Raw genomic sequence first — 456,145 nt, forward strand, 5'->3', positions numbered from 1 at the left:
ACGGGTGGCGACGGGGCTTGAGATGCGCGGGTGAATTACCAGTAGGGTGGCAGCCGACGATCAAGGGTGCCACGAATATCCATGCCTGGCGTGATCCCGTAGGCTCGGAGAAGCTGGCATGCTCCCGTCAGGGCGTCTGCAAGCTTGCCCTCTGGGAAGTCCTTCACCTCAAGGCCGTTCTGGTTGAGCATGAACCCGACTTCTCGTATGAGCTGGTACGGGTCGTAGTACTGCTGCTGTTCACTCATGGCGCTTCTCTCTTACCAAGCCTTCCCGGTGATCCGCTCGTACGCCTCGATATAGCGAGCACGGGTGGCATCCACGATGTTCTGAGGGACTTCCGGCGCGGGAGGCTTCTTGTCCCATCCGGTACCGGCAGCCCAATCGCGGACGAACTGCTTGTCAAAGGCGAACTGAGGCCGCCCAGGACTCCAGTCCTCAAGAGGCCAGAAGCGTGATGAGTCCGAAGTCAGGACTTCGTCGCCCAATGTGAGCTTGCCGTCTTCGTCCCAACCGAACTCAAGCTTGGTGTCCGCGATGATGATGCCGCGTGCACGAGCGATCTCGGCTCCGCGCTTGTAGACGTCGAGGGTGATCCGGCGAAGCTCGTCGGCCACCTCTGCGCCTTCCTGGTTCACGACGTCATCGAAGGTGATGAACTCGTCATGCGTCCCGATCTGTGCCTTGGTGGTTGGCGTAAAGATGGGTTCAGGAAGTTGAGATCCTTCGGCGAGGCCAGCGGGCAGGGACACGCCGGACACGGCCCCGTCACGCTCGTACTCCTTGAGCCCGAGGCCAGCAAGGTAACCCCTGGCGATGCATTCCACCTGCACCATGTCGAGCTTGCGGCACCGCACGGCGCGCCCCTCGAACTCTGCCGGCACGTCTGTGGCAGAGATGATGTGGTTCGGCACGATGTCAGAGAGCTGGTCGAACCACCAGAGCGAAAGCTGAGTGAGGACCTTGCCCTTGTCGGGGATGGGCGTGGGCAGGATCACGTCATAGACGGATACTCGGTCCGACGCCACGAGGATGATGTCTCCCCGATCCTCGTACACGTCTCGGACCTTGCCGGAGTGGATGAGCTTCACTTTGCCCCCTGTTCGTCCGCGAGCTTGTAGTCATAGGTGGACCAGCGACCCGAGACGGTCACGTACTCGCCGTACTCAATGACGCTGCCTTCCTGGTCATACACCCAGTTCCGGCCCCGAAGGACTGGCGACCCGACCGGGACGCGCAGATCTTCCGCATCCTGCTCGGTAGCCACGTCGGCGCATTGCTGATCACGGCCGGACACCACGATCCGGCCGGTCTGCTCTTCGATGTAAGTTGGCGTGCCTTGGACCAGGCGCTCAGCCACAAGCAGCTTGGGCGCACTCTCGGCCAAGGCTCCGTCAAACCACGAGGTAGAAGCGGACACGGGCGTGTTGGTCTCAGTGTTCATGGTGACTCGGTGGCGACGGATGGCATTAGAGCCGGACTCCAGGCCAAGTGCGTCGGCAACCTGGTCTGGCGCGCTGACCAACTCGCATTCCTTGATCTGAGCGGCCTCGTTGGGCGGGTAAATGCGCCCGCTACGACGGATCGCCTGGAAGCGGTCGCGCGGCGAGGTGTACTGCTGGTTGAGCACTGTCACGACGGTTCCAATGCCGGGTACCGCCTTGACAAGACCTTCAGATCGCAGTGAAGCCAAGACCTTCGTGGCCGTGGCCAAGGAGATCTTCCAGTCGCGAGAGATCTGACGGGCAGACGGAATGGTGTCACCATCCCTGAGTTCGCCCGACTGGATCTGTCTGCGGATGTGGTTGGCGACCTGCATGTATGGCGGGTCCTGGCGTTCGATACTCGGAGTCAAGACGGACCTTCCTCTCAAACCGGTCAATGCGTACGTTCTAGTACACCGGCATCCGCCAGCCTAGCTCACCCCTCTGCTTGCACGAAAACTGGGGGCTAAGGCAGGAGATAGGGTTGACGGTGTACTAAGACACCTCTAGTATACAGAGTACTAGTACACGGTGGCCAATGAAGGTGTAGGAACCCACTAGAACAAGGAGCTCCCGACAGGAGGGTGCGACCTCCAGCCGGGAGCCAAACATCGATCGGTCTTAGGAGAACATCGATGCAACTTCAGGCTACGCCTGCTGCTGGGGAGTGCGGTAAATCGGCGGCGGTGCTCGAACTCGTCCACACGCACATGTCCAGCTCGAATCGGCGGGCGTACCTGCTTCGAGCTGCGGAAGCTCTGGCGGCTGGTGATCTGGCGAGCCTGCCTGTGATCGCCTCGGTGTGGCGCGTGCCCGTCGGCGACCTGTGCAAGGACTGCCACGGTACGGGGTTTCTGAGCTGGTCGGCTCGCAGCCGGGGCGGAGTCACGGTGTGTGCGTGCATGCCGGACGTACACCCGGGGTTCGATGTCCCGCGCTTCACGCGAGAAGAGGTCGGTAGCAGGCTGCGGTACGAGTACCCGGATGAGGGAGCTCGGCGCGTGTTCACGCTGTGCCGATCATGCTCGGTGGCTCCGGCAGACCTGGATGTCGAGGTGGGCGCGGTCGTCGTGCCGTGGGTGCCCGACTGCACTGTCTGCGGCGATACCGGCTGGGAGCGGGTGGACGACCGGCTGACCATGTCCCTGACGCGCCCTGAGCGGAAAGCACGGGTGCGCGTATGAAGGCGGCAAGGGCTGTTCGGGTCCGGGAAGAGGAAGCGCTCTTTCCTCGCAAGCGCGTTGTCATCGACACGATGTGGGCGTTCTACGCCCTGGCAGACGAGTGCATCGGTGAGCGGACGTGCGAAGTCTGCGGCGCCACTCCGGGACAGCCGTGCCGTCCCAAGCCGCACGGCTGGAACTGCGACGAAAACGGCTGGATCGAGAAGTAACGAGCTGACCGGATCGGCCGTGCTTGGCGGCGGGCCGCTCCGGGATTCCAACCACCAAGAGGAGAGGAGGTCGCTGACGTGACTGCTCAGACGGCCATCGAATGGACCGAGACGACATGGAATCCGGTGACCGGATGCGACCGAATCTCGCCGGGTTGTGACAACTGCTACGCCCTACGCCTGGCCGGTCGACTGAAGGCCATGGGGCAGGCTCGCTACGCGAACGACGGCGATCCCCGCACGAGCGGGCCTGGGTTCGCCGTGACATGCCATCCCGCCGCGCTGGCAGACCCTTACAGGTGGCGGCGTGCCCGCATGGTGTTCGTCAATTCCATGTCGGACCTCTTCCACGCCAAGGTGCCGGCCACCTTCGTAGCCGAGGTGTGGCGCGTGATGGCGAACACTCCGCAGCACGTCTACCAGGTACTTACCAAGCGCCCCGAGCGGATGGTGCGGACCGTGGCCAAGCTTGCAGGCACGTACGGTGTGCTGCCGAACGTGTGGCTGGGGACTTCGGTTGAGGCCGACGCCTACACCCGGCGAATTGAGTACCTTCGCCGTACGCCTGCTGCGGTGCGTTTCCTGTCGCTGGAACCGTTGCTCGAAGCGCTCCCGTCGCTGGATCTCACGGGGATCGGCTGGGTCATCGTCGGCGGGGAGAGCGGGCCTGGCCACCGTCCGATCCGGGCCGAATGGGTGACTCCGATTCGAGACGCCTGCGTTGCCGCCGAGATCCCGTTCTTCTTCAAGCAGTGGGGCGGGCGCACGCCAAAAGCAGGCGGCAGAGAGCTCGACGGCCGTGTCTGGAACCAGTTCCCCGACCATGCCCAGAGGAGACACACGTGATCAACCTGAACGTGATTGCGGACCTGTTGCCGGAAGAGATCGCGGTGGCGCTGTATGCGTCGGACATGCCGAGCGGCGCTGAGGCGAAGGATCTGTCTGTCACGCGCGTGCTGCGCTGGGTGGGACAAGGGCTGGACCGTCTGGGCGGCAATGAGTCGGTTCAGGCGCTGGCCGAGAAGCCTCAGCCGGTGGACGACCGGTCGGCGCAGGCGCTGCGGGCCGCGAACGCGGTGTGGGACCTGACCATAGACCTGCAACCCACGGTGGTGATCGCTACGCCGTGCGGGAGGCCGGTGTGGTGAGCGTCGTTGATACCGCGCCGCTGGTGTCCATCCCGCGCGGACTTCAGGACCGTTTTCGGGCGGTGGCTCGGCTCGGCGGCTGCTCTCAGCCGATCCGGGTCCGCGGCGATGTCCGGCACGTGCTTCCCGATGGACGGGTCCGGCTGGCCTACTCGACACGTCGCGAGCCGGGCTGCGTGATGCTGGTGCCGTGCGGCAACCGGCGCGCTTCACGCTGCCCGTCGTGCGCAGAGACCTACCGGGCCGACACGTTCCACCTGATCCGGGCAGGCTTGCTCGGCGGCGACAAGGGCGTGCCGGCAACTGTCCGGACCCATCCTCGCGTGCTGGCCACCTTCACCGCGCCTGGCTTCGGAGCGGTGCACGCCCATCGCCCGCGGAAGGACGAGCGGCGCGGACTGCGGTTGCCGTGCCACCCTCGCCGCAACGCTGCGACGTGCCCGCATGGGCGGCGGATGTCGTGCACGGACCGGCACGAGGCCGATGACGAGCTGGTGGGTCAACCGCTGTGCGCGGACTGCTACGACTACACCGGACACGTGCTGTGGAATGCCGAAGTTGGCCGACTGTGGCAGCGCTTCACGATGCGGCTGCGGCGCGAGCTGGCGCAGCTGGCGGGCCTGACCGAGGCGGCATTCAACCGGCAGGCACGCGTCTCGTTCGCCAAGGTGGCCGAGTTCCAAGCGCGCGGCATGGTCCACTTCCACGCGGTGATCCGGGTGGACGGCCGAGACTCGGACGGCGACTTGGCCGATGCCCCGGACTGGGCAACCGTGGAGCTGCTGGCGGACGCGATCCGGGCCGCGGCTGCTGGCGTTCACGTCAGCTCGCCCAACGATCCTGCCTCGGGCGGATCACGCCGCATCGTGTTCGGTCATGTCGATGTGGCGCCCATCGTCGCCGATGAGCTGACCGGCGCGGAGATGACCGAAGAGAAGGTAGCGGGCTACATCGCCAAGTACGCAACCAAGGGTGCCACCACCGAGGGCACGGTGGATCGCCGCATCAAAGAACGCGGCGACATCGACGGCCTGGCGCTGACACCCCATCAACGCCGTCTGATCGATACCTGCTGGCAGCTCGGGGACACTGACGCTCACCCGAAGCTTGCTGGCCTGCGACTGCGGCCGTGGGCACACATGCTCGGCTATCGCGGCCACTTCTCGACCAAGTCACGCCGCTACTCGACCACGCTCGGCGCGCTTCGCGAGGTGAGGTGTTCCTTTCGTCGCCAGCAAGCCCTCAAGCAGGGTGGGGACCGCTGGCAACCCGTGGACTCCTCCACTCTGGTGATCGCCACCTGGCACTTCGCCGGACAGGGCTACGTCGACGCCGCCGACACGTACATCGCCACGCTCGTACGCCAAGAACGCGAAGAACGTCGAAGATCACGTTGGCCGCAGACAAGACCGGTGAACCAACCACGGAACGTACCCAAGGAAGGGGTGGCAGCATGACCACACGACGCGATCAGCTATTGCCGCTTCCGGAGGTCCTGGAAGAGTTGGGCGGCGTCTCGCGGCGGACCTTCTACCGGTGGCGCGAGCTGGGCCGCGCGCCGGTGTGCGTCAAGCTACCCAACGGCGACCTGCGCATCTGGCGGAGCGATCTCACGGCATGGCTGGAATCGCTGAGGGAAACGGCATGAAGACGACCAGCTACGACGTCAAGTTCTGGGAGCTGCGGCCGAACCTGTCGAGTCCCAAACCAGGCAAACCGAGACGCGTCGTCTCGTACACCGCGCGTTGGACCGTGGCCGGCGCGCCCAAGTCCAAGACGCTGCGAACCAAGCAACAGGCCCAGAACTACCTGGCCGAACTGCGGCAAGCAGCCAAGGACGGGGAAGCCTTCGACATCGCCAGCGGTCTGCCGCTGTCGCATCTTGAATCCGAACCTGAACCTGTCGGACCGTCCGTCCTGGAGTTTGCGCAAGACTACGTGATCAGTCGATGGCCACACACGGCTGCCAGAACGCGCGAAACCGATGCTTACGCCCTGCTGTGTGTGATTCCCGCACTGGTGGCTGATCTACCCGACCGACCGACCGATGACGAGCTGCGGGAAGTCCTGCGCAACCACGTGCTACTGCCCGAGGGCAGACGGGCCGAGTTGACCAGGGAACAGACCGTGACCTTGCGATGGCTGGAGAAGGCATCACTGCCGCTGTCCGCGCTGGAAGAAGACGGTATCGCTCGGACCGCGCTGGCCGCCATCTCAGTGACGTTCGCGGGCAAGGCCGCTGCGCCCAACACGATCGCTCGCAAACGCGAGGTGCTCAACCATCTGCTTGAACTCGCCGTTCATGGGGAGAAGCTGACGAGCAACCCGCTGAAGAACCTCAAGGGGATCACGAGCCGCCGTCCCAAGACGGTCGTCGCGGTGGACCCTCGAATGGTGGTCAACCCTCGACAGGCCAAGGCGCTTCTCGAAGCCGTGCCAAAGGTCGGCCGGACGCGAGGTCAGCGATTGAAGGCCATGTTCGCCTGCATGTACTACGCCGCGCTCCGGCCAGAAGAGGCGGCCGACCTTCGCGCGGACAACCTGACTTTGCCTGAGAAGGGCTGGGGATTGATCATCCTGGAGAGGGCGCGACCTCAAGCCAACAAGAGGTGGACCACGTCGGGAGAGACGCACGACGCGCGGCATCTCAAGCATCGCGCCGAGAAGGAAACCCGAGAGATCCCCATTCCGCCCGTTCTTGTAGCGATCCTGCGGGACCACATCAAGACCTACGGAACGGCCGAGGACGGACGACTGTTCCGAACCTCACGCGGCAAGCCCTACTCGGCGTCGGCTTACACGACCGTTTGGCAGGAAACGCGCATGCTGGCCTTCACGCGAGCACAGGCGCGCTCGCCCTTGGCGGGCAGGCCGTACGACCTACGGCACGCGGCGGTGTCCTTGTGGCTGAACGCGGGTGTGCCGGCGGCCGAGGTGGCGAAGCGAGCGGGCACAAGCGTGGAGGTCCTGCACCGCGTATACGAGAAGTGCCTTGACGGGCAACGCCGAACTGTCAACGGGAAGATCAATAGAGCGCTGGGAGCGTAGCAAAACGGTCCGAGATCATTCCGAGCATATTCCGTGATCACTGACCTACGGCTGCATACGGTTGCTCTCGCTGACAGGATCATGCCGAGACGGAATCAAGGAAACCGCTGGTCAGAGCGGGAAATGCCTGGTCAATCAAGTGCCCCCGGCAGGATTCGAACCTGCGGCACCCGCTTTAGGAGAGCGGTGCTCTATCCCCTGAGCTACGGAGGCGGACTCTCGTAAGCCTAGCGAAAGTCTGGCACTGCGTGGGACGTAGGTCTGGGAAGAGTTTGGGGGGGTGGGTTATGGGTGCTCTGAGCTGCGGTAAAGGCATGACAAGTGATCAGATTCGTGAGCGTCCACCGTGGATAGCGTCTGCCTGTGACCAGGAGGCGGTGCAGGCAGGTGCGGCGGCGGCCCGTTGTGTTGTTCGGGGCGTTGCTGGCGCCGGCGATCCTTGCCGGCGGATTGCTGGTGGGCCAGGCGCGGGGGCTTGAGGATGGTGTCGTGTCCGCTGGTATGGCGGGTGGCGGCGGTGGGAGGGGGCTGGTGTTCGGGCCGAGGCTCGTGCCCGCGCCGGCTGGTCCTGATCGTATGTACGAAGCTGTTGTGCCGGCGCCGGTGAGGGTGGTGGCTAAGGAGCCCCGGGGCGGGGACGAGGATGTCGCTGCCGAGCCTGGTCCGCCGTCTGTTGGCGAGGAGCCCTATACGCCTGCTCCTGTGCAGCCCTGGGATGGGTGTCCGGCGGCGTGGGTGGACACCTGGTTGTGGGAGCTGTGCCGGGAGGAGGAGCAAGTAGGCACTCTGGGGTTTGCCGACAGCTCCATGCCCGGGCTTTGAGGTTGCTGGGTTAGCCCTCTTGGTCGGCTGCTGTGGTGGGTCCCGGGGTGGATGGCGGTGGGCAGGTGCACGCTTGGTACGGCGCACGGTCCGCGGGTTGCAGGGATGAGGGGGCCATTCTGGGGGGCGGGTGGGTGGTTGTGCCGGTCCGGAAGCGAGGGCTCCAGGTGATGGGCTGGGGTGGGGTTATGGCTGGTTGTGGGGGGTGGTTGTGGAAAGTGGGTCTTTTGTCTCATAACAGCTCTCCGGAGTTCGGTCCGGACACTCTGGGGGCTGTAGTAACGTGCGTGCCTGACCCAGGTAACGAGTTTGCATACGGAGGAGTCGAACGTGCCAGCCCCTCGATCAGTGGGTCTGATCGCGGTCGTCATGGCGGTGGTGGCTTCTCTTTTGGTGCCTGCTGCGGCGGGTCAGGCTCAAGCTCAGGTTCGGGGCTCGGCTGATCGGCAGGCACGTGCTCAGGAACTGCGGGATCCGAACGACCTTGGTGAGCTCAGGAAAGCGGCTGAGCGGTCGGCCAAGGAGCTCGAAGAGGCCACCAAGGCTCTAGAGAACCGGCGGAGCACGATCGCGGCCTCCGAGAAGGAGCTCAAGACCAAGCTGACCGCGCTGCAGGAGTTGGAGCGACGGCTCACGGTGATGCGGCAGCCCGTGTCGCAGATGGTCGAGTTGTTGTACGAGCAGCCGATCGCGGCAGGAGGGGTCCTGCCGTTTATGGCCGAGGGGGCGGATGAGGGGACCCTGCGGGCCTTGTCCGATGCCACCCAGATGGTCGCAGTGCGGCAGCAGGTTGTTGAGCAGACCAGTGCGCTCTACAAGGAGACCGAGCGGCTGGCGGCCGAGGCTCAGGAGCTCCGGGCCGGCAACCTGCTGGCGGAGGCGCAGTTGGCGGCCGAGGTCGATACGTTGCGGCAGCGGTCGGACAAGATCGTGAAGTCGTTGACCGCGGCCTTGGTGAAGCTGGGCATCAAGATCGACAAAGTGGGGCGGGCGGCGCTGGGGTGCGATCCGTTGCGGGCGGCGACGGCTGGGGACTTTCCCAACGGGCTCATCCCCAAGGGCATGCTCTGTCCGTTGCAGCAGAAGGGGTTCAGTCTGCGGGCTGACGCCACCATCGCGTTCGTGAGCTTGAACGAGGCCTATCGCAAGCGGTTCGGGAAGCCCATTTGCGTTACCGACGCCTACCGGAGCCTGGCTGCGCAGCAGTCCATTTACTATCGGCGGCCGGGGTTCGCCGCCGTGCCGGGGCGGAGTAACCACGGGCTGGGGCTGGCTGTGGACCTGTGTGGTGGGGTGGAGAGATCGGGCTCCAGCGAGTTCGTGTGGATGGAGCGGAACTCCAAGAAGTATGGGTGGTTCCATCCGTCGTGGGCCTACAGCAGCCCGTTCGAGCCGTGGCATTGGGAGTATGACCCCAAGATGGATTCGCTGCTCTAGCAATCGCTGGTAGCTCCGTCTCTCCAGCGTCCTCGAGCTCTTCGATTGCTGGTTGTCAGGGTGCCGTGATGATGGTGATCGAGAGGCGGGCGCTTGCTTGGGCGGCGGCCAGTTCTGCTGCTTGGGTCGGGGTGGTCGCCAGGACGACGAGGGCGCCGTGGCTGTCGTCTTCTTGCCGGTCTGCGGCTGTTATCACTCTTACGTCTTCTGCGATGGCGCGGGCCGGGTGGGTGTCCTCCCAGGCTGCCAGGACGTTGATCCTGGAGCCAGGGGAGAGGAGTTTCGCCGCTTCCGGGTCGGAGATGCGTACGGGAGTGGCGACCATGCCTGGTGAGAGGCGGTAGGAGTCCAGGAGGCGGGCGTCCGTCAAGGGCTCGCCTCTGCGCATGGGGGAGGTCAGGTAGCGGCCGACTGCGGCCGTTGTCGTGCGTACGGCGCCGTCTGGGACGTGGTTGATCGGGACCGGGTGGAGGTCTGACGGGGTCAGGGGGCCGGGGAGGAGGTCGCGGGTCGCCACCAGGACCGTGGTGGGCGGGGATGGGCGGGTGGCGAGATAGGCGGATATGACGGCTATGGCGGCGAGCGTTGCCGCCGCGAGGCGGCGGCGACGGCCGTAGCGGTTGAGCCAGGATTGGATCACGGTAGGTCGAAGGGGAGCTTGAGGCCGTCCAGGGTCGAGCCGCAGGGGCACGTGCGCTCTTCGGGCAGGGCTTGCACGGTCTCCGACACCAGCGTGCGCATGCGGGTGACGTTTTGGGCGAAGAACTCGAGGACCTCGTCATGTGTCACGCCCTGGCCCGCCTCCACCCCGGCGTCGTGGTCGGTCACCAGGCAGAGCGACGTGTAACACAGGGCCAGCTCGCGGGCCAGGACCGCTTCGGGGAAACCGGTCATGCCGACGATCGACCAGCCGTTGGCCGCGAACCACTGCGACTCTGCCCGGGTGGAGAAGCGCGGGCCCTCGATGACCACCAGCGTGCCGCCGTCGACGGTTTCCCAGTCGCCCGTGCGGGCTGCTCCTACGGCCACCGCTCGGCCCGACGGGCAGTAAGGGTCGGCGAACGCGACGTGGACGGCGCCGTCTATGTCGTAATAGGTCTGGACGCGGCCTGAGGTGCGATCTACCAATTGGTCGGGGATGACCATGGCGCCCGGGCCGTATTCGGCTTGCAGGGAGCCTACAGCGCTTGGCGCGAGCACTTGGCGAACGCCGAGCGAGCGCAGGGCCCAGAGGTTGGCGCGGTAGGGGATGCGGTGCGGCGGGAAACGGTGATCTCGGCCGTGGCGGGGGATGAAAGCGACGGAACGGGAGCCGATGCGTCCGACCGTGACGACGTCGCTGGGAGGGCCGTAGGGGGTGGCTAGCTCGATTTCCTCGGCATCGTCGAGGAGCGAGTAGAAGCCTGAGCCTCCGATGACGCCTATGTCTGCGCGAGTGACCATGGCGCTGAGAGTAGTCGGATGGGGGCTGGGTGTGGGGCGGCCGAGGGCTGTTCTGTGGATAACTCCGACCGCTCCGGGTCCCCAGTGCCACGTGCCCAGGCGATCGCAGCTGGCGGCCTACCCCGGGGCATCGCGGCTAGCGCCAGACGACGTCGTTGAGGAAGGTTTCGATGGCCGTCAGCACCTGGCCGAGAACCTCGCCGGATCCGCGTAGCGGCCCCGGCACCATCATGCCGTGGTCGGCGTCCGCGACCTCCAGGACGTGCGGCGTCAGCTCCCGCGCCAGCCCGCCGTCCCAGTAATCGTCCCCGGTGCCGCCGACCAGGAGGAACGGCTCCGTGGCCCGGCTCAGCGCCTCCGCGCACGCGGGCTTCGTCAGCAAGGGCGTCAGCCAGACGGCCGGAAGGGCGCGGACAGCGGCGACGCCGGCGCCGTACGAACCGAGTGACTTGCCGATCAACACAGGCGTGGGGGAGGAGGGCAGCTTCTCCACGACGGATGTCACCTGATCGTGGACCCAGAGCCAGTTGTCCACCATGGGGCGGTCTTCCGGCGGCGTCCACCAGATCAGTTCCAGCTTGGCGCCCCGCCGGGCGGCGACCGCGCTCGCGTAGGCCAGGAGGCCTGCGTACGGGCCGCCCCTGCCGCCAGGGATGATTACGGCTTGCTGGGCCGGCCCGCCCTCTACCATCCCGGAAAAGGGCCGCTCAGTTGGAGGCGGCGGCGGGAGCCGGGGTAGTGGTGGAGGAGCTGGAGGAGTCCGAGGAGGACTTGCTCTCCGACGACTTCGACGACCCGTTGGAGGACGACCCGTTGGAGGACGCGGTCGACGAGGGGGACGACGTGCGGTTGTCGGTCCGGTAGAAGCCCGAGCCCTTGAACACGATGCCCACCGCGGAGAACACCTTCCGCAGGTTGCCCTGGCAGGCCGGGCACACCGTCAACGCGTCGTCGCTGAACTTCTGAACGACCTCGAGCGGCTCACCGCAGTCGTTGCAGGCGTACTGGTAAGTCGGCACGCGGCTCCTCCTTCAGAGTCTGGCACTCCGGCGTTGCGACTGCTAATGGTAACCGATTAGGTCAAACGCCTATTCCAATCCCCGCTCTCCGTACCAGCCGGCCAGCTTGCCACTGCGGCTGACCGCCCGCAGGCGGCGTTCGACCTGGTCGCGGCACGAGGCGGTGGTGACGATGAGGAGCTGGTCGTTCACCCTGACCCGGGTGGTGCTGGCGGGCACGAACGATTTGGACTCGCGGACGATCAGCGTCACCTGGGCGCCGGCCGGCAGGCGCAGCTCGAAGATCTCCACGCCGTGCAGGCGCGAGCCGGGCGGCACGCGGACCTGCAGCAGGTCCGCCTTGAGCTCCTCCAGCGGCGCGGCCTCCACCGCGAGATCGTGTGCCTCGCCGGGGGCGGCCACCCTGAGCAGCCGGGCCGCGAACGGCAGCGTCGGCCCCTGGAGCAGGGTGAACACGATGACGATCACGAAGACCTGGTTGAAGATCTCCTTGGAGTAGTCGACGTCGGCCGCCCAGGGGATGGTCGCGAGCACGATCGGGATCGCGCCCCGCAGCCCGGCCCACGACAGGAACGCCTGCTCGCGCCAGCTCACCCAGCCCTGCCGCAACGCCCACGACAGCAGGGAGCTCACCAGTACGGAGAGCGGGCGGGCCAGGAGCACCAGGACGGTGCCGGTGATCAGGCCGGGTACGACGGCCGACGGCATCTCCTTGGGGCTGGCCAGCAGACCCAGCATGACGAACAGCCCGATTTGCGCCAGCCAGGCGGCGCCCTCCGCGAAACCCCTGGTCGCCGCCCGGTGCGGCAGCCGCGAATTGCCCAGGATCAGCGCCGACAGGTAGACGGCCAGGAAGCCGGAGCCGTGCAGCAGCACCGCGCCGCCGTACGAGACGAAGGTGAGCGCGAGGACGGCGATGGGGTAGAGGCCGGAGGCGGGGAGCGCGACGCGGCGCAGGGCGTACGCGCCCGCCGGGCCGACGGCGAGGCCGATCGCCGCGCCGATGATCAGCTCGACGGAGGTCTCCAGGAGGAACGTTCCCAACGTCGGCGACGAGTTCGACGCCCCGCTGAGCAGCACCACGGCGATCACGGTCGGGGCGTCGTTGAAGCCGGACTCCGCCTCCAGGGCGCCGGCCAGCCGGGGCGGGAGCGGCAACCGCCGCAGGACGGAGAAGACGGCCGCCGCGTCCGTGGAGGCCAGTACCGCGCCGAGGATCAGCGCCGCATTCGGGCCGAGGCCGAGCAGTCCCTGTGCGGCCAGCGCCACCACGACGATGCTGACCGTCACGCCCACGGTCGCCAGCACCAGGGCCAAGGGCACCGAACGCCGCACGTGGGACCAGTTCGTGGTGAGTCCGCCCTCGGCCAGGATCACGGCCAGCGCGGTCAGGCCGATTTGCTGCGCCACGTGCGGGTTGTCGAAAAGGATCCCGAACCCGGATTCCCCCAGGAGCAGACCGAAGCCCAGGTACACGAGCAGACTGGGCAGGCCCATGCGATGCGCGACACGTACGGACGCAATGGCCGCGATGACGATGACAGCACCGAGAAGGAGCCAGATCTCAAGCGTCATCTGGCCCCCTCTCGTACTTTCGTTCACATAAGACTAGTGAGTCCCGCTGGTGTCATGGCATAGCGGACTCGTCGATCGTGCGGCTCCGCGGGGATGCCGTCGATCAGCTCGCCGTCGTGCAGCAAAGCCACCGTTGGCACGTTCGGGCCGACCCTGGCCAGGGCACGATCGTACGAGCCGCCGCCGCGGCCGAGGCGCACCCCCGTACGTCGGTCGACCGCCAGCGCGGGCACGATCACCAGCGCGGCCGTGCGGATGGCGTCGACGCCGCGGCGTGCGTCGACCGGCTCCATGATCCCGAAGCGTCCCGGCGCCAGTGTGTCCGGCCCGTCGTACACTGCCCAATCCAGGTCATAGTCGTCACGCAGGACGGGAAGGATCACCGTGGCGCCGTGTTTCCACAGAGCGAACACGAGCCCGTGCGTATCCGGCTCCACCCCCGTCGACCAGTAGCAGGCCACCAGGCCGGCCATCTGGACCCACGGCTGCTCGAGCAGCGTTTCGCGGACCTTGATGGCGTTTGCCCGCAACTGCTCGGGGGAGAGTGAGCTACGCGCCGCGTTCAGCTCGCGGCGCAGGTTCAACTTGTCCACAGGTCCCTCCACTAGGGTCTACTCATGGCTGACTTTGACCCTGTGACGAAAGCCGTCGTGCCCGCCGCGGGTCTGGGCACCCGGTTCCTCCCGGCGACCAAGGCGACACCCAAAGAGATGTTGCCCATCGTCGACAAGCCCGCGATCCAGTATGTCGTCGAGGAGGCCGCCTCCGCCGGGCTGCTCGATGTGCTCATGGTCACCGGCAAGAACAAGCGCTCCATAGAGGACCACTTCGACCGCGCGTTCGAGCTCGAGGAGGCCTTGGAGGCGAAGGGCGACGAGCATCGGCTGTCCCAGGTCCGTGAGCCCGCCTCGCTGGCGACGCTCCACTATGTGCGGCAGGGCGAGCCGAAGGGGCTCGGCCACGCGGTGTTGTGCGCCAAGCAGCACGTCGGTGACCACCCGTTCGCCTGCCTGCTCGGCGACGACTTGATCGACTATCGCGACCCGCTGCTCAAACGCATGATAGAGGTGCGCGACACGTTCGGCGGCAGCGTGATCGCGCTGATGGAGGTGCCCAAGGAGCAGGTCTCGCTGTACGGCGTCGCGACCATCGAGGCCACCGCCGAGGACGACGTCGTGCGGGTGACCGATCTGGTGGAGAAGCCGCCGGTCGACGAGGCGCCGTCCAATTGGGCCATCATCGGGCGTTATGTGATCGATCCCGCGGTGTTCGAGGTGCTGGAGGACACTCCACCGGGGCGTGGGGGCGAGATCCAGCTCACCGACGCGCTGCGCACGCTCGCGGCGCGCGGCTCCCATGAGGGCGGCCCGGTGCACGGGGTGCTGTTCAGGGGACGGCGGTACGACACTGGAGACAAGCTGGATTACTTGCGGACCGTGGTGAAGTTCGCGGCGGATCGGGAGGATCTGGCCGGTGATTTCGTGCCGTGGTTGCGGGAGTTCCTCGATGAAATCGGTTGACGCGCATCTGGCCGAGATCCTGGCCACCGTGCGTCCTCTGGCGCCGCTGGAGCTCGAGTTGGAGCAGGCGCTGGGGGCGACGCTGGCCGAGGAGGTGTCGTCGCCGGTGCCGCTGCCGCCGTTCGACAACTCGGCCATGGATGGCTATGCCGTGCGATCGGCGGATATCACCGACCTTCCGGTGAGGTTGCCGGTGATCGACGACGTGGCGGCCGGGTCTCATGAGCTGCGGGCTGTGGGGCCGGGGCACGCCGTACGCATCATGACCGGGGCTCCCGTCCCGGCCGGCGCCGATGCCGTGGTGCCGGTGGAGTGGACGGACGGGGGGACGGTCTCGGTGACGATCGACCGCCCCGTACAGGAAGGCAACGCGATCCGCCGGGCGGGGGAGGACGTGCAGGCCGGCGAGGTCGTGCTCAAGACCGGCACAGTGATCGGGGCGGCGCAGCTGGGGATCATCGCCGGGGTGGGGCGGCGGCGGGTGCTGGCGCGGCCGCGGCCTCGGGTCGTCGTCATCTCCACCGGCGCCGAGCTGGTGGAGCCGGGCGGGCAGCTGGCGCCCGGGCAGATCTGGGATTCCAACAGCTTCACGTTGACGGCCGCGGTGCGGGAGACGGGCGCGGAGGGGTTCCGCGCGGGCTCCGTCGGGGACGATCCCGCCGTGCTGCTCGACCGGCTCGACACCCACCTGGTGCGGGCCGATGCGATCATCACCAGCGGTGGGGTGTCGATGGGGGCCTACGAGCCGGTCAAGGAGGCTCTGTCCCCGCTGGGCACCGTACGTTTCGAGAAGGTCGCCATGCAGCCGGGGATGCCGCAGGGGTTCGGCGTCCTGGGTGAGGACGAGGTGCCGATCTTCGCCCTGCCCGGCAATCCGGTGTCGTCTTATGTCTCTTTCATGCTGTTCGTACGTCCTGCGCTCGCCAAGATGCGCGGGCTGCCCGGCGGCCTGCCTGAAGCGGTGACCGCCTACGTCACCGGCCCGCTGCGCTCGCCCGCGGGGCGGCGGTCCTACCTGCGGGGCGTGCTCGCCTCCGACGGCACCGTGTCGCCGGTGCACGGGCAGGGCTCGCATCAGCTGGCGGCCCTGGCCTCGGCGAACGCGCTGATCGTGGTGCCCGAGGACGTGACCGAGGTGCCCGGTGGCAGCGAGGTGGAGGTGATCCGGCTGTGAGAGGGCGAAGCGGGCACAGCGGCCTCCTCGCCGGACCGGCGAGGAGGAGTCTATGAGCGAGCTGACGCACATCGACGAAACGGGCGCCGCGCGCATGGTGGACGTGTCCGCCAAGGACGTGTCGGCGCGTAGTGCCGTGGCCACCGGCCGGGTGCTGCTGTCGGCCGAGGTGGTCGCGTTGCTGCGGTCGGGGGAGGTGCCCAAGGGTGACGCGCTGGGGGTGGCGCGGATCGCGGGGATCATGGGGGCGAAGCGGACTCCTGATCTCATTCCGCTCTGTCATCCGATCGCGTTGCACGGGGTGAAGGTCACGCTGGACGTCGAGGACTGGGGCGTGGCGATCACGTGCCGGGTGAAGACGGCCGACCGCACCGGCGTGGAGATGGAGGCGCTGACGGCGGTCTCGGTCGCGGCGCTGGCCCTGATCGACATGGTCAAGGCGGTGGATCCGGGAGCGGTGATCACCGACGTGCGGGTGGAGGAGAAGCTGGGCGGGAAGACCGGCCGCTGGACGAGGGAGCCGGAGGGCTGATGCGGGCACTGGTGATCACCGTGTCGAACCGGGCGTCCGCCGGGATTTATGCCGATAAATCAGGACCGTTGCTGGTCGAGCTGCTCCGCGACGACGCCGGGTGCGAGGTCGTCGACGGCCCGCTGGTGGTGCCGGACGGTGACCCCGTCGAGGCGGCGCTGCGCAAGGGGCTGGCGGACGGCTACGACGTCATCGTGACCACCGGGGGGACCGGGCTGACGCCGATGGATCTGACGCCGGAGATCACCGCCCGGGTGATCTCCCGGGAGATTCCTGGCATCGCCGAGGCGATCAGGATGGCGAACCGCGACAAGGTCCCGACCTCCGTCCTGTCCCGTGGGCTGGCCGGTCAAGCAGGCAACACCTTGATCGTGAACCTGCCCGGATCGTCCGGTGGCGTACGCGATGGCGTGGCCGTACTCGCCCCGATCCTGCGGCACGCGGTCGACCAGATCGGGGGCGGCGATCACCCGCGCTGACCGTGATTCGGTGCGCACGTGGCGACATCATGCCCGATGGGGGGATGATGAGAGATGTGGATCGACTTCGTGGCTGGCCGGCGGCCCTCAACGAAGGCCCGGTAGGCCTCCGGCCGCTGCGGCTGAGCGACGTACGCGTGTGGCGCGAGACCAGGCTGCGCAATGCGGACTGGCTGCGTCCCTGGGAGCCGAGCAATCCTGAGACGCCCCTGTTCAGGACCGGGCTCGGCCCCTACATCTCCATGGTCGGCACCCTGCGGCGCGAGGCCAGGCAAGGGCTGGCGCTGCCGTGGGTGGTCACGTACGAGGGGCGCTTCGCGGGCCAGCTGACCGTGGGCGCGATCGTGTGGGGATCCGCCCGATCTGCCCAGGTCGGATACTGGATCGACGGCGCCCTGGCCGGCCGGGGGATCACCCCCACCGCCCTCGCCATGGCCGTCGACCATTGCTTCTTCACCACCGGATTGCATCGGCTAGAGGCGAACATCCGCCCCGAGAACCAAGCCAGCCGTAGGGTGGTTGAGAAGCTCGGATTCAGGGAAGAAGGCATTCGGCGTCGCCAACTCCACATTGACGGAGCCTGGCGCGACCACATTTGCTACGCGTTGACCGTCGAGGACGTGCCCGGCGGGCTGCTCGTGCAGTGGCGTCGCGCCCGCGAGTCGGCCGCTCGCGGGGGGTCTCCTGTCGAAGAGGTTTGACGATCTCGCGACACACCGCACCGAATGCTCGTCAATCAGAACACGCGGTCTTACGGTGCGTGACGTGAGCACATTGAAGACGCAACGAACCCACATGCGTTTTCGTGCTGCCCTCATACGGAGGTGGCCGTGAGCAGCGTCCTCCTCTACCTCGCCATTGTCGTCATGTGGCTGTGCGTCCTCATCCCGATGTGGCTGCGCAAGGACAAGACGAACCTCGCCGAGCTGGCCGAGCTCGAGGAGTACTACACCGGCGAGCACCAGCTGCCCGACCTCGACAACCTGGAGCCCTCGTCCATGGAGGGCTCCGATGAGGACGAGGGCGCGCCGCCGCCGCCGTCGTCGTCGGAGGCCGAGAAGGTCGACGTCCGCCGGTTCCGGCTGCGGCGCCGCGCCATCATCGTCGCCCGCCGGCGCCGGCTGCTGTTCTTCACCACGCTGCTGGTGCTGGCCTCGGTCGTCACGGCCGCGGTCCAGATGATCCCGTGGTGGGGGGTCGCGCCGTCCGTGGTCATCATGCTGGCGTACATGGGGTTCCTACGGGTCGCCGTACAGGTGGACAGTGAACGCCGGGTACGGGCTCGCCAGGCGCGCGCTGAGCGACTGCGGCGGGCCCGCGAGCGCCGCCAGGTCGTCGAAGAGCCGCCGGCCGAGGTGATCGATCTTACGTCGCTGCACCAGGACGTCCTGTTCGACCAGTACGCCGAGCCGCCCAGGCGGGCGGTGGGGGACTGAAACGGTGGCGCGAGGACCCTCAAAGGTTTGCTAATCTGGTCGAGTCCTTGGGGATGTAGCGCAGTCCGGTAGCGCACTTCGTTCGCATCGAAGGGGTCAGGGGTTCGAATCCCCTCATCTCCACCAGGAAGTTGCAGGTAACAAGGGGTTTCGGAGTTGATCCGGAGCCCCTTTTCCCTTGTCTGGGAGTCGATGGGAGCCAATCGGGGAGCCATCTCAGTCGGACTCTCTACCCGTGTCGGCTGTCGCCGAAGATGGTGTTCATGGTCTGGGCACCCTTGGTGATCATCGGTCGGGCAATCTCCCCTCAGGAGTCCCTCACCCCCAGGGCTTCGGCATAGTGGAGATTTGTTCGGTTCCTTGGTCATGTGAGGCCGAGGACTACGAGGGTGCGGGAAGGAACCACGACTCAACTCCGGCCGTTGGGTTCGTTAGATGATCGGCTGCTAGCGACAGGGGAACCCGGATGCGTTGGCGAACTGTCTGGTTGTTACTCGCTGCGTCCCTGACTGCGGGATTGCTCGGCCTCTTCGTCCTCACCGGAACACTCCAGCTTGTCGCACAGCTCATGATCCCGGTACTCCTCGGCTCCGCCGTGATCTGCGCCCGGATTCTCATGCGGCAAGACGATGAGCGCCGCAGCACTGGCGAGCGTACCGTCGGAGACGTGATCTCCGAACAGGGAGCCAAGATCACCCGAACCCAGCAAGAACCAGGCTCAGAGCCCTGAGATACCAGGGTCTCAGTTCGCGTTTGTACGGGAGGCGGCTTCGGATCCACATGACGGCTCCGCGGCGTGGTCTTCGTCACCCCGCCGTGGTGTCTGTGGTTACCTTCTTCTCTTCGCCCGAGGGCAGTTTGATGAAGGCCTGGGCGGTGACGGGGGTGTTCATGCCGAAGATCATGTCGGTGTACAGGGGCGGGATGGTGGTGTTGTAGCTGGTGCAGCCGGCCGGGTGGCAGAGCCTGGCCTCCCTGGAGAGGATCTCGAGCCTGGCCGACCAGGAGTCGGGCATCTTCAGCCTGGCCCAGTTCGTGCCGCACGTCTTGGAGTACCAGTTCTCCAGATAGGCCGTGCCGTACTTGGTGGTGATCTCCTTGAGGCTGCCGATGACGGCGGTGGCGGAGTCCCAGTAGCCCCACATGCGTGGCGATTTGCCGTGGCAGTCGTAGCCCAGGGTGGTGCCGCCGCAGGCCTGCGTTGGCATCGGGTCCCTGCCTGCGGGGTAGGTCGCAACGGGGTGGCCCCAGCGCTGGGGATGGCCACGGAGCGGGGCTGCAGCACCACCAGCGCCACATTGGACGCCAACGGTCACAGCCGGGCTTGCGGCGGAGGAGGTGGTCTGCTGGCGGAGGCAACCCGACCCGTTTGACCGACACCTCCGCCCCCACGAGTAACCGCTATCCGATGTGGTCGCCCGACGGCACCAAGATTGCCTTCGCCAGCACCAGGGACGGCGGCGACACCTTCGAGATCTACACGATGAACGCCGACGGCTCGGGGCTGACACGGCTCACCAACGACCCGGGAGACGATGTCCATCCGGCCTGGTCGCCCGACGGCACCAAGATTGCCTTCGCGAGCACCAGGGACGGCGGCAATTACAAGATCTTTGTCATGAACGCCGACGGCTCGGGGCCGACCAGGCTCACCAACCCCGCTCCTCCGCTGCACGACCAACATCCCACCTGGTCGCCCGACGGCACCAGGATCGAGTTTGATCGAGGCACTCTCAACAACGATGAAGACATCTGGGTGATGAACGCCGACGGCACCAACCAGAGCCAGGTGACCAGCCCCCCTTCAACGCCGATCCCTACTGGTCCCCGGACGGCGCCAAGGTCACCCTCGAGAGCGGCGCCAACGATCCCAACAACAACTTCTGGAACATCTTCGTGATGAACCCCGACGGCACCGGCCGGGTCAACCTCACCAACGACACCATGACCCAAAACCAGCACCCCGCCTGGTCTCCTGACGGCGCCAAGATCCTCTGGGACACCAACCGCGGTGGCGGCACCTTCCAGATCTGGGTGATGAACGCCAACGGCACTGGCCAGAGGCAGTTGACCAACGACCCTAACTCCAACTCCCGCGATCCCGACCAACAGAGATTGATAACGCCCTCGCTGACGATCAGCGAGCTTCCTGCAGAGGGCTTCACCCAGGGTCGCCACCGCCACCGCCAGCGCCAAGTCCAGCAAGACCGCCAGCATCAAGCCCAGCAAGACCGCCAGCACCAAGCCCAGCGCGACCGCCAGCACGACCGCCAGCACCAAGGCCAGAGCCAGAGCCAGAAGATGAGCCTGGCTTGATGCCCCTCTGACGCCGGAGGCAAAGGGAGAATTAACCTGCGGCCCTGATCCGCAGAATTAGTCGAACCAACAGTCCACCGCCGACGGGCGACGGTGGACTGTTGGCCGAGGATCAGCCGTTCACCACCTCGTTCCGCGCGCGCTGCCACACGTGCATGCTGGCGGCGCGAATCTCGGTCGCGTCGCGGAAGCAAGCGGGATAGAGCAGGTTTTCCGGGCCGTCGCCGTTAGGCACGCTGGGGTCAGGTATAGCCAGAGGTGGCACCTCGACGACTACCCGCCACTCGTCGGGACCGCACTGAGCCAGGACAGTGCCCGGCAGCCACGGCCACGAGTCGCGATCGTCGTTCTGGTCATCGCGTAGGGGATAACTGACGAGGACGGGGGTGTCCTCGGGGAAACGCCCGTCATTGTCGTCAGGAAGATACTCGATCATGGGATTCCTCTCCAGCCCCGGGGAGGAGCCACGGGAGGCGAACCCAGCGTGAGCCGTAGAACCGCTTCAGCTCATGGCCGACAGGCGGACAATCTGGCCAGTTCGCCTGCCACCGCTCACTCAGTTCAGGCTGCTCATCGAGCACGCAACGCCACGTCATGAGGCCAGCGTAGAGAGATCACCAACCTGGACGCGAAAGCATTTCGCGGGCCACCGGCCAAGCGGTCTGACGAGGGCCTACCTGGAAAGCGATCACCTCTTCTCCAGGAAACGATCTTCAACGCTGCCCCTCCGTCCCGGGTCGGGCCTATTCGTGAACACCTCTGGCCCTCACCTGGGAACTGCCGTACGGAGCAGGGTGAGCGACCAGCCCGGTCAGGAGAGCGTCGGAATCGGCGGCCGGGATGGGGGCGCGGACTGGGTGACTCAGATGGCCCCTGCGGGGGGTGGCCGTGCCGGAGGCGGGGTTCGACATCACATCGACGCGGGTGCCGCCGCGTGCGCCTGCGGCGCTTGGTCGAGGGCGTGACGGCGGACGCCGCGGGCCAGCAGGTAGATGATCATCCAGAACTCGCCCACGGTCGCGGGATACACAAGGGCGTCAGCGACAACTCTTGCCTCGGGAGCGAGGTACCCGAGGAACGCGCTGAGTACATAGCCGATGCCGCCGATGATGAGCACCCAGCCCAGTGGGCGCGGCATCCACCTGGAGCGGAGCACGCAGGAGCCCATGGGGATGAGCCACAGGCCGAAGAAGAGCGCGCCCACGCCCCATAGGTGGCCGCTGACCAGGTACAGGAGTTGGACGGTCGTTGCCGCGTCGCCGACCGGGTTGAGCGCGACCTCAACCGCCGCCGCAAGCAGCGCCGCGCTGCCGAGGACCGCGACCGCGTTGACGAGGCCGAAGGCGGCGATGCCGCTGGCGGCAAGGGAGTCTGCGGTGCGGAACAGGCGGTAGAACCATAGGGCGGTGAGCGCCTGAGTGAGGACGATGAGCAGCTCAAGAGCGACCCCGGCGCGCGCGAGCGACTCGTTCGCGACCAGGTGGGCCAGCGTTGCACCGGGATCGTCGGCCGCGAATAGTTGCGGCCGGATGGTCAGGAATCCGAGTGCGCCGGTGATGGCGAGGCCGAGGTAGAGCAACCCGGTCATGCGGGCAGTGCGGATCAGCGCGGGCATGGTGGCTCCTTCAGACGCTGTGCCGGCTCGTGCGATCGGCTGGTCGACCGAACGGGACTACCTTACAGCGTAAGACAACCATACCATGTAAGGTGCTGACAAGAGTTGGGAGTCGGGTGAGAGGGAAGGCATCTCGGGAGCCGCTGAGTCGCGAGCGCGTGCTGGTGGCGGCGGTCGCCTTGGTGGATGCGGAGGGGATCCAGGCGCTGACGATGCGTCGCCTCGCCGCCGATCTCGGCGTCGAGGCCATGTCGCTGTACTATCACCTGCCCGGCAAGGAGGCCCTGCTCGACGGTCTCGTTGAGAGCGTGATCGATCAGATCGATGCCGCGGTAAGCCACCTCGACGCGACTGCGATTGAGGGAGACTGGCGTACACGGTTGCGGCAGCGGTTCCTGGCGGCGCGTGAAGTCATGCTGCGTCATCCGTGGGCGCCCGGGCTGATCGTCTCGCGCCCGACCATCCCGGTCGGCGTGTACGCGTACTATGACGGGATCGTGGGCACGTTGGTCGGCACCGGATTCTCCTACAGAATCGCGCACCGGGCACTGCACGCGTTCGGCAGCCTGCCTTTCGGGTTCGCGCAGGAGATCTTCACTCCCGCGTCGGCGGGGGGGAGCCTTGAGGTCGACGTCGCGGAGGCAGAGTTCGCCGCGATGGCCGAGGCCCTGCCTCACCTGACCGCGATGGTGGCAAACGAGATCCACGACGTCGCCGACGCCACGCTGGGTTGGTGCGACAGTCAGGTCGAGTTCGAGTTCACTCTCGACCTGCTCTTGGACGGGCTCGAACGCCTTCGCGGTCAGGCGTGACCAGGCGTCGGCATGCGCCCGAGCGGCTGCTGCCCTCGGCGCTTTCCTCGGAGGCCGCGTCGTCGACTCCTTCTCGGTCTCCACCGTGATGATCTGCGGCGGGGCTGACCGCTCTGCTCATGGCGGTATCCCAATGGTCACTCACCAAATCCCGCTGAGCGGGCGCCCTGCATCCCCGCAGCCGACAGGAGCCGCAGCTAGGCCGTCCAAACAGCCTCGACCTCGGGAAACGATCAACCTGAGTCCGGGAAGCGATCTTCAGAGCCTTGCTTCCGTACCAGTTCAGGCTGACTCGTGAACACCCCACCAACCCAGGGCCATTCTTGAGACGGCTGGACTGAAGTTGACGGGATTTGATCATCGGGATCGGGCGGGATCTCGTCGTTTCAGGGGTTTCCGAACAGCCCTACCCACCTGCCGCATTCACGCCATGTAAACGGCCAAAGCACTGGCAGTCACTACGGGGCTTAAAGATCCTTCAGCCCACGCATCGTCCATGGGGGACAGCCGAAGGCCGGTGCGGGCGAGCGCGATCTGGCGCCCCGGTAGGCGTCGTGCACCTCCGCGGACCGGATCGAACCACCCGGCTCGGCGATGTAGCGGACGCCGTGGCGGTAGGCGTGGTCGACATTGTCGCGAAAGGGAGGCGGCCCACTCCCCGGCATTGGACTCAGCGCGGCGACGGCAGGACGGACAACTCGCAGGCGTAGGAGTCAGCCGGCGCGCTCAGCACCCAGACGATCATCGCCGCCAGCGTCTTCGGCCGGATGCAGAGCTGGGGATCGTACGGGCGCCCGAAGGCGCTCCTGACCTCCCCCAGCAGGTCGGTCGCCGTCGCTGTGGGATAGACCGTGATGACACGTATCCCATGGGCGGCCTCCTCCTCACGCAGAGAATCGGCCAACTCCCGCAGCGCCGCCTTGCTGCCGACGAACGCCGACCAGCGGGGCACACCGGTCATCCCGGGCGAGGCGTTGACAAAGATCACATGCCCCCTGGACCGCCGCAACGCGGGCAACGTCAGCCGCACCAGCTCGGCGGCGGAGGCCACGTTCACCGCCAGCGTCCGCCGCACGTCTCAGGGCCGGCCTCGGCGACGGCTTCGACGGGAGAGATTCCCGCGCAATGCACCAGCAGGAAGAGCGTCCTCGTCTACGACGGCGATGTAGCCGTAGCAGGGCGGGCCGTGCCGGTAGCCGTTGGCGGCATGCTGCCGCTGGCCGCGCATCGACTGCAGGAAGTACGGCTGGCGCGCGGCAATCAACGCGGTGGGCTCCCCGGACGGGGCCGCCAGGTTCAGGCTCTGAAACTGTAGGCGCGCTCGACGTGGGCGATCCGAACGTCGTAGTACTCGTACCAGCGCTCGCGTCCGAGCCGTTGCGCCTCCAGGTGCTCGACGTCGGCCTTCCAACTGGCGATCGACTCGGCGTCGGCGTAGTAGATCACCGTCAGTTCGTGGCCATCGGCTCTGGCGACGGACTCGCGGCCCAGGTAGCCCGGCCACTTGGTGCCAAGCTCGACCATCCGGGCCGCCATCTCGTCATATCCCTCTAGGCCCGTGTCCTTCAGCTTCTGAGTGATGATTACCGCATAGTAGGGGGGTGTAATAGGCGTCATGCACCTATGCTACTGACGGTTCGCCCTCGGCGATCGCGTCGCACTCGCTCCCGGCACGCTTTGCGTTCAGTCGAGACGTCCAGGGCGCCGCCGACTGGGGTCACTGGCACTGCTGAACTGAGCCTTGCGATCACCGACCGTGATCATCCCCATCAACTGCGCCATACCTCGGTATCTGGCCTGGTTCTTGTGGCGCTATTCGGCCCGCCGAACAGCTGGGAAACGATCAGTTGTGCTGAGGGAAGCGATCATCACCATCCCTGACTCGGTGCAGGATCGGGCGGGATCTCGTCGTTTCAGGGGTTCCGAGTCTGGTTCTGCCGGGGTTGGGCCCATGGATCGGGCGCGGTGAAGGGCTCGGGTGCTGTCTCGCGACTGTTGGAGCGCGGTGGACGAACCGGTGGGCATGGCGAAGCCCTCGGCTGGCGGCTCCGTCAACCGATCTGGGCGGAGCCCTTCGCGAGCACAACCCGCTGCCGAAGAAGCCAGGCGGTAGTACCGAGGGTCCTGGCCTGCCATAGGGGCCCGCATTACCCGACCGGCCGTTTCCGGCGGGGACTTGACCCTGACGCTGCGTCAGGGGTTGAGCATCGGACCCATGACGAATTCAACGACATCGATGACGACGGCAGGCGACGGATACGACCGATCGGTGCTGGAGGCCGACCTGAAGGCCATCCACGCGAAGGGAGTCTCCGGACTGCTCGCCGCCGTGCACACCGGCAGGGAACTGCTGACCGCTCGCGCCGGCGTGGCGGACCTCGCTTCCGATCGGCCGATCGCCTACGACAGTTACTTCCGGATGGGCAGCACGGCCAAGACGTTCACCGCCACCGTGGCACTCCAGCTTGTGGGCGAGGGACGGCTCTCGCTCGATGACACCGTCGACGACTGGCTCCCGGGCATGGTCCGCGGCAACGGCAACGACGGCACCAAGATCACCGTCAAGCAGCTACTCCAGCAGACCAGCGGGCTGGCCGAGTACATGTACGACGTTCCGATCTGGACGACGAAGGACTTCCTGGAACATCGGTACGACTCGTACACCTCGCAGCAGCTCGTGGCCATCGCCATGCGGCACGAGCCCAAATGGCTGCCCGGACCGGACGAGCGGCGCTGGAGCTACTCGAACACCAACTACGTCCTGGCCGGGATGATCATTGAGAAGGTCACCGGCAACGAGCGATCGCGGGAGGTGATGGACCGGATCATCCGTCCCCTTGGGCTGGATCACACCTTCTCCCCCGGGGACGATCCGCGGCTTCCGGATCCCCACCCGATGGGCTATACGGAGTTTCCCGGCAGCGCCGAGCCGGTGGAGACGACCGAGATGAACCCCACCCCGTTCGATGCCGCGGGCGATCTCATCACCACGGCGGCCGATCTCGTGCGGTTCTGGCAGGGACTGCTCGGGGGCGAGCTTCTCAAGCCCGCCCAGCTCGCGGCGATGAAGGAGACCGTTCCCGCTGCCGAATGGGATCCTGTCTTCCCCGGCGCAGGCTACGGCCTGGGCATCGGCCAGTTCCAGTCCTCCTGCGGCACGTACTGGGGTCACGCCGGCAACACTCCCGGGCACTGCACCCACAGCGGCTTCACCGAGGACGGCCGCCGTGGGATGGTCCTGCTCACGACGTTGTGGGTCTTCAACGAGAACGCGCTCCCCACCGAGAAACTCATCAACGACGCGATGGACCACCTGATGTGCGACACGAGATGATCTTTTCCGGGTACGGCCGCGCGGCCGTACCCGGACACATGGGTGATTGCCTGCTGGCAGTATCACAACGGACTACCCGCTCCAGGTGGCGGGAGCAAGGGGGGAAGTACGGGTGCTCACCATCGGCCAGCTCGCCGCGCATGCCGGCGTGACCGTACGCGCTGTGCGCCACTATCACCATGTCGGTCTGCTGGCCGAACCCGAGCGGGATGCCTCCGGTTACCGCCAGTACGGCGCCGCGGCGGTCGTGGACCTGATCCGGATCAAGACCCTGGCCGATGCCGGGGTCCCGCTCGCCCGCATCGACGAGCTTCTGCACGCAGGACCGGAGCAGTTCGCCGCGGCCATCACCGAGATCGACCGTTCGCTCGCCGAGAAGATGGACCAGTTGCGCGAGCACCGCGAGCGGATCTCCGAGCTCGCCGCCGGTGACCGGCTGTTTCTGCCGGACGACGTCGTGCATCTCCTCGATCGCGAACGCGCCCTGGGGGTCGCCGAGGGCCTGGTTCGCCTGGAACGCGACGTCTGGATCATGTTAGTGGCGCAGACGCCGCAGGCCATCCCCCAATGGGTCGCCGCGAAGAACGCCGCACTCGACGATCCAGCATTCGTCCAGCTCTACCGGGCCATCTCCCACGCACTGGACTTGCCCCCCACCGATCCGCGGCTGCCCGAACTCGCCGAACAGATCAAGGCCTGGCACACGCGCAACATCGATCGGCCCGGCCCCACCGTCGACACCCCGGTCGACATGATGTTCTCCCACGTTCTGCAGTCGTCACCGACGCTACGGCGGTTGCTGGCTCCCAGCGGCGCTGATTTTGCCAGCGAGTGGTAGCAGCGTGTGCCGTCAGTCAGCGTGGACAGCGCTCCCGAGCTGATCGGGCTTGGAACGTCGGTGAGATGTAGCAGCACTCAAAGACTCGATTGCTCACCCAGCGTGCTGCCAGGTCAGTCCCGTAATCCTTGATGGTGGGGCACCTGCAACACGCCGAAGAGTGCCGGACACTTACCAAGGTGTCCGGCACTCTTCGCAAGGAGACTTTGTGACACATCAAGGTGCTGGGAGGGGCCGGGCCGCCGTCGCGGATCGAACTGATCGGCGTTCGGGTCCCAGTACGCGGGATCGCAGGAGGCCGGCTGTCGGCCAGGCAGGCGTGCGTATCGTCGGGGTGAGGCGGTCGGGATCGAGCCCGAGGTGCTCGTGGGCGGTCGGGGACAGGGAGAAGGCGGCCAGTCGCCAGGCTTCGGCCAGGGTTGCTTTGCCACTGTGGTGGATCGAGAGCAGGAGACAGACGAGCACGGCCCGGATGGGCATTCCCGCCTTGCGAGGCGTCGTTGCTGATCGCAGGCAGGAAGTTGAGAAACCGCCTTCCGTTCTTGTCCTGAGATCACCTCGGCACGTGGAGCATCCCCTACGGCGTCTTCCCTTCAGCAGTTGAGGAGGGTTGCATGCGGGCGGCGTCTCCGCCTCGGGGCAGGATGCGCTGGATGGCCTTTCGGGACCCGGTGACCTGCATGCCTTGTTCCTCTGCGTCGGCGAGGGGGAGCCGGCCGCTGAAGAGGGCGAGGATGCGCGGTGGTGGGCCGGTGATAGTCGCATCGGCGTTCGGGTCGGCCCCCAGGCGGAGCGAGACCTGGCCGGCGTCGGCGTCGACCACCACCGTCTGATCCCCGGCGCAGATCTGGATCGAGGACGGGGACTGGTCGGGTTCGTGGTCGGCGAGGAACATCCGAACAGGCAGGCGCAGCCATTGGCCCCGAAAGGCATCGTCGGGCCGGTAGTCGCTCATCAGCGGCACGCCCCAGCGGCCGAGCTCGAAGATCACTGCCCCCAGATCGGCGCCGCGATCGGTGAGCCGGAACAAGGTGGTGGCGACCGGGGGCGGGGCGTCCTCGCGGTCCACGAGGCCGGCGGCCTCCATCTCGCGCAGACGGTCTGCGAGCAGGTTGGTGGCGATTCCCGGCAATCCGGAGCGCAGGTCGGTGTAGCGGGAGGGACCGCGGGCCAGGAGCTCGCGGACGATCAGCAGCGTCCATCGATCGCCGACGACATCGAGGGCTTTGGCCACGGAGCAGTACTGGCTGTAGGAGCGCATGAGATCAGTCTATCGCTTAGCTTGAAACTCTCATGCAATAACTTGATTTTCTTGTCTTATTACTTTAAAAGTTTGTCATGGCTAACATCGATGCGCAGGCATCCGCCCCAGCTGCGGATCCGTCTTCTGGCCCGCCGCCTTTCAGCCCGCCTCCGGGCACAGGTCAACCCCGTGCCGTTTTTGCCGTGCTGGCGCTGGCGGTGTTCATCTCCACCCTCGATGTGTTCATCGTCAACATCGCCGTCCCGGCCATCCAGACCGACTTCCAGCACTCCACTGTGGCCGACGTGTCCTGGGTTTTGAACGCCTATGCGATCGTCTTCGCCGCCCTGCTCGTGCCCGCAGGCAAGCTCGGCGACGTTATCGGCCGGCGACGGGTCTTCGCCGTTGGCCTGGCCGCGTTCGGCCTGGGTTCAGCCCTGTGCGCAGTCTCGCCGTCCCTTGGCTTCCTCATCGGCGCCCGCGTCCTGCAGGGAGTCGGAGCCGCCGCGGTCACCCCGACCTCGCTCGGCCTCTTGCTGCCCTCTATCCCACCGCAGCGCCGGGCCGCCGCGATAGGCGCCTGGTCCGCCCTAGGCGCGGTCGGCGCTGCCTCAGGCCCGTCGTTAGGCGGGCTGCTCACGCAGGTCAGCTGGCACTGGATCTTCATCATCAACGTTCCCCTCGCCGCGATCGCGCTCATCGGCACATACCGCGTGTTGCCCGAGATCCGCGACCCCGCCCGTCCGCCGCTGCCCGATGGCATCGGCACCCTCGTCCTGGTCGCCGCCGTCTCCCTCGCCGCGCTCGGCCTGGTCCAAGGCCACTCGTGGAACTGGGATGGGCGAGTCATCGGCTGCTTTGCCGGCACGGTTGTACTCGCCGCCGGGTTCGTCGCGCGCTCCCGGCGGCACCGCGCCCCGGTCCTGGAACTGGGCATCGTGCGCGTCCCGGCGTTCGCGCTGTCCAGCCTGTCAGCTGCCCTGTTCTATGCCGCGTTCTCGGCGATGCTGCTCGCCAATGTGCTGTTCCTCACCGGGACCTGGGGCTACTCGGTCCTGCAGGCCGGGTTGGCCCTGACTCCCGGACCCATCGCGGCCGCGATGTTCGCGCCGTTCGCCGGCAAGCTCGCGCAGCGCATCGGCCCAGGACTCGTCGGCGGTGCGGGCGCCTTGCTGTTCGGAAGCGGATCGGTGATGTGGGTCGCGCTCATAGGGCTCGAGCCCACCTACTGGTCCCGGTTCTTCCCCGCCATGCTCATCGCCGGTAGCGGAGTGGGCCTCGCGCTGCCCGCGTTCACGATCGCCGCAACCGCAACTCTGGCGCCGCAGAAGCTGGGCACCGGAATCGGCGCGCAAACCATGTTCCGCCAAATCGGTTCGTCCCTCGGTGTCGCCGCCTTCGTCGCCATCTTCGGTACCCCCACCGTGTCCACCGTGATCGGCGCCCACAACAACACCCGCTGGTTCATGATCGCTTCGGCGGCTGCCGCCGCCCTTGCCCTCGCCCTCATCCGACACCGACACCCCGGGTCCCCACCCACGCCAGGCAGCATGGCCGCCACGCCGAACTCGGCCGACGGCTGGACCAGCACCCAACGCGGTGAATAACGCAATCAGTCAGATTGGACGGAGAAGAGATATGAACATGGAGATCGCGGCGCTCTCCCAGGTGGCGACCTGGCCGAACGCCGACCGACGCACCAGAATCGTGCTGGCCAACCAGTTCATGACCACTGGGCTCGATAGGGAAGGGTTCGAGTTCTTCTCAGCCTTATCGGCCCGAGCGCAGGGCGACGGGCTCCTGCTGGCACTGGCCGGCACCTTCCAGTCCCGTCTCGAAGGCCAGGCCGAGGCGGCGATCGTCAAGCTCGATGCCGCCACCTCACTGGACCTGGGGCTGCCCCACTACTTCCGCGGAATCTCCCTGGCCCGCCTGCCCGAGTGCGCCGGCCGCGCGGAGACAGTGGTCGCGGATCTGGAGTTCGTCCTCATGGTCAAGGACCAGTTCCCGCCGGGTTTCATGCGGCCCGTCCACGCGGCGCTGTCACGTGCGTACGACCTGCTCGGCCGCACTGAGGCGGCTGCGCAGGCACGTGGCCGAGCCGGCCACCTGATCACCGACTATTGGGCGAATCCCGACGACGGGTTCCGCTTCGCCCACCAGCGCCTGGTCGAATTCGCGCCGGGCGTATACGTAGCGCAGGGCTATGACTTCTCTGATGTCGGCTTCGTCGTCACCGACAACGGGGTGGTCGCCATCGACGCCGCAAGCACACCCGAGCACGCAGCCGCGGCCCTCCGTGGACTACGCCAAATCACCGAGCTGCCTGTCACGCACGTGATCCTCACGCACACCCACTTGGACCACGTCGGGGGACTCGATGCCCTAACGGCCGACGGCGCCATGGTAATCGCGCAGGCGAACTTCCCCCACGAACTCGCGCTGCAGAACTTCGGCCCACCGCCGCTCGGATACTACCTTTCACGCGGGCAAAGCCGTCGTGCCCACGTCACACCCGACCACCTCGTGGACAACGAGGAGAAGCTGACAGTCGGCGGCGTGGACTTCACGCTCATCCCAATCTCTGGAGGAGAAAGCGATGACGGGCTGGTCATCCACATCCCGAACCTGGACGTGGCCTTCACCGGCGACATGAACATGCCCTATCTCGGCTCGCCGACCCTCGCAGAAGGCTCCGCTCAGGGTCTGTTCGAAGCCATGCAGATGGTCATAGACCTACGACCGCGGCAGCTCATCCACGGGCACACCGCGCTGACCGACAACTATACGATCGAGGCCTTCCCCGGGCTGCTGGCGGCCTTGCGCGACCTGGAACGGATCGTCGCAGCCGGGATCGCAGACGGGCTGACGCTCGTCGAGATCCTGCAGCTCAACCACCTGCCAGACGTTCTCAAGGACCATCCTGTCTCGGTCATGCCGTACCTGGTCACCCGCGACAACTTCATTCAACGTGTGCACCGCCAGCGGACCGGATACTGGCACCGAGGGGGCGAGGGCATTGAGCGCTTCGCGCCCGCGGAACTGGCGGCTGCGCTGAACCTGCTAGCCGGCGAGAGCCCTGCGGCCTTCAATACGGCAGGCCTCGAACTAGCGCGGCGCGGCGAGCACGCACTGGCACTGCATGTCGTCGACCTGGGGCTCCTTAGCCATCCCGACGATCCCGAACTCGTCGGCCTGCGGCAAAGCCTGCTGGATTCGCTGGTCGCGCAGAACCAGATGCTCAACCCATTCAAGTTCATGCACTACGCCGCACTTGCCGACCTCGAACTGGCGCCGCCCGACTGATCCTTGTCGCTCGGCCCTCCGGAACGCGGCCGCCATAGAAATCGAAGGCCGTCGGCCGACGTAGCTGGTCGGGCGAGATCGCCGAGCGGGGGCCTATCAGCGGTGCATCCGTTGGGGACCCAGGTCGCGGGTGGTGTGCGCGAGGGCACGGATCACGGCGTCTTCCGTCTCGGCACGCCCGACCAGGGCGTACGGGAGGGCGTCCATGTCACGGACCGGCAGGTAGACGACGTCCGGCCGGATCAAGTACGGGAACAGGCGGCGACGGTGATGGTCGCGTTCGTCGGTCACATCCGGCGCCCCTTGGGGCGGATCTTGATGTGGCGCATGTCGGTCACCGCGAGCTGCAAGATCTCATGCGGATGCCCGTGCGTCTCCAGCGCGGCCATCGCGCCAAGCGCCGCCTCGTCCTGGCCGTCGTCCGGACCTGCCGGCACCTGGCAGCGAAAGGTGAAAGCCGTCACGCTCTGATCGTGGGTGAACGTCCCGGACGCCATCAACGAGAAGGCCACGGGACTGCTCACCTCACGCAGTTACCGTTCTCCGTGTGATCAGTCAAGGCAGAATCTCGACGTACCCGTCGGTTCCGTGCACGCGGATCCGCTGCCCATCGCGGATCAGTCGGGTGGCGTCGACCACACCGACGACGGCCGGCAATCCGTACTCGCGTGCGATCACTGCCCCGTGAGTCATCAATCCTCCGACCTCCGTCACTAAGCCTGCGATGGCGACGAAGACGGGCGTCCAGCTGGGGTCCGTGTGGGCCGTGACGAGGATGTCGCCCGGTTCGAGGTCGGCCCGTGCCATGTCCAGGATGACGCGGGCCCGGCCTTCGACGGTCCCGGCGGAGACCGGTAGGCCGATCAGCGCGCCGGCCGGCGTATCGTCGCGTCGGTACGTCCCAGAGATGGCCTCGCCATCGGACGTGAGCACCCGGGGCGGCGTGAGTGCTTGATATGACCTGAACGCGTCCTTGCGCCGGCCGATGAGCTGGTCATCCACGCGGTTCGTGCGCACGACGTCGTGGAGCTCCTGGAACGTGAGGTAGAAGATGTCTTCCTTCTCACGAAGTACGTGGGCCTGCACGAGGCGCTCGGCTTCCTCCAACAAGGCCTGCTTGTACACGAAGTAGCGGCTGACCATGCCGTACTTCGGATACTCCCGGTATCCGATGAAGGTCCGGACTCGGTCGATCATCCGCTTCGTCTCTTCGGCCTTGCGCTGCCCGTCCGGCAGGGCACGCAAGCGCTCCAGCAGCTCCTGCTCCTTCTTCCATGCCTCCTGCCGCCCTTGCTCGAAGCGCCGCTCGCCGGCTCCCAGCTCGAAGTTCTTGATGTTGCCGAGGATCATGGGCACGAGCGTGGAGGGGCGTTCACTCCAACGCGGCCGCGTGATGTCGATCTCGCCGACGCAGCGCATGCCGTACTTGTCGAGCCAGGCCTCGATGGCGTCTCGCGCTTCCCGCCCGCCCGCGAGCTTGGGCAGCTCGTCCAGGAAACCCTCGTCCTCGATGTGCTGCAGAAACGCCACCACGTCCGGATACGGTCGGATCACGTCAGCGACGCCCAGGAGCGCCAGCCCCATTTCTGACGTGACGTTGTGGGGCACGGACTGCGTGAGCGTGTCCGCCGCGTTCTTCTCGCCCAGCCACGCCTCCAGCTGCTCGTTGAGCCACCACGTGGCCTCCATCGCCGACATGAACACCTGATGGCTCTGCGGATCGAACAAGATCCGCCTCAGCTCCTGAATGTCCGCCCGAATGAAGTCGAGCAGCGCCTCTCCTGACTTCGTCCGGATGTCGCGCTCCGACGCGGCGATGGATGCCTCGCTGCGCCCGATCAGCTCGGTGACGATGGCCGGATCGGTCTGGATAGGGGCGGCTGGCGCGCCGCCAACCAGTGGCCCGGGGGGACCCTCGTCAGGGAGCGGCCGGATGAAGCCGTCACGATCGAGGACGGTCTGCAGCGCGTCTGCGATCAGCGGATCGGATCTCCCCACGAGCTCCAGGAAGCCGGCGCGGCTTGTCGGCGAGGCCAGCCTCTGGGTGACGTCGACGAACAGGCGGCCGCCGGCCTCGGCTATGGGCGCGGGGGTCGTCATCTGCCAGAAGGAGAGCCCCAGGGGCTTCATCGCGTCGGTCATCATCTGCTGATGGCCGACGGAGATATAGACGTGGTTCTCCCGGTCGCTGGACTCGGGGATGGGGAACAGCGTGGTGATCGGCCGGCTCTGGACGATCTGGAAGCTGTCGTCGACCAGGCACCATTCGATGTCCTGGGGGCGGCCGAAGTGCGCTTCGATCCGCCGGCCGAGCTGCGCGAGCCGCACGACCTGCGCATCCGTCAGCGCCGGCTGCTCCTGCTGCTCCGGGTCGATCGCCTGTTTCTGCGTCCCGCCCGCCGGCGAGGCGTGGATGGCGAGTTGCTTGGCGCCGACCGCCTTGGCGACGACCTCGCCGTCGCGCACCTTGTAGACGTCCGCGTTCACCAGGCCGGAGACCAGGGCCTCGCCGAGGCCGAAGCCGGCTTCTATGGAGGCGACCCTTCGGTTGGACGTGACGGGGTCGGCTGTGAACAGGATGCCGGCCGCCTGCGGGAAGACCATCTGCTGCACGACCACGGCCATGTGGACCGTACGGTGGTCGATGCCGTTCCGCTGGCGGTAGGTCACGGCCCGCTCGGTGAACAGCGAGGCCCAGCATCGGCTGACGTACTGGAGGATCGCGGCCGGGCCCACGACGTTCAGGTACGTGTCCTGCTGGCCGGCGAAGGAGGCCGTCGGCAAGTCCTCTGCCGTCGCGCTGGATCGGACGGCGTAGGCGGCTTGCTCGCCGAGCTGGGCGAGAGCGCGGGTGATCGCCGCCGCGAGATCGCCCGGGATGGCGACCCCTTCGAGGGCCCGGCGGATCTCCGCGCTGAGCGTGCGGATCGCCTCCCGGTCGTCCGGGTTCAGGCGCGACAGCTGATCGAGCCGATCGTCGATCGACGGCGCTTCCGCCATGATCCGCCGGAAGGCATCCGTCGTCACGCAAAAGCCGGCCGGCACGCGGATGCCGTCGATCCGCGACAGCACGCCCAGGTGCGCGCCCTTTCCGCCAACGACCGCGACCTGCGTTTCGTCAACCTCTTGAAGACCCAACACGTACTGCTCGATCATCGCGATCCCTCCGAGGCAGCCGCGCTCCGTTGCCCTGCATCGGCCGGTCGAATCACCGGCGTCTCGAGAACAACGCACGCACGTCGTGCCCCCATGTCTTCGTCCGTTGTTGGTCCGGCCGACGATTCTGCAGCACGACCCGGGTCTTGCGGCAAGCCCCCCAGTCCGCTATACGGTAAAAATGGCAAGGAGTGAGATCTCCTGCCTTGCCATCCGGGTCGTCCGCTGCGGACTGACGCCCTTCTCGTGAAGCGGCGGCGCGCCGCGTACGGGGTACACGTCGTTGGCCCAAGAGGGTTCGCGACCACACGCTCCACAACAGGGTCTTCGTGTGGCGCGGGGGCGGCGGGCGCAGCTGAGAAGTTGATCAGGGGTGTGGTTGACCCTTACCGCGTGTATCTGCGGATGCGGTAGCACAGTCCGGACGTCGAGGACTGCCAGCCTCTGTCCTCGGCGACTTTCCACGTCGGGTCCGGTATCGGGGCGTAGGTGTCGCCGTCCACCGTCGTGTCGACTTCAGTCACCCAGAGCGTCGTGGCATAGGGCAGGGCCGCACGGTAAATTTCTCCGCCGCCGATCACCCATGCCGCAGCAGAGGCGGCCGGCTCCAACGGCTCGGTTGCGAGTTCCAGGGCTTTGGCGATGGACCCGGCACGTTCGGCGCCTTCGGCCGCCCAATGCGGATCGCGAGTCACCACGATGTTGCGCCTGCCGGATAGCGGGCGGAATCGTGAAGGCAGTGAATCCCACGTTTTGCGTCCCATCACCACTGGATGGCCGAGGGTGGTCGCCTTGAAATGCGCCATGTCCTCAGGCAGTCGCCACGGAATCGCGTTATCCGCGCCGATCACGCCATCGAGGGTCTGCGCCCAGATCAGCCCGACGTTCACACCGCCACCGGGGCTTTGATGGCCGGGTGGTGCTGGTAGCCGAGCACTTCCACATCGGAGTAGGCGTAGTCGAAAAGCGAGTCGGCTCGGCGCAGACGCAGCTCGGGGAACTCGAACGGCGTACGCGAGAGCTGCTCGGTCACCTGCTTGACGTGGTTGTCGTAGATGTGGCAGTCGCCGCCGGTCCAGATGAAGTCGCCCGGCTCGAGGTCGGCCTGCTGCGCCATCATGTGCGTGAGCAGGGCGTAGCTGGCGATGTTGAACGGCACGCCGAGGAATAGGTCCGCGCTGCGCTGGTACAGCTGGCAGGAGAGCTTCCCGTCGGCGACGTAGAACTGGAAGAAGGCGTGACAGGGCGCGAGTGCCATCTTGGGCAGCTCGGCGACGTTCCAGGCGGAGACGATCATCCGGCGGGAGTCCGGGTCGCGGCGCAGAGTGTCGAGAACATCGCTGATCTGGTCGATGTGCCTGCCGTCCGGGGTGGGCCAGGCGCGCCACTGCACGCCGTAGACCGGGCCGAGGTCGCCGTTCGCGTCGGCCCATTCGTCCCAGATGGTGACGCCGTGTTCATGCAGCCAGGCGACGTTCGAGTCGCCGCGCAGGAACCACAACAGCTCGTACACGATGGACCTGAGGTGCACCTTTTTGGTGGTGACCAGCGGGAACCCCTGTGAGAGGTCGTAGCGTAGTTGGTGCCCGAAGACACTTCGGGTGCCGGTGCCTGTCCGATCGGCTTTGGTCGTCCCAGAGGTGAGTACCAGCCGCAACAGATCTTCATACTGAGTGTCCACCACGGCCGTCGAGTCTAGTGGCCATCCACAAGCGGGTATGCGCCGACATCCACGTCCGTCGCGCTCAGCGTGCGAAGCCGATCGACCTCCGCGATGTGAACGTCCCCTGGGCAGGGGCGGAGGGCGAGATGTCGGTAGCCGCGCTCCAGAAGCGTTCCAGTTTTAGGGAATAGGGAAAGGCATCTGGGCTCTTCTCCGAGGGAATGGAAGGCTCAACTGGCCCGCGCAGGACGCCGAGACGCTGCCGGACGTTGACCGGCCGTCTATAGGAGCCCTATTCTCGCCCGACGTGAAGCTTCTTAAGATCGCGGCGTTCGCCTGCGCCCTCATCACTCCCTTAGCCGGAACGGCGTCCGCGAACGCCTCGGCATTTCCGGTGAAAAACCCCGTCCTCACCAAGAACGCGCTGTACGAGGCGGGCCCGCTGCCGCCGACGACATGCGACGAACTGCCGATTGAGCCGCACAACTCCGGGCAGGCCCGCGCCTACATTGACGAGGTCATCCGCTGTCTGGAGAACACGTGGGGGCCGTATCTGAAAAAGGCCGGCCTGCCGTATGAGCCGGTCAAGGTTCGGTACGTGAAGCGCCTGCCCAAGAACTACTGCGGTTCCGACGAGGAAGGCAGCCGGGATTCCGAGGTGTGGTATTGCGACTGGGACCGCACCCTGTCCTTCAAACTCGGCCATTCCTGGCTGGCGTCCCCGTCCGACCTCCTGCTCTTCAACAAGGCCGCGCTGATGTACGGCTACCACGTGCAGAAGCTGACCGGCCTTTACGACGCCGGCGAAGACCTCAGGGCCGGCAGCAAGGCCGAGCATCAGGAGCAGGACCGGCGCATGTACCTGCAGATCGAATGTCTGGGTGGCGCCTTCATCCAGAGCGTCTGGCCGATCAAGGGCAGGACCACCGAGGATTGGAACAAGGTCCTGGGATACGTCTGGGACGACAACGTCAAGCATTGGATCCGGGCCGGTTTCCGCACCGGCGACCCGGGATCCTGCAACACATGGGTGGCGTCCTCGTCGAAGGTGGCTTAGAGCTGCTTACGCACTGAGGTGAGGCGTCGCCGGCAGATGAGGGTGCGGGATCTTGTCGTTTCAGGAGTTTCCGAATCGGGTTCGTCCTGGGTTGGGGAGCCGCGGAGCAGGTGTCCGTCGAACACTACGTCCCGGCGTTGCACTATAGGAAGATTGTCGGTATATATCGATCGCATGAAGAACAGGTCGATGCAGGAGCCGACGTTCCTGATCCTCACGGCCCTGGCGGCCGGGCCGCAGCACGGCTACGGCATCATCACCGACGTCCTGAAGATCTCCGGTGAGCGGGTGCGGCTGCGCGCCGGCACCTTGTACGCCGCGCTCGACCGGCTCCAGGACGAGCAGTTGATTGAGACCGACCGCGAGGAGGTCGTGGGCGGCCGGGCCCGGCGTTACTACCGGCTCACCATCGAGGGCGCGGCCCGGCTGTCGGCCGAGGCCGAACGACTGCGCCGGAACGCCGACACCGCCACCGCGCGGCTGCGCCGCAGCCCGGCCGCTGCGCAGCCGTCCCTCGGCGGCGCCTCGTGACCGCGCTGGAACGGCGCTACCGCCGGTTGCTGACCTGGTACCCGAAGGACCACCGGGCGCGGCACGAGGAGGAGATGCTCGCCGTGCTGCTGGCGGCCTCGGCTCCAGGCCAAAGTCGCCCGTCCGGGCGGGACGCGTTCGATCTGGTGCGCGGCGGCCTGGCGATCCGGCTGCGCCGGGTCGCGCCGCCCGGGTCGCGCCGGCATTGGCGGGCGCCGTCGACCTGGCCGCCCTCCTCGCCCCTCTCGCGCTTTTCGGCGCCGGCCTGTCCCGCGCTGCCGCGCTCGCTGGCCGGTTAGCCTTCGACCAGGCCCTCCCGGTGCTCGTCTATGCGCTGCCGTCCGGGCTGGTCGTGCTTCTGGCGTGGCTGGGGCGGCGATGGGCGGCGATCGCCTGCGCGTGGGCCATAGCGGCGTTGCACGCGGGCGCGATGATGGCCCGGCTGCTGTCCCTGCCCGAAGGGACCATAGTGATGGGCGACGTGCTTCTCGTCTCGGGGCGGCCGTTGATCGCTGCCAATATGCTGCTGGCGGCCCTCCCGGCGTGCGTCTGCGCGGCGATGCTGACCCTCGCGCCGTCGCCTGGTCCCGGCCCTGTGGGGTCCCGGCGGCTGCTGGCCTGGGTGGGCGGGGTGCTGGCCGCGTACGTCGTGAGCCTCCTGCTGCTCGACGTCTACGAGTCCGTCCTGATGCTGGCCGCCATCGGTACGGTGGCGGTGCTGGCGCTGCGCTCTCCTGCGGGCCGGCGGACGGCTGCCATCCTGACGCCGTTCCTCCTCGTCACTGTCATGCGGTCGTGGTTCACCGATCTGGCGAGTCTGACGGCGGTCGCCGTCGCGACGGCGGCGCTGCTGAGCCTCACCGCGTGGCTGGCCCGCACCCGGGAACCCGCCTGACGCCCAACGCGCCCACGGTGCCGCCACCGCCGCAGATTCACCTGCACATCCACACCTTCCAGGCGACGAACGATCAATTGTTGGCTGCGCGCAGCATGGTGAGTGTCTTTCTCGGTCCACGGGCTCGCCGGGACGCCGTAGTAGACGGGCATGTCGGCGGCGATGGGCGCAGCCGGTGCGCAGCGCCCCGGGTCAGCTCGCGGCGCGCCGCGGCCTCGGACGTAGAGGGTCTCGTGGCCCACATGCATCTCCACCCGCTCGGAGAAGCTCTTGCGCTGGCTCAGACAGATCTGCTCCGGACTCCAGTGCTGGTGCAGATGATCTTGAATGCATGCCCGTAACTCGGGGTTCTGCCCGATCTTGCTGGGCTTGGGGCGAGGCGGGCGCACGTCGGCGCGGGCCTGGGCCGCGTGCGGCCGGTACTGGCCGTTGCCAGGGCGCCGGTTGCGGCGAATCTCCCGGCTAATGGTGAAGGGCGCGCGGCCAAGCTCTCGCGCGATCTCCGGGATCGGCGGGTTAGGGCAACACACCATAGATTCGCGGGCCCGCCTCCATCTATAAGGGTGAGACCGAGGAGAGCCCTTGAACCCCGACCAGCAGCGAGATTTCACCGAGTTCGTCGTCGGCCGCTCCGACAGCCTGATCAGGCTCGCCTACGTGCTGACCAACGACCAGCACGCCGCCGAGGACCTGCTGCAGACGGCGCTGGCCAAGACGGCCAGACACTGGCGGCGGATCCGTGACAATCCGGAGGCGTACGTGCGCCGGATCATGTACCACGAACAGGTCGGCCGCTGGCGAAGCCGGCGCTGGGATCGCGAGAGCGTGGTCCCAGCACCCCCTGACCGGGCCGCGGATGACCGGACCCGCGAGGTCGAGACCCGCATCACCCTGGCCCAGGCGCTGCGGATCCTGCCGGCCCGGAAAAGAGCGGTCTTGGTGCTGCGTTACTACGAGGACCTCTCGGAGTCCGAAGTCGCCAAGATCATGGGCTGCTCGGTAGGGACCGTGCGCAGCCAGACCCACCAAGCCGTCACCCGGCTACGCGAGCTCATTGGCGAGACCGTCACCCTGGAGGCATGAGATGACGATCGACGAACAGCAGATCGCCGAGGAACTGCGGCTGATGGCGGACGAGGCCAGGCCCGTTGACGTGCTCGGCTACGTCAGCCGGGCGCGGACCGTCTCGCTGCGACGCCGGCGTCTGTCCTGGTCGCTGGCCGGGCTCGCGGCGGCCGCTTCGGTCATCGCGACGGTGATCGTGGTTCCCCCCGGCGGCTCCGGCCCGGACACGGCGGCGAAGGTGATGAGACTGCCGGACAACACCCCTGAGCAGTTGCGACTCGTACGCGAATGCATGCCTCAAGGAGGTCCCGTCCACAACATGGACGGCAATCGGCGCATCCCGGAGCACGGGACGGTCAAGGACTTCCGGCTGCTGGTGGAGTACCAGGACAAGGGCGGGACGACCGCCCTGGTCGGGAGCCAGTCCGGCTTCGTGCTGTGCACGCCGACCGAGCAGACGGATTTCGCGGAGCGAGCGGTCTTCACTTACTGGGGGTTCAAGTCTCCGGGAAGTCTCACGGGCTTCTCAGGTGATGTCCAGGTGGACGCCTACACCTCGCACGCGCATTCGTACGCGGTGGGGCCGGAGCGAATTCAGAAAGACGACGTCTACCGGGTCGTCGTCGGCCGGGTCGGTGCCAGTGTGCGGCGGGTCGAAATCGACTGGGCGGACGGGCGGCGTACCGATGCGCGTGTGGCCGATGGGTTCTTCATCGCCCGGGTGCTGGGGAAGTTGGTCAGGGATCGCCAGGATGGCGACGACGAGCCGCCTACGATCTTGGATTCCCCGCCGGTCACGGTGACCGCGTACGGACCACAGGGTCAGGTTCTGGAGCAGGAAAAGAGCGTGGCTTTCGGCCCGTTGGGCCGGGGAAGCGGCTACTGACCTGGTGCCGAGCTCTGGGACAGCCTGGGTGGCCGTGGAGACCAACGTGATCGGTGTCATCCGTGTCACCAACGCGATGCTGCCGTTGCTGCGCCGCTCGGCGTCGCCGCGGATCGTGAACATGTCCAGCAGCGTCGGCTCGCTCACCCTGCAGACCACTCCGGGCGCCGAGACGGGTCCGATCAGCGTCGCGTACGCGCCGTCGAAGACGTTCCATCAACGCGGCCTGCCCCGGCTTCACCGCGACCGACCTCAACGGCTTCCGCGGCGTCCGTACCCCGGAGCACGGTGCGGCGATCGCGATCCGGCTCGCGACCTTGCCCGACGACGGACCGACCGGCAAGTTCTTCGACGACGCGGGGGTGGTGCCTTGATGACATGTTCAGGCGCGTAGCAGGAGGCGACCTGGGCAGGGTCTGCGACGGCCGGCTAATCGACGGCCGCTATCGCGTCCACCTCGATCAGGCAGCCCGGCGCGGCCAGCCCTCGATCTCGAGGACCAAGCAGCCTGAACATGATCCTGCCTGCGCGCCACCTTGTAGGCCCCCACGCCAGCGCCCGTCGAGGACTTCCCCGAGGTCACCGATCACTCGCGGGAGGCGTAGGCGTTCTCCGAGGCCCAATGAGGTCGGGTCGCCCGGGGGAAGTCGCCCCCCTGGCGACCCGGCCCGTGGTCCAGCGCCGCTTGCCAGGCCGCCCCTGGGGTCGGGACGGCCTGGCCAGCGTGCTCACCACCGTTCCCAGTGCAGGACCTCCTTGCGCGGGATGCGGGGAGCGGGCTTGAAGTCGGTGCCGAGGGTGAAGGCCAGCGGGATGAACGCGGCCAGCATGACCTCCTCGTACGGCACGCCGAGCACCTTGGCCAGTTCCCGTTCGAGCGGTCCCTGCGCGGTGGTCCACACGGTGCCCAGGCCTCGCGCCCGGGCGGCCAGCATGAAACTCCACACCGCCGGCAGGATCGATCCCCACGCCCCCGCCTGCACGGCCGCCGGGGCGCGGTCGGTGCGGCCCTCCACGCCCGGGATGACGAACGCGGGCACCTGATGGATGTTGTCGGCCAGGTGGCGCAGGCCGTCGAAGACCCGCTCGGTGGAGCCGGGGTGGTAGTTCATCCGCCGCACGTCGCGTTCGGTCAGCGGTTGCCCGGTGGCCAGCGGCAGAGCGCGCAGGAAGATGTCGGCCACGGCCTGCCGCTGCTCGGGCTCGGTCACGACCATGAAGTGCCAGCGCTGCCGGTTGCGTCCGGTCGGGGCTTGTACGGCCAGGTCCACGCACTGCTCGATCAGCTCGCGCGGCACCGGGCGGGTGAGGTCCAGGCGCTTGCGCACGGCGCGGGTCGTGCTCAGCAGCTCGTCGGGGGTGAGATCCAGCGTCACGATGTGTCTCCTTCAGGCGGTGGGGGCGGGAACAGGTGCGGAGCGGCGTGGGCGCAGGCCGAAGGCGGCGACGAGAGCGCCGATCAGGGAGAAACCGCCCGCGATCAGGAAGGCGATCCGGTATCCGGCCAGCGTGGAGCCGCCCAGCGTCATCATCGACGCCAGCACCGCCACGCCGATTCCGGCGCCGATCTGCACGGCGGAGGTGACCAGTCCCGAGGCTAGCCCCTGCCGCTCGTCCGGCAGGCCGGAGACGGCGGCGATGTTGAGACTCGGAAAGGACAGCCCGTTGCCGATGCCGTGCACGACCAGCGCGGGCACCAGCACGGTGACGTAGTCGCCGGTCGGCCCGGCCCGCAGGAACAACAGGATGCCCGCGCCCTGGACCAGCATCCCGGCGGCGGCCACCCGCCCCAGGCCCCACCGGCTGATCAGCCGGCCGGCCAGGTTGGCGGCGATGACGATGGCCAGGCCCATCGGGACGATCCCGAGCCCGGTGGCCAGCGCACTGTAGCCAAGTACGTGCTGCAGATACAGGACGGCGACGAACTGCCAGCCGATGGTCGCGCACGCCCAGGTAAGCGCCGCGAGATTGGCGGCGCCCACGGTGCCGGATCTGAACACCTCCAGCGGGACGAGCGGCGCGGACCGCCGGCGCTCGATGAGGACGAAGGCGCCCAGGAGCAGCACGGCCACGACACCGGCCGGCCAGTTCCGCTCCGTCAGCGCGAACACCCCCATCAGCACGCCGCCGGTGACCGCGATCGCGCCGGCGGCGTCGAACCCCTCGCGCGCCCCGGGCGGCCGAACGCCGCGTGGCAGCACCAGCGGCGCTGCGGCCAGCACGAGCAAGGCGATCGGGACCGGCAGGAAGAACACCAGCCGCCAGCTGATCTCGGTCAGCAGGCCGGAGGCGATCAGTCCGGCGGTGTAGCCAGTCGCCCCGGCGAGCGAGTACACGCCCAGCGCCCGGTTACGCTGCGGCCCCTCGGCGAAGGTCGTGGTGATGAGCGACAGCGCCGCCGGAGCGGTGAGCGCGGCCGCCACCCCCTTGATCACCCGGGTGGCCACCAGCGGCCATCCGGCCGACAGGAGCCCGCCGACCAGGCTCGCCGCCGCGAACACCGCCAGCGATAGCAGGAACACCCGGCGGCGGCCGAACAGGTCGGCGATGCGGCCGCCGAGCAGCAGGAAGCCGCCGTAGGCGACCGCATAGCCGGACATCAGCCACTGCAGGCTGCTCTCCGTCAGCGACAGATCACGCCCGATGGCGGGCAGGGCCACGCCCATCAACGACAGGTCCATCGAATCCAGGAACACCGCGGCGCACAGCAACGCCAGGGCCACCTGTTGGCGGCCGTCGGTTCGGGGCACGATCACTCTCCATCTGCATTGAAACAATTGGCGGACAGACGGTTCGGACCGTATGCCTGCAAATCATCTGCTGTCAAACAGTCTGTATGGAGATGGACTTGCGATAGACTGATGGCTGAACGCAAGAGGAGAGCGATGGCGATAACGACCAGAACGACAGACCGTGGGACGGCTTACTTTCCGCAACTCGCCGCCGAGCGGCTGGACATCGCCCTGTGCCGGGCCTCGGCCGCCGTGGCCCGGGCCGCCGACGCTCATGCCGCCGGGGAAGGGCTCGGAGTCGGGCAGCACCTCGTGCTCCAGATGCTCGACGCCGTCGGCCCCTGCTCTCAGCAGACGCTCAGCGAGGAACTCCGGATCGACCGCAGCATGATGGTCGGCATCTGTGACGATCTGGAGCAGGCGGGTCACGTACGCAGGGAACGCAACCCCCGCGACCGGCGCTCCTACGCCGTCACCATTACCGACTCAGGCCGCCGGCGGTTCGCCGAGGCTCAAGCCTTGATCCCGGCCTTCCTCGAGGACACCTTCCAAGTCCTCACCCCCGACGAGCGCGGCCAGTTGAGCGCGATCCTCGCCAAACTCCTGCAGGCCGGTGCCAGCAGCCCCCGCTGACCCCCCATGTCAGTGGCCCATGCGCATGATGTGGCGCCCCTCCTCCGCCCACCACCTAGGCCCAGCGCGGTGCGATCTTCAAGCAGGCCGCCCACAAGGCCACCGCAAAGCTCTTCCTGAGCTGGATCACCTCCCAGGCCGCCCAGAAGTCCGCCGTCGCCACCTCGTCCTGGTCGGTGCGCGAGGACGTCGGACCCCCGACCGGACTCAAGCCCCTGGCCGACTACACCGACCCCGACGCCTTCTCCCGCTTCATGTCCGATCGCGCCGCCGTGGAAGGCTTCCGCAGCCAGGTAATCGAGCCCACCTCCCGACACCTCGCCGCCGCACGTAAGGGGGACCGGGAGGCCGAGTTCGTCGCCGCCATCGGCGAGGAGACCCACCTGGCGAGCCAGGACCGTGCCCGAGACAGTGTGGCGCGACTCACGAGCATTTTTCTGTTATCCGCGCCCACCTGTTTCGTCACCTCCCACGAGAGCCTCCACACGGGAGGCGGCGACAGTAAGGCAGCAATGAGCGACAAGGGTTTCGGAAAACCCCCAGTCCGCCACCTGGCCCTCGCCGCGTTCGTGACGGCGGCCGCCGTCTACGGCGCGCAAGGGCCGGTGGCCGGGGCCGCCGTGCGCACCGGCACCTCGGCGGCGCTGCACGGCGGCACCGGCCTGGCAGCCGATCCGGCCAAGGATCCGGGAGTCGATCCCGTCTTCTCCTCTGACGGAGAACTGAACAGGAAGGAGACCTACACCTACCGGCCCTCGGAGCCGGGCGACCACGCCTTGCCGCCGGACACGTTCACCCTGCGCTACGACGTCTCCCAAGCCGCACAGCGTCCCCTGAAGGCGCAGCTCGTCAAAGCGCGGGCGGAGCTCGCGCGCAGCACCGGCATCGCGCTCTACCTCACCGGCGGGACCGCGCTGAACGACGCCGACCTGACGGCGGTGCAGACCGTGGGCAACGCCGAGAGCGCGGGCGGGCTCGGGCTGACCAAGCTGAACCGGCTGCACATCTACAACCTGCGATCCCTCCAGGGCGGGACCGAATGCACCCCCGACTCCGGCCTGGCCTGCGCCGGCCAGATCGCACGCGGCGGACGCTCGCCGTACCTGTGGCACAACGGCTGGTGGGGGTCGTGGGTCAGGCACCTGGTGCTGGACGATCTGCAGAACATCAAACCCGGCTCCTTCAGCAACCACAACTTCGCCTCGGTCAGCTTCAAGGCAGCCCGCACCGTCGGCGCGATGGCGTTCGGGCACGGGCCGTACGCCAAGCTCAGCGTGCTCTACCTGCCGAGCGTCACGGAGATCGGCGCGAACGCGTTCCGCCGCAACCAGTACCTGACGAAGGTCAACCTCCCGCGGGTGCGGACCATTGACGACTTCGCGTTCGACGACGCTTCCCGCCTGCGCTACTTCAACGCCCCCGAGCTGGAGTCGATCGGCAGGAACGGACTGAACGACAGCCACGTGCTGGAAGCGGTCAACCTTCCCGAGCTCCGCTACATGGGCATCAACTGCTTCGATCTCAACGGTGACGCCGCCGCCGGGACAGGGATCAAAGTGCTGCGGCTGCCGAGCCTGCTGACGCTGGACAAGAACGCCATCGTCCGCCTCGCCTCGCTCAAGGAGCTGTACGCGCCCGCGCTGACCACCGCCTGGCATGACTCGATCTCCGACAACGCGAGCCTCACCTCGGTCTATGCGCCGAGCCTGAGCAAGCTCGGTCCGCGCGTCTTCGCGCGTGATCCCCAGCTGCGGGCGCTGTACCTCGGCCAGAAGCCACCGGTCCAGGACAAAGCCGCCTTCACAGGAGCCGACCCCAAGCTGATCATCTACTACACCGGCGACACCTCCGCCTGGAAGAGCTTCGTGCCCGCGGGAAATCCCGCGATCAAGCTGGTCAAGCGGATCGCGGACGCGGCGCCCTCCGCCACCCCTGTGCCATCCCCCACCGCCACGCCCGGTCAAACAACCGCGGCGTCGCCATCACCGACGTACGCGCCGTCGGAGGCCGCCAGACTGCCCACGGGCGTGAGCCGGTCCTTCCGGTCGGTCGGCACTCCTGACGCGTTCATCCTGAACCTGCGCGGCCAAGCCCGGCTTGTCACCATCCGCGACACCGACCCGGCGGCATCCCGGCAGGGCACCGGTTTGCGCATCGTGCCGGGCCTTGCCGATCCCAAGGGATACTCCTTCATCGGCCCCGACGGCCGTTACCTGCGGCACAAGCACTTCCGGCTGCGTTTCGACCGCAGTGACGGCAGTTCCCTGTTCAAGAAGGACACGACCTTTTACGCCCGTCCGGGCTCGATCACCGGATCGGTGACGCTGGAGTCGCTGAACTATCCGGGCCGGGTCATCCTCCACCGCGACCGTCAGCTATGGCTCGCTGCCCGGCAAGGGACCGCCGCCTTCCGGACCGCAAGCTCCTTCCAGCCGGTCCTGCCTCTCGGATGACCCACGGCGTCCGGCCGTCACCCACGGCACGATCCGCAGCGCGGTCCTGGCCTTCGCCGCCGCGGCTGCCCTGACCTGGCGCCGGAGCGGTCCGGCCGCTTCGGCAACTGATCGCTGAAGATGGGCGTCGAAAATCGGGCTCGGCCCGCCGGTCACCCAAATCGGTCTCTCACTCAGTAGTACATCGTAAGGATTCCAACGGGCGGAGGTTCAGGATGGCGGATGGTTTCGCCAACTACGTCGGACAGCGGCACGAGCGGTTGTGCCGCACCGCGTACCTGCTGACCCGGGACTGGGCCATGGCCGAGGATGTGGTGCAGCATTCGCTCGTCAAGGCGTGGACTGTATGGCCGAAGATCGGCGACGACCCCGACCGGTACGTGTACCGCATCATCGTCAACTGCGCGGACCCGCAGGCGTGGGTGCTGGTGCGATCGGTGCACGATCCCGGCCAGTGGACCGATTTCGGGCGGTGCGGCGAGCGGAAGGGGAACATTCTCGACAGCCAGAATGATGCGCAGTCCGTCCCGCCCGGGTGGCTGGAGCGGCCGCAGGGCGTGGAGATCTGGGTCTTCCCCGCCGACGCGTCGATCGGCTCCAGCGCCGGCTGCGCCATCGAGGACAGGAAGAAGGGTGCCTGCAACGCGCCGTTCGACCACGAGACGCTGACACTCGCGCCGGAGCTGCTGGCGAACCAGATCGGCCCCCGGGAGGGCGCCCCGTGGTGGATCGGCGTCTACGACACTCGCCAATGATCGTCGCTGGCGCGGTGGGGCGTCAGTCGCCGCCATTGCGCCACGAACCCGTCACCCAACGACTCTACGATCTTAAACGTGACACCTTCAGTTTCGCGCCCCCCAGAAGCGGTACTGACAGCATTCGGCATCCGCGCTGATCCAGTGGTATTACCAGGCGGCAAGGGCGGCACCTGGCGAGCTGATCAGGTGGTCCTTAAGCCCGTGGAGTTCTTGGCGGAGACGCTCTGGCGAGCGGAGGTGCTTGCCGCCCTGCCCGACTCGGCCGAATTCAGAATTGCCCGCCCCGTTCGGACCTTGGACGGGACATGGGTGATCGACGGTTGGGAGGCGTCTCGGCTCATCGAGGGCGTCCCGGATGTCGGGCGTCAGGATGACGTGCTGCGCGCCGGCATCGCCTTTCACACAGCCATCGCGAGCCTGCCCCGTCCTGAATTCTTGGACCTCCGCGACGACCCCTGGTCCATCGGTGACCGTGTCGCATGGGAGGAATTGCCCATCCAGGCATGCCCGCTGGCCCTGAACCTGCTGGAGCCGCTGGTGCGCGCTCGCCGCCCGGTCAATCTCGCCTCGCAAGCGGTTCATGGGGATCTACCCGGCAACGTGCTGTTCGCGGACGGCCAGCCACCAGCGATCATCGATTGGCCCGTTTACTGGCGCCCCGCATCATGGGCGGCAGCGGTCGCGGTGGTCGATGCATTGTGCTGGTATGGCGCTTCACCCGAGTTGGCCGCCCGGTGGTCGCATCTGCCGGCCTGGGGCCAGATGCTGATCCGTGCTCTGATCTACCGGATTGCCACCCACGAAACGGCATTCGGCTCCTCCGGATGGACACCCGACCAGGTTGCGGCATACCTGCCCACCATCAATCTCGCTGTTGTCTATGCCGACCACGGTGTCGACCCCGCGCATCCCCGCAGTCCATGACCGACGCCCGATACGGCCGAAACGATAAGACTCCCCATCTCCTTCCAACACGCTGCGTGACGATGCCCCGAGCAGATTGAGAGGTGTGAATCGTGGGCTCAACAGGGTTGTGGGTGGTCGGTGCCATCCCTGATGAAGAGGCCCGGACACTACCGGATCGCTACATCCATCTCCTACAGTCAGGCGACCGGGACAGGCCGCCGGATTTTCGCGAGACGCTTGCGTGGTGGTCGAACGGCGGTGACCAAGAGCCCTTCTTCGAGCACCCCGCGGACCCTCACGGCCCTTTGATACCCACGCCGACCGCCCGGCGATTCGCGGACTTCATCGACGACGCCAACGCGCCTACCGAGGCGACGGAAGCCATGCGGGACGCGAGCATGACGCTCATGCCCGAGGCGGAGGGCGCCGGTCTGTTCGTCGCGACTGCCCGCAAGGCGAACCCGGCGGCAGCCCTGTGCTACGGCCTCGGCGCAGAACGATCAACGATGTTCCCTGGCTGGTTTGGCGACTTCCTCCTGTCCGCTGAGGACGTTCGGACCGCCTTGCCTCGAGCTGAGGAAGCCCTCTTCCTCTCCACCACACAGCGAAGCGAGGTCCTCAGCCGGATCACCGCCTGGATGACCGCCATGGGCGACGCCCCCGACTTCGATGCGGCGGAGCTCATTGACGCGCCGCTGCGGGTTCTTCAGTTCGCCGCGGAGACCGGATCCGGCGCCACCGCATTCAGCCGCTGGTACTGACTGCGGATCCCGTGACCGGCTCCCGAACGCACGAAGCGTGTCATCGCCCATCCCACGTGGGTGCGTAACGTCACAAGATCAGTGACGAGGACTACGACTGGCAAGCCGCCATGCTTGCGGGACGCAGCACGGTGAACCCCCGACCGCTCGGCTGGGAAACGATCTTCGCCAGGGCATCATCGTCGGTGCTCAACTACTCCCCGAATTCAGGGTCAGTTGTCGAAGTGATGTCGAGAACGCTCTGGCCGCTCCGACCTTCCTACCGAGGGAACCGCCGGTTCGCACAGCGGCGCCTCATGGACGACACCCGATTCGAAGGAGCAGGCATGTCACGGAACATCGAGACCGTCAACACTTACCTGGACGGTTTCCGCAAGAACGATCACGAGCAGATCCTGTCCTGCCTGACCGACGACATCGAGTGGACCGTCTTCGGCGCCTTCCACCTGACCGGCAAAGACGCCTACGACAGGGCCATCGACGGCCCGCCCGAACTCATCAACCCTCCCCACCTGGAGGTCGTGCGCATGGTCGAGCAGGGCGATGTCGTCATGGCGGAACTCACCGGGACGGTGAAGCGAGTCGCGGGCGGGGAGATGCGCATGTCCATGGCGGAGGTGTTCGTCATGCGCGACGGCAAGATCGCCGAGCGTCGTGCCTGGGTCATCGAGCTGAAGGAGAACGACTACCGCTGACGGAAGGAGCTCGATCACGGGCGGCCCGGCTCGGGGAAGGTCGTTGGCATTACCTCAGCCGGCTACGCGGCGGACGAAAGCGCCCGCTCGTTCCAGCGCGTCTGCGGCCTCCGGCAGGAACGACCAGAAGTAGTGGAAAACGTGGGCGGACACCGGATAGAGCTCGAGCCGCGCGTCGACGCCGTACGACCGGGCCCTTTCCGTGAGCCGGTGGGCGTCGCCGGCCAGCGGGTCGCCGGTGCCTGCCTGCAGGAGCATCGGCGGCAGGCCGGACAGGTCCGCGGTGAGCGGGCTGACCCGCGGGTCGCCGGGATCGTGACCGGCCAGGTACGCGGCCGCGAACCGGCGTAGCTGCCGAGGATCGATGCCCGGCTGTGGCTCCTGCTCATCGGGCGCTCGCACGTCGCCCGTCAGGTCCACCCACGGGCAGAGGAGCAGGACCCGGCCGGGCTGTGGCAGCTGCTGCTCTTTGAGGGTCATCAGCAGGGAGAGGACCAGCCCGGCGCCGGCGGAGTCACCTCCAACGGTGATCCCGGCCGCGGGAGTCCCGGTGTCCAGCATCCACGTGTACGCGCGTAACGCGTCGTCGACGGCCGCCGGGAACGGATGCTCCGGCGCCAGCCGGTAGTCAGGCACCAGTATGCCGACACCGGCCGCGAGCGAGAGCGCCCCGCCCAGCGGGCGGAACCCGAAGGCAGACCCGGCCACGTACGAGCCGCCGTGCAGGTGCAGCAGGGTCGGCGGGCAGTCCGCCACCTCGGCCACCGCCAGGGCCGGCACCCCGCCGGCGTTGACCGGCCGTACGCCGATCCCTTCCGGCAGCGTGAGTCCGGCGTGGAAGTCCTCCACCGCGGCGCGGAACTGCTGGATCCCGGCGCCGGCGCGGAACAGGTCGTCGAGCGGCCGCCAGGCCTTGGCGGCCCGTTCGGCCAGCTCACCGCCCACCGATCGGGTCGCCGAGATCGCGTCGTCGAGATCGCTCAGCAGGCGCCGCGCCCGGTCCAGCAAGGCGTCGCCGGCCAGCGTGAGCTCCACCCGGTGCGTCGAGCGGCGCAGCAGGTCGCTGCCGACCAGCCGCTCGAGCATACGGATCTGTCTGCTCAGCGCCGGCTGGGACAGGTAGAGGCGGGCGGCGGCCCGGCCGAAATTGAGCTCGTCGGCGACCGCCACGAAGGCCCGCAGGTGCCGCAGCTCGATCGCGTCGGGCGCGGCAGGCAGCGGCAGCACCCGCTCGGGCGGCTGGTCTTCCTCGTCCCGTTTCAGCCCGTCGACGGCCATGTCGGCATTATCCACCCGCCGCGGCCGCCGCCGGTGATGCTTGGTCGGCAAGACTGCCATGCACCATCGGTCTTTCCCCTGACGACCGTGCCGATGCGAGCCTCTACCCATGCCCGATCATCCAGCCGTACGGCTGGTCGCGGACACCCGGCTGCGGGGTGTCGCCGGGCCGCTGCCGGTCCGCACGTACTGGCCGGCGGCGACCCGGACCGCGCCGATGCTGGTGTTCCTGCCGGCCGACGGCATCGAACGCGCGGATGCGCTCTGCCGCGCCGTGTGCTCGAGTGCCGGGGTGGTGGTCTTGTGCGTGTCGTACCGGAAACCGCTCTGGCCGGACGGGCGGTGCGACGCCATCCTGGCCACCGAGTGGGCCGCCGACCACGCCCGCGAACTGGACGCCGACCCCGATCGCCTGCTGCTGGCCGGCGAAGGCGTCGGCGCCGAGCTGGCTGCGGCCGTCGCCTCGCACGCACGCGAGCGGGGATGGCCGCCGCTGGTCCACCTGGCGATCGACCCAAGCCAGCTGATCAACAGCGAAAGGAAAGACATGAGCAAGGTCATCAGCGCCCACGCCGTCTCGGTCGACGGCTACATCACCGGCCGCAACCCCGGCCCCGGACGCGGCCTCGGCGAGGCGAACATGCTGTTCGACTGGTACTTCAACGGCGACACACCCAGCCAGACGTTCGACGGATTCACACTCAGCGAGCCCAGCGCCCGCCTCTTCGACACTCTCGCCGGACGCGTGGGCGCGATCGTGGCCGGCCGCAACACCTACGACGACTCCGACCACTTCGGAGGCGGCAGCCCACACCCGACAGCCCGGCTGATCCTTCTCAGCCACCGACCGGCCCCAGAAATCACCGAACGGCAGACGCTGGTCACCACCGGCATCGAGGACGCGGTCGCGGCTGCCCGCCAGGCCGCCGACGGCAAGGACGTCGGCCTCATGGGCGGCGGCGTGCTGGCCTCCGCGATGGAAGCGGGCCTCGTCGATGAGGTGATCCTCCACCAGGTGCCCATCCTGCTCGGCGGCGGCCGCCCCTTCTTCCAGACGCTCCCGAAACACGTGCACCTGCGCCTGGTGGAGTCCATCCCGGCCCCCGGCGTGACCCACCTCCACTACGAGGTGGCCCGATGATCCTCATCACCGGCGGGCTGGGCATGATCGGCGCCCACACCGCCCGCGCGCTCGCCGACCTCGGACACCAGGTCGTCGTCACCACGCACCGCCGGACCCAGGTCCCGTCGTTCCTCGCCGGCCGGGTCACTGTGGAACCCCTCGACGTCACCGACCGGAACGCCTTCCTCTCCCTCGCCGACCGCCATGACATCAGCGACATCGTCCACCTCGCCGGCACCATCCCCGACCAGGACCCGGTCGGCTTCTTCCGTACGGACACGACCGGCCTGCTCAACGCGCTGGACGCCGCCCGCACCTGGGGCGTCCGCAGGTTCGCCGTTGCCGGCAGCCTCGGCGTGTACATCGGCCGGACCGAGACCCGCTGGCACGAGGAACTCGCACTGCCCACCGCGGACCTGCCGCACCTGATCGTCGCCTTCAAGAAGGCCGTCGAGCCACTGACCACGCACAGCCTCCAGGGCACCGGGGTCCAGCCGGTCGTCTTGCGGATCGGGAGCATCTGGGGACCGCTGATGGACCCGGAATCACCGTTCAACCCCATCCCGCCGTACATCAACGCCGTGCTCCGCGGTGAGCAGCCGCAGTCGCTGTACGCCGACGACGGCGGCGACAGCTGCTACGCACCCGACGCCGGGCGCGCGATCGCCCTGCTGATGACCGCGCCGACCCTGCGGCACACCACCTACAACGTCTCCAGCGGCCGGCCCTTCACCAACCGCGAGCTCGCCGACGCCCTGCAGGCGATCACCCCCGGCTCGCGGCTCGACCTCCTGCCCGGACGGCAGAGCGGCCCCGGCGCCAACCCCTACCTCGATATCACCCGGCTCACCCACGACACCGGCTTCACCCCGACCTTCGACATCGCCAAGGCGGTCGCCGACTACGTCGCCTGGCGCGCCGACAACCCCCGCTGACAACCCCGCTGAAGGAGCACCCCCATGCTTGACCCCGACGTGCGCCGCGTCCTCGACGGCACCTCGATCGCGCACCTGGCCACCGTCTTGCCGGACGGCTCGCCGCACACCACTCCCGTCTACGTCGGCACCCAGGGCGACCGAATCGTCTTCTTCACCGGCCCGGGTATGCGCAAAGCACGCAACCTGCGCCGTGACCCCCGGCTGGCGCTGTCCATCGCGCCCGTCGACAACCCGTTCGAGCCGGTTGTCGTCCGTGGAAAGGCCGTCGAATGGCTCGAGGGCGACGCGGCGTGGGAGATCATCGACCAGCTGGCCACGAAGTACACCGGTGCGCCCTACCCTCGAGGGCAAGAGCGCGTCGTGGTCGTGATCGAGCCCGAGCGGCAAACCGTCGGAGTTGGCTGAGCAGCCCCAGTCCGTCCCGAGGAGAGCGCGCCCGTCGCCGAGCCTGACGGGATCCCGTCCGATCGATTGATCGGACGGAATCTTGGTCGTTGTGAGCGCCGACTCGCTCAGTACCCGCTGCGGCGAGGGGCGGCGGTCGGGCGGCGGGAGGGATTGGTCCGGCCCGTGGGCTTGAGGTCGCGCGCCGGGTGTTCGTGCCGGTGCGGCGATCGGGCCTGGCGGTTGGTCTTGGCCTGGTCGTTCAAGGCTGAGAGTTTGATATGCATGCTTCCTCCTGCGGTTCTAAGCCCTGGTGAGCCAGGTGACCTGGGCGCCGTTGTCGAAGGACTCGCGCTGGGTGGGGGTGAACAGGGTGGGGCGGAACTGTCCGGAGAACATGGGGATGCCCGTGCCCGCCACCACGGGGTAGCTCTTGAGGATGATCTCGTCGATCTCCGGGAGCAGGGAGGCGGCGAGCCTGCCGCCGCCGCAGAGATAGATGTCCATGGCGGTGTCCTCGGCCTTCAGCCGCCGGATGAGCTCGATCGGGTCGCCCGTTTCCACCTGCACCGTGGGGTCGTCGATCGTCAGCGTGCTGGAGACGACGTACTGGCGCAGATGGGAGTACGGGCTGGTGGTGGGGACGTCCAGGGCCGGCTCATAGGTGCCGCGGCCCATCACCAGGGTGTCGAAAACTTTGTTGGGCACGCCGTCGAGGCCGACCAGCTTGCGGATGTGAGTGGGGAGCGTCTCGGGGTAGCGGGCGTTGATCCAGGCGGCCATCTGGTCCGACAGGGGGTAGAAGTCGATCTCGGCGTTGGGGCCCGCGATGTAGCCGTCGAGTGAGACGCCGACGTAGTAGACAAGCTTCCGCATACTGATCAACTCCTGATGTAGTACTCTGTTTGGAGTGGTTTGAACGTAGTACTACATCTGGAGTGGTGTCAAGTGCGGAGCAATCCCGAGCGGCGGCAGGCGCTGATCGACGCGGCCATCGAGGTGTTGGCCAGGGAGGGGGCGCGGGGGCTGACCTTCCGGGCCGTCGATGCGGAGGCGGCGGTGCCCCCGGGCACGGCTTCCAACTACTTCGCTAACCGCGACGACCTGTTCACCCAGGTCGGCGGACGCATCTATGAGCGGTTGCTGCCCGACGAGGCCACAATCGCCCGCAGCCGGGAGGGCGTGCAGGACCAAACCCGCTATTCCGAGCTCATGCATGAACTGGTGGATCGGGTCTCCGCCTTCAACTCCGGCTACCTGGCCCTGCTCGAGCTCCGGCTGGAGTCCACTCGGCGCCCCGAGCTGCGCGCCGTGCTGACCAAGCGCATCCGCGAGGACATCGACGCCAACATCGGCTACCACGCCGCCTCGGGTCTGCCCGGCGACTCGACCTCGGTGGTGCTCCTCTACCTCGCTCTGAACTGGCTCATCGTGGAGCGGCTGACGCTGCCCGACATCTTCAGTGAGCAGGAGATCCACGAGCTGGTGGACGCCGCCGTGCAAAGATCGCTGAATGCCTGACGTGTAAGGCCACCCGAGGGAACCCCACCAGGGCCGTTCTTGAAACGGCCGGGGAGCAGGTGCCCGGGCGATGTCAGGCCGCTGTCGGCGCTCGTGGCGAAGGTGAGCTCGCCGCCGGACTCGTAGCCGTACCAGATGGGCACCGCCGTTCCTCGACCCGTTGGATGGGCTGGGAAAGCGGCAGGTCAGGCGCCACGTGTCTCAGAGCCTCACCAGCATCTTGCCGACGTTGCCGCCGCGCATCATGTCCATAAAGGCAGAGGGCGCCCGCTCGATGCCCTCGGCCACGGTCACCTCGGTGTACAGGGAGCCGTCGGCCAGCCAACCGGCCGCCTTCGCGATCCATTCCGGGAACAGGTGGAAGTAGGAATTGATCAGCATGCCGCGCAGAGTGGCGTCCTTGGCGGCCAGGATGAACAGGTTGCCCGGGCCCGGCACCGGCTCGGTGGCGTTGTAGGAGCTGATCGCGCCCACCATCGCGATCCTGCCGCCGTGACGCAGTGCGTCGATGGCCGCCACCAGGTGGTCGCCGCCGACGTGGTCGATGTAGACGTCGATGCCGTCGGGGGCGGCCTCGGCGAGTTGCTCGGCGAGCGAACCGGCGCGGTAGTCGATCGCGGCATCGTAGCCGAAGTCCTGCACGAGCTTCTTGGCCTTCAGCGTCCCGCCTGCGGAACCGATCACGCGGGAGGCGCCGAGCTTGCGGGCGAGTTGCCCGGCGATGCTGCCCACCGCCCCGGCCGCCGCCGAGACGAGGACCACGTCGCCCTCCCGCACGGGGGCCACCTGGGTCAGGGCCGCGTAGGCGGTCAGCCCGGTGGTCCCTAGCGCGCCGAGCCACGCCTCGGCGGGAGCCAGGGCGAGGTCGGCGACGGTGACGGCCGCGGCGTCCACCGCGGCGTACTCGCGCCAGCCCAGGAAGTGCACGACGGTCGCGCCCACCGGGATGTCAGCCGAGCGTGAGGCCACGACCTCGCCGATCGCCGAGCCGTCCAGAGGTTCGCCGAGCTGGAACGGCGGCAGATAGGAATCGGCGTCGTGCATCCGCTCGCGCATGTAGGGATCGACCGACATCCAGGTGTTGCGAACCAGGACCTGGCCTTCGGCCAGTTCGGGCAGCGCGGTGGTGACCAGCTCGAAGTTCTCTGTGCCTGGCTCGCCGAAGGGGCGGGCGGCCAGGTGGATCTCACGGTTCACGGTCATGGGGGTGCTCCTCACTCGTGGTGCCTCTGTTTCGGGCCCCACTCTTGACGGGGGCGCGCACGATCGGCTGGGGGTTCGCTGCGGGTACCGTGACCGGGTGCGATTCGGTGTGCTTGGCCCCCTATGCGTATGGACAGACGACGGGCGGCATGTGCGGGTCCCCGAGGCGAAGGTCCGGGCACTGCTCGCCGACCTACTGGCCCACGAGGGACGTCCGGTGTCGGCGGACCGCTTGGCCGAGGACCTGTGGGGGGACAATCCTCCGGGCAACCCCGTCAACACGTTGCAGACCAAGGTGTCCCAGCTGCGCCGCGCCCTGGAGCAGGCGGAGCCGGGAGGTCGCGAGCTGGTGGCCTTCCAGGCGCGGGGCTACGTCCTGCGCGCCGACGACGTGGACGCCGCCCGTTTCGTCGCGCTGCTCGACCGCGCCCGCGCCGCCACCGATCTGCGGGCGAAGGCGGAGCTGCTGGCGGATGCGCTGGCCCTGTGGCGCGGTCCCGCCTACGCCGACTTCGGCGACGAGGAGTTCGCCCGTACCGCCGCCACCCGTCTGGAGGAGCAGCGCCTGACCGCGCTGGAGGAGTGGGCGGAGGTACGGCTGGAGCTGGGCGAGCACAGCCTGGTGACCGACGAGCTGGGCGAGTTGGTGGCCGCGCACCCGCTGCGTGAACGCCTGCGCGCCGCCCACCTGCGCGCGCTCTACCGGTCGGGACGTCAGGCAGAGGCGCTGGCCGGGTACGACGACCTGCGGCACCGGCTGGCCGACGAGCTGGGCCTCGACCCCGGACCCGAACTGGCCGCGCTCCACCAGGCGATCCTGCGCCAGGATCCCTCGCTCGCGCCCCCGCGCCCGCGCACGAACCTTCCCGCTCCCCTGACCGGACTGATCGGCCGCGAGCTGCCCGTGGCCGAGGTCGGTGCCCTGCTCGGCTCGGCGCGTCTGGTCACGCTGACCGGTCCGGGCGGTGTCGGCAAGACCAGACTCGCCCTGGCGGTCGCGGACCTCGCCGTCGACGCCTTTCCCGACGGGGTGTGGCTGGTCGAGCTGGCGGGCACTTCGGGCGAGACAGCGACCGTGGCCGAGGTGGTGGCCGCCGAGCTGGACGTCCGCGACGACACGGCGACCGGTTCGCGTCCCGGGGTGCGCCCGGCCGGCCTGGCGCACCGGCTCGCCGACGCCTTGCGCGGCCGCCGGCTGCTGCTCGTGCTGGACAACTGCGAGCACGTGGTCGAACCGGTCGCCGAGCTGGTGGACCTGCTCCTGCGGGCCGCCCCCGACCTGCGCGTGCTGACCACGAGCCAGGAGCCGCTGGCGCTCCCGGGGGAGACGCTGTACGTGGTGCCGCCGCTCGAGCTTCCGGCGCCCGGAGCCGATCCGGCGCTGGCCGCCTCCGTGCGGCTGTTCGTGGCCCGTGCTGCGGCCGCCGCGCCCGGGTTCGTGCTGGACGAGGTGAGCGCGCCCTCAGTGGCGGCGATCTGCAGGAGGCTGGACGGCCTGCCGCTGGCGCTGGAACTGGCCGCCGCCCGGGTACGCGCGCTGGGCGTGCGCGGGGTTGCCGACCGGCTGGACGACCGCTTCCACCTGCTCACCGTCTCGGGCCGGGGACGGCCTGCCCGCCAGCAGACCCTGCGCGCGGTGATCGACTGGAGCTGGGAGCAGCTCACCGAGCAACAGCGGCTGATCCTGCTACGGCTTGTCGTTCACCCGGGAGGCTGCACGCTGGAGGCAGCCGAGGCGGTGTGCGCCGGCCCCGGACTGGACCCTGGCCTAGACGTCGCAGACCTGCTGGACCAGCTGGTGGCCAGGTCGATGGTCGAGTCCTCCGACGGGAACCGCTACCGGCTGCTGGAGTCGATCTCCGCCTACTGTCTGGAACGGCTCGCCGACGGCGACCCCGTCTTCCAGCGCCGCGACCTCTACTACACCGAGCTGGCCGAGCAGGCGAGGCCCCACCTCTATGGTCCCGCCCAGCGCCCATGGCTGGACCGTCTGGACACCGAGGCGCCCAACCTGCGGGCCACCCTCGAGCACACCACCGACCACGTGCTGGCACTGCGCCTGGTCGACGCCCTGGCGTGGTACTGGTACCTGCGCGGCAGACACCGCGAGGGCCGCGCCTCCATCGCCACGGCCATGGCGCTGCCCGGCGCGGAGTGCTCCAGGACGGCGGCGTGGGAGGCCGGGTTCGCGATGCTGACCGGCGACGGCACCGACCTGCTGCTGCGCAGCCGTGCCGCAGCGCAGGCGCTGGACGCCCGCGACGCACGATCACGCTGGTTCCTGGCCTTCGCGCACCTGAGCTTCGGGGACGCCGCCACCGCCGAGGGCCTGCTGACGGAGGCGCTGGCCGGATTCCGCGCCGTCGGCGACCGCTGGGGCGAGGCGGCGGCGCTGGCGGGCCGCGCCAAGCAGGCGATGTTCCAGGGCGACCACGCCCTCGCCGAGCGGTCCGGCACCCAGAGCCTGGCGATCTTCGCTGAGCTGGGCGATGGCTGGGGACGGCTGCAGGCCTCTGACATGCTCGGCTACCTCGCCGAGATCACCGGCGACTATGAGCGGGCCGCCCGCCTGCACCGCGAGGGCCTGCGCATCGCCGAGGACCTGAGGCTGTGGACCGACGCGTCCTATCGGCTGTCCGGCCTCGGCCGGCTCGCCCTGCTGACCGGGGACATGGACGGATCCCGGGAGCTGCATGAGCGGGGAATGCGCCTGGCGGCCGAGCAGTCCAACAGCTTCGCCGAGGAGTTCGCCCGGGTGGGCCTCGGCCTCGTGGCCCGCCGCGCCGGCGACCTCGACACCGCGGAGCGGCTCTTCCAGCAATCAATGGCCTGGAATCGCCGCCTGGAAGCCGACTACGGCGTGCCCTTCTACGGGATGACGCTGCTGCTGGCCGAGCTCGGTTTCATCGCCGAACAGCGCGGCGACCTTGCCACGGCCAGGTCGCTGCACCTGGAGGGGCTCGCCACGGCCCGAGAGGTCGGCGATCCGCGGGGCATCGCCCTGGCCCGGGAGGGGCTGGCCGGGGTCGCGGCGGCCGAGGGTGCCTACGAGGAGGCCGCGGCCCTGCTGGGTGAGGCCACCGCGCTCAGGGAGTCGGTCGGCGCACCCCTGCCGCCCGCGGAACGCGGCGACGTCGACCGGATCACCGCCGCCGTCCGCGCAGCGCTGGGCGGGGAGGCGTCCGTGCGCTGACCCCCAGCCGATCGTGCGCGCGTTCCGTCAGGGTCGTGCCCGTCACCCACTGATGGAGGAGTAACGCGATGCGAGCCCTGACCTTCAAGCCGGACCTCTCCTTGGATGTCGTGCCCGACCCGGTGCCCACGCCCTCCCAGGCGCTCGTCCAGGTTGCGGCGTTCTCGCTCAACTTCGGCGAGATCGCCTACACAAGCGCGAACGTCCGGCCCGGGCACGTGCCGGGCTGGGATGCCGCCGGGGTGGTCGTCCAGGCCGCCGCCGACGGTTCGGGCCCTGCCGCCGGCACCCGCGTGGTCACTTTCGGCTGGTCGGGGGCCTGGGCGGAGCTGCGCGCCGTGGACACCGCCGAGCTGGCCGTCGTTCCCGCCGCCGTCGACCTGGGGCCGGCCAGCGCCCTGCCGGTCGCCGGAGTCACGGCGCTGCAGGCGGTCCGCCGGCTCGGGCCGGTGGCGGGCCGCCGCGTCCTGGTCACCGGGGCGTCCGGCGGCGTCGGCCGCTTCGCCGTACAGCTCGCCGCCCGTGCTGGAGCGCATGTCGTCGCCTCCGCCGGCAGCCCCGCCCGCGCGCGGGGCCTGCGTGAACTGGGCGCCGCGGAGATCGTCATCGGTCCGGAGAACCTGAAAGGCCGCGTGTACGGCGTGCTGGACAACGTAGGCGGGCGGCAGCTCGCGCAGGCGTTCTATCGGCTGGAGGACGACGGCGTGGTGATGGCCATCGGACGGGCGGCCCGCGAGGCCACGGTCATCGACTTCGAGCTCGCGGGCACGCGATCGGCGCGGGGGCGGATCGAGAACTTCAACGTGACCACGCCGTTCGGCCCCGACCTTGCTCACCTGGTCGGACTGCTGGCGGCCGGCGAGCTGGACGTGCAGGTCGGCTGGCGCGGGCCGTGGGACAAGGCGATGGAGGCCGCCGATGCCCTGATAGCCCGCCGCGTCGCCGGAAAAGCGGTCCTCGACGTATGACCACCGAGCCGTGCTGCGTACTGTGCTGTCGCCGGGCGCGACCTGGCTCCACCCGTTAACTCGATTGCGAGGCACCGCCGGCTCAGGGACCATGGTCGGTCGACGTGACGAAAGGCGATCATGACACGAGCGTTCCTGCAGCCGGACGATGTGCGCGACCTTGTGGCGGAACAGCTCGGCGCTGGTCGGCGACTGACTGCGCTGGACCGACTGACCGGCGGCAGCAAGAAGGGCGTCTACCGTCTCGGTCTGGACGACCAGACGACCGTGATCCTCTACGTATGGGCGGCCGGGGAGAACTACTGGCCGCCGTCGCCGGCCGTCCCTGATGACCCGTTCACCGACGCCTCTGGAGCGGAGCTGTTCGCCGTCAACCACGCGGCCCTGGCCGCCGCAGGTGTGCGAACCCCACGGCTGCTGATGCTCGACCGCGGCAGCCGCTACCTCGATGCCGACGTCGCACTGGTCGAGGACGTCGGTGCGGTGAAGCTCGAGGCGTTGATGGAAGACGATCCGGCTGCGGCTGCCATGCCGCTGTCCAGGCTCGGTGACGCCTTGCGCCGCATGCACACCACGCTCGGCCCGACGTATGGCAAGCTCGCCGCTATCAACCGCGGCGAGGCGTCCCAGGCCCGACGCACCGAGGACATCATCGTGGACCGGGCGCTCGGCCACCTCGACGCCGTGGCGACCCGCGACGCCCGGGTGGAGGAGGCGCATGACCAGATCGCCGGACATGTGCGTCACCTTCGTGGCGCGGTCACGGCACGCGAGACATATGGGCTGGTACACGGCGAACTGGGACCGGATCACGTGCTCATCACGCCCGCGGGCGAACCCGTCATGATTGATTTCGAGGGCCTGACCTACTTTGACGTCGAGTGGGAACACGCCTGGCTGCAGATGCGCTTCGGCGAGGCATATCCAGTGCTGCGTCCGGTCGATCTCGACCCCCACAGGTTGGAGCTCTACCGGTACGCGCACGTGCTGTCGCTGATCGAGGGCCCGCTACGGATCGCGGACACCGACTTCCCCGATCGGCAATGGATGCTGAACCTAGCCGAGTGGAACATCACCAAGGCGCTGGCCGCCGTCAACAGCTGACGGCGGCGGTGGTCTGGGCCGGTCCGTCGACGGAGCCGACCTCCTCTTCCACCGCAGCCCGACGGCGATCGGCAATTTGTGGAGGACTGCAGCCTCGCGGGCCTACCGGACGTCGTCGCGGCGACGGTTGCGTCCGAAACGTGCCAGTGCCCGCTGCTGCACCACTGATTGGCTGTGTTCGCAGTCCACTCGCACCTGCCTGAACGGGAACGATGTCTACCACCACGCTCGCCCGGCCCCGCTCGCCCTTCATCAGCTGGCTCGCGGTCTCCTCGCTCATGCTGGGCATCTTCTCCATCGTCACCAGCGAAATCCTGCCCATCGGCCTGCTGACCGCCATCGGCGCCGACTTCGGCATCTCCGACGGCGCCACAGGGCTGACCATGACACTGCCCGGCGTCGTCGCGGCGGTCGCCGCACCCACCGTCACACTGACCACCGCGCGCCTGGACCGCCGCGTGATGCTGTGCGTCCTCATGGCGGTGCTTGCCGCCGCCGACGTGCTGGCCGCAGTGGCGACCTCCTACTGGGTCATGCTGATTTCCAGAGTGCTCGTCGGCCTCACCATCGGCGGCTTCTGGTCCATCGGGTCAGGGCTGGCCGCCCGCCTGATGCCGCCGCACGCCGTCGGCACCGCCACCGCTGTGATCTTCTCTGCCGTGCCGCTGGGCTCCGTGCTCGGCGTACCGGCCGGCACCTTCATCGGCAACCTCGCCGGCTGGCGAACCGCCTTCCTGGTCCTGGCCGCGCTGGCCATCCTGGTCCTGGGCGCCCTGCTGACGCTGCTGCCGCCACTGCCCGCCCACCAGGTCACCAGCACTCGCGTCCTGCTCGACCTGCTGCGTACCCGAGGGGCCAAAACCGCCCTGCTGGCCACCTCTCTCATCGTCCTGGCCCATTTCGGCACCTATACCTACGTCACGCCCTTCCTCCAGGACGTCACCGGCCTGCATCCCGCAACCGTCGGCGCCGTCCTGCTGGCGTACGGCATCGCCGGAATCGCCGGCAACTTCCTGGCCGGCAAGGCCACCGCCACACGCCTGCGAGCCGCTTTCGCAACCTGCGGCTGCCTGATCGCGGCCACCACCCTGCTGCTGCCCTTGATCGGCGGCACAACCGTCGGCGCCGTGGTGTTGCTCCTGGTCTGGGGCCTGGCCTACGGAGGCGTGCCCGTCTGTTCGCAGGCATGGTTCATCACCGCCGCCCCTCACACGCCCGAAGCCGCCACGGTCATCTTCACCTCCTCCTTCCAGGCGACCTTCGCGCTCGGCGCGTTCCTCGGCGGACGCGTCGTCGACGCCTTCTCGGTCTCCACCGTGATGATCTGCGGCGGGCTGACCGCTCTGCTCATGGCGGTATCCCTATGGTCACTGCCCCAATCCCGCTAAGCCGGCGCCTCGCATCCCGCAGCCGACAGGAGCCCTTCCTTCATCCCAGCTCAATCACACCCGTGAACACCCCACCCAGCTCAAAGGCCGTTTCCGTGATCACAAAGGATTTGGTCGCCGAGGCCAGCGGCTGGGATGGTCCCGGGAGTGTCGTCTGCGAGTGAGTGTCCGCGGACAGGAACGGGCTCCTGACCAGAGCGGTGTTGTCAAAGCAGGAGGGCTCGCTCCGAAACTGTACCGGCCGACCGGTATAGTTTCCGGTATGTCACGACCAAGCTCGAAGGACCGTCTCCTCGACGCCGCCGCTGACGTGCTGCTGTCGCAGGGAGGTGAGTCGCTCACTCTCGAAGCCGTCGCCAAGCGGGCCGGGGTCTCCAAGGGCGGACTGTTCTACCACTTCCCCACAAAACATGCCCTGGTCGGAGCCATGGTCGACCGGCTGACCAAGGCCTTCGAGGACGCGCTCGCTCAGGCGGGCACCCACCCGGGCGACTTCTTGCGCGCCTATGTCGAGGCGACCATCCCCGAGCGGCACACCACCGCCACGGTGCCTACCGACCGCGTCACCGCTGCGCTGCTTGCCGTGATGCTCGTCGACCCGGCGGAGCTCGAGCCGTTGCGTGCGCGGTTCGCCGCCTGGCAGGCCAGGCTCGCCGACGACGGCATCGACCCCGCAGCGGCGACAGCCGTACGGCTGGCCGTGGACGGGTGGTGGGCGGCCAGGCTGCTTGGGCTCGGCCCTCCTGGACCTGACCTGCATGACGGGACCCGCCGCTACCTGATGGAGGCTATCGACCGTGCTGCGCGCGACTAAGGGCCTGATGCTGGTCACGGATGTCGGCTTCGTGGTCTATTTCGGCGTCACCGGTCTCGGGCTGATCCCGCTGGAATGGGCGTTCGCTGACTACGCCAACCCGCTGATGGTCGACTGGAACTGGTCATTCCTCTGGATCGACCTGCTGGCCAGCGTCACCGGGCTGACCAGCCTGTGGCTCCTGCGCCGCGGCAGGGCGAGCGGTTCGTCACTGATGCTGGTCTCGCTGGCGCTGACCATGGCCTCAGGGCTCATGGCGATCGCGTTCTGGACGTTGCGGGTAGACTTCTCACTCGCCTGGTGGATACCGAACCTCTACCTCATGCTCTTCCCCGTTCCCGGGATCATCTGTCTGACGAGCCAACCCGTTGGGAGTCGCGCATGATCTCTCAGGGCGTCGCGACGGTACGGTGTGCCGAGGGGCAAAGGGCACGACCTGAGCGACTAGCGGCCGTCAGCTGATGGCGATCCATTCGCGCGGGCCCTGTCCTTTGGGCGGTGGGAGTCGTGCGTCGGGCGCGCATCGGCGCCGTAACGCAGTCCGTCGATGAGGAGCGCGACCATGCGCTGGCTGTACGCGACTCCCTCGTCCTCCACGGGCAGGCACAGATGGGAGACGGCGTACAGGAGCTCCTTGGGGCTGATGTCGGCGCGGATCTCGCCGCCGGCGGCGGCTGCTTGGAGTAGCGACCCGAGGGCGGGTCCGAGGCGTTGCATGAAGTAGCCGGGCAGGGCGTCGAATGCCGGGTCGCCGGAGTGCAGGGCTGTGGCGAGTCCGCGTTTGGCCGCGAGGAACTCGGTGTAGCGGTGGAGCCACTTGGCCAGTGCCACCACCGGCTCGTGCGCTGCGGCCAGCGCCGGGGCGGCGTCGGCGCAGGCATCCACCTCGCGCTGGAACACCGCTTTGACCAGGTCCGAGCGCTGGGGGAAGTGCCGGTACAGCGTTCCGACGCCGACGCCGGCCAGATCGGCGATCTCTTTTGCGGGGGCGTCCACGCCCGAGGTGCCGAAGACGGTCTTGGCTGCGTCAAGCAAGGAGTCGATGTTGCGTTGCGCGTCGGCGCGCAGCCGGCGCGGCGCTCCTTCACGCGCGCCCGGACCCGCAGCGCCGGTCGAGTCGTCCCTGGCCGGGGTCGTGTTCTCGGTCACGTCACTCCTTCGCTTGCTAACCGGAATACTTTTCCGTATAGTTCCGGAATAGCTTTCCGCTTCGGTTCAGGGTACGGCACCGACAGAGTGCTCACCACACTTCGACCACAACTTCAGGAGACGCCGTAGGTGATGCCGCACCCTCGGCCGGACCGGCATCGAGGTCAGTCCCTACGCGCTCGGCGCCAATGATGCTCGGGGCGGTCGGCAACCCCGACCACGACGACTCGATCCGCGGGCGCATCGGCAGCGCCCGCCGTGCCCCGAGAACCCGGGATGGTCGTCAGAGATCAAAGCAACCTTATGAGAGGAGATGTGTTGTATGAGCACGCCGTTCAATGAAGCAGCCGGTATTCCCGTCAGCGATCCCACCCCCGTCGCGACCTTCAGCCCCGTGGTGCTGCCGGTCCCTGGCCGGATCGTGGATCTGCAGATCAAGGTCTCCGCGCCCGCAACGGGCAGCGATCTGCCCGTGATTCTCCTGTCACACGGCCACGGCCCTTCGAACTTCGTGTCATCCCTCCATGGCTACGGGCCCGTCGCGAATTTCTGGGCAGCTCACGGTTTCGTCGTGATCCAGCCCACTCACTTGGACTCGATGACACTGGGACTGCGTGAATCGGACGACCCAGAGGCGCCGCTGTATTGGCGGTCCCGAGCCGAGGACATGCGCTACATCCTCGATCACCTCGACCAGATCGAGGCTGCTGTTCCGGGGCTCAGCGGACGCCTGGACCTGAGCCGGATCTCCGCAGTTGGGCATTCAATGGGCGGGCATACGGTAGGCATGTTGTGTGGTCAGAGGGTCACCGATCCGGCCGACCGGACGGAAGTGGATCTGACCGACGCCCGGGTCAGGGTGGGTGTGCTGATGGCCCCGCCAGGCAACGGTGAGGACCTCGCCGCATTCGCAACCGAGCACTACCCGATCCTGGGGACCAGCAGCTTCGCCAAGATGACAACGCCGGCCCTCGTCATCGTTGGTGAGAACGACTGGCACCCCAACTTTTCCGAACGCAAGGACTGGCGCGCTGATGCGTACTTCCTGAGCCCCGCCCCCAAGAGCCTGCTGACGCTGTTCGGGGCGGAGCACGGCCTTGGCGGGGTGTCCATGTACGACGCGGCGGAGACGACCGACGAGAACCCCAAACGCGTGGCCGCGCTGCGGGCGCTCGTCTGGGCTTACCTCCGCACCGCGCTGTACCCCGGCGACTCCGCCTGGGCGGATGCGACTGCCGCGCTACTGAGCATGCCCGGCCCGTTGGGCAGGGTCGAATCGAAGTGAACCCCTGAGGCGCCCATCTCGTCCGCCAGGACCGGGGTGCACAACTGCCCGTGACGCACTCGTGCTCCACGATCAGGTCGCCCGACGGATGCTCGACCTTGAACACGGACTTGGCCGTGGAGTCCGTCGCCTCGAAGCCGACCATCTCGATGTGCCCGGTGCCGCTGCCCGGCAGGCCGGAGATGCCCCGCCCGGCGTGGGCCCAGGTCGAATACCTGCCCGGGCCGACCTCCCAGTGCACCTTCGCGGGCGGATCGAGGTAGGTCGGGCTGCGGCGGCCTTGCACAAGCGATCCAGGCGGTCTAAGCGCAGGTCTTCTGCTCGACGTCACACCGTTTGACCTCGGGGTAGCGTGTCGACGGCTCTTGAAGAAGCGGCTGCGGCCTGCCGCGAAGATGCTGGTCGAAGAAGGCCGCCACGTACGCGCGGGTGATCTCCAGCGAACGCACGGGGGGTAGGTCGGTGTTGCGGTAGATGCCGATCTGTTCGGCCAGCACGGAGATGTCGGTGAATGAGGCGTGCTCTGCCCCCGCCACCACGAGCCAGCGCTTCCATCCCGTCAGGTTCTGCCAGGCCTGCTCCCACGAGGCATCCCTGCCACCTGGGCTGTGTGTCGCCTGCGCACCCAGGAAGAGGAACGGCCGCGACAGTCCGCTCTCGGGTACGGGGACGATCGCGGTGCCGTCCATGTTCATCCCGGCGCGGAGCCTGGAGTCCTTGAGCATGGCCCCCACGGCGCTCGCGCCGCCTGCCGAGTGACCGGCCATCGCGATCCTGGAGGGGTTGATCAGCCTGGCGCCCTTCCAATGGGGCTGCGCGCGCGTGAGTTCGTCGAGGACGAAGGAGACGTCGGCCGCTCGGGTCGCGCCCACCTTGCCCCAGAATGCCGGGTCCTTCTTCTCGACCTCGCAGGCCACACAGGTGGTGACCCGTCCGTCGGGGAAGCTGGTGGCGATGTTCTCGTACGTGTGGCCGATGACGGTCACCACATAGCCTCGGCTCGCCAGGTCCTCGGCCAGTCCGGTGAGCGAGCTCCGGGGCTTGGTGAAGCCAGGGGAGAGCACCACGAGCGGCAGTCCGCGTCGGCGACCGGCGGGTTTGGCGTCGCTGATGGCGTTGGTCCGCGTCTTGCTGAGCAGGTCGAGCGGCAGGTCGGTGATCTCCCCGTCTTTCAGGGTGAGCTCTGATTCCTTGGGCGTCATGTACGGGGCCCGTTTCCCGCTGCGGGATTTCGCCGGGTACCACAGGGAGACCATGAGTTCCCTCGCCTTCACGCTGGGAACCCAGGGGTCGGCGCGAGAGGTGTCCTTGAGATACAGGGAGACGGTGCCGATTGGCTGGGATCCGGTCGGTTTGGGGATGTACGGCGTGCCGATCCGGGTGGACGGCGGATCGGCGGGTGCGGATGAGGTGGAGCCGGGCGACGGCCGGCGCGAGGGGGCGTCGGACACGGCCGGGCTGGACGCGGATGCCGAGGCGCAGGAGGTGGCGGCCACGAAGGCGAGCAGGGCCGCGACAGCGGTGGCGCCTCGGCCGATGCGGCGGGCCGGCGTCGATCTGCCGGCGCCGGTGCCCTGCCCTGAGGCCGGCGTTTCCCGTCCAATCACATGATCCATGAACTGTCCTTCGTGGTCGGGGCGGCCGCCTCGACGCGTTATCGCGGGCGGCGGCCGGTGGCGGCAACGACGCTAGGGCGCGGCGAGATCCGTCCGCGTCGGCTGTCACGCCGATATCCACGCCCTCTCAGGGAGGACTCCTCCGCCGTGTCATCCCTGCGATGTACTCCTGGGGGAGGTCGGACGCGGTCACCGGGGCTGACGCGGGACGTGCCGTGCAATCGGGACAATGCACCAGTGACAGTGAGCAAAGGACGTGGATGGTGGCAGTTGGGTCTGGATGCGCTGCGCCCCGCGCGGAAACCCACCCGGCCTTCGCACCGGTCGCTCCTTGTCGACCTGTTGCTCGCGATCGTCTTGACCGTTGTCGCAGTGGCCGCGACGGCGGGCACCGTAGACAGTCCCCATCGCGTCGACGAGCAGCCGCCCTCCCTGCTGGAGCCCTTGCAACTGCGGCCCCCTCCCCAGTCACGAAGCAGCGATGCGCCGCCCGACCGCCTGATACAGCCCGGCACCCCCGCCGACAACCAGGAGGGCCCCCTTCCGCTCCTGGTGGTCCTGACGGCGCTGCCGTTGGCGGTGCGGCGGCTGTACCCACTGATCACCTTCTGGGTGGTGCTGGCCGCCGCGTTGGCCACCCACGACGACGCGACGTGGATCACCGTGCTGACGTTCGCCATTGCCGCCTATGGCGCCGTGGCCCACAGCCGTCACCGGGTGCCGGCCATCGGCGGACTCGTCCTCGCCGCCGTCCTGGCAGGCACCGCCTTCCAGGACTCCGTCCCGGCGTTGCCGAGCTGGATGGGGCCGTTCGTGGTGCTGCTGAGTGCCGGAGTCGCCGCCGGTGTCGTCCGCTCCTGGCGGCAACAGCTCGACACCGGCCGCCGTCGGTTCGCTGAACTACAGCGCGCACAGGAGGAGGCCATGCGCCAGGCCGTCCAGGAGGAGCGCTCCCGGATCGCCGGTGAACTCCATGATGTCGTCACCCACAATGTGAACGTGATGGTGATCCAGGCAGGAGCGGCGCGCAAGGTGATGGACACGGCCCCGGACCGGTCGAAGCAGGCCATGCTGGCGGTCGAGGCCAGCGGCCGGGCCGCCATGGCCGAACTCCGCCACGTCATGGGCCTGCTCGCCGGCCATGAAAGCGAACGGGCGGCCGGCAGCGCCGACGGGCTCGAACCACAACCGGGGCTCGACCAACTCGACTCCTTGATCGAACGGGTTCGCGCAGCGGGTGTGCCGGTCAGCATCGAGATCTCCGCGCCGCCCGGCCCGCTGCCACCCGGGGTGGACCTGGCCGCTTACCGTGTCGTTCAGGAAGCGCTGACCAACACGATCAAGCACGCGGCCGGTGCGACGGCGTCCGTCACGATCGGCCATTGCGGCGACTGGCTGGAGATCGAGGTCACCGACACCGGCGGCAGACAGACGGCGCGCGCCGCAGACGGCCAGGGCCGAGGCCTGATCGGGCTGCGTGAGCGGCTCGCGCTCTACGGCGGCGCCCTGCAGGCCGGGCCGCAGAGCGGCGGCGGCTACCAGATCAAGGCACGGGTTCCGTGGACCACGTGAACAGGCCTCTGCGCGTGGTCATCGCCGACGACCAAGCGCTGGTACGCAGCGGGTTCGGCATGATCCTCGCCGCGGACGGCATCGAGGTGGCGGCTGAGGCGGCCAACGGAGTCGAAGCCGTCGCCGCCGTCCGGCGTACCCGGCCTGACGTCGTGCTCATGGACATCCGGATGCCGCAGATGGACGGACTCGAAGCCACTCGGCAGATCATGGCAGAAGGCGCGGACGAGACCCGCGTCCTCATTTTGACCACGTACGACCTCGACCACTACGTCTACGCCGCCCTCACCGCGGGGGCCAGTGGGTTCCTGCTCAAGGACGTCACGCCCGAACACCTGGTGGCCGCGGTGCGTCTGGTGCGCGCGGGTGACGCCCTGCTCGCGCCGACGATCACCCGCCGCCTGGTTGAACGGTTCGCCCCTCGTGATGAGGCCAAAGCAGCCGTACACCGGGATCTGTCGGAGTTGACACCCCGGGAGCTGGAGGTGTTGCGCCTGCTCGCCACCGGGCTGAGCAACGGCGAGCTCGCGGAGCGACTGAGCCTCAGCCCGACGACGGTGAAGACTCATGTCGCCCGCATCCTGTCCAAGCTCGGCCTCAGGGACCGGGTTCAGGCGGTCGTGCTCGCCTACGAGACCGGGTTGATCGCGCCTGGCTCGCCCGTCGACGGGCCCGCCAGGGAGTAGGCGTGGGCCGTGGTAGCTCGCGACCGCGTCGCCCCGCGCGCGACCAGCCTGCTCTCGCGCAACACGCCGAGGTGCTGTGACACCGCGCTGGGTGTGACGCCGAGCGCCACCATGGCCGTGTCAAGGCGCTGCACGACTCGGAAAACGATCACTTCCAGCCCTTCCTGGTCCAGGCTCGACAATCCACCGCGCCGAGAACCTCACCTCTCACCTCCTCTTCTCGCAGCCTTTCGGAGGAGCGGGCCGCTCCGCGGTCCAGCCCGACTCTGGAGCCGTGGCGGTGAAGGTCACGGGGTCGCCCTTGGTAGCCCAGACAGCCGTACGGGCCGCGTAGGAGACGGAAGCGAGCGTGGAGCCCGTGCCGGGGTCGAGGAGCGTTCTTGGATAGGTCGGCAGCTCTCCGCCCTGCTTGTGGTCGTAGACCAGTGTGTTGCCGGCCAAGCCGAAGTCCACGGACAGGGCCGGCCTGCCCAGCGGATCCGTCACGGTGCCCACGACCTTGGTGCTTGGCAGTCCGGCCAGGAAGCGGATGAGCGCGGCGCGCTGGTCGGGACGGAGCGGCAGGTCCAGGAGGTTCGTGGTTAAGGGCAGGAACTTCTCGATGGGCTCCTTGAAGCCGCGCTCGTGCCAGACGCTGTGGTACGCGCGGAGCTTCTCCTTCAGACGAGCCTGGTCGGTGGGAAACGCCGCCAGGTCCGCCATGGTCAGAGTGGCGACCGTGCGATCAGCCAGAGTCCCTCCGGCAGTGGCATCCCACTTCTGGGAGCACTGCCGTGGCTCGTCGGTGAACGACACGTAGGGGCAGCGCTTACCGGCCTCGCAGGGGGGCTTGATCCGGCGCGGGCTCCCGACGGCTCGCCAGGCACGCTCATCCGCGGCCGTGGCCGGACGGGCGATGGGTTCGGACCACGACAACGTGACCCTCGGGTCGTCCGGGTCACGTGACTGCCAGATCTCCTGGCGCGTGGACGCCACAAGGGTAAAGCCGCCCGTCTCCAGATAACTCCCGCGGATCAGCACCTGCCGCCAGTAGACACCGCTCTCCACGGGCAGTTTCTCGATCTTGTCCGCCAGGTCGAACAGCGCCTGGTTGGCCTTCGGCGTGAGCGCGACCGGCGCCGGCGTCAAATACGCCACCAGCGAGAACACCAGCGTCACGATCGCTGCCGTGGCCGAGGCGGCCGCCACGGTCCAGGTCCACGTACGCCGCCTCACCGGGCGGCGGACGGGCGGACGGCTCAGCCGGGCCCGGGCCCGGGCGACGATCTCGGGAGACGGGGGCCGCGCGTCGGGCAGGGCGCGGGCCAGCAGGTCCAGCTCATCCATCAGAGTCCTCCTTCAGCGGGTTGACGTCGCCGAGTGCCCGGCGCAGCTGCTTGCGTGCCCGATTCAGCCGGGACCCGACGGTGCCGGCGGGGATGCCGAGGGCCTGGCCCACCTCGGCATGGCTGAGCCCGCCCAGCGCGACCAGCAACACCACATCCCGGTCGCCCCGCTTCAGCCCAGCCAGGGCGCCGGCCAGCGGGCCGGTGAAGCGCGCCGCCGTCACCCGGTCGAGCACCTCGTCCTCGTGGCCGCTGCCGTCACGTTCGGCTGTCCGGCTGATCGCCTTCCACCGCCTGATCTCGGCACGTCGGTGTCGCGCGACGAGATTGGTGGCGATGCCGTACAGCCAGGGCCTGACCGCACCGATCGCCGGGTCGTAGCCGCCTTGCAGGGCCGCCACGAACACCTCGGCAGCGAGATCGTCGGCCACGTCCTCAGACAACCGCCGGGCGATGTAACGGTGGATCTCGGCGAAATGCGCGTCGAAGAGATCAGGAGGAAGCTCTAAACGCCGCCCTGTCCAGGTACGCGTGTTGTGCACTATCACGCCCGTTCTTGCCCGTTCGACGGAAATGCTTTCACGCCCCCGCCAGGGTTGAGGCGGCAACGATGGCGCGTCCTCAGGCGTCGCCCCGATCCCCGGGCATCGGTTCGCCGGTGCCGCTTCCGCGGTCGTCGAGCACCAGAGCGGCACGACCGTTGACGGTGTACCGCAGGTGCGTGACGGCAGGGGTGTGGACGACCCTGTTCGGCGTCAGTTCGATGGCCTCCTTGCCGGAGAGGTCGAGATCGGCGTCGAGGAGCCGCATCCCGGTGCCGAGCACGACCGGCACGACGTGCAGCTCCAGCTCGTCCAGCAGGCCGGCCTTGATCACTTGGCGGAGCAGACTGCCGCCCCCGGCGATGGCGACGTTCTTACCGTTCGCCGCCGCGCGGGCCTGCTCTATGGCGCCGGCTATGCCGTCGGTGACGTACGTGAAGCTAGTGCCGCCTCGGCGTACCAACGTCTGGCGGGGGCGGTGCGTCACGACGAACACCGGCGCGCGGAAGGGCGGCTCCTCCCCCCAGGGGATCTCGCCGCCGTCGGCCATACGCCGGCCCATGACGTACGCGCCGGCGGACTCGAATGACTCGGCGATGATGTCGGAGTTCGTGTCCTGCACGCCCCCGGCGAAGCCCTGCCGCTCGCGCCACGCCATCGCGTCGATCACCCAGCGCGTGATCCGGAAGAAGCCCGCGGCCTCTGCCGAGTCGATCCAGCTTCCGTCGCCGCTGTGCCGTGCGCCGGCGTAGAAGCCGTCCAGGGACACCGACATCTGTGCCGTCACCTTGGTCATCTCGCTTCGCCTCCTTCTCTGGCGGCGCCCCGTCCGGGCCCGCTCACCAGAGGGTCGAAGCCGGCGGCCTCTTCTCTACATCATCGCGAAAGGCGCTAGCGGTCATCGCCTCCGTGAGTACGTAGGCACCCCACCCGGCCGACCTTCGCTCGGTACGCCAGGCGCGTCGGTCGGCGCTGGGGCGCATGAGCTCGGGGCCCAGGTCCGGGAGGCACGATCTGGGACAAATATGCACATAGCGGCCCTTCCCGCTCTTGACTGCGCGTGTAAGGTTCTCAAAGTGCCTGACCAGCATTCGCGATGAAGGTGATGCGCATGTCATATCCCTCCCATGATCGCTATGATCACCGTCCACGATCGGCCAGGCCGTCGGTCAATCCGGCGCGGGTGTGGGGAGGCGGCGTGGCCGCCGCCGTCGTGGCCGCTCTGATCGTGGTGGTCGGAGTCATGATCAGCAAGAGGCTTCTGGGCATCCGCGTCCTCACCCCCGATGGGGCTTCCGCGTACGGCACCGCGGCGACCACGGGATATGCGATCTCGGCCGCGGCTGCCGCGCTCGTCGCCACGCTGCTGCTCTACGTCCTCATGCTGTCGACGCCGGAGCCGACCAGGTTCTTCGGCTGGATCGCCGGGCTCTTCACCGTCCTCATCACGATCCTGCCGTTCATGTACGACGCCGGTCTCATCGAGCAGATCGCCACGGCCGTGATCAACGTCGTCATCGGCATCGCCATCGTCTCGCTCCTGGCGTCGATCGGGCGCACGGCCCTCGAGGAAGCGCCGGATCCGGAGCCGTATCCGTACGAGCAGCCTCGGGGGTATGACCCCCGTGGGTATGAGCAGCAGCGGAGCTACGAACGACCCCGCGAGCGCCGAGACGTCGACCCGTACGACTGAGCCGGCCGGCCGATGTCCGCTCTGCGGGCGAGGCATGCCGACCGGCGCGGTTCACCAGCGCTCGTGCAGCCAGCGCAGCGAAGCCCGGGCGAGAGCGATCATCATGTCCAGCAGATGGCGATCCGCTGTCGGCCCCGCCGTGACGGCCGTCTTGAACAGGAACCCGGCATGCAGGACCAGCAGATCGTCGATCTGCCCGGGAGCCAGGTGACGCGTGAGCGGATGGGCATCGGTGAGCGGTTGCGGGTCCACACCGCTCAGGCGGGCGCTCGACAGCAGCGTGATCACGTCGCAGTACGGGGCTCCCACCCACGCATGCGGCCAGTCGATCACGACCACGCGGTCAGTGCTCACCAGGACATTGAACGGATATAGGTCCCCGTGGAGCAGGGTCTCCCCGGCGAACGGTGACACCGCGGCCTCCTCCGTCGCGATCAAGTCGTCGAGACGGTCCACCGCCCATGGCGCCAGCACCGCCAAGGCGTCGCGTTCGTCGCGGGCCGTCAACGCCTGCCACCCGCCGAGCCGCGGCCGGGCCAGCGACGCCTGATCGATCGGGGACGGCGTCAGCAGCGCTGCCAGCTTGCCTGCCGTCTCCAGGACTCGCTGCAGCTCGTCGGCACGCCATGGCTGGGCGGGGAGGCGGCCGTCGATCTCCTCGAAGGCCAGGGCGATCCAGTCCCCGTCATCGTACGTGCCCAGCATGCGCGGCACCGGCGCCCGCGCGGGAAGCCGTACGGAGATCGCCGCCTCCCGGCGGTGGAAGCTTGCCGCCGCAGGCGCACGCGCGGACTGCGCGGCCTTGACGAAGGCGCCCCTGCCGTCGGCCAGCCGGACGCGAGCGGCCAGCCCTTCGGAAAAGCCGCCGGGTTGAGTGATCGCGGCGGCCACCTTGGCGCCGAGCAGGCGCTCGATGCCCGCACGCGCCTCGGCGGGCAGGTCATCCCACGTCAACCGCCCGCCCCCGGTGGCACGTGGCATCCTCACGCCGAACTCGTCACGGTCTTTGGCAGGCACATCTCCGCAGTATCACGACACCGGTCTTGGCCGTGCACGCGTCACCCTGATCTGGCGCCAGATGGGGTAGCCGATGGCGGTGAGGGCGGCGAACAGCGGGGCGGGGTTCCCGAACACGACCTCGGCGAGCAGCAGATCCAGCAACGGCGCCAGCAGCGTGAGGGAGACGACCCACTTGGCCGGTGTGGGGACGTCGAGCCACGCCTTCGCCCAGGGGGTGCGTTTCCATGGTTTCGCCACCGACAGCCAGGCCTGGAAGGCGATGACGGAGGCCAAACCCCACCTGGTCATCGCCGACAACATGATCCCGGTCAGGATCGACGCGTTGGCCAGATGGAGCAGCACGTGGTTGTCGAGCAGGTGCGCCATCTCGTACCCGACGGGGTCGCCGGTGACGGTGCTGTGGAGGGTGAGGGCGAGCAGAGCCAGCGCTTGGCTCATCCAGTCGTGCGTCGTACAGGCGGGAATGGCAGCATGATCCGGTGATGACCACGTGGGACGAGGCGTTCGCGAACCGGTATGAGGAGTGGTCGGCCCACATGACGGCCGACGTCGCCTTCTACGTCGACCTCGCACGCGAGGCGGACGGGCCGCTGGTCGAGCTCGCCGTCGGCAACGGGCGAGTCGCGATCCCGGTCGCGCAGGCGACGGGCCGGCGTGTCATTGGCATCGACGCGTCACCGTCGATGCTGGCCCAAGCCCGGACCCGGGCGGCCTCGGCAGGAGTCGAGCTCGACCTGCGTGCGGCCGACATGCGGGACTTCGTCCTGGACGAGCCGGCGGCGCTGATCTCCTGCCCGTTCCGATCGCTGCAGCATCTGCCGACCTGGGCCGACCGCCGCCGCACCTTTGAACGTGTCGCCGCCTCGCTCCAGTTGGAGGGACGGTTCGCCTGGAACGCCATCGCCTTCGACCACCGCATCGCCGCGCGGCTCGACGGCGCGCACCAGGACGAGCCCGTGCCCCACACGATCCGCTACGCCGTCGGCGACAACCGCATCGACGTCGTCCTCGACGACGGCGCGACGAGCTCCTTCTGGTGGGCGACCAAGAACGAATGGCTCGGGCTGATCGACGTCGCGGGGCTCGAGCTGGAGGCGCTGTACGGGGGCTTCGCGCGCGAGCCGTTCACGGAGGAAAGCCGGGAGTACGTGTTCATCGCCCGCCGCCGGGAGCCGTGAATGCCGCACGCGCTACGCCTGGCCGGCTACCAGGCCGTCGCCACCCGGCTGTCGTTGCTCAGCGACCGCCAGATCATCGGCCTCGTGAACGCGGCCACGCCGCACGGCTCCGGCATCGGCGGCAGATCGGCGGAGCTGGACGTCGGCGGCAGGCAGGTCTTCGTCAAACGGGTGCCGCTGACGGACCTGGAAACCCGGCCGGAACACCTCCGCTCGACGGCCAACCTCTTCGACCTGCCCACCTTCTACCAGTACGGCATCGGCTCGGCCGGCTTCGGGGCCTGGCGCGAGTTGGCGACGCACATCATGACCACCAACTGGGTCCTCGGCGACACCTACGAAGGTTTCCCCCTGATGTACCACTGGCGGGTCATCCCCGACTCGCCTCCGGTGGGGTTCGCCGAGGAGTTCGGGGGCATCGACGGGGCGGTCAGGCACTGGGAAGGATCCCCGGCCGTGCGTGCGCGGCTGGAGGCCATCGGGCGGTCATCCCATAGCCTGGTGCTCTTTCTGGAGCACATCCCGCAGACGCTGGCCGCATGGCTGAGCGAGCACCACGACGGTGACGCCTTCGCCTGGGCAGAGCGGGGTCTCGCCCGCGGAACCGCCTTCATGAGCGCCAACGGGCTCGTCCACTTCGATGCCCATTTCCACAATGTCCTGACCGACGGCCGCCTCATCTATTTCGCGGACTTCGGGCTCGCGCTTTCTTCCCGGTTCGACCTTTCGGCGGCCGAGGCCGCGTTCCTGCGGGATCACCTCGCCTACGATCAGCACTACACCGCGACCCATCTGCTCCGATACCACCTTCCGGGCGGCGTGCGCGACGAGGCGTTCTTCCGCGACTGGATGGCGGGTGACACGAAGGCCGCCAACGTCCCCTCCGCTTTCGCCGGCATCGTCGACCGGCACGCCAGGACGGCGCTCGTTCTCATCTACTTCCACCGCCGCCTTCTCACCGAGACCAAGCGGACGCCGTATCCGGTCGAAGAACTCAAACAAGCCACGGGACAGTGACCCATGGTCCGACGGTGGCCGGCCGCAGGGATGAGAGCCGCCGGTGAGCCGCCATTCAGCCGGTGACCCAAGTGGTGACGTCGATGTCGCGCGGGTTGACGAGTTCGGAGAGCACGACCGAGGACGTGGTCTCGCCCAGCGTGCCCAGCTCCTCCAGCACCGTTTCGAGGTGGCGGGCGTCGCGGACGGCGATCGTGAGCTCGTAGCAGTTCTGGCCGGTCACATGGACGCAGGACAAGACGCACGCTGTTGTCAGCAGGCGTTCGCGGAGCCGATGCACGTCCTGCCTCGAACGGTAGTGGGGGCGCAGCGCGACACGAGCCTGGAGGCCGAGGCCGAGCCGGGCGAGATCAAGATGTGTGGTGTAGCCCTGGATCACGCCGCTCTCCTCGAGCCGGCGAAGCCTCTCGGCCACCGCGGACCGGCTCAGGGACACGCGGCGGCCCAGTTCGGCGAGGCTGGTCCGGGCGTCGAGGGTCAGCTCGCGGACGATGTCCATGTCGATGGAATCGAGGGCCGGCGTTTCGTCGGCGGGCACGGCTCAATGTCTCCAGAACGGTGGTCAAAGGGGCTGAATGGCGTCATTTTTGCATGTCATGCGGAAGGTTGGGCGTAATAGCGTTCCAGTCCATGAAAGCGACTGTTCTGCGGGGCGTGGGTGACATCGAGTTGGTCGAACTGCCTGATCCGGTGCTACGCGAGCCCACTGACGCGCTGGTGCGGGTGCGGCTGGCGGCTGTGTGCGGGTCCGATCTGTGGCCGTACCGGGGCCAGGAGTCCTTCACACCCGGCGATCGTATGGGGCACGAGTGGATCGGGACCGTGGAGGAGACCGGTCCGGAGGTCGTAGGCCTGCGGAAGGGTGATCTGGTGGTCGCGCCGTTCGCGTTCGCGGACGGCAGGTGCCCGGCGTGCCGGGAGGACGTGCCCACCTCCTGCCGGCGGGGCGGGTTCTGGGGCGGTGCCAACGATGGCGGGCAGGCCGAGGCGGTACGGGTGCCGTTCGCCGATGCGACCCTGGTCCCCGTCCGGGCCGACGTCGACGATGACCTGGCGCGGCGGCTGTTGCCGCTGACGGACGTCATGGCGACCGGTCACCACGCCACCGTCCTGGCCGGGGTCGTACGCGGCGGGACGGTCGTCGTGATCGGCGACGGCGCGGTGGGCCTGTGCGCGGTGCTGGCCGCCCGGCGGGCCGGGGCCGAACGGATCATCTCCGTCGGCCGTCACCCCGAACGCGCCTCGCTGGCCCGGCGCTTCGGCGCCACCGACACCTACCACGCCGACGATCCGCAGACCGCCCCACTGATCGTCGAGCGAACCGCAGGCGGCGCCGCGTCCGTGGCCGAGTGCGTCGGCGCCCAGTCCGCGCTTGACCTCGCGCTGGCCGTGGCCCGTCCCGGCGGCACCATCGGCTCCGTCGGGGTGCCCAACGGCATCACGGGGGTGAACCTCTACCGGTTCTTCCGGGCCAACGTCGGACTGCGCGCGGGGGTCGCCCCGGCACGGGTCTATCTCGACGCGCTCATCGCCGACGTGCTCGCCGATCGTCTCGATCCGTCACTCGTCTTCACCGCGGAGACGACCTTGGCCGACATCGCCGACGCTTACCGGGCCATGGACGAGCGTAAGGCGATCAAGGTCGTGGTCCGCCCATGAAGACGCGTCAGAAGTGCTCCTTGGCGATGACCCCGTGGACGCCCGTCGTGCGGTCCACCACCTGCGACACCTCGAAGTTGACCGCGGCCGACAGGTAGGCGTAGGCGACGGCGCGGTCCATGCCCTGGTCGTGTTCGAGGAAGTCCAGCGCGTTGACGACGGCCCGCCGCATGGCGATGTCGAGGTCGTTCACCTGCCCGCGCTGGGAGCCGTCGGGGTCGGACAGGCCTATCGGCACCCACGCCTCCGGAGTCTCGGCGAACGGGTAATGGAAGGCGACCGACGGAGCGTCGCTCGAGCCGGGCTTGCACACCGTGAGCCGGAACGTCGCACGCAGCGAGCCCTCCATCGCGGTCAGCGCGGCCTCGCCGCCGCCCATCGCATGGTGCGGGTCACCGGTGTAGAAGAGCGCCCCCTCGGCGAACACCGGCAAGTAGAAGGTCGCACCCACGCCGAGCAGGTTGATGTCGATGTTGCCGCCGCCGAGAGTAGGCGGGATCGAGTTGAGCGCCGGGTCCGTCTGCCGGTCCGCGGAGGCGAAGGCGACGCCCATCATGCCCATGAACGGGCGCAGGGGAAAGGTCACCTCGCCGGAGGTCCCGCGCTTCATGACGCCGCTTGCCACACCTTTCCGCCCGCGGCGGACCGGCGTGAACACCGACACGTTGCCGTAGCGGGTCGGATCACCCGTCGGCCGCCCGTCCGTCGCCACGGGCGGCATGACCTCGTCCACCGTGATCCCGTCCGGCGCCCCGCCGCCGGCCGTGCGGGCCAGCGCGCCCTTGCCGTGCCGGCTGGACACGACGCCGTACGGGACGCGGGGCAGGACCGAGAGCATCTCGATCTTGAGTACGTCGCCGCGCTCCGCGCCGTCCACATAGACCGGCCCCGTCACGACGTGCGGCCCGTCGACGTCGAAGTCGCGTGTCGTCCGTGAGTAGTCGCGGGCGATCGCGATCGCGTCCTGGAGCACGTTCGCCTGGGGTACGCCGTGCTTGCCGAAGTAGGCGACGGGGTCGCGGCCCTGGTCCTCGAGGATGCCCTCATGCGAGACCGAGTCGATGGTGACCGTCTCGCCCGATTTCATCCGGAGGACCGGCTTGCTGCCCACCGACGGCACGTACCCCCATCGGACCTGCTCCACCGCCGACGGAAGGTAGTGCTTGCCGTGGATCGGGCCTTTGCGGGGCTGGAGTATGTCCCGGGGCAGCGTGACGGGCGGTGTGGCGGAAGCGGCGCGCGCGCCGAGCAACGTTCCGCCCGTTCCGGTCACGATCGCGGCGGCGCGCAGGAAGTTCCTCCGTCCCAGCCTCGCGATCAGGGCGTCGCGCACGTCGGTCGGGTTCTTCGGCACTCTCATGCCCCAAGGGTGAAGTACGTCTGTTACATCCCCATTTGCACCAGATTTCGGAGGATGCGGAGACCGACTAGCGGACGTCCGGGGAGAGGCGGAAGACGCGGAGTTCGCGGCCGGAGCGGTCGGTGTAGCCCTGGTAGAGCGGCCAGAAGCGGATGAGGGTCTCCCATGCCTGCTCGCGTTCGGCGTCGGTCAGCAGGGCGGCCGTCACAGGGATCACGCGGCCCCGGAACCGTACCGTGGCCTGCGGGGTCTTGAGGAGGTTGCCGCTCCAGGCGGGGTGATGCTCCCTGCCGAAGTTGCTGCCGACGACGAGGAACGTGCCGCCGTCCTCGGGCAGGCAGGCCAACGGGGTCTCCCGGAGCTGCCCCGACTTGCTGCCGGTGGTGGTGAGCAGCAGGTGGGGGATCATCTGGTCGCCCATGAGCGCGCGGCCGCCGGTCATCCGGTTGACGAGGCGGTCCAGCGGGGGCACGATCTTGGGCGCGATCAGGGCGAAGCCCCTGGTGCCCGCCAGCCACTGGAAGAACGGGCGCAGCGCGGTGCTGACGCGTGCCTTGACCCCGCCGTTGGACTGCTGCTGCTCGATCACGGTGACCTCACGTCCCGATCCGGTGGGGGCTGGTGACGGGGCAAGGATAGTGCCCAAGCAAGCGATTGGTCTAGCGGCTCTTGCCGGCCTCCTGCGCCGTCTGCTCCAGGCGGCTCCAGTACGACTGCCACCACGCCTGATCCGCGGCCGGCAGGTTGCCGTTGTCCGCGCGTAGTCCGGCGGCGCCGTCGATCAGCTCTCTGACGATGTCGGCGTGGCCGGCGTGGCGGTTGGTCTCGGCGATCACGTGGATCAGGATCCGGTGCAGCGTGACCTCGCGGCGTTCGGCCGGCCACCAGGCGACTCGGCCGACCGCGTCCAGCCGCAGCTCATTGATCGTGGCGTCCGCGTGCGCCCAGGCCCGGTGGTACAGGGCGGTGATCTGCTCGCGGGACTCGTCGGCCGTCGCCCACATGTCCGCGTTGGGCTCCGCGTCGTCCTCGTGCCAGGGCAGTGGCTCGCCGGACGGGCGGCCGAAGGTGTCGCTGAAGTAGCCGAACTCGACGCTGGCCACGTGTTTGACCAGGCCGAGGAGGTTGGTGCCCGTCGGTGTCATGGGGCGGCGGATGTCGTACTCGGAGAGGCCGTCGAGTTTCCAGAGCAGGGCCTCGCGAGCGGTCTGCAGATAGCGGTGGAGGTCGGCTTTGGGGTCCGATACGGTCATGCCGATCATTGTGTCATTTCGGGGGGGTTGGGTTCGTGCGAACGCGATGGGGTGCCCGGGTCGTGCTGCTCGATCGCGATGAGCGGGTCCTGCTGGTTCAGCACAGGAACGACGGCGCCATCGTGGTGCCGGGCTCGCCCGTGCGGGATCTGTTCTGGATCCCGCCGGGTGGGGGTGTGGAGGACGGCGAGGACCTCCTCGACGCCGCGCGGCGGGAGTTGGCGGAGGAAACCGGGCTGACGGAGGTCGAGTGGGGCCCGTGCCTGTGGATTCGCGACGTTCACGTGACGTGGGACGGGCGGCCGGTGCATGCGCGGGAACAGTACTTCCTCGCCCGGTATCGGGGCGGGGAGGATGTCTGCCGCGCTCGTCTGGATCCCAGCGAGCAGGATGTGATCACTGAGCTTCGATGGTGGTCCCCGGGGGAGCTGACCGTCGCCGATGGTGAGACGTTGCGGCCTCCAGGACTGTCCGACCTCCTCGCCGAGGTGCTGGCCGGACGGTTGCCGGATGAACCTCGTGTGTTGAGTGCTTGAGCGTCGTGTTCCCAGGCGCTATCGGCGGGGCCACATCGCGTTGAGGCGGTCCGCCGTCGCCTGGTACGCATCCTCCACCGCCGGCGTGAGCACGACGTCGGCGCCAGGGCCCGCGGCGGCCAGGCGCTCGCGCAGCACGATGGACTCGGCCGTGTCGGCCAGGTCCAGCAGACCGCTGATGCCGGCCGCGGCGGCGACGATGTCCGTGCTCGAGCCGTTGGCGCCACCGGCCTCCAGAGCGTCACGCACTACGCCGGGGCTCACCACGCCCCTGCCCAGCGCGGCGGCGGCGGCCGACAGCGTCGCGACGTCGATCGGGTCGACGTCCACCAGGCGCAGCGGGACGTGCTCGGTCCGGCCGCCCGGCGCGTACAGCCGGCCCGCCAGCCTGGCGGCCGCTGCGCGCTGTCCCTGCGTGGGCGCGAGCGCTCGCCACAGCCTGCGCAGTGCGGTCAGCGCGGCGCCGTTCGCCAGAGGGCCGGGCAGGGTGGCGCCGTCGTCCTCGGCGGCCTTCAACGTCAGCAGCAGTCGCTCCAACTCCTCGATCGCGCGGGCCAGGTCCTCCCCCAGGTCGGGCACCAGAACCACCCGCGGGCCCAGGCCCGTCATACGTCGCTCCGGGCACGCGGAGGAGGGGCGTCGCCGGGCAACGGGGCGAGGGCAGGCAGGGCGTTGCCGGGTAAGGGCGCGAGGGCAGGCGGGGCCTTGCCGGGCGAGGGTTCGGGGGTAGGCGGGGCGTTGCCGGGCCGAGATGTGAGGGCAAGCCGGGTGTCGTTGGGCGGGGGAGCAGGGGTCGGCTGGGGGGCGCTGGGCGCGGGTGCGGCGAGTCCGGTGGCTAAGTGCGTGCGAGCCTCGACGGCAGCGCCGACCGGGGCGTGCGCCGGGGACAGCGGGTGCTGAAGGGGGGTCACATTCGCGAGGGTACGCCGAGCTTCGGGAGTTCGCCGGTTTCTGTGATGGTTTGTGCATATTGCTCGCTTTGGGGACCCGAGCGAAGCCGGCCGCGGCCCGGGTCAGGGGCCGTGCGCCTGATCCCGACCGGAATGCTCGGCGTCGTATGCCGCCACGGCGCGCTTGCCTGCCGTCATCCGCCACGCCTGCTCCAGCAGCGCTCCGATCTCCGCCCAGTCGGGCTCGACCTCGAGCAGCTCGACGCCGACCCACGACTTGACGTAGGCGGGGCGGAAGTAGCGTGCCGGGTCGGCGGCCATCAGCGTCTCCAGCTCGCCCGGCGGCGCCTTCACGGCGAGCGTCAGCCGACCGTCGCCGTGGTGGTCGATGAGCAACCACGCGATCCGCTTGCGCCCCACCATGAACCCGACGTGCCCGAAGGAATCCTCGTCGACCACCCCGGGCAGCCCACCGGCCAGCTCGGCCAGCCGTCCCCGCACCAGCTCGACGTCCGCATCCGTCCAACCGCCAGCCATACCAGGCACCCTAGAACCCGGCACCGACAGTTCGCGCCCCGGCGCCCAGAGCGATCGGCCAGACCACGAGCAGGTATGACTCGCCGGGCCGGTTCGACGGCCGCTCGCCCCGGCGCGAACGACCGTAAACGCGCAGGCCGTAGCGGCCGACGCCCTGGTAGGTCAGGTTAGGCGGCTCCTCTCCGTGGTCGTCCGACATGCCCTCGACCCGCATGATCCCGGTGGTCGTGACGAACTCGATCTCCTCGGTCTCCTCCCAGCTCGAGGGGGGCATGCGAGCCCCGGACTGGTCCCACCGCACGTGCACCCCCACCACGGACCGGTCCCTCAGGGTCCTGATGACGACCGCGTCGGGCGCGGCGGCGACCAGGCCCTCGGGCAACGCCGGCTCGGCGGCAGGAGGCTGGTAGGGGTTGGCGATGCGTAACCTATGTAACGATGCCCTTGCCACCCCTCGTACGGGAGCGGGCGGCAGGGGAGGCTGGATCTCCCGGGCGGGGCGTCCCGGCTGGTGCTCCGGCCGAGCGTGCTCCCTGGCCCAGTGCCGGATCTCGCTGCTCTTGTCCGGCAGGCCCAGCTCTTCGGCGACGCCCACGCCGAGCTTGGCGCAGGCCTCCGGCCCCACCTCGATGGGCCAGACCGTGACGAGGTAGAACTCGAACGGCACGTCCGGCACGGCGGCGGGATGGAGGTCGCGGCCACGGGCGTGCACGCGCATGCCGTAGCGACCCGGCCCCAGCGGGGTGAGGTTGGGGAGCGCCTCAGGCGCTTCCATCATCATGCCGGACACCCGCATCTCGCCGGTGAAGGTGATCAGCTCCACCTCCTCCACCTCGTCCCACCCCTCGTCCGTGACGGCAGGAGGCGCGTCGGTGAGCTGAACGGTGACGTCCACGGCACCGGTATGAATGCCGGTCAGGATCACGGCAGCACCGGGGGCCGACGCCGTCAGGCCGTTCGGGACGCCGGAGACGCCGGTGGGGTGGTCCGCGCCCGATCCGTCCGTCACGAGCATCTGGTGGTAGCTCACGTGGACGTCCGCCCGGGCGGACGTGGGAGATGGCGTGCTCATTCAGGGCCCTTCTCGCGGCGACCGCAGCGGAGCTCGGAAATTAGTGCTGGCACTCTTTATCACCACGACCCTATTCTCCGCATTGTGAAACTCCTGAAGAGTGCGGCGCTCGCGTGCGTCCTGACGGCGTCCATTGCGGTTACGGCCCCCACCGCGGCGACCGCGTATCCGGTGAAAGACCCCAAACTTACCAAAAACTCTCTCTATGACATGGGCGCGCTGCCCATGACCACGTGCGAGGAGCCGCCGATCAAGCGCAACAATCGCAAGCTCGCCCGCGCCTATCTGAACGCGGTCATCGCCTGTTTGGAAGACACGTGGGAGCAACACCTGTGGAACGCCGGCATGCGTTACGAGAAGGTCAAGGTCCGGCACATGGATCGGATTCCCAAGAACTACTGCGGCTTCGACGTGGGAAAAGAGGATTCCCAGGCGTGGTACTGCGGCCGTAATGGCACGCTGGTCTTCCAGCTCGGCAAGGGATGGCTCGACGACCCCTACGACCTGTGGCTGTTCGATACGGCGGCCTCCATGTACGGCTACCACGTCCAGAAGCAGGTCGGCATCGCCACCGCCATCGACAAATTACGCCACGGCAAGAAGGCGGAATACTACGAGCAGGAGCGCCGCGAGAGCCTGCAGACCGAATGCCTCGGCGGCGCCTTCATAAAGAGCGTGTGGCCGATCGGCAACAGGACGACGGACGACTGGGACGAATTGCTGGACCTCTTCGTGGGTGACGAGCCCGGCGACGAGCGGTGGTACGGCAAGGCGTCCACCATCAAGATGTGGATCAAGCGGGGGTTCGCCACGGGTGATCCTGCCGCCTGCAACACCTGGACCGCCTCGTCGTCCGAGGTCGCCTGACACCCTCAGCCGCCTCGCGGGAGGAGCCGACATGCGTGCACTGGTGGTGTGTGCCCTCGCCGTCCTCATGGCGGTCGCGGCCTGCGGCGACGATCCGCCGTCCAGTCCCACGTTACGCACCGAGTTGCTGCAGATGTTGAAGGTCGACCAGGAGGTCCGGACGCTCGAGGCGACCGAGGAGGACTGGAACCGGGTGGAGAAGGCCAACACCGACCGCATGCGCCAGATCCTCGACGCGCACGGCTGGCCGGGCCACTCGATGGTCGGCAAGGACGGCGCGCACGCCGCCTGGGCGCTGATCCAGCACGCCGACCGCGACCTCGACCTGCAACGCCGCGGCCTGGAGCTGATGCGCCAGGCCGTGGAGAAGGACGAGGCGGATCCCTCCGACCTGGCCTATCTCGTGGATCGGGTGCGGGTGGCGGAGAAGAAGCCGCAGGTGTACGGCACGCAGTGGGAGACCGATCCGCAGGGAAACTGGCGCCCCCGCACCCCGATCGAGAACGAGGCGGAGGTGGACGAGCGGCGTGCGGACGTCGGGCTGAAGCCCATCAAGGAATACGTGGAGGAGCTCAAGTCGCTCGAGTGACGGCTAATATATAAGCACTGTTACATCGGTGAGAGGAGCCGTCCGCTTGTATCCCCCGATTGAGCCCTACGACCACGGCATGCTCGACGTCGGCGATGGCAACCTCGTCTATTGGGAGGTCTGCGGCAACCCCGAGGGCAAGCCCGCGCTCGTCGTGCACGGCGGGCCGGGCTCGGGCTGCTCGGTCGGCGTGCGGAAGACGTTCGACCCGGAGCGTTATCGGATCGTCCTGTTCGACCAGCGCAACTGCGGCCGCAGCCGGCCGCACGCCAGTGACCCGGCGACCGACCTGAGCGCCAACACCACGCACCACCTGATCGCCGACATGGAGGTGCTGCGTGAGCACCTCGGCATCGGCAAATGGCTGCTGTACGGCGGCTCGTGGGGCTCGACGCTGATCCTGGCCTACGCCGAGGCGCATCCCGAGCGTGTGTCGGAGATCGTCATCCCCGCTGTGACGACCACGCGCCGCTTCGAGATCGACTGGCTCTACCGAGGCGTCGGCAGGTTCTTCCCCGAGGAATGGGAGCGGTTCAGGCAGGGCGTGCCGGAGGCCGACCGCGACGGCGACACCTTCGCGTTGCTGGCGGCGTACTCGCGGCTCCTGGCCGACCCGGACCCCGCCGTCCGTGCGAAGGCCGCCCGCGACTGGGTCACCTGGGAGGACGCGGTGATCTCCCTGGAGACCAACGGCAAGCCGAACGCCTACAGCGACCGGCCCGACGAGGCCGTCATGGCCATGACGCGGATCTGCTCGCATTACTTCTCCAACGGCGCCTGGCTGGAGGAGGGCGTGTTGCTGCGCGAGGCCGGGCGGCTGGCCGGGATCCCCGGCGTGCTCATCCACGGCCGCCTGGACCTGGGCGGGCCGGTCGACACGGCGTGGCACCTGGCCCAGGCGTGGCCCGACGCCCGGCTGGTCGTGGTGGACGACTCCGGGCACACCGGCAGCGAGACGATGCGGAAAGAGATCTTCGCGGCGCTGGACGCCTTCGCTCCCCGGTGAAAGGCGGAACCCCGCGGCTCGCGATCATCTGAGGCGTACGGAAGGCCTGTGCCGATCAGTGTCTTGAAAATGTCGCATATTGCGTCTCGAAATTAAGACCCGGAAAGGTGCCGGTAGAGCGTCGCGCGGGACACGCCGAGCGTGCGGGCGATCTCGGCGGCAGTGTGCCGGCCGGAGGCGTGCATGCGCCGCGCCGTCTCGACCGCCTCCGGGCTCAGCGCCCCCGGCCGGCCACGCCGGCGTCCCACCGGCCGCGGTGCGGCGCGGCTCGGGGCCGGCTCTTCCAGTAGCCGTTCCACCCCTGACAGCACAGCGGGTCGCAGCAGGTCGGCGGGCAGGTCCGCGAACATCACGACGGGGTCGCTGAGCATGGCGAACGCCTGCACCGCCCGGATCCGCACCACGTGATCCGCGAGCGGCCCGGCGATGAGGTGCTCGGCCAGGACGGCGGCGTCTCGAAAACGCTCGAAGACAGGCTCTTCGGAGGCCAGCGCCAGGTCCCTCAGTTGCAGCCTGAGCAGGTAACGGTGGGCCAGCCACACATCCAGCAGGCCCTCGATGACGGCCCACCGCCGCCGGCGCTCGTCGCCGGCCGGCAGGCGGCCGGCCGCGTCCAGCGCCGCCTGCATGTCGGTCAGCATCGGCTCGGCCAGCGCCGCGATGATGGCGCCCTTGCTGGGGAAATGGTAGAGAACCGCGGTCTTGGTCAGCTCCAGGCGCTCGGCGATCTCGCGGATCGAGGTGGCGTGGTAGCCGCGCGCGGCGAACAGGTCGAGCGCCACCTGAAGGATGCGCGAGCGGGTGTCGTCCGTCACGCCGCCGATTCTACGCATTGCCTGACCCGGGGTCTGGAGCCTAGAGTAGGCCACTGACCGATGGTCAGGGAGGCCATGATGGGCGGGCGAATTCTGATCGCAGGGGCGAGCATCGCGGGGACGACGCTGGCGCACTGGCTGGCCAGGCACGGGCTGCGGCCCACCCTGGTCGAGCGAGCCCCTGGGCTGCGCGTGGGCGGGAACGGCGTCGACCTGCGGGACGAGGCGATGGCGGTGGCCGAGCGGATGGGGATCATGCCGCGGGTCCGGGAGGCGGCGGCGGATGTGCGGGGCATCCGGTTCGTCGACGCCGACGACCGGGCCGTGGCCCGCATCGACATGCGACGCCTGCAGAGCGGGGGCGGCGAGGTCGAGATCATGCGCGGCGACCTGGTGAGGCTGCTCCACGAGGCGGGGGGATCGGGTGTCGAGCACCTCTTCGGCACCGCTGTGCAGGGCATCGAGCAGGACGACGACGGGGTGACGGTGTCCTTCGACAGGGGCGTGAGCAGGCGGTTCGACCTGGTGGTAGGCGCGGATGGGCTGCACTCCACGGTGCGGCGGCTGGCCTTCGGGCCCGAGAGCGGGTTCGTCCGGCACATGGGGCACTACTTCGCCTTCGCCAAGACGGACGCGGCGCTGGGGGAGGACCGTCACGTGACGATGTACAACCTGCCGGGGAAGATGGCGGGCATCTACCGGTCGGGCAACCACGCGCAGGCCATGGCGTACTTCATGTTCCGGTCGGGGCCGCTGGCCTACGACCACCGCGACGTCGGGGAGCACAAGCGGCTGGTGCGGGAGGCGTTCGGGCACGAGACCTCGTGGCGGGTGCGCGAGCTGCTGGCCACGGCGCTCGACGATCCCGATTTCTACTTCGACGCGTTGAGCCAGGTACGCATGCCGTCGTGGTCGTCGGGCCGGGTGACGCTCGTCGGCGATGCCGCCCACTGCGCGGCGCCGGCCTCGGGAGCGGGAGCGGAGCTGGCGATCGTGGGGGCGTACCGGCTCGCGGAGGCGCTCGCGAACGCGCCCGATCACACGGCGGCCTTCCGGCACTACCAGGAAGGGCACAGAGGGCTGGTCAGGAGCAAGCAGCGGATCGGGCCCAACGTGCGGATGATGGTGCCGAAGAACCGCCTCGGGATGTGGACCAGAAACGTGCTGGTCCGCTCGCCGCTCGTCGGCGGAAGCACGTGACAGGCCCCCGTCAGAGCGGGGCCAGGCGGGCGGCGAGCAGGGCGGCGAAGACGATCAGGGACAGCCCGCAGGCCGCCTCCAGAAGGCGTACCGCCAGGGGTGGCAGCGCTCTGCGGAGCAGGGCGATGAGGCCCGCGGAGACGAAGCACCAGGCCAGAGAGGAGGTCATGAAACCGGTGAAGAAGACGGCGAGGCCGCTCACGCCCGCGTCCCGCCCCAGGACGGAGCTGACCGCGCCGGCCGCCCCTGACCAATAGACGACGTTCCAGGGGTTGCCGAGCGACATGGCCGCGCCGACCGAGAGCGCGCCCCGTCGTGACGGGGTGCGGGAGGTCGCCTCGGCAGGTGGGAAGGCGGCCTCCCGCAGGGCCGTCACCCCGAGCCAGCCCAGCAGCAGGCACCCGGACACCGTCAGCGGGACGCGCAGAGCAGGCACGGCGAACAGCGCCCCGACGCCGGCCAAACCGAGCAGCGCCCACACGGCGTCACCCGCCAGCGACCCGACCTGCACGGCGAACGCCGGACCGAAGCCGCCGCGCACGCCCCGCCGCAGCGACTCGCTGAAGACCGCGCCCGGTGCCGCGTTGAACAACAACCCCACCCAGAAGGCCAGCAGGAAGATCTCGGACATGACGTTCAATCTGGCGGTAACGGCCCCGGGGCGTCTTGTCAGATGTTGACGCGACGGTAGCGGCCGGGGGTGACGGCGTACGCGGCCGTGAAGTGCCGGTGGAAATGTGCCTGGTCGGCGAACCCCAAAGCGTGGGCCACGTCGGCGACCGGCTCGCCGTGCCGCAGCCGCCGGCGCCCCTCGGCCAGCCGCGCCTGCAGGTGCCACGCGTACGGTGGGCAGCCGGTGGCCCGGGTGAACGAGCGGATGAGGTGTTCGCGGGACATCCCGGCGTCCTCGGCGAGACCGGCCAGGGACGGCGGGTTGGACAGATCGCCGCGGAGCCGGTCGAGCACGGCGGCGATCCTGCCGTCGCCGGTCCCGGCGCCGGTGGGGCCGCTGGTGCCGTCCGGGCCGCGCCGGCGGGTGGCACTCGTTCCGGTGAGGTCCAGCAGGCGCAGCAGGAGCACCGTGAGGCGCTCCTCGATCAGCGCCGGGTCGCCGCCCGGCAGGTCCCTGGCCGCCCGCAGCAGCTCAGCACGCAGGGGGGCGGAGCGGACGAGCGGGCGCTCGAAGTCCACCGGCGCGCCGCCGGTCAGGGCGGTGAGGACGGCAGGCGGCACGTACCAGCTCACGCACGCGAACGCCGCCCCGTCCGGCGTCCGCGTCGTGCAGGACTGGACCTGGCCGGGGTTGTAGACGGTCACCTCGTCCAGGTCCACGTCGAACGAGGCCCGGTCCAGACGCACCGCCTCGCGGCCACACAGGTTGGTGCTGATGACGTACTCGTCGTGGCTGTGCCGTGGGAACCCGCCGGAGGCCGGCCTGACCACGGCCAGCTGCGTGCCGTTCACGTCCCTGACCTGCTGCATATCGGAAAGATTAGGTCATATGGGAGAAACCTCCGCCTGACTATCCTCACGCCGAGCCGCGTGCCGACCGGCGAGCGCGGCGACGCCGCCCAGGAGCAGCGCGGCGATCACCAGCAGCGCGCTGACCCACAGCGGCGACCGGTAGCCGAACCCGGCGCCGATGACGATGCCGCCGAGCCAGGGACCCGCCGTGGCGCCCACGTTGAGCGCGGCCGTGGCGGACGCCCCGCCCAGGGTGGGGGCGCCGGTCGCCGCGTACAGTGCCTGCGAGATCAGCGTGGAGCCGACGGCGAACGACAGCGTTCCCTGGACGAAGACGAGCACGAATGCGACTGCCGGGAACCCGGCGGTCAGCGCGAAAACGGCCCAGCCGAGCGACAGGGCCGGCCCGCCGATGGCCAGGAGCCGCACGGGCCGCACGTCGGCGATTCGGCCGCTGATGGTGACCCCGGCGAACGAACCCAGCCCGAACAGCGCCAGCATGGCGGGCATCCAGGCCGGCTGGAGACCGGTGACTCCGGTGAGCAATGGTGCGAGGTACGTGAACGTGCAGAAGGTCGCGCCGTTCACCAGGGCGCCGAGGACCAGCATCACCAGCAGCCGTGGCCGGCGCAGCGACCGCAACTCGGCGCGCACGATCGAACGGCGCACGCTCGAGCGGCGCACGCTCGGGCGGCGGGCCTCCCCAGGCGCTGCCGAAGCTCCGCCCGCCTCCGCGCCGGCCGGAGGGCCGCCGGCGGGCACCGATTTCAGCACCGCGACGATGGCCGGGATCAGGGCGAAGGACACCGCCCAGAACGCCGACCGCCACCCCCACACCTCCCCGAGCACCGCACCCCCGGGTACGCCGGCGACGCACGCCATCGTGACCCCGCCGAGCAGGACGGACGTGGCCCGGCCTTTGGCGTTCGGCGCGACCATGCCGAGAGCGGTCGCCATGGCCACGGCCAGGAACCCGGCGTTGGCCAGCGCCGCGACGACCCGCGTGACAAGCAGCACGCCGTAGCTGGTCGTGACCGCGCCGACGACGTGGGCGAGCAGGAAGGTGAGGAGGAACGCCAGCAACGCGTTCCGTCGCGGCCAGCGCAGGCCGAGCACCGCCATCAGCGGCGCCCCCACCACCATCCCGGCGGCGAACGCCGAGGTCAGCAGTCCCGCGGCCGGAATGGACACGTGCAGGTCCCGCGCGATCCCGGGCACCAGCCCGGACAACATGAACTCGGACGTCCCTTGGGCGAAGATCGCCAGCCCGAGCAGGTAAACAGCGAATGGCATGAGAAGACTCCGCGACCACATCGTGGATCGACGACAAGGAAGCGGGCAGGCCGGATGGACGTCGCCCTGCCGCGCTGGAAAGAACCCCGGAAAACGGTGATCCGAGTGGCGAGAGCGGTCGCGAAAGGCCCGGCCTCAAGGGCGGGCGAGCCTGCGGGGCGACAACGCGAGATCAGCCACCGGACGACCGGTGGCTAGCGTCTTGACGCCTCGGGGCTGGACATGCGGACACCGTAGCACCCGGACCGGCCCGATGCGGTCCTCCCATCACGCGGACGCGCTGCCCCCCAACGCCACCGTGGTGTCGTGTTCCCGCCAGGTGACTTGAACTCGCCACCCCTGCGGCAGCTCACGCCAGACCGGCCCGCGGACGGAAAAGCCGCAGCTAGCTGCGCCTTTTAAGGGCTTGCACGAGGAAGTGAGCCCGGCCGCCACGAATGTTAAATCTCGCTTCCCGCCCTTGCGACCGAACACATGATCCACTCACGATGCTGCCCGGTGGGTTCACAAGATCCCACACCTCCCGAGGGCACTGTTCAAGGAGATCGTGTGTCCATTCCCCGTCCTTGGCGAGCAGTCCTGATCGGGACCGCGCTCGCCGTGATGGCCATCCAGACCCCCGCGGTCGCACAGGCCCCACCGGAGTCCGACAAGATCGATCGGGTGGTCCAAGCCGATCTGGCCGCCGACGACAAGGCCACCTTCTGGGTACGGCTGAAGGACAAGGCCGACCTGCGATCGGCGCGTACCGCCAAGACCAAGGCAGACAAGGGCCGGCAGGTCTACCGGACGAAGACGGATACCGCCACCGCCTCCCAGGCCAACCTGCGCAAGCTGCTCAAGTCCGCGCGCGCCGAGTTCACCCCGTTCTGGATCGTCAACACGATCAAGGTGACCGGCGACGCCGCCCTGGCGGCCGAGATCGCCAAGCTTCCCGAGGTGGAAGAGATCGCCCCCGACCAGGTCGTCGAGTTACCCGAGCCGAAGGCAGGCGTCGCCCAGGCCGCGGCCGGCTCGGTCGAGTGGAACGTCGACCGGGTCAACGCCCCCAAGGTCTGGGACGAGCTGGGCGACCGCGGCGAGGGCATCGTCATCGCCGCCCTCGACAGCGGCGTGCAGTGGGACCACCCGGCCCTGATCGGCAGCTACCGCGGCACGCAGGCCGACGGCACGGTGGACCACAACTACAACTGGTACGACCCGACCGCCGTGTGCCCGAACCGCGTACCCTGCGACGACCGCACGCACGGCACCCACGTCACGGGCACCTTGGCCGGCGCCGACGGCATCGGCGTCGCCCCCGGCGCCAAATGGATCACGACCAAGGCGTGTGGCATCGGCGGTTGCCCGGGTTACGCGCTGCTGGCGGCCGGCGAGTGGATCCTCGCCCCCACCGACCTCAACCGCCAGAACCCGCGCCCCGACCTCGCGCCCGACATCGTCAACAACTCCTGGGGCAGCGCGGGCCTGGACCTCTGGTACAAGGAGATCGTCGAGGCGTGGGCGGCGGCGGGCATCTTCCCGGCCTTCTCCAACGGCAACAACGGCCCTGCGTGCACCACCACCGGCTCGCCCGGTGGCTACGCGGCCTCCTACAGCGCCGGGTCCTTCGACGTCAATGGCACGATCATGCCCGAATCCTCCCGCGGCCCCGGCGAGAACGGCGAGATCAAGCCGAACATCGCCGCACCCGGCGTGAACGTGCGCTCGGCCGTGCCCGGCAACGCGTACGGGATCAAGTCCGGCACCTCGATGGCCAGCCCGCACGTCGCGGCGACGGTGGCGCTGATGTGGTCGGCCTCGCCCACCCTGCGGGGCGACGTCGAGGCGACGCGGGCGCTGCTCGACGGCACCGCCTCCGACGTCGACGACGCACGGTGCGGCGGCACCGCCGGCGACAACCTCACCTGGGGCGAGGGCAGGCTGGACGCCTATGCCGCGGTCAAGGCCACCCCGGCCGGTGAGCTCGGCACGCTGACGGGCAAGGTCACCTCCGAGGGCTCCCCGGTGGCCGGGGCGAGCGTCAGCGTCTCCGGGCCGCTGAGCCGTACGGTGCCCACCGGGCAGGACGGGACGTACACGTTGCCCCGCCTGCTGAGCGGCGACTACCAGATCACCGTCAGGAAGTTCGGCTACGACGACGCCACCGGCACGGCCACCGTCGCCGACAACCAGACGGCCACCCAGGACCTGACGATGGTGGCCCAGCACATGAGCACGGTGTCGGGCACGGTCTCCAGCACCGGCGCGCCGGAGGCGGGCGCCACGGTCCAGGCGGCCGGCACCCCGGCGACGGCCGTCACCGACGCCACTGGTCATTACGAGCTCAAGCTGCCCCACAAGGACTACGTCCTCAACGTCGCGCCGGCCTCACGATGCTCGAACGAGAAGACCGTGCCGGTCACGGTGACCGGGGTGATGACCCTGGACATCGAGCTCCCCGCCAACGCCGACGCCTTCGGCTACACCTGCAGGAGCGGCAAGGACGCATACGTGGAGGCCACCACCAAGCAGCCGCTCATGTTCGACGACGAGGTCCAGTCGATCGACCTGCCGTTCGCCTTCCCGTTCTACGGCAGGACGTACAGCCGCGGCACTATCAGCACCAACGGGTTCCTGGCCTTCGGCGACCCCCTCTGGTATTCCTTCCCGAGCAACGACCCCCTGGCCGATGCGGACGCCCCCAACGCCGGCATCTACCCCTACTGGGACGACCTGGCCCTGGACGAGCGGGGCGGTCTCTACACCGCCACGCTCGGCACCGCACCGAACCGCACCTTCGTCATCGAGTGGCGCAACGCCCGCTTCTACGACGCCGACCAGTGGTTCTCGTTCGAGGCGCTGCTCGGTGAGAACGGCTCCATCGACTTCCGCTACCGAGGGATCTCCACCTCGCGCGCGGCGGGTGAGGGCGCCACGATCGGCATCGAGAACGGAGACGGCACCGACGCGCTGCAGTACTCCGCCGGCCTCGCCGCCATCTCCGACGGTCAGAGTCTCGGCTTCGCCGCCCGGCAGTACGGCCTGGTGAGCGGCACCGTCACCGACGCCAACGACGGCAAGCCGCTGGCGGGCGCGACGGTCAAGGTAGGCGGGGCCGCCTCGTTCACCACCGGGGCCGACGGCATGTTCCTAGGCCAGGCGCCCGCCGGTGACCACCTGCTGGAGGTCACGGCGGACAATTACGGCACCTTCACCAAGGACGTAACGGTCAAGGCGGGCGAGCGCAGCCTGCTCGACACCGCGCTGACCACCGGCCGGGTGAGCGCTTCCACCGGGCAGCTCACCCTGGTCATGCCGGCCTCGGCCGGCAGGAAGGGCGCCGTCGAGCTGACCAACACGGGCGCGGACACGACGTACACGATCGAGGTCGATCCCGGCCAGAGCGGCTGGCTGAGCGTCACCCCGGCGAGTGGGGAGATCGCGGCGGGCACGTCCGCGGCCCTGGAGGTCACCGCGTCCAGCGCGGGCATGGAGCCGGGGACCGTGCGCACCGGCGTGCTGGTGGTGCGCTCGGCCAGTGGGCGCAACCCGGCCTTCCCCGTGCTGGTGTCCGTGGTCGTGCCCAAGCATCAGGTGGCCGTGGACGCGGGCAGCGGCCGGAGCGTGACCGACGCGGCCGGCGATATCTGGGCGGCCGACCACAAGTACACCCCCGGCGGGCACGGCTACCTGGCCGCGTCCGACAAGTCGAGCACCAGCGGCAAGACGATCGAGGGCACGAACGAGCAGAAGTTGTTCGGCAGCGTGCGTGAGGGCATGCGCGAATACCGGTTCGACAACGTCCCCGACGGCGTCTACGTCGTCGAGCTGGGCTTCGCCGAGATCCGGCATCAGCTGCCCGGCAAGCGGGTCTTCGACGTCGCCATCGAGGGCATGCCGGTCATCCGGACGCTCGACCTGGTCCGCGAGGCCGGGCCGAACACCGCCGTCAGCCGGCAGCACACGGTGCGGGTCAGCGACGGCCGCCTCAACGTGACCTTCCACGAAAGGATCGGCAACCCTGTCCTGAGCTTCATCCGCATCACCGAACGTCCCGACAAGGCAGTCTCCTAGAAGCCGGTGGTCGGCCCGTCCCTCAGGACGGGCCGACCACCGCAACGCGCCGGATGCTATCTTGGACTAACCGTTCCAGGATGGGAAGTGCCGATGCCGGATGTGAAACATTTCGATCCCGATGCCGTGCTGGGGCAGGTGGAGCGCTTGTTCTGGCAGCGCGGCGCAGCCTCCACGGGGATCGCGGAGGTCGTGGCGGCCACCGGGCTCAGCCGCTCCAGCCTGTACGCCACCTTCGGCGGCAAGCAGCAGCTGTACGTGAAGGCGCTGCGCCGCTACGTCGAGCGGCGCTCGCAGCCTGTCTTCCAAGCCCTGGCCGACGACGGGCGCGGCCTGGAGGCCATCGAGGGCTTCTTCGACCGGCTGATCGAGGCCCGGTGCGCCGGCGAGCACGCCCGCTGGGGATGCATGGTGTCCAACGCCCACGCGGGCGCGGAAGGCGGCGACCCGGAGGTGCGTGACCTGCTGGACCAGCACCAGGACCGGCTGCGTACGGCGATGCGCGCCGCCATGGAGTCCGCGGATCTCCGCCCGGGCCTGGACCTGGACGCCACCGCCGAGATGCTCGCCCTGCTGGCTTACGGGGTCAACCTGCGCTCGCGGGCCGGCGCGGACGCGGCCGCCCTGCGGCGGGGCGTGTGCGCCGCACTCGACTCGCTGAGAGACCCCAAGGAGCAGAGATGACCAGACCGCAGGCCGTGATCTTCGACGTGAACGAGACGCTCACCGACATGGAGCCGCTGCGCGCCAGGTTCGAGGAGGTCGGGCTGCCCGGACACCTCATGGACACCTGGTTCGCGAGCGTGCTGCGCGACGGCTTCGCGCTGGCCGTGGCCGGCGGCTACGCCGAGTTCGCCGAGGTCGCCCGCGACGTGCTCAGGGGGATGGGCCTGGAGGACAAGGCGATCGGCCATGTGCTGAGCGGGTTCGCCGAGTTGCGGGTGCATCCCGACGTGCCGGAGGGGATGCGGATGTTGCGGGAGGGCGGCATCCGGCTGTTCACGATGACGAACGGGGCCGCGGCCATGACCGAGGGCATCCTGCGCCGCGAAGGGCTGCTGGACCTGGTGGAGGCCAGGCTGGACGTGAGCGGCCCGGGGGTGTGGAAGCCCGCCCGCGCCGCCTACGACTACGCCGTCGGCCGCGCGGGCGTGCGCCCAGAGCAGGCGGCCCTCGTCGCGGTGCACCCCTGGGACATCGACGGCGCCCAGCGCGCCGGGCTGGTGGGGGCGTACCTGGAGCGGCGTGGCACGCCGTACCCGAGCGTGATGGGCGCCCCGGCGGTGTCCGCCCCGGACCTGCGGGCACTGGCCGCACTCTGGAGCTGACCTTCACGGCCTGCCGGAGAAGAACTCCGCGCCCTGGACGTACTCCATCGCCTTGGTGAACTCCGGGTCGCTCATGCGGCGCTCCCACTCCTCCGGCCCGACGTCCTCGATGTGGGTCTGGATCCACCACAGGTTCCCGAACGGGTCCCGGACCCGGCCCACGAGGTCGCCGAAGGCGAGGTGCGTGACCTCCGTGACGGACGTGCCGCCCGCCTCGACAGCCCGGCGGTGGGTGGCGTGGGCGTCAGGGACGTACAGGCGCAGGAAGCCCAGCGTCGGCGGCCAGTCCGGCTTCGCGTCGAACAACATCACGATCGCGTTCCCGATCCGCACCTCCGCGTGGCCGATGCGGCCCTGTTCGTCGGTGACGCGGCCCAGTTCCTCGGCGTCGAAGGCGCTCTTGATCCAGTCGATGAGCCCGGCCGTGTCGTGCGAGATGAGCCATGGCGTCACGGTGGTGTAGCCCTCGGGGATCGGCTTGACAGTCATGATTCCTCCTGGAAAGTGCGTTGCCGCCACGCTAATTCCGAAGTAGGTCAGAACCTGTCCTATATGGCGCGGCATTCTGGTTCCATGAGCGAATCCCGCCTCCTCAGCCTCCTGTCGCTGCTCCAGACCCCGCGCGAGTGGTCCGGAGGCGAGCTGGCCGAGCGGCTCGGCGTCAGCCGGCGCACGATCCGGCGTGACATCGAGCGCCTGCGCGACCTCGGCTACCCGGTCGAGGCCACCATGGGCGCCGACGGCGGCTACCGGCTGGTCGCGGGCAAGGCCGTGCCGCCGCTGCTGCTGGACGACGAGGAGGCGGTGGCCATCGCCGTCGGCCTGGCCACCGCGGCCAGGCACCCGGTGCAGGGCATCGAGGAGGCGTCGGTACGGGCACTGGCCAAGCTGGAACAGGTGTTGCCGTCACGGCTGCGCTATCGGGTGAGATCTCTAGGCGGCGCCACCGTCCCGCTGCCTGCCGTCGAGACACCCGAGGTCGATCCCCAGCAGCTGACCATGCTGGCGACGGCCGTGGCGAACCGGGAGCGGGTGCGATTCGCGTATCGGGCCAACGACGGCGTCACCCGTACGCGCCTGGTCGATCCGCACCGGCTGGTCGCGGCCGGGCGGCGCTGGTATCTGCTCGGGCACGACCACGAGCGCGAGGACTGGCGGATCTACCGCATCGACCGCATCGCGGACCTGCGCGCGACCGGCGCCAGGATCGTGCCGCGCGAGCCGCCTGCCGAGGACGCCGCCGCGTACGTGCGGGACAAGCTCTACTCGACGGCCCCCACCTACGAGGCCGTCGTCACACTGCACGCGCCCGTCACGGAGGTGATCAGGGGAATGGGCGAGGTCACTCCGGTCGGCGAGCGGACCTGCCGGCTGCGCATGCCCGGCGACACCCTGGACTGGCTGGCGTTCCGGCTGCTCGCGCTGGGTTGCGAGTTCGAGGTGCACGAGCCGCCCGAACTCCTCCCGCACCTGCGCGCGCTGTCCGAGCGCCTCAGCCGAGCGGCTGGCCGGCCAGGAACTCCAGCACCATAGGGCTCGCGACCGCGCGAAACTCCTCGAAGTACGCGTGCCGCGCCCCCTCGATCCACCGCAGCCCCGCCCCGGGGATACGCCCGGCCAGCAGTGGCGCGTTGGCCGCCGGGTTGAACACGTCGTCGGTCCCGTGCGCCACCAGCGTGGGAGCGGTGATGGACGGCAGCACGTCCCAGCTGTCGTGCCCCGCGCTGGCGGCCAGGTGGCGGCGGCGGGCGTAGGCGGGCATGCCGGAATCGCCGGCCGTGTGGTACGGGCCGGGGTGTCCGGCCAGCCAGGCCGGGGTGTACATGAGCTCGAGCAGCGCCCGCTCGGCCGCCGCGCGGTCCGGCTGGGCCAGCGACCGGCGTACGTCGTTGCCGCGTTCCACCCCGTGCGCGCCGCCCGGCGAGCTGCAACCGAGCACCAGCGCCCCGACCCGCCCGGGATGGTCGGCGGCCAGCCACTGGGCCACCCGCCCGCCCATCGACGTCCCGTAGACGTGCGCCTGCCGCACGCCCAGCTCGTCCAGCACAGCGAGCACGTCGGCGGCGAAGCCCCGGGTCGTGTACGGCTCGTCGGGTTTGTCACTGCCACCCGTGCCGCGGTAATCGAAGGTGATCGTGCGATAGGCGGCGGCGAAGTCCTCGCGTACCGGGTCCCACCAGTGATGGTTGTTCGCCTGGCCCTGCAGCAGCACGAGCGGCGGCCCCTCGCCGCGGACCTGATAGGACAGCTTGACGCCGTCCGCCGTGGTTGCGTATGACACGCCTACGATCCTGCCAGGGACGAAAAAAGTTCCCGGCGAGAGGTCCGGTCCGCCGTCCCGGCTCCGACGTCCCCTGCGAAAGACACCGAAGAGAGGGCACCAACCATGAAGTACATGATCCTTTCCTACGCTTCGCAGCGGGACTACGACTCCATGTCGGGCAAGGACGCCGACGGCCTGCCCGCCTGGACCGAGGAGGACCTGACGGCCATGGGCGAGTTCATGACGACCGTCAACAAGGAGCTGGAGGAATCGGGCGAACTGGTCGAGACCCGTGGCCTGGCCGCGCCGGTCCACACGCGCAGGGTCGGCGCGCGGGACGGTCAGCCGTTCGTCACCGACGGGCCGTACGCCGAGACGCAGGAGGTGCTGGCCGGCTACTGGGTCGTGGAGTGCGAGAGCATCGACCGGGCCACTGAGATCGCCGCCCGCCTGGGGCAGTGCCCCTACCCGGGCGACGTCTACGACAACGCCTACGCCGACATCAGGCCCATCATGGAGTCGGCCGACGACATGGGGTTCTGATCGACGACACGCGGACCGAGGACCTGCTGCGCGAGCTGGCGCCGCAGGTCCTCGGCGCGCTCGTCAGGCGTTACGGGCACTTCCCCACCGCCGAGGACGCCGTGCAGGAGGCGCTGCTCGCCGCCGCCGCCCAGTGGCCGGAAGAGGGCAGGCCGGACGACCCGCGTGCCTGGCTGATCACGGTGGCCTCGCGCCGGCTGACCGACCTGCTCCGCAGCGAGCAGGCGCGCCGGCGGCGCGAGGACGCCGTGGCGGCGTGGACGTTGCCCGGCGACTGGCTCACCCCCGCCGCCGACCAGCCGGTCGATGCGACCGACGACACGCTCGTGCTGCTGTTCATGTGCTGCCACCCGTCGCTGACGCCGTCCTCCCAGATCGCGCTCACGCTCCGCGCGGTCGGCGGCCTCACGACCGCGGAGATCGCCCGGGCGTTCCTGGTGCCGGAGGGGACGATGACGCGCCGCATCACGCGGGCCAAGCAGCGCGTCAAGGACAGCGGCGTGCGCTTCCGCCTGCCCGGCGCGGCCGAGCGCGCCGAACGGCTCGCCGCGGTGCTGCACGTGCTCTATCTGATCTTCAACGAGGGGTACGCCAGCACGTCCGGTCCCGACCTCCAACGCGCCGAACTGGCCGCCGAGGCGATCCGGCTGGCCCGCGTCGTCCACCGGCTGCTGCCCGAGGACGCCGAGGTGGCCGGGCTGCTCGCGCTCATGTTGCTCACCGACGCCCGCCGCCCCGCCCGCACCGGCCCTGATGGCGCACTGATCCCGATGGCCGAGCAGGATCGCCGCCTGTGGAACGCCGCCCAGATCGAGGAGGGCGTCGCGCTCGTCACGGGGGCGCTCAGCCGGGGGACTCCGGGACCGTACCAGTTGCAGGCGGCCATCGCGGCGGTGCACGACGAGGCGCCGAGCGCGGAGGAGACCGACTGGCCGCAGATCACGGCTCTCTACGAGCTGCTGATGCGGCTGTCCGGCAACCCCATGGTGGCGCTCAACCACGCCGTCGCCGTGGCCATGTCCCAGGGTCCGGCCGCCGGGCTCGCCCGGCTCGAACGGCTCGCCTCCGACGAGCGCATCGCCGGCGACCATCGCATGTACGCGGTCCGGGCGCATCTGCTGGAGATGAGCGGGGACCACGCGGCGGCGCGGGAGGCGTACGAAGAGGCGGCCGGGCGCGCCATGAGCCTGCCGCAGCAGCGCTACCTTCACGCCAGGGCCGCCCGGCTGAAGGACTCAGGATGACCGCGCCGCGAACGCCGTCAGGCTCTTCAGCTCGTGCCGCTTCACCTCGTCGAACAGCTCCGACAGCCCTTCCTGGATCCGTGCCGGCTTGTCCTCGGGCAGGCGCAGACTGCGGGCGATTCTGGACGGGTCCCGGCCGCCGTGCCAGGCGACGACCACCCGGCCGCCGGGACGGGTGACGCGGTGCCCAGCCGCAGGTCGGCGCCGCCCGCCCGGCGAGCCGCCTGCTCACGCATCTCGGGAGAGGGGTAAGCGGTTCAAGTCGGCTTGAGGTCAAATGGTGACATGGACCTCATTCCCATTGGGGAGGCTGCCCGCCTCGTCGGCATGAATGCCTCCGCGCTGCGTTACTACGAGGAACGCGGCCTGGTCACCCCCGTCACCCGCACCGGGGGCCGCCGCATGTACGGGAGGCAAGAGCTGCGGTTTCTGGCCTTTCTGCGGACGATGCAGCAGCTCGGCATCTCGCTGGACACCGCCGGGGCCGTGCTGCACGCGCCGGGGGAGGAGTGGCGGAAGGCCGCGGCCGAGCAGATCGACGTGCTGGAGGAGCTCATCCACCGGGCCAAGGCGGCGCAGTGGGTGTTGCGGCACTCCATCGAGTGCCCGGCCGAGCACCCTGCCCGGGAGTGCCCAACCTGGATCGGCATGGTGGATCAGCTGCTCGAGGGCTACACGCTCGACCAGCTCGCGGCAGACCACGTGACGGAGTAAGCCCCGGAAAATTGTGCGGCGGGGCGGGGAATGTTCCGCCGCGGGGTGTGGTTACATAGATCGTGGCCGGTGTGTCCAGTGTCCCCGGGCCTCACCTATTGCCTTCGCGGACTACCGTTCGGCTGGAGCCGCGTTGTGCCTTTCGCCGAGAGGCGACCTGCACACCGGTACGCACTCGTTGAGCGCCCGCCCTCTCCGGAGGGCGGGCGCTCTCGTGCGTTCACGCCTTGGCGTGGTGCGGGTCCGTCACGCCTCCGGGGCAGGCCAACGCCTCCACGTCGAGGCCGGTCAGCCGGGCCCCCGCCTGGTAGGCGCTGTCCAGGAACTCCAGCACGCCGGTGACCGGATCCCCCATGGCTCGGACGTCGTCGTACCGCAGCACGGCCAGGTGGCTGCCGTGCGAGGCGATCCACTCGGCCTGCTCCGGCCGCAGCGGCTCCCGTTCCAGACCCTCGGGTTCCGGCGCGGTGTAGGAGTAGAACGCCGGCCACGGCCGCTCCCTGTCCCCGAACCAGAACCCCGAGCTGATCACCTCACAGCTGTACGCCTCCCGGCTCACCGGATCGACCTCCGGCGACACCCGCACGGCACGTCCGGTGAACCGCGTCACCGCGATGTCGAACGTGTGCCAGAAGTGGTGCACGGGACTGGTCTTGCCGGAGAAGTCCGCTGCGAATCGGTCGAGCAGCTGCGCCACCCCCGCCAGCGTGTCGAACAACCGCTGGTAGAACGACGCCACCGACTGCCCGATCAGGCTGAACTCCGCGCTGCGGCCGTCGAGCACGTCCACCACCAGGCGGTGCCGTACGAGGTCGAAGTCGATGCTGAACAGCGGCTGCTCGCCCAGCCCACCCATCGGCCGCGTCGTCAGCCCGCGCCCGGTCGGATGGAACGGCACCTGCCACCAGTGGTTACGTCGATTGCTCGACGCCAGCCGGATCTTGCCGACGATCTGCGCGAACCGGTGAAAGGTGTCCTTGACCTCGGCCCACTCCGCGAGCGGCATGGCGGGGAAGAGCTCCATGACGGCATGGTAACTACTCGTGGTAATCGGACAGCTCCCAGGGGTCGTGTGCGCAGAAGACGGCGACCCCGTGGTCGTGGGCGAGTGCGCGCAGGCGCTCCTGGCTGGACACCCGGCGCTCGGCGTCGACCTGCGAGTCGAGCTGCACGATGTCCATCAGCGGATGGGACTGCGGATCTTTGGAGATTTCGCCGTGGTGGAAGTACGCGTCGCCGGCGTGCAGCAGCCACCGGTCACCGTCGTGGACGGCCACTCCGGCGTGCCCTTCCGTGTGCCCTTCGAGCGGCACGAGCAGGAACTCCTCCGGCAGGCCCACGAGCGGCCGCACCCCCTCCACGCCCAGCCACTGTGTGCCGGTGCCGGGATAGGTGACCCAGCGCGGCCCGTGCGCCCAGTGGCCGGGCCGATAGCGACGGCTCGGCGCCTGCGTGAGCGCGGTCTTCAGCTCCGCCTCCATGACGTGCACCTGGGCGCCGGGGAAGTCCGGCAGGCCGCCGCTGTGGTCCACGTCCAGGTGGGTGAGCACGATGTGGCGCACGTCGGCGGGGTCGTGGCCGAGCTCGGCGACCTGCCGCACGGCGGTTTCGGCAGGCGACAGGACCGGCTCGACGAGCTCCGTCCATTCGTGTTCAAGCAGCTCACCCGGACGGGTCACGTCATCGGTGCCGAGCCCGGCCTCCACCAGCACCAGCCCGGAGGCCGGGGTCTCGATGAGCAGGGCGTGGCATACGGCCCGCGCGGCCGGGCCGCCGTCGAGCGCGTGGATCTCGCGCATGGAGCCGAGATTCAAATGGTGAATTCGCATGTGGCTAGACTGCGACTTGAAGCGCGGTTCAAGTCAAGGAGCCAGATGGACACGTTGCTCGACATCGGCGAGGTGGCCAGGCGCAGCGGGCTGGCCGCCTCCGCGTTGCGGTTCTACGAGCGCAAGGGCCTCATCGAGGCCGATGGGCGCAATGGGCTGCGGCGCGCGTACCGGCCGGAGACGCTGGAGCGCCTGGCGCTGATCACATGCGCCCGCGACGCCGGCTTCAGGCTCTCCGAGATCGCCGCGTTCCTGCGGGCCGGCCCGTCGGACACACGGCTGCGTGAGCACCTGGCGGCCAAGGAACGCGAGGTGGACGCGCGGGTCGCGCAGCTGACCAGGCTGCGTGACAGCCTGCGCCACGCGGCGGTCTGCGAGCACGACCCGCTGGTCGAATGCCCCGAGTTCAAGCAGGCGATACGAAGGGTTCCAGAAGGATGATCAGCCAGAGCCGACATCAGCGTGCCGTCGGCGAGCAACATGAGCGCGGCCGCCCTACCGCTGAGGGTCGGCGAAGAAGGTTTGGAGGTGGCGGTTGACCGGTTCTGGGCAGTCCAGTTGCGGGGCGTGGCCGCAGCCGTCCAGGATCACGAGCTGCTCGTTGGGGAGCAGTTGGGCGAAGCGGTGGGCGCGTTCGACGGGCTGGATGGTGTCCTGGCTGCCCCACAGCACCAGGGTCGGGGTCTTGGTGGCGGGCAGGGCGTGTTCGGTCTGTGCCCAGTTCAGGCGGCGTTCCAGCAGGTAGGTGGCGCGGATGTTGTCGTGGAAGGTCATTGGCGCCCACCACTCGTTCAGCAGTTGCTCGGTGAGGCGCTGTTTGTTGACCATCATGCCCTCGGCCAGGCTGTGGACGGTGGATTTGCCGGTGGACAGCTTGACGGCGAGTTCGCCGATGACGGGGATCTTGAGGGATTCCCACATCAGGGTGCCGGGCAGGTCCAGGCCGGTGGCGTCCAGCAGGGCGAGCTTGGTGACGCGGTCGGGGTGGCGCTGGGCGAAGGCCAGGGCCCAGCCGCCGCTCCAGGAGTTGCCCGCCAGGGCGGCCTGCCGTACGCCGAGGCCGTCCAGGAACGCTCCGACGGCGGAGACCATGGCGTCCAGGTCGAAGGCGAAGCCGGGGTCCTTCAGCTGGGTGTAGCCCTGGCCGGGCAGGTCGACCACGTACACGGTGTGGTCGCGGGCCAGCGCGTCGAGTTGATCCTTCCAGCCGATGACCGAGGTGCCGCCGGGGGAGAGCAGGATCACCGGCGTACCGGATCCGGCCTGGACGTAGTGGAAGCGGGCGATCGGGGTGTCGGCGTAGCGCGAGCCGACCTGGGCCAGGTACGGCGAGCGGAAAGCTCGGCCGTCCTCGGCCGGCTGCCAGCCGTACGCGCCGAACAGCATCCCGGCCACCAGCAGCGCCATCACAGCCGCCAACCAGCGAGGCCAGCGCCGCCTGCGCACCGATAGGGCTGCGTTGTCACGTCGAACCATGGTGATCCCTTGCCTTGGTCGGGAGGATGTTCACGAGCTCAGGACGGGACAGCGCGGGCCAGCGTGACAGGGGTGGTCAGTGATCGGGATTACATTCCGCGGGTGGCTGTCGTCCGCCCGCCTGTGCCCGGACATGCTGATCATGCCCAACAGCCGTAGACTTACCAAGCGGTAAGCGTCATAGCCGCAGATTGGACCCGTGGTAAGTACGATCTCCGCGGCGAACCAGGCCCACAGGAGTTCCATGAGCGCCCCAGACGCCGCCGAGACCACCCCGCGGCGGATCCTCGCAGCCGCCCGCGCGCAGTTCGCCGCCCGTGGCTACCGCGCGACGTCCATGCAGGCCATCGCCGAGCGGGTGGGCATCACCAAGGCCGCTCTCTACTACCACTTCGCCGCCAAGGACGAGATCCTGCACCGCCTCACCCTGCCCCTGCTCGACGAACTCGAGGAGGTGCTCGGCGAGGCGGAGTCGCACGGCGACCCCGAAACAGTGCGGTGGCGGGCGATCGAGGGCTACGTCGATGTGCACCTGCGTCACCGCGAGACGTTGAGCATGCTGGTCAGGGACATGTCGCTGCTGGTCGAGGCGCCGCTGGAGGGGCGGTTCCGGGCCGCGATCGCGCTGGCCAACGACCTCGTCTCCGGGCCGGGCGGCGACCTCGGGCAGCGCGTGCGCGCCTCGCAGGTGGTCGCGGGCCTGGCCGATCCCGTCGTGCTCTTCCGCGACGTGCCCGCAGACCGGCTCAGGCACCTCATCCTCGACGGCGCCAGGGCACTGCTCGGCGCCCCTCCTGCACAGGATGCGGACGGACGGGTGGCCGGCCTGCCTACACGTGGGCGCCCGCGCGGACGGGGCGGCGGGCGCCCTGCCGCGCTGAGCGAGGAGCAGACCGCCCAAGCGCGCCGCATGTACGACTCCGGTCAGGCCGTCGAGGAGATCGCCGCCGCCTTCGGGGTCTCCAGAGCGACGATCTACCGCAGTCTCAGAACCTGAGTTATGAGACGTTGATTTCGAAACAGCCAGTTTCAGAAGGGTGATTGATCAGCCAGAGCTCGTGCGCCGCCCCGAGCTGACGTACTTGCGCGGGCGCAGGGCATGGGCGCGCAGGGCCGCCAGGGCGGCGAGTTGCCCCGGCCGGTCCATCCGCACCACCAGCTCGTCGCTGAACGCCAGCCCCAGCGCGGTCAGCTGGGAGACCAGGTCCGCCACCGGCGCGGCGACCTCCCGCAGCCCCCTGGCCGGATGCCAGCCCTCGCCGCCGACCACCTCCGCGACCCGCTCGTGCAGCTTGGCCGGCGACATCAGCGTGCCGTCGGCGAGTAGCATGAGCGCGGCCTCCCTGGCCGACACCTCGAACTCGTGCTCGCCCTTGGCCAGCAGCAGCTTGGTGACCGCCGACCACATGGCCTCAGGCGAGGTCAGCAGCCGCTGGCCATAGTCGGTGATGACCAGCCTCGTGCCGTCCCGGCTGATGGCGCCCAGCTCCCGCTCGGCCAGCTCGCGCAGCCTGAGCGCCTCCGGAGACGGCGCCAGCCGCAGCGGCAGCGTGCCCTCCCTGGCCGCCAGGGACAGCAGCCCGTGCAGGGCGGGCAGGGGCTGCGGGCTCACGGGCGCGTGCAGGCGCACCTCGAACGGCTGAGCCAGCTCCCGCCTGGCCGGGCCGCGGCCCAGCACCCAGCGGTTGAGGCGCTCGCCGTGCACCCGGTTGAGCCAGCTGTCCCCGCCCAGCTCGGTGCGCGGCTCGGTGAGCCAGCGGCGGGTCAGCGCGGACCGGTCCACCGTCTCGCCGGAGACGATGGCCAGCTCCAGGGCCGCGGCGCAGGCGACGTGCGCGCCCAGCTCCTCCGGCCCCATGATCATGCTCCACTGGAGCTCCGGCACGTCGGGCGGCAGCACGCCCGTGGCCTCTAGCGCCTGCTGGTAGGCGCTCGTGCCCGCGTCCTCGCCCTCGCGGGCGTAGGTGCGCAGGATCTGCAGGGTCGTCGGGGACACGCACAAGGCCGCGTAACGCTCCATCCCACCCAGCTGGAGCAGCCGCCCGAGCGAGCGTGCCAGTCGCTCGTGGTCGCCGCCCACCTTCAGCGGCAACGTGTACCAGAGGAACTCGCAGACATCGAGCTGGGTCACCGTCTCCAGCGGTTCCCCACCCGTCAGCCAGCCGACGGCGGTCCTGGCGTCCTCGGCCAGCTCCGGGTGAGAGCGCTCCAACTCGGCGAGAAGGGCGGTGACATCCGGTGCACTCATGCCTGGAAGTTTGCCGTATCGACCCCTGGCCTGACGATGACCGAATCCGGTCCGTATTGGGTCTTGCACAGTGACTACCCTAAGAAAGCACTATACGACAGGCGGTAACCGGATCAGATCCATCGTTTTTCGAACAACATGCGGGCCTTCCATTCGGCGTACGGGATCAGCTCAGCGGTCAGGATCGGATGCAGCCACCAGAAGTTGATCAAGGCTAGCAGGGCGTAGGCGCCCACGATGGCCGCCCCCCACGTACGCCGCGCCGTCACGACACCTTCGGCCGTCCGCGTGGACGGTCCTATCAGCAGCCCGGCGCACAACGTGATGGCCAGCACCATGAACGGCACCATCGGGATGGCGTAGAACAGGAACATCGTGCGGTTGTCGGCGAGGGCGAAGTAGAACCACGGCAGCCAGCCCATGGCGTAGGCCAGCAATACGGCCCCGGCCCGCCAGTCCCGCGAGGAGACATACCAGGCGATCAACGCCACCAGCGCCGCCACCGCGCCGAACCAGATCACCGGCGTGCCGACGCCCAGCACCGCCTCCGAGCAGTCCTTGACGCCGCAGGCGTTCTGCTTGCCCTCGTAGTAGAAGGCGACCGGGCGCAGCAGCAGCGGCCACTGCCACGGCTCGGACATGTACGGATGCGTGGTCTCCAGGTCGCTGTGGAAGGAGAAGACCTGCCACTGGTATTGGATCCACGACCGCATCGAGTCGAAGAGGAAGAACAACGGATTGTCCGCCGTGGTGGCCCGCTCCCAGTTGCGCCCATAGCCGGTGTCCGTCGCGAACCAGCCGGTCCAGGTGGCCATGTACGCCACGAACGGCACGATTCCGAACGCCAGGACCCCCTGCGGCACGTCCTTGTTGAACGCGCCCGCGTACGGACGCCGCAACCCCACGGCCCGCCGTGCCCCGAAGTCCCACAGCAGCGACATGATCGTGAACGCCACCGCGAACGCCAGCCCCGACCACTTGACCGACATCGCGAAGGCCAGGCACACACCGGCGGCCAGGCGCCACGGCCTGGCCCCCAGCCACGGCCCCTGCGGCGAGACAGGCGAGTTCTCATACCAGGTGACCAGCCGCTCCCGCGCCTGGTCCCGGTCCACCACGAGGCACGCGAACGCGGCCAGCACCCAGAACATCAGGAAGATGTCCAGCAGCGCCGTCCGCGACAACACGAAGTGCAGGCCGTCCAGCGCCAGCAGCAGCCCGGCGAAGCAGCCCAGCAGCGTCGAGCGGGTCATCCTGCGCGCCACCCTGGCCAGGATGAGGATGGACAGCGTGCCGATCACCGCCGCGCTGACCCGCCAGCCGATCGGGTTGAGCCCGAACAACCACTCGCCGACGCCGATCATCCACTTGCCGAGCGGCGGGTGCACCACGTAGGAGGCGCACTTGTCGAGCGTCTCCTGGGTGCACGACTGCCAGATGTTGGTGTTGCCGGCCAGGATCGCCTTGTCCGCGTCCTTGATCGAGACCCGCTCCACACCCCACGTGATCAGCGAGAACGCGTCTTTCATGTAGTAGGTCTCGTCGAACACCACGGCCTTCGGATGGCCGAGGTTCATGAAACGCAGGATCCCGCCGAAGGCGGTGACCAGCAGCGGCCCGATCCACCCCCACAGCACGCTGCCGCGCATCGGAGGTATGACCCGATCGCGCACGGAGCGAGTCGGTGGCAGGCTCTCGCCGGCCTCCGATGTCTCGTAGGCCTGGTACGGGGAATCGGTCACCGCCATTCGGACATCGTACGGGGCTCAAGCCGATAGGTAAGTCGAAACACGGTCTAATGGGGATGCCCTGCCACAATGGGCAGGTGGCAGGAGACGGCAGGTTGGTGCTGGCAGGGGCCCCCATAGGCCAGGCGGGTGACGTCTCTCCGCGGTTGCGCGAGGTGCTCGGGAGCGCCGACGTCGTGGCCGCCGAGGACACCAGGCGGCTGCGCAGGCTCGCGGCCGAGCTGGGCGTCGAGATCGAGGGCCGGGTGGTGTCCTATTACGACCAGAACGAGGCCGCCCGGGCCCAGGAGCTCCTGGAGGTGCTCGAGCAGGGCCGCACGGTTGTGATCATCACGGACGCGGGCATGCCGGGCGTCTCGGACCCCGGCTACCGGCTGACCCGCCTCGCGGTCGAGGCGGGCATCACGGTCACCGCGCTGCCGGGGCCGAGCGCCGTCACCACCGCACTGGCTGTGTCAGGGCTGGCCAGCGACCGGTTCTGCTTCGAGGGCTTCCCGCCGCGCAAGGCCGGCGACCGGGCCCGCCGCCTGGCCGCACTGGCCGGCGAGGAGCGGACGATGGTCTTCTTCGAGGCCCCGCACCGGCTGGCGGACTCGCTCGCGGCCATGGCCGAGGCATTCGGGGCGGACCGCGAGGCCGCCGTGTGCCGCGAGCTGACCAAGACGTACGAGGAGGTCCGCCGGGGCGGGCTCGGCGAGCTGGCCGAGTGGGCGGCCGGGGGCGTCAAGGGCGAGATCACGATCGTGGTGGCCGGCCACGTGCCCGTGGCGGGCGAGCCGGACCCGGACGCGCTGGTCGCGGAGGTGGACCGCAGGGTGGCCGAGGGCGCGCACCGCAAGCTGGCCATCGCCGACGTGGCCAAAGAGGCCGGGATCCCCAAGCGAGAGCTGTATGACCTGGTTCACAAACGCCTATAGTGCGCATCGTGAGGAACAGGGGGGTTTCGCCACAGCGGCTCGTCCCGCCCTTTCAGGGGTCCGCGTTGCTGGGCTGGGTGGGGCCGCTCGTGGTCGCGTTGTTCGGCGGGATCCTGCGCTTCGTCAGGCTCGGCGAGCCCAAGGCCGTGGTCTTCGACGAGACCTACTACATCAAGGACGCGTACTCACTGCTCAGGTACGGCGTCGAGCGGGCCACCCTGGGTGACGCCAAGGATCCCATCGCCGACCGGCGCCTGATCGCCGGCAACCTGGACATCTTCAAGCAGTGCCCAGAGCCGGCCGACTGCGCCTCGTTTGTGGCGCACCCGCCGCTGGGCAAGTGGATGATCGGCGTCGGCGAGTGGTTGTTCGGCATGAACCCGTTCGGCTGGCGCTTCGCCGCAGCCCTCGTGGGCACGCTGTCCATCCTCGTCCTGGCCAGGGTGGCGCGCAGGATGACCCGCTCGACGCTGCTGGGCTGCCTGGCCGGGCTGCTGCTGGCGCTGGACGGCCTGCACTTCGTGTTGTCGCGGACGGCGCTGCTGGACATCTTCCTGATGTTCTGGGTGCTGGCCGGGTTCGCGTGCCTGGTGGCCGACCGGGACTGGGCGCGGCGGCGGCTGGTGGACTGGTACGAGAGCGCGCCCATCACCGAGCTCGGCCCGCGCCTCGGGGCTCGGCCGTGGCGGCTGGCCGCCGGGGCATGCCTGGGCGCGGCCTGCGCGGTCAAATGGTCGGGGATCTTCTTCCTCATCGCCTTCGCGGCGCTCAGCCTCATGTGGGACATGGGGGCCAGGCGGGCACTGGGACTGCGGCGGCCGCACCGGGGGGCGCTGACGTACGACGCGCCCGGCGGGCTGGCCGCGATGGCCCTCCTGCCGGCGGCGGTGTTCCTGGCGAGCTGGACGGGCTGGTTCGCCACCGCCGACGGCTGGGGCCGCAACTGGGACCGGGCCACCTCGGCGCGAAGTCCGATCTTCTTCGTCATCGACTCGATGCGGTCATGGTTGGACTACCAGAGCCAGGTGCTCGGCTTCCACAGCGGCCTGGACGACTACCACTCCTACATGTCGGAGCCGTGGTCCTGGCCGCTGTTGTTGCGGCCTGTCTCGTTCCACTACCCGGCGAACCTGCCGCCGTCGGCCTGCGGCGCCGACAAGTGCTCCGAGGCCGTGCTCGGCGTCGGCACCCCCGCCCTGTGGTACGGCGCCCTGCTCGCCCTGCTCGGCCTCATCGCCTGGTACGTGTCCTCACGCGACTGGCGGGCCGGAGCCGTGCTGCTGGCGTTCGGGGCCGGCTGGCTGCCGTGGTTCTACTACGCCATCGCCGACAACCGCACGATGTACCTCTTCTACATGATCCCCGTGGTGCCGTTCATGGTGCTGGCTATCGTGCTGGTGGCGGGGCTGATCCTGGGCAAGGAGAGCGCGCCCCCGGCCCGGCGGGCGGCGGGGGCCGCGGTGGTCGGCGCGTTCGCGCTCATCGTGCTGATCAACTTCTGGTGGCTCTACCCGGTGTTGACCGCCGAGACCATCACACAGGCAGAGTGGTGGGCTCGGATGCTGATGCGCTCTTGGGTGACCGCCGCCCCCAAGTGACCCCCTTGCGCAGCGTGATCGCCGCCGCGATGCAGGCCAGGGGGACGGCCGGAAGCACGTAGCGGTAGTCGAACTCGGCCGTCGCCGCCGGGGCCAGCAGCAGCCCGACCGCGCCCAGCCACGGCAGCACCACAGGGCCGCCGAACTTCCGCCAGCGCACGACGACGCCATACAGGCCGATCAGCAGGATGCCGCCGAGCATGATGCCGCGCAGGTAGAACACCTTCTGGTAGCCGCTCATGATGTCGGCCCACGGGTGCACGATCCGAGTCTCCGGAGGGCCCTGCTCGTAGCTGAAAGCGTCAGTGTCGGTGAACCCGCCCCCGTAGGAGGACCACTTCGGCAGCCGCTTGGGCCAGCCGTTCTCGTCGAGCGCCACGTACGGCTTGAACTCGTACATGTTGTACGTGTTCTCGTCCGGGAAGCGCGGCCGGGACCAGTGGAACGAGCGGAAGAAGTCACGCGCGACCACCTTCAGGTAGTCGCCGGGCTGCGACAGGATCGCCCGGGTGGCGAACTCGCTCGCCGCGTCGTTGGTGATCTCGCTCCACTTCTTGTTGACGCCCCACCGGTGCAGCACCTCGCCGGTGGCCTCGCCGTTGTGGCTGCCCTGGCCCCAGAGGTACCACTGCGCGTATTCCTTGCGCTGGTTGACCGGCTCGTTGATGCACAGCAGCAGCAGCTGGACCTCTTTGTACTTGTCGATGGTCATCTTGCCGCAGTCGGCGAAGATCGCCGTGCGCATGTAGAGGATGAGGCCGTCGCTGTTGGTCATCGCGAACTTGCCGTACTCCGTGGCGAACCAGCCCATGTAGGCCATCACCGGGATCGCGCAGGCCGTGATCAGCGCGGTGACCGGCCGCCAGCCCGTGCGCTTGACCAGCAGGTAGAGCACCACCAGGGCGAGCACGGGCAGGCCGATCGAGCGCGTCAGCCAGGTGAGCGCCAGCAGGAACCCGACGACCGCCCCCGCCTTCCACGTCAGCCGCCGCTTCCACAGCACCAGCGTGATCACGCCGACGACGAGCAGCATGAACAGGGTGTCCGACATCACCAGCTGCTCCAGCTGGATCTGGTAGGCGTCGAACAGCACCGGGGCCGCCGCCAGCGTGGCGCCCCACTTGGGCAGCCGGAACTTGATCCGCAGCAGCGCGTAGATCAAGCAGGCCGTGGCCAGGCCCATCAGGTGCTGCGTGAACGTCACCAGCGCGAAGCTGTGGAACGGCTTCAACATCATCAGCCAGAAGCTGTAGCCGTCCGGCCTGATCGGGTGCGGCCGCGGATGCAGGGCCACCGAGACGTACTCGTAGGAGTCGTTGAACCACATGGCCGGGCCGTATCCGAGCATGGTGATGAGCCGCAGCACGGCGCCCACGCCGAAGGCCGCGGCGAACACCCGATGCCGGCGCAGGAAGGACAGCCAACGAGCTGCCCGGCCAGGGGCGGAGTGGTCCACAGGGGTAATCTCCGCGACGCTCACCATGATGTAAAGAATGCCAGTCGTTTTTGGGTCTTGACCCGAGCGGGTTCGGGCACAGGGCATGATGGTGCACTGGAACAGCCTTAACTGAAGGGTAGACACGTGGAACTGACGGTGGTCATGCCCTGCCTCAATGAGGCGGAGACCGTGGAAGTCTGTGTGCGCAAGGCGCTGGCGTGCATGGAGGAGCACGGCATCGAGGGCGAGGTCCTGATCGCCGACAACGGCAGCACGGACGGCTCTCAACAGCTTGCCCGCGACGCCGGCGCCCGCGTGGTCCACGTCGAGGAGAAGGGCTACGGCAACGCCCTCATGGGCGGCATCAGGGCGGCGCGCGGCAAATTCATCATCATGGGCGACGCCGACGACTCCTACGATTTCACTTCGCTGCTGCCGTTCGTCGAGCAGCTGCGGGACGGCGCCGACCTGGTCATGGGCAACCGGTTCAAGGGCGGCATCGCGCCCGGGGCCATGCCCCCGCTCCACCGCTACCTGGGCAACCCGGTGTTGTCGTTCATCGGCCGGCTGTTCTTCCCGTCGGCGATCGGCGACTTCCACTGCGGCCTGCGCGGCTTCCGGCGCGACTCGATTCTGAAGCTGCAGCTGCAGACCGGCGGCATGGAGTTCGCCTCCGAGATGGTGGTCCGCTCCACGCTGTCGGGGCTCGACGTGCGCGAGGTTCCCACGACCCTCTCGCCCGACGGCCGCTCCCGCCCGCCGCACCTGCGCTCCTGGCGCGACGGCTGGCGCCACCTGCGTTTCCTGCTGCTCTACAGCCCGAAGTGGCTGTTCTTCTACCCCGGCGTGCTGATGATGATCATCGGCCTGGTGGCGGGGACCGCGCTGACCTTCGGCCCGGTGGAGATCGGTGAGCTCGCCTTCGACGTCGACACCCTGGTCGGGACGTCGGCGCTGGTGGTGATCGGCTTCCAGGCGGCGTTGTTCGCGCTGTTCACGAAGGTCTATGCGGCCGAGGAAGGGTTCCTGCCGGAGTCGCCACGGATCCGCAAAATCATCGACATCGTTACCTTGGAAAAGGGTCTCGTGGTCGGCGGGCTGCTGGCGCTGGCCGGCCTGGTCGGACTGGTGATGTCGCTGGTGCACTGGCAGGTGCGCAGCTTCGGCGAGCTGGACCCGCGTTTGTCGCTGCGTCTGGTGGTGCCGTCGGCGACGGCGCTGATCATGAGCTTCCAGACGATCTTCGCCACGCTCTTCGTCAGCATCCTCGGGATCCGGCGGTCCCGCGAAACCCCTATCGACCGCGCCGCGGCCGCCGCTGAGGAGGCCGCGGAGGCACTTACACGAGCAAAATCAAAAGCATAAGGATCTTTTACGCGCTGCCGTGGTCGGCCAGTCGCCGCCGCTGGCTCGCGTCTGTCCAGGGAAACGGCCTCTGACCGGTCAGTGGCGCACCACCGCAACGACGCGCTCAGTGGACCGAGTCCGTGGCTTACCACGCCGCTCCGGCAGCCGAAGTGCGGCGAGTAGCAGGCCACGGCACCGCGTAAACAATCGTGAAGTTAGAGTCCCTTAGGCTAAGACCATGTCGCAGCACATTTTGACCGCCGTAGCTTGGCCGTATGCGAACGGCCCTCGTCACATCGGGCACGTGTCAGGTTTCGGCGTGCCGTCTGACGTTTTCAGCCGCTACCAGCGGATGGCGGGCAACAAGGTGCTGATGGTCTCCGGCACCGACGAGCACGGCACGCCCATCCAGGTGCAGGCCGACAAGGAAGGCGTCAGCGCCAGGGAGCTGGCCGACCGCTACAACCGCGTCATCGCCGAGGACCTCACCGGCCTGGGGCTGTCCTACGACCTGTTCACCAGGACCACCACGAACAACCACTACGCCGTCACGCAGCAGATCTTCAAGGGTCTCTACGACAACGGCTACATCTTCCCGAAGACCACGATGGGCGCGATCTCGCCCTCGACCGGCCGCACGCTGCCCGACCGCTACATCGAGGGCACCTGCCCCATCTGCGGCTACGACGGCGCGCGCGGCGACCAGTGCGACAACTGCGGCAACCAGCTGGACCCGATCCAGCTGATCAACCCCAAGAGCCGCATCAACGGCGAGACCCCGGTCTTCGTCGAGACCGAGCACTTCATGCTCGACCTGCCCGCCTTCGCCGAGGTGCTCGGCTCCTACCTGCAGTCCAAGCAGGGCGAGTGGCGGCCCAACGTGCTGAAGTTCGCCCTCAACCTGCTCGGCGACCTGCAGCCGCGGGCGATCAGCCGCGACCTCGACTGGGGCGTGCCGATCCCGCTCGACGGCTGGCGTGACCAGCCCAACAAGCGGCTCTACGTGTGGTTCGACGCGGTCATCGGCTACCTGTCGGCCTCCATCGAGTGGGCCAGGCGCTCCGGCGACCCGGACGCCTGGCGCCAGTGGTGGCAAAACCCCGACGCCCGCGGCTACTACTTCATGGGCAAGGACAACATCGTCTTCCACGCCGAGATCTGGCCGGCGATGTTGTTCGGCTACAGCGGGCAGGGCGCCCGTGACGGCTCGCCGGGCTCGCTCGGCGCGCTCAATCTGCCGTCCGAGGTGGTCTCCAGCGAGTTCTTGACGATGGAGGGCAAGAAGTTCTCCTCCTCCCGCCAGGTCGTCATCTACGTCCGCGACTTCCTCGCGCGCTACGACGCCGACGCGCTGCGCTACTACATCTCGGTGGCCGGGCCGGAAAACCAGGACACCGACTTCACCTGGCAGGAGTTCGTCAACCGCAACAACGGCGAGCTCGTCGCGGCCTGGGGCAACCTGGTCAACCGGTCGATCTCGATGGCGGCGAAGAACTTCGGCGCCGTCCCCGAGGCGGGCGACCTGACCGACGCCGACCGGGCGCTGCTGGAGCGCTCGCGCAACGCGTTCGGCCCGGTGGGCGCGGAGCTCAACAGGTCCAGGTTCAAGAACGCGATCACCGAGGCGTTCGACGTGGTCCGCGAGGCCAACAAATACCTGGCCGAGCAGGAGCCGTGGAAGCTCAAGGAAGACCCGCAGCGGCAGAAGTCGATCCTGCACGTCGCGCTCCAGGTGGTCGACGACGCCAAGACGATGCTCACGCCGTTCCTGCCCAGCTCCTCCAACAAGGTCTTCGCCATGTTGGGCGGCGAGGGCGTCTGGTCGGGCATGCCGGAGATCCACGAGGTCGACGAGGACGGCGGCAAGCCATACCCGGTGATCACCGGTGACTACGACGGCGCGGCCCGCTGGGAGCACCGGCCGATCAAGCCGGGCACGCAGCTCGCGCCGCCGGTGCCGCTGTTCAAGAAGCTCGACCCGAAGGTCGTGGACGAGGAGCTGGCCCGGCTGGCCGAGTGACCCCCGTGAGCAAGATTCCCACCGCGCCGGAGCCGCTTTCCGCGCCCGTGTTCGACAGCCACTGCCACCTCGACATCATGGTGGGCAACCGGCAGGCGTCCTCCGGCGACCCGGTGGCGCAGGCGGCTCAGGCGTCCGTGGCCACCGTACGGAGCATTCTGGAGGACGCCAGGGCGGTCGGCGTGACCAGGCTCGTGACGATCGGCTACGACCTGAAATCCTCCCGGTGGAACGCGGAGACGGCGGCGGCGCAGGAAGGCGTGTACGCCGGGGTCGCGATCCATCCGAACGAGGCGCACGAGGCGACTGCTGAGGTGCTGGCCGAGATCGAGGCACTGGCGGGGCGGCCGGAGGTGCGGGCAGTGGGGGAGACCGGGCTCGACTACTACCGCGACTGGGCGAGCAAGGACGACCAGCACGCCAGTTTCCGCGCGCACATCGAGATCGCCAAGCGCACCGGCAAGGCCCTGGTCATCCATGACCGGGACGCGCACGACGACGTGCTGAAGGTGCTGGGCGCGGAGGGGGCGCCGGACAAGGTGGTGTTTCACAGCTTCTCGGGCGACGCCGAAATGGCGAAAAAGTGCGTTGAAGCTGGATATTTCATGTCGTTCTCCGGGCCGGTCACCTACAAGAACGCCGCCTCCCTCCGCGAGGCCGCCGCCGCGGCGCCCCTCGAGCTCATGCTGGTCGAGACCGACGCCCCCTACCTGCCGCCGGTCCCGCACCGCGGCAAGCCCAACGCCCCCTACCTCATCCCGCTCACCCTCCGCTGCCTCGCCGAGGTCAAAGAGATCCATCCTGACCGGTTGTGCGAGGCGATCAGCGGCAACGGAGTCACGGTCTTCGGCGAGTGGTGACCACGCTTTGGTGAGCCGGCCTACCCCGCCACCGACACTCCGAAGTCGGCCCCCTTGGGCGGCTGAAGCGGCTGCAGGCTCTCGGCGTTCCGCCCGGCCACCGCGACCTTCCCGTACGGCTGCGCGTCCGGCTGCCCCACGAACAGCTTGTTGCCGCTGAAGGCCACCGACCAGCCGAACAGTCCGTCGCCGGTCGGCAGCTTCCTGTCCTCGGAGGCGCTCTTCCACGACACGACGCGCACGCCGCCGCCGTAGGGGGCGCCGATGGCCAGCCGGCCGTCCGCCGAGGCGGCCAGCGAGAACCCGAACGCCTGCCTGCCGCCCTGCGTCACCGTCCTGATGGGCTTTCTGGCGGGGTCGAGCAGCTGCACCGAGCCGGGTCCGGGGGAGCTGATCGCGTAACCGGATCCCTCCGAGTACGCCACCGCGTAGCCGTACCTGTCTCCGGAGGCCTTGGTCGGCGAGTCCAGCTTCAGGCTCGTGATCTGGGCCGCGAACACGTCGTCGATGAACACGGCCGAGCCCGAGTCGATCTTTCCGGCCTCGATCTGGCGGCCCGCGCCGTCGTCGTTCTCGTACGGGACACCGACGAGCAGCGCGTTCCCCGGCCCGAACGCCATCGACCAGCCGAACTGGTCGCCCACCTCGCTGTTGCCGCGTACGTCGACGCTCTCCTGGCTGATCCTGCGGAGCTCGCCCGTGCCCTTGCGCACGTAGATCGCGCCCACGTCGAGGAGCTTTCCTTCGTCCTCGTACGGTGCCCCGATGGACACCTGGTCGCCCCGGGCCGCCAGCGACCAGCCGAAGTGGGCGAAGCGCTGCGGCTGCGCGGCCGTCAGGCGCTGCGGAGGCTTGGCGCCGCCGCCGTAGACCACGTACGCGGCCCCGGCGTCCTCGACGCCGTCCACATCCGCGTACGGGACGCCGACCACCACGTCGGCGCAGGCGTCGCCGTCGACCTTCGCCAGGCGCGTCACCCAGCCGAAGGCGTCACCCCTGACCAGGCCCGGCACCGAGACGGGGACGACCTTGTCGCCGGACAGCACGTGCACGGCGCCCTTCTGATCGTCCGCGAACGGGTCGCCCACCACCACGTCGTCCACGCCGTCACCGTCGAAGTCGGCTGCTCCCGCGCAGGCCGCGGCCGTTGCGGCCGGCGCCACCGCAGCCGTGCCGGTCGCGGTCGGCGCCACCACGGCCGAAGCGGCGGTGGCCGGCGCCACCGTCATGCCGGCCGCGGACAGCAGCGCGATGAGCGCCTCTCGGATCCTCACAGCGCCACCTCGATCTGCTTGCCGTTCTCGAGCATGGTCGCCGTCAACTTCACCGGTTTGCGGTAATTGGCCAGGTCGAACACGAAGGCGCTGTCCACGCGGGCGCCCGGCAGGATGGCCGGGGGCAGCGTGACGGGGGCGGGGTCGTGCTCGCCGCCGCGGTCGTCGACCATGGTGACCACGGGCTGGATCAGCACTTTGCGCTCACCGCCCGGGTTGAGCATCGTCCAGCGGATCACGCAGAGCTGACCCTGGGTCGCGGTCTTGCCCTCGTACTCCTTCAGCCCGCACTCCGGGGCGGCCGCCACGATGGCGACGGGGTCGTCGAAGTTGGCGCCCAGCGGGAACCTGCGGCCCACGTCGTTCGGGCCGGCCGTGGGGGCGGCCTGGGACTGGTTGCCGGCGGTGGAGGGCACCGTGTTCCGGCCGGACGTGACGATCAGGACGGCCACCGTGACGACGATGGCCAGCACGGCCGCCGCGGCGGCGATGAGCCACCGGGTGCCCTGGGTTCTGGTGCCACCTAAGGTATCGGGCTCGCTCGGGAGCAGCTCCGGGGTGATCCGGCTCGCCTGATCGCCCGGCTGGGTGTCGGCGGCCGTTTGCCGCGGTTGCGCCTCGGGCGCCACAGGAGGCGCTTGCCGCATTTGCTGTTGCGCCTGGGCGTCGGGCGCTCCAGGAGCCGCTTGCCGCATTTGCTGTTGCGCTCGGGTGTCCGGCGCTCCAGGAGCCGCTTGAGGCGCCTGCCGCTCCTTCTGCCGATCGCCTCGCCGGAACAGCCCGCCGGGCCGAGCCTGCTCCTGACCAGGCGCTCCACCCTGGGCCGCGGCGGGCCAGCGGGCCAGCTCCTCCTTGGCCGCCTGCTCCTCCCTGCGCGCCAGCTCTTCGAACGACGCCGGATTCGGCCGTGCCTCACCCGGTCCGCCAGGCGCCGCCGTACCGGACCCGCCAGGCGCGACCGCGCCGGGTCGGGCCGGCGGCGCCGTACCAGAGCCGCCAGGCAGACCGGGTCCGCCCGGCGCTGGCGCGCCGGAGCCGCCAGGCGCCCCAGAGGAGGCGCTGGGCCCGCTAGGCGCTCGGCCCATGGTGTCGCTCGGCGGCGGAGTTGTGAACGTCGCCGTGATGTCGGGTTTGTCCACCACGTTCTGCGGCGGCTGCCAGTCAGTGAGCATCTCGGTCGCGACCAAGGTCGGCGGATTGACCGACGGCGGCGGCGTATTGCCTCCCACCAGCGCGATCAGCAGATCCTGCGCCGTCGGACGCGACGCGGGATCCATCGAGGTGGCCTGCCGCGCCAGCTCATTCAGCGGCGCGGGCAGCGCGCCCAGCTCCGGTGGGGCGTTCAGCACGCGGTGGGCCATCGTGATGGGGTCGCCACGGCCGAACGGATGCCGCCCGTTGCCCGCGTACGCCACCAGGCAGCCCCAGGCGAAGATGTCGGCCGCCGGGCTGACCATCTCACCACGTACCTGCTCGGGCGCCCACCACCCCGGGCTGCCCAGCAACTCGCCGGAAAGGGTGAACCCGGTCTCCCTGTCGAGCGCCCTGGCGATCCCGAAGTCGATCACCCGTGGCCCGGACAGCGAAAGGATCACGTTGGCGGGCTTGAGATCCCTGTGCACCAGCCCCGCCACGTGGATCGCGGCCAACGCTGCCGCCACCCCCAGCGCGACGCCATGGAGCGGTCCCGGATCCAGGGCCCCATATTTTGTGATCTGATCGGACAGCGGGGTGCCCGCGATGTACTCGGTCACCATGTACGGCCGCCCGTCACCGGTGTTGCCGTTGTCCAGCACCTGAGCCGTGCAGAACGACGCCACGCGGCGAGCGTTGTCGACCTCCGCATGGAACCTGGCCGCGAACCCCTCCTGGTTGGCGAACTCCGCCTTCACCACCTTGAGCGCGACGAAACGCCCCGTCGGCGCACGTGCGAGGAAGACGGTCCCCATCCCGCCTTCGCCGAGCCTGCCCAGCAGGCGATATGGCCCGATCTCCCGCAAGTCCGTCGGGCGGAGCGGCGCGGCGCCCGTTGGCTCCATGAGGGACGTCCCTTCCTGTTCCACGCCATCCTCTCCTTTGGTCTCCCCATATGCCATTGCACGTTCTTCGATACGAGAGACTGGTTGGATGATGAGGCTGTTGGGCCCTGCAGAAATACGTATTTTGGCGGATAAGCTAGATCTTCGTCCCACAAAAAAGCTGGGCCAGAACTTCGTGATCGATGCCGGAACGGTCCGGCGCATCGTCCGCGTGGCCGACTTGTCGCCGGACGACGTGGTCATCGAGGTGGGACCTGGCCTCGGTTCGCTCACCCTGGCCCTGCTGCCGGCGGCCGCGCACGTGGTGGCCGTCGAGATCGACCCGGTCCTCGCCACCCAACTCCCCATCACGGTCGCCGACCGCGGCCCGTCCGACAAGCTCACGGTCGTCAACGCCGACGCCATGAAGATCACGCCTGACGACCTGGCAGGTCACGTTCCCACGGCGCTGGTCGCCAACCTCCCGTACAACGTGGCCGTCCCGGTGGTGCTCCACCTCCTGCAGGTGCTCCCGTCCCTGCGCAAGGGCCTGGTGATGGTGCAGTCCGAGGTGGCCGACCGCCTCGCCGCCGGACCGGGCTCGAAGGTGTACGGGGTGCCGTCGGTCAAGGCCGCCTGGTACGCGGACGTACGCCGGGCCGGCCCGGTCGGCCGTACCGTCTTCTGGCCCGTACCCAACGTCGACTCGGGCCTCGTCTCCCTCACCCGCCGCGAACCGCCCACCACGACCGCCTCCCGCGAGGAGGTCTTCGCCGTGATCGACGCCGCGTTCGCCCAGCGCCGCAAGACCCTGCGCGCGGCTTTGGCGTCATGGGCGGGCAGCCCGGCCGAGGCGGAGCACGTCCTCAGGGCGGCCGGCGTGGACCCGTCGGCCCGCGGCGAACAACTCGACATCACTGCCTTCACGCGCATCGCCGAGGTCCGCCACTGAGGTTGTCCACAGCGCCCATAGCCCCCACCCTCCCATCCACAGAACCACGTTCGGCCCCTCGACACTCAGCCTCCCCGCACGATGCTGGCCTTCCTCATCCACCCACCACGGACGGACCCCGGAAGGCCTCCCATGATGCACCCCTTCGCCCTCCTCTCGCTCACGTTCACGAGCGGCTTCTTCGCCACCTTCACCCCTCTCCCCGGCACAACGGCCCCCACCGCCGGCCCCGACACGGCAAGCCAGATCTCGCTCCCGCAGCAGCAGGAACCGAAGCAGAAAAGACAGAAGAAACCGAAGAGGGAAAGGAAGGGCAAGACCACCCTTGGCGCCATCGCGGCCGCCGCTGCCCTCGACCAACTAGGCGTCTCCTTCTCCTGGGGAGGAGGGTCAGCGAAAGGGCCCACCCTCGGCATAGGCCGAGGAGCGAACACCAGAGGCTTCGACTGCAGCGGTCTGACCCTCTACGCCTGGTCCAGAGCGGGGGTGACCCTGACCCACTACACGGGCGCCCAGTTCCGCCAGGGCCGCAGGATCGCACCCGGCGCGCGCCGGATAGGCGACCTGCTCTTCTTCGGCGGTGGCACAGGTGACCCCACCCACGTCGCCCTCTACCTGGGCGGAGGACGAATGATCCACGCCCCCAAGACCGGCGACGTGGTCAAGAAGACCGACTTCCTCAGATCGTCCTACTACCGCGCCACCTACCGAGGCGCCGTACGCCCAGGCTGAGCCCGCCGACCGGCACAGGCATTCACCAACCCGGCTACGAGTCCGGACAGCAACTCCCGATCTTCATGCCGGGCGGGCTCATACTCCATGAGTCCAAGCCCAACCACCTCGAACCGCTCGGCAATGGCGGTCACCAAGGACAGGAGCCGCTCAGGATGCAGCCCTCCTGGCGCAGGACTCCCCACACTTCGGAAGACCTCCGGATCGAGCACGTCGAAGTCGACATGCACATAGACGACGGCGTCACCGGGACCGGCGGAAGGGGACACGACAGCACCTTCTATCGCCTCCACGAGCGCGGCGGCTGCGGCATCGCCTCCGACCTTTGCTTCCGTGAGTGCGACGGCTGCGGCATCGCCTCCCGCCTCCGCATCCACCAGGGGAATGCCCAGGGCAGCAACGAAGTCCACCTCCGCAGGATCGAGATCCCGCACGCCCGCCAGCACGATCCGCCCCGGATCCAGGGGCGTGTCCGGCACCAGCCCCTGAGGCCCTTCCCCGGTCAACGCCCGCAGCACCATCCCGTGATAAGCGCCAGAAGGTGAGGACTTCGGCGTGTTCAAATCCGCATGCGCATCAAACCAGACCACGACCAGCCGATCCCCATACCGCTTCCTGGCCGCCGCCACTGGCTCGAGCTCAACCCCGCAGTCCCCACCGACAGCGACCACCAGCCCGCGCTCATCCGCAATCGCCGCTCGAACCCGGGAAGCCGTCACCACAAGGCTGTCATCGTCAACCTCGACCCGCACCCGCCGATCGGCCTCCACCATGTTGGCGACCAGCCGCGCCCCTTCCCGAAGTCGCTCCCTCGTCCGCGATCCGGACCCTGACGACTGAGCCACCTCGACAACCGTGACCTCGGACAATGCGCCCTCCAAGCACCAAACCCATCCATGTCACGCTCAAGCTTGCCGTACCGCACCGAACGGAACGAAGAAGCCCGGACTCCACCAAAGGCGGTGAGGCTACTCTTCGTCACCAGTCAGTCATGGGGCAAACACCCATCTACTGACTCTGTGTGTTGGCGAATGGGCCGTTCCCTGGGGCATATTGCGAGAACCGCATGTCAGGGCGGCGTGCCCCGATAGCATCTAGTGTCCTTGACCCCGGCAAGTGATGAGAGTGGCGCAAGATCGATGAGTTCGGTGACCGTGCGTGTGCCAGCCAAGGTCAACGTGCAGCTTTCTGTCGGCCCGCTCCGGGACGACGGCTACCACGACCTGGTCAACGTCTTCCACGCAGTGTCGATCTTCGATGAGGTGGTGGCGAAGGAGTCCGAGTCCATCTCGGTGTCGGTTACCGGGAAATGGTCCGATCAGGTGCCGGTCGACGACAGCAACCTGGCGATCCGGGCCGCCCGCGCGCTCGCCAAGCACGCGGGACGCACCTACGGCGCTGACCTGATCATCCACAAGTCCATCCCGGTCGCGGGCGGGATGGCCGGCGGCAGCGCGGACGCCGCCGGAGCTCTCGTCGCCTGCAACGAGCTCTGGGGGCTGGGCCTGCCCTTCGACGACCTCATGGAGATTGCCGGAGATCTTGGCAGCGACGTGCCGTTCTCCCTGCTCGGCGGCACCGCGGTCGGCACCGGCCGAGGCGAGCAGCTGAGCGAGCTCCCGACCGGCGGCACGTTCCACTGGGTGTTCGCCCTGGCCGACGGCGGCTTGTCCACGCCCAGTGTTTACGCCGAATGCGATCGGCTACGTGCCGCCGAGGCGGCCGAAGTGCCCTGGCCCCAACTGAACGACTCGCTCCTGGAGGCCCTGGGCACCGGCGACGCCTACGCTCTGGGCGCTCACCTGAGCAACGACCTCCAGCCCGCCGCACTCAACCTCCGCCCAGAGCTGGCGCCGACCTTGGACGCCGGCCGCCAGCACGGAGCCCTGGGCGCGATCGTCTCCGGCTCCGGCCCCACCTGCGCCTTCCTGGCCATCGACGCCCTCCACGCCCGGGACCTGGCCCTCAGCCTGACAACCACGGGCGCCACCCACACCGCCGTCTCCGCCCACGGCCCCGTCCGCGGCGCCACCCTCATCTGACCGGTGCTCCTCCAACCGTCCGGAAGAACGCACGAGCCCCACCGCACCACATCAACGCAGGACTTGCCCCACCGCCGCGATCCAGCGGGCCCCGGCCGGCTCCGCCATCCCAGGCGACGGATCAGCTCCTGAGGCGAGCAATCCGCCGTGGTTCGTGCGCACGTCGGCCCCGTCTGCTTGTCGGAGGGTGCCTGCCGCGCCAGGCTCTTGCCCGGGGGTGCCTGCCGCGCCAGACCTCCTGTCGGGGGGTGCCTGCTCCGCTAGACCCGTGTCGGGGGATGCCTGCTGGGCCAGACCGGCCTGGCTGACCCTTGCCGGCCATGCGGTGCCTCGGGGCTGTGTTGGGCCGCATCGAGGGCGGACGGGGTGTGGCCGGGGAGCCTATACCCTGGACAAGTCATGAATCTGGTCAATCTTGAGTCGGTTTCCCATGCCTACGGGCCCAAGCCGCTCCTCAGCGACGTGTCCCTCGGCGTTGAGGCCGGGGAGCGGATCGGCGTCGTCGGGCGCAACGGGGGCGGCAAGACGACCCTGATGTCCGTCATCGCGGGAGACGTGCGCCCCGACAGCGGTCGTGTCACGCACACCCGTGGACTGCGGGTCGGTTTCCTCTCCCAGCAGGACACCCTCGATCCGGCCGTCACCATACGAGAGACCGTCATGGGTGGGATGGCCGAGCACGAGTGGGCCGGGGATCAGCGGGTTCGGGAGATCCTGGCCAACCTCATCGGCGACCTCGATCTCGACGCCAAGACCGGCGACCTGTCGGGTGGCGAGCGCAGGCGTACGGCGCTGGCGAAGCTGCTCATCGACGAGCACGACCTGATCTTGCTGGACGAGCCCACCAACCACCTCGACATCGAGGCCATCGCGTGGCTGGCCGGGCATGTGGCGGCCATGAAGAGCGCGCTGCTCGTGGTGACGCACGACCGATGGTTCCTCGACGCCGTCTCCACCCGCACGTGGGAGGTCGTGGACGGGCGCGTCGAGCGCTACGAAGGAGGCTATGCCGCCTACGTGCTCGCCAAGGCCGAGCGGGCGCGCATCGCCCAGGCCGCCGAGGACCGCCGCCAAAACCTCATGCGCAAGGAGATCGCCTGGCTGCGCCGCGGCCCGCCCGCCCGCACATCCAAGCCGAAGTTCCGCATCGAGGCCGCGCAGGCGCTGATCGCGAACGAGCCGCCGCCGCGAGAGGCCGTCGAGCTGATGCGGTTCGCCGCGGCACGGCTGGGCAAGACCGTGTACGACCTCGAGGACATCACCCTGCACGCGGGCGGGCCGGGCGCCGGGCCGCTGGTGCTCGACCGCTGCACGTGGCAGTTCGGGCCTGGTGACCGCATCGGGCTGATCGGGGTCAACGGGTCAGGTAAGTCGTCGGTGTTGCGGCTGCTCGCCGACACGATCAAGCCCGACTCCGGCCGCCTGGTCAGGGGCAAGACCGTACGTCTCGCGCACCTGTCCCAGGAGCTGGCCGAGCTCGATCCGACGCGGCGGGTGCTGGAGTCGGTCGAGGAAGTGCGCAAATACCTCCAGCTCGGCAAGAGGGAATGGACCGCCTCCCAGCTCCTCGAACGCCTGGGCTTCCGGGGCGACGCGCAGTGGAAGGTCATCGGCGACCTGTCCGGTGGCGAACGCCGCCGGCTCCAACTGCTCAGACTGCTCATGGACGACCCCAACGTCCTGCTGCTCGACGAGCCGACCAACGACCTCGACATCGAGACGCTCAACGAGCTGGAAGACCTGCTGGACGGCTGGCCCGGCACGCTGATCCTGGTGAGCCACGACCGCTACTTCCTGGAGCGGGTGACCGACCGCTCCGTCGCGCTGCTGGGCGACGGCAAGCTGTCGCTGCTGCCCGGCGGGGTGGACGAATACCTGGAACGGCGCGCGGCGGGCAGCGCCATGACCGCCCGCCTGGCCTCCGCGGCCGCGACGGCCAGCGTGTCCGGTTCTGCCGATAGTGGGCCGGGGCCGACTGCAGGGCCGGCGTCCGGCCAGCTGCCGTCCGGGCTGTCGACCAAGGAGGAGCGGGAGCTCCGCAAGGAGCTCAACCGCCTGGAACGCCAGCTCGATAGGCTGACCGACCAGCAGGCCCGCCTCCACACCGCCATGGCCGAGGCGGCCAGCGACTACGCCAAGCTGGGCACCCTGGACGCCGAACTACGCGAGATCACGGCCCAGAAGGACATCATCGAATCGGAGTGGCTCGACCTGGCCGACCGCCTCGGCGACTGACCTCACTGGCGCCTCCTGGCGCGATCTCCCCCCAGGGTATGGACTGCTTGTCATATTCGCTAGGAAAGCCTAAGCGTCTGCAGTGATCTCGTGGTGGCGCTCTTCGGTTTGGAGGCGAGAGTCAGACCCCGCGCGTGATCATCCAGCCCGGCCGGTAGGCGTTGGTGATGTGCCCGCCGATCTGATCGTCTGGCGACGCCGCTGAGCTGAGCCCTTACGCCCGCGACGCGGCGGGCAGTGCCCGGTTCTGGCCAGTCAGGTGAGGGTGAGGTGGGCATGAAGTCGTTCACATGTTCTACCCGACAGGGCCAAATGTTGGTAGTCTTACGGTCACTGACGGTGACAGTCGGAGCGGGTTGGGGGTGCCGGGTATGCGGGCGTGCCGGTCGTCGAGCATGGCCGCACGCCGGCCGATCCCGGTGCGACTGGTCAGCTTCGGCCTGCCCGAGGCGGGGCCGGTGGGTGCATGAGCAGGCTCACCGCGACGGCGACCTGTACCGCCCATAGTGCGATCGTGGAGCAGACCGGTCAGGTCGTCTCGCAGGCGCTGCTGGCCGAGCGGGTGGCCTGGCTGACCGGCCTGGCGCGGGATTTGACCGCCGACCTGGTGGCCGGCCGGTGGAGTGCGGCGGGTCTGGACGTCCTGGCGTCTGGGGTGGGGTTGGACGGGCGGGTGTTGCCGGCCAAGGGCTGGATGGCCCTGCGGCGGCTGGGCTGGGGCGTGAGTCCGGCCCCGGGTGTGCACCTGTGTGATCGGGTGGCGCGGTGCGCCCAGGAGCAGGCGGCCCGTCTGTTGCGGCTGGCGCTGCACCGCCGCGAGCTGGTGGCGGCCATCGTGACCGCCTGGCCGCGTGACCCGAGCAAGCGCACCGACGCCGAATGGGCGGCGTTGCGGGCGGTGCTACCGGATGGGGCAGGCGCGGCGGAGATCCGCAACCGGACCCGGCAGATCCGCGCCTACCGCGACGCGCACGACGGCGTGCTGCCGGCGGATCTCACGCAGTTGGAGGGCCCGCCTGCATGTGCGGCGCAGATCGTGCTGGCCGCGGCCGACCGGCAACTGGCCACCCTGGAACGCACCGGCGAGCGCAGCGCCCGGCTGCGGGTGAAGCTGCCCCTGACCGCGTCCCCGGCCTCCGGAAGGGACTGGGCCTGGCACGTGCTGCCCATCGCCCTGCCGCCGACGGTGCCTGCGGAGGCGAAACTGTGCTCCCCCACCCTGCGCGTGAAAGGCGGCCGGGTACGCGTCGATCTGCCGTTCCAGATCCCGATCGGTTTTGCGCCGGCCGCCGGTCATGTGATCGGGTGCGGCTTCGACTGGGGCCTGAACACCCTGCTCACCGGCACCATCGGGCATCTGACGGCCGACGGCAGGGGGGTCACGGACGGGCGGCCGCTCGCCTACGACGCGAGCGGCGTGTCGGCCAAGCTGCACCGCCTGCGGGCCGAGCGCGAGCACCTGGCCGCCAAACGCAAACACCAGGAGCGGCTGCTGGCCGGCATCACGCCCGCCGACCCCCGCTTCCCCGCGTTGGCCTCAGCTCATGAGGTCATCGCGGTGGAGCACGAGCGGCTGTGCGCGCGCATCCGGCACCTGAACAAGGCGCTGGCCTGGTCGGCGGCCCGCTGGGCGGTCGACCAAGCGGTTGCCGCCGGGGCAACGGTCATCTACGTGGAGGACCTGGCCACCTTGGAAGCACGCGGGCGGCGGGGACGGGCGAACGCGCGGCTGTCGGGGCAGGTGCGCGGCCAGGTGGTGGAGGCGATCCGGCACCTGGCGGCCAAAAACAACATCGCCGTGGTCACCGTCCCCGCGCGAGGCACCTCCAAGTACTGTCCCCGCTGCGGTGACGGCACGTCGGTCCTGCGGCATTGCCCGGCCCCGGACCGGCTCGCCGAGCGGGGTTGGGCGTGGGCGTTCTGTCCGGCGTGCGGGCTGTCGTGTGATCGGGACTGGGCGGCGGCCGAACGCATCCTCGTCCGCGGCCTGCTCGGCCAGCAGGCCACCCGCACCGACCGCACTACCGGGACCCGCACCATCGCCGCGGTGGTGGAGGGCAACGTGGCCCGCGCCCGCCGCCCTCGCAAGGCGACCCGGGCCGCCCGCCGCGCCCGCCGCACCCGAACCGACCTGCACCCCCGACCAGCCGCCCGGGACAGAGCCAAGAACCGGCCCACCCCCAAACGCCCCACCCGCACCTCGAAGAACAGCTCGATGACCTCCAGCCGTGTGCCCGACCGGCGCACGGTGCCCGCCCCACCCCCCAACAGGGGTGGACAGCGTCCGGCGGGCCAAGCACCCCAGACGACCCGCCCAGCGGGACGCACAGGGCTTGCACGCGATCCTCACCACCGGACCGGCTTCCACCGTGTCGCGGCCACCCCCGTACTCCCCCTGGGACAGTACGCAGACGGCCCGCCACGGCCACGCCCGCCCGATTTGCCGGAAATGCTCAGGTAAACATAGAGAATCGCAGACGCTCGCCCATCTCTTCCTGTGACTGACGGTCGCGTCCCCTGCGTCCGTGCGGTCGCGTCCCCTGCGTCCGTGCGGTCGCGTCCCCTGTGTCCGTGCGCCCCTGGTTCCATGCGCCCCTGCGCCCGTGAGCCGTGCGTCCTCGTGAGCCGTGAGCCATGCGTCCGTGCGCCGTGCGTCGTGCTCCCCTACGGTCGCGCCAACGCTGGTTTCCGTATGGCGTGGCCAGTCGTGAAGGCTCACGGAGTCCTCGCCGTTACGAGCGCATCGTTGGCCGGGATAACGGCGCAGATCAGCGGGGAGAGTCGAAGGGGGCGAGGAGCGTGCGGAGGAGAGAGGCAAGGGCGCGCTGATCGCCCAGCTCCAGCCCGGACAGCAGATCATGCTCCCGCCGCAGCAGGTCGGCGAAGGCGGCGTCGACGCGGGCCAGCCCCGTGTCCGTCAAGGACACCAGCACGCCGCGTCGATCCTCGGGATCGGGTCGCCGGCGGACGAGCCCCGCCTGGGCGAGGCGGTCGATACGGTTGGTCATGGTCCCCGAGGTGACCAATGTGGCACGGAGCAGCGCCCCGGGGCTGAGCTCGTACGGCTTTCCGGCGCGCCGCAGCGCCGTCAGCACGTCGAACTCCCAGGGCTCCAGATCGTGCTCGGCGAACGCGGCACGGCGGGCCCTGTCGAGATGCTTGGCGAGTCGTGACACTCTAGAGAGCACCTGGAGCGGCTCGACATCGAGGTCGGGGCGTTCCGCTCGCCAAGCCGCCACGAGGCGGTCGACCTCGTCTCTCGCATCCTCGGTCATGACACAGAAGTGTACTGTCTTGACATCGAGATATATCTCTCGATATCAATTATCTTCATGTCAAGAGATATCTGGGACCCGGTAACCTACGCGGTCTACGCTGACGAGCGGTCGCGGCCGTTCATCGAGCTGATCTCCAGAGTGGGGGCGGTCGAGCCCGACTATGTCGTGGACGCCGGCTGCGGCAGCGGGGAGCTCACCGTCGAGCTGGGCAATCGCTGGCCCAACGCGACGATCGAGGGCTTCGACTCCTCGCCCGCCATGATCACCAAGGCGCGTCAGCTCGAGACCTCCGCCAGGTTCGCCGTCGCCGACGTGGCCACCTGGCGGCCGGACCGCCCGATGGACGTGATCGTCTCCAACGCCGTCCTGCAGTGGGTGCCCGCCCATCGCGACGTGCTGGAGCACTGGATGGAGGAGCTGGCTCCGGGCGGGTGGCTGGCCTTCCAGGTGCCGGGCAACTTCGACGCGCCGAGCCACGTCGCCATCCGCGAGCTGTGTGCCTCGCGGACCTGGTCCGACAAGCTCAGCGACGTCATCAGAGGCAACCCGGTCGACGACCCCGCCGAATACCTCGACCTGCTCAACCAGGGCGGCACCCAGGTGGACGCCTGGGAGACGACGTACGTGCACGTGCTCCAGGGTGAGAACCCGGTGCTGGACTGGGTCTCCGGCACCGCCCTGCGCCCGCTGCTCGACCGGCTGGACCCGGACGAGCAGCGGCGGTTCAAGGCCGATCTGGCCGGGCCGCTCGCGCAGGCGTATCCGGCCAGGCGCTACGGCACGCCCTTCCCCTTCAGGAGGATCTTCGTGGTGGCCCAGAAATGATCAGAGCACTGCATCACGTCCAGCTCGCCGCGCCCAAAGGCAGCGAGCCACTCCTCAGAGATTTCTACGTGGGCGTGCTCGGCCTGCGTGAGGTGTCAAAGCCGCCGAAACTCGCCGAACGCGGCGGCGCCTGGTTCAGGGGCGACGGCGTAGAGATCCACCTCGGCATCGAGGACGACTTCAGGCCTGCACGCAAGGCCCATCCGGCCTTCTTGGTGGACGACCTCGACGCGTACGTCGCCAAGCTTCCTGACGCGGTCCCCGATGACCTTTTCCCAGGTTATCGGCGGATCTATGTCTCCGATCCGGTCGGGAACAGAATCGAGCTCCTGCAATTAGTGTGATGTTTACCTAGTGGTGGCATCATTGTCCGAAATCGGACACTTGTGAGGCGTAGTGGGCATCGAGATCGAGGACAAGTTCGACGTTCCGCGGGATTATGTGATTCCGGACCTGAGCCGCCTGGCCGATGTCGTAGGCCCGAAGAGCTACCAGCTCGTGGCCCTTTACTATGACACGCCCGACCTGCGGCTGGCCGCCCGAGGCGTCACGCTCAGGCGGCGACGAGGTGGCAGCGACGCCGGCTGGCACCTGAAGCTGCCCAAGGCGAAGGGCGTGCGGCAGGAAATCACTCATCCGCTCACCCGCAGCACCAAGATCGTGCCTGCCGAGCTCGCCGAACTCGTCCGCGCCTACACCCGGGGCGCCGATCTCCAGGTGGTCGCCGAGCTGGACACCCGCAGAAGCGTCACGGTCCTGCATGACGGTGGGACCATGCTGGTCGAGATCGCGGACGACCGCGTCAAGGGCACCATCTACGCGCGCGATTCGGCCGAAGACAAAACCGCCGAACCAGCCGAGGATGGAGCAGCGGGAGACGAAGACGCCGGTGTCAAGGTCGTGCGGTGGCGCGAGGTCGAGGCGGAGCTGCTCGACGACACCAGGCAGGCGCTGCTGGCCAAGGTCGGCAAACGGCTCAGGAAGGCCGGCGCCACTCCCTCTGATGCCACCAGCAAACTCGCCAAGCTGCTCGAACCCGCCCCACCCGCCCGAGCCCGCACCGTACCAGGGTCGGCCGGCGAGACCGTCGTCGACTATCTGGCGAGCCAGGTGTCCGCCCTGCTCTCGCAGGATCCCCGCGTACGCCGGGCCGAGGACGACGCCGTGCACCAGATGCGCGTGGCGTGCCGCCGGCTGCGGAGCGCGCTGAAGGCGTTCAAGTCCGTGGTCGTTGACACCGGGCAGCTCCAGGAGGAGCTGCAGTGGCTCGGCAACGTGCTCGGCGAGGCCCGCGATCTGGAGGTGACCAGGGCCAGGTTCGCCAAGCTGCTCGCCCGTGTGGCCCCCGAGCTGATCATCGGCCCCATCCACACCAGGCTCGGCTCGGACCTCCTCAAACGCGAGGAGGAGTCGTACGTGCGGATCAAGGACGCGCTCAGCGGCGAGCGCTACTACGCGCTTCTCAACGCGCTCGACGAGCTCATCGCCGAGCCGAACCTGGGCAAGGCGGCGGCCAAGCCGGCACAGGAGCGGCTCAGCGCCATCGCCGCGGACGGCTGGAACAGGGTGACCAGAGCGTACGACTTCGCCCAGGCCATCGAGGACCCCGAACGCCGCGAGATCGCCATGCACGACGTGCGCAAAGCAGCCAAACGCGCCCGTTACACCGCCGAAGCGCTGCAACCCACTCTCGGCAGGAACATGGCCAAGCTGGCTAAGCTGTCCGAGGACATCCAGGAAGTACTGGGGACGCACCAGGACGGCGTGGTCGCACAGGAAACGTTGGCGAAGGAGGCGGAAAGCGCCCGTCAGGCAGGTGAGGACACCTTCACATACGGGCTGCTGGTCGGGATAGAACGCAACATCGCAGACCGGGCACACGCCGACTTCCCCAGGGTATGGGCGGAAACTGTCAAAGCAGTGGGGAAGCTTCTATGAGCGATCTTCCGGTCATTCCCTTCGAACGCAGCAACCTCCTCGAGGTGCCCCCGGCCTACCGGGAGCTTCGGGTCAAGGAGGGCATCGCCAAAGTACGCACCCGCATGGGGGACGAGGTCTGGCTCGTCAGCGGCTACGAGGACGCCCGCAAGCTGTTCAACGACAGCAGGCTGGGGCGCTCGCATCCGGAGCCGGACAAGGCCGCGCGGCTGTCGGCCTCGGCCCTGCTGGGTGGGCCGCAGGGCGACATCGCCACGGAGAAGGCCGAGCACGACCGCATGCGCAAGCTCTTCATGCCGTCGTTCTCGGCCCGCCGCATGAAGGCGCTCACCGAGCACGTGGGCGCACTGGTCGACGAGCGGCTCGACCACATCGCCAAGCTCACGCCGCCGGTGGACCTGCACGCCGAGCTGTCCTTCCCGCTGCCGGTGCTGGTGATCTGCCAGCTGCTCGGCGTGCCGTACGAGGACAGGGACTACTTCGGCGGCGTGTCGAGCCGCATGGGCGACATGCTGGACCCCGAGAAGAGCCAGGCCGCCCGCGAGGAGCTGGGCGCGTACATGGCGGGCCTGATCGAGCGCAAGCGGCATGAGCCGGGCGAGGACGTGCTGTCCGACCTGGCGGGTGAGCTGGACGACGACGGCAAGATCGCCGAGCTGGCCGGCGGGCTGCTGTTCGCCGGGCACGAGACCACGGTCAACCGCATCGACTTCGGCGTGCTGCTCCTGCTGTCCAACCCTGATCAGCTCGAGCTCCTCAAGGCCGATCCCGGGCTGGCGCCGGGGGCGGTCGAGGAGATCCTGCGCATGGTCGTGACGAGCCTGCACGGCCTGCCCAGGTACGCCCACGAGGAGGTCGAGGTCGACGGCCGGACCATCCGCAGGGGCGAGGCGGTGGTGATCCTTCCGGGCGTGGCCAACCGGGACGAGCGGGTCTATCCGGATCCTGACGTGTTCGACATCAGGCGTCCGCAAACGGACCCGCATCTGAGCTTCGGCTACGGGCCGCGCTTCTGCATCGGCGCCAGCCTGGCCAGGGTCGAGCTGATCGCCGTGTTCAGCAGGCTGTTCGAGCGCTTCCCTGAGCTGCGGCTGGCCGTCCCCGCCGAGGAGCTGCCGCGCACGGCGGGCAGGATCGCCGACGGGTTCGCGAAACTGCCCGTCACCTGGTGACTACTTGCCCCAGAGCTTCCGGTACGCCTCACGGTAGCCCTTCGGATCCCAGGAGGAGCCGGCGTCGCTGTTGGCGGCCGTGGTGATGTGGACAGGTGCGACGATGCCGCTGGCGGGCTCGCCGGAGAAGGCCCGGTTGAACTCGTCGATGATCTGCCAGCCCTGCGTGGCCAGCGGTTCCGGCACCGTGGCGGCCTGGAACGCCTTGCTGTTGATGCGCTGGAAGGCGGACGGGTCGCCGTCGCCCGCGCCGATGTTGAACGGAGCGTCCCCGCCCTGCTTGCCCGCGGCACGCAGGGCGGGGGCGGCGTCGGCGAAATAGAGGTCGTTGATGGCCACGGAGTGCGTCCACTTGTCGCCGAAGCGGGACAGCAGGGAGGAGACCTCCTGCGGGGTGCGGGTGCTGGCGTCGGGGATGGGAATGTTCGACTCCGAGAGGAGCTCGACGCCGGAGCAGGTCGCGAGCTCTTTCTTGATCAGGTCCGACTTTCCCTTGGCGAAGGGGATGGAGGCGTCGGTGAAGACGACCACGCCTGCCCGGCCGTTCGATTGACTGATGATCCAGTCCGCGCTGATCTTCGCGACGTCCTCGACCTTTGTGGTGATGTTGGTGAAGAGCTTGGGGTCCTTGCTGGGGCCGGGCATGGCGACGGCGTGCCAGCCGATGAGGGGGATGCCCGCGGCTTCGGCCTGCGCCACCTGCTGGGCGGTCGACTTGGGGTCGAAGCCGGACAGGACGATGCCGGCCGGTTTGACGGCGACGGCCTGGCTCAGCGCCGCCTGGATACCCGCAGGGGTGCCCTGCCCGTCGATGATCCGCACCTGCCAGCCGATGGCCTGCGCGGCTTCCTTGACGCCTTCGGCCGTGCCGGCGACGCCAGGGTTGGTCATGCTTTGGGCGACATAGACGATGCTCTTGCCCGCAACCGCTTTCGGGCCGCCGTCCGGGCCAACCCAGGGGGCGTTCACGTCTTCGGCCTGCTCGACCGCCGTCTTCGCGGTCGCGAGGACGGCGGGGCAGCCGGCTTGCGAGGACGGGGCGGCGGCGGTGGCGGCGGCGGTCTCCGACCCGCGGGTGCAGCCGGTGACGGACGTGGTGACCACGGCCAGGGCGGCCAGGGCTCGCAGGGTTTCCTGACGAGTGAGGTACGGCATGGGGAACTCCTTGACGGCATGCGGAACAGGGGGCCTGGGGTGAGGGCGCGGGCTACGTGAGGCTCTGCGTCGATTCAGCGGCCGATGACGGCGCACCCGCGGTGTCGTCCGCCCTGTCGGGCGCCGGCCGGCGGGTGGCGGTGGCGCCTGCGCGGAGCCTGCGACGGGCGGAGAGGCCGGCCAGGCCGACCGCCAGCAGCAGGGTGCTGCCGTTGAACAGTGGTGTCGCCCAGAAAGCGGCGCCGAACTGTCCGATGCCCGCCAGACCGATGGCCAGGATGGCGACGGCGACCACGGTGCCGGCGGCGTTGGCACGGCCCGGCTTGATCGCGGTGGAGCCCAGCAGGGCGCCCACGAACGCGGGCAGCAGGTAGTCCATGCCGACACTCGGGTTGCCGATCTGCTGCTGCGAGGCCAGCAGGACACCGGCGAAGCCGACCACCAACCCTGAGCCGGTGAAGGCGAGGATGCCGTAGCGGCGGGTGGGGATGCCGACGAGTTCGGCGGCGCGGGCATTGGAGCCGATGACGTACAGGTAGCGGCCGAGCGGCAGCCGCTCGAGCAGCAGCCAGAGCGCGGCGGCGAGGGCCAGCACGTAGAAGGCAGGCACGGGGAGGCCGAGAAGCTTGGAGTCGTACAGGTCCGTGAAGGCCGGAGGCAGGCCCTGCGGGCCCGGGACGATCCTGGCGCCGTCGGTGCTCCAGAGGGTGAGGGCGTACAGGACGCTGCCGGTGCCCAGGGTGGCGATGAAGGAGTCGATCTGGGCGAACTCCACGAGCAGGCCGTTGAGCACGCCGACGATCCCCCCGCCGAGGATGACGGCGGCGCAGGCCAGCGGCCAGGACCACCCGTTGCCCACGATGAGCTGCATCGTCATGACATGGGCGAGCCCCAGGCCGTAGCCGATCGACAGGTCGAACTTGCCGATGACGATGGGGATCATCGCGCCTAGCGCGAGGATGGCCGGGATCGACTGGTTGGACAGGATCGACGAGGCGTTGGCCAGGGTCGGGAAGGTGTCCGGCAGTGCCAGGGAGAACCCGATGAACAGCAGCACGGCCAGGACCAGCAGGCCGTACGTGCCGATCAGGTGACCACGCAGGCGGCCGGCCGCGGACCGTGCGGTGCCGGTCGCCATCATTCGCCCACCGTTCCGGTCAGGGCGGGCCCAGTCAAAGCGGGCCCAGCCAAAGCGGGCATGGCCGAGGCGGCGTGGGTGAGCTCGGTGACGGTGAGGTCGTCGCCGCTCAGCTCGGCGGTCACGGTGCCGCGTACGAACACCAGGGCGCGGTGGCACACGTTGGCTATCTCCTCGAAGTCGGTGGAAATGAGCAGGACGGCGAGTCCTTCTGCGAGTGCGCCGTCGAGCAGGCGATAGATCTCGGCCTTGGCGCCCACGTCCACACCGGCGGTCGGCTCTTCGAGGATCACCACGCGCCTGCTGATGCGCAGCCAGCGTCCGATCATGATCTTCTGTTGGTTCCCGCCCGACAGGGTGGCGATCGGCGCCTCGGAGTCGGCGGGCCGCACGCCGAACCGCTCGACCAGGGACGTCGCGTCTGCGCGCTCGCGCCGCGGGCTGATCCAGCGCAGCGCGGACAGGCCGCCGGCGCGGGGGTTGGCCAGGAAGTTCTCCCGCACGGTGAGTTCGAGCGCGCAACCCTCCTCATGGCGGTTGCTGGTGACGAATCCGATGCCCGCGTCGACGGCGGCGGCTACCGACCCGGGCCGGTACGGCCTGCCGTCGAGCAGCGCCTCACCGCCCAGGAGGGGCCGCGCTCCGGCGAGGGCCCGGCCGAGCTCCATGTGGCCCGCGCCGGTGAGGCCCACCATGCCGAGGACCTCCCCGGCACGCAGATCCAGATCGACCGGCCCGGCGCCGCGCGTGGTGACGCCGGTGAGCCGGAGTACGGTGGCGCCGGGGGCGCGAGAGGCGTGGGGCCGATGACTCTCCGGCTCGTGTCCCACGATGTCGCGCACGAGCCGGTCGGGACCATGGTCGGCGAGGTGGCCCTGGCTGATGAGGCGGCCGTCGCGCAGGACCGCGAAGCGGTCGGCCACCTGATAGACCTCGTCGAGCCGGTGGCTGACGTAGACGATGCCGTGCCCGCGGTCGCGCAGCGTGTGCAGGACGTCGAACAGCCGCGCGCAGTCCGTGGCGGGCAGGCTGGCCGTGGGCTCGTCGAGGACGATGAGACCGGCCCGGGTGGACAGTGCGCGGGCGATGGCGACGAGGGAGCGTTCAGCGCGCGTGAGGTCGGCCACCGGCGTGTCCGGATGCAGATGACCGGCGACGATCCCGAGGGCCTCGGCGCAGCGCTCGCGGACCCGCCGCCAGGAGACGAGCCCGGCGCTGCGCGGGTAGCCGGTGCCGAGGGCGATGTTCTCGGCCACCGTCATCCACTCCACCAGGCCGAGGTCCTGATGGATGAACGACATCTCGGCGGAGGCGACGCCCGTGCCGAGGGAGTGTCCCGCCACGGTGACCCGGCCCTCGTCGGCGCGGTAGACGCCGGCGAGGATCTTGATGAGCGTCGACTTCCCCGCGCCGTTGTGACCCAGGAGCGCGAGCACGCTGCCCTTGTGGATGTCGAGGTCGAGATCGGCCAGTGCCAGGGTGCCGCCGAACCGCTTGCGCAGGCCCCGGATGGTCACCAGCGGACTGGATGCCGCGTCGTCGGTAGCGTCATGCACGGATTTCTCCGAAGGGATCTTCCGGCCGATGACCATTCACCGGCACGAACAGAATCCTGTACATCGACCAGTATGTTGGTCAATAGTTGAGGCGGTATTTGTTGCCGCAAAGTTAAGGCGGCCGCACGGAGCGATGTCCGTACGGCCGCCGTAAGGGTCGGTGGCCCGCTCAGCCGCCGCCGTCGGCGCCTCCCTTGGGCAGCAGCGGGTTTTCCATGCCCGCCGCGATCGCGCGCAGGTCACCGAGCAGCGCCTCGCGGAACTCCTCGTCGAGACGGGCCTTGAGCACGGTGACGCTGATCGCGAACGGTGCCGAGTCCGTGCGGAACCCGCTGACCGGCACCGCGAGGCAGACAATGCCCGCGGTGGTCTCCTCGTCGTCGATCGCGTAGCCGCGCCTGCGGGTCGCCTCCAGGTCCGCCAGCAGCGCGGGCACGGAGGTGATCGACCGCTCGCTCAGCGCGACCAGGGGGCGAGTGCGAAGCCGGTCCTCGGCCACCGCCCGGTCCAGGGTCGACAGGATGGCCTTCCCCGTCGCCGTGCAGTTGGCGGGGAAGCGGTCGCCGATGTTGGCCGTCAGCCGCAGCGGCTGCGTGCCGTCATATCGGCCCAGGTAGAGCACGTCCATGCCGTCCAGCACGGCGACCCGCGCGGTCTCCCTGGAGATGTGCCCGCTGCGCCGGCACAGCTCGTAGAAGTCGCGCAACTGGTCGACGGTGGCGAGGTAGCGGCCGCCGAGCTCGACGAGTTTGCGCCCGAGGCCGAAACCTTGGCCGATGCGGGCGACCATGCCCGCCGCCTCCAGGGAGGCGCACAGGTTCGCCGTCGAGGATTTCGGCAGACCGAGAGCGCGGGCTATCTCGCTGACCGACAGCGGGCGCCCCTCCGCTTCGCCGAGCGTGTCGAGGATGGCCACGGCCCGCGTGATCGCGGGGACGAGGCTTCCCGGATCGCTTGCGCTCACCAGCAACTCCACCCATCATTCTGTTCATCGTTCAGCATGCTGTTATTGTCCGTCCTGCGTCCCTGAACGACAACGTCGTTGCATCCGCTTCGTCCGCCGGGACCCTCCGACCGTAGCGCCGATGCGGGCGTGCCGATCCCCACCCCCTCCGAGCCTTGGAGCGCTGAGCAACAGATGACCAGCCCGGAAGAATCCCCGCCGCCGACCCCCGGCAACGGGCCTACGGTCTCCCGCCAGGAGTTCGACGAACTGTTCGCGGCCGTACGCACCTGGGGCCGGTGGACCTGCGCCGACCGCGGCGCCTGGAACCGCGTCACCCCGGAGCACGTCCAGCGCGCCGCCGCACTCGTCCGCATCGGCGTCACCGTCCCGATGGCATTGCCGTGGAACACCGTGCCCGGCCCGGACAACGGCAAGCCCGCTCTGCACTACATGTCCGACCTCGGCGACGTGGAGGCCCCCGAGCCGGCCACGCACAAGGACTTCATCGCCGTCGACTACCACGGCAAGGGCGTCAGTCACCTCGACGCCCTCTCCCACATCGCCTACCGGGGGCAGCTCTACGACGGCCGCACCGCCCGCGAGGTGGTCGATGCCGGGGGAGCCCGGTTCGGCGCGGTCGCCCAGCTCGGGCCGCTCGTCACCAAGGGCGTACTCCTCGACCTGCCCGCCGTGCTCGGCATCAGCTGGCTGGAGCCCGGCCGGGCCGTGCACGCGGAAGACGTCCTCGCCGCCGAGAAGGCGCTCGGCGTGACCATCGGCGAAGGCGACGCGGTGCTGTTGCGCTCCGGGCACGTCCGCCGCCGCGCCGAGCTCGGCGCCTGGAACCCGGACAACGCCAGCGCCGGTTTCCACGTCGACGCGATACCGCTGCTGGCTGAACGCGGGATCGCCCTGCTCGGCGCCGACGGCGACAGCGACGTTCGCCCGTCCCCGGTCGAAGGGCTGCATTCCCCGGTGCACGCACTGGCCATCACCGCCATGGGTGTGCCGCTGCTCGACAACCTGGACCTGGAGCCGCTCTCCGCCGCCTGCGCCGACGCGGACCGCTACGAGTTCCTGCTCGCCGTGGCGCCGCTGAACATCCCCGGCGGTACGGGGTCGCCCGTGAACCCGGTAGCGGTCCTATGACGGCCGGTCCGCGGATCACGGTGGGCGTCAGCCGGGACTTCCTGGACGACCACGGCCGCAACGTGTGGGGCGACATCCGGCTCGGCGAGCTGGACGCCGCCGGGATCGCCTGGCATTACCTGCCGCGCGACACCGGCGAACTGCTCGCGGCGGACGTGGCCGGCCTGGACGCCGTCCTGTTCGCCGCGCCCGCCGTCACCGAGCGCACCTTCGCGGGCCTCGACCGCCCCCCGCTGCTGTTCGCCCGCTTCGGTGTCGGCTACGACGCGGTGGACCTCGACGCCTGCACCCGGCACGACGCCCTGGTGACGATCACCCCGGACGGCGCGCGCCGGCCGGTGGCGACGGCCGCCCTCACCCTGCTGCTGGCCACTTTGCACAACGTCACCGCCAAGGACCGGCTGGTACGGGAGGGACGCTGGGCCGAGAAGGACCGGTGGATGGGCCGCGGGCTCACCGGCCGCCGCATCGGCCTGATCGGCCTCGGCAACACCGCCGGTGACCTGGTGGGGCTGCTGAGGCCGTTCGACGTCGAGGTCATCGCGTCCGATCCGTACTGCACGCAGGAGACCGCCCGCAGGCTCGGCGTACGCCTCGCGGACGTCGACACGGTGATGGCGGAGGCCGACGCGGTGATCGTCATGTGCGTGCTGACCGAGGAGACCCGCCACCTCATCGACGCGCGTCGACTGGCCCTGATGCGGCCCACGGCCGTGCTGCTCAACGTGGCCCGCGGCCCCATCGTCGATGAGGCTGCGCTCATCGAGGCGCTGCGGTCGGGTCGCATCCGCGCCGCAGGGCTGGACGTGTTCGAGACCGAGCCGCCCGAACCCGGCAATCCCCTCCTGCACCTGGACAACGTCGTGCTCAGCCCGCACGCGCTGGCCTGGACCGACGAGATGTCGGCGGGCAACGGCGGCAGCGCGGTCCAGGCCGTGCTCGACGTGGCGGCCGGCCGGGTTCCGCGTTTCGTGGTCAATCGCGACGTCGTCGGCCGGCCGGCCCTCGCGGACCGGCTAGGCGCGCTGGCGGCTCGCGCGGAGATCCGTACCGTTCTCGATACCGGGGCAGGCGAACCGGCGGCTCGGGCGGAGGGAGGCTCATGACGCCCGTGCAGGAGACCGTCGGTTTCATCGGGCTCGGCGCCATGGGCTTGCCGATGGCGGCGAACCTCGCCAAGAGCGGATACGACGTCCTGGCCTGGAACCGCGCCCGCCCGCCGCTGCAGGCCGCCGGATCGTCCGGCTGCCGCACCGCGGGACGTCCGGCTCAGGTGAGCGCCGCCGCACCCGTCGTCATCACCATGCTGCCCGACCTGCCCCAGGTCGCCGAGGTGCTGGACGGCCCGGACGGGCTGCTCTCCGGGGACCCGGTCATGGACATCCTGCTCGTGATGGGCACCGTCTCACCGACCGGCGTGCGTGTGCTGGCCGAGCGGCTGCGCCCGTACGGCATCACGGTCATCGACGCCCCCGTCAGCGGCGGAGTGACCGGCGCCCGCGCCGCCACGTTATCGATCATGGCGGGTGGGCCGGTGGACGCCGTCGAGCGCGTCCGCCCGTACCTGGAGTCAATGGGTTCGACCGTCCGCCGCATGGGGGACACCGGCGCCGGATCACTCGCGAAGGCCTGCAACCAGCTCGTCGTCGCAGGCACCCTGGTCGCCCTGGCCGAAGCCGTGCTCCTCGCCGAACGCGGCGGACTCGAACCGGCGGAGCTGCTCGACGTGCTGGCCGGTGGGCTGGCCGCCTCGGAAGTGCTCGCACAGAAGCGTCACCACCTGGCCACCGGGGACTTCACACCCTCTGGTCCGGCCCGCTACCTCCGCAAGGACCTGGGGTTCGTCCTGGAGAGCGCCGCCGGCGCGCGGACCGCGCTGCCGCTCTCCACGGCCGTCGCCCGGCTGTACGAGGCGGTCGACGCCGAAGGGCTCGGCCACCTCGACAACAGCGTCGTCCTGGACATTCTCCGCAACACTCCCGGTACGGACTGAGATCAATGCAGGCGGGAGTCGTCGGCCTCGGAGGCATGGGCGGGAACTCGCGCTTCAGCGACGACGCCGTGCCCGCGGCAGCCGGCGCTACCAGGGCATCTCGCGCAACACCCGGTACAACTGCTCGGTGAGGTGCCGCGTGGCGGCCATCCGCCGGGCGGCCACGGGGTCGGGCGTGACGGTGCGATGGGCACGGAAGCCGGCTTCGGACGTCGCGGAGGGCAGCGAGGGGAGGGCGCCGAGAGCACGCCAGCCCAGCAACGCGGCGCCGAAGCCGGAGCCGGCGGCGTCGTCCGTGATCTCCAGCGGCATGTCGAGCGCGGCGGCGAGCACCTCGGCCCACAGCGGTGAGCGCAGTGCGCCGCCGGTGGCCCGCACCGCGGTGATCGCCGACCCGGCCGCGAGCACTGAGTCGCGTACCAGTGCGAGCTGCTGCCCGACCCCCTCGATCATGGCCCTCGTCAGATGCGCCCTGCCGTGTCCGCGCCGTAGCCCGACCAGGGCGCCCCGAGCGTCCGGATCCCACCATGGGGCGCGTTCGCCGAGCAGGTGCGGCAGCCCGATCAGACCTTCAGCGCCGGGTTCCACCTGTGCCGCCTCCTTGAGGAGGTCGGCGAGGTCGGCGCCGCCGAACGACTCGGCCGCCCATTGGGCGACCACCCCGGCGTTGCTGACCGCGCCACCGAGCACCCACAGTCCGTCGGCGAGGTAATAGCAGAACACCCGGCCCTGCTCGTCCACACCCGGGCGGTCGCGTACGACCCGGAGGGCCCCGCTGGTGCCGAGGGACAGAGCCGCCATTCCCGGGACGGTGGCGCCAACGGCGAGGTTGGCCAGCGGGCCGTCCCCCGCGCCGGCGACCACGGGCAGTCCGGCAGGCAACCCCAATGCGCGGGCCGGCTCAGGAAGCAGTGTCAACACCTCGGTGGGCGGTACGAGCTCGGGCAGCCGATCGCCGGACACTCCGGCGACGTCCAGCGCGGGTCCGTGCCATCGGGAGTTCCGAAGGTCCATGAGCCCCATGCCCGACGCACAGGAGAGGTCGGTCACCAGCCGGCCGGTGAACCGGAGCAGGACGAGATCTTTCAGACCACACCAGCGGGTCGTACGCCGGACGAGCTCGGGCTCGTGAACGGAGAACCAGGCGAGCTTGGCCATCGGCGACATGGGATGCACAGGAGTGCCGGTCGCCCGATGCAGCTCGGTGCCGCCGCCGTCGGCGCGTAACCGCCGGGCGACATCGGCCGAACGGGTGTCCGCCCAGCTCAGTGCGGGGGTAAGCGGGTCGTCAGAGGGGCCGAGCGCGAGGAGCGTGTGCATGGCGGCGCTGAAGGACAGCCCACGCACCGCGAGGCCGCGCCGCGCGCAGACTTCGGCGCTCTCGCGCACCGCGCCGTACACTCCGGCGAGCACCTCTCCGGGGTCGTGCACGGCTTCGCCGTCGCGCCCGGTGCGCATCGGAGCTGGGCGCTCGACCGTCGAGACCAGCCGATGGGCTCGGTCCACCGCAACGACCTTGGTCATGGTGGAGCCCAGGTCGATGCCGAGCACGATCTCGCCCGCGACCTTCATCATCGTCTCCGTTCGGCTCAGAATTCGGGGGCGGGCGTTCACCGGCTAGCGGGCGTCGGCGAGGTCGGCGAGATCCCGGCCCCGGGTCTCCGGCGTGAAGAAGGTCGTCCCGAAGGTGATCAGCGAGAGGATCACAACGTACGCGGCCAGCGGCCACCACGAGTTGCTGAACGCCAGCAGCAGCGCCGCGCCGATCATGGGCGCCACTCCGCCGGCGATGATCGCGCTGAACTCCCGGCCGATCGCCACACCGGTGTAGCGGTGCCGGGCGCCGAACAACTCGGACAGCAGCGCGCACTGCGCGCCCAGCATGCCGTTGACCCCGACGCCGATACCAAGGGTGATGACCACGCAGATCAGAACCGTGTTTCCGGTGCTCAGCAGCGCGAACGCGGGAACGGCGAACAGCGCCTGGAAGAGCGCCGCCATGCGGTACAGCGGCACCCGGCCGATCCGGTCGGACAGCATGCCGAACAGGGGAATGGAGACCACGCCTGCGAGCGAGGCGCAGGCCACCGCCAGCGGGCCGACCGAAGCGGACACTCCGACGACGGCGGTCACGTAGCTGATGCTGAACGTGGAATACAGATAGGACGTGCCGTTCTCGGCCATCCGCAGCCCGAAGGTGATGAACAGGTTGCGGCGACTGTGCGCGAACAGGTCCCGCAGCGGACGCTTGCTCACGTCCCCGGACTCCGACAGCTGTTCGAAGGTGGGGCTCTCGTCCATCTGCCGCCGGATGTAGACCGCGAGCACGATGAGCACCGCGCTCAGCAGGAACGGCACCCGCCATACCCATCCGAACAGCAGGTCCTGCTCCAACGTGGCGAGCGGGATGAACAGGACGGTGGCGGCCAGCATGCCGACCTGGATGCCGACGAAGGGCAGTGCGGCGTAGTAGCCGCGCCGGGCCCGGGGGGCGTACTCGGCCATCAGCGTCGACGCGCCGGCCTGCTCGGCCCCGGCGCCGAAGCCCTGGAGCACCCGCAGGATCATCAGCAGGATCGGACTCCACACGCCCGCGGTCTCATAGGTGGGCAGCAGCCCGATGGCGAACGACGAGCCGCCCATCAGCGCGACCGTCACGACCAGCACCGTTTTCCGGCCATGCCGGTCGCCCAGTGACCCGAAGAACAGCCCGCCGAGCGGACGGGCGACGAAGCCGACCGCGTAGGTGGCGAAGATCGCCACGAGCCCGACCGCCGAGCCGAGCCCGGGGAAGAACAAGTGCCGGAACACCAGGGCCGAGGCGAGGCCGTAGATGGCGAAGTCGTAGTACTCGAGGGCGCTGCCCACCGAGCTGGTCAAGAGTGCGCGGCGCAGTCCGGGGGGCGTGGGGGTGCTGTCGCCGCCGGTGGTCTGGGTTGTCGAGGTTGGCACCTGCATGGGGGGATGCCGCCTTCCGTCTCGCGGAGGTAACACGCAGTTCATCTGCGGACGACTGAGACCGTAACAGGAAGCAGCACACAAGCCAATATTCTGAACACATCTTGTTACGCGGGACGAACCCGGGAAGCGCCGTCCATTTTTGGCTTTTACCTGGTAGATCGGGCCATTGGGGAGGTCTGGGCCGCGATCGGAGCTTGCCAGGCGCCATCAACGAGGGTTCAATATGCTGATAAGAGGACAGAATATGGGCCAGGAGGGCGCATGGAGGAGCAGATAGAGGTGGGGATCGCCGGGCTGGGCGTCATGGGCGCGGCCATCGCCCGCCGGCTGGTGAAGCAGGGGTGGCCGGTGCGGGTCTACGACATCCGGCCCGACGCCGTCGCCGAGCTCTCCTCAGAAGGGGCGCTCGCGGCGCGGTCGCCGGGGCATCTCGCCGAGTCGTCCGTGGTGCTCCTCTCCCTCAACACCGCCGACATCGTCGAGGACGTGGCCTTCGGGCCGGAGGGCGTGCTCGCCGGCGCGCCGGACGGCGTACTGGTGATCGACATGTCCAGCATCGACCCCGAGCGCACGCGCGAGTTCGCCCGGCGCGCCGCGAAGCTCGGCGCCGGCTGGGTGGACGCGCCGCTGTCCGGCGGGGCGCCGGGAGCCGCGCGTGGTGAGCTGACCCTGATGCTCGGCGGTGATGACGAGCACGTGGAGCGGGCCCTGCCCGTGCTGGAAGACCTGGCCTCCCGGCTGACCCACCTCGGCCCGGCGGGCTCCGGGCAACTGGCGAAGTCCATCAACCAGGTGCTGGTCGGTTGCGGGTTCGCCGCCCTCGCCGAGGCCGCCGCGCTGGTGCGGGCGGCCGGGCTGCCGGCGCGGCAGGTGCTCGCGGCGCTCTCCGGGGGTAGGGGGGACTCCGCGCTGTTGCAGGAGTTCTTCGTGAAGTTCGCCGAGTTCGATCTCTCGCCGACCGGGAGAGTCAGCAATATGGTCAAAGATCTGGAAGCCGCCCGCGACTACGCGCGCTCGGCCGGCGTGCCGCTGCCGGTCACCTCCGCCGTGGCCGAGCTGCACCGCTGGCTGGCCGCCGCCGGTCACGGCGAGGCCGACAACGCCGCACTGATGCACTACTACTGTCCGACGGAGGCCGGCTCATGAAGGGTTCCGCGTTGTTCGACCTGTCGGGGCGCCGCGCTCTGGTGACGGGGTCCAGCAAGGGCATCGGGGAGGCCCTGGCCACCGGACTGGCCGAGGCGGGCGCCGAGATCGTGCTCAACGGCCGCGACCCCGAGGTGCTGGAGCGCGCACGGGACAGGCTGGTGGAACGCACCGGGGCGAAGGCGCACGCGATGCCCTTCGACGTCACCGACCCGGCGGCCGTGCAGCGGGCGGTCCAGGAGATCGAGCACCGGGTCGGCGCGGTGGACATCCTGGTGAACAACACCGGGATCCAGCACCGTGAGCCGCTGCTCCAGGTGCCGGCGGAGACCTTCGACAGGGTCGTCCACACCAATCTGACCAGCGCTTTCCTCGTCGGACGCGCGGTCGCCGCAGGCATGATCGAGCGCGGTTACGGAAAGATCGTCAATATCTGCTCCGTGCAGACCTGGCTCGCCCGGCCCGGCATCGCGGCCTACTCCGCGTCCAAGGGAGGCCTGGCGATGCTGACCAAGGGCATGTGCGCGGAATGGGCGGGCTCCGGGGTGACGGTCAACGGGCTCGCCCCCGGATACGTGATCACCGAGCTGACCCGCCCGCTCGTCGACGATCCCCCCTTCGACGCCTGGATCCGGGGCCGCACCCCGGCCGGGCGCTGGGCGTCCGTCGAGGATCTCGTCGGAACGCTGGTGTGGCTCGCGGCACCGGCGTCGGATTTCGTCAACGGCCAGGTCATCGCCGTCGACGGCGGACTGACCGCGGTCGTCTGAGGAAGGGTGGGTCAAGACATGACGTCGACGACGACGCGGCCGGCCATGCGCGCGGTGGTGGCGCACGGCGCGGGAGACCTGCGCCTGGAAGAACGGCCCATTCCGGTGCCCGGACCGGGCGAGGTGGCGGTGGACATCAGGTACGGCGGCATCTGCGGCTCCGACCTGCATTACTGGCGGCACGGCGCGGTCGGCGAGTTCCGCTTGCGCGAGCCGCTGATCCTCGGCCACGAGATCGTGGGCCGGGTGCGTGCGGCCGGCCCCGGCGCGCGGCTGTCCCCAGGAACCCCGGTGGCCGTGCACCCGCTGGTGTCGTGCGGGAAATGCCGGCAGTGCCGCGCCGGGCGGCGCAACACGTGCCTGGACACCGGCTACCTCGGGAGCGCCGCCCGCTCCCCCCACGTGCAGGGCGGCTTCGCCGACGTCCTGGTGGCACCCGCCGAGCGGGTGCTGCCGCTCCCCGAGGGCCTGGATCTGAGGACGGCCGCCGTGGCCGAGCCGGCGGCGGTGGCCTGGCACGCCGTGCGGCAGGCGGGCGATGTGCGCGGCAAACGGGTGCTCGTGACCGGTGCGGGTCCCATCGGCTGCCTGGTGGTCGCGGCGCTGCGGGCGTCCGGCGCCGGCGAGATCGTCGTGACCGACGTGTTCGAGGAGCCGCTGACGGTCGCGAAGGCAGTGGGCGCCACCTCGGTGATCCGCGTCGGCGGGGCCTCGGACACCGGCGTGATCGAGGACCTGGCGGCGGATCTCGCCATCGAGTCCTCCGGCACCTCCGCGGGCCTGCGCAGCTGCGTGTACGGGGTGGACCGGGGCGCCACCGTGGTGGGCCTCGGCCTGCTTCCGCCAGGCGACACGCCGGTCCCCGCCAACACGATGATCACTCGGGAGCTTCGGTTCGTCGGCTCTTTCCGCTTCGACACCGAGCTCGGGGAGGTCCTCCAGGCACTGGAGGACGGCCGCCTCGCCGTCGATCCGGTGATCACCTCCGTGCTTCCGGCGGAACGCGCGAACGACGCGTTCGAGCTGGCCGCCGACCCGGCGCGCTCCTGCAAGGTCCTGCTCGGCTTCGCCGATCCCGGCGCGGCGTGACCATGCCGCCCGCCGGTCCGGGTACGCCTGGTGTAAGTCTGAAGATTTCCCTGAAACGGAGCACAACATGTCTGGCACGCCCGCATCTCGCCCGCGCGTCGCGGTTTCCCGCGCCGACCTCCCGGGAGACGCCGTCGCCCGCCTGGCCGAGCGCTACGACGTCACCGTGTGGGCGGGGACGGCGCCACCAGTCCCCGCCGAGCTCGCCGACCTGGCCCACGGGTGCGACGCCCTGCTCGCCGTTGGCAACGACCGCATCGGAGGCGAGTTCCTGGACGCGGCCGGGCCGCGGTTGCGCGTCGTGGCGCTGGCGTCGATGGGGTACGACAGCGTCGACGTGGCGGCGGCCGGCGAGCGCGGTGTCGTCGTCACACACACGCCGGACGTGCTGGCCGACACCACCGCCGATGTGGCGATGGCGCTGATCCTGATGGCGCGGCGCCGCCTGGTCGCCGGCATGGACGCCATGCGGCGCGGCGAGTGGGGCTCGGCCGCCGTGAACGAGTTCTTCGGCCTCGACGTCCACGGCGCGACCCTCGGGCTGATCGGCTACGGCCAGATCGCCCGCGCCCTGGCTCGCCGGGCGGCCGGGTTCGGCATGCGGGTGCAGCACCATCACCCGAGACGAAAGGAGGACGACGTGCTGTCTCGCTGGGTCCCCTTCGACGAGCTGCTGTCGACCAGCGACGTGGTCTCCATCCACACGCCTCTGACACCTGAGACCTCGGGCATGATCGGCCGCGAGGAGCTGGCCAGGATGAAGCCGACGGCGACTCTGGTCAACACCGCCCGGGGCGGGATCGTCGACGAGGATGCCCTGCTGGCGGCCCTGCGCCGAGGCGAGCTGCACTCGGCGGGACTCGATGTGATGACCGATGAGCCCCGTACGGATCCGGCCGATCCGCTGTTCGCCGAGCCGCGCCTGGTGGTGCTGCCGCACGTGGGCTCGGCGACCGGGGCGACGCGCGCGGCGATGACCGACCTCGCGGCCCGCAACATCGAGGCCGTCCTCGGTGGCGAGGCCGCGCCGACCCCGCTGCCCGGAACCCAGGACCGGCCGGGTCACTGACCTCGTCTGTCGCGCTGGCGGAACGTCGTTCCAAAAACTGTACAGAGGTACCGCGGTCTGGGTCATCGTTCGTAGTATGGGAGCACAGCGTAATGACAAGAGGAGCCCTCATGATCCAGGCCGTCGGCGCCTCTCTGGCGGAGCAGCCCGAGGAGCGTTCGCTGCGCTCGGTCGAAAGCCGCTCCCCTGCAGTGACCAGGGCGGTCGCGGTGCTGGAGATCCTCTCCAAGAGCAGGCGGCCGCTGTCCGTGACCGAGCTGGCGAGGGCGCTCGACCTGGCGAAGTCCACCGTCGCGAATCTCTGCGCGGCGCTGGAGGACAGCCACATGATCCGCCGCATCGACGGCCGCTGGGCGCTGGATTACAAGGTGCTCGAGCTCGGCCAGGGCTTCCTCGCCGGCACCGACATACTGGGCGAGTTCCGCACGGGCGCCGCCGCGCTTCCCGCGGCCTCGCAGGAGACGCTGCTGCTGGCCACGCTGGACGACCTCGAGGTCGTCTACCTCGCCCGGCACGACGGCAGCCAGCCCGTCCGGCTGGCCAGCGACATCGGGCGGCGCATGCCGGCCGTGGTGACCGCGCTCGGCAAGGCCATGCTCGCCTCTCTTCCCGCGGACGAGCTGGAGCGGCGCCTGGCCCGAGTGCACGAGCTGCCGGCGTTCACGCCCCGTTCCCACCGGAGCATGGACGCTCTGCGCCGTGATCTGGACAGCACTCGCGAGCGCGGCTATTCCGTCGACGACGAGGAAAACACCGAAGGCATCACCTGCGTGGGCGTCGCCGTGCCCGGCGACCGCCCCACTCCCGTGGCGGTCAGCGCGACCCTGCTCACCGTGCGGTTCACCACCCGGCTCCGCGAGTCCCTCGTCGAGGACCTCGGCTCGCTCGCGCAGCGCCTGGCCAGGGTCGCCCCCATCTCGTGAGGCCGGTCAGGCGGCGTAGCGCTCCACGCTGACGACCTGCCCGCCCGTCTTGTGCAGCACCGCGAACGCGCCCTTGCGCAGGTGCACGTTCTTGCCGCTCAGCGCCTGGATCAGCTCGGGCAGCACCTTGCCGTGACTGCACACGGCGGCGGGCACCGTGATGTCCCTGACCAGGGCCGGCGTCTTGTGCGGGTCCTGACTCTCCTCGCTGAGCAGCGGCTCGACCTTGATCTCGCCGTCATAGGCGTCATCGTAGGGTTCTAAGGTCTGCACGCAGCGGGCGCTGGGCGAGCTCATCAGGACCTCGGGCCGGTACGCGGGCAGCGCGGTGGCCAGGGTGGCCGCCTGGGAGCGGCCGACGGTGTCCAGCGGCCGCAGCGCGTCGTCGCCGGTCCACTCGCTCCTGGAGCCGGCCGAGCCGTGCCTGATGAGGACGAGGGGCACGGTCTCGAGCGGCGCGACCGACAGAGCCCGCAACAGCCCGGCGTCCCATTCGTACGTCAGCAGCGCCTTGGCCTCCTCCAGCGGAAGCCAGCGCAGCTCGTCCACTTCTTCGCCGGGCGCGAACCCGTCGTCGGCGACCGCGCGGGCCGTCCAGTAGTCGACCCGCTTGAGCCGGCCCCTGCTGATGTAGTGCACGGGCGGCAGGGCGCGGCCGAGCGCGACGGTCATGCCGGTCTCCTCGCGTACTTCGCGGAGGGCGGCGGCGATCACGTGTTCCCCGGTCTTCAGCTTGCCCTTGGGGAAGGTCCAGTCGTCGTAGGCGGGGCGGTGAATGACAGCGACCTGGGGGCTGCTCTCCGCGCCCCTCCAGACCACGGCTCCGGCTGCGCGGAGCAGGTCAGTCATCAACGGTCCTCCAGCGGCGCGTACTGATGAGATGGCTCTGCAGGTCCTCGCCGGGATGGCGGGCCCACGTGCCATCGGAGTTGAGCCACCACACGCTCGTGGTCTCGGCCATGGCCTTGTCCATCAGCTCGATGAGGTAGGCCTTGTGCTGCTGCGACGTCACCTTGACCAGGGCTTCGACGCGGCGATCGATGTTCCTGCGCATGAGGTCGGCGCTGCCGATCCAGACCTCGGGCCGCCGGCCCAGGCCGAACTCGTACACCCGGGAGTGCTCGAGGAAGCGCCCCAGAATTGACCTTACGCGGATATTTTCGGACAGGTCCGGGACGCCCGGCCTGAGGATGCAAATGCCACGCACCCACAGGTCCACCGGGACTCCCGCCCTGGACGCCCGGTAGAGCGCGTCGATGAGCTGCTCGTCCACCAGCGAGTTGGTCTTGATCCGGATCCTGGCGGGGCGGCCGGCCTGCTGGTGGGCGATCTCCCGCTCGATCCTGGCCAGCAGCCCGGTGCGCATGGAGTGCGGCGCGACCAGCAGCCTGCGGTAGGCGGAGTGGTTGGAGTAGCCGGTCAGGTGGATGAACAGGTCGGTGACGTCCTCGCCGACCAGCGGGTCCGCCGTGAGCAGGCCGAAGTCCTCGTAATGGCGGGCGGTCTTGGGGTTGTAGTTGCCGGTGCCGATGTGGCAGTAGCGGCGCAGCTCGCCCGAGGCCTCCTGGCGCACGACCAGGGCCAGCTTGCAGTGGGTCTTCAGGCCGACCACGCCGTAGACGACGTGGCAGCCGGCGCGCTCCAGCTTCCTGGCCCAGGAGATGTTGGCGTGCTCGTCGAAGCGGGCCTTGATCTCCACGACCACCACGACCTGCTTGCCGGCCTCGGCCGCGTCGATCAGGGCGTTGACGATGGGGGAGTCACCGCTGGTCCGATAGAGGGTCTGCTTGATCGCCAGCACCCTGGGGTCGTCCGCGGCCACCTCGATGAAGCGCTGCACGCTGGTGGCGAAGGAGTCGTACGGGTGGTGCAGCAGCACGTCGCGCTCGCGCAGGACCGCGAAGAGGTCGTCCTCGGCGTTGATCACCTCCGCCGGCACGAAGGGGCGGTAGCTGAGCTCGCCGCGCTCCAGATCGGCGATGGCGTGCAGGCCCGTCAGGTCGAGCGGCCCGGACAGGCGGTAGATCTCGTGCGGCGCCAGCTCCAGCTCCTCCACGAGCGGGGCCAGCACCTCAGGCGTGATCGTGTCCTCGACCTCCAGCCGCACCGGCGGGCCGAAGCGCCGCTTGAGCAGCTCCTTCTCCAGGGCCTGCATGAGGTTCTCGGTGACGTCCTCGTCGACGTCGAGGTCCTCGTTCCTGGTGACACGGAAGGCGTGGTGCTGGAGGATCTCCATGCCCTTGAAGAGCTGGCCCAGGTGGGCTGCGATCACGTCCTCAAGGGGGACGAACCGGTCCTTGGACGCCTGGACGAACCGCGGCAGCTGCGAGGGGACCTTGACCCGGGCGAAGACCGTGTGATCGGTCACCGGGTTGCGCACCAGAACCGCCAGGTTCAGGCTGAGCCCGGAAATATAGGGAAACGGGTGTGCGGGGTCCACGGCCAGCGGTGTCAGCACCGGCCTGATCCGCTCCCTGAACAGCTTGCGCAGCTCCGTGCGCTCCTCGCGGCCCAGATCGTCCCACCGGACGATCTCGATGCCCTCGCCCGCCAGCTCCGGGGAGATCTTGTCGTGGAAGACCGACGCATGCCGCCTGGCCAGCTCGTCCGCGATCGCCGCGATCCTGACCAGCTCCTCGCGCGGCTTCAGCCCGCTCTTGGTCCGCAGCAGCAGGCCCGTCGCCATACGCCGCTTGAGGCCCGCCACCCGTACACGGAAGAACTCGTCCAGGTTGCTCGCGAAGATCGCGAGAAACCGCACCCGCTCGAGCAGCGGAAGTGTGGGGTCTTCGGCCAGTTCCAGCACCCGCTCGTTGAACTGGAGCCAGCTCTCCTCACGGTTGAGGAACCGTTCCTGTGGCAGCGGCAGGTCGTTGGCAGATTGCAGCGGTTCGGCGGACATATGACCTATATTGCCCTTATTGGTTGAACAGAACGTTAACGGAGTAGCAACGACGCGCTCCGGCCGGTCATTCCCGATCGGCCATTCAGGTCATTGTGGCGGCGCGTGCGTGCAAAGCCGTCACTCCGGCTGATCAACCTGCTCAAGACGGGCGGCGCGCTCGGCCAGCCGCGCCTCCCGCTGGCGGATCTTCTCCTCGCGCTCGTGCGCTTTCTCCGCCTCTTTCAAGAGCCGCTCGCGCTCCTTCAGCTCGCGCACCCGGGCCTTTTCGGCCTCTTTGAGTTCGCGCTGGCGGATCTTCTCCGCCTCCTTGGCCTCCTTCTCGCGGGCCTTCTCGAACTCGCGCAGTTCCTTCTCGCCCGCGCGGGGCTTGGCCGGCGAGGGGAAGAGCTCGCGGCTGACCGCGGTGATGGTGGGGTTGGCGTTGAGCCCGGTCAGGCCGTTCCAGGCCAGGTTGACGAGGTGGGCGGCGACCTCCTCGCGGCCCGGTTTGCGTACGTCCAGCCACCACTGGCCGGTCAGTGCCACCATGCCCACCAGCATCTGCGCGTACATCGGCGCGAGCTTGGGATCGTAGCCGCGGGCCGCGAACTCGTCGGCCAGGACGTCCTCGACCTGGCTGGCGATCTCGCTGATCAGGCTCGCGAACGTGCCGGTGCCCGACGCGGCGTGCGAGTCGCGCACCAGGATGCGGAAGCCCTCGCTGCTCTCCTCGATGTACTGCAGCAACGCCAGTGCGGCGCGCTCCAGCTTGATGAGGGAGTGAGAGGCCGACAGGGCCTCGGTGATCATGGTGAGGAGTTTTTGCATCTCGCGGTCGACCACGACCGCGTAGACGCCCTCCTTGCCACCGAAATGCTCGTATACCACGGGTTTCGACACCTGTGCGGTAGCGGCGATTTCCTCGATAGAGGTCCCGTCGAACCCCTTCTCCGCGAAGAGCGTGCGACTGATGCGGATCAGCTGCTCTCGTCGCTCGCTGCCGGACATACGCCTGCGAGATCGGGGTTCGGTCACGGTTTCCATAATGACGGCCACGGATCCATGGCCGTTCATCGGATTATCGTCGTCAGGCAATGCGCTTCGCCGCCAGGCGCTCCGGCGTCGGCCAGCGGACGTCGTACACCCAGCCCAGCTTCTCGAAGATCCTGATCAGGCCGGCGCTCAGGTCGATCTGGCCCTTGAGCGCGCCGTGGCGGGCGCAGGTCGGGTCGGAGTGGTGCAGGTTGTGCCACGACTCGCCGAAGGACGGGATGGCCAGCCACCACACGTTGCGGGACTTGTCGCGCACCTGGAAGTCCTCTTCGCCGAAGACGTGGCAGATGGAGTTGATCGACCAGGTCACGTGGTGCAGCAGGCCGATGCGGACGAGCGTGCCCCAGAACAGCGCGGTCAGCGCGCCCTGCCAGGACCAGGTGATGAGCCCGCCCAGGACGCCGGGCAGCACCATCGAGGCAACGGCGAGCGGGCCGAACCACTTGTGCAGCTTGACCACGTCCTGGTCCTTGCACAGGTCCGGCGCGTACTTCTCCCTGTTGGTGCGCTCGCTCTCGAACAGCCAGCCCATGTGGGCGTAGAGCAGACCCTTGGCCATGTTCTTGAAACCAGGGCCGAAGCGCCACGGCGAGTGCGGGTCGCCCTCCTTGTCGGAGAATTTGTGGTGCTTGCGGTGCGTGGCCACCCAGTCGAGCACGGACATCTCCAGCGACAGGCTGCCGGCGATGCCGAGGGCGATCTTCAGCGGTCGCTTGGCCTTGAACGAGCCGTGCGTGAAGTAGCGGTGCAGCCCCACGGTGACGCCGAGTCCCGAGACCATGTAGAAGACGAACGCGATCGCGATGTCCGTCCAGCCGAGACCCCATCCCCATGCGAGCGGCACGGCAGCGGCGATCGCGACCAAGGGCAGTCCGACGACCAGACCGAAGATGATCAGTTCTGCGCGGGATTTCGGCTCGGGTTCGAAGTCGGGCTTTGGGGTGGGTGCGGAGCGCTCGGCGATAACGGTCATGGGCGACCTCCAACGACATGTATGAGGATGAATGTCCTGGCTACGCAACCGTAACCTACGCCATCGTAAGTAAGGAAGACCTAAGCAAGCATGTGGGGAATGTGACGGGTTGCCCGCGCAAGGTGAGCGGGTTCGTGCCTTGCTGCTTTAGGGACGGTCTGTTAAGGGGCGTTACCGCCGTCACCTGCGGAGTTCCGGCACGGAGGTAATTACGGGCGCGCGCCGGGGTCCGGGCTCTGTATCGTAGGGGGGTGTCGGACGTCACGTGTCCGATCTATCCCGGATCGTCTAATCGGCAGGACAAGTGGTTTTGGTCCACTTTGTAGGGGTTCGAGTCCTCTTCCGGGAGCCTTGAGGTCCTCCCCGAGAGAGAATGTTCCGGGTGCGGCCAGGTATCCTCACGGTGTCGGGAGGGTAGCGGTGCGGTAGCCGTACCAAATGCCCTGATCCGTCCAGTCACAGGGAGCCTCAGTCCGTGAGTGTGCCGCGCCCGGCAGCTGTCATCGTCCTCGCCGCGGGCGAGGGCACCCGGATGAAGAGCCGGACCCCGAAGGTCCTGCACGAGTTGTGCGGTCGCGCTCTGGTGGACCACATGCTCGCCGCCGCCCGCGACCTGGGGCCTGAGCGCCTCATCGTCGTCATCGGGCATGCGCTCGAGCAGGTCGGCGGCCACCTGGCCGCCACCAGCCCCGACGCGCGAGCCGTCGTCCAGCAGGAGCAGCGCGGCACCGGCCACGCGGTCCGCACCGTGCTCGAGGAGGTCGGCACGATCTCCGGCACGGTGCTGGTCACCTACGGCGACGTGCCGCTCCTGCGCACCGAGACCCTCGCCGCGCTGCTCGAACGGCACGCCGCCGAGGGCAATGCGGTCACCGTGCTGACCGCCGAGGTGCCCGATCCGACCGGCTACGGGCGGATCATCCGCGACGGGAACGGCGCCGTCCTGGAGATCGTCGAGGAGAAGGACGCCACGCCGGAGCAGCGTGCCATCAAGGAGATGAACTCCGGCATCTACGCCTTCGACGGCGAACTGCTCGCCGACGGCGTCAAGCGCGTGTCCACCGACAACGCTCAGGGCGAGGAATACCTCACCGACGTCCTGTCCATCCTGCGCGGCGACGGCCACCGGGTCGGCGCCTGCGTGGCCGGCGACCACGTCGAGGTCGAGGGCGTCAACGACCGCGTGCAGCTCGCCGCCGCCCGCAAGGTGCTCAACCAGCGCCTGCTGGAGGGCCACATGCGGGCCGGCGTCACGATCATCGACCCGGCCAGCACCTGGATCGACGTCGGCGTGCGGATCGCGTCCGACGCCGTCATCCATCCCGGCACGCAGCTGCACGGCGACACCGTCATCGAGACCGGCGCCGAGGTCGGCCCGGCCACCACGCTGACCGGCACCCGGGTGGGCGAGCGGGCCGTCGTGCGCAACGCCGTCTGCGACAGCGCCGAGATCGGCCCCGAGGCCAACGTCGGCCCCTACGCCTACCTGCGGCCCGGCACCGTGCTCGGGCGCAAGTCCAAGGCCGGCACGTTCGTCGAGATGAAGAACGCGAAGGTCGGCGACCGCTCGAAGGTGCCGCACCTGACCTACGCGGGCGACGCCACGATCGGCGAGGACGCCAACATCGGCGCCGCCACCGTCTTCGTCAACTACGACGGGGTCAACAAACACCACACCACCGTGGGCGACGGCGTATTCGTCGGCTGCGACACCATGCTCGTCGCCCCGGTGACCGTCAACGACGGCGCCTACACGGCGGCGGGCTCGGTGATCGTGGACGAGGTGCCCCCCGGCGCCATGGGAGTGGCGCGGGCACGGCAGCGCAACATCGAGAAATGGGTCTTGCGCAGGCGCGCGGGCACGAAGTCGGCCGCGGCCGCCGAGCGGGCGCTGGCGCGGCAAGAGCAGCAGGAGAAAGAACAGTGACCAGCATCAAGCAGCCTGGAGAGAAGAACCTCATGCTCTTCTCCGGGCGGGCCCACCCGGAGCTGGCGGAGGAGGTCGCCCGGCATGTCGGCGTCTCACTCACTCCGACCAAGCTGGTCGATTTCGCCAATGGCGAGATCTATGTCCGCTTCATGGAGTCCGTACGCGGCTGCGACGCCTTCGTGATCCAGAGCCACACCGGGCCCATCAACAAGTGGATCATGGAACAGCTCATCATGGTCGACGCGCTGAAGCGGGCCTCCGCCAAGCGCATCACCGTGGTCATGCCGTTCTTCGGCTACGCCCGCCAGGACAAGAAGGGCCGCGGACGCGAGCCCATCACGGCCCGGCTGATGGCCGACATGTTCAAGACTGCGGGGGCCGACCGGCTCATGTCGATCGACCTGCACACCTCGCAGATCCAGGGCTTCTTCGACGGGCCGGTGGACCACCTGTTCGCCATGCCGGTCCTGGAGCGCTACCTCAGGAACAAGCTGGACCTGGAGCGCACCACCGTCGTCTCGCCCGACACCGGCCGCGTCCGCCTGTCGGAGCGTTGGGCCGACACGCTCGGCACGCCGATGGCGTTCATCCACAAGCGCCGCGACCTCGACGTGGCCAACCAGGTGAAGGTCAACGAGGTGGTCGGAGACGTACGCGGGCGCACCTGCGTGGTGATCGACGACATGATCGACACCGCGGGGACGATCTGCAAGGCCGCCGACGCCCTCTACGAGCAGGGCGCCACCAATGTGATCACCGCCGCCACCCACGCGGTCTTCTCCGACCCGGCCGTGGACCGGCTGAAGAACTCCAGGATCTCCGAGGTCATCGTCACCAACACGCTGCCGTTGGCGCAGGCCAGCAGGTTCGACAAGCTGACGGTCCTGTCCATCGCGCCGCTCATCGCCCGGGCCATCACCGAGATCTTCAACGACGGCTCGGTGACGAGCTTGTTCGAGGGTGACACCTGACGCCTATAGAATGAGCAGGTTGCGCTCGTAACGCCTTCCGCTAGGGCGGGTGAGGGAGAGCGCACCACACCGATCCCCGATGCATCCCTAGGAGATGGCATGTCTGAAGTACGTATCGCCGCCGAGTCCCGCACCGTGTTCGGCAAGGGCGCCGCTCGCAAGATCCGCCGCGCCAACAAGGTGCCTGCCGTTCTCTACGGGCACGGCATCGACCCCAAGCACCTGAGCCTGCCCGGCCACGAGGTGCTGCTCGCGCTCCGCACGCCCAACGTGCTGATCCGCCTCGAGGGTGACGGCGTGGACGAGCTGGCCCTGCCCAAGGGCGTGCAGCGCGACCCGATCAAGGGCTTCGTCGAGCACGTCGACCTGCTCCTGGTCAAGCGCGGCGAGAAGGTCACCGTCGAGATCCCGGTCACCACCGTCGGCGACGTGCACTCCGACGGCCTGCTCGACCAGCAGCTCGTCCAGGTCGCCGTGGAGGCCGAGGCCACCCACATCCCGACCGGCGTCGAGGTCAACGTCGAGGGCCTGACAGTCGGCACCGCCATCACCGCCGCCCAGCTCCAGCTCCCGCAGGGCGCCACGCTGGTCGCCGGCCCCGAGACCGTCATCCTCCAGGTCATCGCCAAGCCGGTCGAGGCTGCGGAGGAGGCCGCCGAGGGCGAGGTCGCCGTGGCCGCCGCCGAGGGCGAGACCGCCGAGGCCTCGGCCGAATAAGCACCGTAAAACGGGGCGGCCGGCACACGGCCGCCCCGTTTTCGCGATTAAGGGAAGCGCATGGACCGCTGGCTGATCGCCGGACTGGGCAACCCGGGGCCCGAATACGCCGACAACCGGCACAACGCCGGATTCATGGTGCTCGACGAGCTGGCCGCCAGGGCGGGCGGGCGGTTCAAGGCGCACAAGAGCCGGGCCGAGGTGTGCGAGACCCGTGCCGCCATCCTGGCCAAGCCGCTGACGTACATGAACCTGTCCGGCGGGCCGGTCAAGGCGCTCGCCGACTTCTACAAGATCGGCCCGGACCGGCTGATCGTCGTGCACGACGAGCTTGACGTGCCCTACGGGGCGTTGCGCGCCAAGCTCGGCGGCGGCGACAACGGCCACAACGGTCTCAAGTCGATCACCAAGGTCCTGGGCACCCGCGACTACCTGCGGGTCCGGTTCGGCATCGGGCGCCCGCCCGGCCGCATGGACGCCGCCACCTTCGTGCTGAGGGACTTCGCCACCGCCGAACGCAAGGACCTGCCTTTTCTCGTCGACCGGGCGGCCGACGTCGTGGAATCGCTGATGGCCCGCGGCCTCGAAGCCACGCAGAACGAGTACCACCGGGCTGATCTGCACATTTCCGGCCCTCCTCGCTGATCACCGCATAGGTCCTTTCGCCGGTGCTCCGCTTGTCGTGTCGCTACGATCGGTGACTGTCCGCTCATGAATGGTCACAGTGGAGGCGTGCGTGCGCGGTGGGGGACTCATGACCGTCGGCCATGTGGTCTCATGGCGAGTCGGCCCCCGCGCGCCTGCCTGGATCCGCTCCTATCGCCTGTGCGCCGTCGCGGCCGACCTGTGCGGCGCCGGCATCGGGTCCGCCGTGGCCTTCTTCGTGCGCTTCGGCGGGCTCACCCCATACGCGCTTCCCTACCTACTGGTCAGCCTGGCGCTGCCGGTGGTGTGGACGTGCGCGGTGGCGCTCAACCGGGCCTATGAGCCGCGCTTGATCGGCGTCGGCTCCGAGGAGTTCCGCAGGATCCTGCAGTGCGGCGTGGCGCTCACCGCCGGCACCGCCATCGGGTCCTATCTGACCAAGACCGACGTCGCCCGCGGCTACGTCGTGCTCGCGCTGCCCCTGGTCACGCTGCTCACGCTGGTCTTCAGGCACGCGTTGCGCAGCGCGCTGCACCGGCGCAGGGCGGTCGGCGCCTGCATGCGCAAGGTCGTCGCGGCGGGCCACGCGGCCTCGATCGCCGAGCTGGTCGAGTTGTTCCGCAAGGAGCGTTACCACGGCATGGAGGTCGTGGCGGCTTGCGTGCCTGCGGCCGCGCCCGGGGAGTGGGTGGCCGGAGTGCCGGTGGTCGGCGACCTCAGCGACGTGCCGCTCGCGGTGGCACAGCTCGACGCCGACACCGTGGCCGTGCTGGCCTGCCCTGAGATGGACGGGCAGGCGCTGCGGCGACTGGCCTGGCGGCTGGAACGCACGCACACCGAGCTCGTGGTCGCTCCCGCGCTGATGGACGTGGCCGGGCCGCGCACCACGATCAGGCCCGCCGCCGGGCTGCCGCTCCTCCATGTGGAGCATCCCGAGCTGGCCGGGGCCAGGCAGCTGATCAAAAACGTCTTCGACCGGCTGGTCGCCGTCGCGCTGCTGGTGCTGCTCGCGCCGGTGCTGGCCGGGCTGGCGGCGGCCGTACGCGTGACGAGCCCCGGACCCGCGTTGTTCAGGCAGACCCGGGTGGGCAGGGACGGGAAACCGTTCACGATCCTGAAGTTCCGCACCATGCGGCGCGGCTCGGAGCAGCGGAAGATCACCTTGGTCAGCGACCGTGACGGGGTGCTGTTCAAGATCCGGAACGATCCACGCGTCACGCCGCTCGGCATGCGGATGCGCCGCCACTCGCTCGACGAGCTGCCCCAGCTCATCAACGTCGTGCTCGGCCACATGTCTCTGGTGGGGCCCAGGCCGCCGTTGCCGGAGGAGGTCGCGCGCTACGGTGACGACGTGCGCAGACGGCTCCTCGTACGTCCTGGGCTGACCGGACTGTGGCAGGTCAGTGGTAGATCTGACCTATCTTGGGAGGAATCCGTACGTCTCGACCTGCGTTACGTGGAGAACTGGTCCCTCACGCTGGACTTGCAGATCCTGTGGAAGACTTGGTCGGCTGTCGCCCGCGGGCAAGGAGCATATTGATGACGATTCGCGACGACCACGCGCTCGCCGCTGACTTGGCGAGCGAGGCGGGCGAGCGGCTGCTGCGGATAAGGGAGCGCCTGGGGTTCGGCGACGCGCCCGCGCTCAAGGCGGAAGGCGATCGGTCCTCCCACGTCTTTCTGATGGAGTCCCTGGCCCGGCTGCGGCCCTCCGACAGCGTGTTGTCGGAGGAGGCCACCCGCGAGGAGCGGCTCGACCCGCGCAGGCTCGCGGCGGACCGGGTGTGGATCGTGGATCCCCTCGACGGCACGCGCGAGTTTTCTGAGGAGGGCCGGGCTGACTGGGCCGTGCACGTGGCGTTGTGGGAGCGCGGGCAGCTGACCGCGGGCGCCGTGGCGCTGCCCGCCCAGGGCCGCACGCTGAGCACCGCCGAGCCGCCCAAGCCGCCCGCCTACGACGGAGGCCGCTTCCGCATCGCGGTCAGCCGCACCAGGCCGCCCGAGTTCGTCCAGAAATTGGCCTACCTTGCGGGCGCCGACCTCGTGCCGATCGGCTCGGCGGGGGCGAAGATCTCCGCGGTGCTCACCGGCGAGGTCGAGGCATACGTGCACGCCGGCGGCCAGTATGAGTGGGATTCCGCCGCGCCCGTCGCCGTCGCGCTGGCCGCCGGGGCCCACGCGAGCCGAATCGACGGCTCGCGGCTCACCTATAACCAAGCCGACCCGTCACTACCAGATATTCTGGTTTCCCTACCGGAGCTGGCGACATCTCTGCTCGCCGGCATTCGGGACCTGCACCGCTGAAACGCCGGAGGAAGCACCCATGCTCCAGCGCGACTACACCACGTCGCAGCTTGACGTGCTCGAAGCCGAGGCCATCCACATCATGCGAGAGGTGGCGGCCGAGTTCGAGCGTCCGTGTCTGCTCTTCTCCGGGGGCAAGGACTCGATCGTCATGCTCCGCATCGCGGAGAAGGCGTTCTGGCCCGCGCCGATTCCGTTCCCCCTGATGCATGTGGACACCAGCCACAACTTCGACGAGGTCATCGAGTTCCGCGACCGCCGATCGGCGGAGCTGGGCGCGCGCCTGATCGTGGCCAGTGTCCAGGACTCCATCGACCAGGGCCGGGTCGTGGAGGAGACGGGGCGGCGCGCCTCGCGTAACCGGCTGCAGACCACCACGCTGCTGGACGCGATCGAGGAGCACGAGTTCGACGCCGTGTTCGGCGGCGCGCGCCGCGACGAGGAGAAGGCCCGCGCCAAGGAGCGCGTGTTCTCCTTCCGCGACGACTTCGGTCAGTGGGACCCGAAGAACCAGCGCCCCGAGCTGTGGAACCTTTACAACGCGCGCATCCGCAAGGGCGAGCACATCCGCGTCTTCCCGCTGTCCAACTGGACCGAGCTCGACGTCTGGGACTACATCAGGCGCGAGGGCATCGAGATCCCCTCCATCTACTTCGCCCACACCCGCAAGGTGTTCGAGCGTGACGGCATGCTGCTGCCCGACTCCGACGTCGTGCAGCGCGGCGACGACGAGCCGCTGTTCGAGGCCGTCGTCCGTTACCGGACCGTGGGTGACATGACCTGCACCGGCGCCGTGCAGTCCACGGCCGCCACGGTCGAGGAGATCATCGAGGAGATCGCGGTCACCCGGATCACCGAGCGCGGGGCCACCAGGGCCGACGACCGCTCGTCCGAGGCCGCCATGGAAGACCGGAAACGAGAGGGCTACTTCTAATGCCAACCGTCCGTACCAGTTCCGGTTCACCCTGGAAGACCGGCTGTGTCTACTTCAAGGGCTACTTCTAATGCCGACCGTCCGTACCAGTTCCGGTTCACCCTGGAAGACCGGCTGTGTCTACTTCAAGGGCTACTTCTAATGCCGACCGTCCGTACCAGTTCCGGTTCACCCTGGAGGACCGGCTGTGTCTACTTCAAGGGCTACTTCTAAAATGGACATTCTTCGCTTTGCCACGGCGGGAAGCGTCGACGACGGCAAGTCCACCCTCATCGGACGGTTGCTCTACGACTCCAAGGCGATCTTCGAGGACCAGCTCGAAGCCGTCGAGCGGACCTCACGTGACCGCGGCACCGAATACACCGACCTGTCGCTGCTGACCGACGGGCTGCGGGCCGAGCGCGAGCAGGGCATCACGATCGACGTGGCATACCGTTATTTCGCGACGCCGCGCCGGAAGTTCATCATCGCGGACACGCCGGGGCACATTCAGTACACCCGCAACATGGTCACCGGCGCCTCCACGGCCGACCTGGCGATCATCCTCATCGACGCCCGCAAGGGCGTGCTGGAGCAGTCGCGCCGGCACGCGTTCCTGACGTCGCTGCTGCGGGTCCCGCACCTGGTGCTGGCCGTCAACAAGATGGACCTGGTGGACTACTCGCAGGAGCGGTTCGAGGAGATCAGGGAGGAGTTCACGGCGTTCGCCTCCAAGCTCAACGTCTCCGACCTGACGTTCATCCCGATCTCCGCGCTCAACGGCGACAACGTGGTCTCCCGCTCGGAGAACATGCCCTGGTATCTCGGCACGTCGCTGCTGCACCACCTGGAGAACGTGCACATCGCCTCCGACCGCAACCTGACCGACGTGCGCTTCCCCGTGCAATACGTCATCCGCCCGCAGCGCGCCACCGAGCACGCCTTCCATGACTACCGCGGCTACGCTGGGCAGGTGGCGGGCGGCGTGCTGAAGCCGGGTGACGAGGTGGTGCACCTGCCGTCGGGCCTGACCACGCGGATCGCCTCGATCGACACGTTCGACGGCCCGGTGGAGGAGGCGTTCCCGCCCATGTCGGTGACGTTGCGTTTCGAGGACGACCTCGACATCTCGCGCGGCGATATGATCGCCCGGCCCAACAACCAGCCGAACGTGGCGCAGGAGCTGGAGGCGATGGTCTGCTGGATGGGCGACGGGGTCAAGCTGACGCCGCGCTCCAAGCTGACGATCAAGCACACCACCCGTACGGCCCGCGCCCTCGTCCGCGACCTGCACTACCGGCTCGACGTCAACACCCTGCACCGGGACGAGGAGGCGACCTCGCTCGGCCTCAACGAGATCGGGCGGGTGTCGTTGCGCGTCACGCAGCCGCTGTTCGTGGACGACTACGGACGTAACCGGCTCACGGGCGGTTTCATCCTGGTGGACGAGGCCACGAACAGCACGGTCGGCGCCGGCATGATCATGGACGGCCGCTGAACGGTAGATCTTTTCGCTCTTCCCTTACCCACTGATTACTCTCCGCGTTAGGGTTCTCGCGTTCCGTATTCGCGACGCGAAAGCCCTCCTCCGTGACCGACCGCGCTATCACCACCCGGGTGATCTACTTGGGCGGTTTGGGCCGTAGTGGCACCACTCTGCTCGAGAGGCTCCTTGGCGAGCTGCCCGGCGTGGTCGCGCTTGGGGAGGTAGTGCACCTGTGGGAGCGGGGAGTCCTGGCGAAGGAACCCTGCGGGTGTGGCGAGCCCTTCCCCGCCTGCGCCTTCTGGTGCCAGGTCGGGGAGCGCGCGTTCGGTGGTTGGGCGAGCGTGACGGCCAACCGGGTCCTGATGCTCCGGCGCCGGGTCGACCGCACCCGCAGGATCGTCCGCATCGCCCATCGCGATCTGGCCGAATACGTGCAGGCCTACCGGCTGGTTTACGCCGCCACCGGCGCCCGCGTCGTGATCGACTCCAGCAAGCACGCCTCCCTCGCCTGGTGTCTGGTGACGAGCGGCGTGGACGTCCACGTGGTCCATGTGGTCAGGGATCCGCGTGCCGTCGCCTACTCCTGGGGCAGGACCGTGGCGCGGCCTGAAGACGGGCAGCCGATGACCCGCTGGGGGCCCGCCCGCACGGCGCTGCAGTGGAGCGCGCAGAATGCCGCGCTGGAGCTGCTCGCGCGGCGCGGGGCCCGCGTGACGACGGTCCGCTACGAGGATCTGCTCGCCGCCCCTGAGCGCACGCTCACGGGGCTGGTCCGCGAGCTCGGGCTGTCCGGCGTCCCCGAGCTCCCGTTCGTCGACGGCCACGCCGTCTGGCTGGGGCCGTCGCACACGGTGTCCGGCAATCCGATGCGGTTCCACGTGGGGCGGGTGGAGCTGCGGCGAGACGACTCCTGGGCGACGGGGCTGGGCAATGGTGACCGGCGGGTGGTCAACGCGCTGACGTGGCCGCTGAGGGCCAGATACGGGTACGGGAGGGCGGCGGGGTGACGCGGCTGCCATCCGTGGGTGTGGTGATCCCAACGCGCGGCGACCGTCCCGGGCCGTTGCGCGAGGCCGTTGCGGCCGTGCTGGCTCAGGACTATGAGGGGGAGCTGGCGCTGGTCGTCGTGGTGGACACCACAACGACGCCAGGTGTGGCGGCTGTGGACGCGGCTGCTCCTGGTGTGGTGTGTGCGGGCCCGGCGGGATCTTGTGTGGCGGCTGCGGACGCGGCGGACCTGGGCTTGGCGTGTGGCGATGCGGCGGTTGTCGTCCTGCCGAACACGCGCACCCCAGGGCTCCCAGGTGCCCGCAACACCGGCATCGCCGCCTGTGACACCGATCTCGTGGCCTTCTGCGACGACGACGACGTCTGGCTGCCGGGCAAGCTCGCGGCCCAAGTGCGCGCGCTACGGGACGCCGGTGGCGAGTTCGCCAGCTGCGGCATCGAGGTCGCCTACGGCCACCGCCGCGTGGCCCGGCTGGCCGGCGCCGAGTCCATCACCGCAGACGATCTTCTGCGGTCGCGCATGGTGATGGTCCACTCATCGACGTTCCTGTTCGTACGTGGCGCGCTGTGGGTCGACGAGAGCGCGCCCGCCGGACAGAACGAGGACTGGGACCTGGCGCTGCGAGCGGCCAAGCGGCGGCCGATCGCGCACGTCGACCGGCCGCTCGTCCAGGTGCGCTGGGGCGGGTCCCACTACGTCGCCCGCTGGGCGGACCGCATTGCCGGGCTCGACTGGATGCTCGCCCGGTACCCCGAACTGGCCGTGGACCCGCGCGGCGCGGCACGGGTCTACGGCCAGCTGGCCTTCAGCCACGCCGCCTTGGGACGCCGGCGCGAGGCCGCGCGCTGGGCCCTGCGCACGTTCGCGGCCCGGGCCGCCGAGCCACGGGCGCCGATCGCCCTGGCGGTGGCCGCCGGCCTCGTCTCGGCGCCGACCGTGCTGTCGATGTTGCACAACCGGGGACACGGGATTTGACCTCGCCGTACACAGGGATCGGGCCATCGACCCCAGCCCCTTCGCCGGCTTCGGGATCCGGCGCGGTGGCGCGCGAGGGTGCGCCCGGGTCCGGCACCATGCCGGCCGTGCCTGGGTCCGGCACCATGCCCGGCAAGCGCGCCGTCGGTGGGCGAGTGCGGGTGGGTGGGGTCGGGGTGGATGCGCTCACCGAGGAGCAGGTGGTGCAGCGGGTGGCCGGCGAGCTGGAGGCCGGCAGAGGCGGCCGGATCGTCACCCCCAACGTCGACATTTGCCGGATCGCCGCCGCCTGCCCCGAGCTGAAGGACCTGGTGTGCTCGGCCGAACTCGTGGTGCCCGACGGGATGCCGTTGGTGTGGGCGGCCCGGCTGCTGGGCACGCCGCTGCCCGAGCGCGTCACCGGAGCCGACCTCCTCTGGGCGCTCAGCGAGCTGGCCGCCCGCCGAGGCTGGCCCGTCTACGTGCTCGGCGGCGGCCCCCCAGACGTCCCGCAGCGAGCCGTCGGCGAGCTCATGAGCCGCTATCCACGGCTACGGGTCTGCGGCTCGCACGCGCCGCCCTACGGCTTCGACGCCACCCCGGAGGGACGCGAGCTCGTACGGCGCAGGCTCGTCGCCGCGCAGCCGCGGCTCGTCTTCGTCGGCCTCGGCTTCCCGCGGCAGGACCAACTCATCGTGGACCTGCGGAAAGAGCTGCCGGAGGCATGGTTCCTCGGATGCGGGGCGGCGATCGCCTTCGCGGCGGGCACGGTGCCGAGAGCGCCGGGATGGATGCGGCAGACCGGGCTGGAGTGGGCGTTCCGGCTGGCCGGCGAGCCGGGTCGGCTGGCACGCCGCTACCTGGTCGACGATCTGCCGTTCGCGGCGCGGCTGCTGGGCCGCTGTCTGGCGACGCGTCTCAGGAGAAGAGCCGATCCAGCCCGGACGTGAGGGCGCGGACGCGGGCCGCGTCTTCCTCGCCAAGGCCGCGGGCGGCCCCCTGGAGCGCGCGGCGCGAGTCCATGCGCCGGTACGCCGTGCGCGACAGGCCCGACCAGGCGAAGGCACCGGCGACCCGCCCGGAGCCTCCCATGCACGCCCTGGCGATGCGACGCGCGGCGGCAGGCGTCCAGGGCAGATCCGCGTAGGCGTACAGGCGCCGGAACCCGGCGATCGGGTCGGCGGCCAGCGACTCGTACGAGGTGACGAGGACGCCGGGCGTCCGGGTCAGGATCGTGTGGGCGACCCGCCACAGCGCGGCGGCCGTGGCGATGCGGTCGTCGGAGCCGGCGACGGCACGCAGCTCCACCACCTCCGGATGGTCGCGGACCAGCAGGGGCTGGTCCAGGAGCTCACGAACGTCGATCGTCCACCCCAGCCGCTGCCAGCTGGCCACGAACGACACCGGATCCCGCACCAGTGCGACCACCCGGCACCCCAGCCGCCGGGCGAACCACCCCGCGCTCAGCACCGCGAACGGGTCGTCGAGCAACGCGCGCCGCCCCGCCAGGCGGCCCAGCGCGAAAGCGGTCCCGTAGCGGAGCAGGCGGGCCAGGTCGTAGGGGGAGCGGTTCGCGCGCAGCTCGGCCAGCCAGTGGTAGCGCAGGGCGACCGTATCCCGGAAGGCAGGCAGCCAGGCGCCGGCGTTGTCGTCGCAGATGTACTGGAACCGGTGCGTCACCTCGGCCCTGAGCACTCCCGGGCAGCGGCCGGGCGGGTGTTGCGGGTTGAGCGGCTCGTTCACGTAGACGAGGTCGCCGCCGGCCGTGAGCATCTTGCCCGTCCAGCTGGTGCCGCTGCGCGGGAGCCCGGTGACGAGGACGGGGGCGCTCATGCCGCCGCCCAGGCACGCCACCGCAGCGCCCCAAGGGTGTGACGGCCGAACGGGTGCAGCCCGTAGCGGCGGTGGAGCTGCCACAGCGGGAGCAGGTTCTTGACGAGCACCCCGCCCGACCAGCCGGCGACCGCGCCGAGCGCCCCATGGGCGGGGATGAGCGCCAGGTCGAGCGCCAGCGTGCATGCGACGGCCGCCAGCAGGTTGAGGAGGCTCGTCCAGGTATGCCCGGCGGCGGTGAGCACGACGTCCACCATCCCGCAGGCCGTGGCCACCATCATCGTCCCGGCCAGCACCAGCGCCACCGGCGCCGCCGACCCGTACGAGGGGCCGAACAGCCGCAGCAGCCACGGCGCCAGCGCGGCGTAGCCGAGCCACACCGGCCACGTCAGCAGGACCAGCCAGATAGTCGCGGCCTGGTAGAGCTCCCGGGCCCGCGCAGGCTCCCCGCTCGCGAGCGCGCCGACCAGCCGAGCCTGTACGGCCTGCGCGAGCCCTTGGTTCGCCAGCTGCCCGACGACCTTGAACCGTGTGGCCGCCGTGTAGACGGCAGCCTGCGCAGGCCCCGCGAGCAGCGCGACGACCACGATGTCCACCCGCTGGAACACCGCCTGAACCGCCCCCGCCACCGACCGGGGAGCCGTGTGGCGCCACAGATCCCGCCCCGTCCCCGGCAGGTACGGGCTCCGCGGCGCCCGCCCCCGCACCGCGGCCGCGGCCAGGACCAGCACCGGCACGTAGGGCAGGGCCCAGGCCACCGGCAACCACTCGACCGCCCCGGCCACGGCTACCCCGGCGACCAGGACCAGCTGGGCGGCAGGCAGCACCATCCCGTCCAGGAGCACGGTCGGGCGCATGGCCCCGAAGCCGCGGGTGGCGGCCAGCAGCACATCACCCAGCACCACGACCGGCACGACCGCCGCCACCACCCCCACCTGGGGGTACAACACCACCGCCGCGGCGCCCGCCGCCACCGCACAGGGCACGAGCGCCGCCCTGATATATCCGGAAATGCCGAGATAGCCGTACGTCTCCGCGCGGGCGATGAAGTACACGAGCCCGTTGCCCGCATCCAGCTTGGCGATCCCCGCCGCCATGAGCACCACGGCGGTCGCCGCGAAGAAGCCCCCGGCCTCAGCGGCCGTGAACGCCCTGGTCACGACCACCACCAGCACGAACTGCGCCAAGGCGGAGAAGGCCGCCGCCGTGACCCCCGCGATCCCGGCCCGCCCCGGCCCCTCGACCTGCCCCTCGACTGGGCCCTGGGTCATCGCCGCCACGACGGCTCCTCGCCCAGCCACCGCACCAGCCGCGCGTCGTACGGCTCGAAGTGCTCCCGCAGCGCCCGCCCGAGCACATGGGGCACCGGCCGCGGCAAGGCCCGCCCGTTGTGCTGCTCAAACACCGGATACCCCAGATGCGGCACCCCCAGGAACTCCAGCACCCGGTCGTAGACCTGCTCGGGGTCCCGGAAGAACCGGTGGCTGTCCAGCACCAGCATCCGGTCCCGCCCGATCAGCGGCTCCAGCCGGTCGAGCTGATCGGCGTAGCGGCCCCGGGCCACGTACGCGTGGTGGCGGTGCGAGTGGTGCAGCGCGTACGGCGACCCGCGCAGCAGCGCCTCTGCCCCCGCCAGCCGTCCTTCCTCCAGCTCGATCGCGTACTCGAGGTGTGACTCCGTCTCGAACCCCCTGGCCAGCTCATGGGCGTGGGCCGAGCAGGCCCGCTCCACCGGATCGCGGACCAGGACGATCAGCTTCACGTCGGGAAGATCGGCCGCTATCCGCTCCCCGGCCAGCGGATGGAACAGGTAATAGGGGGACGACTCGAACGCCAGCGGCCGGCCGCCGTACCGGCGTCCGACCAGCGTCGCCCCCACCCGCAGCGGAAAGTGCGCCTGATACCAGGACAGCCCGTGCCAGTAGGCGACGTCGAAGTAATGCACCCCCTTGTGCAGCACCGGTTTGAGCAGCAGCGGATGTTGCGCCAGCGCCCGGTACAGGGACGTGGTGCCGCACCGCTGCGCCCCCGTGATCAGGAACGACGGCAGCACCCGCGCACTGGACGTGAGCCTGCCCGCGCCCCGCGACAGCGACAGCGCGGACCGCTTGGTGGTCCTCATGTCAGCAGCTCCTCGTGGTCGACGGCCGGATTGAGCCACGTCTGCGGCGGCCCGAGCGGTGTGTGCCCGTCCGCGGCGTGCCGGTCGGCCAGCGCGATGAGGTAGCGCAGCGCGGTCTGCCTGGCGGTGGCCGCCGACAGCCCCAGAGGGGCCAGCTCGCGTGCCGCCCGCGCCACGCACGCCCGGGCGGCGGTAGGCGGATCCATCCTGCGCAGCGCCCGCTGGAAGAAGTGGTGCACGGCGTCGAACCCGTAGGGCACGCCGAGCTCGTAGCGTTCCCAGTCCCATACGAGCAGCCGGCCGCCGGGCGCCGGGCATATGTTCCACGGCGCGAAATCCCCGTGCCAGGCCGGGCTGGGACCGCCGGTGCGTGCGATCTCCTCGATCGCGGCCAGCAGCAGCGGCCGGGGCACGCGGCGGCGCCGCACCGGCAGGGGCGACAGCGCCAGCACCGCCAGCCCGCGCCAGTCGCCGTGGTGGAGCACCGCGGGCGGGGTCACGGTCCTCAGCCCCAGCCCCGCCAGCCTGCGCAGCGCCGTGGCCTCGGAGGTGATCAGCTCGCGTGCGCGGGGGCTGTCGCCGATCTTCACGAACGCGAGCGGCCGGCCGCCGGAGCGGGCCTCCAGGATCGGCTTGCGGTTGGCCCGCAGCGCGGGACGTACGTGGAGGACGGTCTCCACCGGCCGGCCGAAGACCTCGCTCAGATGCGCCGTGATCGACCCCCCGCCCGGAACCACGACCTCGGACCACAGGTGCCACCACCGGCGCGGCGCCAGCCGCCGGGGCACGGCGGCGTGCGGCAGCAGGGTGTACGCCCGGGGCGAGCCGGGCCCCGGATAGAGCAGCCGGACGGTCTCCGAGAGGTAGCCCAGACGGGCGGTCGCATCACTCATGCGTTCCTCCAAAGAAGGGCGAAGGAGATGAGGTAGAGGCCGAGCGGGGTGACCAGGCCGTCGTAGACGAACATGTAGATCAGCACCAGCCCCATCACGAGGACCCCCGCGAGCCCGATGGGGCTGCGGTCGGACCAGTGGCGGCGGATCGCGCCGAGGAAGAACGCGACGTACAGTGCCGCCCCCGTGAAGCCCTGCGTGATGATCAGCAGCCAGAGTTGCCCGTCGCTGCCGAGCGGCGGGTGCCCGCAGGTCGTGCACCACTCGGTACGGCCCGTGGTGATCGTGCGGTGGTTGCCCGTCGCGTTGCGGGTGTTGCCGTAGCCGATCACCGGCGAGTGCTGGGCGGCCGCGAGGGTGGCGGTCACGGTGAAGGCCCTGATGTCGTTCGAGTGTGGTTTGTCCAGCCGCTGCGCCACGAGCGCCGCGAGCGGGCTGAGCGCGAAGGCCAGCGCGGCCGCCGCCACGGCCCCGCACAACGCCACCCTGATGCGTCCGCCGACCCGGACGATCAGGTAAACGACCGCCAGGCCGAGGCCGATCCACAGGCCGCGGTTGAGCGAGTAGACGATGGGGATCGCGGCCAGGGCGATCGCGGCGGCCACGAAGAGCTTGTGCCGCGGCCCGCCGTGGACCCACCAGCCGACCACGGCCCAGATCAGCAGCACCGACACGTTGCTGCCCCACGCGTTCGCCCATTCGAACGGGGCCTCCGGCCTGGGCATGGCGTAGCCGAGCACCTTCTGTGTCTGGGCGGCCGTGGGGTGGATCAGGTTCTGGACGAACGGGTTGTCGCCCAGCCACCGCGGCAGCAGCCACTCGACCGGCGAGGTGTAGGAGAACCCGGGCAGGAAGACGCCGAGCAGCCCGCCCGCTACCGTCGTGACGAACAACACGCCGAGCATGCGCACCAGGCGCAGTTGCGGCAGCTCGCGCTCGGTCAGGTTACCGAGGTAGAGCACCATGATCAGGACGGCCGCGTACAGCGCCAGCCGCATGGCGTAGCCGACGATCCGGCCGGGGCCGAGCTCGCCGTAGGTGCCCGGCGGCGTCTCGGCGAGCATGATCGCACTCACCAGGTAGCCGGCGATCAGCAACAACCACAGCCCGAACCCGGGCGGCACCCTGATCGGGCGGCGCCGCCACAACAGCACCGCCATCGGCACGGCCAGGACGACCACCGACAGGCCGCCGAACCCGAGCGCCCACCAGAGCGGGTAGCCGACCAGCAACGCCGCGATGGGCCAGGCGGGTCCCCTCACGTCGGCTGGCCGGGGCGGGGTGGGCGCAGCGCCTGCATGGGCGTGGTCTCCGCCGACACGCTCACCCCGAACTCGCCGGTGGCGACGAGCTTGCCCAGCGGCGTGTGCGGGCGCGGCTCCAGCAGCGGAACGAACGACGGCACCGCGTCTGCGGCCGTCACCACGCCGATGATCGGCACGTCGTGCCGGCTCAACCGGCTCGCGGCGGCCGTGACCTGCTGCGCGGTGACCCGGCCGAGCCCCACGAGCAGCAGGGCCGCGTCTGCCCTGGCCAGGTCGCGCACGTCGGAGCCGTCGAGCACCGACAGCGGCGCGCGGACCTCCAGCGGCTCGGCGGCGAACGAGGCGCCGAGGTCGGCAGGCAGCGTCTTGATCAGCAGCCGTTTGCCGGGGCACGCGGCGACCACGGCGCAGGCCAGATCGTGCGCCACACCGTGCTCGCGGGGGTCGGAGAGGTCGCCCAGCACGGGCAGGCCGGTCAGCCGCTCGACGTCGGCGGCCGTACGCAGCCGGGTGTCGAGGCGGTCGCGGGCGTATGCGGCGGCGGAGCCGGTCAGAAGCCCCGCCATCAGCCCGGTGCCGAGGTGGAGCGGCAGGCTGGGCGAGCTGGGCGCGGCCGGCGGCGCGGCCCGGCTGATGATCGCGCCGGGCGTCACCGCGACCGTGCGCAACGCGTCGTACTTGAGCGCGAGGCTGGCGGCCTGCCGGTTGAGCACGCCCTGCCGCTGCAGCGCGATCGCCCGCTCGGGGCTGCCCTTGGGCAGTTGGCCGAGATCCTTGATGCCCGCGTCGATGCCGGCGTTGACCTGCTTGAGCTTGGCCAGCACCGCCTGCTGCTGCGCGGCGAGCGCGTCCAGCGTGCTCTCGCGCCGGTGCGCGAGGTAGGCCTCGGCATACGCATGGGACTGGGCGGCGGAGACGCCGGGCTCGGGGGCGGTGACGGAGATCCACAGGACCGCCGAGTTCGGCGGCACCGAGACCACGGCGGGCTCGGCCTTCTCGATCCCCAGCGCCTGCGCGGCGCGGGTGGCGACGACGGCCGACTGCGCGACCTGAGCCTCGGTGTCGAGGTTGAGCGGCTCGCGCTGGCGGGCGGTCACCGGGTTGCCCGGCTCCTGCGGCCCGACCGGCATGACGTGCACCTGCGTGACGGCGGTGTAGGCGGGCGGGGTGAGGCGCATCAGCGCGAGCCCGGCCGTGCCGCCGAACACCACGCAGCCCACGAGCAGCAGCCACCGCCTGCGCAGCAGCGAGAGATGCTCGTCCAGGTCGGCGCCGGGGCGGCGGGCCTGGACGTCCGGCGACTGGCTCATGGGGGAGGTCTCCTGGAAGGTGTGCGCATTGTCGTCGGCCGACGACTCTGCGTCACATGTCGAGGCGTGCGCCCACTATAGGCCGGACGATCAGACCCCGGTCGAATACCCCAAGATTTTCTCCTGTACGGCAGGAAAGAAGGGACGCAATAAATCGAAATAGCCGGAAAATCCGGGCGCACTATTACCCAGCGTGAACTGCGAAGACTTCCCCGCGGGTGGCAATGACATGGCAAGGTTCAGGTGTGACAAGGCGGGGGTCCTTCGACAAGGGGGTTGAACGGCTTTGCTGCTACGGGGAATTACCACCAGAACAACCGGGCTCGTCGTGGTCGCGGCACTTGCCGCCTGCTCGGGCGCCGAGGGCTCCGACGCCCGGGCGCCTGCCACCGCGCCCGTCAAGGACAAGATCGCGGGCGCGCCGGCCTGCACGGCCACCGCCCGGCTCATCCCGTCGTGCGGCGCGTGGTGGGGCCTGGCGCCCGAGGTCTTCACCGGCGCACCGGTCGAGCAGGCGCTGCGCGGCGCCGAGACCCGCATGGGCGCCGCCGCGGACGTGCTGCACGTCTACCACCGGGGCAGCGAGTTGTTCCCCACCGAAGCCGAGGTCAGGCTGGCCCGCGATCCGGCGCGGCCGCGCCTGCTCATGATCAACTGGAAGCCGTCGTTCGACCACACCTGGGCCGAGATCGTCGACGGGGCGCTGGACGGCAGGATCGACCGGCTGGCCGGATATCTCAGGAGCACGTTCCCCGAGCGGTTCTTCCTCACCCTCCACCACGAGCCGGAGAACGACGTGGACGCCTCGTCCGGGTCGGGCATGCAGGCCGCCGACTATGCCGCGATGTACCGGCACATCGTGCTCAGGCTGCGCGAGCAAGGGGTTCGGAACGCCGTCATGGTCATGACGTACATGGGGGCGCCCAACTGGGCGGCCGAGCCCTGGTTCGAGGAGCTCTATCCGGGCGACGACGTGGTGGACTGGGTGGCCATGGATCCCTACGCCGACGACCGGGTCCAGAGCTTCGACGGGCTGGTCAACAAGACCCGCGAGGAATACGCGCAGTGGCCGGGCTTCTACCGGTGGATGCAGATGCGCTTCCCCGGCAAGCCGGTCATGGTGGCCGAGTGGGGGGTGTTCGAGCGGTCCAGGGACCCCGGGTTCAAGCGGAAGTTCTTCGAGTCGGTGCGGCGGCAGGTCAAGCGGTATCCCCAGATCAAGGCGCTGCTTTACTTCGACTCGCCGCGGGCGCCGCGCGGCGACACCAGCTTCGACTCCAACGGTGAAGCCGACCGGGCCTTCACCCGGCTCGCGCGTGATCGGTACTTCCGCTCGACTCCCGTGCCTCGCCCATAGCGGAGGAGCTCCGCCATCTCCAGCCCGCGAGGATGATCGCGCCGGCCACCACGAGTGCCCAGACAGTGAGCGTGTTGCTCGCGTCGAGCAGCTTGAGCGCCGAGGCGAGCAACACGATCGCCAGCAAGGCCCTGATCAGCCCGCCAGGGGCGCGTGAGGAGATCCTGGCGCCGAGGTAGACACCCGGGATCGAGCCGATGAGCAGCGACACCGTGAGGTCCATCTGGAAGTCACCGAACAGCAGGTGGCCGAGCGCGGCCGAGGTGACCAGCGGCACCGCCTGCACCAGGTCGGTGCCGACGAGCTGATTGGCCTTGAGCGCCGGGTAGAGCACGAGCAGGGCCACGATGATCAGCGATCCCGAGCCGACGGAGGAGACACCGACCACCAGCCCGCCTACCATACCGACCAGTAGGGTCGGAATCGGGCGCACGACGATGTCGTGGGCGCTCGACGTCCCGCCCCGCGTGCCGAGCCACGCCTTGATCGCCATCCCCGCGACGGCCAGCAAGAGCGCCACGCCCAGGGCGTACTTGACCGCGTCGCTGACCGCGAACGCCCGCGCCAGGAACACCCCGCAGAACGCGGCCGGCACCGACCCCGCGCACAGCCAGCCCACCAGACGCAGGTTGACCGTGCCGCGCCGCAGGTGCACGACGCTGCCCACCGGCTTCATCACGGCCGAGGCCACCAGGTCGCTGGAGACGGCGGCGAGCGGCGGCACGTTGAAGAACAACATCATCATCGGGGTCATCAGCGCCCCGCCGCCCATGCCGGTCAGCCCGACGACGATCGCGATGAGGAAGGACCCGGCGATCAGGGGGAAATCGATCAACGGACCCATCCTCCGGACCGCAGCGTCCCCAAGACCTGGGAGACGGCCGCGTCGATCGTCATGTGCGTGGTGTCGATCACCAGGTCGGCGTCGTCCGGCTCCTCGTAGGGGTCGGAGATGCCGGTGAACTCGGGGATGAGGCCGGCGCGGGCCTTGGCGTACAGGCCCTTGCGGTCGCGCCGCTCGCACTCCTCCAGCGGCGTCGCGACGTGCACGAGCAGGAAGTCGGCGCCGACCGACTCGACCATCTCGCGCACCTCGGCGCGGGTGGCCGCGTAGGGGGCGATGGGGGCGCAGATGGCCAGCCCGCCGTGCCGCGCGGCCTCGGCGGCCACGAAGCCGATGCGCCGGATGTTGAGGTCGCGGTCGCTCTTGGAGAACGTCAGGCCCTTGGACAGCAGCTGCCGGACCACGTCGCCGTCGAGGTAGGTCACCGTGCGGGTGCCGAGCTCCAGCAGCGCGTCGCGCAGGCCGCGGGCGATCGTGGACTTGCCCGAGCCCGACAGGCCGGTGAAGAAGACCACGAGCCCGCGCCGGTGCGGCGGCCCGGGGATGCTCACCGGCTCGGGCCCGGCGAGGTGCTCGGTCGCGCCGTAGGCGGTGGCGACGTGCTCGCGTAGCTCCAGGTCGATCTCGGGCTCGGCGCGCGGCGCCAGCGGCACGGAGACGACGATCGTGCCGACGGGGAGCTGGTCCTTGGCGCGGAGCGCGGCGCGGACGACCGCGGGGCCGGGCTCGCCGTACGAGAGGGGGAGAAGCATGATCACCGCGTCGAGTTCCTTGGCGGTGTCGACGATCTCGGAGAGGTCGTCGAGCGGGCCTCGCATGGTGACGGCGAGTGCGGGACGTCCGCCGAGCTCTTCCTTCACCTGCGCCGGGGTACGCCGCAGGCGCGCGAACGGCCCGTGCTCCGGCGCGCCGAGAGCCTTGACGGGCCCGCTGGTCAGTCCGTCGGGCTCCTGCGCGGTCACCGTGAGCACGGCGAGCGGCAGGCCCTCCGGGTCCAGCAGCGTGACCTCGTCGCCGGGGGAGACGTCGACCGGCAGATGAAGCGTGACGGGCGCGGGCCAGGGGGTGCCGTCGGCGAGCGTGCCGCTCTCATGGACCGCGTGGAGGTCGTCGTGGCCCAGGAACCCGGTCAGCGGGTCGAACGCCCCGGAAAGCAGCAGCTCGAGGTCGGCCAGCTCGTGCGGCTCGGGGGTCCACTCCACGGTTCCTGCATCCCAACTATTCCGATTGAATTGGTAGAGAATTGTAGGAAGCGAGTCTACCCACTGCCGCCGGTGTGTCGCTAGATGACCCGGGCGAAGTGGTGCTGCGGCTTCCTGATCACCATGGTGATCTCGTCGTGAGAGGCAGGGTAGCGGCCGCTGGTCAACTTCGAGACGGCTCTGACCGCCGCGCCGACGAACCGGCTCTCGCGGGCCGGGCCGCTGACGTTCCGCTCGTCGTCGGTGATCATAAGGCCGCGGCTGAGACAGAACGCGTACATGCCGTCGCTCGACACCAGCGGCTCGTACACCTTCGGCAGCGGCCCCGGCGTGCCCGGGGTGACGAGCGGGCGCCACAGCAGCCGACGCAGCCACGACGGGGTGATCCGGTCGAGAAGGCCGTAGGCCGACCTGCGGTCGCGCATGCGCAGCAGCACCAGCCCGCCCGGGCGCAGGGCCCGCAGGAGGCGGTCGAAGACGAGCTCGGCGTGCCTGACCCGCTCCAGCAGGAACGACAGCTGGATCACGTCGTAGGACCTGGGCGGCAGCGGCACGCCGCGCAGGTCGCCCAGCGACCACGTGACCAGGTCGGGTCGCTCGTCCAGCATGGCCCTGATCGCGGGGTGGTCCTCGTCGACGCCGGTGGCCCTGGTCTCGACCCGCTCCAGCCTCAGCGGCTCGTCGTGGGCGCAGCCGGCGACCAGCACGTCGAGTCGTCTGCAGAGCTGGCTGGTCCAGTGCTCGCGGAGCCGTTGCTCGAAGAGATCGCCCCGCTGGGCGACAGTTCGCACCTCAGACATGTCACCTACAGTAGTCACTCGATCGGTATCAGTAAGGCATTTCCCTGCTAGCGTCCTGGTCTGTGAGCGATCACATCTACGTGGGGAACGCGGGCTCGGACGCGGCCGGCGACCACGGATGGCTGCTCGGCCACTTCAAGCCGCCCGGCGATCCACGGCACAGCGACGAGGTCGAGATCAAGTGGGGCGTGCATCCGGCGGGTGACGAGCGGGTGCAGTGGGTCATGGGCGAGGAACGAACCGCTCTGCTTGTGCTCATCAGCGGCAAGTTCCGGGTCGAGCTGCCGGGCCGTAGCGTGCTGCTGGCCGAGCCGGGCGACTATGTGGTGTGGGGCAAGGGCGTCGACCATTCGTGGCGGGCGGAGGAGGCTTCCACGGTCCTGACCGTCCGCTGGCCCTCCGTACCTGGTTACAGAGTCGGCTGATGTCCGCGGCGAGTACCCTTGAAGAGGACCCCCGCGACCTGAGACGGCCGGGGGTAGTCGTGTTGCCGCTTTCTGGGGCTGTGGGCGTATCTGATGAGTCTTTCCGGACTGCTTGACCTTGTTCGTGCTGACCCGAAACTGACCGCCGCGCTCGAAGAGGGCGGCGACGTCTCTCTGATCGCGCCGTCCGCGCTGCGGCCGTTCGGCGTGGCCGCGCTGACCGCGCACGACCAGCGGACCGTGCTCGCGGTCACCGCGACCGGGCGTGAGGCCGAAGACCTCGCCGCGGCGCTGACCAGCCTGATCGAGCCCAACTCCGTGGCGGTGTTCCCGGCGTGGGAGACGCTGCCGCACGAGCGGCTCTCGCCGCGCAGCGACACCGTGGGGCAGCGCCTGGCCGTGCTCAGGAGGCTCGCCCACCCGGTCAAGGGCGACACCGCGGCCGGGCCGCTCAGCGTGATCGTGACGCCGGTCAGGGCGCTGCTGCAGCCGATCGTGAAGGGCCTGGGCGACCTGGAGCCGATCAGGTTGCGCGCGGGTGACGACGCCGACCTCGAAGACGTCGTGGACCGGCTGGTCACCAACGGTTACCACCGGGTGGACATGGTGGAGAAGCGCGGCGAGGTGGCCGTGCGCGGCGGGCTGCTCGACGTGTTCCCGCCGACCGAGGAGCATCCGCTGCGGCTGGAGTTCTGGGGCGACACGGTCGAGGAGATCCGCTGGTTCAAGGTGGCCGACCAGCGCTCGCTGGAGGCGGCCGAGGACGGGTTGTTCGCGCCGCCGTGCCGTGAGCTGCTGCTGACCGACGAGGTCAGGGCCAAGGCACGGGAGCTGGCCGAGGAGCACCCCGCGCTGGCCGAGGTGCTCGACCAGCTCGCCGACGGCACGCCCGTGGAGGGCATGGAGGCGTTCGCGCCCGTGCTGGCCGGGGAGATGGACCTGCTGCTCGACCACCTGCCGGTCAGGTCGGGCGTGTTCGTCTGCGATCCCGAGCGGATCAGGGGACGGGCCGAGGAGCTCGTACGCACCTCGCAGGAGTTCCTGGAGGCCTCCTGGATCAACGCGGCGGCCGGCGGCGAGGCGCCGATCGACCTCGGCGCGGCCGCGTTCCGCTCGCTGGAGGAGATCCGCGACCACGCCGACGCGCTCGGGCAGCCGTGGTGGACGATGGCGCCCTTCGGCGGCGGGGTGGAGCTGGACGCGCAGGACTGCGAGGCCTACCGCGGCGACACGGCCAAGGCACTGGCCGACATCAAGGGCTGGCTGGCTGACGAGAAGGCGGTCGTGCTGCTCAGCGAGGGCCACGGGCCCGCCGAGCGCATGGTGGAGCTGCTCAAGGGCGTGGACGTGCCGGCCAGGCTCCAGCAGTTCCTGGACAAGGCGCCCGAGCCCAAGGTCGTGCACGTGACGACCGGCCTGATCGAGCACGGGTTCGTCACGCCCAGCCTGGCCGTGCTCACCCACCTGGACCTGGTCGGGCAGAAGGCGTCCACCAAGGACATGCGGCGTCTGCCCTCGCGCCGCCGCAACATGGTCGATCCGCTCCAGCTCAAGGTCGGCGACCACGTGGTGCACGAGCAGCACGGCGTGGGCCGCTACGTCGAGATGGTGCAGCGCACGGTGCAGGGCGCCACCCGCGAATACCTGGTCATCGAATACGCCAAGGGCGACCGCCTCTACGTGCCCACCGACCAGCTCGACGAGGTCACCCGCTACGTCGGCGGCGAAGCGCCCACGCTCAACCGCATGGGCGGCACCGACTGGGCCAAGGCCAAGTCCCGGGCGAAGAAGGCGGTCAAGGAGATCGCCGGCGAGCTGATCAGGCTCTACTCGGCCCGCATGGCCTCGCCCGGCCACCCGTTCGCCGACGACTCGCCGTGGCAGCGGGAGATGGAGGACGCCTTCCCCTACGCCGAGACCGGCGACCAGCTCGCGGCCATCGACGAGGTCAAGCGCGACATGGAGCGCGGTGTGCCGATGGACCGGCTGATCTGCGGCGACGTGGGCTACGGCAAGACCGAGATCGCGGTGCGGGCGGCGTTCAAGGCCGTGCAGGACGGCAAGCAGGTCGCGGTGCTGGTGCCGACGACGCTGCTGGTGCAGCAGCACATGTCGACGTTCACCGAGCGGTTCTCCAGCTTCCCCGTCACCCTCAAGCCGGTCTCCCGCTTCCAGACCGACGGCGAGGTCAAGGGCACCCTGGAAGGGCTCAGGTCGGGCGCGGTGGACGTGGTGATCGGCACGCACCGGCTGCTCAGCCCCGAGGTCCGCTTCAAGGACCTGGGCCTGATCATCATCGACGAGGAGCAGCGGTTCGGCGTCGAGCACAAGGAGGCCATGAAGCACCTGCGCACACAGGTGGACGTGTTGGCCATGTCGGCCACGCCGATCCCGCGCACGCTGGAGATGGGCCTGACCGGCATCCGCGAGATGTCGACGATCCTCACGCCGCCGGAGGAGCGGCACCCGATCCTCACGTTCGTGGGGCCGTACGAGGAGAAGCAGATCGGCGCGGCGATCAGGCGCGAGTTGATGCGCGACGGCCAGATCTTCTTCGTGCACAACCGGGTGGCCTCGATCAACAGGGTCGCCGCGCGGCTGCGCGAGCTGGTCCCCGAGGCCCGCATCGCGGTCGCGCACGGGCAGATGAACGAGCACCAGCTCGAGAAGATCATGGTGGGCTTCTGGGAGCGGGAGTACGACCTGCTGGTCTCCACCACGATCGTCGAGTCCGGCCTCGACGTGCCCAACGCCAACACGTTGATCGTGGACCGGGCCGACAACTACGGCCTGTCGCAGCTGCACCAGCTCAGGGGCCGGGTCGGGCGCGGCAGGGAACGCGGCTACGCCTACTTCCTCTATCCGCCGGAGAAGCCGCTGACCGAGACCGCGCACGAGCGCCTCGCCACCATCTCGCAGCACACCGAGATGGGCGCGGGCATGTACGTCGCGATGAAGGACCTGGAGATCCGCGGCGCGGGCAACGTGCTCGGCGCCGAGCAGTCCGGTTTCATCGCGGGCGTCGGGTTCGACCTCTACGTGCGGCTGATGGCCGAGGCCGTGCAGGAGCAGAAGGCCAAGCTCGACGGCAGGGAAGTGCGCGAGGAGGTGCCGGACGTCAAGGTCGAGCTGCCGATCAACGCTCACATCCCGCACGACTACGTCACCTCCGAGCGGCTGCGGCTGGAGGCGTACAAGCGGATCGCGGCCATCGCCGGGGAGAGCGACATCGACGAGGTGCGCGAGGAGCTCATCGACCGCTACGGCAAGCCGCCGGTGGAGGTGGACAACCTGCTGGAGGTGGCCAAGTTCCGGATCAAGGCCCGCCGGGCCGGGCTCACGGACGTCACGCTGCAGGGACAGAACATCAAGTTCGGCCCGGCCAGGTTGAGGGAGTCGCAGCAGGTGCGCCTGGACCGGCTCTACAAGAAGGCCATCTACAAGCAGGCCGCAGAGACGTTGCTGGTGCCGATACCCAAGACCAAGCCGCTGGGCGGGCAGCCGTTGCGCGATCTCGATCTGCTCAAATGGTGCGGCGACCTGGTCGAGGCGATGTTCCTCGAGCCCGCACGGGTAAGCTAGCGGCGGTTTTTCGGTCGAAAGGGACACGTACGTGAAGTCGATACGAGTGGCTGTGGCCGCCGCGGCGGTGGGCATGACGCTGACCGCCTGCTCCTCGCCCATGCACGCCGGTGCCGCGGCCGTGGTCGGGAACGAGCGCATCTCCGCAAGCCAGGTGAACGAGAACACACAGGTCTACGTCACTGCGCTGAGGAACGCCAAGCTGGACGAGCAGACGAAGGCCGCCCTCGCCGGCACCACTCTGGAACAGGCCGCGCTGCAAGGCACGTCGGCCAGCCAGCTCGTGCTGCGCAACATGGTCGAAGTCAGCGCGTTCAGGCAGCTCATGGCGCGTTACAACGTGCAGGTGAGCCAGACGGAGATCGACAACGCGCTCAAGGATCCCGGCCAATACCCCTCTGCTGAGCTCAGACTGCTGTTCAGCGGCGTGGCGCCCCAAAACGCGCGCGAATACGGCCGGGTGGTGGTCGGCGTGGCGAAGTTGCAGCAGCAGTTCGGCGGCGAGAGCGGGCAGCAGCGGCTCCTCCAGGAGTTCAGCGCGTTCCAGCCGGTCTTCAGCCCGCGCTACGGCGCGCTCAACCCGCAGCGCTCGCAGGAGAACCCGGCGATGTTCGTCGACACCGGCAGATTCGGCAAGCTCACTCCGCCACAGCAGCAGCAACCGCAGCAGCAACCGCAGGGATAGCCGATGCCGCTGATCCTCGTCACCTCCTCGCCCAGGGTCGCGCCGGGCCTGCTGAGCCACCAGGCCTGGCAGGCGCTGCGCTCGGGCCCGGTGCTGACCGGCTCCGCCGCGCACCCTCAGCTGCCCTATCTGGCCGAGGCCGGGATCGAGGTCGAGGTCGTCGAGCCGGACCCGCGGGGGCTGGCGGCGCGGGCGGTCGCCGAGACCGTCGTGTGGCTGGCCGAGGACGACGAGGAGTTCATGCGTGCCGTGGGGCACGCCGCGGTCGCGCTCGAGGAGCCGCCGCTGATCGAGGTGGTGCCGGGCTCGTACGATCTGCCGGGCGCGCGGGTGCTGGACCTGGTTGCGGTGATGGACCGGCTGCGTACGGAATGCCCGTGGGATCGCAAGCAGACCCACGAGTCGCTGGTGCCGTACCTGCTCGAAGAGGCCTACGAGGTGCTGGAGACCATCGAGCAGGGCGACTATCCCGCGCTCCGCGAGGAGCTGGGCGACCTGCTGCTGCAGGTGGTCTTCCACGCCCGGGTGGCCGAGGGCTTCGACATGGACGACGTGGCGGCCGGGATCGTGGAGAAACTGGTGCGCCGCCATCCCCACGTCTTCGGCTCGGTGCGGGCCGAGAGCGCCGACGAGGTCAACGACAACTGGGAGGCGATCAAGGCGGCCGAGCGCGCGTCCAAGGGGCGCGAGTCGGCGCTCGACGGCGTTCCCATGGGGCAGCCGGCGCTGTCGCTGGCCGCGCAGCTGCTGCGCAGGGCCGGGCGGGCGGGCGCGCCCGAGGCGCTGTCCGCAGGGGTCGGCCAGGGCGTGGCGCGAGAGCTGTTCGACCTGGTGCGCCGCGCCAGCGACGCCGGAATCGACGCCGAGGCCGAGCTACGCGCCGCGGCGCGCGCGTACCGAGACCGCGTTCGTGCCTGGGAAAAGCACTAGTACGGCGGGCACCACCCGACGAAGTCCCCGCGATACGCGACCAGCGACATGCGTGGGAGACGGGGACCGATAGGCTCTGAAGGCATATTGCCTTTCGATTTAGGAGCGCATCCCGTGGCTACCATCGAGGTCGTTTACGCTCGCGAGATCCTCGACTCCCGCGGCAACCCGACCGTCGAGGTCGAAGTGGTCCTCGACGACGGCAGCAGCGGCCGCGCGGCCGTGCCCAGCGGGGCGTCCACCGGCCAGTTCGAGGCGGTCGAGCTGCGTGACGGCGGCAAACGTTACGGCGGCAAGGGCGTCGAGAAGGCCGTGCTCGCCGTGACCGACCAGATCTTCGAGGAGATCAACGGCATCGAGGCCGAGGACCAGCGCATCATCGACCAGATCATGATCGATCTGGACCGCACGCCCAACAAGGCCAACCTCGGCGCCAACGCCATCCTGGGCGTCTCGCTGGCGGTCGCGAAGGCCGCCGCGGACAGCGCCGAGCTGCCGCTCTTCCGCTACGTGGGCGGGCCCAACGCGCATGTGCTGCCGGTCCCGATGATGAACATCCTCAACGGCGGCGCCCACGCCGACACCAACGTCGACATCCAGGAGTTCATGATCGCGCCGATCGGGGCGGAGACGTTCCGCGAGGCCGTGCGCATGGGCACCGAGGTCTACCACGCGCTCAAGAGCGTGCTCAAGGAGAAGGGCTACGCCACGGGCCTGGGCGACGAGGGTGGCTTCGCGCCCAACCTGCCGTCCAACCGGGACGCGCTCGACCTGATCCTGGTCGCGATCGAGCGCGCCGGCTACGTGCCGGGCGAGGACATCGCGCTCGCGCTCGACGTGGCCGCCTCCGAGTTCCACAATGACGGCGTCTACACGATCGACGGCAAGGGTCTGTCGGCGGCCGAGCTCATCGCCTTCTACGAGGACCTGGTCGCCAACTACCCGCTGGTCTCCATCGAGGACCCGCTCAACGAGGAGGACTGGGAGGGCTGGAAGGCCATCACGGTCGCCCTCGGCGACAAGGTGCAACTGGTCGGCGACGACCTGTTCGTCACCAACCCCGAGCGGCTGGAGCGCGGCATCAAGGAGGGCGCGGCCAACGCCCTGCTGGTCAAGGTCAACCAGATCGGCACGTTGTCGGAGACGCTCGACGCCGTGGACCTGGCCCACCGCAGCGGCTACAAGTGCATGATGAGCCACCGCTCCGGCGAGACCGAGGACACGACGATCGCCGACCTCGCGGTGGCGGTCAACTGCGGCCAGATCAAGACCGGCGCGCCGGCCCGCTCGGACCGGGTGGCGAAGTACAACCAGTTGCTGCGCATCGAGGAGCTCCTCGACGACGCCGCCCGTTACGCGGGTCGCGCCGCTTTCCCGCGTTTCCGGCGCTAGTTTCGAATACGGCTCGCGGCAACCCGGGAACCCGCCGCGAGCCGTATCTCGAAGGGGGGTGTGCAAGTGGCGAAGAGACCGCAGCTGACCGGGCGGGCCGCCATCCTGGCCGTGGTGGTGTGCGCGATCGCGATGAGCCTGGCCTACCCTGTGCGGGAATACATCAGCCTGCGCCGCAGCATTTCCGAGCTGCAGGCGGAAAAGGCCAGGGTCGAGGCGGAGAAGCAGGCGCTGCTGGCCCGCGACCGGCAGAGCGACGACCCCAACTGGATCAAGAAGACGGCCAAGGAGCGGCTGCATTACTGCGGTCCCGGCGAGAAGTGCTTCGTGGTGATGGAGCCCGAGCAGGGCAAGCAGCAGGCGGCCGTCAAGCAGGCCGCGACGGTGCCGCCGTGGTACCAGACGCTCTGGGAGTCCGTGGAGGCCGCCGACAACGGCACCGGACGCAGGGCAGTCACCGGGAAGGACACTGTTGGAAAGTAAAGACGTCGAGGTCGTGCAGAAGCAGCTCGGGCGCCCGCCCCGAGGGCTGCGCGGGGTGGCGCACCGCTGCCCGTGCGGCAACCCCGACGTGGTGGAGACCGCGCCGCGGTTGCCCGACGGCTCACCCTTCCCGACCCTCTACTACCTGACCTGCCCCAAGGCGGCCTCGGCCATCGGCACCCTGGAGGGTTCCGGCCTGATGCGGGAGATGCAGGCCAGACTGGCCACCGAGCCCGATCTGGCCGCCGCCTACCAGGCCGCGCACGACGACTACGTGGCCAGACGTGACACGGCGGCGAAGGAAGAGGGCATGGCGCCGCTCCCGCGCGACATGCAGAGCACGGGCGGCATGCCGCAGCGGGTCAAGTGCCTGCACGCCCTGGTCGCGCACGAGCTGGCGGCCCCCGGGGTCAACCCGTTCGGCAGGGAGGCGCTCGACGCCCTCCCCGACTGGTGGAGTGACGGACCATGCGTGTAGCCGCCGTCGACTGCGGCACCAACTCCGTACGCCTGCTCATCGCCGACGTCGGCGACGAGCTGATCGACGACGTCGACCGGCGGATGGAGATCGTCCGCCTCGGCCAGGGCGTCGACCGGACCGGCAGGCTCGCCCCCGACGCCTTGGAGCGCACGTTCAAGGCCATGCGGACCTACCGCGAGCTGATCGAGCGGGAGGGCGCCGTCGCGACCCGGGTCGTGGCCACGAGCGCCACCAGGGACGCGGCCAACCGGCAGGAGTTCGTGGACGGGGTGCGGGAGATCTTCGGCGTGGAGCCGGAGGTCGTGTCGGGCGCCGAGGAAGCCGAGTTGTCCTTCGTCGGCGCGACCAAGGGCCTGCTCAGGCTGTCGCCGGAGACCGAGGTCCCGCAGGGGCCGCTGCCGCCCTACCTGGTGGTGGACATCGGCGGCGGGTCCACGGAGTTCGTGCTCGGCACCGAGCACGCAGAGGCGGCGCTGTCGGTGGACATCGGCTGCGTACGCCTGACCGAGCGGCATCTCAAGGACGCCGGCGACCCGCCGTCCGCGCCCGCGCTGGAGGCCGTGGTGGCCGACATCGAGGCGGCGCTCGACCAGGTCGAGGCGGAGGTGCCGGTCGAGCGGGCGCACACGCTCGTGGGCCTGGCCGGTTCGGTGACGACCGTCGCGGGCGTGGCGCTGGACCTGCCGGCCTACGACCCGGCGCGGATCCACCACTCCCGGATATCGGCCGGGCAGGTTCACGACGTGACGCGGCGGTTGCTTGCGATGACCCATGGTGAGCGCGCCGCCGTTTCGGTCATGCACCCGGGAAGAGTTGACGTGATTGGCGCCGGTGCGCTAATTCTTGACCGGATCGTGCGTCGTTTCGCGTTTTCGCAGGTCGTCGTGAGCGAACACGACATCCTTGACGGTATTGCCTGGTCACTGACGCGATAGATGCGGCCTAATCCGGACATTTCCGATCTACGTCGTGTGTTGAGTGTGCAATCATTATTGTGCTTAGGTAAAGGGGCATTACGGGGGCTTTGCCATATCGCTGTGCACGGATGGTGCCTGCGTGGCGACCGTTCCCGAGCGCGTCTTTTCCCTCACGGAATGGAGCACTCTCAGATGAAGTTCGCTGGGTTAGCAGCGCGCAAGGCGGCGGCGTTCGGTGCGTCGGTCGCCGCGCTGGCCGCCCTGACCGCGGGCCTGGCCGCCGGCCCCGCGCAGGCGGCGACCGCGGCCAAGGGCGGGCCGAAGGTCTCGGCCTCCGCGCCCAAGGCCACTCCGGGCAAGTACGAAGGTTCCTGCCCGGTCAAGGTCAACTTCTCGGCCAAGATCAAGGTGTCCGTCAAGGGCAAGACCGAGCTGGCCTACCGCTGGCTGCACGGTGACGGGTCCAAGAGCAAGGTCAAGGTGATCAAGCTCACGGGCAAGGGCACCAAGACGGTGACGGTCAAGCAGTCCATCACCTTCAAGGAAGACGTCAAGGGCTGGGAGGCCGTTCAGGTCCTCGGTCCGAAGAAGTACACGTCGAAGAAGGGCTACTTCGCCGTCTCCTGTGAGAAGCCGGCCGAAGAGCCCAAGGTCGACATCCACGTGCCGTCGGCCCCGTCGGTGTCGGCCCACGCCTGGGCCAACCCCGACACGTACGTCGGCGAGTGCACCCCGGGCGACAAGATCGACTTCACCGGCCTGATCAAGGTCGACGAGCCGAGCTGGGTCAAGTACCGCTGGGTGCTCAACGGTGACGTCGTCGACTACGGCAAGGTGAAGGTCTACCACGCCCGCAAGGTCGGCTTCGGCCTCTCCCCGCGTGACAGCCACCGCGGCTGGGCGCAGCTGGAGGTCCTCCGTCCCGACCACGTCTCCTCGAACCGGGCCTACTACAAGGTCTGGTGCAAGGACCCGGCCCCCGCTCCCGTCACGAAGGTGTCGGCCTCCTCTCTGGTGACCGCCACCAACCACGACGGCTGCAAGGTGGGCGCCCACGCCACGGTCAGCGCGACCGGTGCCGCGAAGGTCCAGTGGACCTGGTCGGTCAACGGCACGTCCGTGGCCAAGGGTGAGACCGTGTTCGGCGGCGCTGGGTCGCAGACCGTCACGCTCTCCGAACTCCCGCTGACCGGTGACGCCATCAAGGGCGGCGACGTCGCGCTGACGGTCACCGGGCCGAACAACGCCGAAACGATCACGCAGAAGTACTCTGCGTGCAACGTCCCGGCTCCCGCCTCCGACCCGTCCGCCACGACGAAGGCGTGAACGAGGGTTTGAGCGAATAACAAACCGGGTGGCGCCTCAGTGCGTCCACCCGGTTTTCTCGTTGCCACTGCCTGAGGAGACGCCCTCGGCGCCCAGGACCTGCCTGACGGCCACGCTCAACCCTGCCTGGAGCAGGTGACACCATCGATGTCATGAGCTTCGTACCTCCTGGCACCGGATGGCCCGGCGATCCCGCGACCGCTGACACCCCGGTCGCGCTCGACCCCGCGGACGTGCGCCGCCTCGCCGCCACCAGCAGTACACTCGCCGAGCTCACGGCCAGGCAGTCGGTCTGCCGCGCCTGTCCCCGTCTGGTGGAATGGCGGGAGAAGGTCGCCGAAGAAAAGCGGCGCGCGTTCACGACCGAGACCTACTGGGGCCGCCCAGTCCCCGGCTGGGGCGACGAGCACCCGCGGATCGTGATTGTCGGCCTCGCCCCGGCCGCGCACGGGGGCAACAGGACCGGGCGGATCTTCACGGGCGACCGCAGCGGCGACTGGTTGTTCGCCTCGCTCTATCGCAGCGGCCTGGCGGCGCAGGAGACCAGCACGCACGCCGGCGACGGGCAGAAGCTCTTCGGCGCGCGGGTGCTGGCCTCGGTGCGCTGCGCGCCGCCTGCCAACAAGCCCTCGCCTTCGGAGAAGAGCACCTGTTTCCCGTGGATGGCCCGGGAGCTGGCGCTGGTCGCGCCGACCGTGCGCGTGGTCGTGGCACTCGGCGCGTACGCCTGGCAGGCCATGTGGCCGGCGCTGAAGGACGCGGGCTACGAGCTGCCGCGCAGCCGGCCGCCCTTCGGCCACGGCGTCGAGGCCGAGGCCCGCTACGCCGGCGCCCCCGTCACGCTGATCGGCTGCTACCACCCCAGCCAGCAGAACACCTTCACCGGCCGCGTCACCGCCCAGATGCTGGACGACGTCTTCACCAGGGCCAGGTCACTGGCTGTGTGACGCGTTGCACCACACCCGGAGTGGATTCGTCGAGCGTGGTTGACGTAAGCTTGTGAATGCTTTCACAAGCATTCCACGAGGGATGGGGCCTCAGGATGAACAAGCACATATTGATCGTCGGTGGCGGATACGTCGGCCTGTACACGGCGCTCCGGCTGCAGCGCAAGCTCCATCGCGAGCTCCGCAGTGGCGAGGTGCGCGTCACGATCATCGACCCCCAGTCCTACATGACCTACCAGCCCTTCTTGCCTGAGGCGGCCGCGGGTAACCTGTCGCCCCGGCACCTGGTGGCCCCTCTGCGGCGGATCCTGCCGAAGGTGCGCATTCTCAACGGCATGGTCACCAAGGTCGACCACGCCGAGCGCGTCGCCACCTTCCAGCCGTCCGAGGGCGAGCCGCGTCAGATCGCCTACGACGTGATCGTGATGGCCGCCGGGTCGATCTCCCGTACGCTGCCCATCCCCGGCCTGACCGACATCGGCATCGGCTTCAAGACCGTGGGCGAGGCCATCGCGCTGCGCAACCGCGTGCTGCACCTGCTCGATGTGGCCGAGTCCACCGACGACCCCGAGGTGAAGCGCAGGGCGCTCACGTTCGTGGTGGTCGGCGCGGGCTTCGCGGGCGTGGAGGCGCTCGCCGAGCTCGAGGACATGGCCAAGGACTCGGTTCGTTACTACCGCAACATCGAGCCGTCCGACATCCGCTGGGTGCTCGTCGAGGCCACGAACCGGGTGCTGCCCGAGGTCGGCCCCGAGATGGGCAAGTGGACGCTGGAGCAGCTGCGCGAGCGCGGCATCGACGTCAAGCTCGAGACCCGGCTCGAGTCGTGCGAGGGCGGGCGCGTGGTGCTCTCCGACGGCTCGGAGTTCGACGCGGAAACCCTCGTGTGGACCGCGGGCGTCAAGCCCAGCCCGGTGGTCAAGGAAGGCGACCTGCCCCTCGACGAGCGCGGCCGCATCAAGACCACGACCATGCTCACCGTGGCGGGAACGCAGGACGCCTTCGCCGCCGGCGACGCGGCGGGGGTGCCCGACGTGACGAACCCGGGACAATACTGCGCGCCCAACGCCCAGCACGCGGTCCGGCAGGCCAAGGTGCTGGCCGACAACATCATCCGGCACCTGCGCGGACAGCAACTGGTCGAATACCGGCACAAGTATGTCGGATCGGTGGCCGGATTGGGTCTGCATCAGGGCGTCGCCAATGTCTATGGAGTCAAGCTTCGCGGATTCCCTGCGTGGTTCATGCACCGCACCTACCATCTGTCGCGGGTGCCGACGCTGAACCGCAAGGTCCGTGTCGTCGTCGACTGGACCCTGGCTCTGTTCTTCAAGCGAGAGACGATCTCGCTGGGTGAGATGGAGCACCCGCGTGAGGACTTCAGGGCCGCCGTCGAGACGATGCGCCGCTAGCCCTGGTACGGCAGCGCCCCGGTGATCGTCGCCGGGGCGTCTCGGCGCCCCTGCAGCAAGCGGAAGGGGTTGCACGGGTGGGGCTCTCAGCGGTGACGGTGCTCGGTGTGGACAGGCCCGGCGTGATCGCCGCAGTCACCGGTTCGCTCACCGACTGCGGGGCGAACATCCAGGACTCGACCATGACGCTGCTCGGCGGCCACGTGGCGATGATGCTCCTGGTCTCCGGCGACCTGGACTCCGCCGAGCTGCTCAAGCGGCTGCGGGCGCCCGATCTGGTGGTGACCGCCTCGGCCATCGAGGCCAGGCGCCACTTCTGCGAGGACGGGGGCGGGCTCGGCTACGTGCTGACCGTGCACGGCCCCGACCGGCCCGGGATCATCTCGGGCATCAGCGCCGTGCTGGCCGCGGACGGCGGGAACATCACCGGCATGAGCACTCGGCTCTCCGGGCGGCTATATGTGCTCATCGCCGACGTCGAGCTGCCGAAGGAGGTGGACGTGGCGGCGCTCATGCGCAGGCTGGCGGCCGTCGGCGCCAGCCTGGACTCGGAGATCACCTTCCGCCCCGTGGAACCGGACCTGATGTGAATAGACCCCGGGGGACGCCGCGCGAGGTGCTCAGCGCTCCCCACCCGATCCTGTCCGCCGTGGCCGAGCCGGTGGACCCGACGGACCCCGACGTTGTGGCGGCCGCCGCCGATCTGCTGGCCACCCTCCGCCACAAGCCGTCCACGACCGGCCTGGCGGGCCCTCAGATCGGCCTGAGGCTGCGTCTGATCGCCTTTGATACCCGGGCCCACCCTCGCGGCCGATCGTCGGCTGGAGAGCTCGTGGTGGCCAATCCACGTCTCGCCAGAGCGTCCCACTGGGATCGCGGACGGGAGGGGTGCGCCTCGATCGCGGGGCTCACGGCCGACGTCCTGCGAGCTACGCGTATCACCCTACGTGGGCATTTGCCAGGCGCGGGCGAGGCAGTCACCATCGAAGCTGATGCCCTCGAAGCCCGTTGCATTCAGCACCAACTGGACCATCTGGACGGTCTACTCTTCTTGGACAGAGTCCCCGGAGCCCTATCACTTCACCGCAGACTTCACAGTTGTGACGCCTGATGCGAAGTTGTGCTCCTCGGAAGCATGGTCCGTTTCGTATGATTGCGGCGCCCCCGTAGCCCAATGGCAGAGGCAAACCCCTTAAAAGGGTTGTAGTGCGGGTTCGAATCCCGCCGGGGGCACCTGCCCTCTACCATTGGAAATCCGTTTTCCATAGCCCACGTGACCTTGGGAACTCTCCGGTGGCCACGTTCGTTGTCAACGCTGCCGACGTCCCAAATGGACATCGATCTGAGCGCGAGTTGACCAAGGTGGCACCGAGCCCCTTAGGCTCGGTGACACAGGAGGCAGCGATGGAGAGCAAGAACCCCGTATTCAGCAGGTCACGTCAGCAGGCGGGGGGTTGGGCGGGACCCACCCCGTCTCCCGACCAGCTGCAGAACATGTACGACTCCCCGTCGTACGCACCACCGAGCCGGCCCGCATACCGGACCATGACCCTCGACGACGTCGTGGTGCGCGGGTTCATCACCCTCGGCACCCTCGTCGCTGCCGCCGCCGCGGCGTGGGTGCTGAATGTCCCGCCGGCGGTCGCGATCGGCGCCGCCATCGTCGCGATGATCCTCGGGTTGATCGCCTCGTTCACGCAGAGCACCAACCCGGTCCTCATCCTGGCGTACGCGGCGTTCGAGGGCGTGTTCCTCGGCACGATCAGCCGCCTCTTCGACAGCTTCTTCGGAGGCAGCGGCAGCATCGTGCTGCAGGCGGTCCTCGGCACGGCATTCGCCTTCGGCGCCGTGCTGACCGTTTACACCCTGCGCGTCATCCGCGTGACACCCAAGCTGGTGAAGTACGGCATCGCCGCGGCGATCGCCGCGGTCGGGCTGATCCTCGTCAACCTGCTCGTCGGCCTCTTCAACGGCGTCGGGCTCGGTCTGCGCACGGACAGCCCGCTCGGCTGGATCTTCAGCATCGCGATGATCCTCATCGGCTGCTTCTTCCTGCTGCTCGACTTCGACTCCATCGAGCAGGGGGTCAAGCAGGGCGCTCCGGAGAAGTTCGCCTGGCAGTGCGTGTTCGGGCTGACGCTCAGCCTGGTCTGGATCTACCTCGAGATCCTGCGCTTCGTCAGCTATTTCAGTAGCAGTGACTGATCGTTAACGCCAGCGTAACCACGGAGGGCCCCGCCGTTCAGGTGGGGCCCTCTCTTTGTGCGACCGAAAATCTACGTGACGTCACTAAATGATGCCTGGCTTGGGGCTTGCCATTCGGACGGACGTGTTGCACTGTCAAGCAAAGGACCTTTATCCGCGGAGGTGCCCATGTCCTTGAACCACTCACCGGAGATGCAGACGAAGCTCATCGCCAGAGTCCCGACCATCACGGGACGCGAACTCCCAGAGTGGTTTCAAGCACTTGACAACGGCCCGAGCTTCCTACGATGCGACGAGCGGGCCAACTGGCTTGCCGACGAGCACGGGCTGACCCACGGCTACGCCGCCGCGATCGTCCTCGAACACGAGCGGCAGCGCCGTAACCGCATGGGCTTCATCTAAGCCCATCCATCCCCGCGCCCGCGTCCCAAGCGCGGGCGCGTCATCATGAGGGGATGGATCTCGACAAGGCTCTCGCCTTTCTTCGCGCCAACCACAACGCCGTCCTGCTCACCCGGCATCACGATGGGCGCCCGCAGATGTCGCCGGTGACGGCCGGGGTTGAAGACGGCCGCATCGTCATCAGCACCAGGGAGACGGCGGTCAAGGTCCGCAACGCCCGCCGCGACCCGCACGTGTCGCTGTGCGTCTTCACGAACGCCTTCTACGGCGAGTGGATCCAAGTGGACGGCACGGCCGACATCATCTCGCTCCCCGAGGCCATGGACCACCTGGTTTCCTACTATCGCAACATCTCCGGCGAGCACCCGGACTGGGACGACTACCGCGCCGCCATGATCCGCGACCGCCGGGTCATCCTCCGCGTCACCCCGATCCACGCAGGCCCGGACCACCACGGGTAACGCGCCTTCCCGGTGGGTGCCGGCACGCCGACGCCCACCGGTGCCGGACCCGGGCGCGCCCTGCCGGACCCGGGCCGCGCCCCCGGTGCCGGGGGCGCGCATGCAATCTAAGAGAGACGCTCGAGGAGCATCGCCATTCCCTGGCCGCCGCCGACGCACATCGTCTCGAGCCCGATGCTCTTGTCGTGGTGCTGGAGGCTGTTGACCAGTGTGGACGTGATGCGCGCCCCGGTCATCCCGAACGGATGCCCCACGGCGATCGCCCCTCCGTTCACATTGAGCCGATCCAGGTCGATCCCCAGCTCCCGATACGACGGGATCACCTGAGCGGCGAAGGCCTCGTTGATCTCGACCAGGTCGACGTCCTCGATGGCCATGCCCGCCCGCGACAGCGCCTGCCGGCTGGCCTCCACCGGTCCCAGTCCCATGATCTCGGGCGACAGCGCGGACACCCCGGTGGACACGATCCGGGCGAGCGGCGTGATCCCCAGCTCGGCGGCCTTGACGTCGCTCATCACGATCACGGCGGCCGCCCCGTCGTTGAGCGGGCAGCAGTTGCCGGCCGTGACGGTGCCATCAGGCCGGAAGACCGGCTGCAGGGTGGCGACCTTCTCGTAGGTGGTGCCCGCCCGTGGCCCGTCGTCCTTGCTCACCACGGTCCCGTCAGGCATGGTCGCGGGCGTGATGTCCTTGGCCCAGAACCCGTCGGCCAGCGCCTTCTCGGCCAGGTTCTGGGACCGTACCCCGAACTCGTCCTGCTCCTGACGGCTGACGCCCTTGAGCTGCGCGAGGTTCTCGGCGGTCTGCCCCATCGCGATGTAGATATCCGGGATGGTCCCGTCCTCGCGCGGGTCATGCCAGGTCTGCCCGCCTTCGCCGAACTTCTTGGTACGGGTCAGCGCGTCCAGGAAGATCGGGTTGTGGGTGTCGGGCAGCGAGTCGGAATTGCCCTTGGTGAAGCGCGAGACGGTCTCCACCCCGGCGGACACGAACACGTCGCCCTCGCCCGCCTTGATCGCGTGGAAGGCCATCCGCGTGGTCTGCAGCGACGAGGAGCAGTAGCGCGTCACGGTGGTGCCGGGCACGTCGTCCAGGCCGAGCATGACGGACACCACCCGCGCCATGTTGAAGCCCTGCTCGCCGCCCGGCAGGCCGCACCCCAGCATGATGTCGTCGATCGTGTGGGGGTCGAGTTGGGGCACCTTGGCCAGCGCCGCCTTGATCATCTGCACGGTCAGATCGTCGGGCCTGATCTCCTTCAGCGATCCCTTGAAGGCTCGTCCGATGGGGGAACGCGCGGTTGCGATGATGACTGCCTCGGGCATGGCCCCTCCTTTGTCGGCGCTAATAGTAGAACTATATTCCAGTCCTACGGAAAAGCACTGTCAGGTGGTCAGCCGTACATGCCCGGCGCGGGCGCCGTCTGGTCGTTCACGGCATGCAGTGCCCCCTTCTCGTCTCGCCACAACCGCCACCCGTCCTGACTGCCGGTGAACCACGGCGGCGGCGCGCTCGCGGGCGAGATCCGCTTGCCGGTGCCGAGGTCGTACTCGCAGATGGCCGCGGTCGAGTAGAAGCCCGGAGGCTGACCACGCAGCGCCAGCGGCTTGGGGTCGGTGACGCAGAAGGACCAGCCGCGCTCCTTCTCCGCCGGCACGGCCTTGCCGGAGACCAGGTCGAAGGCCGTCCCCTTGGTGTTGTGCTGGAGGAAGCCCAGCTTGTCCATACGGTCGGGGAAGGCCAGCCACCAGCCCGAGCCCGGCACGTCGGAGGCCGTGATCTGCCCGAGCACCCGGCCGGACCCGGAGTCGAGGCGGGCGAAGCCGCCGTAGGCGCCCTGCCGGTCGACGGGACGCACGACCGGGGCGTAGCCGGGGTTGCCGCTGGGATAGACGCGGACGACCGAGGGCCGGATCCAGTTGATCCCCCCGTCGGCGATCTTGACGGAGAACAACCCGAAAGTGGAGATCTTCTTCGTCTGCGGGTTGGTGTAGGGGGCGACGTAGCCGACCAGGTTGTCACCCGCCGCGCCGAACGCCCAGCCCCCCGACAGGTCGACGCCGGGCCCGAGGGCCTGCTCGATCGGCTGCTGCCACCGCAGCTTGCCGGTCTTGAGCTCGTACGACTCGATCACGGGGTTGGCGGACAGCCTGAGCAGCAGCACCCGGGCCGGGTCGGACCATTCGACCTCGGAGATCCCGGGCAGTTTCCACAGCTGTTTCCCTGTGGCCGGGTCGAGCACCACCATGCGGGCCTTGGCCAGGGCCGTGTGCTCGGACAGGCAGATGTAGGGGCCGCAGCGCTGCGGCCCGAACGTCGAATGCACCGGCCTGGTCCACTTCTGCACCCCGGAGTGAGCGTCGCGGGCGATGAGGGTGGCGTTCCAAGGGGATTTCTTGCCTGGGTCGAGCGCGACGATCACGCCCTCGTCCGCGGCGGTCTCCACGATGGCGGGGGCGGAGACGCCCATGCCGGGCAGGCGGCCCGCCATCGTGGCGGGGTAGGCCCACAGACGTCTGCCGTCGCGCAGGCCGATCGCGACGGTCTCCAGCGTGCCGTCGGACTTCATGGAGGTCGTGGCGACGACCCCGCCGGCCACCGCCATGCGGCTGACCGCGTTGACTTGGGTGTTGTGCCAGGTCGGGAATGTGTCGGTGGTGGCCGCGTCGCTGCCGGAGCAGGCGGCGGCGGCCAGGGTCCCGGCGAGGGCGATGGACGGTTTCCAGAGGGGCCGGAGCACGGGCAATTCCCTCCAAAGGGACGTATAGCGACGACCCGGGCGCGGAGGGTGACCGTGGCCGGGCGTCGTCGACCGCTCGCCAAGCCTGAGCCGAGGTCGGGCCCGCCGAACCCTCTTGGGGGTCAGGACTCGTTGAGCCGCTCGCCTTGCCGTCGGCGGAACAACGACGCCCACTTCCCGTGCAGGCCCGTCGTCCGCCCGTCGACCTGGGTCGCGATGACCTCGGTGCCGGGCTCCTCCGCGGCCGTAGCCGCCGCAAGGTAGATCGGTTGCAGTGCCTCGCCGCGCGCGGGGCGCGGCTCAGGCCACAGTCCCAACGCAGCGCACACTGAAGGTAGCACCGCGTGAGCGGCCTGCGCGTAACCTCGGGCAGATGGATGGAAACGATCCGGTCCGAACATTTCTGTCGGATTTGTCGCGAACTCCGGGCCCAGGACGTCGGCGAACGCCACCGTACGCCCGCCCGCGTCCACCACCGCCACCGTCTGCGCCGCCGCCAGCTGACGGCTCCAGCGCCGCGCCACCCAGCGCAGCGGCTGCGAGATCGGCCGTACCGTCCCGAGGTCCGGGCAGGTGCCCACGACCACCTCGACCCCCGCGTCCCGAAGCCGCCGCACGGCCTTGGTCAGATGACGTACGGCGATCGCGGGCGGCGTCTGCGTGATGATGTCGTTGGCCCCCACAAAGATCACCGCCACGTCGGGCTCCATGGCCAGGGCCTGGTCCACCTGATCGCCCAGCTCGGCCGACGGCGTGCCCGACTTGGCGGCGACGAGCAGGCGCACCGGGCGCTCGGAGACCTGGGCCAGGCCGCCCGCGAGCAACACGCCGGGGGTGTCGGCCGGGTCGGTCATGCCGAGGCCGACGGCCGTGGAGTCGCCGAGCATGGCCAGCTTGAGCGGCTCTCCGGGAAAGTCGCCGTATTCGCCGTCCGAGGGCGGGCCGTCCAGCCCGTGTGGCTGACCGATGGCCTTGCGTGCGAGCAGTCCTTCGGCGATCAGCAGCGCGTACGCCGTGGCGCCGAGCGCCGTCAGCCCGCCTCCTCCAAGCGCCGCCGCAGTAGCGATCTTGCGTGCCGCGCGAGCCATCCCAGCTGGCCAGACCACCTGCGTGCCCTCCCCGGTCGAACTCAGCGGTAGCGTTTGCTTGAAAACTAGCCGAGGGCCTGCCACCCCCACTGGATCTCGGCCACAGGCAAGCTGATCAAGCTTTGGCAAAGAAGGTGAACACCTCGGTGCGCGTTTACGATTCCCTGGTCGATCTCATGGGCAACACCCCGCTGGTTCGGCTGCACAAGGTTTCCGCGGGACTGCCCGCCCAGGTGCTCGCCAAGGTCGAGTACTTCAATCCGGGGGGCTCGGTCAAGGACCGCATCGCCCTCCGCATGATCGAGGCCGCCGAGAAGTCGGGCGAGCTGCGCCCCGGCGGCGTCATCGTCGAGCCGACGTCCGGCAACACCGGCGTGGGCCTGGCCATCGTGGCCCAGCAGCGGGGTTACCGGTGCCTGTTCGTGGTGCCGGACAAGGTGGCCCAGGACAAGATCGCGGTGCTGCGTGCGTACGGGGCGGAGGTCGTGGTCTGCCCGACCGCCGTCTCGCCCGACCACCCTGACTCCTACTACTCGGTCTCCGACCGGCTGGCCCGCGAGGTGCCCAACGCCTGGAAGCCCAACCAATACACCAACGTCAACAACCCCGACTCCCACTACCACTCGACGGGTCCCGAGGTCTGGCAGGACACCGAGGGCCGGGTCACGCACTTCGTGGCGGGCATCGGCACCGGCGGCACGATCAGCGGCGCGGGCCGTTACCTCAAGGACGTCTCCGACGGCCGGGTGAAGATCATCGGCGCGGACCCCGTGGGCTCGGTCTACTCCGGCGGCTCGGGGCGGCCCTACCTGGTCGAGGGCGTCGGCGAGGACATCTGGCCGGACACGTACGACACCACGATCTGCGACGAGATCATCGCGGTGTCCGACAAGGACTCCTTCAACATGACCCGCCGGCTCGCCCGCGAGGAGGGGCTGCTGGTCGGCGGCTCGTGCGGGATGGCGGTCGTGGCGGCGCTGCAGGTGGCGGCCAAGGCGGGCAGGGACGACGTGGTGGTCGTGCTGCTGCCGGACGGCGGCCGCGGCTACCTGTCGAAGATCTTCAACGACGACTGGATGGCCGACTACGGCTTCCTGATCGAATCCTCCGAGGAGGGTCTGGTCGGCGACGTGCTGGCACGCAAGGGGCGGACGATGCCCGAGTTCGTGCACGCGCACCCACACGAGTCGGTGAGCACGGCCATCGCGATCATGCGTGAATACTCCGTGTCCCAGCTGCCGGTGATGAAGGAGGAGCCGCCGGTCATGGCGGCCGAGGTCGTCGGCTCCATCGTCGAGCGCGACCTGCTCGAGGCGCTCTACCACGGAAGGCTCTCCTCCGACGACCCGATCGCCGATCACATGTCCGCTCCGCTCCCCACGATCGGCAGTGGCGAGCCTGTGTCCCGTGCGGTCGAAGCGCTGGAGAAGGCCGATGCGGCCGTTGTGCTGGAAGAGGGCAAGCCCGCCGGGCTGATCACCCGGCAGGACCTGCTCGCCTTCCTGGCCAATCACTAGGGTTTGGGCTGCGAGGGCCCGGCTTGGGGGAGTGGGAACTCGGCGACCACCTCCCAAGCGCCCTCCGGGGACGGGCCGGCGTAGAGCCGGCCGCCCAGCGCCTCCACGCGCTCGGCCATGCCGACGAGACCGAACCCGCCACCAAGACGGGCAACCCGGGGATCTGACGCGGAGGACCCGAAGTTCCGCACCCGCAGGACCACGACCTTCTCATGCCTCCGTAAATCCGCCTCCACCCAGGCGGAGCGAGAGGCGTGCTTGCGGACGTTCGTGAGCGACTCCTGCAGCACCCGGTGCAGGGTGGTCATGACCTCGGGCGGCAGCGTGCGATCGTCCAGTCCCTGCCCGATCTCGAAGGCCACCTTGGGCCCGTCGGCCGAGAACCGCTCGGTCAGGAGGCGTAGATCGCCCAGCGTGGTGCCGGGCTTGCGGGCCGCGTCGTCCTCGGTACGCAGCACCGCCACCATGCGCCGCATCGAGGTCAGCGCCTCGGACCCGGCCGTGGCGATCGCGTCGAGCGCGGGCGCCACCGCGTCCGGCCGGGTCTCGGCCACCGTACGCGCGGCCTGGGCCTGGACCACGATGCCGGTGATGTAGTGGGCGACCAGGTCGTGCAGCTCCCTGGCCAGTTCCAGCCGCTCCGCCCGCCGTACCGAATGCACCGCCTCCATGCGGCGCTCCTGCTGGAAGCGGAGGTAGCCGCCGATGCCCGCGGCCATCGACCACCCCGCGAACAACACGAACGACAGCGCCAGCCCCGCGCTCTGGTAGTCGCGCGCGATCCCCTCGATCATCAGGACGACCAGCCCGACGCAGGCCAGCACGGCCGCCCGCCGTACCGGCTCCACGTGCCGCAGCACGCCGATGGTCAGGATGAGCAGCGACCCGGTCTCCGCCATGCCGGGCGAGCCGTCGAAGCCGCCGCCGCCGATCGTGAGGGAGACGCCGAACGACAGCGCCAGCATGATGCCGAACCCGTTCAGGCGATGCTTGCGCCGCAGCACCACGGCCACGATGCCGCACGCGCCGCAGATCGGGACGAGCCACTGGAAGCCCCCGATGACAGCGGCCAGCACGAGATCGAGCATGAGCATCATGCCCAGCCAGCCGAGCATCGCGATCTCGCTCAGCCTCCGGATCCAGTAAACGAGCCGCTTGGAATCACCCACGGCCCGAGCCTAGGCCGGAAGTCGGACACGTCGAATCAACCGTTCGGCCGAGTCGGCCGTCCGCAGACCCACCCTTCAGCGGAGGCGGCGGCCAGGGAGATCGCGGATGCTGGATATGTCGGAAGGGGACAGAGATGGTTGCCATGGGGTTAGCACTGCTGGGAGTCGGACTGGTCGTCGGGGTGCTGCTCGCGCTGGCCGACCCGGTCCTGCTCTCCCGCATCAACGGGGAGCCCGCGGAGGGCGGCCGCGGTCGGTTCGTCAAGGCCGATCCATATGAGTCGCTCGTACGGCTGGCGCCCAGGTCGAGCGGGGAAGAGCGGCACGAGCCCAAGGCCGCCTGAGGATCCGGCTCGCGCGGGCATGGTGCGCGAGCCTCGCGGGCGGTCGTTGGGGGACGGCGCCCGCACCCGCGGCCCGTGGTCCGTTGGGGAGCGGACCGCGGGCCGTACGGTGGGGACCGGAGCCCGGGTGGTCTTCCGTTAACGTTGCCTCTATGAGCAACGGTTTTGAGACCCTGGCCATCCACGCAGGTCAAGAGCCCGACCCGCTGACCGGTGCGGTCGTGCCGCCGATCTACGCCACGTCCACCTACAAGCAGGACGGCGTGGGCGGCCTGCGTTCGGGATATGAGTACAGTCGCTCGGCCAACCCCACCAGGACCGCGCTCGAGCAGGCGCTGGCCGCTGTGGAGGGGGGAGCGCGCGGGCTCGCGTTCGCCTCGGGGCTGGCCGCCGAGGACACCTTCCTGCGTACGGTGTGCAAGCCGCAGGACCACGTGATCATCCCGAACGACGCGTACGGCGGGACGTACCGGCTGTTCGCCAAGGTCCACGAGCGGTGGGACCTCCACTACGACCCGGTCCCGCTGCACAACCTCGACGCCGTGGCCACGGCCATGACGCAGAAGACCAAGGTGGTCTGGGTCGAGACCCCCACCAACCCGCTGCTCGGCATCGCCGACATCGCGGCGCTCGCCCAGATGGCCCACGACAACGGGGCGTTGCTGGTGGTGGACAACACGTTCGCGTCGCCGTATCTGCAGCAGCCCCTCGCGTTGGGGGCGGACGTCGTCGTGCACTCCACGACCAAATACGTGGGCGGGCACTCCGACGTGGTCGGCGGTGCGCTGATCGCGGCGGACGCCGCGCTCGGCGAGGATCTGGCCTACCACCAGAACGCGATGGGCGCGGTGGCCGGGCCGTTCGACGCCTGGCTGACGCTGCGCGGGCTCAAGACCCTGGGCGTGCGCATGGACCGCCACTGCGACAACGCCGAACGCGTCGTCGACCTGCTGCTGGCGCACCCTCGCGTGACCGAGGTGCTCTATCCGGGGCTGGCCGAGCACCCGGGGCACGAGGTGGCGGCCAAGCAGATGAAGCGGTTCGGGGGCATGGTGTCGTTCCGCGTCGCCGGTGGTGAAGCGGCGGCCGTGGAGGTGTGCAACCGGGCGAAGCTGTTCACGCTGGGCGAGTCGCTCGGCGGTGTCGAGTCGCTCATCGAGCACCCCGGCAGGATGACCCACGCGTCGGCGGCGGGGTCGCCGCTGGAGGTGCCCGCCGACCTGGTGCGGCTGTCGGTCGGCATCGAGACCGTCGACGACCTGCTCGCCGACCTCACCCAGGCGCTGGCCTGAGAGCGCTGGACCCCGGCCCCGTCACCCGGTGGGGCCGGGCACCAGCATCAGGAACAGGATCACCAGCCAGATCACGGACAGCAGCCCGCTGATGGCGGCGATCCGCCCGTTCTGGACCTTGGCGTCGTCAGCGGTGTCCTCGCTTCCCAGCACCCGTACGGCGGTGCGCAGGTCGCGGTCGATGATGACGAGCATCACGGCTGCCACGATGAACAACGTCATCGAGGCCGTCATGTACCACCGGCCCAGGACCCCGTTGCCGAGGACCGCGCCGAGCGCCAGCCCGAACACGAACACGCCGATCGAGCCGAGGCTGTAAACCCTCGTCATGCGCTGGATGGTCTGCAGCGCGGGCACGTTCTTGTTGCGGATGACGCGGGGCGCGGCCATCGTCGCGGCGGTGACCGGGCCGACGGTGAAGATGGCGAAGGCGATGTGGAGCCACAGAAGCAGGGACGACATGCCGGAGAGACTAGTCCCCGACGATCTCGGCCGGGGGCTCGACACTCTCTTTACGCTCGGCGGAGCACAGCATGCAGAGCTCCGTGGCCGCCACCGCGACGACCATCAGCACGATGAGGAGAATCGTGGCAATCATGGGCTCCCCTCCTTCCCCGTGCCGGACGTAAATATCGTCCTGAATGACTAGACGCCTGTGCAACGGAATAAGTTCGGTGCCGGTATGGTTGGTCACCGTCTCGTTTTTCTTACCGTTAGGGCACAAGGGGGTGCCGTCCGTGGCCATCAGGCACGTCGAGCCGTATACCGACGAGTGGCTGCAGCAGCCGATCAGCTACGTGCGCCAGGTCGTCGACCAGCTCGGAGCCGAGGTCGCGGACTGGTGGGAAGGCCCCTGCGACCCGCGTCACGCCACGCTCAAGCTGGCCGACGGGAGCGCGCTGGTGTGGGACGAGGAGAGCGGCTGGCGCCTGGGCGGATTCGTCTCGGGCGGCCGCGGCGACCACACCGAGCTGACCGGCGTCCGCTACCTGGGCCACGGCCTGCTCCCGAAACCGGAGCGCGTACCGTCGGCGCTGACGGACGCCCGCGCCGGGATCGGCGCCAGCTCGGCCTGGCGCCCCTGCTACCGCTCCCACCGCAACTGCCGCGACGGCTTCGACGTGGCCCTCACCTTCTACACCCGCCTCATCGGCGCCTAACCTGGAGCCCCAACCCAACGGCATGGGCCTCCGCCCGCTGCGCGCTCCGCGCGAATAGGGCTCCGGGCTCCTCTTACGGGGGAGCCGAGCTTCCCCGAGCCCCCTTGCCGGGGGTCTCCCGACCCCCGGACCCCCGAGAGTGGGCAAGATTCCGCCCATGAAGTGCTTACCTGTTGCCTTCGGTCGGCGTCGGCGCTTCCGGGCCGTGGAGCACCAACAGGACGTGTTCGTCGTCGCCGTGCCGCACCGTCCCTGAGCGCTGAAAACCGTGCCTTTCCAGGAGCCGGACCGACGCGGTGTTGCCATGGAAGGGGTCGGCGTAGAGGGGGCGGGTCTTCTCGGCGCGAAGGAAGAGGCCCAGGGCTCGGGTGCCGATGCCGCGGCCCCAGAACTCCTGGCCCATCCAGTAGCCGATGAAGCGCCGCTCCCCTTCCCACCAGGCCACGAGGTTGCCGGCCACCTCGTCGCCCACCAGGATCGCCTGCACGAAGACGGTGGGGTCGCCGAGGACCTGGGTCCGCCAGTGGGTCAGGAACCGCTCCCGCGGGCGCGCCGGGAACCTCGATCTCCGGACGGCTTCCGGGTCGTGCTCCTGCGCCAGGAACACCTCCAGGTCCGTCTCGACCACGTCTCGCAACCGTACGTCCTCGTCGCTCATGCCGAGTGAGTCTGGCAGGTCCCACCGACAATTCAGCGGGCGCGGCGCAGCCGGAGGAAGTCGCTGACGACGTACTCTCCCAGGCGTTCGGCGCTCGGGGAGAACACGCGGCCGCCGTTCCTGCGGGCCACCTCGTCCACGAACTCCTTCAGCCGGTCGTCCGCCGCCAGCATGAAGACGTTGATCGTGGCGCGCCGCCGGGTCATCTTGTCCACCTCGGCCAGCGTCAGCTCCAGCGTCTCGTGCGACGGCGGCCACTCGAACGCCGACCGGCCGCTGCGCATGAGGTGGGCGGTGGGCTCGCCGTCCGTGACCACCAGCACCACTGGCTCGAAGTCGGGGTGGCGGTCCAGGTGGCGGCCGGCGATCAGGAGGGCGTGGTGCAGGTTGGTGCCCTGGACCATGTCCCAGTCGAGGCCGGCCAGCTCGTCCGGCTGCAGGACCCGGGCGTAGTTGGAGAAGCCGATGATCTGCACCGCGTCCTGCGGGAACTTGGAGGCCACCAGGGCCTGCAGGGCCAGAGCCGTCTGCTTGGCGGCGGCCCAGGTGCCGCGCAAAGCCATCGAGTAGGACAAGTCGACCAGCAGGCAGACGGCCGCGGCGCTGCGGCGCTCGGTCTCGGCGACCTCGAAGTCGTCGACGGAGAGTCGCACCGCCGCTCCGTTTCCGGTGCGCTGTCCGGTCCGGGTGCCGCCTCCAGGCCGCACGCCGCCCCGGCGCACGCCGTTGACCAGAGTGCGGACCACGTCGATCGGCTGCTCGTCGCCGAAGCGCCATGCCCGGGACGAGCCGGTGAGCTCGCCGGCCGCACCGGCGTCGTGCTGATCGTGGTCGCCGCGCCGGCCCGCGTCCAGGGACGAGAACACCCGGCGCAGCGCCGTTTCGCCGAGGCGCCGCACCGCCTTGGGGGTCAGCTCCAGCTTGCCGCGGCGGCGCAGCAGGTAGCCCTGTTCCTCCAGCTCCCGCTCGATGCGCTTGAGCGCCTCCAGGTCGTCGACAGCGGAGCGGCCGAGCGCGCGGCGTACGGCAGCCTCGTCGACGTCGTCCAGCCTGGCGCCCGGGTAGTCCTGGCGGAGGGCGGTCTCCAGCTGGGTGAGGTCGGCCAGCTCCTCCAGGGCGGTGACCGCGTCGCCCATGCCCAGGGGTTCCTCGCCGGTGAGGCGTTCGGGGGCGTTCCAGGCCAGGTCGGGGCGGCGGGAGTAGAGCGCCTCGCCGAGCCTGCGCATCTGGTCGGAGAGCCCCGCCTGGTCGAGGGTCTGGTTGATGAGGTTGCTGAGCTCCTCGCGCTGGCGCGGGGTCATCGAGGCCAGCATGCGCTGCGTGGCGGCGGCGCGGCGGGCCAGGATGTCGACGAGCTCCTCCAGGTTGCGCGGCTTCTCGGGGAACAGGTCGCCGTATTTCTCCATGAAGGCGTCGAAGTCCGCCTGGGTGTGCTGGCCGCGGGCGTCCTTGTCCAGCATGTCGTTCAAATCCGACATCATCTGGCGGACGCGTTCCATGGCCTCGGGGTCGGGGTTCGCGAGCGCGTCGCGCAGGCCCCTGAACTGGCTGTCGAGGACCTCGCGGCGCAGCAGGTCGCGCAGCTCTTCGAAGGTCTGGCGGGCCGCGGCGGAGCGCCAGTCGTACGAGCTCAGCTCCTGGATGGCGCTGGCGGTGTCGTCGGGGAGCGCGTCGAGCGTGGTCTCCCGGAACCTCGCGTCGTCGGAGGGATCGGGGAACAGCTCCGCCCGTTCCTGGCCGATGGCCTTGTCGAGCAGTGCCCGGGCCTTCTCCAGCGTGCCGTCGAGCCGGCCGCGCTCGCGCAGGTCACGGCGGCGTCGACGGACCTCCCTGAGCATGTCGTCGAGGCCGCGGCGGTCCTGAGCGCCGGGGAGACCGCGCTTGAGGAGGTCGCGCAGGGCGTGGACCGGGGTCGAGCCCGACAAGATCGCATCGCCCATCTCGTCCAGCGCCGCCCGTACGTCGTAGGGCGGGGCTAGGGGGTCGGGGCCGTCGTGGTACTCGCCATAGCGGAAGGCCATCACGAGACCACGCTAACCCGGAATGTCCCTATGCGCGCCCCAGCAGGAAAGCCCAGGCCGAGTCCGGCGGAGCCGAGTGTGCCCGGCCGGGCCGAGTGTCCGGTTGAGCCGGAGGTGCCGCTGGGGCAGGTGTTCGGGCGTGTTACGCGTCCCCGTAGATCTCCCAGACCTCATCGATGCCGCCAACCTCGGGCGAGTAGCGCAGCTGCACCAGCACGGGGTGCTTCTGGGACTTCAGCACCCTGGTCAGGTCCGCGGCGCTGCAGGATTTCTTGCCGAGGCCGTTCCTGTCGGCGTTGACCGGATTGCCGGCCAGCCACCCGTCCCGGCAGCGGGCCGTGACCCGGTATAAGGCCGTGCTGTACGAGTAACCCAGCTTGAGGGTCCTTCCGCCGGTCGCGAACAGGACAGTGCTGTCGTTGACCCGCTTGATCGTCCCCCGGCCGGTCCGAGCGTTCGGCCAGTCGCTGACCAGGAACTCATTGATCTTGACGGCCTTGCCGCTCCGATATTCGATCCGCAGCGGCTTGACCCCACGCTGCAATTCGGCGGCCAGATGCCCGGGCTTGCAGGCCGTCCGCCCCAGCCCCTTCCCGTCCACGGCGATCCGCCCCTCGGTCTCCTTGAGATCGCACGCGACCGTGACCCGCCCGAAGGGCGCCTTGGTGTAGTCGATCCGCACCTCTTTGGCGCGGGAGACGGATGTGAGCCGGTAGCCCACGAAGCCGCCCTGCCCCTTCACGAACGTGGCCGACTTGGGCACGATCCGCAGGAGGCCCTTGCCGTCGGCCCACGCGTAGCCGTACACGACCTTGGTGCTGCTGGCCTCCGCGGGCAGGGCCACAGAGCCCAGGGCAAGAACGACGGCACCGGCCAGCAGGCGCATGGATGGTCTCCCCCATCAAAGTGATCGGCTAATCACTATGACGCGGAAGGAAGACCCAGAGTTCACGTGCGGTAGACGGTCACTCCGTCAAGGTCTTCTTTGGACAGGCGCCGCATGAGGTAAAGCCCCTCCAGCGCGAACTCCAAGGCCGCCGCGGCGTGGCCGGGCGACTCCTCGCCCGCGCCCATGCCCAGCCTGGACATGATCTTCGCCAGGCCGGGAACGGGACCCATCCGATGCAGCAGCTCCCCGGCCGGGATCAGCTCGCCGGACTCCACCTGGTTGCCCTCGGCGAACTTGTCGGTCACCGCGGACAGGTCCATGCCGCCCAACCGGTTCCTGAACGTCTCCGCCGTGGCCCGGCGCAGCAAGTGGGCCAGGATCTCGGTCTCCCTGCCCTCCTCGCTGACCTCGAACTCCACCTTGCCCCGCAGGCTGTGCACCACGGAGGCCAGGTCCACGACCCGCGTGACCGCCTGCTCCTCGCCCGCGAGGGCGGCCCGCCGCACGGCGGAGGCCGAGGCGGTCTCGGCGGCCGCGATCGAGAACCGGGCGGACACGCCGGACCGGGCGTCCACGGCGGTGGACTCGCGGACCAGCCGGGTGAACCGGGCGATCACCTCGACCAGGTGCTCGGGGAGGTCGGCGCCGATGTCCGGCATGGACTCCTGGCGGATGAGGGTGAGCTCGTCCTCGACCGTCTGCGGGTAGTGGGTGCGGATCTCGGCGCCGAAGCGGTCCTTCAGCGGCGTGATGATCCTGCCTCTGTTGGTGTAGTCCTCGGGGTTGGCGCTGGCGATGAGCAGGATGTCGAGGGGCAGGCGCAGGTTGTAGCCCCGCACCTGGATGTCGCGCTCCTCCAGGACGTTGAGCAGGGACACCTGGATGCGCTCGGCCAGGTCGGGCAGCTCGTTGACGGAGAAGACGCCCCGGTTGGTGCGCGGCACCAGCCCGTAGTGGACGGTCTCGGGGTCACCGAGCGTGCGCCCCTCCGCGATCTTGATCGGGTCGACGTCGCCGATCAGGTCTCCGACGGAGGTGTCGGGCGTGGCGAGCTTCTCGCCGTAGCGCTCGTCGCGGTGCTTCCACGCGACCGGGAGCTCGTCGCCCAGCTCGCGCGCCAGCGCCTGGCAGCGCGTGCAGGCCGGCGCGTACGGATGGTCGTTGATCTCGCAGCCCTCGACCACCGGCGTCCACTCGTCCAGCAACCCGGTGACGGTGCGGATGAGCCGGGTCTTGCCCTGGCCGCGCTCACCGAGGAGGACCAGGTCATGCCCGGCGAGGAGCGCCCGCTCCAGATGCGGCAGGACCGTGTCGTCGAACCCGACGATGCCGGGGAATCTCGGCTCGCCCGCCCGCAACTTGGCCAGCAGATTTGCCCTGACCTCGGCCTTGACGGTGCGGTGGACGTGGCCGCTGTCTCGCAGCTCGCGGAGAATTCGTGGCTGTGGCTGATGCACGGGATCGAGACTACGTCCCCTGCGTGGAATGTGGCAGAGAGTTTCGCATCTGGCGGAGATTTCGGATCTTGACTATTGCGTGATGGTTCGTGCGCGTGCTTGTCCCTTTAGTGGGGAGAATCGGGCCTAGGGACGTTCGACATGTCGAGGGGAGGCGAGACGCGTGGCCTTGATGACAAGCCGCTTCGCCGACGGCCTCGCCGTGGGTTCCGACCTGGTGGAGGCCGCGCGGAACGCCGTGGGCCAGGCCCTGTCGAGGCTCAGCGGCCAAGCCGACCTGGTCTGCTTCTTCATCTGCGGTGACGATCCCGACGACGTCGCGAGGGCCGGCCAAGCCGCGATGGAGCTCGCGCCCGGAGCACACGTGATCGGATGCAGCGCCACAGGAGTGATCGGCGACGGGCAGGGTGTGGAGCTGACGCCCGCCGTGAGCGCCTGGGCGGGCACGTTGGACGGGGCGAGGCTGACCACGTTCGCGCTGGAGACGCTCGCGGCCGAGGACAAGTTCGTCGTGGTCGGGCTGCCGGAGCGCAGCCAGGACGACCATGTGGCGATCCTGCTCGCGGACCCGTACACCTTCCCGACCGACGCCTTCGTCGAGCGCTCGGTCGATGTGCTCGGCGAGCTGCCGCTGATCGGCGGGCTGGCCAACGGGCTGCAGGGACGGGGTTCTGTACGGCTCTTCGCCGACGGCCGGATCTACACCGAGGGTGCGATCGGCGTGCTGCTCAGCGGTCCGTTGCAGGTCAGCACCGTGGTCAGCCAGGGTTGCCGGCCGATCGGCCCGAGCATGGTGGTGACGGCGTCGGAGGACAATCTGCTGCTGGAGCTGGCCGGCCAGCCGGCGCTGGCCAGGCTGGAGGACATCGTCAGCGAGCTGGACGAGGACGACCGCGAGCTGGTCGCCGCCGGGCTGCAGATCGGCGTGGCCATGGACGAGTACGCCGAGCGCCACGAACGCGGCGACTTCCTCATCCGCGGCGTCATCGGCATCGATCCCGAACGCGAGGCCGTCGCCATCGGGGACATCGTGGAGATCGGCAGGACCGTGCGCTTCCAGGTGCGTGACGCGGCCACCGCCGACGAGGACCTGTACGACCTGCTCGACGCCCACCGCGAGCAGTTCGGGAAGGTGGACGGGGCGCTGCTGTTCTCGTGCAACGGACGGGGCTCGGCCATGTTCGGCACGGCGGACCACGACCCGATCGCGTTGCGCGACACGCTGGGGCCGATCGGCGTGGCGGGTTTCTTCGCCGCCGGCGAGGTCGGTCCCGTGGCCGGGCACAATCACGTGCACGGCTTCACCGCTTCCGTGCTCGTTTTCTCCAGCGCGGCAAGTGCTCCATGAGGCGACCGTGATCCTCGCGATCGACGTCGGCGGCACCAAGATGGCCGCCGGCCTGGTGGCCGATGACGGGACGGTGGCGCTGTCCGCGCGGGTGCCCACGCCGCAGGGCGCGGACGCCTCGACCCTGTGGAAGACGCTTGCCGAGCTGATCGAGCCCTTCTCGGCGGGCGTCGAGGGCGTCGGGGTCGGCTGCGGCGGGCCCATGGCCTGGCCGGACGGGGAGGTCTCGCCGCTGAACATGCCAGGATGGCGCGGCTTTCCCCTGCGTGCCCGGCTGGCCGAGCGTTTCCCCGGTCTACCGGTACGCCTCCACAACGACGCCATCTGCCTGGCCGTGGCCGAGCACTGGAAGGGCGCGGGGCAGGGCAGCGCGGACATGCTGGGCATGGTGGTGTCCACAGGCGTGGGCGGCGGGCTGATCCTGAACGGGCGCCTGATCAACGGCGGCACCGGCAACGCCGGGCACATCGGGCACGTGGTGGTCGAGCCGGAGGGCGGGCCTCGGTGCGGCTGCGGCGGGCACGGCTGCTTGGAGGCCGTCGCCCGTGGCCCGGCCCTGACCGCCTGGGCTCAGGAGCAGGGCTGGGCGCCCCGGAGCCCCGAATCCGGAGCGTACGACGAGGACCGGGCGGTCACGGCGCGGGCGCTGGCCGCCGACGCGCGGGCCGGAGACCCGGTCGCGGTGCGGGCCATGCGCAGGGCCGGGCGGGCGCTCGGCATCGCCATCGCCTCCGCCACGCACCTGTGCGACCTGGACCTGGTCACGATCGGTGGCGGGTTGTCGCAGGCGGGGGAGCCGCTGTTCGGGCCGCTGGAGGAGGCGCTGCGTGAGCACGCCAGGGTGGAGTTCGCCCGCCGGGTCAAGGTCATGCCCGCCTCCCTGGGCCAGGAGGCCGGCCTGATCGGCGCCGCCGCCCTGCTCCTGGCGGGCGAGAGTTACTGGACGGAGAGACGCTGAAGGCCCGGCGGCCCTGCTGCTCGGGAGGGCCGCCGGGCCTGGCTCGGACCGGGTGCTACTCGGTTTCCTGGTTCAGGCTGGGACCTTCGTCCTTGCCCCCGGTCTCGACGTCGAAGCCGGGCCCGCCATCGTTCTTCGTGTCCACCTTGACGCCGCCCTCGCCGTCGGTGCCAGCGGGCGGGATGGGCATCGAGGTCGGCTCGCAGTCCGAGACGGCGCCCTTCACCACGGTCAGCGACATGCCCATCGGCGGCTTGTCGTCGCCGTCCTCGCTCTTGGACACCGCCAGGACGAGTGTCTCGCCCGCGGGCACCTTCCCCTTCTCGATCTTGAAGGAGACCCCGGCGCCCTCGGAGCCCATGCTCACCGAGAACGGCCCGCTGACGCTGCCCTGCTGCCCGCGGGGCTCCTTACAGGTCTGTCCCGCGGGCAGGTAGTCGACGACCGACTCGACGCCGGCCTCGGCCAGCTCGGCCTCCAGCCCCTCGGGGTCGGTCAACGAGCTGATGTGCACGTCGACAGAACCGTCCGTGCCCTTGGTGACCGCGTACGCCGGGCTACTTGCGACGCCCGTCAGGAGCACCACCGCGGTGGTGGCCGCCGCGACCCCCGCCACCGCGGCGGACAGCCCCGCGAAGCGCCGCCGCGAGCCGCGCTGAACACCTGTCACCGTCGTCGTCATCCTGTCCTCCGCCGTCCTCGTCGTGATCTCTTCCTTGAGTGCACTGAGAAGGCGCTCTTCGAAATTGCTCATGCCTGTCCCTCCACGTACACAGGTGCTGGCGAAGCGACGTCTTCCAGGGCTTTCCTGGCCCGGTGTAACCGGACTCGCACGGTCACCTGCCTGATGCCCAGGGCGCTGGCGACCTCGGCGACGGTGAGCTGATCGACCGCCACGAGCTCCAGCACGGCACGCTCACCCTCCGGCAGCTTGGCCATGGCTTCCAGAGCGCTGCGCATCTGGCGCTCGGCGTCGATCCGTTCCTCCATCCTGACGAGATCGTCGTCGTCCATCAGCCGGCGACCCGCGACCCGGCCGGTGGCCCGTGCCTCCCTGGCCGCTTGGCGATGCTGGGCCGATACGACGTTGCGCGCGACGCCGTACAGCCATGCGATCTCGCTTCCCCGGCCGGGCACGTAGGTGTGAGCCGAGTCCAGGGCCGCCAGGAAGATGTCCGCCGTCAGGTCCGCGGCGAGATGAGGATCACTCACCCGCCGGGCCACGAACCTCAGCACGGCATCCACGTGGCGGCGATAAAAGGCCTCAAAGGCCGCAGGGTCTTCGTTGAGGCGCATCGCCTGAAATCCCTTTCGTCGTTCGCCTTACATCCGGTACTTGGACCGAGCGACGAAAAGCGTTTCGGCGGTCATTGGGGTCGGCGTGGCTGGAAGAGCCAGGCGTCGAAGAGGGCGCTGAGCTCCTTGCCCGACATCTGCTCCGCGAGCCCGATGAACTGGTCCGTCGTGACATGACCGTAGCGGTGGTCGGCGGCCCACCTCTTCAGCAGCGCGAAGAACGTCTGGTCGCCGACGGCCCTGCGCAGGGCGTGCAGCGTCATCGCGCCCCGTGAATAGACCGCCTGGTTGAACAGGTCGTTGGGCCGGGCCCGCCCCGGCGGGTATTTCCAGATCGGATCGCCGGCCCGGCGGCGGTGGAACTCCTTGAACGTGGCCTCAGCGGTCTTGGTGCCCTTGTGCTCGGCCCACAGCCATTCCGCGTAGGTGGCGAAGCCCTCGTTGAGCCAGAGGTCCCTCCACCGCTTGATGCTCACGCTGTTGCCGAACCACTGGTGCGCCAGCTCGTGCGCGATGATGGTCTCGTCCGGGTGGAAGCCGCCGTAGAGCGGCTTGGTCTGGCTTTCCAGCGCGTAGCCGGCGGCATAGTCGTCGACCACGCCACCGGTCGAGCCGAACGGGTAGGGCCCGAAGACCGTGGCCCAGTGGTCGGTGATCGTGGCGGAGGTCGTGTAGAGGCGATCGATCGAGGTCGTGAACCTCGGGTCGGCGGCCGCCAGGTTGGGGATGCCGCCGGGCGTGCTGCCCTGGCGCAGCTCGAACTTGCCGAGCGTGGCCGTGGCGAGGTAGGTCACCATCGGGTGCCGCTCCCGCCAGCGGTAGGTGGTCCTGCCGCCCGCGGTTGTGGGCTGCCCGACCATCTCGCCGTTGGCCAGGGCCGTCACCCCGGCCGGCACGGTGATCGAGAAATCGAAGGGGGCCTTGTCGGCCGGGTGGTCGTTGGCGGGGAACCAGGTCTTGGCGCCGTTGGGCTCGGCGGCCACGAACGCGCCGTCCGGCGTCGGCATGAAGCCGTAGGTGCCCAGGTTGGAGCCGTCCCCGGCCGGCTTCGGGACCCCCGCGTAGGACACCTTCACGGTGAACGTGGCGTGGTTGTCGATCGGGCGGGCCGGCCGCACGGTCAGCTCGTCACCCTGGCGGCTGAAGGTGGCCGGCGCGTCGTTCACGGTGACACTTCGCACGGTGAACCCGCTCAAGTCCAGGTTGAAGCTGGACAGGCCGTGCGTCGCGCCGGCCGTGATGGTGGTCACGCCGACCAGCTGCTTGCTCGCGGGTGTGTAGTCGATGGCGACGGCGTAGTGGGTGACGTCGTAGCCGCCGTTGCCGTCCTTGGGAAAGTCCGTGTCGCCGATGCCGGGCGCGCCCGGCAGGTGGTCGTTCGCCGAGGACGGCTCGTTGGCGGGAGCACAGGCCAGCGCGCTGACCAGCGCCGCCACCAGTGCCATCCCGCGCCGGTTGACATGCATAGACGAACGAGCCCCCTTCGTCACGTCACGTGAATATTACTCTGCGTCAGGCATTGACGACGACCGTCCTGGCGGCCTTGTCGTGCAGCGCCTGCTTGCGGGGGTCGAAGAGGATCCAGGAGAGGTCGACCAGGAGGCCGACGCAGCACAACCATTCGAGCGCCGTCATCACGCCCTGCCTGACCGCCACCTGTCCCACGCCCAGCTTGCCGCCGGTGTCCGGGACCACTCTGATGGCGAACAGCCTCTTGCCCAGCGTCTGGCCGTGCCAGAACGAATGCAGCAGCCAGAAGTACAGGAAGGCGACGAGTCCGGCCAGGAAGGTGTGTTCCACGGGATAGCGATCCCAGACGCCTCTCGCGCCGTCCCAGACGTAGTTCCAGCTGGTCCAGCTGAAAGGGGCCGAGATGATGTTGACGATGAGCCAGTCGAGGACGCCGGCGAACAACCGTCGCCAGCGTCCCGCCAGCCCCGGTGGCGATCCCATGAGGTCCTGATCGCCCCCACTAAGTCGGGACAAACTAAAGGTTGCCCCTGCGTTCCTGTTCGCGCTCGATGGCCTCGAACAGCGCCTTGAAGTTGCCCTTGCCGAACCCGAGCGAGCCGTGCCGCTCGATCAGCTCGAAGAAGACCGTGGGCCGGTCCTGCACCGGCTTGGTGAAGATCTGCAGCAGATAGCCGTCCTCGTCCCGGTCGACGAGGATCTTCCGCTTCTTCAGCTCCTCGATCGGCGCCCGCACCTGCCCGATCCTCGCGCGCAGCTCGGGGTCGTCGTAGTACGAGTCCGGCGTGTCCAGGAACTGCACGCCGGCCGCCCGCATGTGGTCGACCGTGGTCAGGATGTCGTTGGTGGCCAGCGCGATGTGCTGCACACCCGGGCCGCGGTAGAACTCGAGGTATTCGTCGATCTGCGACTTCCGCTTGCTGACGGCCGGCTCGTTGAGCGGGAACTTGACCTTGCGCGTGCCGTCGGCCACGACCTTGGACATGAGCGCCGAATACTCCGTCGCGATGTCGTCGCCGATGAACTCGGCCATGTTGGTGAAGCCCATGACGTTGCGGTAGAACTCCGCCCACTCGTCCATCTTGCCCAGCTCGACGTTGCCGACGCAGTGGTCGATGGCCTGGAACAGCCGGCCGTTCTTGGTGGCGGGCGGCGCGACCAGCGGCTCGGCGGCGACGTACCCGGGCAGGTAGGGGCCGCCGTAGTTGGCCCTGTCGACCAGCGTGTGGCGGGTCTCGCCGTACGTGGCGATGGCCGCGAGCTGCACCTTGCCGTGCTCGTCCTCCATCGTGTACGGCTCCGCCAGCCCCTTCGCCCCCTGGGCGACCGCGTGCGCGTACGCCCCCTCCACGTCGGGCACCTGGATCGCCAGGTCGATCACCCCGTCACCGTGCTCGGCGACGTGCCGCGCCACCTCCGTGCCGGGCCGGATCGAGGCCCGGAACTCGAACGTGGCGCTGCCCGACGTCAGCACGTACGCGGCCAGGTCGCGGCTGCCCGTCTCGGGCCCCCGATAGGCCACCAGCCTCATGCCGAACGCGGTCGAGTAGTAGTGGGCCGCCTGCTTGGCGTTGCCCACGGCGAACACGACGGCATCCATCCCGTTAACTGGAAAGACATCACTCATACCACCAACTCTCGATTTTCATGGACGAGTTGCGCAAGAGTTACTTCAAAGAGTGGACAATCTGCCTAGCCATCCCACGAAATATCGGGTAGTTCTGTGCAGTATGACGATCGACGATCTCGACGCCCGCCTGCTCGCCCTGCTGACCGCCGAGCCGCGCCTGGGCGTGCTGGAATGCTCGCGGCGGCTCGGTGTGGCGCGCGGCACCGTCCAGGCCAGGCTGGACCGGCTGACCGCCCGAGGGGTGATCACGGGATTCGGTCCCGAGGTGTCGCCCGCGGCGCTCGGCTACGACGTCACCGCGTTCGTCAGCATGGAGATCAGGCAGGTCGCCGGCCACGACCCGGTCGCCCATCAGCTGGCCCGCATTCCCGAGGTGCTGGAGGTGCACACGATCACCGGCGACAGCGACCTGCTCTGCCGCGTGGTCGCCCGGACCAATGCCGATTTACAGCGGGTCATCGACCAGATCGTCGAAGTCCGGGGCGTGCTCAGGACTAATTCGATCATTGCGCTCGACACCCCGGTTCCCTACCGAGTTATGCCTTTGGTCGCCGATGTTCCGCGTCGGGAACGGCGATCGCCGTAGTATCGCTAGGGGACGGGCACCATCTTCGATCGTTTACCCTTGACATTCGCCCAGCTTGCGGGGGTGGGGCGAGGCTTGACGAGGGGGTCGAGGGTGCAAGGCGGTGGAGGAAACGGAATGCGAAAGCGGCGGATTCTCCGACTTCTACTGATCATATTCGGCACCGGAATCCTCCTCCTGCTCGGCCTTTTCGCGGTCGCGTGGGCCATGACCCCCATTCCCGACACCACGCAAAAGCAGGCCACCGCGCAGGGGTCGGTGATCTATTACCGCGACGGCAAGTCCGTGCTGGCCCGGCAGGGCATCGACCGCAAGGTGGTCGAGCTCGCCAAGGTGCCCCCGCACGTGCGTCAGGCCGTCATCGCGGCCGAGAACCGCTCGTTCTACGAGGACGCGGGCGTCTCGATCAAGGGCACCGGCCGGGCCATCTGGTCCACGGTCACGGGGCAGCAGCTCCAGGGCGGCTCGACGATCACCCAGCAGCTCGTCCGCAACTACTACAGCGGACTCAGCCAGGAGCGCTCCGTCACTCGCAAGTTCAAAGAGATCCTCATCGCGATGAAGGTCGACCAGTCCAAGTCGAAGGACTGGGTGCTGGAGCAATACCTCAACACGATCTACTTCGGCCGCGGCGCCAACGGCGTCCAGTCGGCCGCCCGCGCCTACTTCGGCAAGGACGTCAGCGAGCTGACCGTGTCAGAAGGGGCCTACCTGGCGGCGGTGATCCAGCAGCCGAGCCGCTTCGCCGATCCCCAGGGCGCCGACCTGGCCGCGGCCGAATCGCGCTGGCGGTCGGTGATCAACGCCATGGGGCAGACGGGGGCGTTGACGCCGCAGCAGGTGGCCGCGGAGAAGTTCCCGGCGCTGGCGGCGCCGAAGAAGCCGTTCCAGCTCAAGGGCCAGACCCGATACATGCTGAAGCAGGTGACCGACGAGCTCAACCGGCGTGGCTACAGCGACGAGGACATCAACGGCGGCGGGCTGAAGATCGTCAGTACGTTCGACAAGAAGCTCATGGCGGCGGCCGAGCGGGCGGTCAAGGACGTGCTGCCGGACAACACGCCGAAGAAGGTGCGCACCGGGCTCGCGGCCGTCGATCCCAAGACCGGCGAGGTGGTGGCCTTCTACGGCGGCGACCCCAAACGCTACGACTACGACAACGCCTTCTCCGCCGAGGTGATGGCCGGATCGACGTTCAAGCCGTACACGCTGGCCGCCGCGCTGAACAACGGCTTCGACCTGTCCACCAGGGTCAACGGCAACTCGCCGCTCCGCGTGGCCTCCGCGGACAAGCCGATCCCGAACGACAGCGGTCGCTCGTACGGCCAGATCGATCTCGTGCGCGCCACCCAGAACTCCGTCAACACGGCGTTCGTGGACCTCGGCCAGAAGGTCGGGCTGGACAAGGTGGCCGAGACCGCGGAGGCGGCCGGTATCCCCGCCGACCAGCTCGAGCAGCAGAAGGCGGCCGCCTCGTTCCCGCTCGGCGTGTCCTCCGTCAGCGCCGTCCAGAACGCCTCCGGCTTCTCCACCTTCGCCAACAAGGGCGTGCACATGGAGGCGCACGTGCTCAAGTCGGTCACCGACGGCACGGGGCACAAGGTGGTCGTCAATCCGGTCTCGAAGCAGGTGGTCAGCGAGCAGGCCGCGGCGGACACGACGTACGCGATGCAGCAGGTCGTCAAATACGGCACCGGCACCGCCGCCCGGCTCTACGACCGCCCGGTGGCCGGCAAGACGGGCACCACGGACGATTCGAAGTCGGTGTGGTTCAACGGGTTCACGCCTCAGCTGGCGGTGGCGGTCAACATGTTCCGCGACGACAACGAGACCGTGACGATCCCCGGGTACGGCACGCAGTTCGGCGGGTCGCTGCCCGCGCAGATCTGGCGGGCGTTCATGACCGAGGCCATGGCCGGCAAGCCGGTGGAGGAGTTCCCCGAGCCGTCCGACTACGGCTACTCCTACGACTACTCGGTTCCCGACCGGGACGTGCCCCAGCAGGAATTCACGCCGCCGGTGAACCCCGACGAGTCGAACCCGCCGGAGCCCGAGTTCAGCGAGGCGCCGGTGACCGACCCGCCGGCCACCGAGGTCCCGGACGACCGGCAGGACAACCAGCCGGAACAGACCGCCCCACCGGTCACACAGCAACCCGAGCAGCCTTCCACGGACGCCGACACCGGCACGGCCGACAACGGAAGCCGCCCGACGGGCTGACCTTCATCGGTGGGGCCGCCCGACGGACTGATTCTCATTCGGCGGTGAGCTCCGCCCGAAGGGCGTCGACTGTCGTCACCGGCATCCGGCAGGTGAACCCCCTGCACACGTAGGCCGCGGGGGCACCGCCGACCGTTCCGCGGCCTTCGAGCAGCGCAGGGAACACCTCGTCACCGTGGACGAGCGGATCGCCCGAAGCGCCCCTGGTGGCGGCGTCGCCGGGGCCGAGCGCGACCACCAGGCCCGGCACGTCCGCCAGCAGCGCCTCGCGATGCAGCGCCGCCGTGCGCGGGTCGTCGGGCGCGCCGACGACGGCCACCTCGACCGGCCCGTCCAGCGCCGCCAGCGCCACGGCCAGCCCCCAGCCCGCGAACCTGGCGTGCCCTCTGGCCAGCACGGACACGGTGCCGAGCGCGCGGTGGGCGGCCTCGCGGTGGCGGGCGGAGCCGGTCAGCGCGCCGTAGGAGAGCAGGGCGCCCGCGGCGGCGTACTGGCCTGAGGGGGTGGCGTTGTCGGTGGGGTCCTGCGGCCGCTGGAACAGCCGCTCGGCGTCGTCCGCCGTGTCGTAGAAGCCGCCCGCCCCGTCGGCGAACCTGTCGAGCACGACGTCGAGCAGCGATCCCGCCAGCCGCAGCCATCTGGCCTCGCCGCTCACGCTGTACAGCGCGATCAGGCCCTCCGCCAGGTTGGCGTAGTCCTCCAGCACGCCGGCGTTCGAGCCCGGCCGGCCGTCCCGTGACGTGCGCAGCAGCCTGCCGTCCACCAGGTGCGTGGCCGCCAGCAGCTCCGCCGCCGCCGAGGCCGCCGCCACGAGGTCGGGCCGCTCGAATACTGCGCCGGTCTCGGCCAGGGCCGCGATGGCCAGGCCGGTCCACGAGGCCACGACCTTGTCGTCGCGCCCGGGACGCACGCGCCGCTCCCTGGCCGCGAGCAGCCGCTCACGGACGCTCGCGTAGCGCTCGGGGTCCTCCGGGTCGCGCGGTAGCTGCAGCACGGACGTGCCGTGCTCGAACGTGCCGGTGACGTCGAACAGCCCAGCCGCCCACCGGCCGTCGTCCTCGCCGAGGACCTCGCGCAGCTGCTCGGGCGTCCAGACGTAGAACTTGCCCTCCACGCCCTCGCTGTCGGCGTCCAGCGCCGAGGCGAACCCGCCCTCGGGGGTGCGCATCTCGCGCAGCAGCCAGTCGGCCGTCTCCAGCGCCACCCGCCGCGCCAGCGCGCCGCCGTCCGCCTTCCACCAGTGGGTGTAGACCCGCAGCAGGAGCGCGTTGTCGTACAGCATCTTCTCGAAGTGCGGCACGACCCATTCCGCGTCCACGCTGTAGCGGGCGAAGCCGCCGCCGAGCTGGTCGTACATGCCGCCACGGGCCATCGACTCAAGCGTCTTGCCGCTCATCTCGCGCTCGCCGGAGCGCAGCAGGAACTCCAGCACCATGGAGGGCGGGAACTTGGGTGCGCGGCCGAATCCGCCGTTCACCGGATCGTACGACTCCCGCAGGTTCCGGGCCGCCAGCGCCAGCGTCTCCTCGCCCGGCACCACCCCGCTGGGCAGCGTGGTGTTCGTGTTGAGCGCCTCCACCACCTTCGCGCCCTGCGTCAAGACCGACTCCCTGTCGCCCCTCCACACGTTGTGGACCTCGTTGAGCAGGCGCCGGAAATGGGGGCGCGGAAAGTAGGTGCCGCAGTAGAACGGGTGGCCCTCCGGCGTCGCGAACACCGTCATCGGCCAGCCGCCCTGCTGCGTCATGGCCTGTGTGGCGCCCATATAGACGGCGTCCACGTCAGGGCGTTCCTCGCGGTCGACCTTGATGTTGACGAAGTGCTCGTTCATGAGGCGCGCGGTGTCGGCGTCCTCGAAGCTCTCGTGAGCCATGACGTGGCACCAGTGGCAGGCAGAGTAGCCCACGCTGATGAGCAGCGGCACGTCACGGCGCCGGGCCTCCGCGAACGCCTCCTCGCCCCAGGGGTGCCAGTCCACCGGATTGTCAGCGTGCTGCAGCAGGTAGGGGCTGGTGGCGTCTTTCAAGCGGTTCATCATGACCTCCTCGCCTCACCCTAAACTGCCCATCCATCCCGCCTCCTGACCAGCGCCCTGTCCCTGGCTCCGCACCCCTGCCGGCATCGCCGGAGATCCCGAACGCCTGAAGGCGAGGAAGGCGGCTGACTAGTCAGGGGGGAACGGCGTAGGTTACGGGGCGTGGATATGGACTTCGTGTGCGCCCACGCCGGCCGCCCGGCGACCGCCCTCACGCGCAGGGACGTCGCCAGGGCGCTGCTCGCCGTGCCCTCGGGCGTCGCACTGGTGGCGATGCCGGACCTGCGGCGCGCGATGATGTCGGCGGGCAACCCGCTCTCGCTCGCGTTCTGGGACTCGGCCAAGGCGACCCTCAGCTCCATCGAATCAGGCATCGCCACGGTCGGCGACGTGCAGCGCTGGATCGAGTCCACCGGCACCGAGCCGATCCTCATGACCCCCAGCTATTTCGTCTGGCCGGAGGAGGACGAGCGCGGGCCGGAGGCCGCGGAGATGTACGCCAAGCTCGTCGCGTACCTGGAGGAACGGGTCGAGTCGGGGGAGATCGACCCGGACGCGCTGGCGGCCGGCGATCAGGCGGCCCGCAGGGCGTACGAGGAGTTGCAGGAGCACTGGCTCAGCACCCCGCTGCCCGACGGACGGGTGCCCGGCCACGCGGTCAGCGACGAGCAGGACGAGGAGCTGTTCGCGGCGTGGGACGAGGAGGAGGCGTTCGCGCTGTCCGAGCTGCGGCGGATCGTCGGCGAGCTGCCCAAGAAGCCCGAGTTGCCCGCCGCCGACCTGGAGACGGCCGCGGCCCGGTTGCGCGCGCTGCTGGTGTTGCCCGGCTACCCCGGCAGCGTGCTGCGGGCCTGCGCCGGGTTCGACGAGCGGCCGATGCCGGACGATGACAAGGCATTGTGGCTGGCGGTGGCGGCAGGCATCGCGGGGCCGATCTCCGATCTGTCGGAGAACGGGAACGTGCTGGAGGAGTTCGCCGATCTCGACGGGGAGCTCAGCGACGAGGACGCGGCGCTGGCCAACCTGTGCGCGATCCAGCACGCCGACTGGCTGGCCGGGGTGGCCGCGCTGGCCAGGATGGGGCCCGGGGTGCTGGCCTCGCCCGAGCGGATCGCGCGGCTCATCGCCGAGTCCGAGGACATCGACATCGACATCCAGGACGACGACGATCTCGACGCCACGGAGGGGTTGTTCGAGTCGGTGGTGACGCTGTGGGGCTATCTCGGCATCGTGGACGAGGACGAGGTGCTCACGCCCTTGGGCTGGTGGGGGCTGCCGAAGGCGCTGGAGCTGGCCTGGTCGCCCACCCCCGACTGATCAGGTGCCGGCATCCACGAGGTCCTGGAACTCCGCGTGGCGTTCGATGTATTTGCGCACGTAAGGGCAGAGCGGCACGACGCGCAGGCCGGTGTCGGCGCTCGTCTGGAGCGCATGCCCGACGAGCTTGCCCGCCAGCCCCTGACCCTCGTAGTCGGGCAGGACCTCGGTGTGCGTGAAGATGATCTTAGTGGGCAGCAGCCGGTATTCGGCGAACCCGGCGACCTTGCCGTCCACGAGAACCTCGAAGCGGCTCTCCGTCGAGTTGTCGACTATTTCGATCGGCATCTACTCGGCCTTCTTGTCGTCCGCGTCGCCCTCATGCGGCACCTGGATCTTCGACATCTGCTTGTTCATCGACTTGATCAACATATACAGGGCCAGCCCAATGAGGGCAACGACGACGAAGCCGAGCAAACCCGGGCTCACATCACCAGCTGCTAGAACGGTCACAGTTCCAGTGTGCCACCGGGAGGCGGTGGTCCCGTCTGCGCGTCCCGTCAGTGGCAGGCGGGGGCGGCGTCCTCGGCGTGGATGCCCGCGAACAGGTCGTCCTCGGGCGGCTCGGTGTCCACCAGCGAGCGCGCCAGGTGGTAGTCCTCGGTCGGCCAGATCTCCTGCTGCAGCTCACGCGGGCACACGAACCACCAGCTGTCGGGATCGACCTGGGTGGCGTGCGCCTTCAGCGCCTCGTCGCGGATCTCGAAGTAGTCGCCGCACGGCACCCGCGTGGTCACCGGCCACTTGGCCGGGCGGTCCTCCCAGCGCGAGATCCAGTCCGCGTAGGGGGAGCCGAGGCCGCGCTCGGTCATGGCCTCGTGCAGCGCCTCGAAACGCTCCTTGGTGAAGCCCATCTGGTAGTAGAGCTTCAGAGGCTGCCACGGGTCGCCGGTGCCCGGGTAGCGGTCGGGGTCGCCGGCCGCCTCGAACGCCTCGACGGACACCCGGTTGGTCATGATGTGGTCGGGGTGCGGGTAGCCGCCGTCGTCGTCGTACGTGATGATGACGTGCGGCCGGAACTCGCGCACGGCCGCCACCAGGGGCCGGGAGGCGTCTTCCAGCTTCTGCAGGGCGAAGCAGCCCTCGGGCAGCTCCTCCTCCTCGCTCTCCGGCAGCCCGGAGTCGATGAAGCCCATGAAACGCTGCTCGACCCCGAGGATCTCGCGCGCCCGGTCCATCTCGGCCTTCCGCACCTCTGCGATGTTGGCCACAATCTCCGGCCGGTCCATCTTCGGGTTCAGCACGGAGCCGCGCTCGCCGCCCGTGAGCGTACAGACCAGCACCTCCACGCCTTCGCGTACATAACGCGCCATCGTGGCGGCACCCTTGCTCGACTCGTCGTCGGGGTGGGCGTGGACGGCCATCAGCCTCAGCGGTGCACTCACGGGCGCGATGTCTCCTCAGTCGGACCGATCACTTAGCTTGTCTGGGGGGCGGTTGTGAGGGTCAGGTCTTGTACCGGGCCCCCCGCGGGCGACAATTGTCTCGGATAACGCTGAGGGAGTGCAGGGAGATTCCGCCATGGTCACCAGAGATGTCGGGGACGGGCCCGTTCTCGGCACGCCCGACGACTTGCCCGATCGTCCCAGACGTAGCGGCAGGCTCGTCGTCCACGTCGTGATCGGCGTGCTGGTGGCCATCATCGCCGGCGGCTGGGGCTGGGTGATGTGGTCGATGACGGCCGGCGGTTCTGAGGCGCCGGCGCAGGTGGTGACGTTCAGCGTCGAGAGCCCGACACGGGCGGAGATCACCTTTGAGGTGTACAAGCCAGACGATAGGGTGGCCGTCTGCCGCATCAGGGCTCTGGACGTCAATCACGCGGAAGTGGGCAGCAAGGAAGTAAGAATCCCGGCTGGTGAGGGTAGTAAGCAGCTCAAGGAAAGCCTCGACACCAGTGGTCAGGCCACGTCCGTCCACGTCCAGTACTGCAATCTCGTATAGTGAGACATTTGGGGAAGCGTTCGAGCGGTTAAGTTGTTAGCCTTTCGCAATTCAACCGTTGGAAACCTCAAGTGATCTCAGGGCCCCCTAGGCAAGCAAGGAGAACCCGTGGCCGACTCTCGCGATGAGAACGTCACATGGCTGACGCAGGAGGCGTACGACCGCCTGAAGGCGGAGTACGAATATCTCTCTGGCCCCGGGCGCGTCGACATCGCCAAGAAGATCGAGGCCGCCCGTGAAGAGGGCGACCTTAAGGAGAACGGCGGATACCACGCCGCCAAGGACGAGCAGGGCAAGATGGAAGCCCGGATCTTCCACCTCCGGCAGATCCTCGACAACGCCCAGGTGGGAGAGGCCCCCAAGACCGAGGGCGTGGTGGGCCCCGGCATGACCGTGACCATCCGGTTCGTCGGCGACGACGACGAGGTCACCTTCCTGCTCGCCTCCCGTGAGGAGAGCGGAGCGCCGATCGACGTCTACTCGCCCAAGTCCCCCCTCGGGGCGGCGATCAACGGCAAGAAGATCGGGGAGAAGGCGACCTACTCCCTTCCCAACGGTCGCCAGAACACCGTCGAGATCCTCGAGGCCGTGCCGTACATCGGCAACTGAACCCCCCGGAGACCAACCGCCGGGCCCACGCCGGCCCGGCGGATTTTACGCATGGCTCCGGAATACGGCAGGATCTCGGCTTTCTGGTCAAATCGGGTACGCCGCGCAACACGTACAAACTTGTGCCGTTCATTGTGGTGGCGCTCGTCGCGGTGCTGACCGCGGACGTGCTGCTGCTCACCCAGTCGGGTGAGCGTACCGAGCCGGTGGCCGCACGCCAGCAGCCCGTGGCGAAGCAGCCGAAGCAGTCGCTGATGGCCGGCGGGAGGCCGCAGCAGCCGGCTCAGGCCGCGCAGCCCGTGGCGCCGTTGAAAAAGCTGCACAAGCCCAACCTGTTCGTGCTCACGCGTAAGCCGTTCACCAACGAGCTGTTACGCAAGGTGGCCAAGCTCCGTGGCGTGCGGGCGATGGAGCTGGCCGACGCGGCGTCGATCAGGCTCGACGACAAGCGGGTGCAGACGCTCGGGGTCGACCCGTCCACGTTCCGCGCCTACACGCCCAAGGTGACCGCCTCGTCCGACCCGCTGTGGCAGAACGTGGCGGCAGGCGACGTGGCGGTCTCGTTCGTGCTGGGCAACGACGGCGGGCTCTCGCTGCACCGTCAGGTGGCGGGGCCGGGCGGGCCGCTGCGGATCGGCGCGTACGCCACCACCGGCTTCGGCGCGGTGGACGCCGTCGTGTCCAAGGAGGTCGGGCGGAAGCTCGGCCTGCCGCATGACAACGCGCTCATCGTCAGCGCCCCCGATGTGAACTCGGCCACGCTCCGCACCAAGATCCTCAAAGAGCTGCCCAAGGGCACGCAGGTCGCCATGGTCAACCCGGTCCTGCCCCAGCCCCAGACCATCAGGCAAAACTGGCCCGCCGGCTCGTTCATGAGCGGCGACCAGATCACCGTCGCGCTGAAGGCGGCCGCCTCCAAGCTGGGCCGGCCGTACGTGTGGGGGGCCGAAGGGCCCGAGACCTTCGACTGCTCTGGGCTGGTCCAGTGGGCCTTCGCACAGGCCGGGGTGCGGATGCCGCGGGTGACGCACCAGCAGTGGGTGACCGGGCCGCAGGTTCCCCTGTCACAGGCGCAGCCGGGCGACCTCATCTTCTGGCGCCTCGACCCGACGAACCCGGGCTACATCTCGCATGTGGCGATTTATTGGGGTGACGGGAAGATGATCCAGGCTCCGCGTACTGGAGACGTGGTCAAGATCTCTCCCGTGCACACGCGCGGCTTCGCCGGCGTGGTCAGAGTCAGCCCCGTCGCCGCCTCCAGGGTTCGCTGACCTATTCCTTGACGCGACATCCTCCTTCCCTTCGGGTCTCTGTGCCTCGCAACGATGTAATGTTGATTACATGGCAACAGATGATGTAACGGCGCAGGTCCGTGGCTGGTTCACTGGGCGGCTCCCTGAGGGCTGGTTCACCGGTGCTCCCGAGATCGTCAGGGACCGTGAGGAGATCGCGGTGCTGGGCACGCTGCCCGACCCGCCCGAGGACGTGCCCGAGGCCGAACGATCCGCCCTGATCGAAGGGCTGGCCAGAAGGTTCAGGGAGGAGACGCGCGAGCGGCGCATCGAGATCGCCAGGGAGGCCGAGCGCAAGTTCCGGCAGAAGGTCTCCTGGGGCGTGGTCTGCGGAGGCGAGACCGTGATGTTCACCACACTCTCCGTGCCCGTGATGACCCGGCTGCGCCAGTCGGAGCGGCAGGTCCTCGACACGCTCGTAGCGGCCGGCGTGGCCAGGAGCCGCAGTGACGCGCTCGCCTGGTGCGTGCGCCTGGTCGGCAAGCACACCGACACGTGGCTCGCCGAGCTGCGCGACGCGCTCCAGCATGTCGACAGAGTTCGCTCCGCCGGGCCGGACGTCAATTCCTGAGACCACGCAGCGGAAACGGTCCGCGCAATGGACTAAACCACTCGGGAAATTGGTTTAGACCAGCTGAATTGGACTGGACCAGTGTGAGTTAATTCTCTTTTAAATCCGCTCCGGTTGGGTAGGCTCCCCCAATCGTCAGGGCCGCTGCCTGCGACGACGTCCACAGCAATAGGTCTATGCCAATTGGCTTTCCGGGCGCTTCGTCGTTAATGATGACTGGGCCCTGAGAGAGTGGAGGAGTCACCGTCGTGTCCGTTTCCGTGGAAGTGCCCGCACCGACGAGCAATAGCGAATTGGCCGCCTGGGTCAACGAGATCGCAGCCCTGACCCAGCCAGACCGGATCGAGTGGTGCGACGGGTCCGAGGAGGAGTGGACGCGCCTGACCAACCTCCTCGTCGAGCAAGGGACGTTCACGCGGCTGGCCGCCCGTCCCAACAGCTTCTACGCCAAGTCCGACCCCAGCGACGTGGCCCGGGTCGAGGACCGCACCTACATCTGCTCCGAGCGCGAGGAGGACGCGGGGCCGACGAACAACTGGATCCACCCGGCGGAGATGCGCCGGACGTTCGGGCAGCTGTTCAAGGGCTCCATGCGCGGCCGGACCATGTACGTCGTGCCGTTCTGCATGGGCCCGCTGGGCGGCGAGATCTCCCAGCTCGGCGTCGAGATCACCGACTCGCCGTACGTCGCCGTCTCCATGCGGATCATGACCCGCATGGGCGAGCGGGCGCTGCGCCTCATCGAAGAACGCGGCGACTTCGTCCGCTGCGTGCACTCCGTGGGCGCGCCGCTGGAGCACGGCCAGGTGGACGTGCCGTGGCCGTGTAGCTCCACCAAGTACATCAGCCACTTCCCCGAGACCCGCGAGATCTGGTCCTACGGCTCCGGGTACGGCGGCAACGCGCTGCTCGGCAAGAAGTGCTACGCGCTGCGCATCGCCAGCGTCATGGCCCGCGATGAGGGCTGGCTGGCGGAGCACATGCTGATTCTCAAGCTCACCCCGCCCACCGGCGAGACCCGCTACGTCGCCGCCGCCTTCCCGAGCGCCTGCGGCAAGACCAACCTCGCCATGCTCCAGCCCACGATTCCCGGCTGGAAGGTCGAGACGATCGGCGACGACATCGCCTGGATGCGCTTCGGCGAGGACGGCCGCCTCTACGCGATCAACCCGGAGGCCGGCTTCTTCGGCGTCGCGCCGGGCACCGGCCAGGTGACCAACGCCAACGCGATCAGGACGCTCTGGGGCAACAGCATCTTCACCAACGTCGCGCTCACCGACGACGGCGACGTGTGGTGGGAGGGCCTGACCGACGAGCCGCCTGCGCACCTGACCGACTGGAAGGGCCGTTCCTGGACGCCGGACAGCGACGAGCCCGCCGCCCACCCGAACGCCCGCTTCACCACCCCCGCCTCCCAGTGCCCCACCATCGCACCCGAATGGCAGGACCCCAAGGGTGTCCCCATCTCAGCCATCTTGTTCGGCGGTCGCCGCGCCACCGCCGTGCCTCTGGTAACAGAGTCGCTGAGCTGGGAGCACGGCGTCTTTCTCGGAGCCAACGTCGCCTCCGAGAAGACCGCCGCGGCCGAGGGCAAGGTCGGCGAGCTGCGCCACGACCCCTTCGCCATGTTGCCGTTCTGCGGCTACAACATGGGCGACTACTTCGGCCACTGGCTGAAGATCGGCCGTCGCGAGGGCGCCGTGCTCCCTCGGATCTACTACGTCAACTGGTTCCGCAAGAACGCCGACGGCCAGTTCATCTGGCCCGGCTACGGCGAGAACAGCCGCGTGCTCAAGTGGATCGTGGACCGGCTCAACGGTGAGGCCAAGGCCGTGCCGACCCCGATCGGGCTGCTGCCCGCCGAGCTCGACACCGAGGGCCTGGAGCTGTCCGACGATGATCTGCACACGCTGCTGTCGGTCGACCGCGAGGTCTGGCGCGAGGAGGCCGCGCTGATCCCGGCCCACTTCGAGAAGTTCGGCGACCACCTGCCGAAGGAGCTGTGGGAGGAGTACCAGGCCCTCCTCGACCGCCTCGGAGCGGCGCGATAGGCCGGAGAGAGAGTAGCCCCCTCTTGTGCAGTACGGCGGCTTGGTCTTTAACTGAGCGAGCCGCCGTAGCGCGAGAGAGGGGACCACTGTGGAGTTCGTGCTGCTCATGGCCGCGATCGGTGTGGCGTTATTGGTCAACGCCGCCGTGAAACGCGTCGAGACGGAGCGGCGGCGGGTCAGCGAGGCCACGCCCAGCGGTGTCGGGCACGCCCTGTCCCACTACGAGCTGGCGTACCTGACCGGTGGACCCCGCAGAGCCATCAACACGGCGCTGGCCGTCCTCGCGACGGCCGGCGCCGTCCGCGTGTCACGCGGATCGCAGGTCACCCCCGTCCATGGCGCACCGCCCTCGCTCGAGCCGATCGAACAGGCCGTGCTCGCCACGCTGGCCGCCAGGCCGGGCGGCTACCGGGCGAGCGAGCTGCGGCAGGCGCTGGCGGCACATCCGGCGCTGGCCGAGCTGGCGGCCGGGCTCGAACGGCGGGGGCTGATCGTGCCGAAGCAGGCGTTCGCCAGGGCGTGGCGGCGCAGGGACCACCTGCAGATCGTCATGATCGGAGCGGCCGGCTTCGCGGTGGGCGCGCTCGTGGTGTCCGCCTTCATCGACATGAGCCCGCTGACCTTCGTGATCTTGCTGATCTTCATCGGGATCGCCCTCTTCACCGGGGCCGCCGGGCTCGCCAGGCAGGGCCGCGGCCTGCGGAACGTCGTCACCCGGGCGGGTAGGGAGGTCCTGCGCTCAGCCCGCGACCACCACCCGCGCGGCGTACGCGACCAGAGCTCGCTGGCCTTGGCGGTGGGGGTGCCCGTCGCCCTGTACGGCCTGGCCGACGCCGGCGACCAGAGGCTCTGCGACGAGTTGTCGGCCGGCGCCCCTGGCGGCGACTGCGCGGGCTCCTGCGGCACCCACAGCGGCGGCGACGGAGCCACCTTCGGCAGCGACTCCTACGGCGGCAGCGACTTCGGCGGCGGCTCGTCGAGCTGCGGTAGTGGCTCGTCCAGCTGTGGCAGCTCGTCCGGCGGCGGGTCGAGCTGTGGGGGAGGCGGCGGCGGTGGCGGCTGCGGTGGCGGTGGCAGCTGACTGAGCGGGCCCAGAACTGTATCCGCGCAGACGGAACCTTTACCTCGGCTTTATACGTCTTCCCGTTACCCAGCCTGTCGGGCTGCACGGAGGGGAGGCCTGAATGGACCTGATCCTGCTGATCGTCTCGGTGGCGCTGGCGGCGCTCACCCTCACCATCGCCTCCACCATCAAACGTGAGCATGCCGCCGCCCGTGAGGCCGACACGGGCCTCCGTCTCCGCGAGCTCGGCCACTACGAGCTCGCCTACCTGGCGGGAGGCGCGTACCGGGTGGCGGACACCGCCGTCGCGCTGCTGGCGGAGGCGGGTGACCTGCGCGTGTCGCGCGGGGGCCGCGTCCACCAGGTGCACTCCAGCGTCGTCTCGCGCGAGCCCATCGAGGAAGCGGTGCTGGGCGTGGTCGCCTCCCGCTCGGGGCTGCCCGTGAGCGCACTGCGGATCGAGACCACGCGGACGCTGGCCATGGACGCGCTCGATCGCCACCTCGAGGGCCTGGGGCTGGTCCTGGCCGACGACGCCCTCGCCCGGGCCGGCCGGCTGAGCGTCCGGTTACAGGCCCTGTCGGGGGTGGCGTTCGCCGGCTTCGTGGTCGGCGCGGCGCTGATCCTGATCCAGGGCGCGAGCCTGCTGTCGTCGCTCGCGCTGACCCTCCTGGTCGTCACCGGGGTGATGGCGGCGATCTACGTCTGGAGGCACCGGCGCATCACCCGGGTCACGCTGACGCCGTCGGGACAGGAGATGCTCGAGGCGGCCAGGCGGGACAACCCCCGGGGCACCGCCGAGGGGGCCCTCGCGATCGCGCTGTACGGCCTCGGTGAGGTGCGTGATCCCGACCTTCAGGTGGAGCTCGCGGAGCGGCGCGATAGGCCGGAGAGAGCGAGGGACGAGCCAACGGAGGCCGCAGCAAGCGCGACCATAAGCACTGCGAGCACGGGCCGGCGGCGTCGCAGGGGCGGCGGTGCCTACGTGGCTGGGGGCGGGGCTTCATGGGGTGGAGGTGGCGGCGACAGCTCACCGTCGAGCGGGTCGAGCTGCGGAAGCGGATCGTCCGGCTGTGGTGGCGGAGGCTGCGGTGGTTGCGGCGGGGGCTGATGACACACGATTGGGAAAAGGGGGCGAGTTGACCACCAAGGGGATTGATATGACCGGGGCTGGTACGCGCGACGAAAGGGCTGTGATGTCGGGGGCTGGATCGCGCGACGAAGGGGTTGTCATGTCGGGGGCTGGGGCCCGCGACAAAGGAGCTGTGATGTCGGGGGCTGGAGCGCGTGGCGAGGGGGCCGGGATGGTGGAGCTGGGTGTGGGGATCGGCTGGCGGGCGGAGCTGGACCTGACGATCGAGCGTATGGACGGCGTCGACTTCGTCGAGGTGATCGCCGAGAACCTCAAACCCGGCCATCTGCCCGAGTCGCTGCTCGTGCTGCGGGCAAAGGACGTGCCGGTGATCCCGCACGGGGTGTCGCTAGGCATCGGCGCGGCCGAGCCGCCGTCTCCGGCCAGGCTCGCCCACCTGGCCGCCTGTGCGGAGGCGCTGGACGCGCCGCTGGTCAGCGAGCACCTGGCCTTCGTACGGGGCGGTGGTCTGGAGGCAGGCCATCTGCTGCCCGTGCCGCGTACCCGCGAGTCGCTGCGGGTCATCACGGAGAACGTGCGCCGGGCCCAGGACGCGTTGCCCGTCCCGCTGGCCCTGGAGAACGTCGCGGCGATCTTCGGGTGGCCCGACGACGAGCTGACCGAGGGCCAGTTCCTTGCCGAGTTAGTGGAACGCACCGGCGTCGGGCTGCTGATCGACGTGGCCAATCTCTACACCAACCAGTTCAACCTGGGCCTGTCGGCGGTGGACGCGCTCGACGCGCTCCCCCTGGAGCACCTCGCCTACGTCCACGTGGCCGGCGGGTACGAGCACCAGGGCATCTGGCACGACACGCACACCACCACCGCGCCCCAGCCGGTGCTCGACATCCTCACCGAGCTGTGTGCCCGGGCCACCCCGCCGGGCGTGCTGCTGGAGTGGGACGACGACTTCCCGAGCGATGCGGCACTGGGGGACGAGCTGTCCAAGATCAGGACCGCGATGTCCCTGGCGGGGGAGGCCAGGTGACGCCCGAGCCGGTCGAGACGCCGCCGAGCGCGGCCGCGGCTCAGGCGCGGCTGGCGGAGGTGCAGGCGCGGGTGGTCGCGGCCCTGGTCGCCGGAGGCGCCATTCCTGAGGGTTTCGACCGGGAGCGGATACGGGCGCAGGCGGCGAGCCTGATCGCCAAGCGGCGCGGCATCGTGGCCAGGATCCGCCCCGACACCGCCATCGCCGCGGGGCCCGACCTGGCGGCGGAGTTCGCCGCCTACGCGCGCTCCCGAACCGAGCCGCCGCCCAACTACCGCACCGACGCCGACGACTTCGCCGCCTGGTTGCGTGAGCGCGGCCGGATGCCGGAACCACCCCGTCGCAAGCCCCGTTGGTGGTCCCGCCTCCTGCCCTAGGTGCGATGTCCAACGGGGGGCGGCGCGTCCGGGTTTAGGTGACTTTTGGGGGGAAATCCTGGGGGGATGGGGGGACTGCGCTGCGTCGATGGATCTTATCTGAGCGTCACGCCCGTGGCATGCACGGACACTGTGGGGACGCCGTATGAGGTCACCCTGGAGCTGCACCGCGACGGCACTCCGTACGGTCGCGTGGGCGAGCGCTGCGGCTGGCTGCTCGCCCGCCTGGCGCGCGGCGTCGACGAGGCCCGCAGGGGCCGGGGCAAGGCCACGCGGTGGGCCGACCCTGACGACAGGTTCCCCGGCGAGGAGCCGGACGGCGAGCTCTTCTCCTTCCGCTACCGCAGCAGAACGAGCCTGGTCGGCGGCGGGGAGCTCAGCTGCCGGCTCCGCACGATCCCCCTCTGGGTGCCGAAGCAGGGCAGGCGCGGTGAGTGGCGGCTGACCAGAAGGGCATACGTGGAGGCGTGGGGCAGCACAGGCGTGGGCATGCGGGCGGTGCTGACGTCGGCCGAGCTGTCGGCGTTCGTCCGCGGCCTTGTAGAAGAGGCCGAAGGGTGTCTGGAAGGAAGAGATCTGGTAAGGAATCCAGTACGAGGACCGGGCACGGGCGAAACGCGGTGATAATTGCCTGTTAGGTCAATGGACCGAAGGCACAGCATCGCCAGGGAGGCACTTCGTGGGCCTGCGTGACCTGGTCTACCGGCTGTACGAGCGCCGGCTGGAGGCCAAGCTGTCGAAGGACAGCATCCCCCGGCACGTCGGGGTCATCATCGACGGCAACCGCCGCTGGGCGCGCGCCATGGGTATGCGGGACGTGGCCACCGGCCACCGCAAGGGCGCGGACAAGATATCTGAGCTGCTCAGCTGGTGCCGGGAGACCGGCGTCGAGGTCGTCACCGTCTGGATGCTCTCCAATGACAACCTCAACCGGCCGCGCGAGGAGCTGGAGCCGCTCCTGGGCATCATCGAGGACGTCACGCAGGAACTCGTGGACGAGGGCTGGCGGATCATCCCGGTCGGCGCGCTCGACTTGCTCCCCGACCGAACGGCGAATGTCCTAAAAAATGCAAAGGAAGTGTCATCACACCGTCCGGGCCTGATTGTGAACGTTGCAGTTGGGTATGGAGGAAGACGTGAGATTGCCGATGCGGTGCGCTCACTGCTCCAGGAGCAAGCGAGCAGGGGAGCGAGCATCGAGGACCTCGTCGAGGTGCTCGATGTCGAGCACATCGCGGAGCATCTTTACACTCGCGGCCAGCCCGACCCGGACCTCCTCATCCGGACGTCGGGCGAGCAGCGCTTGTCCGGCTTCATGTTGTGGCAGAGCGCTCATTCCGAGTTCTACTTCCACGAGGCTTACTGGCCGGACTTCCGCAGGGTCGATTTCCTGCGGGCGCTGCGCGACTACGCTGCGAGACACCGACGTTACGGTTCTTAGCACGACAATCGGGCATCAAGGACGTAACGTTAGAAGTGTCCGACCACAGGCCGGACACTCCGGAGAGGGCTCGCCTTTGCACCAACACTTGCCGAGGGGGCCGGAACCCGGCACCGACGGCATTTCGCGGTCGGGGGAGCGGGTCCGGTCCGATTCCCGCCTCGTCTGCAGGGTGCCCGCACGTATGGGCGCCCGGGGGAGAACGTGTGGCAGTGTCCTCGAGCAACCCTTCGACCAAGCCGACCAAGCGCACGTACGTGCTGGACACCTCGGTCCTGCTGGCCGACCCGGCGGCGATGACCCGCTTCGCCGAGCACGACGTCGTCCTTCCTATCGTGGTCATCACGGAGCTGGAAGGTAAGCGGCACCACCCGGAGCTCGGCTATTTCGCGAGGAAGGCTCTTCGCTACCTCGACGATCTGCGTGTGCAGTACGGCAGGCTCGACGAGCCGATGCCCACGGGGGACGGCACGATCAGGGTCGAGCTCAATCACAGCGATCCGTCCATCCTGCCCGTGGGGTTCCGCCTGGGCGACAACGACACCCGCATCCTGACCGTGGCGCGCTCGCTGGCCGCCGAGGGTTGCGACGTCGTCCTGGTCTCCAAGGACCTGCCCATGCGGGTCAAGGCGGCCTCGATCGGCATGGTGGCCGAGGAGTACCGGGCCGAGCTCGTACACGAGTCAGGCTGGACCGGCATGTCCGAGCTGCAGGTGACCACCGAGGACGTCGAGGCGCTCTTCGAGCACGGCACGGCGGACCTGGAGGAGGCCAGGGATCTGCCGACGCACACCGGGCTGCGGCTGCTGTCCGCCAAGGGCTCGGCCCTGGGCCGGGTGCTGCCGGACAAGTCGGTGCGCCTGGTCCGCGGCGACCGCGAGGTGTTCGGCCTGCACGGCCGCTCCGCCGAGCAGCGCATCGCGCTGGACCTGCTGATGGACCCTGAGATCGGCATCGTCTCGCTCGGCGGCCGGGCCGGCACGGGCAAGTCGGCGCTGGCGCTCTGCGCGGGCCTGGAGGCGGTCCTGGAGCGCCGCCAGCACCGCAAGGTCGTCGTCTTCCGCCCGCTCTACGCCGTGGGCGGCCAGGAGCTCGGCTACCTGCCCGGCACCGAGGGCGAGAAGATGGGTCCGTGGGCGCAGGCCGTCTACGACACGCTCGGCGCGGTCACCGCGCCCGAGGTGATCGAGGAGGTGCTCGACAGGGGCATGCTGGAGGTGCTCCCGCTGACGCACATCCGCGGCCGGTCGCTGCACGACGCGTTCGTGATCGTGGACGAGGCCCAGTCGCTCGAGCGCGGGGTGCTGCTGACCGTGCTGAGCCGGATCGGCGCCAACTCGCGGGTCGTGCTCACCCACGACATCGCCCAGCGCGACAACCTGCGGGTCGGCAGGCACGACGGCGTGGTCGCGGTGGTGGAGAAGCTGAAGGGGCATCCGCTGTTCGCGCACGTCACGCTGACCAGGTCCGAGCGCTCCCCGATCGCGGCGCTGGTGACGGAGATGCTCGAGGACATCACCATGTGATCATTTCAGATCGGGACACGTGTGCCGCCCCTCGTCCTGCGGGGGGCGGTTCTCGTTGTCCCGGATGATCCTGACCTCTTCGAAGGCCGCGTCCTGCTGTGCCGTGCAGACGATCTGCGCCATGCCGAGCCTGCTCAGCTTGCCCTCGCCCCGGATATAGACGGTCAGGGTCGACGTGCGCGGGAGGATCACCTCGTCGCGCCGTACGGGGTTGAGCGAGTCGTTGACCCTCAGGTACGTGAACCCGCGCAGCTCGGTGTCCCGGTCGCCCAGCGGCTGCGTGGAGGCCGCGAACAGCGCGCCGAGCAGGCTCTCGACGGTGTCGTTCGCCACGTCGGCCGGCTCCAGTGTGAGCTTGCCGTCCCTGATCAGGTAGATCGTCTTGGACGGCGGCGGGATCCGGGTGGTGGGCGCGTTGTCCCGGTCCAGGACGTCGGTGGGCGAGATGCCGCACGCGGCCACGACCATGAACGCCATGGCCGCTAACAGAGCACGGAGGTTCTTCATGCGTGCGGGAGCCAGACCGTGAAGAGGGTGCCGGGGTTCTGGGTGCGTACCGAGATCGTGCCGCCGTGCAGATGCACATTGGCCCTGGCGATGGCCAGGCCCAGGCCGCTGCCCTGGCTGCGGGAGCGGCCGGCGCCTGCCTTGAAGAAACGATCGAAGACGTGGGGCAGCGCCTCCAGCGGGATGCCCTTGCCGTGGTCGCGCACCTTCACCTCCAGGCCGTTCTCGGTGCTCCTGGCGTTGACCACCACCGGGGGCAGTCCGTGCTTGAGCGCGTTGCCGACGAGGTTGGCCACGATGACGTCGAACCTCCTCGGATCGAGGTTGTCGGTCAACCCCTGGGAGGCGTTCACCTTCACCTGGTCGGTCCACCCGCGCGTCTCCAGGCAGTCGGCGATGGCGTCGGCCACGTTGACGGGCTCGAGGTTGAGCGTGGCCGTGCCCGCGTCGAAGCGGCTGATCTCGATGAGGTGCTCGACCAGCTCGCGCAGGCGCTCGATCTCGCGGAGCACCAGTCGTACGGCCTGCGCCGGCGCCTCGGGGAGCCGGCCGGCCTCCTCCGAGAGCACGTCGGCCACGGCCGTCATGGCGGTCAGCGGCGTGCGCAGCTCGTGCGAGACGTCCGCCACGAACCGGCGTGACATGGCCTCGAGCGAGCGCAGCTCCGACACGCTGAGCTCCAATGCCGCCGCCGCGTCGTTGAACCTGGCGGTCAGCCCGGCCAGCTCGTCCTGTCCGTGCACGGGCAGCCGCGTGTCCAGCTTGCCCTCGCCGAGTGCCTGCGCGGCCGCGCTCAGCCGCCGGACGGGGAGCAGCACCTGCCGGGCGGACAGCAGCGACACGACCACGGCGATCAGCACGATGGCGATGCCGCCCTGGAACAGCCTGGCCCTGAGCGCGTTCAGCTGGTTGACGTCGGCGGTCATGGGGAAGAACACGAAAGCCCGCAGGTCGGTGGCCTCGGGGCGGCCGAAGTTGTCCCTGGCCACCCCGGCGCCGACGATGAACCACAGCTCGTTGCGGATCACCCTCCGCTGGGTGACGACGCTCTGCTTGGCCCGGCCGTACAGCTCGTTGGGCACGTCGCTCAGGGCCATGGGACCGTTGACCGAGACCAGGTCGCCATACTCGATGATGACGCCGCGGCCGGGCGCGCTCAGGGTCTGGGCCAGGCGGTCGAGCTCCTTGTTCGTCGGCGCGGCCTCGCCCGGCCGCAGCTTGCCCACGGCGAAGTCGATGCTGCTCAGCTCCCTGATCACCAGGTCGAGCGAGGTGGTCTCCGTCCTGTTCACCAGCGCCGTCTTGGCCAGCTCGAAGCCGATGGTGGCGACCAGCGTGGAGGCGGTGACGGCGACGAGCGTGAACGTGATGACCAGACGCGCTCGCAAGCCGGTCGGCAACGGGATCACGGGGGGCTGAACCGATAGCCGAACCCGCGCACCGTGTGGATGAACACGGGCTCGGCGGGCGTCGGCTCGATCTTCGCGCGGACGCGCTGCACGCAGGCGTCGACCAGTCGCGAGTCGGCGATGTGCGTGTGGTCCCAGACGGCCCGCAGCAGATAGCGGCGGTTGAGGACCTGGCCGGGGTGGCGGACGAGCTCCAGCAGCAGCCGCAGCTCGGTGGGCGTCAGGTGGATCTCCTTGCCGGCCAGCATGACCTTGAGCGCGCCGCGGTCGATCACGAGGTCGCCGAACGTGATGCGATCGGAGGCGGCCGACTCGGCCCTGCGCAGGATGGCGCGGATCCGCGCGTCGAGCACCCGCGGCTCGACCGGCTTGACCACGTAGTCGTCCGCGCCGGCCTCCAGGCCGACCACGATGTCGAGGTCGTCGCCCCTGGCCGTGAGCAGGATGACGGGCAGTTGGTCCAGCTTGCGCACCCGGCGGCACACTTCGATCCCGTCGATGCCCGGGAGCATGACGTCCAGGATCGCTATCTCGGGGCGACGGGCCCTGATGTGGTCGAGAGCCTCCTCGCCGGTCGCGTAGGACGTGACGGAGTGCCCCTGCCGGGTCAACGCCAGCTCGAGAGCCGTACGGACGGAGGGGTCGTCTTCAACCAGGAGGATGCCAGCCACGCGCACATTATTATTCCATGTCCCTAATGCCCGAACTAAGTCACCAAACTGTGACATGCCAACTACGGGATCCCGAAGAACGAAGGAAATCATGGATGCGGGCTTCCCTTCGGTTCACGGGGGCACGAAGGGGAGCCGATTTGCTGTGACGAAAATCACAGTAGTCCGAAATGCCACGCTAACGTGCTGCTTAGCCAAGGTAGCCCCAAGCGATTCCCGCGTTTCGGTTGCGGAGCACCCCCTAGGACAGGGCAAGCTCATGGATCGTGAGCCCCGGTCCGCGTTTGAGCGAGCGCCCCCCGAGAGAAGACGTTCCCTCGGCGCGGCGACCTTCGCGCTTCACGCCGAAGCGTGTCGCCATCACCGTCCTGGCCATCGCGATCGTCGGCGGCGGCGGTGGGTTCGTCGCCTACCGCGCCATCGAGAACGCCAACGCGCCGGCGACCGAGGGCTTCACCCTCGAGGACATGGGCAAGCTCGCCAGCGGCGACCTGTCCGCGCCCGACCCGGAGACCGACGCGCTCAAGGCCGCGGCCGAGCAGGCGTTCCGGGCGGACAAGCTGGAGAAGGGCCGGTCCGGGGCCGGCGACAACCCCGACGACATCGACTGGGTCGTGCCGAAGCAGGCGCCCCCCGGCGACGGGTTCCCCGCGGTGAACTTCCCGCCGGGCAGCGACCCCTCACCGGGCAGCAACAAGGCCACCGCCAAGGCCATGCTCGGCGAGTTCGGCTTCGGCGAGGATCAGTGGGGCTGCCTGGAGCGGCTGTGGCACAAGGAGAGTGGCTGGAACGAGCGGGCGATGAACCGCTACTCCGGCGCGTACGGCATCCCGCAGTCCCTGCCCGGCAGCAAGATGGCCAGCGCGGGCTCCGACTGGCAGACCAACGCCGCCACCCAGATCAAGTGGGGCCTGGGCTACATCAAGGGCCGCTACGGCACGCCGTGCGCCGCCTGGGGTCACTCGCAGCGGGTCGGCTGGTACTAGCCCTAGAGGAGCACAGCCAGAGGTCAACTTTCCTTCTGTAATCGGCAAGCCACCGCGCCCGAATCGTGGAGGCGGGCAGAGGCTGACCGCATGGGTGTGAAGGTCAGTGTGATCGTCAATGTCCACAATCCGGGTGACACCGCCGACGCGTGCCTCCGCTCCGCGCTGGAGCAGACGATGCCCGCGGCCGACTACGAAGTGATCCTCCTGGACGATGGGTCCACGGACGGGATCGCGGAGCGGCTGGACGCCATCGCGGCGGCCCGCGACAACGTACGCACGTTCCACCTCCCGCACACGGGCTCGCCGATGCGCGGCCGCAACGTCGGCCTGGCGGCCGCGACCGGCGACTACGTCTACTTCCTCGATCAGGGCGACCGGCTGGAACGTGACGCCATCGCCCGCATGCACGAGCGCGCCGTGGAGACCGACGCGGACGTGCTGATCGGCCGTCTGGTGCGCGACCACGGCTCACCGCTGATCGCCTTCGCGCGGAGCACGGCCCGCGCCGACATCCTGCGCGACCGCCTGCTCTGCCTGCTCGGCCCTCAGCAGCTCTACCGGCGCGCCTTCCTGGAGGAGAACGAGCTCGGCTTCAGCGTGCCCGGCGGGCGGCTGGCCGAGCAGGCGTTCGTGATGCGGGCGTACCTGCAGGCCAAGGTCATCGCCGTGCTGGCCGAGCAGGTCTGCTGCCACCTCGGCGAGCGGCCCAAGGCCGAGGAGGATCCGCGGGCGATGGTCAAGGAGCTCAGGGCGCTGCTGAACGACGTCGACACCTACGTCGGCGAGGGGCGGCAGCGTGATCGCATCTACGGATACTGGTTCCGCTACGCCGTCCTCCGCCCGCTGCTGACCAGCCGTTTCGCCGACTCCTCCGTCGACAGGGGCATGCACTTCCGCCTCGTCCAGGAGCTCATGTCCGAGCGCTTCCCCGAGCGGCTCGACCGCTACCTGCCCTGCCAACTGCGTGCCGTCGCCGCGTTCGTCAGAGAGGGCCGTCTCGACCAGATCGTGTTGCTCGCCGGCTCCTCCAAGCGGTCCGGGCTCCACACCGAGCTCACCGAGGTGCGCTGGGACGCCCACGTCCTGGTGCTCGAGCTCACCGTGGAGGTCAAGGGCGGCGACGGCCGGCTCGACCGATACCGTACGGACGGCGCGCGCATGCACTGGATCCCGCCGCGCGCCATCGACGCCAAGCTGCTCGGCGAGAGCGTCACCGACGTGAGCGAGGCCGTCGAGCGGGCCAGGATCGAGGTCTACGTGCGGCACGCCGAGACCGGCGTCGTGCACTTCCTGCCGCTGGCCCAGCGGGTGGAGGTGATCGAGGACGGCCGCCGCCGGGTCCGGGTGCAGATCAAGGGCGAGACCAGGATCGACGTGACCACCGCCGCATTCGGGGAGCCGCTCAGCCCTGGTCACTGGGAGGTGCACGTCCGCATGTTCGGCGGCGCCAACCAGGCCAGGAGCCGGGTGAGCCGCCCCGACGGCCCGCTCAACTGCCTGGGCGTGCTGGCCCAGCGGCCCAGGACGCGGCTGGTGGTGCCGTGCTGGACCGATCGGGGCGAGCTGGGCCTGGCCGTCGAGCCGCGCTCGTTCTCCGAGTCGATCGCGCTGGTGTCGCCCGCGGTGGAGGTCAAGCAGGTGGACGGGCACGCCTACGTCGTGCTGCCGGTGCCGTACGTGCCGCCGAGCGGCGGGCCGCCGCTGGAGCTGGTGCTGCGCAGCACCGGGCGCGGTGAACGCGAGGTGTGCGCCCCCGCGCTGGTCGAGGCCGGGGTGCCGGGCAAGATCGCCGGGCAGCTCGTGGCCAAGCTGCCGGTCAGCCGCCTGCCGAGCGCCGACCGCCTGGGCCCAGGCGGCTGGCTGACGTCGCTGCGCTCGCCGGACGATGAGGTCGGGCTGCGCTTCGCACTGGAGGTGCGCAGGGGCAGGGTCGAGGCACGTCCCGCCACCGCCATCGACCCCGAGCGCCGCTCACCGATGGGCAGGGGCACCCTGCTGCACCGGATCTGCCGGCGACTGCCCGGCGCGCGGCACATCATGCGCCTGGCGCGCGCGGGCGGGCACCGCTACCTCAGGTGACCCAGCCCTCGAGCTCCTCGAAGGCGTTCCTGAAGACCGGCAACATCGGCTTCAGCCGGTCGGGATAGACGTCCACCAGGCTGTCCAGATGGTTGCCGCCCTCGACCCGGTAGTACTTGAACGGCCGGTGCGGTCCGACCATCTCGGCGTAGACGTCGGAGTCGCGGGAGATCGGCAGCAGCGTGTCGAGCGTCCCGTGAATCGTGATCAGCGGCTTGGTGATCCGGCCGGTCAGCCCGATCTTCGCCACGGCGGCGTAGGGCTTGCGCGCGTCATAGTCGTAGTCGGCCGCCGCGCCCTGGTAGGACGGATCCAGCTCCTTCTGGTAGAGCTGCTGGGTGAGCTCCCAGTAATACTGCCGGTGGAACGGCCAGAGGAACTCCGAGCCCGCCGCGAACCCGGCCGCCCGCACCCCGGCCTCGTCCGGATACGCCTTCAACGCCGGCGGCAGGAAGTTCAGCAGGTTGTCGCCCTGGACGCGCCACAGCGTGCCTTCCCAGTCCACGCCGCCGTCGTAGAGCCAGCCGCGGTTCTCCAGCTGCCACCTGACGAGGTAGCCGCCGTTGGAGATGCCCGCGACGAACGTGCGCGCGGGCTGCTTGCCGTACCGCTGCCTGACCACGGCCTTGGCGGCCACGGTGAGCTGGGTGACGCGGTGGTTCCACTCGGCGATGGCGTCGCCGGGCCGGCGGCCGTCCTCGTGGAAGTTCACGCCGACGTTGCCCTTGTCGGTGGCGGCGAAGGCGTAGCCCTTGGACAGGACCCAGTCGGAGATCGTGTAGTCGTTGGCGTACTGCTCCCTGTTGCCCGGGGTGCCGCTGACGACCAGACCGCCGTTCCAGTGGTCGGGAAGCCTGATCACGAACTGGGAGTCGTGGTTCCAGCCGCGCGTGGCGTTGGTGGTGGAGGTGTCGGGGAAGTAGCCGTCGATCTGCGTGCCGGGCACGCCTGTCGGGTTGACCGTGGCGGCCGAGTGCAGCCCGGCCCAGTCGGCGGGGTCGGTGTGGCCGGTCTTCGCGGTGCCGGCCGTGGTCAGGTCGTCGAGCGTGGCGACGACCGCGCGTTCCGCGCCGGGCACCGTGAGCTGCTGGGGCGCCGTTAACAGGCTCGCGACCAGGGTGAGCGCGACGATCATCTAGGCCTCTCTCAGGTGGGCGGCCAGCAGGCGCCGGAACTCCGCTGGGTGCTCCAGGTGCGGGCTGTGGCCGCAGTCCTGGAGCACGGCCTCGCGGTACGGGCCGTACCGCTCCAGGACCTCCCTGGTCTGGGCCAGCATCGGCTGGGCGGACGTGCCGGGGGAGCCGGGCACCACGCCGAGCGCGCCCAGGTGGGCCAGGTCGAACAGGGACGTGTCGGAGACGATCATGTCGTCGGCGCCCCTGATCCACAGGATGGGAGGCTTGGGGTCGATCTCGTGGAGGTCGTCCAGGCGGAAGTGGGTGGGGGCGATGGCGTTGAGCACGCCGTGTTTGCCCGGCGCCACCCCCGGCCACGCGGCCGACGTGGCCCCGTCACCCGGGTAGTGCGTCTCGCCCACCCGGGTGGTGAGCATCGAGCGCAGGTAGAAGTCCTCGTCGGGGACCTCGCGGTTGTTGACGTACGCGGAGCGGAAGACGTTGCGTGGGGACGTGGGCGCCTCATCCGACAGGTCGCCCGCCTTCAGCCGGGCCACGAAGTCCGGATTCGCGGCCCCCGCTCCCGAGCCCGCGCCGTCGGCGTGGGTCAGCCGGCCGTCGGCGCCTTCCGTGCCGCCGAAGCCGTACGGGGAGATGGGGTTGACCAGGGTGACGCTCCTGACGGCGCCTGGGCGGTCCCGTAGGGCCTGCAGGACGACGCCGCCGCCCATGCTCCAGCCCACGAGGTGCACCCCGTCCAGGCCGAGCTCCTCGATCAGCTCCAGCACGTCGTCGGAGTAGTCGCGCAGGCCTCGCGTGGCGTCCACCGGCTCGGGATCGGTCTCGCCGAAGCCGCGCAGGTCGACCGCGAGCGGGCGGTAGCCCTCCGGCAGCGCTGCCATGCTGTCGCGCCAGAACGCGGCCGAGGAGACGTTGCCGTGCACGAACAACACCGGCTCGCCGGACTCCCTGCCGGCGACGGTGAGGACGTTCTGGGTGAGCCGCGGCGTGGTGACCTTCATTGCGCGTGGATCCTTTCGGCCAGGTCGCGGCCCTGGGTCTCGCGGGCGGTGTAGACCGCGATCAGGGTGAGCACCGCCGCCAGACCAAGGTAGAGCGAAATGGGCACGCTGCTCGAGTAGGTCTTCAGCAGCGCCACCGCGATGAGCGGGGCCAGCGCGCCCGCCACGATCGCCGACAGCTGTGCGCCGATCGACACGCCGGTGTAGCGCATCCTGGTGCCGAACAGCTCGGAGAAGAACGCCGCCTGCGGGCCGTACATCATGCCGTGGAAGAGCAGGCCGACGGTGACGGCGAGGGTGATCGCGAAGAAGTTGCCCGTGTCGATGAGCGGGAAGAACGCGAAGATCCACACCCCGATGCCGGCGGCGCCGGCCAGGTAGATCGGGCGGCGGCCGACGCGGTCGGACAGCGCGCCCCACATCGGGATCGTGACGAAGTGGATGGCCGAGGCGATCAGCACCGCGTTCAGCACGGTCGAGTTGGGGATGTTGTTGGATTTGGCGTAGGTGATGACGAAGACGGTCAGCAGGTAGAAGGAGATGTTCTCGGCCAGGCGGGCGCCGATGGCGGTGAGCACGTCCTTCCAGTGGTAGCGCAGCACGCCGACGATCGGCGCCCGCTCCTCGGGCGGGGCCTGCTGGAAGACCGGCGACTCGCTGATCGACAACCTGATCCACAGGCCGATCAGCACCAGCACGCCGGACAGCAGGAACGGCACCCGCCAGCCCCACGACAGGAACGCCTCGTCCGGCTGCCAGGCGGCCAGCGCCGCCAGCACGCCGGTGGCCAGCAGGTTGCCGCCGGGTGCGCCGGCCTGCGGCCAGGAGGCCCAGAAGCCGCGCCGTGCGTTGTCGCCGTGCTCGGAGACGATGAGCACCGCGCCGCCCCACTCGCCGCCCAGCGCGAAGCCCTGCACGAGCCTGAGGGCCGTCAGCAGCAGCGCCGCGGACGGGCCGAGGGTCTCGTACGTCGGCAGGCAGCCGATGAGGAACGTCGCGACGCCCATCATCAGCAGGCTGACGACCAGCAGCGTCTTGCGGCCCACCCGGTCGCCGAAGTGACCGAAGACCAGGCCGCCGAGCGGGCGGGCGACGAATCCGACGGCGTAGGTGAGGAACGACAGCAGCGTGCCGGTCAGCGGGTCGGACGTGGGGAAGAAGAGGGTGTTGAAGACGAGAGCGGCTGCCGAGCCGTACAGGAAGAAGTCGTACCACTCGATGGTGGTGCCGATCAGGCTCGCGGCGACGATCTTCTTGATGGAAGTGGCCATGCCGGTCACGGTAAAGAGTGACCGGCATCACTCATATGGAGTCCGGGCCCACAGTCTGTGGTGTGGATGTGTGGCCGAGCCGGTGCAAGCGCAGCGCCAGCTGGATCTCCAGCGCCCGCTCCGGCTCCAGCCAGCCGTCGCCGAGCAGCTTTCCGATCCGGTCGAGCCGCTGCGTGACGGTGTTGACGTGAATGTGCATGGCCTCGGCCGTACGGGACGGCGAGCCGCCCGTGCCGAAGTACGCGCTCAGCGTGTCGGCCAGCGCGGTGCCCCGGCGCGTGTCGTAGTCGATCACGGCGCCCAGCACCCGGTCCACGAACCCGTGCACGTCGCGGCCGTCACCGACGAGCAGCCCGACGAAGCCCAGCTCGGCCGCGCTCGCCCCGTCCCCGGCCCGGCCCAGCGCGATCAGCGCCTCGGCGCACCGCCGTGCCTCCAGGTATGCCGCGGCCACGTCCCCGGTGCCGCCCCGCAGGTCCGCTGTGCCCCCACGCAGCTGCCCGGCGCCGCCACGCACGCCGCAGGCGCCTGCCGTGGCCGGGCTGTGCAGCGACGCGCTCAGCTCGGCGGCCACCCGCTGTGCGACGGCGCCCGCGTGGTCGCCGGGGACCAGCAGCACCACCTCGTCCCCGCGCCCGGCGGCCAGCCCGTGCCGCAGCGTGGCCTGCGACGACGCCCAGAACGCGGCCCGTTCCCGCTGCCCGCCGTGCTTGACCACCACCACGACGTGCGGTGCCCCCAGATCGACCCCGAGCCTGCGTGCCCGGTCGGCCAGGCCAGGGGAGTCGGGCCGCGCGATCAGGTCGTCCAGCAGCTCGCCCCTGACCCGTCCCTCGGCCTCGGCCACGCTTCTCCTGAACAGCAGCAGCAGCGCGCACACCAGCGCCGCCCGCTCCAGGATGCGCTCATCGGCGTCGTCGCTGCGCAGGATGAGCGTGCACAACGGCTCCCCGCCGACGTCCACGGACGCGATCAGCAGATCGCCTCTGCGCACGGTGCGCCCCAGCGCCCTGGACGCCTGCGCCGCCTCGAACACCCCGGAGTCGAGCTCCCCGACGTCACCCGTGATCGCCCGCCCCAGGTCGTCCAGCACGGCGAGAGAGCCGCCGAGCACGTCGGTCACCACGGCGGCCACGTCCTCGATCCCGCCGCCGCGCAGCACCAGCGAGGTCATCCGGTCATGGGCCAGCGCCGCCCGCTCCACCGCCTCGCCGTGCTCCCTGGCCGTCCGGTGCGCCTGGGACAGCTCCTCCAGCGCGTTCCTGGTCTCCTGCAGCAGCCGGGCGTTGTCGATCGCGACGGCGGCGTGCGCGGCCAGGCTGGCCAGCAGCGACACCTCCTCCTGGTGGAACGGCCTGGCGCTGCGGTTGGCCGCCATCAGCACGCCGATCACCCGCTTGCCCAGCCGCAGCGGCACGCCCAGGATCGCGACCAGGCCCTCCTCCTTGACGGCCTCGTCGATGTGGTCCTTGTGCCGGAAGCGGGCGTCGGCGAAATAGTCGGCCGTGGAGTACGGTGTCGCCGTCTGCGCCACCAGCCCGCCCAGCCCCGCCCCCATGGCCAGCCGCAACGCACGGAACTTGGCCGAGATCGACCCGTCCGTGACCCGCATGTACGTGTCACCCTGCTCGGGGTCGTGCAGCGTCATGTAAGCGATATCCGTGGCCAGCAGCTGCCTGGCCCGGTGCACGATGGCCTCCAGCACGGCGTCCAGGTCACGCAGCGCCGCCAGGTCGCCGGCGGTGTCGTACAGGGCCGACAGCTCCGCCTCGCGCCTGGCCCGCCGCTTGAGCAGCGCCCGCACTTTCAGCGCGGCGACCTTGGCCTGCTCCAGCTCCTCGATCTCGGCCGGGTCCGCACCCCGCGCCCTGGCCTCGATGATCGGCCCCTCGAACTCGACCGCCGACGCCTCCCTGGCCAGGAGCTCGAGAAACCGGGTGCTCACTACCGCGCCGTCCAACCACCGTCCACCGGCAGCGACACGCCGGTGATGAACGCGCCGCTCGGCCCGCACAGATAGGCGACCAGTTCGGCCACCTCCTCCGGCTCGATCAGCCGCTTGATCGCGGCGGGCTGCAGCATGATGTCCTCGACGACCTCGTCAGGCTCGATGCCGTGCACCCTGGCCTGGTCGGCGATCTGCGCCTCGACCAGCCCGGTCCGCACGTACGCGGGGCACACGCAGGTCGAGGTCACCCCATGGGGCGCCCCTTCGAGCGCCACGACCTTGGAAAACCCTTCCAGCGCGTGTTTGGCCGTCGTGTACGCCGACTTGAACGGCGAGGCCCGCAACCCGTGCACCGACGAGATGTTCACGAACCTCCCCCAGTCTCTGGCGTACATGCCGGGCAACACCCGTCGCGCGATCAGGAACGGCGCCTCCACCATGACACGCAGCATCGTGGCGAACACCTCGGGCGGGAACTCCTCGATCGGCGCGACGTGCTGGAACCCGGCGTTGTTCACCACGATATCGATGGGCTCGTCCGGCAGCGCGGCCACGAACCCCGAATCGCTCAGATCGGCCACCACGGCCGTGCCGCCCACCTCGGCGGCCACCTTCTCGGCGGGCTCGGCCCGCAGGTCGAGGACCAGCACCCTGGCCCCGGCCGCGGCCAGCCGGCGGGCGCAGGCCGCCCCGATACCGCTCCCCGCCCCCGTCACCAGCGCGGTCCGCCCAGTCAGCTCCTTCGCCATACACCGCACCCTAGGTGCTCGCCGCGCCGTGACGCATGGGTGCCGACGACATAGATCGGTGCCCTGCTATGTGGATCAACGGGTCTGCTATCTTTGGACACATGATCGCGTATGCGCAGCAGTGGTGGCCCGCCTCCTAGGCGGACCTCGCAGCGCATACGCACACGGCCGCCTCGACGAGGCGGCCGTCGGCATCTCCACACGCGCCCCCGTCGAGCTCTGAAGAAAGGGGCGCTCCTCGTGACCAGCACCACCACTCCCACCACCACCTGGCCCGAACTGTTCGCCTTGCTCCTCGACGGCACGTCCCTCACCGCGCGCCAGGCCGCCTGGGCCATGGAGCAGATCATCTCGGGGGAGGCCACGAACGCCCAGATCGCCGCGTTCGTCATCGCCCTGCGTGCCAAGGGCGAGAGCGTGGAGGAGGTGTCCGGGCTGGCCGACGGCCTGCTATCCAGGTCGGCGGCGATCCGGATCCCCGGTGATCCCGTCGACCTCGTCGGCACCGGCGGCGACCGCGCCAACACCGTGAACATCTCCACCATGGCCGCCATCGTGGCCGCCGCCGCGGGCGTGAAAGTGGCCAAGCACGGCGGCCGGGCGGCCTCGTCCAAAGCCGGCGCCGCCGACGTGCTGGAGGAACTGGGCGTGGTCATCGATCTGCCGCCCGCCGCGGTGGTCGAGGTCGCCGACAAGGTCGGCATCACGTTCTGCTTCGCGCCCGCGTTCAACCCGGCGATGCGGCGCACCGCGGGGCCGCGCCGCGAGCTGGGCGTCCCCACGGTCTTCAACTTCCTGGCCCCGCTCACCAATCCCGCACTCCCGCCGGCGCAGGCGGTCGGCGTCTACCACCCGGCGATGGCTCCGGTCATCGCGGGCGTCCTGGCCCGGCGTGGCGGCTCGTCGCTCGTCTTCCGCGGCGACGACGGGCTCGACGAGCTGACCACCTGCGGACCCTCGACGATCTGGCTGGTACGTCGCGGCACCGTGACGCGGATCGCCTTCGACCCCGCCGAGCTGTCCATCCCGCGGGCCCACCCCGACGACCTGCGTGGCGACGACGCCAAGCACAACGCCACCGTGGCGCGGGCCGTCCTGATGGGCGAGCGGGGCCCGGTGCGGGACGTGGTCCTGCTGAACGCGGCCGCCGCCGTCGTGGCCGCCGAGGGCACGCCGCCCGCGGACGAGCTCACGCCCGCCCTGGCCGGCGCCTACAAGCGGGCCGCCGACGCCGTGGACTCCGGCGCCGCCCTGTCCCTGCTCACCCGCTGGGGCCACGCCACGCGGGCGCTCGCGTCAGCCTCTGATCATTAAGGTCCAGATCCTCAAGGTCTGGTCATCGACAGGACGTCGAGCGCGGCGTCGAGCTGGTCCTCGGTCAAGGTGCCGTCGGCCACGTGGCCGCGCTCGATGACGACCTCGCGGATGGTCTTGCGTTCCGCGAGCGCCTGCTTGGCGATCCTGGCGGCCTCCTCGTAGCCGACGTACTTGTTCAGCGGGGTGACGATCGAGGGGGACGACTCGGCATACTCGCGCAGGCGGTGCGTGTTCGCCGTGATGCCCGTGACGCAGCGGTCCGCGAGCAGGCGCGAGACGTTGGCCAGCAGCCTGATCGACTCCAGGATGTTGCGCGCGATGACCGGCAACTGCACGTTCAGCTCGAAGTTGCCGGACGCGCCGGCGAACGTGATCGCCGCGTCGTTGCCGATCACCTGGGCCGCGACCATGGTCGTGGCCTCGGGGATCACCGGGTTGACCTTGCCGGGCATGATCGAGGAGCCGGGCTGCAGGTCGGGCAGGTTGATCTCGCCCAGCCCGGCTCGCGGCCCCGAGCCCATCCAGCGGAGGTCGTTGGCGATCTTGGTGAGCGACACCGCCACCACCTTGAGCTGCCCCGACAACTCCACAATGGAGTCCTGCGCGCTCTGGGCCTCGAAATGGTCCCTGGCCTCGAGGAACGGAATGCTGGTCGCCTCCCGCAATTTGGCGATGGCCGCCTGGGCGAATCCGGGCGGGGTGTTGATACCGGTGCCCACGGCGGTGCCGCCCAGAGGCAGCTCCAGCACGCGCTCAAGGGCGGCCGACACCCGTGCGACGCCGTGGTCCATCTGTGTGGCGTAACCGCCGAACTCCTGGCCCAGGGTCACCGGGGTCGCGTCCATCAGGTGGGTGCGCCCCGACTTCACCACTCCGTCGAACTCGATCGCCTTCTGCCGCAGCGCCGTCGCCAGGTGCTGGAGCGAGGGCAGCAGGTGGTACGTCACCTCGGTCGCGGCCGCCACGTGGATCGAGGTCGGGAAGACGTCGTTGGACGACTGGGAGGCGTTCACATGGTCGTTCGGGTGCACGGGGCGGCCCAGCCGCTCCTCGGCCAACGACGCGATCACCTCGTTGGCGTTCATGTTGGACGAGGTGCCCGAGCCGGTCTGGAAGACGTCGATCGGGAAATGGTCGTCGTGCTCGTTCTCGGCGACGTCGGCGGCCGCCTGCGCGATCGCCTCGGCCAAGTCCTTGTCGATCACGCCCAGCTCGCCGTTGACCTCGGCGGCGACCGCCTTGATCAGGCCCAGCGCGGCGATGTGGGACGGCTCCAGGGGTCGTCCGGAAATCGGGAAATTCTCCACTGCCCGCTGGGTCTGGGCGCGCCACCTCGCACCTGCGGGCACGCGAACCTCGCCCATCGAGTCATGCTCGATCCTGAACTCGCTCATGCCTCCCAGTCTTACCCACGGCTCCCGACGGCTGCGGGGGCGCCGTGCTCAGGCGGAGAAGAGCGCGACAATGAGCACGGCGATCACCACGGCGGCCGCGGCGGCCACCGCCATGAGCACCAGCATGCCGTTACGGTTGCCCGCGGGCTGCTGCTCCTCCTGCCCGGCGATCGCGAACAGGTCCGTCCCCAGGCCCTTGCCCTGATGCGGTCCCTGCGGGCCCTGCTGGGGGCCCGCCTGCTGGGGGTTCTGCGGCCTCGCGGGCTGCTGGGGCCCGTGCTGCTGCTGCCCCGCCGGGGGCGCGGGCAGCGGGTAGACCTGCTGGCCAGGCGAACCGCTGTGCGGTGTCTGGATGCGCATGGTGGAGATGGCGCCCTCGTCGCCGGGCGGCTTCGGCGGCTGCCCCTGCTGCGGCGCCGTCGGGAACGTGCCCTTGGGACGCGCGATGCTCACCGTCCGCTCGGGATCGTACGCCGTCTCGGGGGACGACGCCTGAGGCCCACTGCCCGACGCCCCGGCCCCACGCGCCTCCGCCCCCGGGCTGCCGGCCTGTGCCCCTGGCCCTCCGGTCTGTGTCCCTGGGCCACCGCTCTGCGCCCTTGGCTCACCAGCCTGCGAGCCGGGACCCTGTGCTACCGGCTGCTGGCCGTGTGGGTGGCCGGTGCTCTGCGGCACGGTGGGCGCCTTCGAGCCGCGTATCGGTCCCTGGGGTCCCGACGTCGGCCCTCGCCCGCCCCCGGGCCCCTGAGGCCCGGACACAGGCTGCGGACCCGGCCCGCCAGGCCCACCGCCCACCGATCCAACGCCGCCCACGCGACCCGCGCCAGGCCGACCTGGGCCGCCCGCACCGGGCCCACCCGGGCCGCCCGCACCGGGTCCGCCTGCGCCGGGTCGGCCTGCGCCGGGTCCGCCCGCACTGGGTCGGCCTGCGCCGGGTCCGCCCGCACCGGGTCCGCCCGCACCGGGTCCGCCTGCGCCGGGTCCGCCTGCGCCGGGTCCGCCTGCGCCTGGCCCGCTTGCGCCTGGCCCGCCTGCCCCGGGTGCGCCTGCGCCGGGCCCGCTTGCGCCTGGCCTGTCCGGGCCTGCGGGGGCTGCGGGGCCGTGGCCGGGAGCGCCTGCGCCGGGCCCAACGGGCGCGCCACGACCGGGGCCATGCATGCCGGGGCCGATCGGCCCGGGTCCAGGACCGCCGACGCCGGTGCCGCCAGGTCCTTGGGCTCCTCGGCCTGCCGGGCGCCCCTGCACGCCAGGGCCACCCTGCGCGCCGGGGCCACCTTGCGCGCCAGGACCGCCCTGGGCGCCAGGGCCACCGTGGGCGCCCGGCCCGGCGGGGGCCTGGCCGGCAGGAGGCTTCGGGGCGGCGAACGGATCGGGCAAAGCAGCCTCCTGCGCCATGAGAGCCTCGGCCGTCAGCGCCGGCATCTCGCTCGTCGGGGTGTCGGCGACCATGCGCAGCAAGGTCTCCGCCTTGGCAGCGTGGAGCCGCTGCCGATAGTCCTTGTTGAGCAGCCCGTTCAGCACGGGCCGCAGCTGCCCCGCCTGCGTGGGCGGATCGGCGCTCTCGGTGAGCAGCGCCGCCAGCGTCTCCGCGATCGTGGACCGCTCGTACGCCGGCCGCCCCTCCACCGCGAAGTACAGCGTCGCGCCGAGCGACCAGATGTCCGACTCCGGCCCGGTGTATTCACCTCTGGCGCGTTCCGGGGCCGTGTAGCCGGGTGAACCGATCACCATGCCGGTCTTCGTCAGCCGTGAGTCGCCCTCGGCCTTGGCGATCCCGAAGTCGGTCAGCACCACACGGCCGCTCTCGGTGATGAGCACGTTGCCCGGCTTGACGTCGCGGTGCGTGATGCCCTGGGCGTGCGCGGCACGCAGCGCGCCGAGCAGGTCGACGCCGATCTCGGCCACGAGCCGGGGCGGCAGCGGCCCCTCCTCCTCGATGACCTGCTCCAGCGAGCGGGCCTCGATGAGCTCCATGATGATCCACGGGCTGTTGTCCTGGATCAGCACGTCGTGAATGGACGCGACGGAGGGGTGGTTGATCCGCGAGGCGATGCGGCCTTCGCGCACCATACGTTCGCGCAGCTCGGACCGCTGTTCCTCGGTGAGTCCCGGGTCCTGGCGGATTTCCTTGACCGCCACCTCGCGCCCGAGCGCGCGGTCGCGGGCTCGCCACACGGTGCCCATGGTTCCCCGACCGAGCGGGGCTATGAGCTCGTAGCGCTCCGCGAGCAGGCGTGTCTGCTGTTCCGGCATGAGAAGAAGATATCGATTCTCGCTTGGGAAGTGCTTTACCCTCGCTTGCGAAGTTCTCTTGGCCAGAACCGCCGAGGAAGGCACAACTTTATCACCGCCGCCTTGAAACGGGCATAAGCGGACGGTGTGGGCCGTGGTTCAACACGCTTCCTGTGCATGCCCTCGCCGGGCTTACGTTCCTGTCGCGGCACGGGAACGGTCATCGTCGTCATGACGTCGGCCCGGTGCAGCCCGCGATGCGCGGGCCTGCGTGTGAAAGACGGCGGTGTGATCCCAGGTCCAGAACGTGGGGGTTTGCGCGGCGTCAGCGGCTCCTCGGCCGAGCCGCCGGCGGCCACCCTGGCCAGCATGAGCGAAGCGCGTACGGAATCGAGCCTGGTCTGCGGGTCGATCCTGAGCAGCGCGTCAAGCACGGGAGCGAGCGGCCCCGCCTTGGTCATCGGGATGGGCTCACCACTGGTGAGCGCCGCGAGCGCGGCGGCGGCCGTGCGGCGGCCGTGCAGGCCCCTGCCCTCGACGGCGGTGTAGAGGGTCGCCCCGAGCGACCACAGATCGCCGGCCGGGCTGGCCTTCGAGCCGAGCACCCGCTCCGGGGCGATGTATCCCGCGGACCCCAGGACGATCCCCGCCTGGGTGATGGAAACGTCACCTTCGAGTGCGGCCAGGCCGAAGTCGGTGAGCACCGCCCGGTCCTCGGTCACCAGCACGTTGCTCGGCTTGACGTCGCGGTGCAGGATCCCCTTGGCGTGCACGGCCCGCAACGCGCCGAGGATCTGCCTGCCGATCTCGGCGACCCTGCGCGGCTCGAGCGCGCCCTCCTCCTGGATGAGCTGTTCCAGTGACTTGGCCCTGAGCAGCTCCATCACGATCCACGGACGGTCGTCCTCGGTGACCACGTCGAAGACGGTGATGACCGATGGGTGCGCGACCATCGCGGTCGCCCTGCCCTCGCGCTCGGTGCGAGCGCACAGCTCGGCACGCAGCTCCTCGTCGAGCACGGTGGGCAGCCGCACCTCCTTGACCGCCACATGGCGGTTGAGCAGCTCGTCGTGTGCCCGCCAAACGGTGCCCATGCCGCCGCGCCCGACAGGCTCCATGAGCCGATAGCGCGCCGCGAGTAGGTAACCGGAGGGCGCACGCATGCCAGGCAGCTTACCTATTTGTGTAAACCGACCAGTAGAGGCGCGGCCGATAATTTGTTGCGAACTTAAGTCAACCCGTCTGACTCGCCCCGTCAGCAATCGCACGGAGTGCGGCGCGATGTTCACTCCCCGCTGCGATCGTGATCGTGGACGGCGAGCGTGACGGCGGATCGGGCTTCCCGGCGGTCCCACGCAGGGAGCCGATCAGTTGCTGCGCGTTATCCCAGCTCACGGAGGGTGTGTCGAGCGGCACACACCGGTGGCACGCAAAGATGCATGATGCCTAGTAGGGGACTTTCATGTGCGGGAAGGCCCGCTGACAGGAACTCAAGAGAGCCGTCAGCGAGTTGTAAGGGTGTCGTAAGGGGGCGGGGGCATGGTTAAGCCAAGAGAGAAGGCGATCTCCCAGAGACGGCCGAAAGTGTCAGTGCCGATCGTCACACTGGGAGTGAATCCGGAGCTCGACAACTAACCGCAGACCGTTGAGGGACGTGATGAAGATGCGCCAGACACAGGTTCGCCGCCGGCCGAAGAAGCCGACTGGAGCCGCACTGGACCTTCGCACGCCGTCGGGGCGCAAGCTCCCCTTTTGAAGACCCGGAATCCGCAGCGCCAGCTGAGAGGTGCGCAATGTGCAGTCACTTCCCCCCTTGCCCCAGTGCCGAGGCGCCCGATCGTGAGGCGTCGCACGTGATCTCGGCCCACCCCGACCAGGGCTGGAGCCTGTTGTGCAACGGTGTCGTGCTGTTCGAGGACACTGGTCTGCTGCTGCCCGACGGCAGCGTCGTGGCACCGCACCGGGCGCCCCTGCAACTGGCCGCCTGACCACCCCCTGGCTCGCCAGACTCCCTAGCTCACCCCACCCCTAACTCACCCGACGCCGGTGCCGAGCGGCGCGAAACACCCGGCACCCTTCGGCGTCGGCAGGCACCCGCTCAGCGACGCCCGATCGTCAGGACAGGCCCCGTGCGATCGGTGAAGAAGTCTTCGCCCTTGTCGTCGACGACGATGAACGCCGGGAAGTCCACCACCTCGATCTTCCAGACCGCTTCCATGCCCAGTTCGGGATATTCGAGCACCTCCACCTTCTTGATGCAGTCCTGCGCCAGCCTGGCCGCCGGACCGCCGATGGAGCCCAGGTAGAACCCGCCGTACTTCTGGCAGGCCTCCGTGACCTGCTTGGACCTGTTGCCCTTGGCCAGCATCACCATCGAGCCGCCCGCCGCCTGGAAGCGCTCGACGTACGAGTCCATCCGGCCGGCAGTCGTGGGCCCGAACGAGCCGGAGGCGTAGCCCGACGGCGTCTTGGCCGGTCCCGCGTAGTAGACGGCGTGGTCCTTCAGGTATTGCGGCATCTCGCCGCCGTTGTCCAGCAGCTCCGCGATCTTCGCGTGGGCGATGTCGCGGGCGACCACGAGAGGGCCGGTCAGCGACAGCCGGGTCTTGACCGGATATTTCGTCAGCTCGGCGAGGATCTCCGGCATCGGCCGGTTGAGGTCAACCTGGACGACATCGTCGGACAGGTGCTCGTCGGTCGTCTCCGGCAGGAAGCGCGCCGGGTCGGTCTCCAGCTGCTCCAGGAACACGCCCTCCGGCGTGATCTTCGCCAGTGCCTGGCGGTCGGCCGAGCACGAGACGGCGATGGCCACCGGGCAGGACGCCCCGTGCCTGGGCAGGCGGATGACGCGGACGTCGTGGCAGAAGTATTTCCCGCCGAACTGCGCGCCGATGCCCAGCTTCTGCGTCAGCTCGAAGACCTTCGCCTCCATCTCCAGGTCGCGGAATCCGTGCCCGGACGGCGACCCTTCGGTGGGGATCGAGTCGAGGTAGCGGGCGCTGGCGTATTTGGCGGTCTTGAGCGCGTACTCGGCGGAGGTGCCGCCCACGACGACCGCCAGATGGTACGGCGGGCAGGCCGCGGTGCCGAGCGAGCGGATCTTCTCCTCCAGGAAGGCCATCATGCGCTTCTCGTTGAGCACGGCCTTGGTCTCCTGGTAAAGGAACGACTTGTTGGCCGAGCCGCCGCCCTTGGCCATGAACAGCAGCTTGTATTCGTCCGGATGGCCGTGCGGGTCCTCGGCGTAGAGCTCGATCTGGGCCGGCAGGTTGTTGCCGGTGTTCTTCTCCTCCCACATGGTGAGCGGGGCCATCTGGGAGTAGCGCAGGTTGAGCCGCGTGTAGGCGTCGTACACGCCGTGCGTGATGTGCTCGGCGTCGCGCCCGTCGGTCAGCACGTGGCGGCCGCGCTTGCCCATGACGATCGCGGTGCCGGTGTCCTGGCACATCGGCAGCACGCCGCCGGCCGAGATGGAGGCGTTCTTCAGCAGGTCGAGCGCGACGAAGCGGTCGTTGCCGCTGGACTCGGGGTCATCGACGATCTTCCTGAGCTGGGCGAGGTGGGAGGCCCGCAGGTAGTGGGAGATGTCGTGGACGGCCGTCTCGGTGAGCAGCCGCAACGCCTCCGGCTCGACCTCGAGGAACGTACGCCCAGCCGCCTCGACCTTCCGCACCCCCTCCGTCGTGATCAGCCGATATTCGGTCTCATCGGCTCCCAGCGGCAGCAGGTCGGTGTAGTCGAACTCGCCCATGTCCATCCTTTCGCGTTGCCTAGAGATTACGCGCTCGCTCTCTCCCTTCGTGCTGCGACCCAGCCGATCATTGGGCCCTTCGCTGGGGTTCGCGGTGGCGTCATGTGCCGTGGTAAAGCCGCCAGGCGTCGACCAGTTGGAGTGACGGGTCATGGGTGGCGCGGTGGCGCAGGTCATCGGTGAAGCCGTTGCCGCTGAAGCACACCAGGCGGGTGGCCTCGGTGGCTTTGCCCTGGGTGGTGAGCAAGGAGCGGATGTGTTCCAGGCGCTCGACATGGCCTGATCCCATGGTGTCGTTCCACTTCGCCTCGCCGATCGCGAGCAGACTTTCGCGGCCCTGCTCGTCCGTTCCGTGAACGGCCACGTCGACTTCGTGGCTGGTGCGGCCGGTCGGATCGCTCACCGTACCGGAGGCGACGCGACCGGGGTGGCCACCCAGCGTTTCGAAGGCGGCGTGCCAGCGCGTCCAGTCACGGCAGACCTGTTCGAAGTGAGGGCCGAGGACTTGACTGCGGAAGGTGCCTTGGGTGCGGCGCCAGACCGTCGGGGCGCGGCCAGGGCGTTCGAGGTCGCCCCAGTAGGGGCGCATGACGGAGTGGTAGAAGGTCACCAGTGGTTCGGAGATGCGATATTGGGAGCGGTTGCGGCGGAAGGCGTCGGTCTCGTGAGTGATCATGCCGACGTCCTGCAGAACGCTGAGCGGGTGGGCAAGGTCGGTCGACTTGCGGCCCAAGTAGTCGGCGATGCCGCCACGGGAGCTGTTGCCGTGGGCGATCGCGGCGAGCACCGAGTGATACAAAGCGGTGTCATGGAGCTCGGGCTCCTCGGCCAGGAGGTAGCGGCCCTCGCGGAAGAGCGGGCGGGCGGGGTTGAGCACGGCGCGGGCCACCCAGGCGTCGAAGTCGTCGAGGCCGGCGGGGACGTCGCCGTGGGTGAACTCCTGGCGGTAGGCAGGGGTGCCGCCGACGATCGCGTGGGTGAGCAGGGCGGTGCGCGGATCGGTGATCTCCCAGAATTCCGCGGCGAGCCGGAAATCCAGTGTGGGGACCGGCAGTTCGAGCCCGGCGCGTCCGCGCAGTGGTGCGCTGCCGGAGAGCAGGCGGCTCATGAAGGACACGGCGGAGCCGCACAGCAGGAGCCGCACCGGGGTGTTGGTGTGCTGTGCGGTGGGGTCCAGGGCGCGCTGGATGACGGAGGGGAGCGAGGGTGATGCCTTGGCGAGAAAGGGGAACTCGTCGATCACCGCGGTGACCGGCCTGCCCTGGTCTGCCAGGCGCATCAGCTCGGTGACCGCTTCGTTCCAGTCGGTGAAACGGAAAGGGGTGGGCTGGCCGCGGTGACGCGCCAGAGCCGCCCCGAACTCGTGGAGCGCGTCGGCTTGCGTGCTTTCCGTGGCGGTGAACATGAAACCGCCGGTAGCACGGGTGAGGGCATCGAGCAGGTACGTCTTGCCCTGGCGGCGTCGGCCGGTGACCACGCCCAGTGTGGCGCGCGGCCCCGGCAGAGTCGCGTAGCGGGTCAGCTCGGACCACTCGAAGTCCCGGTCGAACATTCCGGACGGCTTGTCCACGCCACCTCCCTTGAATAACTCCACCTATTATAGATGGAGTCATAGGAGCACGCTCGGCCACTCCGCCCGGCGACGCCGGCTATGGAACATCGGCTGCCGGAGCGTGATCTCGGTGGCTTTCGGCCGGCATGGCCGTATCCGTGCCGGCGGCCCCGGTATCCCCTCGATCCCGGCCGGCGGTGAGGCCCACGATGATGCCCGCGATCACCAGTCCTGCCCCGAGCAGGTCGTACGCGGACGGCGTGGCGATTCCCAGGACCACCCCTGTGGAGATCGCGCCCACCGGGATGAGCCCGGCGAACAGCCCGGCCAAGCCGGGACCGAGCTTGGGAAGCGCGGTGTACCAGAGGAAGAAGGCCAGCACCGTGATGACGACGGCCAGGTAGGCGAATCCGAGCGCCTCCGCCACCGTGGGCGTCCTGAACATCGCGGCGCCCTCGGCGAGCAGCCCGACCGCCACCAGCATGGGCACCGACAGCGCCGTCGAGTACGCCGACAGCCTGATCGCCCCCAGCTTCGGCAGCAGCGGGATGGCGAACACGGAGAAGCTCACCTCGCCCACGAGCGCGCCGAGCGCCCACAGCAGCCCGGGCAGGTTGCCCGTGCCGAGTCCTGTGGCCAGCGTTGCCCCGGCCACCACCACGCTGGCCCCGATCAGCAGCCGGGGTGCGGGACGCCCGCCGGCGAGCGCCAGCCACAGCGGGACGGTGCCGAGGATGGTCCCGACCAGCGCCGGGCCCGAAGAACGCGTGGACTCGATCACGCACACGTTGAAGAACACCAGGCCGAGCAGGGTGAGTCCGCCGAGGTAGAGGCTCTCCCTGAGCGTCAGCCGGACGAACCGGAGGCCGAGAGCTCCCGTTATGAGGAGCAGGATGACCGCTGCGACGAGATACCGGACGGCCTGTCCGCCGTATAGGGGGTATGCGCCGACGAGCCCTGACACCCCGGCCAGTGTCCCTACCAGGAACATGGCCGAGGCGGCGCCCAGTATGCCGTTTCTCATGTGAAGGATGCTAGGTAGACAATGGTTCGCACAAACAGTCCAATGTCCGGCCGAAAGTCAGGACCAATATGGCTGACCTCCATATCCAGATAAATCGCGATAAGGGGGGCATAGCTGGGCAGATCGCGTCCGAGCTGCGCGCCTCCATCCGCGGCGGCCGGCTGGCCCCGGGGACCCGGCTGCCCGCCACCCGCGACCTCGCCACCGACCTCCAGGTCTCCAGAGGCGTGGTGGTGGAGGCGTACGAGCAACTCGTCGCCGAGGGATTCCTGGTCTCCAGGGTGGGCGTCGGCACCCAGGTCACCCCCAAGAACTCCACGGTGACCACCCGCAGGCCGCCCCGGGCCGCGCCACTGCGGGCCAAGCCGGTGCGCCGCGCCACGGCCAGCCCTTTCTACGGACACCGCCCCACTTCTCCCGACCTCGGCCACTTCCCCAGGGAGCGCTGGCTGGCGGCGGTGCGGCACGTCCTGGCCACCGTCCCGTCCGACGCCCTCGACTACGGCGACCCAGGCGGCGTGCCCGAGTTGCGCGAGGAGCTGGCCGGCTACCTCCGGAGGGTCCGGGCGGCCGACGTGCGGCCGGAGAACCTCGTCGTCGTCGGCGGCGTGGCCCAGGGGCTCAGCCTGGTCCTGCACGTGCTGTCCCAGCACCGCGCGCCGCGCCTGGCCGTCGAGGACCCCACCAGTCACCGCCAGCGCCCGCTGCTCAGGCGGGCGGGCGCGCACCTGGTGCCGGTGCCGGTGGACGAGGAGGGCCTGGACGTGCGGCGGCTGAGCGGGGACGCGGTCCTGGTCACGCCGGCGCACCAGTATCCGACCGGCGTGGTCCTGTCCCCGGCGCGCCGCGCCGCCCTGATGGAGTGGGCGGCCGCGGGCAACCGGGTGATCCTGGAGGACGACTACGACGCCGAGTTCCGGTTCGACCGCGACCCCGTCGGCTGCCTGCAGGGCCTGGCCCCCGAACGGGTGGTCCTTTCCGGCAGCGTCAGCAAGGCACTCGCCCCCGGGCTGCGCATGGGCTGGGTAGCGGCCCCCGCCGAGCTGGCCGAGGCGATCCGGCGGGCGCGCGGGGAGCAGGACCTGGGCTCGCCGGTCATCGAGCAGTACGCGCTGGCCCACTTCCTGCGTACCGGCGGCTACGACAAGCATCTGAGGCGGATGCGCAGGGAATACCGTCGCCGCCGGGACGCCCTGGTCGCGGCGCTGGCGGATGACCTGCCCGAGGTGCAGGTCAAGGGCATCGAGGCGGGCCTGCACGCCTACTTGGAGCTGCCGGGCGGCTGGGACGAGCACCAGGTGGCGCGGATCGCGCAGGCCATCGGCGTGTCCGCCGAGCCGGTGGGGCCCATGCGGGAGTCGCCGGGGCCGCCGGCCGTCGTGGTCGGGTTCGCGCGGTTGCCGGCGCACAAGGCCGCCGAGGCCGTACGCGGCATCAAGGAGAAACTGCTGACCGAGGGAGAACGCCTCACTTAGCGCGAGGAGTCAGCGGCCTGCTTCGGCTGGAAGCCGGGCGCCAGCGCGATGATGGCGGCGGCCAGCACCAGCGGCGCGACGAACGCCACCCGCATGTCCGTGGCGTCCGCGATGCCGCCCACCAGCGCCGCGCCCACGATGAAGCCGACGTAGTTGAAGAGGTTCACCCGGGCGATGGCCACCCCGGTCCCTGCCGGGTCGAGCCTGCCCGCGGCCGAGAACGACTGCGGCGCGACCACCGCCAGCCCCATCCCCGTGAGGCCGAACGCGACGATGCCGAGCGGCTGGCTCGGGGCCAGCACGACACCCAGGAAGCCGAGCGTGGCGATCACACCGCCGATCCTGACGATGGCGGCGGGGCCGTACCTTCTGACCGCGACGTCGCCGCCGAGCCGGACGACCAGCGTCGTGGCCTGGTACGCCGCGTAGGCCAGCGGGATCACCTGCGGTCCCGCCGCCAGGATGTCCTTCATGAACAGGGTGTTGAAGTTGGAGACCGCGGCGTCTCCGATGTACAGGAAGGCCATGGCCAGGCAGAGCGGGAGAATCGGCCGCCACGGGAAGCGGCCCTCGGCCTGGACAGATGTGCTCTCGACCTTCTCCTCCTCGATCGTGCACAGGTTCGGCCCGGCGTAGAGCGAGCCGGCCAGGGCGACGACCATGGGGACCGCCATGACGAGCGGCAGCGGCAGGCCTGCGGCGACCGACGCCCACAGCGCCCCGGCCAGGCTGAACACGCTCCACATGCAGTGGAAGCCGTTCAGCACCTGCATGCCGTACCTGCGCTCGACCGCGACACCCTGCATGTTCATGCCGGCGTCCACAGCGCCCACCGCCACCCCGAACACCAGCAGCACCGGCACCAGCAGTGGCACGCTCGGCGCGAGCCCGGTCAACACCACGGCCGCGGCGACCACCGGCTGGGCGATGCGCAGCAGCAGCTTGCTGCCGAGCCGGGCGGCGAACGCGCCGGCCGCCACGCTGCCGACGCCCGCGAACACGGGCACGATCAGCAGCAGCAGCGTCAGCGTGCCCTCGTCGAGCCCGTGTTTGGCCTGCAGATTGGCGACCTGGATGAGCAGCGAGGCGAAGGACAGCCCTTGCACGGCGTAGACCACGTACGTGGCGAGGCGGGCCTGGCGATCACGCGGGGACGGCACGGCGGCCTCCTGATTGGGGGGAGATCAAACGTGAGGCGGGGTCAGGTTAGCGGCACGCCCAGCCGCCACGCCAGCACCAGATAAGGTGCCGGGGTGAAACGGGGAGAGGCGCGCAGGGACCGCATCCTGGCCGCCGCGCTCCTGGAGTTCGCCGAGAACGGCTATCGAGGGGCGTCGCTGGCCCGCATCGCCGAGCGGGTCGAGCTCTCCCAGGCCGGGCTGCTGCACCACTTCAAGAGCAAGGAACGGCTGCTCGTCGCGGTGCTGGACTACCGGGACGAGCTCGACCAACGCAAGGTCGACCTGGCCTCGGCCGGTGGGATCGACGCGCTGCGCGCCCTGGTCGGCGTGGTGGAGCACAATGCGCGGGCGCCCGGGCTGGTGCAGCTGTTCTCCGTGATCAGCGGCGAGGCCGTGACGCCGGACCACCCCGGCCACGAGTGGGCGAGGCGACGCTACCGCCGGCTGCGCGCCGACATGGCGGCGGCGCTGCGGCGGGGCGTGGAGCGCGGCGAGTTCCGCGCGGACCTCGACGCCGAGGCGCACGCCGACCGGCTGATCGCGATGATGGACGGCCTGCAGACGCAGTGGCTGATCGACCCGGACCGGGTGGACATGGCGGCCGTCTTCAGAAGCTACGTGGACGACCTCATCGCCTTGCTACGCCCGCCGATGTGACGACCGCCTCATCGCCCTGCCACGCCGTCGACGTGACGACCGCCTCATCGCCCTGCTACGCCTGCTCCGCCCACCGCCGTGACGACCTCGCCGGCTCTCTGGACGGCGTCGTCGCCGTCCCATCGCCGGGCGGCCCACACCCCCAGGGCGAGCAGCGCGGCGACCTCCGTGACCGCGAGACCGCGCTCCACCAGCCCGAGCGGCATGACCCGCCACCACGCCATCCCGGTCTCCGCGGCGATCAGGATCATCGCGCCGATGAACACGACCCACAACACCGAGCAGATCCCGAGCCCGAACGCCACGAGCGTGGCCTTAGACCGCTCCCGATGCCGCCACGGACGGGCGATGATCACTGCCGCGAGCGGCAGGCACACGAACGCGATGATGCTGCCCACGCGATGGATGCTGCCGCTCGTGCTCGGCCCGACCGACCAGTCGTGCTTCTCGAACCAGGCCGTCAGGAACAACCCCACGCTCCACCCCATGAGCGCCACGGTGCCGAAGACGCCGGCGAGCTTCTTGCGTGCCAGCGACACCCCGATGGCCACCGACCCGGCCGCCAGCAGGCCCACCGCGAGCCCGAAGATCCAGCCGTCAGGGCCGAGGCCGTGCTCGCTGATGGTCCTCCTGATCGGGTTCACCTCGTCGAGGCTCGTCAACTCCAGGCCCAGGATCACCGCGACGCCCGCGCCTGCCGCACCAAGTCCCCATCGTGCCGGTTGATACACGCACACCTCCCTTTGTCTGGATCAACAGGAAGAGTGTGTGCGGAGATTCCAAAAATTTCATGAGAGTGCGCGCAGGATGAGGTCGTCGCTCAGCTCGCGCAGCCGTTTCCTGGCCTCGAGATCGTACGCCTGCGCGTCCGCCCGGCTGCTCAACCGCCACGCCGAGGTGAACGACGACCTGGCGGAGGAGATCGCCGGGCTGGTGGCGCGAATCCGTTAGGAGTGAGCCCTTTCGGGACGAGCGAATCCTGCGGGCGCCAGATATCGTCATATGTGTGAACGAACGCGCGGGATCCTGGTTGCCGAAGCTGCAGGAAGTCGGAGAGCGGCTGGCCGAGGAGTTCGTCTCCGCCCGCCGCCTGCCCGCCTCGGGCGAGGTGCCGGCGCCGCACGAGCTACGTGCTTCCGACGCCGACCGTGAGCGCATCGCGCAAGTGCTCCAGGACGCGCACGCCGACGGCCGGCTCACCCTGGAGGAGCTGGAGGAGCGGCTCGGCGTGCTCTACTCCGCGCGCACGCTGGGTGAGCTGGCGCAGCTCACCGGCGACCTGCTGCCCGCCGACCAGCAGCCGCTCAACCTGGACGGCCGGCCCGTGTCGGCCATCTTCAAACAGGAGCAGCGCGGCGGACGCTGGGTCGTCCCCGCCGAGCTCACGGTGACGGCCATGTTCGGCACCACCAAGCTGGACCTGCGCGAGGCGATCCTGCAGAACCGGCGGGTCATCATCAACGCCACGCTCGTCTTCGGCGGGCTGGAGATCCACGTGCCCGAGGACCTCGAGGTGATCAGGGTCGCCAAGGGCAAGACCGTCCGGCTGAACAAACAGCCGACCGAGCCGGGCGCGCCCGTGGTCGAGGTCCGCACCACCAACTTCGCCGGTGACGTCAAGGTCAAGGAGCCGCCCCGCCGCAAGCGTCGCCGCTGACGCCGCCGCTGACGGGGCCGCTGACGGGGCCGCTGACGGGGCCGCTGACGGGGCCGCTCACCCGGGCCTCAGCCCGCCGTGTCGAAGTTGATCGCGCTGTACGCGCGCAGCTTCCAGAGCTGGTGCTCGCTCTCGATCTTGCGGATGGTGCCCGAACGGCCGCGCATCACCAGCGACTCCGTGACCGCGGAGCCGGCGCGGAACCGTACGCCCTGCATGAGCTCGCCGTGCGTGATGCCCGTCGCCGCGAAGAACACGTCGTCGGAGCTGACCAGGTCGTTGGTGGTGAGCACCTGGTTGAGATCGTGTCCCGCGTCGAGGGCCTTGCCGCGCTCGGCGTCGTCGCGTGGCCAGAGCTTGCCCTGGATCACCCCGCCGAGGCACTTGAGCGCGCACGCGGCCACGATGCCCTCGGGTGTGCCGCCGATGCCCAGCATCAGGTCGATGCCGGTGCCCGCGCGGGCCGCCATGATCGCGCCGGCCACGTCGCCGTCGGTGATGAACTTGATGCGCGCGCCGGTCTCCCTGATCTCCTTGACCAGCCGCTCGTGCCTGGGCCGGTCGAGCACGACCACCGTCACGTCGGACGGGGAGCAGTGCTTGGCCCTGGCGACTGCGGTGATGTTGGCGGACACGGGGGCCTCGATGTCGACAACGTCGGCCGCCTCGGGGCCGGTGACCAGCTTCTCCATGTAGAACACGGCCGAGGGGTCGTACATCGAGCCGCGCTCGCTCACCGCGATCACCGACACGGCGTCGGGCATGCCGAGCGCGGTCAGCCGGGTGCCGTCGATGGGATCCACGGCCACGTCGCAGTCCGGGCCGCTGCCGTCGCCCACGCGCTCGCCGTTGTACAACATCGGGGCGTGGTCCTTCTCGCCCTCGCCGATGACCACCACGCCGTTCATCGAGACCGTGCTGATCAGCTGGCGCATGGCGTTCACCGCCGCGCCGTCGGCGCCGTTCTTGTCACCGCGGCCGACCCACCGGGCCGCGGCCATCGCGGCCGCCTCGGTGACGCGGACGAGCTCCAGCGCCAGGTTGCGGTCAGGAGCGTGCTCGCTCGTGGCGAGCGCGGGCGGTACGGAATCGGACATCATTGGCCTCCTCGCAGACAACTCTCTCGATCGTAGTTGCCCTTCTCTTCCCGCCCAGAGGGGGATAACCTGCCGGGTCCGGCTTAGTCCTGTGCCTGCGGTAATCCGCAGAAGCATCGGTAAGCTCGACTTGCGAACGGATTTTGCGCCATACCCTGTGCGCGTCAGGGATCATGCCTTCACCATGGAGCATGGCGCCGCGCCGTGGAGGAGGGCGAATGAGCGATGTGGAACACGTGGTGGCTCAGCCGCGCACGTCCGAGCGAGGCGCGGCGACGCGCACCTCGCTGCTCGCCGCCGCGCGGGAGGTCTTCGTCTCGAAGGGCTTCGCCGAGGCAGGCGTGACCGACGTGGTGGCCAGGGCCGACGCCAGCGTGGGCAGCCTCTACCACCACTTCTCCGGCAAGGCCGACCTCTACCTGACGCTGTTCGAGGAGTGGCAGGCCAGGCAGACCCAGCGGACCAAGCAGGCGGCCAGAGCGGCCCGCGCCGGTGGCGAGAGCGACCCCATGGGGGTGTTCCTCAGCGCCGCCCGTGCCTACCTCGACGGCTGCATGGAGGAGCGCGAGCTGGCCGCGCTGTTCCTGCGCGGCGACGGCCCGCCCGGCTTCGAGGTGGTCATGCGCGACCGGCTGCGCATGTGGGCGCAGCGCAACGCGGCGCTGTTCGAGGACGAGCCCGCTCTGGTCGTGGTGGTCACCGGCGCGCTGGCCGCGGCCGTCTCCGAGGTGGTGCGCACAGGCGACCGCGGCTTGGCCGAGGAGGTCCTCGCCATCATCGGGCAGATCCGCCCGGCCGCGTCCGCGACCGCCCCCTCCAGCGGGTAACCTCGCCAACTGTGCGACGGTTCACCGAAGGTTTCTACGGCTACGCGGTAGCGCTTTTCGTCTGCCTCGCGGGGGCGGGGTTGTTCCTGCTGGCGGCCCCGCAGGGCCGGGAACCGCACATCCCGCGGCGCGACTACTCGATCACCGTCGCCAACTTCGGCCACTCGGTGCCCTATGCGGTGTGGGCGCCGCGGCAGGACCCGCAGGACTGGGTGCCCAACAGCAACAGGATCGCCAAGGGCGAGAACGGCGCCCAGGTTCTCTACCTCGGCTACGCCACCGCCAAGCGGGCGCACGCGATGTTCGTGCAGAGCAACGAGCAGCCCGCCGCCGGGTTCGCCGCCCGCATGGCCAACTCCGACAAGACCGTCGGCACGCAACAGGTCGGCGGGGTCGCGTGGGAGCAGCGCTATCGCGAGGACAAGAAGCAGCGCACGCTGGTCCGCTTCCTGCCCGACGTGACCCTGGTGATCACTGGCACGGCGGACTGGCCCGAGCTGGCCCAGCTGGCAGCCCTCCTGCAGCAGCGCCCCAAGGGTTAGCCCTCACGGCTCGCTCAGACGTTCCAAGGGGTAGCCCCCACGGCTCGCTCAGACGTTGAAGCGGAACTCCACCACGTCGCCGTCGCGCATCACGTAGTCCTTGCCCTCGACGCGGGCCTTGCCCGCGGCGCGGGCGTTGGCGATCGAGCCGACCTCGACCAGGTCGTCGAAGGAGACGATCTCGGCCTTGATGAAGCCGCGCTGGAAGTCGGTGTGGATCACGCCGGCCGCCTCGGGCGCGGTGGCGCCCTTGCGGATCGTCCAGGCCCGCGTCTCCTTCGGCCCGGCCGTCAGGTAGGTCTGCAGGCCGAGCGTCTCGAAGCCGACCCTGGCCAGCTGGCGCAGCCCGGACTCCTCCTGGCCGACCGACTGCAGCAGCTCGAGCGCCTCTTCCTCGTCGAGCTCGACCAGCTCGGACTCGATCTTGGCGTCGAGGAAGACCGCCTCGGCCGGGGCGACCAGCGCCGACAGCTGCTCCCTGAGCGCGGTGTCGGTCAGCTCGTCGGCGTCGAGGTTGAACACGTACAGGAACGGCTTGGCCGTCATCAGGTGCAGCTCGCGCAGCTCCTCGCGCTCCAGGCCGCTCTCGAAGATGGTCTTGCCGGTCTCCAGGACCGCCTTGGCGGCCTCGGCAGCCTCCAGCGCCGGCTTCTTGTCCTTGACGGTGCGCGCCTCCTTCTGCAGACGCGGGATGGCCTTCTCGACCGTCTGCAGGTCGGCCATGACCAGCTCGAAGTTGATGGTCTCGATGTCGCGCTTGGGGGAGATCTCGCCGTCCACGTGCGTCACGTCGGGATCGGTGAAGACCCGGATGACCTGGCAGATCGCGTCCGTGTCGCGGATGTTGGAGAGGAACTGGTTGCCCCTGCCCTGCCCCTCCGAAGCCCCCTTGACCAGGCCCGCGATGTCGACGAACTCGACCTTGGCGGGCAGGATGCGGGCCGAGCCGAAGATCTTGGCCAGCACGGGCAGGCGGTCGTCGGGCACGCCTACGATGCCCACGTTGGGCTCGATGGTGGCGAACGGGTAGTTGGCCGCCAGGGCGTTGCCGGTCTTGGTCAGCGCGTTGAACAGCGTGGACTTACCGACGTTGGGCAGGCCGACGATGCCTATGGAGAGACTCACGGATCCCAAGTTTACGTGCTGAGCGTAACGAGCGTGTCGGGCGGGGAACGGCGTGCCGAGTCCTGCAATCATCGATCGAGTGGACGTCGTCTCGCTTCTCATCGGGCTCGCCGTCGGGCTGCTCATCGGGTTCCTGGTCGCCAGGACGCGGGCGGCGGTGCGGGTGGCCGAGGCCGACGCGCGAGCCAAGAGCGCCGCGGAAAAGCTCGTCTACGTCGAGGAGCAGCTGGCCGAGCGGTTCCAGGCACTGTCCACGCGCGCGCTCGACGTCAACAACATCCGTTTCCTGGAGCTGGCCGAGACCAGGCTGGCGGCCAGCCGCGCCGAGGCCGCGGGCGAGTTGGAGCAGCGCAAGCAGGCGGTCGAGCACCTGGTCGAGCCGCTGAAGGACGCGCTGGCGCGGGTCGAGTCGCAGCTGCGCGACACCGAGTCCGGCCAGCGCGCGGCGCGGGCCGAGCTGGCCAAGGAGATGGAGTTCGTGCGCCAGAGCCACGAGCAGCTGCGCTCCCAGACCACCGCCCTGGTCCGGGCCCTGCAGCGGCCGGAGGCGCGCGGCCGGTGGGGAGAGCTGCAGCTGCGCAGAGTCGCCGAGATCGCCGGCATGCAGCGTCACTGCGACTTCGACGAGCAGGTCACGGAGGGCTCCATGCGGCCCGACATGGTCGTGCGGCTCGCGGGCGGCAAGAACATCGTGGTGGACTCCAAGGTCTCGCTGGCGGCCTATCTGGAGGCCGCTGAGGCGTCGGACGAGTCGCTGGCCACGGTCCGGCTCGACGCACACGCCAGGCACGTGCGCGAGCACATCGACCGGCTGGCCGCCAAGGCCTACTGGCAGGCGTTCAATCCGTCGCCGGAGTTCGTGGTGTTGTTCATCCCCGGCGAGGCGTTCCTGGCGCCGGCGCTCGAACGCGACCCCACACTGCTGGAGTACGCCATGGCGCGGCGCGTCCACATCGCCACGCCCACGACCCTGATCACCATGCTGCGCACCGCCCACTACGCCTGGCAGCAGGCCGCGCTGAGCGAAAACGCGCGAGCCGTCTTCGAACTGGGCAAGGAGCTGTACGAGCGGCTCTCGTCGCTGGGCAGGAACGTCGATGCGCTCGGCAAGGCGTTGACCCGGGCCGTGGAGGCCTACAACAAGTCGGTCGGATCGCTCGAAAGCCGCGTCCTGGTCACCGCGCGCAAGCTACACGATCTGGGCGTCGTGGACGGCGAGCTCGACTCTCCCGAGATGCTCGACGGGCTCCCGAGACCCCTGTCATCCCCCGAACTACTCGAAACGTCGCCTCTGCTTTCCAGCTCGAACGGTAAGTTGGCTCACGGGTCGCAGTAAACGGGGCCAAGGGAATGGGGGCGGTCCAGTGGGGGAGAAAGGCAGGCGTTCGGCTGTCAGGTTGACCGCTCGCGGCGCCATCGCGCTCGCCTTGGTCGCCACCCTGGCGGGCTACATCGTGGCGGCGCTGATCGATGTCCAGGAGGTGGTGGGCGCGGCCTTCGTCCTGGCCAGCCTGCTGGGGGTGCTCCTGGTCAACCGGCGTGAGCTGCTGTCGCTGGTGGTGACGCCGCCGCTCGTGTTCTTCTGCGCCACGCTGTTCGTGGAGCTGGGGCGGGCATTCGGCTCGGTGTCGATCGTGCAGTCGCTGGCCCTCGGCCTCTACACCTCGATGACGCGGGGCGCGCCGTGGTTGTTCGCCGGGTCGGCCATCGTGCTGGGCGTGGCCTGGCGGCGTGGGCTGCGGGACAACGTACGCGACCTGCGGGCGGAGCTGAAGGCGGGCGCGGAGGTGCCGCGCCCGCGCCAGCCGTTCGTGCCCGAGCCCGAGGGCTATTTCGAGCCCAAGGTCTACGGGACGCCACGCGGCGACGATTAGCGGCCGCGTGGCGTGGACGGCGTGGACTACGAGACGATCCTGAGGTCCTTGCGCAGCTCGTGAGGCAGGGCGAAGCGCATGCTCTCCTGCACCGGCTCGACCTCGGTCACGTCGCCGAACCCGTGCTCGGCCAGGTGCGCGAGCACCTCCTCGACCAGCTCTTCAGGGACCGAGGCGCCGCTGGTGACGCCGACCGTGGTGACGCCCTCCAGCCACTCGTCGCGGATGAACCTTGCGTTGTCGACCAGATAGGAGGCGTCGGCGCCGTAGTCCTTGGCCACCTCGACCAGGCGCTTGGAGTTGGAGGAGTTTTCCGAGCCGACCACGATCACCAGTTGCGCCTCGGCGGCGATCTCCTTGACCGCGATCTGCCGGTTCTGGGTGGCGTAGCAGATGTCGTCGCTCGGCGGGTCGAGGAGGTTGGGGAAACGTTGCTTGAGCTTGGAGACGGTCTCGGTGGTCTCGTCGACCGACAGCGTGGTCTGCGACAACCAGATCAGCTTGCTCGGGTCCTTCACCTGCACCCGGTCGACCGAGTCGAGGCCGTCGACGAGCTGGATGTGCTCGGGGGCCTCTCCGGCGGTGCCCTCGACCTCCTCGTGGCCCTCGTGCCCGATCAGCAGGATCTCGTAGTCCTGTCCCGCGAACCTCTTCGCCTCGTTGTGCACCTTGGTGACCAGCGGGCAGGTGGCGTCGATGGTGCGCAGGCCGCGCTGCTTCGCCTCGGCGTGCACGGCCGGCGAGACGCCGTGGGCGGAGAACACCACGATCGCGCCCTCGGGGACCTCCTCGGTCTCCTCGACGAAGATGGCGCCCCTGGCCTCGAGCGTCTTGACGACGTGGGTGTTGTGGACGATCTGCTTGCGTACGTAGATCGGAGCGCCGTACTGCTCCAGAGCCTTCTCGACCGCTACCACGGCTCGATCGACTCCGGCACAGTAGCCCCGTGGCTTGGCTACAAGGACTCGGCGGGAAGTGAGGGTCTGGGGCTCCATACTTTCTATGCTACGTGGAGCGGCCATCAGGCCCGCGCGTGCGTGGTCGCCCGCGGTTTGCCAGACTGGCCGTCCCATACAGACCTCCCAGGGAGACGTCATGTCCCTTAGCGACGTGATACGCAAGATCACCAAGACCGTCACTAACAAGGATGAGCTGAAGGAGAAGGCCAAGGACCTTCCGCTCATGGTCATCCAGTCCACGCTCAGCGCAGCAGGGCAAGCGCTGCTGCTGGTGGACCGGGTGAAAAACTCCATCAAGGGCCTTGGCGCCAAGGAGGAGCGCGAGGAGGAGCAAGTCTCCCGTCCTTCCGCCGCCGACCAGGTGGCCGCGCCCCCGGCGGAGGACAAGCCGGCCAGAAAGGAGCCGGTCATCTTCGCGCCGCGACCGGGCGCCGCCGAGCCGAACGGCGTCGCCAAGACCAAGCCGGACCCGGTCATCTTCGCGCCGGCGGGGAAGGAGGAGCCGGTCGCCACCGCCGAGCCTGAGGCCCCCGCCGCCGAGCCCGCCGCCAAGACGGAGGCGAGCCCCAAGCCCGCCGCCGAGACGAAGGTCGTGGACGAGCCCGCCCCTGCCGCGGAGCCGAAGGTCGCGCCCGCCGCGCCCAAAGCCGTCGCCGAGCCCGCGGTCGCGGAAGTGCCCGCTGCCGCGCCTGAGCAGGTCGCCAAGCCGGCCGAGCCGCTGCCCGGCTACGACGAGATGACCGTCGCCTCCCTGCGCGCCAGGATGCGCGGCAAGACCGCCGAGCAGATCAGCGACTTCCTGGCCTACGAACAGGCCACGCAGGGCCGGCCCGAGGTCGTGCGGATGTTCGAGAACCGCCTCGCCAAGCTGCAGGCCGGAGAGTAGTCAGAGCGAGCCCGTAGTCTTCCGCCATGACCGAGAAGACCTCGCCCGAGTCCCCGCTCCCCATCCGCACAGTCCTGCAGATGGTGGGCGGCTGGATCGCCAGGCTCGGCACGGTCTGGGTCGAGGGGCAGATCACCGATCTGAGCGCCCGCGGCGGCACGGTGTTCCTGACCCTGCGCGACCCGGTCGCCAACGTGTCCGCCAGGGTCACCGCTCCGCGTGGCGTCTACGAGGCGGCCGTGCCGCGACCGGCCGACGGCGCCAGGGTCGTCATGCAGGTGAAGCCGGACTTCTGGGTCAACAAGGGCTCGTTCGCCTTCACCGCGTTGGAGATCCGCCCGGTCGGCGTGGGCGAGCTGCTGGCCAGGCTGGAGCGGCTCAGGCAGTTGCTGGCCGCCGAAGGGCTCTTCGGCGCCGAGAGGAAGCGGCGGCTGCCGTTCCTGCCGGGCACGATCGGGCTCATCTGCGGCCGCGACTCCGCGGCCGAGCGCGACGTGCTGGAAAACTCCCGCCGGCGCTGGCCCGCCGTGCGGTTCAAGGTCGAGGAAGTGGCCGTCCAGGGACCCTACGCGGTGGGCGAGGTGACGGAGGCGCTCCGCAAGCTGGACGTGGACGCCGATGTCGACGTGATCGTCGTCGCCCGCGGCGGCGGCTCTCTGGAGGACCTCCTGCCGTTCTCCGACGAGACGCTCGTCCGCGCGGTGGCGGCCTGCCGCACGCCCGTCGTGAGCGCGATCGGGCACGAGCAGGACAGCCCGCTGCTCGACCTGGTGGCGGATGTGCGCGCGTCCACCCCCACCGACGCCGCCAAGAAGGTCGTGCCCGACGTCGGCGAGCAGCTGACGCTGGTGCGCCAGCTGCGCGACCGGGGCCGCAGGGTGGTGAGCGGCTGGCTCGACCGGGAGATGTCCTGGCTGACGTCCGTGCGCTCGCGGCCCTCGCTGGCCGACCCCGTACGCGAGCTCGAGCGCAGGGCCGAGCAGGTCGAGTCCCTGCGTGACCGGGCCAGGCGCTCGTTGTCCGGCTCGCTCGACCGGGCCGCCGACGACCTGGTCCATCTGCGGGCCCGCCTGGTCGCGCTGTCCCCGGCGGCCACGCTGGAGCGGGGATACGCCATCGTCCAGCACCCGTCGGGCGAGGTGGTGCGCCTGGCCAAGGACGTGGCGCCCGGCTCACCGCTGACGATCCGCCTGTCCGACGACAGACTGAGCGTTCGGGTGGAAAACGATGACACGTAGCGGCCTTGCCTCATGACCTGAGCACGCGCCCTGGGCGATGACCTGAGCAGGCGCCCTGGGCGATGACCTGAGCAGGCGCCCTGGGCGATGACCAGGGCGGGCGCCCCTAAGCGCGGGTGACGGCGGCGGCGAGTGCCGTCAGGCCGGACTTGATCTCGTCGATGCTCATGCCGCGCTCCTCGGTCTGCAGGGCGATCAGACGGGCGTTGATCGGCGCGAGCAGCGCGTCGGCCAGGAACGGCGCGTTGGCATGCGGACAGGCCTCGGTGAGCAGCGTCGCCAGGTGGATGTGGTGCACCCGGTAGGGCCCGCTGAACCCGCCACTCTTGCCGCCCTGCTCCAGCAGGAGGAACAGCTCCTGCTGCGCCACGATGCGCTCGACGAGCGCGTGCAGGAACGCCGTGATCCGCTCACCGGCCGGGGCGCCGGGCCCGAGCGGCGGCGGGCCGGCGAAGAAGGCCGACTGGAACCGTCGTTCCCGCTCGTCGAGCAGCGCGTAGACCAGCCCGCTCCGGTCGCCGAAGCGCCGGTAGACGGTGCCCACGCCGACACCGGCCACGCGGGCCACTTCGTCGAGCGACAGGTCGGCGGCGCCGCGTTCGGCGACCATCCGGGCCGCCACGTCGATGATCTTCTGACGGTTGCGCGCGGCGTCGGCCCGCTCCGGCTGGGGCTGCCCGACCAGGGGCAACGATCGACGTTCGCGCACGGGTGGAGCTTACCGCTTGTAACCGGAGAGTTCTCCGATTAGTCTCCGAACCGGAGATCTCTCCGATTTTTTTGAGGAGCTGAGGATGCCGAACGAGTTCAACCAGCAGATCATCGACGAGTTCCGGGCCAACGAAGGCCGCGTCGGCGGCATGTTCGAAGGCTCACCGCTCGTGCTGCTCACCACCACGGGAGCCAGGAGCGGCAAGCCGGTCACCACCCCGGTGATGTATCTCGAGGACGGCGATCGTTACGTCGTCATCGCGTCCAATGCCGGCGCGGACAACCACCCCGCCTGGTACCACAACCTGCGGGCCACGCCCTCGGCCGCCGTGGAGGTCGGAACGGAGACGTTCGAGGCCAAGGCCGTCTTCATCGAGGGGGAGGAGCGCGACCGGCTCTACGCCAGGATGGTGGCGCAGGCGCCGGGTTTCGCCGAGTATGAGGCCAAGACCAGCCGCCGCATCCCCGTAGTGGCCCTGCTGCCCCAGGCCGCCTGAACGTCCCTCGACGTCAGAGCCGCCCTCAGAAAGGCGTGTCGCCTGTCGCCGGGGTTGCGTCCCCGAGAGGCCGCGTCGTTGGGCGTGGCGCGCTCAGGAGGCCGCGTCGTTGGGCGTGGCGCACTCGGGAGGCCGCGTCGTGGGTGTGGCGTGATCAGAGGGCCAGGTCGTCGGGCGTGGGGCGATTGGCGGGCCAGGTCGTCGGCGTGGCGCTCAGAAAGGTGTGTCGTCGGCGCCCGAGGTGGGCTCCGAGCGGCGGGCCATGGCGGCGGCCAGCTTGACCCTGGCCCCCTGGAGCCACTCCTCACAGACCGCCGCGAGCTTCTCCCCCCGCTCCCAGAGCTCGATCGACTGCTCCAGCGTGAGCCCGCCCGTCTCCAGGCGGCGCACCACCTCGGTCAACTCCTCGCGGGCCTGCTCGTATGAGGGCGCCTTCTCGTCTGCTGCCACGGTCACCACCCTAGACGGGCCGGCCGACATCCGCCGCGCAGCGTTCAATCCACTCACTTTGAGTGTTCATTCGCTACGCTAAGTCGCCGTCGATGGATGGCGGCGATTGCCGGCTGCGGCGTCTGACTTCCAGGAGAGCGCGATGTCTGATCCCGGGACAAATGATGGCGTCAACCACTTTGGGCCCCTGCGCGTCGAATCGTCACGGCGTTCACGCTGACTCGGGAGGCCCTTCATGATCCGTCGCATCATCCGGAAACGACGTCCTGCGCCCACGCTGACGGGCATCAGCCTCGAGGAGGAGCTCGCCTTGATCAGGGTCGAGCTCATGTACGGCTTGCGCGTCAACCGGGAGGCCTACCTGCGCAGGAAGGTCGATGAGCGCAACGAGATGGCCGGCCGCATGCGCGAGAGCAACACCGCCGAGATGCTGGCCGACCTGCGCGGCTCACTCGAGCGGTCGGTACGCCCTACGGTGGTGGACCTCCAGAGCCGGACGACGGTCGTGGACCTGCAGAGCAGGCGGCAGGGACGGCCCACCCAGGACCCGGAGCCAGCCTGACGCCCCCTCCGCTCGCGTCCCATGCCGAATGCGCAAGGCGTGAGAGTCCATGCCTATTTTGGTCAGGAATCCATGGCTGCCTGGCTAGGCGATTTAGGCGTCTGGCCTGGTCGAAAGCCGATTCAACCGGGAAGTGACAGGAATCGGCACTGGAGCCTGTCATCCTGTCCCGGTTTGCCGTGAGGGCTGTCATGCCTGCAGCATGGGCGTGGCTTTCCTGGAAGAATGGCGGAGACCGGATAGGGTGACTACTTCACCGCGGATGATGGGGATCGGCAACGGACGACACCGCGCCAGCCGGGGGGATCGGCGCGAGCGGAGGCGTGATGGCTCGTAGGTCTACCGTCCAGCACGATCCTCGGATCGCTGACGGGCCCGGGCTTTCCGCAACCCTGGACACCGCTGACTTCGACGCGCCGCCACCCCGCCGGCCGCGCCGTGGCGGCTGGTCCGGTGGCGGCGGGCGGTGGCTGGTGTGGACCGGCCGCATCATTCTCTGGGCGCTTATCGTGGTTATCGTGGTGAATGGGATCCGTGCCCCATTTGAGCGGTTTACCCAGCAAGAAGCAACAACGTCCAATGGTGCCGTGGTGGCGAACAACGGATTCCCGGTGGACCGCGGCATGGCTTTCGCCGCCCAGTTCGCCGGGGTCTATCTCAATTTCAGCCCTGAAGACGACGCCAGCAGGTCACGCAAGCTGGCGGCGTTCCTGCCTGACGCCTCGGATCCGCGCATGGGCTGGGACGGCGTGGGCAAGCTGGCGGCCGTCGCCATCCAGCCGTACGACATCGAGACGGCCGACGCCCACAACGCGGTGGTCAGCGTGGCCTTCCAGTCCGGCGCGCGCAGGCTGATGTTGTCGGTCCCGATCTACTACTCCGGCGACGACGAGGCCAAGAGGTTCGTCGTCTCGGGCCGCCCGGCCATCCTGCCCGCCCCCGCTCCGGCCGAGCTGCCCCAGGTGGCGCCGCCGGAGACCGACGACGCGGCCGCCGCCGAGCTCAAACCGCAATTGGAGGGCTTCTTCAAGGACTACGCGTCCGGCGACGCCGCCGGGCTGCAGCGCTACGTGGCCGCCGGCAAGACCCTGCCGAGCTTCGGTGGCGCCTTCACGTTCGCAGAGCTCAAGAAAGTCGTGGTGCCTGTGGGGGGTGCCACTCGAGAGATCCAGGCGGTCGTCGTGTGGGTCGTGCCGAACGGCGAGGCCCAGGCCACCCCCAACACCACCGACCCCGCCGCGGTCGGCGCGCGCTTGGAGCAGGCCTACCGGCTTACCGTCGAGAAGCAGGGCGACAAGTGGTTCGTCGCCGACATCCGCGGCGCCGGCCGGGTCGTTGACTAGAGGCTCGGCCGCGCTGCCGATCGGTACCCCCCGGGAGGACGAGAAGTGACCTTGAAGACCGTAATGCTCACTTTGATCGAAATGTCGCCGACGCCCACGTCGACCGGCATCGACACCGGAGGGCTCGCCGACTTCCTGCGCGCGTTCTTCGCTCCGCTGTTCCTCGTCGTCGTCTCCGTGGTGGCGCTCTTCTTCCTCTTCACCCGCGAGATCACACGATTCGTGCAGTTCCTGATCCTGGCCGTGGCCATCGGAGTGATCTTCTACGTTCCCAACATCATCGAGGTGACGGCGAAGGCAATCGCGGGCGCACTGGGCATCAGATAAGGGGTTGAGACCGTCCGTCGGCGGTCATACACGAGCGGGTGAGAGGAGGACCGGGTGGACCTGCCCACGTATACGAACATCTGGCGGATAGAGAAGCGGCTCTACAAGCTGTACGACCTACGGCTGCCGATGCCGCTGCCTATCGTCTGGATCGGCGTCTTCGTCGGCGTGTTCATCCCGTGGTCCCTCCTGCTGATCCTGGTGGGCGTGCCGGTCGCGATGCCGTGGCACGTGCTGTTCCTGGTGCCGCCGGGGATCGTGACGTGGCTGTCGACCCGCCCTGTCATCGAGGGCAAGCGGCTCACCGAGCTCCTCGAGTCCCACCTCCGCTACCTGGGCGAGCCGAAGGCCTGGTGCCGCCTCGCGCCCATGGGCGAACCCGAGACGGTCACCTTCTCCGCGCGCGTGTGGCGCATCGCCCCCGCGCGGGCCAAGTCCAAGCGGCCGGGCAAGAGCCGTCAACCGCGGCGCAGACGCGAGGACCAGCGGATCGCCGGACCCCGCCAGGTGCGCCCCGCCGTCGCGGCCGCTGCCGCCGCGGCAGGTCAGGCTCCGGTCGCCGAGCCCGCTGCCGCAGGCACCGGCTGGGGCGCCCGCCGCGGTGCCGCCGCGCCCGCCCTCAAGGCTCAGGCACGCCAGCCGGCTCCCGGTACGGCACCGCCACCGCCCCGGCTCGAGCGCGAGCCCGCAGGCCAGAGAGACAACCGAAAGACGGACACCGGCCGGGATTTCGACCGGACGGACACCGGCCGGGATGCCGACCGGACGGACACCGGCAGAGACGGCGCCAGGACGGACACCGGCAGGGACCGCGCCAGGAAAGACGGCGGTCGCAGGGCCGGCGCGAAGGGGACGAGCGGCTGGCGCCTGTCCACCCGGGAGGGCGCGATCAGGGAAGCCGCGACCCAACAGGCCGCGCTCCGTGAGGCCGCGCTCCGTGAGGCCGCGCTCCGTGAGGCCGCGCTCCGTGAGGTGGCGACGCGTGAGGTGGCGACCTCCGAGGTGGCGACGCGTGACGCGGCGACCCGTGACGCGGCGTCGCGCGAGGCGGCGACCCGTGAGGCGGCGTCGCGCGAGGCGGCGACCCGTGAGGCGGCGTCGCGTGAGGTGGCGACCTCCGAGGTGGCGTCGCGAGAGGTGGCGTCGCGTGAGGTGGCGACCCGTGAGGCGGCGACGCGTGAGGTGGCGACCCGTGAGGCGGTGCGTGGTGAGATCGCCGGCGAGGAGACCTCCGGCCGCGAGAGCGTGGGCCGGGCGACCGGGGCTCCCGAGACCGCTGCTCATGCGGGCACGCCGGCTGCGGAGGATGCGGCCACGAGCTCTGTGGCCGAAGTCGGTGCGGTTACTGGTGCTGAGCCTGTAGACGATGTGGCCACGGCTCTTGAGACCGATGACCATGAGGTCGCGAGCAGCGGGATCCGTTCTCATGAGGACGCCGGGCGGGAAAGCGGGACGGCGCAGAGTGGCAAGCCCTCCGCCGGCAAGCCGATCGACACCGAAGCCCTGCGGCGGCTGAGGAGACTCGCGGCCAGCGCCGATGCGCCAGCCGATGCACCGGCCGACACGGCGCCCGACACGGCGGCCGGCCGTAGAAAGACGGCCGGTCGGGCCGAGGGCGGGCGGCGCGAGGAGCAGGTCGCCCGAGACCAGCACAGGAAGGGACAGCCGCCCAGGCTGGGACCGGCGCTGGTGCTGTCGGGCACCCAACGGGTCTGGCCGCCGCTCAACCCGAACGCCAAGCCCTTGCCTCGTCCCGGCGCCTCCGGCGCGCCGGCTGCCGCAGGCGACGCGCCGTCCGAGGGTGCCGAAACGCGCCGGCCAGGCGTGCCCGCCGACGAACCAGGCCGCCCGTCGGCATCGACCGGGGCAGGCGACCGGCCCAGGCTGACGCCGGTCCCGTCGGATAGCCGCGCCACGGCGGGGGAGACCGCGGCAGGCGATCGGACGGCGGACGAGGAGCAGGTAGCGCACGGGCAGCCCGCGTCGGCGGGCGAGGAGCGGACAGCGCACGAGCAGCCCGCGTGGGCGGGCGAGGAGCGGACAGCGCATGGGCAGCCCGCGTCGGCGGGCGAGCAGGCGGCGGTCACGCACGACCCGATCGGCGGCCGGGTCAGGGGTGGGGCCGGGGCGGTCGATGGGCTGGTGGGGCCGGTGCCCAGGCCCGGTGAGACGCGGGTGCGCAGGGTCGAGTCCGTGATCGGGCGCGACTCCGGCGGCTGGCGGCGGATCGCTCAAGTGGTCGTCGGCGGCAACAACGTACGGACCGACGGGTCCGAGATCGACGAGGCCAGGGCCAGGGCCGTGTTCAGCGGCAGCCGCAGGATCGTCGTCCTGGGCTGCACCGGCGGCGCCGGGCAGAGCACCACGGCCCTCATGCTCGGCCACACCTTCGCCACTTACCGCGACGACAGGGTCGTGGCCGTCGACGCCAACACCGGCGGCACCACCCTGACCAGCAGGATCCAACCGGAAACCCCAGAAACTCTCACTTCGCTGCTGTCCGGGCTGGACCGGGTCAGCGGTTATCTCACGATGCGCGGATACACCACGCGGACGGCCTCCGGGCTCGAAGTGATCAGCGCGGACACCGACGCGGGCGCCGAGCAGCGCCTCGCGGATCGGTCCTTCTTCTCCGACCACCGGCTGGGCGAGTCCATGCGCCTGCTGGAGCGCCACTACAAGCTGGCCGTGATCGATCCGGCCGCCGCGCTGGCGGCCCGGCTCCTGCCGTACGCGGACCAGCTCGTTCTGGTGGTCCCGGCGAGCGAGGAGGCGCCGGAGGCGGTGGGGATGACGTACGAGTGGCTCGACGGGCACGGCTGCGCGGAGCTGCGCAGGCGTGCGGTCATGGTGGTCAACGGCGTGAGCAGGCGTTCGATGGCCGACGTCGAGCAGGCGGAGTCGGTGGCCAGAGGCAGGTGCCGGGCCATCGTCAGGGTCCCCTGGGAGGACGATCTGGCGCCAGGCGGGGCCGAGATCGTCGATCCCGGGCAGTTGCGCGCGGCCGGGCGGCGGGCCTATCTCGCCCTCGCCGGTGTGGTGGTCGCGGGCTTCGCGGCACAGACCGTACGACCGAGCGAAGAGGAGTTGGCGAGTGACCCCCCGGGCACGAGAATCGGTGAGCGTTAAGTGAACAAGCGAGCAGGCCTGGCCCGTTCATGCGCTGAGGGGGCGGCATGAGCAGGGCGTCCCGAGCGCACCAGCGCCTCGCGGTCCGCTACTTCGACGACCGCATCCTGCTCACAGACACCTGCGCGTGGGCGTACTTCCGCCTCCCGACGGTCAGCTACGAGTTCGTCACGCCCGAGGAGCGTGAGGCGCTGGCCACCAACATCACGATCGCGCTGGCCGCGATCAGGATGCCCGACGCCGAGGTCCACCTGAGGGTCGCGCACCGCACGTACCCTGCGGCGGAGTGGGCCATGGCGCTCAACGCCACGTCCGACGAGGGGCCTGGCTGGCGCGACTACCTGGAGGAGATGTACCGGCACGTCTGGGCCAAGGACTTCTGGAGCAAGGAGGTCTATCTCGGCGTGCGGCTGGGCCCCCGGGGCAAGCAGCTCGGCAGCGGCGTGCTGGCCCAACTGCTCGGCTTCTACCAGAAGACCGAGAAGGCGCTCGGCATGGATGACGACCACGTACCCGACAGCGAGGTAGGGCGGTGGACCGAACAGGCCGAACGCCTGGGCCGAGCGCTCGCCTCGAGCGCTCTGTACGCCCGGCACGCCACCTCCGTCGAGGTGGCGTGGTTGTTCCAGCACGCCGCCGCGGGCGCGCTCGGCGACCCGCCGCCGTCGGCCAGCCCGCGGCGGCGCTGGGGCAAGGGCGAGATCGAGTCGCTGGTCGAGGGCGAGATCCACAACGGCAGGTCGCTGCTGCGGATCGTGCAGCCGCAGGGCGACTCGTACGTGGCCAATCTGTCGTTCGCGCGCTTCCCGGACCTGATGCCGTTCCCCGACGGCGAGCCGTGGCTGCACTTCGCCGACCAGCTGCCGTTTCCGGTGGAGGTCTCGTCGCGGATGCGGCTGATCCCGCCGGTCAAGGCGTCGAAGGACGTGGCGCGTAAGCTCGCGCACGCCCGCGACATGGACCACCACATCCGCGAGGCCGGCGCGGAGGCGCCGCTGGCGCTGGCCGAGCAGATCGACGCGGCCCGCATGCTGGAGCACGGCATCACGAAGGAGCGGCTGCCCTTCGTGTACGGCTGGCACCGCCTGATCGTGTCGGCCCCGACCGAGGAGATCTGCGTGCAGCGGGTCGAGGCGGTCGTCGAGCACTACCGCGACATGGGCATCGACGTGGTCAACTCGACCGGCGACCAGTTCTCGCTGTTCCGCGAGGCGCTGCCGGGCGAGAGAGTACGCGTCAACGCCTACGCCCAGCGCCAGCCGCTGCGGACGATCGCCGGCGGCATGGCCACAGCCACCGTGGACCTCGGCGACCGGCTGGATGAGGGCAACGAGGGCTGGCTCGGCCCGTACATCGGCGAGACCGTCGGCCGCGCCCGCAGCATCGTGCACTTCGACCCGCTGGTGGCGGCCACCCGCAACCGGCCGACGGCCATCGCGATCACCGGCGAGCCGGGCGGCGGCAAGACCACGCTTGCCCTGCTGATGATCTACCAGATGGCGCTGCGCGGCGTGACGGTCGCGGTGATCGACCCGAAGGGCGACGCCGAGTCCCTCGTGCGGCTGCTGGAGAAGCGGGGCCGCAAGGCCAGGATCATTCCGCTCGGCTCCGCGGCGCCCGGCCTGCTGGACCCGTTCTCGTTCGGCGACGACATCGCGGCGAAGAAGACCATGGCCACCGAGACGCTGCGGCTGCTGCTGCCGCGCATGTCGGAGGAGCGCGAGTCGGCGATGATCCAGGCGGTGGCCGCGGTCTCCAACGCGCCCGACCCGTCGCTCGGGAAGGTCGTGGACCACCTGGAGCGGGCCGAGGACCCGGCGTCGAAGAACCTGGGCGCGGTGCTCCGCTCGATGTCGGAGATGCACCTGGCCAGGCTCTGCTTCGACCCCTCGGGCGGCGACCAGATCGACAGCGAAGGGTGGACGACCGTGTTCACGCTGGGCGGGCTGACGCTGCCCGACGTGGCGACGACCAGGGAGGACTACTCCTACGAGCAGCGGTTGTCAGTGGCCCTGCTCTACCTGGTGTCCCAGTTCGCGCGCCGGCTCATGAACGGGCTCGACCGGCGCACCCCGAAGGCGATCTTCCTGGACGAGGCGTGGGCGATCACCTCGACGCCCGAGGGCGCCAAGCTGGTGCCCGAGGTGAGCCGGATGGGCCGCTCCCGCAACACCGCGCTGGTTCTCGTCTCCCAGAACGCGGGAGACCTGCTGAACGAGCAGGTGACCAACTGTCTGTCGTCCGTCTTCGCGTTCCGGTCCACCGAGCGGGTGGAGGTGGACCACGTGATGTCCCTGCTGGGGGTGGAGTCGTCGGAAGAGCACAAGGCCGTACTGCGCTCACTCGGCAACGGCGAATGCGTATTCCGCGATCTGGATGGCAGAGCGGGCCGGATCGGAGTAGACCTGATCTCCGAGGAACTTCTCCGCTGGCTCGACACGAACCCGACACACGACAAACCCGACGGCACCGGGCATGATGATCTTCAAGGGGGCGTGGGCAGGGCGCAGGAGGTACGGTCATGAAGATCCGGCTATCCCGACGAATCGCGCTGGCTCTCGCGCTGGTCACCGGCATCATCGTGGTGCCGCTGGTCATCGGAGGCATGTCCGCGCCGGCCGCGGCGGCGCCCTGTGACCTGTCGGGCCCGCTCACCCCTGAGGTGGTCGGCGGCGGCACCGACGGCCTGATCCAGCCGCCGATCCCGGCAACCGGGGCGCCCACCACCAACTACGGCCAGTTCGGAATGAGCGGCCAGTTCTGGCACACGCACGAGCTGGGCTGCTCCGAGTACGTCGCCGTGCTCGGCAACATGTGGGCCAACGGCATCTTCACCGCGGCCAAGGCCATCGACCGGCTGACGATCACGACGTATCAGGCGGCGGCGACCGAAGGACCGCTCCAGGCGATCAAGGACGTCGTCGACGACATCGTCACGAGGCTCGCCGACGCCATGTACTGGGACTTCCTCCAGCCGGTCGTGATCCTCGGCGCGATCTGGCTGGCCTGGTACGGACTGATCCGCAAGCGCGCCACCACGACCACCGAGGGCGTGATCTGGATGGTGCTGGCGGTCACCGTGGCGGTCTGGTTCTTCAGTCGTCCCGCCGACTTCACCGGCTTGGGCAAGGTCGTCACCGATAAGACCGGCGAGGTCGTCAACTCGGCCTTCTCCGGCCTGCCCGGTGCGGGCGGCGCCTCCTGCCTGCCCCCGCCCGGCACGGCCACGCCCGAGGTGAAGCCCGGCGGGTACGGCCAGATCGGCACGGCGGGGGTCGACCAGAACGCCGACGCGCTGTGGTCCACGCTGGTCTGCAAGCCGTGGCTGGTGGGCCTGTTCGGCACCGCCGACCCGCAGCAGCCCATCGTGCGCGACTGGGGCCGCAAGGTGCTGGAGATGCAGTCCATACCGCCGGCCGTGGCCGGCCAACCGGCCCCTGACGTGGGGGCCCGCCAGCAGGACTACGCCTCGCTGGCCGACAAGCTCAGGAACGACCCCCGCTACACGGTCTTCTCCGGCCGCGACTGGTCCAATCGGCTCGGCGTGGCGGTCGGCGCGTTCATCGCCGCCATCGTGGCCGGCCTGCTCATCTTCCTGGTGGCGGTCTCGCTGCTGGTGCTGAAGGTCGGCTTCCTCCTGCTGCTGATCCTGGGACCGATATTCCTGCTGATCGGCGTGCATCCGGGCAGCGGCCGCATCGTCGCCCTGCGCTGGGTGGAGATGCTCATCGGCACCCTGCTCAGGCAGGCCGTGCTGACGATCGTGCTGAGCGTGCTCGTGTACGGGTACGCCCTGATCATCTCCACGGCCATGCCATGGGGCATGCAGGTGTTGTTCATGGCCCTGCTGACGATCGCGGTGTTCTTCTACCGGCGCCCGTTCCAGCACCTGTTCGCCTCGATCAACGGGCACACGGTCGCCACCCGCATGCTGGGCGAGGCCGCGAGCTCGTCCGTGCTCGAACGGTCGGCGGGCGCGCTGCCGCCGGTCGCGTCGGCCAGGATCGGCCGGTGGGGGCTACGCAAGGCCGAGCCCCTCATTAGGGCGGCGACCGCGGCCAACCCGGCCGGAGCGGCGGCCGCGACCGCCGCGGCGACAGGACAGGCCCGGGTACGCGGCGAGGAAGGCGAAGGAGCCGCTTCGGGCACCAGGATCCCGGCCACGGCGGCCCCGCTCGACACCGACCAGCAGGGCGGCAAGGCAGGCAACCGGGCTGCTCCGGAGCCGCGCAGGGGCACCGCGCCGCCACTCAACCTGGGCGGCCGCACCGGCAGTCCGCCCGTCGGTGGGCCCCGGGCGGGCGGCACGGGCGGCCCACGGGTAGGTGGCACAGGCGGCCCACGGGTGGGCGGGACCGGTGGCCCGCGGCTGGGCGGCAGCGGCGGGGCTGCGTCGGGCGGCGGCTCATCGTTGGCGGGCGGATCCGCATCCGGCGGTGGCTCGTCATCGGGCGGCTGGTTCGGCAGCCGGTCGGGTGGCGGCTGGGCGTCACGCGGCGGCTCCACGGGCGGCTCTTCGGGGGGCTCCGCAGGCGGCTCGCGTACCGGCTCCACGCGCGGGTCGCGGTTCGGCGGCTCGGGAGGCTCGCGTTCGGGCGGCTCCCGGTCACGCGGATCGGGAGGCGGCGGCCTGTTCGGCGGCTCGGGCGGCGGCGGCTCCCGCTCCGGCGGGGCCAGGCCGAGCGGTGGCGGCTCCAACGGCACCCCCAGGGCGGGGGGACCCCGCATCTTCGGCGGCTCCGACGAGCCTGCCCCGCGCGCGTCCGAGGCGCCGCCGCTGTGGCTGCGCAGCAGCCGTAACGGTGGCTCCGACGATCCGTCCGTGCCCTTCTGGCTCAAACCGAACAAGGACTGAACATGGCGCAGCCAGGTGACAGGCGGGGGCTGGCCTTCGCCGCCATCGTCGTGGTCATCGCCGGCGTCGGCCTCTACCTCATGTGGGCGGACAGGGAGGACCCGGCCCAGCCCGTGCCGCAGGCCACCCGCGCCACCAGCATGGCCGTGGCCTCCAGCACGCCGCTCGCGACCGCGAGCTCGGCGCCGTTCGACGTCTACAACTATCTGCCGATGAAGAAGGAGCAACTGGCCGCGGCGGCGGACGTGGCCGAACGGTTCACCGCCGCGTACGGCACGTTCAGGTACGACGAGGACCCGGCCGCGTACGCTGACCGGATCAAGGCGTACACCACCCCCGAACTGGGCACCGCCCTGACCCGCACGATCACCTCGGCGGGCACCATCGAGCAGAACCGCACGGACGAGATCGTCTCCACGGCCACGGCCAGGCTCAAGGAGATCAGGCAGATCGAGAAGAATTCCATTGTCTTCGTCGTCGTCGGGACCAGGCAGGTCACCGCGAAGAGCGGCGGCAAGCAGCTCACCGAGGAGTACGCGGTCACGGTCAGCCAGTCCGGCGCAGACTGGCGGATCTTCGACATCATGCCGGCGGCCGAGGGCCAGTTCGGGGACCCGGAATGAACGTCTCGCGAACCCGCCTCGCCCTGCTGATCGGCCTGGCAGGGGGGCTGCTGCTGGCCCTGGTCGTGGTGTCGCCGATGGTGCTGATCTCGATGCCGTCGTTCCTCAGCGAGGGCCGCACCTCCATCGACTGCACGGACACCACGCAGGTGGAAGAGGCCTCCGACTCCGCCGCGGCCGACATCCCCGCCAAGTACCTGGAGCTGTACAAGGAGCACGGCGACAAGATCGGCGTCCAGTGGAACGTCCTGGCCGCCGTGGGCAAGCGCGAGACCGACCACGGCCGCTCCACGCTGCCCGGCGTCAAGAGCGGCACCAACTCCGCGGGCGCGGCCGGGCCGATGCAGTTCCTGATCTCCACGTGGGGCGGCAAGGCGAGGATCGCGATGTCGTCCACGTTCAACGGGTACGCCTCCGACGGTGACGGGGACGGCGTGGGCGACGTGTACAACCCGGCCGACGCGATCCTCGGCGCCGCGAAGATGCTCAAGCGCAACGGGGCGCCCGAGAACGTGCGGCAGGCGTTGTTCGTCTACAACCGCGCCTGGTGGTACGTCGACCAGGTCGAGGCGATCGCCAGGAATTACGCCAAGTCCGGGGACGTGAAGGTGCCGCCGCAGGCCGAGGACGAGTGCGACGACTCGCTGGTGGAGGCCGCGCCGAGCGACGTCGTGGCCAAGATCCTGCAGTATGCGCTGGCCCAGCGCGGCAAGCCGTACCTGTGGGGGGGCACCGGGCCGGACGCGTACGACTGCTCCGGCGTCATTTACGCCGCCTACCGGTCGGCGGGGCTGACGATCCCGCGCACGACGTTCCTGCAGTGGCCGTTCGGGGTGAAAGTGTTAGAGGGTGAGGAGCAGCCGGGCGACCTGGTGTTCTTCAACGCCGGTCCGGGCACGTCGGCCGACAACCCCGGACACGTCGGGCTGGTGGTGTCGAAGGGCAAGATGCTCGAGGCCAGGTGCCGGCTGTGCGGGCCGATCAAGGTCACCAGCTACGAGGTCCGCGGCAACCGCGTCGGATTCACCCGCCCCCTGCAGAACCCCGACGTGCTCGAACAGCTGAAGAAGCTGCAAAATCCTTCCCTATGAGGAATCGCAACGCATGAGCGAGGACGTGGTGGTGGTCGTGGCGGCGGTGATCGTCGCCGAGGGCGGCCGGGTGCTGGCCGCCCAGCGCGCGCAGCCTGCGGCGCTCGCCGGTGGCTGGGAGTTTCCCGGCGGCAAGGTGGATCCGGGCGAGGATGAGGTCCAGGCGCTGATCCGGGAATGCCGCGAGGAACTCGGCGTGGAAATCGCGGTGGGCGCGCGGGTGGGCGGTGACTGGCCGCTGTCCAAGGGGTACGTGCTGCGGGTCTGGCTGGCCGCGATCGCTTCCGGGACGCCGGAGCCCCGGGAGCATCTGGCGTTGCGGTGGCTGGGGCCGGGGGAGTATTTCGACGTGGAGTGGCTGGGGGCCGATCTGCCGATCATGAAGACCGTGGAGAGCCTGATCCCGCCGGACTGAGTATGTCACCCTCTGTGACATAGTGATTACTAGACGTGAGTAACGGGTCATGTGTCGCAGCGGGGGAGTGGGAGTGATGCGTCGTGGCTGGATTCTTGCCGGTGTGCTGATACTGGTGGCGGTGCCATCCGTGCCCATGGCCGCGACCGGGGTCTCGCTGGTGGTGGAGCGGGTGAGCCAGGGCGACGGCGGTGCGGGGAAGTGGGTCAGGACTGGGGACGTGCAGCGGTTCAGGGTGCGGCTGAACGGGATGGCCAAGGGGGCCAGGGTGGCGGTGGCCGCCAGTCCGGTGGAGGCGTTGTCGGAGGTGGCCTGCGTGTCACCGGCCGGTCAGCCTTCCCACCCGGCCCTCAGCTCGCCCCTCGCCGGCCCCCTGGGCTCGACGCCTGGCGGCTCGGCTCCCCTTGGCTCGGCGTCCGTCGGCGCCGCTCCCTTCGCTCCGGAGTACGGCGGTCCTCCGCTCCCCGGCCCGGCGTCCTCCGGCCCTGCTCCCCACGGTGCGGCGTCTGACGGACTTGCGACCGCAGGCTCGGCGCCCAGCGGTCTTACGGCCGCCGGCCCGCAGACCGACGTGCCGACGGTCAGCGGCGCCACGGGCGGCGGCGCCACGGGCGGTGGCGCCACGGGCGGTGGCGCCACGGGCGGTGGCGCCACGGGCGGTGGCGCCACGGGCGGTGGCGTTGCGGGCGGCGGCGCCACGGGCAGCGCCACGGCCAGCGGTGCGATGCCTGGCGGCGTGACGGGCGGTGGCGTGGCGGGCGGCGGCGCCACGGGCAGCGCCACGGCCAGCGGTGCGATGCCTGGCGGCGTGACGGGCGGTGGCCTGACGGGCGGTGGCGTGACGGGCGGCGGCGCCACGGCCAGCGGCGCCACGGCCAGCGGCGCCACGGCCAGCGGCGCGATGCCTGGCGGTGCGACGGGCGGCGGCGTGACGACGGGCGCGCCGATGACGCTCGAGTCGGGTGAGGACGGGCTGAGCGCGCCGACGGCCGCCGGCGGGCAAGGTCCCGTTCCGGGTTGGCCTCCCGCGACGGGCGCCGCGACAGCAGGAGCGTCCGCCGCCCCGGCGCTCCCCGCGCGGGTGCTGGCGACGCGGGCGCTGGCCGCCATGGGGACCCCGGCTCTCCCGTACGGGTCCCCGCTGGGGGCGCATGTGTGCAGGCTGGGGAAGGTCGACGGCGAACGATCCGTCGACGTGACGCTCACGACGCCCGAGGGCGCCAGGAAGGTGGTGCTGGCGGCGGTGGCCGAGATGCGGGCCGAGCCGGACGACGGTCGGACGACCATGCGCAGATCCGTCGCCATGCGGGTCATCGGCACCGCACCGCCGATCAGTGGCGACGCCACCAAGATCGCCGACCCGCAGGCGCGCCGGACGGCCGAAGCCGAGGTGCCCGACGTCGAGCTGACCCTGCGGCACGTCACACCGCAGCAGACGCTTCGCCACATGTCCGCACCAGCGTCTCCCCGCACGCCGGCCCAGGGCGTTCCGGCCGCGTCCGGGGAAGTTGTCGCGAGCTCGTCCATCGAGAGCGTTCCGGCCGCGTCCAGGAAGGCGGTCGCGAGCTCGTCCATCGAGAGCGTTCCCACCGCGTCCAGGAAGGCGGTCGCGAGCTCGTCCATCCAGGTCGTTCCCACCGCGTCCCCGAGAGCCGTCGCGAGCTCGTCCCCCCAGGGCGTCGCCCTCGATCAGGCGCTTCCGGACGTACTCCAACAGGGCCTTGCCGACGTGCCAACGGTCGGCGCATCGCCCGCGCCAGGCAGCACCCCGTCTCCCCAGATCGCCGCGCTCTCCGGGACGGAGGCCGCGCCCCTGCCGTGGGAAATGGCCGCTGCCACAAAGCGGGCCCGGCCGACCGGACAGGGCAATCCGCTGAAGGGTCCCATGGGGCATGCGATGGTCGTCGGCGGCATCGGGACGCTGCTGGGGGGTCTCTGGCTCATTGTCACGGTACAAAAGCACCGGAGGCGTAGAATGGTGTTGTAATCCGGTCTTTACTGTTACTTTGACCCGACTAGTATTCCCTTGACCATGGTTCCGGGATGACGGCGGAGGGCACCGGTGGCACGCAGGCGAGCGACGGCCGTGTCCGCGATCGTCCTGGCGCTGGGACTGGCCGGCGCCGGAGCGACGCCTTTCATCGTGCAGAGCGCGAGCGCGTCCGTGACGGCGTACGACCCTCCCGTCGAGCCTTGCGACGTCGCCGACCCGGACTGCCAGTCCGACCCCCAGACCACGGTCACGGTGACCACCACCTTAGGCACGCCGACGCCCGAGGGGGATCCGGAGACGACGGTCACCACGACCGTCACCGCGTCTCCGAAGAAGACCAAGACCCCGACGCCGACGAAGTCCAGCACGCCCCCGGCCACCCCGCCGCAGACCACCCCCACGCAGAACCTGGAGCCGGTGCCGTCGCAGAACGTCGAGCCCCCGCCGACCTCCACGTCGAGCACTCCTGACGCGACCGTCGAGATGCCGACGGTCGGCCCGACGACGACCGCCCCCGTGCTCCCCACGGAGACGCAGTCCGCCGCCTCCGAAGAGGTGCCGCTGGAGTTGCGTGGCGCGGCGCCGGAGTTCGACCAGCGGACGCTCACGCAGAAGCTCAGCATCCCGGCGCTGGTCCTGGTCCTGCTCGCGCTCTTCGCCGTGCTGATCTTCGAGGGCAGGCTGCGCCGCATGGCCCACGCGGCCGCCGTGCGCAAGGCGGGACCGCAGATGGGCGGGCGTCCGGACATGCCGCCCGGCGGTTACCCGGCCGGTCCGGGATACGCCGCGGCTGGATTCCCGCCCGCCGGCTACCCGGGTGGCACGGCGTACGCGCCGATCATCAGCTTCGTGCCGGTGCAGACGTACCCGAGCGGCCAGGTCTACCAGGACGTCGGGCACCCGTACCCGCCGCAGGGCTACGCGCAGGAGCCGCCGCCCGCGGCGCCTTCCGAACCGCCGCCCGTGGTGCTGCACCCGGATGAGTTCCACTCCTACAACCACGAGCCGCCCAAGCCCAAGGAATACCGCGACCCGTTCGAGCCGCTGGTTCCCCCGGCCGACATCCCGGCGGGCGGTGGCACCCCGTTCGAGGACGGCCACGAGCATCCGCTCGGCTCGGCCTCCGCGGCGGAGTCCGGTGACTCCGAGCCGTGGCAGCAGGGCACGTCCCTGTTCGAGCCGCCGCAGCGGCCCGGGCAGGAGTACGAGCCGCCGCCGTACCTGCCCGCCGACGAGGACGTGACGGCCGTGCAGCCGCTGCCGCAGCAGGAGCCGACCAAGGAGATGCCGGACTCCGAGCGCGAGCGTTTCCGCCGCTCCGAGTAGCCGCTGGACAACGATGAGGGGGCTGGACAACCGTCCAGCCCCCTCATTCGTATGATGGCCTACTTGGCTCGCTTGAAGATCTTGCTGCCCAGCCACACCAGCGGGTCGTACTTGCGGTCCACCACGCGCTCCTTCATCGGGATCAGCGCGTTGTCGGTGATCTTGATGTGCTCGGGGCAGACCTCGGTGCAGCACTTGGTGATGTTGCAGTAGCCCAGCCCGTGCTGCTCCTGGGCCGCCTCCTGCCGGTCCGCCACGTCATACGGGTGCATGTCCAGCTCGGCGATCCGCATGAGGAACCGGGGACCGGAGAAGTTGGTCTTGTTCTCCTCGTGGTCGCGGATCACGTGGCAGACGTTGTTACACATGAAGCATTCGATGCACTTGCGGAACTCCTGGGACCGCTCGACGTCGACCTGCTTCATCCGGTATTCGCCTGGCCGCACCTCGGCCGGCGGCGTGAAGGAGGGGACCTCCCTGGCCTTCTGGTAGTTGTACGAGACGTCGGTGACGAGGTCCTTGATGACGGGGAAGGTCCGCATCGGCGTGACCGTGATGGTCTCGCCCTCCTCGAAGGTGGACATCCGGGTCATGCAGCCCAGCCGCGGCTTGCCGTTGATCTCCATGCTGCACGAGCCGCACTTGCCCGCCTTGCAGTTCCAGCGCACCGCCAGATCGGGCGCCTGCGTGGCCTGCAGCCGGTGGATGATGTCGAGGACGACCTCGCCCTCGTTGACCTCCACGGTGAAGTCCTCGAGCTTGCCCTCGCCGCCCTCACCACGCCAGACCTTGAACTTTGCCTTGTAGCTCATGCCTTCGCTATCCCGTCGAACTCGGTCATCTCTTCGTCGGTGAGGTATTTGCTCAGCTCGCCGCGGTCGAACAAGGTGATCAGGTCGTCGCGCATACGCGGCTGGACCTTCTCCTCGACCGTGACCGTCGCGCCGTCCTCGGTGGAGCAGACGAGCAGCTTGCGGCGCCAGTCCGGGTTCATCCCCGGGAAGTCGTCGCGGGTGTGCCCACCGCGGCTCTCCTCGCGCAGCAACGCGGCCTTGGCCACGCACTCCGACACCAGCACCATGTTGCGCAGGTCGATCGCGAGGTGCCAGCCGGGGTTGTAGATGCGCGAGCCGGCCGCCCCGACCATGCGCACGCGTTCCTTGATCTTCTCCACGACCTGAAGGGCTTCGGAGACCTCCTCGGCCTTGCGGATGATGCCGACCAGGTCGTTCATCGTGCGCTGGAGCTCGTGGTGGACCTCGTAGGGGTTTTCGCCGTTGCGGCCCAGCGGCGCGATCGCCTCCCCGTGGGCCTCGTCGACCTGCTCGGGAGCGACCTTGGGCCGGCTCTTGAGCCCGTCCACGTACGCCGCCGCGCCCGCGCCCGCCCGGCGCCCGAACACCAGCAGGTCGGACAGCGAGTTGCCGCCGAGCCGGTTGGAGCCGTGCATGCCGCCGGACACCTCGCCGGCCGCGAACAGCCCCGGTACGGCCGCCGCGCCGGTGTCCGCCTCCACCTCGACGCCGCCCATGATGTAGTGGCAGGTCGGGCCCACCTGCATGGGCTCGGCGGTGATGTCGACGTCGGCCAGTTCCTTGAACTGGTGGTGCATCGACGGCAGCCGCTTCTTGATCTCCTCGGCCGGGAGCCGGGTGGAGACGTCGAGGAACACGCCGCCCTGCGGGGATCCGCGCCCGGCCTTCACCTCGGCGTTGATCGCGCGGGCCACCTCGTCACGCGGCAGCAGCTCCGGCGGGCGCCGGTTGTTGGCCTGGTCGGTGTACCAGCGGTCGCCCTCCTCCTCGGTGGTGGCGTACTTGTCCTTGAACACCTCGGGGATGTAGTCGAACATGAAGCGCTTGCCCTCGGAGTTGCGCAGCACGCCGCCGTCACCGCGGACGGACTCGGTGACGAGGATGCCGCGCACGGACGGCGGCCAGACCATCCCGGTGGGGTGGAACTGGATGAACTCCATGTTGATCAGCTTCGCGCCGGCCAGCAGGGCCAGGGCGTGGCCGTCACCGGTGTACTCCCAGGAGTTGGAGGTGACGACGTAGGACTTGCCGATGCCGCCGGTGGCCAGCACCACGGCCGGCGCGTCGAAGAGGATGAAGTTTCCGGTCTCGCGCCAGTAGCCGTAGGCGCCGGAGATCCGGTCGCCGTCCTTGAGCAGCCGGGTGACCGTGCACTCGGAGAAGACCTTGATGTAGGCCTCGTAGTCGCCGTGGTTCTCGTAGTCCTCCTGCTGGAGCGCGACGACGCGCTGCTGCAGGGTGCGGATCAGCTCCAGCCCGGTACGGTCGCCCACGTGTGCGAGCCGCGGGTATTCGTGCCCGCCGAAGTTCCGCTGGCTGATCTTGCCGTCCTTGGTGCGGTCGAACAGCGCGCCCCAGGCCTCCAGCTCCCACACCCGGTCGGGAGCTTCCTTGGCGTGCAGCTCGGCCATCCGCCAGTTGTTGAGGAACTTGCCGCCCCGCATGGTGTCGCGGAAGTGCACCATCCAGTTGTCGTCGGAGTTGACGTTGCCCATCGCGGCGGCCGCGCCGCCCTCGGCCATGACCGTGTGCGCCTTGCCGAACAGCGACTTGCAGACGATGGCCGTCCGCTTGCCCTGCTGGCGGGCCTCGATCGCGGCACGTAGTCCCGCGCCGCCCGCGCCGATGACGACGACGTCGTATTCGTGACGCTCTGTGTTAAGCGAGTTGTCCACTGAAAGCTGTCCTTACGCGTACGGGAAGGCGATGATGCCCTTGGCCACCAGGCGGACATAGAGGTCGGCGCCCATGACGGAGAACATCGAGGCCCACGCGAGGGGTTGGTGCTTGGCGTTGAGCTTGGAGACGAACGTCCAGGCCCGGTAACGCAGCGGGTGACGGGAGAAGTGGTTGAGCCGGCCCGCCGTGATGTGCCGGCAGGAGTGGCACGAAAGCGAGTACAGGTTGATCAGGACGGCGTTGGCGATCAGGATCCAGGTGCCCAGGCCGAGCGGCTTGTGGACGAGCGCCAGAACGGCGTCATAGGCCAGGATGAGGCCGATCACGATGGCCCCGTAGAAGAAGTACCTGTGCACGTTCTGCAGGATCAGCGGGAAGCGCCGCTCACCGGTGTACTTGCCGTGCGGCTCCTGCACCGCGCATGCGGGCGGCGACAACCAGAACGAGCGGTAGTACGACTTGCGGTAGTAATAGCACGTCAACCGGAATCCGCCCGGCAGGCCGAGAATGATCAGCCCCGGCGGAAGGACCCACCAGTCACCGATGGGCGCCCACCCGAACAGCCTCGCGCCGTCACAGACCTCCTGGGTCGTCAGACACGGCGAGGCGAACGGGGCGACATACGGCTCGACGAAGTTGCTCGTGTCGATGATCGCCCACACACCGTACACAAGGAACGAGCTCAGCCCGAGGAATGTGAGCAGCGGGACCAGCCACCATCTGTCGGTGCGCAGGGTGCGCACCTTGACTTGCGCACGCTGCCTTCGCAGTGGGGCTTCGGGCGTCGTCTGGGTCATCGCGGACCTCTCCACCTCCCGCGGACCCTTTCGCGCAGGGGGTCCGTGGTTCGTTTCGCTGGGCGCGCGTAGGGGCGGTATCCGCTCAAGCGCGCGTTGGTGGGGGATACGTTACGACGACCGCATCGACATTTGTGAGCGGGGTCACTCACTTTTTCGATGACCGGCTGTGATTCCTGTCACGTACGCCCGTCAGGGCGCTGCCCCTGCGTGGGCAACTTAACCACAGTCACGAAGAAATCATCGATCTGCCGGACAACCCGGATAAATTGCTCAAAGTCCACCGGTTTCGACACATAGGCGTTGGCGTGCAGCCGGTAACTGTGGAGGATGTCCTCCTCGGCTTCCGACGTCGTCAGGATCACCACGGGGATCGTCGCCAACTCGGTGTCGGCCTTGACCTCGCTCAGCACCTCCATGCCGCTCATCCGCGGCAGGTTGAGGTCCAGCAGGATGAGATCCGGGCGTGGCGCGTCGGCGTAGCCGTCCTCTTGACGCAGGTAAGCCATCGCCTGCTCGCCGTCGTTCACCACGTTGAGGCGGTTGCGCACCTTGTTGAAGTCGAAGGCCTCCTTGGTCAGCAAGATGTCCCCTTGGTCGTCCTCCACCAGGAGGACCTCGATCGGGCGCCACTCAGTCATCGTCGTCTCCAGCCGCGGGTAGCGTCCAGCGGAACGTCGCACCCTGGCCCTCCGCACTCTTGTCGAGCCACATTTGTCCGCCGTGGTATTCGACGATCTTGCGGCACAGTGCCAGGCCGATGCCAGTCCCTGGATACACGTCCCGGGGGTGGAGACGCTGGAAGATGAGGAAGATGCGGTCGGCGTACTTGGACTCGACCCCGATGCCGTTGTCCGAGCAGCTGAACTCCCACATGTCGCCGGACCGCTTCACCCCGATGTGGACGCGCGGGGGCGCCTCGGAGCGGAACTTGATCGCGTTCTCGATCAGATTCTGGAACAGCTGGGTCAGCTGCAGCCGGTTGCCCTTGACCTTGGGCAGGTCGTCCCTGGTGATCGTGGTCTCGGTGTCCTCCAGGGTGGCCGACAGGTTCTCCATCGCCTGGTTCAGCGCCTCGCCCGAGTCGGTCACGGTGCGCTCGCCGGTGGCCCGGCCGACTCTGGAGAAGTCCAGCAGGTCGTTGATCAGCAGCTGCATCCGTTTCGCGCCGTCCACCGCGTAGTGGATGTACTGCCTGGCCCGCTCGTCGAGCTCCTCGCTGTAACGCTGCTCCAGCATCTGGGTGAAGCTGGCCACCTTGCGCAGCGGCTCCTGCAGGTCGTGGCTGGCCACGTACGCGAACTGCTCCAGCTCGCCGTTGGATCTGCGGAGCTCCTCGGCCTGGTCGGAGGCCACCCGCCAGGCCGACACGACGCGGTCGCGCATGGCGTCGAGGTGGCTGGACAGCTCGGCCAGCTCCGCCGGACGGTCCACCTGCAAGGTGTGGTCGAAGTCGCCGGCGGCGACCTTACGCACCTGGTCGGTGAGCTGGTCGATGGGCTTCAGCACGGCGTAGCGCACGATGATCGCCAGTCCGACTCCGCAGCCGAGCAACACCGCGAACAGCACGATCAACGCCACGTTCAGCCGCCCGATCTGCGCGGCCACGTCCGCGTTCGGGTCCAGTGCCTGTGCCTGGGAGAGCATCAGCATGGTGACCACGACCCCGGCCGCGAAGGCCACGCCGGCCACCGCGCCGGTGAACATGAACCAGCGGGCGACCGGCAGCCTGCCCAGTCCCACCGGCTCCTTGGGTGGCGGCAGCGGATGGATGCTCATGCTCTCCTCCTGCTCACCAGGACCACGGCCAGGTCGTCGCTCAGTGTGCCCACATGCCTGATCAGCCGGTCGAGGTCGATCGCGCCGTGCTCGCGTACCAGGTCGATCAGGCCCTCCACGCCCAGCAGCTCGTTACGCTCGCCCACGGCCGCCTCGATCAGGCCGTCGGTGTAGAGCATCATCGACCACGTCTCGCCCAGCGGCACGTCGATCACCGGCCATTCCGCGTCCGGGAAGATCCCGAGCGGCGGGCCGGACGGGGCGCCTTCGACCACCTCGACGGCGCCGTCGCGCACGAGCACCGGCGGCGGGTGCCCGACCACGCGCATCCTGGCGTGCTGCAGGTCGGGGGTGATCGTCGCCATACAGAGTGTCGTGAAGATCTCCGGCGCCTTGCGCTCGGCCCGCAGCAGGGCGTCGAGCGTGCGCAGCAACGTGTCGTCGGTCTGCCCGGCCAATACCAACGTACGCCAGGCGATGCGCAGTGCCACGCCGAGCGCGGCCTCGTCGGGGCCGTGCCCGCACACGTCGCCCACCACGAGGTGCACCGCGCCGTCCGGCGTCTGCACCGCGTCCAGGAAGTCCCCGGCCAGCGTGCCGCCGCTGCCCGGCAGGTAACGCGTCGTGTGCTCGATCGCGTCGGTGCGCAGGAGCGCGACGGGGAGCAGGCCCCGCTGCATCCTGGCGTTCTCCTTGGCGATCAGCTCCGCCTGCACGAGCCTGAGCTGGGTCTGGTCGGCCCGCTTGCGCTCCATGGCGTACCTGATGGCCCTGGCCAGCAGCCGCGCGTCGATGTCCTGTTTGACCAGGTAGTCCTGCGCCCCCGCCTGCACGGCGGCGACGCCCACGTGAACGTCACGCAGCCCGGTGAGCACCAGCACGGCCGCGTGCGGCGCCAGCGCCAGCACCTCCTCCAGTGCCTCCAGCCGGGAGGCGTCGGGTAGCGAGAGGTCGACGAGCACACACTGGATCTTGGACGTCAGCTTGGTCTTGGCCTCCTGGAGGCTTCGCGCCCGGAAGATCTTCGGCGGCGCGACCGCCTGCTGGAGCAACTCCTCGACGAGGAACGCGTCGCCGTCATCATCCTCGAGGAGGAGCAGCGTCAGCGTTTCGGAGAGATTTGCTGTCACCAAATCGCCTCACCGGGATATTGGAGATGTTGCTGCTCATTCTGCGATGAGCTCTACCCCTTGTGGAAGCGTGCCTTCGTGTCCAGCTTCCACCACAAAGGTGAGCAGAGTCTCCCGGAACGCCTGCGCGGCCGTCGTCGGCTCGACATCCTTGCGGTGAGCCAGTGCGATCGTCCGGCTGAGCCCCGGCGGCGCGAGCGGCGTGCCGGAAAGCCCGGGCCGCCCGTCGAGCACCATGGAGGGCACCACGGCCACCCCCAGCCCCGCCTCCACGAACCGCAGCACCGCGTCCATCTCGCCGCCCTGCACCGCGAACCTCGGCTCGAACCCGGCCTGCCGGCACGCGGCCAGCGTCGCCTCCCGCAGGTCGTAGCCGCGCCGGAACATCACCATCGGCCGCCCGCGCAGGTCCTCGATCTCGATGTACGGGCGCCTTGATGCCTCATGGGAATGCGAAACCACCACGAGGTTCTCCCGCAGGATCTCCTCGGTCACCAGCGAAGGGTCGTCGCTCTGCAGCGGCATGATGATCAGCGACAGGTCGAGCTGCCCGCGCGCCAGCGCCCTGATCAGGTCCCGCGAGCCGCCCTCCTCGACCAGCAGCTCGATCCCCGGGTACGCGCGATGGAAACGGGCCAGCGCGTCCGCCAGCAGCCCCGCGCACAGCGACGGCGTGGCCCCGAGCCGCACTCTGCCCCTTCTGAGCCCCGCCAGCTGGGCCACCTCCTGCCGGGCGGTGTCGGCGTCGGCGAGGATGCGGCGCGCAAGCGGCAGCAGCGCCTCCCCGGCCGGGGTCAGCGTGACGTTGCCGCGCGCCCGGGAGAACAGGGCCGCCCCGAGGTCGCTCTCCAGCGCCTTGATCTGCTTGCTGAGCGACGGCTGCGCGACCCGCATGCGCTCGGCGGCCTGGGTGAAGTGCCTGGTCTCGGCCACGGCCACGAAGGAGGCCAGTTGCTGCAGCTGCATGTGATTTTCCTCGCATCGGCCCGCCTGATCGTCCGGAAAAGGCCGCACATACCAGCATCATAGCTTCTGGCTATGGAAACCAGGCCCATGATGACTTGGACGGATCATCGCTGCGTACTTAGCGTCTGAAGACGTGACTGCGACGATTGAGCGCGGTGCCGCGACCGCGCCGGTTCCCGCTCCCAAGAGCACTACAACGCGTAAGAAGGCCGGCGGGTTCCTCGGCTCGTCGAACGGCAAGAAAGCCGTGATGGCCGTCACGGGTGCCGTGATGGTGCTCTTCCTCCTCCTCCACATGCTCGGGAACCTCAAGATCTTTCTGGGCAAGGACTCCTTCAACGACTACGCGCACGCGCTGCGCACGCTGCTGGAGCCGCTGCTGCCGTACCGGACGCTGCTGACGATCCTGGAGGTCGTCCTCGTCGCGTCGGTCGTCCTGCACATGTGGGCCGCGATCTCCCTCTCCCGGCGGGCCGGCAAGGCCAGGCCGGTCAAGTACGTCGCCAAGAAGCCGCAGGCGAACGGCTACGCCACGCACATCATGCGGTGGGGCGGACTGACGATCGCGCTCTTCGTCGTCTGGCACCTGCTCGACCTGACCTTCGGCGTCGTCAACCCCAAGGGCTTCGACTCCGCCCCGGCCGACCGGATGGTCGCCGGCTTCGAGCCGTCCCGCTGGTGGGTGACGCTGATCTACTTCGTGGCCGTCGTCATGGTGGGCCTGCACCTGCGGCACGGCATCTGGAGCGCCGTGCAGACGCTCGGCTGGGCCAACCGCAACCGCTACCGGGTTCTGAAGGCTTCGGCCGCCCTGGTCTCCGCGGTGCTGGTGATCGGCTTCCTGGCGCCGCCTCTCGCGATCACGTTCGGAGTTGTGAAGTGAAGTACACCGAAGGTTCGGAGATCCACGACACCAAGGCTCCTGCCGGACCCATCGAGGAGCGATGGGAGAAGCGGAAGTTCTCCGCGAAGCTGGTCAACCCGGCCAACAAGCGCAAGCTCACCGTGATCGTGGTCGGCACCGGCCTCGCGGGCGGCTCGGCCGCGGCGACGCTGGGCGAACTGGGCTACAACGTCAAGTCGTTCTGCTACCAGGACACTCCGCGCCGCGCCCACTCCATCGCCGCGCAGGGCGGCATCAACGCCGCCAAGAACTACCGCGGCGACGGTGACAGCATCTACCGGCTCTTCTACGACACCGTGAAGGGCGGCGACTTCCGCGCCCGCGAGTCGAACGTCTACCGCCTGGCCCAGGTGTCGGTGAACATCATCGACCAGGCGGTCGCGCAGGGCGTGCCGTTCGCCCGCGAGTACGGCGGCCTGCTCGACACCCGCTCCTTCGGCGGCGCCCAGGTCTCCCGTACGTTCTACGCCCGCGGCCAGACGGGCCAGCAGCTGCTGCTGGGCGCCTACCAGGCGCTGGAGCGGCAGATCGCGGCCGGGACCGTGACCATGCACACGCGGCACGAGATGCTCGACGTGATCGTCGCCGACGGCCGGGCACGCGGGGTCATCGTGCGCGACATGGTGACCGGCGAGATCGAGCGGCACCTGGCCGACGCCGTGGTGCTCGCCACTGGCGGCTACGGCAACGTGTTCTTCCTGTCCACGAACGCCAAGGGCTGCAACACGACGGCGATCTGGCGGGCGCACGAGCGCGGGGCGTACTTCGCCAATCCCTGCTACACGCAGATCCACCCGACCTGCATCCCGGTGTCGGGCGAGTACCAGTCGAAGCTGACGCTGATGTCGGAGTCGCTGCGTAACGACGGGCGGGTGTGGGTGCCGCTGCGCAAGAACGACACCCGCGCCCCCGGGGACATCCCGGACGACGAGCGCGACTACTACCTGGAGCGGATTTATCCCGCCTTCGGGAACCTCGTCCCCCGTGACATCGCCTCCCGCGCCGCCAAGAACGTCTGCGACGAGGGCCGCGGCGTCGGCCCCGGTGGCCTGGGCGTCTATCTGGACTTCCGGGACGCCATCAACCGCCTCGGCCGCGACGCCGTCGAGAAGAAGTACGGCAACCTCTTCGAGATGTACGAGCGCATCACCGGCGAGAACCCGTACGACGTGCCGATGCGCATCTACCCGGCGGTCCACTACACCATGGGCGGCCTGTGGGTGGACTACGACCTGCAATCCACGATCCCCGGCCTGTTCGTCATCGGCGAGGCCAACTTCTCCGACCACGGCGCCAACCGCCTCGGCGCGTCCGCGCTGATGCAGGGCCTGGCCGACGGATATTTCGTCCTTCCGACCACCATCGGCGACTATCTGGCCGCCGGCCCGTTCGGCGACGTCGACGACGCGGCCATCGCCGAAGCCGAGGTCAAGGTCAGGAACAAGATCGACCGGCTGCTGTCCGTGAACGGCACCCGCACCCCCGACTCCTTCCACCGCGAGCTGGGCAAGCTCATGTGGGACTACTGCGGCATGGAGCGCACCGAGGAGTCGCTGCGCAAGGCCCTGGAGCGCATCCCTGAGCTGCGCGAGGAGTTCTGGCAGAACGTCAAGGTCACCGGCACCGCCGAGGAGCTGAACCAGGTGCTGGAGCGCGCCGGCCGCGTCGCCGACTTCTTCGACCTGGCCGAGCTCATGTGCCTGGACGCGTTGATCCGCACGGAGTCCTGCGGCGGCCACTTCCGCGCCGAGTCCCAGGACGCCGACGGCGAGGCCCTGCGTGACGACGAGCACTTCGCGCACGTCTCCGCCTGGGAGTTCTCCCCTTCCGGTGAGCCGGTGCTGCACAAGGAACCGCTCGAGTACGAGTACGTCAAGATGACCCAGCGGAGTTACAAGTGAACCTGACCCTGCGCGTTTGGCGTCAGAGCGGCCCTTCCGACGACGGCCGGATGGTGACGTACAAGGTGGAGGACGTGTCCCCGGACATGTCCTTCCTGGAGATGCTCGACGTCCTCAACGAGCGCCTCATCCTCGAGGGCGACGACCCGATCGCCTTCGACCACGACTGCCGCGAGGGCATCTGCGGCATGTGCGGCATGGTCATCAACGGCGTCGCCCACGGTGAGCAGCGCGCCACGACGACCTGCCAGCTCCACATGCGCCACTTCGAGGACGGCGCCACGATCACCATCGAGCCGTGGCGGGCGGCCCCGTTCCCGGTCGTCAAGGACCTGGTCGTGGACCGCAGCGCCTTCGACCGCATCATCCAGGCCGGCGGCTTCGTCTCGGTCCCCGCCGGCTCGGCCCCGGACGCGCACAGCGTCCCGGTGCGCAAGGAAGACGCCGACGCCGCCTTCGACGCGGCCACCTGCATCGGCTGCGGCGCCTGCGTGGCGGCCTGCCCGAACGGCTCGGCCTCCCTGTTCACCGCCGCCAAGATCACCCACCTGAGCCTGCTCCCGCAGGGCCAGCCGGAGCGCCTGTCGCGCGCCAAGGCGATGGTGGACCAGATGGACGCGGAGGGCTTCGGCGGCTGCACGAACACGGGCGAATGCACGGCCGTGTGCCCGAAGGGCATTCCGCTGGAGACGATCGCGCGTATGAACAGCGACTACCTGAAGGCGAACGCCAAGTAGGAGGCCGCCACCGGCCCGGGAGATCAGCCCGGGCCGGGCAGCCGGTTCAATGAGCGCCCACCAGGGTCTTGAGCGCAATGATGGCCAGTCCCAGCACGAGGTTGGCGGCCCCGGAAAGAACCATGGCTCGCGCGGAGTAGCGGGCCGTGGCGGCGGATGCGACCGCCCAGGCGACCTGGCTCGCCACCGCGACGACCAACGCCACCCAGGTGGCTCCCCTGTCGGACAGGCCCAGCGCCGAGGCGAAGGCGGCCCCTATGGCAGGCGGGAACGAGGCCTGGGCCACCGGCCAGTCCTGACGAGCGACTACGCGCAGGCGCCGCCAGGTCAGGGCGTAGGTTCCGTGGGACACCACCAAGGCGTAAACGTGGGTCAGCCAGAACACCACACCGGTGCAGATCAACACCACCACGAGGTCGCCCGCTGAGAGCGGCGTGCCGTCCACCGCGCTGCCGGCCACGACCGAAGCCGCCAGCAGCGAGCCGTACACAGCCCCCGCGAACTCGACCCGTTCCGGTCTTCCCTTGGTATCACGCACGTCCACATCGGGAGCCTTCCCGGCTCGAGGGGTTGGCGTGCGGGATGATGCCTAGTCTTGGGCTGTTCGGGGATCAGGAACACTCCCGCATGATGCGTGCCAGCTCATCAGGCGTCATGGGCGGCTCCGGCAGCGGATGAGCCGCCGAAGCACGGAACCCGTCCAGTATCAAAGCCAAATGCCGTCGCCACGCCTGCGGCCGCACCGCCCCCGTGGCCTCCACCGTGCGGGCGATCCCCCAGGTCACGAACGCCATGTCCTCCAGCGTGCAGTCCTCCCGCAGCACGCCGGCCTCTCGCGCTCGCCGCACGATCCGCTGCATCAGCTCGTAGCCCCGCGCATGGTTCTCTGAAGGGGGCGCGACCTGCGGGACCCGGCGCGAGACGAGGTCGTTGTAGCCGCGATCGGCGGCCTGCAGCTCGCACACCCGCTCCAGGAAGTGCACCAGTCCGGCCCATGGATCCGCCATCGACAGAGCGTGCTCGGCGATCCGCGCGACTGTGGCCGTCCGGTCGGCGAAGACGGCGTCGATGAGGTCGTTGCGGCTCGGGAAGTGGTTGTAGAGGGTTCCGTTGCTCACCCCGGCCGTGCGGGCGATCTCGTCCAGGGCCACGTCCAGGCCCCGTGTGGCGAACAGGTCGCGGGCGGCCGCCACCAGCAGGTCCCGGTTTCGCTGTGCGTCCCTGCGCAGGGGCTTGGCGTGCGTCGGCATGCTGCCATCGTACCGAACTTGAGAACAGTCCCAACTTATGGCTAGGCTCCAAGCGGGAGAAAGTTGGGACTGTCCCCAACTTTGCTGGATCGATTAAGGAAGGATTTGCCATGCCTAAAACGCTGGCCATCTTCGGCGCCGGTCCCGTCCTGGGCCTGTCCGTCGCCCGCCGCTTCGGGCGCGAGGGCTTCCGCGTCGCGCTCGTCGCCCGTACCAGGAAGAACCTCGACCACCTCGTCGCCGAGCTCGCCCGCGACGGCATCGAGGCGGCCGGCTTCATCGCCGACGTCTACGACCGCGGCCAGATCGCGAACGCCGTGACGGCGATCAAGGAGCGGTACGGGCGGATCGACGTCGCGGAGTTCAGTCCCGGCGGCGGGGATCTAGGGGACGGGATCGTGTCGACTCTCGACGTCGACGTCGACAACACGCAGCTCATCCTGGACCGCTTCCTGCTCTCCGCGGTCGCCCTGGTGCGCCAGACCCTCCCCGACATGGTCGAGCACGGCGACGGCGCCATCCTCTTCACGGCCGGACAGTCCGGCATCCACCCGGTCCCGTTCCTCGGAAACGCGGGCATGGCTCAGGCCGCGCTGCGCAACTACTTCCATACGCTCAACGCCGTCCTTGCCGGCAAGGGCGTCTATGTCGGGGCGGTCAACGTCGGCGCGCTGATCGAGGGGAGCGTGCCGCACCAGGCCATCGCGTCGTCCCAGGAGCCGCTCGGGTTCGAGCCGGAGGTCATCCATCCGGACGTTTTCGCCGAGGCCTTCTGGGACCTGCACTCCCAGCGCGATCGGGTGGAAGCTCTGGTGGGGAGCTTCGGCCGATAGTGAGGACGGAGAGGCGGCATGGCTCCGCTACACCAAGGTGAACATCTGGGAGGACCCTGGAGCGGCGGCCCTAGTGCGCTCGGTCGCCGACGGGAACGAGACCGTGCCGACCGTGACGGGTGGCGGGCAGAGCCATGGTCAATCCGTCGAAGCGGCAGGTGATGGAGGCGGTGGCGAAGTACCGAAGCCGACGTAGCGAGTGTTGCGCAAGCCGGAGGGTCTGTTCCGCCGCGACGCGGAGTTGAGGAACGGGCCGACTTTGATCGTGGAGTTCCCACTGCTCCGCCGGTCTCTGCACGCTTACCGATGCCCGGTCGGACAAGCAACCCAAACTGCTGCTGTTCCCACTCAGGGATTCGGCGACGACTTCGGCGAGGTGGCGCGTGGGCGCGGACGCGGAGCCCGTCCATCTGGGCAGGGCTGGCTCTCAGTCGGATCCCGCTTGACGGCTTGAGATGCACCGCGATGTTGGCTGATTAGTATGTTTCCTTGCATACTAATTAAGTGACGTCAATGGCGAAGCCTCCGCGAGTGCTGTCTCGTGATGCCGAGTGGGCGGCCCTGGCGCAGTTTGTACGGCATCCGGATCCCCGTCTCCGGCTGGGCGTCGTGTCGGGGCGGCGCCGGGTCGGGAAAAGTTTTCTGCTTCGTGCGCTTGCCGAGGCCACCGACGGCCTCTACGTCTCGGCTGTGGCGGAGGAGAGCGTTGTCGCGGCGCGGCGCCGATTGGCCGCGGAGATAGCACGCTATGCGGGTATCGGCCCAGAGTTGATAGCAGATGCGAGCTGGGAAGCTCTCCTGTCCACCGCGATCGAGCTGACGGCCCGCCGCCGCGCAGGAGTGTTCGTTATTGACGAGTTGCCTTACTGGATGGCGCATTCCCCGGAACTGCCTGGTCTGCTCCAGTTGTTGTACGACCAGTCTCAGGCCGGACAGGGTGTGACGGGTGGACGAGTGATCGTCTGTGGCTCGGCCATGTCGGTGATGAACAATCTGCTTTCCGGTACGAAGGCGCTGCGTGGGCGGGCGGCGATCGATCTTTGTCTCCACCCCTTCGACCTGGCCACCACGGCAAGACACTGGGGGATCGGCGACCCGGGGGCCGCTCTGCGGGTGCATGCCATCCTCGGCGGAGCCCCGGGTTATCGCAATCTTGCCAACGTGGACCCTCCCCAGTCGACCGATGAGTTGGACGACTGGGCCCCCGCCACCGTGCTGGACCCCCGGCAGGCGCTCTTCTCCGGTAGCGAAGCGGAGTACCTGTTGCGGGAGGATCCCAAGTTCACAGGGAGTGCCTTGCACTACGCGATCATCAATGCGGTCGCGAACGGCGCCACCAGTCCGGCGAAGATCGGCGGATTGCTGGAGCAGCCGCGCTCGTCGTTGACCCGGCCCATTGAAGCTCTGGTGAGCGCGGGGTACCTGTCGTACGACACCGATCCGCTGTGGGAAAGGCGGCCAGTGATCACGGTGGCTGATCCCATCGTGCGTTTCCACAATCTGATCACTGTGCCGCAGCGCGACCTCGTGGAGACGGGGCAGTCTACGGAGGCATGGCGGCGGTCGCGACCTACATTCGTCGCTCGCGTTCTGGGACCTCACTTCGAGAGCTGTGCCAGAGCGTGGCTCCGTGGGCAGGCAGACCCGGCTCTGCGAGGACACGCCAGCGTTGTGACGGGAACCGTCGTCAACGACCGGAAGGGACAGGCCAAGAACGAGATCGACGTCGTGGCACTGGACAAGCGGGCCGGAAGGGCGGAGATCCGGCTCATCGGAGAGGCGAAGGCACCGGTGACCCGGCGGAGTGCGGCCGATCTCGACCGTCTCGACAGGCTTAAAGAGTTGCTGGCCGAGCACGGGCATGACACCGGGTCGGCGGTCCTGGCCCTGTTCTCGATGGAGGGTTTCCAGCCGGACCTGGTCAGTACGGCACGGCGCAGAGGGGATGTTCTGCTGGTCGGCTTGCCCGCCCTCGTCGATGCCGGTGATCCTGTGGTCGTTCCTGGCGCTCGATGAATGGAGAAGCGGTGTAACAACGAGGGGGTTCGGACCACTTCCTGGTGTCAGAAGAACGCATCCGGAACGAAGGGGCTGGGCGGTGGCGGATGATGCGGACCGGTTCACCGGCATGTACGACGAATGCCGACAACGTGTGTGGGCCTACGTGGTCAGTCGCGCGGGGCGGCAGGTCGCGGACGAGGTGTTGAGCGAGACGTTCGCGATCGCCTGGCGGCGGCTCGACGACGTGCCGGAGCCTGCTCTGCCGTGGTTGCTCGGCGTGGCCAGGAACATCCTGCGCGACAACGTACGGGCGGAGGCGCGCAGGGAGGCGCTGGCCGCCGAGTTGCGGGCCTGGACCGAGGGTGACGTTGCCGAGCAGGTGACCGAGCGGATCGGGGTGTTGCGGGCGCTGGCCGCCTTGCCGGAGGACGATCGGGAGATTCTCCTCCTGGTCGCCTGGCACGGGCTGTCGCCGAAGGAGGCCGCCCGGGTCGTCGGGTGCTCGTTCGCGGCGTTCCGGGTCCGGTTGCATCGGGCTCGCAAACGGCTCAAGCAGGCGATGAACGAGGCCGTGGAGTCGGCCGCGGTCCACCTGCGCGCTCGCCCCCAGACGCACCCGTCCCTGCCTCACGTCCGGAGCTACAACGAGGAGTTGTCATGAATCCCATCGACGAACTCAGGGCCGCCAGGCCTGCTCATCTCGGTGACGGCCCGGTGGACGAGCGCACCAGGGCCGCCGAGCTGTCCTACGCCATGTCCCGGCCGAGGCAGGCGCGGCGGCGGCGCAAGGTCGTGCGGCCGGTCTGGGGACTGGGGCTGGCCGGGGCGGCGGCGGCCGCTACTGCGGTGGTCGTGGTGATGGCGGGGAACGGGGCGGCGCCGACCCCGCGGGCGCCGGACGGCGGCGGCCGGATCGCCACCGCCACGGATGCCCCGGACGGCACCGGCTCGACGGCGGACCCGGATGGCAGCGGCTCGACGGCGAGTCCGGACGGGACCGCCGCGCCGCGCGTCACGTTGTCGGCGCGGGACGTGCTGCTGGCCGCCGCCGCGAAGGCCGACCGGCAGACCGAGAGCATCGGCGACTACTGGCACACCGTGTCGGTGAGCCGGACGTTGTCCACCGTGGCGAAGGGCGGCTACGACATGGAGACGGAGAGCCGGGACGAGATGTGGACGCCCAGCGCAACCGGTGGCGAGCAGTGGAGCCGTAGCCAGATGCTCGGGACGCGACCGGCCACCGAGGAGGACAGAAAGGCGTGGGAGGCGGCCGGGTCGCCGGAGAAGGTCGAGGTGGCGGTGCCGGGCAAGGGCGGTTCGCTGGTCCTGGAGACGGGGACGGCGTCGGGCAAGGTGCGCACCAGTCACAGCCCGCTGGTGGACGGGGACAAGGTGTTCTGGCTGGGCCGGAACGTGACCATGAAGGATTTGCGCGGGCTGCCGAGCGACCCGGACGACCTCAAGAAGTGGCTGCTGCACTCGTACGAGGGGCATGACACGGAGTCCTCGAGCACGCCGATGGCCTCCGACGTCTGGCTGTTCAAGGTGAGCGCGGGCCTGATCACGGACATGCCGGTGACGCCGCAGGTACGGGGTGCGGCGTTCCGCATGCTGGCTGAACTCGACACCGTCAAGGTCATCGAGAACGTCACCGACGCCCAAGGCCGCCAGGGCACCGCGGTCTCGATCGAGGAGCGCATCAAGAGCGGCGCCGTCCTGGAGAACCGGCTGATCTTCGACGAGTCGACGGGCCGGGCCCTCGCCAACGAGAACGTCGTGGTGAAGCCCGGTGGGTTGCAGGCGGAGTTCGAGCCCGGGGAGGTGTTCAGCTCCACTGCGGTGCTGGAGGCCGGCTGGACCGACGACAAGCCGTGACGGCAGGGCCCAGCCGGCCGACTCGTGGCTGATTGGTTCGAGAAACGGTCCAATTTAGGGCTATTGGCTCTGGGAAGGGGCCGACGGCGGACGGTTCGATGGAGTCCTGGACTTTCGAGGAGGAACGTCATGAAGATCGAATCGCCTGCCGCGGTGTCGATTCCGCAGGTCATCCGTACGCTCCCGGGCCCCTTCCAGCAGCGGGAGCTGGCCCGCGCGAACGACGCCGTGGTGCGGGTGGCCCAGCTGCACGGCGAGTTCCCCTGGCACGATCACGACGAGGACGAGCTGTTCCTGTGCTGGGACGGCACGTTCAGGATCGAGATCGAGGGTCGCGACCCGGTCACCATGGTGGCGGGCGACGTCTTCGTCGTGCCCAAGGGACTGCGGCACCGGCCGGTCGCGGACGAGCCCGCGCACGTGCTGCTGGTGGAGCCGGCCGAGACCCGGCAATACGGCAGCTGACCTGCCGCCGGCGGCGCTACATGTGGTGGGCGGTTATCGTGCGGGGCACTTGGTTCTCAGTGCCCGGCTCCACGACCACGAACTGCCCCATCATGCCGGAGTCCTCGTGCCGCAGGATGTGGCAGTGGTACATGTACGGCGTCGCCGGATCGGTGAACCGGCCGAACTGGACGGCGAGCCGTACCGTGCTCTTCGGCGGCACGTAGACGGTGTCCTTGTGGCCGCTCGCGTACGCGGGAGGTTTCTCCCCGTCCACGGCGAGCACCTGAAATGCCACCTCGTGGATGTGGAAGTTGTGGGCGTAGACCGTGTTCTCGATCTCCCAGATTTCCGTGGCGCCGGCGGGGACCACCTCGTCGATTCGCGACAGGTCCATTTCCTTGCCGTTGATGGCGTCGTGGCCGTTGAGCCGGAACCGGCGGACCTTGGCGTTCCGGGGGACCACGATCGGAGTGGGGGTGGCCAGGCGGGCCGGCAGGCGAGGGGAGGCGGCGAGCCGCGGCGCCGCGACGATCTTCAGAAGGTCGAAGTCTCCCTCGTCGATGTCGTCGGACCCCGAGACCGTGCGCAGGAATACCTGCTCGCCGGCGACGAAGGTCACGACGACCTCCACGCGCTCGCCCGGGGTGAGGGAGACCTGGTCGACCTGGACCGGCGCCGGCAGCAGGCCGGCGTCGTTGCCGACGACGTGGAACGCGCGGCCGTCGGCGAACGTGAGGTGGTACATCCGGGCGTTAGATCCGTTGAGGACCCGAAAGCGCACCCGCTCGGTGCGGACGTTGACGAAAGGGGCGTACGTGCCGTTGACCAGGATGTGGTCGCCCAGGATGCCGAAAGTGCCTTTCAACGGGTCACCCGTCGGTGAGCCGTCCTCGGCGAGGCTCTTGTCCTGAAGGATGAGGGGGACGTCGTCGATCCCGTACGTGGCGGGGAGCGCGGCTGTGGTCCGGTCGTCGATGATGAACATGCCGGCGAGGCCGCGGTAGACCTGCGTGGCGGTCTTGCCATGTGGGTGCGGGTGATACCAGGACGTGGCGGCTGGCTGGTCGATGGTCCAGTGCGGACTCCACGTAGCGCCCGGTTCGATCATCTGGTGCGGCCCGCCGTCCATCTTCGCGGGCAGCCGCATTCCGTGCCAGTGCACGGTGCTCGCCTCGTCCAGCCGGTTGGTGACCGCCATCTGGACCCTGTCGCCGCGTGCCGCCCGGATCGTCGGCCCTAGGTGCGGGCCGTTGAACCCCCAGGTCTCGACCGGCTTTCCGGCCAGGATCTCGCTGCGGCCCCGCTGCATCGTCAGTGCGTATCTCCGCGTCCCGTCCTTGTCCACCTCGGGCTCGAGCAGCGGGGGCACGCGCAGCTCGGTGCGGAAGGCGGCCGGATCGCGCGGAGCACGGGCGCCTGCGGCGCCGGAGCCGCAGGCGGAGGCGAGGCCGGAGAGCGCGGCGGCCGCTAGGAACTGTCGACGATTCATGGTCCCCGGTTGATCTTTCGTGTCAGTGTGGCGGATCCACTGTGAGGTACCGGGCGCTCCCCGGCACAGTCGCCGGATTCACCTCGTAGGTGTGAGATCCTCATGATCGACTGGTGCACGGGCGAGGAGCTCGAAGCGGTCACCGATCCGGGTGGTGGTGAGCTCGCCGCCGATCGCCGCCAGGCGGGCACGCAGGCTTCGCAGCCCCGTGCCGGGCTCGTCGGAGTCGGGGGCGGCTCCGTCGTTGGCCACCCGCAGCCGTACGCGGCCGTCCTCGACGACGATCTCGATCAGGCACTCGCCCGGCGTGCTGTGCCTCAGCACGTTGGTGACCGCCTCGCGCAGCACCACCGCGAGCACGGGCTCGACCGGCCAGGGCACGGGAGCGACATCGATCCGCACGCCCGCTCCCGCCGACTCCAGCACCACTCTGGCGGAGTCGACCTCGTTGGCCAGCGACAGGCGCCGGTCCGGTGTGCTCAGCCGGGCGGTGTCGGCGAGCGCGGCCCGCGCCGCCTGCGTCACCCGCTCGAGTTGCCCCATCGCCCGGCTCGGGTCCGCCTCCAGCAGCCGCAGCGTGAGCTCCCCGTGCAGGACAATCGTGGTGAGCCCGCGGCCGAGCAGGTCGTGTACGTCCCTGCCCACCTTCAGCCGTTCGCGCAGGGCTGCCACCTCGACGAGCTCGGCCCTGGTCTGCTTGAGCTCGGTGACGAGAGCGACCAGCCGGGTCAGGCCGTAGACCGCCAGGGCGGTGGACAGGGTACTGAAGGATCGGTAGGCGGAAGCGATCGGGCCCCAGGCGTGCCAGGCCTCGACGGCGGGGAGACCGCAGATCACCACGCACAGCGGCCACGACACCGGCGCCTGCACGTAGAGCAGGACCACACCGGCGAAGAACCCCGATACGAGGAGCCCGGACGCTTCGCCTTGCACGAGCGGTGCGTAGATGGTGAGCGCCTGAGCGGTCATGGTCCAGGCCAGGCCCCTGGGCCGGGTGCGCGTGCGCAGGGCGGCCAGGTGCCAGAACTGCAGGCCGAAGGTCACGGGCAGCAGGGCCAAGTAGCCGACGTCCCCAGAACCGGGATCGAGCGTCTCGTCGGCGGCGAAGTTGAACAGCGACTGCCCGATGAACAGGACGTGCGTGACGACAAGGATCGGCGTGGCCAGTCGTAGGATCCGCGTGTCGTCATCGCGAGGCGGGACCGGGATCGCCGCTTCGGCGGGCGGCAGGGACCGTACCTGCTCCAGCGCCTCCCGCGCGACGGTGACGGCCCGGGAGATCGCTATTTGCGCCGCCTCCATGTCGCCTTGGCCCCGAGCGCGCCGCGCCAGCCGTTCGACGGCGGACACGCTGCTCACGACCAGGCGGTGTACGTGCCCCCACAGCCGTAGCCGTTCGACCTCGCCGGCCCTGGCGGCCAGCTCGGACCGCTCCCGCTGGACCCGGTCCAGCAGGTCGGCGAGCCGGCTGAGGCCGTACAGCATCAGGCCGACAGTGAGGGGGGCGACGACTGCGTAATAGACGTACACGGGAGCGAGGACCAGCGCGGACGCTATGGCGCCCTCGGCGACCGCGATCAGCCCGAAGATCAGCCAGGCGGAGGGACCGTGCACCACGAGGAGAGCCGAGGCGGCGACGAATCCCGACCCGCCCGCCCGCCAACTGTCGGCCTCGGCCAGCAAGGGCAGGTAGTTCAGTACGGCCTGCACCGGGAAGAGCACGGCGGACAGGCGCCGTCGGCCCGGCAGCGAGATCGGCAGCTGGAGGGTGGCGACCCCGATGATGCTCGCCACGGTCAACGGCCCGGCCGAGGCCTCGCCGAGGTGGAAGCTCACCCGTATCAGGCACGTCACGCAGATGAACACGGTGACCAGGCGGGCTGGGCTCAGAGCCAACCGGCCTCCTGGGCGATCCGGACGGCGTGCAGCCGGTTGCGGGCGTGCAGCTTGGCAACGATCCCGGTGAGGTAGTTGCGTACGGTGCCCGCGGACAGGAACAGCGCCTCGGCGATCTGCTCCACGTCCTCGCCGTCAGAGAACCTCCCGAGCACCGCCAGCTCACGCGGCTTGAGCGGGCTCTCGACCACCTCCAGCGCGGCCACGGCGAGCTGGGGATCGATCACCCGCTCACCTGCCGCGACCCTCCTGATCGCATCGGCAAGCTGATCCGGCGGGGCGTCCTTGACCACGAATCCGGAGGCCTGGGCGGCGAAGGCCTTGCGGACGCTTCCCGGGCGGCCGAAGCTCGTCACGATCAGCACCCGGCATCGCGGCAACCGCCTGCGCAGCTCGGCCGTGGCGGTGAGCCCGTCGATGTGGGGCAGCTCGACGTCGATCACCGCCACGTCCGGCGCGTGTTCCAGCGCCATGGGCACGATCTCGTCGCCGGTCGCCGCCTCCGCGACGACCTTGATGTCGGGTTCGAGCTCGAGCAGTGCGACCAGTGCCCCTCGGACCATGTGCATGTCCTCGGCGAGCAGAACCCGGATCATCCATCGCCCCTACCATCAGGACACACTTTCGACCCATTTCTACCATCTCGGGAGATCTTCATTGTGGATCATGAAGAATTCACTGTCGGCCTCACTGCTTGGGGGGTCGACAACTCGCGCTATTCGGTTGCCGTGGGTGCACGGGGTCGCCGTCATGCCCGACGTTCACCACGGCAAGGGCGCGACGGTGGGGTCGGTCATCGCGATGCGGGACGCCGTGTCGCCGGCCGCGGTGGGCGTGGACATCGGCTGCGGGATGACGGCCGTCAAGACGTCCTACAAGGTTTCGTAGCTGCCGGACAACCTGGCCTACCTGCGGGGGAAGCTGGAGCAGGCGGTGCCGGTCGGGTTCCACCACCACAAACACGGTCGATCCCGTGAAGGTCTTCGGGATGAAGACGGCCGAGTGGGCGGAGTGCACTCTGTCGCTTGATTAGCTCTGTCCATCAGAATGGGGTTGTGACGAACAGCGTCAAGGCACCCCCGATGCCCGGCACTCTCAAAGCGGCTCAGTTCATCATCACGCTCGAAGTGGCTTTCGGCCTGGTGGGCCTGGCATTCACGCTGGCTGGCTTCTTCTCCACCTTCGATTGGGGCATCCTGCCTGCCCTCATTTATGCCGCAGGAAGCATCGCCCTTTTCGGATGGCTGTTGAGCCGATGGTCGAGCCGCCGAATGTACTTACGGTGGGCAATCATCGCCGTGCACCTGCTGGTTATCGGCGCCAGTATCCTCGACTTGGCCCGCTTCTCCACTGTGACTTGGAATGCGGTGTTCGGCTATCAGATACTCTCTTGGGCCGTCATCGTCCTGCTCCTCCTGCCCTCGGCTGGGCGATGGTTCAGCGAGTCCCGCGCCTGATGTAGCGGCAGGCTCAACGCCTGCTTCGTTCAGCCGCCGATCGAGCAAGCCTCGTCGCGTCATTCAGTTGATAATTGGCAGCGACAGAGCTGAGGCCGACACGATTCTCAATGGAGTTGTCAAGGTGTCGGCGTACTCCTTCGGGAGCGGAGCTGAGAACGGGCAAACGTGTAGATCCATGACTGGCTCGTCGTCGGGTGCCTGACATGCAAGGATGTCGTATGAGCAAGCTGACCGGGCAGCAGATCGCAGACGAAGGGCTGGACGGGTGGGCATACCTGCTCGGCGGCCTGCAGACCCGTATCCACACCAAGAACTTCGCGACCGGGCTCTCCGTCGTCAACGCCATCGGCGCGGCAGCCGAGGGGATGAACCATCATCCCGACCTCAACCTGCGCTACACCCACGTAGACGTTCGGTTGACCAGCCACGATGAGCGCGCGGTCACAGGCCGTGATATCCGGTTGGCCCGCATCATCTCCTCCATCGCGGCCGACGCCGGGGTGCAGTTGGAGTCCTCGAACGTCTCCCGGCTCGAGCTCGCCCTCGACACCCCGGCCGGAGAGTCGATTCTGCCGTTCTGGGCCGCGGTGCTGGCGATGGAGCATCTGTCCGGCCCCGACATCGGCGACGAACTCCGCGACCCAGCCGATGTTCTGCCGACCGTGTGGTTTCAGACGTCCGGCGGGGAGGAACCCCGCCAGCGCTGGCATCTGGACGTGTGGGTGGATCCCGCGCAGGTTCAGCCACGTATAGACGCGGCGCTCGCCGCCGGCGGCACGCTGGTCAGCGACGTGGAGGCGCCGAGCTTCTGGGTGCTCGCCGACCCCGAAGGCAACCGTGCCTGCCTGTGTACCTGGCAGGCCCGTGGCTGATAGCAGCCGGCACCTGCCCGCGGCCCGGCAGCAGAACAAGGGCGTCATCTGGTCGGTCGTAGCCGGCTCTGCACAGGAACCCGTACGCCGACGCAAGGTGAACCGCTATGCCGCTTGAGGACGTGGCGGGATTGCCTCGTAGCAGCGCCGGTCGCGGATGAGTGCCCACAGCACGTTGACCCGTCGCCTGGCCAGGGCCAGCACGGCCTGGGCGTGGAGCTTGTCTTCGGCACGTTTGCGCTCGTAGAAGGCTCGGGAGTTGAGGTGGCACCGGGTGCTCGCCGAACTATGAGAATGCGCTCATGCTTGCTGGTCGGTCCCGACGATGAGCGTGTAGTCAACGCCTGTGCGGAAGCCGCCAGAGGACCCGCGGATGATGAGTGTATGACGGCCGGGCTTCAGCGGTTGGAGGCGTACCCAGATACCGCAAGCATAGGATGTAGTCGTTCCTTCTTCGCCGGTCAGAGGATTGCCCGTTACACCCGTCACGGCGACGTTGTCGTCTTTCATCCGTTCCGGCGTGACCACCTTGCCGTCAAGGGTGGCCTTGCCTTTCGCCGTGGCCATGAACTCCCTGCATTGTGCCTCGGGGCCAACCTGATTCACCAGGGGGAAGACCACCTGCCGTCCCGCGGGGACTCTGCATGTCCGCTGCACGGTACCGCCAAAGGTCCCCGCGAGAAACCACACATCATCTGGCTGATTCCGGTCGCAGAACTCCCCGGTCGTGTCCGTCACAGGGTTCGTGCTCTCGTCCTCGGAGGCCGCCCACGTCCACCAACGTCCTTGGATGGTCTCCGCCGCCGCGGCCGCCGACTTCGAGGATACGACGCCGTACGGGCCGCTCTCTCGGGCTACCCCACAGCCAGCGAAGAGACCGAGGACCAGTAGAAGTGGTATAGCGAATCTAGGGGACATTCGAGAAGTATAGTCTCAATGAGCACAAAGTGATCAATGGTTCTATCGTGACGATCGTGTCTCGAATGGGGAGTAGGGGATTGCCCTTCAAAGCGAAGGCATGCCGAAGCGGGGGATATTTCCAGTTCGGTGGCTGTTCCGTCAGAGCGTCCAAGATAGGGCTCCGCGCACACCCAGATCTAGGGGATGCCTCGTGCCCAGCATTACTTTGCTGGCACTGGCGAGACATTCCCGTTCTCGGACATCATCCCTTGTAGTTGAAGATCTGGCGCAAGGTGTGCTGGACCTCGACCAAGTCCTTCTGATCGGCCATTACCTGATCGATCGGCTTGTATGCCTCAGGGTGTTCATCCACCAGGGCGGCGGCGCGATCTATATTCCAGGTTCGGCCGCTCATCGCCTCGGTCAAGGAGGTAGCTGACAGCTCACGCTTTGCCTTCGTGCGTGACATAGGGCGTCCCGCACCGTGGGAACAAGAGTTGTACGACTCCGGGTTTCCCCGGCCGCGCACGATGTACGAGCGTGTGCCCATCGAGCCCGGGATCACGCCTTCGTCGCCTTTGTCGGCCTTGATGGCGCCCTTGCGGGTGATCCACAGGGAATTGCCGTAGTGGGTCTCCTGCTGAGTGAAGTTATGATGACAATTCGACGTAAGGATGTTGTCCTCCAGCGCGAAGGCGTGGGTGCCGTCCACCACGGCGCAGAACACCTCCTCGACCCGGTCGGTCTCCTCGACAGCGGACACGGTCCCCTCGATGCGCGGCGGGAGGCGGCGGTCATGGTGTACGTGGGAGAGCCACCTCGCACGTCACCCCGCGTGCTCGTCCCGGTTGAGGGCGGGGCCGTCAAAGGCGGTCCGGCTCAGCGCTTACCAGCATCCCTGATCGTCGTAACGCAGGAGCAGGGATTCACGCTGACAGCAGTAGTTCGGCCTGGTCGTCCTCCGACAATCCGGCCTCGTGTAGTCGGGTTAGCAACTCTCGGTGCGCCTGCCACACCTCGGCCGGTATACCGGGAAGATCGTAGACATACTCGACGGTGACTGCCGTGTCCTGGGAGACGCCCAGGACGAAGTGTTTGACCGACTCGACCGCCACTCGCAGCTCCCCAAGCGTCTCGGCGGACACGCCGGAGCGCATGGGGAGGCCAACGGGGGCGGCGTACCAGACATCGGCGTCAAGATCGAGGGCGTGTTCCCGGGTCACTTGGAACGTCAGACGGTGAACGGAAGAGGTCACTGCAACCAGTCCTTCCCGAAGACATGCTCAAGATCCGCCTGCAGGTCGTCCAGGGCCCGAACGCTGATGCCCCTCACCGGCACAACCGTACGAGCCACCACAACCTGATGGTGGTCGTAGAGCAAGAGTAGGCGAACCAGTGGCGTCGTCTCGCCCCAATCGACCCGCAAGTCTCGCTCACGCGCCAGCTTGTAGATCCGATCCCAGATCTCTGGATAGGAGGTCAACACACAGTAACGGTACAACTACGTGAATGTCTGGCGTCGGTGGAGAGGAGGATTCGGTCGGCAAAGGGTTGGACGCGGTCCTGGCCCGACCTCTTTGACGACAGAGGATCGGCATGGCGGTCCTGTGTAGGCCGTGGCGACCCCCGCCACCCGTACTGAGATTGACCTTGAGCTGGTCTTCTGCAGTGTGCTCGTCCTTCGCCTTGTCCACGCTGGCGCGCTCGTAGCTCACCACCGAGATGAGATCCATGCGCCCGCCCCTCACTAGAACCGCATACCTGGTTACAATTTGTAGCACCACAACTACGTGGCGGAGGAGCGGTATGACGGCGTGGACGTCCTCGTCACGAGGAAGGGCGCCATCCGGGCCGGCTCCGGTGAGCTGGGGATCATCCCCGGCTCGATGGCCACCGGCACCTACATCGTCAAGGGCCTGGGCAACAGTCTGGCGTTCAACTCGGCCTCGCACGGGGCCGGACGGAAGATGAGCAGGACCAAGGCCAAGAAGACGTTCACGGTCAAGGACCTGCAGGAGCAGACGCTGGGCGTGGAGTGCCGCAAGGACCCGGGAGTGATCGACGAGATTCCGGTGGCGTACAAGGATCTGGAGTCCGTGATGGCCGCCCAGACCGACCTGGTGGAGGTCGTGGCCCACTTGCGGCAGCTCATCTGCATCAAGGGGTAGCCGGATCCATCGGTAGGTTGAGCGTATGGTGATCGGCGAGCTGCTGGGCTCGGGGCGCAGTGCGGACGTGTACGCGATCGACGGCGACCGGGTGCTGCGCCGATACCGTGCCCCGATCGACGTCCGGCGGGAGGCGGCCGTCATGGCGCACGTGGCGCGGCACGGGTTTCCGGTGCCGGATGTCTATCCCCGTTCCGGTGATGGGCGCGCCCACGATCTGGTGATGCGGCGGCTGTCGGGGCCGACGATGTTGCGGGCGCTGGCCGACGGGGAGATCTCGCCCGCGGAGGCGGGCCGGGTCACGGCGCAGCTGCTGCGGCGGTTGCACGCGATCCCGGCCCGGATCTCCGACGATCCACGCGATCGGGTGCTCCACATGGATCTGCATCCGGACAACGTGATGCTGACGCGGGCCGGCCCCTTCGTGATCGACTGGCCCAACAGCATGGAGGGGCCGCCCGGGGTGGACTGCGCCATGTCGGCGGTGATCGTCGCACAGGTCGTGGTGGACGAGGAGAGCGAGCTCGCGGTGCCGGCGCGCGAGATGCTCCTCGCGTTACTCGATGAGCTCGGCGCCGCGATGGACTACGGTGACGGGCTCGATCGGGCCAAGATCAGGCGAGCCGCGGATGAGGCGCTCTCCGCACGGGAGGTGGGGCTGATCGACGCGGCGGTGGGCCTGATCAGGGAACTCTAGGGATGCCAGGCGCCCTGGGCGGCGGCCTCCGTAGCGTAGGTCTCGAAGGGTTTGGGCGGGCGGCCCGTGACCTGGCGCACTGCTTCCGAGACCGGCTGGTCGCCGAGGTCGCGGAGTGCGGCGAATGCCTTGAGCTCGGCCATCGCCTGCTCCGAGAAGCCCGTCGCCGTCAGGTAGTCCTCGTCTTTTCCCCGGTAGTGGATCTCTCGGCCGGCCGCCCGGGCGATGATCTCCACCGCTTCCCCGAAGGTCAGCGAGCGCGGGCCGGTGAGCTCGTAGGTCCGCCCCGCGTGGCCGTCCTTCGTGAGGGCCGCGGCGGCGACGGCCGCGATGTCGCCGGCGTCGACGAACGCCTGCCGGACATCTCCCAGCGGCACCACCACCTCGCCTGACGCCATGATCGCGGGCTGGAAGAATCCTTCGTCGAAGTTCTGGTTGAACCAGCTCGGCCGCAGGATCGTCCACTCGGCACCCGAGTCGCGGACGGTGCGCTCGGCGGACATCAGGCGCTCGTCGCCCATGGGCTCGATGGCCGTGCTGGACAGCAGCACGATGCGCCGGACGCCCCGCTCGACGGCCAGGGACATGAACCGCGGATCGACCGGGATGCCGTCGGGCGCCATGAGGTAGACGGCGGAAGCGCCGGCCACCGTGGGCTCCCAGGTGCTCGGCTCGGACCAGTCGAAGGTGGTCTCGCCGCTCCTGGACGCCGCCCGCACGGCGTGGCCGGAGGCACGCAGCAGGCCGGTCACCCGCCGGCCGGTGGAGCCGGTCGCGCCGAGGACAAGGATCACATGCTGAGCCATGCCCCGAGTCAAGCAAAGGCGACCGACAGAAACGCAGCTGCTACTCAGTCCAGGAAGCCGTGGTGTCGAGGCGGCGGCGCCAGAGCTTCTCGGCGTCCCCGCCCGGCTCCCACCGGGCGCAGAAGTCGAGCAGGTCGCGGCAGCGGGCCACCATGGCCGCCTGCCGCTCCGGCCATCCCGGGACGGACCCGTCGTAGGCGGCGAAGAAGTGCGGGAGCAGCGGCACGTGCTCGGGGTGGTGGCTGCGGATGATCCACTCGCACCACGCGAGGTCCTCGACCGGCCGCCCGGGGTGGGCCCACTCCCAGTCCAGGATGGCGGTCGTCTCGAACGTGGCCGGGTCGAACAACATGTTCTGCGGGCCGAAGTCGCCGTGCACGATGCCCAGCCGATGGATGCCGCCCAAGATCCGGCCGCACTCCGTGAGGACCTCCACCGCGCGGCCCTCATCCAGGAGGTCCTGGCCGTGAGCGCCGGAGACGAAGCGGGTGGTGAGGCTCGTCTCGGTGACCTGGTGAAGGCGCGGGACCGGGAGGCGGCCGCGCAGCCGGCGCAGGTATCTGCTCTCCGTACGCAGCCTGAAAGCCGCCTCCGGACCCTGGTAGCACTTCACGACCAGGGCGCCGTCGCCGACTGTGCTGTTGGTGTACCCGTGCTTCACAAGGGTCGATTCTGGCGCACGGAAACCCCTCCTGGGACCCGTGGCGCGTTACCTCGGCCGCCTCCGATACACGATGTAAGGACGGAACAAATAGCCCAACGGGGCGGAAAGCGCATGCACCAAGCGGCTGAACGGGAAAAGTACGATCAGCGCCATCCCGATCAATGTGTGCACCTTGTAAAGGCCGCTCGCCTGTCCCATCGCCGTCACGTCGGGCTGGAAGATGAGCACACCGCGGAACCAGGGTCCGACCGTGGTCCGATAACTCACCTCGCTGGGCACGAACCCCGCCACGGTCGTCACCACTCCCGAGAAGATCGCCGCCGTCAGCACGGCGTACATGGTCTTGTCGTTGGCCGTGGTCGCCAGGAACACGGGACCGGTGGTGCGGCGGCGGTAGATCAGCAGGCCCACCGCCACGAGCGTGGCAAGGCCGGCGATCCCGCCCCAGGTGAGCGCGTTCACGTGGTAGGCGTGGTTGCTCACGCCGATGGCGTTGGTCCAGCTCGCCGGGATGAGCAGCCCGGTGATGTGGCCGATGATCACGAAGAGCAGCGCGTAGTGGAACAGCGGGCTGGCCACCCGCAGCAGCCGGCTCTCGTAGAGCTGGGAGGAGCGCGTGGTCCAGCCGAACTTGTCGTACCGGTAGCGCCAGAGCAGCCCGCCGACGAAGATCACGATCGTGACGTACGGCAGGACGATCCACATCACGCTCTCGCCCCAGCTCATGCGTGCCTCCCCACGGTCTCGGCAGGCGGCCCGCCCGTGGCCAGCCGGCTCGCCGCGGCCCGCTGGGCGGCGGTGAGCGGCGGGAGCGCGGCGCACACGGCGCCGATCACGTGCGCGTACGGCGACTCGCGTGCCGCCAGGGAGGCCAGCAGCAGCTCCAGCCCCACACGATGCTCGGCGAGCAGCGCGGGCCCGGAGGGGTCGAGCGCGGCGAACTCCAGCACGACCGGCAGGAAGTCCGGCAGCTCGTCCTCCATCAGCTCCCATCCCGCGGCGCGGTAGCGGCGTTTCAGCGCGGCCAGCGACTCGCCCCGGCGGCGGGTGTCGCCGTCGGTGTAGTAGGTCAGGTAGAGGCAGCAGCGCCGGTTCAGGTCGAACGTCTCCACGTAGTGCGCGGCCAGCTCGCCGGGACCCAGCTCGGCGGCCCGGCCGAGGAACTCGGCGAAGTACGGCTCGGCCGCCTCCCTGATCAGCGGCAGACGTCGCCAGAACCGTTCGTCGGGGTAGGCCAGCAGATGAGCGGCGGCCTGCCAGAGCACGCGCCCGGTCATGTCTTCTTCCTCCGCGGCGGGAACAGCCCGGCCGGAGTGCCCCGGCCGTCCCAGTTGAGGAGGTTCACCCGGTCGTGGGTGATCTCGTCGCTGGTCTGGCGCTCCTTCAGGCCGTGGAAGCTCTCGATCGAGACCGGCACGGGATGGCCCGACGTCTCGCCGAACGGGGGCTGCATGCCGGGCCCGCCGTCGTAGTCCAGGCTGCACGCGCCTTCCTCCCAGATCCCCGGCGGGTTGCCGTACGCGGTCGGGATCACATAACGCTCGTCGTACTTGGCGAGCGCCAGCAGCCGGTACATGGCGTTCAGCTCGTCCTCCTCCAGGCCCGCGTCGGGCGGAACCGGCTGCGGCACGCCCAGGTTGACCGCCCGCATGTACGAGCGCATCGCGGCCAGGCGGCGCAGCGCGGCGGTCACCGGCGCCGGGTCGCCCGCGGTGAACAGCTCGGCCAGGTAGCCGACGGGGATGCGCAGCGCCTCGATGGCGGCGAACAGGTTGACCGCGTCCTCGCCGTCGTGGCCGGTGCCGGCGAGCGCGTCCACGACGGGGGAGAGCGGCGGGACGTACCAGACCATGGGGAGGGTCCGGTACTCCGGGTGCAGGGGGAGCGCGATCCGGTATTTCTTGATCAGCTGGTAGACGGGCGATCTGCGCGCGGCTTCCACCCAGTCGGGAGGCAGGCCGGCGTCGGCGACGGCCGGGTCGTCGGGGTCGACGAAGATGTCCAGCTGGGCCTCGTACAGGTCGCGTTCGTCGGGGACCGAGGCGGCCGCCGAGACCCGGTCGGCGTCGTACAGCAGGACCCCGATGTAGCGGAGGCGGCCGACACACGTCTCCGAGCAGACGGTCGGCAGGCCGACCTCGACCCGCGGATAGCAGAACGTGCACTTCTCGGCCTTGCCGGTCTTGTGGTTGAAGTACATCTTCTTGTACGGGCAGCCGGTCACGCACATGCGCCAGCCGCGGCAGCGGTCCTGGTCCACCAGCACGATGCCGTCCTCCTCGCGCTTGTACAGCGCCCCCGACGGGCAGGAGGCCACGCACGACGGGTTGAGGCAGTGCTCGCAGATGCGCGGCAGGTAGAACATGAACGCTTCTTCGAACGACAGCTTGACCTGCTCCGACACCTGCTCCAGCACCGGGTCGGGCGTGGGGTCGCCGCCGAGGCTGTCGTCCCAGTTGGCGCTCCAGCGGATCTTTGTGGGCTCGCCGCTGATCAGCGACCTGGGCGGCGCGACGGGGATGTCCTCGGAGAGGGGCGCGTTCGTGAGGTTCTCGTAGTCGTAGGTCCAGGGCTCGTAGTAGTCCTGGATGGACGGCATGATCGGGTTGGCGAAGATGGTGAGCAGCTTGCGCAGGCGGCCGCCCGCCCGGAGCTGGAGTTTGCCCTTCCGGTCGAGGGTCCAGCCGCCGTGCCAGCGGTCCTGGTCCTCGTACCGTCTGGGGTAGCCCTGGCCGGGGCGGGTCTCGACGTTCTGCCACCAGACGTACTCGACGCCGGGCCGGTTGGTCCAGGTCTGTTTGCACGTGACCGAGCAGGTGTGGCACCCGATGCATTTGTCCAGGTTCATCACCATGGCGATCTGGGCCATGATCCGCATCAGTAACGTACCTCCTGGGATCTGCGACGAATGGTGGTCAGCTCGTCGCGCTGGTTGCCGGTGGGGCCGAGGTAGTTGAAGCCGTACGAGAGCTGGGCGTAACCGCCGATCATGTGCGTCGGCTTGATGAGGACCCTCGTCAGAGCGTTGTGGATGCCGCCGCGACGGCCGGTGGCCTCCGACTTCGGCACGTCGATCAGGCGGTCCTGGGCGTGGTGCATATAGACCGTGCCGACCGGCATGCGGTGGGAGACGATCGCCCGCGCCACGACCACGCCGTTGCGGTTGACCGCCTCGATCCAGTCGTTGTCGGCCACCCCGATCCTGGCGGCGTCCTCGACGGACATCCAGATCGTGGGGCCGCCGCGGGAGAGCGACAACATGAGCAGGTTGTCCTGATACTCGGAGTGGATCGACCACTTGCTGTGCGGGGTCAAGTACCGCAGCGTGCCGGTCTCGCCCAGCAGCGCGGCCAGGTCCAGCGGGGGGCGGAAGATCGGCAGGGCCTCGCCGTACTCGTGCATCCAGTCGTGGTCGAGGAAGAAATGCATGCGGCCGGTGAGGGTGTGCCAGGGTTTGCCGTTCTCGACGTTGATCGTGAAGGGGGAGTAGCGGCGGTTGTGCGCCTCCTTGCCGGACCATTCGGGGCTGGCGGCGACGTGCACCGGCCTGGCCTGGGTGTCGGCGAAGACGATGCGGTGACCCTCGTGGGCGAGGCCGTCGAGGTCGGTGCCGGTCCGTGCGGCGAGCTGGCGGAAACCCTGGACGGCCAGGCGGCCGTTGCTGACGCCCGACAGGGCGAGGATGGCCTCGCAGGCCTTGGAGTCGGTGTCCAGCTCCGGCCTGCCCTTGGCCACGCCGCGCGGGACGAGGCCGCAGCGCTGGCCCAGCCAGGCCACCTCCTCGTCGGGCAGGAAGGTCACGCCCTTGACCGGGAGGCCGAGCTTCTCCGTCAGCGGGCCGAGCGCGCCCAGTTTCTCGGCGATCGCGCCGTAGTCGCGCTCGACGAGCTTGAGGTCAGGGCCGGCGTCCCGGGCCAGCTCGCCTGGGGTGTCGTGCTGGTGCGCGGTCGCGACCACGTCGCGGCGCACGCCCAGGTGCTCTCTGGCGAGGTCGCTGAAGGCGCGGGCGATGAGGTGGAAGGCGGTGAAATCCGTCTTCGTCTGCCAGGGAGGGGTGATCGCCGGGTTGAACGCGTGCACGAACGGATGCATGTCCGTGGAGGACAGGTCGTGCTTCTCGTACCAGGTGGCGGCCGGGAGCACGATGTCGGAGAAGACCGTCGAGGACGTCATCCGGAAGTCGAGGGTGAGGAGGAGATCCAGCTTGCCCGTCGCCGCCTCCTCGTCGGGGTGCTCCAGGTTGGATGTCGCGCCCAGGAGGTGGTGCAGGAAGTACTCATCGCCCTTGGCCGAGGAGCCGAGGAGGTTGGAGCGCCAGAGGGTGAGTACGCGCGGCCAGTTGCGTGGGTCGTCCGGGTGCTCGACGGCGTACCCGAGCCGGCCGGCCCGCAGCTCGTCGCGGGTGTGAGCGATGGGGTCGTCCGCGTCGCCGAGGTCCAGCGGGTTGCGGTCGAACATCGGGGACATCGGCATCCAGCCGTTGCGCACGGCCTCCGTGATGAGGTCGGCGGTGTGCTTGCCGCGGAAGGCGCCGCGGGCCAGAGGCGAGGTCAGCTCGCCGGCGTCGAAGCGGTCGTAGCGCCACTGGTCGGTGTGCAGATACCAGAACGGCGTGCCCGGGGTCTGCCGGGGCGGCCGGGACCAGTCCGTGGCGCTCGCCAGCAGTGCCCATCCGGTCTGCGGGCGGCATTTCTCCTGGCCCACGTAGTGCGCCCAGCCGCCGCCGTTGCGGCCCTGGCAGCCGGTCAGCAGGAGCAGCGACAGGAACGCCCGGTAGATCGTGTCGCCGTGGAACCACTGCGTGGTGCCCGCCCCCAGGATGATCATGCAGCGGCCCTTGGACACCTCCGCCGTCCTGGCGAACTCCCTGGCGATCTTGGTGGCGCGCTCGGCCGGGACGCCCGTGATCGGCTCCTGCCAGGCCGGCGTGTACGGCTGCGCGGCGTCCTCGTAGCCGGTCGGCCAATCGCCGGGCAGCCCCTCCCGCTGGACGCCGTACTGGGCGAGCAGCAGGTCGAACACCGTGGTGACGAGATGGTCTCCGACCTTCACCACCGGCACGCCCCGGTGGGTCGCGGCGCCGCCGTCGAAGCGGGGCAGCAGCACCTCCTTGCTCTGCCCGCGCCCGAGGAGGGTGAGCTCGGGGTCCGTGTCGAGGTTCAGGTTCCAGCGGCCCTTGCCCGACTCCGTCCAGCGGAAGCCGATCGAGCCGTTCGGCACCACCGGCACGCCGTCCCGCGACATGAAGACGGTCTTCCACTCGGCCGCCTCCTCGTCCGAGCCCAGGTCCCGCGCCGTGAGGAACTTGCCGGGCAGCCAGGCGCCCTCGTGCTCCTCCAACCGCACGAGGAAGGGCAGATCGGTGAACCGCTTGATGTAGTCGGTGAAGAACGGCGTCTCGCGGTCGACGAAGAACTCCTTGAGCAGGACGTGCCCCATGGCCATGGCCAGCGCGCCGTCCGTGCCCGGACGCACGCTCAGGAACTCGTCGGCGAAGGTGGCGGCGTCGTTGTAGTCGGGGCTCACGACCACGACCTTCTGGCCGCGGTAGCGGGCCTCGGCCATCCAGTGGGTGTCGGGGGTGCGGGTGACGGGGACGTTCGCGCCCCACATCATCAGGTACGCGGCGTCCCACCAGTCCGCGGACTCCGGCACGTCGGTCTGGTCGCCGAACACCTGGGGGGAGGCCACCGGCAGGTCGGCGTACCAGTCGTAGAAGGACAACATGGTGCCGCCGATCAGGGACACGAACCTGGAGCCGATCGCGTGGGAGACCATCGACATGGCGGGGATGGGGGAGAAGCCGGCGATGCGGTCCGGGCCGTAGGCCTTGATGGTGTGGACGTGGGCGGCGGCGATCATCTCGGTGGCCAGGTCCCAGCTGACGCGGACGAGGCCGCCCCGGCCGCGGGCTTTTTGGTACTTTTCCCGCTTTTCCGGATTTGTCGTGATTTCGGCCCATGCGGCCACCGGGTCGCCGAGGCGTTGCCGAGCATCGGCGTACATCTCGAGCAGGACGCGCCGGGCGTACGGGTAGCGGATCCGCGTCGGCGAGTAGGTGTACCAGGAGAAGGCGGCCCCGCGCGGGCAGCCGCGCGGCTCATACTCGGGGCGGTCGGGGCCCACGCTCGGGTAGTCGGTCTGCTGGGCCTCCCACGTGATGATGCCGTCCTTGACGTAGACCTTCCACGAGCACGATCCCGTGCAGTTCACGCCGTGCGTGGAGCGGACCACCTTGTCGTGGCTCCATCGGTCCCGGTAGAAGGCGTCGCCCTCGACGCCGCCCGTCAGGTGGATGGCCCGCAGGTCAGGGCTCGTGGCCGACCTGCGTAGGAACCGGCCCATCTTCAGTAGGACGTCCTCCGCGCTCATACCCCCACTTCATCACAGAACGTAGTCCTCTGTTACACAGGGTATATGTCTGAGCTTCGTAAAGGTCAGGTGCGGAACCTGGCGCTGGCCACGATGGCGTTCGCGATCACGTTCTGGGCGTGGAACCTGATCGGGCCACTGGCGGGGAGCTACAGCAGGCGACTCGGATTGTCGCCGACGCAGACGTCGTTGCTGGTCGCGATCCCGGTGCTGGTCGGTGCTCTGGGGCGGATCCCAGTGGGGATGCTGGCCGACCGGCTCGGCGGGCGGCGCATGTTCGCCGCGGTCTGTTTCGTCTCGATCGTGCCCGTGCTGTCCGTCGGGTGGTCGGACTCGTACGGGTGGCTGCTGTTCTGGGGGTTTCTGCTCGGCATTCCCGGCACGTCGTTCGCGATCGGCATCCCCTTCGTGAACGCCTGGTACGAGCCCGCCCGCCGGGGCTTCGCGACCGGCGTGTTCGGGGCGGGCATGGGCGGGGCCGCGCTGTCGGCGTTCTGCACGCCGCGCCTGGTGGAGGCCTTCGGGCGCGGAGCTGCCCATGTGCTGATGGCGGCGCTGCTGGCGCTGACCGGCGTGATCATGCTGGGCGGCAGCCGCGACTCGCCCCGCTGGTCGCCCGCCACCGCCTCCGGGCCGGCCGCCCGGGAGGCGCTGCGCATCAAGGCGACCTGGCAGTGCGCGTTCCTGTACGCGGTCGCGTTCGGCGGGTTCGTGGCGTTCTCCACGTACCTGCCGACGTTGCTGGCGAACGTTTACCAGTTCGTTCAGACCGATGCCGGACTGCGTTCGGCCGGGTTCTCGATCGCGGCCGTGCTGTCCAGGCCGCTGGGCGGCACCGTCTCCGACCGGATCGGGGCCGTGCGGGTATTGCTGATCGCGTTCGCCGGGATCGCGGTCATGGCGCTCGTCTTGGCGTGGCGGCCGCCGCTCGAGGTGCCTGCCGGGGTGAGCTTCGTACTCATGGCCTTCTTCCTGGGGCTTGGGACGGGCGGTGTGTTCGCGTTGGTGGCCAAGGTCGTCGAGGCCTCCAAGGTGGGCACGGTGACCGGTCTCGTCGGCGCGGCCGGAGGGCTCGGCGGGTACTTTCCGCCGCTCGTGATGGGCGTCGTCTACAGCGCCGCAGGGGCGTACACGATCGGGTACGTCTTGCTGACGGTGACGGCGTTGGTCGCGCTGGCGTACACGTGGCGGGCCTTCCGTGCCGTCTGACCGCGGGCGCCCTTCGGTGGAGTTGTGGACGGGGCAGTCGCGGGGGCGACGTGCCCTGGAGGGGTGGACGGGACAGCCTCGGGGGCGACGAGCCCTGGAGGTGCGCACGGGACAGCCATGGGGGCGACGTGCCCTGGCGGCGTTTCGGATGCTCAGGCCAGGCCGCGCGGGAAAACCGTTTGCTGGACCGGGGAACATCTTGTCAATCTTGTCGAGCTATGCGCTCCCTTCCTGAGGCCGATCCCGGCGTGCCCGACATCCGCAGCCCGCTCCGCTTTCTGTGGTGGACCGCGCGGCGGCAGGCGCCATCCCTGCTCGCGGGCATCGGCTACGCGACCCTGTGGTGGCTGGTGCAGGCCTTGATGCCGGCCGTGCTCGGGCAGGGCATCGAGGCCGTGACCGCCAAGGACACGCGGGCGCTGCTGATCTGGTCGTCGATTCTGTTCGGGCTGGGGTTGCTGCAGGCGTTCGGCGGAGTCATGCGGCACCGGCTGGCCGTCTACAACTGGCTGGCCGCCGCCTACCGCACCGTGCAGCTCACGGCCAGGCAGGCCGCCAGGCTCGGCGCCACGCTCCCTAAACGGCTCTCGACCGGCGAGGTCATCAGCGTCGGCAACTCCGACATCGCCCACATCGGCAGCTCCATGGACATTCTGCTGCGCGGCGCCGGCTCCGTCGTGGCGATCATCACCGTCACCGTGATCCTCATCTCGACCTCGCTGCCGCTCGGGCTGCTCGTGCTGTTCGGCGTGCCGCTCATGGCCGTCGCGGTCGGGCCGCTGCTCAGGCCCCTGCACCGGCGGCAGGCCAGGCAACGCGAGCTGACCGGCGAGCTGTCCACCAGAGCCGCCGACATCGTGGCCGGGCTGCGGGTGCTGCGCGGCATCGGCGGCGAGCAGGTGTTCGCCGAGCGTTACCGGGAGGAGTCGCAGCGGGCGCGGCAGGCAGGCGTGCGGGTGGCCCGGGTCGAATCGGTGCTGGAAGGCGCCCAGATCCTGCTGCCCGGCCTGCTCATCGCGGTCGTCACCGGCGTCGGCGCCTCCTTCGCCGTGGCCGGGGAGATCCCCACCGGGCAACTTGTCGCGTTCTACCTGTACGCGGTGTTCCTCATCGGCCCCATGCGCACGCTCACCGAGATGGCGGACAAGCTCACCAAGGGGCATGTGGCGGCCGGACGGGTGATCCGCATCCTGTCCCTGGAGCCCGAGGTCAAGGGCGGTCAGGGGAGCAGCCCGGGTGGGGTGCTGCGGGACTCGTACAGCGGGGTCACGGTGCAGCCGGGCATGCTCACGGCGGTGGCCGCGAACGCGCCCGAGGATGCCATCGCCATCGCCGACCGGCTCGGCCGCTACACCGTCGGGGACGTCATGTTCGGGGCGGCCGACCTCGGCACGTTGCCGCTGGATGAAGTCCGCCGCCGCATCCTCGTCGCCGACAACGCCGCCCGCCTCTTCACCGGCCGCCTGCGGGACGAACTGACCATCCGCACCGACCCGGCCCTGGGCACCGACCCGGCCCTGGGCGCCGACCCGGCCCTGGGCGCCGACCCGGCCCTGGGCGCCGACCCGGCCCTCCGCACCGAGCCGGCCCTGGGTGTCGATCCGGCCCTGGATGTCGATCCGGCCCGCCGCGTCGACCCGGCCCTCGGCACCGACGCTGGTCCAAGGCCGGACGCCCGCGATGCGGCTCCCGGCCGGATGCGAGCGTTCGTCCGGGCCGACACCCCTGCGCGGCGCGGCGCCTGGCCAGACGGCGGCGGGCCAGACGGCGGCGGGCCAGACGACGGCGGGTTGGACGGCGCCATCAGCCTCATCGATGGGGCCGACGGAGAGCCGACCGACGGAGGGCTGGCCGACGGAGGGCTGGCCGACGGACGGCTGATCGGTGGAGGGTCGGCCGACGGGCGGCTGGTCGATGGGCGGCTGGTCGATGGGCGGCTGGTCGATGGCCGGTTGGTCGACGGCGGGTTGGTCGACGGCGGGTTGGTCGACGGCGGGTTGGTCGATGGCGGGTTGGCCGACGGAGGGTGGAAGGTGCGGGACGGCGAGGGCGCCGGCGGTGAGCGGATGCGCGAGGCGCTCTACACGGCCTGTGCGGACGACATCATCGAAGCCCTGCCCGACGGGCTCGACACGTGGGTGGCGGAGGCGGGCCGGGAGTTCTCCGGTGGACAGCAGCAGCGGCTGCGGCTGGTCAGGGCGCTGCTGGCCGATCCCGAAGTGCTCATCCTGGTCGAGCCCACCAGCGCCGTCGACGCCCACAGCGAGGCCCGCATCGCCGAGCGCCTGGCCGCGAGCCGCGCCGGCAAGACCACGCTGATCTGCACCACCAGCCCGCTGGTGCTCGACCGAACGGACCACGTGATCTACATCGAGAACGGCCGGGTGCTCGCCGAGGGCACGCACCGGCAGCTGCTGGACAGCTCGCCTGAATACGCGGCGACCGTCACTCGTGGAGAGGACTGACCCGTGGCCCGTGACATTCTGCCGATCGCCGACCGGAAGCAGGTGCGCGCATACGCCCGGCGGCTGACGCTCAAATATCCGCGCCAGCTCACCATTGCCCTTCTGCTGCACGGGCTGGCCGCAGTGGCCGGGCTGGTCGTGCCGTGGCAGCTGGGTGAGCTGGTCGAGGACGTCGAGCGCGGCGCCGAGGTCCACGTCACCCTGGTGGCCGCCGCCATCGGCGGGTTCCTGCTGCTGGAGGGCGTGCTCATGCGGTACGCCGTGCTGGCCTCCGCCCAACTCGGCGAGAAGGTCCTGGCCGAGCTGCGTGAGGAATTCGTGGACCAGGTGCTCGCCCTGCCGCTGTCCACGGTCGAGCGGGCCGGTTCCGGCGACCTGATCACCAGAACCTCCCGTGACGTGGACTCCCTGTCGCGCACGGTCCGGCACGCCGTGCCGGAGACGCTGATCGCGATGGTCACCTTCCTGATCACCATGGGCGCGCTGGTGCTGGTCAGTCCGCTGCTCATGCTTCCGATGCTGATCGCGGGGCCGGTCCTCTGGGTGGCCACCCGCTGGTATCTGAAGCGGGCGCGTGACGGCTACCTGCGCGAGAACGCCGCATACGCCGACATGACCGAAGGACTGGCCGAGACCGTCGAGGGTGCCAGGGCCGTGGAGGCGCTGGGCCTCCAGGAGCGCCGCCGGGCGCGTACCGACGGCGACATCCGGAGCTCGTACGCGGCCGAGCGGTATACGCTCGGGCTGCGCGTCAGGTGGTATCCCGCCGTCGAGCTGGGCTACATCATCCCGGTGGTGAGCGCGCTGCTGGTCGGCGGCCTGTTCTACACCAACGGCTGGGTGACGCTCGCCCAGGTGACCGCCGCCGCGCTCTATGCCCAGCAGTTGATCGACCCGCTCGACAGGTTCCTGATGTGGATCGACGAGCTGCAGGTGGGCGGCGCGGCCATGGCGCGCCTCCTCGGCGTGGCCAACGTGCCCGAGGACCGCGTGCCCTCCTCCACACAGCCCTCGGGGGAGCTGCTGGAGGCCTCCGACGTCAGGTACGCCTACCGCGAGGGCCGCGACGTGCTGCACGGCGTGTCGCTGACCGTGCAGCCCGGCGAACGGCTGGCCATGGTCGGGCCTTCCGGGGCGGGCAAGTCCACGCTGGGACGGTTGCTGGCGGGCATCCACGGGCCGCGCACCGGCTCGGTGAGCGTGGGCGGCGTGCCGCTCGTGGACCTGCCGCTGAACGACCTGCGGGGGCACGTCGCGCTGGTCACCCAGGAGCACCACGTGTTCAAGGGCACCGTGCGCGACAACCTCCTGATCGCCCGGCCTCACGCCGACGACGCGGCGGTGCGCAAGGCACTGGAGGCGGTGGACGCGCTCGACTGGGTGCAAGGGCTGCCTTCCGGGCTGGAGACGCAGGTCGGGTCCGGTGGGCTGGCCATCTCGCCTGCCCACGCCCAGCAGCTGGCACTGGCCAGGCTGGTGCTCGCCGACCCGCACACCCTGGTCCTGGACGAGGCCACCTCCCTCATCGACCCCCGGGCGGCCCGGCACCTGGAGCGTTCCCTGGCCGCCGTGCTGGACGGGCGTACGGTGATCGCGATCGCGCACCGCCTCTACACGGCGCATGATGCCGATCGGGTGGCGGTTGTGGAGGACGGGCGGATCAGCGAGCTGGGTTCGCATGATGAGCTGGTCGCCGAGGGCGGGTCCTATGCCGCGCTGTGGTCCAGCTGGCACGGGACATCGACGGTCGCCCGGTCCTGAGGACAGCTGGCCCGGAGGTGCGGGCACTGCCCGGTCCTGATGACAGCGGGCCCGTGAGGTGCGGGCACTGCCTGGTCCTGACGATAGCGGGCCCGTGAGGTGCGGGCACTGCCTGGTCCTGGACGATGACGATGGGTCGATGGTCAGCACTCTGCCGGGTGGGAGGGCAGGGTGCGGTCGGTGAAGTAGCGGTTGACGTGGGTGCGGGCGCACGCGTTGTTGCCGTAGAGCGTGTGGCCCGGCCCGTCATGGTAGATGGTGACGCTGCCCGGGACCTGGGACAGGACGCGGGCCACTGCGTCCGACTCGCCCCACGCGCCCGCGCCCAGCATGGGCGGCAGGCCCTTGGGGAGCGGGGCGGGCGGGTTGCTCACCGGCTGTGGCCAGCCGATGCAGCCCAGCGTCGCCGAGGCCATGGTGTTGGCGGTGCCGGTGCTGGGAGCGAGGCGCAGCAGACGGCGAGTCGTGGCGGCGGCTTCCTTGAGGTTGGCGAAACGGGGCCAGTCTGCACATTCCGTCACACCGGTGGCCTGGTCGGGGTAGCGGGAGCCGCGAGACGGGACGAAGCCTGAGGCATCGCCCTTGGCGGCCTTGCGGATGGCCTCGGCCAGTCCGGGCCAGGCCGTGGAGCCCTGGCGGGCGTGGGACAGGGCGAAGGACTGCAGGTCGCGGGCCTTGTAGGCCACGTTGGCGGTCGTGGTGGGAATGGGCGTGCGGTCGGCTCGGGCGATCAGCTCACGCCAGAGGCCGGGGACGTCATCACAGCCGTTCGCGGCGCACCAGGTGAAGAAGCGTCGCATGGCCTGCTCGTTGGACTTCGCCATTTCCTCCAGCTCGCCGGTCCAGTCGGCGGCGCTGTGGCTCCAGGTGCCGTCGAGGACCATCGTGCGGATCCGGCTGGGGAAGAGGCGGGCGTATGCCTGGCCGTAGAAGCCGGCGTAAGAAGCGCCGTAGTAGTTGAGCGGCTGGTCGCCCAGGGCCTTTCTGATCGCCTCCATGTCTCTGGCCTGGTCCGCTGAGCTCATGTTGGCGAACAGCTCGGGGTCCTTGAGCCGGCATGCCTCGGCGTAGCCGCGGTTGGTGTCGGACAGGCGGCCGAAGTCGGCGTCGTCCCGGGGGAGGTCGGGGAGGGGAATGCGGGTCCAGACACAGGGCAGGCCGGTGCTGAGACCCTGGAACTGCTCGCCGTAGCCGCGGGTGTCCCAGGTGACGATGTCCATGCGCTTGCGGAGATCGGTCCACCAAGTCGAGGCGGCTGACTGGGTGATGGCGATGCCCGGGCCGCCGGGGCCGCCGTAGGCCACCAGGACAGATCCTTCCGAGGTGCCCGAGGATCTGAGCCGCCCCAGTTTGAGGGTGATCGTGCGGCCGTCGGGCTTCTTCCAGTCGGCCGGGACTCGCAGGTCGGCACACTCCATGCCGATCTTGTCGTTGGGGCAGGGACTCCAGTCCTGGATGGTGGTCACCGTCTCGGCCGGTCTCACCGAGCGAGGTCCGGCCTGCGCCGCCGTCGCGGCCGGGACGCTCACAGTGAGCACGGAAAGGGTGATGAGGATGGGTTTCAGCATGGCGTTAACGATCGCGGACCGGCGGCCGCGGGCGCGTCAGACCAGGGTTTGGTTTTGCCGGGCGCCAAGTCCTACCACGGGTTGTCAGACCCAGACGGCGCCCGGCGATCGTGGCGGCGGCCGGTCAGGAGGTCACGCCCAGTGACTTCTTCAGGAAGTCGACCTGGAGCAGCAGCAGGTTTTCCGCCACGACCTCCTGGGGCGTCATGTGCGTGACGCCGGACAGCGGGAGCACGCTGTGCTGGCGACCGGCCGCGAGCAGGGCCGACGACAGGCGGAGCGTGTGCGCGGCCACGACGTTGTCGTCCGCCAAGCCGTGGATCAACAGCAGCGGCCGATCGAGCTTGTCGGCGTCCGCGAACAACGAGGACTTCTCGTACACCTCGGGCTGCTCGTCCGGATGGCCCAGGTATCGCTCGGTGTAGCAGGTGTCGTACAGCCGCCAGTCCGTCACCGGCGCCCCAGCCACGGCCGCGTGGAACACATCGGGGCGTCGCAGCACCGCGAGCGCGGCCAAGAAGCCGCCGAACGACCAGCCGCGAATGGCCACCTTCGTCAGGTCGAGGTCGTCGCCGTATTGCTCGGCCACGCCCTGCAGGGCGTCGATCTGGTCCTCGAGCGCCGGGGTCGCCAGGTCGCCCCGCACTGCCCGCTCGAAATCGGTGCCCCTGCCGGGGGTGCCGCGGCCGTCGGCTACGACGACGGCGAAGCCCTGCTCGGCGAACCACTGGCTCTCCAGGAACGCGCCCCTCCGGTTGAGCACCCGCTGCGCGTGCGGGCCGCCGTACGGGTCCATGAGCACCGGCAGCTTGCCCGAGCCCTGCTGGTGCCAGGAGGGCAGCACCACGGCGGTGGCCAGCTCCCTGCGGCCCGAGCGGCCGATCGAGACCCGCAGGTCGAGGCCGGGGCGCTCGGCGAAGGACGGGATCGGCACGGCCATGCCGTCGCGGCGCACCACCGTGGTCGACACGCCCTCGGTGTCGAGGCTCTGCTCGCTGAGCACGCCCACGCCACCCGCCATCCGCCCCGAGAACACCCCGGAACGGGTCGAGACCGGCAGCAGCGAGTGCCCGTCCCAGGTCCACAGCTGGATTTCGGTCGGGTCGCCGCTCGCGCTGAACAGCACGCTGTCGTGGTCGACGTCGAGCACGGCCCGCACCTGGAGCGTCGGCGGCGTGACGGCGCGCTCGCCCACGAAGAGGCGGTGGCCGCCGTCGGAGCCGGCCACCCAGACCAGCGAACCGTCGTCCAGGTGAGCGGGCACGCCGGTGACGATGTCGACCCAGGCGGGGTCGTTGTCCTGGCGGACGAGGGTGGAGGCGCCGGTCGCCGGGTCGACCGTGAACAGCCGCATCGTCTTCTGGTCGCGGGTCAGCGTCACGATCGACAGCGCGTGGGTGTCCCAGACGGCCGTCGTCAGGTATTCCTCCGCGTACGGCACCGTGACCCGCGATCCGTCGAGCCCCAGCACGTAGAGCTCGGTGATCGCGTTGGGCGTGCCGGCGGCAGGGTAGCGCTGAGCGGTCGCGGGCCGGTCGGGATTGGCCGGGTCGGCGATGTGCCAGGTGCGCACCGGAGCCTCGTCCACCCGCTCCACCAGCAGCGCGTCGCCCGACGGCGCCCACCAGTAGCCGCGCATCCTGTCCATCTCCTCAGCGGCGATGAACTCGGCCAGCCCGTACGTCACCGTCTCCGATTCCGGCGTGGCCAGCGCGCGGTCCTCGCCCGACACCAGGTCCTGGACGTGGAGCGCGCCTCCCGTCACGTAGGCGACACGTCGCCCGTCGGGGGACAGCCGGGGGTCGATGACCGCGCCCGGAGTGTCCAGCTTGCGGGCCCGGCCGGTGGCCAGGTCGACGACGTAGAGGCCGCCGGACAGGGCGAAGCAGGCGGTCGTCACGCCGGTGTCGGTGGCGTACGCGACCACGCCGCCCGCCGCCTCGCGGCTGCGCTCGCGCCTGGCCCGCTCCTCGGGCGGCAGGTCCTCGTCGTCGCCGTGGATCGCACGAGGGTCGACGACCAGGCGTTCGACGTGCGTTTCCGTGTCGAGCTCCCACAAGCACGTCACCGGGTCGGTGCCCGATCGCGTCCGCAGGAACACCACGCGGCCGCCGTCCGGCGAGATAGTGAAGCCCCTGGGCACCCCGAGGGTGAACCGGCGGGTCCTGGCAGACAGACGCGGAAAGCTCTCGCTCATGGCCCCAATCCTGCCACCGCCGGGCCCATGGCCGGGCCGGGGTCCGAGGAACAGGACCCTGGTCGGTACGCTCGTGGCCATGACTGATCGACGGCTCCTGCTCGTGCACGCCCACCCGGACGACGAGTCGATCGGCACCGGCGCGACCATGGCCAAATACGTCGCCGAGGGCGCCCACGTCACGCTCGTGACGTGCACACTGGGCGAGGAAGGGGAGATCATTCCCGGCGATCTCGCTCACCTGGCCGCAGACCAGGACGACGCGCTCGGCCCCTATCGGATCGGCGAGCTCGAGGCCGCCTGCCAGGCGCTCGGCGTCGAGGACCACCGCTTCCTCGGTGGTCCCGGACGCTGGCGGGACTCGGGGATGATGGGGGTGGCGTCCAATGACCATCCCCGGGCGTTCTGGCGCGCCGACCTCGACGAGGCCGCGGGCGAGCTGGTCAAGGTCATCCGCGAGATACGCCCGCAGGTGCTGGTCACGTACGACGACAACGGCTTCTACGGTCACCCCGACCACATCCAGGCCCACCGTGTTTCGCGCAGAGCGTTCGAGCTGGCCGCGAAGCCGGGCTTCGGCGAGGGCGAGCCATGGCAGATCGCGAAGTTCTACCACACGGCCCTGCCCAGGTCCGTCACGGGACGCACGGCGGAAGCGCTGCGCGAGGCCGATGTGGACTTCATCACCGAAAACGTCGATGACCTGCCGTTCGGCAACCGGGACGAGGACATCACCACCGAGATCGACGCGCGCCCGTGGATCGGCAACAAGATCGAGGCCATGCGCGCGCACGTCACCCAGATCAGCGTCCAGGACCCGTGGTTCGCCCTGTCCAACAAGATCGGCCAGGAGGTGCTGGGCGTCGAGCACTACATCCTGGCGGTCGGAGTGCCCGGCCGGCCGGTGCCCGGGCCGCCGGTCGAGGCAGGCGGCCTCGGTGAGCCGCACAACCGCGAGAACGATCTCTTCGCGGGCATCCACTAACCTCATTCGACATGGAGCATCGCAGCCAGGCCGAGTCGGCGCTGGGTGGGGCGGCCTACGGCATGCTGTTCGTGCTGGGGGTCGTCATGGGGGTCGTGGGCGGGTTCACGCATCCGGTGTGGCAGATCGGCCCGATTCCGGTCGCGGCCGTCGTCTGGATGCTGGCGTTGTTCGGGGTGTGCCTGGGGGCGGGCAAGCTGATGCGCGCGCGGCTCGGGGTCGTGACGACGGGAGGCGGGTGGCTACTGGTGACGATGCCGTTCGCGCTGGAGCTGGGATCCGGTGACCTCGTGATCGCGCACGGCGTTGCCGGCTACCTCTACCTGTACGGGGGGCTCGTGGCTCTCGTCGTGGCCTACTTGCTGTCGCCCTCGTCCGGCGGGGAATCGTGGCTTCTGCGGGGGTATTCTCCAAAGAATCCTATGTAGCGGCATACAGTGACTTCGTGCATTCGATAGAGCGGCCTGTGGACCCTGAGGCATATCGCAGGGTCGTCGGCCGCTTCGCCACCGGAGTCGCGATCGTCACGACCAGGCTCGGCGGCATCGATCACGCGATGACGGTGAATTCCTTCACCTCTGTTTCGCTCGAACCGCTGCTCGTGTTGTTCTGCGCCGAGAAGGTGGCCCGCTTCCACGACGTGGTGCTGGAGACGAGGGTGTGGGGGGTGTCCGTGCTGCCAGCCTCGATGGAGGACGCCTCACGGTTCTTCGCGCATCGGGGGCGGCCGTTGAACGGGCAGCTCACCAAGTGGGCGCACCATCGGGGGCATTCGGGGGTGGCGTTGTTCGACGAGGCGATCGCCACGCTGGAGTGCACGACGACGGATGTCCATGAGGGCGGAGACCATTCGATCGTGGTGGGCGAGGTGACCGCGATGGGCATGCCGTCCGAGGAGGCACCGCTCATGTACCACGAGGGGCGCTACAAGCGCCTCTAGCGCTGTCGGAGGCGGCCATCGGCCATCGCCGCATCGGCCCTGGCGCCGCGAGGGTGTTGCCGCCTGCTGTCGCCGCGCGGGTGCGTGGAGCGGGCGGTGTCCGGGCATGAGCCGGGCCAGGCACGGTGGCCTGGCCCGGTCAGACGGTCGGTCGTAACTCCGCTGTCACTGAGCGGGAGTGGTGGCCGTCTCCGTCGGTGTCGCGGTTGGTGTCTCCGTCGGGACGCCGGTCGGCGTCTCCGTGGGCGGCGGCGCCGTGTCCGTCGGGGGCTCCGAGGGCTGCTCCGGCGCCGGGCAGACGGGGATCTCCGTGGGAGTCACCGTCGGCGGCAGCGTGTCCGTCGGGGTCCCTGTCGGGGTTTCGGTAGGCGTGGCCGTCGGAGTGGTTGTCGCCGTCTCCGTCGGAGTCACGGTCGGGGTCGGGGTCGGCGTCTCGGTCGGTGGGGTCGTGGGCGTCTCTGTCGGGGTCACCGTCTCCGTCGGCGTGTCCGTGGGGACGTCGGTCGGCGTGGCGGTGTCCGTCGGTGCGGGCTGGCAGGTGACCGTCACCGTCGGACCCGGCTCGGTGACCGTGACCGTGGGGCCTGGCTCCGTGACCGTGACGGTCGGCAGAGGCGTCACGGCGACGGCGGGCTCACCACGCTTCTTGTACGAGCCCCAGCCCAGTCGCTTGATGGATTGTGCTGTTCCTTCGGTTACCGGGATGTCCGCGCTCGCGGTCTTGCACGACCTTCGCTTGCACACCTTCTGCTTGACGCTGAAGATGGCGGCCCCGGTGTACTCAATGGAGACGTCCAGGTAGGACGTGCCTCTCCTCTTGACCACCGCCGTCGTGACGACGTAGTCCTCGGTTGGTGGAGCCTCGGTGGGAGTGGGGGGCGGCGGCGTCTCAGTGGGAGTGGGGGGCGGAGTCTCGGTGGGAGTGGGGGGTGGCGGCGTCTCCGTGGGAGAAGCGGTCGGAGTCGCGGCGGCTAAAGCCACTCGCCCATCGGCAGACGTGTCAGAGAATCGTAGGGGATCGGACGTTGACGTCTGGGTGATCGCGACTCCGCCGGCTCCTGCCAGTGCGACGGTGCCGAGCAGCGCGCCCAGGAGAGAGAATCTCATAATCCTGCTCTTGTAGGAGATTTCAGGACCCTGGCCATTATTCCGACATGTCAAGATTGGTCAAGACTGAGACGCATGGACAGGCGCTTTCGGTTCCGGCGCGTGGCGAACTACATCAACCTCGCCACTCCGCTCGGTTTGCTGATCTCGATCATCGGTGGCGCCACCCGCCGACCCGGCCCTGACGGCCTCATCCTCGCCTTCGGCTATCGCTACCGCTTCCCCATCGCGGGGGCGTTCACCGTAGGGAACGTCGTCCTGACCAGGTGGGACTCGCTCAGTGACCGTCTCGTCCTGCACGAGGGGCGGCACGCCACCCAGTGGGCCTGGTGCCTCGGGCTGCCCATGTTGCCGCTCTACCTCCTGGCGATGTTGGTGTCGGTTCTGATGTGCGGGCACCAGGCGACGTACAACGTCTTCGAACGCCTGGCCGATCTGGAGGACGGCGGTTATCCCCGCGCGCAGCTGTGGTGGAGGAGGGGCGGCGGCAGCCCAGGTTGACAACCTTCAGTCAAGTTGATGCCCTGATCTGGGAGCTCGGCTGGAGGAGCCGCCCTTCCGGACCGTCAGGACGCTGTGGGGCTACGGTCAGCGTCCCCGGACTGCCATTGCTTGAGCCGGCCGAGCGCGAGGACGCCGACGGCCAGGCCGGAGATCGCGCCGGCGCAGAGCAACGACGCCGTCGACGGGCTCACGAGCGTGACACCGGCCAGGGCGAGGGCGGACACGGCGGCGGCAAACATGACGTACGTCCAGGTCGCCAGGCCCACCAGGCGCAGGCGCACATCTTCTGGGTGCGGTGTGCGGGCCAGCAGCCAGGCCAATGCGGGCAGGAGCAGGACTCCGTGCATGAACACGGCGTGGGCCGGTTTCAGCGTGACGGCCACCGTGTACGCGAGTTGCTGGTTGCCCGTCACCACCTCGACCACCCCGCGAGCGATCATGACAGCGCCGAAGACCATGGCCGCCAGTAAGGTGGCGAAGCCCGCCCGCACGGCCAGGCGCATGCTGGGCGCGAGGCCGGGGCCCGCGCGGAAGGCGGCGACCGTCATGGCGACAGCGACGGCGACGAGCACCCCGCCGCCCGCCGCCAGGGTCCTCGCGATGGCCGCGTCGGCGGCGGTCTCCATGTTGAAGTGCGACGGGACGCCGCGCCACGCCTGGAGGGTGATCAGGGCGACCTCCACCGTGGAGGCGATCGCGAAGGCGCCGACCCAGAACGGGCGGGCACGGAGCCGTACGAACTGGGAGACCCAGGTCAGGGTCAGGACGCTCAGGCCGAACGACACGCCGAACGTGAACGGCTTGCGCCACGAAACCGCGCCCTCCCAGGGCCCGCCGTCCACGACGAACACGCCCAGGTGGACGAGGCCTGCGAGCACGAGCAGGAGTCCAAGGAGATTCCAGAGGCGATTCATGTGCGCCATGCTGACAGCCGGGCCCCGCCGCGCGCGTCGGCCCACGGTTTGGATCGTGACTACGACCCCGGTCGTACGTTCAGGGCGTCAGCCTGAGGGTGTGCGCGGCGGCCTTCTTGACCGACTCCGGTGTGGAGCGCATCGGCAGCAGGTCGCCCCGGGCCCACACCTCCGCCTGGTCCCAGTAGTTGTCGTGGAAAGCGTGCCCGGACGCGCCCGTCAGGTTGATCCATTGGGAGGCGTCCAGGTCGGACAGGTCGACGATCATGCGCATCGACGGCACGGCGCTGACCGTGTAGTCCCTCTGAACGTTCCAACCCGTGGCGTTCAGCGCGTCCTTGCTCCCCGCCACGGCGAACGGGCCGCGGTTGAACAGCCACTCGACCGGCGCGATCCCCGAGGTTCCCAGCGAGCCGTTGACCAGCTCCAGCTGGTGCAGGTCGCCCCACCGCCACGCGCCTGCGTCCGCCCCGAGCCGTTCCGACAGCTCGTGGAAGGCCGACGCCATCGCCTGCCGCAGGATGTCGTCACGCCTCTCCGTATGGTTCTTCGTGGTCACGTCATCCCAGAAGGGGTCGTCCGGGAGTTGGAGCAGGCGCCTGATCACCTCGTACCAGCGGTCGCCTCCGGCCGGCCTGGCCCCCTCCGGCAGCTCGTCGTTGAACGTCAGCACGAGCAGCTGCCGCCAGACCGCGTTGAAGAACGCGGCGGGTGCGGAATCGGCGCTCTGCGTGCCGTCCCACGACTTCAGCAGCTCCCTGGCCCGGACGCTCGGGCCTCCCAGGTTCACCTCCATCAGCGCCGGCACCAGCGTGTCCGCGAAGCCATTGTGGGTGTCCTGCTGGATCCGGGACATGGCCGCCGCGTCGACCTTGCCCTTCTCGATGGCGTCCTTGACGAGGTCGCGGATGCGTTCGGAGCGGTAGCCGTGCGCCCAGTCCGCGGTCAGCAGCGGCCGGTAGCGCCTGGGGTCGATGACCGCGTTGTTCGCCGTCACGATGAAGCCGTCCGCCGGGTCCTCCACTGACGGCAGTTGGTCGTACGGGATGGGCGCCGCCCTCCAGTCGTACTCGCCCGTCCACCCGGGGACGGGCCAGGTGCCGTCGCCTTTCTGGCGTACAGGGATACGCCCGGGCGCCTGGTAGCCGATCTTGCCCGTGGTGTCGGCGTACACCAGGTTCTGTGCGGGCACGTCGAACAGCGCCGCCGCGGCCTTGAACTCCTGCCAGTCGGCGGCCTTGTCCAACGCGAAGATCGCGTCGGCGCTTTTGCCAGGGGTCAGCGCCGTCCACTGCAGCGCGACCGCGTTGGCCTCGTCGGTGGGCTTGGCGTCGCCGATCACCTCGTTGATCAGCGGGCCGTGCACGGTGCTCTTCACGGTGATCGTGACAGGGGAGCCGCCCGCCACCTTGATCTGCTCCTGCCTGGTTTCCAGCTTCAGCTGCTCGCCCTTGTGCAGGTACGTGTCGCCGTCCACCTTCTCCAGGAACAGGTCGGCCACGTCGGGACCCAGGTTCGTGAAACCCCACGCGATCTTGTCCGTGTGCCCGATGATCACGCCGGGAACGCCGGAGAAGGTGAACCCCGTGACGTCGAACGGGCACTCCTCGGAGACCTTCCTGCAGTGCAGCCCCGCCTGGTACCAGACGGACGGCATCTGCGGGGACAGGTGCGGGTCGTTGGCCAGCAGCGGCTTGCCACTCGCAGTGTGCGCGCCGGAGATCACCCACGAGTTCGACCCGACACCCTCGCGGTCCTCGGTGCCCATCGTGCTCGGCACGGCGTTCATCGTCTTGGCCGCCTGGGTCAGCGCGCCGACGCCGGCGCGCAGCCGCGGCTCGGCCCGCTGGTTGAAGCGGTCCTCATCGATGGTGCCCTCGGTGACGATCGGGGAGTGGCGGTCGTACGGGTAGCCGGGGTAGAGCTGCTCGACCCGCTCCCTGGGCAGCGTGGCGGCGATCAGCGCCCGGTCGATCTCGTCCTCCATGTTGGAGCGCAGGTCCCAGGCCATGGCCTTCAGCCAGGAGAGGGAGTCGACCGCGGTCCACGGCTCCGGCTGGTAGGCGCTGTTCTGGAGCTTCAGCACGGAGTATTCGAGGCTGCGATCGGAGGCGTTGGGGTTGGCGCTGAGCCAGGCGTTCACACCCTTGGCGTACGCGTTGAGGTAGTCCTGGGTCGGCTTGGCCAGCTCGGGCAGCTCCTGTTCGGCGACCCTGCGCCAGCCCATGGTCCTGAGCGCCTTGTCCGTGCCGAGGGTGGAGGCGCCGAAGAGCTCCGAGAGGCGGCCCGCGGTCATGTGGCGGCGGAAGTCCATCTCGTAGAAGCGGTCCTGGGCGTGGACGAACCCTTGGGCCATGAAGAGGTCGGCGGCGCTGCCGGCATAGATGTGGGGGACTCCCCATTTGTCGCGATAAATCTCTACATCGTCGGATAACCCGGGTAGTCGCAACGATCCATCCACCTGCGGGAACGACTTCCGCACGGTGTAGACGACGATCCCTGCCAGCACGAGGGCCAGGGCGAGAAGAACGGTCAACACCCGAGCGAACCACCGCAACGGCCGCGGCATCCACGCATAGGGCCTCACCGGCACCTCCATCTTGCCGAAACTGGCACTAAGTCTGGCAGCCCGCGATCACTCCTCCGGCCGACTTCACGGTCCTTCGCAGGCGACTTTGAGGTGGCGGTCACAGGAGGCTGCCGACGTCTCACCCGCCGTAGACGGTTGGGGTCATGAAACAGGTGAGAGCGACGTTCCGGCTCGGCACACCGGCGGGCGCACGGTGGTGCGGCGAGCGGCGGTAAGGGTGGGTCAGGTCCAGGTTTGGCCGTCGGGGGTGTCGGAGACGCGGACCCCCAGAGCGGACAGCTCGTCCCGTAGGCGATCAGCCTCCTTCCAGTCCATCGCCTCGCGCGCCCGGGCCCTCGCCTCCAGGAGTTCCCCCGCCCCCGGGGGCAGCACGCGCACCTTGCCGATGTCCGCGGACAGATCCAGCGCGAGCACCTGGTCCAGGTGCAGGAATGATTCGAACTTGGCCCCCGCGGCCACCGACTCGTCCCGCTCCAGCTCCCGCAGCACCCGCAAGGCCTCGGGCGTGTCCAGGTCGTCGGCGAAGGCGGCCTCCACCCGCTCCACGTACGTGGACGCCATGGGCGCGCTGGGCGACTCGGCCCACTCGGCCACGCGCGTCCGCCACCGCCGCACCGTGCGATCGGCCGCCCGCAGCGTGTCCCACGTCAGATTCATCTGCTGCCGGTAGCGGTGCTCCATGAACGCCATCCGCACGGCGAGCGGATCGAGCCCGGCCGCCACCACGTCGGACAGCAGCACCACGTTGCCCGTCGACTTCGCCATCTTGCGCCCGTCGAACAGCAGGTGCTCCCCGTGCACCCAGTGCCGCACGACCTCCTGCCCCGCCGCCGCATTGGACTGGGCCCGCTCGTCCTCGTGGTGGGGGAAGCGCAGATCGATCCCGCCGGTGTGGAGGTCGAAGGGCGCCCCGAGGTAGCGCAGCGACATGGCCGAGCACTCGACGTGCCACCCCGGGAACCCCTGGCCCCACGGAGCCTCCCAGGTCAGCTCGCCTTCGGCGGGTTTCCACAGGGCCCAGTCGGCGTGGAAGCGCTTGCGCGGGTCGACGGTGTCCATGCGGTGAGCCGGCTTCAGTGCATCCAGGCGATTTCCAGAAATTTCGCCGTAGGTGGGAAATGTCCGTACGTCAAAGAACACCGATCCGTCCGGCACCACATACGCGTGCTCCTTCTCGATCAGCTTGGCGATCAGCTCGATCATCAGCTCGATCGTCTCGCTCGCGCGCGGCGTGTGCTCCGGCGGACGGAGGTTGAGCGCGGCGGTGTCGGACCTGAAGGCGTCCTCGTAGAAGCGCGCCAGCTCCCGCACGGAGCGCCCTTCGGCCTGCGCCTGCTGCACGACCTTGTCGACCCCGGAGTCGGTCAGGTGGCCGACGTCGGTGATGTTCTGGCAGGCCAGCACGCGCGTCCGCCGCCGCTCGAGCACCCGCCTGATCAGGTCGGACAGCAGGTAGGTGCGCAGGTTGCCCACGTGCGCGTAGCGGTAGACCGTCGGCCCGCAGGTGTAGATCCGCGCCGCCCGCCCGAAGGCGAGCTCCTCGACCTGCCTGGTCCGCGTGTCGTAGATCCGCAACATCTCCCGAGCCTAACCGACCCCGGACTACGGCAGCTCACTCGCCCAGGAAGCCAAGGATGTCCCGGTCGCCGCGCTCGCGCAGCCTGCCCAGGATCTCCTCGCGGGTGGCCGTGTCGGGCAGCCCGATCCTGGCCCCGATCAGCCGCAGCCCCTCTATCTCCGAGCTGACCGGAGCGGTGTAGCCGAACAGGTAGAGCGCGCGGTTGATGGGCGGCATCCCGACGGGCGCGGCGGGCAGGTAGCGGGTCAGCAGCTCGCCGCCGTCCGACACGGTGAGGAAGACGTGGTCGCCCTCGCTCGCCTTGTACTCGGCCAGCACGTTCCTGATCGAGCCCATGGTCGGCTGGTTGTGCCAGCTGATCACCACGTCACCGGACGGTGCCGAGGCGGTCAGCTGCCCACCGGGCGCCATGCCGAGGTAGGCCGCGAACCCCGTGGGCAGCGGCGACCCCGACCCGCGCAGGTGCTCGGCGTTGATGTCCACCCGATGCCACCAGCGCCCGTCGCGGGAGCGGAAGCTGCGGCGGGTCTCCGACACGTCCTTGCGCGGCTGGTACGGCTCCGCCTCCCCGCTCGGCGAGGTGCCCGCCACGCGGATCCAGCCCCGCTGCGTGCGCTCGAACCCGGGACCGCCCGAGTACGCCCGCACCGAGCTCTCGCTGACGTCGTACCGGGTGGTCAGGTTCGTCACGATCGTGCTCACCGACGCCTCGCCGCCGGCCCGCTCGATCTCCCTGGCGATCATCTCCCTGATCCCCAGATACTCCTCACCGCCCCACCGGGTCAGCCCGTACTTGTTCCTGTCCACCCGCATGAACCGCTCGTCGGCGGTGAGCTGGTTGCGGATGCCGACCAGGCTGTAGTCCTCGCCGATGCGCTCTTGGATCTCCTCGGGCGACAGCGGCGCGCCCGCCACCGCCAGCACCGCCTCCGCCTTCTCGTTGATGCTGCGCGGCCACGGCACCACGTGCTGGCCGAGCACGCGGAGCTGCGGCACGGCCAGGATCCACCGCTCGGCCACGTCCTCGCGCACGCCGAGCTGGGACACCATGGACAGGGCCTCGCCGAGCGGGTGCGGCCCGTCGGCGAACAGCTGGCGCGTCTTCTCGCGCAGCTCGTCCGCCCCGCCCGCGACGAGCCAGCCGTCGGACTGCTCAAAGCCGGTGAGCAGCGTGCGCACGAACCGCCACGCGGGCATCCCGAGCGTACGCAGCTCGGTCCCGTGCCACGGAACGGCGGCCTGCAGGTCGTCGGCGGGGACGGCGGAGCCGAGCCGGGTACGCAGCCACGCCACGTGCGCCACCAGCGCCACCGCGTCGGGGCCGCTGAGCCAGGTCTCCACGTGGTCGCGCAGGTCGCGCTCGATCTGCCTGATCCGCTCCCGCGTCACCGAGAAGCGCTGCGCCAGCTCGTCGAGCGTGGCCCGCTGCGCCGCGTACAGCCGGTCGCGGGCGATGGCCCGCTGCCGCTCGTCCAGCGCCGCGAACAGCGCGTCGATCACTTCGGGCAGCGGCCTGTCCGGCCGGGAGGGCGCGGGCACCGCGTCGGGCACGGGCTCGAGCAGCCGCTCGAACACGCCGGTGAACAGCTTCTGCACGACGTCCTTGCCCAGCGACTCCGGCGTGCGCTCGGCCTCGGCGGGGTCGGAGAAGCGCACCAGCGGCAGGATGTCGCCGAGCATCAGGTGCGCCCAGCAGGCCACGGCCAGGTCGGCCAGGTGGCTCGCCACGGTCTGGGTGCCGACGATGGCGCACGCGCGGTCGAGGGGGATCGCCTGCCACCAGGCCTCGGGCAGCTGGGGCTCCTCCACGATCGGCGCGATTTGACCAGGGGAGGTCCAGCGCACGGGTGGCGCGAGGTCGCTCAGGCTGAGATTCATTGAGGTCCAACCGGCAATGGGAAGTATCCGCAGTTCAGACTATGTGATCAGAGGGGTATAAAGGGGCTGCCTCTTCCGGAATGGGAGATATAGAGCATCGCCCGCGCACGTGTGCAGGCGACGAACAGTATGCTCCGCTCGCGCTGCAGGGCTCGAGCCCTTGCGCCAGGTTCTTCCGGCGGCGGCTCGGGCACCACGCCCTCCGCCACGCCGATCAGCGCCACCCGCTCGAACTCCAGCCCCTTCAGATGCTGGAAGGTCGAGGCCCGCACGTCCAGGCCCGCCAGCGCCTTCCTGGCCTGCCGGACGAGCCGGGTGGTGCGGGCGCCGACGGCGATCTCGCCGGTGGGCACGCCGTCGGCCAGCCACGACTCGATCGTGGCCCGCAGCCCGGCCAGCTCCGACTCGGGCGAGTCGTACGCCCTGATCATCGGGTGTTCGCCGTTGTGCGTGGCGCGGTAGCCGTACATCTCGGTCGCGCCCTTGACCAGGCCGGGCGCCGGGCCGCCGCCGCGCAGCCGGACCACGAAGGACAGCAGCTCCTGCGGCAGCCGATAGGAGACCTTCAACGTGTGCTGCTGGGCGGGGATGCCGAGGGTGCCCAGAGCCACCCGCGTGTCGGTGACCCGCTGGTGCGGATCGCCCACGATGAACAGGTCGTCGTGCGCGCGCGGCACCGCCGCCCGCAGCAGCCGCCACTGCGCCGGGCTGATGTCCTGCGCCTCGTCCACCACGATGTGACGGTACGGCTTGCGCTCCGGCTCCACGTCGTCCAGCAGGTCGCCGGTCGTGAGCGACAACAGCCTGAGCGCCTCGTCCGTCAGCTGGGCCAGCGACCGCGCCCCCGGGCCGACCAGCGGCGGGCGGCGGCCCTCCGCGTCGGCCACGATGCGCATGGCCAGGCGCTCGGCATTGTCCACTTCGACCCGCTTGCGAATGATCTCGTCCTCGATCAGCACGTCCAGCCTGGCCGACAGCTCCTCGGCGAGGCCCTGCGAGAGCGTGATGAGCAGGACGGGACCGCTGCCGTTAGCGGCCAGGTGGGCGGCGCGGTGCAGGGCGATGACGGTCTTGCCGGTGCCCGCGCCGCCGACCACCAGCACCGGATGCTCGTAGCGGGCCGCCCTGGACAGCCGGTGCTGTGCCGGATGAGGGAACGTGCACCACTCCGGCGCCCCCAGGACCCGGTCGAGCGCCACCTTGTCGGCCGCGAACGCCGCCCGGTCCGGGCTGCGCCGCAGCGCCGCGTGCAGGTCCTCGGGGTCGATCGGCCCGGGGTCGGCGTCCGAGGCGCGCCAGGTGTCCAGCTCGCGCCAGGCCTCCGCCAGCGAGCCGCCGCGGGCCAGCACGGCGAGCGGCAGGTGCTGGGTGGGCGGCAACAGGGGTTCGAGCGCGGCCACGTCGGCCTCGGTCGTGATGAGCCGGAACAGCGGCAGGGCGTGCCCGTCCAGGCCGAGCGCCAGCAGGTCGCCGTCGCAGATCGGGGCGAACAGCCTCGACGAGCCGGCGGACCTGCGTAACGCGGGCTCCACCCGCTCCAGGGCCTCGGCGTCCCACTCCTCGACGACGCCGACCACGGGGTTCACGCCGTACCTGTGGCGTTGCGCGTACGACCAGGCCTCGGGGTCGGGCAGGACCGTACGCAGCCAATAGACGTCGCGCTGGCGTACCACCACCCCGCGATGCCCCTCGGCCAGCCGCAGCGTGGCGACCCGCGGATCCCTGGCGCCCCGCACCCGCTCGGGGTGCGGGGCGCCGGCCACGTTCAGCAGGAACCGGCGCAGCGCGACCACGGCGTCCCTGCGCACTGGCTGGGCCAGTGCGCTGAGCTCCCTGGGAAACTCAGGGCCGATCGCGAGCCGCGGCACAGGCTCAGTCCAAGAGGGCAAGCAGATCGCGGTCCCCGCGTTCGCGGAGCCTGACGAGCAGGTCCGGCAGGCTGACCGGACCCGTCATGCCGATCCTCGTGGCGATCACCCGAGCCGCCTGATCTTTGGTACCGCCCGGAGCCGTGTACCCGACCAGGCGCAGCGCCTTGGTGATCTTCTCGGCGCCCTGCGCGGCGACCGGCAGGTGCCTGGCCCGCAGCACGCCCTCGTCCGACAGCGTCAGGAACAGGTGCCCGCCCTCGCGGGCGCCGACGTCCACGAGGAGGCGTTCGATGGACTCCAGCACCGGCCTGCCGTGCCAGGTCATGGTCAGCTCGCCCGCGGCGCTCCTGACCGTCCTGCTCTCGCCCGGCGACAAGCCCAGGTAGGAAGCGAAGCCCGTCGGCAGCGCACACTCGCCGCCCGCCAGCTGCTCGGCGGTCACGTCGATGCGCAACCACCAGCGGCCGTCCGGCTGCCTGAAGCAGCGCCTGGTCTGGGAGACGTCCTTCAGCGGCTGGTACGGCTTCTGCTCGCCCTGCCCGCCGTTGGACTCGCCCGGCGGGGGCGCGGCCGGGGCGAACGCCTGGAACTGCGGCGGGCCGGGGGGCGGCGGCATCGGCACGTGGCCGAACGCCGACTGCGGCGGCAGCTCCATCGGCGGATGCGGCCGCGGCGGGGGCGGCAGGTCGATCTGGGGCTGCTGGGCCACGGGCTGGGCCTGGCCAGGCAGCGTGGCCAGCACGAACTGCCAGGCGGGCACCTCCAGCGCGCGGATCTCCACCCTGTGCCAGTCGGCCGCGCCGATCAGCTGCTCCTTGGGCGCCGCGGGGCCGAGCGTCCTGCGCAGCTCGTCCAGATGCGCCCGGTACGGGGCCGCCTCCTCACTGGCCAGCCAGCGGTTCAGGCGGTCGCGGAACTCATCCTCCGTGGCGGAGATCTCGGCCGGCGGGACGGCGAACAGCTTGGCCAGCTGGTCCACGGCCGAGGGCTCGTCCGTGAACACCCGGTTCTGCGCCACGGCCCAGCTCTTGTCATCCAGCCCGGCGAACGCGGACTCGATGAGCTGGGGGAGCTCCTGCTCGTGAGCTTCGGCCGCGGCCGACTCCTCTTCGTCGTCCGCCTGCCCTGCTTCGGCGCTCTCCTCCGGAGCGCCCTCCGCTCGGGGGCTCTCCTCCAGGGCTTCCTCGGCTTCCGCGCTTTCCTGCGGAGCGCCTTCGGCTTGGGGGCTCTCCTCCAGGGCGCCGACGGCTTCGGGGGTCTCTTCTGGGGCGCCGACGACTTCCGGGCTCTCCTCGAGTGCGCCGACGACTTCGGCGCCTTCCTGCGGTGCGCCTTCGGCTTGGGGGCTCTCCTCCAGGGCGCCGACGGCTTCGGGGGTCTCCTCCGGTGCGCCCTCGGCCTCGGGCGAGCGCCGGGGCGCTTCTGTCGCCATTGCGGCCGCTTCTTCGGCCGCCGGCTCGGGCGTGGGCTCCTCGGTCGCGTGCAGCACGGGCTCGGGCCCATCGCCCGCCTCCACGGCGGGCTCGGCGTCGGCGTCCAGCATCGGCGTGGCGCCTTCCTCCGGAGCGCCTGCGGCTTCGGCGGCCTGCTCCGGGGCGCCCTCGGTCTCGGGCGAGCTCGGTGGCGCTTCTTCCGCAAAAGCGGCCGCTTCTTCGGCCGCCGGCTCCGGCGTGGGCTCCTCGGCTGCGTGCAGCACGGGCTCGGGCCCATCGCCCGCCTCGACAGCGGGCTCGGCATCGGCGTCCAGCACCGGCGCGGGGCCTTCCGGCGCGTCTTGAGCCGCGCCCTGCTGAGCCGTGCCCTGCTGAGCCGCCGCCTCCTGGGGGAGCGCGCTCTCGGGGCCGTTCGCGCCTGCTGCGGCAGGCTCAAGGTTGCTCTCGGCCGGCGCGGCGACCTCATGCTCGCCCGGCGCCTGCGCGGCCTGCGCGGGCTCCTGGGTCGCGGGCACCGGCTGCGGCGTCTCAGCGACGGCCTCGGGCTCGTTCGCGGGCACTGGCGCGGGCTGCGGCAGGCCGTGCTGCTCGCCCCGCGGCGCGGGGATCGCCGCGGGAGCCGGGCCGGCCGCCGATGAGGCCACAGAGGCCGTCCGGGCGGCCTGCGGGGACGCAAGGCGGGCGAACACGGCCGCGAACAGCGTGTTGAGCACCGGGCGCGCCTGGATGAAGGGCTGGTCGACCAGCTCCCGGCTGGTCAGCCCCAGCAGCCCGGGCCACGACCCGGCCCGGTCGAGCGCGATCGCGACGGCGGGCTCGTCGGCGTCATCCGGGTCGAGCACGTGCAGCGCGGGCAGCACGTCACCCAGGGCCGCCGCCGGCCACTGCTCGAGGGCGATCTCCGTCAGCAACTCGCCCAGGGACTCCGGGCCGATGGCGGCGAGGACATGCGGCATGGGCAGACTGCGCCACCACGCATCCGGCAGGTCCGGCTGCCCGGTGAGTAGCGTGATCGTCGACGCGTCGCTCCACCTCAACGGTGGTACGAGGTCGCTCAGGCAGAAGTTCATCCCGTTCCGTTCACCAGCCCCTCACGCCGCCGCAGCGGTGCAGCCATAATCTCGCCGCCCACGGAACAGACCATAGTCCGGCAAAACAGCCCTACGCATCATGCACTACGCATCAGCGCCGAACAGCGGCAAAGCGCAAACGCACGTAGTCGGCCATCCAGCCAGTCTCCCTGCGAAGCGCGGGCGCTGCCAGCTCATTGACCCGACGAAGCAGGGGCTCCACGATGTCCGGCGCGAGCCCTTTGAGCGCCGAGGCGGCGAACATGCGTACCCAATCGGCCGCCCCGCCAGGGCATTCGTCAAGTGGGGTCGGCCGGTCGAAGTATTCGAGGAGCCTGACGACGAACCCCTCCTGCTCGAGCCGGCGGGCGTACTCGGCAGGCGTGGGAAAGTACCACGGCAGGTCGGGTTCCTGCAGGCCGTACTCGCGCCAGGCGGTCAGCATCGCGGCGGTCAGCTCGGCGCAGTTGCCCGCCCCGCCCATCTCGGCGACGAAGCGCCCGCCGGGCGTGAGCGCCTCGCGCACGTTGGCGATCACGACGGCGGGATCCCGGGTCATCCAGTGCAGCGCCGCGTTGGAGAAGACCGCGTCGTACGGGTCCACCACGGTGAAGTCGTGCCCGTCCCCGACGATGAAGTTGATGCCCGGGTACTGCGCCAGCGCCTTCTCGATCATGGCGGACGAGCCGTCGATGCCCAGGACGTCCGCGCCCCTGAAGGCGAGCTGCGCGGTGAGCACGCCCGTGCCGCACCCGAGGTCGAGCACGCGCTCGCCGGGCCGCGGATCCAGCAGGTCGACCAGCGGTGCGCCCTGCGTGGAGACGTAGCCGAAGCTGCTGTCGTAGGCGCGACTGTTCCACCGCTCCAAACTCGGTGTGTCGTATCGCAAGACGATCAGCTCACATTCGTCAGACATCGGGCCCCCGTGGCCGTGCTGTCTGTTCACTTTAGAGCCTGAACGTCCCTAGGACATATCAAGTCACATTGGACTCATCCCACGCTCTTCGCCCATTCCTTCTTCAAGTACGCCTTCGCCGCGTCTGCCTGGGGAATCGTCATGAGGACGGGCGGCCCGGGCGCCTTGGGCAGTTTGGCCGCCTGGGCCGTGTCGAGCGTGCCCTTCATGGTCATGGCCTCACCGCGGGCCGGCCGGGCCCAGCCCTTCTGCAGCAGGTTCTGGCCCTCGTCCGAGAACAGGAACTCCTGCCACAGGCGGGCCGCGGCCGGGTGCGGGGCGGCCTTGTTGATCGCCTGCACGTGGTAGCCGCCGAGCGCCGCGTCCCGCGGGATCGTCACCTGCCACGCGTCGGGCTGGCCGGCGCTGCGGGCGGCGTTCAGGTGATCCCAGGCGACGATCGTGTTGGCCTTGGCCAGGTCGGTGAGCCGGCCGCCCTGCTTGAGCTTGGCGAACAGCTCCACCCCTTGCTCGGGCCGCGGCACTCCGGCCCGCATGGAGGCCGCCATCACGCCGCCGAACGCCGACGCCGAGCGCAGCGGGTCCCCGTCGAGCGCCACCCGGTAGCCGGGCTGGAGCAGGTCGGCGAAGGAGGCAGGGGGCTTGACCGCGCGCGGGTCGTACCCGATGGACATGTAGCCGCCGTAGGCGGCGTACCAGGCGCCGGACGGATCCTTCACGTCGTCGGGCAGGTCCTGCCAGCCCAGCACCTTGTATGGCGCGAACCTGGCCGCCTCGCGCACCGCGACGTCCAGGGTCAGGTCGAACACGTCGGGCTTGAGCTGCGCGGCCGCGTCGATCTGGCGGCGGCTGCTCGCGCCGGGCTCGAGCTCGTTGACCTTGAGCCCGTACTTGTCGGCGAAGGTGTCGATGATCTCGCCGTAGTTGACCCAGTCGCGGGGCAGCGCGATCACGTTGAGCTCGCCCTCCCGCTTGGCGGCCTCGGCGAGGCGCTCCATGTTGGCGAAGCCGGACTTCAGCGAGCCCGCCTGCACGTTGACCGGCGGCAGGTTCTCAGCCGGTTGCGAGGATGGTGTGGACGCGCCGCATCCGGCGCTGGCGAGAAGGGCTGCTGCGGCGGCGCAGGTACGTACAGTCACACTTGGAATACTTACCGTTACATTCGCTCAGGTCGAGGAGGCGCGGCCGGGACGACCTTGGCCGCCACCAGCGTCTCCTCAAGAATTTCCACCAGCGTGCCGTCTTTTTTACGAAGTCGTAGCACGCCAGACTCCCAGGACTCGAGGATCCCTACCGCATCGCGATACCCTCCAGGTACGCGCCTGCGTGTGGTGATCCGTTTACCTGTGTCCTGACTTGTGATCGCGATGACGAGGCGTGCGGCCACGAGTTTGCCACCCTCCGTTTCGGCCAGCTGGCAAGCACGGCAATACTAGGGCGTAGCAAACCGCGGTCAGACTCATGCCATGGTGCGGAGAAGAAGGAGCTCGAGGTGACCTACGTCATCGCGCAGCCTTGCGTGGACGTCCTGGACAAGGCGTGCATCGAGGAATGCCCCGTCGATTGCATCTACGAGGGCGAGCGCATGCTTTACATCCACCCCGACGAGTGCGTGGACTGCGGCGCGTGCGAGCCTGTATGCCCCGTCGAGGCGATTTTCTATGAGGACGACCTTCCCGAGCAGTGGAAGGACTTCTACAAGGCGAACGTGGACTTCTTCGAGGACCTCGGCTCGCCTGGTGGCGCCTCCAAGGTCGGGAAGATCGACAAGGACCACCCGGTGGTGGCCGCCCTGCCGCCGCAGGGTGAGGACCACTAGCCGGTCCTGATACGCCTTGCGAGGGGGCATCCGGTCCGGATGCGCCCTCCTGGCGTGTGCTTTTCGTACGGCAACGCAACACCCTGGAGAACCGTGAACAACCTGCCCGACTTCCCCTGGGACCGGCTGGAGCCGTACAAGGAGCGCGCGCTCGCACATCCCGACGGGATCGTCGACCTCTCGGTCGGCACGCCCGTCGACTCCGTGCCCGAAGTCGTCAGGCACGCTCTCGTCCAGGCCGCCGACAGCCCCGGCTACCCGTTCACCCACGGCACCAAGGCGCTGCGCGAGGCCGCGGCCGGGTGGCTGCGGCGCAGGCACGGCGTCACCGTCGATCAGCAGGACGTGCTCCCGCTGATCGGCTCCAAGGAGTTCGTCGCCTGGCTGCCCACCTATCTCGGCGCCCGGCGCGTGGTCTTCCCCGAGCTGGCCTACCCCACCTATGACGTGGGCGCCCGCCTGGCCGGGGCCGTGGCCACGGCCTCCGACAGCACGCTCGCGCTCGGCCCCGAGCAGGTGGACCTGCTCTGGGTCAACTCGCCCGGCAACCCCACCGGCCGGGTGCTGCCCGCCGAGCATCTGCGCAAGGTCGTCTCCTGGGCCCGCGAGCGCGGCACGATCGTCGCCTCCGACGAGTGCTACATCGAGCTCGGCTGGGAAGAGGAGCCGGTCTCGATCCTCCATCCCGACGTCTGCGGCGGCTCCCACGAAGGGCTGCTCGCGGTTCACTCGCTCTCCAAGCGCTCCAACCTGGCCGGCTACCGCGCCGGGTTCGTGACGGGTGATCCCGTCCTGGTCAAGCGGCTGCTGGAGATCCGCAAGCACGCGGGCATGATGATGCCGGCCCCCGCACAGGCCGCGATGACGGCCGCGCTCGGGGACGACGCGCACGCCGACGCCCAGCGCGAACGCTACGCCGCGCGCCGCGCCCTGCTGCGGCCCGCGCTGGAGCAGGCAGGCTGGCAGATCGACCATTCGACGGCAGGGCTCTACTTCTGGGCATCGAACGGGCAGAACGCCTGGGACCAGGTAGGCAAGCTTTCCGAAATCGGTATTCTGGTCGCCCCCGGCGAGTTCTACGGAGCGGCAGGTGCGCGGCACATCCGCATCGCCGTCACCGCCACTGACGAACGCATCAGTGCGGCGGTGCGCCGCCTCCAGTAGGATCGCCCGTCAAAAGCAAGCCAACAAATCGATAAGGGCTTACGCCGAGGCAGGCCGCGAGTGGAGCGAGCTGATCGATGAGCGTGACCTCCATGGTCGTACTCGGGCTGAGCATCGCCCTGGTCCTCCTGCTGCTGGGAGCCTTCGTGGCCACCTTGCGGCAAGACAGGAAGGGCCGCACGAGCACGCCGCCGCCGGTGGTCGAGGTCGCTCCCGTCGAGACCCCCATGCCGGCTCCGGTCAGCGTGCCGGGGCAGGCCGGCACCGATTACATCGACCCGCGCACGATCCAGGTGGGTGACCGGATCGAAGTGCTCGGGTCGTCCGCCCGTGTGCTGGGCGCCATGCACATTTCGTGGCAAGGGCAGCAGTGGACCGAATACCTGCTGCGGGATGCTTCCCGGCGCCTGCAGTGGCTCTCGGTTGAGGTGCGTGCCGGCGATCGGCCGCATTTGGAAGTGTTGCTCTGGAACGACGTGCCCACGCAGGGCATGATCCCGGCCAAGAGCATGCTGATCATGGAGGGCGTGGAGTTCTTCCCGATCGAGCGGGGCACGGCGGCGTTCCGGAGCGAGGGGGACACCGGTAACCCCGATCGGGGATTGCTCGATTTCGCCGACTACCGCGCCTCCGACGGACGGTTGCTGTCCTTCGAACGCATTCAGGGCAGCGGCTGGACGGCCAGCTACGCTCAGCCCTTGCCGCCTGGCTCCATCTCCATCGTCCGCCGCGCCTCGTAGCGCATCCAGCCCGGGGCGGGTCAGGAGAGCTCGACCTGGGCGGTGCCGGACGTGTCGCCGGCTTTCCAGCCTTCCAGCTCGACATCGTTGGACCACGTGGCGCCGCTGTAGCGGACCTGGCTCAGCGCGTACTTCTCGGCGTGGGCCACCGACCAGGCGGCGATCAGCCACCCGCGCTTCTTGCTGACGATCGCGGTGCTGCCCAGCGCCCGGGCGAGCTGCTTGCGCGCCTCGGTCGTCTTGGGCCGCGGCGCCGGGGTCTTGGCCGTCGGATACCAGCAGTGCACGGCCTGCGGCACCCGGCCGGTGAAGGCCGCGGCGAGGATCTTGGCCTCCCCCTCGTGCGGCGCGTACGCGTAGCCGCCCGCCGAGCGCTGCACCGCCTGGGCCGCCTCCGCCAGCGGGATCTTCCGGTAGTTCTTCACCTTCACCAGGGCGGCGAAGAACTTGTTCGTGGCGTAGACGGGGTCCATGAGCTGCTCCTTGCGGCCCCACCCCTGCGACTCGCGCTGCTGGAACACGCCCACCGAGTCACGGTCACCGTATTCCAGGTTCAGCAGCTTCGACTCCTGGATCGCGGTCGCGTAGGCGATGACCACGGCCCGCTCGGGCAGCTTCCTGCGTGCCGCCACGGCGGCGATCGTGGCGGAGATCTGCGCCTGCTCTGGTTGGAGCTCACGGACGCCGTCGGGGGTGCGCACGACGCAGTAGGGGTCTGGCACCGCCAGCGGCGTCGCCTTCTTCAGCAGGTGGTAGACGCCCACGGATATGCCCACGGCGAGCACGACCATGATGATCGCGATGGTGATGACTCCACGGGAGAACCGCATGCGCACCCTGAAAAACCTACCCGGCCTGGATAAGCTCCGTGGCCATGAGTGACGTGAGCACCTCCACACCGATATCCCCGGCCATAGACAAGCTGTGGGAGCGTCGCGCGGAGCTGTCGACCTCCGACGTCGACGCGCGCCACACGGTCGTCGGCGCGGTGGATCAGCTCGACAAGGGCGAGGCCAGGGCGGCCCGCCTGGTGGACGGCGAGGTCGTGGTGGACGAGCGCGCCAAAAGGGCGATCCTGCTCGCCTTCAAGGTGCTGGGCATGGCGCGGTCCCAGGTGGGCGACTTCCATCACCACGACAGGATCCCGTTGAAGAGCTCGTTCGACGGGGTGCGGGTGGTGCCGGGCGCGATCGCCCGCTGGGGCGCCTACCTGGCGCCCGGGGTGGTGCTGATGCCGTCGTTCACCAACATCGGCGCGTACGTGGACGCCGGGACGATGGTCGACACCTGGGCCACGGTAGGATCCTGCGCCCAGATCGGACAAAACGTGCATCTTTCCGGTGGCGTCGGCATCGGCGGCGTGCTGGAGCCGCCCAACGCCGTGCCGGTCGTCATCGAGGACGAGGCGCTCATCGGCAGCCGGGCGATGATCGTCGAGGGCGCCCGGGTGGGGCAGGGCGCGGTCGTCGGCGCCGGCACGATTCTGTCGGGCACGATCCCGGTGATCGACGTGGAGACGGGCGAGGAGCTGGCCCGCGGCCGGATCCCCGACTGGTGCGTGGCGGTCGGGGGCACCAGACAGAAGGAATACCCCGGAGGCACGTTCGGGCTGCCCTGCGTGCTGGTGATCAAGCGGCTGAAGCCGGGGCAGCGGCACGACAAGGCGGCGCTCAACGAGGTGCTGCGGGAACACGGAGTGAACACCTGATGCTGGACCTGACGCAGGACGTACGCGCGCTCACCGCCGCGATCGTGGACATCGAGTCGGTGAGCGGCGGCGAGCGGGCGCTGGCCGACGCGGTCGAGCGGGCCCTGTCCCCGCTGCCGCACCTGAAGGTGGAGCGGTCGGGGGAGACCGTCGTGGCCCGCACCCACCTGGGACGCGCCGAGCGCGTGCTGATCGCCGGGCACCTCGACACCGTCCCCGTGGCCGCCAACCTGCCCAGCCGGGTGGACGGCGACCTGCTCTACGGGTGCGGCACCTCCGACATGAAGGCCGGCGTGGCGGTCGCGCTCAAGCTGGCGGCCACCGTGCCGGCGCCCAACAAGGACGTGACCTACGTCTTCTACGACTGCGAGGAGGTCGAGGCCGAGCGCAACGGCCTCACCCGGGTGGCCAGGGACCACGCCGACTGGCTGCTGGCCGACTTCGCGGTGCTGATGGAGCCGACCGACGGCGTGATCGAGGGCGGCTGCCAGGGCACCTTGCGTGCCGATGTCACCGTGACGGGCAAGCGGGCGCACAGCGCCAGGTCGTGGTTCGGGGTCAACGCCATTCACGGGATCGAGCCGGTGCTGGCCCGGCTGAACGCCTACGAGCCGCGCCGGCCGGTCGTGGACGCGCTCGAATACCACGAGGGACTCAACGCGGTCGGCGTGCGGGGCGGCGTGGCCGGGAACGTCATCCCGGACGAGTGCGTGGTGACGGTCAACTACCGGTTCGCGCCCGACCTGTCGATCGAGCAGGCGCAGGAGCATGTACAGGAGGTGTTCGACGGGTTCGCGGTGAGCTTCGTGGACGCCGCGCCAGGGGCCAGGCCGGGGCTGACGCATCCGGTGGCGGCGGCGTTCACCGCGGCCGTCGGCGGCACGCCGCGGGCCAAGCTGGGCTGGACGGACGTCGCCCGCTTCTCCGCGCTGGGCGTGCCGGCCGTGAACTACGGGCCCGGCGATCCGAACCTCGCGCACCAGCAGGGCGAGTACGTGTCGCTGTCGAAGATCGTCGAGAGCGAGCGTGCGATGCTGGACTGGCTCACAAAATGAAAGTGGCCCTCCTCGCCGGCCATTTGGCGGGGAAGACCACTTTCAGTCCCGAGCAGCACCCTCGACGATTAGACGCGGGCTAGCCGAAATCCGGTTCCCTGGTTTCTTCAAGATTTTTTCTGCGGATGTTCTACCCCCCTTACCTGGGGTTTCGCCCGCAGGAGGCAGTCTGGGACGCCTGACGGGTAGGGGCGCAGGCCTGGACGCGGCCGTAGACGAGAGGGACTAGCGTGATCCACATGGAACAGATACGTCGAGAACGCCGCCAGGGCCAGGCCGTGGTCCGCGGCAACCTCGTCCCCACCTCCACCCATGACGAGCGGCTGCTCGCCCGCCAGGGACCCTCCGATTGGGTGCACATGGACCCGTGGCGAGTGCTGCGCATCCAGGCGGAGTTCGTCGAAGGATTCGGGCAGCTGGCCGAGCTGCCGCAGGCGGTCACGGTCTTCGGCTCGGCGCGCACCGGCCCCGACTCGCCCGACTACGAGCTGGGACGGGCACTCGGCCGGGCGCTGGCCGAGGCCGGCTACGCCGTGATCACGGGCGGCGGGCCCGGTGTCATGGAGTCGGCCAACCGGGGCGCGCGTGACGTGGAGGGCGCGATCTCGGTCGGGCTCGGCATCGAGCTGCCGTTCGAGCAGCGCATGAACGACTATGTGGACCTCGGCATCGAGTTCCGCTACTTCTTCGTGCGCAAGACGATGTTCGTGAAGTACTCGTGCGGTTTCATCGCCCTGCCCGGCGGCTTCGGCACGCTGGACGAGCTGTTCGAGGCTCTGACGCTGGTGCAGACCGCCAAGGTCACGTCCTTCCCCGTGGTGCTCATGGGCTCCGAGTTCTGGGGCGGGCTGCTGGAGTGGATCAAGGGCACCCTGCTCGGCACCGGCAAGATCGCCTCCCACGACCTCGACCTGATCACCGTCACCGACGACCCCGTCGAGGCCGTGCACATCATCGTGGAGGCCGACCTGGCCCGCTCCCAGCAGCGCGGAGAAGAACTGGAGGCCGCCGCCGCGCAGACCGCGGAGCCCCAATAGGCTTCCTCACCGTGAACATCTGCGTCTTCTGCGCCTCCAGCCTGCACATCGACGACAAATACCTCGAGCTGGCCGGGCAGGTGGGCACCGAACTCGCCAAGCGCGGGCACACCATCGTGAGCGGCGGCGCCACCGTCTCCTGCATGGGCGCCGTCACCTCGGCCGCCCGTGCCGCCGGCGGGCGTACGATCGGCGTGATCCCCCAGGTCCTGGTGGACATCGAGATCGCGGACGAGGAGTCGGACGAGCTGATCGTCACGACCGGCATGCGCGAGCGCAAGGGCCTCATGGACGCCCGCTCAGACGCGTTCCTCGTGCTGCCCGGCGGCATCGGCACGTTGGAGGAGCTGTTCGAGATCTGGACCGCGCGCACGATCGGCATCCACGACCGTCCCCTGGTGGTTCTCGACCCCTGGGGCCTGTTCGAGCCGCTCAGGCAGCTGATCAGCAACATGTACGACGAGGGCTTCACCCGGGCCGCCGTCTTCGACGCGATCTCCTGGACCACCACGGTCGAGGAGGCGATCAGCCGCCTGGAGGCCCGCCCCCGCCCGGTCCGGCCCAGCCTCACCGAGCTCGGCGAGTCCACCGGCTGACCAGCGCACTGTCCGCCCGGACAGGCACGGGCTGAGGCAAGTGCGCACCTCATGCCCCGATGGTATGAGTACGATGCCAATGTGCTGGTCATACTCGCCATCGCCGCCATCGCCATCCTGGCCTGCGTGGTTCTGGTCTCCCTCGGCAGGGGCGGAGAGCTGACCGAGTTCCCGCCCGACGTGCCGCCGCTCGACCTGCCCGAGCCGGGGCAGCTCACGGCGGTCGACTTCATGGCGCTCCAACTGCCGGTCAACCTTGTCGGCTACCACACGGCGAGCGTCGATGAGACCCTGCGCCGGGCCGCCAACGCGATCAGCGCCCGGGACACCAGGATCGCGGTGCTGGAGCAGCGGGTCTCCGAGTTGCTGTCGAGCCGACTGCACGCGCGCCAGGAGGTGTACGCGGCGCCGGGCGGCGCTCTGCGTACCGATCACTCGCCCGAGGCGCCGGCTGTCGCCAGGGAGCTGCCGGAGTCGGGCGATCCCATGTCGGCGAGCGGGACGACGCTGTCCTGGGACCAGGGCGCGAAGGCGGCGCACGCGCAGGGAAGCCCGGAGTGGCGACTGCAGGCGGGCAACGGCGCCGCCTCCTCCGCCGAGGAGCCGTCCGCGGGCGACGGCCCGGCTTTCTACAACGAGGAGCCGTCCGCCGACGGAGAGGCCGCCGACCGGCCCGATGACCTCGACGATCAGGCGCATGACCTCGACGATCAGGCGCATGACCTCGACGATCAGGCGCATGACCTCGATGATCAGGCGCACGATCTCGACCACGAGCCGCGCGAGACGGCCGACGAGGCGAAGGCCGGGGACGAAGCCGGCGCATCGGACGAGCCGGAGGGCGAGACCGGGGCCGCCGAGCAGCGCGTACGCGCCACGCTGGGCAAGGACGGGGACGAGCGTCCGTGACCGAGCCCATCCGCTGCAGCTGGACGGGCATGTCGGATCCGATCTACCTGGCCTACCACGACGAGGAGTGGGGCCGCCCGCTCAAAGGCGACGACGCGGTGTTCGAGCGGGTCGCGCTGGAGGCGTTCCAGTCGGGCCTGTCGTGGCTGACGATCCTGCGTAAGCGGGACAACTTCCGCGCCGCGTTCGACGGCTTCGCCATCCCCAAGGTGGCCGCCTATTCCGAGCGGGACGTGGAGCGGCTGCTCGCCGACGCGGGCATCGTCCGCAACCGCGCCAAGATCGAGGCGGCGGTCCACAACGCCAGGGCCGCGCTCGACCTCCCCGACGGCCTGTCGGAGCTGGTGTGGCGCTTCGCCGACCCCGGCGCGCCGGTGCCCAAGACGATGGCCGACGTGCCCGCCACCACTCCCGGCTCCAAGGCGCTGGCCAAGGAGCTGAAGAAGCACGGCTTCAAGTTCGTCGGGCCGACCACGGCCTACGCGCTCATGCAGGCCATCGGCCTGGTCAACGACCACCTCCAGGACTGCGTGGCGCGTACACGCTGAGCTCGGCCGTGTGGGTGCGCCCGAGCGACCCGCCGAGCGCGACGGTGACGGCCGGATGTCCTCCCGGCCGTACCGACACGGTGTCGTCGGCCCGGGCGACGCCGCGTGCCGGGCGGTCGAGCGTCACGGTCACGGCGTCCACGGTCCGGCTCGGATCGGCCACGGCCACGACGACCCGCCCGCCGGCCCGCCGCACGAGCAGCGTGCAGGGCGCGTCCACGCGGACGCCGTCGACCTCGCCCGCCGCCCAGAACGTGGCGGCCAGCAACCCGCGCATCCGCACGGCCTGGACCAGCGTCGTATTGGCCGCCACCCGGATGGGACGCGACCCGCGGAAGGCGCGCGTGCGCTCGCGCGAGGCGTTCGGCAGCAGCACGTAGGAGTAGGAGGCGTCCACGGGGTCGACGCCGTGGTCGAACCAGAAGGTCACGTAGCGCCGCGTGACGGGGCGGGAGGCGCCACGCGTGTCCTCGCCCGCGTTGATGTCGCGCCATCTGGCCGTGCGCGTCTCGACCAGGGAATGCGCCCCCTCCATCACGTAGCCGCCGACGCCCGCCAGGTGCGCCCAGCCGTCCCCCAGGTACGGCTCCGCGTCCGTGGCCCGGTTCTCCACCACGGTCTCCACGGAGTGTCCGCCGGAGCCGGTGATGCCGCTGCCCAGCGCCACCACGGCCGTGTCCAGGCAGAACCAGGACTTGCGCGCCCGCGGGCCCGCCCCGTCGCCGGTGAGCTCCATGGCGGCGGCGCCGTACCGGCCCTGGAGCACCGCGCCGCCGGCCCACGCGTTGTCCGGGCGGTCGGCGCGGAAGGACAGGTCCTCGCGCTCGCGGGTGTCCACCGTGGTGCCCGGCAGCCGGTACGGGTTCACCGTCGGCCAGAAGCCGTCGCCGAACTGGCCCAGGTCGCCCGTGTAGAGGTAGGTCATGCCGTCGCCGGTGTACCAGCCGTGCGGATTCTCCCCGTTGATCGCCTCGTAGGCCGCGACGCGCCGGGACGACAGGCTGATCGCGAACGACCAGCCGGGCCGCCGGTGCACCACCCGGTCCATCGACGGGAAGACGAAGTGCCCCACGGGCCCCGGGGCGGCCTCGATCGTCTTGTCGTCCAGCACCGCGACCGCCCGCCGGGTCTCCGGCACGTCCGCCCGCTCCAGATAGGAGTGGCGGCCGCCACGCTCGATCCAGCCCTTGGCCAGCTCCGCGAACCGGCCGCGGTACGGCTCCGGCGCGCAGCGCGCGAGCAGCAGCACGGCGCCGATCGCGGCGTGCCCGGCCACGCGGTCGGAGAACCTCTGGCGGGTGACCGCCCGACCCCTCACGGTGTCCATCAGCAGCCCGTCGTGCACGAACGGGGCGAAGGACCGCTCGACCGCGTCGAGCACCACCGCCCGCCCGGGATCGGTCACCTCCCAGGGCGACCTGTGGAGCAGGGCCAGCGTGCCGGCGACCGCGATGAGCAGGGACAGCCCGTACGAGCCCGTGTAGGCCACGTCCCCGTGCTGGATGAACGAGCCGTCGCGGTAGAAGCCGTCGCCGGACTCGACGTAGTGGAACACGCCGCCCCGCACGTCGGACAGCCCGTCGCGGGCCGCGGCCAGCTTGGCGGCGCTGCGCCCGGCCACGCCGCGCAACGCGACGATGTACGCCTTGTCCGCCAGGTTTGCCCCGGCCTCGCACGCCGCGGGGTTGCCGGCGCGGCGGCCGGCGTCCGGGCAGAACCGGTCGATCGCCCCCAGGTACGCCTCCAGCCTGCCGGCGTCGAGGCGGTCGCCGAGCAGCACGCAGGCGCGGCCCAGCTCGCCAGGCGTGCCGATCTCCCAGAACCACCAGTTGCCCGTCTCCGGGAGCCGCTCGTTGTAGTGGCGCTCGTAGAGCAGGTCGAGCGCCGCCACCACCCGTGCCGCGACGGCGTCGTCGCCGTGTTGCGCGGTGCCCGGCGTCGCCCACGCCGTGGCGATCCGCCGCAGCCGGCCGTAGCTGCCGCTCACGTTGCCCGGACTGTCGTCCAGCGGGAGGTCCGGCCAGGTCAAGCCGGGTGTCATCGCGGCCAGCCAGCCACCGGCCCGCTCGCTGAGCCGGGCCAGGGGGCCGGCGTAGACGGCGTCGGAGGTGTCGATGTCGCCGCCGGTGAGCAGGTCGAGCGCGGTCGCCCTGAGCGTGTCGAAGTCGTGCATCCGATGGCCGCGTCACTCGCCGTGGAACGTGGGGCGTTCCTTGGCGAGGAAGGCGCGGGTGGCGTTCACATGGTCCTGTGTGGCGGCGCAGGCGTCTTGGAGCTCGGCTTCCACGGCCAGCGAGTCGGGCAGCGAGTGCGTCGCCGCGTAGGCCAGCGCGCGCTTGGTGGCCGCGTACGCCAGGGTCGGGCCCTGCGCGAGGCGCGCCGCCAACTCCTGGGCGGTCTTCAGCACGTCGTCCGGGGGCACCACGCGTGTGACCAGTCCCAGCTCCAGAGCGCGGGGCGCGTCGAGCGGCTCGCCCAGCAGCATCAGCTCGGCGGCGCGGCCCCGCCCCACCAGGCGCTGCAGCGTCCACGACGCGCCCGAGTCCGGCGCCAGGCCGATCCCGGCGAACGCCAGCGCGAACTTGGCCTTCTCCGAAGCGATCCGCAGGTCGCAGGCGAACGCCAGGGACGCGCCCGCGCCGGCGGCCACACCGTTGACCGCGGCCACGACCGGCTTGGGCATGGTGGCGATCAGCTCCACGATGGGGTTGTAGTGCCGGTGGACGGTGCCGGCCAGGCCGCGGCCCGCCTCCAGGTTGTCGGCGTGCTCGCGCAGGTCCTGGCCCGCGCAGAAAGCCCGCCCCGCGCCGGTGAGCAGAACGGCCCTGGCCGAGGGATCGCCCGCGGCCCGGCGCACCGCGTCGAGCAGGGCGTCCTTGAGCTCGGTGGTCAGCGAGTTCATCGCGTCGGGACGGTCGAGCGTGATGGTGGCGACGGCGTCGGTCACGTCATAACGGATCAAGTCAACTCCCTGTCGACGAACGCGGCGGCTGCGGGCAGCAGCCGGGCGGCCTCCTGCTCGAAATAGGCTCTGGCCTTCTCACCGGGCCAGCCGGCGGGCAGCAGCTCGGGCGGCAGGCCGGGATCGCGGAACAGGAAGTTGCGCCATCCGTGCACGAGCCTGCTCCTTGCCGCGAACACCTGGTCGTCCGGGGCCGATTCGGGCAGCGTGCTGATCAGCGTGACAGCCTCGGCGTGCCACTGCTCGTACGCCTCGCCGATGGCCGTCAGATCCCACGCCCGCGCCACCAGCTCGCGCGGGTCGCCCTCCAGCGCCGCGTCGAATCTGTCGGCCCGCACGCCCTCGCCTTCCAGCAGGTTGTCCAGCTCGATCGACGAGCGTGGACCGATCCAGGTCGTCTCCGACAGCGCCGCGTAGCCGAGGAACGTCAGGTCGGCCCGTAACCGCTCCCTTTGCGGCCGCTCCTTGACCGGCTCCAGGACGATCATGTGCCAGCGGCCGTGCCAGGTGAGTGTCCCGGCTCGGTAAATTCTCAGGGCCGCCTCATCGAGGCGCCTGACGCATTTCGGCGTGAGCGCGTACCCGGCGCCTTGGGGGAGCCTGATCGGCCGCAGCCAGCCCTGCCGCACCATGCGCGAGACGGCCGTGCGAACGGCGGGAGCGGCTATTTCCAGGGGTTTCATGAGCCGGACGAGCGCAGCGACGGACGCCTGTCCACCGCGCGAGAGCAGGTGGTCTCCGTAGAGATCGAAGAGGGCGGCGCGAGCGTGCACGCAGTCCAGTTTGGACGTCCGCGCACTCCTCGACAACGCATTCTGGGAGGAGATCGTTACCCATGAGCGCTCTCGATGCGGGAGAATGGGACATCACAGAAGACGTGAATGCGCCGACCACCCCCTCGGGAGGTCGGAAATCGCGGGCCGCGGGAGCCCAAGGCAGGAAGGGATGCACGCATGGCGGCGATGAAGCCGCGGACCGGCGATGGTCCGCTCGAGGTCACCAAGGAAGGGCGCGGCATTGTCATGCGGGTCCCCTTGGAGGGTGGCGGCCGGCTCGTCGTGGAGATCTCCGCCGACGAGGCCAAGGCGCTCGGTGAGGCGTTGAAGAACGTCGTCGGCTGAGCGCTCCTCAGAGACAACCTGATCCCACGACCCTGGCGTAATCCGGCGCCAGGGTCGCTGACGTTCGAGGAGAGATCTTCCGTGCCCATTGAGACCACTGCTTCGGTGGTCGCCGAGGTTCCGGACGACGCCGAGCTGCTGGCCGTCCCCTACGCCTCCGACCTCGACCCCGCTCACGTGGTCGAGCTGCACCTGCCCGTACGCGACCTGCTGACCCACTACGAGGCCAAGGGGGAGGCCGGGGAGATCGTCGACGTGCCGGTCGCCCGGGCCGGCGGCGTGGGCAGGGTCCTGTTCTACGGCGTCGGCGACGGGTCGCCGCGCGCGCTGCGCAAGGCCGGGGCCGCGCTGGCCCGCAGGGTCAAGGGCAGGGACAGGCTGACCGTGGTGGTGCCGGAGGGCGACGTGGCGGCGTTCGCCGAGGCGGCGTTGCTGGCGGCGTACTCGTTCAAGATCGGCAACGGGGGCAAGAAGGCCGTGCGCACGCTCGCGTTCGCCGGGGCCGACGAGGTCGTGGTGGGGCGCGCGCAGGCCGTGGCCCAGGCGGTGGCGCTGGCTCGAGACCTGGCCAACATGCCGTCCTCGGTCAAGAACCCCGCCTGGCTCGCCGAGCGGGCCGCCGAGAGCGGGCTGCCGGTGCGGGTCTGGGACGAGGAGCAACTGCAGGCCGACGGGTTCGGCGGCATCGTGGCCGTCGGGCGGGGCTCGGCCAGCCCGCCCAGGTTCATCCAGATCTCCTACACGCCCGCCGAGCCCGTCGACCGGCACGTGGTGCTGGTGGGCAAGGGGATCACCTTCGACTCGGGCGGGTTGTCGCTCAAGCCCACCGACAACATGAAGACCCAGAAGACCGACATGGCGGGCGGGGCCGTCGTGATCGCCGTCCTCGGCGCGCTGGCGCGGCTGGGCGCGCCCGTACGGGTCACCGGGCTGGTCGCCGCCGCCGAGAACATGCCGTCGGGCACCGCCCAGCGGCCCAGCGACGTCATCAAGCATTACGGCGGCCGCACGGTCGAGGTGCTCAACACCGACGCCGAGGGGCGGCTCGTGCTGGCCGACGCGCTCGCCTACGCCGACGCCGTCCTCGACCCCGACGCGGTCGTGGACATCGCCACGCTCACCGGGGCGATCAGCGTGGCGCTCGGCCGCACCGTGGGCGCCGTCTACGCCTCCGACGACGTGCTGGCCAAGCAGCTCGTGGACGCCGGGCAGGCCAGTGACGACCTGCTGTGGCGGATGCCGCTGATCGAGGACTACACGCCCGCGCTGGAGTCGTCGATCGCCGACCTGGCCAATGTGGAGGCGGGGTCGAGGTTCGGGGCCGGGTCGATCACGGCGGCGTTGTTCCTGCGGGAGTTCGCCGGCCGGCGGCCGTGGGCGCACCTCGACATCGCCGGGGTCGGGCGCAGCACTGTGGACGAGGGCACGCTCAGCAAGGGCGCGACAGGCTTCGGCGTACGCGTCCTCCTGGAGTGGCTCACCCGCTCCTGAGGTCGCGGCGCTAGTCGGAGACCTTGACGGCGGCGAGCAGGCCGTCGCCCAGGGGCATGAGCACCGAGCGCAGGCGGTCGTCCGACTGCACCAGCTTGCCCACCTCGCGCAGCGTGACCGTGTCCGGGTCGCGCTGCGCGGGATCGGCCACCCGGTTGTGCCACAACATGTTGTCGAAGGCCACGATGCCGCCCACCCGCAGCAGCCGGACCGCCTCGGCGAGGTAGTCGGTGTATTCCTGCTTCGCGCCGTCGGCGAACACCATGTCATAACCGCCGTCCGACAGCCGCGGCAGCACGTCGAGCGCGCGCCCCGAGATGAGCCGCACTCGCCCGCCGGAGAACCCCGCCTCCGCGAACGCCTGCCGGGCCAGTCTCTGGTGCTCGGGTTCGACGTCGACGCTCGTCAGCGTGCCGTCGGCGCGCATGCCGCGCAGCAGCCACAGACCGGAGACGCCGCATCCCGTGCCGATCTCCACGACCGACTTGGCGTTGACGGCGGTGGCGAGGAAACACAATGCCGCCCCGCCGCCGGGGAGGATGGGTGTGGCCCCCATCTCCAGCCCGCGCTGCCGCGCCGCGTGGATGATCTCATCCTCGTGATGAAACTGCTCCGCATAGGCCAGAGTGGCCTCCACCTGATTGGTCATCGGCCGCCTCCCCCACTTTCGTGCGATTGGTCGCAAAGGGTCATACAGGTGATTGGCACCGATCGCAGCCTAGGGGAGACACGCCGGGACGGGAACTCAGGAGGGTCCTGAGGCGTTGCAGGTTTAAACGGGCTTTGCCGGTCCGGAGGGCAGGCAGTGCGCACGAAGGGACGAAACCAGGCACTATGGCGATAGCGGTGGTCCCAGAGAGAGGAGTTCTGGTGGACGAAAGCGACCACCAGACGGATGCTCCCGTGTCGTCTGACTGGACGCCTCCCACGTGGGAGGAAGTCGTGCGGACTCATTCCGCACGCGTGTATCGGCTCGCTTACCGGCTGACCGGCAACGTTCACGATGCCGAGGACCTCACCCAGGAGGTCTTCGTCCGGGTCTTCAGGTCGCTGTCGAGCTACACCCCCGGCACGTTCGAGGGGTGGCTGCACCGGATCACGACGAATCTTTTCCTCGACATGGCGCGGCGCAAGCAGCGCATCAGGTTCGAGGGGCTGGCCGACGACGCCGCCGAGCGGCTGCGCGGCCGAGAGCCGTCACCGGCGCAGGCGTTCGACGACGCCCACCTGGAGCCCGACATCCAGGCTGCCCTCGACGCACTCGCACCCGAGTTCAGGGCCGCGATCGTGCTGTGCGATATCGAGGGCTTGTCCTATGAGGAGATCGCGGCCACGCTCGGCGTCAAGCTGGGTACGGTCCGAAGCCGTATTCACCGTGGCCGGGCGCAGTTGCGGGAGGCGCTCGACCATCGGGCCCCGCGCAATTCTCAACTCCCCCCGACCGTTATCCGTGGGGAGGAAGTCTGACATGGCTCATCTTGGAGAACGTCTTTCCGCGCTCGTCGATGGGGAGCTCAACCACCACGAACGCGAGCGCGCGCTGGCCCACCTGACCTTCTGTGCTGACTGCCGGAGCGAGGTCGAGTCGATGCGGGCGCTGAAGTCGCGCCTGCGCTCGCTCGACACCCCGGCGATGCCCACCGACCTGACGATGTCCCTGCTCCGGATGGCGGAGCCGGGCGGTCCGCTCCCCCCGAGGGAGCGCCCTTTCCCCGCGCGTACGTTCGGGGGAGTGCCCATTCCTGGGCCGCACAGCATCGCTCCCCTGGACAACCGCCCGCGCAGGGACGCGAGTGGCGGGGCTTCGGGCCCTGGCCGCGCTGGTAGGCGGCGGACCGCCTACGTCGCGGTCAGTGTGGTCTCGGCCGCCGTGGCGCTCGGGACGTTCTTCGCCGTCTCCGGCGCGGGGCAGGATTCCACGACGCCGCCGGTCGAATTGTGGAGGGTGCAGCAGTCGCCGACCAACTCGCCGTCGGTCGCCACCCCGTGACGTCCGGATATGCCGGTGATGGCTCCTGTTGGCGTAGTCGCGCACTCTAAGGGCATACGATCTGGGTTCGGGATTTGTTACGTGTGGGCGGAACAATCTGCTTTATGACCCTCGTATACCGCAAGAGTGAGGATTGCGGTGGCCGAGCCAAGGAGTGGTGAGACTTAGATGACCGACGAGACGCGCCCCACCGAAGGACGCATGCCGTCGGACTACCCCGAACCACTGGGGCGGCCGGAGTTCCTCCCCGCGGAGCATCCGGCCGATCAGGCTGGCCAGCGGCCTGAGCCGCCCGCCTCGTTCGGAGCATCATGGGGTGACCCGTCGGGGCCTTCCTACGGCAGCCCATCCTTCTCCACCGGCAACCCGTACAGCGGGACGTCTCCCTACGACGCGGCCTCTTCCTATGGTGAGCCGGACAACGGCACACGGTCGTACGAGAGCCCGTCCTTCGGCGGATCTTCGGACGGCGGCACCCGGTCTTACGAGAGTCCTTCATTCGGCCCTCCCGACGGCGGCCCGTCATTCGGCGGTCCTTCGTTCGGCGGCTCGTCCTTCGACCGGTCGGACAGCGGCCCTTCGTTCGGCCGCCCGGACGGTGGTCCTTCTTACGGTGCGCCCGACAGCGGCCTTTCGTTCGGCCGTCCCGACGGTGGCCCTTCTTACGGTGCGCCGGACAGCGGTCCCTCGTACGGCAGGCCGGGCGGTGGTCCTTCGTACGGTGCGCCGGACAGCGGGGGACGGTCCTATGACAGCCCGCCGTTCGGTGGCGGCGGCGCTCCGCCGCCTCCGCCGCCGCGACCGCTCGGCATGGGCGCCGGCTGGGGGCCGCCGCCTCCGGGCGGGCAGGGACCGGGCGCGACGGGCCGGCGTGGTCCGGGCCTCGGCGCCCTGGTCGCGATCGCCGTGGCCATCGCCCTGGTGGCCTCCGTGCTCGGCAGCGTCGGCACGTACGTGCTCACCAAGCCGAGCAGCGGCAACGACCCCTCCTACAGCCTCGGCCCGCTGCCGACGGGCGCCACCAACCGGGCGCCGGACTCGGTGGCGGGCGTCGCCGCGCGGGTGCTGCCCAGCGTGGTCTCGCTCGAGGTCGGCAACGGCTCCAGCACCGAGGGCGCGTCCGGGTCCGGGTTCCTGATCAAGAACGGGTACGTGGTCACGAACAACCACGTGGTCTCCCTGGCCGCGCGGGGTGGCGAGATCCAGATCATGTTCAACAACCGGAAGACCACCACGGGCCGCATCGTCGGCCGTGACCCGGGCTCCGACCTGGCCGTGGTCAAGCCGGAGGAGACGTTCGGCACACCGGAGATCACCCTGGGCAACTCCGACCAGGTGGTGGTCGGCGACCCGGTGATCGCCATCGGCTCGCCGCTGGGCCTGACGGGCACGGTCACCACGGGCATCGTCAGCTCGCTGAACCGCCCGGTCATCGCCGGTGACGACACCGGTACCAGCAATGAGGAGCCCGCGTACATCAGCGCCATCCAGACCGACGCCGCCATCAACCCGGGTAACTCGGGTGGGCCGCTGGTCAACAGCCGGGGCGAGGTCGTCGGCGTGAACTCGGCCATCGCCACCCTCAGCCGGTCGGTGAACAGCCAGAGCGGCAGCATCGGGCTGGGCTTCGCGATCCCGGTCAACCAGACGCGGCGGGTGGCGGAGGAACTGATCAGCACCGGGCGGGCCAAGCGGCCCAAGATCGGCATCGTGCTGGACAAGGACTATCGGGGGCAGGGCGTGAAGATCGCGTCCGAGCCCGCCGCGGGACGGCAGCCGGTGGACGCCGGCGGGCCCGCCGACAAGGCCGGGCTCAAGGCCGGTGACATCATCATGGAGATCGACGGGCTGGCCTTGCAGGACGGGAATGAGCTGATCGCGCTGATCCGGAGCAAGGAGCCGGGATCCAAGATCACCATCAAGTATCAACGCGACGGCCAGGAACGCACCGCTTCGCTCGTCGTGGTTGCCGAGGACGAGCCCACGCCGTCGCCATCGTAAGGACATACGGCGATCATGGGGCGGGCGGCCGAGCCATGGCTGAGAGCCCTTAGTCTGTGGGTAGGCCGGGGTTCTCCTCGGATTGGACGGCTGTAGGAGCTCACGGTGTTCGGACTCGGGTGGGCGGAGATCGGGGCGCTGATCGTGCTGGCGCTGCTCGTCTTCGGTCCCGACAAACTGCCTCAGGCCGCCGCGCAGGCAGGCAAGACGCTGCGCAATCTGCGCCGGATGGCCAACAACGCCCGCGACGACCTGCGCACCGGCCTGGGCCCGGAGTTTCAGAACTTCGACCCGGCCGACCTCAACCCGCGCAACTTCGTCCGCAAGCATCTCCTCGACGACCTCGAGGAGGACTGGAACGACAAGCCGAAGGCACTGGAGCCCGCCACGACGGCCCCTTACGCGGACCCGGTCGTGGACGAGCTGGGTTACGGTGAGCTCCCGCCCTACGACTCGGAAGCGACCTGACGGCCAGGCCGCGAGTAGAGTTCTGAGATGTGAGCGACATCACCACGGCCATCGAGGAAGGCGCCAAGAAGTCCGGCATCCTCTGGCTCACCCTCGACCGGCCCCGCCTGGCCTGGCATGCCTGGCACGACGGGGCCATCTACCTGGTGACCGGCGGTGAGGAGCAGCGGCTGCCGGGGCTGGAGGCCCTCGAGCGGGTTCACGTGACGCTGCGGAGCAAGGACAACGGCGCCCGGCTGGTGGAGTTCGACGCGGCGGTGTCGGTGGTGGACCAGGCCGCGGCGGCCGACGCCGTGGCCGCGCTGGCCAAGGAGCGGCTCAACGCCCGCGACAGCGAGCATCTCACCGAGCGCTGGGCCGGCGAGTCCGTCGTCCTGCGCCTCACCCCCGAGACCGGCGCGACCACCGCGGTCTCGGAGCGTCAGGCCGGGACGGTCACGGGCTCCTCGGCCGCCGTGGCCGGGGACGGCTGAGGGGACGCGGAGGCGGTCTGAGCCAGGAGGGCGCCGGACAGGACGATCAGGCCGCCGACGATCTGGAAGACGCCGAGCGTCTCGCCGAGCAGCGCCCAGGCGACCAGCGCGCCGCCGATGACCTCCAGAGTCGCCACCGTCGCGCCCACCGCGGCCGACAACCGCCGCACGGCGTTCACCCCCAGGATGTACGCGATCACGGTGGCGATCAGCACCATCCACAGGTACGCGCCGAGCACCGGCAACGTCAGCCCGTCCTCAGACGGCGTGACCGAGGCGGTGAAGGCGTCCCACGGGATGTTCCAGGGCCGGGCGAACGGGATCAGCACCACCGCTGCCCCCATCATCCCCCAGGCGATCAGCCCGAGCGGATCCACGTCGTCGCCGAAGCTATCGTTCATGAGGAAATATCCGGCACAGCATGCCCCGGCGATCAGCCCCAGCAGCAGCCCCAGCGCATCCAGCCGCAACCCCTGCCACGCCTCGACGACGATCCCGAGGCCTACGAACGCGACGACCGCGCCCACGTAGGCGGCCCGCGCGAGCCGGATCTTGCGCACCAAGCGCACCCAGGCCACCACCATCACCGGAGCCATGAACTCCAGCAGCAGCGCCACCCCGACGGGCAGCCGCGTGATCGCGACGAAGTAGAGCGACTGGACCCCGGCCACCGCCATGACCGCGTACAGCCCGAAGAACGGCAGCCTGGACCGCGGGATCCGCAGCGCCTGCGGGCGGACCACGGCCAGCACGGCGAGCAGCAGCAGCCCCGCGCCCGCCATCCGCGTCCACACGGCCTCGATCGGCGCCAGCCCGGCGGTGATGAGGTATTTGGCCATGGGACCCGAGAACGCGAAACACCACGAAGACACGAACGCGAGCGCCAGCCCCGCATACCTCATCGCACACCACCAGCTAAGTAATGACCGTTAACTGTGTTTGATACTGACACGCCGGGCGTCCCGGGCGCAACGGGGCAGCGCTGTTAGCCTGGCCACGTGAAGATCTTCGTGGCCCGGCTGCCGGGGACCCCGGTCTTCGACCCGGCAGGGGATCAGATCGGCCGGGTCAGGGACGTCGTGGTCGGCCTGCGCATCGGCCGCCGGCCCACCGTGCACGGCCTGGTGGTGGAGGTGCAGCCGCGTCGCCGGGTGTTCCTGCCCATCACCCGCGTCCGCCGTATCGAGCCGGGCGCCGTGGTCTTCACCGGCCGCATCAACATGCGCAGGTTCGAGCAGCGCGGCACCGAGACGCTGGTGGTCGGGGAGATGCTGGACCTGGCCGTACACGTCGACAGCGAGCCCATGACCGTCTACGACCTGGCCATGGAGGAGATCAAGCCGTCCACCTGGGAGATCACCGAGGTCGCCGTCTACAAGGGCAGGCGGCGCGAGCCGCGCATCGTGGACTGGAGCGAGGTGTCGGGGTTCGACAAGCTCCAGAAGGACCAGGGGGCGGCGGGGCTGATCGCGGCGTTCGAGTCGATGCGCGCCGCCGACATGGCCAGCGCCCTGCATGAGCTGCCGAGCAAGCGCCGCGTCGAGATCGCCCGCGCGCTCAACGACGACCGGCTGGCCGACGTGCTGGAGGAGCTGCCGCCCGACGACCAGATCGGCATCCTCGGCACGCTGGAGCCGGAGCGGGCGGCCGACGTCCTGGAGGAGATGGGCCCCGACGACGCCGCCGACCTGCTGCACGACCTGCCCGACGAGCAGGCGGCCAGGCTGCTGGCGCTGATGGAGCCGGACGAGGCGGACCCGGTGCGGCGGCTGCTGACCTATCCGGAGGACAGCGCGGGCGGCGTGATGACCAGCGAGCCGGTGATCCTGCCGCCCACCGCCACGGTGGCCGAGGCGCTCGCGCACATCAGGCAGCAGGATCTCACGCCCGCGGTCGCAGCCCAGGTCTACGTGACCCGGCCGCCCACCGAGACGCCGACGGGGACATACCTGGGCGTCTCGCACTTCCAGCGGCTGCTGCGCGAGCCGCCGTCCACGTTGCTGGGCGCCGTGCTCGACCCGTCGATCGACCCGATCAGGCCGGCGTTCTCACTGATCGAGATCACCGCTTACCTGGCCAACTACAACCTCGTCGCGGCCCCGGTCGTGGACGAGCTCGGCAGGCTCGTCGGCGCGGTGACCGTGGACGACGTCCTGGACCACCTGCTACCCGAGGACTGGCGCGAGGAGGCCCCGTCATGACCGCCGAACGACTGGACCAGCCCCGTGCGCTGCGCCGCTCGCTGCGGCCGCACTACGACCCGGAGGTTTTCGGCCGCCTGTCGGAGCGGATCGCCCGCTTCCTCGGCACGGCCAGGTTCCTTGTCTACATGACCGTGTTCGTGATGGTCTGGGTGAGCTGGAACTTCCTTGCGCCCCCGGGCTTCACGTTCGACCCGTACCCGTTCATCTTCCTCACGCTCATGCTGTCGCTGCAGGCCAGCTACGCCGCGCCGCTGATCCTGCTGGCCCAGAACCGGCAGGCCGACCGGGACCGCATCCAGTACGAGCACGACCGCGAGGTCGCCGATCGCAACCAGGCCGAGATCGAATATCTGACCCGCGAGATCGCCGGGCTGCGCATGGCGATCAACGAGGTCGCCACCCGCGACTACCTGCGCGCGGAGCTCGGCCGGCTGCAGGAGGAGCTCAAGGAGCCCCGCCACTGATGTTCAGCTTGCCGAGCATGGCCCGGATCTGGGCGATCTCGCCGGCGCCGAGCATGTCGAGGAACTGGCTCCGGATGCCGCGCAGGTAGGTCGGGGTCGCCTCGGCCAGCCGGGCGGCGCCGGCGTCCGTCAGCACCGCGAACAGCCCGCGGGCGTCGTCCGCACACGCTTCGCGCGACACCAGCCCGTCCCGTTGCAGCCGGTCGATGAGCCTGGTCAGGCCGCTGCGGGAGAGCAGCACGCGGTCCGCGAGATCGTTCATGCGCAGCCGCCGCTCGGGCGCCTCGGCCAGCTGCATCAGCACCTCGTAGGAGGCCAGCGGCAGATCGTGGGCGACGAGCAGCTCCGCCTCCAGGTGGCGGGTCATGCGCACCTGGGCACGCTGCAGCAGCCGCCAGACCGTCAGCTCCTCGGCGGTCAGCCCGTCGTCGCGCAGGAGAGTCACGGAGTAACCTTAAGACGTTGTTGCACAGACATCTAACAGCACGGATTAACCCAGCGCCGCCTCCGGTTCATACCATTGAGGGGCATCCTCGCTGGCGTCCAGCGCCTGTCACACATATATCGACATAGCCGACTAAGGAGGTACGGCACTCCTTCGTGCCGAGACTTCGATGGCACCAACCCAGGAACTGGTGACGGCGGCCCTGTCCACCGTCATCGACCCCGAGATCCGTCGCCCGATCACGGACCTCGACATGGTCAAGAGCATCGAGATCGCTCCCGATGGGGCGGTGCGTGTGGGCGTCTACCTCACCGTGTCCGGATGTCCGATGAAAGACACCATCCGGCGCGACGTGACGAACGCCGTCTCCAAGGTCGAAGGCGTGACCGGCGTCCAGATCGAGCTCGACGTCATGAGCACCGAGCAGCGCAAGAAGCTGCAGACCATGCTGAGGGGCAACCGCGGGCCGGAGAAGGAGATCCCGTTCAATCAGCCGGGCTCGCTGACCCGCGTGTTCGCGGTGGCCAGCGGCAAGGGCGGGGTCGGCAAGTCGTCGGTGACGGTCAACCTGGCCGCCGCCATGGCCGCGAGCGGCCTCAAGGTCGGCATCGTGGACGCCGACATCTACGGCCACAGCGTTCCTCGCATGCTGGGTGCCGCCGAGAAGCCCACCAAGGTCGAGGACATGATCATGCCGCCGGTGGCGCATGACATCAAGGTCATCTCGGTCGGCATGTTCAAGCCCGAGGGCAACACGCCGGTGGTCTGGCGCGGGCCGATGCTGGACCGGGCGCTCCACCAGTTCCTCGCCGACGTCTACTGGGGCGACCTCGACATCCTCCTGCTCGACCTGCCCCCGGGCACCGGCGACATCGCCATCTCCGTCGCGCAGCGGCTGCCGGGTGCGGAGCTCCTGGTCGTGACGACGCCGCAGATGGCCGCCGCCGAGGTGGCCGAGCGGGCCGGATCCATCGCGGCCCAGACCCACCAGCAGATCGCCGGCGTCATCGAGAACATGGCGTGGCTGCCCTGCCCGCACTGCGACGAGCGCGTCGCTGTGTTCGGCGAGGGCGGCGGCCAGATCGTGGCCGACGCGCTGACCCGCACGCTGGGGGCCCGGGTGCCGCTGCTCGGCCAGGTGCCGATCGACCTGCGGCTGCGCGAGGGCGGCGACGAGGGCAAGCCCCTGGTCCTGACCGACCCCGACGCGCCGGCCGCGGCCGAGCTGCTCAAGATCGCCTCCGGGTTGAGCAAGCGTTCCTCCAGCCTGAAGGGACTCCAGCTGGGCCTGGCTCCCCGCGGCTGAGCCGTCTGGCCTCGCGTGCTCGCACCCCGTGCGGGCACGCACGGCCGGGGCAGCCCTCGCGCCGTGGCGACGACCTCGGGACAGTAGCGTGTGGCGCATGCGCTCACGTCGTTCGGTTCTCGCGGTGCCCGGCAGCAACCCGCGTTTCCTGGAGAAGGCCCAGACCCTGCCCGTCGACGAGGTCTTCCTCGACCTGGAGGACTCCGTCGCGCCCGCGGCCAAGGAGGAGGCGCGCCGCAACGTCGTGGCGGCGCTGCGCGAGGGCGACTGGACCGGCAAGACGCGGGTGGTCAGGGTCAACGACCTCGCGACGCAGTGGACGTACCGGGACGTGATCGAGACCGTCGAGGGCGCCGGGGAGTTCCTCGACTGCGTGATGCTGCCCAAGGTGCAGGACCCCACGGAGGTCGTCTGGCTGGACACGTTGCTCAGCCAGATCGAGAAGGCCATGGGCTACGAGGTCGGCCGCATCGGTATCGAGGCGCAGATCGAGAACGCCCGCGGCCTGGTGAACGCCGACGCCATCGCCGGGTCGTCCAGGCGACTGGAGACCCTGGTGTTCGGCCCCGCGGACTTCATGGCCTCGATCAACATGCGCACGCTCGTCGTCGGCGAGCAGCCGCCCGGCTACGACGAGGGCGACGCCTACCACTACATCCTCATGCGGCTGCTCATGGCGGCCAGGACGCATGACCTGCAGGTGATCGACGGGCCTTACCTGCAGATCAAGGATGTCGACGGCTTCAGGCGGGTGGCCAGGAGGTCTGCGGCGCTCGGCTACGACGGCAAGTGGGTGCTGCATCCCTCCCAGGTGGACGCGGCCAACGAGGTGTTCTCGCCGGCGCAGGAGGACTATGACCACGCCGAGCTCATCCTGGAGGCGTACGACTACTACACCACCGTGGAGAAGCGCGGCGCGGTCATGCTGGGCGACGAGATGATCGACGAGGCCTCGCGCAAGATGGCGCTCGTCGTGGCCGCCAAGGGGCGGGCGGCCGGGCTGGTCCGTACGAAGAGCTTCACACCTTGATGCCGATCGCGGTGAAGAACCAGAACGACGACGTCAGCCAGAGCCCCACCAGCGCGGTGAACGCCAGCCCGCCGAGCACCGGCAGCGTCCAGCCCGGTGTGTCCCGCTTGGGCAGGGCCAGCAGCTTCGTGGTGAACACACCGTAGAAGAAGCAGCCGAGCAGCGAGTGCGCGAGCACGCGGGGCACGTCGTACTGCAGGCCCAGGGCGTAGAGGCAGTGGAAGGCGACCGGGATCGTCAGCAGGAACGCCAGCCGTCCCGACCAGCGGTGCACGGCCGGCGGGATGGTGATCCCGAGCTTGCCCCACATCGACAGGGCCGAGACGACCTGCACGATCGCCAGCACGAACGCGCCGGTCGTCAGCCACACCTTCATGGGCAGCGCGGCGGAGAAGCCGGCCACGCCGACCGCGAACCCGGTGGGCGTGTGCACCCGGCCGTACACGCCGAGCGCGAGCACGACCAGGCCGCCGATCAGCAGCGGCACCAGTAACGGCGTCAGGCTGCGTGAGGGGCGATGGTGGATGGCGGTCATTGCATCTCCTCGATGAAGCCGTCGACGTCCTTCGGGTAGATCGTGGTGTCGCCGACCGTGAGCGGCGCGGTCGGCTGCTCGCCGTTCAGCTCGGGGACCGGGACCGGGCTTCCGGCCTCGGAGGCGGCGCCGACCGTGGTGTAGCCGCCGTTCGGGTTCTTCACCCTGATCCAGCCGGCCTTGAACTGGGCGCCCCGGACGATCGCGCTGGCCCGGTACAGGCCCGACGGCTTCTCCGCCGTGGGCGCCACGAAGCTCCACTTCTTGCCGCCGACGGAGACCCAGCCCTTGGCCCGGCCGCCGCCCAACGCGGCCGTGACCTTCCCGGCGCCGAGGCCCTTGAGGCTCACCCCGTCGGCGGACTGGGTGCCCTTGAACCAGGACTCGGTGGTGCCGTCGCAGAAGTAGCCGATGGCCTTGCCGTCTCTGATCGAGATCGCGATGAGGGCGCCGTTGCCCTTGACGCGTCCGGCGTAGTCCGCCTTTTCGATCCGCTTCTCCTCGGACTCGGCCGGCGACGGGGACGGCTGAGCGGTGTTCTCCTTCGCCGCGGACCCTTCCGCGGCGGGGTTGTCGTCTGTGGCGGTGGTCGTGGTGTCCGCCGCGGGTGTCGCGGTGATGCTGGCGACACCGAGCCCCGCGGCGAGCACAGCTCCCGCCGCGAGGGTGATGACAGGTCCCAGCCTTGACATGGACTGCTCCCAGGGTCGAAATGCCTACCTCGGCCGCGTCCAGCGGCCGACCGCAGGTGGCAGCTGACTGCCCCTACGGCTCAGAGCATCCGCCTAAAAGGCGGGCCCGTCTGTGAACTAATGCGCATCAGATGGACAGAATGGAGAGATGCAGGAGAATCCTGGGCCGCATCACCCATACGGCATGCAGTATCCGGCTCCGCCGCGGTCCTGGCTTATGCCGGCGCCCCGTGGGGCCCGGTACGACCACCTCGCCAGGAACGGGGTCGCCAGGCCGTGGCGGGCGATCGTCGGCACGATCGGGATCGCCGCCATATTCCTCCTTGTCGCGGCGGTGGTGTTGTCCGCCGGCGCGGTGGTGGCGACGCTGCTCGGCATCCCCGCACCGCTCGACGTCGAGCGCGGGCTGTTCGGCGACCCGGTGTTCGGGCTGACCGTGACGTTGTTGTCGATCGCCGCCGTGCTCCCTTTTGTGTTCGGCATGGCGGCGTTGCTGCAACGGCGCCGTCCGGGGACGCTGTCATCGGTGGCCGGGCGGCTGCGCTGGCGCTGGCTCATGGCCTGCGTCGGACTGGCGGTCCTGGCACTCGTGCTCGGGCAAGCCGTGCAGGTCCTCGCCCTGGCGATGAGCGGCGAGGAGTACTCCGACATGTTCGGCTGGGTCGGGTGGGAACGTTTCCTGCCCGCGCTCGTCGTGATCGTGCTGCTGGTGCCGTTCCAGTCGGCCGCCGAGGAGTACGTCTTCCGCGGCTGGTTCCTGCAGGCCGTCGGAGCGCACGTGCGCAATCCGGTCTGGGGCATCCTGATCGGGGCCGGCCTGTTCGCGTCGGTGCACGGATACACGTGGATGGGGCTGGCCGACGTGTTCGCCTTCGGCGCCGTCATGGGCTGGCTGGCGGTGCGGACCGGGGGACTGGAGGCCGGGATCGGGCTGCACGTCATGAACAACATGCTGGCGTTCGGGATGAGCGCGGCCGCGGGGACCCTCGAGGACGCCCTGATCCAGAGCAAGGTCGCGGTGCCGTGGCAGGCGATCGTGGGCGTGGCGGTGCAGCTTGGTGCGTACGCTTTTGGGGTTTTGTATCTGGCCAAAAAGCGGTCACTCAGCACTATTTCTGGATAAATCGGGTTGGCGGGTCGGGGAATCTCGCTAGAGAGGTCTCGCAATTCCGGCTCATTCATGCTGCTCTGGATCGTGTGGGGCGGCGAGGGACTCCCGGAGGTGATCGTTTCGGTCCGGCGGGGTAAGTGTGGGTGCGTGTGATACTTCGTCGGGTGAGGACAACACGTTCGAAATCATGTGGAACGGTCCCCGCGCAGTGACCGTTTTCGTCCGACTAGTTCGACTAGGAGGTACGACGCGTGGCCTCCGGCCCCAGCGAACCGCCTCGGCGACCGCCGGGTGACGACGACCCGCGTTCCGAGGGCACGTCGGAACCGCACTCTTCCCCAGAGCCCAGGATCAGCCATTCCCCGCCCGGTCCCACCGACGACCGGGCCAGGGGCTTACCTCTGACCTCCCCGTGGGGCATGCCGCCGTTCGCGGCACCGGTGCCGGACGAGGAGCCGCAGGAGCCGCCCAAGGGGCGCATGCCGTACAGCTCGCCGACAGCGGAACCCGAGGCCGAGCCGCGTCGCCGGGCGCGACGCGTCGTCAACCGGCCGGACAAGCTCGTGGCCGGCGGCCCCCCGAGCACACCCACCGACGCCGAACGGCCGACCGAGTCCGCCACGCACGAGTCCGCCGCGCGCGAGTCTGTTGGGCGGGAGTCTGCGGCGCGCGAGAATGTGGCGCGCGAGTCCGCCGCGCGCGAGTCCACCGCGGACGAGGCTGCTGGGCGGGAGTCTGCCGGGCGCGAGTCGGCCGGCCGCGAGTCCGCCGCGGGCGAGGCCGTGGGGCGTGACGCCGCGGCGTGGGAGTCCGCTGGCCGCGAGTCCGCCGCGCGCGAGTCCGCGGGGCGCGACGCCGCGGCGTGGGAGCCTGTGGCCGGCGAGTCTGCCACACGGGAGTTCGTGGAGCGGGAGCGCGCCGCGCGGGAGTTCGTGGAGCGGGAGCATGCCGCGCTGGAGTTCGTGGAGCGGGAGCGCGCCGCGCAGGAGCCGGAGGCGTCGCCTCGGCGGGACCCGCGTACGATCCCGTACCGCTTGGTAGTCCCCGCCAAAGAGCCCACCGAGCAGCCTGCCAGGGCGGAAGAGCCGGAGGGACGGCGGGAGGACGAGCCGGAGGTGCGGCGGGTCGGGCGGCCGCCGGCCGGGCGGCCGACGCGGCCCGACCTCCTGGTCGCCACGGGCCCCCCGCGCCCTCAGGGGTCGAGCGGCCGCCATCACCGAGGCCCGGCCCCGGCCGCCGTACGCAGGTCCAGTCCGGTACGCCGGGGCAACCGCACCGCCCCGATCGTCCTGACCTTGGCCGCGGCCGTCCTCGTGGCCGCCGGCGTGCTCGTGTGGCAGTGGACCGGCGAGGAGGCCCCCAGCCTGCGCCTGGAGGCGGGCACCGGCCGCTCGGGGGATGAGCTGTTCACCGTGCCCGCCTCGGGCGACGGCACCAATCAGAAGCTCAACGACATGACTTCGGTCGGCCGCGCGGTGGTGGCGGTCGGCAGTGACACGACCGGCCCGACCCCGCGCCCGCTGTTCCTGTTCTCCCCGGACGGTGGCAAGAACTGGCAGCTGGGTCAGGTGAGCGGCGTTTCCACCCCCACGGTCCAGCGGGTGGTCGGCGGGAACGGTCGCTGGCTGGCCAGCGGCGGCGACGGCCAGTCGGGCGAGCGTGGCCTATGGACCAGCACCGACGGGTTCAGCTGGCAGGCCGTGGAGGCGGCGGGGTCGCCCGCGTTCCGGGCCGGCGACCAGATCCACGACATCGCCATAACGGCGTCGGGATTCGTCGCAGTTGGGCGCGCGACGGGGGACGACGGCGCGATCGGGCCGGCGGTCTGGCGTTCCGGAGACGGCCGCACGTGGGAGCGGACCGACAGCACCGGGCTCGAGGTGAGGGAACTCAAGGCGGTGGTCGCCAGGGGCGACACCGTCGTGGCGATCGGGCACCCCGCGGAAGGCGAGGGTTCGCGGGTGGTCCGATCGGCCGACGGCGGGCGCACCTGGCAGGCCACCGGCTTCCAGCTGCCCGAGGCGGCCGATTCGCGGCCGGGGACGCTGGCGGTGCTGCCCAAGCGGTTCGTGCTGGTGCCGACGCGGCACCGTACGGTCACGGGAGACGTACGCGTCTACTGCTCCCCGACCGGGGCGGAATGGTCGCAGTGCGGCTCCATCGGCGGCCTGAGCGGCGAGAGCGTCGGCGTGGAGTCGCTGATCTCCTACTCTGGGGGCATCGCCGCGATCACACAGGCCGGCCTCGGCCGCTACACGGTGCTGACCACCGCGGACGGGCGCGCCTGGGCCAAGCGGACCGACCTCGGTAACCTGCAGGGCGCGACGTTGCGCGGGTTCACGATCTCCGCCGGCGGCACCCTGTTCGCCGGCGGCGACCAGGCGGTCACCGACGTCGACAACCAGCTGGTGCTCATGTCCGCGCCCCCGCGTGGGCAGGCCTCTCGGGTGGCGCTTGGCGATGTCGAGGGCCTGACGCGCATCGCTCGCGAGACCACCGGCATCACGAGCTTCGCCGGCCGGTACGTGGCCGTCGGCTCGGCCTCGGGCGACGCAGGCCTGTGGACGATCAAGAACTGGCAGAGCTGGAAGTCCATGAGCCTCGGCGGCCCCGGCAGGCAGCGGCTGGAGGACGTGGCGCACGGCGCCCGCGGCTGGCTGGCCGTCGGCGGCACGGAGACCACCGTGTCGATCACTGATCCCCTGCTGGTCACCTCGAGCGACGGCGAGAGCTGGAAGAAGGTGGACGTCTCAGGTGACCTGACCCGCCGCTCCGACCGTCCGTACCTGGGGACCCATGTGGTGACCGCGGGCAAGAAGGGCTACGTGCTGGCGGGGGAGGACCGCGATCAGGCGGGGACCGCGAGCGCGGCCATGTGGTTCACCACGGACCTGCGCAAGTACACCAGGTCGAAGAAGCTGCCGCAGGGCGGCTCCGGCGTGCGCATCCACGACGCGGTGGCCACCGCGGACGCCTTTGTGGCGGTGGGCGGCTCGGGGACGGCCGACGAGGAGCGCAGCGTGGTCTGGTACTCCGAGGACGGGGTCAACTGGAGTTCGCGCACCCGTGTCGCCCCGGCGGACGCCACGTCGGCCGGGCTCCGTCAGATCACCGCCTACCAGGGCAAGCTGGTGGCCATCGGCACCGCGCTGACGGGCGGCTCGCGGCGGGCCTTCGCCGCCGTCTCCGACGATGAGGGCGCGTCGTGGCAGACGGCCTGGCTGCCCGCGGACCAGGCGGCTGCGGTGCACGACCTGGCCGCGACGGAGGAGGGTCTGGTGGCGGTCGGCTGGCACGGCGTGCCGGGGGAGGGCGACAGCGCGGCCTGGACCTCGCAGGACGGCCTGTCGTGGAACCGCATGGCGCTGACCAGGGACCGGCTGGCGGGCCAAGGGATGCAGTGGCTGACGGCGGTGGCCGTGTCGGGGACGGAGGTCGTGGCGCTGGGGCGGTCGACGACGTACAACGCCGACCACCTCATCCTGTGGAGCTCGAACCTCACGTCAAGCAGGTAACACGCCCCAGTCGGTCAGCGCGTCGAGCAGGCCCGCGGACAGCGGCAGCCGGGCCAGCTCGTCCGCCGTGCACCAGCGCACGTCGGCGGCGTCGTCCCCGGCCGTGGGCACGCCGCCGGCCACGGTCGCCAGGTAGTCGCGGATCACGTACGTGACGCCGCCGGGGCCGGGGCGGTCCACCGAGCCGGCCAGGCGCCCGACCTCCACGTGCAGGCCGGTCTCCTCCAGGACCTCGCGCCGCACGCCGGCGGCGTCGCTCTCGCCGGGCTCCAGGCGGCCCCCGGGGATCGACCACAGGCCCATGCCCGGCGGGTGTCCCCGCTTGATCAGAAGGATACGGCCGGCGTCGTCGACGACGATCGCGCCGACACAATTTACGCGCACATGGCCAAGATTACGACGGGATAACGAGATGCGGCCTTGACGGGGGCGCACCGGAGAAAGCACCGTGGGTAGTTGTGAGAGCGGCTCCAACCTGCCCACGGTGTTTTGGCCCGCTTCACGGGCCGAGCGCGTGGTCTAGTGCGTATCGATGTGACACGCACGGTGACGTCCTGCCCTATCAGCCTCCGTGGCCGCCGACCAGCACGGCGCTCGAGGCGATGCGCAAGAGCTCCGTGGTGCCCGTGTGGCTGCCGTGGCCGTTGCCGGCCGGCTGGCTGGTGACCGGCTTCGCGGAGGTGGGTGATCAACGAACCGGGGCCCGTGCCAGCGTCGTGGCGCTGACCGGGCCGTCGTTGATGGAGGGGCCGGCCGACATGCTCGTGGTCGCCGAGGAGCCCGGCATCGGGCTCGGCGCGGCCTTCGCGGGGCTGGGCGGGCCCGACCCCGGCGAGGGATTCGACTCCGGCCCGCCGAACGCGAAGATCGAGGTGCTCGGGCACCCTTGCCCGCTGTGGTTCGTGGACAACGGCCAGAGCGACCGTGCCGTCTACGCGGGCGAGGCGCTGGGCAACTGGCTGTGGACGATCTGCTGGCCGGCCGATGCCGGCTGCATGATCGCGCTCGCCGAGCTCTCGCTGATCGACGCCCGGGATCACGACCTTGACGTACCCTTTGGCGCGTTCTCCCCCAGACTGGAGGATTAGCAGGTCGCGTTGTCAGGCAGACCGACTAGAGTTCGGAGACGTGACAGCGCGTATCGAGCGAGTGGTGACCGAGGGCGTCGTCGACATCGACGGCACCGAACACAAGGTCGAGAACAACACGTGGATCGTGGGCGACGATGACGAGGTGATCGTCATCGATCCCTCCCGCGACTCCGACAAGATCATGGAGCAGGTGGGCGAGCGTGAGGTGCTGGCCGTCATCTGCACGGCGGGCCTGCCCGACCACGTCGGGGCCGCCATCGAGGTGGCCAGCCGGGACGAGGCCGTGGTCGCCCTGCATCCCAAGGACAAGCCTCTGTGGCGGGAGACCTGGACGGAGACCTGGCCCGACATCGACATGGAGGACGACGGCATCTTCGAGGTGGCCGATGTCCAGCTCGACGTCATGGAGACGCCGGGCGTCACCTCTGGTGGCGTGTCGCTCTACTGCGAGGGGCTCGGGGCCGTCTTCACCGGCAAGGCCCTGCAGGCCGACGGCCCGGGCAAGCTGGGCGGCGAATATCCCGCCCTGGCCGACCAGCTGACCTCGATCGGCGGGCGGCTGTTCACGCTGCCCCACGGCACGCGGGTGCTGGCGGTCCATGGGGACGAGGTCACGATCGGCGACCTCGAGCCGCACTTCGACGACTGGGTCTCGGGTTCGCTGACCCGCGTCGAGACCGAGGGCGGTGACGAGGACCCGCTGCCCGACGGCACCAAGGCCTCCGGGATCAAACTCAACCCGAGCGACGACTAAGGCGAGGGAGTGCCGGCGCCCGCCTTACGGAGTGAGGCCACATGAACGCAGTGCAGCTTCCGCTGGAGGGCATGCCGCGGCGGCTCTACTCGTGCACGCCGTCGCGGTTGAACGCCTGGCTGGACTGCCGCCGCCGCTACAGGTTCACCTACCTGGACCGGCCGGCACCGTCCAAGGGACCCGCCTGGGCGCACAACAGCGTCGGGGCGAGCGTGCACAACGCGCTGGCGGGCTGGTGGCGGGAGCCGTACGAGCGAAGGACTCCGCTGACGGCGGCCATCCTGCTCACGAACGGGTGGATCACCGAGGGGTTCAGGGATGCCGAGCAGTCGGGGCGGTGGCTGGAGCGCGCCCGCGACCTCGTGTCCGGATATGTCGCGACATTGGATCCGTCTGATGATCCAGTCGGCGTCGAGCGCACCGTCGCCACCCGTACCAAGGTCATCGCTGTGTCCGGCCGCATCGACCGGCTCGACCGGCGCGGGGACGAGCTCGTCGTGGTCGACTACAAGACCGGACGCCGGCCGCTCACCCAGGACGACGCGCGCTCGTCGCTCGCCCTGGCCGTCTACGCCGTGGCGGCGTCCACGATGATGCGCACGCCCTGCCGGACCGTGGAGCTGCACCACCTGCCGACAGGCGAGATCGTCGAGTGGCGCCACACCGAGGAGTCCCTTGCCCGGCACCTGGGGCGGGCGGAGGATCTTGCCACGGAGGCCGCCGCGGCCGACGAGCGCTACCGGGAAGCGGTCGCCGCGCCACCGTCCCGCGGCCGCGCTTCCGGCGCGGCGCCGACCCGGCCCGTGACCGCTCCAGGCGGGAATAGGGCCGCAGGCGGCCGCTCCGCGACCACGCCAGGCGGGGCTGCTGCGGGAGGTGGCCGGTCCGCGACCGCCCCGGGCGGGGCTGCGGCGGAAGGCAGGCGGTCCTGGGGCGCAGGGGGCGGCGAGTGGCCGTCGGCCCCGGTCGAGCGGCCGGCCGTCGGACCCGCGGCGGTGCCCGCCGAGATCGACGAGCTCTTCGCTCCCAATCCGGGCCCGATCTGCTCATGGTGCGACTTCCGCCGCCATTGCCCCGAGGGCCAGGCGGCCGCTCCCGAGCGCCGCCCTTGGGATGCGCTGGCGGAGTAGCCGGGCGGGGAGCCACGCACCGCGTCAGGCGCGTAGAACGTTAAGTGACGCCGTTTGCTCACTGAAACAGTGGTTATGGAACTTCTGTGACACGCGTGGAGCGCTTACCCGCGGCGGTGGCCCTGGGCGCGTTGTTCAATCCGCTCAACTCTTCCATGATCGCCGTCGCGCTGGCCGACATCGAGGCCGAGTTCCACGTCGGGGTCGCCGCCGTGACGTGGCTGGCCGCCGGGTTCTACCTGACTGGCATCCTCGTGCCGCCCGTGATGGGCACGCTGGCCGACCGGCTCGGCCCGCGGCTGGTGTTCTGCGCCGGGCTGGTGACGATGGCGGTGACCGGCGTCCTGGCCGCGCTCGCGCCGACGTACCCGGTGCTGCTGGTGGTGCGGCTGCTGCAGGCGTTCGGCAGTTGCGCCACGATGCCGGCGGGGATGGCGATCGTGCAGGCGGCGATGGCCGGTGAGGACGGGCGGCCACCGCCGCGTGTGATCGCGACGATCTCCATGGTGCTGACCGCGAGCGCCGCCGCCGGACCCGTGCTCAGCGGTTTCCTGATCTCCTTATGGGGATGGCGAGCGATTTTCCTGGTCAACGTCCCGCTCGCGGCACTCGCGCTCACCGTGGCGCTGCGCTGGCTGCCCAAGGTACGCGTGGACGGCCCGCGCCGGGCCGTGCTGCCCCGCCCGAACCCGCGCCTGCTGGCGACCTGCGGCGAGTTCGCGCTGGTCAACGTGGTGTTCTACGCGGCGTTCTTCGCGGTGCCGCTGTGGGCGCAGCGCTCGGCCGGCGTGCCCGCGCACATCGCGGGGCTGCTGGTGCTCCCCATGGCCGCGCTGGCGATCGTCATGACGCCCGTGGCGGTGCTCCTGGCCGCCCGCGCGGGCATGCGTGCCGTGCTGGTGCTGAGCGCGGCCCTGCTGCTCGCCGGCTCCTGCGTCATCCCGGCCGTGGGCCCGATCGGCCTGGTCCTGGTGGCCGTGTCGCTGCTCGGCGTGGCCTCGGCCTTCAGCCAGTTCGGCCTCAACTCGCTGGTGTTCGTGCACGCAGGACCGCGCGACACGGGAGTCGCGGTGGGGCTGTTCCAGGCCTCCAGGTACGTCGGCGCGGCGACGGCGTCGTCCCTGCTCGGCGTGCTGTTCGAGCAGGCGGGCATGGCCGGCACCGGCTGGACGATGATCGCCGTGTCGGCGGTCGTGCTGGCGGGCGGCGTGCTCCTGCCCGTCAGGCAGCCAGCGCCTTCGGCCAGCGGCGAGGATCGGTCAGGCCCTTGAGCCCTTTGCTGACGTCGTACCCGGCCGCGCCCAGCCGCTCCCGTGCGGCCTGCAACATCTCCCGCGTGGCCGGCATGAACGCGTGGTCGTGCACGGGCTCCGGCAACGCGTTCATGCCCAGCCGGAATGCCTTCAGCCCGGCCGTGACCGTGGCCCGGGGCACCTCGGGCAGCGCGCCGTACATCCGCCTGGCCCAGTCCGGCAGCGTGAAGTAACACAGCGCGCCGAACGGAAAGTATGCGGGCTTGCCGGCCGACAGCAGCCTGAGCTCCTGCGGCAACCGCGGCCACAGCAGGAACCGCACGGTCGCGGCCGCCTCCTCCGTCACGCGCAGGCGGGGCCGCATCTGCTTGAAGTACGCCTCCATCTCCGCGCACGTGCCCGGCACGTCCTCGGGATGAAGGCCGACGTACGCGGCGCTCTTGCGCTGCTCGGACAGGTAGGCGTCGGCCTGGCGCTCGGTCAGCCCGAGCCCGCCCCGCCTGGCCACCTCCAGGTACGACGACACCTCCGCGCAGTGGACCCACAACAGCAACTCGGGGTCGTCCACCCGATGCGTGCGCCCCGTGTCGGGATCGTGGATGCGCAGCGCCTTGTGGATGCCGCGCACCCGCCGCCCGATCTCGTCGGCCTCCTCGGGACTGCCGAACGTCACCCGCCCCACGAAATCCGCGGTGCGCCGCAGCCGCCCGAACGGGTCCTCCTGGAAGCCGGAGTTCTGCCAGACGCCGCGCATGGCCAGCGGGTGCAGTGCCTGGAGCATGAGGCCGCGTACCCCTCCCACCCACATCGAGCGGTCGAGATGCACCTGCCAGGTCGCACTCTGCGGCGGCTGGACGACGATTTCCTGGATGCTCGCCATAGTAAGTGCATAATTACATGGCATTGGACCTTGTGTCCAAGAAGTGCTTTTCGGCGGTGTTCCAGAACGTGACCAGGGCCGTGGCAGTGGTCTCCGGCGCCTCGACGGCGGGGGAGTGCACCGCGCCCGGCACGACCACACACTCGGCTCCGAGCCTGGCGGCCATCTCCGACTGGGTCTCGGGAGTCCAGCCGTCGTCGTGCTCGCCGTAGAGCACCAGCGTCGGCACGTCGACCTGGCGCAGCTCGTCGGTGCGGTCCCCCATGCTCAGCACCTGCTCGGCCATGCACACCATCCCGGTCGGCGAGTTGCTCGTCAGGCGCCGGTGCAGGAATGCCAGGACCTCGTCGGGCACGTCGACGGCCAGCGCCTCCGGCTCGAACTTGTGATGCCACAAGTGCTCGATCCCCAGCACGGGCAGCTCTTCCACGATCTTCCTGCCGTTGACCGCCCGGAGGCCCTCGACGGCCGCGGGGCCCGAGCTCATCAGCGTGTAGGAGGCGAACCTCGTCCGCCCGTCGATCACGGCCTCGCGGGTCACCAGCCCGCCGAACGAGTGCCCCACCAGGTGCATGGGGTCGCCGCCACCGATCACCTGGCACAGCGCGTCGACGTCCGCGCCGAGCGCGGGGCAAGTGTAGGCCTCGGGGTCGTCGGGACCGGGGGTCTCATACTGGCCGCGGAGATCCACGGCCACCACCCGGCGGCCCGAATGGGCGAGCGTCATCAGGACCGCGATGAAATCCTCCTTGCTGCCGGTTAGGCCGGGCACGAGGAGCGCGGGCCAGCGCTCGATCACACCACTCACCGGAAGCGCCTCCAGGGCCGCGAACGTGCCCTGTGGCGTTTCGATCTTCTGTGGTGTGACGCCAGGAGGCAGGTCGAGGAATCGCGGCGTACTCACGTGAGGCAACAATACCCAGAGGTCAGCGCATCGACACCGGCAAGGCCCTTACGCAGGTGGGACCTCGGAGGCGACGCGACGGACGCCGACCGCGAGATCCCGGCCTGCGGGCGGCTCAGGCGCCTGTGGAGGGCTCTGCGCGCGCGCATGGTCCCAGGGCATGCCTCGACGGGGCGCAGGCGGTGTGGCGCCGCGTGAGGAGCACGTACGGCCGCTCGCCGGTCAGGCGGACTTGCGGGCCTTGCGCTTGGCAGGGGGCTTCTCTTCTTCCTTGGCCTTGCCCGAGGCGGCCTTCTTCGGCTTGGCCGGGGCGGCGCCTTCGCGTTCCCGCTTCGCGGCCTCCACGCTCGCCCGCAACGCCGCCATGAGATCCACGGCCGGGCCTGCCTCCTCCTCGACGGGCGGGGCTACGACCTCCTTGCCCGCCACCTTGGCCTCGATCACCGACTGCAGGGCCTCACGGTAGCTGTCGCGGTATTCGCTCGGGTCGAAGTCCGCCTCCATCGTGGTGATGAGGGACTCGGCCATCTTCAGCTCCTGGGCCCGCACCTCGATGTCCTCCTCCAGGAACTCGAAGTCGGGCCTGCGGATCTCGTCCGGCCAGAGCATGGTCTCCAGGACGAAGACGCCGTCCCTGACCCGCAGGGTGGCCAGCGACTCCCGCTGGCGCAGGGCCACCTTCACCACCGCCACCTGGCCGGAGCTCTCCAGCGCGTTGCGCAGCAGCACGTAGGACTTCGCTCCCTGCGCGTCGGGCTCCAGATAGTACGACTTGGCAAAGTAAATGGGGTCGATCTGTTCGGCGGGCGTGAACTGCAGGACGTCGATCCTGCGGGACGTGCTCAGCGGCAGGTCCTCGAAGTCCTCGTCGGTCAGCACGACAACCTCGCCCGAGGACAGCTCGTAGCCCTTGGCGATGTCGGCGTAAGGGATCTCCTCGCCGTCGATCGTGCACACGCGCTTGTAGCGGATGCGCCCGCCGTCCTCGCGATGCACCTGGTGGAAGGTCACGTCCTTCTGCTCGGTCGCCGAGTAGAGCTTGACGGGGATCGTGACCAGGCCGAAGGAGATCGCACCCTTCCAGATGCTGCGCATGGTCGTTCCTCCGCTCTCAACGGCTCGGCACTGGGCACATACCCGGCATGGGGCAACCAATGCCATACCCAATCGAACCAATGCTCGCCGTGGCTGGAGAACTACCCTCCGATCGCGAGCGGTATGGCCTCGAGGTGAAGTGGGACGGCATCCGCGCCATCATCCACCTCGACGGCGGGATGAGGGTGACCGGGCGGCACGGGGTCGAGTACACGCGCCGGTACCCGGAAATTTCGGGGTTCGGGCTTAAGAACGCGATCATCGACGGCGAGGTCGTGGCGCTCGACCGGCGCGGGCGGCCCAGCTTCATCCGGCTGCAGCACCGCATGCACCTGACCGACCCCGAGCCGGCCATGCTGGAGCTGTACCCGGTCACGTACATGCCGTTCGACCTGCTCTACCTCGACGGGATCCCGCTCTTCGACCTGCCGTACCGGGACCGGCGGGCACTCCTCGACGAGCTGGACATCGGCGCGCCGCCCTCCTTCCCCGGCGACTCCGACCTGCTCTCCGCCACGTACGAGCAGGGCCTGGAAGGCGTGGTCGCCAAGCGGCTCGACTCGCCCTACCGGCCGGGCACGCGCTCGCCGTGGTGGATCAAGGTGAAGAACCTCAGCACCAGGGAGGTCGTGATCGGCGGCTGGAAGCCGGGCAAGGGGCGCCGGGCCGGCGGGATCGGGTCGCTGATCATGGGCGTGTTCACGAGCGAGGGGCTGATGTACGTCGGCCACGTCGGCACCGGGTTCACCGACGCCGTGCTCGACGAGCTCTACCAGCTGCTGCGGCCGCTGGAGATCCCGAAGAGCCCGTTCAGCAACGAGGTCCCGTGGCGCAATCATTGGGTTAGGCCGGATCTGGTCGGGGAGGTGGCCTACACGATGTGGACCGACGATCAGCGGCTGCGGCACCCTGTGTGGCGAGGGCTTCGCCTTGACAAGCTCCCCGCGGACGTGTGGAGGTGACGCCATGGCCCAGAAGGTTCCCGTCAAGGTCGAAGGGCGCGAGCTGACCCTGAGCAACCTGGACAAGGTGCTCTACCCGGACTACGGCTTCACCAAGTCCGAGATCATCGACTACTACAGCCGCATCGCCCCCGTGCTCCTCCCGCACATCGAAGGCCGCCCCCTGACCGTCAAGCGCTACCCGAACGGCGTCACCGGCCAGTCCTTCTTCGAGAAGAACGCCCCCGAGCACACCCCCGACTGGGTCAGGCGCGTCACCCTGCCCGTCCCCGGCAGCACCAAGAACCGCGAGACGATCAACTTCGCCGTCATCGAGGACCTGCCCACGCTCGTCTACTACGCCAACCTCGCCGCGCTGGAGCTCCACGTACCCCAGTGGCGCGTCGACGACGACGGCGAGGCGCTGCCGCCCGACCTGCTCGTGTTCGACCTGGATCCGGGGCCGCCGGCGACGATCGTCGAGTGCTGCCAGGTGGCGCTCATGCTGCGTGACATGCTCAAAGCCGAAGGGCTCTCCGCCCGGCCGAAGACCAGCGGCCGCAAGGGCATGCAGCTGTACGCGGATTGGGACTGCCGCGAGGAGCCCTCCGCGTACGCCAAGAGGCTCGCCCAGGTCCTCGCCAAGGAGCACCCGCAGCAGGTCGTCAGTGTGATGACCAAGAAGGCCAGGCCGGGGAAGGTGTTCATCGACTGGAGCCAGAACAACCCGGCCAAGACCACCGTGGCGGCGTACTCGCTGCGGGCGGGGGACCAGCCGACCGTCTCCACGCCGCTGACCTGGAAGGAGGTCGAGGGATGCGAACGTCCGGAGGACCTGGTCTTCATGGCGCCGGACGTCCTCGCCAGAGTCGGCAAACGTGGCGACCTTTTCGGCCGGGCGTAGGCTGGTGCAGTCCGCACCGAAAGGGGGACCAGAAGATGTCGGAGATGGACATCCGCGGGGACGAAGGCCCTTACGACGAGGAAGAGACGGAGTTCTCGGTCGAGACGCCCGAGGCCGACGCGGCCGAGCAGGAGCGCGAGATACGCCAGAACGCCGACACGCTGCGCCATGAGCTGCCCATCGACGTCGACCCCGGCGACGCGACCGAGCAGGATCGCGTGGTCGACCTCGACGACGACGAATACCGGTGACCGATCCGGTTCTTGTGACGGGCCCGGGCTCCGGCGGCGGACTGCCGGTGCCGTCGGCTATCGGGTGCTATCCGGGTGGCGGACGTACACGTCATGGCCGTCACCAAGGTGCGGACACCCTCGCGCACGTAGGATGGCCGCACGACCCGCTGAGAGACCAATGGAGACCCGCGTGACCGCAACCCCGGACGCCAAGCCCCGGGGCACCCGGCTGCCCCGACTCGCCCGCCGCCGGCAGCTGCTGAGCGCCGCGCAGGAAGTGTTCGTGGAAAACGGCTATCACGCGGCCGCCATGGACGAGATCGCCGACCGGGCCGGGGTCAGCAAACCGGTGCTCTACCAGCACTTCCCCGGCAAGCTGGAGCTCTACCTGGCGCTGCTCGACCTGCACGTGGACGACATGGTCAACCGTGTCAGGGAGGCGCTGGCCTCCACCCACGAAAACAAGCTGCGCGTGCAGGCCACCTTCCAGGCGTTCTTCGACTTCGTCTCCAGCCAGGGCGAGGCCTTCAGGCTCGTCTTCGAGTCGGATCTGCGCAACGTGGCGCCGGTGCGGCAGCGGGTGGAGCGGTCGCTGCAGGAGTGCGCGGAGATGGTCAGCGCTCTCATCCAGGAGGACACCGGCTGCACCAGTGACGAGGCCCACCTGCTCGGCGTGGGCCTGGTCGGCATGGCCGAGGTGAGCGCCCGCTACTGGGTGACCACGCACGGCTCGATCCCGAAGGACGCGGCCGAGCAACTCCTGGCCCGGCTCGCCTGGCGCGGCATCAGCGGTTTTCCGCGTACGGCATAACCCGTTCGCTGGGCGCGATCATTTGCGTTTCCCGGGGTGTGAGCGGCCACGATGGAGGTGGGCAAGCCCCGTCGACTAGGGAGCCAGGATGGAAATCAAGATCGGCGTACGCTCCGTACACCGCGAACTCATTGTCGAGACCGACCTCACCGCCGAGCAGGTCGAGGAGGAGATCAGGAACGCGCTGTCGGTCGATCGCGGGATCTTCGCCATCACCGACGTGAAGGGCAGGCGCGTCGTCATACCGGTGTCCGCGCTCGGGTTCGTCGAGATCGGCGAGGACGAGTCCAGGCCGGTCGGCTTCGGCGGCACACTCTAAGGGCTCGGGACGGGGGTACGGGGCCCGCACCGGCGCCCCGTACCGCTCAACCCCGTGAGCGTCGCCCGAGCACGCATCCGCGAGGGGAGTGGCGACGGCGCGGCGGGTGGTCCCGGCTCGCCTCGGTGGCCGGACAGTCCGCGCTGCTTCTTCGCAGGACGGCACGTGAGGTCCAGCGGTTCGGCCCACATCTGGTCAAGGAACTGCCGTAGCGGCGCGAGGCCCTCATGCCAGGCACGCTACAACCCTTCGCGCGCTCGCGCCGCCCAATGAACAGACGATCAGAGGCCCATGGCAGCCATCCGCTTGCCGTGTTCCTCCGTCAATTTCGCGAAAAGTCGGGAAATATCGGCCTGCCCACCGCCGGCCTCCACCAGCAGCAGCGCCAGCTCCGGCCGCGCCGCCGCCACTTGCTGGGCCTGGCTCAACGCCTCACCCACGAGCCGCCGCGCCCACAGCGCCAGCCGCGCCCCCGCCGTCGGATCGGCCTCGATCCCGGCCCTGACCCGTTCCACCGCAAACTGCGACCGGCCCTCGTCCACCAGCACCTCGTCCACCAGGCCGGCGATCGAGGGATCGAGATGCCTGGCCGCCTCACGGTAGAAGTCGTGCGCGATGCCGTCCCCCACATAGGTCTTGACCAGCGCCTGCAGCCAGTTGGCCGGCCGGGTCTGCGCGTGCCAGGCCTCCAGCGGCGCCACGTACGGCGACATCGCCTTGTCGGGATCGGCGCCCAGCTCGACCAGGCGGTCCCGCAGCAGGCGGAAATGGGCGTACTCGGTGACGGCCAGCTCGCTCAAGGCCGCCCGGTCGGCCAGCGAGGGCGCCAGCGTGGCGGCGTCCTCGGTCATCCTGGCGTACGCGCTGAGCTCCGCGTAAGCTAGGACACCGAGTAGGTCGACGACTCCTGGAGACTCCTTCATGAAGGGCAGCGTACTTCGCGAAGCCCCGTGAATCTTCGGGAACATATGCGAGCTCGGCCAGCGTTGTGGTATCGAGTACACTGCTCTGAGAAAGTGCGACCGCACTGTGTTAATTCGGGGACTTCCCTCCGGATACCTCCGCTCCCCGGAGGTCTGCGGTCGCGATGACGCGAGAGGGCTGGCTCTACCGCGAGGACCCACACAACGGGGGCATTTTCCGCCCGTCGGTCCCGGCAGGCCCGCCTTCATTTGAGATTGAGGCAGGCCAAGCTGACGACTTTCCGAGACCTCGGAGTCACACCTGAGATCGCCGATGCCCTCGAGACCGAGGGCATCGTCACACCGTTCCCCATCCAAGAGATGGCGCTTCCGCTCGCGCTGAGCGGACAGGACCTGATCGGCCAGGCGCGCACGGGCACGGGCAAGACCTACGCGTTCGGCATCGCGATGCTGCAGAGCATCGGCAAGCCCCGCAAAAACCGCAAGAAGCCCCGCGGACTGGTCGTCGTGCCGACCCGCGAGCTGGCCGTGCAGGTCAGTGAGGACCTGGTCACCGCCGCGGGCAAGCTCGGGTCCAGGGTCCTGACCGTCTACGGCGGCAGGGCGTACGAGCCGCAGGTCGAAGCGCTCAAGGCCGGTGTCGACGTCATCGTCGGCACCCCGGGCCGCCTGCTCGACCTGGTCAAGCAGAAGCACCTCGACCTGAGCGCGGTCAACTCGCTCGTGCTCGACGAGGCCGACCGCATGCTCGACCTGGGCTTCCTGCCCGACATCGAGCGCATCTTCAAGCTGATCCCCGCAGAGCGGCAGACGATGTTGTTCTCGGCGACCATGCCGGGCGAGATCGTCGCGCTGTCGCGCAAATACCTCAACCGGCCGACGCACGTACGCGCCGAGCACGAGAGCGGCGAGGGCGAGGCCACGCCGCTGACGCGCCAGATCGTGTGGCGCGCGCACCGCATGGACAAGATCGAGATTGTCGCGCGGCTGCTCCAGGCCGAGGGCCGCGGGCTCACCATGGTCTTCTGCGAGACCAAGCGGGCCTGCGACATGGTCGCCGAGCAACTCGACACCCGCGGCTTCGCGGTCGCGGCCGTCCACGGCGACCTCGGCCAGGGCCAGCGCGAGCAGGCACTGCGCGCGTTCCGCAACGGCAAGATCGACGTGCTCGTGGCCACCGACGTGGCGGCCCGCGGCATCGACATCGACGACGTCACCCACGTGGTCAACTACGACTGCCCCACGGACGACAAGACCTACGTGCACCGCATCGGCCGCACCGGCCGGGCCGGCAAAACCGGCATCTCGGTCACGTTCGTGGAGTGGGAAGAGCTGACCCGCTGGAAAATGATCAACCAGATGCTCGGGCTCGACTTCGCCGAGCCTGAGGAGACCTACTCCACCTCGCCGCACATCTACACCGAGCTCAACATCCCCGAAGGCACCAAGGGCGTCCTGCCGCACGCGAGCCGCTCGCGTGTCGGGCTGTCCGCGGAGCACATCGAGGATCTCGGTGAGACCGGCAGGATTCGCGGGCGTGGCGGCCGCCGCCGCGAGGAGCGCGAGGAGCGGGAGCGCCCTGCCCGCACGCCGCGCCAGCGCCGCCGCACCCGCGGCGGCAGGGAGATGGCCGATCAGGTGGAGACCGCACCCGATCTGGTGGAGACCGCACCCGTCGAGACCTCGGAGGTCGAGCTCGTGGATGCCAAGGCGGAAGAGATTCCCGCGATCTTCTCAACGGACGAGATCAAGGCCGCGGCCACCGAGCCGAGGCGCACGCGTACGCGGAGGGGGGCGGCTACGTCAGCGATCGAGCAGGCGCTTGGCGAGGCCCCTGAGGCGCCCGTCAAGGCCACGCGCTCGCGCAAGGCCGCAGACGACGACGCCGTCGCCGTGGCGGAAGCTCCGGCGAAGAGCACCCGCTCCCGCCGGACGACCGCCGAGGCGCCGGCCGAGGGCACCCGCTCCCGCAAGGTGACTACGGAGGAGGTGCCGGCCAAGGTGACCACGGAGGCGCTGGCAAAGACGACTACGGAGGAGCCGGCGAAGGTGATCACTGAGGCGCCAGCCAGGGTGACCACGGAGGCGTCGGCGAAGGCGACCACGGAGGCGCCGGCCGAGAGCACGCGCTCCCGCCGCCGCGCCGCCGCCGAACCCGCGGCCGAGGTGCCCGCACCCTTCGTGGAGAAGCCTGAGAATGACCTGGGCTTCCTCGCCACGCCGCCGCCCCCGGCGCGGACGGAGCCGGAGCGGATCATCCCGCCGAGCCCGTTCTCGGTGATCTTCCAGTCGCCGGACCTGGCAACGGACGACGACGACATCGCGCCGTCCGCCGCCAGCGAGCGCAAGCAACAGCGCCGCCAGCCGTCCCGCGGCAACGGCGGCAACGGCGGCAACCGCCGCCGCGCAGGCTGAGGCTGCTGAGGCTCGTCAAGAGGCGCGCATCCCACCAGGGGTGCGCGCCTCCGCGATTTATGGGGAGAGCAATCCCATGCGGCGGGTTCAGCTGCCGTCCCTGTCGGAGTCGACGGAAAGGATGATGGCGCCCCAGTAGCCGTCGCCGTCTTCGACAACCGTCAGCTGCAGCCGATGATCGTAATAGAAATCACCGGTGTTGTACGTGTCTCGCCCTATGTGCTGGGCGTACGGGGCCTGGGACAGAACCTTCCAGTTGAGCGTCTCGTCGAACATCAGCTGTGTGGTCAGCATGCGTGAGCCGCCGATGAGCACCATGGCATGGATGTGCACCGTGCGGCCCGGATACCATCCCGGCCAGATTGTCGTGAACTCCACGACGCCGTCGCCGTCCGTGACTTGCGCGCCGCGCAGGTAGCGCTTGTCGTCGGTAGGGGTCATGTCGGGCCAGGCCCTGTCTTGGGTGATCTGGCGCGACTCAACGTGCTCGATCATGGACCCCCGCTCGCCTCCCGAGTAGAGCCCGGAGGCGTCGCACTGCCAGATATCCACCACCGAGCCCGGCAGCGGCTGGCACGTTTCGCTGTCTTGCACCTTGATGGCGAGGCGCAGGCGTACACCGGGCTTGTTGTCGCGGATGTCGCTGCGGATCATGTCTGCGTCGAGGTAGAAGGGCCCTTTGGACCGGGCAGGCGTGACCGTGCAGGTGCGAGCCTGGGAGAAGAGGTCGCTGTAGTCCGTGACCGCCGTCGCGCCGGCGCTGCGGGCGGTCAGGAGGCCGCCGAGCCCGAGCGAGCCGATGCCGATGTTGGTGATCAGCCGCCGTCGGCTGACCTGCAGCCCTTCATGATCTTGTCTCACTGGGATCGTTCTCCGGCAGATGAGGAGGAGCCCCCCGATGTCTCCTCCGCTCCAGCCGAACCTCTCATGAGATGTAGGGATTTCGCGGGAGGCGGGGCCCGATCAGCTGAAAAGCAGATCAAAAACCTTTGTCGGTGACATGGGGGCCTGCTTGGTGCCGGAGGCGGGCGGCCAGGCCATAGAGTAGGTGCGTGGCAAAGGAGACGGCTGGCCAGCGTCTTAGGCTCGCGCTAGAGATGTTCGAGTTCGGCGAGCGCATGCAACGTGCTCGCCTGCGCCGGATGCGTCCCACGGCCACCGACAAGGAAATCGACGACGCTATCCAGCGGTGGTTGCTTGACCGTCCCGGCGCTCCTCTAGGCGATGCTCCCGGCCGGCAGTCGCGTAGGTTCGCATGAATCGCCTTGAATCCATGCTGCGTCAGGCAGCAGAGGATCTGAATCGGCATGGTCACCCCTGGGCGCTTGTAGGGGGGTTCGCGATCTCTGCGCGGGCCACGCCGCGATTTACTCGTGATATCGATATCGCCGTTGCGGTTGCGGATGACGCCGGAGCGGAAGAGCTGGTACGTCGCCTGCTGGGGGAGGGTTACACCTTCTTCGCCTCAGTCGAGCACGACAACGGGCGGTTGGCCACGGTTCGACTCAAACATACTGCTGATGGCGTGGATGTCCTGGTCGATGTTCTCTTCGCCAGTTCAGGGATCGAGCCGGAGATAGCCGAGGCCGCCGAGTTCCTGGAGGTTGTGCCGGACTTGATCCTTCCCGTTGCGACAACAGGACATCTGGTCGCGCTCAAGCTGTTGGCCCGTGATGACCAATCTCGTCCGCAAGACCTCGCAGATCTCCGGGCTCTCCTGGAAACGGCAACGCCCGAAGACCTCGACATAGCGCGTAAGGCCGTCAGCCTGATCACCAACCGGGGATACAACCGTGATCGCGACCTGCTTATGTCGCTGGACGATCTCCTAACAGATCTCTGATAAGGCGCCGAACGCCGCCTCAGAGCGTGGCGACGTTGAGATGACGTTCAGTAGCGGCTCCCGCACACCGTCAGTGTCGCCATCCTGCCATGTCCAGTTCAGCGTGCCTGCGCTCTGCACGGTTGACTTCATCTGGGCAAGCCGGGCTCGTGATCTTGTAGAGTGCGGCGCCTCCTACCACGTGAGGCTGGCCATCGAGGTCCCGGAGATGATGGTGGGGCGTGCCGGGGGCGATGAGGTCGATGTCGGCGCCGAAGTTGGAGAGGTCGGCAATCGTGTCATCGACATAGCGCCGACAGGTGGGCCTGCCGCTGTCACCGGGAAAGCCGTCGAAGTCCGCGAGCGCGCCGACGGTGATGACTTCTCAGCGGCGGATCCAGGCCTCCTGAGCATCAGTGCGGGTTCACGCAGGAGCTCAAGGACGGCCGCTACGTACCTGAACTTCTCCAACGCATATGCCACATCCTGGATATAGCCATCCCAAATCTTTACTTAGCATCGGTTACGCCAATGATGTCTCCGAGCATCAATGAAAAGCGATGTAGTCGCTGCGAGCAGACAGGTGTGATATCGCCGCACCAGTCTATCCAACGGCGACATAAGGGAGAAATAGTGCAACCGTACGCACCGAAACAAACAAATTCGACTCATGCGAAACCGCAACAGTCTCTAGAGTCATCTGACAACCTCCGAGTAAGTGTCATTGGTTCCGGGTATCTTGGCGCAACTCACGCGATCGGCATGGCGCTTCTTGGCCATGATGTCGTGGCCATGGACATCGAGAAGGAGAAGATCTCCCTTCTGTCCTCGTGTGAGCTCCCCTTCTTCGAGCCTGGTCTTGGCGAGTTGCTCCGCAAGTGCATGGAATCGGGTCGACTCCGATTCACCACTTCATATGATGATACGGTCGAAGCGGACATCCATTTCGTATGCGTTGGAACACCCCAGCTCCCTGGCTCCCTCAATGCGGATCTTCGTTGGGTCGAGACAGCATTCACCGAGCTCGCGCGGCGGATTTGTAGCCCAGCGATCATAGTGGGGAAATCTACGGTCCCGACGGGAACCGCGCGACGCATGGCCGAAATCGTCCGTCGCCATTCCAGTGATCCCCGGGTGGAGGTGGCGTGGAATCCAGAGTTCCTGCGCGAAGGGCGCGCCGTCGAAGACACGCTCAAACCGAACAGGCTAATTTTCGGAGTGGAATCACCACATGCCGAGAAGCTACTCAGAGCCGTTTATCGGCCCATCATCGAGCGAGGCTGTCCCGTCGTAGTTACGGACTGTACTACCGCTGAGCTTACCAAGGTTTCGGCGAACGCATTCCTCGCTATGAAGATATCCTTTATTAACGCCATGGCGAAGATATGCGAGGCAACCGGTGCGGATGTACTACCGCTCACCGAAGCGCTCGGCTACGATGACCGCATCGGCCGACGCTTTCTCGGCCCCGGACTCGGCTTCGGCGGCGGCTGTCTCCCCAAAGACCTGCGGGCCCTGTGTGCGTGTGCGGCGGACCTCGGTCTAGACGATGTCGCCTTGCTCATCAGGCAGGTCGACTCCATCAATCTGAGCCGCAGGCACCGCGCGCTAGTACTCGGCCGGGAACTGTTGGGAGGTACGTACGTGGGGAAACGGGTTTGCGTCCTCGGCGCCGCGTTCAAGCCAAACACCGACGATGTCCGGGATTCCCCGGCGCTGGCCGTAGGAGTCGCTGCCCATGCGGAGAATGCGCATGTTGTCATACACGACCCGGTCGCCATGAACAACGCGAAGCGAGCACATCCCGAACTGGAGTACGCCGAGACGATTGTCGAAGCCGCGAGTGAAGCCGATCTGGTAATGCTGCTGACGGACTGGACAGAGTTTATCGACATGGATCCCGAGCTACTCAGCACGACGGTGCGGAGCCGGAATATCTTCGATGGGCGTAACGCTCTGACACCAGAACGCTGGCACGCGGCCGGGTGGAACTACCGCGCCTGATCTTTCTCAATCACGGGCCACCTAGCGCCGACCGCGTCAGTGCCTCCCCGATCACCGAGACATCGTCACGGCGGTGCCACAACAAATTGACCGGCGACAACAGATGCGTCCGCCCGCACGTCCGGCACCGCGACCGGCGCAGCCGAATCCGCCACCAGCCGATACCCCACACCGTCTGCGGCTCGACCCAGCCCCACGGACACAGATGGCAGGCACAGTCCGGGCAATGCAGCCCGCCTTTGCGTAACCGGCGCTCGACGCTGGCCTTGTCCTTGCCTGGGCAGGCGGCGTCAGGCTGCCGGTCCGGGTGATCGAGGGCTGGGTTACCATCACGCTGGCCGACGGCAGCCGCCGCCGAGAAGCGTGGCGGCTGATCACCAGACTGACCGACCACCATCGCTACCCCGCGCACTCGAGCATCTCCCTGTACCACGAGCGCCGCAGATCGAGACCACCTACTTTTCGATCAAAGCCACCCTGCTAGACGGCGGCATATGAACTGGGCGCGCGTGGCGGCGATATCCCGCAGGAAGGTCACCGCGTCATAGCCGGCGTCCAGCAGCACCAGCACCTGCCGCTTCACAGCGGCCAGTCCTGCACCCCTTGCCTTGCTGTGCATCCGAAGGAGCTCAACCTAACAAGGCATCATCGAGGGTCCACTTGTGTTCGCCCGTCCGGCCTTCCCCTCGCCTGTGGTCCCTGGGTGGAGCAGGAACCCTTGGGCTTGTCCCCGGAGCTTCGCATCCCGCAGTTGCCAGCGACGCACGTCCAGGTGGGGGCGGACCTTGAGCACGGGTCCGGGATCACGCCGCCAACATCATCGGTCGGCTCTCCTCTCGGCGTGTCCACTCATAGCGTGCGGCCTCGTGTCGCACCTCGGCCTGGTTGTTCGTTGGTGGGATCCGCAAGTCGCAGGCGAAGCGCCGGACTTCGCCGGCGCGGTCGCGCAGCACCTCCAGCAGCACCCGGCTGGGTGACGGTCTTGGCCGCCCCCAGCAGGCGCTTGACCTGCGACAGGCCGACGGCGACTCCGCCGCGGAACATCTTCGTGAACAGTGCCAGGGTGCCCGGTGCAATGGCGTCCGTGCCCTGCCGGCGGCGAGGTTGGCGGCGTGGATCAGGCCGCGCAGCGCTGTCTGGAGTTGCCGGGGCCAGCGTGCGTCGGGATAGGTCTCGGCGCAGTCCTCAAGATCGCGAAGCAGGTGTGTGCCGTGCACAGTTGAAGCTCGTGTGCTTCGAGGTCGGCGGCGTCGTAGTTCTGATAGCGGTCGTGCACCACCACGCCGGTCAGGTCGGCCAGCACGACCCGCTTGAAGGTGTCCAGGTCGCGTCCGCCGAGCATGTACCAGGTCAGCCAGCTTGTTGCAGGCCACCAGCAGGTACTTCTTGGCCTTCTTCGGCCCCACCCGGATCGGCGTCTCATCGCAGCACACCACATACGCCAGCGTGAGCAGCATCCGGATGCGCGCGTTAGCGGCTGCGATCGCTGCGGCGGCTCGGCCGATCAAGGAATGCACGAACCTGGGCGAGGACTCCGCGCCGGTCAGCGAGACCACCAGCTCGGCCACCCGGTGCACCGGAATCGCGTTGATGACCAGCAAGATACACGCACCAGGCCTGCAGGTTGACGCCCAGACTGACCGGCGTAGCGGGCACCCCCGCCGGTCGCGGCGCGGTGTGCACCCGCCCGCACCGGCAGGCCACCGTGTGCGGGTGGTGCTGGAAACGCCGGGCCACGACCAGCGGGATCTCGATCTGCTGGTGCCTGGCTGTCACGCCCAGATCCGCGGCTTGGCCGAGATCGGCCCCGCACCCACACGGGCTTTGCGGATAGTGCTCGATGAAGTCTCCGTCGCCGATCTCATTCGACCAGGCCAGCGCCTTGCCTTCGGCGCCGGGTTGCTTACCCGGCCGGCGCCGGCCACTGCCGGACCCGCGGTCCTTCGGCTGCTTGCGGCCGGGAAGGTCGTCAACTGAAGGCGCCATTCCGGAATTGCCGCTGTTGCGCGAGATCAACCGCTCCAGCTTGGCCACCCGCTCACGCAGCGCGGCGTTCTCAGCCCGAAGTTCGGCTACCTCCGCTCGGAGTACCGCGTTCTCGACCATGAGAGCTCGCGTCAGAGCGCTCAACTCCTCGCGGGACATCTCCTCCAGGCCGGACACTCGAAGCTCGAATCATCCTCGACAGGATCGATCAAACTCACGGACGGTTACACCAGCGGTTCCGTCGTCACCCAACCCTCACGAGGTGAATGCTTACCCCAATTCGCATAGAATTATCTTAATGGCATGTCTAGAGATAGTGTGAGACGGGGCTGTTTCGTCTATGTGGAGGCGAAAGGCGTCGGCAAATCCAAGGGCTGCAACAGTTTTTTGAACTCGAGATTCATAATCACGAACAGACTGATCGTAAGTTGAGCCCGCTCTTGTTGCGTCGTGCTGATCTGCGCCAAAGCAGCAATTATCGCGTCGATTAAGGATCTGAACTTGCTTACGGCCGCTTCCTGCGGAGCCTAGGATATAGAGATCCAAGTAGCCGGAAATTTTATAGAAATCGGAATATGTCTGCTCTCTATCGCCAGTGGCGGCCCCATTGCCTCGGAGATAGAGAGGGATTGATCCCGCAATGGGAAAACTCGATCTAATTCTCGAATCGATAGCGGAATAAACGGTGGTAGTCCAGCCGCCGCCAGACAGGCCGATCATGTCATACTCGCTGTATCGTGGGAAACCGTGGACAATATACTTGGATTTCAGGTAATTAAGGCAAACCGCCACCGGCTCCAGGAAATATTTCATGGGATCTCCGCGAGAGGGGCGGAGGTCAAACAAGCTATTGTGCGAACGTGCTCTACAAGTATTCACGTTGGAAAAGTATGCCATATAGGGCATGTAGAGTGACAAGACCGAGAAGCCGTGAGAAAGGAGCGCGTTAACGGTTCGCTGCATGCCTAGTCCTTCATCGGTATCTCCTGCGGTATCGTTAAGCGTACAGCTGTGGCCTTGGTGGAGTATTACTAGACGTTTTTGCTTTCTTGTGTGGGGGATAAAATGGTGAGCGTAGGAGGCAACACCTCGGTCCATTATGATTGTCAGTGTATCCACTCTTTCCAAATTGCTCAATCCGTCAACAGGGCTTTCAGCTCCACGTTGAACAGCTCTCGGTAGCTTTTCTTTTGGGAAGCCATCGCTGCCCCAGATGAATCTGATCAGCTGCGCCCGCTTGCTCTCAAGATCTGCAGGATCTCGTACGGTTATCCGCCGATCGTCCAGTACAACATCGACTGGTTTGATGTCGGAGTTCTCGCGACTGTGCGAGTCTCTCTGTCCCGGTACGCATGCTCCTGCGCTAACATTTACCATTACGAGCGTTAGCAGCAGTCGGGTGCAGAGAACTATCGCCTTGAGCATTTGACGGAATCACATCCTCCAGTACCGTTGCCCATTCTCTTAATTCGATGAGTATCCGGTATCCTCATCGGCAAATCTCGATCCAGGCAAAATTCCAGACCGGGAACGCGCCAGTGAGCTTCGGCATAGCGAGGGTCTTTTCCAACCCGGTCCCGGGAGTCTGGGCCCACCTGAAGCGGTCGGTGCCAAACTGGACAGAAGACGCTGAACGAACTTACCAGACTGATCAAGACCCGGCTGAAGTAAACGAGGCGAACGAAGCGGCCTCCCTGTCGCCTTCGCGAGCCCAGCACCCAGCGGTTGCAGGGCCGAAGCGTTCGCGTATTGTGAAACCGAGTTGCAGGCCGTCGGCGGCGTGGTTGCTGTAGCGGTCGGTGGCGGCGGCGATGTTGGTCCAACCGATCAGGGGGGTCAGGCCGATGGCCAGGTTGCGGAGGCTGGCGATGATCTGGGTTCGGTCTCTATGCGGATCTTTCCGGCTCGCGGAAGAGCTGGGCACTGCTGTCTGGCGGAAGGCTAAGGCCAGTGGAGGAACCGGCGGCGATTATGTGGAGGTTGCATAAGGGCGAGGCACAGCTGTCACCCGGAAGGACCTGCCCTAGTGTTCATCAAGACCGAGTGGATGCCTTCAAGGACGGCATGTCCAAGGGAGAGTTCCACTTCTAGCGCCTCACGAGAGGGTCTGCCATCGGCAGGCCCTTCATGCGTCCGTGGGCTCTACAAAGCACGTAGTAGGTAGCCGTACATACGTGCTAAACACCTGCACTGCCCCTGACGGGTGGTAAGCGGTGTAAGGTCCGCTGACGCGCTGTGGCTGAAGCTCAAGTTTCGTCACAGCCGTTCGACGTTGTGGCCTCGACAGCGGTTTCGTGTGTCGAAAATGAAGGGGCTTACCTGTTCGATGAGTTCATAGTCAAAGCAGTCGTGATCGGTGAGGATGACGACCGCATCTGCCTGTGCGAGCTCCTGGCATGTAGCCTCGATGATCTGGATGTTTAGTGTGAGCAGGAAGCGGTCGACGTGAGGGTCGGCCGCTCGTACATGGGCGCCGAGCTTGGAGAGGGACCTGGCAACCTCGATTGCGGGGGATTCGCGGCAGTCTCCTGCGTTCTTCTTGTAGGCGAGTCCGAGCAGGACTAGCTGGCTGCCCTTGATCGGCTTGGCGCGCTTATTCAGCGCCAGGGCGAGCCGGTGTACTACGTGGCTCGGCATACTCCTGTTGATGTCGTTGGCCAGTTCGACGAATCGGAAGTTGTGCCCGAGACCTCGCTTGACCGTCCATGACAGGTACGACGGGTCGATCGGCAGACAATGGCCGCCGACGCCGGGACCGGGCGTGAACCGCATGAACCCGAACGGCTTGGTGGAGGCGGCGTCGATGGCTTCCCAGACGTCGATCCCGAGCTGCTGCGCGAAGATGGACAGTTCGTTGACCAGAGCGATGTTGACGTGCCTGAAGGTGTTCTCCAGGAGCTTGCACAGCTCGGCCACCGGGGGAGAGGAGACAGGAACGACCTCCCGGACGATCTGCCGGTAGAACGCCTCGATCTTCTTCAGCGAATATTCATCGATGCCCGATACGACCTTCGGGGTGTTATACAGGCGCCATCGGGAGTTCCCCGGGTCGATCCGTTCCGGGCTGTAGCCGAGGAAGAAGTCCTCGGGTGCGCGCAGCCCGGAGCCCTTCTGCAGGATCGGGCGAAGATACTCCACGGTGGTGCCGGGATAGGTGGTGGATTCCAAGATCACTGTGGCTCCTGGCTGGATCAGCGGCGCGATGGAACGGCCGGCCGAGGCGATATGGCGCAGATCCGGAGCCTCCTCGTGCAGAGGGGTTGGTACGGTGATCAGGCAGATGTCGAAGTTCTTGGCCTCGGAGTAGTCGGTGCTGGCCACGTAGTGGCCGCCACGCAGCGCAGCCTTCACCTCGTCATCGCTGATGTCCTCGACGTAGGATCCGCCGGCATTCAACCGGTTGACGCGCCACTCGTCCACGTCGATCCCCACGACGTCGAACCCCGCCTCAACCCCGCGCATCGCCAGTGGCAGGCCGACGTACCCTTGGCCGACGACCACCAGTTTCTCTCTCATATCCAGACCCCCGTCACTTGAGATGAGACACGGCCTGCCGCGCGAGTGTGGCTCAAGCGGCGTGATGGCTGAACTATTTGATCCCGCGGATCACGTGAACCCCGCGATGGCGTTCTATCGACACCTCACGTAGACCCAACTCCTCCGTCCATCGCTGAAGGCGTTGGCGTGTCTGTGGTCTCTCGTATCGCGGCGCGAGCCAGTCGAAGGTATCGAGCACCGACCATTCACGTATGATCTTCTTATTCCGCAGGTTCAGATGCCGATGGTTGGCGACAGGAACAAGGCGCGCCAGGCACGGTCCCACCCCGGGAACGGCGGAAAGCGCCATCGAGAGAGGCAGGAGCTTCGGCGCTGTCTTCTCGACGATGGCGTAGAGCCGGGAAGGATCAATGCGTTTGGTCAGGGGGCGTAGGAGGTGCCGGGGGTGCAGGTAGGCGATCGGCGCTGCGTACACGTCGATGCAGAATGAGCCGCCGGGCCGCAAGTAACGGAACATGGTCTTGAAGGCGCCTTCGACATCAGGCGTGTGCTGGATCACGCCGAAACAGAACAGGAAGTCAAAGGACTCCTCGTCGAAGGGCAGGTCGTAGATACTGGCTTGCAGTAGCCGCAAGTTGGGAAAGCGGCCGTTCGACGCGGCGTTGGCGTGGACCGCGCTGGAGATGTCGAACGATGTCACCACAGCGCCGGTCTCACACAGCACCTCGGTGAAACGCCCGGCTCCGCTGCCGCATTCGAGCAGGTTCTTGCCGCGCAACTCCTCGGCTGTCCAGCCACTTGCCTTCATTACCCGCTCGTGGGAAACGGGCACACCTGAGAAGGAGTCCAGCTGAGTCAGCCGGTGTCGATTCCACTGGTAGCCGAACCCGTTACCGTAGTTGTCCTCGGGAACGAATCGCGCAATTCCCCTGTCGATGGGGTATGTAGCCGCGCAAACCTCGCATACGAGTTCTTCACGGACAACACGCAAGCCAGTACGGCAGCTGAGGCAGCGCAGTACCGAGTGCCAAGGAATCCGTGGATCGATGCCAAGAGGCGCTTGTTTCGACAGCGTCATGCAACACCCCCTTCACTAGCGATGAAGGATGACCGCGACTTGGCGGTCGATCCTCTGCGTGACAATGTTACGCAGAGTGACCATCCAGACGCGAACATGGCGGATGGCGTGTCACCAAGCATGTGGTGACACGCCTTGCTTTGACCTTGACTCCCACCACAGGCATGGGTCTCACACTGTATGCGAGCACTGTCTCTCGGTAATCGCGAGGGGTGTGCGGTTGTGGCAAGGGGTAGTGCGTCCTCCGGCGTGCCACCTTCTTGATCAATGATCTGGACGCGGGAGTCCTCTCTGTCGGGGTTTCGAGACAGATGCGACCAAGATCCATATGGGTGAAGAAGGTAGTCATCCTCGCGGTGCCGGCCGGCGATGCGGTACGCACGATCGTCGCGGAGGCCGACGCGGCCGGTAGGCGGTTCGCGTTCGCGATGTCGCCGTGGAGCCGGCGGTCACGGTCACCTCCGGGAGCCTGCTGGCGCCGGTCGTGACCACCCCACCGATCAACACAAACCACTCATTGTGACCAAGAGTCACCTCTGTCAGTTTTGTGGAATTCCGGTTAAAAGTACCTGGCGAGGAGGACAGAAGGTGACCCAAGCCGAAGACGAGGTCAAACGGCTGGCCGGTTACGCGTAGCAGATCGGCCTCGTCCGTTACCGGCTGATCCAGGAGATCGATCCGACGCTGTCGGCCCGCCAGCGCGGCAAGCGGGTGCGTGTGTACGCCGCCGCCGAGCACACCGATCCGTTCGGCACCAAGGTCCGCATCTCGCGCAACACCCTGGACCGGTGGGCGCCCTGGTTCTCGACGACCCCGCAAAACTGGCTCAGGTACACATTCCGTGAGTGGGCCCATCAGTCCGCCAGTAAGACGCGCTTGCGGAAGAAGCAGGTCGTGCTTGGCGCGGCCGTACATTTGCCTCTTGATCGTTTTGATGATGCGGTTGACGTGGCCTTCGACGGGGCCGGAGCTGTAGGGCAAGGTGAGGCCGGCGGTGACAGCGTCCTGGTCACGATGCAGGCCGGTGACGAAAGAGTGCAGCTCAGGGGGGTGGTTAGCGAGGACTGCGGTCATGCAGGCGTCGAGGTGTCGGCCACGGCGCTGCGTCATCATCTCGGCGAAGTGACGGACATGAGTGCGTAGGGCGGCCAGCTGCGGGCTGGCTGTGCACAGCGCGTCGAGCTGGCGTTGTTCGTCGGGGTCGAGGTTGACGGGGTTGCGGAGGAACCAGCCGGCGGCCTGCCGCACCGTGGGGGGCCGCTGCCGTGGCGGCTCGGTAGGAAGAGCGGTCCGCCACGGCCGCACGTACTGGCGGACCACCGTGCTGGCGCCGCGGTAGCCGCGGGCGCATAGTTCGCGGTAGAGCTGTTCGGCGTTGGTACAGCCGTCGGCCCAGCGCTGGCGCAGGTAGTCGTCGAAGACTGCCAGACTCTTGGCCTGCTGGCCGATGCCGGTGTGGACGAGCAGTTCTTCAGGGGCGGCGGCGTGGGCGAAGCGGCGGACGGTGTTGCGGCCGAGATCCAGTTGGCGGGCGATCTCCCGCAGGGACTTGCCTTGGGGAGCAACTCATGGATGGCGGCATGCCGCTCACAGGTGCGGACCGCGACTCGATCCTGCCTGCTCTCCGACGTGCGCGGCGGCTGGGCAGCAGGCGGAGGTGGCGCGGGCAGCGCCGAGGCAGAACCGGGCTGTGCCTGCGGGGCCGGGCTGATGGCCTGCAGGTGCCGGCGGTGCGTGGCGACTGTGCGTTCGACGGCTTGGCCGAGGTTGCTCCAGATGTGCCAGCGATCAGCAACTTGGATCGCCTCGGGTGCCCCGCGGTTGGCGCCGTCGGCGTAGGCGCCGGCGCGGTCGCGGCAGATGATCTCCACACCGGGGTGTTGTTGGAGCCAGGTGGCCAGGGTGTCGGCGGTGCGGTCGGGCAGGACGTCGATCGGTCGTCCCGTGCTGATGTCGATCAGGATGGTGCCGTAGATCCTGCGCTTACGCAGGTCGAAGTCGTTCACGCCCAGCACGGCCGGGCCGTTATGGAGGGCGGGCTCGGGCGGGGCGCGGATCAGTCTGATCAGCGTCATCCTACTGACCGCCAGGGCCAGGCGTGCGGCCAGGCGCGCACCGGCGCGGCCGCCCAGCGCCAGCGCGATCCCCCGCAGCGCCTGGCCGGCCCCGATGCTGCGGCGGCCATAGCGGATGGTCAGATGCGGCACCTGCTCGGCGAAGGTGACCCTGTCGCATGCGTCGTTGAGGCAGAAGAATCGGTGAACCCGCAGGTGGATCAGCACCTCCTGACCACCGGCCGCGGCGTCGAGGGGGCGCCGCTCATAGTGGCTGTGCTTGCGCCGCGACGGTGCACCGATCGCTGCCAGGTCCGTCAATCGACCTGAACTGCCTGAATTGCCCAACAAGATCACCAGGCGAAGCTACTTGGCGAGATCGCTATCTAAACGACATTGGGGCAACATAGCCTGCTGACGAATCGAGGCAAATCCGGTATAACTTTAACTCTTAAGGTTATCTAGACGGTTTACAGGTGTGGATTTCAGGAAACTGAAGCCGTCAGCCCCCGCCGGCTGTGGTACTTCAGAGTACAGAACAGGCTGCTCAAGCTTCGGCGATTTGGATCTAGACTGGTGCGCCAGAGATGTGACTCTTGATTTCCGTATTTTTAACGTGGGCATTGATTGGAATGGCTAATGGCGACGAACTTTGAGATGCATGATAAGCGGCGCTTCGCTTTTGGTAACAATTGGCTAAGCTATGTCAAGGTGGTGGATGAGAACCGTATTGAAGAGGCAAAGCGGTCGCTGACGCGAGCGCTTGGAGTCAGCGATTTGACCGGGCTGTCTTTCCTCGACGTCGGTTGCGGAAGTGGTATGTTCTCGCTTGCCGCTCACCGACTCGGTGCGCGGGTCCATGCCTTCGACTACGATGCCCAGTCGGTCGCTGCATCGGCGGAACTGCGCCGCAGGTTCGCGGCGGACGGCGATTGGACGGTGGAACAGGGTTCGATCCTGGACGAGGACTACGTCCGAGGGCTCGGCCGCCACGACATTGTGTACTCATGGGGCGTGTTGCACCACACTGGTGCTATGTGGCAGGCGATCAACACTACTGCCACCCTGGTCGCGCCGGACGGGCTGCTTTACATTTCCATCTACAACGATCAGGGCGCCGCCAGTCGGCTGTGGTGGCGGCTCAAGCGTCTGTATGTTCAGGGAGGTCCCTTGATGCGGAAATCCCTTGTCCTGGCCGGTGGCGTGTACTTCCGGAGCCGTAGCATGGCAGCGCAAGTGATACGGACTACGTGCGGAGTGTCCGCCTCGCGTGAGGCTAGGGGCCGCGGTATGTCTCGGAGGCACGATCTGATTGACTGGATGGGAGGTTTCCCCTTCGAAGTAGCAAAACCAGAGCAGGTGTTCTCGTTCCTCCGCGAGCGTCATTTCGAATTGCGGTATCTCACGACATGCGCAGGTAGCTTGGGATGCAACGAGTATGTTTTCGAGGCTCCCGCCTGCCGTTAGCCGCTTACAGTAGCTTTTTCTTTATTCTCCGGGTTGTTGTAGGGTTGCGAAGGTGCGGCCGCGCTTGACGGTTTTGTCGATGTCGTACCGGGATGCGGGCTGGCGGCTGGCGTCTAGGGCCGAGTTCGCCGCGTTTGCGTGCGCTGGCTGGCCGAGGCAGTGTGTGACGGAGGTTCCGAAAACCCCCGCCGAACCCGGGCTGGAGTGAAGTGGTCGGGTGGGGCGTTTCTCGAATGGATGACGCAGGTCCTCGACCAGGCGACGGCCCAGGCGCACTTGGATGTGTGAATCGCCCCGTGTTCGGTGAAGACTGAGTGCCGGCGCGTCGCTGCCTGAGGTCGGGCAGGTGCTGCGGCACCGCAGCCAGCTGTCCACGTCGCTGTATGCCAAGGTCGACCAGGACGCCCCTTGCGCCCGCTGGCGAGCCCGTGGCCGAGGGTCGGCCGGTGAGCGCGCTGCGGGCCAGGGCCGAGGAGTACCTGGCGATGCACCGCACGCTCGGATTCAGACTGACGACCCAGGGTCAGCACCTGATGAGCTTCGTCCGGTTCAGCGAGGAGCACTCCACCGGTCACGTGACAGCGGACCTGGCGATCGAGTGGGCGACCCGGACCAGCCGGGGCAGCGGCGACGAGGTCTACCAGGCGCGGCGGCTCGACGTCGTGCGGATCTTCGCCCGGCACCTGCAGGCGCTGGACCCGGCCACCGAGGTCCCGCCCCGAGGACGTGCTGTCACGCCGTTACCGGCGGATCCCGTCTTATCTCTACTCCCCAAAGGAGGTCGCCGCGCTCATGGGCGCGACCGGTGCGCGCCGGCGCTGCGGGCGGCGACCTGGCGGACGCTGATCGGGCTGCTGGCCGTGACCGGCATGCGCCAAGGCGAGGCGTGCCGCCTCGAACGCAACGACGTGGACTTGCAGGCCGGGACGCTCTTGATCGCCGACTCCAAGTTCGGCCCGGCTGGTGTTCCTGCACCCGACCGGGGTCGCCGCGCTGCGCGCCTATGAGCGGGCCCGCGACCGGCTGTTCCCGGAGCCGAAGGGGGGCACGTTCCTGCTCAACAGCCGCGGCGGGCCGCTAGACGGGCACAACATCTAGCGCACGTTCACCGTGCTGATCGCGGCGGCGGGCATCCAGGCGCCGCCCGGCCGGCGTGCTTCCGGCTGCATGACTTCAGGCATACCTTCACCGTCGCGACGATGCTGGACTGGTATCGCGACGGCGGGAACGTGCAGGCCCGGCTTCCGCTGCTGTCCACCTGGCTCGGCCATGTCGACCCGAAATCGACCTACTGGTATCTCCAGGCCGTTCCCGGGCTCCTCGCCCTGGCAGCTGGCAGGCTCGAGCAGGCCTACGGGCAGGTGGCCCGATGACCGACCTTGCCCCCATCCTGCAGGGGTTCTTCATCGACCGGCTGGCCCGGCAGAAGAAGCCCAGCCCGAATAGGTGTCGCGGCCTACCGCGCCACGTGCCGGCTCTTGCTGTCCTTTGTGCAGGCCAAGACCGGGAAGGCACCCAGCATGCTCAGCCTCGCAGACCTGGACGCCTCGATGATCCGCACGTTCCTGCAGCACTTGGAGGATGACCGAGGAAACGGCAGTGCCACCCGCAACGCCCGACTAGCCGCGATCCACTCGCTGTTCAGCTATGCGGCCCCGCGGGCACCCGAACATGCCGCTGTGATCAGCCAGGTCCTGGCCATCCCACCCCGCCGGCGCGAGCGCGCCATCGTCAGCTACCTCACCCCCGGGGAAACCGACGCCCTGCTCGCTGCCCCCGACCGTAAGACCTGGCACGGCCGCCGCGACCACGCTCTGCTCCTGCTCGCCGTCCAGACCGGCCTGCGGATATCGGAGCTCACCGCACTCACCTGCCAGGACGCGCACCTGGGCGTCGGCCCGCACGTCCGCTGCCACGGCAAGGGACGCAAAGACAGGGCGACCCCGCTGACCGCCAGGTTGTCAGGGTGCTGAAAATCTGGCTCGCCGAGCTCGGCCCCGCGCCCGGCATGCCGCTCTTTCCGACCCGGGCAGGCGGACGGCTCTCCCATGACGCCGTCGAGCGGCTCGTCACCAAGCACGCAACCGCAGCTGCGAACAGTTGCCCGTCGATCAAGGAGGAGAACGTCACCCCGCACACGCTCAGGCACACCGCCGCCATGTCACTCCTGCGGGCCGGAGCGATACCTCGGTCATCGCCCTCTGGCTCGGCCACGAGGACGCCGAGACCACCCAGGTCTATCTCCACGCCGACATGACCATCAGGGAACAGGCCCTCGCCCGCGTCCAGCAACCGGGCACTAGTCCCGGACGCTACCGCCCGCCCGACACCTTGCTCGCGTTCCTCGACACCCTCTAGCCATCGCCAGCAACAACCGGGTTATGCCGATCCAGGAACTGCGAACTGCCCGCTGACCAGGGAATCCGACAGCCTGGTCGGCATAACCCGGGCCTCGGTATAACAGGCGAGTTCGCGGAGTTGATCGATCGGCCCGGTGCGTGTCCACGTTGCGGGCAGGTGGCGCATCCGCGGAGTGTCCGGGACAGGGCTGAGGCGTTCTCGGTTGGTGGGACGCACAAGGGCCTGAGACGGCCGGGTGGTTGAGGGAACCCGGGCTGCAGATGACAAACGCGACCCCTCATGATCGTTGGGTGTCTACGCCAGTCGATCAAGAACAGGGGCGTGCGCGTGCCATCATCCCCGATCGACGTGCTCGCCCGCCACCTGGAGGACGTCACCGTTGCCAGCCCGCTGACCGACCTGCTCGATCTGCCGGCCCTGGCCGAGGTCCTGGACACGGTGCCCGACCCACGAAGCCGCCGAGGACGATGCTACCGGCTCGGCCCGCTGCTGGCGTTATCTCTGCTCACCGTGCTCGGTGGAGCAACCTCCTGGCGAAGATCGCCCGATTTATCGCCGGATACGACCCAGACCTGCGCGCCCGAGCCGGCTTGCCCGGCACGGTGCGGCTGGCCGCCAGCACCCTGGGACGGCTGCTTGCCGGCCTGGACGGCGACACCCTCTAGCCACCGCCACCTGCACCTATCTGGCCTCGCTCACTGACTGTGCCTCGCCCACCACCGCAGACGGCCGGGCCCCAGGCCGGACCCCGCTCGCCGGCCTGGCCGTGGACGGCAAGACCCTGCGCGGCAGCCGCATCCCAGACGGCACGGTCCACCTGCTGGCCCCCCGCAACGACACCCAGATCGTCGTGGCCCAGCGGCAGGTCGAGGCCAAGAGCAACGAGATCCCCACGTTCGCGCCCCTGCTGTCCGAACTGGGCCTGACCGGCCTGGTGATCAACGCCGACGCCTTATGCCGACTTCGGCATAAGGCGTCTTATGAGGACCTACGGGTTATGCCGACCTCCTGCTGGTTTTCCTGAGTGGCCAGCAGTATCCAGACGATGAGGTCGGCATAACAGGCTCTCGATCATGTTTCTGCCTCTCCTAACACGTGGAGAGGGGAGGAACATGAGAGATCCAGCACTGGTCCAGGTTCTGGGACCACTGGCGGCGTTCCGGGCAGGCTTCAGCGACGAGTTGGAGCTGGTCGGTTACTCACGGGAAGTCCGGGTCGTCCATCTTCGGCTGATGGCGGGTCTCAGCCGGTGGCTGGGAGAACGCGGCATGGACTGTTCGGCGGTGCGTACGCCGCTGCTGAAGGAGTTCGTCGCTGATCGCCGGGCCGGCGGGTGTCGCGATGGGCTGTCACTACGGGCGCTGCGACCGCTGACGGAGTATCTGCAGAAGATCGGGATCGCGCCGTTGCCCGGGCGGGAGCAGGCGCTCGGGCCGGTGGAGTCGTTCCTGGCCGAGTACGCGGTCTATCTCGCTCGAGAACGCGGACTGGTCTCAGCCACCATCCAGCGTGAAGCGGACTTGATCCGTCCGTTCCTGACCGGACGGATCCGCGACGGGCGCCTCAATCTGGAGACACTGACTGCCGTCGATGTGACTGCGTTCATCCTGGCCTGCGGGCAGAACGTCGCACCGGCGACGGTGCAACGCACGGCTACGGCGCTTCGATCGCTGCTGCGATTCCTGCATCTGCGCGGAGTGACTGGCTCCTCACTGGTGGGAGCCGTGCCTACGGCCGCCAACTGGAAGCTGTCCGGGCTTCCCAAGTACCTCACCAGTGAGCAGGTCACTCGGCTACTCGCCTCGTGCGACCTGACCACCCCGGTCGGGCGGCGCGATCGGGCGATGTTGTTGATGCTGACCAGGTTGGGGCTGCGGGCCGGTGAGGTGGCCACTCTGCGCCTGAACGACATCGACTGGCGGCGGGGCGAGATCGTGGTGCGCGGCAAGGGAAACCGGCACGACCGTCTGCCGCTCCCAGTCGATGTCGGAGAGGCGGTGGTGGCCTACCTGAGCGCAGGTCGCCCGGCTCCGGCGAAAACCCGGGCGGTATTCGTCGGGATTCGTGCCCCGCACCGGCCCTTGACTCGTGGCGCGGTCACGCAGGCGGTGGCTCGCGCTTCCCGCCGCTGCGGCATGGGGACCATCTTCGCGCACCGACTGCGTCACACCGCGGCGACCAGCATGCTCCATGCCGGGGCGTCGCTGGAAGAGATCGGCCAGGTACTGCGTCATCAGCACGCGATCACCACCGCGCAATACGCCAAGGTCGACTACGAGGGACTCCGTGCGCTGGCTCGTCCCTGGCCCGGGGAGAGCACGTGAGCGACCACGTGAGCCGATTGCATCAGCGACTGGAGGAGTACCTGGCCATCCGCCGGGCCATGGGGTTCAAGATGGAGCGGCACGCCAAGCTGCTACGGCAGTTCCTGGAGTATCTCGCGGCGAGCCAAGCCACGACCGTTACCGTCGACCATGCTCTGGCCTGGGCGGCCTTGCCGAGCTCAGCGCGCCCGCGCTGGTGGGCGATGCGCCTGTCGATGGTCCGCGGTTTCGCGGCCCACCTGCATGCGATCGATCCAGCACATCAGATACCGCCCCGCGGGTTAATCCCCAGCGGCCACCGACACGTCGTTCCTTACCTCTATACCGATCACGAGATCGCCGCTTTGGCGCGGGCAGCCGGACAGTTGCCCGTCCCGTTCCCCGCCGCGACCTATCAGACCTTGATCCGGCTGCTGGCCGTCACCGGCATGCGCATCGGAGAAGCCATCCGGCTCGACCGCGAGGACTTCGACGCCACGCTCGGCGTGTTGTCGGTGCGCGACACCAAGTTCGGGAAGACCCGGCAGCTGCCGCTTCACCCGACGACTACCGCTGGGCTGCGGGACTACCTGCGGCTATGTGACCAGGTCATACCCTGCCCGCGATCATCTGCCCTGTTGCTGTCCACCCGGGGCTGCCGGTTGCGTTACAACCGGGTCTGGGAGATCTTCCACGCGCTGGTGATCCGCGCCGGGTTGAGGTCGCGGTCATCGGGATGCACCCCGCGCATTCACGACCTGAGACACACGTTCGCGGTCACCACCCTGCTGGAGTGGTATCGGACCGGGGCCGATGTTCCGGCGATGCTGCCGCGCCTGTCGACCTATCTCGGCCATACCGATCCCAAGCACACCTACTGGTATCTGTCCGCCGCTCCGGAGTTGCTCGCTCTCGCGGCCGACCGCCTCGAGACGCACCAGGAAGATCCCCGATGAGTACTCTGGCATCCACCGTGCAGGCGTTCTTCACCGATTACCTGACCCGGCAGCGCAGCGCCAGCGCGCACACCATCGCCGCCTACCGGGACGCGCTCAAGCTCTTACTGGCCTTTGCCGCTGAGCAGACCGGCAAGCAGCCCTCCGATCTTGAGATCATCGATCTGGATGCGCCGATGGCCGGCGCGTTTCTTGAGCACCTTGAGCACGACCGCGGCAACGGTGTCCGGACCCGCAACGCCCGACTGGCCGCGATCCACGCCCTGTTCCGCTTCGCGGCCCTGCGCCACCTCGACCACGCGGCCGTAATCCAGCGAGTACTGGCGATCCCGCCCAAGCGCTTCGACCACCGGCTGGTCACCTACCTCACCGAGCCCGAGATCACCGCGCTGCTCGCCGCACCAGACACCACCACCTGGACCGGACGCCGTGATCACGCCATGCTCGTTTTGGCCCTGCAGACCGGGCTGCGAGTCTCCGAGCTCACCGCGCTCACCCGAGCCGACATCCGCCTGGGAACCGGCGCTCACGTCACCTGCCACGGCAAGGGACGAAAACAACGCATCACCCCGCTGACCTCCACCACCACAACCGTGCTCCGCGCCTGGCTCGCCGAACGCCCCCAAGCCCCCGCCGACCCGCTCTTCCCCAGTCGGCATGGCACCGCGATGAGCCGCGACGCGGTGGAACGTCGACTGGCCCAGTACGCCGGACTCGCCGGGCGCACGCAGCCGACCCTGAACCAGAAGAAGATCTCACCCCACGTGCTGCGGCACACCGCCGCCATGCGGCTGCTCGCGGCTGGCGTCGACAGCACCGTCATCGCCCTATGGCTGGGCCACGAGAGCGTCGCCACCACCCAGATCTACATCCACGCCGACCTCGCGCTCAAGGAAAAGGCACTCGCCCGCACAGCGCCGTTGGATACCGCTCCCGGCCGCTTCCGTCCCTCCGACACCGTCATGGCCTTCCTGGAAGGGTTGTGATTATGCCGATCTCGCCGTCCACGACAACGGTTCCAGGCACCTCCCCGGACAGCGAGGTCGGCATAACCCGCAGGTCCTCATAAGATGCCTTGCACACCCAGCATGCCCACGTCCAGCAGATCGTCGAGGCACAAGGCCACTACCTGTTCATCGTCAAGGGCAACCAGCCCACGCTCCTGAGCCGGCTCAAGGCCCTGCCCTGGCGCGAAGCGATGCTCAACGACCGCACCGACGAGCAAGGACACGGCCGCCGCGAGATCCGCCGCATGAAGATCTGCACTGTCCGCCCGGGACTGCCCTTCCCGCACGCCGCCCAGGCCATCCAGGTCAAACGCCGCCGCACTGACCGCCGCACCGGCAAGACCACCATCGTCACGATCTACGCCGTCACCAGCCTCCCGCCAGGACGGATCACCCACCCCGAGGTCGCCGCGCTGATCCGCCGCCACCGACCACTACCGCAGCCACGCCGCTCACGGCCTTCAGCTACTCGGTTTCACAACATGAGAATGCTTTTGGCCCTGGTGTCCGGGAGCAGCTGTGATGGAGAGGATCTCTGGGCCATGTACAGGTCGGGAACGAGGAAACATTTCGCCGGTATAGCGACGTGATGCGTGGCGCGGGACGAACGCCGGGTTAGCTTCTACAACGTGTTGACCAGGACAGTTGCTGAGGACCCAGCATGAAATCGGACAGCCCGATCCGTATCATGGAGATCATCGCCCGGTTGAACGTGGGGGGCCCCGCTACACAGGTAACGGGTTTGTGTGAACGTCTGAACCAGGCCGTGTTCGACCATCGGCTCTACACGGGGCATGTGGAGGCCGATGAGAGGGATCACCTCGACCTGAAGGCTTCGACGGTGCGGGTTCGGCGGGTGGCGGGTCTGGGCCGCGCGGTCAAGCCCTTGGATGACTACCGGGCCCTTAGCGAGTTGATGGCCGCCATGCGTGAGTTCCGTCCGCACGTTGTTCATACCCGGACGGCCAAGGCCGGCGCTCTCGGGCGACTGGCGTCGTTGCTGTCCGGTGTCGGCGCCGCCCGGGTACATGTGTTTCACGGGCACCTTCTCCACGGCTATTTCTCGCCAGTGAAGCGTGCGCTCTACGTGAGATCAGAACGGTTCCTCGCTTCCCGATCCGATCGGCTAGTGACCGTCGGATCGCGGGTTCGCGATGATCTGCTCGAGGCAGGGATCGGCCGCCCCGAGCAGTATGTGGTGATTAGACCGGGTGTTCGGCTCGGTCCCGTCCCCGACCGCGCGACAGCTCGTCTCGCTCTTGGTTTGCTACCAGACGCGCCGGTTGTTGCCTATGTGGGGAGGCTGACGCACATCAAGCGGCCTGACCGATTTGTCATGGCGGCCAGAGCTGTACTCCAACGGGTGCCTGACTGTCATTTCGTGATCTGTGGTGGTGGCGAGCTCCAGGAGCAGGTTGAACGTAGCGTCCAATCCATGCGGCAGTCCTTCCATCTGCTCGGCTGGCGAAAGGACGTGGAGACCGTCTATGCCGCCGCCGACGTGGTGTTGCTGACCTCCGACAACGAGGGCACGCCGCTCACCCTCATCGAGGCGGGAATGGTGGGTACGCCGAGCGTCTCCACAAGGGTGGGAAGCGTTGCGGAGATCGTCAAGGACGGCGAGACCGGCCTGTTGGCCTCGAATGACGTAGGCGAGCTGGCCGAAAAGACAGCGAGGCTGCTCACCGATCCCATGCTTGCCCGTCGACTGGGTGAGGCTGCCCGTGACTGGACGAATGCCTCCTTCTCGGTGGAACGCCTTGTCGCGGATACCGAAGCCCTTTATCGATCGCTGGTCCAGGAGCACGGGATTGAGTCGTCGCGACCTGAGCACGAAGGAATGAGCAAATGAGAGTGCTGGTAACCGGAGGCGCAGGCTTTATCGGCGCCAACCTGTGCCGCGCGCTTGCGGTGCGGCAGGGAGTTGAGAAGATCACCGTCCTGGACGACCTGAGCAGTGGAAATCTCGCCAACCTCGACGGCATCGAGGTGGATTTCGTGAGGGGCAGCATCCTGGAGGAGGGTCTCCTGACCGACCTCGTGGTTGACGCCGACGCGGTGGTCCACCTGGCCGCCCGGCCCTCGGTGCCTCGATCGCTGGCAGATCCCATGGCCTCGCACACAGTGAATGCCACAGGCACCCTCAACGTCCTCCAGGCATGCCGTAGGACCAAGCCTCACCTGGTCCTCGCATCGTCGTCCTCCGTCTACGGCAACTGCCAGGAGACGTACAAGCATGAAGATCTTCCTCCCCGGCCGCTCAGTCCCTATGGCGCGAGCAAGCTGGCGACCGAGGCTTATGCGCTGGCGTACGCGGAGAGCTTCCGCCTGCCTGTCCTGACCTTCAGGTTCTTCAACGTGTACGGTCCGCTGCAGCCAGCGGACCACGCCTACGCCGCCGTCGTGCCGACGTTCGTGTCGATGGCTCTGCGGGGGCGTCCCGTGCCCATTTACGGCGACGGAAACCAGGCGCGGGACTTCACCTATGTGGGGTCGGTCGCGCAGGTAGTCGTCGAGGCGATTATTCGTCAGGTCACCCACACCAAACCGGTGAACCTCGCATTCGGCACCCGTGTGACCATTCGGCACCTCAAGGAAATCCTGAGCGAGGTTCTCAGTCGGCCGATCGAAGCGGTCTTCCTGCCTCCCCGGATCGGCGACATCCGGGACTCACAGGCCTCGCCCCATCTGCAGCGTCGGCTGTTCCCGTCAGTACGCCCAGTGGAACTCGACGAAGGACTCCGCATGACGGTGGCCTGGTTTGAGAACGCCGCGCTGCCAAGCCCCAGTGCCCATGCCTGCTCGCCGCTTCCCCCCGAAATTAACATCTCTCCACATATGTGACCCAAGGGGAATCCTGTGAGCAAGGCAGCAAAGAATACCTACCTGATAACAGGCGGCAGCGGATTCGTCGGGTCGCATTTGGCCGATGCGTTGCTCGCCCGCGGTGACTCAGTCGTGGTGCTGGACAACCTGTCGACCGGGCGGCTAAACAACCTCCGGCCGCATCCCAACCTCGGCTTCGTGCACGGATCCGTCCTGGACGAGCTCATGGTCGATGAGCTCACCCGCCAGTGCGACGTCGTGGTCCATCTCGCGGCGGCGGTCGGTGTCAAGCTGATCGTCGAACAGCCGCTGCGGTGCCTGACGACCAATATCCGCGGGTCGGAGATCGTCATCGAGGCCGCGTATCGTCACCGGAAAAAGGTCCTGATCACTAGCACCAGCGAGATCTACGGCAAGAACTCCTCAGGACCGCTGCGGGAGGACGCGGACCGCATTCTCGGCAGCCCGTCCGTCGTGAGGTGGGCCTACAGTACAGCGAAGGCCGTTGACGAGATCCTGGCCAATGCCTACTACCGGGAGCGGGGCCTTCCGACGATCGTGGTGAGGCTGTTCAACACCGTGGGACCGCGGCAGAGCCCGGCCTACGGCATGGTCATCCCTCGCCTGGTACGGCAGGCGGTCAACGGCGAACCCCTCACCGTCTTCGGTGATGGGCGGCAGACCCGTTGCTTCGCGCACGTCACGGACGTCGTCGATGCGTTGCTCATGCTCCTGGACCGCGAGGCGGCAGTGGGGCAGACCTTCAACATCGGCTCGGACAAGGAGGTGAGCATCCTGGAACTGGCGAAGCTCATCATCCAGCACGCAGGGTCCACGTCCGAGATCGAACTCATCCCCTATCACGAGGCGTACACACAGGGCTTCGAGGACATGACGCGCCGGGTGCCCGACACCACCAAGCTTCGCGAGCTCACCGGCTGGGTTCCACGGCGCACTCTGGACGAGATCCTCATCGAGGTCGTCAAGGAGGCGCGCAAAGACTTTCTGGCGTCCGTCCGATGAACGCCACGACTGCCTGCGCCATAGGCGTGGCCGCGTTTCTGATCAGTTTGGTGGCCGTCGTGCCGCTGAAGCGCTTGGCGTTGCGCCGGGGCCTGACAGATCATCCCAGCGCGAACAAAGCACACGCTCGCCCGACCCCTTATCTCGGTGGTATCGCGATCAAGCTGGGCACGCTCGTCCCCGCGGTCACGGTCATCGGCTTCCCAGACCAGCGGATCACAGCCGTGCTATGGGCCGCTGCGGTGATGGCCTTGGTCGGCTTGATTGACGACGTCAGGCCGTTGCAGCCCTTCACCAAGCTGACCGCGGGGACCGTGGTGGCGAGTGGAATCGTCTCCTCTGAAATCCACGTCACCCTGTTCGGGGGATGGCTAGACGGTGTTCTCACGGTGCTGTGGATCGTCGTGGTCGCCAACTCCTTCAACCTGCTGGACAACATGGACGGTGCCCTGGGAGCCGTCGCCACTGTCACCGCGGCCTTCCTCGCGGTCACGGCCTTCGTGTCCGGTGAGCCGTCGCTGGCGGTCCTGCTGATCGCGCTCGCCGGCGCTAGCCTCGGCTTCCTGCCGCACAACTGGGCGCCCGCGAAGATATTCATGGGCGACTCCGGATCTCTGTTCATCGGATTCGTCCTCGCCTGCTCTTCTGTCCTTCTGGTGTCGGGGAAAGACCCTGACACGATGGTCGCCGGGCTCCTCCTCCCGACCTTCGTGGCGACCGTCGACACAGGCGTCGTGTTCTACTCGCGGCTGCGGGTGGGGCGCTCTCCTCTGGTGGGTGGCACCGACCACGTGTCGCACCGGTTGTACCGGATGGGGCTCCGCACCCGAGCGGTAGCTGTGGTGCTCGGCCTGACGGCGGCCGTGGCCGGTGCCTGTGGCCTGGCGATGGCTCTGGGATGGATATCGCCACCGGTCACGGCGATGGTCACGGCTGGAGCTGCCATCCTCCTTATCAATTTGCTACAGGGTGTAAGCGTGTACGCGCCACTTGAGCACCCCATGCCCGGAATCCCTGAAAGGCGGGGCTGATCCAATGGATCTGGTGTATTACTTTAGGCTCTTGTGTCGTAACTGGATGTTTATCCTCATCTCGCTGATCATCGGAGTGGCATCAACGGTCTTGGCTACTGTAAACACACCGCCGAAATATTCCGCAATGATCACTATGATGCCCAAGGGCACCAAGGCTGACTCTTCTGGTTTGTACCAGCCAATCTCGCTACAGCAGGTGAGGTCCTACGCCAACTTGCTGTCCAGTCGGCACCTGATCGGACAGATTGTAGACACGGAGGCGGAGATTGGCGCCCTTCAGCAGAACATAACAGCGCAAGTCCTACCGGATAGCCTGCTCGTACAGGCGACAATCAGCGATGGTGACCCCGCCCGCGCCAAGCACCTCGCCGATGTCCTTGGCGTCAGATTTGCAGAAATGGTTGAAGAAATGGAGCGACCAACCCCCAGTAGCCGTTCCAGCGTAACTGTACTGGTGGTTGATCGGCCAGGACTGCCCACTCAGCCGATCAGCCCCAGGCCGCTGGTGAATGTAGCGTTCGGAGCGCTGATCGCACTTTTCGTCAGCATTGGATCAGTTTTCCTGCGCGATCGCTTGGATACCACTATCAAGAGCTCCGATGTGCTCCAGCGGTTGTCTCAGAGGTACACGCTTGGAATCATCTGTTACGAGAAGGACGCGCAGCGTCGCCCTCTGATCGTCCGTGACATTGGCAGTTCGTTTAGGTCTGAAGCGTATCACTCGCTACGTGCGAATTTGCAGTTCATCGATATCGACCGGCCACCAAAGGCCCTTGTGGTCACCAGTTGTCTCTCGAGCGAGGGAAGGTCCTCGACCGCATCCAATCTTGCGATTGCCCTCGCGCAGGAGGGACGACGGGTAATCTTGGTCGATGCTGACCTTCGCCATAAGCGAGTCCCGGACTTCTTCGGCATCGAGGGCGCGGCGGGTCTAACGGATGTGCTCATTGGCATGGCGCAGCTAGGCGACGCGATACAACGGTGGGGGGAGGTCGACCTGCACATATTGCCGAGTGGCCAAATCCCGCCTAATCCGAGCGAACTACTTGGTTCACATGGCATGGGGCACGTGCTCAAGGAACTCATGAAGAGCTACGACATGGTGATCATTGACGCACCCCCACTGCTGAGCGTCACCGGCGCGGCAACGCTCTCGGCCGCCTGCGATGGCGCGGTCCTCGTCGTGCGGTATGGCAAGACGCGCCAGGAGCACGTCATCCGTGCCAAGGAACTGCTGTCATCAGTTGACGCCCGCATGGTAGGGACTGTCCTGAACGCCGTGCCGGTCAAAGCCTGTCGCCGCGACTACGGCTACGGTTATGGGGCGGAGCCCAGGCCCAAGACAGAGGTCACGGTGCCGGTGTCCGGGTGAGCAACCGGGATATCGGGCTTGTCCGCCGGGTGAATCGCCCTGAGCTTCCCCGTGTTTGGTGGAGACTGCTCTGGATCCGCGTCATGCATGCGATCTGATCACACGGCGTGAAAGTCCCTGACTTGGCTCACGTTCAAGATCAAATCCGAGGCGTAGGTCGCTGACCTTGGGATCCGCCGTCGAGGAGGGCGAAAAGTGCGCACTAAACCGGCCGCATCTCTACCCTGTAGGCCGTGTCCCCGTACGTGCGGACGGTGAAAACGGCCTCAAGTGCCCGGGCGGTGCAGATCGTGTACTCCTCGCGCCACGGGTCGCGGGAGATCGAGCACATCGGATCCGACCACGACGACGCCGAACTGGAGACGCTCAAGGCCATCGCGCGTCAGCGGCTGGCCGCCGGGCAGGAAGAGCTGGACCTCGGGCTGGACGACGGCCCGGCCGCAGGAGGTCCGCTGGAGATCGCCAGTTCCCGGATGGAGCACCTGTGGGAGGCCCTGTCCCGCGCTTACACCGCGCTCGGGTTCGACGCCGCGTCCAAGGGTGATGAGGTGTTCCGGCAGCTGGTGCTCGCCCGGGTGATCGAACCGACCAGCAAGCAGGACAGCCTGCGCGTGCTGGACGAACCGGGCATCACCTCGGTGTCGTATGCGACGGTGAAACGCCGGCTTCCGCTGTATGCGGCAGACCGCTGGCGCACGGCCCTGGCCGAGGCGTGCGCGGCGCACGCCCGTCTGGGACCGGCCTCGCTGGTGCTCTACGACGTCGCCACCCTGTATTTCGAGACCGACGCAGGCGACGGGTTCCGCGAACCCGGCTTCTCCAAGGAACGGCGCCTGGATCCGCAGATCACGATCGGGCTGCTGACCGACGCCTCCGGGTCCCCCTCATGGAGCAGTCCTTCGAGGGCAACAAGGCCGAGACCCACACCATGCTCCCGGTCATCCAGGCGTTCATGACCGCCCACCGGCTCGGCCCGCCGAGCTGCTGGTGGGCGGCGTCCAGCAGGCGAGCATAATCGGTCTCGGTGAACCCTTTGGGTTCGTTCTTGCGACGCCGGTAGATCATCATGCGGTAGATCAGCCGGGTCCGCTGCAATGCCGCGTAGTTAGGGCTTGCCGATCAATAACATGCTGGGCTGGTCTGGTCTGGTGTGAGCGCGCCGATGTCAGTTGCGTGCTGGATGAACTCGGTGGGGGTTGCGAGGCGGAGTCCGGTGGGTTGTGGCGTGTGGCCGATCACGGTAAGCAGGGGGCGGGTCAGCCGGATGATGTTGTGGGCGCTCTGCTGGGTGATGCCGAACAGCTTCGCCAGGGTGCGTTGGGGCACGGAGAAGCGCTGGTAGACGATAGTGAGCGCGGCGCGGTCAGTGAGGTCGAGGACCGCTTTGCGTCCGGTGCCCGGCGCGGCTTGCCGGATGCCGCCGCGACGGTGGTGTAACGCTGCTTCCCGTTGAGCGTGGCGGGCCACGTCCAACTTCGCGATCAGCTCATTCCAGTGGGTCTGGTCCAGGCCGGTCAGGGCGGCATGCTGCAGCCATGCCCGGTCCGGGTGGTCGAGCTGCCCAGCCTGATCATCAGGGCTGACGGGCTGGTCTGCGGCGATGGGATGCAGGGTGTAGTTCCAGTCGCCGTGCCAGTCGTGCCGTGTCAGGGGCAGGGCCTTCATCTGCTGGTCGCTGACCGTCGCGCCGGTCTCGTAGCCACTGGTGTCGAGCTCGGCACGAACCATCAGCCCGGTGACCGTGGTGGTCGCAGCGATGGCGTTGACGATGACTTCGTGGCTGGTCAGCGGCCGTCCCCGCCAGTTCATCGTGATGTGAGAGAAGAGCCGATGCTCGATCTTGTTCCATTTCGATGTACCCGGCGGAAAATGACAGACCGTGATCTCCAGTCCGGTCTCCACCGCGAGCGCGGCGAGTTCGCTCTTCCAGGCACGCGCGCGGTTGCCGTTGGAGCCGCCGCAGTCGGCAGTGATCAGCAGCCGCCGCGCCAGCGGATAGTCGCCTTGTCCGACGTTCTTCCACCAGCGGCGGATCGTCTCGACCGCGAACGCGGCGGTGTCGTGGTCGGTGCCCACGCTCACCCAGCCGGTGTCGGCGGCCAGGTCGTAGACACCGTAGGGGATGGCCTTGCCCAGCTCGGCGTCGGGGAAGTCGTGGGTGCGGACTCGCACGGGCTCGCCCTGCGGGCGCCACTCAGTCCCGCCGTTGGCGAACGGCCCGACCAACTCCTTCTTCTTGGTGTCGACCGACACGACCGGATCTTCGGCTTCCTGATACCGCTTGACCTGCTCGTTGATGTAGCGGAACTGGCCATCACGGTCCGGGTGCTGCTTGCCCTCGACGGTCTTGGCGTTGCCCTGAAGGCTGAACCCCTCGGCCCGCAGAATGCCGGCGACCGTGTCGGCGGAGACCTTGTGCCCATGCCGGGTCAGCTCGGCCGCCAGCTTGCGGGTCGACTTCGTCGTCCACCGCAGCGGCGACATCGGGTCGCCACGCTCGTCCGGCTCGACCAGTGCCAGTAACGCCGGCCGCAGTCCGGGATCGAGATCGATCAACCGCTTACGGCCCCCGCCTGGACGACGTACCCGCCCTAACGGCTCGTCACCGGCTTCCAGCTCGGTCACGCCCAGCGACACGGTCGCCTCCCGGACTCCAGCAGCCCGGGCGACCGCGCGGATCCCTCCATGACCCAGCGCCCGGGCCTCCGCACCCAGCAGCAGCCGACGCTGCCGCTCATCCAGATGCGGCAAGATCGCCTCGAACTTCGCCTCCAACATCCCCACAGTCTCCACCGACACGGCCATACCAGACCATCGGACGAAACAAGCAGATGCTACGGGTTATTGATCGGCAAGCCCTTAAGATCACGACTCGGTTTGTCAAGCTTGGATCGGATGTGCGCGTGTTGCTGGCGACATGAGAACGGGACCTCTGGTAGGGCAGAGATCGACCAAGATCTATCTGCCGTAAGAGGTCCCGTTGCATGACCAGTGTGTCATCACAGCCCACGATCAACCGGTTTCTGTCCCCGCCTCCGTCTTCGCGCCAGGACATCTGGGAGCGCTGACCCGGTTCCTTCCTGCCGAACTCGTCGACGCGATCCTGGAGGAGACCCGCACCCAGCAGAAACGACTGCGGCATCTGCCCTCCCGCGTCGGTGTGTACTTCATGCTCGCCTTGGCGCTGTTCCCGTCGCTGGGATACACAAGGGTCTGGGACAAGCTGGTAGCCGGCCTACGGCCGGCGCCGGTGTATCGGCCCAGCGAGAAGGCACTTCGCGACCTGCGGCGCCGGCTCGGGCCCGCGCCGCTGAAGGCATTGTTCGAGGTTTTGGCTGGTCCTCTTGCACAGCCCAAAACGCCTGGGGTGTGCTACCGACGCTGGCGGACGGTCGCCTTCGACGGTTGCACTTCGATCAAGGTGCCCGATCGGGAACGCAACCGCGGCTGGCTGGGCAAAGTGAGTAACCGGCTGGGATGGGTCGGTTACCCGACGGTGCTGTTGATGACCCTGTGCGAAACCGGCACCCGCGGCCTGCTGGGAGCGGTCTTCGGAGCCCGCCGTCACGACGAGACCTTCTATGCCCGCAAGCTGCTGCCGCTGCTGTCGCCGCAGATGCTCCTGCTGGCTGACCGAGCATTCGACACCAACGGATTCCTATCCGCCGTGGCCGACACCGGCGCCCAGTTCCTGGTTCGCCTCAACCCACGACGCCGTCCGGCCGTCATGGCTGTCCTGCCCGACGGTTCCTACCTGACCCGCCTCGGCACACTCCAGATCCGCATCATCGATGCCACCCTCACGGCGACCACCGCAGCTGACAACCGGATATGCGAACACTATCGGCTGGCCACCACACTGCTCGACCACCGCAGCGACCCCGCCGACGTGCTGGTACGGCTCTATCACGAACGATGGGAGGTCGAGTCGGCCTACCTGGCCCTGCGCCACACGCTCCAGAACGGTCGTGTCCTGCGCTCGAGCGACCCTGTCGGACTGGAACAAGAGCTCTGGGCCCAACTCGTCCTCTACCAGGCATTACGGGTCGCGATGGTAGAGGCGGTGGAGTCCATCCCCGGTACCGACCCGGACCGGGCCAGCTTCACCATCGCGCTGGAGACCGCTCGCGACTCCACGATCATCGCCCACACCAGCCGCGATGAGACTCCCGCCATGCCCGTGGGCGCCATCGGCCGAGCCGTCCTGGCCGAGCTCCTGCCCAAACGGCGAGCACGCACCAGCGTCCGCAAGGTCAAAGCACCCATGTCCCGCTACTCCTCCAGCCGGGACGACACACGACCACCGACCAGTCAGACCATCACCTCACTCACCATCGACATCCATGACGCCGCCAACACCCCGCCCATCACACCCGCCCACCAGGACCAACGCCGCGTCCGGCGCGGCGCAGGCCGCACCGGCGACGGACCTCGCAACCAGACCTTCCAGCTCATGCGCGCCGAACCGCAGCGGGTCTGGCAACTCCGTGAAATCGCCCAAGCGCTGGGCTACTCCAACATCAAGAGCTTCGCCACCCTGCTGGGCCTCTGGACCTCCGAAGGACTCCTGCGCAGAGTCAGCCGCGGCTTCTACACGCTCGCAACTGCTGACCCCGCCCAGACTTGACGAAACGCCCCGAGATCTTAACTACGCGGCATTGGGGTCCGCTGCCCCGGCTTGAGGCAGACGAGCCCGGCCAGGTTGACGCGCCCGGAGCCCTTGCCGGAGACGGTGACGGTGGGGGTGCATCCACGGCGAGACCAGGTGCGGGCCTTGGGCGGCCTCAGCGACTGGCCTGCTTCATCTTCGAAGCAGATCCACGCATCCTGATCCCGCGCCGTTGTTCCACGAGTGGCCAGGTCTCCTTCACCCAGGTGGCGATCGCCTCTTCGTCGCGCTCGGCGGCGCGCCGCTGGGGAACCTGCGGACTCCAGCCCAGCCGATGCAGCAGATAGGAGATCCCGCGCGGGGTGTAAGACACGTGGAACAACCTGCCGACCAGCACCGTGACCCGCGCCAGAGTCCACCGCTGATCCTCTGTCCACCCCCAAACGGCCGGACCGGCGTCCAACGCGGCCTCCAACCGCTCCACCTGCACATCGCTGAGTCGGCAGCGCTGCCCACCCGGCCCTTTTGACTCCAGCGCCTCAGCCCCAGCCGTGCGCCAGGCCTTATGCCAGACATAGGCCGACTTGCGTGAGACCCGTAACTTCTTGGCCACCTGAGGCGGCGACATGCCCGCGGCGAACAGCCCGGCAGCCTCCAAGCGGACCTGTTCACGCTTGGCTCGCGCCGCCGGGGTCAGGCCACCACCATCCGGATAACGCATCCCACCGGCATACTCCCGGGCCCCGCCGTAAGCACGCAACCACGCCGTGTTACGTCAGACTTTCAACCTCTGTAGGTAGCGGTAGACAGTTGTGCCGCCGATGCGATGATCGGCGCCAGCTGTCGGATGCCGACGGGAGTCCCGCTCACTTCGACATGAAGTCGCGCGTTCGATCCCCTACATAGAGGGCTGTTCCTACGGGGAGTCCAGCGAGTGCTAGCAATTTAGATCTAATGCTACGTACATCTGCAAGTTGTCTTCGTGGCCAGACTCCCAGGTGAAGACTCGAGCGGGAATACTGAGCAGCCCATCGCAAGAAGCGAATGGGAGCCAATGAGAAATAGTCTATATCCTCATTGAGTGTAGCCAAATAGAAAGGTCGACGGCCGCCCGCCAACTGCCTAAAAGGGCGCATGCTCAGGCCGTCAAATCCGTTAACTCGATAAAAGCGGATGGGCTCGTTGAGGTATCGCAACAGGTAACGCCTGCCTATCTCTCTGTGCAGAACTCCCTCAACAACGAAGCGCAGGTCCGGCGTCTCTGGAAAAGGGTAGCAGCGGAGAACGTCTCGTCGATAGAAAGGTGTGCGTTCCTCGGTGAAGCCATATTTATAAAAGCCGTCACGCCAGCTCACATCGAGACACGAGAGTCCATTGGGAATCGTTGCGCCAAGCGCACCGTCCTTGGTCATGCAGCGTCCCATAACCCCGGCAAAATTCTCGCATCTATTCGCAGGGATATCTTTCCAAGCATTCCAGACTAGATCCAGGGCGTTCGCAAGAACCGTGTCATCTGAATCCACGAGGCCCACGAGTTCGCCGATCGACTCCTGCACCGCTCTGTTGCGCGCAACATGCGGGCCCATGTTTGCCTGCTGCCTAAAATACTTAATTGGAAAATTGGCTTTCCTCTGCAGTCCCATAACGACTTCGACAGTTTCGTCTGTCGATCCGTCGTCAACGACGACCCATTCAAAGTCGCCATTTTGATGAGCAAGACTCTCATAGAGAAAGGGGAGTGTGTACGCTCGATTATAGGTCGGCGTTATTATACTTATTTTCATCGAAATATCATCCTTCTCGGGCAGTGAAATCATGTACAGCCATGTATTACTCCTAGCAGAGTGGGCCGTCCCTGGACCTGCATTGCAATATGTGCTGCACCACCGCTCGACGAAGCCAAGCGTGTCGCAAGCTGCCTTCGCCAGAAAACTCATGCGTGCCATCACTAAAGGGCTATCCCGGTGAAGGCCTACGACGGTGTACTGCATATGTTCCGCATTAACGATCGTCGTTTGGCGGCTGCCAGAAGACAGCCAAGCGCTTACTCTTCTGTGCAGGTCTTCTGCTGGTCACTGCGGCCTGCAGCAGGCGAATATAGATATCGGCATGCGCCTCGACCATGGCGTCGACACTCAGCCGGGTACGGCTCCACTCGCGTGCTGACCTGCCAAGCCGCTCGGCGAGCGCCCTGTCACCGAGGAGCAGTTCTACGGCGTTCGCCATTGCCTCCGCATTCCTAGGTGGAACAAGGAGACCACGGCCGTCTAGAAGCTCTCGATTGCCCCCGGCGTCGGGTGCGACGATCGGCTTACCCGCTGCCATGGCCTCCATGATGGCGTTACACAAGCCGTCCGCGAGACCAGGGTGGACCACCAGATCAGCCCGAGCCAGTAGGGCACCTACGTCCGTCCGGCACCCCAGGAAGCGGACATCGATCCCGAGGCGGTGTGCCCGACTCTCCAGTGCCGTCCGTTCGGGGCCTTCTCCCGCCAACGCCAGAACACACCTCAGTCCTCGATTCCAGAGTCTCGCCACCGCGTCCAGCAAATATTGATGCCCTTTGTAACGGTGGAGATTAGCGATGGCCAGCACCACGGGAGCGGTCCCCCCGATATCGGCTGGTGGTATTGCCTCGAAGGCGGACGATGGCAGCCCGTTATACACCACCGCGATCTTCTCAGGCCGTACCCGCTGGCGGAAGGCGACATCTCTTGCCACGCTCTCAGCATTTGTGATGATCAAACGCGTGACCCGATTGGAGAGGCGGATGAGAGGAAAGCTGATGCATTGAGAGAACCCGGTCACTGTGGTCAGGGCACGCTGCCCCGAGACAAATACGGGAACGCGCGCGAACCATGCGGCCCAGGCCCCTATCACATTTCCGCGCAGCAAATAACCGTTGAGCACGTCAGGTTGGGCACGGAGGAGCCATTTCACCAGGGACGAGAAGGCCGAAATGTTCTGCGGAAGAAACAGAGATCCCCTTCGGAACCTGAAGTTGATCACAGGTATCCGCTCTTCGCGAAGAAACTCCTGCCAGTGGCCGCCGTTGTACATGACGAGCACATGGACGTCGTGGCCTCGATCACGGAGCCCTTGCGCGAGCAGGGCGACCTGCTTCTCAGTACCTCCGCAGGCGAGTTGGCCGATCAGTAGAGCCGCTTTCATGGCAGGCCCACGAGCAAGAGGGAGAAGGACAACAGTGCCCGCGATTCGGATCGAACCATTAGTCTCCGCTCCATATATCAGTACGCTTGGCCTGGTCTCGCTACCGCAGAGATCAAGTTGGCCTATCGGCCAGCTTATTGGCCCGAGCCCACTCAAACTGCACCTTCAGCCCGCTACGCAAATCGACTGTTGGGAGGTATCCGATCTTTGCTCTGGCCAGAGAAACGTCAGCATGGGTGTCTCGAACGTCACCGGCTTGCCGTTGCCCGAATTTTAGGGGAACAGCCATCCCGGCGATATCACCGACGATTTCCGCCACTTCGAGGACCGGTGTCGTCACGCCGGTGCCGATATTTATCACCTCAGCTTCGACGTCGGCATGCATGGCCATCAGGTTGGCTCGCACGGCGTCCTCGACGAAAGTGAAGTCGCGACGCTGCCTACCATCACCGAGAATAGTGATCGGCTTCTTGGTCAACGCTGAGGTGATCAAACGGCTGATCAGCATGTCTTCGCGCTGGCGTGGCCCATAGACGGTGAAATAGCGAAGCGCAACCACCGTCATTTGGGATCCCGCACGCCGCGCATGAGCGAGCGCCAACTGCTCTGCGGCGAGCTTGGTTACGCCATAGGGTGACAGCGGGGCTGGCAAGTTTGTCTCGGTCACTGGCCCGCAAGATGCCCCTCCATAGATGCTGGAGGAAGACGATACGACGACACGGCGAACACCTGACCGGATAGCCGCATCCATTAGGAGATGAGTGGCCAGGATATTACTGCTAACGTAACGGGCGAAGTCCTTTCCCCATGACCCTCGGACACCAGGGCACGCGGCGAGATGAAATATGGTGTCGACACCTTGAAACCAAGGAATCAGGGAAACCTCCGTGAGGTCGCCACGCACCAGAGTGAAACTTTTGTCAATTTTATTCGGTGCTAGGTTTCTTTCAATTACAACTTGCGGGTGACCCGCCAAGTAATCGATTCCAAGCACGCGATAACCGAGGTTGAGCAATTCTCTCGCGAGGTGGGATCCGATGAAACCGGCAACTCCGGTCACAACCACCTGGCGATCTGGTTGAGCCATCAGACTGCCGTCATCCGGTTTGACTTGCATGCGATCCATGAAACTACGTTCCTCCGTACAGACTCGTTCGTCTTCGATACATGATATGAGCGTATACCCCAGTGTCGAGGATGACATCCGGCGTGTCGCCAAGGACGCATTCGAACCTTTAAGTCCAACCGCATCAGCAGTAGCCCAGTACTGGCTATAACACCACGCCGACACTCTCACCTTCCCGAAATATTGCAGTGCCTTTTCTGGAGTAAACGAGAGTTCCAGCACAGAAAGATTTGTCCCGCAGCGGCCCTCATTGAGCATCTATGCTTGCTGACAGGAGTGTTGCATCGCCCTCTGAAGCCAGGGAGTACACCGCTGCCCGATATCCGGCCGCTTGCCTGCGTCACGGAGTGGTGCGGTCGATGGGTCGCGTCGCAGCGCGCTCGATAACGGAGCCGGCGAGTAGGTGAACGGCACACTCAAGGTGGAGTACGTCTACCGGCTCCGCTTCTGCAGCAGGACCAGGCGCGACTGAAGATCGCGACTCGGATCACTGATTTCCACAACGCCAGAAGAAGGCAAAGTGCGTAACGACGGGCTGCCGCCAGTCACATTCGAGCGCCAGATGATCGAAAAGAGGCGAGTGTCAGCGGGCCTACTGAGGCCCGGCGGGGATGCTCAGCCCAGCCCGGCCTGGAGGAAGCCGTAGTCCTCCAGGCTCCAGGGCGCGGGCAGGCTGGCGAAGCGCAGGTTGTTGTCGGCCCTGCGGGCCGCGCTGGCACTGGCCTGCAGGCCCAGCAGCCGCTCCAGTGCTTCGAGTACGGACAGGTTCTCCTCACGGGCGGCATCCAGCAGCGCGGGCAGCGCGGTGGCCGCGGCGCTCAGTTTGAGGTCGGCCAGATGGCCGCGCAGCCGCTGATAGCAGGCCGCCTGCGCCGGTGTGGCCGGCGGAACGAGCGCGTGATCGGGCGCGTGAACGGGTGGGGCGGCGGTCGTGCTCATCGGTGGTGCTTCCCTTCATAGACGCGGCAGAGCTCACCGAGCGTGCCAACGGCCGCTCCGGTGGCGTGGTGGCTGTGCCGCAGGTAGCCGTGGCTGGTCAGCACTTGGAAGACCTCGAGGATGAGGCCCCAGGTGAAACGATCGTCCAGCACGTCGGGCTCGGTGACGTCGGGCTCGGTGACGTCGTTGTCCATCGCAGTAGTCCCCTCTAAAGACGGCGTGGTGGTTCAGGGGGGATCGGACCGGCGGGCGTCAGGGCCGGGCGTCGGGGGCCGGTGAACGAGGTGTCAGCGGGCGTGCGGCGGCGTAGGTGGCGAAGTCGGCCACCGGTGCCGCAGTGGCGCCGGTGCCGCGCAGCCGGTCGGCTTCGGCCTGCGCGGCGGGCGAGAGTGGCCGGCGGGTCTTGTGCGGGCAGGGCCCGCCCCCACCCAGCCGGGCGCGGGCGGCCAAGACCTTGGCCTCCAGCGCGGCGACGTGCCCGGCCGCTTCGATCACCACGCCGGCGTGATCGACGGCCCGGGCGTGCGCGGCCAGCACCGCCCCGCCCGCCGTAACCACCTCCAGCACGCCGGTGCCCAGCCGGTGCCGCACCAGCATCACCTCGCCCGCGTGCCCCGGCGGCACGGAGTAGAAGTTGCCGCGAAAACTCACCAGCGCCTGCGGCGAGACGAGGCGCTCGACCTCCAGCACCGCCGGGAACGCCTGCGCCGGCAGCGGCCTCAGCGGCTCACGGCGGGCCAGCTCGGCCACGCTCACCTTGCAGCCATCGATCTTCCGGATCCGGATGTCACCCCTGCGCCGGCACCACTCATCCAGCGTGCCCTGCGCCCGGCCGGGCGACAGCTCCTCGCCCACGGTGCGCCACCAGCGCTGCGCCGCGACATGGTTGGCCTTCTCCACGCTGCCCTTGCGCCAGCCCCGCCGCGACGGACAGATGCGCACGATCACCCCGTAATGCTTGGCCACCGCCGCAAACGACGCCGACACCTCGCCACTGCCGGGATCACAGACAGTGGCCATCCGATCAAAGCGCCACTCCGCGCTGACACCGCCGAGGCGCTCACCCACCCCGCGCAACGCCTCGATCAGATGCGGCTGATCTTCGGACTCGGTCAGCACACCCCGCCAGATGCCCGAGTACGGCAGCGTGCCGACCAGCAGATGCGCCCCCTTGTCCCAGCCCCATCGGGCTGGCGGATCGGGCAGCTCCAGCCGGTCCCACTGAGTCTCCACGCCGGGCGGGTGATCGATCCGGACATACTCGACCGGGCCACCCGCGTGCGCGCACCGCTCACAGACCGGCCGCAACCCCCGGGCCCGCAACGCCCGCGTGAAGGTCGAATAGCCACCGGCATACCCCAGGCCGACCAGCTCGTCGAACAACGTGGTGCCCCACACGTGCGGATCCCCGGTATCGGCATCCAGCCGCAGCCGGCAGTACTCGGCATACGGCTCGAACGGATCAGGCCCGCTTCGCCGCCGCTGTCCCGACACCCGCTCGCCGTTCAGATACGCCCGGATCGTCGGCCTGCTGCGGCCCAGATGCCGCGCGATCGCCGAGATCGACCAGCCACGTTTACGCAAAGCCTGCGCTTCCACGTCTTCCCCCTGTGTGAGCATCGAATACGGCTCCCCCGACTCGCTTCGAAACGTGATCATCCGAAGCGTCGAGGGAGCCCACCGAGACAAGAACGATCTCTCCCGGCGAGTCGCTCACCTGGCAAATTTCAGAGAGCAGGTCTGGTCAGATCCCCGGCTCTGGCGATCTTTATGTGGTGCCGTCACGGATCGTGAGCACTAATGGGCGCAGAGGATGATCTTCCTGAGAAGGTCGAAGTTGGCTCGACCGTAGCGGCTCCTCTTGAGCGCCTTGACTCTCGTCACATTGCCCTCCACCGCGCCTGAGCTGTGCGGCAGGGTGAGACCGTTGACGACGGCGTCCAGGTCGCGGCGGATGCCGTGGGTGAAGGAGTGCAGGGCGGGCAGGTCGTCGGCGTCGACGGCCGCTATCCACACCTGCAGGTTCTCGGCCGTGCCGCTCAGCGTGGTCATCAGCTGAGCGAAGGCAGCGACATGGCTAGCGGTGGCATCCAGGCGGGGACTGCGAGCGCGCAGGTCGGTGAGTCTAGCCTGCTCGTCAGAGGTGAGCCGGTCGGGGCGGCTGGTGATCCACCGGGCGACCTCGCGGATGGTCGGGGCCGAGGACGGGGCGTGGGCTGCGGTGGCTGAGGACCGCAGCGGGTGCAGATAGCGGCGGACGGTCTGTGGGCTGCCCTGGTACCCCTGAGCCTGGATCTCGCGAGTGAGGCGGGCAGCGTCGGTGCAGCCGTCGTTGAACCGCTGGACCAGATAGGGCAGATAGGGAGTGAGCAGGTCGGATCGTCCGGTCGCTTTGGTCAGCAGATCCTCCACCGACGCGGCGCGGGCGAACCTGCGGACGGTGGGCCGGGACAGCCGCAGCGCGCGGGCGATCGCCGAGATCGTCCAGTCCTTGGCGGCGAGTTCCTGCACCGCGGTGTAGCGTTCACGAGTCCGGACGATGAGCCGGCATTCCTCGTCCGATGGCTGATCCGGCATCGGCTCTGGCGGGAGCGCGTGGTCGAGCTGTTGGTCGCCGGATTGTTCGTGGGCGGGTTCAGCGGCATCGGCGTCGGGTTCACGCAGGTCGGCGCGGCATGCGATGACGGTCTTCTCGACCGCGTCGCAGAGGTTCTGCCAGAGATGGAAGCGATCAGCAATGTGAATCGCCTCGGGTGCCCCGGCTCTGGCCCCTGCCGCATAGGGTCCGGCCCGGTCTCTGCAGATCACCTGCACGCCTGGATGGTCGCGTAACCACTGCTCCAGGGCGTCGGCGGTCCGGTCGTCCAGCACGTCGATGGGCTGGTGGGTGTCCATGTCGATCAGCACGGTGGCGTAGGAGCGCCCGCGCTTCTTGGAGAAATCGTCAACCCCGAGCACGGTGACCTGGCCGATCTCGGGATCGGGCAGGGCACGGACCAGACCGATCAGCGTGTCCCGGCAGACGCGTACGCCGAGTCGCTCCAGTAGTCGGGAGGCGGCGCGCCCGGCCAGTGCCAGCGCCATCAACTCCAGCAGCCGGCGCAGCAGTTTCGTCCGGCGGGCGTAGCGCCGGGTGAGACTGGGCACCGGTTCGGCGAACGTCCGGACCGGGCACGCCGGATTCTGGCAGGTCAGGCGGCGGACCGTGAGCGCGATCAGGACCGGGCGGCCCGCAGCGGGCAGATCATGCAGCAGCCGGCGGTAGCGGCCATGCACTCGCGAGGAGGATGTGTCGCACGCCCGGCAAGCCGCCGGCCCGCCCTTGGTATGCGCCGTGACCAGCACGTAGTCCCCGTGATCGGTCACCTCCTCGATGACCAGTTCGGCCAGATGGGGGAAGAACATCCGCAGGCAGCAGGCATCGCCCGCCACCGCATGCTGCGCACAGGGCACAATGAACCTCGCGGCCGCTCAAATGATGATCACGTTCTTGGTCGAACAAGATCCTCACGGGGCGGCCGCGCCTACGCGCGGCCAGTTACACGATTGCGATCAGCCCCTGAATCGACGTCCCGGCCACCGTCTGTAACGGCACCACATAAAGATCGCCAGAGCCAGATCCCCAAAGCGCCATCACTGGCCGGCCGCTACGTCGAACTGGCCTTCGACCCCTTCGACTTGACCCGCATCGAAGTACGGCTGAACGGCAAACCAGTCGGGGCGGCCACAGCGTTCACGATCGGCCGGCACGCCCACCCCAAAGCCCGCTCCGAATTGCCCGGCGACACCACCACGTCACCACCGGCGCCGCTGACCAGCATCGACTACCTGCGTCTCGTCGACGCCGAACACCGCGCCGCCCAGCACCAGCCGATCAACTACAGCGCACTGCTGGAGGCCCACGTCCACGAAACCGAAGGAGAGCGGCGGTGATCGAGCGCTTGCGATCCCACTACGGCTTCACCCGCACCCCCTTCGGCCGCGACCTGGCCCCGGGCATGCTGTTCAAACACACCGCCCACGCCGAAGCCGCCGCCCGGCTCACCTGGTGCATCACCGAGAAGGCCATCGGCATGGTCACCGGCGAGGTCGGCGTCGGCAAGACCGTCGCCCTACGCGCCGCCCTCGGCACCCTGGATCCCGCCCGCTACAGCATCATCTACATCGCCGACCCCGAGATCGGCATGCGCGGCATCCTGACCCAGCTCGTGATCGGCCTGGACGGCGACCCCAAACCACACCTGGCCACCCTCATCCCGCAAGCCGCCGACATCCTGGCCGGTGAGCAAGCCGAACGCGGCCGCACCCCCGTCCTCATCCTGGACGAGGCGCACCTGCTCAACCACGCCCAGTTGGATGCCTTGAGGATGATGACCAACCATGAGCTCGACAGTCGCCAGCCCTTCGCGCTGCTCCTGCTCGGCCAGCCCACCCTCCGCCGTATGATCAAACTCGGCGTCCTGGCCGCTCTCGACCAGCGCATCTCCGTCCGCTACCCGATGGGCGGCATGACCAGCGAGGAGACCAGCGGATACATCCGCCACCACCTCCAACTCGCAGGCCGCCAAGATCCGCTCTTCTCCGACGATGCCACCACACTCATCCACGAGTCCGCCCGCGGCAAGCCCCGCACCGTCAACAACCTGGCCATCCAGGCCTTGCTGGCCAGCATCGCCGCGGGCAAGGCGATCGTCGACGAAAGCGCCGCCCGCTCCGCCGTCACCGAGGTGATCTCTCCAGAGTGAGCATCACCGCGACAGCGTGTCCCTGAAGGCCTCGCCCCTCACCGACCGGGCGAGGCCTTCGCACGTCCGCCAAGCCTCTCGTTGATGACGCTTCCATGGACACGACGAATGTCGCGCAACACCCGCCTACGCCCACGCGGCACGGCGATCCCTGCTCATCTCGGCCGCCGGGATGCGGCGGAAGGTCGGGTTCGGACAGCGGCCCAGAGGGAACGCAGGTCGGAAGCCTGAGGAAGGAGGTCCCGCGCACCAGCACGGACTACTCGAGCGTACCAGCGGATCTCAATTACGATCATCGCGATGTAGCTCACGCTCGATGCAAGTGATGCACCCGCGGCCCCCCACCAAGGAACCATGACGATGGACAGCGCCAGAGTCACGAACAGAGCGCTCACAGGGATGGCGGCCATGGTCATGGGACGGCCCAGCCGAACCAGATATTGCTCCACCGGCCGGTGCAGGGAAAAGGCGATTACGCCCGGAGCCATGCAGAGCAAAGGGCTCACGCTACCGGTGAACGCGACCCCGTAGACCAACGGGATCAAGGTGGGAGACACGATGACCACAGCGCAGACCACAACCGATGACAGGAGCAGGTTGAGTCGTATGGCACGAGCGGTGATGTGTCTTGCGCCATGCTCTTCTTCGCCAGCTTGGCGGGAAAGAATAACTTGCGCCACGACGTCAGCCGGTATGAGTGCAAGGGTCAGGACCGTCATGGCAACGATGTATAGGCCCACTTCTGCCGCGGACACGTGAGTGTTCAGCAGGAGAACATTTGCCATAATCAGAAGTTGGAGAGCCACAGGCCCAATGTGATAGCGACCAGACAACGCCAGCTGCCGGCAGGCGAGCGGGAGCTCAGCCCGCAGCTTGAGCGGGCCAAGAGCCTTAATCAGCAACGGGAACGGCGTGGCAGTGGAGATTGTCCAGCAAACGACCGCTGAGGCGGTGGTAAGAGATCCCACGAAAAAAAGCACAACGATCGGCACATGCAGGACGAGCGCAGAGACTACGACCGCACGATTGATTACCGCAGTACGAGACTGTAGGAGCAGGATCCCGTTGAGGTTGGTCGCCGCGACGCCGAGCGGCACAGCAATCAGAGCTATCACCAGCAGGTCTGGTGCTGGCAAGGGGACGAAGGCTGTGACGATTCCACATGTAACAAGAGCAGAGAAAACACCGAGTACTATGCCGAGGATGAGGGCGTTGCCCGTCACCGACGGGCGTCGTGCCGCGTCAGGCCAGAAAGCTATCTGGGACTTCGACAATGAGAGGTGACCCATGGCGATCGCGGTCAGGGCCGTTGTCGTGACCATAGCGTAAGTTCCCTGGCCTTGGGGCTGCAAACTGCGCGCGAGTATAATCCCGGTAACCGCGATCAACACCGACCGCAGCGCGGAACTGGCCATCGTCTGAATGGTGTCCGCGAAGATCTTATTCATGACGACAGGGATGGACACCCGGTCATACCTTGATTGTGAGAAGTTGCGTGAGCGCGGTACCAGAGCTCTAGCTGCAGGAGGGTCCAGAGACGGACACTGTGGTCGGCGCCCGCAATATGACGATGGAGCAGATTGCGCACTACGGCCGGACGGAACAGGCCCCTGTCGCGTGCAGTGGCATCGGTCAGCACATCGAAGGCCAAGTCGCGAAGCTCTCCGCGCAGCCACGAAGCGAGCGGCACACCGAACCCCTGCTTTGGATACTCCAGTATTTCTCTTGGCAACCACGGGCGGACGGCTCGTTTAAGCAGCAGTTTGGTCTCGTTATTGCGAACCTTCAGGCTGATGGGTAGACCGGCCGCCCACTCCAGGAGGTGATGATCAAGAAAAGGCGATCGGGCCTCTAGCGAGTTGGCCATCACGGTGATGTCCACTTTAACTAGCAAGTCACCGGGAAGATAGGTGGCGATGTCGACGTCGAGGACACGGCCGAGATCGGTCTCCGCCCGTGACCGCTGAAAGGCTTCCTCGAACAGCCGGTAGCTGTCCACCTCCCCCAGCAGGTACCGGAGATCGTCACTATAAATCTCGGCTTTCCACTTGGGCGTGAAGGAGGACATCAGGCGTGCATACCGCTGTGCTGGAGGTGCTGCAGCAAACTGCAGCAGGCGCCCGAGGCGGCGACAGAAAGATCCGCTCTCGCTCCGCTGCGCGATGAGGTCACCAATGGAGGCGGATGTCGCTGCGAGTCTTCGGGGTATGTCCGGAATCCACGCGGCCTTATCCATCAGTATGTAGCGCTGGTATCCACCGAAGCTCTCATCCCCGCCGTCACCGTTGAGCACGACTGTGACATGCTGCCGGCTCAGTTGCGCGACGTAGAAACTTGGAATGGCCGAGGAATCAGCGAACGGCTCATCGAAGTGCCACGCGATGCGCGGCAGGACATCCAGCAAGTCGGAGGTGACTACAAACTCGTGGTGATCTGTACCGTAGCGATCGGCGACTATCCGCGCTTTATGACGTTCGTCATACTGGCTCTCTTCAAAGCCTACGCAGAATGTCTTGACCGGTCGAGTGCTCTGCATGGCCATGGCAGCCACCACTGCAGACGAGTCGATGCCACCAGACAAGAATGCTCCGATGGGGCGCTCACTCGCCATGCGGATGCGGGTCGCCTCAAGGATTAGCTCGCGCAGCCGCTCCTCCTCTTCCACCTCATTCGTCACGTGCCGTGGGCTACTGTCCAATTCCCAGTATCGGCGTACAGTAATCTGGCCCCGCTCCCAGATCAGTAGGTGCCCGGGCGGAAGCTTGCAGACTCGCTTGTAAATGGACCAAGGTGCGGGAACGTACTGGTAAGTCAGGTAGTGGTGCAGCGCTATCGGATCGACATCCCGCTGCAGACCAGGATCCCGCTCCAAGGACTTGAGCTCCGAGCCGAACCATATTGAGCCGCCCTCCGAACGCCAGTAGAGAGGCTTCTTCCCGACGCGATCTCGCGCCAAGAGCAAGCGTCCATGCCTACGATCCCATATGGCGAAGGCAAACATTCCTCTGAGTTGGCGGACCATATCGGTACCGTACTCCTCGTAGAGGTGGACGAGGCATTCGGAGTCACCTGTGCCGCTCAGCCGGTGTCCTTGCGCGGCCAGAGCTTGCCGCAGGTCAGCAAAGTTATAAATTTCACCGTTGAAGATGGCGACGATCTGCTTGTCCTCGTTGTAGACAGGCTGGTCGCCAGTGGCCAGATCAATGATCGCCAGTCGGCGCATGCCGAGCGCCGCATGTTCGTCGAAATGGAAGCCCGCACCGTCAGGCCCCCGGTGCACGATCATCTCGCACATACGACGGACGAGATCCGAGTCGGGCCGCGAAGTCGAGACCATTCCGGCTATGCCGCACATTTGTCCTCCAGGACCATGTGAAACCGCTTCAGTAGTCCCTCGCTCATGAGTTCATGTCGAGGTCTTTGCAAGCACATGCGCCTGCGTTAGATTCGCAGCAAAATGGGAGTTCTGGATGGTCGAAGGATTGGAAAACCATGGCCGCGTTAGGATGCGCCGGAAGCATTCTCTGCTGCCACAACGGTGCCTTCCATTCGATTGCACACTACCAATATGGCGAGAAATATTTCGAAGATATGGTCGGTAGCTATCTCATGGCAGACATGCCATTGATCCGGATCATCAACTAGTCATCGACTTTGGCATGAAGCACCGACATGTGCGGTTCAGGCTCGCAGTTCATAGGTGTTTAACTCTATGTCTTTGCTAGTCTTTGACCTCGGGCCTTTCACGGGGTTTCCATAAATCCGATCCTAGACGATTACATTGCACTTTGATCGGCCGGCCAGGTACTGACTCGAAGATCGGTCGGTCAGTGGGAAGGCGGCAGCGAACCTCAACCTGATGATCACGGGTCGGGTTGGACGGGCGTTGCTGGTCAGGCGCTCTGGACCTTGCTCGTGGGCTCCACGGTCACCTTGTGTCCAAGGCGTTCGAGTTCACGGATGAGGTTGCGGGTCCGGCGCTGGGGGTCGGTGTGCAGGTCGTAGAAGTTAGGACCAAGATCGTCGAAGCGGGCATCCGGGTCGCTGAGCAGTTCCCAGATGATGGTCAGCAGGGTGCGCGAGACCGCGACGATGGCCCGGCGTTTACCGATCCGGCGAGATAAGCGTCGATAGCGCTCAGCGATCCTGGTGGGAGTTCGGGACGCTCCGATGACGGCTTCTCCGAGGACGGCGGCCAGGTAGGTGTTGCCCTTGCCGGTGGTGGCCCGCTTACTCTTGCCGGCCGACTCCCTGGTCATAGGCGCCAGCCGGGCCCAGGAGGCCAGGTGTGCCGCGGTGGGAAACGGCTCATATCAAGGCCGATCTCGGCGATGATGACCTGCGCCGCGCGGGGCCCGATGCCGGTGATCTCGTCAAGCCGCTCGACGGCGTCACCAGCGAACTCAGCGAGTTCCGCTTCGATGCGGGCGGTCAGTTGGTCGATCTGGTGGGTGATCCGGTCGATGTTCGACAACATGGTGTGGCATAGGTAGGCGTGGTGGTCGGTGAAGTTGCCGGTGAGCGCCTCAATCAGCTGGGGCATCTTGCCGCGAAGGCGGGCCTTGGCCAGGTCGGCCAGCACGTTCGGGTTGCGCTCGCCGGCGACCAGCGCCTCCAGCATCACCCGGCCCCGCGGGACGTCGGCCAGCAGAGCCCGCACCAGGCCACCGAACGTTGAGCGTGGCTCAGGCCGGGTGAACATCGGCCCCGCGATCCGCTCGGTCAACGCGCTCAGTTCCACATCCCAGGACCCAGGACACGACCAAATCGTGGGCGCGGGCCGTGGTGGAGTCCACGCTGACCAGTTCGAGGTCAGTCTGTCCACGGGCCGCGGACTCGGCGATCATCGCCTGCATCAACTGCTCGAAGACACCCGCCATCGCCCACGACCGGAACCGGTCGTAGACAGTGGACCACGGCCCGTACTCGGCGGGCAGATCCCGCCATGGACTGCCGGTCCGAAACCGCCACATCACCGTAACTGCTGTCGCAGGTCCGGGATCGGCCTCGCTCACCCAGGGGCACGTGAGGCTCAATCAAGGACCATTCCTCGTCGGTAAGGTCTCCACGCGCCATGACGATGGCCAACCAGGATCGGTCCCCAAAGGCAGGCGAATCCCTCTGATCTCAACTCCGTACAGGTCCTAGTTGGAGCGCCTGGAGTTGCGACCTCGGCGATGTTGCTGGCCTCTGGTCCGCGGCGGGCGATGATGGCGGTCATGATGCGGCCGATCGTCAACATACGGAGAACGATCAGCGAATATTCGGTAAGGAAGAGACGGGCGAAACGCACATCTACCGGCTGGCCGCATATAAAGGTTTCGAGTGAACACGCCGCCTACATTCCAGGCGAAATGCTCGGACAGCCGACAAAGCGTTATGGTAGGCCGAAATTGCACATGAGATCACGAGATCTCTTTTGCTCGCAACAGTGCTCGGGGGTGGAGTCGCATGGGGAACGATCGAGTCGGCGACGACCGCGTACGGCAAACCATGCCCGCCCTATCCGCCTACCCACCACAAGAGCAGGCGACCCAGTTCCAGCACAAGGACCCGGACACGGAGCAGACGCCGAGGCGGCAGCAGAGGAACGGCTCAGGGGAAGACGTCCACATCCGCCTTCGGCACGACGCTGACGAACACGAGCACGGCGTCCACAGGTCGTATGTGAAGCGGCCGCCGATAAACGGGGTCCCCACGGAGACCGCGACCGCGACAAGTGCGGGCCTGCTGCTCGCCGGAACCGCGGGCACAGCGATGGCCACGCGGCGTAGCGAAACCACCGGTGCGAAGTAGGAGCTGATCTACCAGTGAGAAATAGGAAGCGTCGCCTCGTCGTCATGGGCCTGCTCTGCCCTGCGGCAGGCCTCACGCTGGCCGTGGGTTGGACGGCGTACCTTGGCTTGAGCGTGCGGGGTCACCTTGAGGCGGCCGAGGACGCACTGGAGCGGCTACGCGCGAGCGACCGGGCAGGGGCATCCGGGGCGATCGCCGACGCGCAGCGCCATGCCGAAGAGGCACGCCGGATCACCAGCGGTCAGGACTGGTCGTGGATCGCTCGCATCCCACCGATGGAAGAAGGCGCGGCGACTGTCCGCGGGCTCGCCGTCGCCGCCGCTGATCTGACCGGCGTGCTGACGGACGTCCACCGTGTCGCGACAAAGCTGATCTCGGTGAATGGGCTTTCCCTCGACAACGTAGAAACGCTGCCGGCCAGCCTTGAAACGGCGACGCCGGTGCTGCGCGACGCCGCCGGCCGCATCGAGCAGATCCGGTCCGGCCTCGCCACCACCCCGGCCGACACCGGCCTGGACACGCTGAACCGGGCCCGCGCCACGGCGCTGAGCGAACTGGACAAACTACGAGGCTGGCTGGAGGTGGCCAACGACCCCATGGTGCGCAATACTGCCGCCCTGCTGCCAGAGATGCTGGGCTATCACGGGCCGCGCCGCTACTTCCTGGCGTTCCAGACCAACGCCGAGGCACGGGGAACCGGGGGGCTGGTCGGCGCGTTCGGCATCCTGAAAGCCGACCGTGGCCATCTCAACATCGAGCGGCTTTCTTCCAACAACGATCTGGAGTCGGGTTCCGTTCAGGTCACCCACTATGGTCGCGCATTCCGTGAGCGTTACGGTCGCAGTCCGATGGCGCTGCTGTCCAATTCCAATCTTTCCCCGCATTTCCCGTACGCCGCAAAGACTTGGGCAGCGCTGTGGAAACATCAGACCGGCGAGCGACTGGACGGCGCGATCGCGACCGATCCGGTCGCCCTCTCCTACCTGCTGAAGGTGATCGGACCCGTCACACTCGTCAACGGTGAGAAAGTGACCGCAGAGAACGTGGTCGACCTCACCGAGCGGGAAGCATACGCGCGGTACCAGAATCCCCTCGAGCGCAAGAGATTCCTCGTCACGATCGCCAGTGCCGTCAGCAAGGCGATCACCAACTCCCACCCGGACCCTCTGGCCCTAGTATCCGCTCTGTCCAAGATGGTGGAGGAGCGGAGAATGCAGATCTGGAGCCACAAGGGCTCTGAGCAGCGACGCTTGGCGGCGACCCCGCTCGGCGGCGTACTCCCCCAGAAACCGGGGCCGTTCGCCGGGCTTATGATCATCAATTCGGCCGGCACCAAGCTCGACTACTACCTGGATCGCTCGCTCGACTACGTGCTGGGTCCATGCCGTGGCGACGGGCAGCGTGCCACCAAGGTTCGGATCCGGCTCACCAACAACGTGCCGCCGCAGACCCTGCCCGCATACGTCACCGCCCGGCTCGACGTCCCCGACGATCAACGTGCTGGGAAGCCCAATGGGTCCAACCTGCTATGGGTGTCGTTCTATACCGGGGTCGGCGCAAAGCTGGATGCCATGCGAATCGACGGCAAACCGGCTCGAATCATCAGGCAGACCGAACGGTCCCACCCTGTATACAACAACCTGCTGGAGTTCGCTCCTAGGCAGTCGAGGACGCTGGAGTTTGACCTGCTCGAACCCTATTCGGCGGCGCCACCGGAGGTTCCCGTGCAACCGCTGGTCCGTCCCCAGCACACCCGCATCACGGAGGACCGCACGGGCTGCCCGGCGCAACCATCCAAAGGGGACGTGCAATGAGCTAATTCCATCCTGAAAATCCCAGGTGAAAGGCCTGACCTGAGTTCGGCTGGACGCGCTCGCCCCGGTCGTGGCGGCAGATCAGAGGGGTTGATCGTCTGTCAACGGGTGGTCTGGGTGGTGACCAGGACCATCAGGGCGCGCAGGATCTTGGTGGCGTCCGCGCCGTGCATACGGACCTTGGTCAGGATGCGCCAGTCTTCAGGTCGGCGAAGCCTGGCTCGACCAGCCCGCGTTCGCTGTTGATTAGCCGGTTGACCTGCTTGTCGGCCGGGGTCAGGGCCATTGCGGGCTGCTTTGCGGCCGGTGATGACGACCGGGTCGTCAGGGTTGTCCTCCAGGCCGGCGAAGCCGAGATAGGCGATCACGCCCAGGCCGGCTTCCCGTAACCGTGCGGTGAGTTTGTGGTGGCGGGCGGCGGTGATCTCGCTGGATCGTCCCGGCCCTTCCACCGAGATCCACACCAGGTTGCTGGCTGTATCCGTGATGGCCAGGTACAACAGCCCGTGCACGTAGTGTGTCCCAGCAGACGCGCGCCGAGTTGCTCAAGCAGCCGGGAGGGGAGGCGCCCGGCCAGTGCCACGCCAGCAACTCCAGCAGCTAGCGCAACAGCATTCCCCGGACTGCACTTCACCGATCCCGCGTTCGCACCCTGCTCAATGCGCCCTGACCCTGCTGCCCGCAGTCTTCAGCAACCGCATCCTGCGCCACCACCTCGCGGCCCTGCATGACCTGGCCCGAGCCATGACCAGCAGCCAAATCAGCTACGACTCGCCGGATTCGCGTCCACGTCATCACCATCTGCATCCCGCACAGCCGCGCCTCCTAAGTCACCTACACAAGGATCGCGCCAGGGCCCCGGCGAGGTGACGTTGACGGCCTGCGTGTCCGTTTCAAGGAGTGGCAGTCCACACAGACCGACGTGAACGGCAACACCAACGAGATCACCCGGTTCCAGCCCTTGCTCCAGCACCTCGATCTCCACGATTGCGTGATCACCGCCAACGCCCTGCACGCGCAGCGCGATCATGCCACCTTCCTAGTCGAGCAGAAGAGGGCGCATTACGTGCTCATCGTCAAGAAGAACCAGCCCACCCTGTACGCCCAGGTCAAGCGGCTGCTGTGGAAAACAGATCCCGATCCAGCGCCGTGAGCGTGACCGTGGGGCACGGCGGGAGGAACGCCGCACTCTCAAGGTCGTCACCGTCAAGGCGGGACTGCTATTCCCGCACGCCAGCCAGGCGATGCAGATCAAACGGCATGTCAGGAACAGCAAGACAGGCAAGTGGCGGACCGTCACTGTCTACGCGATCATCAGCCTGCCCGCCTGGCAGGCCGGCCCAATCCTCCAGCGAGCTCGCTTCTGCGCTCCGCCTCCCGCGCCTACCCGGCCGCCATCGATTCCCTCGCCCGAGACACCTAACTCCGACCATCACTCTGCGTTTACACCGCAGCCGCCACCCTCAGCCACACCCACCTCAACGTGCAGTCTCTCATGACGCAACAGACAAGTTGGAAGAGCAGCGATTCGATAGCCAAATACCAGACATCCGGCGCGCCATGTAGGTCTCAGCGGATCCGTGTCGTACTCTTCCCCTTAACCATGCCAGAGTGGGCAGCGGTAATGAGCGACTGGAAAGTTGAGCAAGTCTCGGACTTAACCTTAGGACTTGCCAATATTGCCCCATGGTTGGCTATATCAGCTATCACATTAATCCACAGACGACAATGGAGATCGCCTTGACGGCGGCAACAGACGATCGCGGAGCCGATTCAATGCAGTTATCAACATTCAGCCACTCGCGTTTTCCGACTGGCAAGCCGAAAGAATGTTTTGCTCAGTATGCCGACAGCAAGGCACTCATTCTTTCCTTTGGTGATTTTACTTCTGGCCTCGCATGACGAGGAGAATTGCCTTTAAGGCTGGGTAAATGCACCCCTACGAGATCGTTGACACGGGAGCTATCCGCTAGGCGGTCGCCCATAATAACCTTCCCTTTCCCTTGGGTGACAGATTCTAGTGCCACGTCATTATCATATATGGCGCTGACGTCAAGTGCTTTTACGTCGAGAACTGGGATCAATCGGCGCTAGTTCCAAAATACTAGAAGGAGATTCGATGGAAACCAAGATACAGTGCGCTCGCAGAGTGATCGATATGACACTGACGCATCCGAATAATCGGGGCCGACGAGCAAAGGCTATTAGTAGAATGGTTCTATGGCAGCTATGGAAACGCCTGATTGGACGCCCTTTTAATATAAGAGTATTCCGCGATATGACTTTTCGGGCACACCCGGACAGCACGGAAGTGGGACGTTTTGTTTACTTTGGATCCTTGTACGAGTACGAAGAGATGTGCTTTATGGAACGCTATTTGCGTCCCGGCGACGGCTTTATTGATGGCGGTGCTCACGAGGGATCGTTCACGCTCCTAGCCAGCAAATTGGTGGGCTCCACGGGACGAGTTGATGCGTTTGAGCCCTGTCCCAACTTCGTAGAGAGGCTGCGGGCGAACGTTCGATCCAATCACTTGACCAATGTCGTTGTACATGCTGAAGGAATCAGCGCAGAACCCGGCGTGCTGCCGTTTGTTATCAATGGATACGGTTCTCACTTGGTAACTAAAGGTTATGAAGCGAAGACTAGCAATGAAAGGGTGATTGACGTTCGCGTGGTTCGCCTTGCCGATGCCCTTCCCGATCGTCCTTGGGCATTGGGTAAGCTCGATATCGAAGGTGCAGAAATGAATGCGCTGATCGGTGCCGAGCAGCTTGTCGCGGGAGCTGATCCACCAGTCTGGATTATCGAGCTGATCGACGAGTGCCAAGAACGATTTGGCCTCTCCGTCGTACAGTTCCGGGAATGGCTTAATGATCACGGCTTTGACATACTCTTCTACGAGCCTGACTTCAATCTCCTACTTCCTGCGCCAAATCCACTTCCGTACCCAAGATATAATGTATTGGCTGTTTCACGGAAACACCGCACAGAAGTCGAGGCGCGACTCCTTGAAAAAGGAACGTAACAGCCGTACGGATTAGGCGTGTGGTATTGCCGTGCCGACCGCCAGCTCGGGGAAGTGATACACACACTCATAGCTACCCGGCTTGCTGGCACTACATTCGGCAGCGGCGGCTCCGCGGGTCGGGCACCATATCCAGCACCTCGGCCAGAGCGGGCAGATCGCGCAGGTCCCGTTGGCAACTCGGCGTCGGCGACGTGTTCCAGGTGGTGGCAGAGCACATCGATCGGGGATGATGGCACGCGAACGCGGCCCCTGTTCTTGATCGACTGGCTTAGACAACCGACGATCGTCGGGCGAATCCGCGTTCGCCGAGACAGCACAGGGCTCGCAGGAGCCGGTTGTAGGTGCGGTTGTCCGGGCTGAGTACCTGGTTTCCGTCGGGTTGTTTGATCGGCGTGTGGATGCCGATTCCGGCGCCCTCGTATCCGCTGTCGGCGAGGGTGGGCAGGCCGGCTGCGGCGGCGGCGTACAGCGCGCCGAGCACGTGCGGGCGGCGGACAGGTCGTGGACAGAGCCGGGCTCGACCTCGGCGATCCACAACGGCAGCCCGTCGGGCGCCGACAGCGCTTGGAGATTGCCGGCGTGCTGGTGGGCCTTGCCGGAGTACCACGCGTCGATGGACTCGCCCTTGACACTGACGGTCTGCTCGGCGCAGCGATCGATCGGGACCAGGGTGCCGTCCAGGATCACGTACGCCAGCCCTTCGGCGTGGGCGCGGTCGAAGCTTCGTGTGGATCAGGTGCTTGAGCTGCGAGAACTTCGACTCCCTCATGGATGTAGCAGTAGGCGGTGGCCCGGGAGACGCGGTGATCGTGGCCAGGCTTGGGGATGCGTGCAACGCTGAACTACCTCGCCGGGGTGCTGCGCCGGTACCGCAAGACGATCCGATCCCCCTGGCGGCATCATCTGGACGTCGGGGTCGCGACCCGGCAAGACGAACGACCTGACCGCGGCCCGGATCTGGGGCATCCAACGCGAGCTGGGGCAGGCCGGCATCCTCACCCTCGCCGACAAGGGCTATCAGGGAGCTGAAGGACCACTCATCACCCCGTACAAGGGCGACCCTGATGGCTAACTCGAGCTCAGGCGGTGAGAGCCTGGATCGAGGCGGGCGAGGTGGCTGGTACGGGTGCGGTTGAGAGGGTGGCCGTTCCACCAGGCATCGAGTCGGGTGAGGTTGAGGGCGGTGGCTGCGATGGCGTGTTCGAGGTGGACCTTGCGGAGTCCGCGGTAGCGGGCTCGGCGGATGCCGGTGATGGCGACGGCTTGCCGGATGGTGCCTTCCACCCCGGCTCGGATTTTGTACTTGTGCTGCCAGTCTTGGCTGATCTGCTGGGTGCGCGCGGCGTCGAGGGCCTGTTGCTGGGTTTGGGTGTGGCGCAGGGTGATCTGGCGGCGGCCGCTGTTACTGCTGGTGCATGCGGTCCTGGCAGGGCAGGGCGTGCAGGTCTTGGCGGAGAATCTGACCACGATGGTGTCCAGGCCGCGTTGGATGGTGGGGGTCCAGGAGATGCTGGTTTGTCCTTGGGGGCAGGTGGCCTGCTTGGCGGTCCAGTCGATGGTGAATGCCGCCCTGTCGTAGCCGGTGGCTGCGCGGGCCTGGGGCGAGGAGTCGAACCGCACCGGTGCGACCAGGGCCAGCCCGTAGAGGTCACGGGCTGCGACGATCAGTTCGGCCGAGGCGTATCCGGAATCCACATAGTGCTCGGCCGGGAGCAGATTCCGCCGCTGGAGTCCCTGATGGATCGAGGCCGTCATGGCCATGTCCGCGACGGTCGCGTCGGTCGTCGCCACGTTCGTGATCAGATTCGGCGGTGCGCTCGCCGTGCCGTCCCCGCTGGTGCCGCAGGTTTCGCTGATATGGACTTTGTAGCCGTTCCAGAACACGTCGGTCTTGGCCGACCAGCGGGTGTCTGGATCATAAGGGAGAGGCCAGCCGGTGTCTGCCGGGCGGCAGCCCCGCTCCGCCGTCGCGCAGGGGCCGCCGCCGTTCGACCACCTCCCGTCCGCGGGCATCGACGGTCCGGACGAAGTTCTGGATCAGCATCACCCGCAGGGTCTGCACCGCTGGCAAGTTCCCGCAGCCAGGAAGGGGAGAACGGCGCGTAGACCGCCGCGCAGAGCGCATATCCGTCAGCGCCGTAAGCACGCGCGAGTTGCTCCTGCTTGGTCTTGGAGGCCGGCAGCCGCCAGGAGTCGATTCGTGCCCGATACCGGTCCGCCCAGTCCGTCACCTCCAGAACTTGTTCCACCCAGCCGGGCGCGGCAGCCACGAGGGCTTCCAAGGCGGCCCGCACGCATTCGCCGGCCAGCTCGACCCGGTTCAGGTCCCGCACCACCGAGACCACATGCGTGGCATCGGTGCGCTGCTTGCCGCCCTCTTTCACCAGCCCCTTGTCCTTCAGTGCCTCCAGCAGCAGGTCCAGGACCCGCTCCTCCAACCCATGCGCGATCACCCGGGACCGGAACTCACTCAACACGCTCGCGTCGAACCCCGAGTCATCCAGCTCCAGCCCCAGCGCGTACTTCCACGACAAATCCGTCCGGACCGCTTCAGCAGCCCGCCGATCGGTTAAATCCTCCACCCGCTGCAACACCGTGATCAACGCTAGGCGGCCCGGAGACCAGCCCGGCCGGCCCTCCGTCCCGAACGCGGCTGCGAACTGCTCATCGGCGAACAACTCACCCAGCTCATCCCGCACCCGAACCGGCAACGGCACCTCCCGCCGTCCTCGATACATCACCCGGATCGCTTCAGCCACCTGCGGCGACGGCTCCGGCCACGGACACGCCTGCACAGACACCGAAACACTCCAACCGCAGCCGGGACGAGGGGAAAACGGCCGCCCTTCATGATCCACACCAACTACCGCCAAGTCACGGACCACACCCACGCGCCGCGAGTTAACCATCAGGGTCAAGGGCAAGAACAAGCCCGAGTCGCACAAGCAGGCCAACAGGTCACATGCCCGGCTGCGTGGCCCCGGCGAACGCGCGCCTCAAGAGCTGGAGGATTCTCCGCAAGCTTCGTTGTTGCCCGCTCAAGCCCGGACAACATCGGTCAGGTGAAGTCGCGCAGTCAGGGACGGAATAGCGAAAGGCGCGGTGGCACTCGTTCGAGGACTGGCTCACCCATCCCCCTTCAGCTCCTATACATGAGTCCTAATCGGCACCTTGCTCGCTCAGCGATCGGAAATATCCCCGAAGGGAAGCCATGGGGAGAGCGCCTCCAGGTGCTCTGCCCGGGATACCGCGAGCAGGTTGCTGAGGTAGGGCTTACTAGCGGCGTCCTCTTCGATCACGTCTATTACATCTTTAAATTGACACTCGATCAAGCGGCTGTCGAGAAGGTCCACGATGAAGATATGGTAGCCGTGAGCAGCAATCAGTTCGAGCAGCTCATGCGGTTCGAAGCCGCAATTACTGAGGGCGCTTGGGTTGAACTCAATGAAGATTGTCGGCCGATCTTTCCTGAGCGTAGCGACTGCCCCACGGAGTGCGAAACCGTCATAGCCTTCTATGTCGATCTTCATGAGATCCACCGGCGGCATGTCATGTGTCTTCAGATAGCTATCTAGATCAGTCATCGGTACTATTGTCGTGCCCGAGCATTCCTCAGTGTTTTCCGCAGACGCCGAATGCGTGCCGATCTGACGGTTGCTGAGATGCAGGACGAGCTCGCCCTCACGTTCACCAACCGCCTGCATCTCGGCGAGGACCCTTGCACTCACACCGTTAGTATTTACATTATCCAACAGAAAGTGGTAATTTTCCGGCACGGGCTCGAAAGCTAGGACCCTACTGTCAGGTGAAGCAGCTGCTGCGATGCAAGTGTAGAGCCCAATATTAGCCCCCACATCTACCACACCGCGGCTTTTCGCTGCAAGTTGACGAAATATGGCAACCTCGAACTCCTCGTAGTATCCGGCGACGAGAGCGGGCAGGATTGTATTATCCCACGCTGGTCCCCTGATCCGCATACCATGAACTTTGGCCTCTATCGTCGTAGCCTTCCTCGGCTGACCCATTAGGTACACGGCCCGGTACATGCGATTAATGAACGCGAATTGGCGGGCATGTGTCTTCCCGAGCACACGCCTGACCAGACTGGAACGGTGTGCCGCACGGGCGACTTTAATAATCTTAATTGAAAATTCAGTCTTCAGAGAAGACCTTAGACTTTCCGTCATTGTCGCCACCTTTTCCAAGTTGAGAACAAGATTTGAATCTCTGCGGAGATGTGACACGGCCGCTGCCCGTGCACATCTTCGAACGAGTCAGCCATAGCCTTTCCCCATGATGAGTGATGTCACACAATCGAATCGCAGGGAAGAGAGCAACTGTAGAGGGGGGGACTCAGATCCAATAATATGCTTTCTTATTGGACAATTGGGACTCGGTGGTGCAGAGTTCCATGTATCGCAACTTGCTTTGGGCTTGCGTGCTCATGGCATATACTTGTCCGTGGCAGTCCTGTTCGAGGAAGGCCACGACGCTGGAGAGTTGTGCACCACCGAAATCCCGGTGGTGCAGCTTAGATTCGGCAGGGGACTCAATTCGTGGGGGAAATGTGGCTGCCTTCCTACGCCTGGTCCGCCACTTGCGCAAGGTGAAGCCGACCATCATGCATGCACACCTTCCACCAGGCCAAGCGTTCTCACGTTGTGAAACCGAGTAGCTGAAGGCCGTCGGCAGGGTGGCTGCGGTAGTGGTCGGTGGCCGCGGCGATGTTGGTCCAACGAGGCGGGCTAGGCCGATGGCGAGGTTGCGGAGGCTGACCGTGATCCGGGGTGCGGTGCCGCTGCGGAGCTCGCAGGCGTCCTCGCGGTAGGTCACGTCGCGGATGTGGTGCTGGGCTCGATGCTCCAGTGGCCGCGGATCAGCGCGATCTGGGCGTGGGTGATCCGTCCGGTGGGAGGCTGGTGGCGGCGTAGATCGTGACGATGGTGTTCTTGGCGGTGCGGTGGTCGGTGCGGCAGCGTTGGACCCTGGATCGCCTGAGCGGTGTGCGGGAAGGGCAGCCCGAGGCGGATGGCGCAGATCTTCATAGGGCGGATCTCGCGGCGGCCGTGTCCGGTCTCGTCGGTGCGGTCGTTGAGGATCGCTTCGCGCCAGGGCAGGACCTTGAATCGGCTCAGGAGCGTCGGCTGGTTGCCCTTGACGATGAACAGGTAATAGCCGCCGGCGGCGACGATCTGCTGGCCGTGGGGAGTCCTGGGTGTATAGGGCATCTGCGATGATCATCACGCTGGACAGATCCAGCCCGGACAACCGGGGCGTGAACGCGAGGATCTCATAGCTATTGGCCCCTACCTGCCGCTGGGCCACGACGATCTGGGTGTCATGACGAGTGGCGGCCAGCGGGGTGAGTCACGCTTTCGCTGGTGCGGCCGCCGCGCCGCAGACGGCACGGTACAGATTACTTGACGAAATCAGGAAAGAAGCCTGTCGAAACACGTAATGGTATCAGTGAATCTTCCCATCGAGGAGCGCTAATGTTTAGTTCGTGTTCTCGTTGCGAAGAGCAAGAAACCTGGACAACGCCAATTTCCTAAGTAGTGGATTGGCTCACATCCCAATTCTGGCTACTCTACAACCCCCAATTTTCTCTATTGCAGCCTTGCTTGTGGTGTCATTGATATCTACTCTGCTTGCCGGAAAGGTGTCAGTATATTTGGTAATAGCAGCTCTTTTGCTGGTTTGGCTAATTGTGGTCATGGCGTGGTTTAGGGCTGCGACTCTCGCGATAATCCCAATCGTAATGTTCAGTCCGGCACCATTCGATAACGGCGTTCGGGACGCTGCGTCCATAACACAGATGACTGCCATTGTGATCGCGATAGTTGTGGCTATATTCGCAACTGGCGCCGTTCTCCGGATAACAAGCATTTCCTTCAATCTAAAGGAGCATTCATTCGTCCTCCTGCTCGGCCTGATAATTCTGATTGGTTATATTGCTCCGCCCAAGAACTTTACGAATTTTCAGGTTAACTATTTTGGAGCGGATCACTTTCCGGGACTTTTGGTTTGCCTAAGCCTTCTTGCTGCAACAATGATTGCTCAACCGTCGCCTAAGAACATCGTCCGCATACTTGTCATTGCTTCGACGATAATTGGAGTAATGGTTTTTCTTCGCGGTACGTACGGTGGAGATGATTTCCGTCTCCGGACCGAGGGATACGGGTCAAATACGCTGGCGATTCTGGTTGCGCCAGCCGTTGTTGCATCGTTGGGCCTGGCGGTGTATTGCAGGCAACGAATCTGGCTTGTTCCGGGAATCCTGTGCTTGGCATGTGTCATCGCTACAGGTTCTCGTGGAGGCATGCTCACTCTTTTGGCTGGCACGCTATTCGTGCTGGTGGCTGGGCGAACGAGAAAAGGAAAAATAGTCACAATAGGCATGGTTGGCCTATTGGTTGCCGGTACGATGGCGATTGGCGTATCACCATGGGAAATGCTCGCACCATTGCGTTCCGAAGCAAGTATTCAGTCCAGCACGGACGTCCGTTCCGCAATTCTACTGTTTACCGTTGAGCAAATTGGCGAAAACCCGCTTAGAGGACTTGGGTATGGAAATCTCGCACGTCAAGCTGCCCTCTCTCCTGAATTTGGTTACCACAGCGGTGTTCATAACGAATACTTGCGTGTTGCCGCCGAGGAGGGTATTCCGGGTATCATTCTCTATCTCTCTATTCTTTGGATGGCCTTGCGAGTTTCTCATACGGGTTATCTTGCCGTGTTGCGAGCCTCGACATTTTCCTGTTTGGCATGGCTAGGGACTGACGCGATCGGAGGACATCCTGCCCATTCTGGTCACTTTTGGGTAATGCTGGGGTGCCTTATCGCGCATCGTGGCCTGAGGCGGCATCAGCTCAGACCAGACTCGTACGAGAAAAAATACGTACAACCGCACCAGTCAAGTGTGCCGACGCACGTCCATTCCTCTATTCGAATCTCCTAAGTGTTACCGAGCCAATGCCGTTTAGATAGCGATCTTGCTGGTAGCTTCGCATGGTGATCATGTCGGAGAATGCGGGCCGTGCGGGGCGATTGACGGATCTGATCGCGGTCGGCGCGTTGACGTCGGTGATCCCCCGGCGGGTCCTGGATGCGGCCATCGCCGCACATGAATGTCGGGAGCGGAGTGTGCGTAAGCTCCCCGCTCATGTGGTCATCTATCTGCTGATCGCGCTGTGCCTGTACTACATTCGCAGATCTTGAGGTAGTGGGTCTCCGCGTCGGCGGTAGTGGCTGAGCCGGGCGCGGGCCTGGTGGGGGCGGCGGAATGCTGACCAGGCCAGGACGTGCTCGATGGCGTTGGCGGCGGGGATGAACAGCGGGGCCAGGACGCGCCGGATCTCCGCCAGTGAGGGCAGGGGCACGGGCTCGGGAGTTCTGCTCATGGTGGTTGTGGCGGTGGCTGGCGGTCTTTTCGCTGGTCGGCGGGGGTGTCGTGGGTGGTCGGGTAAGGCGGCCTGGGTGACGGCGAGGAAGGCTAGGGCGAGCGTGACGGTGGTGACGTGCCGGTGCCAGGGTGTCCACTTGCGGACCTGGTATTGGGTCAGGCCGAGCAGGTCCTTGCTCTGGGCCTTGTTCTCCTCGATCTTCCAGCGCCGCCCGGCGAGCTTGATCAGTTCGGTGACCGGGGTGCCGAGCGGGGCATGGGAGAGGAAGAATTCGATCTCGGCCGGGTCGGTTGCCGAGCGGCGGATGAGCACGGTGTGCGCGTGGCCGGGGGCGGGTTGCTGATCGGTCAGGCGCACGGGCACGGAGGTCCAGTCATACAGGCGGATGCCCTTGGTGCTCTGCCCGCAGGCGCGGCGTTCCCAGATGGCCGGGTTGCCGTGGGCCAGCAGGTGACCGACCCGCTCGCTTCCGCTGCGCACGGCGATCAGCGGTTAGGTCCACTGGGACGGCCAGCACGTAGCCGATCTGCCGGTCGTGGCAGAAGGCTCGCAGGTCGGGATCGCGCCCGTAGCCGGGGTCGCCGCACAGGTAGCGAAACGGAGTGCCGGCCGCGGTCTCCTCCTTCAGCATGTCGATCACCAGGTGCGGCTTGGTGGCGAAGACCACCTCGTCAGGAACCCCGGCCTGCCTGCGCCGTTCCCGATCCTCCGCCCACGCCTCGGCCAGGTACAGGCGACGGTTGACGAAGGCGTGCTCGGCCGCCGACGCGTACGTGAGCATGGGCATGACCTGGCAGTTTTCAACCTGTCCGGTCAGCCCGCAGTATTGACGGATCGCGTTCCAGTTGCCGCACCACCAGGTGGGTTTCCGGCTCGGCCAGCTGGTATTGGCGCCGCGCCCGGTCGGCGGCGTATACGGCGCGTTCCAGCCGCTGCTACCACAGCTTCTCCAGCCGGGCACGGTCGGCCTCGATCTGCTCGGCGGCGTGCAACGACACCTCCAAAGCCGCCGGAGCGATCATCTGAAGCAGCCGGTCGGCGACATGCGCGTCCACACATGGGCCCGCCAGCTGCTGACAGCGCGGCCCGCCGCGATCGGCGTACTCGCGCACGCACACATAGTTGTACAGCGAGTCGTCTCCTGCCGGTGATGCTGGATGATCATCCGGTTCGGGCGACGCCAGGCCAGCTCGCCCTGATCGACTCCCTCCCGCAGCCGGATGCCGAGCTGGATCCGGTGTTCGACCAGGTAGGCCAGGACGGCGTTGATCGTGCCGAGTTCATCGAACAGCTCGAAGATGAGCCTGATGACCGCCTGGACCTGCTCGTCGGGGTCTTTGACCACCTCTCCCGAGGGGCGCAGCACATAGCCGGTCGGCACCGAGAAGAACAGCTCGCCCCGCTGGGCCTTGGCCAGCCGTCCCGCCGCCATCCGCTGTTTGATCAGGTGGAGTTCCGCCTCCGACATGGTGCCCTTCAGCCCGAGCAGCAGCCGGTCGTTGTACTGAGCCGGATCATAGATCCCGTTACTGTCGCCGAGCAGCGTGCCCGCCAACGCGCACAGCTCCATCAACTGATACCAGTCCCGGCCCGAGCGGGCCAGCCGCGAGACCTCCACCCCAAGCACGATCCCCACATGCCCGAGCCCGACCTCGCTCACCAACTCGGCGAACCCCGGCCGTCCCTGCGCGCTGGCACCGGACATGCCCAGGTCGGCGTCGATCGCCTTGACCCGGCCGGCACCCCAGCCCAGCGCCACCGCCCGGTCCACCAGCGCGTACTGGACCCGGGCCGACTCGGTGATGCTGAAGCACTTGACGGCGGGTCGACTGACGCACATACACCCGCCATCCGGTCGGCGTGCTCGCGCCTCACCTTGGTCGGCGACCCTGGAGATGTGCTCGCCTGCCTGCTCATCAGGGCCGCCGATCAGACTTGCCGCCGGACGGGATAACCGTCGCTCCACCAGCAGCGCCAGCATCCGAATCGCCGCAATCCGACTCGCTTCCGGCAAATCGCCCCACCCGACGGGCGAGGAGGTCGTCGGCCGGGTCGTGGAGAGCCCGGCTCGCCCTCCGATCGCCGACTGACGGTGATGCCGCACCCCCTTCCCGCGGGGCGCTCTGCTCCTTGAGTCGCTGGACGACAGCCGCCAACTCCAGCAGACCCTCGATGCCAATCATCGCAGCTCCAGGCCCTAACAGCTCTATAAGTGCACTGTAGAAAGCTGCTTGAGCGGGGCTGGCGGGACATGACGCAGGTCATCGACCTGCGCCCGGTCTATCACCGGCTGGAGGAACGCATCCGCGCGCACGTCATCTTGTGCTGGCTGGCGCTGCTGCTGATCCGCATCATCGAGACCACCACCGGCACCACCTGGAACCGCATCCGCGATGAGTTCGACCTGCTCACCATGGCCACCGTCACCGGCCCGACCGGCACCTTCCGCCAGCGCGCCGAGCTGACCATGCCCCAGCGCGACATCCTGGCCAGACTCGACATCCCGACCCCGAAGAAGATCGTCGAGGCTACACCCGCCGCAGACACCTGACCAGGCACAACACCTGCGCCTAGTGACACACCGCATCAGCGTGCCCGCAAGCGTTTCCGCAGCTCACACCCCTCATTCATGTGTTTTTCTCGCTACACATCTGCGGAACGCAGGCCAGCCTTTCGTCCGCATGCCCGACAGTCTTCCAGGGACGCCCGCCAAAACGGACATTCGACCACGAAGTCCTATGCCTGACCGGCTTCGCTTCTTGAGGGATGAACGGCCATGCCGTACTAATAGGGCGATATTAGTCCGTGTAACGATATGTAGAACAGATTGGATAACCACATAGGCAAAGGCGGGTGCTGGCCGGATATCTTTTGTATCGCTATTCCGCTTCTTTGCCATCATTGCATGTTTGTCCATGCGTTCGAGTTTATGTGGTCAGGTATCTTCGCAGTGCATCGCCCGGCAACGCGGTGTCCCAGAAAGCCAATTCCGCAATGGAGGGAAATCAATTGGTTTCTCGTATGAGCAGCGCCGCCTCACGCGCGAGCGCCACCGGCCGCCTGCTGACGTGGGCCGTCGCCACAACGATGGCCTGCGGAGCTGTGGGACTCTCAAGTGCGACGACATCCGCCCACGCATCCACGGGATCGACGGAGGACGCTGCCCACGAGCAGGTGACTCGGGAGAGCACGCCATGGCTCGACTCCACGTTCGTGGAACTCCGGGGCACCACGGACACGTATCAGCGCCAGCTCTTCGCCGTCGCGGCCGAGCGCGGTGTCCCGTGGGTCTACGACTCGCGCCTGCCTGCCGGGCAGCGGTGGCAAAGCCTCAGGAGAGTGCCGGGAAGCAAGGGCAGTTACGTGTTCAACGTCTCCGTCGCGGGTGATCAAAAGAGCCTCGATGGTAACGGCGACGTCCAGCTGCTGATCAGGGCGCGGACCGCTAGCGGTATCTGGGAGACGCGTTGCGGTGTCCAGGCCAAGGGAAGTGCCCCAACCGCTCCTGAGGTGCCGGTGCTGTTCCCGACGGCCGGCCCTCTGACCAACTGCACTCCATGGGCGGCCATCTATCCATAAGATCACGATCAGGGCGGGCGGTTCTCGATATCGTCGATATCGAGAACCGCCCGCCCTGGCACATGATTAAGCCGAGGTGCCTGCGTTTTGTTTCGGCATCGCCGCGCCGGAGCGCGCGACCTGTCTGCCGACACAGGCACCTCGGCCGCAGTTCACGCCGACCGGGATCCGGTGGCATGACCTGCCCTGCGGTCGCTCAGCACTCTACTGCCGAGCGTTGCAGGATCAATTCACTCACTCATTGAAGAGGCCGTTGAACGGGAACTGGCCCTCGTTCTGCTCATGCTTCTGCTTCTGAGAATGGTGCTGCCTCTGGCTCTGCTGGTTGTTGTTGTGGATCCAGATGCGTACCTTCTGCCTGCCGTGATGGCGGTTATTGTCGCCCCAGCCGTGGCCCGTGACGAAGCCGTTGGCCACTGAGGTGACCGCGGAGCCCGTGGCGGCGTTGGCGGTCGAGGAGCCGGTCAGCGCGGCAATGGCGCCGGACACTGCGGTGACGACGGCGAGAGTCGCGGCGGTCTTGAGCTTGGGCATTTTTCCCCCAAAGGTTCTGTTGCCCCTGTTCTCCATATTTTCCGGACTACATGGAAAATATCGGTGGATGATGGCTAATGTGCCATCTGTCCAATTTGTTTCCCGGGCGGTCTGGGCTAAACGGGCCTCGCGGCAATTTACCGTTCTTCAACGCTCTCATCGCCTTCTTTGGGCGTTTCGCGGAGTTGGGTGACTGGTCCGTATCGCTTTCCCCTTGTGAAGTGAAACGGAGACCTGTAAACACACAAAAGCGCTCTCGACAGTGAAATGTCGAGAGCGCGGGTGTGTGATATGGCTGCTTGTGGAGAAGCGTCCTCGAGCTTCTCTCGCTGATCCCTCGCCAGGTCCTGGACGCGGCCATCGCCGCACACGGGTGCCGAGAGCGTCGGGTTCGCAAGTTGCCCGCGCACGTGGTCGTCTATCTCCTGATCGCGTTGTGCCTGTTTCCAGACGATGATTACGAGGAGGTCGCCGAGAAGCTGACCGGGATGCTCGCATTTGTGCCGGGCTCGCGGTGGGAGCCGCCGACGCGAGGTGCGGTGACTCAGGCCAGGCAGCGCTTGGGCGCTGAGCCGGTCAAGGAGGTGTTCGAGCGTGTGGCCCGCCCAGCCGTCTCCCCGACAACGACGGGTGCCTGGCTCGGCCGCTGGCGGCTGATGGCGATCGACGATTCGTGCTCGACCTGCCCGACACTCCGGCGAACCTCGAAGAGTTCCCCAAGGACAGCGTGGGCGGGTATGAGACCGCATTTGCACAGGCCCGGGTCGTGGCCATCAGCGAGTGCGCCAGTCACGCGATCGTCGCGGCGGATGTGTCGGGCTGCTGGGACGGTGAACAGACCCTGGCCTACTCCCTGTAGGAGCTGCTGGTGGAAGACATGCTGCTGCTCGCCGATCGCGGCTTCTACGGCTTCTATGCCTGGGGTCAGGCCCGCCGTAGCGGCGCCCAGCTGCTGTGGCGAGTGCAGGCCGGGCTCCGCCCGTACTGGCTGTGCGACCTTGACGACGGATCCCGGCTCGCGGTCATCACCAACCCCGTGGTCGGCTTGCACAGGTCGCAGAAG

The 456,145-nt window shown here is 68.6% G+C and carries 439 protein-coding genes, 4 tRNA genes and 11 pseudogenes (1 of these 454 running past the window's edge); 254 read left to right on the forward strand and 200 right to left on the reverse strand.

Annotated elements, in window-relative coordinates:
- Positions 1-35: 35 nt before the first annotated feature.
- From OHA25_RS17220 to OHA25_RS17230, 3 genes are read right to left on the reverse strand one after another with little or no spacing between them, the layout of a single operon-like run.
- The gene (locus OHA25_RS17220; RefSeq protein ID WP_327588581.1) at positions 36-248 is read right to left on the reverse strand and encodes a hypothetical protein; all 213 of its coding nucleotides are present in this window, start codon (positions 246-248) and stop codon (positions 36-38) included.
- Positions 249-260: 12 nt separating this feature from the next.
- The gene (locus OHA25_RS17225; RefSeq protein ID WP_327588582.1) at positions 261-1,091 is read right to left on the reverse strand and encodes a phosphoribosylaminoimidazolesuccinocarboxamide synthase; all 831 of its coding nucleotides are present in this window, start codon (positions 1,089-1,091) and stop codon (positions 261-263) included.
- The gene (locus OHA25_RS17230; RefSeq protein WP_327588583.1) at positions 1,088-1,819 is read right to left on the reverse strand and encodes a GntR family transcriptional regulator; all 732 of its coding nucleotides are present in this window, start codon (positions 1,817-1,819) and stop codon (positions 1,088-1,090) included. The genes OHA25_RS17225 and OHA25_RS17230 overlap by 4 nt, the downstream gene beginning before the upstream one ends.
- Before the next feature lie 300 nt (positions 1,820-2,119).
- Between OHA25_RS17230 and OHA25_RS17235 the strand changes: the two genes are divergently transcribed.
- The 7 genes from OHA25_RS17235 (at position 2,120) to OHA25_RS17265 (ending at position 7,073) form a co-directional block, all read left to right on the forward strand.
- On the forward strand, positions 2,120-2,668 hold the full coding sequence (locus OHA25_RS17235) for a hypothetical protein (RefSeq protein WP_327588584.1): 549 nt from the start codon (positions 2,120-2,122) through the stop codon (positions 2,666-2,668).
- Positions 2,665-2,877, forward strand: coding sequence for a hypothetical protein (locus tag OHA25_RS17240; RefSeq protein WP_327588585.1), 213 nt, complete (start codon positions 2,665-2,667; stop codon positions 2,875-2,877). Before OHA25_RS17235 ends, OHA25_RS17240 begins: the two co-directional genes overlap by 4 nt.
- Before the next feature lie 78 nt (positions 2,878-2,955).
- Positions 2,956-3,723: a DUF5131 family protein gene (locus OHA25_RS17245; protein WP_327588586.1), complete on the forward strand. Its 768-nt coding sequence runs from the start codon at positions 2,956-2,958 to the stop codon at positions 3,721-3,723.
- Positions 3,720-4,025 (forward strand): hypothetical protein, encoded by a 306-nt coding sequence (locus OHA25_RS17250; RefSeq protein WP_327588587.1) that lies wholly within the window; start codon positions 3,720-3,722, stop codon positions 4,023-4,025. Before OHA25_RS17245 ends, OHA25_RS17250 begins: the two co-directional genes overlap by 4 nt.
- Complete coding sequence (locus tag OHA25_RS17255; RefSeq protein ID WP_327588588.1) at positions 4,022-5,482, forward strand: replication initiator; 1,461 nt, start codon at positions 4,022-4,024, stop codon at positions 5,480-5,482. The genes OHA25_RS17250 and OHA25_RS17255 overlap by 4 nt, the downstream gene beginning before the upstream one ends.
- Complete coding sequence (locus tag OHA25_RS17260; protein ID WP_327588589.1) at positions 5,479-5,673, forward strand: helix-turn-helix transcriptional regulator; 195 nt, start codon at positions 5,479-5,481, stop codon at positions 5,671-5,673. Before OHA25_RS17255 ends, OHA25_RS17260 begins: the two co-directional genes overlap by 4 nt.
- Positions 5,670-7,073 carry a tyrosine-type recombinase/integrase gene (locus OHA25_RS17265; protein ID WP_327588590.1) on the forward strand — a complete coding sequence of 468 codons (1,404 nt, stop codon included), beginning with the start codon at positions 5,670-5,672 and terminating at the stop codon, positions 7,071-7,073. The genes OHA25_RS17260 and OHA25_RS17265 overlap by 4 nt, the downstream gene beginning before the upstream one ends.
- Before the next feature lie 140 nt (positions 7,074-7,213).
- On the opposite strand, the gene OHA25_RS17270 is transcribed toward OHA25_RS17265, so the two are convergent.
- Positions 7,214-7,286 (reverse strand) — tRNA-Arg (locus OHA25_RS17270).
- A gap of 957 nt (positions 7,287-8,243) precedes the next feature.
- Between OHA25_RS17270 and OHA25_RS17275 the strand changes: the two genes are divergently transcribed.
- Positions 8,244-9,332 (forward strand): D-alanyl-D-alanine carboxypeptidase family protein, encoded by a 1,089-nt coding sequence (locus tag OHA25_RS17275; RefSeq protein ID WP_327588591.1) that lies wholly within the window; start codon positions 8,244-8,246, stop codon positions 9,330-9,332.
- 55 nt (positions 9,333-9,387) lie between these two features.
- Here the strand turns inward: OHA25_RS17275 and cpaB are convergent, their stop codons facing one another.
- The 6 genes from cpaB to OHA25_RS17305 form a co-directional block, all read right to left on the reverse strand.
- Complete coding sequence (gene cpaB / locus OHA25_RS17280) at positions 9,388-9,972, reverse strand: Flp pilus assembly protein CpaB (protein ID WP_327588592.1); 585 nt, start codon at positions 9,970-9,972, stop codon at positions 9,388-9,390.
- Positions 9,969-10,775, reverse strand: a complete 807-nt coding sequence (locus OHA25_RS17285; protein WP_327588593.1) for an S-methyl-5'-thioadenosine phosphorylase — start codon at positions 10,773-10,775, stop codon at positions 9,969-9,971. Before OHA25_RS17285 ends, cpaB begins: the two co-directional genes overlap by 4 nt.
- A 136-nt stretch (positions 10,776-10,911) precedes the next feature.
- Positions 10,912-11,466, reverse strand: coding sequence for a hypothetical protein (locus tag OHA25_RS17290; RefSeq protein WP_327588594.1), 555 nt, complete (start codon positions 11,464-11,466; stop codon positions 10,912-10,914).
- A gap of 16 nt (positions 11,467-11,482) precedes the next feature.
- Complete coding sequence (locus OHA25_RS17295) at positions 11,483-11,794, reverse strand: FmdB family zinc ribbon protein (protein ID WP_327588595.1); 312 nt, start codon at positions 11,792-11,794, stop codon at positions 11,483-11,485.
- Between the two features lie 69 nt (positions 11,795-11,863).
- Positions 11,864-13,369 carry a potassium/proton antiporter gene (locus OHA25_RS17300; protein WP_327588596.1) on the reverse strand — a complete coding sequence of 502 codons (1,506 nt, stop codon included), beginning with the start codon at positions 13,367-13,369 and terminating at the stop codon, positions 11,864-11,866.
- A gap of 23 nt (positions 13,370-13,392) precedes the next feature.
- Positions 13,393-13,962: a 5-formyltetrahydrofolate cyclo-ligase gene (locus OHA25_RS17305; RefSeq protein WP_327588597.1), complete on the reverse strand. Its 570-nt coding sequence runs from the start codon at positions 13,960-13,962 to the stop codon at positions 13,393-13,395.
- Positions 13,963-13,986: 24 nt separating this feature from the next.
- Between OHA25_RS17305 and galU the strand changes: the two genes are divergently transcribed.
- The 7 genes from galU (at position 13,987) to OHA25_RS17340 (ending at position 18,636) form a co-directional block, all read left to right on the forward strand.
- Positions 13,987-14,889 carry a UTP--glucose-1-phosphate uridylyltransferase GalU gene (galU, locus tag OHA25_RS17310; protein ID WP_305921190.1) on the forward strand — a complete coding sequence of 301 codons (903 nt, stop codon included), beginning with the start codon at positions 13,987-13,989 and terminating at the stop codon, positions 14,887-14,889.
- The gene (gene glp, locus OHA25_RS17315) at positions 14,876-16,063 is read left to right on the forward strand and encodes a molybdotransferase-like divisome protein Glp (protein WP_327588598.1); all 1,188 of its coding nucleotides are present in this window, start codon (positions 14,876-14,878) and stop codon (positions 16,061-16,063) included. The genes galU and glp overlap by 14 nt, the downstream gene beginning before the upstream one ends.
- 52 nt (positions 16,064-16,115) lie before the next feature.
- Entirely contained in the window at positions 16,116-16,595 is a 480-nt protein-coding gene (gene moaC / locus OHA25_RS17320; protein ID WP_305921188.1) for a cyclic pyranopterin monophosphate synthase MoaC, read from the forward strand.
- Positions 16,595-17,074 (forward strand): MogA/MoaB family molybdenum cofactor biosynthesis protein, encoded by a 480-nt coding sequence (locus tag OHA25_RS17325; protein ID WP_327588599.1) that lies wholly within the window; start codon positions 16,595-16,597, stop codon positions 17,072-17,074. Before moaC ends, OHA25_RS17325 begins: the two co-directional genes overlap by 1 nt.
- A 47-nt stretch (positions 17,075-17,121) precedes the next feature.
- On the forward strand, positions 17,122-17,775 hold the full coding sequence (locus tag OHA25_RS17330) for a GNAT family N-acetyltransferase (RefSeq protein WP_305921239.1): 654 nt from the start codon (positions 17,122-17,124) through the stop codon (positions 17,773-17,775).
- 129 nt (positions 17,776-17,904) lie between these two features.
- Positions 17,905-18,510, forward strand: a complete 606-nt coding sequence (gene sepX / locus OHA25_RS17335) for a divisome protein SepX/GlpR (RefSeq protein WP_327588600.1) — start codon at positions 17,905-17,907, stop codon at positions 18,508-18,510.
- Positions 18,511-18,559: 49 nt separating this feature from the next.
- A tRNA-Ala gene (locus OHA25_RS17340) sits at positions 18,560-18,636 on the forward strand.
- Between the two features lie 680 nt (positions 18,637-19,316).
- Here the strand turns inward: OHA25_RS17340 and OHA25_RS17345 are convergent.
- Positions 19,317-19,718: a DUF2690 domain-containing protein gene (locus tag OHA25_RS17345; RefSeq protein WP_327588601.1), complete on the reverse strand. Its 402-nt coding sequence runs from the start codon at positions 19,716-19,718 to the stop codon at positions 19,317-19,319.
- 161 nt (positions 19,719-19,879) lie between these two features.
- Here OHA25_RS17345 and OHA25_RS17350 point away from each other — a divergent pair, with 161 nt between their 5' ends.
- Positions 19,880-20,410, forward strand: a complete 531-nt coding sequence (locus OHA25_RS17350; RefSeq protein WP_327588602.1) for a TolB family protein — start codon at positions 19,880-19,882, stop codon at positions 20,408-20,410.
- Entirely contained in the window at positions 20,410-20,826 is a 417-nt protein-coding gene (locus tag OHA25_RS17355) for a TolB family protein (RefSeq protein ID WP_327588603.1), read from the forward strand. The genes OHA25_RS17350 and OHA25_RS17355 overlap by 1 nt, the downstream gene beginning before the upstream one ends.
- Positions 20,827-20,938: 112 nt before the next feature.
- Here OHA25_RS17355 and OHA25_RS17360 read toward each other — a convergent pair whose 3' ends face one another.
- Both OHA25_RS17360 and OHA25_RS17365 read right to left on the reverse strand, forming a co-directional pair.
- Positions 20,939-21,262 (reverse strand): hypothetical protein, encoded by a 324-nt coding sequence (locus OHA25_RS17360; RefSeq protein WP_327588604.1) that lies wholly within the window; start codon positions 21,260-21,262, stop codon positions 20,939-20,941.
- A gap of 474 nt (positions 21,263-21,736) precedes the next feature.
- The gene (locus OHA25_RS17365) at positions 21,737-22,441 is read right to left on the reverse strand and encodes a DUF4386 domain-containing protein (RefSeq protein ID WP_327588605.1); all 705 of its coding nucleotides are present in this window, start codon (positions 22,439-22,441) and stop codon (positions 21,737-21,739) included.
- Between the two features lie 158 nt (positions 22,442-22,599).
- Between OHA25_RS17365 and OHA25_RS17370 the strand changes: the two genes are divergently transcribed.
- Positions 22,600-23,253, forward strand: coding sequence for a TetR/AcrR family transcriptional regulator (locus OHA25_RS17370; RefSeq protein ID WP_327588606.1), 654 nt, complete (start codon positions 22,600-22,602; stop codon positions 23,251-23,253).
- A 670-nt stretch (positions 23,254-23,923) separates the two neighbouring features.
- On the opposite strand, the gene OHA25_RS17375 is transcribed toward OHA25_RS17370, so the two are convergent.
- Both OHA25_RS17375 and OHA25_RS17380 read right to left on the reverse strand, forming a co-directional pair.
- Positions 23,924-24,328, reverse strand: a complete 405-nt coding sequence (locus OHA25_RS17375; protein ID WP_327588607.1) for an SDR family NAD(P)-dependent oxidoreductase — start codon at positions 24,326-24,328, stop codon at positions 23,924-23,926.
- A 221-nt stretch (positions 24,329-24,549) separates the two neighbouring features.
- Positions 24,550-24,870 carry an antibiotic biosynthesis monooxygenase family protein gene (locus tag OHA25_RS17380; protein ID WP_327588608.1) on the reverse strand — a complete coding sequence of 107 codons (321 nt, stop codon included), beginning with the start codon at positions 24,868-24,870 and terminating at the stop codon, positions 24,550-24,552.
- A 598-nt stretch (positions 24,871-25,468) separates the two neighbouring features.
- On the opposite strand from OHA25_RS17380, the gene OHA25_RS17385 reads away from it, so the two are divergent.
- Both OHA25_RS17385 and OHA25_RS17390 read left to right on the forward strand, forming a co-directional pair.
- The gene (locus tag OHA25_RS17385) at positions 25,469-26,587 is read left to right on the forward strand and encodes a serine hydrolase domain-containing protein (RefSeq protein WP_327588609.1); all 1,119 of its coding nucleotides are present in this window, start codon (positions 25,469-25,471) and stop codon (positions 26,585-26,587) included.
- A gap of 112 nt (positions 26,588-26,699) precedes the next feature.
- Complete coding sequence (locus OHA25_RS17390; protein ID WP_327588610.1) at positions 26,700-27,425, forward strand: MerR family transcriptional regulator; 726 nt, start codon at positions 26,700-26,702, stop codon at positions 27,423-27,425.
- A 577-nt stretch (positions 27,426-28,002) separates the two neighbouring features.
- On the opposite strand, the gene OHA25_RS17395 is transcribed toward OHA25_RS17390, so the two are convergent.
- Entirely contained in the window at positions 28,003-28,686 is a 684-nt protein-coding gene (locus OHA25_RS17395; protein WP_327588611.1) for a winged helix-turn-helix transcriptional regulator, read from the reverse strand.
- Between the two features lie 185 nt (positions 28,687-28,871).
- On the opposite strand from OHA25_RS17395, the gene OHA25_RS17400 reads away from it, so the two are divergent.
- Both OHA25_RS17400 and OHA25_RS17405 read left to right on the forward strand, forming a co-directional pair.
- Positions 28,872-30,275, forward strand: a complete 1,404-nt coding sequence (locus tag OHA25_RS17400; RefSeq protein WP_327588612.1) for an MFS transporter — start codon at positions 28,872-28,874, stop codon at positions 30,273-30,275.
- A gap of 31 nt (positions 30,276-30,306) precedes the next feature.
- Positions 30,307-31,974, forward strand: a complete 1,668-nt coding sequence (locus OHA25_RS17405; RefSeq protein WP_327588613.1) for an MBL fold metallo-hydrolase — start codon at positions 30,307-30,309, stop codon at positions 31,972-31,974.
- A gap of 96 nt (positions 31,975-32,070) precedes the next feature.
- On the opposite strand, the gene OHA25_RS17410 is transcribed toward OHA25_RS17405, so the two are convergent.
- The 5 genes from OHA25_RS17410 to OHA25_RS17430 form a co-directional block, all read right to left on the reverse strand.
- Complete coding sequence (locus tag OHA25_RS17410) at positions 32,071-32,265, reverse strand: hypothetical protein (protein ID WP_327588614.1); 195 nt, start codon at positions 32,263-32,265, stop codon at positions 32,071-32,073.
- Entirely contained in the window at positions 32,262-32,486 is a 225-nt protein-coding gene (locus tag OHA25_RS17415) for a DUF6204 family protein (protein ID WP_327588615.1), read from the reverse strand. Before OHA25_RS17415 ends, OHA25_RS17410 begins: the two co-directional genes overlap by 4 nt.
- A gap of 43 nt (positions 32,487-32,529) precedes the next feature.
- Complete coding sequence (rph, locus tag OHA25_RS17420) at positions 32,530-35,130, reverse strand: rifamycin-inactivating phosphotransferase (RefSeq protein WP_327588616.1); 2,601 nt, start codon at positions 35,128-35,130, stop codon at positions 32,530-32,532.
- A gap of 386 nt (positions 35,131-35,516) precedes the next feature.
- Positions 35,517-36,020 carry a dihydrofolate reductase gene (locus OHA25_RS17425; protein ID WP_327588617.1) on the reverse strand — a complete coding sequence of 168 codons (504 nt, stop codon included), beginning with the start codon at positions 36,018-36,020 and terminating at the stop codon, positions 35,517-35,519.
- On the reverse strand, positions 36,017-36,814 hold the full coding sequence (locus OHA25_RS17430; RefSeq protein ID WP_327588618.1) for a thymidylate synthase: 798 nt from the start codon (positions 36,812-36,814) through the stop codon (positions 36,017-36,019). Before OHA25_RS17430 ends, OHA25_RS17425 begins: the two co-directional genes overlap by 4 nt.
- Positions 36,815-37,100: 286 nt before the next feature.
- Between OHA25_RS17430 and OHA25_RS17435 the strand changes: the two genes are divergently transcribed.
- The 4 genes from OHA25_RS17435 to OHA25_RS17450 all read left to right on the forward strand — a co-directional run bounded on the left by OHA25_RS17435 (position 37,101) and on the right by OHA25_RS17450 (position 39,276).
- Positions 37,101-37,850: a hypothetical protein gene (locus OHA25_RS17435; protein ID WP_327588619.1), complete on the forward strand. Its 750-nt coding sequence runs from the start codon at positions 37,101-37,103 to the stop codon at positions 37,848-37,850.
- A gap of 174 nt (positions 37,851-38,024) precedes the next feature.
- Entirely contained in the window at positions 38,025-38,381 is a 357-nt protein-coding gene (locus tag OHA25_RS17440) for a PadR family transcriptional regulator (RefSeq protein ID WP_327588620.1), read from the forward strand.
- Positions 38,378-38,680, forward strand: a complete 303-nt coding sequence (locus tag OHA25_RS17445) for a hypothetical protein (RefSeq protein ID WP_327588621.1) — start codon at positions 38,378-38,380, stop codon at positions 38,678-38,680. Before OHA25_RS17440 ends, OHA25_RS17445 begins: the two co-directional genes overlap by 4 nt.
- A gap of 20 nt (positions 38,681-38,700) precedes the next feature.
- The gene (locus tag OHA25_RS17450; RefSeq protein ID WP_327588622.1) at positions 38,701-39,276 is read left to right on the forward strand and encodes a hypothetical protein; all 576 of its coding nucleotides are present in this window, start codon (positions 38,701-38,703) and stop codon (positions 39,274-39,276) included.
- Positions 39,277-39,467: 191 nt separating this feature from the next.
- Here OHA25_RS17450 and OHA25_RS61400 read toward each other — a convergent pair.
- Positions 39,468-39,785 (reverse strand): annotated as a pseudogene (locus tag OHA25_RS61400) (transposase); the annotation flags it as partial.
- A gap of 73 nt (positions 39,786-39,858) precedes the next feature.
- On the opposite strand from OHA25_RS61400, the gene OHA25_RS17455 reads away from it, so the two are divergent.
- The 3 genes from OHA25_RS17455 to OHA25_RS17465 are packed head-to-tail and all read left to right on the forward strand — an operon-like array spanning position 39,859 to position 41,621.
- Positions 39,859-40,359, forward strand: a complete 501-nt coding sequence (locus tag OHA25_RS17455; protein ID WP_327588623.1) for a SigE family RNA polymerase sigma factor — start codon at positions 39,859-39,861, stop codon at positions 40,357-40,359.
- Between the two features lies 1 nt (position 40,360).
- A complete protein-coding gene (locus tag OHA25_RS17460; protein WP_327588624.1) occupies positions 40,361-41,227 on the forward strand; it encodes a hypothetical protein in 867 nt (288 codons plus the stop codon).
- 34 nt (positions 41,228-41,261) lie between these two features.
- Entirely contained in the window at positions 41,262-41,621 is a 360-nt protein-coding gene (locus OHA25_RS17465; protein WP_327588625.1) for a hypothetical protein, read from the forward strand.
- Between the two features lie 334 nt (positions 41,622-41,955).
- Here OHA25_RS17465 and OHA25_RS17470 read toward each other — a convergent pair whose 3' ends face one another.
- Entirely contained in the window at positions 41,956-42,603 is a 648-nt protein-coding gene (locus OHA25_RS17470; RefSeq protein ID WP_327588626.1) for a nitroreductase family protein, read from the reverse strand.
- 12 nt (positions 42,604-42,615) lie between these two features.
- Positions 42,616-43,977, reverse strand: coding sequence for an MFS transporter (locus OHA25_RS17475; protein WP_327588627.1), 1,362 nt, complete (start codon positions 43,975-43,977; stop codon positions 42,616-42,618).
- 135 nt (positions 43,978-44,112) lie between these two features.
- Here OHA25_RS17475 and OHA25_RS17480 point away from each other — a divergent pair, with 135 nt between their 5' ends.
- The 6 genes from OHA25_RS17480 to OHA25_RS17505 all read left to right on the forward strand — a co-directional run bounded on the left by OHA25_RS17480 (position 44,113) and on the right by OHA25_RS17505 (position 50,165).
- Positions 44,113-44,592, forward strand: coding sequence for a MarR family winged helix-turn-helix transcriptional regulator (locus OHA25_RS17480; RefSeq protein WP_327588628.1), 480 nt, complete (start codon positions 44,113-44,115; stop codon positions 44,590-44,592).
- Between the two features lie 176 nt (positions 44,593-44,768).
- A complete protein-coding gene (locus OHA25_RS17485; protein ID WP_327588629.1) occupies positions 44,769-47,045 on the forward strand; it encodes an AbfB domain-containing protein in 2,277 nt (758 codons plus the stop codon).
- Between the two features lie 215 nt (positions 47,046-47,260).
- Complete coding sequence (locus OHA25_RS17490; protein WP_327588630.1) at positions 47,261-47,800, forward strand: sigma factor; 540 nt, start codon at positions 47,261-47,263, stop codon at positions 47,798-47,800.
- Between the two features lie 78 nt (positions 47,801-47,878).
- Positions 47,879-48,727: a TIGR02569 family protein gene (locus OHA25_RS17495; protein WP_327588631.1), complete on the forward strand. Its 849-nt coding sequence runs from the start codon at positions 47,879-47,881 to the stop codon at positions 48,725-48,727.
- Positions 48,728-48,819: 92 nt separating this feature from the next.
- A complete protein-coding gene (locus tag OHA25_RS17500) occupies positions 48,820-49,470 on the forward strand; it encodes a hypothetical protein (RefSeq protein WP_327588632.1) in 651 nt (216 codons plus the stop codon).
- A 326-nt stretch (positions 49,471-49,796) separates the two neighbouring features.
- A complete protein-coding gene (locus tag OHA25_RS17505; RefSeq protein WP_327588633.1) occupies positions 49,797-50,165 on the forward strand; it encodes a nuclear transport factor 2 family protein in 369 nt (122 codons plus the stop codon).
- Positions 50,166-50,219: 54 nt separating this feature from the next.
- Here the strand turns inward: OHA25_RS17505 and OHA25_RS17510 are convergent, their stop codons facing one another.
- On the reverse strand, positions 50,220-51,443 hold the full coding sequence (locus OHA25_RS17510) for an alpha/beta hydrolase fold domain-containing protein (RefSeq protein WP_327588634.1): 1,224 nt from the start codon (positions 51,441-51,443) through the stop codon (positions 50,220-50,222).
- Between the two features lie 109 nt (positions 51,444-51,552).
- Here OHA25_RS17510 and OHA25_RS17515 point away from each other — a divergent pair, with 109 nt between their 5' ends.
- Genes OHA25_RS17515 through OHA25_RS17525 form a run of 3 tightly spaced genes read left to right on the forward strand, consistent with a single transcriptional unit; the run spans position 51,553 to position 53,909 of the window.
- A complete protein-coding gene (locus tag OHA25_RS17515) occupies positions 51,553-52,584 on the forward strand; it encodes an alpha/beta hydrolase fold domain-containing protein (RefSeq protein ID WP_327588635.1) in 1,032 nt (343 codons plus the stop codon).
- Positions 52,581-53,501 carry an NAD-dependent epimerase/dehydratase family protein gene (locus OHA25_RS17520; RefSeq protein WP_327588636.1) on the forward strand — a complete coding sequence of 307 codons (921 nt, stop codon included), beginning with the start codon at positions 52,581-52,583 and terminating at the stop codon, positions 53,499-53,501. The genes OHA25_RS17515 and OHA25_RS17520 overlap by 4 nt, the downstream gene beginning before the upstream one ends.
- Before the next feature lie 24 nt (positions 53,502-53,525).
- Positions 53,526-53,909, forward strand: coding sequence for a PPOX class F420-dependent oxidoreductase (locus tag OHA25_RS17525; RefSeq protein WP_327588637.1), 384 nt, complete (start codon positions 53,526-53,528; stop codon positions 53,907-53,909).
- A gap of 107 nt (positions 53,910-54,016) precedes the next feature.
- On the opposite strand, the gene OHA25_RS17530 is transcribed toward OHA25_RS17525, so the two are convergent.
- Positions 54,017-54,175, reverse strand: a complete 159-nt coding sequence (locus OHA25_RS17530) for a hypothetical protein (RefSeq protein WP_327588638.1) — start codon at positions 54,173-54,175, stop codon at positions 54,017-54,019.
- 16 nt (positions 54,176-54,191) lie between these two features.
- A complete protein-coding gene (locus OHA25_RS17535) occupies positions 54,192-54,764 on the reverse strand; it encodes a dihydrofolate reductase family protein (RefSeq protein ID WP_327588639.1) in 573 nt (190 codons plus the stop codon).
- Between the two features lie 72 nt (positions 54,765-54,836).
- On the opposite strand from OHA25_RS17535, the gene OHA25_RS17540 reads away from it, so the two are divergent.
- Entirely contained in the window at positions 54,837-55,409 is a 573-nt protein-coding gene (locus OHA25_RS17540) for a TetR/AcrR family transcriptional regulator (protein WP_327588640.1), read from the forward strand.
- A gap of 201 nt (positions 55,410-55,610) precedes the next feature.
- On the opposite strand, the gene OHA25_RS17545 is transcribed toward OHA25_RS17540, so the two are convergent.
- Complete coding sequence (locus tag OHA25_RS17545; RefSeq protein WP_327588641.1) at positions 55,611-56,612, reverse strand: NADP-dependent oxidoreductase; 1,002 nt, start codon at positions 56,610-56,612, stop codon at positions 55,611-55,613.
- A gap of 151 nt (positions 56,613-56,763) precedes the next feature.
- On the opposite strand from OHA25_RS17545, the gene OHA25_RS17550 reads away from it, so the two are divergent.
- The 6 genes from OHA25_RS17550 to OHA25_RS17575 all read left to right on the forward strand — a co-directional run bounded on the left by OHA25_RS17550 (position 56,764) and on the right by OHA25_RS17575 (position 64,464).
- Complete coding sequence (locus OHA25_RS17550) at positions 56,764-59,805, forward strand: BTAD domain-containing putative transcriptional regulator (RefSeq protein ID WP_327588642.1); 3,042 nt, start codon at positions 56,764-56,766, stop codon at positions 59,803-59,805.
- A gap of 68 nt (positions 59,806-59,873) precedes the next feature.
- Entirely contained in the window at positions 59,874-60,773 is a 900-nt protein-coding gene (locus OHA25_RS17555; protein WP_327588643.1) for a zinc-binding dehydrogenase, read from the forward strand.
- Positions 60,774-60,893: 120 nt separating this feature from the next.
- A complete protein-coding gene (locus OHA25_RS17560) occupies positions 60,894-61,877 on the forward strand; it encodes a phosphotransferase family protein (protein ID WP_327588644.1) in 984 nt (327 codons plus the stop codon).
- A gap of 212 nt (positions 61,878-62,089) precedes the next feature.
- The gene (locus OHA25_RS17565; RefSeq protein ID WP_327588645.1) at positions 62,090-63,265 is read left to right on the forward strand and encodes an MFS transporter; all 1,176 of its coding nucleotides are present in this window, start codon (positions 62,090-62,092) and stop codon (positions 63,263-63,265) included.
- Between the two features lie 262 nt (positions 63,266-63,527).
- Entirely contained in the window at positions 63,528-64,079 is a 552-nt protein-coding gene (locus OHA25_RS17570; protein ID WP_327588646.1) for a TetR/AcrR family transcriptional regulator, read from the forward strand.
- The gene (locus tag OHA25_RS17575; protein WP_327588647.1) at positions 64,063-64,464 is read left to right on the forward strand and encodes a DUF5360 family protein; all 402 of its coding nucleotides are present in this window, start codon (positions 64,063-64,065) and stop codon (positions 64,462-64,464) included. Before OHA25_RS17570 ends, OHA25_RS17575 begins: the two co-directional genes overlap by 17 nt.
- A 59-nt stretch (positions 64,465-64,523) precedes the next feature.
- On the opposite strand, the gene OHA25_RS17580 is transcribed toward OHA25_RS17575, so the two are convergent.
- Positions 64,524-65,228: a TetR/AcrR family transcriptional regulator gene (locus tag OHA25_RS17580; RefSeq protein WP_327588648.1), complete on the reverse strand. Its 705-nt coding sequence runs from the start codon at positions 65,226-65,228 to the stop codon at positions 64,524-64,526.
- 322 nt (positions 65,229-65,550) lie between these two features.
- Here OHA25_RS17580 and OHA25_RS17585 point away from each other — a divergent pair, with 322 nt between their 5' ends.
- Together OHA25_RS17585 and OHA25_RS17590 are read left to right on the forward strand one after the other, a co-directional pair.
- Positions 65,551-66,513: an alpha/beta hydrolase family protein gene (locus tag OHA25_RS17585; RefSeq protein ID WP_327588649.1), complete on the forward strand. Its 963-nt coding sequence runs from the start codon at positions 65,551-65,553 to the stop codon at positions 66,511-66,513.
- A gap of 98 nt (positions 66,514-66,611) precedes the next feature.
- Positions 66,612-66,776, forward strand: a complete 165-nt coding sequence (locus tag OHA25_RS17590; protein WP_327588650.1) for a hypothetical protein — start codon at positions 66,612-66,614, stop codon at positions 66,774-66,776.
- Positions 66,777-66,815: 39 nt separating this feature from the next.
- Here the strand turns inward: OHA25_RS17590 and OHA25_RS17595 are convergent, their stop codons facing one another.
- Positions 66,816-68,129, reverse strand: coding sequence for an alpha/beta hydrolase family protein (locus tag OHA25_RS17595; RefSeq protein ID WP_327588651.1), 1,314 nt, complete (start codon positions 68,127-68,129; stop codon positions 66,816-66,818).
- A 372-nt stretch (positions 68,130-68,501) separates the two neighbouring features.
- Between OHA25_RS17595 and OHA25_RS17600 the strand changes: the two genes are divergently transcribed.
- Both OHA25_RS17600 and OHA25_RS17605 read left to right on the forward strand, forming a co-directional pair.
- The gene (locus OHA25_RS17600) at positions 68,502-69,701 is read left to right on the forward strand and encodes a sensor histidine kinase (RefSeq protein ID WP_327588652.1); all 1,200 of its coding nucleotides are present in this window, start codon (positions 68,502-68,504) and stop codon (positions 69,699-69,701) included.
- Positions 69,698-70,387 carry a response regulator transcription factor gene (locus tag OHA25_RS17605; RefSeq protein ID WP_327588653.1) on the forward strand — a complete coding sequence of 230 codons (690 nt, stop codon included), beginning with the start codon at positions 69,698-69,700 and terminating at the stop codon, positions 70,385-70,387. The genes OHA25_RS17600 and OHA25_RS17605 overlap by 4 nt, the downstream gene beginning before the upstream one ends.
- Here the strand turns inward: OHA25_RS17605 and OHA25_RS17610 are convergent.
- The 4 genes from OHA25_RS17610 to OHA25_RS17625 all read right to left on the reverse strand — a co-directional run bounded on the left by OHA25_RS17610 (position 70,330) and on the right by OHA25_RS17625 (position 73,050).
- On the reverse strand, positions 70,330-70,500 hold the full coding sequence (locus tag OHA25_RS17610) for an ArsR family transcriptional regulator (RefSeq protein ID WP_327590994.1): 171 nt from the start codon (positions 70,498-70,500) through the stop codon (positions 70,330-70,332). The genes OHA25_RS17605 and OHA25_RS17610 overlap by 58 nt on opposite strands.
- Positions 70,501-70,594: 94 nt before the next feature.
- On the reverse strand, positions 70,595-71,713 hold the full coding sequence (locus tag OHA25_RS17615) for a hypothetical protein (RefSeq protein ID WP_327588654.1): 1,119 nt from the start codon (positions 71,711-71,713) through the stop codon (positions 70,595-70,597).
- Positions 71,706-72,260, reverse strand: a complete 555-nt coding sequence (locus OHA25_RS17620; RefSeq protein WP_327588655.1) for an RNA polymerase sigma factor — start codon at positions 72,258-72,260, stop codon at positions 71,706-71,708. The genes OHA25_RS17615 and OHA25_RS17620 overlap by 8 nt, the downstream gene beginning before the upstream one ends.
- A 73-nt stretch (positions 72,261-72,333) precedes the next feature.
- The gene (locus tag OHA25_RS17625; RefSeq protein ID WP_327588656.1) at positions 72,334-73,050 is read right to left on the reverse strand and encodes a dihydrofolate reductase family protein; all 717 of its coding nucleotides are present in this window, start codon (positions 73,048-73,050) and stop codon (positions 72,334-72,336) included.
- 315 nt (positions 73,051-73,365) lie between these two features.
- On the opposite strand from OHA25_RS17625, the gene OHA25_RS17630 reads away from it, so the two are divergent.
- On the forward strand, positions 73,366-73,947 hold the full coding sequence (locus tag OHA25_RS17630; protein ID WP_327588657.1) for a DUF6069 family protein: 582 nt from the start codon (positions 73,366-73,368) through the stop codon (positions 73,945-73,947).
- A gap of 51 nt (positions 73,948-73,998) precedes the next feature.
- Here OHA25_RS17630 and OHA25_RS17635 read toward each other — a convergent pair whose 3' ends face one another.
- Together OHA25_RS17635 and OHA25_RS17640 are read right to left on the reverse strand one after the other, a co-directional pair.
- Entirely contained in the window at positions 73,999-74,928 is a 930-nt protein-coding gene (locus OHA25_RS17635) for an aminoglycoside phosphotransferase family protein (RefSeq protein ID WP_327590995.1), read from the reverse strand.
- Positions 74,929-74,976: 48 nt separating this feature from the next.
- Positions 74,977-75,405 carry a hypothetical protein gene (locus tag OHA25_RS17640; RefSeq protein WP_327588658.1) on the reverse strand — a complete coding sequence of 143 codons (429 nt, stop codon included), beginning with the start codon at positions 75,403-75,405 and terminating at the stop codon, positions 74,977-74,979.
- Between the two features lie 44 nt (positions 75,406-75,449).
- Between OHA25_RS17640 and OHA25_RS17645 the strand changes: the two genes are divergently transcribed.
- Positions 75,450-76,145, forward strand: a complete 696-nt coding sequence (locus tag OHA25_RS17645; protein WP_327588659.1) for a class I SAM-dependent methyltransferase — start codon at positions 75,450-75,452, stop codon at positions 76,143-76,145.
- The gene (locus OHA25_RS17650) at positions 76,146-77,162 is read left to right on the forward strand and encodes a protein kinase family protein (RefSeq protein ID WP_327588660.1); all 1,017 of its coding nucleotides are present in this window, start codon (positions 76,146-76,148) and stop codon (positions 77,160-77,162) included.
- Between the two features lie 55 nt (positions 77,163-77,217).
- Here OHA25_RS17650 and OHA25_RS17655 read toward each other — a convergent pair whose 3' ends face one another.
- A complete protein-coding gene (locus tag OHA25_RS17655; protein WP_327588661.1) occupies positions 77,218-77,700 on the reverse strand; it encodes an Lrp/AsnC family transcriptional regulator in 483 nt (160 codons plus the stop codon).
- A 92-nt stretch (positions 77,701-77,792) separates the two neighbouring features.
- Here OHA25_RS17655 and OHA25_RS17660 point away from each other — a divergent pair, with 92 nt between their 5' ends.
- A complete protein-coding gene (locus OHA25_RS17660) occupies positions 77,793-78,821 on the forward strand; it encodes an alcohol dehydrogenase catalytic domain-containing protein (protein WP_327588662.1) in 1,029 nt (342 codons plus the stop codon).
- Positions 78,822-78,828: 7 nt separating this feature from the next.
- Here the strand turns inward: OHA25_RS17660 and OHA25_RS17665 are convergent, their stop codons facing one another.
- From OHA25_RS17665 to OHA25_RS17675, 3 genes are all read right to left on the reverse strand, one after another.
- Positions 78,829-80,181 carry an acetamidase/formamidase family protein gene (locus OHA25_RS17665; protein ID WP_327588663.1) on the reverse strand — a complete coding sequence of 451 codons (1,353 nt, stop codon included), beginning with the start codon at positions 80,179-80,181 and terminating at the stop codon, positions 78,829-78,831.
- Positions 80,182-80,248: 67 nt separating this feature from the next.
- Positions 80,249-80,770: a nitroreductase family deazaflavin-dependent oxidoreductase gene (locus OHA25_RS17670; protein ID WP_327588664.1), complete on the reverse strand. Its 522-nt coding sequence runs from the start codon at positions 80,768-80,770 to the stop codon at positions 80,249-80,251.
- A 70-nt stretch (positions 80,771-80,840) separates the two neighbouring features.
- On the reverse strand, positions 80,841-81,434 hold the full coding sequence (locus OHA25_RS17675; protein ID WP_327588665.1) for a DinB family protein: 594 nt from the start codon (positions 81,432-81,434) through the stop codon (positions 80,841-80,843).
- Between the two features lie 35 nt (positions 81,435-81,469).
- Here OHA25_RS17675 and OHA25_RS17680 point away from each other — a divergent pair, with 35 nt between their 5' ends.
- Entirely contained in the window at positions 81,470-81,970 is a 501-nt protein-coding gene (locus tag OHA25_RS17680; protein WP_327588666.1) for an NUDIX hydrolase, read from the forward strand.
- 18 nt (positions 81,971-81,988) lie between these two features.
- Here the strand turns inward: OHA25_RS17680 and OHA25_RS17685 are convergent, their stop codons facing one another.
- From OHA25_RS17685 to OHA25_RS17695, 3 genes are all read right to left on the reverse strand, one after another.
- Positions 81,989-82,579 (reverse strand): hypothetical protein, encoded by a 591-nt coding sequence (locus OHA25_RS17685; RefSeq protein WP_327588667.1) that lies wholly within the window; start codon positions 82,577-82,579, stop codon positions 81,989-81,991.
- Positions 82,580-82,983: 404 nt separating this feature from the next.
- Entirely contained in the window at positions 82,984-83,397 is a 414-nt protein-coding gene (locus tag OHA25_RS17690; protein ID WP_327588668.1) for an MmcQ/YjbR family DNA-binding protein, read from the reverse strand.
- A gap of 10 nt (positions 83,398-83,407) precedes the next feature.
- Positions 83,408-84,469, reverse strand: a complete 1,062-nt coding sequence (locus OHA25_RS17695; protein ID WP_327588669.1) for a hypothetical protein — start codon at positions 84,467-84,469, stop codon at positions 83,408-83,410.
- 84 nt (positions 84,470-84,553) lie between these two features.
- On the opposite strand from OHA25_RS17695, the gene OHA25_RS17700 reads away from it, so the two are divergent.
- Genes OHA25_RS17700 through pip form a run of 3 tightly spaced genes read left to right on the forward strand, consistent with a single transcriptional unit; the run spans position 84,554 to position 86,931 of the window.
- On the forward strand, positions 84,554-85,336 hold the full coding sequence (locus tag OHA25_RS17700; protein ID WP_327588670.1) for a neutral zinc metallopeptidase: 783 nt from the start codon (positions 84,554-84,556) through the stop codon (positions 85,334-85,336).
- 31 nt (positions 85,337-85,367) lie between these two features.
- Positions 85,368-85,925, forward strand: coding sequence for a DUF6624 domain-containing protein (locus OHA25_RS17705; protein ID WP_327588671.1), 558 nt, complete (start codon positions 85,368-85,370; stop codon positions 85,923-85,925).
- A 46-nt stretch (positions 85,926-85,971) separates the two neighbouring features.
- Entirely contained in the window at positions 85,972-86,931 is a 960-nt protein-coding gene (gene pip / locus OHA25_RS17710) for a prolyl aminopeptidase (protein ID WP_327588672.1), read from the forward strand.
- Positions 86,932-87,023: 92 nt separating this feature from the next.
- Here the strand turns inward: pip and OHA25_RS17715 are convergent, their stop codons facing one another.
- Entirely contained in the window at positions 87,024-87,746 is a 723-nt protein-coding gene (locus tag OHA25_RS17715; RefSeq protein ID WP_327588673.1) for a TetR family transcriptional regulator, read from the reverse strand.
- A 78-nt stretch (positions 87,747-87,824) separates the two neighbouring features.
- On the opposite strand from OHA25_RS17715, the gene OHA25_RS17720 reads away from it, so the two are divergent.
- A complete protein-coding gene (locus OHA25_RS17720; protein WP_327588674.1) occupies positions 87,825-88,946 on the forward strand; it encodes an FAD-dependent monooxygenase in 1,122 nt (373 codons plus the stop codon).
- 10 nt (positions 88,947-88,956) lie between these two features.
- Here OHA25_RS17720 and OHA25_RS17725 read toward each other — a convergent pair whose 3' ends face one another.
- From OHA25_RS17725 to OHA25_RS17735, 3 genes are read right to left on the reverse strand one after another with little or no spacing between them, the layout of a single operon-like run.
- The gene (locus OHA25_RS17725) at positions 88,957-89,577 is read right to left on the reverse strand and encodes a LysE family transporter (RefSeq protein ID WP_327588675.1); all 621 of its coding nucleotides are present in this window, start codon (positions 89,575-89,577) and stop codon (positions 88,957-88,959) included.
- A 38-nt stretch (positions 89,578-89,615) separates the two neighbouring features.
- The gene (locus tag OHA25_RS17730; protein WP_327588676.1) at positions 89,616-90,428 is read right to left on the reverse strand and encodes an AraC family transcriptional regulator; all 813 of its coding nucleotides are present in this window, start codon (positions 90,426-90,428) and stop codon (positions 89,616-89,618) included.
- Between the two features lie 15 nt (positions 90,429-90,443).
- Positions 90,444-91,703: a Cmx/CmrA family chloramphenicol efflux MFS transporter gene (locus tag OHA25_RS17735; protein ID WP_327588677.1), complete on the reverse strand. Its 1,260-nt coding sequence runs from the start codon at positions 91,701-91,703 to the stop codon at positions 90,444-90,446.
- Positions 91,704-92,252: 549 nt separating this feature from the next.
- On the opposite strand from OHA25_RS17735, the gene OHA25_RS17740 reads away from it, so the two are divergent.
- The 3 genes from OHA25_RS17740 to OHA25_RS17750 all read left to right on the forward strand — a co-directional run bounded on the left by OHA25_RS17740 (position 92,253) and on the right by OHA25_RS17750 (position 97,087).
- The gene (locus tag OHA25_RS17740; protein ID WP_327588678.1) at positions 92,253-95,759 is read left to right on the forward strand and encodes a S8 family serine peptidase; all 3,507 of its coding nucleotides are present in this window, start codon (positions 92,253-92,255) and stop codon (positions 95,757-95,759) included.
- 93 nt (positions 95,760-95,852) lie between these two features.
- Positions 95,853-96,443 carry a TetR/AcrR family transcriptional regulator gene (locus OHA25_RS17745; protein ID WP_327588679.1) on the forward strand — a complete coding sequence of 197 codons (591 nt, stop codon included), beginning with the start codon at positions 95,853-95,855 and terminating at the stop codon, positions 96,441-96,443.
- On the forward strand, positions 96,440-97,087 hold the full coding sequence (locus OHA25_RS17750; protein ID WP_327588680.1) for a haloacid dehalogenase type II: 648 nt from the start codon (positions 96,440-96,442) through the stop codon (positions 97,085-97,087). The genes OHA25_RS17745 and OHA25_RS17750 overlap by 4 nt, the downstream gene beginning before the upstream one ends.
- Positions 97,088-97,090: 3 nt before the next feature.
- Here OHA25_RS17750 and OHA25_RS17755 read toward each other — a convergent pair whose 3' ends face one another.
- Positions 97,091-97,576: a VOC family protein gene (locus OHA25_RS17755; protein ID WP_327588681.1), complete on the reverse strand. Its 486-nt coding sequence runs from the start codon at positions 97,574-97,576 to the stop codon at positions 97,091-97,093.
- An 84-nt stretch (positions 97,577-97,660) separates the two neighbouring features.
- Here OHA25_RS17755 and OHA25_RS17760 point away from each other — a divergent pair, with 84 nt between their 5' ends.
- The gene (locus OHA25_RS17760; RefSeq protein ID WP_327588682.1) at positions 97,661-98,620 is read left to right on the forward strand and encodes a helix-turn-helix transcriptional regulator; all 960 of its coding nucleotides are present in this window, start codon (positions 97,661-97,663) and stop codon (positions 98,618-98,620) included.
- Here the strand turns inward: OHA25_RS17760 and OHA25_RS17765 are convergent.
- Positions 98,580-99,368: an alpha/beta fold hydrolase gene (locus tag OHA25_RS17765; RefSeq protein WP_327588683.1), complete on the reverse strand. Its 789-nt coding sequence runs from the start codon at positions 99,366-99,368 to the stop codon at positions 98,580-98,582. The two genes, OHA25_RS17760 and OHA25_RS17765, sit on opposite strands and share 41 nt — an antisense overlap.
- A gap of 114 nt (positions 99,369-99,482) precedes the next feature.
- Between OHA25_RS17765 and OHA25_RS17770 the strand changes: the two genes are divergently transcribed.
- Both OHA25_RS17770 and OHA25_RS17775 read left to right on the forward strand, forming a co-directional pair.
- Positions 99,483-99,893, forward strand: coding sequence for a YciI family protein (locus OHA25_RS17770; protein ID WP_327588684.1), 411 nt, complete (start codon positions 99,483-99,485; stop codon positions 99,891-99,893).
- On the forward strand, positions 99,809-101,137 hold the full coding sequence (locus OHA25_RS17775) for an RNA polymerase sigma factor (RefSeq protein ID WP_442942119.1): 1,329 nt from the start codon (positions 99,809-99,811) through the stop codon (positions 101,135-101,137). Before OHA25_RS17770 ends, OHA25_RS17775 begins: the two co-directional genes overlap by 85 nt.
- Here the strand turns inward: OHA25_RS17775 and OHA25_RS17780 are convergent.
- Positions 101,129-101,296: a hypothetical protein gene (locus OHA25_RS17780; RefSeq protein WP_327588685.1), complete on the reverse strand. Its 168-nt coding sequence runs from the start codon at positions 101,294-101,296 to the stop codon at positions 101,129-101,131. The genes OHA25_RS17775 and OHA25_RS17780 overlap by 9 nt on opposite strands.
- A 126-nt stretch (positions 101,297-101,422) precedes the next feature.
- Here OHA25_RS17780 and OHA25_RS17785 point away from each other — a divergent pair, with 126 nt between their 5' ends.
- The gene (locus tag OHA25_RS17785; RefSeq protein ID WP_327588686.1) at positions 101,423-101,851 is read left to right on the forward strand and encodes a MerR family transcriptional regulator; all 429 of its coding nucleotides are present in this window, start codon (positions 101,423-101,425) and stop codon (positions 101,849-101,851) included.
- A 220-nt stretch (positions 101,852-102,071) separates the two neighbouring features.
- On the opposite strand, the gene OHA25_RS17790 is transcribed toward OHA25_RS17785, so the two are convergent.
- Entirely contained in the window at positions 102,072-102,875 is an 804-nt protein-coding gene (locus tag OHA25_RS17790) for a DUF5996 family protein (RefSeq protein ID WP_327588687.1), read from the reverse strand.
- A 13-nt stretch (positions 102,876-102,888) separates the two neighbouring features.
- Positions 102,889-103,680, reverse strand: coding sequence for an MBL fold metallo-hydrolase (locus OHA25_RS17795; RefSeq protein WP_327588688.1), 792 nt, complete (start codon positions 103,678-103,680; stop codon positions 102,889-102,891).
- Between the two features lie 45 nt (positions 103,681-103,725).
- Between OHA25_RS17795 and OHA25_RS17800 the strand changes: the two genes are divergently transcribed.
- Complete coding sequence (locus tag OHA25_RS17800) at positions 103,726-104,121, forward strand: MerR family transcriptional regulator (protein WP_327588689.1); 396 nt, start codon at positions 103,726-103,728, stop codon at positions 104,119-104,121.
- Positions 104,122-104,175: 54 nt separating this feature from the next.
- On the opposite strand, the gene OHA25_RS17805 is transcribed toward OHA25_RS17800, so the two are convergent.
- Complete coding sequence (locus tag OHA25_RS17805; RefSeq protein WP_327588690.1) at positions 104,176-105,156, reverse strand: alpha/beta fold hydrolase; 981 nt, start codon at positions 105,154-105,156, stop codon at positions 104,176-104,178.
- Between the two features lie 244 nt (positions 105,157-105,400).
- On the opposite strand from OHA25_RS17805, the gene OHA25_RS17810 reads away from it, so the two are divergent.
- Positions 105,401-106,153 (forward strand): TetR family transcriptional regulator, encoded by a 753-nt coding sequence (locus tag OHA25_RS17810; protein WP_327588691.1) that lies wholly within the window; start codon positions 105,401-105,403, stop codon positions 106,151-106,153.
- Between the two features lie 48 nt (positions 106,154-106,201).
- Here OHA25_RS17810 and OHA25_RS17815 read toward each other — a convergent pair whose 3' ends face one another.
- Both OHA25_RS17815 and OHA25_RS17820 read right to left on the reverse strand, forming a co-directional pair.
- The gene (locus tag OHA25_RS17815; RefSeq protein WP_327588692.1) at positions 106,202-107,404 is read right to left on the reverse strand and encodes a hypothetical protein; all 1,203 of its coding nucleotides are present in this window, start codon (positions 107,402-107,404) and stop codon (positions 106,202-106,204) included.
- Between the two features lie 113 nt (positions 107,405-107,517).
- Positions 107,518-109,152, reverse strand: a complete 1,635-nt coding sequence (locus OHA25_RS17820) for a dolichyl-phosphate-mannose--protein mannosyltransferase (RefSeq protein ID WP_305921101.1) — start codon at positions 109,150-109,152, stop codon at positions 107,518-107,520.
- Positions 109,153-109,229: 77 nt separating this feature from the next.
- Between OHA25_RS17820 and rsmI the strand changes: the two genes are divergently transcribed.
- Positions 109,230-110,069 (forward strand): 16S rRNA (cytidine(1402)-2'-O)-methyltransferase, encoded by an 840-nt coding sequence (gene rsmI, locus OHA25_RS17825; protein ID WP_442942120.1) that lies wholly within the window; start codon positions 109,230-109,232, stop codon positions 110,067-110,069.
- An 8-nt stretch (positions 110,070-110,077) separates the two neighbouring features.
- Positions 110,078-111,667: a dolichyl-phosphate-mannose--protein mannosyltransferase gene (locus OHA25_RS17830; protein ID WP_327588694.1), complete on the forward strand. Its 1,590-nt coding sequence runs from the start codon at positions 110,078-110,080 to the stop codon at positions 111,665-111,667.
- Here OHA25_RS17830 and OHA25_RS17835 read toward each other — a convergent pair.
- A complete protein-coding gene (locus OHA25_RS17835) occupies positions 111,603-113,150 on the reverse strand; it encodes a hypothetical protein (RefSeq protein ID WP_327588695.1) in 1,548 nt (515 codons plus the stop codon). The genes OHA25_RS17830 and OHA25_RS17835 overlap by 65 nt on opposite strands.
- Positions 113,151-113,249: 99 nt before the next feature.
- Between OHA25_RS17835 and OHA25_RS17840 the strand changes: the two genes are divergently transcribed.
- From OHA25_RS17840 to OHA25_RS17850, 3 genes are all read left to right on the forward strand, one after another.
- Positions 113,250-114,470, forward strand: coding sequence for a glycosyltransferase family 2 protein (locus OHA25_RS17840; protein WP_327588696.1), 1,221 nt, complete (start codon positions 113,250-113,252; stop codon positions 114,468-114,470).
- Positions 114,471-114,690: 220 nt separating this feature from the next.
- Positions 114,691-116,472, forward strand: coding sequence for a methionine--tRNA ligase (gene metG, locus OHA25_RS17845; RefSeq protein ID WP_327588697.1), 1,782 nt, complete (start codon positions 114,691-114,693; stop codon positions 116,470-116,472).
- Between the two features lie 5 nt (positions 116,473-116,477).
- Positions 116,478-117,332 (forward strand): TatD family hydrolase, encoded by an 855-nt coding sequence (locus OHA25_RS17850; protein WP_327588698.1) that lies wholly within the window; start codon positions 116,478-116,480, stop codon positions 117,330-117,332.
- Between the two features lie 20 nt (positions 117,333-117,352).
- Here the strand turns inward: OHA25_RS17850 and OHA25_RS17855 are convergent, their stop codons facing one another.
- Both OHA25_RS17855 and OHA25_RS17860 read right to left on the reverse strand, forming a co-directional pair.
- On the reverse strand, positions 117,353-118,606 hold the full coding sequence (locus OHA25_RS17855; protein WP_327588699.1) for a hypothetical protein: 1,254 nt from the start codon (positions 118,604-118,606) through the stop codon (positions 117,353-117,355).
- Entirely contained in the window at positions 118,603-120,669 is a 2,067-nt protein-coding gene (locus tag OHA25_RS17860; protein ID WP_327588700.1) for a serine/threonine-protein kinase, read from the reverse strand. The genes OHA25_RS17855 and OHA25_RS17860 overlap by 4 nt, the downstream gene beginning before the upstream one ends.
- Positions 120,670-120,736: 67 nt before the next feature.
- Here OHA25_RS17860 and rsmA point away from each other — a divergent pair, with 67 nt between their 5' ends.
- Both rsmA and OHA25_RS17870 read left to right on the forward strand, forming a co-directional pair.
- A complete protein-coding gene (gene rsmA / locus OHA25_RS17865) occupies positions 120,737-121,576 on the forward strand; it encodes a 16S rRNA (adenine(1518)-N(6)/adenine(1519)-N(6))-dimethyltransferase RsmA (protein WP_327590997.1) in 840 nt (279 codons plus the stop codon).
- 132 nt (positions 121,577-121,708) lie between these two features.
- Positions 121,709-122,308: an NlpC/P60 family protein gene (locus tag OHA25_RS17870; protein WP_327588701.1), complete on the forward strand. Its 600-nt coding sequence runs from the start codon at positions 121,709-121,711 to the stop codon at positions 122,306-122,308.
- Here the strand turns inward: OHA25_RS17870 and OHA25_RS17875 are convergent.
- Complete coding sequence (locus tag OHA25_RS17875) at positions 122,281-123,081, reverse strand: arginase family protein (protein WP_327588702.1); 801 nt, start codon at positions 123,079-123,081, stop codon at positions 122,281-122,283. The two genes, OHA25_RS17870 and OHA25_RS17875, sit on opposite strands and share 28 nt — an antisense overlap.
- Before the next feature lie 366 nt (positions 123,082-123,447).
- Here OHA25_RS17875 and OHA25_RS17880 point away from each other — a divergent pair, with 366 nt between their 5' ends.
- The 3 genes from OHA25_RS17880 (at position 123,448) to OHA25_RS17890 (ending at position 129,046) form a co-directional block, all read left to right on the forward strand.
- Positions 123,448-124,350 (forward strand): 4-(cytidine 5'-diphospho)-2-C-methyl-D-erythritol kinase, encoded by a 903-nt coding sequence (locus OHA25_RS17880; RefSeq protein ID WP_305921091.1) that lies wholly within the window; start codon positions 123,448-123,450, stop codon positions 124,348-124,350.
- 399 nt (positions 124,351-124,749) lie between these two features.
- Positions 124,750-126,585, forward strand: a complete 1,836-nt coding sequence (locus tag OHA25_RS17885) for an ABC-F family ATP-binding cassette domain-containing protein (RefSeq protein ID WP_327588703.1) — start codon at positions 124,750-124,752, stop codon at positions 126,583-126,585.
- Positions 126,586-127,051: 466 nt separating this feature from the next.
- Positions 127,052-129,046: a transposase gene (locus OHA25_RS17890; RefSeq protein WP_327588704.1), complete on the forward strand. Its 1,995-nt coding sequence runs from the start codon at positions 127,052-127,054 to the stop codon at positions 129,044-129,046.
- Between the two features lie 307 nt (positions 129,047-129,353).
- Here OHA25_RS17890 and OHA25_RS17895 read toward each other — a convergent pair whose 3' ends face one another.
- On the reverse strand, positions 129,354-129,860 hold the full coding sequence (locus OHA25_RS17895) for a MarR family winged helix-turn-helix transcriptional regulator (RefSeq protein ID WP_305921089.1): 507 nt from the start codon (positions 129,858-129,860) through the stop codon (positions 129,354-129,356).
- Between the two features lie 57 nt (positions 129,861-129,917).
- On the opposite strand from OHA25_RS17895, the gene OHA25_RS17900 reads away from it, so the two are divergent.
- The 4 genes from OHA25_RS17900 to OHA25_RS17915 are packed head-to-tail and all read left to right on the forward strand — an operon-like array spanning position 129,918 to position 133,798.
- The gene (locus tag OHA25_RS17900; RefSeq protein ID WP_327588705.1) at positions 129,918-130,688 is read left to right on the forward strand and encodes a trans-aconitate 2-methyltransferase; all 771 of its coding nucleotides are present in this window, start codon (positions 129,918-129,920) and stop codon (positions 130,686-130,688) included.
- Positions 130,685-131,032: a VOC family protein gene (locus OHA25_RS17905; protein WP_327588706.1), complete on the forward strand. Its 348-nt coding sequence runs from the start codon at positions 130,685-130,687 to the stop codon at positions 131,030-131,032. The genes OHA25_RS17900 and OHA25_RS17905 overlap by 4 nt, the downstream gene beginning before the upstream one ends.
- 52 nt (positions 131,033-131,084) lie before the next feature.
- Positions 131,085-132,626 carry a CYTH and CHAD domain-containing protein gene (locus OHA25_RS17910; RefSeq protein WP_327588707.1) on the forward strand — a complete coding sequence of 514 codons (1,542 nt, stop codon included), beginning with the start codon at positions 131,085-131,087 and terminating at the stop codon, positions 132,624-132,626.
- Positions 132,623-133,798: a cytochrome P450 gene (locus OHA25_RS17915; protein ID WP_327588708.1), complete on the forward strand. Its 1,176-nt coding sequence runs from the start codon at positions 132,623-132,625 to the stop codon at positions 133,796-133,798. Before OHA25_RS17910 ends, OHA25_RS17915 begins: the two co-directional genes overlap by 4 nt.
- Here the strand turns inward: OHA25_RS17915 and OHA25_RS17920 are convergent, their stop codons facing one another.
- The 4 genes from OHA25_RS17920 to OHA25_RS17935 all read right to left on the reverse strand — a co-directional run bounded on the left by OHA25_RS17920 (position 133,799) and on the right by OHA25_RS17935 (position 138,611).
- Entirely contained in the window at positions 133,799-134,953 is a 1,155-nt protein-coding gene (locus tag OHA25_RS17920) for a substrate-binding domain-containing protein (protein WP_327588709.1), read from the reverse strand. It lies immediately after the preceding gene.
- A 52-nt stretch (positions 134,954-135,005) separates the two neighbouring features.
- Positions 135,006-136,094: an ABC transporter permease gene (locus OHA25_RS17925; RefSeq protein ID WP_327588710.1), complete on the reverse strand. Its 1,089-nt coding sequence runs from the start codon at positions 136,092-136,094 to the stop codon at positions 135,006-135,008.
- Complete coding sequence (locus tag OHA25_RS17930; RefSeq protein WP_327588711.1) at positions 136,091-137,647, reverse strand: sugar ABC transporter ATP-binding protein; 1,557 nt, start codon at positions 137,645-137,647, stop codon at positions 136,091-136,093. The genes OHA25_RS17925 and OHA25_RS17930 overlap by 4 nt, the downstream gene beginning before the upstream one ends.
- Positions 137,648-137,816: 169 nt before the next feature.
- Positions 137,817-138,611: an IclR family transcriptional regulator gene (locus tag OHA25_RS17935; protein ID WP_327588712.1), complete on the reverse strand. Its 795-nt coding sequence runs from the start codon at positions 138,609-138,611 to the stop codon at positions 137,817-137,819.
- A gap of 174 nt (positions 138,612-138,785) precedes the next feature.
- Here OHA25_RS17935 and OHA25_RS17940 point away from each other — a divergent pair, with 174 nt between their 5' ends.
- Genes OHA25_RS17940 through OHA25_RS17950 form a run of 3 tightly spaced genes read left to right on the forward strand, consistent with a single transcriptional unit; the run spans position 138,786 to position 141,735 of the window.
- Positions 138,786-139,742 carry a cyclase family protein gene (locus OHA25_RS17940; protein WP_327588713.1) on the forward strand — a complete coding sequence of 319 codons (957 nt, stop codon included), beginning with the start codon at positions 138,786-138,788 and terminating at the stop codon, positions 139,740-139,742.
- Entirely contained in the window at positions 139,739-140,848 is a 1,110-nt protein-coding gene (locus tag OHA25_RS17945) for an NAD(P)-dependent oxidoreductase (RefSeq protein ID WP_327588714.1), read from the forward strand. The genes OHA25_RS17940 and OHA25_RS17945 overlap by 4 nt, the downstream gene beginning before the upstream one ends.
- On the forward strand, positions 140,845-141,735 hold the full coding sequence (locus OHA25_RS17950) for an NAD(P)-dependent oxidoreductase (RefSeq protein WP_327588715.1): 891 nt from the start codon (positions 140,845-140,847) through the stop codon (positions 141,733-141,735). Before OHA25_RS17945 ends, OHA25_RS17950 begins: the two co-directional genes overlap by 4 nt.
- Before the next feature lie 87 nt (positions 141,736-141,822).
- On the opposite strand, the gene OHA25_RS17955 is transcribed toward OHA25_RS17950, so the two are convergent.
- Both OHA25_RS17955 and OHA25_RS17960 read right to left on the reverse strand, forming a co-directional pair.
- A complete protein-coding gene (locus OHA25_RS17955; RefSeq protein ID WP_327588716.1) occupies positions 141,823-143,310 on the reverse strand; it encodes a gluconokinase in 1,488 nt (495 codons plus the stop codon).
- Between the two features lie 42 nt (positions 143,311-143,352).
- Complete coding sequence (locus OHA25_RS17960) at positions 143,353-144,693, reverse strand: MFS transporter (protein ID WP_327588717.1); 1,341 nt, start codon at positions 144,691-144,693, stop codon at positions 143,353-143,355.
- 264 nt (positions 144,694-144,957) lie between these two features.
- Between OHA25_RS17960 and OHA25_RS17965 the strand changes: the two genes are divergently transcribed.
- From OHA25_RS17965 to OHA25_RS17985, 5 genes are all read left to right on the forward strand, one after another.
- Entirely contained in the window at positions 144,958-145,842 is an 885-nt protein-coding gene (locus tag OHA25_RS17965) for an NAD(P)-dependent oxidoreductase (protein WP_327588718.1), read from the forward strand.
- The gene (locus OHA25_RS17970; RefSeq protein WP_327588719.1) at positions 145,839-146,612 is read left to right on the forward strand and encodes an SDR family oxidoreductase; all 774 of its coding nucleotides are present in this window, start codon (positions 145,839-145,841) and stop codon (positions 146,610-146,612) included. Before OHA25_RS17965 ends, OHA25_RS17970 begins: the two co-directional genes overlap by 4 nt.
- A gap of 18 nt (positions 146,613-146,630) precedes the next feature.
- Positions 146,631-147,701, forward strand: coding sequence for an L-idonate 5-dehydrogenase (locus OHA25_RS17975; RefSeq protein ID WP_327588720.1), 1,071 nt, complete (start codon positions 146,631-146,633; stop codon positions 147,699-147,701).
- A gap of 67 nt (positions 147,702-147,768) precedes the next feature.
- A complete protein-coding gene (locus tag OHA25_RS17980) occupies positions 147,769-148,770 on the forward strand; it encodes a 2-hydroxyacid dehydrogenase (protein ID WP_327588721.1) in 1,002 nt (333 codons plus the stop codon).
- A 110-nt stretch (positions 148,771-148,880) separates the two neighbouring features.
- Entirely contained in the window at positions 148,881-149,693 is an 813-nt protein-coding gene (locus OHA25_RS17985; protein WP_327588722.1) for an IclR family transcriptional regulator, read from the forward strand.
- 6 nt (positions 149,694-149,699) lie between these two features.
- Here the strand turns inward: OHA25_RS17985 and OHA25_RS17990 are convergent, their stop codons facing one another.
- The 4 genes from OHA25_RS17990 to OHA25_RS18005 form a co-directional block, all read right to left on the reverse strand.
- A complete protein-coding gene (locus tag OHA25_RS17990) occupies positions 149,700-150,542 on the reverse strand; it encodes an NUDIX hydrolase (protein WP_327588723.1) in 843 nt (280 codons plus the stop codon).
- The gene (locus tag OHA25_RS17995; protein ID WP_327588724.1) at positions 150,535-152,595 is read right to left on the reverse strand and encodes an RNA degradosome polyphosphate kinase; all 2,061 of its coding nucleotides are present in this window, start codon (positions 152,593-152,595) and stop codon (positions 150,535-150,537) included. Before OHA25_RS17995 ends, OHA25_RS17990 begins: the two co-directional genes overlap by 8 nt.
- 120 nt (positions 152,596-152,715) lie before the next feature.
- Complete coding sequence (locus OHA25_RS18000) at positions 152,716-153,621, reverse strand: TetR/AcrR family transcriptional regulator (RefSeq protein ID WP_327590998.1); 906 nt, start codon at positions 153,619-153,621, stop codon at positions 152,716-152,718.
- 43 nt (positions 153,622-153,664) lie between these two features.
- Positions 153,665-154,603, reverse strand: a complete 939-nt coding sequence (locus OHA25_RS18005) for an acyl-CoA desaturase (RefSeq protein ID WP_327588725.1) — start codon at positions 154,601-154,603, stop codon at positions 153,665-153,667.
- Positions 154,604-154,880: 277 nt separating this feature from the next.
- Between OHA25_RS18005 and OHA25_RS18010 the strand changes: the two genes are divergently transcribed.
- The 12 genes from OHA25_RS18010 (at position 154,881) to OHA25_RS18065 (ending at position 166,482) form a co-directional block, all read left to right on the forward strand.
- Positions 154,881-154,952: transfer RNA gene (locus OHA25_RS18010), tRNA-Gln, on the forward strand.
- A gap of 126 nt (positions 154,953-155,078) precedes the next feature.
- The gene (gene glmU, locus OHA25_RS18015) at positions 155,079-156,530 is read left to right on the forward strand and encodes a bifunctional UDP-N-acetylglucosamine diphosphorylase/glucosamine-1-phosphate N-acetyltransferase GlmU (protein WP_327588726.1); all 1,452 of its coding nucleotides are present in this window, start codon (positions 155,079-155,081) and stop codon (positions 156,528-156,530) included.
- Positions 156,527-157,504: a ribose-phosphate diphosphokinase gene (locus OHA25_RS18020; protein ID WP_327588727.1), complete on the forward strand. Its 978-nt coding sequence runs from the start codon at positions 156,527-156,529 to the stop codon at positions 157,502-157,504. Before glmU ends, OHA25_RS18020 begins: the two co-directional genes overlap by 4 nt.
- A 99-nt stretch (positions 157,505-157,603) precedes the next feature.
- Entirely contained in the window at positions 157,604-158,221 is a 618-nt protein-coding gene (locus OHA25_RS18025; protein WP_327588728.1) for a 50S ribosomal protein L25/general stress protein Ctc, read from the forward strand.
- 60 nt (positions 158,222-158,281) lie between these two features.
- Positions 158,282-158,866 carry an aminoacyl-tRNA hydrolase gene (pth, locus tag OHA25_RS18030; RefSeq protein ID WP_327588729.1) on the forward strand — a complete coding sequence of 195 codons (585 nt, stop codon included), beginning with the start codon at positions 158,282-158,284 and terminating at the stop codon, positions 158,864-158,866.
- A 109-nt stretch (positions 158,867-158,975) separates the two neighbouring features.
- On the forward strand, positions 158,976-160,406 hold the full coding sequence (locus tag OHA25_RS18035; protein WP_327588730.1) for a sugar transferase: 1,431 nt from the start codon (positions 158,976-158,978) through the stop codon (positions 160,404-160,406).
- Positions 160,406-161,170 carry a 3'(2'),5'-bisphosphate nucleotidase CysQ gene (locus OHA25_RS18040; RefSeq protein WP_327588731.1) on the forward strand — a complete coding sequence of 255 codons (765 nt, stop codon included), beginning with the start codon at positions 160,406-160,408 and terminating at the stop codon, positions 161,168-161,170. The genes OHA25_RS18035 and OHA25_RS18040 overlap by 1 nt, the downstream gene beginning before the upstream one ends.
- A gap of 19 nt (positions 161,171-161,189) precedes the next feature.
- On the forward strand, positions 161,190-162,104 hold the full coding sequence (gene cysD / locus OHA25_RS18045) for a sulfate adenylyltransferase subunit CysD (RefSeq protein ID WP_327588732.1): 915 nt from the start codon (positions 161,190-161,192) through the stop codon (positions 162,102-162,104).
- Between the two features lie 187 nt (positions 162,105-162,291).
- Entirely contained in the window at positions 162,292-163,581 is a 1,290-nt protein-coding gene (gene cysN, locus OHA25_RS18050) for a sulfate adenylyltransferase subunit CysN (RefSeq protein ID WP_327588733.1), read from the forward strand.
- A gap of 92 nt (positions 163,582-163,673) precedes the next feature.
- Positions 163,674-164,576: a sulfotransferase gene (locus OHA25_RS18055; protein WP_327588734.1), complete on the forward strand. Its 903-nt coding sequence runs from the start codon at positions 163,674-163,676 to the stop codon at positions 164,574-164,576.
- Between the two features lie 20 nt (positions 164,577-164,596).
- Positions 164,597-165,553, forward strand: a complete 957-nt coding sequence (locus OHA25_RS18060) for a glycosyltransferase family 2 protein (protein WP_327588735.1) — start codon at positions 164,597-164,599, stop codon at positions 165,551-165,553.
- A gap of 98 nt (positions 165,554-165,651) precedes the next feature.
- On the forward strand, positions 165,652-166,482 hold the full coding sequence (locus OHA25_RS18065; RefSeq protein ID WP_442942192.1) for a WecB/TagA/CpsF family glycosyltransferase: 831 nt from the start codon (positions 165,652-165,654) through the stop codon (positions 166,480-166,482).
- On the opposite strand, the gene OHA25_RS18070 is transcribed toward OHA25_RS18065, so the two are convergent.
- From OHA25_RS18070 to OHA25_RS18095, 6 genes are read right to left on the reverse strand one after another with little or no spacing between them, the layout of a single operon-like run.
- Positions 166,451-167,365, reverse strand: a complete 915-nt coding sequence (locus OHA25_RS18070) for a sulfotransferase (protein WP_327588737.1) — start codon at positions 167,363-167,365, stop codon at positions 166,451-166,453. The two genes, OHA25_RS18065 and OHA25_RS18070, sit on opposite strands and share 32 nt — an antisense overlap.
- Positions 167,362-168,636, reverse strand: coding sequence for a lipopolysaccharide biosynthesis protein (locus tag OHA25_RS18075; protein WP_327590999.1), 1,275 nt, complete (start codon positions 168,634-168,636; stop codon positions 167,362-167,364). Before OHA25_RS18075 ends, OHA25_RS18070 begins: the two co-directional genes overlap by 4 nt.
- On the reverse strand, positions 168,633-169,487 hold the full coding sequence (locus tag OHA25_RS18080) for a sulfotransferase family protein (RefSeq protein ID WP_327588738.1): 855 nt from the start codon (positions 169,485-169,487) through the stop codon (positions 168,633-168,635). The genes OHA25_RS18075 and OHA25_RS18080 overlap by 4 nt, the downstream gene beginning before the upstream one ends.
- Entirely contained in the window at positions 169,484-170,380 is an 897-nt protein-coding gene (locus OHA25_RS18085) for a hypothetical protein (protein WP_327588739.1), read from the reverse strand. Before OHA25_RS18085 ends, OHA25_RS18080 begins: the two co-directional genes overlap by 4 nt.
- Entirely contained in the window at positions 170,377-171,642 is a 1,266-nt protein-coding gene (locus tag OHA25_RS18090; RefSeq protein ID WP_327588740.1) for an O-antigen ligase family protein, read from the reverse strand. Before OHA25_RS18090 ends, OHA25_RS18085 begins: the two co-directional genes overlap by 4 nt.
- Positions 171,639-172,955, reverse strand: coding sequence for a Wzz/FepE/Etk N-terminal domain-containing protein (locus tag OHA25_RS18095; protein ID WP_327588741.1), 1,317 nt, complete (start codon positions 172,953-172,955; stop codon positions 171,639-171,641). Before OHA25_RS18095 ends, OHA25_RS18090 begins: the two co-directional genes overlap by 4 nt.
- Before the next feature lie 328 nt (positions 172,956-173,283).
- Between OHA25_RS18095 and OHA25_RS18100 the strand changes: the two genes are divergently transcribed.
- Positions 173,284-174,312: a glycoside hydrolase family 26 protein gene (locus OHA25_RS18100; protein WP_327588742.1), complete on the forward strand. Its 1,029-nt coding sequence runs from the start codon at positions 173,284-173,286 to the stop codon at positions 174,310-174,312.
- Here the strand turns inward: OHA25_RS18100 and OHA25_RS18105 are convergent.
- From OHA25_RS18105 to OHA25_RS18115, 3 genes are all read right to left on the reverse strand, one after another.
- Positions 174,257-175,147, reverse strand: coding sequence for a sulfite exporter TauE/SafE family protein (locus tag OHA25_RS18105; RefSeq protein ID WP_327588743.1), 891 nt, complete (start codon positions 175,145-175,147; stop codon positions 174,257-174,259). The genes OHA25_RS18100 and OHA25_RS18105 overlap by 56 nt on opposite strands.
- The gene (gene cysC / locus OHA25_RS18110; RefSeq protein WP_327588744.1) at positions 175,144-176,358 is read right to left on the reverse strand and encodes an adenylyl-sulfate kinase; all 1,215 of its coding nucleotides are present in this window, start codon (positions 176,356-176,358) and stop codon (positions 175,144-175,146) included. Before cysC ends, OHA25_RS18105 begins: the two co-directional genes overlap by 4 nt.
- Positions 176,359-176,438: 80 nt before the next feature.
- Positions 176,439-177,158, reverse strand: coding sequence for a class I SAM-dependent methyltransferase (locus OHA25_RS18115; RefSeq protein ID WP_327588745.1), 720 nt, complete (start codon positions 177,156-177,158; stop codon positions 176,439-176,441).
- Positions 177,159-177,220: 62 nt separating this feature from the next.
- Between OHA25_RS18115 and OHA25_RS18120 the strand changes: the two genes are divergently transcribed.
- The 17 genes from OHA25_RS18120 (at position 177,221) to OHA25_RS18200 (ending at position 192,806) form a co-directional block, all read left to right on the forward strand.
- Positions 177,221-177,583 carry a signal peptidase I gene (locus OHA25_RS18120; protein WP_327588746.1) on the forward strand — a complete coding sequence of 121 codons (363 nt, stop codon included), beginning with the start codon at positions 177,221-177,223 and terminating at the stop codon, positions 177,581-177,583.
- Positions 177,584-177,676: 93 nt separating this feature from the next.
- Positions 177,677-181,165: a transcription-repair coupling factor gene (mfd, locus tag OHA25_RS18125; RefSeq protein ID WP_327588747.1), complete on the forward strand. Its 3,489-nt coding sequence runs from the start codon at positions 177,677-177,679 to the stop codon at positions 181,163-181,165.
- Positions 181,166-181,196: 31 nt separating this feature from the next.
- Positions 181,197-181,850 carry a hypothetical protein gene (locus tag OHA25_RS18130; protein WP_327588748.1) on the forward strand — a complete coding sequence of 218 codons (654 nt, stop codon included), beginning with the start codon at positions 181,197-181,199 and terminating at the stop codon, positions 181,848-181,850.
- A 3-nt stretch (positions 181,851-181,853) separates the two neighbouring features.
- Entirely contained in the window at positions 181,854-182,780 is a 927-nt protein-coding gene (locus OHA25_RS18135) for a MazG family protein (RefSeq protein WP_327588749.1), read from the forward strand.
- Positions 182,781-182,894: 114 nt separating this feature from the next.
- Complete coding sequence (gene eno, locus OHA25_RS18140; RefSeq protein ID WP_327588750.1) at positions 182,895-184,172, forward strand: phosphopyruvate hydratase; 1,278 nt, start codon at positions 182,895-182,897, stop codon at positions 184,170-184,172.
- 66 nt (positions 184,173-184,238) lie between these two features.
- Entirely contained in the window at positions 184,239-184,655 is a 417-nt protein-coding gene (locus tag OHA25_RS18145; RefSeq protein ID WP_327588751.1) for an FtsB family cell division protein, read from the forward strand.
- On the forward strand, positions 184,645-185,133 hold the full coding sequence (locus OHA25_RS18150; protein ID WP_327588752.1) for a DUF501 domain-containing protein: 489 nt from the start codon (positions 184,645-184,647) through the stop codon (positions 185,131-185,133). Before OHA25_RS18145 ends, OHA25_RS18150 begins: the two co-directional genes overlap by 11 nt.
- Positions 185,124-186,071: a Ppx/GppA phosphatase family protein gene (locus OHA25_RS18155; RefSeq protein WP_327588753.1), complete on the forward strand. Its 948-nt coding sequence runs from the start codon at positions 185,124-185,126 to the stop codon at positions 186,069-186,071. Before OHA25_RS18150 ends, OHA25_RS18155 begins: the two co-directional genes overlap by 10 nt.
- A gap of 174 nt (positions 186,072-186,245) precedes the next feature.
- Positions 186,246-187,379 carry a hypothetical protein gene (locus OHA25_RS18160; protein ID WP_327588754.1) on the forward strand — a complete coding sequence of 378 codons (1,134 nt, stop codon included), beginning with the start codon at positions 186,246-186,248 and terminating at the stop codon, positions 187,377-187,379.
- Positions 187,380-187,531: 152 nt separating this feature from the next.
- Positions 187,532-188,326, forward strand: a complete 795-nt coding sequence (locus OHA25_RS18165; RefSeq protein WP_305921037.1) for a uracil-DNA glycosylase — start codon at positions 187,532-187,534, stop codon at positions 188,324-188,326.
- A 95-nt stretch (positions 188,327-188,421) separates the two neighbouring features.
- Entirely contained in the window at positions 188,422-189,738 is a 1,317-nt protein-coding gene (locus OHA25_RS18170; RefSeq protein WP_327588755.1) for an NAD(P)/FAD-dependent oxidoreductase, read from the forward strand.
- Between the two features lie 77 nt (positions 189,739-189,815).
- Positions 189,816-190,328 carry a glycine cleavage system protein R gene (locus tag OHA25_RS18175; RefSeq protein ID WP_305921035.1) on the forward strand — a complete coding sequence of 171 codons (513 nt, stop codon included), beginning with the start codon at positions 189,816-189,818 and terminating at the stop codon, positions 190,326-190,328.
- Between the two features lie 26 nt (positions 190,329-190,354).
- Positions 190,355-190,849, forward strand: coding sequence for a peptide deformylase (locus tag OHA25_RS18180; protein WP_327591000.1), 495 nt, complete (start codon positions 190,355-190,357; stop codon positions 190,847-190,849).
- 49 nt (positions 190,850-190,898) lie between these two features.
- A tRNA-Leu gene (locus tag OHA25_RS18185) sits at positions 190,899-190,971 on the forward strand.
- 171 nt (positions 190,972-191,142) lie between these two features.
- Entirely contained in the window at positions 191,143-191,943 is an 801-nt protein-coding gene (locus tag OHA25_RS18190) for a Bax inhibitor-1/YccA family protein (protein WP_327588756.1), read from the forward strand.
- A gap of 168 nt (positions 191,944-192,111) precedes the next feature.
- A complete protein-coding gene (locus tag OHA25_RS18195; RefSeq protein ID WP_305921033.1) occupies positions 192,112-192,345 on the forward strand; it encodes a DUF4287 domain-containing protein in 234 nt (77 codons plus the stop codon).
- Positions 192,346-192,398: 53 nt separating this feature from the next.
- Positions 192,399-192,806 (forward strand): PPOX class F420-dependent oxidoreductase, encoded by a 408-nt coding sequence (locus OHA25_RS18200; protein WP_327588757.1) that lies wholly within the window; start codon positions 192,399-192,401, stop codon positions 192,804-192,806.
- A 107-nt stretch (positions 192,807-192,913) separates the two neighbouring features.
- Here OHA25_RS18200 and OHA25_RS18205 read toward each other — a convergent pair whose 3' ends face one another.
- The 3 genes from OHA25_RS18205 to OHA25_RS18215 all read right to left on the reverse strand — a co-directional run bounded on the left by OHA25_RS18205 (position 192,914) and on the right by OHA25_RS18215 (position 196,652).
- On the reverse strand, positions 192,914-194,131 hold the full coding sequence (locus OHA25_RS18205) for an acetyl-CoA C-acetyltransferase (RefSeq protein WP_327588758.1): 1,218 nt from the start codon (positions 194,129-194,131) through the stop codon (positions 192,914-192,916).
- A 68-nt stretch (positions 194,132-194,199) separates the two neighbouring features.
- Complete coding sequence (locus OHA25_RS18210) at positions 194,200-195,546, reverse strand: PQQ-binding-like beta-propeller repeat protein (RefSeq protein ID WP_327588759.1); 1,347 nt, start codon at positions 195,544-195,546, stop codon at positions 194,200-194,202.
- Between the two features lie 122 nt (positions 195,547-195,668).
- A complete protein-coding gene (locus OHA25_RS18215) occupies positions 195,669-196,652 on the reverse strand; it encodes an SGNH/GDSL hydrolase family protein (RefSeq protein WP_327588760.1) in 984 nt (327 codons plus the stop codon).
- A gap of 128 nt (positions 196,653-196,780) precedes the next feature.
- Here OHA25_RS18215 and OHA25_RS18220 point away from each other — a divergent pair, with 128 nt between their 5' ends.
- The gene (locus OHA25_RS18220) at positions 196,781-198,151 is read left to right on the forward strand and encodes a cystathionine beta-synthase (RefSeq protein WP_327588761.1); all 1,371 of its coding nucleotides are present in this window, start codon (positions 196,781-196,783) and stop codon (positions 198,149-198,151) included.
- Here the strand turns inward: OHA25_RS18220 and OHA25_RS18225 are convergent.
- Positions 198,148-199,320, reverse strand: a complete 1,173-nt coding sequence (locus OHA25_RS18225; protein ID WP_327588762.1) for a sensor histidine kinase — start codon at positions 199,318-199,320, stop codon at positions 198,148-198,150. The two genes, OHA25_RS18220 and OHA25_RS18225, sit on opposite strands and share 4 nt — an antisense overlap.
- Before the next feature lie 143 nt (positions 199,321-199,463).
- On the opposite strand from OHA25_RS18225, the gene OHA25_RS18230 reads away from it, so the two are divergent.
- Both OHA25_RS18230 and OHA25_RS18235 read left to right on the forward strand, forming a co-directional pair.
- Entirely contained in the window at positions 199,464-199,664 is a 201-nt protein-coding gene (locus tag OHA25_RS18230; protein ID WP_305921026.1) for a hypothetical protein, read from the forward strand.
- A gap of 152 nt (positions 199,665-199,816) precedes the next feature.
- Entirely contained in the window at positions 199,817-200,956 is a 1,140-nt protein-coding gene (locus OHA25_RS18235; RefSeq protein ID WP_327588763.1) for a cystathionine gamma-synthase, read from the forward strand.
- A 21-nt stretch (positions 200,957-200,977) separates the two neighbouring features.
- Here OHA25_RS18235 and OHA25_RS18240 read toward each other — a convergent pair whose 3' ends face one another.
- On the reverse strand, positions 200,978-201,418 hold the full coding sequence (locus OHA25_RS18240; RefSeq protein WP_327588764.1) for a hypothetical protein: 441 nt from the start codon (positions 201,416-201,418) through the stop codon (positions 200,978-200,980).
- A 10-nt stretch (positions 201,419-201,428) separates the two neighbouring features.
- The gene (locus OHA25_RS18245; RefSeq protein ID WP_305921023.1) at positions 201,429-201,554 is read right to left on the reverse strand and encodes a hypothetical protein; all 126 of its coding nucleotides are present in this window, start codon (positions 201,552-201,554) and stop codon (positions 201,429-201,431) included.
- A 139-nt stretch (positions 201,555-201,693) separates the two neighbouring features.
- Here OHA25_RS18245 and OHA25_RS18250 point away from each other — a divergent pair, with 139 nt between their 5' ends.
- Positions 201,694-202,116: a DUF6292 family protein gene (locus OHA25_RS18250; protein ID WP_305921022.1), complete on the forward strand. Its 423-nt coding sequence runs from the start codon at positions 201,694-201,696 to the stop codon at positions 202,114-202,116.
- Between the two features lie 166 nt (positions 202,117-202,282).
- On the opposite strand, the gene OHA25_RS18255 is transcribed toward OHA25_RS18250, so the two are convergent.
- The 4 genes from OHA25_RS18255 to OHA25_RS18270 form a co-directional block, all read right to left on the reverse strand.
- Entirely contained in the window at positions 202,283-202,774 is a 492-nt protein-coding gene (locus OHA25_RS18255; RefSeq protein WP_327588765.1) for a GNAT family N-acetyltransferase, read from the reverse strand.
- A gap of 32 nt (positions 202,775-202,806) precedes the next feature.
- The gene (locus OHA25_RS18260; RefSeq protein ID WP_327591001.1) at positions 202,807-204,795 is read right to left on the reverse strand and encodes a vWA domain-containing protein; all 1,989 of its coding nucleotides are present in this window, start codon (positions 204,793-204,795) and stop codon (positions 202,807-202,809) included.
- 142 nt (positions 204,796-204,937) lie between these two features.
- Positions 204,938-205,681, reverse strand: a complete 744-nt coding sequence (locus OHA25_RS18265; RefSeq protein WP_327588766.1) for a hypothetical protein — start codon at positions 205,679-205,681, stop codon at positions 204,938-204,940.
- A 62-nt stretch (positions 205,682-205,743) separates the two neighbouring features.
- Complete coding sequence (locus OHA25_RS18270) at positions 205,744-207,141, reverse strand: sigma 54-interacting transcriptional regulator (RefSeq protein ID WP_327588767.1); 1,398 nt, start codon at positions 207,139-207,141, stop codon at positions 205,744-205,746.
- Positions 207,142-207,313: 172 nt separating this feature from the next.
- Here OHA25_RS18270 and OHA25_RS18275 point away from each other — a divergent pair, with 172 nt between their 5' ends.
- Positions 207,314-208,489 (forward strand): FIST signal transduction protein, encoded by a 1,176-nt coding sequence (locus OHA25_RS18275; RefSeq protein ID WP_327591002.1) that lies wholly within the window; start codon positions 207,314-207,316, stop codon positions 208,487-208,489.
- A gap of 7 nt (positions 208,490-208,496) precedes the next feature.
- Complete coding sequence (locus OHA25_RS18280; RefSeq protein WP_327588768.1) at positions 208,497-209,447, forward strand: ROK family protein; 951 nt, start codon at positions 208,497-208,499, stop codon at positions 209,445-209,447.
- A gap of 55 nt (positions 209,448-209,502) precedes the next feature.
- Here the strand turns inward: OHA25_RS18280 and OHA25_RS18285 are convergent, their stop codons facing one another.
- The 5 genes from OHA25_RS18285 to hppD all read right to left on the reverse strand — a co-directional run bounded on the left by OHA25_RS18285 (position 209,503) and on the right by hppD (position 213,813).
- On the reverse strand, positions 209,503-210,201 hold the full coding sequence (locus tag OHA25_RS18285; RefSeq protein ID WP_327588769.1) for a hypothetical protein: 699 nt from the start codon (positions 210,199-210,201) through the stop codon (positions 209,503-209,505).
- The gene (locus OHA25_RS18290) at positions 210,198-210,743 is read right to left on the reverse strand and encodes an RNA polymerase sigma factor (RefSeq protein WP_327588770.1); all 546 of its coding nucleotides are present in this window, start codon (positions 210,741-210,743) and stop codon (positions 210,198-210,200) included. The genes OHA25_RS18285 and OHA25_RS18290 overlap by 4 nt, the downstream gene beginning before the upstream one ends.
- A 71-nt stretch (positions 210,744-210,814) precedes the next feature.
- Positions 210,815-212,209, reverse strand: a complete 1,395-nt coding sequence (locus OHA25_RS18295) for a M1 family metallopeptidase (protein WP_327588771.1) — start codon at positions 212,207-212,209, stop codon at positions 210,815-210,817.
- A 46-nt stretch (positions 212,210-212,255) separates the two neighbouring features.
- Positions 212,256-212,696 (reverse strand): RDD family protein, encoded by a 441-nt coding sequence (locus OHA25_RS18300; protein ID WP_327588772.1) that lies wholly within the window; start codon positions 212,694-212,696, stop codon positions 212,256-212,258.
- A 34-nt stretch (positions 212,697-212,730) separates the two neighbouring features.
- The gene (hppD, locus tag OHA25_RS18305) at positions 212,731-213,813 is read right to left on the reverse strand and encodes a 4-hydroxyphenylpyruvate dioxygenase (protein WP_327588773.1); all 1,083 of its coding nucleotides are present in this window, start codon (positions 213,811-213,813) and stop codon (positions 212,731-212,733) included.
- A gap of 130 nt (positions 213,814-213,943) precedes the next feature.
- Here hppD and OHA25_RS18310 point away from each other — a divergent pair, with 130 nt between their 5' ends.
- Entirely contained in the window at positions 213,944-214,429 is a 486-nt protein-coding gene (locus OHA25_RS18310) for an Lrp/AsnC family transcriptional regulator (protein ID WP_305921012.1), read from the forward strand.
- Positions 214,430-214,546: 117 nt separating this feature from the next.
- On the forward strand, positions 214,547-216,649 hold the full coding sequence (locus tag OHA25_RS18315; protein ID WP_327588774.1) for a transglycosylase domain-containing protein: 2,103 nt from the start codon (positions 214,547-214,549) through the stop codon (positions 216,647-216,649).
- A gap of 34 nt (positions 216,650-216,683) precedes the next feature.
- Here OHA25_RS18315 and OHA25_RS18320 read toward each other — a convergent pair whose 3' ends face one another.
- Entirely contained in the window at positions 216,684-218,687 is a 2,004-nt protein-coding gene (locus OHA25_RS18320; RefSeq protein WP_327588775.1) for a thioredoxin domain-containing protein, read from the reverse strand.
- Between the two features lie 165 nt (positions 218,688-218,852).
- On the opposite strand from OHA25_RS18320, the gene OHA25_RS18325 reads away from it, so the two are divergent.
- Positions 218,853-220,001, forward strand: a complete 1,149-nt coding sequence (locus OHA25_RS18325) for a hypothetical protein (RefSeq protein WP_327591003.1) — start codon at positions 218,853-218,855, stop codon at positions 219,999-220,001.
- Here OHA25_RS18325 and OHA25_RS18330 read toward each other — a convergent pair whose 3' ends face one another.
- Genes OHA25_RS18330 through mca form a run of 3 tightly spaced genes read right to left on the reverse strand, consistent with a single transcriptional unit; the run spans position 220,002 to position 221,386 of the window.
- Positions 220,002-220,289, reverse strand: a complete 288-nt coding sequence (locus OHA25_RS18330; protein WP_327588776.1) for a GNAT family N-acetyltransferase — start codon at positions 220,287-220,289, stop codon at positions 220,002-220,004.
- Positions 220,290-220,454, reverse strand: a complete 165-nt coding sequence (locus OHA25_RS18335) for a hypothetical protein (protein ID WP_327588777.1) — start codon at positions 220,452-220,454, stop codon at positions 220,290-220,292. It lies immediately after the preceding gene.
- Between the two features lie 47 nt (positions 220,455-220,501).
- Positions 220,502-221,386 carry a mycothiol conjugate amidase Mca gene (gene mca, locus OHA25_RS18340; protein WP_305921007.1) on the reverse strand — a complete coding sequence of 295 codons (885 nt, stop codon included), beginning with the start codon at positions 221,384-221,386 and terminating at the stop codon, positions 220,502-220,504.
- Between the two features lie 136 nt (positions 221,387-221,522).
- On the opposite strand from mca, the gene OHA25_RS18345 reads away from it, so the two are divergent.
- The 12 genes from OHA25_RS18345 to OHA25_RS18400 all read left to right on the forward strand — a co-directional run bounded on the left by OHA25_RS18345 (position 221,523) and on the right by OHA25_RS18400 (position 232,992).
- Positions 221,523-221,942 carry a DUF4307 domain-containing protein gene (locus tag OHA25_RS18345; protein ID WP_305921006.1) on the forward strand — a complete coding sequence of 140 codons (420 nt, stop codon included), beginning with the start codon at positions 221,523-221,525 and terminating at the stop codon, positions 221,940-221,942.
- A gap of 108 nt (positions 221,943-222,050) precedes the next feature.
- Entirely contained in the window at positions 222,051-222,551 is a 501-nt protein-coding gene (greA, locus tag OHA25_RS18350; protein ID WP_305921005.1) for a transcription elongation factor GreA, read from the forward strand.
- Between the two features lie 122 nt (positions 222,552-222,673).
- Complete coding sequence (locus OHA25_RS18355; RefSeq protein ID WP_327588778.1) at positions 222,674-223,822, forward strand: C40 family peptidase; 1,149 nt, start codon at positions 222,674-222,676, stop codon at positions 223,820-223,822.
- 70 nt (positions 223,823-223,892) lie between these two features.
- Positions 223,893-224,414 (forward strand): hypothetical protein, encoded by a 522-nt coding sequence (locus OHA25_RS18360; RefSeq protein ID WP_327588779.1) that lies wholly within the window; start codon positions 223,893-223,895, stop codon positions 224,412-224,414.
- 248 nt (positions 224,415-224,662) lie between these two features.
- The gene (locus tag OHA25_RS18365) at positions 224,663-226,465 is read left to right on the forward strand and encodes a phosphoenolpyruvate carboxykinase (GTP) (protein WP_327588780.1); all 1,803 of its coding nucleotides are present in this window, start codon (positions 224,663-224,665) and stop codon (positions 226,463-226,465) included.
- A gap of 88 nt (positions 226,466-226,553) precedes the next feature.
- On the forward strand, positions 226,554-227,546 hold the full coding sequence (locus OHA25_RS18370; RefSeq protein WP_327588781.1) for a TIGR04222 domain-containing membrane protein: 993 nt from the start codon (positions 226,554-226,556) through the stop codon (positions 227,544-227,546).
- A gap of 103 nt (positions 227,547-227,649) precedes the next feature.
- The gene (locus OHA25_RS18375; protein ID WP_327588782.1) at positions 227,650-228,639 is read left to right on the forward strand and encodes a TIGR04222 domain-containing membrane protein; all 990 of its coding nucleotides are present in this window, start codon (positions 227,650-227,652) and stop codon (positions 228,637-228,639) included.
- Between the two features lie 157 nt (positions 228,640-228,796).
- Complete coding sequence (locus tag OHA25_RS18380; RefSeq protein ID WP_327588783.1) at positions 228,797-229,648, forward strand: DUF692 domain-containing protein; 852 nt, start codon at positions 228,797-228,799, stop codon at positions 229,646-229,648.
- Positions 229,645-230,025 (forward strand): hypothetical protein, encoded by a 381-nt coding sequence (locus OHA25_RS18385; RefSeq protein ID WP_327588784.1) that lies wholly within the window; start codon positions 229,645-229,647, stop codon positions 230,023-230,025. The genes OHA25_RS18380 and OHA25_RS18385 overlap by 4 nt, the downstream gene beginning before the upstream one ends.
- Before the next feature lie 114 nt (positions 230,026-230,139).
- Entirely contained in the window at positions 230,140-230,649 is a 510-nt protein-coding gene (locus OHA25_RS18390) for a hypothetical protein (protein ID WP_327588785.1), read from the forward strand.
- 55 nt (positions 230,650-230,704) lie between these two features.
- Positions 230,705-231,466 (forward strand): isoprenyl transferase, encoded by a 762-nt coding sequence (locus OHA25_RS18395; RefSeq protein WP_305920996.1) that lies wholly within the window; start codon positions 230,705-230,707, stop codon positions 231,464-231,466.
- A 206-nt stretch (positions 231,467-231,672) separates the two neighbouring features.
- Positions 231,673-232,992, forward strand: a complete 1,320-nt coding sequence (locus OHA25_RS18400) for a PhoH family protein (RefSeq protein WP_305920995.1) — start codon at positions 231,673-231,675, stop codon at positions 232,990-232,992.
- On the opposite strand, the gene OHA25_RS18405 is transcribed toward OHA25_RS18400, so the two are convergent.
- From OHA25_RS18405 to OHA25_RS18415, 3 genes are read right to left on the reverse strand one after another with little or no spacing between them, the layout of a single operon-like run.
- On the reverse strand, positions 232,993-233,469 hold the full coding sequence (locus tag OHA25_RS18405) for a hypothetical protein (protein WP_327588786.1): 477 nt from the start codon (positions 233,467-233,469) through the stop codon (positions 232,993-232,995).
- A gap of 26 nt (positions 233,470-233,495) precedes the next feature.
- Positions 233,496-234,887, reverse strand: a complete 1,392-nt coding sequence (locus OHA25_RS18410) for a HAMP domain-containing sensor histidine kinase (protein WP_327588787.1) — start codon at positions 234,885-234,887, stop codon at positions 233,496-233,498.
- A gap of 17 nt (positions 234,888-234,904) precedes the next feature.
- The gene (locus OHA25_RS18415) at positions 234,905-235,579 is read right to left on the reverse strand and encodes a response regulator transcription factor (protein ID WP_305920992.1); all 675 of its coding nucleotides are present in this window, start codon (positions 235,577-235,579) and stop codon (positions 234,905-234,907) included.
- A gap of 284 nt (positions 235,580-235,863) precedes the next feature.
- Between OHA25_RS18415 and OHA25_RS18420 the strand changes: the two genes are divergently transcribed.
- The gene (locus OHA25_RS18420; RefSeq protein WP_327588788.1) at positions 235,864-236,565 is read left to right on the forward strand and encodes a lytic transglycosylase domain-containing protein; all 702 of its coding nucleotides are present in this window, start codon (positions 235,864-235,866) and stop codon (positions 236,563-236,565) included.
- Positions 236,566-236,655: 90 nt separating this feature from the next.
- Positions 236,656-238,647 (forward strand): glycosyltransferase family 2 protein, encoded by a 1,992-nt coding sequence (locus OHA25_RS18425; protein WP_327588789.1) that lies wholly within the window; start codon positions 236,656-236,658, stop codon positions 238,645-238,647.
- Here OHA25_RS18425 and OHA25_RS18430 read toward each other — a convergent pair.
- The 5 genes from OHA25_RS18430 to OHA25_RS18450 are packed head-to-tail and all read right to left on the reverse strand — an operon-like array spanning position 238,640 to position 244,752.
- On the reverse strand, positions 238,640-239,782 hold the full coding sequence (locus tag OHA25_RS18430; protein ID WP_327588790.1) for an alpha/beta hydrolase family protein: 1,143 nt from the start codon (positions 239,780-239,782) through the stop codon (positions 238,640-238,642). The two genes, OHA25_RS18425 and OHA25_RS18430, sit on opposite strands and share 8 nt — an antisense overlap.
- A complete protein-coding gene (locus OHA25_RS18435; RefSeq protein ID WP_327588791.1) occupies positions 239,783-240,784 on the reverse strand; it encodes an alpha/beta fold hydrolase in 1,002 nt (333 codons plus the stop codon).
- The gene (locus tag OHA25_RS18440) at positions 240,781-242,055 is read right to left on the reverse strand and encodes an MFS transporter (RefSeq protein ID WP_327588792.1); all 1,275 of its coding nucleotides are present in this window, start codon (positions 242,053-242,055) and stop codon (positions 240,781-240,783) included. Before OHA25_RS18440 ends, OHA25_RS18435 begins: the two co-directional genes overlap by 4 nt.
- Before the next feature lie 31 nt (positions 242,056-242,086).
- A complete protein-coding gene (locus tag OHA25_RS18445; protein ID WP_327588793.1) occupies positions 242,087-244,000 on the reverse strand; it encodes a helix-turn-helix domain-containing protein in 1,914 nt (637 codons plus the stop codon).
- The gene (locus OHA25_RS18450) at positions 244,000-244,752 is read right to left on the reverse strand and encodes a 3-hydroxybutyrate dehydrogenase (protein ID WP_327588794.1); all 753 of its coding nucleotides are present in this window, start codon (positions 244,750-244,752) and stop codon (positions 244,000-244,002) included. Before OHA25_RS18450 ends, OHA25_RS18445 begins: the two co-directional genes overlap by 1 nt.
- Before the next feature lie 240 nt (positions 244,753-244,992).
- Here OHA25_RS18450 and trpD point away from each other — a divergent pair, with 240 nt between their 5' ends.
- Entirely contained in the window at positions 244,993-246,066 is a 1,074-nt protein-coding gene (gene trpD / locus OHA25_RS18455) for an anthranilate phosphoribosyltransferase (protein ID WP_327588795.1), read from the forward strand.
- An 11-nt stretch (positions 246,067-246,077) separates the two neighbouring features.
- Here trpD and OHA25_RS18460 read toward each other — a convergent pair whose 3' ends face one another.
- Genes OHA25_RS18460 through OHA25_RS18470 form a run of 3 tightly spaced genes read right to left on the reverse strand, consistent with a single transcriptional unit; the run spans position 246,078 to position 250,858 of the window.
- Positions 246,078-247,463 (reverse strand): class II fumarate hydratase, encoded by a 1,386-nt coding sequence (locus OHA25_RS18460; protein WP_327588796.1) that lies wholly within the window; start codon positions 247,461-247,463, stop codon positions 246,078-246,080.
- 48 nt (positions 247,464-247,511) lie between these two features.
- Positions 247,512-249,716, reverse strand: a complete 2,205-nt coding sequence (locus OHA25_RS18465; protein ID WP_327588797.1) for a serine/threonine-protein kinase — start codon at positions 249,714-249,716, stop codon at positions 247,512-247,514.
- Between the two features lie 35 nt (positions 249,717-249,751).
- Positions 249,752-250,858 (reverse strand): serine/threonine-protein kinase, encoded by a 1,107-nt coding sequence (locus tag OHA25_RS18470; protein ID WP_327588798.1) that lies wholly within the window; start codon positions 250,856-250,858, stop codon positions 249,752-249,754.
- 630 nt (positions 250,859-251,488) lie between these two features.
- On the opposite strand from OHA25_RS18470, the gene OHA25_RS18475 reads away from it, so the two are divergent.
- Complete coding sequence (locus tag OHA25_RS18475) at positions 251,489-251,683, forward strand: DUF5999 family protein (protein WP_327588799.1); 195 nt, start codon at positions 251,489-251,491, stop codon at positions 251,681-251,683.
- A gap of 110 nt (positions 251,684-251,793) precedes the next feature.
- Here the strand turns inward: OHA25_RS18475 and OHA25_RS18480 are convergent, their stop codons facing one another.
- From OHA25_RS18480 to OHA25_RS18490, 3 genes are all read right to left on the reverse strand, one after another.
- Entirely contained in the window at positions 251,794-253,446 is a 1,653-nt protein-coding gene (locus OHA25_RS18480) for a fumarate hydratase (RefSeq protein WP_327588800.1), read from the reverse strand.
- 100 nt (positions 253,447-253,546) lie between these two features.
- Complete coding sequence (locus OHA25_RS18485; protein WP_327588801.1) at positions 253,547-255,016, reverse strand: ATP-binding protein; 1,470 nt, start codon at positions 255,014-255,016, stop codon at positions 253,547-253,549.
- 79 nt (positions 255,017-255,095) lie between these two features.
- Positions 255,096-256,022 (reverse strand): DMT family transporter, encoded by a 927-nt coding sequence (locus OHA25_RS18490; protein ID WP_327588802.1) that lies wholly within the window; start codon positions 256,020-256,022, stop codon positions 255,096-255,098.
- Positions 256,023-256,090: 68 nt separating this feature from the next.
- Between OHA25_RS18490 and pdxR the strand changes: the two genes are divergently transcribed.
- Entirely contained in the window at positions 256,091-257,497 is a 1,407-nt protein-coding gene (gene pdxR / locus OHA25_RS18495) for a MocR-like pyridoxine biosynthesis transcription factor PdxR (protein ID WP_327588803.1), read from the forward strand.
- Here the strand turns inward: pdxR and OHA25_RS18500 are convergent.
- The gene (locus OHA25_RS18500; RefSeq protein ID WP_327588804.1) at positions 257,494-258,657 is read right to left on the reverse strand and encodes an MFS transporter; all 1,164 of its coding nucleotides are present in this window, start codon (positions 258,655-258,657) and stop codon (positions 257,494-257,496) included. The two genes, pdxR and OHA25_RS18500, sit on opposite strands and share 4 nt — an antisense overlap.
- A gap of 93 nt (positions 258,658-258,750) precedes the next feature.
- Here OHA25_RS18500 and OHA25_RS18505 point away from each other — a divergent pair, with 93 nt between their 5' ends.
- Positions 258,751-259,335, forward strand: a complete 585-nt coding sequence (locus tag OHA25_RS18505; RefSeq protein ID WP_327588805.1) for a TetR/AcrR family transcriptional regulator — start codon at positions 258,751-258,753, stop codon at positions 259,333-259,335.
- 44 nt (positions 259,336-259,379) lie between these two features.
- Here OHA25_RS18505 and OHA25_RS18510 read toward each other — a convergent pair whose 3' ends face one another.
- Positions 259,380-260,066, reverse strand: coding sequence for a DUF998 domain-containing protein (locus OHA25_RS18510; protein WP_327588806.1), 687 nt, complete (start codon positions 260,064-260,066; stop codon positions 259,380-259,382).
- Between the two features lie 76 nt (positions 260,067-260,142).
- Between OHA25_RS18510 and OHA25_RS18515 the strand changes: the two genes are divergently transcribed.
- Together OHA25_RS18515 and OHA25_RS18520 are read left to right on the forward strand one after the other, a co-directional pair.
- Entirely contained in the window at positions 260,143-260,286 is a 144-nt protein-coding gene (locus OHA25_RS18515) for a hypothetical protein (RefSeq protein ID WP_327588807.1), read from the forward strand.
- Positions 260,287-260,341: 55 nt separating this feature from the next.
- A complete protein-coding gene (locus OHA25_RS18520) occupies positions 260,342-260,992 on the forward strand; it encodes a DUF1707 SHOCT-like domain-containing protein (RefSeq protein WP_305920971.1) in 651 nt (216 codons plus the stop codon).
- Between the two features lie 68 nt (positions 260,993-261,060).
- Here OHA25_RS18520 and glpX read toward each other — a convergent pair whose 3' ends face one another.
- Positions 261,061-262,089, reverse strand: coding sequence for a class II fructose-bisphosphatase (gene glpX, locus OHA25_RS18525; RefSeq protein WP_305920970.1), 1,029 nt, complete (start codon positions 262,087-262,089; stop codon positions 261,061-261,063).
- 218 nt (positions 262,090-262,307) lie between these two features.
- Between glpX and OHA25_RS18530 the strand changes: the two genes are divergently transcribed.
- Positions 262,308-262,916 carry a TetR/AcrR family transcriptional regulator gene (locus OHA25_RS18530; protein ID WP_327588808.1) on the forward strand — a complete coding sequence of 203 codons (609 nt, stop codon included), beginning with the start codon at positions 262,308-262,310 and terminating at the stop codon, positions 262,914-262,916.
- 11 nt (positions 262,917-262,927) lie between these two features.
- Positions 262,928-263,458, forward strand: coding sequence for a DUF4245 domain-containing protein (locus OHA25_RS18535; protein ID WP_327588809.1), 531 nt, complete (start codon positions 262,928-262,930; stop codon positions 263,456-263,458).
- Positions 263,459-263,506: 48 nt separating this feature from the next.
- On the opposite strand, the gene ychF is transcribed toward OHA25_RS18535, so the two are convergent.
- Positions 263,507-264,583, reverse strand: coding sequence for a redox-regulated ATPase YchF (ychF, locus tag OHA25_RS18540; RefSeq protein ID WP_327588810.1), 1,077 nt, complete (start codon positions 264,581-264,583; stop codon positions 263,507-263,509).
- Positions 264,584-264,662: 79 nt separating this feature from the next.
- Between ychF and rmuC the strand changes: the two genes are divergently transcribed.
- Both rmuC and OHA25_RS18550 read left to right on the forward strand, forming a co-directional pair.
- On the forward strand, positions 264,663-265,919 hold the full coding sequence (rmuC, locus tag OHA25_RS18545; protein WP_442942121.1) for a DNA recombination protein RmuC: 1,257 nt from the start codon (positions 264,663-264,665) through the stop codon (positions 265,917-265,919).
- 61 nt (positions 265,920-265,980) lie between these two features.
- On the forward strand, positions 265,981-266,457 hold the full coding sequence (locus tag OHA25_RS18550; RefSeq protein WP_305920966.1) for a DUF6542 domain-containing protein: 477 nt from the start codon (positions 265,981-265,983) through the stop codon (positions 266,455-266,457).
- 26 nt (positions 266,458-266,483) lie between these two features.
- On the opposite strand, the gene OHA25_RS18555 is transcribed toward OHA25_RS18550, so the two are convergent.
- Positions 266,484-267,452 (reverse strand): 4-hydroxy-3-methylbut-2-enyl diphosphate reductase, encoded by a 969-nt coding sequence (locus OHA25_RS18555; protein WP_327588811.1) that lies wholly within the window; start codon positions 267,450-267,452, stop codon positions 266,484-266,486.
- Between the two features lie 100 nt (positions 267,453-267,552).
- On the opposite strand from OHA25_RS18555, the gene OHA25_RS18560 reads away from it, so the two are divergent.
- Complete coding sequence (locus OHA25_RS18560) at positions 267,553-268,302, forward strand: hypothetical protein (protein WP_327588812.1); 750 nt, start codon at positions 267,553-267,555, stop codon at positions 268,300-268,302.
- Positions 268,303-268,328: 26 nt separating this feature from the next.
- Complete coding sequence (gene xseA, locus OHA25_RS18565) at positions 268,329-269,540, forward strand: exodeoxyribonuclease VII large subunit (RefSeq protein WP_327588813.1); 1,212 nt, start codon at positions 268,329-268,331, stop codon at positions 269,538-269,540.
- Between the two features lie 106 nt (positions 269,541-269,646).
- Here the strand turns inward: xseA and OHA25_RS18570 are convergent, their stop codons facing one another.
- Complete coding sequence (locus OHA25_RS18570) at positions 269,647-270,249, reverse strand: TetR/AcrR family transcriptional regulator (RefSeq protein WP_327588814.1); 603 nt, start codon at positions 270,247-270,249, stop codon at positions 269,647-269,649.
- 85 nt (positions 270,250-270,334) lie between these two features.
- Between OHA25_RS18570 and OHA25_RS18575 the strand changes: the two genes are divergently transcribed.
- Positions 270,335-270,748 carry a nitroreductase family deazaflavin-dependent oxidoreductase gene (locus OHA25_RS18575; RefSeq protein WP_327588815.1) on the forward strand — a complete coding sequence of 138 codons (414 nt, stop codon included), beginning with the start codon at positions 270,335-270,337 and terminating at the stop codon, positions 270,746-270,748.
- 213 nt (positions 270,749-270,961) lie between these two features.
- Here OHA25_RS18575 and OHA25_RS18580 read toward each other — a convergent pair whose 3' ends face one another.
- The gene (locus tag OHA25_RS18580; protein ID WP_327591005.1) at positions 270,962-271,228 is read right to left on the reverse strand and encodes an exodeoxyribonuclease VII small subunit; all 267 of its coding nucleotides are present in this window, start codon (positions 271,226-271,228) and stop codon (positions 270,962-270,964) included.
- Between the two features lie 205 nt (positions 271,229-271,433).
- Here OHA25_RS18580 and OHA25_RS18585 point away from each other — a divergent pair, with 205 nt between their 5' ends.
- From OHA25_RS18585 to OHA25_RS18635, 11 genes are all read left to right on the forward strand, one after another.
- Positions 271,434-271,760: a hypothetical protein gene (locus OHA25_RS18585; RefSeq protein WP_327588816.1), complete on the forward strand. Its 327-nt coding sequence runs from the start codon at positions 271,434-271,436 to the stop codon at positions 271,758-271,760.
- 590 nt (positions 271,761-272,350) lie between these two features.
- On the forward strand, positions 272,351-273,103 hold the full coding sequence (locus OHA25_RS18590) for a conjugal transfer protein (RefSeq protein ID WP_305920958.1): 753 nt from the start codon (positions 272,351-272,353) through the stop codon (positions 273,101-273,103).
- A 63-nt stretch (positions 273,104-273,166) separates the two neighbouring features.
- Positions 273,167-273,430 carry a hypothetical protein gene (locus OHA25_RS18595; RefSeq protein WP_138665184.1) on the forward strand — a complete coding sequence of 88 codons (264 nt, stop codon included), beginning with the start codon at positions 273,167-273,169 and terminating at the stop codon, positions 273,428-273,430.
- Positions 273,431-273,484: 54 nt separating this feature from the next.
- Positions 273,485-276,559 carry a TcpE family conjugal transfer membrane protein gene (locus tag OHA25_RS18600; protein WP_327588817.1) on the forward strand — a complete coding sequence of 1,025 codons (3,075 nt, stop codon included), beginning with the start codon at positions 273,485-273,487 and terminating at the stop codon, positions 276,557-276,559.
- Between the two features lie 47 nt (positions 276,560-276,606).
- Positions 276,607-279,084 carry an ATP-binding protein gene (locus tag OHA25_RS18605; RefSeq protein ID WP_327588818.1) on the forward strand — a complete coding sequence of 826 codons (2,478 nt, stop codon included), beginning with the start codon at positions 276,607-276,609 and terminating at the stop codon, positions 279,082-279,084.
- Positions 279,081-281,414, forward strand: a complete 2,334-nt coding sequence (locus tag OHA25_RS18610) for a type IV secretion system protein (protein WP_327588819.1) — start codon at positions 279,081-279,083, stop codon at positions 281,412-281,414. Before OHA25_RS18605 ends, OHA25_RS18610 begins: the two co-directional genes overlap by 4 nt.
- Positions 281,415-281,416: 2 nt before the next feature.
- Positions 281,417-282,037, forward strand: a complete 621-nt coding sequence (locus OHA25_RS18615; protein ID WP_327588820.1) for a hypothetical protein — start codon at positions 281,417-281,419, stop codon at positions 282,035-282,037.
- Positions 282,034-283,128: a C40 family peptidase gene (locus OHA25_RS18620; protein ID WP_327588821.1), complete on the forward strand. Its 1,095-nt coding sequence runs from the start codon at positions 282,034-282,036 to the stop codon at positions 283,126-283,128. The genes OHA25_RS18615 and OHA25_RS18620 overlap by 4 nt, the downstream gene beginning before the upstream one ends.
- 13 nt (positions 283,129-283,141) lie before the next feature.
- On the forward strand, positions 283,142-283,543 hold the full coding sequence (locus OHA25_RS18625) for a (deoxy)nucleoside triphosphate pyrophosphohydrolase (RefSeq protein WP_327588822.1): 402 nt from the start codon (positions 283,142-283,144) through the stop codon (positions 283,541-283,543).
- 103 nt (positions 283,544-283,646) lie between these two features.
- Positions 283,647-285,530 (forward strand): hypothetical protein, encoded by a 1,884-nt coding sequence (locus OHA25_RS18630; RefSeq protein ID WP_327588823.1) that lies wholly within the window; start codon positions 283,647-283,649, stop codon positions 285,528-285,530.
- Between the two features lie 75 nt (positions 285,531-285,605).
- On the forward strand, positions 285,606-286,862 hold the full coding sequence (locus OHA25_RS18635; protein ID WP_327588824.1) for a hypothetical protein: 1,257 nt from the start codon (positions 285,606-285,608) through the stop codon (positions 286,860-286,862).
- A gap of 59 nt (positions 286,863-286,921) precedes the next feature.
- Here OHA25_RS18635 and OHA25_RS18640 read toward each other — a convergent pair whose 3' ends face one another.
- The 7 genes from OHA25_RS18640 to OHA25_RS18670 form a co-directional block, all read right to left on the reverse strand.
- On the reverse strand, positions 286,922-287,674 hold the full coding sequence (locus OHA25_RS18640; protein WP_327588825.1) for a succinate dehydrogenase/fumarate reductase iron-sulfur subunit: 753 nt from the start codon (positions 287,672-287,674) through the stop codon (positions 286,922-286,924).
- On the reverse strand, positions 287,671-289,572 hold the full coding sequence (locus OHA25_RS18645) for a fumarate reductase/succinate dehydrogenase flavoprotein subunit (protein WP_327588826.1): 1,902 nt from the start codon (positions 289,570-289,572) through the stop codon (positions 287,671-287,673). The genes OHA25_RS18640 and OHA25_RS18645 overlap by 4 nt, the downstream gene beginning before the upstream one ends.
- 12 nt (positions 289,573-289,584) lie before the next feature.
- Positions 289,585-290,373, reverse strand: coding sequence for a hypothetical protein (locus OHA25_RS18650; protein ID WP_327588827.1), 789 nt, complete (start codon positions 290,371-290,373; stop codon positions 289,585-289,587).
- A 179-nt stretch (positions 290,374-290,552) separates the two neighbouring features.
- Positions 290,553-291,014: a response regulator gene (locus OHA25_RS18655; protein ID WP_327588828.1), complete on the reverse strand. Its 462-nt coding sequence runs from the start codon at positions 291,012-291,014 to the stop codon at positions 290,553-290,555.
- Entirely contained in the window at positions 291,007-292,152 is a 1,146-nt protein-coding gene (locus OHA25_RS18660) for a sensor histidine kinase (protein WP_327588829.1), read from the reverse strand. The genes OHA25_RS18655 and OHA25_RS18660 overlap by 8 nt, the downstream gene beginning before the upstream one ends.
- Positions 292,149-293,282 carry a PP2C family protein-serine/threonine phosphatase gene (locus OHA25_RS18665; protein ID WP_327588830.1) on the reverse strand — a complete coding sequence of 378 codons (1,134 nt, stop codon included), beginning with the start codon at positions 293,280-293,282 and terminating at the stop codon, positions 292,149-292,151. The genes OHA25_RS18660 and OHA25_RS18665 overlap by 4 nt, the downstream gene beginning before the upstream one ends.
- A gap of 36 nt (positions 293,283-293,318) precedes the next feature.
- Positions 293,319-294,248 (reverse strand): LysR family transcriptional regulator, encoded by a 930-nt coding sequence (locus tag OHA25_RS18670; RefSeq protein ID WP_305920943.1) that lies wholly within the window; start codon positions 294,246-294,248, stop codon positions 293,319-293,321.
- 133 nt (positions 294,249-294,381) lie between these two features.
- Between OHA25_RS18670 and OHA25_RS18675 the strand changes: the two genes are divergently transcribed.
- Genes OHA25_RS18675 through OHA25_RS18685 form a run of 3 tightly spaced genes read left to right on the forward strand, consistent with a single transcriptional unit; the run spans position 294,382 to position 297,790 of the window.
- A complete protein-coding gene (locus OHA25_RS18675) occupies positions 294,382-295,131 on the forward strand; it encodes a succinate dehydrogenase cytochrome b subunit (protein WP_327588831.1) in 750 nt (249 codons plus the stop codon).
- A complete protein-coding gene (locus OHA25_RS18680) occupies positions 295,128-297,053 on the forward strand; it encodes a fumarate reductase/succinate dehydrogenase flavoprotein subunit (protein ID WP_327588832.1) in 1,926 nt (641 codons plus the stop codon). Before OHA25_RS18675 ends, OHA25_RS18680 begins: the two co-directional genes overlap by 4 nt.
- Entirely contained in the window at positions 297,050-297,790 is a 741-nt protein-coding gene (locus OHA25_RS18685; RefSeq protein ID WP_305920940.1) for a succinate dehydrogenase/fumarate reductase iron-sulfur subunit, read from the forward strand. Before OHA25_RS18680 ends, OHA25_RS18685 begins: the two co-directional genes overlap by 4 nt.
- Before the next feature lie 46 nt (positions 297,791-297,836).
- On the opposite strand, the gene OHA25_RS18690 is transcribed toward OHA25_RS18685, so the two are convergent.
- Together OHA25_RS18690 and OHA25_RS18695 are read right to left on the reverse strand one after the other, a co-directional pair.
- Positions 297,837-298,334 (reverse strand): hypothetical protein, encoded by a 498-nt coding sequence (locus OHA25_RS18690; protein ID WP_327588833.1) that lies wholly within the window; start codon positions 298,332-298,334, stop codon positions 297,837-297,839.
- A 67-nt stretch (positions 298,335-298,401) separates the two neighbouring features.
- On the reverse strand, positions 298,402-299,040 hold the full coding sequence (locus OHA25_RS18695) for a TetR/AcrR family transcriptional regulator (protein WP_327588834.1): 639 nt from the start codon (positions 299,038-299,040) through the stop codon (positions 298,402-298,404).
- Between the two features lie 110 nt (positions 299,041-299,150).
- Between OHA25_RS18695 and OHA25_RS18700 the strand changes: the two genes are divergently transcribed.
- The 5 genes from OHA25_RS18700 (at position 299,151) to OHA25_RS18720 (ending at position 304,214) form a co-directional block, all read left to right on the forward strand.
- On the forward strand, positions 299,151-299,873 hold the full coding sequence (locus tag OHA25_RS18700; RefSeq protein ID WP_327588835.1) for an SDR family NAD(P)-dependent oxidoreductase: 723 nt from the start codon (positions 299,151-299,153) through the stop codon (positions 299,871-299,873).
- A 531-nt stretch (positions 299,874-300,404) separates the two neighbouring features.
- Positions 300,405-301,889 carry an AAA family ATPase gene (locus OHA25_RS18705; RefSeq protein ID WP_327588836.1) on the forward strand — a complete coding sequence of 495 codons (1,485 nt, stop codon included), beginning with the start codon at positions 300,405-300,407 and terminating at the stop codon, positions 301,887-301,889.
- Positions 301,890-301,971: 82 nt separating this feature from the next.
- Positions 301,972-302,535 (forward strand): RNA polymerase sigma factor, encoded by a 564-nt coding sequence (locus OHA25_RS18710; protein ID WP_327588837.1) that lies wholly within the window; start codon positions 301,972-301,974, stop codon positions 302,533-302,535.
- Positions 302,532-303,749 (forward strand): CU044_5270 family protein, encoded by a 1,218-nt coding sequence (locus OHA25_RS18715; RefSeq protein WP_327588838.1) that lies wholly within the window; start codon positions 302,532-302,534, stop codon positions 303,747-303,749. The genes OHA25_RS18710 and OHA25_RS18715 overlap by 4 nt, the downstream gene beginning before the upstream one ends.
- A 129-nt stretch (positions 303,750-303,878) precedes the next feature.
- Entirely contained in the window at positions 303,879-304,214 is a 336-nt protein-coding gene (locus OHA25_RS18720) for a cupin domain-containing protein (RefSeq protein WP_327588839.1), read from the forward strand.
- 16 nt (positions 304,215-304,230) lie between these two features.
- Here the strand turns inward: OHA25_RS18720 and OHA25_RS18725 are convergent, their stop codons facing one another.
- From OHA25_RS18725 to OHA25_RS18735, 3 genes are all read right to left on the reverse strand, one after another.
- The gene (locus tag OHA25_RS18725; RefSeq protein WP_327588840.1) at positions 304,231-305,685 is read right to left on the reverse strand and encodes a multicopper oxidase family protein; all 1,455 of its coding nucleotides are present in this window, start codon (positions 305,683-305,685) and stop codon (positions 304,231-304,233) included.
- A gap of 78 nt (positions 305,686-305,763) precedes the next feature.
- Positions 305,764-307,581 carry a sensor histidine kinase gene (locus tag OHA25_RS18730; RefSeq protein WP_327588841.1) on the reverse strand — a complete coding sequence of 606 codons (1,818 nt, stop codon included), beginning with the start codon at positions 307,579-307,581 and terminating at the stop codon, positions 305,764-305,766.
- The gene (locus OHA25_RS18735; RefSeq protein WP_327588842.1) at positions 307,572-308,177 is read right to left on the reverse strand and encodes a response regulator transcription factor; all 606 of its coding nucleotides are present in this window, start codon (positions 308,175-308,177) and stop codon (positions 307,572-307,574) included. The genes OHA25_RS18730 and OHA25_RS18735 overlap by 10 nt, the downstream gene beginning before the upstream one ends.
- Positions 308,178-308,301: 124 nt before the next feature.
- On the opposite strand from OHA25_RS18735, the pseudogene OHA25_RS18740 reads away from it, so the two are divergent.
- The 3 genes and pseudogenes from OHA25_RS18740 to OHA25_RS18750 form a co-directional block, all read left to right on the forward strand.
- A pseudogene (locus OHA25_RS18740) lies at positions 308,302-308,587 on the forward strand (RtcB family protein); the annotation flags it as partial.
- Positions 308,588-308,636: 49 nt separating this feature from the next.
- Complete coding sequence (locus OHA25_RS18745) at positions 308,637-309,038, forward strand: hypothetical protein (RefSeq protein WP_327588843.1); 402 nt, start codon at positions 308,637-308,639, stop codon at positions 309,036-309,038.
- A 221-nt stretch (positions 309,039-309,259) separates the two neighbouring features.
- Positions 309,260-309,913 carry a 4a-hydroxytetrahydrobiopterin dehydratase gene (locus OHA25_RS18750; protein WP_327588844.1) on the forward strand — a complete coding sequence of 218 codons (654 nt, stop codon included), beginning with the start codon at positions 309,260-309,262 and terminating at the stop codon, positions 309,911-309,913.
- Positions 309,914-310,213: 300 nt separating this feature from the next.
- On the opposite strand, the gene OHA25_RS18760 is transcribed toward OHA25_RS18750, so the two are convergent.
- The 4 genes from OHA25_RS18760 to OHA25_RS18775 form a co-directional block, all read right to left on the reverse strand.
- On the reverse strand, positions 310,214-310,480 hold the full coding sequence (locus tag OHA25_RS18760) for a hypothetical protein (RefSeq protein WP_327588845.1): 267 nt from the start codon (positions 310,478-310,480) through the stop codon (positions 310,214-310,216).
- Positions 310,481-311,075: 595 nt separating this feature from the next.
- Positions 311,076-311,576: an RtcB family protein gene (locus OHA25_RS18765; protein WP_327588846.1), complete on the reverse strand. Its 501-nt coding sequence runs from the start codon at positions 311,574-311,576 to the stop codon at positions 311,076-311,078.
- Positions 311,577-311,739: 163 nt separating this feature from the next.
- Positions 311,740-312,069 carry a hypothetical protein gene (locus OHA25_RS18770; protein ID WP_327588847.1) on the reverse strand — a complete coding sequence of 110 codons (330 nt, stop codon included), beginning with the start codon at positions 312,067-312,069 and terminating at the stop codon, positions 311,740-311,742.
- On the reverse strand, positions 312,066-312,299 hold the full coding sequence (locus OHA25_RS18775) for a hypothetical protein (RefSeq protein ID WP_327588848.1): 234 nt from the start codon (positions 312,297-312,299) through the stop codon (positions 312,066-312,068). Before OHA25_RS18775 ends, OHA25_RS18770 begins: the two co-directional genes overlap by 4 nt.
- A gap of 292 nt (positions 312,300-312,591) precedes the next feature.
- Between OHA25_RS18775 and OHA25_RS18780 the strand changes: the two are divergent.
- Positions 312,592-312,981 (forward strand): annotated as a pseudogene (locus OHA25_RS18780) (RtcB family protein); the annotation flags it as partial.
- Positions 312,982-313,006: 25 nt separating this feature from the next.
- A complete protein-coding gene (locus OHA25_RS18785; RefSeq protein WP_327588849.1) occupies positions 313,007-313,678 on the forward strand; it encodes a phosphotransferase in 672 nt (223 codons plus the stop codon).
- Here OHA25_RS18785 and OHA25_RS18790 read toward each other — a convergent pair.
- The 6 genes from OHA25_RS18790 to OHA25_RS18815 are packed head-to-tail and all read right to left on the reverse strand — an operon-like array spanning position 313,675 to position 321,520.
- Positions 313,675-314,484: an SDR family oxidoreductase gene (locus OHA25_RS18790; protein ID WP_327588850.1), complete on the reverse strand. Its 810-nt coding sequence runs from the start codon at positions 314,482-314,484 to the stop codon at positions 313,675-313,677. The genes OHA25_RS18785 and OHA25_RS18790 overlap by 4 nt on opposite strands.
- Positions 314,485-314,524: 40 nt before the next feature.
- On the reverse strand, positions 314,525-315,145 hold the full coding sequence (locus OHA25_RS18795) for a phosphotransferase (RefSeq protein WP_327588851.1): 621 nt from the start codon (positions 315,143-315,145) through the stop codon (positions 314,525-314,527).
- Positions 315,146-315,193: 48 nt separating this feature from the next.
- Positions 315,194-315,874 (reverse strand): respiratory nitrate reductase subunit gamma, encoded by a 681-nt coding sequence (narI, locus tag OHA25_RS18800; RefSeq protein ID WP_327588852.1) that lies wholly within the window; start codon positions 315,872-315,874, stop codon positions 315,194-315,196.
- Positions 315,871-316,425 carry a nitrate reductase molybdenum cofactor assembly chaperone gene (narJ, locus tag OHA25_RS18805; RefSeq protein ID WP_327588853.1) on the reverse strand — a complete coding sequence of 185 codons (555 nt, stop codon included), beginning with the start codon at positions 316,423-316,425 and terminating at the stop codon, positions 315,871-315,873. The genes narI and narJ overlap by 4 nt, the downstream gene beginning before the upstream one ends.
- Positions 316,422-318,026, reverse strand: a complete 1,605-nt coding sequence (gene narH, locus OHA25_RS18810) for a nitrate reductase subunit beta (RefSeq protein ID WP_327588854.1) — start codon at positions 318,024-318,026, stop codon at positions 316,422-316,424. The genes narJ and narH overlap by 4 nt, the downstream gene beginning before the upstream one ends.
- On the reverse strand, positions 318,026-321,520 hold the full coding sequence (locus OHA25_RS18815; RefSeq protein ID WP_327588855.1) for a nitrate reductase subunit alpha: 3,495 nt from the start codon (positions 321,518-321,520) through the stop codon (positions 318,026-318,028). The genes narH and OHA25_RS18815 overlap by 1 nt, the downstream gene beginning before the upstream one ends.
- Positions 321,521-321,565: 45 nt before the next feature.
- On the opposite strand from OHA25_RS18815, the gene OHA25_RS18820 reads away from it, so the two are divergent.
- The 3 genes from OHA25_RS18820 to OHA25_RS18830 all read left to right on the forward strand — a co-directional run bounded on the left by OHA25_RS18820 (position 321,566) and on the right by OHA25_RS18830 (position 326,955).
- The gene (locus OHA25_RS18820) at positions 321,566-322,729 is read left to right on the forward strand and encodes an MFS transporter (protein ID WP_327588856.1); all 1,164 of its coding nucleotides are present in this window, start codon (positions 321,566-321,568) and stop codon (positions 322,727-322,729) included.
- Positions 322,730-322,947: 218 nt separating this feature from the next.
- Positions 322,948-325,194 carry an ABC transporter ATP-binding protein gene (locus OHA25_RS18825; protein ID WP_327588857.1) on the forward strand — a complete coding sequence of 749 codons (2,247 nt, stop codon included), beginning with the start codon at positions 322,948-322,950 and terminating at the stop codon, positions 325,192-325,194.
- 3 nt (positions 325,195-325,197) lie between these two features.
- Positions 325,198-326,955: an ABC transporter ATP-binding protein gene (locus OHA25_RS18830; RefSeq protein ID WP_327588858.1), complete on the forward strand. Its 1,758-nt coding sequence runs from the start codon at positions 325,198-325,200 to the stop codon at positions 326,953-326,955.
- 143 nt (positions 326,956-327,098) lie between these two features.
- On the opposite strand, the gene OHA25_RS18835 is transcribed toward OHA25_RS18830, so the two are convergent.
- Together OHA25_RS18835 and OHA25_RS18840 are read right to left on the reverse strand one after the other, a co-directional pair.
- Positions 327,099-328,523, reverse strand: a complete 1,425-nt coding sequence (locus OHA25_RS18835; protein ID WP_327588859.1) for an alpha/beta fold hydrolase — start codon at positions 328,521-328,523, stop codon at positions 327,099-327,101.
- 124 nt (positions 328,524-328,647) lie between these two features.
- A complete protein-coding gene (locus OHA25_RS18840; protein WP_327588860.1) occupies positions 328,648-330,720 on the reverse strand; it encodes a S9 family peptidase in 2,073 nt (690 codons plus the stop codon).
- 79 nt (positions 330,721-330,799) lie between these two features.
- Here OHA25_RS18840 and mshB point away from each other — a divergent pair, with 79 nt between their 5' ends.
- From mshB to OHA25_RS18855, 3 genes are read left to right on the forward strand one after another with little or no spacing between them, the layout of a single operon-like run.
- A complete protein-coding gene (gene mshB, locus OHA25_RS18845; RefSeq protein ID WP_327588861.1) occupies positions 330,800-331,705 on the forward strand; it encodes an N-acetyl-1-D-myo-inositol-2-amino-2-deoxy-alpha-D-glucopyranoside deacetylase in 906 nt (301 codons plus the stop codon).
- Positions 331,706-331,716: 11 nt separating this feature from the next.
- The gene (locus tag OHA25_RS18850; RefSeq protein WP_305923979.1) at positions 331,717-332,133 is read left to right on the forward strand and encodes a DUF6113 family protein; all 417 of its coding nucleotides are present in this window, start codon (positions 331,717-331,719) and stop codon (positions 332,131-332,133) included.
- 17 nt (positions 332,134-332,150) lie between these two features.
- On the forward strand, positions 332,151-332,645 hold the full coding sequence (locus OHA25_RS18855; protein ID WP_327588862.1) for a flavin reductase family protein: 495 nt from the start codon (positions 332,151-332,153) through the stop codon (positions 332,643-332,645).
- Between the two features lie 165 nt (positions 332,646-332,810).
- Here OHA25_RS18855 and OHA25_RS18860 read toward each other — a convergent pair whose 3' ends face one another.
- Complete coding sequence (locus OHA25_RS18860) at positions 332,811-333,470, reverse strand: hypothetical protein (protein ID WP_327588863.1); 660 nt, start codon at positions 333,468-333,470, stop codon at positions 332,811-332,813.
- Between the two features lie 357 nt (positions 333,471-333,827).
- Here OHA25_RS18860 and OHA25_RS18865 point away from each other — a divergent pair, with 357 nt between their 5' ends.
- Positions 333,828-334,253, forward strand: coding sequence for a hypothetical protein (locus OHA25_RS18865; protein WP_327588864.1), 426 nt, complete (start codon positions 333,828-333,830; stop codon positions 334,251-334,253).
- Between the two features lie 65 nt (positions 334,254-334,318).
- On the opposite strand, the gene OHA25_RS18870 is transcribed toward OHA25_RS18865, so the two are convergent.
- The 9 genes from OHA25_RS18870 to OHA25_RS18910 all read right to left on the reverse strand — a co-directional run bounded on the left by OHA25_RS18870 (position 334,319) and on the right by OHA25_RS18910 (position 347,894).
- The gene (locus OHA25_RS18870; RefSeq protein WP_327588865.1) at positions 334,319-335,170 is read right to left on the reverse strand and encodes a hypothetical protein; all 852 of its coding nucleotides are present in this window, start codon (positions 335,168-335,170) and stop codon (positions 334,319-334,321) included.
- 79 nt (positions 335,171-335,249) lie between these two features.
- Positions 335,250-337,739, reverse strand: a complete 2,490-nt coding sequence (locus OHA25_RS18875; protein ID WP_327591006.1) for a penicillin acylase family protein — start codon at positions 337,737-337,739, stop codon at positions 335,250-335,252.
- Positions 337,740-337,982: 243 nt separating this feature from the next.
- Entirely contained in the window at positions 337,983-339,338 is a 1,356-nt protein-coding gene (cysS, locus tag OHA25_RS18880; protein WP_327588866.1) for a cysteine--tRNA ligase, read from the reverse strand.
- Positions 339,339-339,372: 34 nt separating this feature from the next.
- A complete protein-coding gene (locus OHA25_RS18885; RefSeq protein ID WP_327588867.1) occupies positions 339,373-341,217 on the reverse strand; it encodes a sigma factor-like helix-turn-helix DNA-binding protein in 1,845 nt (614 codons plus the stop codon).
- Between the two features lie 47 nt (positions 341,218-341,264).
- On the reverse strand, positions 341,265-343,085 hold the full coding sequence (locus tag OHA25_RS18890; protein ID WP_327588868.1) for a UvrD-helicase domain-containing protein: 1,821 nt from the start codon (positions 343,083-343,085) through the stop codon (positions 341,265-341,267).
- Positions 343,086-343,089: 4 nt separating this feature from the next.
- Positions 343,090-345,591, reverse strand: coding sequence for a hypothetical protein (locus OHA25_RS18895; protein WP_327588869.1), 2,502 nt, complete (start codon positions 345,589-345,591; stop codon positions 343,090-343,092).
- A gap of 112 nt (positions 345,592-345,703) precedes the next feature.
- Complete coding sequence (locus OHA25_RS18900; protein ID WP_327588870.1) at positions 345,704-346,507, reverse strand: methyltransferase domain-containing protein; 804 nt, start codon at positions 346,505-346,507, stop codon at positions 345,704-345,706.
- A gap of 74 nt (positions 346,508-346,581) precedes the next feature.
- Complete coding sequence (locus OHA25_RS18905; protein WP_327588871.1) at positions 346,582-347,646, reverse strand: ABC transporter substrate-binding protein; 1,065 nt, start codon at positions 347,644-347,646, stop codon at positions 346,582-346,584.
- Positions 347,647-347,663: 17 nt separating this feature from the next.
- Positions 347,664-347,894 (reverse strand): putative acetyltransferase, encoded by a 231-nt coding sequence (locus tag OHA25_RS18910; RefSeq protein ID WP_305923990.1) that lies wholly within the window; start codon positions 347,892-347,894, stop codon positions 347,664-347,666.
- 105 nt (positions 347,895-347,999) lie between these two features.
- Between OHA25_RS18910 and fdxA the strand changes: the two genes are divergently transcribed.
- The 3 genes from fdxA (at position 348,000) to OHA25_RS18925 (ending at position 350,230) form a co-directional block, all read left to right on the forward strand.
- Positions 348,000-348,326 carry a ferredoxin gene (gene fdxA / locus OHA25_RS18915; RefSeq protein WP_080047500.1) on the forward strand — a complete coding sequence of 109 codons (327 nt, stop codon included), beginning with the start codon at positions 348,000-348,002 and terminating at the stop codon, positions 348,324-348,326.
- 93 nt (positions 348,327-348,419) lie between these two features.
- Positions 348,420-349,490 (forward strand): succinyldiaminopimelate transaminase, encoded by a 1,071-nt coding sequence (gene dapC, locus OHA25_RS18920; RefSeq protein WP_327588872.1) that lies wholly within the window; start codon positions 348,420-348,422, stop codon positions 349,488-349,490.
- A 77-nt stretch (positions 349,491-349,567) separates the two neighbouring features.
- Positions 349,568-350,230, forward strand: a complete 663-nt coding sequence (locus OHA25_RS18925; RefSeq protein WP_327588873.1) for a DUF4178 domain-containing protein — start codon at positions 349,568-349,570, stop codon at positions 350,228-350,230.
- A 20-nt stretch (positions 350,231-350,250) separates the two neighbouring features.
- On the opposite strand, the gene OHA25_RS18930 is transcribed toward OHA25_RS18925, so the two are convergent.
- A complete protein-coding gene (locus tag OHA25_RS18930; RefSeq protein WP_305924036.1) occupies positions 350,251-351,060 on the reverse strand; it encodes a hypothetical protein in 810 nt (269 codons plus the stop codon).
- Positions 351,061-351,104: 44 nt separating this feature from the next.
- Here OHA25_RS18930 and OHA25_RS18935 point away from each other — a divergent pair, with 44 nt between their 5' ends.
- The 6 genes from OHA25_RS18935 to OHA25_RS18960 all read left to right on the forward strand — a co-directional run bounded on the left by OHA25_RS18935 (position 351,105) and on the right by OHA25_RS18960 (position 356,083).
- Positions 351,105-351,938, forward strand: a complete 834-nt coding sequence (locus tag OHA25_RS18935) for a 2,3,4,5-tetrahydropyridine-2,6-dicarboxylate N-succinyltransferase (protein ID WP_327588874.1) — start codon at positions 351,105-351,107, stop codon at positions 351,936-351,938.
- On the forward strand, positions 351,938-352,993 hold the full coding sequence (dapE, locus tag OHA25_RS18940) for a succinyl-diaminopimelate desuccinylase (RefSeq protein WP_327588875.1): 1,056 nt from the start codon (positions 351,938-351,940) through the stop codon (positions 352,991-352,993). The genes OHA25_RS18935 and dapE overlap by 1 nt, the downstream gene beginning before the upstream one ends.
- Before the next feature lie 239 nt (positions 352,994-353,232).
- Positions 353,233-354,030: a TIGR00730 family Rossman fold protein gene (locus OHA25_RS18945; protein WP_327588876.1), complete on the forward strand. Its 798-nt coding sequence runs from the start codon at positions 353,233-353,235 to the stop codon at positions 354,028-354,030.
- An 11-nt stretch (positions 354,031-354,041) separates the two neighbouring features.
- A complete protein-coding gene (locus tag OHA25_RS18950) occupies positions 354,042-354,626 on the forward strand; it encodes a TIGR00730 family Rossman fold protein (protein ID WP_327588877.1) in 585 nt (194 codons plus the stop codon).
- Between the two features lie 81 nt (positions 354,627-354,707).
- A complete protein-coding gene (locus OHA25_RS18955; protein ID WP_327588878.1) occupies positions 354,708-355,535 on the forward strand; it encodes a hypothetical protein in 828 nt (275 codons plus the stop codon).
- Between the two features lie 29 nt (positions 355,536-355,564).
- Positions 355,565-356,083 (forward strand): DNA-3-methyladenine glycosylase I, encoded by a 519-nt coding sequence (locus OHA25_RS18960; protein ID WP_327591007.1) that lies wholly within the window; start codon positions 355,565-355,567, stop codon positions 356,081-356,083.
- On the opposite strand, the gene OHA25_RS18965 is transcribed toward OHA25_RS18960, so the two are convergent.
- The 3 genes from OHA25_RS18965 to OHA25_RS18975 are packed head-to-tail and all read right to left on the reverse strand — an operon-like array spanning position 356,043 to position 359,818.
- Positions 356,043-358,256: a polysaccharide lyase 8 family protein gene (locus OHA25_RS18965; RefSeq protein ID WP_327588879.1), complete on the reverse strand. Its 2,214-nt coding sequence runs from the start codon at positions 358,254-358,256 to the stop codon at positions 356,043-356,045. The genes OHA25_RS18960 and OHA25_RS18965 overlap by 41 nt on opposite strands.
- Positions 358,257-358,268: 12 nt before the next feature.
- Positions 358,269-359,045 carry an enoyl-CoA hydratase-related protein gene (locus OHA25_RS18970; RefSeq protein ID WP_327588880.1) on the reverse strand — a complete coding sequence of 259 codons (777 nt, stop codon included), beginning with the start codon at positions 359,043-359,045 and terminating at the stop codon, positions 358,269-358,271.
- Positions 359,042-359,818: a PaaX family transcriptional regulator gene (locus OHA25_RS18975; RefSeq protein ID WP_305924001.1), complete on the reverse strand. Its 777-nt coding sequence runs from the start codon at positions 359,816-359,818 to the stop codon at positions 359,042-359,044. Before OHA25_RS18975 ends, OHA25_RS18970 begins: the two co-directional genes overlap by 4 nt.
- A gap of 180 nt (positions 359,819-359,998) precedes the next feature.
- Here OHA25_RS18975 and OHA25_RS18980 point away from each other — a divergent pair, with 180 nt between their 5' ends.
- Together OHA25_RS18980 and OHA25_RS18985 are read left to right on the forward strand one after the other, a co-directional pair.
- Positions 359,999-360,166 carry a DUF3117 domain-containing protein gene (locus OHA25_RS18980; RefSeq protein ID WP_020545024.1) on the forward strand — a complete coding sequence of 56 codons (168 nt, stop codon included), beginning with the start codon at positions 359,999-360,001 and terminating at the stop codon, positions 360,164-360,166.
- Positions 360,167-360,247: 81 nt separating this feature from the next.
- Positions 360,248-361,657, forward strand: a complete 1,410-nt coding sequence (locus OHA25_RS18985; protein WP_327588881.1) for a leucyl aminopeptidase — start codon at positions 360,248-360,250, stop codon at positions 361,655-361,657.
- A gap of 10 nt (positions 361,658-361,667) precedes the next feature.
- Here OHA25_RS18985 and OHA25_RS18990 read toward each other — a convergent pair whose 3' ends face one another.
- Positions 361,668-362,306 carry an O-methyltransferase gene (locus OHA25_RS18990; protein ID WP_305924003.1) on the reverse strand — a complete coding sequence of 213 codons (639 nt, stop codon included), beginning with the start codon at positions 362,304-362,306 and terminating at the stop codon, positions 361,668-361,670.
- A 185-nt stretch (positions 362,307-362,491) separates the two neighbouring features.
- Here OHA25_RS18990 and sigE point away from each other — a divergent pair, with 185 nt between their 5' ends.
- The 5 genes from sigE (at position 362,492) to OHA25_RS19015 (ending at position 366,589) form a co-directional block, all read left to right on the forward strand.
- Complete coding sequence (gene sigE / locus OHA25_RS18995; RefSeq protein WP_138713496.1) at positions 362,492-363,124, forward strand: RNA polymerase sigma factor SigE; 633 nt, start codon at positions 362,492-362,494, stop codon at positions 363,122-363,124.
- 1 nt (position 363,125) lies between these two features.
- Positions 363,126-363,647, forward strand: coding sequence for an anti-sigma factor family protein (locus OHA25_RS19000; RefSeq protein WP_327588882.1), 522 nt, complete (start codon positions 363,126-363,128; stop codon positions 363,645-363,647).
- 168 nt (positions 363,648-363,815) lie between these two features.
- Positions 363,816-365,648 carry a S1C family serine protease gene (locus tag OHA25_RS19005; protein WP_327588883.1) on the forward strand — a complete coding sequence of 611 codons (1,833 nt, stop codon included), beginning with the start codon at positions 363,816-363,818 and terminating at the stop codon, positions 365,646-365,648.
- Positions 365,649-365,753: 105 nt separating this feature from the next.
- Positions 365,754-366,116 carry a sec-independent translocase gene (locus OHA25_RS19010; RefSeq protein WP_327588884.1) on the forward strand — a complete coding sequence of 121 codons (363 nt, stop codon included), beginning with the start codon at positions 365,754-365,756 and terminating at the stop codon, positions 366,114-366,116.
- Between the two features lie 29 nt (positions 366,117-366,145).
- Entirely contained in the window at positions 366,146-366,589 is a 444-nt protein-coding gene (locus OHA25_RS19015) for a hypothetical protein (RefSeq protein WP_327588885.1), read from the forward strand.
- On the opposite strand, the gene OHA25_RS19020 is transcribed toward OHA25_RS19015, so the two are convergent.
- Complete coding sequence (locus OHA25_RS19020; RefSeq protein ID WP_327588886.1) at positions 366,538-367,491, reverse strand: EamA family transporter; 954 nt, start codon at positions 367,489-367,491, stop codon at positions 366,538-366,540. The genes OHA25_RS19015 and OHA25_RS19020 overlap by 52 nt on opposite strands.
- A 96-nt stretch (positions 367,492-367,587) precedes the next feature.
- On the opposite strand from OHA25_RS19020, the gene OHA25_RS19025 reads away from it, so the two are divergent.
- Together OHA25_RS19025 and OHA25_RS19030 are read left to right on the forward strand one after the other, a co-directional pair.
- The gene (locus tag OHA25_RS19025) at positions 367,588-368,790 is read left to right on the forward strand and encodes a magnesium transporter MgtE N-terminal domain-containing protein (protein ID WP_371825963.1); all 1,203 of its coding nucleotides are present in this window, start codon (positions 367,588-367,590) and stop codon (positions 368,788-368,790) included.
- Complete coding sequence (locus OHA25_RS19030; protein ID WP_327588887.1) at positions 368,787-369,257, forward strand: DUF1003 domain-containing protein; 471 nt, start codon at positions 368,787-368,789, stop codon at positions 369,255-369,257. The genes OHA25_RS19025 and OHA25_RS19030 overlap by 4 nt, the downstream gene beginning before the upstream one ends.
- On the opposite strand, the gene OHA25_RS19035 is transcribed toward OHA25_RS19030, so the two are convergent.
- Positions 369,238-369,702, reverse strand: a complete 465-nt coding sequence (locus OHA25_RS19035; RefSeq protein WP_327588888.1) for a MarR family winged helix-turn-helix transcriptional regulator — start codon at positions 369,700-369,702, stop codon at positions 369,238-369,240. The two genes, OHA25_RS19030 and OHA25_RS19035, sit on opposite strands and share 20 nt — an antisense overlap.
- Before the next feature lie 169 nt (positions 369,703-369,871).
- On the opposite strand from OHA25_RS19035, the gene OHA25_RS19040 reads away from it, so the two are divergent.
- Both OHA25_RS19040 and OHA25_RS19045 read left to right on the forward strand, forming a co-directional pair.
- Positions 369,872-371,008, forward strand: a complete 1,137-nt coding sequence (locus OHA25_RS19040; protein ID WP_327588889.1) for an Mrp/NBP35 family ATP-binding protein — start codon at positions 369,872-369,874, stop codon at positions 371,006-371,008.
- A gap of 97 nt (positions 371,009-371,105) precedes the next feature.
- Positions 371,106-372,038 (forward strand): HpcH/HpaI aldolase/citrate lyase family protein, encoded by a 933-nt coding sequence (locus tag OHA25_RS19045; protein WP_305924012.1) that lies wholly within the window; start codon positions 371,106-371,108, stop codon positions 372,036-372,038.
- Here OHA25_RS19045 and OHA25_RS19050 read toward each other — a convergent pair.
- Positions 372,028-372,573, reverse strand: a complete 546-nt coding sequence (locus OHA25_RS19050) for a DUF6529 family protein (RefSeq protein ID WP_327588890.1) — start codon at positions 372,571-372,573, stop codon at positions 372,028-372,030. The two genes, OHA25_RS19045 and OHA25_RS19050, sit on opposite strands and share 11 nt — an antisense overlap.
- Positions 372,570-373,265, reverse strand: coding sequence for a hypothetical protein (locus tag OHA25_RS19055; protein WP_327588891.1), 696 nt, complete (start codon positions 373,263-373,265; stop codon positions 372,570-372,572). Before OHA25_RS19055 ends, OHA25_RS19050 begins: the two co-directional genes overlap by 4 nt.
- 217 nt (positions 373,266-373,482) lie before the next feature.
- Between OHA25_RS19055 and OHA25_RS19060 the strand changes: the two genes are divergently transcribed.
- Positions 373,483-374,388: a CPBP family intramembrane glutamic endopeptidase gene (locus OHA25_RS19060; protein ID WP_327588892.1), complete on the forward strand. Its 906-nt coding sequence runs from the start codon at positions 373,483-373,485 to the stop codon at positions 374,386-374,388.
- A gap of 407 nt (positions 374,389-374,795) precedes the next feature.
- Positions 374,796-377,891 carry a hypothetical protein gene (locus OHA25_RS19065; RefSeq protein WP_327588893.1) on the forward strand — a complete coding sequence of 1,032 codons (3,096 nt, stop codon included), beginning with the start codon at positions 374,796-374,798 and terminating at the stop codon, positions 377,889-377,891.
- Here OHA25_RS19065 and OHA25_RS19070 read toward each other — a convergent pair.
- Positions 377,880-378,275, reverse strand: coding sequence for an NUDIX hydrolase (locus OHA25_RS19070; RefSeq protein ID WP_327588894.1), 396 nt, complete (start codon positions 378,273-378,275; stop codon positions 377,880-377,882). The two genes, OHA25_RS19065 and OHA25_RS19070, sit on opposite strands and share 12 nt — an antisense overlap.
- A 74-nt stretch (positions 378,276-378,349) precedes the next feature.
- Between OHA25_RS19070 and OHA25_RS19075 the strand changes: the two genes are divergently transcribed.
- From OHA25_RS19075 to OHA25_RS19090, 4 genes are all read left to right on the forward strand, one after another.
- On the forward strand, positions 378,350-378,979 hold the full coding sequence (locus OHA25_RS19075; protein ID WP_327588895.1) for a DUF6758 family protein: 630 nt from the start codon (positions 378,350-378,352) through the stop codon (positions 378,977-378,979).
- Positions 378,980-379,019: 40 nt separating this feature from the next.
- On the forward strand, positions 379,020-379,736 hold the full coding sequence (locus tag OHA25_RS19080; protein ID WP_327588896.1) for an MBL fold metallo-hydrolase: 717 nt from the start codon (positions 379,020-379,022) through the stop codon (positions 379,734-379,736).
- Positions 379,737-379,777: 41 nt separating this feature from the next.
- Complete coding sequence (locus OHA25_RS19085; RefSeq protein WP_327588897.1) at positions 379,778-380,866, forward strand: RecB family exonuclease; 1,089 nt, start codon at positions 379,778-379,780, stop codon at positions 380,864-380,866.
- Positions 380,867-380,961: 95 nt separating this feature from the next.
- The gene (locus OHA25_RS19090) at positions 380,962-382,137 is read left to right on the forward strand and encodes an MFS transporter (RefSeq protein WP_327588898.1); all 1,176 of its coding nucleotides are present in this window, start codon (positions 380,962-380,964) and stop codon (positions 382,135-382,137) included.
- On the opposite strand, the gene OHA25_RS19095 is transcribed toward OHA25_RS19090, so the two are convergent.
- The 3 genes from OHA25_RS19095 to ku form a co-directional block, all read right to left on the reverse strand.
- Positions 382,088-382,999, reverse strand: a complete 912-nt coding sequence (locus tag OHA25_RS19095; RefSeq protein WP_327588899.1) for an oxygenase MpaB family protein — start codon at positions 382,997-382,999, stop codon at positions 382,088-382,090. The two genes, OHA25_RS19090 and OHA25_RS19095, sit on opposite strands and share 50 nt — an antisense overlap.
- A gap of 13 nt (positions 383,000-383,012) precedes the next feature.
- The gene (locus OHA25_RS19100; RefSeq protein WP_327588900.1) at positions 383,013-383,903 is read right to left on the reverse strand and encodes an alpha/beta fold hydrolase; all 891 of its coding nucleotides are present in this window, start codon (positions 383,901-383,903) and stop codon (positions 383,013-383,015) included.
- Between the two features lie 222 nt (positions 383,904-384,125).
- Positions 384,126-384,998: a non-homologous end joining protein Ku gene (ku, locus tag OHA25_RS19105; RefSeq protein WP_327588901.1), complete on the reverse strand. Its 873-nt coding sequence runs from the start codon at positions 384,996-384,998 to the stop codon at positions 384,126-384,128.
- A gap of 80 nt (positions 384,999-385,078) precedes the next feature.
- Here ku and ligD (OHA25_RS19110) point away from each other — a divergent pair, with 80 nt between their 5' ends.
- The 5 genes from ligD (OHA25_RS19110) (at position 385,079) to OHA25_RS19130 (ending at position 388,206) form a co-directional block, all read left to right on the forward strand.
- On the forward strand, positions 385,079-385,960 hold the full coding sequence (gene ligD / locus OHA25_RS19110) for a non-homologous end-joining DNA ligase (protein WP_327588902.1): 882 nt from the start codon (positions 385,079-385,081) through the stop codon (positions 385,958-385,960).
- Positions 385,961-385,964: 4 nt separating this feature from the next.
- A complete protein-coding gene (ligD, locus tag OHA25_RS19115; protein WP_327588903.1) occupies positions 385,965-386,843 on the forward strand; it encodes a non-homologous end-joining DNA ligase in 879 nt (292 codons plus the stop codon).
- Between the two features lie 35 nt (positions 386,844-386,878).
- The gene (locus tag OHA25_RS19120; RefSeq protein ID WP_327588904.1) at positions 386,879-387,094 is read left to right on the forward strand and encodes a hypothetical protein; all 216 of its coding nucleotides are present in this window, start codon (positions 386,879-386,881) and stop codon (positions 387,092-387,094) included.
- 172 nt (positions 387,095-387,266) lie between these two features.
- Entirely contained in the window at positions 387,267-387,887 is a 621-nt protein-coding gene (locus tag OHA25_RS19125) for a TetR/AcrR family transcriptional regulator (protein WP_164903935.1), read from the forward strand.
- Positions 387,888-387,975: 88 nt separating this feature from the next.
- Positions 387,976-388,206, forward strand: a complete 231-nt coding sequence (locus tag OHA25_RS19130) for a DUF3107 domain-containing protein (RefSeq protein WP_305924028.1) — start codon at positions 387,976-387,978, stop codon at positions 388,204-388,206.
- Between the two features lie 281 nt (positions 388,207-388,487).
- Here the strand turns inward: OHA25_RS19130 and OHA25_RS19135 are convergent, their stop codons facing one another.
- Entirely contained in the window at positions 388,488-389,129 is a 642-nt protein-coding gene (locus OHA25_RS19135; protein WP_327588905.1) for a ferritin-like fold-containing protein, read from the reverse strand.
- Between the two features lie 360 nt (positions 389,130-389,489).
- Here OHA25_RS19135 and OHA25_RS61405 point away from each other — a divergent pair, with 360 nt between their 5' ends.
- Complete coding sequence (locus OHA25_RS61405) at positions 389,490-391,544, forward strand: DEAD/DEAH box helicase (RefSeq protein WP_442942122.1); 2,055 nt, start codon at positions 389,490-389,492, stop codon at positions 391,542-391,544.
- Positions 391,545-391,631: 87 nt separating this feature from the next.
- Here OHA25_RS61405 and OHA25_RS19145 read toward each other — a convergent pair whose 3' ends face one another.
- Entirely contained in the window at positions 391,632-392,405 is a 774-nt protein-coding gene (locus OHA25_RS19145) for a dioxygenase family protein (RefSeq protein ID WP_327588906.1), read from the reverse strand.
- A 191-nt stretch (positions 392,406-392,596) separates the two neighbouring features.
- Here OHA25_RS19145 and OHA25_RS61410 point away from each other — a divergent pair, with 191 nt between their 5' ends.
- From OHA25_RS61410 to OHA25_RS19160, 4 genes are all read left to right on the forward strand, one after another.
- On the forward strand, positions 392,597-392,803 hold the full coding sequence (locus OHA25_RS61410) for a hypothetical protein (RefSeq protein WP_442942123.1): 207 nt from the start codon (positions 392,597-392,599) through the stop codon (positions 392,801-392,803).
- Positions 392,800-393,387 carry a nucleotidyl transferase AbiEii/AbiGii toxin family protein gene (locus OHA25_RS19150; RefSeq protein ID WP_327588907.1) on the forward strand — a complete coding sequence of 196 codons (588 nt, stop codon included), beginning with the start codon at positions 392,800-392,802 and terminating at the stop codon, positions 393,385-393,387. Before OHA25_RS61410 ends, OHA25_RS19150 begins: the two co-directional genes overlap by 4 nt.
- 181 nt (positions 393,388-393,568) lie before the next feature.
- Positions 393,569-393,862 (forward strand): hypothetical protein, encoded by a 294-nt coding sequence (locus tag OHA25_RS19155; RefSeq protein ID WP_327588908.1) that lies wholly within the window; start codon positions 393,569-393,571, stop codon positions 393,860-393,862.
- A 227-nt stretch (positions 393,863-394,089) separates the two neighbouring features.
- Positions 394,090-395,370, forward strand: a complete 1,281-nt coding sequence (locus tag OHA25_RS19160; RefSeq protein WP_327591008.1) for a UDP-glucose dehydrogenase family protein — start codon at positions 394,090-394,092, stop codon at positions 395,368-395,370.
- Positions 395,371-396,173: 803 nt separating this feature from the next.
- Here the strand turns inward: OHA25_RS19160 and OHA25_RS61415 are convergent.
- The 7 genes and pseudogenes from OHA25_RS61415 to OHA25_RS61425 form a co-directional block, all read right to left on the reverse strand.
- Positions 396,174-396,947 carry an IS66 family transposase gene (locus tag OHA25_RS61415; protein WP_442942193.1) on the reverse strand — a complete coding sequence of 258 codons (774 nt, stop codon included), beginning with the start codon at positions 396,945-396,947 and terminating at the stop codon, positions 396,174-396,176.
- Positions 396,841-397,533 carry a DUF6444 domain-containing protein gene (locus tag OHA25_RS19170; protein WP_327588910.1) on the reverse strand — a complete coding sequence of 231 codons (693 nt, stop codon included), beginning with the start codon at positions 397,531-397,533 and terminating at the stop codon, positions 396,841-396,843. Before OHA25_RS19170 ends, OHA25_RS61415 begins: the two co-directional genes overlap by 107 nt.
- Before the next feature lie 93 nt (positions 397,534-397,626).
- Positions 397,627-398,169, reverse strand: a complete 543-nt coding sequence (locus OHA25_RS19175; protein WP_327588911.1) for a hypothetical protein — start codon at positions 398,167-398,169, stop codon at positions 397,627-397,629.
- 1,443 nt (positions 398,170-399,612) lie between these two features.
- On the reverse strand, positions 399,613-400,857 hold the full coding sequence (locus OHA25_RS19180) for a nucleotide sugar dehydrogenase (protein WP_327588912.1): 1,245 nt from the start codon (positions 400,855-400,857) through the stop codon (positions 399,613-399,615).
- 88 nt (positions 400,858-400,945) lie between these two features.
- Entirely contained in the window at positions 400,946-401,932 is a 987-nt protein-coding gene (locus OHA25_RS19185; protein WP_327588913.1) for a methyltransferase domain-containing protein, read from the reverse strand.
- Between the two features lie 345 nt (positions 401,933-402,277).
- The gene (locus OHA25_RS61420; protein WP_442942124.1) at positions 402,278-403,252 is read right to left on the reverse strand and encodes an ISL3 family transposase; all 975 of its coding nucleotides are present in this window, start codon (positions 403,250-403,252) and stop codon (positions 402,278-402,280) included.
- Positions 403,253-403,656: 404 nt separating this feature from the next.
- Positions 403,657-404,343, reverse strand: a pseudogene (locus tag OHA25_RS61425) (ISL3 family transposase); the annotation flags it as partial.
- 282 nt (positions 404,344-404,625) lie between these two features.
- On the opposite strand from OHA25_RS61425, the gene OHA25_RS19200 reads away from it, so the two are divergent.
- The 16 genes and pseudogenes from OHA25_RS19200 to OHA25_RS19280 form a co-directional block, all read left to right on the forward strand.
- Entirely contained in the window at positions 404,626-405,453 is an 828-nt protein-coding gene (locus tag OHA25_RS19200; RefSeq protein ID WP_327588916.1) for a class I SAM-dependent methyltransferase, read from the forward strand.
- 446 nt (positions 405,454-405,899) lie between these two features.
- On the forward strand, positions 405,900-406,460 hold the full coding sequence (locus OHA25_RS19205) for a hypothetical protein (protein ID WP_327588917.1): 561 nt from the start codon (positions 405,900-405,902) through the stop codon (positions 406,458-406,460).
- A gap of 192 nt (positions 406,461-406,652) precedes the next feature.
- Positions 406,653-406,826 (forward strand): hypothetical protein, encoded by a 174-nt coding sequence (locus OHA25_RS19210; RefSeq protein WP_327588918.1) that lies wholly within the window; start codon positions 406,653-406,655, stop codon positions 406,824-406,826.
- Between the two features lie 177 nt (positions 406,827-407,003).
- A pseudogene (locus tag OHA25_RS61430) lies at positions 407,004-407,710 on the forward strand (tyrosine-type recombinase/integrase).
- A 425-nt stretch (positions 407,711-408,135) separates the two neighbouring features.
- Positions 408,136-408,516 (forward strand): hypothetical protein, encoded by a 381-nt coding sequence (locus OHA25_RS19225; RefSeq protein ID WP_327588921.1) that lies wholly within the window; start codon positions 408,136-408,138, stop codon positions 408,514-408,516.
- Positions 408,517-408,580: 64 nt separating this feature from the next.
- Positions 408,581-408,838, forward strand: a complete 258-nt coding sequence (locus OHA25_RS19230; RefSeq protein ID WP_327588922.1) for a hypothetical protein — start codon at positions 408,581-408,583, stop codon at positions 408,836-408,838.
- A 208-nt stretch (positions 408,839-409,046) separates the two neighbouring features.
- Entirely contained in the window at positions 409,047-410,138 is a 1,092-nt protein-coding gene (locus tag OHA25_RS19235; RefSeq protein WP_327586885.1) for a tyrosine-type recombinase/integrase, read from the forward strand.
- Positions 410,135-411,073, forward strand: coding sequence for a tyrosine-type recombinase/integrase (locus OHA25_RS19240; RefSeq protein WP_327586884.1), 939 nt, complete (start codon positions 410,135-410,137; stop codon positions 411,071-411,073). The genes OHA25_RS19235 and OHA25_RS19240 overlap by 4 nt, the downstream gene beginning before the upstream one ends.
- A complete protein-coding gene (locus tag OHA25_RS19245) occupies positions 411,070-412,059 on the forward strand; it encodes a tyrosine-type recombinase/integrase (protein ID WP_327586883.1) in 990 nt (329 codons plus the stop codon). Before OHA25_RS19240 ends, OHA25_RS19245 begins: the two co-directional genes overlap by 4 nt.
- Before the next feature lie 89 nt (positions 412,060-412,148).
- The gene (locus OHA25_RS19250) at positions 412,149-412,670 is read left to right on the forward strand and encodes a hypothetical protein (protein WP_327588923.1); all 522 of its coding nucleotides are present in this window, start codon (positions 412,149-412,151) and stop codon (positions 412,668-412,670) included.
- 71 nt (positions 412,671-412,741) lie between these two features.
- Entirely contained in the window at positions 412,742-413,932 is a 1,191-nt protein-coding gene (locus OHA25_RS19255; RefSeq protein WP_327588924.1) for a glycosyltransferase, read from the forward strand.
- Entirely contained in the window at positions 413,929-414,924 is a 996-nt protein-coding gene (locus OHA25_RS19260; RefSeq protein ID WP_327588925.1) for an NAD-dependent epimerase/dehydratase family protein, read from the forward strand. The genes OHA25_RS19255 and OHA25_RS19260 overlap by 4 nt, the downstream gene beginning before the upstream one ends.
- Before the next feature lie 15 nt (positions 414,925-414,939).
- Complete coding sequence (locus OHA25_RS19265; RefSeq protein WP_327588926.1) at positions 414,940-415,929, forward strand: NAD-dependent epimerase/dehydratase family protein; 990 nt, start codon at positions 414,940-414,942, stop codon at positions 415,927-415,929.
- Positions 415,926-416,960, forward strand: a complete 1,035-nt coding sequence (locus tag OHA25_RS19270; protein ID WP_327588927.1) for a glycosyltransferase family 4 protein — start codon at positions 415,926-415,928, stop codon at positions 416,958-416,960. Before OHA25_RS19265 ends, OHA25_RS19270 begins: the two co-directional genes overlap by 4 nt.
- A 4-nt stretch (positions 416,961-416,964) precedes the next feature.
- Positions 416,965-418,335 carry a polysaccharide biosynthesis tyrosine autokinase gene (locus OHA25_RS19275; RefSeq protein WP_327588928.1) on the forward strand — a complete coding sequence of 457 codons (1,371 nt, stop codon included), beginning with the start codon at positions 416,965-416,967 and terminating at the stop codon, positions 418,333-418,335.
- Positions 418,336-418,568: 233 nt separating this feature from the next.
- Positions 418,569-419,305 (forward strand): annotated as a pseudogene (locus OHA25_RS19280) (IS1634 family transposase); the annotation flags it as partial.
- A 149-nt stretch (positions 419,306-419,454) separates the two neighbouring features.
- Here the strand turns inward: OHA25_RS19280 and OHA25_RS19285 are convergent.
- Positions 419,455-421,140, reverse strand: a complete 1,686-nt coding sequence (locus OHA25_RS19285) for an ISAzo13 family transposase (RefSeq protein ID WP_442942125.1) — start codon at positions 421,138-421,140, stop codon at positions 419,455-419,457.
- A 175-nt stretch (positions 421,141-421,315) separates the two neighbouring features.
- Between OHA25_RS19285 and OHA25_RS19290 the strand changes: the two genes are divergently transcribed.
- A complete protein-coding gene (locus OHA25_RS19290) occupies positions 421,316-422,962 on the forward strand; it encodes an IS4 family transposase (RefSeq protein WP_327588930.1) in 1,647 nt (548 codons plus the stop codon).
- A 157-nt stretch (positions 422,963-423,119) separates the two neighbouring features.
- Here the strand turns inward: OHA25_RS19290 and OHA25_RS19295 are convergent, their stop codons facing one another.
- The 8 genes from OHA25_RS19295 to OHA25_RS19330 form a co-directional block, all read right to left on the reverse strand.
- Positions 423,120-423,665, reverse strand: coding sequence for a winged helix-turn-helix domain-containing protein (locus OHA25_RS19295; protein WP_327588931.1), 546 nt, complete (start codon positions 423,663-423,665; stop codon positions 423,120-423,122).
- Between the two features lie 145 nt (positions 423,666-423,810).
- The gene (locus tag OHA25_RS19300) at positions 423,811-424,935 is read right to left on the reverse strand and encodes a glycosyltransferase family 2 protein (RefSeq protein ID WP_327588932.1); all 1,125 of its coding nucleotides are present in this window, start codon (positions 424,933-424,935) and stop codon (positions 423,811-423,813) included.
- A gap of 10 nt (positions 424,936-424,945) precedes the next feature.
- Positions 424,946-426,115 (reverse strand): glycosyltransferase, encoded by a 1,170-nt coding sequence (locus OHA25_RS19305; protein ID WP_327588933.1) that lies wholly within the window; start codon positions 426,113-426,115, stop codon positions 424,946-424,948.
- Between the two features lie 112 nt (positions 426,116-426,227).
- Positions 426,228-427,241, reverse strand: coding sequence for an NAD-dependent epimerase/dehydratase family protein (locus OHA25_RS19310; RefSeq protein WP_327588934.1), 1,014 nt, complete (start codon positions 427,239-427,241; stop codon positions 426,228-426,230).
- Between the two features lie 615 nt (positions 427,242-427,856).
- Positions 427,857-428,180, reverse strand: a complete 324-nt coding sequence (locus OHA25_RS19315; RefSeq protein WP_327588935.1) for an ATP-binding protein — start codon at positions 428,178-428,180, stop codon at positions 427,857-427,859.
- Positions 428,177-428,374: a hypothetical protein gene (locus OHA25_RS19320; protein ID WP_327588936.1), complete on the reverse strand. Its 198-nt coding sequence runs from the start codon at positions 428,372-428,374 to the stop codon at positions 428,177-428,179. The genes OHA25_RS19315 and OHA25_RS19320 overlap by 4 nt, the downstream gene beginning before the upstream one ends.
- Positions 428,375-428,432: 58 nt before the next feature.
- Positions 428,433-429,779 (reverse strand): Mu transposase domain-containing protein, encoded by a 1,347-nt coding sequence (locus tag OHA25_RS19325; RefSeq protein ID WP_442942126.1) that lies wholly within the window; start codon positions 429,777-429,779, stop codon positions 428,433-428,435.
- A gap of 198 nt (positions 429,780-429,977) precedes the next feature.
- Positions 429,978-431,612, reverse strand: coding sequence for an ISL3 family transposase (locus tag OHA25_RS19330; protein WP_327586846.1), 1,635 nt, complete (start codon positions 431,610-431,612; stop codon positions 429,978-429,980).
- 246 nt (positions 431,613-431,858) lie between these two features.
- On the opposite strand from OHA25_RS19330, the gene OHA25_RS19335 reads away from it, so the two are divergent.
- Both OHA25_RS19335 and OHA25_RS19340 read left to right on the forward strand, forming a co-directional pair.
- Entirely contained in the window at positions 431,859-432,113 is a 255-nt protein-coding gene (locus tag OHA25_RS19335; RefSeq protein ID WP_327588938.1) for a hypothetical protein, read from the forward strand.
- Complete coding sequence (locus OHA25_RS19340; protein ID WP_327588939.1) at positions 432,110-432,925, forward strand: ExeA family protein; 816 nt, start codon at positions 432,110-432,112, stop codon at positions 432,923-432,925. The genes OHA25_RS19335 and OHA25_RS19340 overlap by 4 nt, the downstream gene beginning before the upstream one ends.
- A gap of 155 nt (positions 432,926-433,080) precedes the next feature.
- Here OHA25_RS19340 and OHA25_RS19345 read toward each other — a convergent pair whose 3' ends face one another.
- From OHA25_RS19345 to OHA25_RS61435, 5 genes are all read right to left on the reverse strand, one after another.
- On the reverse strand, positions 433,081-434,373 hold the full coding sequence (locus tag OHA25_RS19345) for a lipopolysaccharide biosynthesis protein (RefSeq protein ID WP_327588940.1): 1,293 nt from the start codon (positions 434,371-434,373) through the stop codon (positions 433,081-433,083).
- Positions 434,370-436,280 carry an asparagine synthase (glutamine-hydrolyzing) gene (gene asnB / locus OHA25_RS19350; protein WP_327588941.1) on the reverse strand — a complete coding sequence of 637 codons (1,911 nt, stop codon included), beginning with the start codon at positions 436,278-436,280 and terminating at the stop codon, positions 434,370-434,372. The genes OHA25_RS19345 and asnB overlap by 4 nt, the downstream gene beginning before the upstream one ends.
- A gap of 538 nt (positions 436,281-436,818) precedes the next feature.
- Complete coding sequence (locus tag OHA25_RS19355; RefSeq protein WP_327588942.1) at positions 436,819-437,184, reverse strand: hypothetical protein; 366 nt, start codon at positions 437,182-437,184, stop codon at positions 436,819-436,821.
- Complete coding sequence (locus tag OHA25_RS19360; RefSeq protein WP_327591242.1) at positions 437,181-437,651, reverse strand: hypothetical protein; 471 nt, start codon at positions 437,649-437,651, stop codon at positions 437,181-437,183. The genes OHA25_RS19355 and OHA25_RS19360 overlap by 4 nt, the downstream gene beginning before the upstream one ends.
- A complete protein-coding gene (locus OHA25_RS61435; protein ID WP_442942194.1) occupies positions 437,611-437,898 on the reverse strand; it encodes a transposase in 288 nt (95 codons plus the stop codon). The genes OHA25_RS19360 and OHA25_RS61435 overlap by 41 nt, the downstream gene beginning before the upstream one ends.
- Positions 437,899-438,765: 867 nt before the next feature.
- Here OHA25_RS61435 and OHA25_RS19370 point away from each other — a divergent pair.
- A complete protein-coding gene (locus OHA25_RS19370; protein WP_327588943.1) occupies positions 438,766-440,535 on the forward strand; it encodes a DUF4012 domain-containing protein in 1,770 nt (589 codons plus the stop codon).
- 101 nt (positions 440,536-440,636) lie between these two features.
- Here OHA25_RS19370 and OHA25_RS19375 read toward each other — a convergent pair whose 3' ends face one another.
- The gene (locus tag OHA25_RS19375; protein ID WP_327588944.1) at positions 440,637-441,035 is read right to left on the reverse strand and encodes a hypothetical protein; all 399 of its coding nucleotides are present in this window, start codon (positions 441,033-441,035) and stop codon (positions 440,637-440,639) included.
- Between the two features lie 422 nt (positions 441,036-441,457).
- Between OHA25_RS19375 and OHA25_RS19380 the strand changes: the two genes are divergently transcribed.
- The 3 genes from OHA25_RS19380 (at position 441,458) to OHA25_RS19390 (ending at position 443,563) form a co-directional block, all read left to right on the forward strand.
- Positions 441,458-441,688, forward strand: a complete 231-nt coding sequence (locus tag OHA25_RS19380; protein WP_327588945.1) for a transposase — start codon at positions 441,458-441,460, stop codon at positions 441,686-441,688.
- Positions 441,689-442,221: 533 nt separating this feature from the next.
- Entirely contained in the window at positions 442,222-442,437 is a 216-nt protein-coding gene (locus tag OHA25_RS19385; protein WP_327588946.1) for a hypothetical protein, read from the forward strand.
- Between the two features lie 217 nt (positions 442,438-442,654).
- Positions 442,655-443,563, forward strand: a complete 909-nt coding sequence (locus tag OHA25_RS19390) for an FkbM family methyltransferase (protein WP_327588947.1) — start codon at positions 442,655-442,657, stop codon at positions 443,561-443,563.
- Positions 443,564-443,834: 271 nt separating this feature from the next.
- Here the strand turns inward: OHA25_RS19390 and OHA25_RS19395 are convergent, their stop codons facing one another.
- Together OHA25_RS19395 and OHA25_RS19400 are read right to left on the reverse strand one after the other, a co-directional pair.
- On the reverse strand, positions 443,835-444,047 hold the full coding sequence (locus tag OHA25_RS19395; protein WP_327591243.1) for a transposase family protein: 213 nt from the start codon (positions 444,045-444,047) through the stop codon (positions 443,835-443,837).
- A gap of 50 nt (positions 444,048-444,097) precedes the next feature.
- Positions 444,098-444,253, reverse strand: a pseudogene (locus OHA25_RS19400) (IS5/IS1182 family transposase); the annotation flags it as partial.
- Between the two features lie 208 nt (positions 444,254-444,461).
- Between OHA25_RS19400 and OHA25_RS61440 the strand changes: the two are divergent.
- Positions 444,462-444,638, forward strand: a pseudogene (locus OHA25_RS61440) (IS5/IS1182 family transposase); the annotation flags it as partial.
- Here the strand turns inward: OHA25_RS61440 and OHA25_RS19405 are convergent.
- Together OHA25_RS19405 and OHA25_RS19410 are read right to left on the reverse strand one after the other, a co-directional pair.
- Positions 444,635-445,450: a transposase gene (locus OHA25_RS19405; protein ID WP_327588948.1), complete on the reverse strand. Its 816-nt coding sequence runs from the start codon at positions 445,448-445,450 to the stop codon at positions 444,635-444,637. The pseudogene OHA25_RS61440 and the gene OHA25_RS19405 overlap by 4 nt on opposite strands.
- Complete coding sequence (locus OHA25_RS19410; RefSeq protein WP_327588949.1) at positions 445,366-446,367, reverse strand: transposase; 1,002 nt, start codon at positions 446,365-446,367, stop codon at positions 445,366-445,368. Before OHA25_RS19410 ends, OHA25_RS19405 begins: the two co-directional genes overlap by 85 nt.
- Before the next feature lie 85 nt (positions 446,368-446,452).
- Here OHA25_RS19410 and OHA25_RS61445 point away from each other — a divergent pair.
- Positions 446,453-446,657: pseudogene (locus OHA25_RS61445) on the forward strand (hypothetical protein); the annotation flags it as partial.
- An 88-nt stretch (positions 446,658-446,745) separates the two neighbouring features.
- On the opposite strand, the gene OHA25_RS19415 reads toward OHA25_RS61445, so the two are convergent.
- Together OHA25_RS19415 and OHA25_RS19420 are read right to left on the reverse strand one after the other, a co-directional pair.
- Entirely contained in the window at positions 446,746-447,810 is a 1,065-nt protein-coding gene (locus OHA25_RS19415; protein WP_327588950.1) for an FkbM family methyltransferase, read from the reverse strand.
- A gap of 585 nt (positions 447,811-448,395) precedes the next feature.
- The gene (locus OHA25_RS19420) at positions 448,396-448,794 is read right to left on the reverse strand and encodes a hypothetical protein (RefSeq protein WP_327588951.1); all 399 of its coding nucleotides are present in this window, start codon (positions 448,792-448,794) and stop codon (positions 448,396-448,398) included.
- A 275-nt stretch (positions 448,795-449,069) separates the two neighbouring features.
- On the opposite strand from OHA25_RS19420, the gene OHA25_RS19425 reads away from it, so the two are divergent.
- A complete protein-coding gene (locus OHA25_RS19425) occupies positions 449,070-450,524 on the forward strand; it encodes an O-antigen ligase family protein (RefSeq protein ID WP_327588952.1) in 1,455 nt (484 codons plus the stop codon).
- A 59-nt stretch (positions 450,525-450,583) separates the two neighbouring features.
- Complete coding sequence (locus OHA25_RS19430; protein ID WP_327588953.1) at positions 450,584-450,784, forward strand: transposase domain-containing protein; 201 nt, start codon at positions 450,584-450,586, stop codon at positions 450,782-450,784.
- On the opposite strand, the gene OHA25_RS19435 is transcribed toward OHA25_RS19430, so the two are convergent.
- The 3 genes from OHA25_RS19435 to OHA25_RS19445 all read right to left on the reverse strand — a co-directional run bounded on the left by OHA25_RS19435 (position 450,766) and on the right by OHA25_RS19445 (position 452,809).
- Positions 450,766-451,449, reverse strand: a complete 684-nt coding sequence (locus OHA25_RS19435) for a hypothetical protein (protein ID WP_327588954.1) — start codon at positions 451,447-451,449, stop codon at positions 450,766-450,768. The two genes, OHA25_RS19430 and OHA25_RS19435, sit on opposite strands and share 19 nt — an antisense overlap.
- Entirely contained in the window at positions 451,343-451,756 is a 414-nt protein-coding gene (locus OHA25_RS19440) for a transposase (RefSeq protein WP_327588955.1), read from the reverse strand. The genes OHA25_RS19435 and OHA25_RS19440 overlap by 107 nt, the downstream gene beginning before the upstream one ends.
- Before the next feature lie 231 nt (positions 451,757-451,987).
- Complete coding sequence (locus tag OHA25_RS19445; protein WP_327588956.1) at positions 451,988-452,809, reverse strand: recombinase family protein; 822 nt, start codon at positions 452,807-452,809, stop codon at positions 451,988-451,990.
- Positions 452,810-453,199: 390 nt separating this feature from the next.
- Between OHA25_RS19445 and OHA25_RS19450 the strand changes: the two are divergent.
- Positions 453,200-453,520 (forward strand): annotated as a pseudogene (locus OHA25_RS19450) (IS1634 family transposase); the annotation flags it as partial.
- A gap of 470 nt (positions 453,521-453,990) precedes the next feature.
- The gene (locus OHA25_RS19455) at positions 453,991-454,548 is read left to right on the forward strand and encodes a hypothetical protein (RefSeq protein ID WP_327588958.1); all 558 of its coding nucleotides are present in this window, start codon (positions 453,991-453,993) and stop codon (positions 454,546-454,548) included.
- A 234-nt stretch (positions 454,549-454,782) separates the two neighbouring features.
- Here OHA25_RS19455 and OHA25_RS19460 read toward each other — a convergent pair whose 3' ends face one another.
- On the reverse strand, positions 454,783-455,118 hold the full coding sequence (locus OHA25_RS19460; protein ID WP_327588959.1) for a hypothetical protein: 336 nt from the start codon (positions 455,116-455,118) through the stop codon (positions 454,783-454,785).
- Between the two features lie 263 nt (positions 455,119-455,381).
- Between OHA25_RS19460 and OHA25_RS61450 the strand changes: the two are divergent.
- The 3 genes and pseudogenes from OHA25_RS61450 to OHA25_RS19470 all read left to right on the forward strand — a co-directional run.
- Positions 455,382-455,663: pseudogene (locus OHA25_RS61450) on the forward strand (transposase domain-containing protein); the annotation flags it as partial.
- A 92-nt stretch (positions 455,664-455,755) separates the two neighbouring features.
- The gene (locus OHA25_RS19465; RefSeq protein ID WP_327588960.1) at positions 455,756-455,941 is read left to right on the forward strand and encodes a hypothetical protein; all 186 of its coding nucleotides are present in this window, start codon (positions 455,756-455,758) and stop codon (positions 455,939-455,941) included.
- 9 nt (positions 455,942-455,950) lie between these two features.
- On the forward strand, positions 455,951-456,145 hold the 5' portion of the coding sequence (locus tag OHA25_RS19470) for a hypothetical protein (protein WP_327588961.1). Its footprint extends 45 nt past the window's final position; the window shows 195 of its 240 coding nt (coding positions 1-195); the start codon lies at positions 455,951-455,953; its stop codon lies beyond the right edge, outside the window.

This window comes from Nonomuraea sp. NBC_00507, from assembly GCF_036013525.1.
Taxonomy (GTDB): Bacteria; Actinomycetota; Actinomycetes; order Streptosporangiales; family Streptosporangiaceae; genus Nonomuraea.

Coding starts and splice junctions, on each gene's coding strand:
- OHA25_RS19260 (WP_327588925.1), top strand. CDS start 413,929: ATGAGAGTGCTGGTAACCGGAGGCGCAGGCTTTATCGGCGCCAACCTG.
- OHA25_RS17300 (WP_327588596.1), bottom strand. CDS start 13,369: ATGACGCTTGAGATCTGGCTCCTTCTCGGTGCTGTCATCGTCATCGCG.
- OHA25_RS18005 (WP_327588725.1), bottom strand. CDS start 154,603: ATGACCGTTATCGCCGAGCGCTCCGCACCCACCCCAAAGCCCGACTTC.
- OHA25_RS19040 (WP_327588889.1), top strand. CDS start 369,872: ATGGCACCAACCCAGGAACTGGTGACGGCGGCCCTGTCCACCGTCATC.
- OHA25_RS17385 (WP_327588609.1), top strand. CDS start 25,469: ATGACGAATTCAACGACATCGATGACGACGGCAGGCGACGGATACGAC.
- OHA25_RS18790 (WP_327588850.1), bottom strand. CDS start 314,484: ATGGCTCAGCATGTGATCCTTGTCCTCGGCGCGACCGGCTCCACCGGC.
- OHA25_RS18035 (WP_327588730.1), top strand. CDS start 158,976: ATGACCGTCGGCCATGTGGTCTCATGGCGAGTCGGCCCCCGCGCGCCT.
- OHA25_RS18205 (WP_327588758.1), bottom strand. CDS start 194,131: ATGCCCGAGGCAGTCATCATCGCAACCGCGCGTTCCCCCATCGGACGA.
- OHA25_RS19065 (WP_327588893.1), top strand. CDS start 374,796: ATGCCGCCGTTCGCGGCACCGGTGCCGGACGAGGAGCCGCAGGAGCCG.
- OHA25_RS17940 (WP_327588713.1), top strand. CDS start 138,786: ATGACCAGCCCGGAAGAATCCCCGCCGCCGACCCCCGGCAACGGGCCT.
- OHA25_RS17895 (WP_305921089.1), bottom strand. CDS start 129,860: ATGACCGAGGATGCGAGAGACGAGGTCGACCGCCTCGTGGCGGCTTGG.
- OHA25_RS18980 (WP_020545024.1), top strand. CDS start 359,999: ATGGCGGCGATGAAGCCGCGGACCGGCGATGGTCCGCTCGAGGTCACC.
- OHA25_RS19095 (WP_327588899.1), bottom strand. CDS start 382,999: ATGGCGAGCATCCAGGAAATCGTCGTCCAGCCGCCGCAGAGTGCGACC.
- OHA25_RS17735 (WP_327588677.1), bottom strand. CDS start 91,703: ATGCCATTCGCTGTTTACCTGCTCGGGCTGGCGATCTTCGCCCAAGGG.
- OHA25_RS17945 (WP_327588714.1), top strand. CDS start 139,739: ATGACGGCCGGTCCGCGGATCACGGTGGGCGTCAGCCGGGACTTCCTG.
- OHA25_RS17515 (WP_327588635.1), top strand. CDS start 51,553: ATGCCCGATCATCCAGCCGTACGGCTGGTCGCGGACACCCGGCTGCGG.
- OHA25_RS17995 (WP_327588724.1), bottom strand. CDS start 152,595: ATGTCCGCCGAACCGCTGCAATCTGCCAACGACCTGCCGCTGCCACAG.
- OHA25_RS17560 (WP_327588644.1), top strand. CDS start 60,894: ATGACACGAGCGTTCCTGCAGCCGGACGATGTGCGCGACCTTGTGGCG.
- OHA25_RS18245 (WP_305921023.1), bottom strand. CDS start 201,554: ATGATTGCCACGATTCTCCTCATCGTGCTGATGGTCGTCGCGGTGGCG.
- OHA25_RS18700 (WP_327588835.1), top strand. CDS start 299,151: ATGCCTAAAACGCTGGCCATCTTCGGCGCCGGTCCCGTCCTGGGCCTG.
- OHA25_RS17585 (WP_327588649.1), top strand. CDS start 65,551: ATGAGCACGCCGTTCAATGAAGCAGCCGGTATTCCCGTCAGCGATCCC.
- OHA25_RS17610 (WP_327590994.1), bottom strand. CDS start 70,500: ATGGTGGCGCTCGGCGTCACACCCAGCGCGGTGTCACAGCACCTCGGC.
- dapE (WP_327588875.1), top strand. CDS start 351,938: ATGCTGGACCTGACGCAGGACGTACGCGCGCTCACCGCCGCGATCGTG.
- OHA25_RS18715 (WP_327588838.1), top strand. CDS start 302,532: ATGAATCCCATCGACGAACTCAGGGCCGCCAGGCCTGCTCATCTCGGT.
- OHA25_RS17220 (WP_327588581.1), bottom strand. CDS start 248: ATGAGTGAACAGCAGCAGTACTACGACCCGTACCAGCTCATACGAGAA.
- OHA25_RS19210 (WP_327588918.1), top strand. CDS start 406,653: ATGCTGGACTGGTATCGCGACGGCGGGAACGTGCAGGCCCGGCTTCCG.
- OHA25_RS18375 (WP_327588782.1), top strand. CDS start 227,650: ATGGACCTGATCCTGCTGATCGTCTCGGTGGCGCTGGCGGCGCTCACC.
- OHA25_RS17290 (WP_327588594.1), bottom strand. CDS start 11,466: ATGGTAGAGGGCGGGCCGGCCCAGCAAGCCGTAATCATCCCTGGCGGC.
- OHA25_RS18285 (WP_327588769.1), bottom strand. CDS start 210,201: ATGAGCAATTTCGAAGAGCGCCTTCTCAGTGCACTCAAGGAAGAGATC.
- OHA25_RS19235 (WP_327586885.1), top strand. CDS start 409,047: ATGGCGGGTCTCAGCCGGTGGCTGGGAGAACGCGGCATGGACTGTTCG.
- OHA25_RS18165 (WP_305921037.1), top strand. CDS start 187,532: ATGAGCTTCGTACCTCCTGGCACCGGATGGCCCGGCGATCCCGCGACC.
- OHA25_RS19245 (WP_327586883.1), top strand. CDS start 411,070: ATGAGTACTCTGGCATCCACCGTGCAGGCGTTCTTCACCGATTACCTG.
- OHA25_RS17755 (WP_327588681.1), bottom strand. CDS start 97,576: ATGACTGTCAAGCCGATCCCCGAGGGCTACACCACCGTGACGCCATGG.
- OHA25_RS18575 (WP_327588815.1), top strand. CDS start 270,335: ATGCCGAACGAGTTCAACCAGCAGATCATCGACGAGTTCCGGGCCAAC.
- OHA25_RS19320 (WP_327588936.1), bottom strand. CDS start 428,374: ATGGACAACGACGTCACCGAGCCCGACGTCACCGAGCCCGACGTGCTG.
- OHA25_RS17535 (WP_327588639.1), bottom strand. CDS start 54,764: ATGCGGAAGCTTGTCTACTACGTCGGCGTCTCACTCGACGGCTACATC.
- rsmA (WP_327590997.1), top strand. CDS start 120,737: ATGAGGCTGTTGGGCCCTGCAGAAATACGTATTTTGGCGGATAAGCTA.
- xseA (WP_327588813.1), top strand. CDS start 268,329: ATGACCGAGAAGACCTCGCCCGAGTCCCCGCTCCCCATCCGCACAGTC.
- OHA25_RS17480 (WP_327588628.1), top strand. CDS start 44,113: ATGGCGATAACGACCAGAACGACAGACCGTGGGACGGCTTACTTTCCG.
- OHA25_RS18655 (WP_327588828.1), bottom strand. CDS start 291,014: ATGACTGAGTGGCGCCCGATCGAGGTCCTCCTGGTGGAGGACGACCAA.
- OHA25_RS19130 (WP_305924028.1), top strand. CDS start 387,976: ATGGAAATCAAGATCGGCGTACGCTCCGTACACCGCGAACTCATTGTC.
- OHA25_RS18965 (WP_327588879.1), bottom strand. CDS start 358,256: ATGCACGACTTCGACACGCTCAGGGCGACCGCGCTCGACCTGCTCACC.
- OHA25_RS19460 (WP_327588959.1), bottom strand. CDS start 455,118: ATGGAGAACAGGGGCAACAGAACCTTTGGGGGAAAAATGCCCAAGCTC.
- OHA25_RS18625 (WP_327588822.1), top strand. CDS start 283,142: ATGAGCGAGGACGTGGTGGTGGTCGTGGCGGCGGTGATCGTCGCCGAG.
- OHA25_RS18070 (WP_327588737.1), bottom strand. CDS start 167,365: ATGAGCGCCCCCGTCCTCGTCACCGGGCTCCCGCGCAGCGGCACCAGC.
- OHA25_RS18325 (WP_327591003.1), top strand. CDS start 218,853: ATGGACTTCGTGTGCGCCCACGCCGGCCGCCCGGCGACCGCCCTCACG.
- OHA25_RS17660 (WP_327588662.1), top strand. CDS start 77,793: ATGAAAGCGACTGTTCTGCGGGGCGTGGGTGACATCGAGTTGGTCGAA.
- OHA25_RS19315 (WP_327588935.1), bottom strand. CDS start 428,180: ATGAGCACGACCGCCGCCCCACCCGTTCACGCGCCCGATCACGCGCTC.
- OHA25_RS17760 (WP_327588682.1), top strand. CDS start 97,661: ATGAGCGAATCCCGCCTCCTCAGCCTCCTGTCGCTGCTCCAGACCCCG.
- narH (WP_327588854.1), bottom strand. CDS start 318,026: ATGCGGATCATGGCCCAGATCGCCATGGTGATGAACCTGGACAAATGC.
- OHA25_RS17625 (WP_327588656.1), bottom strand. CDS start 73,050: ATGACCAAGGTGACGGCACAGATGTCGGTGTCCCTGGACGGCTTCTAC.
- OHA25_RS17955 (WP_327588716.1), bottom strand. CDS start 143,310: ATGATGAAGGTCGCGGGCGAGATCGTGCTCGGCATCGACCTGGGCTCC.
- mfd (WP_327588747.1), top strand. CDS start 177,677: ATGAGTCTTTCCGGACTGCTTGACCTTGTTCGTGCTGACCCGAAACTG.
- OHA25_RS17920 (WP_327588709.1), bottom strand. CDS start 134,953: ATGCCGTACCTCACTCGTCAGGAAACCCTGCGAGCCCTGGCCGCCCTG.
- OHA25_RS17885 (WP_327588703.1), top strand. CDS start 124,750: ATGAATCTGGTCAATCTTGAGTCGGTTTCCCATGCCTACGGGCCCAAG.
- OHA25_RS18200 (WP_327588757.1), top strand. CDS start 192,399: ATGGATCTCGACAAGGCTCTCGCCTTTCTTCGCGCCAACCACAACGCC.
- OHA25_RS18450 (WP_327588794.1), bottom strand. CDS start 244,752: ATGGCGAAGGAGCTGACTGGGCGGACCGCGCTGGTGACGGGGGCGGGG.
- OHA25_RS18260 (WP_327591001.1), bottom strand. CDS start 204,795: ATGGCCTTCCGCTATGGCGAGTACCACGACGGCCCCGACCCCCTAGCC.
- OHA25_RS18115 (WP_327588745.1), bottom strand. CDS start 177,158: ATGTCTGAGGTGCGAACTGTCGCCCAGCGGGGCGATCTCTTCGAGCAA.
- OHA25_RS19045 (WP_305924012.1), top strand. CDS start 371,106: ATGCGCTCACGTCGTTCGGTTCTCGCGGTGCCCGGCAGCAACCCGCGT.
- OHA25_RS18440 (WP_327588792.1), bottom strand. CDS start 242,055: ATGGCCACTTCCATCAAGAAGATCGTCGCCGCGAGCCTGATCGGCACC.
- OHA25_RS18750 (WP_327588844.1), top strand. CDS start 309,260: ATGAGCAAGCTGACCGGGCAGCAGATCGCAGACGAAGGGCTGGACGGG.
- OHA25_RS18885 (WP_327588867.1), bottom strand. CDS start 341,217: ATGAATCTCAGCCTGAGCGACCTCGCGCCACCCGTGCGCTGGACCTCC.
- OHA25_RS17490 (WP_327588630.1), top strand. CDS start 47,261: ATGGCGGATGGTTTCGCCAACTACGTCGGACAGCGGCACGAGCGGTTG.
- OHA25_RS18085 (WP_327588739.1), bottom strand. CDS start 170,380: ATGAGTGATGCGACCGCCCGTCTGGGCTACCTCTCGGAGACCGTCCGG.
- OHA25_RS18255 (WP_327588765.1), bottom strand. CDS start 202,774: ATGAGCGACGAGGACGTACGGTTGCGAGACGTGGTCGAGACGGACCTG.
- OHA25_RS17570 (WP_327588646.1), top strand. CDS start 63,528: ATGTCACGACCAAGCTCGAAGGACCGTCTCCTCGACGCCGCCGCTGAC.
- OHA25_RS19255 (WP_327588924.1), top strand. CDS start 412,742: ATGAAATCGGACAGCCCGATCCGTATCATGGAGATCATCGCCCGGTTG.
- OHA25_RS18295 (WP_327588771.1), bottom strand. CDS start 212,209: ATGCATGTCAACCGGCGCGGGATGGCACTGGTGGCGGCGCTGGTCAGC.
- cysS (WP_327588866.1), bottom strand. CDS start 339,338: ATGTTGCGGATCTACGACACGCGGACCAGGCAGGTCGAGGAGCTCGCC.
- OHA25_RS17880 (WP_305921091.1), top strand. CDS start 123,448: ATGAGTTCGGTGACCGTGCGTGTGCCAGCCAAGGTCAACGTGCAGCTT.
- OHA25_RS19060 (WP_327588892.1), top strand. CDS start 373,483: ATGCCGGCGCCCCGTGGGGCCCGGTACGACCACCTCGCCAGGAACGGG.
- OHA25_RS19445 (WP_327588956.1), bottom strand. CDS start 452,809: ATGTGCGTCAGTCGACCCGCCGTCAAGTGCTTCAGCATCACCGAGTCG.
- OHA25_RS17240 (WP_327588585.1), top strand. CDS start 2,665: ATGAAGGCGGCAAGGGCTGTTCGGGTCCGGGAAGAGGAAGCGCTCTTT.
- OHA25_RS17745 (WP_327588679.1), top strand. CDS start 95,853: ATGCCGGATGTGAAACATTTCGATCCCGATGCCGTGCTGGGGCAGGTG.
- OHA25_RS17805 (WP_327588690.1), bottom strand. CDS start 105,156: ATGGTTCGACGTGACAACGCAGCCCTATCGGTGCGCAGGCGGCGCTGG.
- OHA25_RS19120 (WP_327588904.1), top strand. CDS start 386,879: ATGTCGGAGATGGACATCCGCGGGGACGAAGGCCCTTACGACGAGGAA.
- OHA25_RS17950 (WP_327588715.1), top strand. CDS start 140,845: ATGACGCCCGTGCAGGAGACCGTCGGTTTCATCGGGCTCGGCGCCATG.
- OHA25_RS19300 (WP_327588932.1), bottom strand. CDS start 424,935: ATGCAGTACACCGTCGTAGGCCTTCACCGGGATAGCCCTTTAGTGATG.
- OHA25_RS19275 (WP_327588928.1), top strand. CDS start 416,965: ATGGATCTGGTGTATTACTTTAGGCTCTTGTGTCGTAACTGGATGTTT.
- OHA25_RS18405 (WP_327588786.1), bottom strand. CDS start 233,469: ATGGCGTTCATGGTCGTGGCCGCGTGCGGCATCTCGCCCACCGACGTC.
- OHA25_RS17800 (WP_327588689.1), top strand. CDS start 103,726: ATGGACACGTTGCTCGACATCGGCGAGGTGGCCAGGCGCAGCGGGCTG.
- OHA25_RS17990 (WP_327588723.1), bottom strand. CDS start 150,542: ATGACTGACCTGCTCCGCGCAGCCGGAGCCGTGGTCTGGAGGGGCGCG.
- pth (WP_327588729.1), top strand. CDS start 158,282: ATGGACCGCTGGCTGATCGCCGGACTGGGCAACCCGGGGCCCGAATAC.
- OHA25_RS17650 (WP_327588660.1), top strand. CDS start 76,146: ATGCCGCACGCGCTACGCCTGGCCGGCTACCAGGCCGTCGCCACCCGG.
- OHA25_RS18930 (WP_305924036.1), bottom strand. CDS start 351,060: ATGCGGTTCTCCCGTGGAGTCATCACCATCGCGATCATCATGGTCGTG.
- OHA25_RS17365 (WP_327588605.1), bottom strand. CDS start 22,441: ATGCCCGCGCTGATCCGCACTGCCCGCATGACCGGGTTGCTCTACCTC.
- OHA25_RS18825 (WP_327588857.1), top strand. CDS start 322,948: ATGCGCTCCCTTCCTGAGGCCGATCCCGGCGTGCCCGACATCCGCAGC.
- OHA25_RS17630 (WP_327588657.1), top strand. CDS start 73,366: ATGTCATATCCCTCCCATGATCGCTATGATCACCGTCCACGATCGGCC.
- OHA25_RS18315 (WP_327588774.1), top strand. CDS start 214,547: ATGCGAAAGCGGCGGATTCTCCGACTTCTACTGATCATATTCGGCACC.
- OHA25_RS17230 (WP_327588583.1), bottom strand. CDS start 1,819: ATGCAGGTCGCCAACCACATCCGCAGACAGATCCAGTCGGGCGAACTC.
- OHA25_RS17525 (WP_327588637.1), top strand. CDS start 53,526: ATGCTTGACCCCGACGTGCGCCGCGTCCTCGACGGCACCTCGATCGCG.
- OHA25_RS18735 (WP_327588842.1), bottom strand. CDS start 308,177: ATGATCCGGGTTCTGCTCGCCGAGGACATGCACATGGTCCGAGGGGCA.
- OHA25_RS17965 (WP_327588718.1), top strand. CDS start 144,958: ATGGAGGAGCAGATAGAGGTGGGGATCGCCGGGCTGGGCGTCATGGGC.
- OHA25_RS18935 (WP_327588874.1), top strand. CDS start 351,105: ATGAGTGACGTGAGCACCTCCACACCGATATCCCCGGCCATAGACAAG.
- OHA25_RS19390 (WP_327588947.1), top strand. CDS start 442,655: ATGGAAACCAAGATACAGTGCGCTCGCAGAGTGATCGATATGACACTG.
- OHA25_RS18960 (WP_327591007.1), top strand. CDS start 355,565: ATGTCGGATCCGATCTACCTGGCCTACCACGACGAGGAGTGGGGCCGC.
- OHA25_RS17510 (WP_327588634.1), bottom strand. CDS start 51,443: ATGGCCGTCGACGGGCTGAAACGGGACGAGGAAGACCAGCCGCCCGAG.
- OHA25_RS18425 (WP_327588789.1), top strand. CDS start 236,656: ATGGGTGTGAAGGTCAGTGTGATCGTCAATGTCCACAATCCGGGTGAC.
- OHA25_RS18480 (WP_327588800.1), bottom strand. CDS start 253,446: ATGGGCGAGTTCGACTACACCGACCTGCTGCCGCTGGGAGCCGATGAG.
- OHA25_RS17875 (WP_327588702.1), bottom strand. CDS start 123,081: ATGGTGGAGGCCGATCGGCGGGTGCGGGTCGAGGTTGACGATGACAGC.
- OHA25_RS18435 (WP_327588791.1), bottom strand. CDS start 240,784: ATGAAGGTCACCACGCCGCGGCTCACCCAGAACGTCCTCACCGTCGCC.
- OHA25_RS17355 (WP_327588603.1), top strand. CDS start 20,410: ATGAACCCCGACGGCACCGGCCGGGTCAACCTCACCAACGACACCATG.
- OHA25_RS19305 (WP_327588933.1), bottom strand. CDS start 426,115: ATGAAAGCGGCTCTACTGATCGGCCAACTCGCCTGCGGAGGTACTGAG.
- OHA25_RS19085 (WP_327588897.1), top strand. CDS start 379,778: ATGAACGCAGTGCAGCTTCCGCTGGAGGGCATGCCGCGGCGGCTCTAC.
- OHA25_RS18870 (WP_327588865.1), bottom strand. CDS start 335,170: ATGAATCGCCTCTGGAATCTCCTTGGACTCCTGCTCGTGCTCGCAGGC.
- OHA25_RS18265 (WP_327588766.1), bottom strand. CDS start 205,681: ATGCGCCTGCTGGCCGGTGCCGTCGTTCTTGCCCTGGGCTCTGTGGCC.
- OHA25_RS18490 (WP_327588802.1), bottom strand. CDS start 256,022: ATGAGAAACGGCATACTGGGCGCCGCCTCGGCCATGTTCCTGGTAGGG.
- OHA25_RS18135 (WP_327588749.1), top strand. CDS start 181,854: ATGCCGCTGATCCTCGTCACCTCCTCGCCCAGGGTCGCGCCGGGCCTG.
- OHA25_RS19310 (WP_327588934.1), bottom strand. CDS start 427,241: ATGGATCGCATGCAAGTCAAACCGGATGACGGCAGTCTGATGGCTCAA.
- OHA25_RS17530 (WP_327588638.1), bottom strand. CDS start 54,175: ATGCATATCAAACTCTCAGCCTTGAACGACCAGGCCAAGACCAACCGC.
- OHA25_RS17790 (WP_327588687.1), bottom strand. CDS start 102,875: ATGGAGCTCTTCCCCGCCATGCCGCTCGCGGAGTGGGCCGAGGTCAAG.
- OHA25_RS17545 (WP_327588641.1), bottom strand. CDS start 56,612: ATGACCGTGAACCGTGAGATCCACCTGGCCGCCCGCCCCTTCGGCGAG.
- OHA25_RS19355 (WP_327588942.1), bottom strand. CDS start 437,184: ATGACCAGGGAGTCGGCCGGCAAGAGTAAGCGGGCCACCACCGGCAAG.
- OHA25_RS19370 (WP_327588943.1), top strand. CDS start 438,766: ATGGGCCTGCTCTGCCCTGCGGCAGGCCTCACGCTGGCCGTGGGTTGG.
- OHA25_RS18865 (WP_327588864.1), top strand. CDS start 333,828: ATGGACAGGCGCTTTCGGTTCCGGCGCGTGGCGAACTACATCAACCTC.
- OHA25_RS18595 (WP_138665184.1), top strand. CDS start 273,167: ATGCTCACTTTGATCGAAATGTCGCCGACGCCCACGTCGACCGGCATC.
- metG (WP_327588697.1), top strand. CDS start 114,691: ATGTCGCAGCACATTTTGACCGCCGTAGCTTGGCCGTATGCGAACGGC.
- rph (WP_327588616.1), bottom strand. CDS start 35,130: ATGATCGAGCAGTACGTGTTGGGTCTTCAAGAGGTTGACGAAACGCAG.
- OHA25_RS18195 (WP_305921033.1), top strand. CDS start 192,112: ATGTCCTTGAACCACTCACCGGAGATGCAGACGAAGCTCATCGCCAGA.
- OHA25_RS17360 (WP_327588604.1), bottom strand. CDS start 21,262: ATGATCGAGTATCTTCCTGACGACAATGACGGGCGTTTCCCCGAGGAC.
- OHA25_RS18760 (WP_327588845.1), bottom strand. CDS start 310,480: ATGGCCACGGCGAAAGGCAAGGCCACCCTTGACGGCAAGGTGGTCACG.
- OHA25_RS17820 (WP_305921101.1), bottom strand. CDS start 109,152: ATGGCGGTGACCGATTCCCCGTACCAGGCCTACGAGACATCGGAGGCC.
- OHA25_RS17900 (WP_327588705.1), top strand. CDS start 129,918: ATGTCAAGAGATATCTGGGACCCGGTAACCTACGCGGTCTACGCTGAC.
- OHA25_RS18290 (WP_327588770.1), bottom strand. CDS start 210,743: ATGCGCCTCAACGAAGACCCTGCGGCCTTTGAGGCCTTTTATCGCCGC.
- OHA25_RS17725 (WP_327588675.1), bottom strand. CDS start 89,577: ATGTCCGAGATCTTCCTGCTGGCCTTCTGGGTGGGGTTGTTGTTCAAC.
- OHA25_RS17815 (WP_327588692.1), bottom strand. CDS start 107,404: ATGAGTGCACCGGATGTCACCGCCCTTCTCGCCGAGTTGGAGCGCTCT.
- OHA25_RS18670 (WP_305920943.1), bottom strand. CDS start 294,248: ATGCAGCTGCAGCAACTGGCCTCCTTCGTGGCCGTGGCCGAGACCAGG.
- OHA25_RS17985 (WP_327588722.1), top strand. CDS start 148,881: ATGATCCAGGCCGTCGGCGCCTCTCTGGCGGAGCAGCCCGAGGAGCGT.
- OHA25_RS18380 (WP_327588783.1), top strand. CDS start 228,797: ATGTCGGGGGCTGGAGCGCGTGGCGAGGGGGCCGGGATGGTGGAGCTG.
- OHA25_RS18330 (WP_327588776.1), bottom strand. CDS start 220,289: ATGCCGATCGAAATAGTCGACAACTCGACGGAGAGCCGCTTCGAGGTT.
- ligD (WP_327588902.1), top strand. CDS start 385,079: ATGCTCGCCGTGGCTGGAGAACTACCCTCCGATCGCGAGCGGTATGGC.
- OHA25_RS18785 (WP_327588849.1), top strand. CDS start 313,007: ATGGTGATCGGCGAGCTGCTGGGCTCGGGGCGCAGTGCGGACGTGTAC.
- OHA25_RS18585 (WP_327588816.1), top strand. CDS start 271,434: ATGATCCGTCGCATCATCCGGAAACGACGTCCTGCGCCCACGCTGACG.
- OHA25_RS18650 (WP_327588827.1), bottom strand. CDS start 290,373: ATGACCCAGACGACGCCCGAAGCCCCACTGCGAAGGCAGCGTGCGCAA.
- OHA25_RS19455 (WP_327588958.1), top strand. CDS start 453,991: ATGAGCAGCGCCGCCTCACGCGCGAGCGCCACCGGCCGCCTGCTGACG.
- OHA25_RS18580 (WP_327591005.1), bottom strand. CDS start 271,228: ATGTCGGCCGGCCCGTCTAGGGTGGTGACCGTGGCAGCAGACGAGAAG.
- OHA25_RS17925 (WP_327588710.1), bottom strand. CDS start 136,094: ATGATGGCGACCGGCACCGCACGGTCCGCGGCCGGCCGCCTGCGTGGT.
- OHA25_RS19030 (WP_327588887.1), top strand. CDS start 368,787: ATGACCGCCGAACGACTGGACCAGCCCCGTGCGCTGCGCCGCTCGCTG.
- OHA25_RS18275 (WP_327591002.1), top strand. CDS start 207,314: ATGACAAGCCGCTTCGCCGACGGCCTCGCCGTGGGTTCCGACCTGGTG.
- OHA25_RS18925 (WP_327588873.1), top strand. CDS start 349,568: ATGAGCGTGACCTCCATGGTCGTACTCGGGCTGAGCATCGCCCTGGTC.
- OHA25_RS18875 (WP_327591006.1), bottom strand. CDS start 337,739: ATGCCGCGGCCGTTGCGGTGGTTCGCTCGGGTGTTGACCGTTCTTCTC.
- OHA25_RS17330 (WP_305921239.1), top strand. CDS start 17,122: ATGAGAGATGTGGATCGACTTCGTGGCTGGCCGGCGGCCCTCAACGAA.
- mshB (WP_327588861.1), top strand. CDS start 330,800: ATGACTGATCGACGGCTCCTGCTCGTGCACGCCCACCCGGACGACGAG.
- sigE (WP_138713496.1), top strand. CDS start 362,492: ATGGCGATAGCGGTGGTCCCAGAGAGAGGAGTTCTGGTGGACGAAAGC.
- OHA25_RS18990 (WP_305924003.1), bottom strand. CDS start 362,306: ATGACCAATCAGGTGGAGGCCACTCTGGCCTATGCGGAGCAGTTTCAT.
- OHA25_RS18640 (WP_327588825.1), bottom strand. CDS start 287,674: ATGAGCTACAAGGCAAAGTTCAAGGTCTGGCGTGGTGAGGGCGGCGAG.
- OHA25_RS18695 (WP_327588834.1), bottom strand. CDS start 299,040: ATGCCGACGCACGCCAAGCCCCTGCGCAGGGACGCACAGCGAAACCGG.
- moaC (WP_305921188.1), top strand. CDS start 16,116: ATGAGCGAGCTGACGCACATCGACGAAACGGGCGCCGCGCGCATGGTG.
- OHA25_RS17440 (WP_327588620.1), top strand. CDS start 38,025: ATGAAGAACAGGTCGATGCAGGAGCCGACGTTCCTGATCCTCACGGCC.
- OHA25_RS19295 (WP_327588931.1), bottom strand. CDS start 423,665: ATGCGTTATCCGGATGGTGGTGGCCTGACCCCGGCGGCGCGAGCCAAG.
- OHA25_RS19185 (WP_327588913.1), bottom strand. CDS start 401,932: ATGACGCTGTCGAAACAAGCGCCTCTTGGCATCGATCCACGGATTCCT.
- OHA25_RS18000 (WP_327590998.1), bottom strand. CDS start 153,621: ATGGAAACCGTGACCGAACCCCGATCTCGCAGGCGTATGTCCGGCAGC.
- OHA25_RS17690 (WP_327588668.1), bottom strand. CDS start 83,397: ATGGCTGGCGGTTGGACGGATGCGGACGTCGAGCTGGTGCGGGGACGG.
- OHA25_RS18850 (WP_305923979.1), top strand. CDS start 331,717: ATGGAGCATCGCAGCCAGGCCGAGTCGGCGCTGGGTGGGGCGGCCTAC.
- OHA25_RS17380 (WP_327588608.1), bottom strand. CDS start 24,870: ATGACGCCTATTACACCCCCCTACTATGCGGTAATCATCACTCAGAAG.
- OHA25_RS17345 (WP_327588601.1), bottom strand. CDS start 19,718: ATGCCAACGCAGGCCTGCGGCGGCACCACCCTGGGCTACGACTGCCAC.
- OHA25_RS17555 (WP_327588643.1), top strand. CDS start 59,874: ATGCGAGCCCTGACCTTCAAGCCGGACCTCTCCTTGGATGTCGTGCCC.
- OHA25_RS17905 (WP_327588706.1), top strand. CDS start 130,685: ATGATCAGAGCACTGCATCACGTCCAGCTCGCCGCGCCCAAAGGCAGC.
- OHA25_RS18065 (WP_442942192.1), top strand. CDS start 165,652: ATGCCGGCCGTGCCTGGGTCCGGCACCATGCCCGGCAAGCGCGCCGTC.
- OHA25_RS18620 (WP_327588821.1), top strand. CDS start 282,034: ATGAACGTCTCGCGAACCCGCCTCGCCCTGCTGATCGGCCTGGCAGGG.
- OHA25_RS18610 (WP_327588819.1), top strand. CDS start 279,081: ATGAAGATCCGGCTATCCCGACGAATCGCGCTGGCTCTCGCGCTGGTC.
- OHA25_RS19020 (WP_327588886.1), bottom strand. CDS start 367,491: ATGAGGTATGCGGGGCTGGCGCTCGCGTTCGTGTCTTCGTGGTGTTTC.
- OHA25_RS18230 (WP_305921026.1), top strand. CDS start 199,464: ATGGGGTTAGCACTGCTGGGAGTCGGACTGGTCGTCGGGGTGCTGCTC.
- OHA25_RS19430 (WP_327588953.1), top strand. CDS start 450,584: ATGTCGGAGAATGCGGGCCGTGCGGGGCGATTGACGGATCTGATCGCG.
- OHA25_RS18360 (WP_327588779.1), top strand. CDS start 223,893: ATGGCAACAGATGATGTAACGGCGCAGGTCCGTGGCTGGTTCACTGGG.
- OHA25_RS19285 (WP_442942125.1), bottom strand. CDS start 421,140: ATGGCCGTGTCGGTGGAGACTGTGGGGATGTTGGAGGCGAAGTTCGAG.
- OHA25_RS17675 (WP_327588665.1), bottom strand. CDS start 81,434: ATGACCGTATCGGACCCCAAAGCCGACCTCCACCGCTATCTGCAGACC.
- asnB (WP_327588941.1), bottom strand. CDS start 436,280: ATGTGCGGCATAGCCGGAATGGTCTCGACTTCGCGGCCCGACTCGGAT.
- OHA25_RS17870 (WP_327588701.1), top strand. CDS start 121,709: ATGATGCACCCCTTCGCCCTCCTCTCGCTCACGTTCACGAGCGGCTTC.
- OHA25_RS19420 (WP_327588951.1), bottom strand. CDS start 448,794: ATGCCCTATACACCCAGGACTCCCCACGGCCAGCAGATCGTCGCCGCC.
- OHA25_RS18815 (WP_327588855.1), bottom strand. CDS start 321,520: ATGAGCGCGGAGGACGTCCTACTGAAGATGGGCCGGTTCCTACGCAGG.
- OHA25_RS18470 (WP_327588798.1), bottom strand. CDS start 250,858: ATGCGTGCGCCCTCCGGTTACCTACTCGCGGCGCGCTATCGGCTCATG.
- OHA25_RS18515 (WP_327588807.1), top strand. CDS start 260,143: ATGAGGTCGTCGCTCAGCTCGCGCAGCCGTTTCCTGGCCTCGAGATCG.
- OHA25_RS18170 (WP_327588755.1), top strand. CDS start 188,422: ATGAACAAGCACATATTGATCGTCGGTGGCGGATACGTCGGCCTGTAC.
- OHA25_RS18080 (WP_327588738.1), bottom strand. CDS start 169,487: ATGAGGACCACCAAGCGGTCCGCGCTGTCGCTGTCGCGGGGCGCGGGC.
- OHA25_RS17395 (WP_327588611.1), bottom strand. CDS start 28,686: ATGCGCTCCTACAGCCAGTACTGCTCCGTGGCCAAAGCCCTCGATGTC.
- OHA25_RS17970 (WP_327588719.1), top strand. CDS start 145,839: ATGAAGGGTTCCGCGTTGTTCGACCTGTCGGGGCGCCGCGCTCTGGTG.
- OHA25_RS17975 (WP_327588720.1), top strand. CDS start 146,631: ATGACGTCGACGACGACGCGGCCGGCCATGCGCGCGGTGGTGGCGCAC.
- OHA25_RS19345 (WP_327588940.1), bottom strand. CDS start 434,373: ATGAATAAGATCTTCGCGGACACCATTCAGACGATGGCCAGTTCCGCG.
- OHA25_RS61405 (WP_442942122.1), top strand. CDS start 389,490: ATGGCGCTTCCGCTCGCGCTGAGCGGACAGGACCTGATCGGCCAGGCG.
- OHA25_RS18190 (WP_327588756.1), top strand. CDS start 191,143: ATGGAGAGCAAGAACCCCGTATTCAGCAGGTCACGTCAGCAGGCGGGG.
- OHA25_RS18310 (WP_305921012.1), top strand. CDS start 213,944: ATGACGATCGACGATCTCGACGCCCGCCTGCTCGCCCTGCTGACCGCC.
- OHA25_RS17460 (WP_327588624.1), top strand. CDS start 40,361: ATGACGATCGACGAACAGCAGATCGCCGAGGAACTGCGGCTGATGGCG.
- OHA25_RS17405 (WP_327588613.1), top strand. CDS start 30,307: ATGAACATGGAGATCGCGGCGCTCTCCCAGGTGGCGACCTGGCCGAAC.
- OHA25_RS19175 (WP_327588911.1), bottom strand. CDS start 398,169: ATGAAATATTTCCTGGAGCCGGTGGCGGTTTGCCTTAATTACCTGAAA.
- galU (WP_305921190.1), top strand. CDS start 13,987: ATGGCTGACTTTGACCCTGTGACGAAAGCCGTCGTGCCCGCCGCGGGT.
- OHA25_RS18430 (WP_327588790.1), bottom strand. CDS start 239,782: ATGATCGTCGCGCTCACCCTGGTCGCGAGCCTGTTAACGGCGCCCCAG.
- glpX (WP_305920970.1), bottom strand. CDS start 262,089: ATGTCCGATTCCGTACCGCCCGCGCTCGCCACGAGCGAGCACGCTCCT.
- OHA25_RS18720 (WP_327588839.1), top strand. CDS start 303,879: ATGAAGATCGAATCGCCTGCCGCGGTGTCGATTCCGCAGGTCATCCGT.
- OHA25_RS17595 (WP_327588651.1), bottom strand. CDS start 68,129: ATGGATCATGTGATTGGACGGGAAACGCCGGCCTCAGGGCAGGGCACC.
- OHA25_RS17640 (WP_327588658.1), bottom strand. CDS start 75,405: ATGAGCCAAGCGCTGGCTCTGCTCGCCCTCACCCTCCACAGCACCGTC.
- OHA25_RS19385 (WP_327588946.1), top strand. CDS start 442,222: ATGGTTGGCTATATCAGCTATCACATTAATCCACAGACGACAATGGAG.
- OHA25_RS18235 (WP_327588763.1), top strand. CDS start 199,817: ATGAGCAACGGTTTTGAGACCCTGGCCATCCACGCAGGTCAAGAGCCC.
- OHA25_RS18555 (WP_327588811.1), bottom strand. CDS start 267,452: ATGGAGCCCCAGACCCTCACTTCCCGCCGAGTCCTTGTAGCCAAGCCA.
- OHA25_RS17695 (WP_327588669.1), bottom strand. CDS start 84,469: ATGAGCACGCCATCTCCCACGTCCGCCCGGGCGGACGTCCACGTGAGC.
- OHA25_RS19055 (WP_327588891.1), bottom strand. CDS start 373,265: ATGTCAAGGCTGGGACCTGTCATCACCCTCGCGGCGGGAGCTGTGCTC.
- OHA25_RS17520 (WP_327588636.1), top strand. CDS start 52,581: ATGATCCTCATCACCGGCGGGCTGGGCATGATCGGCGCCCACACCGCC.
- OHA25_RS17960 (WP_327588717.1), bottom strand. CDS start 144,693: ATGCAGGTGCCAACCTCGACAACCCAGACCACCGGCGGCGACAGCACC.
- OHA25_RS17635 (WP_327590995.1), bottom strand. CDS start 74,928: ATGCCACGTGCCACCGGGGGCGGGCGGTTGACGTGGGATGACCTGCCC.
- OHA25_RS18615 (WP_327588820.1), top strand. CDS start 281,417: ATGGCGCAGCCAGGTGACAGGCGGGGGCTGGCCTTCGCCGCCATCGTC.
- OHA25_RS18475 (WP_327588799.1), top strand. CDS start 251,489: ATGTGCAGTCACTTCCCCCCTTGCCCCAGTGCCGAGGCGCCCGATCGT.
- OHA25_RS18075 (WP_327590999.1), bottom strand. CDS start 168,636: ATGACCCAGGGCCCAGTCGAGGGGCAGGTCGAGGGGCCGGGGCGGGCC.
- OHA25_RS17505 (WP_327588633.1), top strand. CDS start 49,797: ATGTCACGGAACATCGAGACCGTCAACACTTACCTGGACGGTTTCCGC.
- OHA25_RS18320 (WP_327588775.1), bottom strand. CDS start 218,687: ATGATGAACCGCTTGAAAGACGCCACCAGCCCCTACCTGCTGCAGCAC.
- narJ (WP_327588853.1), bottom strand. CDS start 316,425: ATGACCGGGCGCGTGCTCTGGCAGGCCGCCGCTCATCTGCTGGCCTAC.
- OHA25_RS19200 (WP_327588916.1), top strand. CDS start 404,626: ATGGCGACGAACTTTGAGATGCATGATAAGCGGCGCTTCGCTTTTGGT.
- OHA25_RS18900 (WP_327588870.1), bottom strand. CDS start 346,507: ATGTCTGACGAATGTGAGCTGATCGTCTTGCGATACGACACACCGAGT.
- OHA25_RS17730 (WP_327588676.1), bottom strand. CDS start 90,428: ATGCAGCAGGTCAGGGACGTGAACGGCACGCAGCTGGCCGTGGTCAGG.
- OHA25_RS18660 (WP_327588829.1), bottom strand. CDS start 292,152: ATGAGCATCCATCCGCTGCCGCCACCCAAGGAGCCGGTGGGACTGGGC.
- OHA25_RS17645 (WP_327588659.1), top strand. CDS start 75,450: ATGACCACGTGGGACGAGGCGTTCGCGAACCGGTATGAGGAGTGGTCG.
- OHA25_RS18460 (WP_327588796.1), bottom strand. CDS start 247,463: ATGAGCGAGTTCAGGATCGAGCATGACTCGATGGGCGAGGTTCGCGTG.
- OHA25_RS19005 (WP_327588883.1), top strand. CDS start 363,816: ATGACCGACGAGACGCGCCCCACCGAAGGACGCATGCCGTCGGACTAC.
- OHA25_RS17980 (WP_327588721.1), top strand. CDS start 147,769: ATGTCTGGCACGCCCGCATCTCGCCCGCGCGTCGCGGTTTCCCGCGCC.
- OHA25_RS18465 (WP_327588797.1), bottom strand. CDS start 249,716: ATGCCGGAACAGCAGACACGCCTGCTCGCGGAGCGCTACGAGCTCATA.
- OHA25_RS18945 (WP_327588876.1), top strand. CDS start 353,233: ATGGAACAGATACGTCGAGAACGCCGCCAGGGCCAGGCCGTGGTCCGC.
- cysD (WP_327588732.1), top strand. CDS start 161,190: ATGCTCCAGCGCGACTACACCACGTCGCAGCTTGACGTGCTCGAAGCC.
- OHA25_RS17785 (WP_327588686.1), top strand. CDS start 101,423: ATGGACCTCATTCCCATTGGGGAGGCTGCCCGCCTCGTCGGCATGAAT.
- OHA25_RS17720 (WP_327588674.1), top strand. CDS start 87,825: ATGGGCGGGCGAATTCTGATCGCAGGGGCGAGCATCGCGGGGACGACG.
- hppD (WP_327588773.1), bottom strand. CDS start 213,813: ATGGATGCCGTCGTGTTCGCCGTGGGCAACGCCAAGCAGGCGGCCCAC.
- OHA25_RS17835 (WP_327588695.1), bottom strand. CDS start 113,150: ATGGTGAGCGTCGCGGAGATTACCCCTGTGGACCACTCCGCCCCTGGC.
- OHA25_RS17285 (WP_327588593.1), bottom strand. CDS start 10,775: ATGGTCACTCGCGCAGACATAGGCGTCATCGGAGGCTCAGGCTTCTAC.
- OHA25_RS18560 (WP_327588812.1), top strand. CDS start 267,553: ATGTCCCTTAGCGACGTGATACGCAAGATCACCAAGACCGTCACTAAC.
- OHA25_RS61435 (WP_442942194.1), bottom strand. CDS start 437,898: ATGTGGCGGTTTCGGACCGGCAGTCCATGGCGGGATCTGCCCGCCGAG.
- OHA25_RS17705 (WP_327588671.1), top strand. CDS start 85,368: ATGCGTGCACTGGTGGTGTGTGCCCTCGCCGTCCTCATGGCGGTCGCG.
- ligD (WP_327588903.1), top strand. CDS start 385,965: ATGGCCCAGAAGGTTCCCGTCAAGGTCGAAGGGCGCGAGCTGACCCTG.
- OHA25_RS18095 (WP_327588741.1), bottom strand. CDS start 172,955: ATGAGCCAGTCGCCGGACGTCCAGGCCCGCCGCCCCGGCGCCGACCTG.
- OHA25_RS18300 (WP_327588772.1), bottom strand. CDS start 212,696: ATGGGATCGCCACCGGGGCTGGCGGGACGCTGGCGACGGTTGTTCGCC.
- ku (WP_327588901.1), bottom strand. CDS start 384,998: ATGCGCAGCATCTGGAAGGGTGCGATCTCCTTCGGCCTGGTCACGATC.
- OHA25_RS18345 (WP_305921006.1), top strand. CDS start 221,523: ATGGTCACCAGAGATGTCGGGGACGGGCCCGTTCTCGGCACGCCCGAC.
- OHA25_RS19270 (WP_327588927.1), top strand. CDS start 415,926: ATGAACGCCACGACTGCCTGCGCCATAGGCGTGGCCGCGTTTCTGATC.
- OHA25_RS18820 (WP_327588856.1), top strand. CDS start 321,566: ATGTCTGAGCTTCGTAAAGGTCAGGTGCGGAACCTGGCGCTGGCCACG.
- OHA25_RS19150 (WP_327588907.1), top strand. CDS start 392,800: ATGAATCGCCTTGAATCCATGCTGCGTCAGGCAGCAGAGGATCTGAAT.
- OHA25_RS18835 (WP_327588859.1), bottom strand. CDS start 328,523: ATGCTGAAACCCATCCTCATCACCCTTTCCGTGCTCACTGTGAGCGTC.
- OHA25_RS17565 (WP_327588645.1), top strand. CDS start 62,090: ATGTCTACCACCACGCTCGCCCGGCCCCGCTCGCCCTTCATCAGCTGG.
- OHA25_RS17265 (WP_327588590.1), top strand. CDS start 5,670: ATGAAGACGACCAGCTACGACGTCAAGTTCTGGGAGCTGCGGCCGAAC.
- OHA25_RS17615 (WP_327588654.1), bottom strand. CDS start 71,713: ATGGATGAGCTGGACCTGCTGGCCCGCGCCCTGCCCGACGCGCGGCCC.
- OHA25_RS17750 (WP_327588680.1), top strand. CDS start 96,440: ATGACCAGACCGCAGGCCGTGATCTTCGACGTGAACGAGACGCTCACC.
- OHA25_RS17260 (WP_327588589.1), top strand. CDS start 5,479: ATGACCACACGACGCGATCAGCTATTGCCGCTTCCGGAGGTCCTGGAA.
- OHA25_RS18240 (WP_327588764.1), bottom strand. CDS start 201,418: ATGTCGTCCCTGCTTCTGTGGCTCCACATCGCCTTCGCCATCTTCACC.
- OHA25_RS17325 (WP_327588599.1), top strand. CDS start 16,595: ATGCGGGCACTGGTGATCACCGTGTCGAACCGGGCGTCCGCCGGGATT.
- OHA25_RS18895 (WP_327588869.1), bottom strand. CDS start 345,591: ATGAACTTCTGCCTGAGCGACCTCGTACCACCGTTGAGGTGGAGCGAC.
- OHA25_RS18840 (WP_327588860.1), bottom strand. CDS start 330,720: ATGAGCGAGAGCTTTCCGCGTCTGTCTGCCAGGACCCGCCGGTTCACC.
- OHA25_RS18530 (WP_327588808.1), top strand. CDS start 262,308: ATGAGCGATGTGGAACACGTGGTGGCTCAGCCGCGCACGTCCGAGCGA.
- OHA25_RS18725 (WP_327588840.1), bottom strand. CDS start 305,685: ATGAATCGTCGACAGTTCCTAGCGGCCGCCGCGCTCTCCGGCCTCGCC.
- OHA25_RS19135 (WP_327588905.1), bottom strand. CDS start 389,129: ATGAAGGAGTCTCCAGGAGTCGTCGACCTACTCGGTGTCCTAGCTTAC.
- OHA25_RS17665 (WP_327588663.1), bottom strand. CDS start 80,181: ATGAGAGTGCCGAAGAACCCGACCGACGTGCGCGACGCCCTGATCGCG.
- OHA25_RS18155 (WP_327588753.1), top strand. CDS start 185,124: ATGCGTGTAGCCGCCGTCGACTGCGGCACCAACTCCGTACGCCTGCTC.
- pdxR (WP_327588803.1), top strand. CDS start 256,091: ATGGCTGACCTCCATATCCAGATAAATCGCGATAAGGGGGGCATAGCT.
- OHA25_RS18605 (WP_327588818.1), top strand. CDS start 276,607: ATGAGCAGGGCGTCCCGAGCGCACCAGCGCCTCGCGGTCCGCTACTTC.
- OHA25_RS17235 (WP_327588584.1), top strand. CDS start 2,120: ATGCAACTTCAGGCTACGCCTGCTGCTGGGGAGTGCGGTAAATCGGCG.
- OHA25_RS19050 (WP_327588890.1), bottom strand. CDS start 372,573: ATGACCGCCATCCACCATCGCCCCTCACGCAGCCTGACGCCGTTACTG.
- OHA25_RS17810 (WP_327588691.1), top strand. CDS start 105,401: ATGAGCGCCCCAGACGCCGCCGAGACCACCCCGCGGCGGATCCTCGCA.
- OHA25_RS17890 (WP_327588704.1), top strand. CDS start 127,052: ATGAGCAGGCTCACCGCGACGGCGACCTGTACCGCCCATAGTGCGATC.
- OHA25_RS17770 (WP_327588684.1), top strand. CDS start 99,483: ATGATCCTTTCCTACGCTTCGCAGCGGGACTACGACTCCATGTCGGGC.
- OHA25_RS18025 (WP_327588728.1), top strand. CDS start 157,604: ATGTCTGAAGTACGTATCGCCGCCGAGTCCCGCACCGTGTTCGGCAAG.
- OHA25_RS17915 (WP_327588708.1), top strand. CDS start 132,623: ATGAGCGATCTTCCGGTCATTCCCTTCGAACGCAGCAACCTCCTCGAG.
- OHA25_RS19000 (WP_327588882.1), top strand. CDS start 363,126: ATGGCTCATCTTGGAGAACGTCTTTCCGCGCTCGTCGATGGGGAGCTC.
- OHA25_RS17685 (WP_327588667.1), bottom strand. CDS start 82,579: ATGACGGGCCTGGGCCCGCGGGTGGTTCTGGTGCCCGACCTGGGGGAG.
- OHA25_RS18040 (WP_327588731.1), top strand. CDS start 160,406: ATGACGATTCGCGACGACCACGCGCTCGCCGCTGACTTGGCGAGCGAG.
- OHA25_RS18160 (WP_327588754.1), top strand. CDS start 186,246: ATGAAGTTCGCTGGGTTAGCAGCGCGCAAGGCGGCGGCGTTCGGTGCG.
- narI (WP_327588852.1), bottom strand. CDS start 315,874: ATGAGCTGGGGCGAGAGCGTGATGTGGATCGTCCTGCCGTACGTCACG.
- glp (WP_327588598.1), top strand. CDS start 14,876: ATGAAATCGGTTGACGCGCATCTGGCCGAGATCCTGGCCACCGTGCGT.
- OHA25_RS19440 (WP_327588955.1), bottom strand. CDS start 451,756: ATGCCCATGCTCACGTACGCGTCGGCGGCCGAGCACGCCTTCGTCAAC.
- OHA25_RS17795 (WP_327588688.1), bottom strand. CDS start 103,680: ATGCGAATTCACCATTTGAATCTCGGCTCCATGCGCGAGATCCACGCG.